Here is a 449,513-nt window from a genome sequence, read left to right on the forward strand (position 1 = left end):
GTGGTGCAGGACGGCCGCGAGGCCGTGGTCAGTCCGGGAGAGTTTGCGCTCTATGACACCACCCGTCCCTACGAGCTGAAATTCGACGGCATCTTCACGCAGACCATCTTCAAGGTGCCGCGCGAGATGCTGCAGCGCCGGCTCGGCGCGACCGAAACTCTTACTGCCACCTCTTTCGGGCCGGACTCGCCACTGCAGAGGATCGCCTACGATTTCATCTACCGGCTCTGCCAGAGCGCGGATCAGATCGATCTGCACCACGCCGCCGCTCTGTCGGAACAGGCCGTCGATGTCCTGGCGATGGCGCTGGGCGAGCGGCTGGGCAAGACGCCGCTGCCGTCCTCGACGCATCGCTCCGCCCTGCTCTACCGATTGAAGGCGCATATCCGGGCTCATCTTGCCGATCCCGACCTCTCGCTGTCCGAGACCGCAGCGGCGCTCGGCATCTCGTCCCGCTATGTCAACGATCTCCTGGCTGACGAGGACACCTCGTTCCAGCGCTACGTCCTCGGTGAGCGCCTCGCTCAATGCAGGCGCGACCTCGCCTCCCCCGTGCTCGCTCACCGCCACATCAGCGAGATCGCCTTCGCCTGGGGCTTCAACGACCTCTCGCATTTCGGCCGCGTCTTCCGCGAGCATTTCGGGATGTCACCGCGCGACTTCCGGCAGAGCCAGTCGCGGCATTGACGTCCGGGCAGCCAATGGCCCGAGCCTTCGCTTCAGGCGAAGGCCGTGCTCGTGAATTCCAGATTGTCAGGTGCTGCAGCCGGGATCAGGCTCTGCACATGAGAACCAACGCCACGATAAGCGGATCGGAAGTCTTGCTCGGCGTGATCGCGATCCGGCTCGCGGTGCTTGTTGCGGTGGGCTGGAGCCTGACGCTCCTGCCGCGGCCGGCGCGCGAGAGCGAGGCCACCTGCCTTCAATCACCAGTAACGAGGGGCGCGGCTCCGCTTCCGGCGACGACGGCCAGCCCGCGCGTGACTGACGCGGCATTCGATGACATGCGTCTGCACGACTAGGCCGTTTCCAAGCAAGGCCGGTATGTGAGCGCGAGGTAGGACACGGCGCAGCCTTGCATTACGATCCGGCACAGAGGTCGCGGGGATCAATCAGCGGCCAGCCGAGGAGCAAATCGATGGAATACCGACGCTTGGGCCGCTCGGGCCTCATGGTGCCCGCCTTGAGTCTTGGGACCGGCACCTTCGGCGGCGTGGGCCGCCTCGCTGCGTGGGGCACCACCGACGCGACCGAAGCCCGGCGCCTTCTGGATATCTGCCTCGATGCCGGCGTGTCGATGTTCGACACCGCGAACGTCTATTCGCTCGGCGAGTCCGAGCGCGTTCTCGGCGAAGCCATCAAGGGCCGCCGCGACAAGGTTTTGGTTTCGACCAAGGCGACGTTCCGCTTCGGCGACGGCCCCAACGACATCGGGTCGTCGCGGCAGCATCTGCTTACAGCCATCGACGCTTCGCTGAGCCGGCTCGGCACCGATTACATCGACCTGTTCCAGCTTCACGGCTTCGACGCCTTCACCCCGCCTGAAGAGGTGCTCGCGACTCTCGATGTGCTCGTGCGCGCCGGCAAGATCCGCTACGTGGGCGTGTCGAACTTTTCGGGCTGGCACCTGATGAAATCGCTTGGCGTTGCCGACAAGCATGGCTTCCCGCGTTACGTCGCCAACCAGACCTATTATTCACTGATCGGGCGCGACTACGAATGGGAGCTGATGCCGCTCGGCCTCGACCAGGGCCTCGGCGCGGTGGTCTGGTCGCCGCTCGGATGGGGACGCCTCACCGGAAAGATCCGCCGCGGCCAGCCAAAGCCTGACGTAAGCCGCTTGCCCAAGACGGCCGAGTTCGGCCCGCCCGTGCCGGACGAGCACGTCTATCGCGTCGTCGATGCGATCGACGAGGTCGCCAGGGAAACGGGCAAGAGCGTCTCGCAGATCGCGCTGAACTGGCTGCTGCAGCGTCCGACCGTCTCGACGCTGATCATCGGCGCGCGCAACGAGACGCAGCTGCGCGAAAATCTCGGCGCGGTCGGCTGGTCATTGACCAAGGACCAGATCGCCAAGCTCGATGCGGCGAGCAAGGTGACGCTGCCCTATCCTTACTGGCACCAGCGCACAACTTTCACCGACCGCAATCCGCCGGCGGTGTAGAGACCGGCACGCCGGCGCAGTCCGGCTTGAGCTGCATCAAGCCGGCCCGCGCCGACAGTGGCATCGTGCGCTCACGCGAGGCAGCCGATGCGCCGATTTGCCATGAAGGCCCTGTTCACCGCTCTCAATCTCAACCGCGCCGAGCGGAGCGGATCGATTGGGAGCGCACCATCCTGATCGTCTCGACCGCGGTGACGGTTGGGCTCGGCGCGCTCTATGTGTTCGGGAAGTCGACCTCCCGCTGGTGAGCCGCGAGGCCATGCCGACCCATGCCCGCGCTGCCGGGAGACCCGCTCCCGGCGCAGGAACCGCCCGTATCCTGCCGGGTTGCGATGCATCTCGCAATTTCCTAATCCGGAGACGAACCACGGCTCGAATCAAGCACGCCGCCATCATGTTGCCAGCCTCCATGGAGCACGCCGACGGCCTGCCGCAGCCGCAGCGTGGCCAGGCGGTCCTGACCATTGCGCTCGGCATTATCATGGCAGTGGTCGACAGCGCCATCGCCAACGTCGCGCTGCCGACGATCGCGGCCGACCTCGACGCCAGCCCGGCGTTCTCGATCTGGATCGTCAACGGCTACCAGCTCGCGATCACGATCTCGCTGCTGCCGCTGGCTTCGCTCGGCGAGATCGTCGGCTATCGCCGCGTCTATCTGGTCGGCCTGGTGCTGTTCACATTTGCCTCCGCACTCTGCGCGCTGGCGCACACGCTGCCGCTCCTCACGATTGCACGCATCGTGCAGGGGTTCGGCGCGGCCGGCATCATGAGCGTCAACGCAGCGCTGGTGCGTTTCACTTACCCACGCAGCCAGCTCGGCCGCGGCATCGGGCTCAACGCTCTCGTCGTCGCCTTCTCAGCCGCGGTCGGCCCGACGCTCGCCGCCGGTATCCTGGCGTTCGGCAGCTGGCCCTGGCTGTTCGCCATCAACGTTCCGCTCGGCGTGGTGACATTGGTGCTGGGCCTGCGCAGCCTGCCGCACACCAGGCCTGCGAGCCATTCCTTCGACTGGCAGAGCGCGGGGCTGTCCGCGATCACCTTCGGCGTCGGCATCGCGGCCGTCGATAGCGTCGGTCATGGCGAAGCCGCGATCACCTGCCTCGTGCAGTTCGCCATCGCGCTCGTCGCCGGCGCGCTGCTGATCTACCGCGAGACCCACATGGCCTCGCCGCTGCTGCCGATCGACCTGTTGCGCATCCCCGTGTTCGCATTGTCGATTGCGACTTCGATCGCCTCGTTCTGCGGGCAGATGCTGGCCTTCGTCGCGATCCCCTTCTATCTCCAGAGCCGCTTCGGCTATTCGGCGGTGCATATGGGCCTCTTGATCACGCCGTGGCCGATCGCGGTGGCGTTCGCAGCCCCCCTCGCCGGCCGCCTGGTGGAGCATTATCCGGCCGGCCTGCTCGGCGGCATCGGCCTTACGCTGTTCGCCTGCGGCCTCGCTGCGCTCGCCTTGCTGCCGGCTGCGCCCACGCCGCTCGACGTGGTCTGGCGGATGGCGCTGGCCGGCGCCGGCTTCGGCCTGTTCCAGACCCCCAATAACCGCACCATGATCGCGGCCGCCCCGCGCGAGCGTGCCGGCGGCGCCAGCGGCATGCTGGGGACGGCGCGGCTGCTTGGGCAGACCACCGGCGCAGCGCTGGTGGCACTCTTCCTCGGCCGCTATCCGATCGAGGGAACCAGGATCGCGTTGCTGACCGGCGTCGGCTTCGCGCTCTGCGGCGCAGCGCTGAGCATGTTGCGGCTGTCGTCCGCGGGTGCGCGCGGCGCCGAGCATGTTCGCGTGCAGGACGACCAGCGCCTGCGCGGCGAATAGCGCGCGACCATTTGGGAAGGCCGATTTCGGCTGCGTCCGCCGCGCCTCACATCTTCACCATCTCGGTGCGATATTTCGGCAGCAGTGCTGCGATCAGCTTGCCTTTCTCGGCCATCTCTTCCGGGGTCGGCTTCGGCGGTGGCGATGTGCGGCCTTCGACGGGAAAGCCAACCGCCAGGAAGAATTCGTCCTGTCCCGCTGGCGCGCACATGCAGAGCATACGGGCCGTCTTGCCGGACACGTTCTTGAACGCGTGCGGCGCGTTGGCCGGGACGTTGACGGTCGACCCCGCACTTACGGTATGGGACTTACCGCGAAAGGTGAATTCAAGTTCGCCTTCGAGCAGCGTGAACATCTCCTCGAAGTCGTGGCTGTGCGGCGGGGCCCGCCGCCGGCGGGCACCAGCATGTCGACCAGGCAATAGCGTCCTGCGGTCTGCGCGCCCGACACCAGAACCGTGTAGGTGCCGCCGGCCACAGAGATATGCGGCACGTCAGCGCCGTCGGGATCGGCGACCGTCAGGGCGCGGCCGGGATCGTCGGCGGGGATCGAGGAAGCTGACGACGAGTTTGCAGAAGGCGTGTTGGTCATACCGGATCTTCTTGCTTATATTTGGCTGCCAACGAGAAAGGCCGGCTTCTCAGTCGGCCTTTTCAATTCATCGCGCGCAGATCAAGCCTTGACCAGCGGGCTCTTGGTCGGCCCCTTCGAGCCGCCGGGGCCACCGGGCTTGGACTTGCCCGGCGGGCGCTTGCGGGCACCCGGGAGCTTCTCCTGCTTCGGCGTGACCGGACCCTCGACGAACTCGAAGCCGATCTTGTCCTTGGTCTCGTCGGCCTCGTCCTTGACCAGAACGACGCGGACATGGCCGCCACCCTTGAGCTTGCCGAACAGCACCTCGTCGGCCAGCGGCTTCTTGATGTGCTCCTGGATCACGCGAGCCATGGGACGTGCGCCCATCTGCTCGTCGTAACCATGCTTCACCAGCCAGGTCTTGGCGGGATCGGACAGCTCGATGGTGACATCGCGATCGCCGAGTTGCGCTTCGAGCTGAAGCACGAACTTCTCGACCACCGTACCGATCACCTCAACGCTGAGATGGCCGAACGACACGACGGCATCGAGACGGTTGCGGAATTCCGGCGCGAACTGCCGGTTGATCGCCTCGTGGTCGTCGCCTTCCCGCTTCGAGCGCGTGAAGCCGAACGCCTGCTTGGCGAGATCGGACGCGCCCGCGTTCGTGGTCATGATCAGGATCACGTTGCGGAAGTTGACCTGCTTGCCGTTGTGGTCGGTGAGCCGGCCGTGATCCATGATCTGGAGCAGCACGTTGTAGAGATCGGGATGCGCCTTCTCGATCTCGTCGAGCAGCACCACGCAATGCGGATGCTGGTCGACACCGTCGGTGAGCAGGCCGCCCTGATCGAAACCGACATAGCCGGGAGGCGCGCCGATCAGGCGCGACACGGTGTGCCGCTCCATGTATTCGGACATGTCGAAGCGCAACAGCTCGACGCCGAGCGACGCCGCGAGCTGTTTCGCGACCTCGGTCTTGCCGACGCCGGTCGGACCCGAGAACAGATAGCAGCCGATCGGCTTCTCCGGCTCGCGCAGGCCGGCACGCGCCAGCTTGATCGAAGCGGCGAGCGACTCGATCGCCTTGTCCTGACCGAACACCGTGCGCTTCAGGGTCTGCTCAAGATGCTTGAGCACCTCGGCATCGTCCTTCGACACGCTCTTCGGCGGGATCCGCGCCATCGAGGCGATCGTGGTCTCGATCTCCTTGATGCCGATGGTCTTCTTGCGCTTGTTCTCGGCGACCAGCATCTGCGCCGCGCCGGATTCGTCGATCACGTCGATCGCCTTGTCCGGCAGCTTGCGGTCGTGGATGTAGCGCGAAGAGAGCTGCACCGCAGCCTCGATCGCCTCATTGGTGTATTTCAGCCGATGGTAGTCTTCGAAGTACGGCTTGAGGCCCTTGAGGATCGCGATCGCGTCCTCGACCGTCGGCTCGTTGACGTCGATCTTCTGGAAGCGCCGCACCAGCGCGCGGTCCTTCTCGAAGTGCTGGCGGTATTCCTTGTAGGTGGTCGAGCCCATGCAGCGGATGGTGCCGGAAGCCAGCGCGGGCTTGAGCAGATTCGAGGCATCCATCGCACCGCCCGAGGTCGCGCCCGCACCGATCACGGTGTGGATCTCGTCGATGAACAGGATGGCGTTGGGATGCGCCTCGAGCTCTTTCAGCACCTGCTTCAGGCGTTCCTCGAAGTCGCCGCGATAGCGCGTACCGGCGAGCAGCGTGCCCATGTCGAGCGAGAACACGGTCGCAGCCGCCAGCACCTCCGGCACCTCGCTGTCGACGATGCGCTTGGCCAGGCCCTCCGCGATCGCGGTCTTGCCGACGCCGGCCTCGCCCACGAACAGCGGATTGTTCTTCTGCCGGCGACACAGCACCTGGATCGCGCGGTTGATCTCGGAATTGCGTCCGATCACCGGATCGATCTTGCCGTCGCGCGCCTTCTTGTTGAGGTTGACGCAATAGGTCTCGAGCGCCTCGCCCTTCTTCTTGGCGTCCTCGCTGCCCTTGGTCTCGGTCTCCTCGTCGACACCGCGCACCGGCCGCGCCTCGGAGACGCCCGGCCGCTTGGCAATGCCGTGGCTGATATAATTGACGGCGTCGTAGCGCGTCATGTCCTGCTCCTGCAGGAAATACGCGGCATGACTCTCGCGCTCGGCAAAGATCGCGATCAGCACGTTGGCGCCGGTCACCTCTTCGCGACCGGACGACTGCACGTGGATCACCGCGCGCTGGATCACGCGCTGGAAGCCTGCGGTCGGCTTGGCGTCATCGGCGCCGTCCGTCACCAGGTTCTCGAATTCGGTCTCAAGATAATTGACGAGGCTCGTACGGAGCTTGTCGAGGTCGACGCTACAGGCGCGCATGACGGCGGCTGCATCGGAGTCGTCGATCAGGGAGAGCAAAAGATGCTCGAGCGTCGCGTATTGGTGATGACGCTCGTTTGCGATCGCCAGTGCACGATGCAGGGATTGTTCAAGGCTTTGGGAAAAAGTCGGCATTCGCGTCCTCTATGGCCCCCACCATCATGATCGCCATCGCCCGGTCAGGCAACAACAACCTTTGTCACATATAGTTATACAAGATCGCGGCGAAAGACCGGTTCCGCGACTCAGGCGGCTGCACAGCTACGGTATTTTTTGATGCAAAACCCGTTCCGGTTTGGGCACGATCAGCACCGGTCCGAAATTCCGTAGTTTTGCCCTCTGCAACGAACATCGCGCGCAGACATCACGCGGCAATCACACTGCGACATGCACAAGAACCGGCTTCGAATGCGCCGTAACGTGTCTTACTTCTTTTCCATCACGCATTGCAGCGGATGCTGGTGCTTGCGAGCGAAATCCATCACCTGCGTCACCTTGGTCTCGGCGATCTCGTAGGTGAACACGCCGCACTCCCCGATCCCGTGATGATGAACGTGCAGCATGATCTTGGTTGCGGCCTCGGCGTCCTTCTGGAAGAATTTCTCCAGCACATGAACGACGAATTCCATCGGCGTGTAATCGTCGTTCAGGATCAGCACACGGTACAGGTTCGGCCGTTTGGTCTTCGGCTTGACCTTGGTGATGACGGACGTGTTTGGCGCGGAAGGACCGCCGGAACGGTTCTCGTCGTTGCTCATCAGGGCAGCGTGGGCGGCGGCGGCCGCGGAGGGATCTGGTCTGGAAGACAGTTGCGGCATGGCTCAGGCGTTCAAATTCCCCACGGAAGCGTATGACGGTTCGCCGCGCAGCCCCGGCCTTCGGAGCTTCGCACAGGCGCACCGCCTTTTTGGATCGCCGCTTCCAGCCGGTCCGGTCCAAACCGGATCGGCCTCACCGAATATGGGCCTGCCCCCGGCTCGCCGCAAGCGTGCGGCAGTTCGGCCGATGCGGCCATGGCGGTCCCGATTCCCGGTCCGGGCGATCCTCACCAAGGTTTAATCAATCCGGACTGATTTGACAAAAGCTTCCGCCCCGCCGGTTTAGAAGATGTTCACCAGGAACCCGGCCAGCAACGCGGCTGCGGCGGTTTCGCGCGGGCTATCTCCGGTTATCTACGGACCAATTTACCCTCAATGGCGTGACGCGAAAACGGGCAAAGGCACAGATTTCCGGGGATCGTCACGCCTCGCAGATCGACGCGCGGCAGAAGAAGCTGTGCGATAACGCCAAGGCGGCGAACATCAGGATCCATACGGTGCAGGTGAACACCGGAGCGACCCGACCTCCCGCGTGCTGCAGTATTGCGCGAGCCGCACCGACAAGTTCTATCTGATGACGAAGGCAGATCAGACGTCTCGATGTTCAAGGAAACCGGCACGCTGTGGAAGCTGCGATGGCGCGCTGAGACCTACACTTCGAGACAAACAAAAAAAGCCCGGCTACTGCAGCCGGGCCTTTGATTCCAGGACGTCAGGAAACGTTAGCTGGCGGCCGGGGTGAACTTCGACACGATGGTCTCGACCGGCTTGAACGCCTGCTTGGCGAGGTCGCTGTAAAGGCCGGCGATCTTCTGCGATTCCGCGACGAAGGACTCGTAGGCGGAACGGGCGAATTCGGTCTGCGCTTCGACGGCCTTGTCCAGCGACTTCACGCCGGAAAGCTTCTCGACGAAGGACTTGGTGTCTTCGAACGACTTCTTGGTGTAGTCGCCATAAGCGCTGGCGATCGCCTGAAGGCCGTGCTGCATCGACGTCGCGGAGGCGACGTACTGCTCGAAGTGCTCTTTCCCGTAGCCCTGAAAGTCTTCAACCTTGAACATTCGGAATCCTTTTCCCTAGCCTGTCGGAAGCCCCGGCTCCCTGACTCTGCTCACGATTAGTGCAACGCACAAAAAAGTCAAGAATTTTGTGCGTCGCACAAAATTTGCCAAGATTCCCGGGGTTTCCCGCAATGGTTCCTTAAGCTTTTGGAAACCGCGGCCCCCTACCTTGATTCCCTGGACGTGTTCAACTTCCACAAGCGGCCAAAAGCCGTTGGAGAACATCACCTTAGCCAGAACAGCGGCTCAGGTCCAACGTCCCCCGCGGCGAACATCTGCGGAGGACAGCCTGAGCAGGTAATGATCCCGGGTCCCTTGGGCACAATTTCGCCTCACGAGCCGGTGATCAAGTCACAAACGGGGACGGGGTTTCATGCTTCGTAAAAACTTGTCTTCCTCGCGCTTGGCGCGGGTTGGCGTTTTTGGGCTTCTTGCGGTCACGAGTGCAGTCATCTTCACCACCGATGCTGCCGAGGCGCGGCGCCACCGGCGTCACTACGCGCAACACCGCGTGCAGCGCGATGTGTCCGAGAGTTCCAGCCCGAAATTCGCGTCGATCATCGTCGACGGCAACTCCGGCTCCGTGCTTCAGGCCACGAGTCCCGACGGGATCCGCCATCCGGCCTCGCTGACCAAGATCATGACGCTCTATCTGCTGTTCGAGCGCCTCGAGTCCGGGAAGATGAAGCTCGACACCGAGATGCCGGTGTCGCAGCACGCCGCCGATCAGGATCCCACCAAGCTGAACCTGCGTGCCGGCCAGACCATTCGCGTCGAGGACGCGATCAAAGGTCTCGTCACCCGCTCCGCCAACGACGCAGCCGTTGTGATCGCGGAAGCAATTGGCGGCGACGAGGACGACTTCGCCCAGATGATGACGCGCAAGGCGCGTTCGCTCGGCATGTCCAGGACGGTTTACCGGAACGCCAACGGTCTTCCCAACGACGAGCAGGTCACGACCGCGCGCGACCAGGCCACGCTCGGCCGCGCCATCCAGGAGCGCTTCCCGCGCTACTATCGCTATTTCGCGACCTCGACGTTCAACTGGCGCGGACAGTCGATCCGGAACCACAATCATCTGCTCGGGAATGTCGAGGGCGTGGACGGCATCAAGACCGGCTATACTCGCGCCTCCGGCTTCAATCTCGTGACCTCGATGCGCCGCGGCAACCGCCACCTGATCGGCGTGGTGCTGGGCGGCCGTAGCGGCGGCTCGCGCGACGCCATCATGCGTAACCTGCTCGCGGAGAACCTCGATAAGGCCGCGACCGCCCACACCGTCGCCGCGGTCACCGAACGCAACGGCTCCGACGCCGCTGCCGAAGTCGCCGATACATCGGACACCCCGGCCCGTTCCGCTCCGCAGGTCCAGGCGTCGGCTGCCCCTGCTCCCGAAGCAGCCCCGTCGCGTCTCGCCGCGCGCCTTTCGACGCTTGCGGCTGCGGCTGCCGCGGTGCCGTCGGCTCAGCCCAGATCTGAAGCCAATAGGCCTGAAGTTCGGCCGATAGAATCCAAGATCGAGCCTGCGCCGCTCACCAATGGCGTGATCTCGAGCCAGCCGCTCTCGATCATCCCCGGTTCGTCCGAACCGATGAAGCCGGTCCGGGTCAAGACCGTCCAGGTCAAGGCCGGCGCGGTGAAGGTCGCCTCCGCCGCCCCGGCTCAGATCGCACCGCAGGTCACGAGCACGATCGCATCCCGCTCCGAAGTCGCCGAAACCTCCGGTGCCGTCGTCGCCCGCGCAGACCTCATCAACAAGCCCGAGGCCAGCCAACCGGAAGCTCCGAGGGCCGAGATCACCCGTGCCGAGCTGCCGCGGCAGCCGGCGGGCTTCGGCACCGGCAACGGCACCCTCGGCGTCTTGCCGGCCGCCACCGCCGCCGCACCCGCCCCGGCTGCTGCGAAGCTCGCATCAGCCGACCCGGCGCTGCAGCCGATCCAGATGAGCGCCACCACGAAGCCGGTTGCTACCCACAGCGGCTGGATCGTTCAGGTCGGCGCGCTCGAGAGCGAGAACGAAGCCCAGCAGCGCATCGACGCGGCGCGCAGCTCGGCTCGCGGCCTGCTCAGCAAGGCCGATCCGTTCACCGAGCCGGTCGTCGCGAAAGATAATCGCAAGCTCTACCGCGCCCGCTTCGCCGGGCTCGACCGGGACCAGGCCGAAGCCGTCTGCCGCACCCTGAAGCGCGCCGAGATCTCCTGCATGACCGTCCGCAACTGAACTTTCGCACCGCTCCAATGAAAATGCCCGCGCCTTGCGCGGGCATTTTCATTTTCGGGATGCGGTGACCGACGAGGCTGTTCCACGACAACCTCTCGTCAAGGATTTACGGTTAAAACTTTACGCAAGGGATCGACCACGCCGACAATGGCGGGCATCGGGGCGACGGCAAACAGAGCAAGCAGAGCTCACGCGGGACGAGCGTTTGTAGCGTGGTGCCGGAGTTAGCCGTTATGCGTGCGAAGCAGAGTATCCTTGGCCTCGTTTACACGGGCAGCGAGATACGTCGAGCCCCCCTGGTCGGGATGCAGTTTCTTCATCAGGGACTTGTGAGCCCGGCTGATGTCGTCACGCCCCGCCCCCGGCTGCAGGCCAAGGATCTGATAGGCCTCCTCCGTCGTCATTTTACCGCTCGCCACCGTGCGGCGCTGCCCCCCTGCCGCGTCGCCCTGCGCGTTCTGACGCCAAGCGGGAAACCGGCGGTCCAGATAGCTTTCAAGTAGGGCCACGCTCTCGGCGTCGAACGCCGGGACCATTGCCAGCAGGGCCGCGAGATCAAACTCATCGAGATCGCGCCCGGCGTGAGGCCCGGCGACGATCTGGCCTCCGAGCTGGCCGGAATCGTGATCGAGCCGCATATCCAGGAATTGCGAGCGCACGCGCGAGGCCTGACCGGCCGGGCGCGTCGCGCCCCCGCCGAACAGCCCGCCGATATTGCCGAAGCCGGCGTTTGCCATCGGTGTCCAGCCCAAGAGCCCGGCGCCGAATATCCCGAGCGGGATCGCCACCACCAGTTCGCCCTTCAAGCCCGTGAACGCTGCGACAGCCAGCGCCACCACGCCGCCACCGAACCTGATCGCGCGTGCCAGCACGGCCGGATTGGCCGAACGGAACATCTGGAGCAGCAAATAAAGGGTGATAATGGCGATAGCGCCGGCGATCAGGGTCATGGCCGGAATATAGTCGGCCTACCGCCAAAAAGCATCGTGTCCTTGCGCCAGCGCTACTTCATCTGGCCGATCAGCCTGGCCGCGCCACTGGCGGTCTTCGCCAATTGCAACAGCGCCTCGCGTCCGCCGGCCGCGTAGGCGGCGGCTGCGCGCAACAGCTCGCGCAACTGCGCCGCCGCGCCCGGATCGAACCGGCACCAAGCGCCGCCGGTCAGGCGCGCGATCTCGCGAAAGGCCTTCTCGGCCACCGCGTCATGGCCTTCCTGAAAGACGAACACAGGCACTTTGAGCATGCCGAGCTCGCCTGCCTTGGCGCAGAGCTGGTCGACGTTCTCCTCCATGGCGTCGCCGACGAAGACGACGGCGCGCACGCCGGATGCGACGGCCTCGCGCCGCGCCTCGCTCAGCACCTTGCCGATCTGGGTGTCGCCGCCACGGCAATCGATCTTGCTCATCAGCGCCGCCAGCCTGGCGCTGTCGGAGATCCATCCCGTGGCGCGGCACTCGTCGAAGCCGCGATAGTAGACGAGCCGGATGTCGAGACTGCCGAGCGCGGCGGTCTCACGGAACATGTCGGCCTGAAGCGCGCAAGCCATGTCCCAGGTCGGCTGCCGGCTCATCGTCGCATCCAGCGCGAAGATCAGCCGCCCTTTTGCACCGGGCGCATGCGGTGACAGCGCGCGCGCGTTGGCGACGAAGGCGGCGATGTCCTCCGAGGTCGAGGTCCCCGCCTGCGGCACAGCGTCGCCTGGTTGCGCCGAGACGGCATCGCGGCCGCGCGGTTTGATGGGTTCGCCGGACATTTCCTTGACCCTTGCGTGAGCGGCTAATGTGGTCAGCACATGCAGCCCGGTCAATGCGCAAAGCCCCCGCAGGCGGCAGCCGGCGGAGGCTTTGAAATCGGTATCGACGACGAGGAAGGCGTCAGCTCTTGGCGGGCGCCATCAAAGCGACCGGCCCGGGCTCGAGAATCTTGGGTGGGGACGATTGCGTGTCGACCGGCGCCACTTCACTGTCGGTCGCGCTCAGGAACTTGTCGAGCATGCCCTGGATCGAGTTCTTGGCAGCATCCGGACCGGTGTCGCGCATGTCGTTGTGCTGGAATTCGGTCTTCACGACCTGGATGCCGGCCTTCTCGCATTCTTCGTCGGTCGGGATCACACCCGCATCGGCCTTGAACTGCGGATCGGTGGAGCGGAACGACAGGATCTTGAACTTCCCGGCGGTGACGAAGGGCACGCGAAGATTGTCGAGTGTGACGACCTTCTTGACCTCATCCGGATACTGCTTGGCGAAATACATCGTGATGTCGCCGCCCATGGAGTGGCCGACCATCGTCACCTTTTCGTAGTCGGCGTTGGGCTGAACCTTCTTCATCTCCTGCATGGCGAGATGGATGTTGGCGACGCCGCGCAGGATCTGCGGCAGCCGGCCGACATAGATCTCGCCCGGCTTGGTCACCATCGGTGGATCGGTCGGCAAATCATGCTGCGGGCTGACGACGAGGTAGCCGCGCGCGGCGAAAATGTTGGCGAGGAAGCCGTACTCGGTGTTCTTGACGGTGTTGCCGTGGTTGATCACGGCGACCGGCATCGTGATCATGCCGGCATTGGCCTGCATTTCCTTGTCACGACGGATCGCGATATCGACGGGCACCGCACGGTTGTCGCGCGAGGCATCGTAGAAGGTGATGGTCTCGTGCCTGATTGCCCACTTGCTCGCCGTGAAATAGGCGACGCCACAGAGGGCACTGACCGAAACCAGAACGGCAATTCCACGCTTCATTTTTGTCCTCAGCCTCAGGCTCTTGCGGCCTGAATCCCTGTTGAAAATCGTGTTCTTCCGGAGCTCTTCGGCCCCTGGTCGCCTATTCCCTAATATATGTCACAGCCGCGTGACAGGAAGGCCAAATATTGTGAACCGGCAGCCCTTTCATTGTGCGGCGCACACGTTTCTTGGGCATCTCGCTCTCACACGGCTACGTCAGGGTGCACGTCACCATCCGACGCAACCTGTCTCGATCGGGTTCCGTTTTGCAGTAAACACGGGGTGAAAACGGTTGAGCGCGGGCTCGGTTCCCCGGGGGAGACCGGCCTCTTGATCGACTGGAAGTAGCGATGTACCGCCGCCTCAAGCGCCGAGGATGTCGTGGACCTCGAGCGGCTTGTCGACCTGGTTGAACCACTCGGCGCGATTGGCCGCGCGGCGACGTCCGCGCTCGTCGAGCGGAAGCTTGAGCTGGCGGAGCAGGCTCGTCACCTCCTCCCGTGCGGTGAGATGGCCGAGATTTGGCCGCATGCCGAGCGTGGCCTCGTCGATCTCGTCCAGCGCGGTCAGACCGCGCGGGAAGAACTCGCGATAGACGACCCGTTCGGCGAAGCCGTCGACGTAGCGGAAGCCGAGCCGCAGCGACAAATCCTTCAACCCATCGGCAACGAGCTGCTTGTTGCGGGAGCCGAGCATCGACAGGCGGTTGCGCACCACGATCCAGTCGGTGGTCGCACCGTCGAGCTGGCGGCGCTTGCGCCTGACATCCCGCACCATCTCCGCGTAGTGGCTCTCGCCTGTCACCGCGTAATTGGCGGGATCGACAGTGCCGAGCACATCGAAATCGAGGAAGCTGTCATTGATCGGGGTCACCAGCGTGTCGGCCATCGAGTGCGCAAGCCGCATCAGGTAGCTGTCGGTGCCGGGCGTATCGATGACGATGAAGTCGAAGCTGCTCTCGACCGCCGAGACCGCCTCCATGAACTGAAGGAACTCCGAATTCTCGTTCTCGGCAACCTGCATCGTTTCGCCAAGCTTGATGCAGCGATGCAACGGCAGTTCGAGGTCGAGCTTGGTTCGGCGCGCCCAGGCGGAACGGTTGTTGATGTAGTGAGTAAAGCTCTGCTGACGGCAGTCGAGGTCGATGGTGGCGACGCGCTGGCCGGCTTTGAGAAGCGCGACTGCGATGTGCAGGGCGGTGGTCGACTTGCCGGAGCCGCCTTTCTCGTTGCCGAGCACGACCACATGCGCCGAGCCGGACTGGCCTTGGCTAGCTTGCACAAGCATCGCGATCCTCAACACCCCTAACGAATATCTTCGAGTTGGCCGCGTCTGCGGTCAAGTGAAATGCGTGACAGGCAAGACAAATCGCGGCGCGCTGACCTTCATCATGAATCGCGGCGCCGCTTCGCGTCTGTGATCCAGCCCACAATGCCGCGACGCTTGCGCGGCTTTGCGCGGGATGCTGTGCCGCATCCGGATGCATGGCGTCCATGGTCGCCGCTTGTTAAGGTTAGCCTGCCGGGCGCCGGAACGCGCCCGTCGATTCCCAATCCCGTCGAGTTCTGATGTCACGCAGCCCCTTGATCGCCCGCACGGTCCCCACCTTGCGACGCGCCGTCGACAATCTTCGCAAGCGAAAGGCGACGATCGCGCTGGTCCCGACCATGGGAGCGCTCCATGACGGCCATGTGTCGCTGGTGCGCCTGGCCAAGCGGCGCGCGAGCCGCGTCGTGGTGTCGATCTTCGTCAACCCGACCCAGTTCGCTCCGACCGAGGATTTTGGCGCCTATCCGCGAACCTGGAAGGCCGATCTCGCCAAGCTCGCCGCCGAGGACGTCGATATCGTCTGGCATCCCGGCGCCGAGGCCATGTACCCGGAGGGCTTTGCCACCCGCATCATGCCGGAGGGACCGGCGCTGGCTGGCCTCGAGGACCGCTTCCGCCCGCATTTCTTCGGCGGCGTCGCCACCGTCGTCGGCAAGCTGTTCACCCAGTGCCGGCCGGATGTCGCGATCTTCGGCGAGAAGGATTTTCAGCAGTTGCGGGTGGTGGCGCAGATGGCCCGCGACCTCGAGCTCGGCGTCAAGGTGATCGGCTCCCGCACCGTGCGCGAGCGCGACGGGCTCGCGATGTCCTCGCGCAACGTCTATTTGTCGCCACAGGAGCGGCAGACCGCGACCACGCTATACCGCGCCATGAAGGAGAGCGCCGGGCGCATTCGCGCCGGCGAAGCGGTCGCGCCCGCAATGGCGCGCGGTGCCGCGATGATCACGGCGGCCGGCTTTGAGCTCGACTATTTCGAAGTGCGCCATGCAGCGACCTTGGCACAGGTCAGCTCGCGCAACGACGGACCGCTGCGCATCCTGGTCGCGGCCAAGCTCGGCACCACCCGGTTGATCGACAATATCGCGGTTTAGAGCAGCCCGAGATCGCGCAGTTCGCGCCGCATCGGCTCCGGCATCGCCGCGATCGAGCCGGCGGCGGACTTGCCGAGATCGGGCGGCACCGAATCGTCGGCGAGATAGCGCCAGCCCTGGAACGGGCGCATCGGCCGCGGCGACACCGGAATCACCTTCGGCTGCATCACGATCCGGCAGCGCCCGATGCCGTCCTTGTCGCGGAACGGCTCGATGCCGATGATCTTTTCGCGCGCGGCGACCTCGCCCTTGATCACCCAATAGAGCGACCCGCCCGACAGGATCTCGGCGTCGCGCTTGGGCACCATGCGGGTGATGTGGATGTGATGTTGCGGCAGACCCTTCTTCTTGGCGGTCTGGATCCGTTCGGCGGTCCACTCCTTCAATTCCTTGACGGATTCGCAGCCGACGGCGAGCTTGATCAGATGTAGTGGCATGCCCCAGCATTAGCCGGACAGCCACGCATTTGGAATGCCGATCTACTCGTTATCCGCAGCCGGGGCAGCCGCGGCCGGCGGCGTGAGCGGAACCGGTGCTGCCGCCGGCGCCCGCGCAGCCTTCGGCGCAGGCGGCTTCTTCGCGGCGGGAGCTGCGGCCTGCGCCGAGGCCGCTGCGGGGGCGCGCGGAGCCGCCGCGTTTGCGGTGGGCGCCGCCTGACGCGTCGGCGGCTCGGGATTCATGATGCTGACCGGCGGCGTCGACGAGGCACTCGGGAACTCGGCATTGGTCGGCTTGCCCGTCGGCATCGACGGCGGCAGTCCCGCAAGTGCGGCAGTGGCCGGCAACGATTGCGCTGCTGCAGGCGCATTCCAGGTCGGGGCGTAGCGCGCGACCAGCGTGTCGTAGAGATGGGAATCCATGTTGGCGGCGACCTGCTGCTGGTCGGTCAGCGAGCGGAAGGCCGCACAGTCGAACTGCGTGCAGCCGTCGCGCACGACCAGTACCTGCGCGACCAAGCCATAGCGATCACGCTCCAGCGATTTGCGCAGCACCTTGATGTCGGGCGTCAGGCTCTTCTCGGCGGTCGCGACATCGCCGAGCGCCGTCAGACGGTCGATCCTGGCCGCGGTCGTGGAGACGGCCGCAGCGGCCACGTCCGGCGCGCCGAACAGCGCCTTCTCGCAGCCCATGGCCACGGCATCGCCGGCGAGATCGTCGAGACAGGACAACGCCGGCAGGCTCGCGGTCATCGCCGCCTGTGCGCGCGCCTCGGTCGGCGTGGTCTGCCCCGCCGGTCCATCGACGCGCACAACAGCAGCCAGCGCGATGGCAATGGCGAGCAGCGCAAGGACGGTCAGCGCGCCGTTGGCGACCGATCGTTCGGCGCGCAGCAGCGTGACCAGGAGGATCAGCCCGAAGAAGCCGGCAGCCACCAGCATCATCCACATTGGAAAGGCCGGCGAGCGCCAAATTTGGTCGAGCGACGAGGCCCATGCCCAGTTCATGCGCGACGTCCCCTCACGCGAGCAGAGAGCGAATGGTCAAAGCGAGTACCGAGAGTCGGCAACTGCCCCCGGCCCACCTTTTGAAGGTGAAGCGGGCCTTTTGACGGCGGCAGAATACAAATTCCCGGGGACGCGCCAATGCGCGGATAGCGTCGGCCTTCAGGACAGCGCGAGCTGGCTTTCCTTGGCGACACGTTCGAAGGCTTCGGTCGAGCTCTTGATCCGGTACTGACAGTCGTCACCATCGGTCGGCAGGAGGCGGATGACCTCATACGAACCGCTGGCAGCGGGGCGTGCGACATTGCTGGCGGTGAACAATACGCGCGCGCCAATAGGGAATTTGTGCTTCAACACCCTCTCCATCACTCAAACAACGCCTGCCACGCCCATGGTCCCACTGCGTCGGCCGGCCGGAAACCCGGCCGCTGTATAGCATGCGACGAGCGTTTTTGGCCAGCAGTATGCGACATGGCAAACGTGCGAATTTTGCAGTTATTTCAGAGTGATGCCGTCAGCCGACGATACCGCTGGAACCGGTTCTTCCGGGGGTATGGGGCAAACGGCCGTCGGGGCTGGCGTGATCCACCATCTTGGGCGGTTCCTGGGCCGTGAGGTCCCTCTCCCTGCCGACCATCCTGGCATGGAGCGCCGCCGGCTTGCTCGACGTCGAGCGAGGCCGATCACCGCAGATTACACGTTCTCGAACTTTTCGATGACAAGCGTTTCGGCGAGCGCGTCCCGGGTCCATTCCTGGAACGCCGGAAGCGCCAGCATCGTGTCCATGTAGGCCTTGGTCTCCGGCGTGACCTCAATCGCGTAGGTGCGAAAGCGGTGCACGACCGGGGCATACATCGCATCCGCTGCGCCGAAGCGCCCGAACAGGAACGGTCCATTGGCGCCATACCGGGCCCGACATTCGCGCCAGATCTCCTGCACGCGCGCGATATTGGCCTCGGCGTCCGCCGACAGCGTCACGGGGCGCACCGGACGGTGCAGGTTCATGCCGCATTCGTTGCGAAGGGCCATGAAGCCGGAATGCATCTCGGCGCACACCGAACGGGCATGGGCGCGCGCGGCGGCCTCGTCCGGCCACAGCTTCACTTCCGGATAGCGCTCGGCGATGTATTCGATGATGCTGAGCGAATCCCACACCGTGATGTCGCCATCGACCAGCACCGGCACCTTGCCGGCGCGGCTGAACGAGATGATCTGCTCCTTGTCCGCGGGATTGTCGGTGTAGAGCGGGATGAGGGTCTCCACGAACGGAATGTCGTTGGCGCGGAGCGCGAGCCAGGGCCGCATCGACCATGACGAGTAATTCTTGTTGCCGATTGCGAGTTTCAGCGCAGCCATGTCATCAGTCCTTCTCGATACGCCTTGAAGCGAGCCGCTTTTAACGCCATCGCCTGCCGCCAATCAATCGTTGCTGCACCTCGCCATGCGTGGCAAGCGTTGCGATCCTCTCCGGGAGACTGACATGAGCAGGCATTGGGTCGACATCACAGCCGTCGGCTTCTTCATCATCGAATGGCTGGTCTACGCCCTGACGCTGGAGCAATCGGCCTATGGCCGCGACAGCCTGTCGGCGCGCATGAACCGCTACCGCGAGGTGTGGGTGCGCCGGCTACTCGACCGCGACGCGCGCATGGTCGACATGCAGATCATGGCCTCGTTGCAGAACGGCACCGCCTTCTTCGCCTCCACCAGCCTGATCGCGCTCGGCGGCGCGCTGGCGCTGCTGCACGCGACCAACGACGCGATCACGATCTTGAGCAAGCTGCCGATCGATCTCAGTACCTCGCCGGCGATGTGGGAGCTGAAATGCGTCGGCCTCGTCCTGATCTGCGTCTATGCCTTCTTCAAATTCGCCTGGTCGTACCGCCTGTTCAACTATGTCGCGATCCTGTTCGGCGGCATGCCGGCAGCCGCGCAGCGTGACACGCCGGAGGCCGAAGCTCATGTGATCCGCACCTCGCGCCTGTTCGAATCCGCCGGCCGCCATTTCAACCGCGGCCAGCGCGCCTTCTTCTTCGCACTCGGCTATCTCGGCTGGTTCGTCAGCCCCTGGGTGTTGTTCGTGACCACGGCAACCGTGGTGATCGTGACTTGGCGGCGGCAGTTCGCCTCGAGCGCGTGGGAAGCGATGGCGCCGGAGGTGGTGAATGGCGAGGAGACGCGGCGCGGTCCCTGACGCGCTCGTGTTGCGGCTCTGCAGTGCACCGCTGAGTAGCGGTGCGTCCACAAGAGCGAATGTGGCGCACCCTCTCTCCACATCGTCATTGCGAGCGCAGCGAAGCAATCCAGAATCCCCCCGCGGCGGCAGACTGGATTGCTTCGCTGCGCTCGCAATGACGGAGCATGAGGCGGCAGCGCCACTTTTCCAGCTCGCATCTTGAATTGCGACTATAGCTTCGCACCTTCGCGGCGCATTTTGCCCGAGTCTGGCCACTTCACCCTCTTGTCCCAAGAGGCACAGGGAAGTCTGCGGTCATAGTCCTAAGCCGGCGTCTCGATCTGCTATGTGCAGCGATTGCCGCATGGAACTCCCTAAAGTCGCTTTGATCTATCTCAATTCTCTTACAGACGCGGGCATCAACTTGAGAGAGTCGCGTCATCGCTCCGCCGCGCCGGCCGGGCGGTTGGGCGCTTCCAGGGAGCTCGATATGATCAAGTCGCTCGGAATTGCCACATTCGCCTTCTGCTTCGCAGTATCGGCTCAGGCGATGACACCTGCCCCGATTGCACAGCCCGAAAGCCTCGTTACGGAAGTTGCTGCTGCCTGCGGCGTCGGTAGGACACGTATCAACGGCGTGTGCGTAGCACGGACGACGGTCCGTCATACCCGTCGGGCGGTCCGCAGATGTGTGAGAGGAACAACGTGCTGATTGCTTGTCCTTCAGGACAATACCGCAAAGTGGTCTCGCCATGATTAAAATAGAAGAGTACCGACCCCAACGGTACATCAACGGCCCCCGGCCTCAGCCCTCCAGACTGAGGCCGTCTTGCGCCTGAAAGGTTGGCCGGACCGGTCACCTTGTCGGATTTATCGACCCGGCAACAGCATGAAACCGCAATGCTGATGCCAGCAGGCCAACAAAATCAAAACTCGAGAGCACGCTTCCATCGTCAATTGGCCAAGCCGATGCTGGAGGTGAATAGCGCAGACACACAAAGCAAATGTTTACGCAATTTACCACTCGACCATCAACGCGATGGTCTTCATTTTCCCATCTGATAATTGCCTTGCGCGCCTTGTTTGGTCGGATGCTCGGAATGGTCCTTTCGCAGCGGAGGTGGCCGGCATGTCCGAAATGGTAGAAGTGCTCGCCGGAACGAGTTTGTTTCTGCTCGCCTTCTCGCTGCTGATATTCGACATACCCCGCTACACCTTATCGCTGGTGTCTCTTGCTCTGTTCAGCTCGAAGCGGCGAAGCGCCAGTGGGACGGTTTGCGAGGTGACGGTAAGCGTGATTATCCCGACCTTCAACGGCGGCTCCGGGCTTGCTCCTTCGATCAGCTCGCTGCGCCGGCAAACCCTGCGACCTGTCGAAATCATCGTCGTCGACGACGGCTCCACCGACCAAACACGCGCGGTCGCGGAGCGGGCGAGAGCGCAGGGGCTAGTTGATATGGTCATCTGCCATGGGACCCGCTGCGGCCGCAGCGCTGCCATCAACGCTGCAGCACGGTTTGCCCGCGGCGATCTTCTTCTGACCGTAGATGCCGACACTGTCTTCGAACCGAACGCGGTTGAGCGCCTCGCGGCTGCGTTCGGCGATCCGCTCGTCGCCGGCGCAAGTTGCAACATCGCGATCAGCAATGAGCGCGATTCGATATGGACAGGACTTCAAAGCGTCGAATACCTGATGTCGATCACTGCGGGGCGGTCGATCCTCGACGTGGTGGATGCGATCGCGTGTCTGTCCGGCGCCTGTTCCATGTATCGGCGGGATATCTTCACGCAGCAGGGCGGGCTCGACGTCGGCCCTGGCGAAGATATGGAGTACACCTTACGGCTCCGCAGGCTCGGCTATGTCATTCGGTTCGTGTCCGACGCCTGGGCGGAAACAGCCGGCCCCGCAAGCGGCATCAGTCTGTTGCGCCAGCGCGCGCGCTGGGATCGCGATGCTCTGCGCATCCGTTTCATGATGTATGGCGAGCTGAGTTTTCGCCATCCGCTAGAGCGTTTACCGGACACGATCCAAAGGCTGGACTTCATCGTCTTCGATCTCGTTCCGACGCTCAGCCTGCCGTTCTACTTGGCCTACATTGTGCTGTTGTTCGGCCCGGATGCCGTGTTGTTTCTCTCGGCGATCTACCTGCTGCTGCTCTGGATCTCGGTATTCAATATGGCACTTGTGTTCGCCCTATTCCAACGATCCGTCGGAAACTTTGGCTGGAAGATGGCGCTGATCTTTCCCTTGTACCAGGGCGTCTATCTGAAGTGCGCGCGGTTTTTTTCCTACTCTTCGGAAATCATCTTTGCCTCGTCGCGGAACGATGATTTCGTGCCACCGCGCGTTCGCCGTGCACTATTCGGAGATCGGACAAAAGAGGTGGCCAAATGACGGTGGCCCTGACGCGACTCGATCCGCATATTCCCGATCCTATCGAGAGCCGTCGGCGCGCGGCCGGACGGACCGTCCGCGCCGCCTATGCGACAATCGTATTCGGCATACTCGCATTCTTTGTCGTCTATTTCGGGAGGCCAATTCTCTATCTCGGCGGCCCGGGCAGCGTGTCCTCGCCAAGATATTTGGTTTCACTGCCCTACATCGTGCAGATCAACAGCATCACCGTGGTGAGAGGTGGATCGGTCAAGGCCGGCGAAGAAATCGGAAGGGTGCGGTCTCCGCAGCACGATGAAATCGTCGCTACTTATTGTCAATGCGGTAATTCAGGCTCGCGGCCGATGAGGTTGCGATAAGTTGGACAGCTTCCTCAGCAAGCTGCAGATGTGAGCGCGCCGCGTCGAGAGATTCGCGGGCGGGCACTCCGATCGCACAAATTCTCGACCCCACCGATGTCTTCGTCGACTGGTACGTTCCCAACGAACGCCTGTCCGACCCGAAAGTCGGCAACGAAGTCTTTGTCCTGTTCGGCAACCGGCGAATTCTGGGCGAGATCGTGGAAATTCTGCCGGTGTCAGACGTGTACCCCGGAGCGGGCTCATCGGCGGCGCGCGAGCGTACCGCCTCGCAAATCGCGCGAATTCAGTTCAGCCCAGGCGCGCATCCCCCGGCGCTGAACTCGGCCGTCGACGTTCACATGCACTACACACAACTCAGCGCGCGGATCGCTTCCATGCTGGTGAAACTATTCGGGCTCGACGAGCTGTGAGAGGAAGCGAGGTGCAGCATGCAGATCGAAGGGACTCAAACGAATTGCCCGGCTTGCGGCTCATCCGCTCTGATCTTGTTTCCGGTATTCCACCACATGATCTGCGCCTATGTTGGTCCGGAGTATGACTTCGCACCAAACACCGCGGGATATACGTGCCCGAAGTGCTGCCGCGACATTGTGTCGGCCGACCCAGCTTGCGAGATCGTGGGCACTAGCGCGCGGTGCACAAGGTGTTGGGTCGAGATGGTGGTGTCCCCAGCGTGTGCTCCGGCTGGCTTGTAAGGATTAGCGGCGATCTCGGCTTATCCGTCGCTCAAGTGCGACTGCGGCGAGCAGAGTTGGACAGAGAACAAGCAGAGGGCAGCTTCAGCGGCCAGGTAGAGCTGCCTTGGTCGGTAGCACGATGCCCGACGGTAACTACGATAGTTTCGACGGTCTCGCCTGTCTCCACAGGGCGAGTGAGGTTTGAGATAAATGGTTGCAACTCAACAGCGCATCGGTCAACAATGCCGCGCGAGTTGACGAAGGCGGAATTTTCACCACTTTTCCCAAGCGCGCCCGCGCTCCCACACACGGCGTTCTGGACCCAACGCGGTTGGCCGACATTGTGGCGATGGTCGCCGAGCAGGCACAAACTGCATAGACACCCGGTCGTAGCGGAGGCATCATAGCACCCGGTTGGCGTGTATCGGAGGACACCATGATCAGCTTGATCCGCGTTTTCGATATCGCCGTACTCACGTTGGGCATGTTCAACGTCTTGCTGGTGGCATTGATTATCTTTGCATTTTGATGCTCCCGCCGACGCGGCAATCGCCGTGCACGCGCGGCGGCTGCGCTTCAATTTCGCCGCCCGACTCAGGCTGAGGTTGTATTCGCTGCCGGCGTCTCGTCTGTGGCGGTTTGACAGGCGGCGCCGTGACGAAGCTTTGCAGCGCCGCTCGTCGGCACGAAGCTTTGGGCTCACAGAGAGCAATCCGCCCTGCCCTTGGCCTCTCGCACCCGAACGCTGCCGCGTCCACCGCAAGCCGGCTCGCGAACATGACGACCACAAGATCGCCCCTCAAGGATGAGCCGGGATGGCCAACACATACGCCGTGTCCGAATTTCGGCAAAGTGGAATATATTTGCGAAGATGGATTGACAGCAGAGCGACAAAGCAAGGCCGTAGCCCAAGCGAGAGTTTAGCCGCCGAAATCCCGCGGGCTGAACGGCAGGTCCATCACCTTCCATTCCCCGTATTTGTCGGCCGGCAACATCTTGTAGGGCTGGCAGGCCTGAAGCGCGCTCATGGCGGACTTCACGAGCGCGACGCCCTTTGCGGACGGCGGGGCTTCGATCAGGATCGGCTCGCGCGCCAGCGTGCCGTCGGTCGCGAGCACGGTGCGCAGCTTGATGTTGACGTTGTCGGTCGGCGCGACCCCAGCCGGCAACTTGGCGCAGCTTCGCAAATGACGACGCAGCTCGGCGATGATTTCGACCGGCAGCTTCGCCGCGATTGAATCCTTGGCATCGCCGCCATCGTCTTTGGGGGCGTCTTTCGGCAGCTCCGTCGGCAATTCCGGCGGCAGGCCCAGCATGACGCCGTATTTGACAGTGACGTCGGGCTCCGGCGCCTGATAGGACGGCGGCGGCGCGGCCTCCGGGTGCTGCATCGCTTGTGGCAGTAGCTGTGGCGCCGGGGGCTGCGGCGTCGCCTGAGGCGGCGGCGACTGCGATGGCTGAGGCTGTGGCTGTGGAGGCTGCGGTTGCGGCTGCGCATTTGCCTCGCGCTGCTGCGGCGTCTGTGAAGGCTGTGGCTGCGGCTGTTTCTGCTGCGGCGGTTCAGGCGAGGCCTGCTGCTTCGAGGACTGTGCCGCAGCCTGCTGCTTCGCCTCGGGCTTCGGCGCGGCCGCCGCCTTGTCCTTATCGTTCAAATCGAACTTCGGCAGTTTCAGGTCAGGGGTCGGCTCCGGCGGCTTCGCCTTGAGTTTTTCCCCGGTCTTCTCCTCGGCTTTGGCCTCCTCCTGCTTCACCTGCTCCGGCGTCACGATGCTGACGGAAACCGATTCGGGCGGGCTGGCGTGAAACGGATGGACTTCGCTGATCACGATGATCAGCGCGACCAGCGTCAGATGGGCGATCGCCGACGCTGCAATGTCCGTCCGTATGATCTTCCGCAGTTCCATCGCCTGACTTCAGGTTGCCAAGCTGGTCCTAGCATACGGCAAGCCCCTCTCAATCCCATTTTGGCGCGAAGGCGAAATCGGTCAGGCGGCCCCTGGGACTGGCCAGCGCGGCGATCTGGGCCATCTCGTCGTCCGAAAGCTCGAAATCGAAGATCTCGATGTTTTCCGACAGGCGTTCGACGCGCGAGGTGCGCGGGATCGCAGCGACATTCTGTTGCACCAGCCAGCGCAGGCAGACCTGCGCCGGCGTCTTGTGATGCAGACGCCCGATCTCGGCGAGCGTCCGGTCGGTCTTGATCCGCCCCTTGGCGATCGGGCTGTAGGCGACCAGCGCGAGCCCGTGCTGATCGCAGGCCGCCCTCACCTTCGCCTGGTCGAGATAAGGGTGGTATTCGACCTGGTTGCAGGCCAGCGGCTCCGGCGACAACGCCACCGCCTGCTCGATCAGCGCCACGGTGAAATTGGAAACGCCGATGTGGCGGGTCAGGCCCATGCGCTTGGCATGCGACAGCGCGCCCAGCGTCTCCTCCAGCGGCACGTGCGAATTGGGCCAGTGCAGCAGCAGGAGATCGACGGAGGGAAGTCGCATGCGCGCCAGGCTCTCCTTGACCGAGCGCTCGAGATCGTGGGGCGCGAAATGATTGGTCCAGACCTTTGTCGTCAGGAAGATGTCGTCGCGGCGCACGCCGGAGGCGCGCAAGCCGTCGCCGACCTCGCGCTCATTCTCGTAGACCTGTGCGGTATCGATGTGGCGATAGCCGAGCCGCAGCGCCTGCTCGACCACACGGGTGCACATGCGCCCGCTCAGCTCCCAGGTCCCCAGCCCGATCGCCGGTATCCTTGCGCCATTGGTCTCGACGAACAGCATGAGGAATCCTCTCTGTCGCGGTCGCCCCAAATCATGATCCAGGCGTCATTATGAACCCGGCTGGCAACACTGCCAACGGGCGACACCGGCCGCCGGGTCGGATCTTGCGCGCAATGCTAACGGGAGGTTCGTGCCAGGCCTTGACGTCAGGCCTTGACGTCAGGCCTTGAGGTCAGGCCTCGAGCTCAGGCTTTGGCAAGCGCCTGGAATACGGTGTCAGGCGCATGCGCGATCACAGCGAGCAGCGCGCGGGCGGGTCCCCGCGGGGCCCGCTTGCCCTGCTCCCAATTGCGGATGGTCTCGACGGGAACGCCGAGCTTGGCCGCGAACTCCATCTGGGTCAGGCAGGCACGGCGGCGCAAATCGCGCACGGCGAGCGAGCTGGTGTCGGGCGGCGCTGCGTTAGGTACGGGCTGGATTGGAAACGGCTGGACCGGAAACTCCCGCCCATCCCGCAACTCGACAATCCGTCCGTCCGCCTTCAACCGCACACGCATGCTCATTCCCCCAAGCAAGGCGATGATGCGGCAGCTCGCTTAAGTTCGGATTAAAGATGATGGCTGCGTATACGGTCTCGTGCCCCGGACGCAGCGCAGCGCTTCTTCAGCGGTGCGCTGCAGAGCCGGGGCCCATGTCGCTGCAATACTGTGCCGCTTCTGGGTCCCGGTTGCGCAGCAACGCCAAGGGCGTTGCAGCGCGCCGGGGAGACGAGAGTGCGTGTAGCCCTACCTCAACCCGAACCACAACGTCGCGATGCCGAGGAAGGAGAAGAAGCCGACGACGTCAGTGACCGTTGTCACGAACGTGCCGGAGGCCACGGCCGGATCGGCCCTGACACGTTCGAGCGCCATCGGGATCAGGATGCCTCCGAGTGCGCCGGCGAAGAGGTTCACGATGATGGCGAGCCCGATGACCAGGCCGAGGCCCGGGATCCTGAACCAGGCCACCGCAGCGACGCCCGTGATCACGGCAAAGGCGAGACCGTTGACGAGGCCGACCAGGCCCTCGCGCACCACCACGCGCCAGGCATTGGAGGAGCCGAGCTCGCGCGTCGCCAGCGCCCGCACCGCGACCGTCATGGTCTGGGTCGCGGCATTGCCGCCCTGGCTTGCGACGATCGGCGCCAGCACGGCGAGCGCCACCATCTTCTCGAGCTGCCCCTCGAACAGGCCGAGCACGGACGACGCCAGAAAGGCGGTGGCGAGATTGACCAGCAGCCAGTTGAACCGCGCGCGTGCAATGGTGAACACGGTGTCGGACAGCTCTTCGTCGCTGTTGACGCCGCCGAGCGCCTTGAGGTCCTCGTCCGCCTCTTCCTCGATGACGTCGACGACGTCGTCGACGGTGATGACGCCGACGAGGCGGTCCTGGGTGTCGAGCACCGGGGCTGCGACGAGATTGTACTTGCCGAACATGCGCGCCACCTCCTCCTGGTCCTCCAGGACGGAGACGCGGCGGCGATCCTCGTCGGTCAGTTCGGCAAGCGCCACCGGGCGGCGGGCGCGCAGCAGCACGTCGAGCGAGACCGCGCCCTGCCAGTGCTGCTCCTTGTCGACGACGTAGATCTCGTAGAAGCGGTCTGGCAGATCCGGCGTCTCGCGCATGTAGTCGATCGCCTGCCCCACGGTGAAATCCTGCGGCACGGCGATGAACTCGGTCTGCATCCGGCGGCCGGCGGAGTTCTCCGGATAAAGCAGGCTGCGCTCGAGCACGACGCGCTCCTTGAGCGGCAGCTTCTCGAGGATCTCCTCCTGATCGGCCTGATCGAGCGTTTCCAGCAGCTCGACCGCGTCATCGGATTCGAGCTCGCGCACACCTTCCGCGACCGTCTGCGGCGGCAGTTCCTCGAGGATCTCCTCGCGCACGCCCTCGTCGAGCTCGTTCAGCGCGGAGAAGTCGAAATCGCGCCCCGTCAGCTCAACCAGGCGGACCCGATCGTCGGGCTCGAGAGCCCCAATGAGATCGCCGAGATCGGCCTCGTGCAGCTCGGCAACGCAGGCGCGCAGCGCGGCGCTGTCGCCGGCCTCGATCGCATGGGTAATTTCCGCGACGAATTCGTGACGAATTTCGCCGTCTTCATTGCGCATCGGCACGTGGTCGAGTACCGATTCCGCGGCAGATGCGGCACCGTCCAGATGTTCATCCATGGCGCGCCTCGCCGTTCGACAGGTTGGAACGAGTGGTCTGAGCTGACGGTTCAGGCAATACCCACAAGGCAACTCTGAGCGCAATGACAAAGATGCTTCGACTGAGGTGGACCTCGATGTCGGCAGGCGCAGCCCTCGCCGCCCTCACCGGCATCGCCTCGAGTGAAGCCGCCGAGTGCCCGCGCAAGGACGCGCTCGGCACCTCCCGCATTCTGAGCGTCGACGCCAAGACCGCGCCGCGCGTGGGCCTGAAGAGCTTTCCGCAGACGCTGGAGCTTGCCGATCACGAGGTCGTGCTGACCTTCGACGACGGGCCGCATCCGCCGACGACGTCGAAGGTATTGGTGGCACTGGCGCAGGAATGCGTGCGCGCGACCTTCTTCCTGATCGGCCTGCACGCCTCCGAACACCCTGACATGGTCAAGCGCATCGCGCGCGAGGGCCACAGCATCGGTCACCACACCTTCTCGCACCCGTTCATGGCGCGCATTCCGTTCGACAAAGCGAAGAGCGAAATCGACCGCGGCATCGCGGCCGTCGAGCTGGCTCTGCACGGCACCTCGACAACGACGCCCGCGACCCCGTTCTTCCGCTTCCCCTATTTCGAGGCGACGCCAGCCGAGCTTGACCTGCTCCAGTCCCGCGGCATCGTGGTGTTCGGGGCCGACCTGTGGGCCAGCGACTGGAACGAGATGACGCCGGAGCAGGAAATGAAGCTCGTCACCGAGCGGCTCGCCGCCGCCGGCAAGGGTATCATCCTGTTCCACGATCCCAAGGCGCGTACGGCTGCGATCATGCCGGCCTTCCTGCGGTATCTGAGGGAGAACCGCTATCGGGTGGTTCACGTCGTGCCGGCGGGTGCATCACAGAAGAGTGCTGACGCGCATTGATGCCGGAATGTCACGCCGGTGCAAAATGGGGTGATTTGGGCCCTATTAACAGTCCGTTCATGCTACGCCATGCAAGTATCAAGGGGACTTGTCGCGGCAGGGTTCTGGGTCGGGGTTCTTGCGCCTGAACCGTTTGCTGATGTCTCCGACCTACTATGGCGGCAATCGCGTAAGAGGGCAGACCGGGTTCATGATCGGAAGTAGCGTTGTTGCTCGGACGCGATCGTGGATCGTCCTTTGCCTTGGCAGCTTTCTTGGCGGATTCCTTGGTGTCCTGACCATCGGCTCGCCGGCCATTGCGGCCGACTGCCCCGGCCATCCGGACGCGCTCGGGACCTCCCGCACGCTCGTGGTCGATCCGCACGAGCATCCCCGCATCGGCACCATGCAGTACCGCGAGACGCTGCCGCTGAAGGACCATGAAGTCGTCCTGACCTTCGACGACGGTCCGTTGCCGAAATATTCCAACCAGGTGCTGCAGATCCTCGCCGACGAGTGCATCAAGGCGACCTTCTTCATCATTGGCGAACAGGCCAAGGCGAACCCGGAAGGCGTGCGCAAGCTGGTCGCAGCGGGCCATACCGTCGGCACCCACAGCATGACGCATCCGCTCACAATGGACCGGATGCCGCTCGACAAGGCCGAGGCGCAGATCAATGGCGGCATCGAGTGGACATCGGCCGCAATGACCGATCCGTCCAAGCTCGCGCCGTTCTTCCGCATTCCCGGCCTGATGCGCGCCGACGGCGTCGAGAACGTTCTGATCTCGCGCGGCATCCAGGTCTGGAGCGCCGATTTCCCGGCGGACGACTGGCGCCATGTGTCGCCCGATCGCGTCTATCAGCTCGCAATCCAGCGGCTTGAGGCCAAGGGCAAGGGCATCCTGCTGCTGCACGACATCCAGGCCCGCACGGTGGCGGCGCTGCCGAAGATCATCCGCGACCTCAAGGCGCGCGGCTATCGCATCGTGCACGTGGTGCCCGCGACCGCCGAGCAGCTGGCGACGCCGACAACGCCGGTGGAATGGCTGCTGCATCCGCCGACCGAGACCACACCGATCGCGCGCTGGCCGGCCGTGCCGAACTTCGTGTTCGCGCAGACCAAGACGCTTCCGGCACCCTCGCTGGCCGACCTCAACGCACAGGCCGCGCACCAACCGCTGCTGCCGCGCAAGACCATGGCGCTCGCCAATGTCGCGGCCACCCTGCCCGCGCCTGGCCGCGATCTCTTTGCGATCCCGGAAGGCTCGGTCGAGGTGCTGCTGTCGACGACCTTGTCGCGGCGCGCCGCGACGCGCCTGGCAATGGCGGCCGAGACGCCTCCTGCGGCCAAGGTCAAAGCCGGCAAGTGGCACGCTCGCCGCACCGCGCGCGCTGCTCATGGCACACCGAACCACGCCGCAGAGACCGAGGGCACTGCAGCCAAGAGCACTGCCCCCAAGAGCGCCGCGCCCAAGAGCACAGCGCCGCGCCCGACCCGTGTGGCAAGCCTGAAGAAGCGCGCGCAGTAGAGCTTACTGTCGCATGATGTTGGCGACGCAGAGCAATACGATCAGCGCCAGGAAGAACAGGTCCATATAGGACTTGACCTCGCCGTCGCGCCGCAGCCGGGCGACGTCAACCACGACCTGCTTGCGCACACTCGTTCCGCCAGTGCCGTCATTGAGCGGAGCCTGAAGGCGCTTGGTCTCGGCTTCCAGCTTCTCGATCTTCTGGTAAAAGTAGAACGCCCGCAGCGTCGAAGCTGCGCGCATGCCGGTATAGACCAGCACCAGGATCGCGATAATCGCCCGGTTCTGGTACTTCTCCATGAAATTCAGGCTGAAATAGACCATCGCCATGAATGCGAAGTTGGTCACGAAGCGATAGACGAAGCTTAAAAAGACCATGCGGGCTTAAGCCTTGAAGGGTGGCGCAACCGACCGTGTTGCAAATGCGGGGATCAGGAGCCCAGACCGGAACAGCCGGCCTGAATGCCATGCAGCCCCGTCTACGCCAACTTTGTTTCAACAAAGATACTATTGCCCCGGCGATGCCGCCTTTTAGCCACGCCCGGCCATAATGCAAGCCGGAGCCCCGGCCGTCGAGCCGTCCGCGCGCCTGTTGGCTGCAACGGCTCCTTGGAGATTTGGCGGAAGTCCCGATAGACTGGGGTCGCCACATGTGGGGTCTGCCGATGCCGAAGAAGGGAATCACCGGCCACGACGACTGGGTTCTGACCGAGGCGCTGGCGACTGCGCTGGTCGCGCTGGAGCAGCTCGACACCAAGCACCAGCCGAGCGCGCATATGGACGACATCCGCAAGATGCTCGCGAACGGCAAGGAGCCGGCGGCGGTGACCCTGCATCTCGCCCAGGCCAAATGCCGGCTTTTTCCCGACCTCGATCCGCTGGAGATCTACCGGGAATACGGCATCGGCGAGGAATATGGCTGAGGGCGCCGTTGACGGCCGGACCTAAGGCCCGCCGGCGACCGATCCGGCGATCACCATGACCAGCGCGGCCAAGTCGATCTTGCCGTTGACGATCAGCTCCTCCGAGGCTTTCGCGTCGTGCGCCCGTTCGACCTTCAGCGATTGCGGCCGGTTCGCCGCCTGCCGCTTCAGCTCCTCGACGATGGCTTCCGTGAGTTTCTCTTCCAGCATGGGCTTGTCCTCAGGCCGCCATCGCACGGCAGGATTGCGCGCAGGAGCGGCACATGGCGACGCACTCGTCCATGCCGCCGACCCGTTCGCAATCCTCGGCGCATTCGCTGCAAATTTCGGCGCATTCGCCGCATGTGTGCCGGTGATGCGGCGTATTGATCAGCATGAAATGCGCCGCCGTCCGGCACATTTCGGCGCACGCCATCATCAGGCGGAAATGCTTGGGCTCGACGTGCTTGCCACCGGTCTCGAGGCAATGGTTCATCGCGGTGCCGAGGCAGGTCTGATAGCAGCTCATGCAGAGCGCGATGCAGCGCGTCATGTCTTCGGATTGAGCCATCCGGTGTCTCCATTGCTCGCCCCCTGCACCGGTCAACCAGGGGGATGTTGTGATCGTTCCTGCCGTCGTGCCGATTGTGACGTCCAGGGAACCTCGCAAAGCTAGCCGTAACGCCTGGCGCGCACCGCCCGGTAGCGAGCATCGGTCTGCGGCTTGATGAACAAGGCGGCCACGCTTGGATGGCGTTTGCGTATCTCGGTCTCGATCGAAACGACGCATCGCTCGATATCGTCGGCGCGCTTGTCGTCCGCAAATTCGATGCTGAGGGCCGCAACGATTTCGGCCGGCGACAGCTGCACCGTCAGCAGGCCGTTGGCCCTGAGCACGCCGGGCGACCGCCTTGCGATGTCGAGGACCGATCGCGCAAGTTCCGGATCGGCGGGCTCGCCGATCAGCAGGCTCTTGCTCTCGCGCGCGAGACCGATCGACACGATCGCCAGCAATATCCCGATCATGATCGAACCGATCCCGTCCCAGACCGGCTGGCGCAGCCATACGGCCGCGGCAGTGGCCGCCGCGGCAATGGCGATGCCGACCAGCGCCGCGCTGTCCTCGAGCAGCACCATGAATGCCGGAGGATCCTTGCTGCGAACGAAAGCCTGGTAATACCCGAACCGCTGGCCGTCGGAGCTGAAGCGCCGCAGGGCAACCAGCCAGGAACCGCCTTCAAACAGGAACGACAGCCCGAGCACCACGAAGCTGACGATCGGACTTTCGATCGGCTCGGGTGCGGCGACATGCAGAATGCCCTGATACAGCGAGACACCGGCGCCCAGGGCGAAGATCAGCAGCGCAACGATGAAGCTCCAGAAATACAGCTCGCGCCCATAGCCGAGCGGATGGGATTCGTCGGGCGAGCGGCTCGCGCGCCGGTAGCCGTAGAGCAGCAGGATCTCATTGGTCGTATCGACGAGCGAATGCACCGCTTCGCTCGTCATGGCCGAACTTCCCGTCCACGCGGCGGCGCCGATCTTCGTGACCGCGACCAGGACATTGCCGAAGAGCGCCGCATAGACCGCGGTCTTCGAGGATGATTCTGTTGCCAATGTCCGATACCCCGTTCCTCATGCCAGCCGCCGCGGCAGGCTGTTGTGGATCGTGCAGGCGGCGAGCGCGGCGTGGCCGAACGCGACCGATATCTGGTGCAGGTCGGTGACGACGTCGCCGATGCCGTAGAGCCCGTCGACCGAGCTGCGCTGATGGTCGTCGACTTTCAGATGGCCGTCTGCGGTGTGTTCGGCCCCAAGCGTCATCGCGAGATGCGAGCGCACTTCCGCACCCATCACCGGGTAGACCATCTCGAATTGCGCCGTCCGGCCATCGGCGAAGACGGCTTCAACGCCGTCGTCTCGCCGCCTCAGGCGCAGGCCGGGCGCGACGACGATCTCGACACCGGCTTCATTGAGCTCCGCTGCCGCGGGCTTCCCGTCATCCTCGCCCGTTGCCAGCAGCGTCACGTCGCGCGAGTAGCCGCGCATGAAGAGCGCCTTGCCGGCGGCGCGGTGAAGCGGACCGACGATGCCGATGCGACGGTCGATCGCCTCGAAGGCGTCGCAAACGGGACAGTAGCGCAACAGCCCGTCCGCGACGGCCGCGCGCCATTCGTCGAACGGCGGATGGGCGTCGACGATGCCGCAGGCAAGGATGACGGTGGCGGCCGTATGCGCGCCGCCGTTCCAGATCGCCTGAAAACCGTGATCGTGTCGTCGCAAGCTGGTGACCTCGGCATCAACGCGCGTGACCGCGAGCTCGCCCAGTTGCGCGGACATGCGCGCGAGCAGGTCAGTGCCGGAGAGGCCGTGGACGAAGCCCGGCACATTGTGACTGCGCGGGATCAGCGCCGCCCGGCTCGCGCCTGCGTCCACGACACAGACGCGGCGCCGAAATCGCGCGAGGTAGATCGCAGCCATCAGCCCGGCCGGGCCGCCGCCGACGATCAGGCAATCATACGGCTGATCATTCGCCATCATTTGGGGTTTGGATCCGACAGGCCCGCACCGGGCTCGCGAAGCTGTCTGCTCCGCGCCAGGCGGACCGCGTTGCCGAGTGCGCGCGCGACGTTCTGCACCTCCGTCTGGAATGCCCTGTCGTCATCGAGGTCGCGGTGCGAGGTGGCGTATGGCTCCATGTAGCCGACATAGCCATCGAGCTCGGCGAAGCGGCCCGCCGAGATCAACTGCATATCGGTCAACCAATCCGACAAGGCCCGGCGCACGCCCTCGGCACCGACCGCATCGCCGTGAACGACGAGGCCGAAATGACGGCCGGCGAGATGGCGCGGATAAGGCCAGCCCTTCAGCTCCAGCGCCTTCGCCTCGGCCGCCTTCTTGCCGTGGGTCGAGGTCGGATCGGGATTGCCGCCGTCGGCGCAGACCATGCGGTCCATCATCGCCTTCAGTCCGGCGGGTACGTGATACCAGTTCACCGGCGTCACGATCAGGATGCCGTGGGCCGCGACCCACAGCGGATAGATATCGTTCATCCAGTCGTCGGTCTGCCCCAGCGAATAGTTTGGATAGCAGCTGCACGGCCAGTGGCAGAGCGGCATCGCGGTTCCGACGCAGGATTTGCAGGGATGGATCGTCTTGCCGAACTCCGAGGCCAGGCGCGACAGGTCCAGGATGTCGACGGCAAACCCAAGCTCGGCAAAGACCGGCTCGGCGAGTTCGACCAGACGCCAGGTCTTGGACATCTCGCCGGGACAGGTGTGCTCGCTGCGGGCCGAGCCGTTGATGATGAGGATGCGCGGCGTCTCGTCCGCATCGTCATGGCGTCGCTGCGCCGCCAGGATCTTCGCGCGCGCATCGAGCCAGTCGATGGCGATGTCGTAATCGGGATCGGAGAATCCCGCGCCCGCCTTTCGCGTCAGCGGGGCCTTGCGTGAATCGCTGTAGGCGTCCCAGGCCGCGCCGACGATGGCGTCGAGCTCGCGCTGGAGCGGTGCAAAGGCGGGATCGACGAACCGGCTCCTGTAGCGGCGCTCGAAGGCCTCGCGCGAGAGCTTGACGGGCGGCATCCCCTTGCGAATGTCGGCTTCCGTCATGCTGGCTCCTCGCGAGGTCGGTACAGTTCGACCAACCCGGGGCGCAGCGCGCGGTTCCTTCTCGCTCTCCTCTCGTCGCCCTACTGGCGGACAACTTCCGGCGGCACATCGAACTGCGCGATGCGCTGGTCCAGCCGCCACAGTTCGATGCGGTGCACCAGCACGAGCGATGCGGCCTCGCGCTTGGCCTGCTCATCATCGTCGCAGACCAGGTTGATGCATCCAAACACATGCCCGTCCGGATCGATCTGGAACGCGCGGTAGTGCTTGATGCTCCGCATCGTCACCCTCCCCGTCTCGGGTAGACAGGTTCGCTCAGCCAGTCCGTCAGGTTCGAGGTCACCTCGTTCTGCTTGGCGCGCTGAAGCAGCATGTCGCGCTCCTTGCCGGGCGGCAGGCTGCGCGCACGCTCGCGAGCGGTTTGGGCGAATGCCGCCAACCGCTCCTGGAGCGATTGGGTCTGTTTCCTGCGGTTGCGTTTCGCGGTCATTGTACTTTCACAAAGCCCTTCAGATGGAAGGATTGGGATGGGAGGAATTGGCCCCGGCGGGAGGTCGGCGCCGGGGCCAGAGTTTCGTGCCGGTTGGGGCGGCCCAGCCCGGCAGTGTTGGCAGCTTCGGCCGCAACCGCAGGTTCCGGCATTTCAATAAGTTAACGGTGCGTGATTTTGCTGGTGCGAAACGAAACGGCCGAGCAGCGACGGATGCGCGCATTCCCTTCGCGCGCCGGCACTGCCTCGAGTGCGCCGGAACCGAAATGCTGATTCGCTTATTGATGAGGGACTTGAAGGAGGATCATCATGGTGAAAGCAGCATGGAAACAACCGGGTTCACCGATCGGCCGCAAGGGCCCGCGCAAGGCAAACCCCGCGTACAAGCGGCGGGCGCGCGAACGATGGACACCTGCGGACGTGAGCAAGCTGAAGCAGCTCGCAAAAGGAAACACGCCCACGGGCGTCATGAGCATCAAGCTGCAGCGTCCGGTCGCGGCCATTCGCAGCAAGGCGCAGCGCGAAGGCATTTCGCTCAAGCCCGTCAACCGCTCGCCTTACAACAGGCGATCCAAAGCAGCGAAGCGGCGCTGAGCGAGGCACCCATCCCGGCGCAGCTAGACGTTTAGTGTCGTCGGCTCCTATTCCGACGGCGCGCGGTGCCGGAGATCCTGTCCTTCCCGGTCGTCGCGGAGGGCCTTGAGCTCCGAGCGCAACATCGCGCTTTCCATCACCACCCGGCGCACCTGGCGCGTGGCGTGATCAAGCTGGTCCGCGACCGCTCTGCGCTGCGCCCGGAGGGCGCGGCTTGCTTCGATCGCGCGCTCAGCGCGGGCAAGCAGGACGTCGTTCACGGAACGACAATACAGGATTCGGGACGAAACTGCCTTTACGTAAGTTACGTCAATTACTCAAAACCAGCCATCCGCTCAAAAAACATTCGCGAACGCTAACCTGGATCAAGTACGACCGTTCCCCAACCGAGCAAACGCTTAGCTCCGTCGATAGAGTTGCAGATAGCTCGGCGAGAACAGCGCCGCGTCCTTGAGCGCATCGAGATCGGTGATGGTCAGCGTGCGATCGCGCAGCACGATCAGACCGGAAGCACGCAACTCCTGAACCGTGCGGTTGAGATGGACCACCGACAGGCCGGTGGCGTCCGCAAGATCCATTTGCGTCACCGGCATCACGCAGGAATTGCCCTCGACCATGCCGACAGGACGCAGCCGCTCGATGATTTCGCAGAACAGATGGGCCACGCGTTCGAAGGCCACCCGGCGGCCGAGATTGATGGCCCATTCGCGCTGGATCGCGTTGTTGACAAGCGTCTCGCACCAGAACGCTTCCGCCAGCGCGCGGTCGCTCGCCACCAGACTCTCGAACCGCGCGCGCTTGATTTCGGTGTAGACGACCGGCGTCATCGCCGCGATGGAATGATCCATCACCGACAACAGGAACGCGTGCGCGTCGCAACTTTCGCCGGGAAAGAGAAAATTGACGATCTGGCGCCGCCCGTCCTCGAGCGTCTTGTAGCGGCAGAGCCAGCCCGACAGCACGAGGCGCACGCTGTCGACCGGATCGCCCTCCGAGATCAGATCCTCGCCCGCTCCTGCGCGCTGGATTCCCTCGAGCATTGCATATTCGAGCGAGGTGCGGGCCTCCGTCGACAGCGGCCTCAGCACGTTCAGCCGGCGAATGACCGGGTCCACCTGGCTGCGATCTAGCGTCGACAAGGGCATCAGCTGGCCACCGCCGGTGTATGAAACGCCCGCTTGCTGAGGGGAATGGTGATCGTGCATTCCAATCCCTTGGGACTGAATGCCAACCTGGTCTGCCCCTTGAACTCGAACGCGAGTGTGCGCTCCAGAAGCTCGGTCCCAAATCCTTTGTGCGGCGGCGGCGCAACCGGCGGCCCACCGCGCTCCCGCCACTCGAACACCAGCTCCGCCGGGTCGGTGCCCTGCTCGAGGCGCCAGGAAATCTCGATGCGACCGGTCGGCCGGCTCAGGGCGCCGTATTTGAGTGCGTTGGTCGCGAGCTCGTGAATGGCAAGGGCAAAGGTTTCCGCTGCCTTCGACTGAAAACGCACCGGGGGACCGCTGACACGTACCTGCTCGCCCTCCCTGGCATTATAGGCCAGCATCTCCTCGACGGCGAGGTATTCGAGATCGACGCCGCCCTCGGGATCGCGGGTCACCAGCGCCTGGGTACGGGCGAAAGCGTTGAGCCGGCCGTCGAGATGAGAGGCAAACTCCTCGACCGTCGAGCTCGTATCGGCCGTGCGACGGGCGATCGAGCGCACCACGCCGAGCGTGTTGCGGACCCGATGCTGGAGCTCGGCCAGCAGCAGGCGCTGCCGCTCCTCGGCGCGGGTCATGGCGGTGATGTCAACGAAGGTGATCACGACCCCGGCGATGAAGTTTTCGATGCTGCGATAGGGCAGGATTCGCACGATGTAGCGCGTGCCGCTGTCCGGCGCCCTCAGCTCGCGCTCGGCGCTGGCAAGCGTCCGCAGCACGCTGCGAACGTCGTCATAGAGGTCCTCGATCGGGACGCGCGCCTTGATGTGCGCGATGGGCCGGCTAATGTCGGTTTCTACGAGATGCAGAATTTGCGTGATCGCCGGCGTGAAGTTCATCACGCGCAACTCGTTGTCGAGGAATACGGTCGCGATCTGCGTGCTCTCCAGGAAATTCCGGAGGTCACTGGTGGCGCGCGTCAATTCCTGGACGCGGTGAGCAAGCTCGCCGTTGACGGTGGTCAGCTCCTCGTTGACCGACTGCAATTCCTCGCGCGAGGTTTCGAGTTCTTCGTTCGCGGACTGGAGCTCCTCGTTGAGGGACTGGTATTCCTCGTTCGAGGACTTCAGCTCCTCATTGGTGCTTTCGAGCTCTTCGATGGTCGCCTGAAGGCGCTCCCGCGTCGCCCGCAGCTCGCCTTCGATACGCTCGACATGCTCGGTCTGCACCAACGCATTGGGCTTGCCTGCGCCGGCATCGATGGCGCGCACCGGGCCGTCCTTGAACAGGACGACAAAATTGCGATCGCCGCTGCCGCTCTCCTGGATCGGCTCCACCGTGATGTCGACGGGAATGTGCTGGCCGTTGGCGCCGAGCTGCACCTGTTCGGCATGGGCGGGCTCGTTGGTCTCCGCCGCGCGGCTGAGCACCGCCCGCAGGTCCAGGCGGAGATCGCGGTGGACGAGTTGGAGCAGATCGAGCGTGGCGGCGCCTGCCGTCGGCTCGATGTAGCGTCCGGTGCGCCCGGAAAAGTGCAGGACCTGAAAGTTGCTGTCGGCGATGACATAGGCGGGCGCATAGCGCTCCGCGATCCGCTGCGCGCGACGCTCCAGCCCGATATCAGGGCGGAAGGAGCGCGCCGGCGCTATCTCGAGGTTTGCCCTCCCCGCGGCGGTCGTGATCGGAAATTCCGGCGGCAGCCGGGTTCCGGTCTCGAGCTTCTTGAAGATGCGGGCGCGGCGGTCGACCGGTACGAACAGTTTTGGATGCCGCGTGACGTTCTCGGAATTGCCGAGGAACAGGAACCGATCCGGCAGAAGGGCGAAGTGGAATAACGGGATCACCCGGTTCTGCAATTCGGCATTGAGGTAGATCAGCAGGTTGCGGCAGGAGACGAGATCGAGCTTGGAGAACGGTGCGTCCTTGATCACGTTGTGCTGCGAGAAGATGCACATCTCGCGCAGCTCCTTGACCACGCAATAGGTGTCACCTTCGCGCACGAACCAGCGCGCCAGGCGCTCGCCGGTCATCTCCGCTTCGATCTTGGTGCGATAGCGGCCGACGCGCGCAGCCGCCAGCGCCCGTCCGTCGATGTCGGTCGCGAAGATCTGAACCTGCGGTGGCGAGTCCATTTTGGCCATGTACTCGCGCAGGAGGATAGCGATCGAATAGGCCTCCTCGCCGGTTGCGCAGCCGAGCACCCAGACGCGAACCTGCTGGCTCGCGTCCTTGCCTTCGAAGAGCTTCGGGACGATCTGGTTCTCCAGCACCTCGAATTCACGCTTGTCGCGGAAGAATTCGGTGACGCCGATCAAGAGGTCGTTGAAGAGGTGCTGCGCCTCGTCCTGGTCGTTGCGCAGGAAATCGACGTAAGCGGAAATGTCGCCGATCTGGACCACCTGCATCCGCCGCTGCACGCGACGCAGGAAGGTGTTCTGCTTGTAGCCGTGGAAATCATTGCCGGTCTTGCTGCGCAGGATGTCGGCGATGCGCGACAGCGAGGTCGCTGCAGCGGCCAGCACCTCATCGAACCCCTGCTTCTCCTCCAGCCGCCGCAGATGACGGGCATAGACCTGGATGTGCTCGGCGATGTCTTCGGCGGTCAGCACGTAGTCGGCGATCGCCGCCGGCGTATCGGCGTCCTTCAGATGATCCGCGTCGTCGCTCGCGCCTTTTTCCGCGATGGCAAGGCCGCCGTGGTCCTTCAGTGTCGCGGTACCCAACGTGCCATCGCCGCCGATGCCGGACAGGATCACGCCGATCGATTGCTCGGCGCGTTCTTCCGCCAGCGACACCAGGAAGCTGTCGATCGTCGCCCGCTCGCCGGGCGCCTGCTCGGCCGGGCGGACGCCGAAGCGACCGTCCTGGATCGTCGTGATCATCGCCGGCGGGCACAGATAAATCGTGCCACCCTCGATGGTCTGGCCGTTGCCGACGTCGGAAATCTTGCCACCGTGGGAATTTCGCACGATCTGGCGCAGCCGCGGCTCGTCGAGGGCCTCATGATGCTGGAATGCGAGCACGACGGCCTGGTCGGCGCTTACGGTCAGCCTGGAAAAGAACCGCTCGACGCTATCCAGAGCTGTCGGCGCGGCGCCCACCCCGATGATCAGCGGAGACCTGGTCTGGCGCTCTCTTTCGACCGACTGGTCGCCGATTTCATGCATGGTCTCGGTAGCTCTCATTCATTGACGGGAACCAGAGGACGCCCGCTCGCCGCAAATAGCAGAATTGATATTATCCCAACAGGTGCAAGGCGGAAACGTCACGCTGCGTTCCGTACAGCGAGCATTGGGCATTAGGCATTGAGCTTGGGTGGCCTGCCAACGCCCCCAGATCACTCCGGACCGACTTGCTGCCGAAGATAGGCGATCCGCTGCTCGATCAGGACGCGATGGCGCAGCCATTCCGTGAGGGTCTGCTTCAGCGCCTCGACCAACCGTTCCGCCTGGCCCGCGTCGTGGCCGCCGGCACTGAGCTCGCGGATGCGCGCCTCCTGATCGAGGATGCGCCGCGAACCCTCCTCGATATCCCGATCGGCCTTGATCAGATGGCGGCGCTCGGTATCGAGCTGCTCGGTCCATTCGGCGAGGGAAATGGCCATCGCGACCCTCAAGCCTCCCGCTTGCGAATGGGAGGATCGAGCGACTTTAGCACAACGCGCCGGATCATGTCGGCATATTCGCGATATTCGGCAGCGCGCGCCTGGTACATCTCGGCCACCGCCGGCCGGCCGTTGCGCCGTCCGTCGGCGGCCATGCGCTGCACCAGCTCGGCCCGCTCCTCGATGATGCGCAGTGCGACCCGCAGGGCTTCATCCACTTGCCCCTCCTGCTCTTTTGCGAGGACGTCGGCGGCGAAGGCGTGACCGACCTGGCAACGGAAGCGCATCGGGTGCGATTCCTTCATCTCGGACAGGACGCCCCCGCAGGCCGGACAGGTCAGCGCAACCGGATCGGCCATCGAGACGAGACGGTCACTGCCGATCCGTTCGCCGGCCGCGATCTCGACCTCGAGCCGGATCTCCGGCGGGATCGGCAGTGCGGCGCCGGCAGCCTCCCTGGCGAGATCAGACAGCACGTCGCCCATTCCGGCGCCGGGAACGCAAAGATCGATGATGGTCGCCTCGAGGGCGCTCCTTGGCATTTCATCGGCGATGGCATCCGAGGGGTCCTGAACCACCGAAATCCCGCCGCAACGCTTGATGGCGTTGAGACCGGCCGAACCGTCCGACAACAGGCCGCTGAGCAGCACACCGATCACACGTGGGCCGTAATTGATGGCGGCCGAGCGAAACAAGGCATCGATGGCCGGCCGGACCATGTTCTCGCGCGGGCCGCGCCCGAGGAATACGCGATCCTCGGACAGCAGCAGATGGTGGTCCGGTGCGGCCAGATAAACCCGGCCTGGCTCGATCTTCATGCCGTTTTCGGCCTGCCGGACCGGGAGCGGACCGGCGCTGCTGGCCACCGTCGAGAGAATGCCGATGCCCTGCGCCGGGATGTGCAGCACGATGAACACCGCCGCGGGCAGATCCGGCGGCAGCCGGCCCAGGATCTGCTTCAGCGGCGCGGTCGCGCCGGCCGAGCCACCTATGACGATGATGTCGCGGTTGCTCATGGAACCCACTATCGGTTGTATTCGTTTGTACCAAGGCGGGTCACCGCCCTATGTTCCTATGAACCGGCAACGAAGGGGTGGAAGGCACCATGGCGATGTCGCCTCGATCGTCAGGTCCAGAGTCGGCGCTCAGCGGGCGACGCATCTTCATTGTCGAGGACGAATATTTTCTCGCCGACGACATTGGCAGAGCATGTCGCGCGCTCGGCGCAGACATCGCGGGCCCGGTGGGCGATCTCAACGACGCACTCCGTATCCTGCACGACGGCAGTGTTCTGGATGCCGCCGTGCTCGACGTGAACATCCGCAGCGAGATGATCTTTCCGGTCGCGCGCGAACTGAAGGCACGGAACGTCCCCTTCCTCTTCACGACCGGATACGACAAGGTCACGATCAGTCCGGAATTCCACGACGTGCCGATCCTGGAGAAACCGATCGATATGCCTGCGATGGCACAGAGGCTGGCGGCGCTGATCGCCGATCCGCACGGCCGAGCCTGACGGCGATCAGAACAGATGCGCGAAAGCGAGCCAGGCGGTCACCGCCAGACACAGAAGCACCGCAGCATAGGGCAACGCGATCCGCAAATCAGCAGCCCTCCCGGTCATCAACCCATCATCATCCAGACGATCGCCGCCATCATGACGAGAAAACCCGTGATTGCCGTTGCGACAAAGGCCTGTTCGACGCGATCCATCGGCATCACAGCCCCCTTTTTCCAGCCGAACCAGTCTGACGGCGCGGGGAGCTTTGCGCATTAGGCTATGTGAATCGGCGTCCTCCTTATCGGTCCGCGCCGCACCGGTTAGCTTAGATTGCGACGGTATCGTTCTACGACTTCGCCGTGCCCGGCTCCGCCATCTTGCGATGCTGCTTGGCCAGCATCTCGTTCGGCGTGACGTTGGCGATCGTGGTCTGGATCTTGTTCTTCATTCCGGTCACGATGTCGGACTCCCCGCGCAACATGGCGTCGAAGCCGGCCTTCGCGACGTCGTAGGCACTGTCCTTCGGCTCGGTGCCGACCTTGGTATCCATCATGTCGGCGCGGCGGAAGAACTCCGTTTCCGTGGCGCCAGGCATCAGGCAGGTGACGGTGACGCCGCTGTCGCGCAACTCCTCGCGGAGCGCGAATGAGAATGAATCAAGAAACGCCTTGCTGGCGTTGTAGACCGCCTGAAAACTGCCCGGCGTGAATCCCGCGATCGAGCCCGTGATCAGGATGCGCCCCGAATTGCGGCGAAGCATCGCGTTGCCGGCGCGATGGATCAGATACAGCGTGCCGGTGATGTTGGTGTCGACGAGGTGCTTGATCCTGGCAAAATCCTGGTCGAGAAAGGCCTTGCCAAGACCAACGCCGGCATTGGCCAGCAGCGCGTCGATCGGCCGGTCGCCGACCGCGGCGCAGAGCTTGTCGACGCCTTCGGTGGTGGCGAGATCGGCCTGCACCGGTTCGACGCTGCTGCCGAGCCTGCGCAGATCGACGGCCACCCTCTCGATCTCGGGCTCGTCCGCCGCAATGACAAGGTTGAAACCTGCTTGGGCACAGCATCTGGCGAGTTCCAGCCCGATGCCGGTGGAGGCGCCGGTGACGACGGCGAGTTGATTGGCGGGCATGAGCGTATCCTTCGCTAATCCTTGAGTGGGATTGATGACGCTCCAATCACCGCAATGGGCGCTCGTTCCTATCGGGGACGCACGCTGGTGCGGCGCAAAGATTTTGCACTGTGCAATAGCAACCATCGTTCGTTGTTCGACTTGGTTGCCTCGTAGCTCGGGAGAAAAGAGATGAAGGCGCTGGTTTGGCACGGCAAGGAAGACATACGCTGCGACACCGTTACCGATCCGGAAATTCAGGACGCGCGGGATGCCATCATCAAAGTCACGAGCTGCGCCATCTGCGGCTCGGACCTGCACCTCTTTCACAATTACATTCCGGGCATGCTGCCCGGGGACATCATGGGCCACGAGACCATGGGCGAAGTGGTCGAGGTCGGCTCGGGCGTCGACGGCAAGCTGAAGAAGGGCGACCGCATCGTCGTGCCCTTCACAATCATTTGCGGCGAATGCGACCAGTGCAAGCGTGGCAATTTCTCGGTCTGCGAGACCACCAATCGCAAGAGTCATCTCGCTGAAAAGGCGTTTGGTCATTCGGGCGCTGGCCTGTTCGGCTATACGCACCTGACCGGCGGCTATCCCGGCGGCCAGGCCGAATATTTGCGCGTGCCGTTCGCCGACGCCACCCACATCAAGGTGCCCGCGGGCATTCCCGACGAGCAGCTGCTGTTTCTCAGCGATATCTTCCCGACCGGCTGGCAGGCCGCCGTGCAATGCGACATCGAGCCGACCGACACGGTCGCGATCTGGGGCTGCGGTCCGGTGGGACAGATGGCGATCCGCAGCGCCATCCTGCTCGGCGCCAACCAGGTGATCGCGATCGATTGCCTGCCCGAACGGCTCAGCATGGCCGAAGCGGGCGGCGCCACCACCATCAACTTCGAAACCGAAAGCGTCCTCGAGCGACTCGAGGAGCTCACCGACGGCAGAGGCCCTGAGAAGTGTATTGATTGCGTCGGGATGGAGTCGCATGTGATGGCGTCCCTGCCCGACACGCTGCTCGACCGCGCCAAGCAGATGGTCATGGTGGAGAGCGACCGGCCGCATGTGCTGCGCGAGATGATCTATGTCTGCCGGCCCGGCGGCATCATTTCGGTGGCAGGCGTGTACAGCGGATTCTCCGACATGCTGCCGATGGGCGCCTTCATGAACAAGGGCCTGACGATGCGCACCGGCCAGACCCACGTCAACCGCTGGACCGACGACCTGCTCCATCGCATCGAGGAAGGTCAGATCGATCCGTCCTTCGTCATCACCCACACCGTCCCGCTTAGCCAAGGCCCCGAGATGTACCAGGTGTTTCGCGACAAGCGCGACTCCTGCGTCAAGGTCGTGCTGAAGCCCTGAGGAGCAAGACCCATGTTTCATTTCTCCAACATCGTTCGCACCAAGGGCGACCCGAAAATCGTCGAGGGCGGCCCGAGCCTGAAGCGGCCCGAAGACCAGCTCGCCCGTGCGCTCGGCTGGTTCAGCATCGGTCTCGGCGTCGTGGAATTCTTCGCGCCGCGGCGCGTCACGGAAACGCTGGGCATGGAGGGCCATGAGACGCTGGTCCGCACCTTCGGCCTGCGCGAGATCCTGGCCGGGGTCATGACGCTCTCGGTCGAGAAGAACGCCGGCCTGTGGGCCCGCGTCGGCGGCGACGGCCTCGATGCCGCCGCGCTGCTCTCGGGGCTGACCGCGGACAATCCCAAAAAGGGCAATATCGCGCTGGCGCTGCTGATGGTCGGCGGCATCGCGATGCTCGATTACCGCGCCGCGCAGGACACCAAGCCGCAGCGGCCGCAGCGCGACGCACGGCGCAAGCTGTATCCGAACCGCAGCGGCTTTCCCAAGGGCATCGAGAGCGCCCGAACCGCGGCCAAGCAGATCGCAGCGCACGCCGCGACGGAACGGACCTGAGAGCGCGCGACGAGGTGATGCAAGACAATGAGCGAAGCGTCCCGTAACGAAGGTGCGTGGTGGGAATCCGCCGTCATCTACGAAATCGCACTGATCTCGTTCCAGGACTCGGACGGCGACGGCAAGGGTGATCTCGCCGGCCTGACATCCCGCATCGACTATCTGAAATGGCTCGGCGTCGACGCGGTGTGGCTGACGCCGGTCTACAAGAGCCCGTTTCGCGACCTCGGCTACGACATCTCCGACTACTGCTCGATCGATCCTGCGTTCGGCAGCCTCGAGGCGTTCGACCGCCTGCTCAAGGCCCTGCACGCGGCGGATATCCGCGTGATCCTCGATCTCGTGCCCAATCATACCGCGAACGATCACGCATGGTTCGTCGAGAGCAGCAGCTCACGGAACAGCGCGAAGGCCGATTGGTACATCTGGGCCGACGCAGCCGAGAACGGCGGCCCGCCCAACAACTGGCTGAGCCGCTTCGGCGGCAGCGGCTGGGAATGGTGCGAGGCGCGGCGGCAATATTACTATCACTCCTTCCTGGTCGAGCAGCCCGATCTGAACTGGCGCAACCCGCAACTGCGCGCCGCGATCGCCGACGTCATGCGCTTCTGGCTCGATCGCGGCGTCGACGGCTTTCGCGTCGATGCCAGCGCGGTCCTGATCAAGGACGCGCTGCTGCGCGACAATCCGCATAACCCGCAAGCGAAAGGCAAGCCGCCGCCGCAGCGCCAGACGCCCGTCTTTACCGACGACCGGCCGGAGACGATGGATTGCATCGAATTCATTCGCGAGGTGATCGACGGCTATCCAGGGCGGATGTTGTGCGGTGAAGTCCAAGGCAAGACCGACCGCATCGGCCACTTCTACGGCAACGACCGACCGCGCCTGCATCTGCCCCTCAATTTCGCACTGCTGGACTCGCAATGGGACGCGCTGTCCCTGCAAGCAACGATCGACGCGTATTTCAACGCCATCCCGGATCATGCATGGCCGGTCTGGGTGATCGGTGGTCACGACAAGCAACGGATCGCGAGCCAAATCGGCGAGCCGCAAATGCGCGTGCTGGCGATGCTGCTGATGACGCTGCGGGGAACGCCCTTCTTCTTCATGGGCGACGAGATCGGCCGCAAGCGCGTTCCCATTCCGCCCGACCGCGTCCACGATCCCTTCGAGAAGCTCGTGCCGGGGTATGGCCTTTGCCGCGATCCCGAACGCGCGCCGATGCGATGGGATGACAGCAGCAACGGCGGCTTTACAACCGGCGATCCATGGCTGCCGCTCGAGCCGCGCGACGGCGCGGCCAACGTGGCCGCGCAGCAGCGCGACCCACGTTCGATCCTGGCGCTGTTTCGCGCGCTGATGCGACTGCGGCGCGAGCGCGCGTGCCTGCGCCACGGCGGCTACGAGCCCCTACGCGCGCAGAACGACGTTCTTGCCTACAGGCGGACGGATGGCGGCAAGGAAATTCTGGTCGCGCTCAACATTGCCGCCGAGCCGCGGAAATTGCATTGGCAAGGTCGCGGCCGCCTGCTGATGTCGACGCATCTCGACCTGCCGTCCGAGCCGCTGCCGGACGCCTCCATCCTGCTCCGCGGCAATGAAGGCGTGATCATCGAACTCGAGCCACGGTGACGGCCGAGGAACCATCCGCGCGTCAGAGAGTCTCATCAACGCCTCCGACGTCCCCCCTGCCGGAGGCTGAATAGACGAAACCGCAGCCCCGGCGCTCACCCCCTTCAAGCGCCGGGGTGGCGGCGTCAGCCAGGAGGCGGATCATGAGCAAGACCAAGGGCCTCGGTCAGCGGATCGCCGGCAAGACGAAACAGGCCGTCGGCGAGATCGTCGGGGATCAGGATCTACATGAGGAAGGCAAGCAGCAAGCGGAGCGCGGCCGGGACGAACAGAGCAAGCCGAGCGAGCTCAATCCGTTGAAGAAACTCAATCAGCTGACGTGAACGCCGCCGCGCCGTCAGCCATTTCCAAGTCAATTCGCACCGGTGATGAAGCCGCCTCACGGCGACGCTCGCGCTGGGTCGCCGCTGCCGAACTCGGCCTGGTCAGCAGCACCTTCTCGACCATCGTCAGCCAGCTCTTCGCCGCGCGCATCGGACGCGATGCCGCCGTCGACTGGATGACGGTCGCCGCCATCCCCGCGCGCGATTGGGCGATCAGCGCAGAGCCGTCGTGGAGCGCGATCCTTGTCGGGATCGCCTTCCACCAATGGGCGGACTTCTCCTGGGCGCTGGTGTTCTTCGGTGTGCTCGGGCGCTGGACCGCCGACCTGCGGCCGCTGACGATCCTGCTGCTCGCGCTGCCCTGGGCTGTGTTCTCGTCAAGCATGGAATGGTTCGTGCTGGTGCCCCTGTTTCCGTTTTGGCAACCGCTGTTCACGCTGCAGCAGCCCTACTGGATCGGCCTGCTCGTCCACGGCTCCTCGGCCGTGATGTACCCCCTGTTTGCCCGGCTGCGCTGGACCGGGGGAGCAGCACCCGCGCGCGATGTTCGCTTCACCAATGCCTGGATCACCGGCGCGCTGGCTTTGATCGCACTGCTCGGCGCGGCTGCCTTGTTCGGCAGCCATGGTTACGAGCCGCAGTGGGCGGGCCGCGACAGGGACGCGGACCAGACTTACATCCGTCACATGACTGCGCATCACGCCCAGGGCATCGCGCTGGCCCGGATCGCCACCGAGCGCGCGCAGGACCCGCATCTGCGAAAGCTGGCGATGCTGATGGTCGCAAGCCAGACCGGCGAGAACCGGATTTTCGAGACGTGGTGGCTGAGCTGGTTCGACACCGAGATGCCCGATTGCAGCTCGGACGAACGTGCCGCCATGCCGGGCTTCCTGACACAGGCCGAGATGCGACAGGTCAAGGCCGCGCCGGCGGACCAATTCGACACGGTGTTCGTCGAGACGATGAGCAAGCATCACGCAGGCGCGGTCAGGATGGCCGACCAGATGTGGCTTAGCCGCGGCGATCTGCGCCTGCGTGTGATGGCCCACGCCATCCGCCATGAGCAACAGGGCGAGATCGCGCTGATGCACGGCGCCAGCGGCATTGCCCCCGTCGCCGCCGCCTTCCGCAACATGCTCGGCGACAATGTCAATTGAGCGGGTCGTGCCCTACTCGCGCCAGAACTCCGCCAATTCCTCGGCGGTCATCAGATCGACCTGGCCGTGAAAGCGGGTGCGATACATCGTCATCAGCGCATCATGGCCGACGTCGGACGAGCTGCACAACGCATCCTCGACGATGACGACCCTGAAGCCGAGATCGACGGCGCTCAGGACCGTCGAGAGCACGCAGACGTCCGTCTCCGCCCCGGTGATGACGACCGTGCCGACGTTCTTGTCGATCAGCAGGCTCGCGAGGCCAGGATTGCTGAACGCGGAATAGGCCGGCTTGTCGATGACGGCAGCCGGCGGAACGAAGCGGCTCAGAGCCGGCACGAGTTCGAGGCCGGATGGCGGCAGATGTTTGCGGGTCGCTTCGCGCCAGCGACGAAAATAGCGCTGCCACTGTCCGGGACGATCTTCCGGATCTTCCGGCGTGATGAATCGCGTGAAGATCGTTCTGGCCTGATGGCGCGAAACGATCGAGGCGATCGTCGGCAACACTCGCGCCATCCATGGCGTCTCCCAAAGGCCACCCGGAGCGAAGATGTTCTGCATGTCGATGCACAAGTGAACGGCGTCGCTGATGTCGGTCACGTCCGACGCGCTGTCTCTCATCGTCCTTCACTCCTGTGGGCGTGATCCACGGCGTTCACGACGCCGAGATCGGAGCCTCTCCGGCCTCGACGATCTCTGGAAGGATGTCCTTGAACAGACGCACCGGAATGGATTTTGCCGCAGGGACCTTGCTGCCCTCCGCGTAATGCCAGAGCGGAATGAGCACGTTGCACTCCGGATAATAAGCCGCAATGCTCCTGCGCGGGATGCCATAGGGGACGATTTGGAGTTCGCTCAGGCTGCGTTCGACACCGTCGCCCGCCTCCGTCACCAGCGTGACGGTATCTCCTGCTTTCAACCCGTCTCCCTCCATGTCGGCGGGATTCATGAACACGACGTAGCGGCCGCCCTCGATGCCGCGAAAGCGATCGCCTTCGGCGTAGATCGTCGTATTGAACTGCCCGTCCGCGCGCAGTGTCATCAGCTCATAGACGCCGTCGGTCTCGCGCGGCGGCGCGAAGGCCGACTTCGGAACGGTGAAGTTGGCCTTGCCGTTCGGGGTCTTCCACTTCCGCTCGCGCGCAGCGAGCGGCCGCGCAAAACCGCCGGGTTCGAACATGCGCGCATTGAAGTCCTTGAACTGGTCGGGATAGGTGCGCTCGATGGCGTCCCGAACCCGCGAATAGTCGGCGACCCAGGCGTCCCAATCGATCTTGGGGTTGGGCTTCAACGTTGCCTTTGCCAGGGCGGCGACGATCGCCGGCTCCGACAGGAGATGGTCGGCCACCGGCTTGCGCTGGCCGCGCGATCCGTGAATGCAGGTGGTGGAATCCTCCATCGACACCGCTTGTGCGCCGCTGGCCTGCCGGTCGATCTCGATCCGGCCGAGGCACGGCAGCAGATAAGTGACCTCGCCCGGCACGAGGTGGGTCCGGTTGAGCTTGGTCGCGATCTGCACCGACAGGCGCAGGCAGGACCAGGCGGGCTCCATCAGGGACCGCTCCGGAACGGCGCGCAGGAAATTGCCGCCGAGGCCGACGAAGCCGCGAACGTCGCCTTTCAGAATACCCTGGCAGGCGTCGACGGTGGACAGTCCCTCCCACCGCGGCGGCTCGAAACCGTAAAGCTCCGCAAGCTTGTCGAGCGGCACCAGCTTGGTCTTCTCGGAGATGCCGACGGTGCGCTGGCCCTGCACGTTGGAGTGGCCCCGGATCGGCAAAATGCCCGCGCCCGGCTTGCCGATATTGCCGCGAAGCAGCAGCAGGTTGACGATCATCTTGTTCGTCTCGACGCCGTGCTTGTGCTGGGTGATGCCCATGCCGTAATTGGCGATCACAGCCTTGGCTTCCATATAGGTGTTCGCGGCTTCGCGCAGCGCACCGCGCGAAAGCCCCGAGGCCCGTTCGATCTCGTCCCAATCCTGTGTACGGCAGAATGCGGCGAACTCCTCGAAGCCGGCCGTGTGCTGCTGGATGAATTCGACATCCACCACGCGCGCAGCTTCATTCTTGCGCGCGAGGTCGTCCGCCTCGATCACCCATTTGCAAATCCCGACGATCGCCGCAGCATCACCGCCGACCCGCACCTGATAATATTGCGAGCTGATGCGCGTGCCGCCGGCGATCATCTGGACCGGATTTTGCGGATTGACGAAACGCTCCAGGCCGCGCTCGCGCAGCGGATTGAAAGATATGATCGGCACGCCGCGCTGCGCCGCCTCCTGGAGCGGATGCAGCATGCGCGGCGCATTGGTGGTCGTGTTGTGGCCGAAGAAGAAGATGCAACCGGTAGTCTCGAAATCCTCCAGCAGAACGGTCCCGACCGGAACTCCGATCACCTCCGGCAGCGCCACCGACGTGGTTTCGTGGCACATGTTCGAGCTGTCGGGGAAATTGTTGGTGCCGTACATGCGGCCGAATAATTGGTACATGTAGCTGGTTTCGAGCGAGGCACGTCCAGACGTGTACATCACGACCGAACGGGGATCGAGCCGGTTCAGCTCGGCGCCGATAGCCGCAAAGGCCTCCTCCCAGTCGACCGGCAGATATTTGTCGCTTGCCCTGTCGTAACGCATCGGCGTCGTCAGGCGCCCCTGCTCCTCCAACTGATGATCGGACCAGGTTCGTAGTTCAGCCAGCGTATGTTGCGCAAAGAACTCCGGTGTCACGGTCTTGCGCGTAATCTCCCAGGCGGTCGCCTTGGCGCCGTTTTCGCAGAACTCGAACGGACGCGGCTTGGCCGGCTTGGCCCAGGAGCAGCTCACGCACATGAATCCGTCCGGCTTGTTCTGCTTGAGCAGGATCTCGCTGCCGAGAATGGCGACCTCTTCCTGTGTCAGGATACTGGCAACGGCTTTGAGCGAGCCCCAGCCGCCTGCCGGCGCATCATAGTTCTCGACCTTTGCCTTTTGCCGCATGGCGTTTCCTTCAATCGCAAGCCCTGCACGCAAAACCCGAGATGGGATGGCAAGTTCCAAGCGTTCGGAACGTTGCTCCGGTTCGTGCGTCGATGAATCGACGTAGGACGAACACCCATGCACGGCTCTCGATCCGGCGCACACGATCGCGCATCCATGCCCACGGCATCCGTGAGAATGCCCCGGCTGACGTCGAGCGGAACGCGGGATGAGCGGATGCTGGCGGAGGAATGTCCCGTGGCACTCGTCTACGACGGAACGACCGTCGCCGTTGTGATGGCAACTCCCGCCGATCTGACCGATCTTGCTGTGGGATTCAGCCTGACCGAAGGGATCATCGGGGACATCGGCGAGATCGAGGAGCTCACGGTCGTTCCCGGTCGCGACGGCATCGAACTGCGGCTATGGCTGCGAACGAACGCCGGGCGCCGCCTGAAGGAGCGCCGGCGACATCTGGTCGGGCCGACGGGTTGCGGCCTGTGCGGCATCGACAGCTTGCGGGAAGCCGGGCGGATCGTTCAGTGCGTCGAGCAGCCAGCGAACCTCACGGCGGAGCAGATCAGCACGGCCGTCGCAACCCTCAGCGAGTCACAGATCCTCAACCACAAGACACGCGCCGCTCACGCCGCGGGTTTTTTCGAGCCAGTCGGCAAGACCATGACGGTGCGCGAGGACGTGGGGCGCCACAACGCCCTCGACAAGCTTGCCGGCGCTCTCGCGACGGAAGGAGCATCCGGCCGCGCTGGCGCCGTCATTCTCACCAGCCGGATTTCGGTCGAGATGGTGCAAAAAACCGCCGCGATCGGCGCCGGCGTCGTCGTTGCCATGTCTGCACCGACCGCGCTCGCAGTCCGAACGGCCGAAGCCAGCGGGATCACGCTTGTCGGCATAGCGCGGGGCGACGAATTCGAGATCTTCAGCCATCCGGCGAGGGTGTTTAAGCCCGCCGCCACGCAGATCGAGCCGGAGTCTCGACCGCAGGCAAACTAAGGGAACCCGGACGTGAGGGCATAGCGAACTTCGCCAGGCAACTTCATGCCCGATCGCGCCGAGGGAGCGAACCCTCGGCCGCGAGATCGAACATCGAAGACTTGGGGAGGCCCCGTTCCAGGGTCCGCAGCGCGAACAGGGCGGGCACCGAAAATCGCGAAACAATCTTTCGCGTGTCTGTTTGCTTGGTGCGCTCGGAGGGACTCGAACCCCCACGATTTTACTCACTGCCACCTCAAGGCAGCGCGTCTACCAATTCCGCCACGAGCGCTTTGGGGATGCCGGCTTGAGGCTTGAAGGCCAACCGGATCAACGGCGCCGATCTAACAAATCCGTCAGAGGGGTACAAGCCTCCAAAGGCCCTGAATTCCACAAGCTTGGCAGGAAAGTTCCGGCTCCTTGCGCCGGGATCGGCCTTTTCCGCCTGCCCGGCCGCTACTGCGTGCCCAGGCCGCGACGCGTGCCCGGGCCGCGACGCCTGCCCGCGCCTTTACCGTGTGCCCGGGACACGTGGCAGCATCTGCTTGACCTCGACCGCGATGCGGTTGCGGTCGACCAGCACGACCCCGGAGGCGACCGGCAAATTATTGGCCAGAACCTTGACCTCGTCGGCCTCGGTTGCGTCCAGCTCGATGATGGCGCCGCGGGAAAGACGTAATACCTGATGGATCGGCATGGTCGTCGTCCCGAGGACGACCATGAGGTCCACGGTGACTTTGTCGAGAGTAGGCACTTCAGCACCACCGCAACTTGGGACTAGGACTAGGGACTGGTATTTGCTCCTGGGATCATCACCCGGTTATGGTTAGCCAATGGTTAATTTGCCCCAACACCCCCGCCAAGAGCTCGATTTGACGCCGTTTTCCGCTTCCACCGGCGAGCCGGTGGAATGGCGGATTTCGGACGCGCCGGTGCCCTATCCGGAGGCGGTCGCCGAAATGGAGGCGCGCGTCGCGGCGATCGCGGCCGGTGCAGCCCCGGAGTTGGTCTGGCTGCTGGAGCACCCCCCGCTCTACACGTCCGGCACCTCGGGCAAGACCACCGACCTGCTCGATGCCCGATTCCCGACCTTTGCCACCGGGCGCGGCGGCCAGCTCACCTATCACGGGCCCGGCCAGCGCGTGGCCTATGTCATGCTTGACCTGAAGCGCCGCCGGCCGGATGTCCGGGCCTATGTCGCGAGCCTGGAGGAGCTGATTGTGCAGACGCTCGCCGCCTTCAACATCCGTGGCGAGCGGCGCGAGGACCGGGTCGGCGTCTGGGTCAAGCGGCCCGACAAGGGACCCGAGCACGAGGACAAGATCGCCGCGATCGGCGTCCGGCTGAAGCGCTGGGTCTCGTTTCACGGCATTGCCATTAATGTCGAGCCGGAGCTGTCACATTTCGCCGGCATCGTGCCCTGCGGCGTCGCCGATCCCCGCTACGGCGTCACCTCGCTGGTCGATCTCGGCCAGCTCCTGACGATGAGCGATGTCGACGTGGCGCTTCGGCAAGCCTTCGAGGAGCTGTTCGGGCCGACCCAGGCGCTGATGCCGGAAGCAGCGGCCTAACTTCGGTCTCCCTCATTCTCGGCAAACCCGGAATCAGCTACCCTCGATTCCGGTGTCGCCCACGCCTCCCCCCTCCGCCGGGAAAGCAGATGTCATGCCGGGCGAATTGATCATCGGACCGACTGTTCGAGCGCCAAGGCATAAGGAGGGGTTGCGCTTCAGCTCGCAATGGGAGGTTTTTGCGATGAGACTGTCTGCACCCATTTATCATCTGAAACGAAAAGCGAAGCGCTTGTCCCGCGAGGTAGGCATCCCGCTGCACGATGCGCTCGACCGCGTCGCTGCGACGCAAGGCTTTTCCGCATGGAGCCTGCTCGCGGCGAAAGCGGCCACAGCGACGCCGGCCAACCGGCTTTTCCCGCAATTCCAACCGGGTGACCTGGTGCTGGTGGGCGCGCGTCCCGGCCAGGGCAAGACCCTGATGAGCCTCGGGCTTGCCGTAGAGGCGATGCGGTCGGGCCACCGCGCCGCGTTCTTCTCGCTCGAATACACCGAGAAAGACGTTCTGGATCGCTTTCGGGCGATCGGCGTGGATCTGGCGGAGTTCGAAAAACTCTTCGAGGTCGATTGCTCCGACGCCATCAGTGCCGACTACGTCGTCAAGCAGATGGCCGCAGCACCGCGCGGCACGGTCGTGGTGATCGACTATCTGCAGCTGCTGGACCAGCGGCGGGAAAATCCCGACCTCACCGTTCAGGTGCGCGCGTTGAAATCATTCGCGCACGACAAGGGATTGATCGTCGTCTTCATCTCGCAGATCGACCGTTCCTATGATTCCTCGCTCAAACCCTGCCCTGACCTGGACGATGTCAGGCTGCCGAACCCGCTCGACCTGAAGCTGTTCGACAAGACCTGTTTCCTGAACAAGGACGAAGTTCAGTTTCGCATAGCGAGCTGACGATCCCTGGCAACGGTTCAGGCCGCGGGTGCGGTTATTCACCCGCGGCCTCCCTCCTCACGCCTTCTCCGGCGAAACCTCGAGCTTGCCGGCGATGTAGCGCCGCTCCTGGGTCAGGCCGCCAAAGCCATAGGCGTCGCCCTTGACCTCGTCGACATGCAGATAGGTCTCGTGATGCAGCGGGCCCAGGATCCCGGCCATGGGCTGGAACATCGCGGCTAGATAGGCGGCCTTCTCGTCCTTGGTGTTGGTGCCTTCGCTGACGTGAATGTCGATCCAGTAGCTCGCGAGCTTTTGCTCTGCGAGCGACTTGCCGCCAGCGAACCAGTCGCTCGCCTCCACCGACTTCACGATAATGGCCGTGACCTCAGGGTCCTTGTGCAGGATTTTTGCGGTGAGCTCGGATACGGCGCTCGCGATGTCGGCCTTCAGCGGCGGCGACTGGCGCGGGGTGGTGTAGGACACGGTGATCAGCGGCATGGTCGTTCTCCTCGGATGTCGCGCAGGTGTTGCGCGGCGTTCATGAGAAGCTAGACCCGCCACCGACATTTTGGTATCTTATCTCTGTTGATACCAGTGATAAGACATCGTAATGACAGCAACGCTCGACATCGCCACCGTCCAGGCCTTCCTGCTGGTCGCCGACCTCCAGAATTTTACGCGGACCGCCGAAGCGCTCGGCACGACCCAGGCGGCTGTCAGCCTCAAGCTGCAACGGCTGGAGACCCTGCTGGGAAAACGTCTCGTCGAGCGCTCGCCGCGCGCGGTCCGGCTCACGGCAGACGGCGCGACGTTCCTGGAGCGCGCCCGCGCGCTGATCGCGGCGCATGACCGCGCGCTATCGGGCGAGGCCTCAGTCGCGCAGTCGCTCTCGCTCGGCATCTCCGACCATGCTGCGGGGCCGGAGCTGGTACCCCTGCTCGAACGCCTGCATGCGATGTCGTCGAACCTCACGCTTGCCGTCATCATCGGCTTCTCGCGCGAGATGCAGGAGGCCTATGATGCGGGCCGACTGGATGCGGTGATCGTGCGCCAGGAAGGCAGCCGGCGCGGCGGAGAGACGCTGGCCGAGGACGAATTCGGCTGGTTCGCGTCACGACGCTTCACCGTGCCAAAGGGGCAGCCTTTGCCGCTCGCGACGCTCGCCCCGCCCTGCGGCGTCCGCGCCATCGCCGTGCGCGCGCTCGACAAGGCCGGCCTGAAATGGCGTGAGCGCTTCGTCGGCGGCGGCGTCACCGCCGTGGTTGCAGCCGCGCTCGCCGGACTTGCAATCGCGCCGCTGGCGCGACGGATCGCGCCGGCAGGCCTGGTCGACGTCGGCCCCGCCCACAAGCTGCCGAAACTCGGCAGCTCAAAGGTGATGCTCCATTCGAAGGTCAGCGATCCCGCAAAGCTTGGAGCGCTGCGTGCGGTGGCGGCGACGTTCCGGAGCGTGGCGGCGGTCTGACGCGCACGGCTTTCCGGCTCGAATGCGGGCGAGCGTCTGCTGGCTTGCGTCCTGCATACGGACGCGCAATGTTGCCTAAAAATGTTCCAACCTCCGGGAACAATCCGCCACCTACTGCGTTTGCCCCCGTTGAGGCAGGGTCCGGGAATGGTCGAGAAGTCTAGTCAGCAGAGGGATTTGTTCGAAAGCGAACGCAGTTTCCGCCTGTTAGTTGAAGGAGTTGCGGACTACGCACTCTACATGCTGGATCCCACCGGGAGAATCACCAGCTGGAACATTGGCGGCGAGCGCATCAAGGGCTATTCACCCGGGGAGATCCTCGGCCAGCACTTTTCCCGGTTCTACACCGAGACCGACCGCGCCAACGGCAAGCCCGCCCGTGCGCTCGGCATCGCGCGGGAAAAGGGCCGCTACGAGGAGGAAGGCTGGCGCGTCCGCAAGGACGGCACCTTCTTCTGGGCCAGCGTCGTGATCGATCCGATCTACGAGGCCGGCGAGCTGGTCGGCTTCGCCAAGATCACGCGCGACATCACCGAGCGGCGCAATACCCAGCTCAAGCTCGAGGCGATGCAGAAGCAGCTCGCCGAATCCCAGAAATTCGACGCGCTCGGCCAGCTCACCGGCGGGGTCGCCCACGATTTCAACAACCTCCTGATGATCATCAGCGGCAGCCTCCACATGCTGAAACGAGGGGCCGACGACGAAGCCAAGCTTCAGCGCGCGATCTCGGCCATCGAGACCGCTACCAGGCGCGGCGCCGCGCTAACCAACCAGCTCCTCACCTTCGCGCGGCGGCAGAGCGTCAATCCGCAGGCGATCGACTTCGCCGACCGCATCGCGGCGATCCGCGAGGTACTCGATGCCGGCGTCGGCAGCTCCGTGCGCCTGGCTTTCGACGTCAGCGACGACGTCTGGCCGATCAGGACCGACGTTTCCGAGCTCGAGACCGCGCTGCTCAACCTTGTCATCAATGCCCGCGACGCGATGCCCGACGGAGGCACGGTGAAGATCGCAGCGCGCAATCTCGTGCTCGACGAGGACCCCCTCGTGGGCGAATTCATCGCGATCGACGTCACCGATACCGGCCTCGGCATTCCCTCCGACGTTCTCGACAAGATCTTCGAGCCGTTCTTCACGACCAAGGCGATCGGAAAAGGCACTGGCCTCGGTCTCTCCCAGGTGCACGGCTTCGCCCATCAGGCCGGCGGCACGGTCCGGGTCGCGAGCGCGCTCGGCAAGGGCACGACCTTCACCATCCTGCTGCCGCGCGGAGAAGACGAGCCATCGCGTGAGGCGGCGGGAGAACCGGCGTTCCAAGGCAGCGGCACGGTGCTGCTGGTCGAGGACAATCCGGACGTCGCCGCCGTCAGCATCGGCCTTCTGGAGCAGCTCGGCTATCAGGTGCGCCGGGTCGCGGACGCCGAAGCCGCCTTGAGCGAGATCGAGAAGAACGGCGTCGACTTCGTGTTCTCGGATATCGTCATGCCCGGCAAGATGGACGGGCTCAGCCTCGCCCATCACCTCCGCCAGATCCGCCCCGGCCTGCCGATTCTGCTCGCCACCGGCTACAGCGAAGTCGCCGCAGGCGTGCGCGGCGATTTCCCGATCCTGCGCAAGCCCTACGAGATCCACGAATTGAGCGAAGCGATCGCCAAGCTGCCGCGGTGATTCTTTAGCTACACCGTCGGCAACACCGAAAACGCCTCGCCTGCTCGGCGCAAGTTCAGTTCATCGACGTCGGCCGTCTCGCTGGTGACGCTGTCGACGCGCGAGGACGGCGGGCCGTGGCGGCACAGCGCAACCATGTCCGCGACGTGCTTCGGCGGCCCCGCGAACAGCGCTTCAACGCTGCCGTCACGGCGGTTGCGGACCCAGCCTTCGAGACCGCACGTCGTCGCCTGATACTCGAGCCAGGCCCGGTAGCCTACCCCCTGCACGCGGCCGCGGATCATGACCTGGAGGATCGCCCGGCTCATTGTTTCAGTCCGAGGACATCGGCGCTCCGCGCCTTGACGTCGGCCTCCCGCGTGACGCGGCTGGTCAAGTCCGACGATGGGAGACCTTTGAGATTCTTCGGCGCAGTGCCGTCGCGTAGCGCCTTCTGCGTCTCGTAGACGGCCTGCGTTGCGGCCGCGATCGGCGCGTGGCCCTGAAGCGCGATGCGCACGCGCTGGCCAGCGAGGTATTCGAGCACGTTCAACTCCTCCGGCGCGCCGCCGAGCACGATCGGCAGGCGCGTCGCAGACACGATGGCCTCGAGCTCGGCGCGCGACTTGATGCCGGTGAAGAACAGCGCGTCGACGCCGGTAGCCTCATAAGCTCTGGCGCGGCGGATCGCATCCTCGATCGAGGTGATCGAGGCCGCACCGGTGCGGCCCATGATGACGAGCGAGGGGTCGCCGCGGCCGTCGAGTGCCGCCTTCATCTTGCCGACGCCCTCCTCGAGCAAGATCAGCTGCGTCTTCGCTTCGCCGAAGCCAGCCGGCAGCAGCGTGTCCTCGATGGTGACGCCGGCGGCGCCCGCCGTTTCCAGCTCCTGCACCGTGCGACGCACGTTGAGCGCGTTGCCATAGCCGTGATCGGCATCGACCAACACCGGAAGCGCTGCAGCACGCGACATCCGCCGCATCTGCTCGGCAAGTTCCGTGAGCGTGATCAGCGTGATGTCGGGGTCGCCGAGCACCGCGAGCGAAGCCACCGAGCCGCCGAACATGCCGAGCGGGAAACCGAGATCCTCGGCGATGCGGATCGAGATAGCGTCGTAGACCGAGCCGGGATGGACGCACGTCCCGCCCGACAGGATCGATCGCAGTTTTTCGCGGCGGGAACGAAAGGCCATGGTGATGTCTCGGTTAGGTCACGGAGGCCGCAGCATACTCCGTCATTGCGAGCGAAGCGAAGCAATCCAGAAATGCATCCGCAGAGACAGACTGGATTGCTTCGTCGCGGAGCCTGTCATCGGGCCGCGCTTCGCGCGGACCCGGTGGCTCCTCGCAATGACGTTACGCAAACTCCAAAATCAGCGCATCCACCGCGAGCGTCGCGCCGGCGCTGGCGTGGATCTTCTTCACCGTGCCGTCCTGCTCGGCGCGCAGAACGTTCTGCATCTTCATGGCTTCGACCACCGCGAGCGTCTCGCCGGCCTTGACCTCCTGCCCTTCGGTCACCGCGATCGAGACCACGAGACCGGGCATCGGACAAAGCAGCTTCTTGCCGGTGTCGGCAGCCGTGGTCACCGGCATCAGCCGCGCCGAGGCAGCTTCCGCTTCGGTCCAGACATAGACCGGCACCTCGACGCCCTGATGCGCGAGGCGGATACCGTTCGCGATCGGGCGCACCTGCACCGCGACGACATGCCCGTCGATGGTGCCCTGCCAGACAGGATCGCCCGGCTTCCACGGCGACTGCAACAGAAGCGCATTGCCGGTCTTGCCGTCAGCATTGACGAAACGCACCGCGACCGCCTCGCCCTCGCGCGCGATCTCCAGCAGGATCTCCTGGCGGTCGAGCCAGACCGCACGGCGACGCTCGCGCTGCACGATGCGGCCGCCCATCTGCCCCGAGATCTGCCGCTTGCGCTCGCCGAGCACGTGATCGATGGCGGCGCCGACCGCAGCGAGCCGCCGTGCGACCTCGCCTTCAGGCACGCGCACGGCAAAGCCCTTGGGGAATTCCTCGGCGATGAAGCCGGTGGAGAGCCGGCCTTCGCGCCAGCGCGGATGATGCATCAGCGCCGACAGGAACGGGATGTTGTGGCGGATACCGTCCACATAGAACGAGTCCAGCGCAGTGGCCTGCGCCTCGATCGCGGCGGCGCGCGACGGCGCGTGGGTGACGAGCTTGGCGATCATCGGATCATAATGGATCGAGATCTCGCCGCCCTCCTGCACGCCGGTGTCGTTGCGCACGGTGATGCCGTCCTGGCTCGCTTCCGCCGGCGGACGGTATTTCACCAGGCGCCCGATCGAGGGCAGGAAGTTGCGGAACGGGTCCTCCGCGTAGAGGCGCGACTCCACTGCCCAGCCGGTCAGCGTGACGTCCTTCTGCGCAATGGCGAGCTTCTCGCCGGCGGCGACGCGGAGCATCTGCTCGACGAGGTCGACGCCGGTGACCAGCTCGGTGACAGGATGCTCGACCTGGAGGCGCGTGTTCATCTCCAGGAAGTAGAAGCTCTTGTCCTGCCCCGCGACGAATTCGACGGTGCCGGCGGAGTCGTAATTCACCGCCTTGGCGAGTGCGACCGCCTGCTCGCCCATCTTACGGCGGGTGGCTTCGTCGAGCAGCGGCGACGGCGCTTCCTCGATGACCTTCTGGTTGCGGCGCTGGATCGAGCATTCGCGCTCGCCGAGATAGATCACGTTGCCGTGCTTGTCGCCGAGCAGCTGGATCTCGATATGGCGGGGATCTACGATGAACTTCTCGATGAAGACCCGGTCGTCACCGAACGAGGCCTTGGCCTCCGCCTTGGCGAGGTTGAACCCTTCGGCGACCTCGGAGGTCGAATGCGCGATGCGCATGCCCTTGCCGCCGCCGCCGGCGGAGGCCTTGATCATCACGGGATAGCCGATCTCGTCAGCGATCTTGACCGCGTGCGTAGCGTCCTCGATGACGCCGAGATAGCCGGGCACGGTCGAGACTTTTGCCTTCGCGGCAGCCCTTTTGGATTCGATCTTGTCGCCCATCGCCGCGATCGCGCCCGGGTTGGGGCCGATGAAGACGATGCCGGCCGCCTCCAGCGCGCGCGGAAACGCCTCGCGCTCGGACAGGAAGCCGTAACCGGGATGCACGGCCTCGGCGCCGGTCTTGCGGCAGGCCTCCACGATCTTCTCGATCACCAGATAACTCTCGGCCGCAGCCGGCGGGCCGATCAGCACGGCCTCGTCGGCCATCTCGACATGGAGAGCGTCGCGGTCGGCCTCGGAATAGACCGCGACCGTCTGAACTCCCATGCGGCGAGCGGTCTTGATGACCCGGCAGGCGATTTCGCCGCGATTGGCGATCAGAATGCGTTTGAACATGCTTTTCTTGAGTCTCGACCTTGGGCGGGACCCTTCCCTGGCCGTTGGAGCCTATGGGAGGGGCCGTGTGGCTCCCGTGGTACATCAAAATAGGCTGGAGGCAACGGTCAAAATCCGGCCCCTCTGGCGTACCAGCGCAAGACCGAAGCAAGACCGAAACGGGCCTGACAGGCCCCGGACGGCCTACGGCTTCCCGGCCTTGCCCACGTTCCGGACCAGGCCGTGAATGAAGCCGAGCTTGTCGACGACGACCGGCGAGAGGATGAACGGATAGAGATCGCGCATGCCCATGGCGCGGTTGACGCTGTTCATGGCGAAGGTGAAGGGCAGCCATGCGTTGACGATGGCCTCGACGTCCCTCGCTTCGTACGGGTTGAAGCGGATGCGCGCCGTCAACTCCCCGTCGCGGTCCACCTTGGGCCGCACCTCCATGCCGAACTCGCTAGCCATCTCCAGAGTGTCGACGATGTGAAGATAGTGCGCCCAGGTCTCGGCGAAATCTTCCCAGGGATGCGTGGTCGCGTAGGCAGAAACGTAGTTCTGCTGCCAGTCCGGCGGGGCGCCTTCGGCATAGTGGCGCTGCAAGGCCTGACCGTAATCGGCGGAATCGTCGCCGAACACGGCGCGGCATTCGTCCAGCATGCCGCCGTCGCGCACCAGCACGTCCCAGAAATAGTGCCCGACCTCGTGGCGGAAATGCCCGAGCAGCGTCCGGTAGGGCTCGCCCATCTCCAGCCTGCGCCGCTCGCGCTCGATGCCGTCGGTCTCGGTCAGCGCGATCGTGATCAGGCCGTTGTCGTGGCCGGTCAGGATCTTCTGCCCGCTCTGCGGATCGTCGGCGAGGAAATTGAAGATCAGGCCATGTTCGGGATTGTCCTGCCGGGTCTGGAGCGGCAGCTTCCAGCGGATCAGGGAATAGAACAGCCGGTGCTTCGCCATCTCCAGCTCGCGCCAGCCGGCGAGTTGCGCCTGATCCGACAGATCCGGCACGACGCCGTTATGCCGGCAGGCGCGGCAATAGCCGGTGGTATCACCTGCATCCGTCAGCCAGTTGCAGGAATCATATTCGGCATTACGGCACGGCATGCGTCCGCTGCCCTTGTCGGCGAGCGTGGCCCAGACCTGTCCGTCGGGCTCGATCGCCGACATCGTCTCCTTCTCCGGCAGGAACGCGACCCGATGGCCGCAGCGTTCACAGGTGCGGTTCTCGAAATAGAGGACGTTGCCGCAGGCCTGGCAGACAAAAAGCTTCAAGATTTAGCCTCTTCGGAAAGGGAGCTTTTGGGAATGACAGTTGTGGCGCCTCGCGGATACGCGCGCGGCGGGCTCATCGTTCCAATGTTCGGAACAAATAGCCAGACTTGGCGTTCGCTCATGCCCACCATACTGCATCCGGCGACGCCTTTCTTTCCATATTCCCTCTGAGCAATGGCCATCGCGCTACGTCTGTGTGAATATCGGTCCGCCACGTGCGCTCTCGCATCACAACGGCCAACGCCTTGAACGATCCTTTGCCCGAGACCATCGCCGCCGAAAAGCTGCGCCAGCACCTGGAAGATGTTGCGCGCGAGCGCGACAACGCCTATCGCGCGCTCCAGGAGCGCGAAGCCGAACTTGCGCGCATCCAGCGCATCGGCAAGGTCGGCGGTCTCGAAGTCGATTTCCGCGAAGGCTTCAAGAACCGCCGTTCGCCGGAATATCTGATGCTTCACGGCCTGCCGCCGGAAGCTGCCGACGAGTCGCACGAGGACTGGATCAATCGCATTCATCCCGGCGACCGGGACGCTACGGTGAAGCACTTCATCGAAGCGCTGTCCGGCACCAGTGAGGACTATACCGCAGAATACCGCATCATCCGCCCCAGCGACGGCGAGACCCGCTGGATCCGCGTCGTCGCCAAGATCGAGCGGGACGGTGGCGGCCGCGCCCTTCGCCTCGTCGGCGCCCATATCGACGTCACCGACCAGATGCTGGTGCGTGAGACCCTGCGCGAGAGCGAAGAGCGCTTCCGGCTGATCGCCGACAGCGCCCCGGTGCCGATCTGGGTCACCAAACTCGACCGCACACGGTCCTTCGCCAACCAGGCCTATGTCGATTTCGTCGGCCTGCCCTACGACCAGGCCATTGCCTTCGACTGGCGCAAGGTGCTGCATCCGGACGACCTGCCCCACGTGCTACAGCAATCCGTTCAGGGCGAAGCATCACTCAAACCGTTCGTGCTGGAAGCCCGCTACAAGAACGCCGCCGGCGAATGGCGCTGGCTGCGTTCGGAATCGCAGCCGCGCTGGGACCCGACCGGCAGGCATATCGGCTTCATCGGCGTTGCCCATGACATCACGGTGGCCAAACAGGCCGAGATCGAGCTCCGGCAGCTCAACGAGACGCTGGAAGAACGCATCGTCCAGCGCACCGCCGAACTCGAATCCAACGAGGCGCGGCTGCGCGCCATCCTGGAGACCAGCAACCAGTATCAGGGCCTCGTCAATCTCAGTGGCGAGCTGCTTTACGCCAACACGACCGTGCTCGACGCCATCAAGGCGAGCCCTGCGGATGTGATCGGAAAGCCGTTGTGGCAGACGCCCTGGTTCAGCACGACGGAGGGCATGGGCGCACGAGTGCGCGAGGCCTTCGACACCGTGCTCAAGGGCGAAGCCGTGCGGATGGAGATGCGCCTGCGCCTTCCCATCGGGGAGCGCGATTTCGAGTTCGGCATGCGCCCGGTGCTCGACCGCCACGGCAACATCAGCGGCGCGGTGCCTGAGGCTGTGGACATCACCGAGCGTCGCCGCGGCGAGGAAGCGTTGCGGCAATCGCAGAAGATGGAGGCGATCGGCCAGCTCACTGGCGGCGTCGCGCACGACTTCAACAATCTGCTCACCATCATCCGCTCGGCCACCGATTTCCTGCGCCGCCGCGAGCTGCCGGAGGAGCGCCGTCGCCGCTATGTCGATGCTATCTCGGACACCGTCGAGCGTGCCTCCAAGCTGACCGCCCAGCTGCTGGCGTTTGCGCGCCGGCAGCCGCTGAAACCGCAGATCTTCAACGTCGGCAGCCAGGTTGAAGGCGTGGCGCAACTGGTCCGGCCGCTGGTCGGCGGCCGCATCGAAATCGCGGTGGAGGTTCACGATGGCGACTGCTTCACGGTCGCCGATATCGCGCAATTCGAGACCGCGCTGATCAACCTCGCCATCAACGCCCGCGACGCCATGGACGGCGAAGGCCGTCTCACCATAGCGGTCCGGAAAGTTCAGGGAATCCCCGACCTCCGCACGCAACCGGCGCGCGGCGGCGACTATGTCGCGATCTCCGTTGCCGACACCGGCAGCGGCATCGCGCCCGAGAACATCGAAGCCATCTTCGAGCCGTTCTTCACCACCAAGGAGGTCGGCAAGGGCACCGGCCTCGGCCTGAGCCAGGCCTTCGGCTTCGCAAAGCAGTCCGAGGGCGACATTGCCGTGACGAGCACGCATGGTGAAGGCGCGACCTTCACCATCTATCTGCCGCGGGCGCACAGCCCCGCGACAGATCAGGAAGCCGCGGCGCTGACCTATGAGGCCGCGGCCACCGGGCGCGGCTATCGCGTGCTCGTGGTGGAAGACGACGACGAGGTCGGCCGGTTCTCCACCGAGCTGCTGGAAGACCTCGGCTATGTCGTCCGCCGCGCCGCCAACGCCAATGCGGCGCTCGCCATTCTCGGCGAGAACGAGTTCGCCGTCGATCTCGTTTTCTCCGACGTCATCATGCCCGGCATGAACGGCGTCGAGCTCGCCGGCATCATCCGCGAACGCTATCCGGGCCTGCCCGTCGTGCTCACCTCTGGTTACAGCAACGTTCTCGCCGAGAACGCCGATCGCGGTTTCGAGCTGATCCAGAAGCCGTATTCGGTCGAAGCGCTGTCGCGCATCTTGCGCAAGGCAATCACGGCAAAGCCGTCGATGGCGCGATGAGTGTTATGGTCGCACGAAGCTGCCACAAACTCCGTAGTTGCGAGCGCAGCGAAACAATCCAAAATCTTTCCGCGGAAACAGTCTGGATTGCTTCGTCGCTGCGCTCCTCGCAATGACGGCGCTATCGTGCCGCTCCAACCCAACGGGCTTTTGAACAACATTGTGGACTGAAACTCGGGCCGAGACGCGGCAATCGCAGATAGCCGTCCGCGCTCGCGGGGGGAAGACATCGACATCGGCTTCCGCTATCGCTGCCGAATGAACCGACACATCTCAAGGATCGAAAGTGCCGTCTAACGCCATCTGGGCCTGGAGCATCATCGTCGTCGCGACCGCAGGCGTCATCATCCGGCCCTTTCGCCTGCCGGAGGCGATCTGGGCCATCATCGGCGCCAGTGCGCTCGTGCTGTTCGGTCTGCTGCCCTGGCGGGATGCGCTCACCGGCATCGAGAAAGGCGTGGATGTCTATCTTTTCCTGATCGGCATGATGCTGATCGCCGAGCTGGCGCGGCTCGAAGGCCTGTTCGACTATCTCGCAGCGCTCGCCGTGGAACATGCCGGCGGCTCGCCGCAGCGGCTGTTCCTGCTGATCTACATTGTCGGCACGCTCGTCACCGTCCTGCTCTCGAACGACGCCACCGCGATCGTGCTGACCCCCGCCGTCTATGCCGCGACGCGTGCGGCCGGCGCCAAGCCGCTGCCTTATCTCTTCGTCTGCGCCTTCATCGCCAATGCCGCGAGCTTCGTGCTGCCGATCTCCAACCCCGCCAATCTCGTCGTGTTCGGCGCGCACATGCCTGCGCTCACCGAATGGCTGCGGCTGTTCGCCCTGCCCTCGGCGGCCTCGATCCTGCTGACTTATGTCGTGCTGCGCCTGACCCAGCACCGCGCCCTGAAGGAAGAGACGATCGCGCGCAGAGTGCCGCATCCCAAGCTCGGCCGCGGCGGCAAGCTGACGGCCATCGGCATCGTGGCGATCGGCGTCGTGCTGGTCACGGCCTCCGCGTTGGACAAGCAATTGGGCCTGCCGACCTTCGTTTGCGGCGTGGTGACAGCCGCAATCGTGCTGCTGCTCAACCGGCAATCGCCGCTCCCCGTGCTGCGCGGCGTCTCCTGGAGCGTGCTGCCGCTGGTCGGCGGATTGTTCGTGATGGTGGAAGCGCTGATCAAGACCGGCGTGATCGGGCAGCTCAGCGCGCTGCTGCATGAAGCTGTCGGACAATCCGTGACGAAGGCGGCCTGGAGCGTCGGCATCGCCACCGCGGTCGCCGACAACATCGCCAATAATCTTCCCGTCGGTCTCGTTGCCGGCTCGGTCGCCGCCAGCGATCACTTGCCCGCGCCGGTCGTGAGCGCCATCCTGATCGGCGTCGATCTCGGTCCCAATCTGTCGGTGACCGGTTCGCTCGCCACCATCCTGTGGCTGGTGGCGCTGCGGCGGGAGAAGATCGAAGTCGGCGCCTGGCCGTTCCTCAAGCTCGGACTGCTCGTGACGCCGCCGGCCCTGATCGCGGCCCTGGCGGCCGCGATCAGGTAACTTGCGGGATCAGTCGTTCTCGTAGCCGTAGACTTCCGGCAGGATGAAGATTGCGGCAAGCAATCCGATCAGCGGGAAGATCGCGACGAACAGCGTGGCATTCGCCTGCCCAATCGCCGCGAACAACGACGGGAACAGGAAGATCGCGAGGAACGACGGCAGCTTCACGAACATGTAGGCGAAGCCGCTGGCGGTGCCGCGATATTTCGGCTTGGCGACCATGGTCGGGATCGTCATGCAGTTGGAGGCATCCCAATAATGGCCCCACAGCATCGCGGCAGCCGCGAACGGCAGCAGGATCTTGTTGTCGGTGTAGAGCGCGAAGGCCGCGACCAGCAGCGAGACCAGCACGATCGAGAAGCCCGCGATCGAGATGCCGCGGTGGCCGATTTTCGGGGTCAGCAGCGGACCGACCCAGCCCGACACGGCAGCGAAGGAGAACAGCGCCATCGTCACCAGATTGATGCCGAGCACGCTCGACACGCCGACCATCACGAAGAGCACCGGCAGGTAGAACGCGAAGGTCGAGAACTCGCTGGCCTGCGCGAAGCAGGCGATCCAGCCGTAGATCGTGGCGCGCCAGCGGATCGGATCCTTCTTGAGGTCGGCGAGGAAGTCGCGGGTGGACACCTTGGGCACCTCCACGTCATGGTCCGGCAGCATGGCGAGGTCGTCGTTGAACATCTCGCGCGCGACCTGCTTGGCCTCGCGGTAGCGTCCCTTCTGCACCAGCCAGACCGCCGTCTCCGGCACGTCGTGCCGCATGATCAGGATGATCAGCGCCGGCAGCGCGCCGAGGCCGAGCGTCACCCGCCATAGCGTTTCGTGGTTGATGTCGAGCAGCAGGAAGATCACGATGACGCCGATCGTCAGGACCTCACCGACCGCGAACATGAATTGCCAGCGGTTGCCCATGACTTCGCGCTCACCCTTGGCCATGGATTCCATGATGTAGGTGTAGCCGGTCGAGATGTCCGAACCGAGCGGAACGCCGAGCAAGAAGCGGATCACGACGAGCCAGAACACATTGGGCACGAAGGCCTGCGCCAGCGCCAGCACGATGAACAGCACCATCGTCACCAGGAACATGACGCGGCGGCCGATCTTGTCGGAGAGCCAGCCGCCGAGCAGCGCACCGATCAGGGCGCCGCCTTGCGTACCGGCCGCGGCCAGGCCCAGCATCAGCGGATCGGGATTGAACTGCTCCTTGATGAAGATCAGCACGAAGGCGATCGAATAAAGATCCCAGGCTTCGACCAGGATCGAGGCCATCATCAGCCAGCCGACCTTGTTGCCCTTGGGACTGTAGTTCGTGATGAGGTAGCGGACCGCGGCTTCGCTCGCGGTCGGTTGTGGCATCGCCATCGTCGACATCTTTGGTCCTCTCTTCAAAACTTTCTTACGTGCCAAGCAGCGGCTCGATGCTGCAATCGAGCAGGCGCGGGTCGATCCCGACCTCCATGCCGGTGAACATCTCGCCCATGTAGTCGATCAGTGCATCGCTCGCCTTCACCGCGTCCTCGACGCGGCGGCCGGCGACCGCGGCGAGAATGGCGAGGTGACGATCGATCGTGCCTGACAGTTCGGCCTGTCCCGGCATGAACCGGTGGTGGATGTAGCCGATGCGCCGGTACAGCGTGTGTAACGGCCGTAGCGTGTGCACCAGAAACGGCTCGCCTGCCGCCTCCAGCACCAGCGCGTCGATGCGGCGGTCAATACTGTTGAACTCGTCGAGGGTCAGAGTGGCGCGGCGCTCGCGCAAAAGGCGCTCGATATGCAGCGCCTGATTGCGGTGCGAGAGGCTGGCGCGATCGGCCGCAAGCCGGATCACGAAGCGCTCCATGTCGCGGCGCAAGGCCAGCAGCATGCGCTCGCGTGCCAGATCGATCGGCGCAATGCGCAGACCGTGGCGCGGTCGGATGATGATCAACGTATCGGCGGAGAGACGATTGACGGCGTGATGAACCGGCGTACGGCCGAAGCCGGTGATGTGCTGCAATTCCAGCATCGTCATGAACTGGCCTGGCTTGAGCTCGCAATGGACGAGCAGCTCTTCGATCCTCTGGTAGGCGAGCTCGAAGAAGTTGAGACGGTTGCGTCGGAAGGGCTTGCCCTCGCCGTCGTCGTTCCTCACCACCTCGAGCGCGCGCTTGCGCGTTGCCATGCCGTCTCTCCCTCAGCCCGCGCCGTCGTTGCTGGATGGCGCCTTGTTGGTGATATCCCTAAAACATGTTGTGATATATTACAAGCGAGCGTAAGACTTCGCATGCGCCCGCACCATGTTGCGGTGCGGAATGACAACAAGACGGCGCTGCGCGCGCCTGCGACGGGAGGAGTATTGCCGTGAAGATCACGTCGATAGAGACGCTGCGCACCGAAGAATTCTCCAACGTCATCTGGGTGCGCGTCCACACCGACACGGGCATGATCGGCCTCGGTGAAACCTTTTATGGCGCCGGCGCAGTCGAGGCGCAGATCCACGACACCTTTGCCGGCCGCCTGCTCGGCCGCAATCCGCTGCACATCGAGGCGATCCATCGCGACATGCTGAACCTGCCGATGGCGCAGTCGTCCACCGGCGTCGAATATCGCGCGGCTTCGGCAATCGACATTGCGCTGTGGGACCTGTTCGGCAAAGTCTGCAATCAGCCGGTCCACCAGATGCTCGGCGGCCTCTGCCGCGACAAGCAGCGCATCTACAACACCTGCGCCGGCACCCAATATGTCCGCTCCACCAATATCAGCCCGGTCGCGAACTGGAATCTTGGCGCTGCCAAGAGTCCCTACGAAGACCTCGACGGCTTCATGCACCGCGCCGACGCGCTTGCCGAAAACCTGCTGGAGAGCGGCATCTCCGCCATGAAGATCTGGCCGTTCGATCCGGCGGCGCAGGAGAACAAGGGTCTCTACATCTCCGCCGCGCAGATGAAGCAGGCGATCGAGCCGTTCGAGAAGATCCGAAAGGCGGTCGGCGACAAGATGGAGATCATGGTCGAGCTTCACTCGCTGTGGAACCTGCCAACCGCAAAACAGATCGCGCGCGCGCTCGAGCCCTACAAGCCGACCTGGTACGAAGACCCGATCCGTATGAACTCGCCGCAGGCGCTGGCCGAATATGCCCGCTGCACCGACGTCTGGGTCTGCGCCAGCGAGACGCTGGGGTCGCGCTTCCCCTACAAGGACATGCTCGACCGCGACGCTATGCATGTGGTGATGGCGGATCTGTGCTGGACCGGCGGCCTCACCGAGGGCCGCAAGATCGCGGCGATGGCCGAGACCTATCACCGGCCCTTCGCACCCCACGACTGCATCGGCCCGATCGGCTTCATCGCCGCCATCCACATGTCGTTCAGCCAGCCCAACACATTGATCCAGGAATCCGTGCGCGCCTTCTACAAGGGCTGGTACAACGAGCTCGTGACCACCATGCCCACGATCAAGGACGGTTTTGTCTATCCGATGGAAGGCCCCGGCCTCGGCGTCGACCTTCTGCCCGCCGTCTTCGACCGCTCTGATCTGACCGTGCGCCGTTCCAACGTCTGAGGATTCTTGAGATGAGCACCGCCCTCTTCGATCTTTCCGGCCGCACCGCGCTCGTGACCGGCTCCTCCCGCGGCCTCGGCCGCGCCATTGCCGAGGGCATGGCCAAGGCCGGCGCCAAGCTGATCATCAACGGCGTCGATCCCAAGCGTGTCGAGCAGGCCGTCGCCGAGTTTCGTGCCGCCGGACATCAGGCGGAAGGCGCCCCGTTCAATGTCACCGACGAGCCTGCGATCGTCGCCGCCTTCAACGACTTCGACAAAAAGGGCATCGCGGTCGACATCCTCGTCAACAATGCCGGCATCCAGCACCGCAAGCCGCTGGTGGAGTTCACCACCGACGAGTGGCGCAAGGTGATCGAGACCAACCTCACCAGCGCCTTCGTCATCGGCCGCGAAGCGGCCAAGCGCATGATCCCGCGCAAGCACGGCAAGATCATCAATATCGGCTCGCTCGGCAGCGAGCTCGCGCGTCCCACGATTGCGCCTTACACCGCCGCCAAGGGCGGCATCAAGAACCTGACCCGCTCGATGGCGGTGGAATGGGCCCAGCACGGCATCCAGGCCAACGCGATCGGCCCCGGCTATATGCTGACCGACATGAACGAGGCGCTGGTCAACAACACTGATTTCAACAACTGGCTGATGGGCCGCGTTCCCTCCAAGCGCTGGGGCCGACCGGACGAGCTGGTGGGCGTTGCGATCTTCCTGGCGTCGGAGGCCTCGACCTATGTCAACGGCCAGATCATCTATGTCGATGGCGGCATGATCGCCGCGATGTGAGCCGCGAAACGCTGAGGGAGCCAACCATGCACGCCGTCGTCATTCACGCACCGAAAGATCTGCGGATCGATAGCTATCCAGATGCAGCGCCCGGTCCGGGCGAAGTCCGCGTCAAGATCGCGAACGGCGGCATCTGCGGCTCCGATCTGCACTACTATCATCACGGTGGCTTCGGTGTCGTGCGCATCCAGCAGCCGATGGCGCTGGGGCACGAGATCGCGGGCGTGGTCGCAGCCGTCGGTGACGGCGTCACGAACGTGAAGCCGGGCACTCGGGTCGCGGTCAATCCGAGCAAGCCGTGCGGCCGGTGCCTGCATTGCCAGGAAGGCATGCGCAACCAGTGCCTCGACATGCGCTTCCTCGGCAGCGCGATGCGCTTTCCCCATGTGCAGGGCGGCTTTCGCGAATTCATCACGGTCGATGCGGCGCAGGCCGTTCCGATCGCCGACGAGCTATCGCTGGCGGAAGCCGCGGTCGCCGAGCCGCTCGCGGTGTGCCTGCATGCCGGCAAGCAGGCCGGGCCCCTGCTCGGCAAGCGCGTGCTGATCACCGGCTGCGGCCCGATCGGCGCGCTGATGATTTTGGTCTCGCGCTTCGGCGGCGCGGCCGAGATCGTGGTCACCGATGTCGCGGAGGCGCCGCTTGCGGTCGCCAAAAAGCTCGGCGCCACTTACGCCATCAATGTCGCGGCCGGCGCGACGGCGCTCGATCCGTGGCGCACCGGCAAGGGTGTGTTCGACACGCTGTTCGAAGCCTCGGGCAACCAGGCCGCACTCCGCACCGCGCTCGACGTGCTCAGGCCCAGGGCCACGTTGGTGCAGCTCGGCCTGGGCGGCGAAATGACGCTGCCGATCAACTCCATCGTCGCCAAGGAATTGCAGCTCCGCGGCACCTTCCGCTTCGATCCCGAATTCGAGCTGGCGGTGCGGCTGATGGGCGAAGGCCTGATCGACGTCAAGCCGCTGATCACGGCGACCATGCCGTTCGAGAACGCGGTCGCAGCGTTCGAGCTCGCCAGCGACCGCTCGCAGTCGATGAAGGTGCAATTGACGTTCTGATCGATGAGCGCTGCTATTGGTTCTCGATCAGCCGGTCGCTGACCAGCCGCACGGCGCCCCGTTTCCAGGAATAGTCCGCGCCCAGGCGCAGGCCGCTGTCGCCGCGTGCCAGCACCGCGCCGGTCCTGGCATCGCGCACCTGGAAGCCGAGCGTGTATTCGGTGCGGCTGACCCGCCGCACCACCCCGATCAGAGACTGATCCGCACCGAGCCCTTGCGCCATCGCCGCTTCGCAGCCGCCGCAGTCGCGTAAAGCGCGTGCCTTTACCGCCTCCTCGTTCGCGCTGCCGACATCGACGAGGCGGTAGCGGCCGGATTGGCCAAGGGCATCGCGCACACTGCCGGTCACTTCGGCCAGATAGGATGCATCTGCGGCCGCGAGACCGGCGGCCGGCGCCGCGGTGTTGTCCTCGAGCTCGAATTCGAACACCGCCAGCGCGATCGGCGCGGGTGCGCCGAGCGCGGCCATGATCTCGCGGGACACGAAGATCTCGGCACGCTCCCATGATCCATCATTGTCGCCGCGGAAGGTGTAGAGCTTGTCCATCACGACCTTCCTGGCGCCAACGTCGATCACGGCGACCTTGGCCCATTGCACCAGTGTGCTCGTCTTCTGGATGCCGCCGATCACCTTGAACGCCGCGCCGTCCTGGGCCGAGGGCACGAGCCGGTAGCGCCGGTCTCCGCCGATATCTTGCCGGAGCGCAGCCATGAAGGCCGCCAGCCGTCGCTCGTGGGCGGCGGTCTGGTTGGCAGGCTCCGCTGACGTATCGGTATAACTGAAATCGTCCATGGCGACGCCGACGGCAGTCTCGGCACCGAGCGCATAAGCCGGCGGAAGGACGACAAGGAGACAGACTGAGAGGATCAACCGGCGCAGGTGCATAAATGTGCCTCGTATGACGGAGCGGCGCACAATCTGGACGGCGTAATCAGGGCTCGCAGCAGCGCCGGTCCCGGCGATGACCGGGAAAATTTCACGACGGTGCACCGCACTGGCGCCTAGCGGCTTTGCGCTAGGTGCGTTCTGCCGTTTAATGCGGGCGCGACAACCCGTTCGCACCAGGTGCCCGCCGATGTGGAACCGCCCGAGGTTCGATCTCAAAGTCCGTCTGACGTTGCGCGTGGCCGCGATATCGGCCGCCTGCTTCGCCGTTATCTCCGCCTATTTCCTGATTACGGCCGACCGCGCGGCGCATGCGCGCCTCGACGACATCGCCGCCATCGTCGCCAAGACGCTGGAGCTACAGCAGGGCAAGATCCAGTGGGTCGCCAGCCCGCGCTCGGACTTTCCCAACCTCGACCCCGTTTCGGCCTATGTGATGACGCCCGGCCTGTGCCTGGCATTCCGCGGCACGAGCGGCGACATCCTCCAGCGCTTCTGCAGCGGCGCGCCCGCCCCGGCAAACCCACCGCCGCAAGCCTTCACGGCCTTCTATCGCAGCCTGTTCGACCCCGGCCGCGAAGCGGCACGGCCTGTGATCGTGCGCGGAGCGAAGCTTGGCGACGCCGTGGTCTCGGTCGAGCCGGCCGTGCAGACGGCGGAGGCTTGGCACGAGGCCGGCCGCCTGATGCTGGCGCTGGCGATCGCGCTGCCGCTGCTCTGCGCCCTGGTCTACGCCGCGCTGGCACGCGCGCTGCGCCCCACCCGCATGATCCGCACCGGCCTGGAGCGGATTGCCGCCAACGACCTCACCACGCGGCTGCCGCCGTTCGACCTTGCCGAGCTCTCCGCGATCCGCGACGGCTTCAACCATCTCGCCGAAAGCCTCGAGACCGCACTTGCCGAACGCAGCGAGCTGACGCGGAAGCTGATCGCGCTCCAGGACGAGGAGCGCCGCCATCTCGCGCGCGAGCTGCATGACGAGTTCGGCCAGTCGCTCGCCGCCATCCGGGCGCTCGCCTCCTCCGCCCGCCAGACCGCCGCGCAGGACTGCCCTTCCTTGCTTGGCGAATGCGACGGCATCGCGCGGACCGCAACCGGCATGATGGAGACGTTGCGCGGCACACTGTTCCGGCTGCGGCCGCCGGATGTCGAGGAGCTCGGGCTCGTCGCCAGCCTCGAAGGCCTGGTCGCGGGCTGGAACGGGCGCAGCCGCGGCGAGACGCGCTTCTCGATCCGGTTCGACGGCGCATTCGAGACCCTGCCGGCCACGATCAGCGCCAGCCTCTACCGGATCGTGCAGGAGGCGCTCACCAATGCCGCCAAGCATGCCGTCGCCACGCGGGTCAGCCTGGAATTGACGATGGGGGCGAGCGAGATCGCGCTTGCGATCGACGATGACGGACGCGCGACCGATCCCGTCGCGAAATCCGGAATGGGCCTGCTCGGCATGCGCGAGCGCGTCGCGGCCTTGCGCGGCCAATTGAGCTTCGAGGCCAAGCCGAACGGCGGCTCCGCACTGCGCGTCGTCATTCCGCTCGCAGCCGCCGATCGGCCGCCGCTGGAGCACGCCGCATGAGCGCGGCCGGCGCGACCATTCTGCTGGTCGACGACCATTCCGTCGTCCGCGAGGGCTATCGCTCCGTGCTCCAGAAGCAGCCGGGACTTCGCGTCATCGCCGAAGCCGCCGACGGCGCCGAGGCCTATCGTCTCTACAAATCGGAGGCGCCCGACCTCGTCATCATGGATCTGAGCATGCCCGGCATCGGCGGCATCGAGGCGGTCAGGCGCATCAGGCAGTGGGACAAGGGCGCGAGGATCCTCGTCTTCACCATGCACGAGAATGCCGGCTTTGCCGTGCAGGCGATCCGCGCCGGCGCCAGGGGCTACGTCACCAAGACCAGTCCGCCGGAGACGCTGGTGCGCGCCGTGATGGACGTGCTTGCCGGCAAGATTGCGATCAGCCCCGACATCGACCATGAGCTCGCGCTGAGCCGGCTGGCCGGGGAAAGCTCTGCCGCCGACGTCCTCACGCCGCGCGAGTTCGAGGTGCTGCGGCTACTGCTCGCCGAGAATACGACAGAGGAGATCGCCGAGACGCTCCATGTCAGCCCGAAGACGGTGGCGAACCTGCATTCCCTGATCAAGGACAAGCTCGGCGTCGGATCCGACATCGAGCTGGTCCGGCTGGCGCTGCGCCAGGGCATCTTGACGGAGGTCGATCTCGGCGAGGCCTGATTGCTCAAGCCAGATAGCGCGTGAGATAGCCTTCCATCGCGTAGAGCGCACAAAGCGCAAGGCTCGACCACACGGCGGCGGTGAAATACAGGAACATCCAGGTCAGCTCGCCCTTCCAGTGCGCGATGTCGTGGGTCACGACCCAGCGCGTCGAGACGTCATGCAGGCCTTCGAGGAAGCCGAGCAACCGGTTGCCCTCTTCATACCCTGCCCGCCAGCGGCTGAGATACATCGGCACGTCGACGGTGACGAGGAAGGCCAGGAAGCAGGCGATGCCGACGATGCCGGCAATCAGCGCCCAGCGCACCGGCCCCTGGAATCCCGGCATCAGCCGGCACAGCGCGATGCCCGCGAGGAAGAATGTCACCGCCCACAGCGAGTTCTCGATCGCGTTGAAAAGGAAGTTTGTCGTCACCACCGCATACCAGGAGAAGCACTCCGCGATGATGATGATGGGCACGATCACCCACGCGATGTTCACAACCGTCTCGGCGCCCGTCATGGTCCCGAGTTGATGCAGGATGACCGCCCATTGCGCCGCGAAGCACAGTTCGGCCACGGTCGCGACCGTGCGGCCGACGAAGACGCTGGAGAGCCAGGTGTCGAACAGACAGATGCGCTGCACGTCGGCGCGCGGCAGGAACGAGCGGAAGGCGCAGCCGAAGACATAGCCGGCGCAGAGCAGGAACATCAGTCCGATGTCGGAGCCGCCACTGATGCTGCCGGCGGACGTGGGATAGAACGCGCGGTACAGCATGAACCAGGCGAGAATGTTGGCAGCACTGACCAGCGTCAGGGACCCCCACCACCACGCGAGGGGATTTGTCCGCGCCTGCCACTGCAACATGAATCGCTCCGCTGTAATCGATATGACATTCAGTCGTAATAATCCTGTCACAACAACCCACGGAATCACGACGAGAATCTGTGTGCGGCGGAGCTCGTCGCGCACATTTTATCCGCACGGGCAACGCCGCCGCGTGTCCGGATAGTGGACACAAAATACAATTCTATGAATCTATTGGACAACCGCCCCGACCGGGTTCATTAATCCTGGATGGCCAAAACCGCGTCCAAACCGATCCGCGCCTCCTCGTCCGCTGCCGCCGTGCTGGCGGACAGCATCGACGACGCCGCGTTCGCGACGACGCTGGCAAAGGGTCTCGTGGTGCTCGAAGCGTTCAAGGCGGGAGCGACGCAGCTCGGCAACATGGAGCTGTCGACGCTGACCGGGATTCCGCGTCCAACGGTGGCGCGGCTGACGCATACGCTCGCCGAGCTCGGCTACCTCCGCTACGATTCCGAACGCGCCAAATATCGCGTCGGCGCGCGCGCCCTTCGCATGGCGCATCCGCTGCTCGCCGACATGCAGTTCCGCCAGGTCGCGCGGCCCATGATGCAGGAGCTCGCGCAAAGCGTGCGCGGCACGGTCTCGATCGGCCTGCTCGATGCGACCTCCATGATCTATGTCGAGACCGCGCGCTCCGGCGACGTCGGCCCGCACGTCCCCGACATCGGCATGCCCATTTCCGTGGTGATGACGGCGATGGGCCGTGCCGCGGCGGCGACCTTGCCGCAGGCCGATGCCGCGCTGCTCGAAGAGCGCATTGCAAGCGAGGACACCGAGCTGTGGTCGGCCTTCCGCGAGACATACCGCGCCGGCCTCGCACAATGCATCAGCCGTGGCTTCTGCACCTGCTTCGGCGAGTACATCGCCTCGATCCATGCCGTCGCCGCGCCGCTGTTTCATGCGCGTGAGGCGAAGCAGGCCTTTTCGATCAATTGCGGCATCCCCGCATTCCGGCTCCAGCCCGGCCAGCTGGAGGGCGAGATCGGCCCGCGCATTGCCGCTCTTGCCGACAGCATCCGCACCATGATTGGGGCGGCACCGACGACCGAAACACAAAAGCAGAACAAGAAGAGCGCCAGGCGATGAACAAGACAATCGGCGCTCCGCCATCGGGAGGCCACCATGACCATCACACGGCGAACATTTTTGGGCACCCTCGCTCTTTCGATATCCGGACTTCCATTCGCCGCACGCGCTGAGGACGCCTGGCCGTCGCGTATGGTGCGGCTGATCTCGCCTTACGGGCCCGGCGGCTCCAACGACATCTCGCTGCGGCTGCTGGCCGAAGAGTTCGGCCGCAACCTGCACCAGCAGTTCATCGTAGAGAACAAGCCGGGCGCCGGCACCCGCATCGCCAACGACACGGTCGCGCATGCGCCGGGCGACGGCTATACCCTCCTCTATGTCGCGGCGCCCTACGCGACCGCCGAAGCGCTGTTCGGCAAGCTGACCTATGAGCGCAAGGATCTGCAGCCCGTCGCGATGGCTGTGATCGCGCCGCTGTTCCTGATCATCAGCGCGGATGCGCCGTTCAAGACGCTTCCCGAATTGATCGCCTACGGCAAATCGAAGCCGGATGGCCTGACCTTCGCCTCGCCCGGCGCCGGCTCGCAGCCGCATCTTGCCGGCGAACTCCTGTTCAGGGATGCCGGCGTCAAGGGTCTCAACATTCCCTTCCGTGGCGATGCCGCGTCCTACACCGAACTGCTCGCCGGCCGCGTCGATGCCACGCTCACGGCGCTGCCGACCGCACTGCCCTACATCCAGAGCGGCAAGTTCATCGTGCTCGGCGTCGCCTCGGCCGAACGCAGCGCGCTCTATCCGCAAGCGCCGACCCTGCGCGAGCAGGGTTTTCCCAACGTGGCCGCGGCCGGCTGGTACGGTTTCATGGCGCCTTCGACGACGCCGCGGGCCATCGTCGACAAGCTGCAGGCCGAAGTCTTGCGCGCACTGGCCGAGCCGGTGGTCATGGACAAGCTGACCGCCCAGGGCCTCGAAGTGCGCGCCGGCACCGCGGCCGAGTTCGGTCAGTTCATCGACAACGAAACAAAAAAGTGGACCGGGCTGATCCGCGAGGCCGGTCTCAAGGGCGAGTGACGGTCACGAACAGGGAATGGAAATGAAAAACGTACTTCTCAACCGTGTCCCGGCAGTCGCGATCGTTCTCGCGCTATCGATCCCGGCGGCACAGGCCCAGAAGAAATACGATCCCGGCGCATCCGACACCGAGATCAAGGTCGGCCAGACCGTCCCGCTCAGCGGGCCGGCCTCGGCCTATGCCGTCATCGGCAAGACCCAGGCCGCCTACATGAAGATGATCAACGACCAGGGCGGCGTCAACGGCCGCAAGGTCAATCTGATCCAGTATGACGATGCCTATTCGCCTCCGAAGACGGTTGAGCAGACCCGCAAGCTTGTCGAAAGCGACGAGGTGCTGCTGACCTTCCAGATCATTGGCACGGCGCCCAATGTCGCCGTGCAAAAATATCTCAACGCCAAGAAGGTCCCGCAGCTCTTCGCGGCAACGGGCGCGGCGCGTTTCACCGATCCGAAGAACTTCCCCTGGACCATGGGCTTCAATCCGTCCTACCTCGTCGAGGGCCGGATCTACGCGCAATATCTTCTGAAGAACCATTCGAACGCCAGGATCGGCGTGCTCTATCAGAACGACGATCTCGGCAAGGATTACCTCGCCGGCTTCAAGGCAGGTCTCGGTGACAAAGCGAAGATGATCGTCGCCGAGACGTCCTACGAGATCACCGAGCCGACCATCGACTCGCAGATCCTGCGGTTGAAGGATGCCGGTGCCGACGTGCTGTTCAGCGCCACCACGCCGAAACAGGCCGCGCAGGCGATCAAGAAGGTGGCCGAGATCGGCTGGAAGCCGCTGCACATCATCGACATCAACGCCTCCTCGGTCAGCGCGGTGCTGAAACCTGCCGGACTCGACAACGCCAAGGGCGTCGTCAGCGTCGGTTATGTCAAGGATTCAGCCGATCCCGAATGGAAGGACGATCCCGGCATGAAGCGATATCTCGCCTTCATGGCCAAGTACTACCCGGAGGGCGACAAGGATTCGAACCTGAACGTCTACGGCTATATCACCGCGCAGCTGCTGGTGCAGGTGCTGAAGCAATGCGGCGACGATCTCACGCGCGAGAACGTGATGCGCCAGGCCGCCAGCCTGAACAACATCGCACTCGACCTGACGCTGCCGGGCATCTCGGTGACGACGACGCCGACGGACTACCGCGTCAACAAGCAGTTCCAGATGGTGCAGTTCGACGGCCAGCGCTGGCAGAAACTCGGCGACATCGTCACGGACGACGCGAAGGAATGAAGCGCCCCTCATCCCGAGGGGCCCGCGCCTTGAAGAATGAAGGCTTCACCAATGGTCCTCGTGCTTCGAGGCGGCCGCTCCGCGGCCTCCTCCGCATGAGAGAGGAAGTGGCTGCTCGCCCTACCTCTTCATCCCACTCACATAGGCCGCGAGCTTGTCGAGTGTCTGGTAGCCGTATTCGACGGCACCGAAGTTGATCATGCCGTCGCGCTGCGCCGCGCTCGACGCCAGCTGCCGCATCATCAGAACCGTCTTGCCGTTGCTCTGCTCGGCGAAGGTGACGGTGAAACGGAACATTCCGGGATCCTCGTCCTGGTCGGTACCGTGATCCATCTCCATCAGCGACGGCCGTTCGATGCGGCGAAAGCGCATGCGGTTCGGGTAGACCGTGCCGTCCGGGCCGATCATGTTGAAGCGCCAGACGCCGCCGACCCGCACGTCGATCTCGAAGGTCTCGAGCTTGAAGCCCTTCGGGCCGAACCATTGCGGCAGATGCTTCGGGTCGGACCACGCTTCGAACACCAGATCGCGCGGCGCGTCGATCACGCGCGACATCACGATCTCACGGTCGAGCGACCATTGCGACAGAGCGGGATTGGCAGAATTCGTCATCGTCAGGAACCTTTCCGTCTGGTTGTCTTGTCGATCGTCTTGCTACTTGTCTTGGTCGGCCGTTTGGCAGCCGCCCGCTCTTTCTTCAGCTTCATCACATAGGTTTCGAAGCGATCGAGCCGCGCCTCCCAGATCGCACGCTGGTGCTGGAACCAGTCCTCCGCAGTGAGGAGCGCGTCAGGACTGAGGCGGCAGGTGCGCACGCGACCGGATTTCTCCGACAGGACGAGACCGCTCGTCTCCAGCACATGGATGTGCTTCATGAAGCTCGGCAGCGCCATCGCGAAGGGATCGGCGAGTTCGCCGACCGACGCCTCGCCGGCGCAGAGCCGCATCACGATCGCCCGCCGGGTGGGATCGGCAAGGGCCGCGAAAACCTGATCGAGCCGGGATAGTTGGTTAGCCATGGGGCTAACTATAGGGCTGCCATGATCTCGCGTCAACAATTGTTAGCCAATTAGCTAAGTTAAATTCGCCGACTGGTAGCCTGGATGAAGGGAAGCGAATCGGGGCCGCTAGCTCGGCTGCGGCACTTTCCGGATTGCGCTTCGCTCCATCCGGGCTACCGACCACTCGCGCGGAACCCACCACGCGCAATCGTGAATAGGGAGGCTCGGTCCTTCCCGCTACAAGGGACCGGGGGCGCATCGAATCTTGCGCCAGAGCCGTGTCGTCTGTTGTCACCTCATCGTATCTCACCCGACGGGCGCTCGCCCGGGCTGCGCTCGTTCCCGTTGCGCTTGCATGGCCGCGCGGGGCCGCCGCGGATTCCGACATGATCGCCCAGATGCGCGACATCGTTGCGAACGAACTGACGCCGACCGCGACGCCGGACCAGCCGGGCGGTCTCGCCGCTGCACTTTATGCCGGCAGCCATGTCGAGTTCTTCAATTACGGCTTTGCCGACAGCGCCACGCGAAGGCCGGTCACGCCGGACACGCTGTTCAATCTCGGTTCCCTACGCAAGCCGTTTGAGGCGACGCTGGTTGCGCTCGGCACCCTCCGCGGCGAACTGCGGCTCGACGATCGTCTGGCGAAATATCTCCCGGAGCTCACCGGCGACTATGTTCGCCGCATCACTGTCGGCGAACTCGTCACGCACACCTCAGGCATGCTGCTGCCGACCGATCATCCGCCGTGGCCGAGCGACGCGTTTTCCCGCGCGCAGCTCATCGACATGTTCAACAGCTGGAGACCGCAAGCCGGCGAAGTGCCCGGCAAGCAGCGCGTCTACAGCCACGCCGGCTACGTGCTGCTTCAACTCGTGCTCGAGCGCTGTTACGGCGCTCCGATCGCAACCCTGTTTGAACAACACATCCTCAAGCCGATCGGCATGAATGCGACCTCCGTGCCCGAACGCGGCGAGGACAGCCGTGCCGTCATGGACGACGCCTGGATGCAGCTCGCGGTCCAGGGCTACTCGGATCAGGGTATGGCAATCGGCCCCATCGGCAACCAGCAGAGTTATTTTGATTTCCCCGGCACCGGCCAGATGTTTTCTTCGCCGCGGGATCTCGCCGCATTCGTTGCGGCCTGCGTCGATGGGCGGTCGACCGAGCCTCACTTGCGCGAGGCCCTGCGGATGACGCAGCACGAGATTTTCCGCGTCGACGACAAGTTTGGGCAGGGAATGGCCTGGGAGACGGTGCGTCTGCCGGGCGTCACCGTCGTCGACAAGCCGGGTGGGCTCAACAACGCCTCTGGCTATATCGGCCTGGTGCCGGCGCAGCGGATCGGGATCGTCCTGCTCGCCAATCGGGGCGAATATCCGCACGAGATCGCGCGCTACAGGATCCTGCCAGCATTGGCGCATCTGGTGGCATCGCACTGAATCCGCCTAGCGAAAAACGGAAAGCCCCGGCTAAGCCGGGGCTTTCCACGCCAGGTCGGAACGGGAATGCTCAGTACCTGGCAACGACGGGTCCGCCGAACTTATAGTTCACGCCGACGCGCACGATGTTCGATTTGAGATCGACCGAGTGGGTGAAGACGTTGGTCGGAAACGCGCCGCCAAGCAGATTGGTGCTGGTCACGGTGCTGCGTCCGAGGTCGACGTAGAGATATTCCGCCTTGAGCGACCAGCCGCCGCCGAAGGCATATTCGGTGCCGACACCTGCGGTCCAGCCGAGGCGTGTGTCGCGGAACGCGGCCGACTCCGTCGCCGCAGCGAACGTGTCCACGAAGTTGAAATTGCCCTTCACCTCGGCGATCGCCGCACCGCCGGTGGCGTAGAGCAGCCAAGTCGGAGCCGCGAGGAAGCCGATGCGGCCGCGGATGGTGGCGAGCCAGTCGGCCGAGACCTGCGAGGACACGGTGAAGCCGGTCGGGGCGCAGCAGGGATAGAGCGCCGAGCCGGATGCACTGCCCTTCAAGCCGAAATAGTTGATATCGCCTTCCAGGCCGAGCACGGCGTTGTTGAGTTGCCAGTTATAGCCGGCGGTAAGACCGCCGGTGACGCTGGAGCTGTTGACACGCTGGGCGCCGACTGCAGCAATCGCGGTAACACTGGTGTCCGCGAAATAGCCGGCAGGATCGAACGCGGTCGAGGTGGCCGGATCGGCGCTGCCCCATTGCCCGCCGACATTGCCGCCGACGTAAAAGCCGGTCCAGCTGTAGGCCGTCGCCATCATCGGCGCCTTGGTGTAGTGCGCCGCGAGGTCGGCCGCCTGCACGGATGCGGAGCCCAAAACAACCGCGGCAACCGCCAGCAAAAACTTCTTCATTCCAGTCTCCTTGCCCCGCGCGATTGATCTCGCGTTTCGAATGCGCGGGCGGAAGTTGTCCGGCGCAGATTGGGCATAGGCTGCCGGTCCCTCGCCGTCCTGGGCTGCGGCGAAGTTCATAGGGACTGTGACGTAGCGTGAGCCGTGCGGCACGCGAACGCGTGACGGGTGTGACTGGAGGGCCACGCGTCATCCCTCCTCCGTGACGCGCGACGCACACCACTGTCGCATCGCGACAACCCGCGCGCGATCCGACGCTCCGCGTCTCAGACCGAACGCGTCAGTCCGCCGTCGACGCGGATGTTCTGTCCCGTGATATAGGCCGCGCCGTCGGACGCCAGGAACGAGATCGTCGCGGCGATCTCCTCGACCTTGCCGTAGCGCCGCATCGGCACGCTGTCGCGGCGTGCATCCAGCTGCGGCAGGCTGTCGATCCAGCCCGGCAGCACATTGTTCATCCGGATGTTGTCGGCGGCATGGGTGTCGGTGAAGATCTTCGTGAAGGCGGCGAGGCCAGCGCGGAACACCGCAGAGGTCGGAAACATCGCGCTCGGCTCGAACGCCCAGGCGGTCGAGATGTTGATGATGGCTCCGCCCTTTTGCGTTTGCATGATTGGCATCACCAGCCGGGTAGGACGGATCACGTTGAGCAGATAGGTGTCGAGGCCGGTGTGCCACTGCTCGTCGGTGATCTCCGTGATCGCCGCCCGGGGCCCATGGCCCGCGCTGTTGACGAGCGCGTCGATGCGTCCCCATTTGGCCATCGCGCCATCGACAAGCCGCTTCAGATCGTCGTTCGATTTGTTGGAACCGGTGACCCCCAACCCGCCGAGCTCGGCTGCCAGCGCCTCGCCCTTGCCGGAGGAGGACAGGATGGCGACGCGAAAGCCGTCGGCTGCGAGCCGGCGCGCAGCCCCAGCCCCCATGCCGCTGCCGCCGGCGATCACGAGTGCGACCTTCTCTGCTGCCATCTCTGCTGCCATGAGCGATCATCCTTTGATATCGTGGAGGCGAGCCGTGGGCCCGGCCTATCATGAGGCCTTCTACCGCCGGACCGGCCGGAAGGTCCACCGTCGAAGGCGACTTGAAAGATGAGCGATTTGGAGATCCGCAATTTGCGCCCCGAGGAGATCGCCATCGCCGTCGACTGGGCCGCGGCCGAGGGCTGGAATCCGGGCCTCTCCGACGCCGCCTGTTTCGCGATCCCGGACGCGAAGGGCTTCTTCGTCGGCGAGATCGACGGCGAGCCGGTCGCGACCGTCTCCTGCGTCAACTACGACGATCGCTTCGCGTTTCTCGGCTTCTACATCGTGCGATCGGGTTTTCGCGACAGAGGCCACGGCCTGCGCATGTGGAACGCGGCGATCGCGCATGCGGGCGCTCGCGTGATCGGCCTCGACGGCGTCGTAGCACAGCAGGACAATTACAGAAAGTCCGGCTTCCAGCTTGCTCACGCCAATGTCCGCTATGGCGGCTTCGTCGCCGCGCCATCGAGGCCGCCCGCCGATGTCGTTGCGCTCGACACGATCCCGCTCGCGCTCGTTGAAGCCGACGATGCAACGGTTTTTCCGCTCCGCGCAGTGCCTTCCTGCGTGCCTGGATCGGCACATCAGGACATGTCGGGCGCGCGCTGCTGCGCGACGGCAAGCTCGCTGCATGGGGCGTGATCCGGCCGTGCCGGATCGGCCGCAAGATCGGCCCGCTCGTCGCCGACGACCGCGCGGCGGCGGAAGCGATCGTGCAGGCCTTGCTGGAAAGCGCAAACGGCGGCGAGATCTTCCTCGACGTCCCCGCCGTCAATCGCGAGGCGATTGCGCTTGTGGAATCACTCGGGCTGAAGCCGGTGTTCGAGACGGCGCGGATGTACACGGGGCCGATCGCGCCGCTGCGGACCGACCGCGTCTTCGGCGTGACCAGTTTCGAGCTGGGCTAGCTCAGTAGCAGCGCATGATGTTGACGGTGTGCTCGCCGCCGCCGCGGCCGGGCACAGTCACCTGCTCCGTCGGACAGCTCGGCACGTAGGGCCGGTCGGACGGCACCACGTTCGGCGGGAAGCGATGCGTCCAATCCCAGGGAACGTCGTACGTATAGGTGTAGCGCACGTCGTTGGAGACGGGTTGTGGGGTCTCGGCGAAAGGCTGGCCGTAGCCTGCATTGTCATAGTAGAACCCGCCGCCGCCCGGCCAGTACACCCAAGGCGTGTTGCGGCCACGGAACCTGGCGCCCGGCGCAATGGGCGGACGCGCCGCCGGACCGGAAGGCGTGGCGGCATGTGCGACGGTGCCGCCGGGCCTGGCAAAACCGGCGCTGGGGGCAAGGAGCAGCGCGGCTGCGCTGAGCGAGGCGAGCAACGCCCCAAATGATCTCGACATCATGATACGCACCAACTCGTTTGGCTTCGCGAATAGCGGCTCCCCACCGCACGCTAGGCCGGGCTGTCGCCCACTCGCAAACGTATAATTAATTATTGGTTAAGGCACGGGATGAACAGGGAACAAGCTGCGGCAAGACGCCCGGGATTCCGGCTGATGTCGCTCGTGTTCCCGGGAAACGGACTTCATAACCAGTTGATCGGAGTTGATCGCTTCGGCCGACAACACCCGGAACGCTCCCGCACTGCGGTCGTTGGCTCCCGACACCAGCAAGGAGCATCTCCAATGCAGAACAAATCGAAACTCCTCTGCCTGATCACGGCTTCCCTCGTCGCGGGCACGACGGCCGCCTCGGCCCAGGGCTATGATTGGAACGGATCCCGCGCGGATTGGGATCGCACCGCCCCCGCTTACCAACCGGTTCAGCCACGCGCGTACTATCCCGATGTGGCCAGACCCTACGGTGCGCTCAACGGCACCAACCATCCGGCGCCGAGCTCGACGCAGGGCGATGTCGGCCCGGAGGGCAACAACAACGGCACCCTGACCGGCGTCTATCGCAGCTGGTAACGCCCGCTCACGATGAGGCCCATCGTCCAACGCGGACGATGGGCCTTCGTGCGTCAGCGGCCCTGCTGCTTGCGCAGCCAGTCCAGCATGTCCTGCGCATTTCGGGTGCTCTGCGTCACGATGGCGGTGTTGCCGCCGCTGCGGCGATAGACCGTGGTACGCCCAGGCTCCTTCTCGATCTTGACCTCGGCCTGCGCCGGATCGCCGCTCTGGGTAATGACGGACGTGCCGTTCTCGTCCTGAACCATTGTGGTGTGGCCGTCACCTGACTCGCCGGCTCCGGCCGGCCCCGCTGCCATTGCCATCATGATGCTCATTCCTGCTGCAAGTACGATGAACCTCATATTGCACCTCACCTTCTGATCACCGGCTGAACTGAAATATCGACAACCAGTTGAAGCGCCCGAATTGTCGCACCGTTCCCGTGTTCATATCGCCGATCTGGAGCAGGAGGACATTGGTGGAATTGCCGACCTGAGTGATATCGGCGATGTTGCTCACACCCGACTGACCGATCGCCAAATTGGTGGTGCCACCCACCTGGATCACATCGACATAGTTTCGCGTGCCGTTCTGGATGATCGTCGCATCGACCGTTCCCGTGCCACCGATCTGGATGACACGCGCAATATTGATGCTGCTGTTCTCCTCGATCGTGACCGGCTGGACGTCGTTGCCGAATTGCACGATCGTTTCGATGCTCACGTTGCGGTTCGTCACGCCCCGCTGGACGGATCCGGCGGATGCCTCGGACGCGACGCTGACGGCGGCGAGCAATGCCGCCAATGCCAGGAGCAGTCTACCGCATATCATTGCCTTGCCCCCATTACATTTCTGACGACGCTGAGGTCGCGCCCGGCTCAATGGCTATTCTGGACAACAGTCGCCGAGTTGAACGCACCGAACTGGGACAGGAAACTGCTGGTCGACTGGCCGGCCTGGCCGACAAACGCGACATTGTTCACGCCCGCCTGCCCGACCGATGCCGACGTCGTCCCGCCGAATTGCAGGATTCCGGTCGCGTTGTTCGTGCCGTTTTGAGCGACGGTCGCGCTGGTGCTGCCGCCTATCATGAACACGCCGGCCATGTTGAATTGACTGTTCTGGTTCAGCACGACCGGCGGGCCGCCGAGCGACACGATGGTCTTGATGTCGGCGGTCTGGGCACCGGCCGATCCGGCGCCTATGCAACACAAGGTGAGAAACGCGCCGCAGGCGGCGCCGGAAAAATGTCTCATGACATGCCTCGCGACTGAAAATGGATTTGCGATCACGGAGTTTGCTGCAAAATCGTCGAGCCGTTCAGGATTCCGAGCTGTCCGACGGCCGCCGCGTTGTTCGCGCCGATCTGGCCGATCAGGCTCGAATTGGAGCCACCGGCCTGGCCGAGTAACGCGGTGTTGGACGCCGTCGCGGTGGTGCCGCCCTGCCCGATCACTGAGGTGTTGACGGTCAGGAGCGAGCCCGTCTGCAGGGTGGTCGCAGTATTGGTGGCGCCGAATTGCATCGTGGTGGCGCTGTTGTTGGTGCCGCCACTCTGCGAGATGAAGGAGTTGTTGGTGGTGCCGAATTGCAGCACGCTGGCCGAGTTGCCGGCCTGGGCATCGACAGCGGTCAGCAAGCCGAACGCGACGATCGTGGCAACGAGATATTTTTGATGCATGACATTTCCTCCGCGAAAGTCGGCGGACAAGCTCTCACCGAGTCGTCCCGCCCGAGGCGGTGCTTTCAAGGATGGCGCGGACGCGCCGCAGATGACGCGTCCGGCCAAACGGGGCTGGCTTAGTGCGCCGTCTGCGAGACGGTGCTGCTGTTGACGCCGAACACGCTGAGCTGTCCGACGGCGGCGGCGTTGTTCTGAAGCGCGGCAGGCCCGAACGAGTTCTGGGTAATCGCGCTGCCGTTGTTGCCGAACGCCACTTGGCCGGTCGTCGCCGAGTTCTGCACGCCAACCTGGTTGACCGTGCTGCCGTTGTTGAGCGAGGCCGCGCTGGTGCCCTGCATCGTGGTCGCGCTGTTGATGATGCCGAGCTGGCTGGTCGACGAGCTGTCGTTGGTGAGGCCCTGCTGCGAGACGCTGGAACCGTTCACGACGCCCACTTGCACCGTGGTCGCAGTGTTGGCGGCCTGCGCGGCGGAGGAGAGGGCGAGCACGGCAACGGAAGCAAAAAACAATTTGCGCATGGAATATCCTTTCTGGCTAAGATCTCTGACTGGGTTCGGATGCCGTCTTGGAGGAGGCCGACATCGCAGGACCGACTTTGAACCGATCGTGCTGCGTGCGACAGACTGCAGTTCATGCTAATCGGTACGGACTAGACGTTGCGCGGCGCCTTGGTGCCTGCGGCACTAGCTGTACGGTTGTCCCGTGCCGGTTCGTGTCGTCTCTTCTTCGCATCCCATGCTGTCGACCAACCGCACCACCTCGATCGGCGAGCGAAGCTCCAGTTTTCGCATCATCCTGGTGCGATGGACCTTGGCCGTCACTTCGCTCACCCCGAGCCTCGCCGCGATCTGCTTGGCGACGAGACCTTCGGCCATCAACAGCATGATCTCCCGCTCCCTCGCCGTCAGCGTCTCGACGCGCTGGCGCGCTTCGCGCACGCTATCTTCGCGTTCGAGCCGCCTGCGGTCGCGCTCGATGCCGTGCCTGATCGCGTCGAGGATCTCCTGTTCGCGAAAGGGTTTTGGAAGAAACTCGACTGCGCCGCGCTTCATGGCCTCGACCGAGACGCGGACGTCGGAATGGCCGCTGATGAAGACGATCGGGATAAGCACGCCCGTCTCGGCGAGCCGGCGCTGAAGCTCGAGGCCGGTCGGCGCCGTGCCGGGAAAGCGGACGTCGAGCACAAGGCATGAAGGCCCGCCGGAAATAGTCTCCCCGAGAAACTCGTCGGTCGACGCAAACAATTTCACCTGATGCCCGGTCTCCTCGCAGAGACTTCCTATCGCGGTTCGAATCTGGATCTCGTCGTCAATGACATAAACTGTGGCTTGACCTGAACTCATGGAAACGGGCTCCCCGGATTGGGGCTCGATGAACAAGCAACGAGCCATCCATTCTTCTTGCAAGCGAGATCAAGGTGCTCGGATGAATTCGCGGGGATCGAGCGAGTCGCTCCGATCCGCCGCTTCGACGTCTTAGGCCCAACACCCGTTCAATACGAGTGAAGGTGTTCACACATCGGGTTTCGTGATTGCGGGGATGCGCCCTCGCGACCTGCGGCATCATGGCGAGGCGCGAAATCGGCAATGCTGCGATTGGGAATGCGACGACCGGAAACGCGACGATCTGGCGTGGGAACTTCGGTATCGCCGAGTGCGTCATGGCGTCGCCACCCACGTGCCGACTTGAACGCCGGGCGCTGGCCGCTTCGGCCAGAGCAGACGAGACGTTCAGTCAGCTTGTCGAGTTCGATACCGCGCGCGTCATATCGATACGCTCCGTATGCATTTCGGGCAAGTCGTGAAAAATAGCACCCGCGGACTTTACTTCTGGATCATCAAGCGCACCCGACCGTCGCCCCGGCAGCGGCGACACACTGACGATCGCCTGCGTTTTTCAAGATTTACAACCATAGCGGGTTTACAACCATAGCGCGATCTCTGCCTTTGCCGCCAACGATGCCATTTCAAGAGGCGGGTTTTTGATATGCGATTTGTGCCAGTTATTGCCTTGCTCGGAACTGCATGTGGCCTCGCCGCGGTCTACGCCGCGGGGCCGGCCGTCATCACCGACGCGGCCGGGGCCGCGGCGCAGAAGGCGGCCCTCGCCTACGCATCGAGCCAACGGCTGCTCAGACCCGTGGGGCTGGAAGCACGGAGCTTCGGATCGGACGCCCCCGTATTCCGCTTCGCCTCAATCCAGCGCGGCAGCATCGAGCAGACCATCACCGTCACCGGAGCCCTGCAGCCGGTCAAGACGATCGAGGTGGGTTCCCAGCTGTCCGGGCAGCTCGCCCGGGTCTATGTCGATTTCAACGACACGGTCAGCAAGGATCAGCCGCTCGCCCTGATCGATCCGCGCAGCTTTGCGGCCAAGGTCGACGAAGCCCGGGCCTCTCTGGCCGTTGCCAATTCTCTGGTCGACGTCGCACGGGCCAAGCTCGATCGCACCAGGATCGATCTGCAAAACGCAAGGGGTAGCCGGGACGTGCTCGCTGCCAAGCTCGAGAGCGCCCAGGCGGTCAAGAGCTCGGCGCAGAAGACCTTGCAGCGGAAGCAAGCGCTCCAGTCGCAAAACGTGGTGGCCACGACGACGGTCGACGACGCGCAGACGGAGTTCACCGCACGTCTGGCCCAGGAACGCGAGGCCGAGGTTCTGATGTCCCTCAACTCCTATGCGGTGGATGGGGCGCAGGCCGACGTCCGCCGGATCGAGGCGGAATTGCAGCAGGCACGCATGGCCGTGCCGGAAAAGGCGGCCGTTCTCGCTGCGGCCCAGGCCGATCTCGACCGCACCGTGATCCGCTCGCCGATCGATGGCGTCGTCGTCGGCAGGTTCGTCAACGAGGGCCAGACCCTCGCGGTCGGACTGGAATCGCGCACCACGTTTGTGGTCGCGCATCGACTGGAGGACATGGAAATCCACGCGCAGGTCGACGAAGCCGATATCGGGCGCATCGCCCCCGACCAGCGCGCGCATTTCGCGGTGGATGCCTACCCGGACCGTCGCTTCGAGGCGGTGGTGCGGCAGGTGCGCAAGGCACCGCAGAACCAGCAGCACGTCGTGACCTACACCGTCGTCCTGGCCACCTCCAATCTCGACGGCGCGTTGCTGCCCGGCATGACGGCGCTGGTGAAAATCGTGATCGAGCGGCAGGACGACGTGCTGAAAGTGCCGCTTGCCGCGTTGCGCTTCCAGCCCTCCGGCACGCGGCCGGACGCCGCGGCGCGCAGCGCCGTGTGGGCGCGCACCGCCAGCGGCTCACTCCGGCGTATTCCGGTAACCGTCGGCGCGGCCGGCACCGAACACGTCGCACTCAGGAGCGGAGACCTCGTCGAGGGCAGCCAGGTCGCCGTGGGTCAGGCCATCCGGCCGGCCGGCATGGAATTTCTCGGCATCAGGTTCGGATCATGACGGCCCTCCCGCCCCTCATCAGCCTGCAGTCGGTCTCCAGGACCTATCGCGCCGACGGAGTAGCGGTGACTGCGGTGCGCAATGTCAGCTTCGACATCGAACGAGGCGAGATCGTCGCCGTGATGGGACCCTCGGGCTCCGGAAAATCGACGCTGATGAACATGATCGGGCTGCTCGACCTGCCGAGCGAGGGCGCGCTCTATCTCGAGGGAGCCGACGTCGCCGATCTCTCGGAAAACCACCGGTCGTCCCTGCGCGCCCGCAGCATCGGCTTCGTGTTCCAGTCCTACAATCTGCTCGCTCGCCACAATGCGATTGAGAACGTCGCGCTGCCGCTGGTCTATTGCGGCATCAGCCGCAAGGAGCGTCTGGCCCGCGCCGAGCAGAGCCTGGAGGCCGTCGGCATGGTGCACCGGGCCCACCACTTCCCGCGACAGCTTTCGGGCGGTGAGCAGCAGCGCGTCGCGATCGCGCGCGCCCTGATCGCCTCCCCGCTGATCGTGCTCGCCGACGAGCCGACTGGCGCGCTCGATAGCCGTACCGGCGCCGAGATACTGGCCCTGTTCGCCGCGCTGAACCGGACCGGCCAGACCATCGTGATGATCACGCATGACCCCGGCATCGCGACCCAGTGCCGGCGCACGATCCGCCTGCACGACGGCGAGCTCGTCGCGGACGAAACGCTGGTCCCGATCCTGCCGAAACGGAACGCTGCGCCATGACCATGCTCCAGGGCTTTCAGATCGCTTTGCACGCCTTGCGCCTGAATCCGTTGCGCAGCATCCTCACCATGCTCGGCATCGTGATCGGCGTCGCCTCGATCGTGACGGTGTTTGCGATCGGATCCGGCGCGCAGCTTCGCCTACAGGAGCAGATCCGGTCAATCGGCGCCAACGTGCTGATGATCAACCCCGGCGCGGTCTACCGGGGCGGCGTGCGTCTCAAGGATGGCAGCAAGCTGACCATGACCGAGAGCGACGTGCAGGCGATCCTCGAGCAGATCCCCGAGATCCAGGCAGCGGCCGGTTCGATTGCAGGAACGGCCCAGGTCATTCACGAGAGCAAGAACTGGAACACGACCATCAACGGGACGACGACCGGGCACTTCATGGTGCGCGACTGGCAGCTTGCGACCGGCCGCTATTTTTCCGGCAGCGAGGAGGCAGCAGCCGGCAAGGTCGTGATCCTCGGCAGCACGGTGGCGCATGAGCTGTTCGCGCCCGGCGAAGACCCGATCGGCGCACAGATCAGGATCATGAAGGTGCCGCTCGAAGTGGTCGGCGTTCTCGATCGCAAGGGACCGGCGCAGGACGACGTCGCCTTCGTGCCGCTCACCACGGCCAAGCTGCGCTTCCTCGGCAGCGCAAGCAACATCAACCGGGATTCGGTCGCCTATATCATCGCCAAGGTGGCCGCGGACGGACAGATGGCGGGGGCGCGAACGGAGATCGAAAACCTGCTGCGGCAGCGCCACCGTATTCCCGCTGGCCAGGAGGACGACTTCAAGGTCCAGGATCCGGCCGCCGCCATGGAAGCGCAGCAGGGAGCGATCCGCACCGTCGCGCTCCTGCTCGTCGCCATCGCCTCGGTCTCGCTGCTCGTTGGCGGCATCAGCATCATGAACGTCATGATCGTTTCGGTCACCGAGCGCACGCGCGAGATCGGAATCCGCCGCGCGCTTGGCGGGCGGATGCGGGACATCCGTCTTCAGTTTCTCTGCGAGGCCCTCGTGCTCTGCCTGCTCGGCGGCGCGATCGGCGTCGGTGCCGGCGTCACGCTCTCGATGACGGTCGCTCGCATGGCAGGATGGATCACCTCGATCGACGGTCAGGCGATCGGCCTTGCCCTCGCCTTCTCGATCGCGACCGGCCTGATCTTCGGCTTTTATCCCGCCCGCAAGGCATCCAAGCTCAGCCCGATCGAGGCACTCAAGACGGAGTGAGAACATTCTGGGGTGTTCGCATCGACCAAAGGCCACGAAGGAGCAGTTATGAGTCGGGATCCGAAACATTCGATCACACCAACGCCGCGCGAGCGGGACCTGATGATGCTGATCGCACGCGGAATGCAGAACAAGAACATCGCGTACGAGCTCAAGATCTCGGAGAACACGGTGCGGGCGCATATCGGCAACATCATGCGCAAATACCGCCTTCAGAACCGGACCCAGATCGCGATCATCTTTGCCCTGCGGGCGGCGCCGCCATCGCTTCGCCGCAACCTGGCCAATGGCGGCCGCAATTCCACGACGGCCGCGCCGGCCAAGGCGGTCGCTCAGAATACGCCGGTGCCGACGGCACCGGATTGACCGCTCGGCCACAATCCCTTGCGTCATTTCTGGCGAAACACCCAAGTCCGGGGTCAACGCAACGGCGACAAAATATTTCTCTTTATTAGAATTCGGATTTTTGTTAGGAATTTCTCAACCCGGCCCAAGGAAGAGGGGCGTATCGCGATCGTCACGAACGCGGGCCGGACGGCGGTGGACGTTAGTCACATCGGCGCGAATGGCTTCGCAGGGCGGCTAACCGTGAGCGAAGGCGTCGCGCACACGACCGGTGCGATCGGCGTACGGCAAAATCGTGTGGTCCTGACGCCCGGGGTCTGTGCGTCAACCGTTGCGGTGATGTGGGTTGCCCAACCGGGCACACGCATCAGCCATCCGCAAGGCGACGGGGGCAATAGTGCATCGCTCCCCGGGGAGAGCACGACATAAGCCGTAAAGCCACTGCGCAGGGAAGGCCGGATGTTGGGCTTCACCTGTATGCCGCTGTGCATTGTTCTTACGACAATCTCGCACAGTGGACCGCGGGTGCCAGCCGGCACCCGGTCTTCCCTGCGCCCTCTTTCATTTTGAGGGTGAGGCGACCAAGCAAAGCTCGGGCGAAATGCGCCGCGAGAGGGCGAAGGTGTGTCTGCCACTCGGAATGCGAATCGAAGCGCGACGCTGCCAGCCACTCACTCCGTCATTGCGAGCGCAGCGAAGCAATCCAGTCTGCCGCCGGGGAAAGATTCTGGATTGCTTCGCTGCGCTCGCAATAACGATGCTGAAGCAGCGCGTGCCGACACCGCGATCTCGTGCCGCCGGACGCCGCGCAGAGCGGGGCCCCTGTCCTTCTTTACATGGCGCTCCGCTCTTGTAACAAAACCGTCATGCAGCGAAACTAAATGAAGCCGGGGGCCGCGGTTGGCGGCCAAGCCGCCTCGCAGGGAGAGATTTTGATGCGCCGTTCGCTGGTGTTGCTGTCAGCCGGACTGACAGTGTTGTCCGCAGGATTTTCGACCGGACCTGCCTCCGCAGAGAACAACACGCCCCGTAACCTGATCCTGTTCATTCCGGACGGTCTGCGGGCGCTGAAGGTCACGCCTGAGACCGCCCCCGCAATGGCCGAAATCCGCGACAAGGGCGTCAACTTCAAGAATTCGCATTCGCTGTTCCCGACCTTCACCATGGCCAACGGCTCGGCGATGTCGACCGGCCATTATCTCGGCGATACCGGCGTGTTCTCCAATACGATCTGGACCAACTACACCTCGGTACCCGCCGGCGACACCGTGGTCCCCTTCATCGAGAACGACGCCGTGCTTGGCGACATCGACGAGCATTTCAAGGGCGACTACCTCAACGAGGACACGATCCTGAAATTGGCCCGCGACAAGGGCTACAGCACCGCCGCGCTCGGCAAGCATGGTCCGACCTATCAGTTCGACCACACCGACAAGCCCGAAAAGGCCGGCCTGCATTCGGTCGTGTTCGACGATGCGACCGGCGGCAAGAACGGCGTGGCGCTGTCGGACGAGGTCAAGGCCGCTCTCACCAAGGCCGGCCTGCCCCTCGCCACGCCGCCGCGCGGCGACAACTCCAAGGCGGGCGATGCCAAGACGCCCGGCACCACGGCGGCCAACGTCGCGCAGCAGGCCTATTTCGCCGACGTCGCGGCCAAGGTCGTGCTGCCGATGTTCAAGGCGCGCAACAAGCCGTTCGTGCTGGTGTTCTGGTCGCGCGACCCCGATGGCAGTCAGCACAACACCGGCGACAGCCTCAACCAGATCATGCCCGGCATCAACGGGCCGACCTCGATGGCCGGCATCAAGAATGCCGACAACAACCTCGCCCAGCTCCGCAAGGCGCTGGACGAGCTCGGCCTTGCCGCCACCACCAACATCATGGTCCAGGCCGACCACGGCTTCTCGACCATCTCCAAGGAAAGCAAGACCAGCCCCTCGGCCAAGGTCAGTTATGACGACACGCCGAAGGACTTTTTGCCGATGGGTTTTCTGGCGCTCGATCTGGCGAAGGCGCTCGACCTGCCGCTGTTCGATCCCAACGACAAGAACGCCAAGGTCGAGGGCAACAAGCATCCCAAGGCCGGCAACGGCGTGCTCGGCAAGGATCCGGAAAAGCCCGATCTCGTCGTCGCCACCAATGGCGGCTCTGACCTGATCTATTTGCCGACCAAAGACAAGAAGCTGGCGGCCAAGACCGTCAAGCTGCTGCTTGAGCAGGATTACGTCTCCGGCCTGTTCGTCGATGACTCGCTCGGCCGCTTCCCCGGCACGCTGCCGCTGTCGAGCATCAACCTGCGCGGCAAGGCGGCGACGCCGACGCCGGCGATCGTGGTCAACTTCCGCTCCTATGCCAGCGATTGCGGCGAGGCGCCGACCAACTGCTCGGTGCAGGTCGCCGACACCGTGCTGCGCCAGGGCCAGGGCATGCATGGCAGCTTCAGCCGCGGCGACACCATGAACTTCATGGCCGCGATCGGTCCGGACTTCAAAGCCGGGTATGTCAGCGAGATCCCGGTCAGCAATGCCGACGTCGGCATGACGGCCGCTCAGCTCCTCGGTCTGCGCGCTTCTCAGAACGGCGGTCTCGTCGGCCGCGTGATGTCGGAGGCGTTGTCCAACGGCATCGTGCCGAAGGCCTACAAGGGGGTCGAGAAGTCGAAGAAGTCCGAGAACGGCCTGCAGACCGTGCTGAACTTCCAGCGCGTCGGCAGCCAGCGCTATTTCGACACGGCCGGCTTCCCCGGCCGCACGCTCGGGCTGGAGCCGGACGCCGGCAAACAAAAAACGGCGGGGAAATAACCCCGCCGTTCAAATGCGTCCTTCGTGAAAGGCGCAGAATTTTACATGCCCAAAATCTTACATGCCGATGTCGAACACGTTCGGCAATTGGCCCGCCAGAGGCAGCGCGGTGGCGCCCAGGAAGGTCGCCACCATCGCCATCAGGCGACGGTTGTTCTGGCGCTTGCCGCGCATCTGGCCGGCGATCCACTCCAGCATTTCGCTGTTGACCTTGGAGGCATAGGACGGCGCCCAGCTCTCGATGTCGGACTCGGCCGACAGCGCCACGCTGCGCGGCGGCACCTTCAGGCCGGAGGCGCTCGCCGCATAATGAGCTACCGCCTTGGCGAGCAGGTCGTCGAACCGGCCGCCATCGGTGCGCTCGGTGGCGGCTTCGTTGATCTCGAACAGCACTTCGGCCTCAGTGCGGCTGACCGGCTGGTCGTTGACGGCCGTGGCGGTGAGGATGCGGGCGCACCAGGCGGTGTCATCGGCATCGAGCGAGCGGGAGAAGTGCACCCTTCCCTTGGTGGTCGGGCCTTCGCCCGTGATCACGCCGTCGCGCACGATGGTCAGTGCATGGGCCGAGGTATCGCGGCAGGATGGTTCGAGGGACGGTGACTCAGCAGACTTATGCGCAGCGGCAGACATAGTTCACTTCCAGATTTCTTCTGATCGGCCAGCAATTTCATGCCGGCGTAAAGGGGTGGTTAATGATTCGGTACCGGGATCGCGACTCTTTGAGATAGTTGCCAATTGGTCGCTGTCAGGACCATTTTGGTTCTGGCAAGCGCCGGGCGAGCGTGATGGAAGTCATAAAAGGCTTTCTCGGGGCAATCACGCCCGTATAGCCCCGGTGGAGATGTTTCGCCGCGGGCGCGGCTGTAACAAAAAGGTGCTAGGAAATCAGGCCTTCAAAGAAGGAATTCACATTTTACTTGAAGCGGTTCAGTTAGCGTTCACTTGGGATCGCGGAGACCCTATAATGCCCGCGACGGTCAAAGATGAATTCGCAAGTAAATTCAATAACATGAGGTAGAACCATGACACTTCCGATTGGCACCACCGCCCCCGACTTCGAAGCCGAGACCACCGAAGGGAAGATCAAGTTCCACGACTGGATCGGCAATAGCTGGGCGCTGCTGTTCTCGCACCCGAAGGACTTCACACCGGTTTGCACGACCGAGCTCGGCGCGCTGGCCAAGCTGAAGCCGGAATTCGACAAGCGCGGCGTCAAGCTGATGGGCCTCTCGGTTGATCCGGTCGACCGCCATTCCAAATGGTCGGAGGACATCAAGGAGACGCAAGGCGCGGCCCCGAACTATCCGATGATCGGCGACACCGATTACAACGTCTCCAAGCTCTACGGCATGCTGCCGGCCGCGATTTCGGGCGATCCCCTCACCCGCACGGCCGCCGACAACCAGACGGTCCGCAACGTCTTCATCATCGGGCCGGACAAGAAGATCAAGCTGGTGCTGGTCTATCCGATGACGACGGGTCGGAACTTCCAGGAGATCCTCCGCGTGATCGACTCGCTCCAGCTCACCGCCAAGCACCGCGTCGCGACCCCGGCCGACTGGTCGCAGGGTGACGACGTCATCATCGCGGGCTCGGTCTCCAACGACGAGGCCAAGACGATCTACCCGCAAGGCTGGAAGGAGCCGAAGCCCTACATCCGGATCGTGCCGCAGCCGAAATAACGGAACTGTCATTCCGGGCGATGCGTCAGCGCCGCCCGGGACGACGATGTTAGCTCTTACGCCGCGCGCACGCGTTCGAGGAAGCCCTCGACCTCGGCCTTCAGGTGCAGGCTCTCGCCCGACAACGCCTGGGCGGAGGCAAACATCCGGCTGGACGTCTCACCGGTCTCGTTCGCACCCTCGGCGGCCTGACGGACGTTGACGGCGACATCGGCCGTGCCCGATACCGCCGCGCGAACGCTGGCGACGATGTTTTGGGTCGCGCTCTTCTGCTGCTCGACCGCCGCCGAGATCGAGCCCGCGATGCCGCTGATGCGCTCGATGGTCTGGCTGATCGCCTTGATGGCGACAACCGATTCCTCGGTCGCAAGCTGCATGCTGGCGATCTGGTTCGAGATCTCGTCGGTCGCCTTGGCAGTCTGGCCGGCGAGCGTCTTGACCTCCTGGGCCACCACCGCAAAACCGCGGCCGGCATCGCCCGCGCGCGCGGCCTCGATGGTCGCGTTCAGTGCCAGCAGGTTGGTCTGCTCGGCGATCGAGGTGATCAGCTTGACGACATCGCCGATGCGCGCGCCCGCCTCGGAGAGCTGCGCGATGCGCTGATCGGTCGCCTCGGCCTGCCGCACGGCCTCAGCGGAAATGACGTTCGATTCCTGCACCCGCCGGGTGATTTCGGAGATCGATTGAGACAGCTCGTCCGAGGCCGACGCCGCCGAACGCACGTGCTCGGAGGCGCTTTCGGAAGCTCCGGCCGACCGCGCCGACAGATCGGCGGTGGAGCGCGCAGTGTCGGTGAGCTGCCGCGCCGTCCGCTCGAATTCGCCTGACGATGTCAGCACCTTGTCGAGAATGCCGCCGACACCGCCCCGGAACTCCTCGACGAAATTGCGCAGCTCGGATTTGCGCTGCTCGGCGGCCGCAGCCGAAGCGGCCGCCTGCTCGCTGCGCATCCGCGCCCGCTCCTGCGAATTGCTCCTGAACACCGCGACCGTGCGGGCGATCTCGCCGATCTCGTCGGCGCGATTCTCGCAATCGATCTCGACGTCGCTCTGGCCTTCGGCGAGCGCGGTCAGCGAGCGCGTCACTGAGGTGAGCGGCTTGGTGACGCGGCGGACGACCAGCAAGGTCAGAACCAGCACCAGCAGCGCCGCGAGCCCGGCGGCGATCGCCATGCTTTCGATGGTGTGGGCCAGCATGCTCTCGAATTGGGCCATCGGGATGCCGACATAGAGGATGCCGGCGACCTTGCCGCTGGCGTCGGCGATCGGGAAATAGGCGGTCATGAAGGACTTGCCGAACAGGGTGGCCGGGCCCTTGTAGACCTCGCCACGACGCAGCAGCGCCTGCGCCGGATGATCGGCGGCAAGCTGGGTCCCGACGGCGCGGTCGCCATTTTCCTTCTTCACGTTGGTCGACCGCCGCACGAACTGCCCGCTCGCATCGTCGAACACGAACAGGGTCGCGTTGCCGCCGACATAGGACACCGCGCGATCGACGATGGCGTGATCCCTAAAGTCCGGCATCTTGGGAATCTCGGCGCGCGCCACCGCGCCATCCCGCATCGTGATCTTCGCATCGGGAACGATTTCGGCAAAGGCCAGGGCCAGCGTCCGCAGGCTAACCTCGATGTCGCGGAGCGCGCGATCGTTGAAAGCGGAGCTGAGCGACCAATAGCCGGCGCCAACCACGAGCACCGTATTCATGGCGATCAGCAACACCGCGCACAGGAGCGCCTTGGTGCCAAGTTTGAATTGCGGCAGAAACTTCGCCGTTGCACGATTAGACATGAAGGGAATGACTCCTGTAATTCCTGCATATTCGTGCAAGCGGCTTACGGTCACATTAACGGCGGTTCCAATCGCCGCCCCCGCGACATGCTTGCCAAATCGTTAACGAGGACGCCCTGACCACGCCCAGAACTACGCTAAGGACTACGCCAAGCGCTCCGCCCAGCATCGTCTGGTTTCGCGACGACCTCCGCCTGTCCGACCACCCCGCCCTCCGCGCTGCCGCCAAGAACGCTGCGAAGACCGGCGCGCCGGTGATCTGCCTCTATGTGCTGGACGATGCGGCCGGGCGAGCGCCGGGCGCCGCGGCGCGTTGGTGGCTGGCGCAGTCGCTGCGGGCGCTCGGCGCCGACATTGCCACCCGCGGCGGATCGCTGATCCTGCGCAAGGGGCCGGCAGCCAGGGTGATCGCGGAGGTGGCGCGTGAGAGCGGAGCCCGCACGGTCTACTGGAACGGGATCGCACAGCCGCATCAGGCGGTTGAGCGGCAGCTCGAAGCGGCGCTGGCAAAGCTCGGCGTGGACTCGCAAAGTTTCCCCGGCGACCTGCTCGCTCCGCCCGCGGCAATCCGCAACAAGGAAGGCCGCGGCCTGCGCGTGTTCACGCCATTCTGGCGGCGCGTGCTGGCGCTCGGCGATCCGCCGAAGCCCCTGCCCGCACCGAAGGAGCTGGGTCCTGCGCCGACGGTCGCCAGTGACACGCTGGAGACCTGGAAGCTCGAGCCTGGCAAGCCAGATTGGGCCGACGGCCTGCGCGAGACATGGACCCCGGGCGAAGCTTCCGCCCGCGCTCGCCTGCGCGACTTCCTCAAGCACACCGCACAAGGCTATGTCGGCGATCGCGACCGCCCGGACCGAGAGGGCACCTCACGCCTGTCACCGCATTTGAGGTTCGGCGAGCTCAGCCCGCGCCAGGTCTGGCACGCCGCGCGGTTCGCCGCGGAGGAAAATCCCGCGATCGGACCCGGCGTCGACAAGTTCCTGAGCGAGCTCGGCTGGCGTGAGTTCTGCCGGCACCTGCTGCACGACCACCCCAATCTTGCAACCGAAAACCTGCAAGCGAATTTCGACGGCTTCTCATGGAAGCCCGATGCCAAGGCGCTCTCCGCCTGGCAGCGCGGCCGCACCGGCTATCCCATCGTCGACGCCGGCCTGCGCGAGCTCTGGCACACTGGCGTGATGCACAACCGGGTGCGAATGGTCGTCGCCTCGTTCCTGGTCAAGCACCTCCTGATCGACTGGCGCGACGGCGAAACCTGGTTCTGGGACACGCTGGTCGATGCGGATGCCGGCAGCAATCCCGCCAACTGGCAGTGGGTCGCCGGCTGCGGCGCCGACGCGGCGCCCTATTTCCGCGTGTTCAATCCGGTGCTCCAGGGCGAGAGGTTCGACCCGAATGGAGCCTATGTGCGACGCTGGGTGCCCGAGTTGAAGGATGTGCCACCCGAGCTGATCCATCAGCCCTGGCAGGCGACACCGATCGAGCTTGCGAGCGCCGGCATCACGCTCGGCAAGAGCTATCCGCATCCGATCGTCGATCATGCCAAGGGACGAGAGCGCGCGCTCGCCGCCTACGCAAAGATCCGCAAAGGTTGAGCGTTGCTTTGACACAATTATGAAACGCGCTATCGTCACCGCTCCATGCAAACCGTGGGGGACGATATGGACGACGACAAGCCGATCACCGAACAGGCGATGGACACGATCACCACCGCCGTGGAAGCGACCAAGGACGCCGCTGTCACTGCGGTGAAGCAGGTCAGGAAAGCCGCCAAGAAGGCTGCGAAGAAGGTAGCGCCGAAGAAGGCGTCCAAGAAGAAAGCCAAGAAGGCTCCGAAGAAAACTTCGAAGGCCACCAAGAAGACTTCGAAGAAAGCTGCAAAGAAGTCGTCGAAGAAGGCGGCCAAGAAAGCAGCAAAGAAAACAGCAAAGAAAACAGCAAAGAAGGCCACCAAGAAAGCTGCCAAGTCGAAAAAGAAGGCCACGAAGGCCAAGCGCTGATCGCAACGCTCAAGTCTCCGGGGGCGGACGCGCCCGGAGACGGCTCCAGCGATATCCTACCCTCACCGCTTGGCTGCGCGCCGGCCCGGGTGATGTTTGCCTTGCGGATCGCGAAATTCGCTGCGATGGCCGCGCCGGTCCTCGGCGTTGAAGCGCCGGCGCTTCTCGGGCGAGCCGAACTGCTTGATCAATCTCCTGCCGTTCACCTTTTTGATGACGTAGCCGCCCTCGGTCATCGAGAACGGCTCCTTGAGCAATCCCATGTGGTCGAACTTCGTGCCGCGGGGATGCTTGAAGGGTTCGAACCAGGACGGGTAAACGAAGTTCGACATCGGGAGATCGTTGACGACGAAGGCGTCCTCTTCCACTGCGTCGCAGACCTCGTAGGCGTATTGGGTGTGCCGGGTCTTGTCGGCCCACAGATTGGCCATAGGGTCGAGCACCATCTCGAACAGCTCATGCGAGGCTGCCAGACTGACCGGATCGTCCTTGGACAGCGCCTTGAGGAAGATCTTCGAGATCGGCTGTCCCCGATGCGTCAATTCATGCCGCCCGAGGAAATTCTTGTGGGTCGCATCGTCGAAATAGACCAACTGCCAGTCAGTGGGCTTCGGCTTGCGGGTAACGTCGAGATCGACGGGGTAGCCCCAGACCGGCAGGAAGTGCTCGTCATAGCATTTCTGCAGCGCGGCCGTGAGCCGCGCCATCACCTGCTCGCTCATCATCTCCTCTGCATAATTAATGCAGGCAATCCGGACTGGCTTCAGGGACCTGCCAAGCAATGCGCGTCTCGCCTTCTTCATGGAAAATCACCTGTGAAAGGGGCACTGAAATGCGCCGACCCTAGCACGAACGCGCCGCGCACGTCAGGGATGTAGCGGCTTGGCCCGCCGGCCCTAGAAGCGTCGGTTGACCACGAACACCGCGGCCGCGCACATCACCATGCCCGCGATCGCCAGCGCATCGAGCTTTTCTCCGAACAGCAGATAAGCCATCAGCGCCGTCACGGCGGGCACCAGATAGAACAGGCTTGCAACAGACGTGGCGGCGGCGTGGCGGATCAGCCAGTACAGCAGCCCGATCGACCCGATCGAGAGCGCCACGGCGAGCCAGGCCAGCGCGAGCATGAACTCGCGCGTCCAGTGCACCACGCGGTCCTCGAACAGGAACGCGCCGATCGCGAAGAAGATCGTGACGGACACGTACTGCACGAGATTGCCGGCGCGCCAGTCGATGTGGTTGCAGTAGCGGCGCTGATAGAGCGTGCCGAGCGTGATGCTGATCAGCGAGACCACCGAGGCGAGCCAGCCGAGCCCGGCTTCGCCGGTCATGGGACGGCCGTGCAGGATCAGCACCACGCCGCCGAGGCCAAGCACGAGCCCCGCCCATTGCACCGGCGTCACCTTCTCCCCGAGCCAGCGGTTGGCGATGGTCGAGGTCAGGATCGGCTGAAGGCCCGGAATGAGCGCGGAGAGCCCGGCCGGAATCGAGTGCGCGATCGCGATCGCGGTGCCGCCGAGATAGAAGCCATGGACGAGAATGCCCGCGACTGCGCTGTGCGCGATGCCGATACGATCCGGCCATTTCGGTCGCGCGATCGCGACGATGATCGCCATCAGACCGACCACGAACGCCATGCGGATCGCGAGGTAGGTCAAGGGATCGGCATTGTTGACGACGTATTTGGTGCCGATGAAGCCCGTGCTCCAGAGCAGGACGAACAGGATCGGCGCGGCGCGGGCGGCCAGGGCTTCTTGATTGTGGTTCATTGGCGCCCTCATTGCCTCACAGGGGGCCGATGCGGCAATGCGAATTTCGGCCAATTTCGTCCGGGCGATGCTGCGCTGCGACGGACCGGACGGCTCAGCGGCTCACCATTCGTCCGGACAGGGATCGATGATCTTCCAGAGCTCGACGCCGTTCTTGATCTTTTTCATGTCGGTGGTGAGCCCGCCATTGCGGCGAATCCAGTCCTTCACCGTGTCGGGGTAGTAGGCCATCAGGTCGGACGTCCCCTCCGCGCTGGTGACCTTGATGCCGAAAGTGAAGGCCTTGTCGTAGTAAGCCTGGTGGAAGCCGAGGCTGGCGCGCGGCGTCACGCAGATCTTGTTCATCGGCACGATGCCGAGCACCAGGGTGCAGGCCGAGTTGCAGATGCCGTCGATGATGACGCGTTCGCCCTTCTCGCGGACGCGCTTGTACTTGGCCTTGTACTCCTCGACATAGCCGCCGTGGTCGCGGGTAATATGCAGCTCGGCCCGCGCCGGCGTGGCGGCGACGACCGAGAGCAACAGCAGGCTCAGAAGCGTGATGCGCATGGCGAGGTGACGGCGAAAGCCTTCAGGAATGGACCGGTCTATGAACCCCGAGAAGCCGGCAACAGGAGTCTTGAGCTAATTCTCTTTGGTCATACTTGTGTGGGGAATTCGTTAAGCATCTCGAAAAGGCCAAAAATGGGCAAGTCCGGACCACAGAACCGGCAATTCTGTCACACCCACCCCGGAATCTGCGGGATTGGCGTCGATTTCCGGGCTGCAGACGGGTGTTCCGGCCGCCCGAACTGGCTATAAACGGCTGACCTATTCGTGCGGGTTCCGGAGATTCGAGATGAGCAAGTTGAAGCTTGTAGCCGCGGTTGCTGTCCTGTCGGCCGCAATCCTTGCCCCTGGCCTCGCAGAGGCGCGGGGATACCACCGGTACCATCGCCACTACACGAACCCGCTGCCCTACCCGATCAGCTATCTGCACAATTACGGGCCCGGCATTACGCCCGGGACGTTCGCCTTTTACGACGGCCCGTCGACCAACCATTGCTACCAGAGCGCAGCCGCCTATGTCGGCCAGGACCGCCGTCGGCACCCCTGCTTCTGAGGGGTGCAGGCGGGTCCTCTGCGGGGGCCGCTATTTGGCGGCGCGGACAGCAGTAATTGCTTCTCGATCTCGTAGACCGGCAGTTTGACGAGGTCCTTGCCGACCTCGCCCTGGAGTGCCTTGCGCACCACATCCGAACAATCGGCGCGAATCATCCCAAGCGCACGCGGCGAGGCCACCATGGTCAAGGCCGAGGTTCTCGCCTGAGCTGACGGCGGCATCGAGCCGTCCGGCCAGGCCGCGCAGGAAGGCGCGCTCGGCCTCGTCGTGCCAATCAGTCTGCTCCACCGAGCTGCGCGTGCTACCGGCCGCGCCGTGGAGCCTGCCCGGCGCGTCGGTCCCTTGCGCACCGGTCGAGGGATTGGGCTGTTCGTGCACCTCCCTGGTGTGGAGGTTCGGAAACATCTCGTCGCCGAGGTTTTCCGAATAAGCGCCTTGCGCCCGTCGCACACGACCAGCCAGTCACCCTTGTCGATTCTCATTTGGTCCATTGCACAGCTCCAAAGCCACCTCGCTAGCCAGCTCATCGAAATGCTCGAAAGCTGGCCACGACGCCAAGCTTAGGGACGAAGCTGCACCGACGAATTGCGCGGGATCAAGGATGGCGGCGATGTCCTGCGGAGCGCAACGCAAGCGCAGCATTGGTCAAGAGCGCGAACCTGGGATAGTCTGGCGGAGCTAAAGGTCAGGCCTGCGGCGGGCTGGGCTGAAGACCTGTTCATCAGCATTACATTTCGGTCCCGCCACAATTTGATCAGAACAAACTTCGATATCCCTGTATTGCGTAAGCGGAGAAAGACATCATGAAGCTTAGAATTGGCCTCGTCGCCGCGTCCCTGTTCGGTGCGTTGGTCGCATCATCGGCGGCGTCTGCCATGCCCATCGCGCCTGCTCCTGCGACGCCGCAGGTCTCCGACGTCGAGCAGGTCCGCATGGTCTGTGACGCCTGGGGACGCTGCTTCTGGCGCCCGAACTACTATGGATACTACGCCCCGCGGCCCTATTACGGTCCCCGATATGCACCGCGCTTTTACGGTGGCCCTCGCTATTACGGACCACGCTATCGCCGCTGGTGATTCTAAAGGGGCCCTTCGGGGCCCCTTCGCTTTTGCGAGATCAAGGATGTTGGTCTGGAGTCATTCCAAAACTGATCTAGATCAAAGACGCAATCCGCCACGCCGTCATTCTCCGACGATGGTCGATTTGATCGTTTTTCGATGTCCCCAGACGGGTATGAATGTGCAGACACGTCTGGAGAAGCAACTGAGACAGGAGGCGCAGAGCTTTGCCTCCTTCGCCTGTCCCGCCTGGACGCGGCTGCATTTCATCGACCTCGCATCCGGCCAGCCGATGACTCGGGACCGTTGACGGCGACATCGATCCGCCAAGCTTCATGCCATGATGTCCGCAATACTACGGCCCGGAATCCGGTTTACTGAAGCGCGATGTTTCGCCATTGATGGCGATGTTCCGACGTTCATTTGATTGTCATATTGCAGCAGACGGTCGCACGCATGTTGTTCGACGCCCTCGCCCCATCCTCGGCGCTTCAATTGATCGGCTTTGCCGACGTCGATGCGTTTCGGCCGATCGAGTCGATGGAGGATGCGAGAAGCATTCCGCTCGACGTCCGGAATTTCGCTGCGGCTCGTGCTGTCGTCTCCCTGCCCGGCTGCCGCATCGTCATGATGCGCTCGTTCGCGCGCATCCTCGACGCCGCCTATCGGATGCCCGGGGGGATGGTGATCCTGCCCATGACGGACGACCTTCAGGTCAATTCCAAGGGCATGGATCTGGACACGCGTTTCTTCATCGCGCTCCGCGGCAGCGATGAATGCCATTTCGTCGAGCGCCGGACCAATCATCATGCGATGATCATCTTCTCACCCGGCATGAGCGACCGGGGCTGGTTCGATCAGGCGGACGACTTGCGGGCCTATGTCGCGAACCGCCCCGCTTTGCTCCACATTCGGCAGCTCCTGCTCGACATTCTGCGAACCGCGTCGGTGCAGCCGGCCCTGTTCGAAACGACCGAGGTCGCCGCCCATCTCCAGGAAGGCCTGCTGCTCGCGCTCGACGATCTGTTTCGCATTGATTCGCTCTCGGACCGGAGTGCCTCCGTCCAGGGCGAGCGGTCGATCAAACTCGTGCAGCGGATCGACGATTACGTCGCAGCACATCCGACTGCTCCGATCTATACCGCCGATCTCGCCGGCGAGTTTGGCGTCTCGATCCGGACGCTCGGCGGCGCCGTCAGCAAGGTGCGTGGCATGAGCCTGCATCAATACATTCGCCTGAAAAAATTGTGGGCGACGCGGTCTCGCCTTCTCAAAGGCGGGGGTGCCAACGTCGCCACATGCGCGCGCGCCCAAGGCTTTCACCATTTGGGGGAGTTTGCCGCAGCTTACCGCGCGACCTTCCACGAAGCGCCGTCCGACACGCTGGCACGGGGCCGGCAAGCCGGTCCGACGGCACGCTGACCAGATAGGCTCCGGCCTTCCGACGCGGCGCGCGCCTCAAGGGAACCAGTTCCTTCGAACCGCATTATCCAAGCAGTGCGCCGGCGGCGCACTGAAGCACCCCGCGCCCCACACGCGGGTTTTTTCTCGCCGTCAACCAAGTGGTTCAGGAAAAAAATGTCTATCAGCCGCAACGTATTGTTTCTGATCATCGGTGCTCTGGTCGTCACGGCGGCCGTGCTCGGCTACAATCTCTACCAGACGAAGAAGCAGCCCGATGGCCTGCAAATCAATGTCGGTCCCAACGGGCTGAAGATCCAAGGCAAATAGAGGCGGCTCACGGCCTCGCGCCAGATCCGAGAAAACTCTGGCCCTGCAAGTGGCGCGCTCGGAGAGATTCGAACTCCCGACCCTCGGAATCGAAATCCGATGCTCTATCCAGCTGAGCTACGAGCGCCGTGGCCCAGATCTTGGACCGTAACCGAGACGCCCCAGATAGGTGCTGGCGAGCCAGCAGGCCGGGCGACGTTCGGATGGGTTCGAATTAGCAGAGAGGCCGGCCAATAAAAAGCCCTTCCGGCCTCGATTCGAGACGGGTCAGACCCGCCCTCACCAGGTGCTGTTGAAGAAGCCGAAATGCGGCTGCTGCGCCATCACCATCATCGGCCGCCCTTGCTGCGGCACCGGATGCGTTCTGGCGACCTTGCGCTTGGGCTGCTGCGCCGGGGTCTGAGGAGGCTGGGCCTGCGCCTGAACTTGCGGCTGAATTTGCGTCTTGGCCTCGGTCTTCTTGACCGCAGCGGTATCGGCCTTCGCGGCCGGCGTGAATTGGGCGAACGTCTCGCGGACCCGCGCCTTGGCTGATATCTCGGCCAAAGCGGGTGACATGCTCTCCACGGGCGGCTGGGGAGCCGCGACGGCGGCGATCTTCGCCGCAGGGGCGGCAAGCGTCGGCTGACTGGTGTCGAGTACGACACGCTCCGGCAGGTGGCGATCGGACCGGATCCGAATCAACGGCTGTTCGTTGCTTGCGGTTGCGATAGCCTGCGTCACAGGCGAAGTCGGCAGAACGTAGTTCGCCGCGAACAGCAGTGCGAGCAAGGCTCCACCGACGAAGAAGAAATACCGAAAGATGGGCATTGGCCAAGCTCCGCCCGCCGCATCCCCGCGTGGGCTCTCCGCCTTAACAGGCGATCATTTAATTAGTTCCTGGCCCAGCCGTTCGGTTCAAATGGCGACGCCAAGTTTTTCGGCCAACCCCCAGGACAGTAACTTTTCCGCTACCCGGCACTGCCGGCCTTAGGTCCGGCGTGCTGCCACAAGCGAACACTTCGCCTGATCGGCATTCACGTTGACGAAGCCGACAGGAATGCGCGCAAAAGTCTTGCGGCTCTTCATGCTGACCGGATCCGCCAGAACGCGGGTGCGGTCGGTGAGATGACTGCCATCACGCCGCGCAAAAGCGCAGACGATCTCGACATCCTTTACGGCATAGTCGTTGTCGTTGCGCAGCGTGAGCGTCACCAGCGCCTTCGATCCAAGGCCGCCGCGGCGCCAGGTCTGAGATGAAATCCTGATCCGGCCGAGTTCTGCCATTGTCGGAATCTGAGCTTCGGAGGCCGGCGACACGGCGACCGCATCGCGCGAAGGCGCCGTCTCGACGGCTGCCACGTCAGACCTCACCGGTTCGGCACTGTTGCCTCTGGAGACGGGGAGCAGCATCCAGATGCCGCAACCGACGATGATGGCCGCCAACAGCCACAGCAGGCCTCGCCCAAATGAAACGCTCGCGATCGTCACCACCGGCGCCAGTCGTTCGCCGGTCCCGGCGAAACGCCCTAACCCGATGCGGTCAAACCCAGCGCTCATGGTTGCCTCACCGATCGCAGCGGAAGCACGTTTCGACAACGGATTCGGCCACTGCTTACTTAATCCGGAAGGCGAACTAAGGTTCCCGCGCAGCTGCCGAGTCGGCAAGAGCGGTGGCGGTCACGGGCCGAGCCCGCTAACATGCGCTGCAACATCAAGATCCGTCGGGAGAACACGAAATGCCAGTCGTCACTTGGGATCACGTCCATCTGCGCAGCCCCGATCCGGAGGCCACGGCGGCCTGGTTGCGGGACATCCTCGGTGGCGAGATCGTGCAAGCGCCCGGACGGATCGACGTGAATCTCGGCGGCGCAAGGATCTTCATTGCGCCCCTCGAGGGCGACAATGCGGTCAACCCGCCGCCGCCGCACCCGCATCAAGGCCTCGACCATTTCGGTCTCACGGTGAAGGACATCGACGCCGTCGCCGCCGAGCTCAAGGCCAAGGGCGTCACTTTCACGCGCGAACCGACCACGATCCGCCCCGGCGTGCGCATCTGCTTCATCCGCGGCCCCGAAGGCATCTCCATCGAGCTGCTCGAGCGCGACAAGAAATATACCTGACACGGCGCGCGCCGCTCACCGGGCGACGTTGCCTCCCGGCGTGCCTCAAGTCATGCTGCCGGGCATGAAGCAGCGGACGGCGACGCCCATGTAGCCATAGATCGGCCAGACCATGGTGCGCCCCACCCGGCTCGGCTCCGAGATCACGGCCTCCTCGGGCACCTCGACCCAGACGAGCTCCTGCGGTCGGCCGTCGATCACGTAGCCATAACGCGGGACGCGGACCCGATAGTGCCCGTCCTTGCTGTCCCAGTCGGTGTCCGAGAGCGCCGAGCCGTCGGCATCGGAGCAACAAGGCCCCTTGCCGCTTCGCAGTCCGTCGAACCAGGCCTTCAATTCGGCATTGGCGTTGACGAACTGGCCGCGGTCGCGCGCGTGGCCGAAGGGGGCCGCGAGTGCGATCAGGGCCAGGACGCATGCTAGGCTCGCCACGGTTCGCCAGCATGCCGCGCCGCCGATCCGCCGTTGTCGTGTTTCGCAAATCGTGGGACGCACACTGTACAGATGCGGCTTCTCGCCGCCGGAATCGATCCAGTTGCTCACGTTTGTCTTGCTCCAGCCCCCCGCGGCCAGTGCAACAATGGTTATGCATTTCGCGGGCCAACTTGATTCGCAACGACTGGCCTCGCTTCATGATCAGACCGTCATGGCGGTGTCATAGACAAGCCGGGACAATTACGGCTCACGGGCAAGCTCGCAAGGTCGGCGGCCAAACTGCCGCGTTGGGTGGCCGCATGCCCTTTGGCATAAATGCCCTACCGGTTACGCCATTGGGCGATGGCGGCCGGCCTCGGGACGTTATGAAGAACGGCCTCTATTCGATTCACGTGAACCTGCTCGATGGTCGGGTCGGCAAGGGCAGCGGCGTGATTCTTTTTCGCGACGGCAAGATTCTTGGCGGCGATGCGTACCTCTACTACACCGGCAGCTACACGGTGAAGGACAACACCTTCAAGGGTGAGGTGCTGGTCCAGCGTCACACCTCGCCGCGGGGCGACGACAATCCGCTGTTCGGCGGGCCTGCCGCGGTCGGCATCGGCGTCAGCGGCACGTTCACGGAGACGCGCGGGGACATGACGGGCACCGCGCTGGTCGGCAAGGCCAGCCAGATTTTCGGCGCGACGCTGCATAAGCTTGCAGAGGCCGACTAGAGCTTCGGTTCTGATTGAATCAGAACTGAAGCTCTCAATTGTTGTTTCGACGCATTTTCGTCACGCGGACCGGCATCCACTTCGCTCGAAAACGCGTGAGCTATTCCGCGGCCTGCTCGAGCGGCGCCACGCGCGGCAGGATGATCTGGATACGTGTGCCGCTGCCCGGTTCGGAATCCAGATCGAGCCGTCCGCCGAGCCTGTTCGTGACGATGCTGTAGACGATGTGCAGCCCGAGGCCGGTGCCGCCCTGATCGCGCCGCGTCGTGAAGAACGGATCGAAGGCACGGCGGCGGACGTCGAGCGACATGCCGCAGCCATTGTCGGAGAAGATGATCTCGACATTGTCCTTGCCGGACTCGCGCACCTGGATGTCGATGGTCCCCGGCCGGCCGTCCGGGAAGGCGTGCGCCACCGCGTTGAGAAACAGATTGGTCAGCACCTGGCCGTAGGGTCCGGGATAGCTGTTCATGGTCAGATCAGGCTGGCACTCGACATTGAGCGTCAGATTGTGCTTGCGAAGGCCGGGCCGCAGACTCATCACCACCTGCTCGGTGAGGTCACCGAGATCGAAGCTGCGCTGGTCCGAATAGTTGCGGTCGGCGGCGACCTGCTTGAACGACTGGATCAGCTCCGCGGCGCGATTGAGATTGGCGACGAGCTGCGAGGACGCGTCGCGGCTGGTATGGAGAAAGTCGTTGAGCGTGGAGCGGCGCAGCTCGCCGCGTTCGACTTCGGCGGTGAACATCGCGGTCTTGCGCTCCAGCGCGGAGGCGACCGTGAGGCTGATGCCGACGGGATTGTTGACCTCGTGCGCGACGCCGGCGACGAGGCGCCCGAGCGCCGCCAGCTTCTCCGCCTCGATCAGCGAGGCCTGGGTCTCGCGCAGATTGCGCAGCGCGGTCTCGGCGGATTCCTTGGCTTTCCGCATCTCCTGCTCGCCGCGCTTGCGCTCGCCGATGTCGAGCGCCACGGTGACGATCCGCTCGATCTCGCCTTCGGCATCGAGCAACGGCAGCTTGTTGACGAGCCATTGCCGCATGTGGCCGGAAGAATCAATGTACTCCTCTTCGTAGAAGCCGAGGCCCTTTCGCAGCGTCAGCACGCGCTTGTCGCTCTCGTCGGACTTGGCCGCGCCGTAGCGCGACATCAGGTCGGCCGTGGTGCGGCCGAGCGCATCGCCGGGCTCGATTCCGAAGATGCCGGCCATGTAACGGTTCATCAGCACGTAGCGCAGGTCGCGGTCCTTGACGTTGATGACCGCTGGCACGGTGTCGATGACCTGCTGGAGCAGGCGCCGTCCTTCGGCAATGGCGTCTTCCGCGCGCTTCTGGTCGGTAATGTCGCGCAGCGTGCCCTCATAGCGGACGATGTTGCCCGCCTCGTCGCGGACGCCGGTGGCACTGTCGGACAGCCACAGGATGTCGCCGCCGCGCTGGCGCACCTGGTATTCGAACTCGCGCACCATACCGTCGCGTGCCATCAGCCGCTGATATTCGACGCGAGCCTCGGGATTGACGTAGATGGTGTGGGCGATGTCGTTGATGCTGTCGATGAGGTCTTTGGGGCTGTCATAGCCCATCATCCGCGCCAGCGCCGGATTGGCGTTGAGGAGGTCGCCGGCCGGCGTCGTGACATAGATGCCGTCGACCGAGCCCTCGAACAGTTTCCGGTAGCTCTCTTCGGCAAGGCGTTGCTCGGTCAGTGCGCGCACCGCCGCCTCGCGTGCCGTGTCGGCTTCCTCCAGCGCACGGCGGAACACTTCGGCCGCCCGCGCGATGTCGCCGATCTCGTTGTCGAGGTCGGCGGACGGGATCGAGGTGTTCTTCTCGCCGGCTGCGAGCGCGCGGATCGACCGCGCGATCTGGGCGAGCGGACGGACCGTCCGCCGCACCACGAAGCCGGCCGCGAGAATGCCGATCAGCACACCGATGGTACCGAGCACGATGCTCTGCCAGCGCGCCTCCGTCAGCGTGCGGGCAAAGTCGCGCGACAGCACGTGACCGCGCCGGGCGCTGACCTCGCGCAGCAATTCGGTGACGCGGCCGATCAGCCGACCCTCGGTTCCCAGCACCTCGCGGTCGATGTCGGCGATCTGCCGTTCACGGACCGCGACCGCGATGATCGCCTCGGCGTACTCGTTGACCGCCGATCTGAGCTTGGGATCAGTGACGCCCATCGCCCGCATGCTCTGCGCCGCCTGCTCGGCCGCGGACGGGTTGCGCGCAAGCAACCCAAGCGCGATCCGGCTCTGCGCTTCCGACAGGCGGGACGCCAGCTCTCGGTCCGCAGTGCCGGAGACAGCTGCGTCGAACTGGTCGCGGAGCGGCGGCAGCCCGGCAAGCAGCTGGGCGCGGCGGTCGATCAAGGTCGAGATCCGCTCCAGGCCGCTGCGATAGGTCGCAAGCCGCTCGCTGACGCCGTCGATCATATCCTGCTGCTCGGGCACGAGCTCGATGCGGGTCTTCTTCAGGATGTCACTGAGCGTCGAAGCCGCCTCGCCCACCTGCTTGAACTGGATGCCGGCGCCAGGGTCGGTGACGAAGTCGCGCGCGGCGAGCCGCAGCTCGTTCATGCGGCGGTCGATGTCCTCGGCGAGGTCGCCGACGCTCTGCAGCCGCTGCAACTCGGCGAAGGTCGTGTCGATGTGCCGGATCGCGATCACGCTCGCGGTCGAGGTGACGATGATCACCGCCAGCACCAGAAGGAAGCTGCCGAACGTGAGCTGGCCGATGGAGAGCGAGAATGTTCGCTTTTTCTCAGGGGTCGGCGTCAATTCGGCGGACATTGGTGATGTGTGGACCGGGCCATTGGAGCTCCAATATACGACGTATTGCAGTCCCGGGGGAACATGCGTCTGGCCGCCGAATATCCTTAATGTTGAAGCCCTACCGGCCTCCTTGGCCCCGGTTTTATGACGTTTTGACGCCGGCCGGCCGCCGGGCCGGGATGGTCATGGCGGCGACGCCGAGGACGACGCAGGCAAGGCCGATCCAGGCGGTCCGGCTCAGGCTCTCGCCGAGGAAGGCGACGCTGATGGCAACCCCGATCGGCACGCGGAGATAGGCCTGCGCGGTGGTGCCGACCGAGCCCAGGGTCTGGATCAGGCGGAAATAGATCACGAAGGCCGCGGCCGTCGAGAAGGTCGCCAGCGCGAGCAGCGCCAGCACGGAACTCAGCGAGGGCGACAGCGTCCAGGGCTGCTCGACGATGAGCGAGGCCGGGAGCAGCGCCGCCGCCCCCGCCAGCAACGAGCCGGCCGCGGGCGCCATGGGATCGAGGCCCTTGAAGCCGCGACCGAAGATCGCGGCGCAGGCGTAGCAGATGGTGGCGGCAACGATCGCGGCCTCCGCGACGAGGCCGCTTCCAACATTATGGAAGGCATCGACGCCGACGATCAGCAGGATGCCGGCCATGCCGGCGACCACCCCGACCAGCTTTCGCGGTGTCGTCGCCTCGTGACGCGTCACGACCGCCGTGAGCAGGAAGGTGAAGATCGGGCCGGCCGAGTTGAGGATGGTCGCAAGCGCGGCATCGACGTGGCGCTCGCCCCAGGCGATCAATGTCCAGGGGATCACGCTATTGAGCACGGCCTGGAAGGCGAAGCGTTGCCAGGTCGCGGCATCCGTCGGCAGCCTGATGCCCCGCGCCCACATGATCGCGAGCAGCAGCAGGCCCGCAATCGTGGTGCGCGCCGCGATCAGCGTGATCGGAGGAATGGTGGCGACGCCGAGCTTGATGAAGGTGTAGGAGCCGCCCCAGAGCGTTGCGAGCGCCAGCAGCAGCGCCAGCTCGACGGCGATGTTGTTGTCCTCCCGATTGCCCGGTCGGTTGTCCATGTCGCGCGCTCGATCCCGTTGTCAGGGACGGAACCTAGCGCGTCTGCCCTCGCCGATACTTCGCTTTGTATCGAAGTGTCCTAGCCGATGGCCCCGACCTCGAACACCTCACCGTCATAGCCGGCCTCGCGGGGAATGCGGAGCTGACGGCCGGTTTCGGTCTTGGTCATGACAGGCATCACCGTCACGACGGACATGCCGCGGGCGTGCTCGAGCGCGGCGCTCACGCGGCCCTGCTTGGCGAGCCGGATCAGATTGCGCGTGGTCGGGAACGGCAGCTTGAAGCGGCCGCTCTCGCCGCCCTCCACCGCCTCGCGTGGCGAGACCCAGATCGAGTCGGTCGATTCCCGGCCGTCATGTGCGCCGAGCTGGTCGGGCGGCGCGGCCGCAAGGAAGAACCATGTGTCGAAACGTTTTGGCATCCCCTCGGGCGTGATCCAGTGCGCGTAAGGCACGAGCGTATCGAGCGCGAGTTGGAGCCCGTTATCGGCCAGAATGCTCAGGAAGCTGACCTTGTGCTCGTTGAGCGCGACGCGATGCGCATCGGCGATTTCGCCGGCGCGCCTGGCGTCAACAGGCGTGTCCGAATCCTTCGACCGCGCCAGCAGGATGCCGCTTTCCTCAAAGGTCTCGCGGATCGCGGCGATTCGAAATCCGCGGTCCGCTTCACTCAGCCCCTCGCCGCCCGAATACAGGTCGGAGCGCTTGACGATCTCCTGATCGCCGGCATCGACGCTGCCACCAGGAAACACCAGCGCGCCCGAATTGAACTCGATCTGATGATGGCGAACCATCATGAAGACTTCGATTTCGTCGCGGCTCTTGCCGTCGACCGTCACGCCGTCGCGCAGCAGGAGGATCGTCGACGCAGGGCGTGATGCTGATGCCTCGGCCATTCGACTAACCTGCGGCGCTGGATTGCGGGCCGAGATTGGCGCGCTTGTCGACGCGGGCGACGCGCGACAGCAGGTAATCGACCTCCGCCTTCGCCATCGGGGTGATGGTGGCGCCGGGCTTGCGCTGGGCGCTGGAGGCAATGATGCCGCGCTTCTGCAGCACGTATTTGCGCACGGCAAGGCCCGCGCCGGGCTGCTGCTCGTAGCGGATCAGCGGCAGATGCGCGTCGAACAGATCATGGGCGGCGTCGCGCTTGCCTTCCTTCGAAAGCCGCACGACGTCGATCAGGAGTTCGGGGAAGGCATAGCCGGTCATGGCGCCGTCGGCGCCGCGCTCCATCTCGAAGTCCAGAAAGAGCCCGCCATTGCCGCAGAGGATCGAAAGCGGCCGCAGCGAGCCGTCCTTCTGGAAATTGCGCAGCGTCGAGATCTTTTCCAGCCCCGGCCAGTCCTCGTGCTTGAGCATCACGCAGTTCGGATTGTCGGTGACGATCTTGCGGATCACGGCCGGGGTGAACACCACCGACAAGGTCAGCGGATAGTCCTGGAGCACCCAGGGCACGTCGGGGCCGATGGCCTCGGCCGCCTGCTTGTAATAGCCGACGATCTGGTCGTCGGTCCGCAACGACGGCGGCGGCGCGATCATGACGCCGGCCGCGCCCGCATCCATCGAAGCCTTCGCCAGCGAGCGCATGGTGGCAAAGCCCGGCGCGGAGACGCCGACGATCACCTGCATCTTCTTGGCGCGCTTGACGAAGCGTACCGCCACCTGTTCGGCCTCGGCGGCATCGAGCTTCGGGGCCTCACCGAGGATGCCCAGCACAGTGACGCCGTCGCAGCCGACCTCCTCGTAGAAATCGGTCAGGCGGTCGATCGAGCGCTCGTCGATCCGGCCGTCATCGTGGAACGGCGTCGGCGCGATTGCGAAGGTGCCCTTGGCGTCGGCGGTAAGTTTCATCGTTGTCCTTGTTTCTCTCTGTCGATGGCTAAAACCGCCGCGCCCCCATCTTGATCTGCTCTTCGGAGAAGAAGATCTCCTTGGCATGATCGGCGATGTCCTGGGCCTTCCAGCCCGTGTGCGGCGGCTTCCAGCCGTCCATTTCCATCATCCGCATTTCGCGCACGCCGCGGGGCCCGGACACGCCCAGCACCTTGCCGGTCTGGTCACCGGACAAGTCGCTGACCATGTATAGCACGGCCGGCGCGATGCCGTCCGGACCCAGCGCCGCGCCGGGGTTCTCCTTATAGCGGGGCAGGTCTGCGGTCATGCGGGTCAGCGCGCCCGGCGCAAGCGTCCAGATCCGGATGTTGTATTTGCGGCCCTCGATTGCCAGCACGTTGGACAGGCCCCAGATGCCGCCCTTGGCCGCGCCGTAATTGCTCTGGCCGAAATTGCCGATCAGGCCCGAGGTCGACGAGGTGTTGACGATGACGCCGCCGCCGTTTTCCCGCATCCAGCGAAATACCGGCATGGTGCAACAAAAGGTGCCCTTCAGATGCACCTTGATGACCTTGTCCCAGTCGGACTCAGACGCCTTGGCGAAGGTCTGGTCGCGCAGAATGCCGGCATTGTTGACGAGGATGTCGGCGCGGCCGAAATGCTTGATGGCGTCGTCGAACACCGACTGGCCGCCTTCCATGGTGGAGATGTCGGCGCCGTTGGCGACCGCCTTGCCGCCTTCGGCCTTGATCGCATCCACCACGAGCTGCGCCATCGATGTGTCGGCGCCGGAGCCGTCACGGGGCCCACCGAGGTCGTTGACGACGACGGAGGCCCCTTCCCGCGCGAACAGCTTTGCGTAGGCCTCACCGAGCCCCCCGCCCGCGCCGGTGATCAGCGCAACCTTGCCGTCGAGTAGTCCCATGGTGGCTCTCCCTGTTTTGTTCTTTTGCTCCGTCATGGCCGGGCTTGTCCCGGCCATCCATGAACTTGATCGCCAACCGCGCGAAGAACGTGGATGCCCGGGACAAGCCCGGGCATGACGAAATAACTCAGAGCGCGTCGAGCGGCATCATCACCCCAGCACCGTCTTGCCGTTCTTGATCACAGTGACGCCGCGCGACTTTACCTTGGCTTCGAACGAGATCACGCTGCCGTCCTTCCAGAGGTCCATGGTCACGGTCTCGCCGGGATAGACCGGCGAGGAGAACCGCGCGACGTGCTGGCGGAAGGCGGAAGCGTCGTAATCGGCATAGGTCTGGAGCACGCCGCGGCAGGTGATGCCGTACGTGCACATGCCGTGCAGGATCGGACGTGGGAAGCCGGCCTTCTTCGCGAACTCAGGGTCGGAGTGCAGCGGGTTGCGATCGCCGCAGAGACGATAGACCAGCGCCTGGTCGGGACGCGTCACGATGTCGATGGTCGTGTCGGGTGCGCGGGACGGGCTCTTGTGCGGATCCGGCTGGGTCAGGTTCGGCCCGCCAAAGCCGCCGTCGCCGCGGGCGAAGCGGGAGGCGACCAGAGTTGCCAGCTTCTCGCCCTTCTCGTTCTTGAGCACGGTCTGATGGCTGATGACCACGCCCTTGTCCTTGCCCTTGTCGTAGACTTCGACCACGGAGGAATCGGCGGTGATGTGCGCGGCGACCGGCAGTGGCTGGTGGAAGGTGATGTCGCGCTCGCCGTCCACCACCATCACGCGGTTGAGGTTCATCTCGCCAGGCCCCGCGCCCCACGCGGCGACGGATGCAAAAGTCGGCACCACCTTGAGCGGTCGCGGCGTCAGCGTGCCCTCGTTGACGAAGGCGAGCTCGTTCTCGTCCATCGGATCGGCGCCAAGCCCAATGCCGTAGGCATAGAGCATCACTTCGCGGTCGGTGTAGGCATATTTCTGGCCGAGGTTTTTGAGGCCTTTGAGTTCGTCGTATCTGGCGGACATTTTTGTTGTTTCCTCCCGGCAGTTTCAGCGAATGGCGGCGCCCATTGATGCGCCCTCTCCCCTTGCGGGAGAGGGCTCCAAGGTGCTCGCAACAAACTCGTTTGGGTGAGGGGTTCGCTCCGCATCGAACAATCTCTCGGTGGAGAGAGACCCCTCATCCGGCGCTTCGCGCCACCTTCTCCCGCAAGGGGAGAAGGGAAGAAAGCGACTACGCCGGCGTAAAGAACGGCAATGGCGCGCCGTCGGTCGGCTTGAACACCACCTTCACCTTCTGGCCGATCTTCAACGTCGTCAAATCGCAATCGACGAAATTGGTCTGGAGCGATGGGCCTTCCTTCAGCGTGACGTAGCCGATCGCGTAAGGGCCGGTCGGCGACTTCCGCATCAAGCTGTAGGTGTAGATCGTACCCTCGCCCGAAGACTCCTCCCACACCGTCTTGTCGGAGTAGCAGAACGGGCAGATCGCACGCGGGAAATAGTGCGCCTCGCCGCACGCGGTGCAGCGCTTGATCATGAACCTGCCCTCTTTGGTCGCATCCCAGAACGCGGCTGTCTCAGGGTTCGTCACCGGGGCCGGATATTTCTTGGCTTCGCTCATCACACGCGCTCCAGAATGGCCGTCGAGGCGGCGTGGCGAACACCCAAAAGCCCGCCGGTGCCGTGGGCGATGGCGAGATCGCAATTCTTGACCTGCACCTTCGGATGCGCCTCGCCGCGCAGTTGCCGCACGGCCTCGAGGATCTTGGTCATGCCGCCGCGATTGACGGGATGGTTGCTGCAGAGGCCACCGCCATCGGTGTTGAACGGCAGCTTGCCGACGCCCGAGATCAGATTGCCGTCGGCGACGAACTTGCCGCCCTCACCTTTCTTGCAGAAGCCGAGGTCTTCGAGCTGCATCAGGACGGTGATGGTGAAGCTGTCGTAGATCGAGGCGTATTTGATGTCCTTCGGCGTGATGCCGGCTTCCTCGAAGGCACGCGGGCCGGACCAGATGCCGGCGGAGTATGTGAGGTCGAGATCCTTGCCGCCGCGCGGGCCCTTCATCGCCTCGCCATGTCCGATCAGCTTGACCAAAGGCTTCTTCAGGCTCTTGGCGATTTCAGGCGTGGTCACGATCAGCGCGCCGCCGCCGTCGGAGACCACGCAGCAATCCATGCGATGCAAGGGATCAGAGATCATCGGCGAGTTCAGGACGTCCTCGACGGTCACGACGTCCTTGAGCATCGCATGCGGATTGTATTGCGCATGGTGCGAGGCCGCGACCTTGATCCAGGCGAGCTGCTCGCTGGTGGTGCCATAGTCGTGCATGTGGCGCATGGCACACATGCCATAGGCATTGTGCGTGGTCGCGCCGTAAGCCGTCTCGAAATCGGCCTCGGCGCCCGCCGCGCGCGGCGGCATCGCCCCGGTGCGCGGCTTGCCGGCCAGCGTGATCAGCGCGATCGAGCACTTGCCCGCGGCGATCGCTTCAGCGGCATGGCCGAGATGGATGATGTAGGAACAGCCGCCGGTCTCGGTGGAATCGACATGGCGGAGTTTTTTGGTGTTCAGCCCGAGATAATCAACCATCGGCCAGGCGCCGCCCGGGGCGTCGCCCGCGCAGAAATAGCCGTCGACATCGTCCTTGCTGAGCCCGGCATCCTCGATCGCGCCCTTGGCGACCTCGGCATGGAGTTGCGCGGTGGATTTGTCCGGCGCGTGCCGGGTCGGGTGTTCGTAGATCCCGGCAATGTAGGCCTTGCCCTTGATGGTCAAATAAGGTCTCCGCTGGCGTTTCTCACTTCCGGTTTTTTCTGAACCGCTGCCGCCCTGTTGGCAAGCGCGGAAATATTCCGTCGGGCGAGAGGGCAGCGGGCTGGCGCAAATGGCCGCCGCATCATCCGAGGTGCGGTGGAAGGCCCTGCTGCCGCAGTCGTCGTTGCGAGCGCAGCGAAGCAATCCAGGAATCTTTCCGCGAACGCACTCTGGAATTGCTTCGCTGCGCTCGCAATGATGGGAACGACGGGCAGAACCCTAAAGCTGTTTTGCCCGACGGCACAAGTGATTTCGTTTTATCGAAAAATGTTTTTTCGCGAAAACAACCCCATGCACAGTAGAACGGTGGTTGATTTCGAACAGGAATTTGCAGGGTGGATTAGCGAGTCCACCCCACGAAAATTCTACTCCGCCGCGATCTGCCTCGGCGCCGGCGGCGGGTTCGCGAGGTCGGCGGCGAGCTGGGCGTAGCGGGCCTTGGCGTCTGCTACGGCCTTCTCCTTCACCGGGCCGTAGCCGCGGATGCGGTCGGGCAGCGAGAGCAGCTCCACCGCGGTATCGATCGTCAGCGGCGACAGCAGGCCGAGCACGGTGGCGACGTCCTTCTCGTAGCCGGCGATCAGATCGCGCTCGAGCTTGCGGTCGGCACTGCGACCGAAGATGTCGAGCGGCGTGCCGCGCAGGAACTTGAATTTTGCCAGCACGCGGAACACCGGAAGCATCCACGGGCCGAAGGCGCGCTTCTTCGGGCGGCCGAGCGCATCGACGCCCCTGCTCAGAATGGGCGGGGCCAGGTTGAAGTTGAACTTGAAGTCGCCTTCGAACTGGTCGCGGAGCTGCTTTTCGAAGGCGCCATCGGTGTAGAGGCGCGCGACCTCGTATTCGTCCTTGTAGGCCAGCAGCTTGGCGTAGTTGACCGCAACGGCGCGGGTCAGCGCCTCGTCATAGCCGCCCTGCCTGGCGACGTCGCTGACCTGATCGACCAGCTTGCGGTAGCGTTTCGCGAGGCGGCCGTTCTGGTACGCCGTGAGATGCCTGGTGCGATGCTCGATGACCTCGTCGAGCGTCATTGCGTCCAGGGACTTGGGCGCAACGACCTCATCCGTTCCCTTCAGCATGCCGGCAAGCCGTGCGGGATCGGCGACCGCGAGGCGGCCGAGGCGGAAGGCTTCCTTGTTCATCTTGATCGAGACGCCGTTGACCTCGATCGCCTGCTCGATCGACTCCGCTGACAACGGCAAGAGGCCCTTCTGATAGGCGTAGCCCATCATCATCATGTTGGTGGCGATGCTGTCGCCGAGCAGCTGTTCGGCCGGCTTGGTGAAGTCGAAGAATACCGAGTCCTTGTGCAGCGCGGTTTCCAGCAACCCGTTCAGCTTGCGGGTCTGGAAGTTGAAATCGCGGTTGAGGACGAAGTCGGCGGTGGGAATGACGTGGCTGTTGATGATGCCGCGGGTGCGGCTGCTGTCGCAGAGCGAGATGGTGTCCTTGGCAACCGCGACCACCTCATCGGCTGCGAGCACCACATCGGCCGTACCGGTGACGATGCGCGAGCAGGTCACCTCGGCCGGATGATCGGACAGGCGGACGTGGCTCAGCACCGCCCCGCCCTTCTGCGCCAGGCCCGACATGTCGAGGATCATCGAGGCCTTGCCCTCGATATGGGCGGCCATGCCGAGCAGCGCGCCGATCGTCAGCACGCCGGTCCCGCCGACGCCGCCGACAGCGATGTTGTAGGGCTTGTCCAGGTTGGGGCGCGATGCCGGCTCGGGCAGATCGCCGATATCGCCGATATCGCCGACGCCCGCCGGCGCGCGCTTGCGCATCTTGCCGCCATCGACGGTGACGAAGGACGGGCAAAAGCCTTTGACGCAGGAATAATCCTTGTTGCAGGTCGACTGGTTGATGGCGCGCTTGCGGCCGAACTCGGTCTCGAGCGGCTCGACCGAAATGCAGTTCGATTGCACCGAGCAATCGCCGCAGCCTTCACACACTGCAGGATTGATCAGCACACGGCGCGCCGGATCCTCCATCGTGCCGCGCTTGCGGCGGCGCCGCTTCTCGGCGGCGCAAGTCTGCACGAACACGATCGCGGACGCGCCCTTGACCTTCCGCAGGGTCTTCTGGACCGCGTCGAGTTCGTCACGATGCGCGGTCTTGACGCCGGGCGCGATCTCGTTCGCCGGATAGGCGTCGGGATTTTCTGAGACCAGATAGATCTCGCGGATGCCTTCGCTGTGTAGCTGGAAGGTGATCTGCTGCGGCGACAATTCCCCGTCGACATGCTGGCCGCCGGTCATCGCGGTCGCGTCGTTGTAGAGGATCTTATAGGTGATGTTGGCGCCGGAGGCGATCGCCTGGCGGATCGCGAGGCTGCCGGAGTGGAAATACGTGCCGTCGCCGAGATTGGCGAAGACGTGCTCTTCCTTTGTGAAGGGGGCAACGCCGACCCACGGCACACCCTCGCCGCCCATGTGGGTGAAGGTCTCGGTGGAGCGATCCATCCACAGTGCCATGAAGTGGCACCCGATGCCGGCAAAGGCGCGACTGCCTTCGGGCACCTTGGTCGAGGTGTTGTGCGGGCAGCCGGAGCAGAAATACGGGGTGCGGGCGACAGGCGCGGTCGCCTGCATTTGCGACGCCTGGCGGCCGTTGAACCAATCGGCCTTGGCGCGCAGCATCGTTGCAATTTCGGGATTGAGATCAAGTCGAAGCAGCCGCTCGGTCAGCGAGCTCGCCAGCGAGGCGACGCTGAGTTCTTCGGCAAAGGGAAGGAAGCGCTTGTCGTGATCGTCCATCTTGCCGATAATGCGGGGACGGACATCGTCGCGCCAGTTGAACAGCTCCTGCTTCACTTGGTTCTCGACGATCTCGCGGCGCTCTTCGATGATGAAGATTTCCTCGAGTCCTACAGCGAATTGCCTGACGCCTTCCGGCTCCAGAGGCCACGGCATGCCGATCTTGTACAATCGAAGTCCGATCTTGGCGGCGACCTCGGGCGTGATCCCGAGCTCGCGCAGCGCCTGACGGATATCCTCGTAGCTCTTGCCGGACGCCATGATGCCGTAGCGGGCGTTGGGCGAGTCGATGGTGACGCGATTGACCTTGTTGGCGCGTGCAAAGGCGATCGCGGCAAAGCCCTTGTAGTCCTGCAGGCGGCGGTCCTGGGCGAAGCGGTCGTCGGGCCAGCGCAGATTGAGGCCGCCTTCGGGCATCTCGAAATCGGTCGGGATCACGAACGGCGTCATCTCGTCGGTGAGGTCGATCTCGGCGGTGGTCTCCACCGTCTCCGTGATCACCTTCATGCCGACCCAGCAGCCCGAGTAGCGCGACATCGCGATACCCAGAAGACCCATCTCGATCATCTCGTGTACGCTCGACGGGTAGAGATAGGGCATCAGCGCCGACATGAAGGCGTGGTCGGATTGATGCGGGACCGTCGAGGATTTTGCGCCGTGGTCGTCGCCGGCGAGACACAAGACGCCGCCGTTCTTGGCTGAGCCCGCGGCATTGCCGTGGCGGAAGACGTCGCCGCAGCGATCGACGCCGGGGCCCTTGCCGTACCAGATGCCGACCACGCCGTCATACTTGGCGCCGGGCGAGAGGTTGAGCTGCTGCGAGCCCCAGACCGCGGTCGCGGCCAGATCCTCGTTCACGCCGGGTTGGAATTTGATGTTGTACTGCTCGAGATGCTTGCGCGCGGCGAAGAGCTGCTGGTCATAGCCGCCGAGCGGCGAGCCGCGATAGCCGGAGATGAAGCCGGCGGTGTTCAATCCCGCGGCACGGTCGCGCCGGATCTGGGCCATCGGCAGGCGGACCAGAGCCTGAATGCCGGTCGTGAAAATATGTCCGGTGTCCTGGGTGTATTTCTGATCGAGACTGATCGGACCCTGGTTGATGCCCATTATGTCCTCTTCCGCCCTTTTGAGCGCTTGGCTGCTTAAGCCGTTGCCTGCCCGTTGTTTTTAGCTAGGGCGCGCCGACCATTTCCGCCACTCTATGTCGGATATTTCACGCTCCGCATCACAATTCTGGACCAAAGGGAGCGCCGGGTAAAAATCGCAATTTCGTGGCTGCATTGGCATCCGCGATTTTCATTTTGTGTCACCATACCCCCGCCGTCGCGCAACGAATTGACGCCCCGTCATCCGGGACGGCGTCGATGGGTCGCAGGAGAGGCTTTCGATGCGGACGATTCTCACTGGCCTGGCTCTCGTGGGCCTGGCGTTGTGCAGTGCGGTTGCGAGCGCGGCCGGCGCCGCCGAGCCGTCACCGGAGCTGATCGCCTACGGCAAGTCGCTGGTGGAGGCCGGCGACTGTGCCGGCTGCCACACCGCCGATCCCGCCAAACCGTTCGCGGGCGGAAAGCGCATCGACACACCATTCGGCGCGATCTATGCCCCGAACCTGACGCCGGACCGCGACACCGGCATCGGCGCCTGGACCGACACCGATTTCACTCGCGCCGTGCGCACCGGTGTCGCCCCAGACGGCTCCAACTATTACCCGGCGTTCCCCTACCCCTATTTCACGCGGATGACGAAGGACGACACGCTGGCGATCCGGGCCTATCTCGGAACGCTCGCGGCCGTCACCAGCCGCAACAAGCCGCCGGAACTACGCTGGCCGTTTAGCTATCGCGGCCTGATGCGGATCTGGAACATGGTCTATTTCAAACCCGGCCTGTTCGAACCGGACCAGAGCCAGAGCGCGGCGTGGAATCGGGGCGGCTATCTCGTCACCGGGCTCGGTCATTGCGGCGCCTGCCATACGCCGAAGAACTATTTTGGCGCGGACAAGCAGGCGCAGGCCCTCGCGGGCAACGAGGTGGGCGGCTGGTACGCGCCACGGCTCGATGGCGCCGCCCGCACCGGGCTGAAATCGTGGAGTGTCGAAGACATCACGGAATATCTTCAGAGCGGGCGCAACGCCAGGAGCCATGCCAGCGGGCTGATGGCGGAGGTGGTCGTCAATTCGACTTCGAAGATGAGCGATGCCGACGTGCGCGCGATCGCGGTTTACCTGAAGAACCTGCCGCCGGCACGGCGTGAGACGATCGTGACGCCGCCTGACGATGCCGAGATGAAGGCCGGCCAGGCCATCTACGCCAAGTTCTGCATCGCCTGCCACGAGGCCGACGGATCCGGCGCACCGCGCATCTATCCGCCGCTGCCCGCCAACGCGCTGCTGCAATCGGTCAATCCGTCCTCGACCTTGCGCATCATCCTCGACGGCGCCCACACCGTGACGACCCCGCGCGCGCCCAACACCGGGGAGATGCCGGCCTATTCCAACCAGCTGTCCGACGCAGAGATCGCGGCGGTGACGAACTACATCCGCAATTCCTGGGGCAACGCCGCGCCGCTGGTGACGCCGGCGCAGGTGGCGAGGGCGCGGAAGCAGGAGCCGTAGCTCAAGGCTCCCGCTCCTCCTCTTCCGTGAAGACGAATTTCGGCATCTCCCATTTGTAGCGCACCGCCAGCAGGCGGAAGCTGATGCCGAGGACGAATGTCAAAATGGTCCAGAGCTCGGCGTTCAGCTTAAGACCGAACGCGGTGGCATAGAACAATCCCGTCACCACCGAGACGCTGGCGTAGAGCTCGGAGCGGAACAGCAGCGGCACGTCGTTGCAGAGCACGTCGCGCAACACGCCGCCGGCGCAACCGGTCACCATGCCGGAGACGATGACGATCGGCAGCGTGGCATCCATCTGCCAGGCGATGTCGCAGCCGGTCATGGTGAAGACGACGAGGCCGATGGCATCGAGCACGATGAAGGCCAGTTTCAGCCGGTGCACCAGGCGCGCCATCAGGATGGTGAGGAAGGCGGCGCCTCCGGCCAGTGCGAGGTAGATGGGGTTCTGCACCCAGGCCAACGGATAATGCCCCAGGAAGAGATCGCGCAAGGTGCCGCCGCCGAGCGCCGTGATGCAGCCTAGGAAGCAGACGCCGAGCCAATCCATGCTGCGGCGGCCGGCAGCGAGCGCGGCGGTCATGCCTTGCGCCGCGACCGCAACCAGCGACAACAGATGCAGCACGCTATAATCGCTCGGCGGCAAGCTCCACATCGCTTTGTTCCCTTCCGTCAGCGGAGCTTACGCGTCAGGTTCCCCAGCGAACAGGTTCCCGATTCCCGCCGCGGGCGCAACATGCGACGAAAGCATTAAGGAGGGCGGAACAGAATCTCGCATCCACGGGTTGTCCCGCCGCAATAATCGAGGAGAACCAATCGATGGCTGACGACCGTTTTATCAACGATCCGTACCGCCCGAATCTCGCCGATGATGAGTATCGCAATGCGGCGCGACGGGATGCCCAGCTTCAGGTCGACCCGGAGCTTGGCGAAGGCCCCGCCTCCAGCGGCAAAGTAGCCCTGTTCGCAGTGGCAATCGCCTTGGTGCTGGGTGCCGTATTCTACGGCCTGAACAACACCGGCACCAGCAACCAGGCCAGCACCACGCCGGCGACGCAGACAGCGCAGCAGGCACCGGCTACCAATCCGGCCGCACCTCCCGGCATGCGCGACGTGACGCCGCGCACCAATACCGGGCCGGGCGTGACCACGGGCGCCGCGCCGAGCAAGGCGGCCCCGGATACGCCGGCACCCGCTGACGGCGCGAAGTAACGAATTGCAACAATATGCAACAGCGGCGGGATTCAGATCCCGCCGCTTTCGTTTGTCTTAGCTGAACATCTTGTTGAGCTCGCCGCCGGGATAGCCGCTCGCCAGCTCCGCGAAGGTCCCCTTCTCCGCCATTTCCTTCGCGGCCCGCATGAAGCCGCCCCAGGCGGCGCGAGCGAGTGAACCGCCGACGCTGATCCGGCGCACGCCAAGATCGGCAGCTTCCTGCAATGACAGCCCGGAGACGCCGATCAACAGGTTGAACGGTTTGGGTGCGACAGCCTTCACCACCGCGGCGATGTCCTCGCGGCTCTTCAGGCCCGGCGCGTAAAGGCAATCGGCGCCAGCATCTGCGTAGGCCGTCAGCCGGTCGATGACCAACTTGAGGTCGGTCACGCCCCACAGATAGGCCTCGCAGCGGCCGACCAGCAGCACGCCGCTATCGCCGATCGCCTTGCGCGATGCCTTGATGCGCTCGACTGCGAGCGCGCGCTCGTAGATCGGCTTGTCCTTGTCGCCGGTGGAATCCTCGATCGACAGGCCGGCAACGCCGGTGCGCACACAGCGCTCGACATTCTCCGCGACCTTGTCCGGCTCGACCGCAAAGCCGCCCTCGAAATCAGCGTTCACGGGGATGTCGACCGACGTGCTCAATGCCGCCAGATGCTGACAGACGTCCTCGACGGTGACGTGGTTGTCGGCTTTGCCGATGGTCCAGGCAAAGCCCGCACTCGACGACGCGAGTGCCTTGAAACCGAGATGCTGCAACGCTTTCGCGCTGCCGACGTCGACCGGATTGGGCAGGATGAAGCAGCCGCTCTCGTGCAGCTTCCTGAAGGCCGCGCGCTTGTCAGCAGTTGTCACGTGCATGTTTCTCTCCCTTGTTGGCCGCGCAGAGATGGGGACGTGCCGCCACGAGCGCTAGTGCGCGTCGTGCACCGCGCGGCTGTCCTTCGGCGCCTGCTCGCGATCATTCATGCTGTAGTCACGGATGACGCTGGCGATACGCAAGTGATAATCGGCGAAGATTTTCGCGCGGCCCTTGGCCTGGGTGCGGCGATGCTCCATCGTGTTGCGCCAGGCTTGCACGGCCGCCTCGTCCCGCCAGAACGACACCGATAAGATCTTGCCCTTCTCGGTCAGGCTTTCGAAACGCTCGACCGAGATGAAGCCGTCGATGGTTTGCAGGATCGGCTTGAGGTCGGCCGCGAGGTCGAAATAATCCTGGCGGTGTTCCGGCTTCGGCCAGACCTCGAAGATCACGGCGATCATGGGCGTCTCTCCTGTCGTTGATGGCCTACGATACCACTTACAGAACCACTTGGCGCAGAAACGTGCGCTCTTCCGCGAGGATGAATTTGTGCTCCTCGGCGAAGTGGAAGTTGGCCATACCTTCCGTATCCTGACGCAGCCGGGCGCGATAGGCCTCATACGCAGCCAGACTCTCGAAGGTGATCAGCGCGAACGCGATATTGTTGGTGCCCTCGTGCGGCATGAAATAGCCGATCAGATCGCCGCCGCATTTCGGGATGATGGTGAGCCAGCGCTTCGAATACTCCTCGAACTGCACGCGCTTGAAGGGATCGAGCTGGTAGCGGATGAAGACGGTGACGGACATGATGGGCTCCTCTGGTTCCACACCGTCATTGCGAGCGCAGCGAAGCAATCCAGGAATCCCTCTGCGGAGGCAGCCTGGATTGCGTCGTCGCTTCGCGCCTCGCAATGACGAGCAAAGCCAGGCTACGCGCTTGCCCGACCGCAATGCTTCGGCTACCATCGAAGCATGAAATCCGGTCCTGACATCGCCATGATCGCTTCGCTCGTCGGCGATCCCGCACGCGCCAACATGCTCACGGCACTGATGAACGGCCGCGCGCTCACCGCGAGCGAGCTGGCGCAGGAGGCCGGCATCACGCCGCAGACCGCGAGCTCGCATCTTTCCAAGCTCGAGGCCGGTGGCCTGATCGAGCCGGAGAAGCAGGGCCGCCACCGCTACTACCGCCTCACCGACGACGATGTCGCCGGGGTGCTGGAGGGGCTTGCGGGCCTCGCCGCGCGGACCGGCCATATGCGCGTGCGCACCGGGCCGAAGGATCCGGCGCTGCGGCGTGCCCGGATCTGCTACGACCATCTCGCCGGCGATCTCGGCGTGCAGATGCTCGACACCCTCCGCGCGCAAAACCTGGTCAGGCAGAAGAAGCAGGAGATCGAGCTGACGGCCGAGGGCGAGCGCTTCCTGGCGAAGCATTTGCAGATCTCGCCCGACATGCTCGCCCATCCCCGCCGGCCGGTCTGCAAGGCCTGCCTCGACTGGAGCGAGCGGCGTCACCATCTCGCGGGCACGCTGGGCGCCGCCATGATGCAGCGTTTCGCCGAGCTGAAATGGGCTGCCCGCGACGCCACGCCCGGCAGCCGCGTGGTGAATTTTACGCGCACCGGCGAGAAGCAGTTTGCCGCGTTGTTCGGGACTGCGAAGGACTGAACACAAGCGCGTGTAAGCGTCTCTCGTCGTCATGGCCGGGCTTGACCCGGCTATCCACGTCTTTAGTGCAGTTTGCGTGGCACCACGTGGATGCCCGGGCCTTCGCCTCGCCGAAGCGGCTTCGGCCGCGCAGGCGGGCCAAGCCTGGGCATGACGGAGAATGTGTCTCCTAGCGCCAACATGACTCAGAGCCTTCAATGATCCGCCTCCTCCCGGCCGTGCTTTGCACGGCTCTTCTCGCCGCTCCTCTTACATCCCACGCCGCCGACACCGCCCCGCGCGAACCCTACGGCATCGCGCTCGAAGGCTTTGCCTATCCCTATCCCGTGCACCTGCTGCCTGTTGTCAATGACGGCGAGCAGCTCAGCATGGCCTATATGGACGTGCCGCCTGCGCAGCCGAACGGCCGCACCGTCGTGCTGCTGCACGGGCGCAATTTCCCGTCGAGCTACTGGGCGCCTGTTATCAAGATGCTGAGCGAGGCCGGCTTCGGCGTCGTGGTGCCGGACCAGATCGGCTTCGGCAAATCCTCGAAGCCGAGGGGCGAATTGCATTTCGACACTCTGGCGCGCAACACCATCGCGCTGCTCGATCACCTCAAGATCGACAAGGCCGAGATCGTCGCCCATTCGCTCGGCGGCATGCTGGGCGTCCGCATCGCCCGCGCCTTTCCCGATCGCGTCGCCCACCTTGTTCTGACGGCCCCGATCGGACTGGAAGATTACCGCCTCTATGTACCGCCGACGCCGACCGAGAAGATCATCGAGACCGAGGACAAGCTCACGGCCGATGGCTATCGCAAGCAGCTTCAGACCAATTATGCGATCAAGCTGCCGCCGGACGCGATCACGCCGTTCATCGACGCCCGCTTCAACATCAAGGGCAGCCCGGATTATCCGCGCTGGCTGCGTGCCTTCGTCAGTTCCGGCCAGATGATCTATCGTGAGCCGGTGGCGCACGAGATCGCACTGATCACCGAGCCGACGCTATTCATCATGGGCGCCGACGACCACAACGCGCCGGGCCGACTGAGCGCACCGGAGGCGCTGCGCGCGAAAATGGGAGAGAACGCCGAGCTGGCGAAGGCACTCGCGGCGAAGATGCCGAATGCGCGGGCCGAGGTGATCCCGGACACCGGCCATCTCGTCTTCCTCGAGGCGCCTGAGAAGTACAGGGAGCTAGTCCTGGGCTTTCTCGGCCGCTAGCGTCATTGCTGTCGTCCGGAGCCGCGTGCGGGGAATGTTCATGCCGCATTCAGGTCATGATTGGCAGATTTGGCTGGCGTCGTGTCGGCATGTTGCGATTTTAACGTGTCGAATCGTGTCTTTTGATTCATGGTGCGCCGAAAAGCGCCAAGCCCTCCTACCTGCCCCCAAAACCTACACCCAAGGACGAGAAGGAAGATCAAATGAAATACCTGTTTGCCGCCGTGATGCTCGCCAGCGCGGTCGTTGGTTTCAGCGAGGCGGCGAGCGCCGCCGGCGGTTGCGGCCCCGGCTGGTACCGCGGCGCCTATGGCGGCTGCCGCCCGATGCGCGGTCCGGTCGTTGTCCGCCCGGGTCCGATCGTGGTTGCGCCGGCCCCTGTCGTGGTCGTGCCGCGCGCCCGCGTGTGCCCCTACGGCTTCCGCTGGTACGCCGGCCGCTGCCGCCCGTTCTGATCTCGTTTTTTTCGCATTGCGAAATGGCCGCGCGGCGAAAGCCTGCGCGGCCATTTTCTTTTTGAGCGCCTGACGTCGCACCGGGATGTTTCGAATCAGAACGGGGACCGCGATCGCGGTCCCCGTTCAAGCCTGGTGCGCGAAGCTTACCAATGGCGGCGGTGCCATCGCCGGCGATGCCAGCCCCAGTGACGGCGGCGCCAACCCCAATGGCGATGGCGGCCGTGCCAGTGCACCTGCTCCGGCTTCAACTGCGCGGCTTCTTCGCTGCTGGTGACTGCGGGATGAGCGTCGGGATTGCCTTGCGGCATGCGGGGGTCACCGAGCGGCTGCGGCGCCAGCGGCGCAGCCTTTGCGGCGGTCGTGAACGCGGCAGCTCCGGCCGCGACACCGATTGCAAATTTTAAAAAGTTCCGGCGCTCCATGACTTCTTTCCTCTTGGATGGTCGTGCCAGTGATGCAGAGGCGAGTGTCGTGGTGACGACATGAACCGAAGCTGAATCGCGCGTTCAGCTTCGCTGCGACTCCGACGGTGACAGCCCGCCGCCGGGCGCTACTTGCCAAACTCCTGCGCCAGCACCAGCAACTCGCGCGTGCGCGTCACGTCGGGCCAATCGCGGTTGAAATCGGCCACCAGTTGCGTCAGCGCTTCGCCCTTCAGCATGGCGTGCAGCGCAGCCTCGCTCGCGAACTGATACATCGCCTGATGCAGTGAGGGATCGTCGAGGCTCCAGAACCGCCAGGCCTTGCTCACGCCGAAGGCCTTCATCGCGTCGGGCAGATGTTCGGTCTCGTACCACCTGTCGAAGGCGGCGCGCTTGCCGGCATCGGTGACGACGGCGCGGACGACGAAGAAGGCTGACGGCATCGGATTTTCCTCCTGTTGTTTGGGGTGAGACTAGCCGATGACGTCGGCGACGACAAAAAAGGACGGCACCGGTGTCGGAACGCGCATCTCTCACCCGTCCTATGCCTGAACAGCAGACGGAGACACCACATGCCCGACCTCACGCTCACCACCTTCGACTGGGTTCCCCCGCCCCCGCGCGGTTTCGTGCGCGACCTTCGGGTGCGCTGGGCGCTCGAAGAGGCCGCATTGCCCTATCGCGTCGCGAGCGCGCCGTTCGACGGGCGCGGCGCCGAGCATCTTGCGCACCAGCCGTTCGGGCAGGTGCCGTGGCTGACCGACGGCGATCTCTCGATATTCGAGAGCGGCGCGATCCTGCTGCATCTCGGCGGCCTCAGCGCGAAGCTGATTCCATCAGATCCGCGCGGCCGCAACCAAGCCACGGAATGGCTGTTCGCCGCGCTCAATTCGGTGGAGATGGCGAGCCTGCCCTGGACGATGTCGAAGTTCATGGGTCATCCGAGCGATACGGCCGCGTGGAAATTTGTCGACGACTTCCTAAAACTCCGCCTCAAGCACATGGAGGCGGTGCTGGCCAGCCGCGAATGGCTGGCAGGCACGTTCTCCGTCGCCGACATCCTGATGTCAGACGTGCTGCGCATCATCGATCAGTTCGATGGGCTCGCGGACAGTCCCGCCTGCCGCGCCTACGTCGCGCGCGCCACCGCCCGCCCGGCCTTCGCCAAGGCCCACGCCGACCAGATGACGCATTTCGCTGCGGCGGACGCGACCCGCTGACGCGGCGCCCGCGTCAGATGTGACGTGCCTCACATAATGAATCCGGCGATGGCCGTAGGGTCACGGCCATCAAATCATCCCTGCGGAAGGTGACACATGGCCCGCATCGCATATCTCAGAGACCAGCTTGCCCGCGCTGAAAGACTGGCAAAGGCGATCCTCGACCGGCAAACCGCGGAGCAGCTTCAGGCGTTCGCAGCCGAATGCCGCGAGGAGCTGCAGGTGCTGTCGCGCAGGGCTGCGGCGTGACATTGGCCTGCGAGCGCCGCGTCACACCAGCTTCATCGGCGCATCGGCGACCACGCGAAGGTCAATGCGGCTGATCAGTTGAGACCGAAGCGCCTCCGCATCCCCGATCGCGCTCTCCGTCTGCCGCAGCGTGCTGATGTTCGAACCGAGCGAGACGATCCCGCCGAGCACCAGAGCGATCGATCCGAGCGCGGCGGTCTGGCCCATTCCGAGCAAGCCGAGGATCGTGATCAGCAACAGCGCAGCGCCGCCGCCGACGGCGATCTTGGATGCCAGGATGTACTTCCGGCATCGCTCGGCGATCTCGGCCAAAGCCTCGATCCGCGCTTCGATGTCTGAAATCTCGTCGGTCGGATCGTCTTCGGTCATCTTTGAGCAAGTTCAATCGCGAGTTCTAGTTTGCGACGATCGGGCTTCGTGAGCTGCCTATGAGACCCCAAGTATTCCTTAACGTCACTTTTCTCGAATAGTATCTCAGCGCCGCTCACATCGCGCGGAACTTCAATCTGAACGACCATCGAACCATCAACGAGGATATCGTACAAATCCTCTGTTTGCTCTGTAATATGGCGAACGATGTAGACATTCCGAGTGATCGACTGCAGGCGGCTTCGAAGGAGTGACAGAAGTCTCCGCGACGCTGGCGCGGAGAGCAACCACTCCTGTCCTGCTTCCAATTCGCAAATCATTCGCTTATCAGACAGGCGCTGCCGTGTCACCGCACTCCCCTGCTTCCGGTAGCCCGCATGAGCGAAGCGACATGCGGGACTTGGATAGAAAACCCGGATGTCGCCACGCTCATCCGGGCTACAAGTGCGCCCTCACAACGGCAAATTGTCGTGCTTCTTCGCCGGCGTTTCCACCTTCTTGTCCTTCAGCATCGACAGCGCCCGCGCGATCCGCTTGCGGGTCGAGTGCGGCATGATGACGTCGTCGATGTAGCCGCGCTCGGCGGCGATGAAGGGGGAGAGGAAGCGGTCTTCGTATTCCTTGGTTCTTGCGGCGATCTTGTCGGGGTCGCCGATGTCGGCGCGGAAGATGATCTCGACCGCGCCCTTGGCACCCATCACCGCGATCTGGGCGGTCGGCCAGGCGTAGTTCATGTCGGCGCCGATCTCCTTGGAGGCCATGACATCGAAGGCGCCGCCATAGGCCTTGCGGGTGATGATGGTGACCAGCGGCACGGTGCACTGCGAGTACGCAAACAGCAGTTTGGCGCCGTGCTTGATCAGGCCGCCATATTCCTGCGCGGTACCCGGCAGGAAGCCCGGCACGTCGACGAAGGTGACGATCGGGATGTTGAAGGCATCGCAGAAACGCACGAAGCGCGCCGCCTTGCGCGAAGCGTCGGAGTCGAGCACGCCGGCCAGCACCATGGGCTGGTTGGCGACGAAGCCCACCGTGCGGCCCGCGATGCGGCCGAAGCCGGTGACGATGTTCTTGGCGAAAGCATCCGCGATCTCGAAGAAGTCGCCCTCGTCCACGACCTTCAGGATCAGCTCCTTCATGTCGTAGGGCTTGTTCGGATTGTCGGGGATCAGAGTGTCGAGCGACATGTCGACGCGGCCGATGTCGTCGAAGCTCGGCCATTCCGGCACGCCGTCGGTGTTGTTGGACGGCAGGAAGTCGATCAGGCGCCGCATCTGCAAGAGCGTCTCGACGTCGTTCTCGAAGGCGCCGTCGGCGATCGAGGAGCGCGTGGCGTGCACCGAGGCACCGCCGAGCTCTTCCGCCGTGACGACCTCGTTGGTGACGGTCTTCACCACGTCGGGGCCGGTGACGAACATGTAGCTGGTGTTCTTCACCATGAAGATGAAGTCGGTCATCGCCGGCGAATAGACGTCGCCGCCAGCGCAGGGACCCATGATGACAGAGATCTGCGGGATCACGCCGGAGGCGAGCACGTTGCGGCGGAACACGTAGGAATAGCCGGCGAGCGCGGCGACACCCTCCTGGATGCGGGCGCCGCCAGCGTCATACAGGCCGATGATGGGCGCACGCGCCTTCATCGCCATGTCCTGGAGCTTTGTGATTTTCAGCGCGTGCGTTTCCGACAGCGAGCCGCCGAACACCGTGAAATCCTTGGCGAAGACAAACGTCTTGCGGCCGTTGACGGTGCCCCAGCCGGTGACGACGCCGTCGCCGGGCACCTTGCTCTTCTCCATGCCGAACTCGGTGGAGCGGTGCTCGACGAACATGTCGAATTCCTCGAACGATCCCTTGTCGAGCAAGAGCTCGATGCGCTCACGTGCGGTCAGCTTGCCGCGGGCGTGCTGCGCCTCGATGCGCTTCTCGCCGCCGCCGAGCTTTGCGCCGGCGCGACGGTCTTCAAGGGCGTCCAGGATATTCTTCATTTGCTCCCGCCAGTTCTTAGCCTAAATGCGATTGCCGGGGGTTCTAACACGGCATTTTGCGGGCCGGGAAGCGGCTTTCGGTCTCGCAGGGCTGCCTTGCCGCAGCGGGAAAGCGCAAGGAATTTCAAAGTTTTGCCTGGGAGACGAGCATGACCGAAGGAGCGGCGGAGACCGGCGCGGCGACGGGCGGCGTCAACATCCTGCTGCGGCTGGAGGGCCTGACGCTGTTTGTGGGGATGGTGATGCTCTACTGGACCTGGGACGGCTCTTGGGCAGTCTTTGCCCTGCTCTTCCTTGTCCCCGATCTGAGCTTCCTCGCCTATCTTGCCGACGCCAAACTCGGCGCGATGGTCTACAACGCCGCCCACAGCTACATGGCGCCGGTCGCGCTGCTGACGCTCGGCTTCGGCCTCGCCTCGCCACTCACCCTGTCCATCGCCTTGATCTGGCTCGCCCATATCGGCATCGATCGGGCACTGGGCTGCGGCCTGAAATATTCGGCCGGGTTCGGCTTCACCCATCTCGGCCGGATCGGCCGGCAGAAGGATACGTGACGCAGTTGCAAATCTGGCCCTGGCCCGGTTGACCGGGCGCGGCGATTCAGGCTTGCTCCAGGCTTGCGATCAGGCGCCGAATGTTGCGTGAGCTCAGTCGGTACGGCGGCGGTCATCATTTCCGGCTGCAAGCATCACCCCCATGTCCGCGACGGTCGCTCCCCTGCCGCCGAACCCATCGTCCGAAACCACCGACTTCCTGCGGCGCATGGCCAGCATGGTGTCGGGGCGGAACGGCGAGATGTTGCTGCGCGCGGCCGCGCTGATCGAGTCGCTGACGCAACGGGCGATGTCGGCGGAACGCCTCTATCACCGGGAGCACGAAGAGAACACGCGCAACAGCGAGCTGCGCGAGACCGGTGAGATGGCGTCCGACGCCATGGTCAAGCAAATCGACGGGCTGCGCAGCCAGCTTGCCGAAATCACCGCGGCCGCGGCGGCCGAGCGCGCGGCATTCGACGCCGAGCGCGGCAAGCTGCTCGGCCTGATGCAGCACGCCGAGAACCATATCGGCCAGCTCACAAGCGAGCTGCAGACGCTGCACGCCTCGGTCGATAGCTTCAACGAGACCGCAATCTCCGTGCCGATCGAGGTGCTGCGGCTGGCGCGCACCCAGTTCGATTTCCTCTCCGCCGGCTTTGCCCGCAAGGGCGACGTCATCTCGCAGGCGATGAGCGAGATTGGCGGTTTTGCGATCGACCAGGCGCTGACGGTGAAGAAGGCCGATCCCGCCTGAGGCGAACCGCCGGCTTGCGTCAATTTGACAGCGCGCAGGCCTGTTGTTCTACTCACTGAAAATCACGGGGAGGATCCGATGCCGACAGCATTCCGCGTCGCCATGGCGCTCTGCATTTCAACGCTGTTCGTCGGCATGGGCGCCAAGGCGCAATCGCTTCCCAGGGAAGTCGCCACCCGCGCCGAGATCTATCCGATCCCCTCGCTCACCCTCTCCGACCAGCAATTCCTCAGCGGTGACGCCGCGGCCGGCAAGCCGGTGACGGTCGCCGGCGAATTCCGCGTAGCGCAAGGCAGCGGAAAACTTCCCGTCGTGGTGCTGATGCACGGCTCGAGCGGCGTCGGCGCAACGACCGAAGCCTGGGTGCACGCGTTCAACGCCATGGGCATCTCGACCCTCGTGATCGACGGCTTTACCGGCCGCGGGCTGACGGTGGTGGGGCCGAACCAGGCCCTGCTCGGCCGGCTCAACCTCGTCATCGACATCTACCGCTCGCTGGAGATCCTCGCAAAACATTCCCGCGTCGATCCTGATCGCATCGTGCTGATGGGCTTCTCACGCGGCGGACAGGCGACGCTTTATGCGAGCCTCAACCGCTTCCACAAGCTCTGGAACAAGTCCGGCGTCCAGTTCGCCGCTTACATTCCCTTCTATCCCGACTGCTCCACGACCTATCAGAACGACACGGACATCGCCGCGCGCCCGATCCGCATTTTCCACGGCACGCCCGACGACTACAATCCCGTCAAGAGCTGCAACGCTTTCGTCGAGCGGCTCAAGACGGCCGGCCGCGACGTGGTGCTGACCGAATACCCCGACAGCGCGCACGGCTTTGACAGTGGGCTGCTCGGCGTCAATACGGTCACCGTGTCCACGGGTGCGCAGACCGTGCGCAACTGCCAGATCCGCGAAGGCGACGGCGGCGTCCTGATGAACGCCGATACGAAAGCGCCGTTCACCTACCAGGACGCTTGCGTCGAGCTCAATCCGCATGTCGGCGGCAATCCAACGACTGCCGCCGAGTCGCGCAAGGCCGTTGAGGAGTTTTTGCAGGCGCTGTTCAAGCTGGGTTAGGCCAGCGCGACATGTTCCGTCATTGCGAGCGCAGCGAAGCAATCCAGAATCTTTCCGCCGAGGCATTCTGGATTGCTTCGTCGCTTCGCTCCTCGCAATGACGAAGGCTACGGCTCGCCCGGCTTGAACGGCTCCTGCTTGTCCGGCGGCACGGTCTCTTCGGCCATTGCGAGCAACATCGCGACCATCACGTAATTGCCGGCGACCGCGGTGAGGTCGACGATCTGCTGGTCGTTGAAGACCTTCTTCGCGCGCGCGAAGGTTTCGTCGCCGACCTTCTTCGTCGCGGTGAGCTCGGTGACGAAGTCGTAGACGACGGCCTCGTCCTCGGCCATGTTCGCAGGCCGCTTATTGGCCTTCAGCTCCGCGACGATGTCGGGCGACAGGCCCGCTTTCGCCGCGAGCGGCGCATGGGCGTACCACTCCACCTGCGAGCGCCATTGCCGCCCGGTGATCAGGATCGCGAACTCGTTGAGATTTGTCGGGACCGAGGTCTCCCAGCGCAGATAGTGTAATAGGTCGAACAGGCGCTGGCCGAGCACCGGGCTGCGGATCATCGGATTGTAGGGACCGCCGATGCCGACGCTCGAGACCTTCATGATCTGCTCGCCGAGGGGCTTCTGCTTGGCGTCGAGCTGGTCCATGGTGAGCTGAGGAAAGCGCGGCTCCCTGCTGGTGGCGGGACCGGCAAACATCGTGGCGGCGAGCCAGCCGCCTGCGGCGGCAAGCGTGAGCGACGGCAGCCAGAGTGGCGTTGAGTTCATGTTCTCCTCCCGGTTTTTCTTGACCCGGGGGATGCTAGTCGAGCGGCGCCAGCGCGGTATCGCTAGATAGCGCCGATCTCGGCAAGGCAGGCTTGCGTCAGCGGCATGCGCTCTCCGACCAGGCGCGGCTCCTTGCAGTCCATGTTGAGCGCGAACACGGTGTGCGCTTCGCCCTTCTCGGCCCAGCCCACCATCCAGCCAAGCGATGGCTCGCCGCGCTCGGCGCCAAGCAGCCCGGACTTGGCGCGAATGACGCTATCGCCGACCTTGGTCACCGGCAGGATGTCAGCGACGAGATCCTGGCTGCGTTTCGAGATCGGCAGTGCGCGGCGGCGCAGCCGGTCGATGAAATCGACCTGCTCGACCGGATCGATGCGCAAGGCGCCGGTGAGCCAGAACTGATCGATGCCGCCGCCGATGTCGCGATTGCCATAGTCGAACAGATCGACGTACTTTTGCATGCGTTCTTGCCCGATCCGGCGCGCGATCTCCTGATAGACCGGCACCGCGCTGACGAGAATCGCGCTGCGCAGCGTGTGGTCCTTGTTCCAGGCCTCGATCGGACGCTTCACGCCGTCCCAGGGAAATACGTCCTTGTCGGGGTCAGTGACCACGCCGGTTTCGAGCGCAATCAACGAGTTCGGAATCTTGAAGGTCGAAGCCGGCAGCTTCGCCTCGCCCGAACGTTCCTTGTCGCTGGCGACGACCAGATAGTCCTCGACCTTGTAGCCGACGAACGTCCCCGCCGTGCCGAGGTCAGTGAAGCGCTTTGCGAGGCTGTCACGGATTTCATTTCGCGGTGGCGCGACGTGAGCGAATGCACGCGATGGCAGGATCGCGGTTGCGGCGAGAAGGCCGAGAGTGGAACGGCGGGTAAGCACTGGCGATGTCCGTTACGCGATGAAGATGGCCGCGACCATGCAGCCGCTAACGTGGTGAAACGATGACAGCTACCGCCTGCCCGACAGCCGCAGCACGAACACCAGCACCTCGGCGACGGCCTTGTAGAGGTCCGGCGGGATCTCCTCGCCGAGTTCGACCTTGGAGAGCGCACCGGCCAGGATCTCGTTCTCCTCGATCGGGATGTCGTTGGCCTTGGCGATCTCGACGATTTTTTCGCCGATCGTGCCCTTGCCCTTGGCGACGACGACCGGCGCGTTGCTGCCCCTCTCGTAATGCAGCGCAATCGCAAGCTTCGACGGGTCGCTCATGTAGCGCGATCCAGAAAGTGGCCGGCGCGGGCCGGTGCGGGCTGTGGCGGCGTGCCATCGCGGACCAGGATGTCGCCGGGCTTGAGCTCGGCCCTGGTCAGTGCCTGGTTGAGCTCGCCGATTCCGGCGCGAAGCTGCTGTGCGGTCGTCGGCCGCTCCGCCCACATCCGCACGAAGGTCTTGTCACCGTTGAGCGTAATCAAAGCGTGCACGGGGCCAGCCGGCTCGACATTCAGCGTGAAGCGCGCGCGCCAGGCGCGCCTGGCGGGATCGGCGGATTCATTGCCGCCGTCGCGTGAGATCTCGAACTGCGCCATTGCCGTGCCCTGCGGCGTTGCGAATGGAATCTCGAAATTCCACTGCGGCACGCTCGGATCAATCTTGTGACCGCTGGCGTCGGTGCGATCGGGGAGCGAAGCAACCTGGAGCAACGTCTGGCGCGCGAGAGCGGCATCGGTGTCATCGAGCAGGCGATGCACGGTCGCAGCGAGCGGCGTATCCGGTACGAGTGACGGCGAGGCAATGAATTGCGGCGACGGCAGCGCGCCGCGAACCGGTGGTGGCGTCGCGCGCGCGGCGGCTTCGAAAATATGTCCCTCGGGTACGGCCTTGTTCGAGCCCGGCACGTTTCCCGTCATTCGCGGCAGGCTTTGCGTGATCTCTTGCAGGAGGCTCGCGGCAAGGCCTGCGGTCATGGCCCGCGGCACCGCGGCCTGCGGAGCACCGCCAGCGATGTCCGCCAACACAGAGGCTGCGATATTGACGCTGCGCGGCATTTGCGGTGATTGGGCGATCTCGGGTTCGGTTGCGGGCAATGCGGCCTGCGTCTCCGCGGCAGTGAGCTGCGGTGTCGCCACGGTACCAGCCGGAAGCGCGGCACCTTGCGCCTGTGGCGCAATCGCCTCGAGCGTCGTCAGCGTTTGGCGCAGCACCAGCAATGCCGCCTTCAGGTCCGGCATCGTGCCGGAGGACGACGTCGCGCCCTCGGCGAGCGAGGCTTCGAGGAATAGGCCGGATTTTTGGAATGCGGATTCAATGTCGCCGCCATCGAGCCCGGTGTTGAGCGGCGTCTGCTGCGCCAGCACGCCCAGCATGGCCTGCTTCAGCCCCGCCGGAAGATCGCTGCCGGTGACGACCGCGGCCAGATTGGCGAACAGCGGCGCCTGGCTGCCCTGCTTTGTGACCGCCTCGGCCGAAGCTGCGGTAACGGCGACCTGCTCCGATGGCGTCAGCACGTTGCGTCCCGCGCTCGCCGACGGAGCAATCGGCGGGCTGTCAACCAGCGAGGCCGCAGCCGGCGTCAGCGTGACCTGATCGGCGCTCGCCTCGCCTGCCCCGCCCATGACGGCGAGCCGGATGGTGCCGCCGTTCTGCGACACCGCAAGCTGGAGATTTTGGCCTGGTGCCAGCGCCACCTCGGACATCACATCCATCGACAGGTTGGCGATCGCGATCCGCACCAGATTGCCGGCGAGCACGCTGACGACTCTTGCGTCGACGACGCTGCCGGCCTGCAGCACAAGATCGGGCGTCACCGCGTCAGCAACAGGGCTGGCGGCACTGACGGGAACGATCGAGCTTATCGGCGTCGGCATGGCGAGGGGCCTGGGGAGCGTAGGCCCTACCCTAAGGCCGCCCTCGTAAACCTCTCGTTAAGGACCTTTGGCCGCGGGCGCGTTCACAGCGGCCAAAACGGTCACGGCGGCATGAAAGTCCTTGAGGCGGGCGGCGCGGCGGCCGGCGGCTTCCTCGTCGACTCCCCATTTCTCGGCATTCCAGTCCTCATCGACATAAGCCGCCGCCCAGACCTGGCCGGCATCGCGCACGCCATGGGCCAGCGCCAGCGCCAGCAGGGCCGAGCCGGTCAGGGTGGTGATCACGTGGAGGGCGGCGACCGACCAGGCATCCCCCGGCAGCGCCGCACGCGCGGCCTGGACGGCCGCCTCCGGCTGCGTTACAGGCATGACGCCTTCGGACAGGATGAAATGCGCTCCCAGCGTCTCAGCGGCCCAGAACAACACTGGGTCCCAATGCGCGGCCTCGCGGGCGACGAGCCCCTCGGGATGGCCGGCGCGATAGAACAGCAGATCGGACTGGAGATACTTTGCGAGGTCGTCGCTGACGAGATCGACGCAGTCGACGACGCCCTCGACCACGCTATTGGCGATCCGCGTCAGCGGCATCGTCATGGGATTGATCGTCTCTTTCTGATCCGCCCACTCGGCAGCCACTGCGCCGGCTAGCACGCGCGCAGGGATGATCACCTGGCGGCCGGACGGCGTGCGGATCGCCTTGCCGTCAAGCGTGATGGCAAAGCCGCCCTCAGCCTCAGCGACCCCCACCTCCTTGTAGAAGCGCTTGCGCAGCGGCACGCGCGAGGCCTGGCGGACCAACTCCTGCGGATCAAGCGGGGATCGCCCCGCAGCTTCATCGAACAATTCGCGCATCTGGTTTTCGGCCCTGATCACTCAATGCTAGGCTTGTAAGGTAAGAGCGACGACCGATAAAGCGAGCGGCAGGTATGAGGGAACTCGCGGGCATTGCGGCTCTCCTTGCCGGGTTTTGGCCGGCCGCGGCGCAGGCCGGCTTTCGGACTCCGGAATCGGTGGTCCGCAACGTCTACGCTCATTACGGCCAGGGCGCGCCGGAGCTCTCAAAAGGCCTGCCGCAGGATGGCGCGACCGCCCGGCAATTCTTCGACCCCTCGTTGCGCAAGGTGTGGTCCGCGCCGCGGGTCGAGCCCTACGATTTCCTGGTGCAGAGCCCGAGCTGGAAGCTCGGCCCCGTCGCGATCGCGGTCGTTCGCAGGCAATACGACAAGACCTATGTCGCGGCGAGTTTCGACAATCGCGGCCGGCCGCTCCGGCTGAACTTCATCCTGGTGAACGGCCCGGAGGGCTGGCTGATCACGGATGTCGAGAGCACGCACGACAGTTTGCGGAGGTTTCTCGAGCAGTTTCGGAACTGACGTAACCTAGCCGATCTGGCGTTCGTCGCCAGCCATGTCTTGCAGAAGGAAGCAATGACTACATGCGACTATTGCAGTGGGACTTATAGAGCCTGAGCGATAGAGGACGGGCTTATCGTAAGGTGCTTTGTCACTCAAGGCGGAGAGCATTGCTCAGTTGCTTCGATGGAGCGTCTTTGAGGTGCGGCAGGTTGCGTCAGCATGTCCCGGCAGGTTACACACAGGACAGAGATTTCCTCCGCCGAAAGCCCGGGCCCAGCGCCTTCCGTTCCGTCTGCAGGAATGGCGAAAGTCACGGGACCAAGGCCGTCGATCTGGCCAAGGCAATAGACGTTGCGCGCGAGAGCCACTAAAGGTTTGGAAAAGAGCTGGTGGACAATCAATACCGGTGAGCTTCGCCGATGGCCGCCACAGCCGACGTCAGATCAGGCTAGTTTTGGTAGCTCCCACCTATCATGGGCAAGAACGAGTCAGCTTTGGATGATTTGCTAGAGGATGGACCAGGAGACATCGAGCAAATGGCTATTGCAGCCGGTAGAGGAATGGTCGGGAAATAAACAGCCCGTCACGTCCGTTCTGTTGGGCATTTTGGTGTGTTCCGGCGCCATCATGATCCTCTTGCATGGGATCGGGCTCGGATCGTGGTCAAGCGCCGCAGTGCTAATTTGCCCGCTGGTCGGTCTTGTCGCCGTGGGCCACTTCCGGAATACGATCTGGGATTCCGTCTTCCTCCTGTTCGTGCTTTGGCTTGGCATTTCTACCGTCGTCAACGGCCCAGGGCCTCTGAAGGAGGAAATCCTATTTATCCTCACCTTGGCGGCTTATCCCGCAGCTCGGTTGTCTGGAACGACCGGGCGACCATTTTTCGCGGTGCTCGGTCTGGTCGGGTTCCTTGGCCTGGTATGCATCGTCGTGGCGCTCCGAGATCAATGGAGCGATCTCCACGGGAAACCATTGGTCTTCGGCACTTTTGATGCCGCTCCGGCCCGGCTCTTCTGCTGGCTGGTCTCGTCGCCTCACACCTCAATCGCTTATGGTTGGTTATCGGCTACATATGTGCCGGCGTGGTATTTGCCATCTTGGCGGCGTCACTCCTGCGTTTTTCGTTTGTGGCGCTGCTGTGCACGTTAGCCTGCGAAGCTGCTATCTCTCGCCGCACCCGAACTAAGGCACTCGTCGCCATCTTGGTGGTTTCGACCTCCTGGGCCGCCGGGTATTACACTCGCGTCGCTACCGCCGAGCGTCTCGCCGTCGCCATATCGGCTTCTCCTCCTGCTGAGGTGGGCTCTCCCGCTCAGGTGGGCCCTCCTGCTCAGGTGGGCGCTCCGGGCGAGCTCGGTCCTCAGGCTGAGGTCGTTCCTCAGGCTGAGGCGGGCCCAGCGCCGTGCGGCGACCTAAAACAATATAATTCTGTCCTGACACGAAAGAAGCTCATCAGCGACGTGGCCAGCGCCATACCTCGTGCGGGGATCTTTGGTCACGGCCTTTCGAGCTTCACCCAGATGACATGCCTGGGCATGGAAACCCACCTCAGCCTAGCCCAGGTTGTCATTGAGTTCGGATGGGTGGCTGGCGTGCTGCTTGGATTATAGCGCTTGGAGCGCTTGCCATGACCGCCCGCTTGGAACGAGCCGAGGCCAGATTTGCCTTTATGGGCTTCCTTTTCGTGGCAATGCTAAGCTTTGCTCATGGCGATTTGGCGCGAGACGGGCTGCTTTTCCTGTTCTTGGGCTACCTGGTACGAATTTCGGAGCCGCAACCGTAGCGCTGGTATTTCGTCGTCGGGATCCCGCAGTGGCGTTTGACCGGTTTCGCAAGCGGTAGGAATGACGTAGCCAGCCAACCTGCGCGCCGCACTTAATTACTCTTCCGGCGCGTTCTCGATCGGATCAAACCGGCTCGCATCGAGCCCGAGCAGGTTCCATGACTGCTGCATGTGCTGCGGCAGCGGCGCGGTGGCATCAATGAAGCCGCCGCGGGGATGCGGGATGACGATGCGGCGCGCCAATAGGTGCAGCCGGTTTTGCAGGCCGCCCGGCAGTTGCCAGTTCTCGATGTTGAAATATTTGGGATCGCCGACGATGGGGTGGCCGATATGCTCCATGTGGGCGCGCAACTGGTGGGTGCGCCCCGTCACCGGCTTCAGCGACACCCAGGTCAGCTTGTTACCGGCGGTTTCGACCACCGCATAGTATGTCACCGCGTGACTTGCGCCCTCGTCGCCATGCTGGGCGATGCGCATGATGGTGTCGTCCTCGCTCTCCTCCTTGGCAAGGAAGGTCGAGATGCGGCCCTGCTTCGGCTTCGGGAGCCCCGGCACGAGCGCCCAATAGGTTTTTCGCGCCGACCGCGAACGGAAGGCGCCGGTCAGATGCGAGGCGGCAAAGCGGGTCTTGGCGACCAGGAGGCAGCCCGACGTCTCCCTGTCGATGCGGTGCACGAGGCGCGGCTTCTGGCCCTTAGAATCGCGCATCACCTCCAGCATCTGGTCGATGTGTCGCGTCATGCCCGAGCCGCCCTGCACGGCAAGTCCGGCCGGCTTGTTCAGCACGAGAACGTCGTCGTCCTCGTAGATCGTCATCTCCTTCAGCGCGGCAAGCGTCTTTTGCGCCGCCTCCGACTGCGGGTTGGGTGCCTTCGGCGTGTCGAGCTTCAGCGGCGGAATGCGGACGCTCTGGCCCTCCTCCAGGCGGTCCTTGCTGTCGACGCGCTTGCCGTCGACGCGCAGCTCGCCTTTACGAACGACGCGCTGGATGTGGGAGAACGACAGGCCGGGAAAGTGCGCTTCAAGGAAGCGATCGACGCGCATGTTGTTCTCGTCGGCCGTCACCTTGACGGTCTGCACCTTGGTCGGCAGCAATACCTCGACGGGCTTTGCCGGTGCAGCCATTTCCGGTTCGGCTTTGGGCGCGCGCCGCTCGACGCGCTCGCTCGCAAAGCGCGGCGGCTTCGCACCGGGCTTGCCGCCCGGCCGCAGCCCAGCAGGCTTCGCGCTGCGCGCCTTGAACGGGCGCGCCTCCTTGCGCTCATCGCGCGAACGGGGCTTTGGATCGGTTCTTTTGATGCGGCGGCTCATGGTGCCTGCGTAGCTCAAAAGCAGCCTCGCGTCACGGCGAAATGGCGATTTTGCTTCAGCCACCCCGCTCCTTCCGCAACTTCGCCCAATAATCCAGCCGCTTGCGGATCTCGCGCTCGAACCCCCGCTCGGGCGGGTCGTAGAAGGTCTGGCGGCCCAGGGCTTCCGGGAAATAATCCTGGCCGGAGAAGGCGTCGGGCGTGTCGTGGTCGTATTCGTAAGATGCGCCGTAGCCTTCCGACTTCATCAGCTTGGTCGGCGAGTTGAGGATGTGCTTCGGCGGCAGCAGCGAGCCGGCCTGCTTTGCGACCTGCATCGCCTTGCCGAAGGCGGTGTAGACGGCGTTCGATTTCGGTGCGGTGGCGAGATAGACCACCGCCTGCGCGATCGCGAGCTCGCCCTCGGGATGACCGAGGAAGTCGAAGGCGTCCTTGGCCGCGTTGGCGATGACCAGCGCCTGCGGATCGGCAAGCCCGATATCCTCGACCGCCATGCGAACGACGCGGCGGGCCAGAAACAGCGGGTCCTCGCCGGCATCGAGCATGCGCGCGAGATAATACAGCGCGGCATCGGGATCGGAGCCGCGCACCGACTTATGCAGCGCCGAGATCAAATTGTAATGGCCGTCGGCCGACTTGTCGTAGATGGGCGCGCGACGCTGCAATATCTCCTGCAACTGCGCGGCGTCGAAAATCTCGTCCTTGCGCGCGGCGCGCCAGACTTCCTCGACGAGCGTCAGCGATGCGCGGCCGTCGCCATCGGCCATGCGCACCAGCACGGCGCGCGCTTCCTCGTCGAGCGGCAGCTTGCGGCCCTCGACCTCCTCGGCATGCGCAAACAGCTTTTCGATCGCGGCCGCGTCGAGCGAGCGAAACACCAGCACGCGCGCCCGTGACAAAAGCGCCGCGTTGAGTTCGAAGGACGGGTTTTCGGTGGTGGCGCCGACCATCACCACCGTGCCGTCTTCCATGACCGGCAGAAACGAATCCTGCTGGGCGCGGTTGAAGCGATGCACCTCGTCGACGAACAGCAGCGTGCCCTTGCCCATCTCGCGGCGTGCACGCGCGGCCTCAAAGGCCTTCTTCAAATCGGCAACGCCGGAGAACACCGCGGAGATCTGCTCGAAATGCAGATCGGTGGCGTCCGCGAGCAGCCGCGCCACCGTGGTCTTGCCGGTGCCGGGCGGGCCCCAGAACACCAGCGAGCCCAGCGTGCGCGTCTCCAGCATGCGCGTGAGCGCGCCGTCGGGACCCAGGATGTGATCCTGGCCGACGACCTCCGAGAGCGCGCGCGGCCGCAGCCGATCCGGCAGCGGATGCGGAGCCTCGTGATCGAGCCCCGCCGCGGCGAAGAGAGTTGGCGTCTCCTGTGGTCGCTTCGGACTCATCCGCCCAGCGTGACGTTGATCTGCTGGCCGCCGCGCACCAGCGTGATGCGCCAGATGCGCTGGCGCTCGGCCGCCGCCTTTTCGAGATCGCTGGTCTTGCTGATCTTTTGGTTGTTGACCGCCAGGATGACGTCGCCCTTCTGGAAGCCGACATTCGCGGCCGCACTGTCGCCGCCGAGATCGGTGACCACCACGCCTTCGGTATCGGCGTCCAGATGCAGCTCGTCGGCGAGCGCCGGGGTGATGGTCGAGACCTTCGCGCCCTGGAGCGGCGAGCGCGCGGTGATGACGAGCTCGTTGCGGCCGGCATCGGGCGCGGCGTCCAGCGCCACCGTCAGCTTGACCGGCTTGCCGCCGCGCTGCACGTCGATCTGCGCGGTGCCGCCGAGCGGCCGTGTGGCGAAGCGATAGTCGAAAGCGTTGGGATCATCCACGGTCTGGCCGTCGATCGAGACGATCAGGTCGGAGGATTTCAGCCCGGCCTTGGCCGCCGGCCCGTTCGGGACAACGCTTGCGACCAGCGCACCGGTGGGCGAACGCAGGCCGAGACTCTCGGCGATCTCCGGCGTCACCGCCTGCAACTTCGCCCCGAGCCAGGGCCGCTTCACCGCCTTGCCGCCGCCCTTGGCGGAGGCGACGACGACGCGCACCATGTTGGCGGGGATCGCGAAGCCGATGCCCTGCGAGCCGCCGGAGCGCGAATAGATCGCGGTGTTGATGCCCGCGAGCCTGCCGTTCATGTCGACCAACGCGCCGCCGGAATTGCCAGGATTGATCGCCGCGTCGGTCTGGATGAAGAACTGGTAGTCGGTGATACCGACCTGCGTGCGCGCCAAGGCCGAGATGATGCCGTGAGTCACGGTCTGGCCGACGCCGAAGGGATTGCCGATCGCCAACACGACGTCGCCTACCATCAGCTCGTCCGAATTGGTAAATTCGAGAGCCGGAAACTTCTCCTTGGTGTCCTTCAGACGCAGCACCGCGAGATCGCTGCGAGAGTCCTTCAACACGATCTCGGCCTCGAACTCACGCTTGTCCGACAGCGACACCTTGACCTGGTCGGCGCCTTCGATGACGTGGACGTTGGTGACAACGAGCCCCGACGCATCGACGATCACGCCCGAACCGAGCGAGCGCTGCACCTGCTCCTGCTGCTGGCCGGGCACGCCGAAGAAGCGGCGGAAGATGGGGTCGTCGAGCAGCGGGTTGCGGTTCTGCACCACCTTGGCGGCGTAGACGTTGACAACCGCCGGCTGCACCCGCTGCACGATCGGCGCATAGGACAGCCGCAGTTCGGCGGGCGAGGACGGCACACGGCGGTCCTGCGCGGCGGCCGGATTGAAGTTGGCCGAAAAAGCTATGCACAGTGCCGTGACGACGGCGGTCCAGGTCGATCGAAACATTCCTACCTCTTGGAAAAGACGCCGGAATATAGGCGCGTTCGCCCCCCATTAGAAGGGCGCCCGGCGGCATATTCGACCCCCTTTGGCGTGTCCGGCCTGCAAGCTGTGCGTGCGAAATAGCAATTTGCCGGGGCTGTGGATTGGCATGATGTGCGTCATCTTGCATGGTGGTGCAAGGCGGATTCGGTTGCGGCGAATTTACACCAGTGGGAACCGCGCAACCGGCCGCAGCGTCGCGGGGCAGTCATCGATCAAACCTAGGCTCTCCGCCAGCGACTTGGGGAAGTTCGTCAAACGATGGAGTCATGACGTGAGCAGGACAAGAATTGCAGCCACGGCGATGGGTCTCGCCGCCGCACTGGCAGCCTCGCAGGCCCAGGCCCAATCGGCGAGCAGCAGCGACCAGGAGATCGCGCTCCTGAAGCAGCAGCTGAAGATGCTGGAGCAGAAGCTCGACAAGCTCCAGAGCCAGACCGCCGCGAATACCGCGGCCACAGCGAAGGCCAGGCTTGAGGCGAAGGCGGAGGCGAAAGCCGAAGCGCGTTCCGAAGCGAAGGCCGCCGTCGCCAACGCCAACGCGGCGATCCCGCTCAAGGGACCGGCGCCCGCATCCGGCGTCGTCGTGACAATGCCGAACAACCGACCGACCATCTGCACTGCCGATGGGGCTAACTGCGTCGGGATCACAAGCCGTGTGCATTGGGATGTCGGCGGCTACGACTATCGACCCAACACGGCGGCGACCGTGCCGCAAAAGCTCGACAGCGGCGAGAACGTCCGCCGCGCGCGCATCGGTGTCGCCGGCAAGTTCTTCCACGACTGGAATTTCGCGCTGGTCTACGACTTCGGCGGCTCCTCCGACGGGTTTGGCGGCGCAGCTCCGGGTTCGCTGCCCGGCGGCGGCGTCTCCGGCATCGAGAACGCCTATCTCAGCTATACCGGCCTGAAACCGTTCGGCGGCAAGATGGCCATCGAAGGCGGCATCATGGACCTGCCCTACACCCTCGATGAGGCCACGAGCTCCAACGACATCATGTTCATGGAACGCGCCTCGGCGGGGATCGTCGCCACGAGCATCGCTGCGGGCGACTTCCGTTCGGCGGTCGGCACGCGCTGGTACAACGACGTGTTCTGGGCTGGCGCCTATGTCACCGGTCCCGCCACCGGTGCGATCCACTCAGCGTCGAGCGTTGCGCCGAACGGCACCACGGAACAATACGGCGCGGTCGCGCGTGTCGCCGGCCAAGTCGTCAGCGGCAAAGACTACTCGGTCCATCTCGGCGGCAATGCCGAATGGCTGATCCAGCCGACGCGCAATCTGGTGACGGGTGCACAGACGGTGACGCTGAACGATCGTCCGGAACTGCGCATCGATCCCACGGCGCTGGCTACGACCGGCGCAATCGCCAATGCCTCCGGCGCGCAGGTCTACAGCGTCGAAGCGGCCGCCACCTATGGACCGCTGATCCTGCAAGGCGAGTATTTCTGGTACAACATCGATCGCAGCGCCAATACCGGCCTGCCGCCGCTGGGTGCGCCAAGCCTCAAATTCCAGGGCGGCTATGCGCAAGCCGGCTACGTGCTGACGGGCGAGGGTCGCAGCTATAATGCGGCGAATGCGGCCTATGGCGGCGTCAAGCCGGCACACCCGTTCTCCCTCGAGGGCGGCGGCTGGGGCGCGTGGGAGGTCGCGGGACGCTTCTCGACGATCGACCTCAACGATCAACTCGGGACCGCAACCGGCATCGCAGGCGGCCGGCAGACCGTCTACACGGCAGCGCTGAACTGGTATGTCAACGGCAACGTCCGTTTCATGCTGGACTATCTGCATGGCACGGTATCGAGGCAGGCCACGCCGATCTCGACCGCCGATGTCGGTTCGAAGTTCGATGCGGTCGCGATGCGGACGCAGTTCGCGTTCTAGGTCTCGCTTGTCATCCCGGGGGCGCGCGAAAACGCGAACCCGGGACCCGGCATCTGCAACACTATCTGAAGGAGACAAGCCATGAAGGCCGTCGGCTACAGGAAGTCGCTTCCGATCGAGGATCAGGACGCGCTGTTCGATTTCGAGACCGCCAAGCCCGAACCCAAGGGCCGTGATATCCGCGTGGCTGTGAAGGCGATCTCGGCCAATCCGGTCGATTACAAGGTGCGCAAGCGCGCAGCCCCACCCGAGGGCGAGACCAAGATTCTGGGCTATGACGCGGCCGGCGTTGTCGACGCCGTCGGTCCCGACGTCACGCTGTTCAAGCCAGGCGACGAGGTATTTTACGCCGGCTCGATCCTGCGCCAGGGTACCAATTCCGAATTCCACCTGGTCGACGAGCGCATCGTCGGCAACAAGCCGAAGAGCCTGTCGTTCGCGCAAGCCGCCGCCCTTCCCCTCACCTCCATCACCGCTTGGGAGCTGTTGTTCGATCGGCTCGGTGCGGTGCCCGGCAAGAGTGTCGATCCGCGCACGCTCTTGATCACGGGCGGCGCTGGCGGCGTTGGCTCGATCCTGATCCAGCTCGCCCGCCGCCTCACCGGGCTGACGGTGCTCGCGACCGCGACGCGGCCGGAGTCGCAAAAATGGTGCCTCGATCTCGGCGCGCATGCGGTGATCGACCACGGCCAACCGATGAAAGAGCAGGTCGAGAAGCTCAAGCTGCCGCCCGTCGCGCTGGTGGCGAGCCTCACATTCACCGACCAGCACTACAAGAGCATCGCCGAGTTCATGGCGCCGCAGGGCAGATTCGGCCTGATCGACGATCCCCCGGAATTCACTGTGAGCGCGTTCAAGGGCAAGGCCATCTCGGTGCATTGGGAATCGATGTTCACGCGCTCCTCCTTTCAAACCGCCGACATGATCGCGCAGCATCATCTGCTCAACGACGTCGCCGACCTCGTCGACAAGGGCGTCTTGCGCACGACGCTCGACCAGACCTTCGGCACCATCAACGCGGCCAATCTCAAGCGCGCGCATGCACTGCTCGAGAGTGGCAAGTCGCGCGGCAAGATCGTGCTGGAGGGGTGGTAGCGGCCACTCACTCCGTCATGCCCGGGCTTGTCTACGGTGCCACGCCCTCGACAAACAGCAGCCGACGCTCCAGCGCCGTGTGCCGCAGCTTCAGCGCCTCGGCGTACTCGGCCGAGGCATACCATTCCTGCGCCCGCGCCATCGATGGGAACTCCACGATGATGATGGTCTTGGGCGGCGGGCCGCCCTCCACCAATTCGGCGGCGCCGCCGCGCACGAGATAGCGGCCGCCATATTGCGCGATGGTTGCTGCGGCCAGCTCGCGATAGGCTTCCATCGCGGCTCTGTCGCGTACCTCAACCTCGGAGATCACATAGGCCGGCATCCGCAGGCCTCAGGCAATCGTATTGATGATGCCGCCCTCCGCACGCAACGCCGCGCCGTTGGTCGCCGAGGCTTCCTTCGAAGCCGCATACACCACCATGTTGGCGATCTCATCGACGCTGGCGAAGCGCTGGAGCAGCGAGCTTGGGCGATGTTGTTTGACGAAATTGGCCGCGGCCTCATCGACCGACTGGCCGTTCTGCTTGGCAAGATCCTTCACGAACGTCTCGACGCCCTCCGACATTGTCGGGCCCGGCAGCACGGAATTGACGGTGACGCCGGTGCCCCGTGTGAGCTGCGCCAGGCCCCGCGCGACCGAGAGCTGCGCCGTCTTGCTCATGCCGTAGTGGATCATCTCGACGGGAATGTTGAGCCCGGACTCCGAGGAGATGAAGACGATTCGGCCCCAGTTGCGCTTGAGCATGCCTTTCATATACGCACGCGAGAGACGCACGCCGCTCATCACGTTGACCTCGAAAAAGCGGCTCCAGTCCTCGTCCGGAATGTCGAAAAAGTCCCTCGGCTCGAAGATGCCGGCATTGTTGATGAGGATGTCGACGTCTGGCAGCGCCGCGGCCAGCGCCTTGCAGCCCGCCGCGGTCGAGACGTCGGCGGCGATGCCGCGGACCTTTCCGCCCGCCCCTTCCAGCTTACGCACGGCCGCATCGACCTTGTCCTGGCCGCGTCCGTTGATCACGACGCTCGCACCCGAGCCGGCAAGGCCCTTGGCGATGGCGTGGCCGATGCCGGCAGTCGAGCCGGTGACGAGGGCGTTCTTTCCGGATAGGTCGATGTTCATGCGTGATCTCCGTTGATGCTTGCGGAGATATTGGGCGCTGCCGGCACGATAGCAATCGGCACTCACCGACGCGTGAGGAGCGGGACGTAACCAACAGGACGGCCAATAAAAAAGCGGCGCCCGAAGGCGCCGCTTTCTGAAAACTCTCTGCCGGTCGGCTTATGCCGCCTCGGCTTCCTTTTCCTGCACCGGACCGGAATCCAGGCCCTTGGCATCGACATCACGATCGACAAACTCGATCACGGCCATCGGGGCGTTGTCGCCGTAGCGGAAGCCGGCCTTGATGATGCGGGTGTAGCCACCCTGGCGATCCTTGTAGCGGGGCGCGAGCGTGTCGAACAGCTTCCTGACCTGATCCTTGTCACGCATCTCCGAGATGGCCTGACGGCGCATGGCCAGCCCGCCCTTCTTGCCGAGGGTAATCAGCTTCTCGACGATCGGACGCAATTCCTTCGCCTTCGGCAGCGTGGTGACGATCTGCTCGTGCTTGATCAGCGCGGCGCACATGTTGGCGAACATCGCGCGGCGATGCTCAGCGGTGCGGTTGAGCTTGCGATGAACCTTGCCGTGACGCATTTATCTATTCCTTGAATTTCATTCGTCGCGACGGTTCGTCGGACCAGTTGCTCAGGTGGGCTGCCTGCGTTCGCCCGCTAAGGCGCGATGAATTCGCGCCTTAGCCTGTTGTCGTTCGGATCAGTAGTGATCCTCGAAGCGCTTGGCGAGCTCGTCGATGTTCTCCGGCGGCCAGCCCGGCACTTCCATGCCGAGGTGCAGACCCATCTGGGCCAGCACTTCCTTGATCTCGTTCAGAGACTTGCGGCCGAAGTTCGGAGTGCGGAGCATTTCCGCTTCGCTCTTCTGCACGAGGTCGCCGATGTAGACGATGTTGTCGTTCTTCAAGCAATTGGCCGAGCGCACCGACAGCTCGAGCTCGTCCACCTTCTTGAGGAAGGCCGGGTTGAAGGCGAGGTCCGGGATGATCTCCTGGGCGACTTCCTTGCGCGGCTCTTCGAAGTTGACGAACACGTTGAGCTGATCCTGCAGGATGCGCGCCGCGTAGGCCACGGAATCATCCGGCGTCAGTGCGCCGTTGGTCTCGATCGTCATGGTCAGCTTGTCGTAGTCGAGGATCTGGCCCTCGCGGGTGTTCTCGACCTTGTAGGAGACCTTGCGGACCGGCGAGTACAGGCTGTCGACCGGGATCAGGCCGATCGGTGCGTCCTCGGGGCGGTTGCGCTCGGCGGGAACGTAGCCCTTGCCGGTTGCGACCGTGAACTCCATACGGATCTCGGCGCCCTCATCGAGCGTGCAGATCTGCAGGTCGGGATTGAGCACGACGACGTCGCCCACGGTCTGGATGTCGCCGGCGGTGACGACGCCCGGTCCGGACTTCTTGACGACCATGCGCTTGGGGCCTTCGCCCTGCATCTTGATCGAGATGTCCTTGATGTTGAGCACGATGTCGGTGACGTCCTCACGGACGCCCGCGATCGAGGAGAACTCGTGCAGCACGCCGTCGATGTGCACCGACTGCACTGCCGCGCCCTGGAGCGAGGACAGCAGGATGCGGCGTAGCGCGTTGCCGAGCGTCTGGCCGAAGCCGCGCTCGAGCGGTTCGGCGACGATGGTCGCGAAACGGGTCGGATCGCTGCCGGGCTGTACCTGCAGCTTGTTCGGCCGAATCAGTTCTTGCCAATTTTTCTGGATCGTCACTGTTTCACCCATACAGGCCAGTCAGACTGCTGTTGCAGGCACTGGCGTTGGAGAAAGGCCGCAGATCATTTCCACGGCTTTGCAAAAAATCATCGCGGGCGCCAATGCGCCCGCAATCTGGTATCAAACGCGCCGACGCTTACGGGGACGGCAACCGTTGTGCGGGATCGTGGTCACGTCGCGGATCGAGGTGACGGTGAAGCCCGCGGCCTGCAGCGCCCGGAGCGCCGATTCGCGGCCCGAACCGGGACCGGCGACTTCGACTTCCAGCGTGCGCATGCCGTGCTCCTGCGCCTTCTTCGACACGTCCTCGGCGGCAACCTGTGCGGCATACGGGGTCGACTTGCGCGAGCCCTTGAAGCCCATCGTGCCGGCGGAGGACCAGGCAATCGTGTTGCCCTGCGCGTCGGTGATGGTGATGGTCGTGTTGTTGAACGACGAGTTCACGTGCGCGACGCCGGAGGCGATGTTCTTGCGCTCACGACGACGAACGCGGGTGGCTTCCTTGCCCATAGACTACCTTTCCTGAAGATCTCAACGCCGCCGTAATGCCAGCGGCTACACCTGTGGAACGAAAGGCGCGTGGCGAACGGGTCATCCCCGGGTCGCCACACGCCGTGATTGGATGCGAAAACTTACTTCTTCTTGCCGGCGATGGCCTTGGCCGGACCCTTGCGCGTACGCGCGTTGGTGTGGGTACGCTGGCCACGCACCGGCAGACCGCGACGATGGCGCAGGCCGCGATAGCAGCCGAGGTCCATCAGACGCTTGATGTTGATGCCGACCTCACGACGCAAATCGCCCTCGACCATATAGTCGCGGTCGATCACTTCGCGGATCTGGAGCACTTCGGCGTCGCTGAGCTGATTGACGCGACGATCCACCGGGATCTTCACCTTCTCCAGAATCTCACCGGCGATCTTCTGACCGATGCCATGGATGTACTGGAGCGCGATCAGCACGCGCTTGTTGGTCGGGATGTTCACGCCGGCAATACGGGCCACGGCCTTCTCTCCTGTCGCCAATCCCTCGTCAGGAATCGGGCTTTAAGTGCTTGGTTTCTCGGGCAGGTGTTCACAAACGCGAACACGACGCCCACCCCTAGTCTTCCTGGGGCCCGGCATCGTTTGAAACTATCCGACTTGGATGCGGGCTTATTAGGGGATTCAGGGGGCTTTCGTCAACCGCTGCTAGCGCTTAGCTCGCCTTTTCGTGACCTTTTTTGCGGCCTTTTTGGCACCTTTCTTGACAGCCTTCCTGGCGGTCTTCTTGGCTGCCATCTTCTTTCCTGCCTTCTTGGCGGCTTTCTTGACGATTCTCTTGCCCGCCTTCGTAGCCTTCTTGGCCGCCTTCTCGGATTTGGCAGCCTTTTTGGCCGCTTTCGCAGACTTTTTGGCCGATTTCTTCGCCGCCTTGGCCTTTCTGGCCGGGGCCGCCTTTGTCGCACTCCGGGCGCGCGTCTTGCCATGTGCCTTGCCATGCGTCTTGGGCTCGACCGCCCCGAGCGCCAGGAGCTGGCGATGGATGGCGCGGGTGACCTCATCGATGGCCATCATGCCGTCGATGGTCGAGAGCTTGCGCCGCTCGGAATAGTAGTGAATCAGCGGTTCCGTCTGGCTGCGGTAGCTGGCGAGTCGCTTGGTCAGCACCTCCGGGGTGTCATCAAGCCGGACCTCTTCCCCGCGCTCGCGCATCTGGGCGACGCGAGTCTCGACGCGATTCAGGAGCGCGCTTTCGTTGACGCGGAGCTCGATCACGGCATCGAGCTTGAGGTGCTTGTGCTTGAGCAGCTCATCCAGCGCCTCGGCCTGCGGCACGGTCCGCGGGAAACCGTCAAGGATGAAACCGTTTTTGGCATCCGGCTGATCGATCCGATCGGAGATGATCCCCACCACGACATCGTCTGGCACGAGACCGCCGCTGGCCATGATCTCCTTAGCCTTGAGCCCGACCGGCGTTCCGGCCGCCACCGCTGCACGCAACATCTCGCCGGTCGAGAGCTGGACGATGCCATAGCGCTGCACCAGCAGCTGCGCCTGGGTGCCCTTGCCCGATCCCGGTGGCCCCAGAAGTATAATTCTCATCGGCGTACGCCCCCCGATTGGTGCGCGATACGTCGCGCGCCCGTGTTTTGAAGTCCAGTTACAGTGCAAATCATAATCAGCGCCGCACCGCTACCCATATCATAGGGGAGCAAATGGCCAGACGCCAAGAAGCCTTTGAGATCAATGCTTGCACGACAGGAAGAGCGACTCTGCCGAGGCGACCGAATGGCCGGCTCGCCGTCCGCGCGCATTGCACGCGCGGCGAATCGGCGGCGCAATCGCGCCGCCCGAGGGACGCCGCGCTTAACGGCGGCGGCCGCGCAGCTTCGACTTCCGGATCAGGCCTTCGTACTGATGCGCCAGGAGATAGCCCTGCACCTGCGCCACCGTGTCCATGGTGACGCTGACGACGATCAACAGCGAAGTGCCGCCAAAGTAGAACGGCACCGACGCGTAGGAGATCAGGATTTCCGGAATCAAGCAGACGATCGCCAGATACACCGCGCCGAGCACGGTGATCCGCGACAGCACGTAGTCGATATATTCCGCGGTACGCTCGCCCGGGCGGATACCCGGAATGAAGCCGCCGTGCTTCTTCAGATTGTCCGCGGTCTCGGTCGGATTGAACACGATCGCGGTGTAGAAGAAGGCGAAGAACACGATCAGCGCCAGATACATGATCAGGAACAGCGGACGGCCGTGGCCGAGCTGGGTGTTGATCCACTGGAACCATTCCGGCCCACTGCCCGCGTTGAAGTTCGCGACCGTGGTCGGCAGCAGCAGCAGCGAGGACGCGAAGATCGGCGGGATCACGCCCGAGGTGTTGAGCTTGAGCGGCAGATGCGAGGACTGCCCCTCGAACATCTTGTTGCCGACCTGGCGCTTCGGATACTGGATCAAGAGCCGGCGCTGGGCGCGCTCCACGAACACGATGAAGGCGATCACGGCCACCGCCATGATGATGACGACCAGAATCAGGCCGGTCGACATCGCACCCTGACGGCCGAGCTCGAGCATGTTGGCGAGCGCCGCGGGCAGCTCGGCGACGATGCCGGAGAGAATGATCAGGGAAATGCCGTTGCCGATGCCGCGCGACGTGATCTGCTCGCCCAGCCACATCAGGAACATGGTGCCGCCGGTCAGCGTGATCGCCGTCGACAGGCGGAAGAACATGCCGGGGTCGCTGACGACGTTGGCAGCGCCTTCGAGGCCCACCGCAATGCCGTAGGACTGGAACGCGGCCAGGATCACCGTGAGATAACGGGTGTACTGGTTCAGCAGCTTGCGGCCGGACTCGCCTTCCTTCTTCAGCGCCTCGAGCTGCGGCGAGACGGTGGTCAGGAGCTGGATGATGATGGAGGCGGAGATGTACGGCATGATGTTCAGCGCAAAGATCGCCATGCGGTGAATGCCGCCGCCAGCGAACATATTGAACATGCCGAGGATGCCGCCCGCCTGGGAGCGGAACACCTGCTCCCAGATGTTGGGATCGATGCCGGGCAACGGGATGTAGGTCCCGAGCCGATAAACGAGCAGCGCGCCCAGGGTGAACCAGATGCGCTTCTTCAGTTCGTCGGCCTTGGCAAACGCACCGAAATTGAGATTGGCTGCCAGTTGTTCCGCTGCAGAGGCCATCTTGGACTTTCTCCCGCCGCTTATTGCGCCGTTATGCCCGCGGCCGGGCTACATTATACCGGACACCGGACATTATCTGGGGCTACGGCTTCGATAAGTCCATCGTCCCGCGTGCGTAAAGGCCCGCGAGCCGCGGGCCGATGACGCAGTTGTTACGCCGCCTCGCCTTCTTCCTTGGCAGGCGCGAGGATCTTCACCGAGCCGCCGGCCTTCTCGACTGCCGCGATCGCGGTCTTCGAGGCGCCGTGCACTTCGATGTTGAGCTTGGCCTTGAACTCGCCGCGGCCGAGCAGCCGCAGGCCACCCTTGGCGCGGCGCAGCACGCCGGCCTTGACCAGGGATTCGACGTTCACGACGCTGCCGGCGTCGATCTTCTTGGCATCGACCGCATCCTGGAGCCGGTCGAGATTGATCTCGGCGAACTCCACGCGGAAGATGTTGTTGAAGCCGCGCTTGGGCAGACGGCGATGCAAGGGCATCTGGCCGCCTTCGAAACCCTTGATGCGCACGCCCGAACGCGCGGTCTGGCCCTTGCCACCGCGGCCGGCCTGCTTGCCCTTGCCCGAACCAATGCCGCGGCCGACGCGCATACGCTTCTTGCGCGAGCCGGCATTGTCGGCGATATCGCTGAGCTTCATCGCCCTGCTCCTTGTTTCTTGCGCATGACCTTCACCGAAAACGGGTCCCGCTTCGGGATCGTGCGCCTTTGCTTACTTCTCGTCGACAATGCGAACGAGATGGTGAACTTTCAAGATCATGCCGCGGACCGCCGGGGTGTCCGGCAGTTCGCTGATGCGGCCGATCTTGTTGAGCTTGAGCCCGATCAGCGTCGAACGCTGCGAGTGATGGCGGCGGATCGCGCTGCCGGTCTGCTCGAGCTTGATCGTCTTTGCGGTCGTAACGGCACTCTTGGCCATAGGCGTCTACTCCGAAAAGCTTCCGTTATTCGGCAACCGCCTCGGCGTCACCACCGATACGGCGGGACTGGAGGGTGGACACCTTGATGTTGCGGCGGGCAGCGACCGAGCGCGGCGAATCCTGATGCTTCAGCGCATCGAAGGTCGCGCGAACCATGTTGTACGGGTTCGACGAGCCGATCGACTTCGCAACCACGTCCTGGACGCCGAGCGTCTCGAACACGGCGCGCATCGGACCGCCGGCGATGATGCCGGTACCGGCCGGAGCTGCGCGCAGGTAAACACGGCCCGCGCCATGACGGCCGGCGATGTCGTGATGCAGCGTGCGGCCCTCGCGCAACGACACGCGGGTCAGGTTGCGCTTGGCGGATTCGGTTGCCTTGCGGATCGCCTCGGGCACTTCGCGCGCCTTGCCGTGACCGAAGCCGGCGCGGCCCTTCTGGTCGCCGATCACGACCAGCGCTGCGAAACCGAAGCGCTTGCCGCCCTTGACGACCTTGGCGACGCGATTGATGTGGACGAGCTTGTCAACGAACTCGCTGTCGCGCTCTTCCCTGCGTTCACGTCCGCCGCCGCGTTGATCGCGTCCACCACGTTGTTCGCGTTCTGCCATGGTTTTTCCAGTCCTTCAGAGGCTTACGCCTCAATCCTCAAATTCTGTTAGAAGCTCAGCCCGCTTTCACGCGCCGCGTCGGCAAGAGCCTTGACGCGCCCGTGATAGAGATAGCTGCCGCGATCGAACACGACTTCCTTGACACCCTTCTCGGCGGCGCGCTCGGCCAGCAGCTTGCCGACCGCCTTCGCCGCATCGATGTCGGCGCCGGTCTTGCCGCCATCGCGCATCGACTTCTCGAGCGACGAGGCAGAGGCCAGCGTCTCGCCCTTCAGGTCGTCGATGACCTGGGCGTAGATGTGCTTGGACGAGCGGAACACCGACAGGCGCGGACGGCCGCCACCCGAGCGGCGCAGCTTCAGTCGTACACTGCGCTTGCGCCGGGCATTCGTAACCTTGGCTTTCGACATGACCGGCTCCGTTACTTCTTCTTGCCTTCCTTGCGGAAGATGAATTCGCCAACATACTTCACGCCCTTGCCCTTGTAGGGCTCCGGCGGACGATAGGAGCGAATCTCGGCGGCGACCTGGCCGACGCGCTGAATGTCGCTGCCGGTCACCGTGATCTCGGTCGGCTTCGGCACGGTGATCGTGATCCCCTCCGGGATCGCGTAGACCACATCGTGGCTGTAGCCGAGCGCGAGCTGCAGGTTCTTGCCCTGCAGCGCGGCGCGGTAACCGACGCCGGTGATTTCGAGCTTCTTCTCGAAACCCTTGGTGACACCCTCGACCAGATTCGCGACCTGGGCGCGAGCGGTCCCGTACAGGGCCCGCGCGCGGTTGGTCTCGACCCGCGGGTTCACCTTGACCTGGCCGTTGTCGAGCTTCACCTCGACGTCGTTATGGACGACGAACTGAAGCTGGCCCTTCGGCCCCTTCATCTTGACGGTCTGCCCGTCGACGGTCGCGGTCACACCCGACGGCACCGCTACCGGTCTTTTGCCAACACGTGACATGGATCAAAAATCCTTCTCAGAACACCGTGAAGAGAACTTCGCCGCCCACGTTCGCTTCACGCGCACTGTGGTCAGCCATGATTCCCTTCGGCGTCGACAACACCGAAATGCCGAGTCCGTTATTGACCCGCGGCAGGTTCTTCACCGAGGCGTACACGCGACGTCCGGGCTTGGAGACACGCTCGATCTCACGGATAACGGGCTCGCCGTCGAAATACTTCAGCTCGATCTCGATCTCGCTGCGGCCCGAGGAATGCTCGAGCGTCGCGTAACCGCGGATGTAGCCTTCGCTCTTCAGCACCTCGAGCACGTTCTCGCGCATCTTCGAGCCAGGCGTGGAGACCTTGTTCTTGGAGCGCATCTGCGCGTTACGGATGCGGGTGATCAGATCGCTGATTGGATCGTGCGTAGACATCTAAACGACCCTCCTTACCAGCTGGACTTCACGAGGCCCGGGACCATGCCCTTGGAGCCAAGGTCCCGCATTGCGATGCGGGACAGTTTGGTCAAGCGATAGTTCGAGCGCGAACGGCCCGACAGCTCGCAACGCAGACGGATGCGGGTCGCCGACGAGTTGCGCGGCATTTCCGCCAGCTTCAGGGTCGCAGCGAACCGCTCCTCCATCGGCAACGTCTTGTCGGCGATGATCGCCTTCAACCGCTCGCGCTTCGGGGCGGCGTTCTTCGTCATCCGCTTGCGCCGGTTGTTCTTCTCGATTGAACTCTTCTTTGCCATGCTTGGCTCCTGGGTATCCGCGTTTGAGAGGCTTTAGGTCAGCGTCTCACTGCCGGAACGGGAAATTGAATGCGGTCAACAAGGCCCTCGCCTCGTCGTCGGTCTTGGCCGTGGTGCAGACGGTGATGTCCATACCGCGGGATTCCGTGACCTTGTCGAAGTCGATCTCGGGGAAAATGATGTGTTCCTTGAGGCCGAGCGAGTAGTTGCCGCGGCCATCGAAGCTCTTCGGGTTCAAGCCGCGGAAGTCGCGGACGCGGGGCAGCGCGACCGTCACCAGACGATCGATGAACTCGTACATACGGGCCTTGCGCAGCGTGACCTTGCAGCCGATCGGCTGGTTCTCACGCAACTTGAAGGTCGCGATCGCGATCCGCGAATAGGTCACGATCGCCTTCTGGCCGGCGATCTGGGTCAATTCCGCAGCGGCGTTCTCGGCCTTCTTGCGGTCGTTGACGGAATCGCCAACGCCCATGTTCAGCACGACCTTGTCCAGGCGCGGAACCTGCATGACGTTCTCATAACCGAACTTCTCGGTCATTTCCGTCCGGATCTTCGCGTCGTATTCCGCGCGCAGGCGCGGTGTGTAAGCGGCCTCAGCCATCGATCTCAGCTCCCGAGCTCTTGGCGATGCGGACCTTCTTGCCGTCCGCCAGAATCTTGAATCCGACGCGGGTCGGCTTCCCGTCCTTGCCGACATACGCGATGTTGGACAGTTGGATCGGCGACTCTTTCGAGATGATGCCGCCCTCCTGGGCCTGCGTCTGCTTCTGGTGACGCTTGACCATGTTGATGCCGCGCACCAGCGCCGTACCGGCGTCGGGACGCACTTCGAACACCTCGCCGGTGCGGCCTTTGTCGCGGCCGGTCAGCACGACGACCTTGTCGCCCTTGCGGATCTTCGCAGCCATCACAGCACCTCCGGCGCGAGCGAGATGATCTTCATGTGGTTCTTGGCGCGCAGCTCGCGCGGCACGGGCCCGAAGATACGGGTACCGACCGGCTCGGACTGATTGTTGATCAGAACGGCGGCGTTGCGGTCGAAGCGGATGACCGAACCGTCGGCGCGGCGAATGTCCTTGCGGACGCGCACCACGACGGCCTTCATCACGTCGCCCTTCTTCACCTTGCCGCGCGGAATAGCTTCCTTGATCGAGACAACGATGATGTCGCCGATCGTGGCGTAGCGGCGCTTGGAGCCCCCGAGCACCTTGATACACATGACACGGCGTGCGCCAGAATTATCGGCCACGTCGAGGTTGGTCTGCATCTGAATCATTGATGCACCTCGTCCTCTTCTCTTTGCGCCAGCCCAGCCGGCGCTCAACATTAACCTGAAGTCAGTCGGCTAAAGCCAACAGATCAGGCGCTTTTCTTGTGTTCGCCCCGGATCACGACCCAGCGCTTCAACTTCGAAATCGGCTTCGATTCCTCGATCCACACCATGTCGCCCGGCTTGAACTCGTTGCTCTCGTCGTGCGCGTGGTAGTTCTTCGAACGGCGGATCGTCTTCTTGTAGATCGGGTGCGTAAAGCGGCGATCGACGCGCACCACGATGGTCTTGGCTTGCTTGTCGCTGACGACCACGCCCTGCAAAGTACGTTTCGGCATCTTCGTAAGCCTCTTACTTCTTCTTCGCGCGCGTCTGCGCGGCGACGGTCTTGATCCGGGCGATGTCACGGCGGGCTTCGCGCAGGCGCGAGGTGTTCTCGAGCTGCCCGGTGGCGCGCTGGAAGCGCAGGTTGAAGCGCTCCTTCTTCAGGTTCAGGATGGCGTCGTCCTGCTGATCGGGGCTCAACGCGCGGATGTCTTCGATTTTCATCTGGGCCATGGCCATTACTCCGCAATGCGCTCGACGAAGCGCGTCTTGATCGGCAGCTTGGCTGCCGCCAGGGTCAGCGCTTCACGCGCCGTCTGGGTGTTGACGCCGTCGATCTCGAACAGCACCCGGCCCGGCTTGACGCGCGCGACCCACAATTCCGGCGCGCCCTTGCCGGAACCCATGCGGACTTCGGCAGGCTTCTTCGACACGGGAACGTCGGGGAATATGCGGATCCAGACGCGGCCGGCGCGCTTCATGTGGCGGGTCAGCGCGCGGCGAGCGGCTTCGATCTGGCGCGCGGTGACGCGCTCAGGCTCGGTCGCCTTCAGACCGAACTGGCCGAACGCCAACGTCGCGCCCGAAGACGCAACGCCGTGGATACGGCCCTTATGCGCCTTCCGGAACTTCGTTTTCTTAGGTTGCATCATGGCTTCAAGCCCTCAAATTCTCTGTGCTGGCGTCAGGCTGCAGCGTTGTCCCGGCGCTGCCGGCCGCCGCGATCGCCGCCGCCACCAGTCTCACCTTCGGCCATTCTCTTGTCCTGGGCCATCGGATCGTGCTCGAGGATCTCGCCCTTGAAGATCCAGACCTTGACACCGCAGGTGCCGAAGGTCGTGAACGCGGTCGCAACCCCGTAGTCGATGTCTGCGCGCAGCGTGTGCAGCGGCACGCGACCTTCGCGGTACCACTCCATGCGCGCGATTTCCGCGCCGCCCAGACGTCCCGAGCAGTTGATGCGGATGCCTTCCGCACCGAGACGCATCGCTGACTGCACGGCGCGCTTCATGGCGCGGCGGAACGCCACGCGGCGCTCCAGCTGCTGCGCGATCGACTCGGCCACCAGCGTCGCATCGAGCTCCGGCTTGCGGATTTCGACGATGTTGATGACCACGTCGGACGCCGTGATGTCCGCGACCTTCTTGCGCAGCTTGTCGATGTCGGCGCCCTTCTTGCCGATCACCACGCCCGGACGAGCCGAGTGGATGGTGACGCGGCACTTCTTGTGCGGACGCTCGATCACGATGCGGGCAACGGCTGCCTGCTTGAGCTCCTTGTGCAGGATCTCACGAATCTTGACGTCCTCGTGCAGCAGCTTGCCGTATTCCTGCTTGCCGGCGTACCAGCGGGAATCCCAGGTCCGGTTGATGCCGAGACGCAGACCGATCGGATTGATCTTTTGACCCATCGTGTTCTCCTGCGTCCCTTAAGCCGCTGCTGCGGCTTCGACCTGACGAACGATGATCGTCAGCTGTGAAAATGGTTTGTAGACACGGCCCGAACGGCCACGGCCGCGGGCGGCAAAGCGCTTCATCACGAGGCCGTTGCCGACGAAGGCCTGCGCCACGACGAGATCGTCGACGTCGAGGTCGTGGTTGTTCTCGGCGTTGGCAATAGCCGATTCCAGGCACTTCTTCACGTCAACCGCGATCCGCTTGCGCGAAAACTGCAGGTCGGCGAGCGCAGCAGCCGCCTTCCGGCCGCGAATGAGCTGGGCGACCAGGTTGAGCTTCTGCGGGCTCACCCGCAGCATCCGGGCGACCGCCTTGGCCTCGTTCTCGGCGAGGCTCCGTTCGCGCTTAGGTTTGCTCATCGTTTAATCCTCAAGCCTTCTTGGCTTTCTTGTCCCCGGAGTGGCCATGGAAGGTGCGGGTCGGCGAGAACTCGCCGAACTTGTGACCGACCATTTCCTCGTTGACGGCCACCGGCACGTGCTTCTGACCGTTGTAGACGCCGAAGGTCAGGCCGACGAATTGCGGCAGGATCGTCGAGCGACGGCTCCAGATCTTGATGACGTCGTGACGGCCGGACGAGCGCGCGGCATCTGCCTTCTTGAGCAGAGAACCCTCGACGAACGGGCCTTTCCAGACTGAACGAACCATGTCCGGCGTTCCTTACTTCTTCCGCTTGTGGCGGCTTAGGAGAATGAATTTGTTGGTCGACTTGTTGGAGCGGGTCTTCTTGCCCTTGGTCGGCTTGCCCCACGGAGTAACCGGGTGGCGGCCGCCCGAGGTACGACCTTCACCACCGCCGTGCGGATGGTCGATCGGGTTCATCGAAACGCCGCGGTTGTGCGGCTTGCGGCCCAGCCAACGGTTGCGGCCGGCCTTGCCGATCGACGTGTTCATGTGATCCGGGTTCGACACCGCGCCGATCGTGCCGCGGCAACGGCCGTGCACCAGGCGCTGTTCGCCCGAGTTCAGGCGGATGATCACGTAGTCCTGGTCGCGACCGACGAGCTGGGCATAGGTGCCCGCGGAACGGGCGAGCTGGCCGCCCTTCCCGATCTTGACCTCGATGTTGTGGATGATCGTGCCGACCGGCATGTTGCCGAGCGGCATGACATTGCCCGGCTTCACGTCGACATAGTTGCCGGCGACGACGGAATCACCGACGGCCAAACGCTGCGGCGCCAGGATATAGGCCTGGGTGCCGTCTTCGTACTTGACCAACGCGATGAATGCGGTGCGGTTCGGATCGTACTCCAGCCGCTCGACCGTCGCGGGCGCATCGACCTTGTCGCGCTTGAAATCGACGGTACGCAACGTTCGCTTATGACCACCGCCGCGGAAGCGCACGGTGATGCGACCGGTGTTGTTACGGCCGCCGGAGGAGTGCTTGCCTTCGGTGAGCGCCTTGACCGGCTTGCCCTTGTAGAGGGCCGAACGATCGACCATGACCAGCTGGCGCTGGCCCGGCGTCGTGGGATTGAATGTCTTCAGTGCCATCGTCGTACGACCTTACAGACCGGTGGTCACGTCGATCCGGTGACCCTCTTCGAGAGTCACGATCGCGCGCTTGGAGTTCGACTGCGAGCCGAGATTGCCACGGAAGATCTTGGTCTTGCCCTTGCGGACCAGCGTGTTGACACTCTTGACCTTGACGTCGAACAGCTTCTCGATCGCTTCCTTGATCTGCGGCTTGGTCGCCTTCGCGGCCACCTTGAACAGCACCTTGTTGTGCTCCGAGGCGATCGTGGCCTTTTCGGTCACGACCGGCGACAGGATCACGTCGTAGTGGCGAGGCTCGATGTTCTTCGTCATTTGAAGCGCGCCTCCAGCGCATCGATGGCGGCCTTGGTCAGAACAAGCTTCCGACGGCGCAGGATGTCATAGACGTTGATGCCCTGGATCGGCAGCACGTCCATGTTCGGGATGTTGCGGGCCGCAGCGGCGAAGCCGTTGTTGAGCTCGGCGCCGTCGACGATCAGCGCGTTGGTCAAACCCAGACCGGAGAAATGACCGAGCAGCGCCTTGGTCTTGGCAGCTTCCAGCGCGGCCTTGTCGATCACGATGAGATCGCCGTCCTTGGCCTTGGCCGAGAGCGCATGCTTGAGGGCGAGCGCACGGACCTTCTTCGGCAGGTCGGTGGCGTGCGAACGCACCACCGGACCGAAGGCACGGCCACCTCCGCGGAACTGCGGCACCCGGGCCGAGCCGTGACGAGCACCACCGGTACCCTTCTGCTTGTACATCTTCTTGCCGGTGCGCCAGATCTCGGCGCGGCCCTTGGCCTTGTGCGTACCGGCCTGGCGCTTGTTGAGCTGCCACTGCACGCAACGTGCAATGATGTCCTGGCGCGGCTCGAGGCCGAAAATGGTGTCGGAAAGCTGGACCGAGCCGGCTTCCTTACCTTCGAGGGTCGTGACCTTCAATTCCATCTCACGCCTCCTGCGCAGCCGGAGCAGCGTCCGCTTCGCCAGCAACCTTGAACTTGCCGGGCTTCGGAGCTTCCTTAGGCAGCGGCTTCTTGACGGCGTCGCGCACGCGGATCCAGCCGCCCTTGGAGCCGGGAACGGCGCCTTCGACGAGGATCAGACCGCGTTCGACATCGAGCTGGACGACCCGAAGGTTGAGCGTGGTGATGCAGTCGACGCCCATGTGACCGGGCATCTTCTTGTTCTTCCAGGTCTTGCCCGGGTCCTGACGGCCACCGGTCGAACCGATCGAACGGTGCGAGACCGAGACGCCGTGAGTGGCGCGCAGACCGCCGAAGTTCCAGCGCTTCATACCGCCGGCAAAACCCTTACCGACCGAAGTACCGGTGACGTCGACGAACTGACCGACGACAAAGTGGTCGGCCAGGATCTCGGCACCGACGGGGATCATCTGATCCGCGGAGACGCGGAATTCCTCGACCTGCCGCTTCGGCTCGACCTTCGCGACCGCGAACTGGCCGCGCTCCGCCTTGGGCATGTACACGGTCTTGCGGCTGCCAGAACCAAGCTGGAGCGCGACATAACCGTTTTTCTCTTCGGTGCGGTGGCCTACGACCTGGCAATTGCCGAGCTTCAGCACGGTCACGGGGATATGTTCGCCGGCCTCTGTAAAGACCCGCGTCATCCCGACCTTTTGTGCGATCACTCCGGAGCGCATCGGCGTGCTTCCTGTTCTTTCTGTCCGCTAGTGGCGAACGTGATCCAAAAATCTTAGAGCTTGATCTCGACGTCGACACCGGCGGCCAAGTCGAGCTTCATCAAAGCATCGACGGTCTGCGGGGTCGGATCGACGATGTCGAGCAGGCGCTTGTGAGTGCGCATCTCGAACTGCTCGCGGCTCTTCTTGTCGACGTGCGGCGAACGGTTGACGGTGAACTTCTCGATGCGGGTGGGCAGCGGAATGGGTCCGCGGACCTGCGCGCCGGTGCGCTTCGCCGTGTTCACGATCTCGCGGGTCGACGTATCGAGGATACGATGGTCGAACGCCTTGAGACGGATGCGAATGTTTTGGCCGTTCATTGCCGTGGTCTTTCTTCAATGGGGTGGCGAATAGCGAATAGCGAATGTCACATTCGCTATTCGCCGATCCCTATTCTCGTAATTACTCGATGATCGAGGCGACGACGCCGGCGCCGACGGTGCGGCCACCTTCGCGGATCGCGAAGCGGAGCTTCTCTTCCATCGCGATCGGCACGATCAGGTGCACTTCCATCGCGATGTTGTCGCCCGGCATCACCATCTCGGTGCCTTCCGGCAGATGCACGACACCGGTCACGTCGGTGGTGCGGAAGTAGAACTGCGGACGGTAGTTGGTGAAGAAGGGAGTGTGGCGGCCGCCCTCTTCCTTGGTGAGGATGTAGGCCTCAGCCTTGAACTTGGTGTGCGGCTTGACCGAACCCGGCTTGCACAGCACCTGGCCGCGCTCGACGTCCTCGCGCTTGGTACCGCGAAGCAGCGCACCGATGTTGTCGCCGGCCTGGCCTTGATCCAGCAGCTTGCGGAACATTTCGACACCGGTGACCGTGGTCTTCTGCGTGGCGCGCAGACCGACGATCTCGATTTCCTCGCCGACCTTGACGATACCGCGCTCGACACGGCCGGTCACGACGGTGCCGCGGCCCGAGATCGAGAACACGTCTTCAACCGGCATCAGGAACGGCAGATCGACCGGACGCTCCGGCTGCGGAATGTAAGCGTCGACCTGCTTCATCAGCTCGAGGATGGCGTCATGGCCGAGCGTCTTATCGGAATCTTCGAGGGCGGCAAGCGCCGAGCCCTTGATGATCGGGATGGTGTCGCCCGGGAATTCGTACTTCGAGAGCAGCTCGCGGACCTCGAGCTCGACGAGCTCGAGCAGTTCCGGATCGTCGACCATGTCGCACTTGTTGAGGAACACGACGAGCGCGGGAACGCCGACCTGGCGGGCGAGCAGGATGTGCTCGCGGGTCTGCGGCATCGGACCGTCGGCGGCCGACACGACCAGGATCGCACCGTCCATCTGGGCGGCGCCGGTGATCATGTTCTTCACGTAGTCGGCGTGGCCGGGGCAGTCGACGTGCGCGTAGTGGCGGTTCTTGGTCTCGTATTCGACGTGCGCCGTCGAGATCGTGATGCCGCGCGCCTTCTCTTCCGGCGCCTTGTCGATCTGGTCGTACGCGGTGAACGTCGCGCCGCCGGCTTCGGCGAGGACCTTGGTGATCGCCGCGGTCAGCGACGTCTTGCCATGGTCGACGTGACCGATGGTGCCGATGTTGCAGTGCGGCTTGTTACGTTCAAACTTTGCTTTGGCCATTTGACTCTCCGTTCAATCGTCAGTTCGAGACCGACGACAATCAGGCAAACTTCTTCTGGACTTCTGCCGACACGTTGGCCGGCGCTTCTGCGTAGTGGTCGAACTGCATGGTGAAGGTTGCGCGACCCTGGCTCATCGAGCGCAGGTTATTCACGTAACCGAACATGTTCATGAGCGGCACCATCGCGTTGATGACGTTGGCGTTGCCGCGCATGTCCTGACCCTGGATCTGACCGCGCCGCGAATTCAGGTCGCCGATGACGGAGCCGGTGTAATCTTCCGGGGTCACCACTTCGACCTTCATGATCGGCTCGAGCAGGACGGACTTGCCCTTCTGCAAGGCTTCGCGGAATGCAGCACGCGATGCGATTTCGAAGGCGAGCGCCGACGAATCGACGTCGTGATACTTGCCGTCGACGAGCTGAACCTTGACGTCGACCACGGGGAAGCCCGCGACCACGCCGGAACTCAGCACGCTGTTGATGCCCTTCTCGACGCCGGGGATGTATTCCTTCGGCACCGCACCGCCGACGACCTTGGACTCGAACTCGTAGCCCTTGCCGGGCTCGTTCGGCTCCACGATGATCGACACTTCCGCGAACTGTCCGGTACCGCCGGTCTGCTTCTTGTGGGTGTACTTGACTTCGGACCTCTTGGTGACGCGCTCACGGAACGCCACCTGCGGCGCGCCGATGTTGGCATCGACCTTGTAGGTGCGGCGGAGAATGTCGACCTTGATGTCGAGATGGAGCTCGCCCATGCCCTTGAGGATGGTCTGGCCGGACTCCTGATCGGTCGACACGCGGAAGGACGGATCCTCCGCGGCGAGCTTCGCCAGCGCCACGCCCAGCTTTTCCTGGTCGGCCTTGGACTTAGGCTCGATCGCGATCTCGATGACGGGCTCGGGGAATTCCATCTTTTCGAGGATCACCGCCTTGTCGGGATCGCACAGCGTGTCACCGGTGCGCGCTTCCTTCAGGCCAGCCAGTGCGACGATGTCGCCGGCATAGGCTTCCTTGATGTCTTCGCGGTTGTTCGCATGCATCAGCAACATGCGGCCGATGCGCTCCTTGCGGTCGCGCGTCGAATTGATGACGCCGGTGCCCGACAGCAGCGTGCCGGAATAGATGCGGCAGAAGGTGATGGTGCCGACGAACGGGTCGTCCATGATCTTGAAGGCCAACAGAGCCAGCGGCTCCTTATCGTCCGGCAGGCGAACGACCTCGTTGCCGTCTTCATCGACGCCCTTGATGGCGGGCACGTCAACCGGCGACGGCAGATAATCCACGACTGCGTCGAGCAGAGGCTGCACGCCCTTGTTCTTGAACGCCGAGCCGCACAATACCGGGAAGAACGCGCCAGTCAGCACGGCCTTGCGGATCAAGCGCTTCAACGTCGGCTCATCGGGCTCCTTGCCGTCGAGGTAAGCGGCGAGAACTTCGTCGTCGAGCTCGACGGCGGCTTCCAACAACTTCTCGCGATATTCCTTGGCCTTCTCGACCATGTCCTCGGGAATATCGATGTCCACGAACTTGGCGTCGAGCTTCTCTTCTTCCCAGACCACGCCCTTCATGCGAACGAGGTCGACCAGGCCCTTGAAGTTGTTCTCGGAGCCGATCGGAAGCTGGATCGCGATCGGCTTTGCGCCGAGGCGGTCGACGATGTCCTGCATGCACTTGTAGAAGTCAGCGCCGGTCTTATCCATCTTGTTGGCGAAGACGATGCGCGGAACTTTGTACTTGTCGCCCTGGCGCCAGACCGTCTCGGTCTGGGGCTCGACGCCCTGGTTCGAGTCGAGCACGCACACGGCGCCGTCGAGCACGCGCAGGCTGCGCTCGACTTCGATGGTGAAGTCGACGTGGCCGGGAGTGTCGATGATGTTGAGACGCTTGCCTTCCCAGAACGCGGTGGTCGCGGCCGACGTAATCGTAATGCCGCGCTCCTGCTCCTGCTCCATCCAGTCCATCGTCGCGGCACCTTCGTGCACTTCGCCGATTTTGTGGCTCTTGCCGGTGTAATAGAGAATGCGCTCGGTGGTCGTGGTCTTGCCGGCATCGATATGCGCCATGATACCGAAGTTGCGGTAATTCTCTATGGCATGAACGCGGGGCATGGAGTGTTCCTTAGATTCCGTGTGTCGCCGTTACCAGCGATAGTGCGAGAAGGCGCGGTTGGCTTCCGCCATCCGGTGCACGTCTTCGCGCTTCTTGACGGCGTTACCCCGGTTGTTCGACGCATCCAGGAGCTCCGCAGAGAGCCGCTCGGTCATCGTCTTCTCGTTGCGATCGCGCGCAGCCGAGATCAGCCAGCGAATGCCCAGCGCCTGACGGCGCACCGAGCGAACTTCGACCGGAACCTGATAGGTCGCGCCACCGACGCGGCGGGAGCGCACTTCAATCGTCGGCATGACGTTCTCGAGCGCCTGCTCGAACACGCCGAGCGGGTTCTGCTTTGTCTTGCTTTCAATGAGGCCGAACGCGCCGTAGACGATGCCTTCGGCGACCGACTTCTTTCCGGCGTACATTACCGAATTCATGAACTTCGTGACGATGATATTCCCGAACTTCGGATCGGGAAGGACTTCGCGCTTTTCGGCAGAATGGCGACGAGACATGGACCTGGTTCCCGCTTACTTCGGACGCTTGGCGCCGTACTTCGAACGGCGCTGCTTACGGTTCTTGACGCCCTGGGTATCCAGAACGCCGCGGAGGATGTGGTAGCGCACGCCGGGCAAGTCCTTGACGCGACCGCCGCGGATCATGACCACCGAGTGCTCCTGGAGGTTATGGCCCTCACCGGGGATGTAGCCGATCACCTCGAAGCCGTTGGTCAGGCGCACCTTGGCAACCTTACGAAGCGCCGAGTTCGGCTTCTTCGGGGTCGTGGTGTAAACGCGTGTGCAAACACCGCGCTTCTGCGGCGACTGCTGCAGCGCCGGCACCTTCTTGCGCGACTTCTGCACTTCCCGCGGTTGAGCGATCAGCTGGTTGATCGTCGGCATCCTGGCATTACCCTTTGTGTTCTGCCGCGGCCCGTCACCGGGTCCGCAAATTCTTTCGAGCTACCCGCCCGACGAGGCCGCCTTCCGCGGAACAATCCGCACAAAGCGAAATCGCGCCAACCACCCGTCAACGGGCGGAAAGCGCTTCGACGCCACAGAGGACCGCAGTAGTTGAACCGGTCAGCTTGAAGCTGCGGCCCGCGCACCGAGGTCATGCATCCGAATTCGATCTCGAGAGAACATGCTCAAGAGAACTAAAATCGCACTGGCATTGCCTAGCTATGATCGACAGCGTTTGAGCGGCATTCGTCGAGGTTGGTGCCTGTCTTGGTGATCCCAGGGGATCAAACAGGTGGCCCGTTCCGACGTTGGCGATGCTCACCGCCTGTCGTTAAGTGAGGGGGTTCTATAAGTGGGAGTCGGTCAAGTCAAGGCGAAACGTCAGTCAGAAGCGCTTCCCGCACCTGCCGAAATCGCTTCTTGGGCCGCTCGCTGCGCCTTCGTGAGATGGAAACGAAGAGCGCGTCGCGCCACCTCGAAACCTATTTATACCCGGGTTAAATATACTTTTATAACCATTGGCTAAGGCTTTCTTTCCTGTTGGAGCGCCAATGTGCCGCCTTGGGCAGAGATTAGCGCCATGCGGTACACCGACATTGCCATTATCGGCGGGGGATTGTCCGGCTCGACCGCCGCCGCGATGCTCGGCCGTAGCGGCATTTCGACCATCCTGATCGATCCGCATGAGAGCTATTCGGCGGACTTTCGGGTCGAAAAACTCAGCGGTCACGTGCAGGTTGGGCGATTCCTGCAGACGGGAATCGCCGAATCGGTGTTGCACCGCGCGACCTTTGTGGGTGAGAACTGGATCGCGCGCTTCGGCCGCCTTCTCGACAAGGCGCCGAGCCGGCAGTTCAACATCCTCTACGATTCCCTCGTCAACGCTGTCCGCGACGAAATTCCTGCCGGCGTCGAGCGCATCTGCGCCAAGGCTGTCTCGGTCGAGACGAGTGCGGAGCGGCAGAAGGTCACTCTCTCCAACGACGCGATGGTCTCCGCCCGGCTGGTCGTGCTCGCCAACGGACTCAATGTCGGCCTGCGCCACCAGCTGGGAATCGCCCGAAAAGTCGTCAGTGCCTGCCATTCGATTTCGATCGGGTTCGACGTGGTGCCCGCGGGACGGGACTCGTTCGACTTCCCTGCGCTGACCTATTTCTCGGAACGGCCGAGCGACCGCATCCCCTACCTCACGCTTTTTCCGATCGGGACGCGGATGCGCGCCAATCTGTTCGTCTATCGCAGCTTCGACGATCCCTGGCTGCGTGAGCTGCGCCGCGCGCCGGCCGAGACGTTGAACGCTGCGCTGCCACGGCTCAAGCACATCACCGGACCATTCGACATTCCCAGTGAGCTGAAAATCCGTCCGGTCGATCTCTATGTGAACGATGCCAGCGGCCAGCCGGGTCTCGTGCTGGTGGGCGATGCCTTCTCGACCTCCTGCCCGGCCGCCGGCACCGGGTGCGACAAGGTCTTCACCGACGTCGAGCGGCTCTGCAACGTCTATATCCCGCAGTGGCTGGCCTCCGACGGGATGGATACAAGCAAGATCGCCGCCTTCTACGCAGACCCGGTCAAGCGGGAGTGCGACGATTGGTCGGCCGCGAAGGCCTTCGATTTCCGCTCAGTCTCCATTGCGACAAGCCCTTATTGGACGGCGCAGCGCTGGGCACGCTTCATTGCCTGGTCGGTTCAGGGACTATTGCGGCCGCTTGGAGCAGCCTTCGATCTGGAGCCGAACTTCCTCGGTCACTCCTCCTCATCGTCCTCGTCGAGGTCGTCTTCATCCTCGTCGTCTTCGTCGCTGTCCTCGTCGACGTGAGCCGGCGCGCCATGCGGTTGGTGGATCTGGTCGTTCCACAGCTTGCGATAGGTGCCGTTCTTGGCGAGCAGCTCGGCATGTGAGCCGCGCTCGATCGCCCTGCCCCCTGAAATCACGATGATCTCGTCCATCTCGACCACCGAGGTCAGGCGGTGGGTTGACCAGATCATGGTGCGGCCCTTGGCGACCTTCAGCAGCGTGCGGTTGATCGCAGCTTCCGTGGTCTGGTCGAGCGCCGAAGTGGCTTCGTCGAGCAGCAGCACGGAAGGATTACGGATGACCGCGCGCGCGATCGCGATGCGCTGGCGCTGGCCGCCCGACAAGGTATCGCCGCGCTCGCCCACCGGCGTGTCGTATCGTTGCGGCAGGCTCATGATGTAACGGTGGATCTCGGCTTTCTTGGCCGCCTCCTCCACCTCCTCATCGGTCGCGCCCTCCTTGCCGAGCCGAATGTTCTCCCGGATCGACATGTTGAACAGCATATTCTCCTGGAACACCACCGCCATGCTCCGGCGCAGGGAGTCCAGCGTCACCTTGCGGACGTCGACGCCGTCGATGGTGACGCGCCCCTCGTCCGGCACATAGAGCCGCAGGATCAGATTCAGCAGCGTGCTCTTGCCGGAGCCGGACGGACCGACGATGGCAATGCGCTTGCCGACATTGAGCTTGAGGCTGAGATTGTCCAGCACTGGCGTCTGGCTGCCTTCGTACTGGAACGTCACGTGGTCGAAGGTGATGTCGTTGGTGATGCGGGGCAGATCGGGCGCGCCGGCACGATCGGCGCTGCGCGTGGGCTCGTCGAGCAACTCCTGCATATGACGGATCGCGGCTGCCGCGGAGATCGACACGGGGATGAAATGCATCACATGGGCGATGTTGTAGGACACCTCCCAGAACGCACTCTCGAAGGTGACGAAGGTGCCGATGGTAATCTGCCCCTTCGTCGCCAGATATGCGCCGATCGCGAGCACGACGAGATGCAAGAGCAGCACCGAGATGGTGACCGTCCGCTCCACCATGGTCGACAGGAACGCCGCCGAGGCCATCCTGTTTCGCGTCTCGTCGTTGCGGAATTTGAAGAAGCCGAACATCCGGCGTTGCAGGCTGAACGCCTTGATCACGGCCTGCGCCGCCACGTTCTCCTGCACCATGCCGAGCAGCGCAGATTCATTGAGCTTCTGCTCGTAATTCGCCTGGACAGCCTTCGGCGTCAGCATGCGGGGACCGATCAGCGTGATCGGGAACACCAGCAGCGCAACCGCCGCGAGCTGCCAGTTCAGGAACACCATCAGGATGATGCCCGCGATCAGCTCCAGGAACGGCAATGCCGCGCTGTTGGCGAAGGTCTTGACCGAACCCTCGAAGGCCGCGAGGTCGACTGAGAAGCGCGACAGGATCTCGCCGCGCTTGGTGCGGCCGAAATAGGCCGCCGGCAGGTCCTGGACGTGCTCGAACAGCCGTTTGCGGACGTCGGAAATGATGCACGCCGCGAGCCGCGCATCCCAGCGCTCGTACCAGACCGCGACGATCGAGGTGAATATGCCCGCGACCGCGAGCACGCCGAGGATCTTGTACAGCGCCTGAAAATCCTCCTCGCCGAGCGCGTCGTCGATCAGGTACTTCAGGCTGAGCGGCATGATGACGTTGAAGAGCGTCTCGACGAAGACGCCGAACGCCACGAAGGACAGCATCTGCTTGTAGTTGAACAGGAAGGGTTTGACGAAACCCAGGATGGTCGCGAGCGCGCCGGCGGCCTCGCGCGCGGTAAAGACGACGAGGTCCTCGTCCTCATCGTCGTCATCGAGCTCCAGCCCGCCATCCTCCTCGTCTTCATCGTCCTCGTCGTCTTCAAGGTCCGGCTTGGCGGTAGGGACAAGCTTGTCGTCGAGCTCGGCCGCCTCTTCCGCGGCGAGCTTCTGTTTGTCGGGCGGGAGGGGCTTGGACGCCATGAAACCAACCGATGCTGACGGCCGGCATGACCGCAGAGAAAGCAGGAAATAGCGCCAACCGCTACTGCATCGATTCTATGCGATCAAGATGAATTCGGCAAAACAATTGGCGAAGGCGCCCGCTTCAGGCGGCTAGTCGTCTTCCTCATCCTCGACCTTGTCGAAAAAGGAATAGCGCAAGGAATCGGCGTCGGCGTACCACTGGCCCGGTCCCTTGTTGGCGGCGAGCGTCGTCTCCCAGAGCGCGTCCGTGCAGTCCTTGCGGTGCATCGACAGCTCGAAGCCGTTGCCGAAGAACAGTTCGGACCATTCCCACCAGGTGCCGAGCTTCTTGACGCCGCGCAGAAGGTCGTAGCGGTCGATCAGTGCCGGCGCCATGTCCGAGGTGATCGAGCCGAACACGAGCCCGGTCTTGACCACACGGTTCAGCTCCCTGATCGCACGGACCACCTGCTTCGGGGAAACATGGCAGAGGCTGGTCTCGAACACGAAGTCGAACGCACCATCCTTGAACGGCATGTCGGTGATCGAACCGAGCTTGTTGTACTTCCTCAGCGCCTTCGGCGTTCTGGCGTGAATGGTGCGGTTGTTCTCGATACCGAAGGCATCGATGCCGCGATCACGTAGCGCGCCGACAAGCTCGCCGCTGGCCGAGCCCGCGATCAAGAGCTTCGTGCCTTTGGCCTTGCCCCAGACGATGCCGATCAGTTTTGTGAGATAGTCGGGATCCGTGAAGTGTTGCCACACCTCGCTGTAGGGGCCCTGGCCGCGATAATTGTCAAAATAGGCACGATCGATCTTGTCCGAGAGCGGCTTGTCGTCCTGGGAACGCTCGCGGCGCAAGCGCATCATCTCGGTCAAGATGATGTCGGTCGCCGCGTCCGAGGAATCGAGCAGGCCGTTCAGCGTCGAGTCGAACAGATAGTCGCCGACCACCACGATTCCGGGATGTTCCTTCGGCTCGGGCCGGTGGTTGGTCATGACGTCGCGCACGGGCAAGCCGCCCGGAATCGCGTTCACCGAGGACAGCCAGCGGTGGATCTTGCCTTCCATGAAATGCGCGCGTGCATCGCCGAGCGATGCCGGAAGCGATTTCAGCGCGGCATCGATCAGCTCCCGGTCGGAGAGATTCGCAAAGGCCAGCGCATCGGAGCCCGGAATCAGCCAGTTCAGCACGCCGTGCTTGCCCACATCATGGCGGGCGCCCTCGTTATAGACGCAGCAACCGCCAAAGGCTTCCGACATGAACCAGGCGCCGGCGATCTTGTCGCCCCAGAACGGCGTGTCGAACAGGATCGAGACACGCAAATAGTGCGCAGGACGGTCGAAGTACGCGACGTGCTTGACCATCGACTTGCGGAGCTGTTCGCCTTCCCAGCCGACGGTCCCAAGCCAGGAATGCGGCAGACAGACCAGCACAAGGTCGAAGTCGCGCGTCTCCGGCCCCTTGCCGTTCATCATCTTGAGTTGATAGCGGCCGGTCGGCGCCTTGCCGACCGTGAGGATTCGGTGATTGAGCTGGATGTCGGCATTGACCTCCGACTGGAGGCACTCGATGAGCTGCTCGTTGCCGTTCTGGATGGAATAGAGGCCGATATAGCCGTCGACATCCATCAGGTAGTTCTTGAGCGCGTTGAGCCCGTTGGTGTTGTGGCTCTCGGTCGCGAGGTCCGAGCGCGCCATCACCTTGAAGAATCGCTTTGCGGTCTCGTCCTCGACCTCCTCGTCGAGCACCTGTTCGGCGGTCTTGTAGGCCCAGGGATTCTCGTTGTCGTGCGCGCCGACACCCTCGTAGTACTCGATCGGCGTCATCGCCTCGGCGCAGCGCTTACGGAACGCCTCGATTGCGGCTGCGGTCTTGGCACCGTATTTGCGGCGCATGCCCGCGACGTCGTTGAGGAGCTCACCGCCGAACTGCACCTGCTCGGCATCCATCGGAATGGTCTGCAGGCCGAAATGCTGGATCAACTCGCGCAACGGATCCGGCCCGGTCATCGAGTAGTCGTAGATCTCGGCAACGCCGGCCTCGTACATCGCGGGCGCGGAATCGAATTTGCGCGTGACGATCTTGCCGCCGAGCCGGTCGGATGCCTCGTAGATGGTGACGCGGCAGAGGTCGCCAAGCTTGCGCTTCAGATACCAAGCGCTCATCAGCCCGCCGGGGCCGCCGCCTACGATTGCGAGATCAAGCATGAGAATTCCGTGGTCTCCGGCCCGCCCCCTTCACGGGACCACCGGTCTAAGCTCTCCTAGCAGAAGCGCTTTTGCGCCTGAAGGAAAGATGAACAAAGGTTGATCCTGCACCGCAACAGGGAAACAAAGCAGCAAAAAGGCCGGCTTTCGCCGGCCTTTTCAGTGTCCTCGGTATTCCTACGGATGAACGATCATTCCGCAGGTGGCAGCGCCATCGGCTCCACTTCCGGCGCCGGCGGCACGACCGCCGCCTGCTTCTCGCGCTCGTCGAGGATCATCTTGTCGCGCTTCACAGCGACTTCGCGGATCTTCGCCATGGAGGCGCCGGTGCCTGCCGGAATCAGCCGGCCGACGATGACGTTCTCCTTGAGGCCTTCGAGCGGATCGACCTTGCCGTTGACCGCCGCTTCCGTGAGGACTCGGGTGGTCTCCTGGAACGAGGCCGCCGAGAAGAAGGAGCGGGTCTGAAGGCTCGCCTTGGTGATGCCGAGCAGAACCGGCGTCCCCGTGGCGATCTTCTTGCCCTCTTCCTTGGCCTTCGCGTTGATCTGGTCGAACTCGATCTTGTCGATCTGCTCGCCCGAGATCATGTCCGTGTCGCCCTGGTCGGTGACTTCCACCTTCTGGAGCATCTGACGGACGATCACCTCGATGTGCTTATCGTTGATGAGCACGCCCTGGAGCCGATAGACCTCCTGGATCTCGTTGACCAGATAGGCCGCGAGTTCCTCGATGCCCTTGACCGCCAAAATGTCGTGCGGCGCCGGATTGCCTTCCACGATGAAGTCGCCCTTTTCGACGACGTCGCCGTCCTGAAGGTGGATGTGCTTGCCCTTCGGGATCAGGTACTCGCGCGCCTCTTCGGTCTTGTCCATCGGCTCGATCGAGATGCGACGCTTGTTCTTATAGTCGCGCCCAAACCGGATGGTGCCCGCGATTTCGGCGATGATCGCCGCATCCTTCGGACGCCGAGCCTCGAACAGTTCCGCCACCCGCGGCAGACCGCCGGTGATGTCGCGCGTCTTGGCGCTTTCGGTCGAGACACGGGCGAGAATGTCGCCCGCCTGGACCTTGGCGCCGACATCGACCGACAGAATGGCATCGACCGACAGCATGTAGCGGGCATCGCCGCCACGGGCGAGCTTGAGCACCTTGCCGTCCTTGCCCTTGATCACGATGGCGGGACGCAGGTCCCCGCCGCCGCGCATCGAGCGCCAGTCGATGACCACGCGCTTGGCAATACCGGTGGCCTCGTCGAGCGTTTCCGAGATCGACTGTCCCTCGACCAGATCCTCGAAGCCGATAGTACCTTCGACCTCGGTGAGGAGCGGACGGGTGTAGGGATCCCATTCCACGATACGCTGGCCACGCTTGACCATGTCGCCCTCGTCGACGTGCAGGCGCGAACCGTACTGAATACGGTGCGTCGCACGCTCGGTGCCGTCGGCATCGACGATCGCGATCACCATGTTGCGAACCATCGCGACCAGGTGGCCTTCGCTATTGCGGGCGATGGCCTTGTTCCTGATCACGATCTTGCCGTCGAAGTTGGATTCGACGAAAGATTGCTCGTTCAGCTGCGCCGCACCGCCGATGTGGAAGGTGCGCATGGTGAGCTGGGTGCCCGGCTCGCCGATCGACTGGGCCGCGATGACCCCGACCGCTTCGCCGTGGTTGACCGGCGTGCCGCGAGCGAGATCGCGGCCGTAGCACTTGCCGCAGATGCCGTTGACGAGCTCGCAGGTCAGCGCCGAGCGGATCTTCACCTCCTGGACGCCGCCCTGATGGATGGCATCCAGATGGCTCTCTTCCATCAGCGTACCGCGCTTGAAGATCACCTTGCCCGTGCTGTCACGCACGTCTTCGCAGGCCGTGCGTCCGAGGATGCGCGAGCCGAGCGAAGCGACCACGGTGCCGGCATCGACGATGGCGCGCATCTTGATGCCGAGCTTGGTGCCGCAATCGTCCTGCGTGATGATGCAATCCTGCGCGACGTCGACGAGACGACGGGTCAGATAGCCGGAGTTCGCGGTCTTCAACGCGGTGTCCGCGAGGCCCTTGCGGGCGCCGTGGGTCGAGTTGAAGTACTCGAGCACCGAGAGGCCTTCCTTGAAGTTCGAGATGATCGGCGTCTCGATGATCTCGCCCGACGGCTTGGCCATCAGGCCGCGCATGCCGGCGAGCTGGCGCATCTGGGCCGGCGAACCGCGGGCACCGGAGTGAGCCATCATGTAGATCGAGTTGATGTCGGCATCCGCCCCACTCGCCGTCTTCTTGGTCGAGGAGATCTCCTTCATCATCGCCTTGGCGATTTCTTCCGTGGCCTTCGACCAGGCGTCGACGACCTTGTTGTACTTCTCGCCATGGGTAATCAGACCGTCGTTGTACTGCTGCTCGAAATCCTTCGCCAGCGTACGGGTAGCGTCGACGATCTTCCACTTGGAGTGCGGCACGACCATGTCGTCCTTGCCGAACGAGATGCCGGCCTTGAACGCGTTGTAGAAGCCGAGCGCCATGATGCGGTCGCAGAAGATCACCGTCTCCTTCTGGCCGCAGTGACGGTAGACCTGGTCGATGACGCCGGAGATCTCGCGCTTGGTCATCAGCTTGTTGATGATCTCGTACGGAACGCGCGGGTTCTTCGGCAGCAAATTGCCCAGCATGACGCGGCCGGCGGTGGTCTCGATCCAGCGCCTGGAGATCTTGCCGGTCTCGTCGATGCCTTCCCACCGGTACTTGATCTTGGTGTGGAGGTGGATGACCTTCGCGTGCAGCGCGTGCTCGAGCTCCGCCATCTCGCCGAAGATCTTGCCCTCGCCGGGCAGGCCTTCGCGCATGATGGAGACGTAGTAGAGACCGAGCACGATGTCCTGCGACGGCACGATGATCGGCTGGCCGTTCGCCGGATGCAGGATGTTGTTGGTCGACATCATCAGGACGCGCGCTTCCAGCTGCGCTTCCAGCGACAGCGGAACGTGCACGGCCATCTGGTCGCCGTCGAAGTCGGCGTTGAACGCGGCGCAGACCAGCGGGTGGAGCTGGATCGCCTTGCCCTCGATCAGCACGGGCTCGAACGCCTGGATGCCGAGGCGATGCAGCGTCGGTGCGCGGTTGAGCAGCACGGGATGCTCGCGGATGACCTCGTCCAGGATGTCCCAGACCTCGGGCCGCTCCTTCTCGACCAGCTTCTTGGCCTGCTTCACGGTGGTGGACAGGCCCTTGGCGTCAAGCCGCGAGTAGATGAACGGCTTGAACAGTTCGAGCGCCATCTTCTTCGGCAGACCGCACTGATGCAGGCGCAGCTCGGGACCGACCACGATCACCGAACGGCCCGAATAGTCGACGCGCTTGCCGAGCAGGTTCTGACGGAACCGGCCCTGCTTGCCCTTGAGCATGTCGGCGAGCGACTTCAGCGGACGCTTGTTGGCACCGGTGATGACGCGGCCACGGCGGCCGTTGTCGAACAGCGCGTCGACAGCCTCCTGAAGCATGCGCTTCTCGTTGCGGATGATGATGTCCGGCGCGCGCAGCTCCATCAGCCGCTTCAGGCGGTTGTTGCGGTTGATGACGCGGCGGTAGAGATCGTTGAGGTCCGAGGTCGCGAAGCGGCCGCCATCCAGCGGCACCAGCGGACGCAGGTCCGGCGGAATCACCGGAACCACCGTCATGATCATCCATTCCGGCTTGTTGCCGGAGTGGCGGAACGCTTCCACGATCTTCAGGCGCTTGGCGAGCTTCTTGTGCTTGATGTCGGAGTCGGTCTCCTGCATCTCCGCACGCAAGGTCAGCTCGAGCTTCTCGAGGTCCATGCCCTTGAGCAGCTCGCGAATCGCTTCCGCGCCGATCATGGCGGTAAAGGAATCCTGGCCGTATTCGTCCTGCGCCTTCAGATACTCGTCTTCCGACAAGAGCTGACGGTCCTTCAGCGCGGTGAGGCCCGGCTCGAGCACGACGTAATATTCGAAATAGAGGATCCGCTCGAGATCCTTCAACGTCATGTCGAGCAGGAGGCCGATGCGCGAGGGCAGCGACTTCAGGAACCAGATGTGGGCGACGGGGGCCGCGAGCTCGATATGGCCCATGCGCTCGCGCCGGACGCGCGACAGCGTGACCTCGACCGAGCACTTCTCGCAGATGATGCCCTTGTACTTCATGCGCTTGTACTTGCCGCACAAGCACTCGTAGTCCTTGATCGGCCCGAAGATGCGGGCGCAGAATAGGCCGTCGCGCTCGGGCTTGAAGGTACGGTAGTTGATGGTTTCCGGCTTCTTGATCTCGCCGTACGACCAGGACAGAATCTTCTCGGGGCTCGCGATCGAGATCCGGATCTGGTCGAAGACCTGAGCCGGCGTCGTCGGATTAAAGAGATTCATAATTTCTTGGTTCATCGTCTTCTCCTCGCGTGCCGGTCGCCTCCGGCAGCAAATTCGAAAATCACTATGCGGGGCGCCCTGCCCTCGCGATTCCAGGACTGGGCGCCGATGCCCGGCCATTCAGGCCGGGCATGAGGGTCGTATTACTCGGCCGCTTCCGCCGTCCCCGGTCCGACCTTGGAATTGTGCAGATCGACGTTGAGGCCGAGCGAGCGCATTTCCTTGACCAGCACGTTGAACGATTCCGGAATACCGGCCTCGAAGGTGTCGTCGCCACGCACGATCGCCTCGTACACCTTGGTACGGCCGGCGACGTCGTCCGACTTCACGGTCAGCATCTCCTGGAGCGTGTACGCCGCGCCGTAAGCCTCGAGCGCCCACACTTCCATTTCGCCGAAGCGCTGACCGCCGAACTGCGCCTTGCCGCCCAGCGGCTGCTGGGTAACGAGCGAGTACGGACCGATCGAACGCGCGTGGATCTTGTCGTCGACGAGATGGTGCAGCTTGAGCATGTAGATGTAGCCCACCGTCACCTTGCGGTCGAAGGCGTCGCCGGTGCGGCCGTCATAGACGGTCGACTGGCCCGAAGCGTCCAGACCGGCAAGCTTCAGCATCTCCTCGATGTCGGCTTCCTTGGCGCCGTCGAACACCGGCGTCGCGATCGGAACGCCGCGGCTCAGATTGTGGCCGAGCTCGATCAACTCGTTGTCGTTGAGCGACTTGATCGTCTCGTCCTCGCCGTAGACCTTCTTCAAGGTTTCCTTCAGCGGCCGGATGTCCTGCTTCGACAAATAGGCATCGACCGTCTGGCCGATACGCTTGCCGAGGCCGGCACAGGCCCAGCCGAGATGGGTCTCGAGGATCTGTCCGACGTTCATGCGCGATGGCACGCCGAGCGGATTGAGCACGATGTCGGCATGCGTACCGTCTTCGAGGAACGGCATGTCCTCGATCGGCACGATCTTCGACACCACGCCCTTGTTGCCGTGGCGGCCGGCCATCTTGTCGCCGGGCTGGATCTTGCGCTTCACCGCGACGAAGACCTTGACCATCTTCATCACGCCGGGCGGCAATTCGTCACCGCGCTGAAGCTTTTCGACCTTGTCGAGGAAGCGCTGTTCCAGCCCCTTCTTCGACTCGTCGTACTGCTTCCGCATGGCCTCGATCTCGGCCATCAGCTTGTCGTTCGGCGAAGCGAACAGCCACCACTGCGACTTCGGGTACTCCTCGAGCACCGCACGGGTGATCTTGGTGTCCTTCTTGAAGCCCTTCGGACCGGCGATGCCCTGCCGTCCTTCGAGCAGCTCGGCAAGACGGTTGTAGACGTTGCGGTCCAGGATCGCCTGCTCGTCGTCGCGGTCCTTGGCCAGACGCTCGATCTCTTCCCGCTCGATCGCCAGCGCACGCTCGTCCTTGTCGACGCCGTGCCGGTTGAACACGCGCACTTCGACGATGGTGCCCTGCACGCCCGGAGGAACGCGCAGCGAGGTGTCGCGGACGTCGGAAGCCTTCTCGCCGAAGATGGCGCGCAGGAGCTTTTCTTCCGGCGTCATCGGGCTTTCGCCCTTCGGCGTGATCTTGCCGACCAGGATGTCACCGGCGCGTACTTCCGCGCCGATGTACACGATGCCGGCTTCGTCGAGGTTCTTCAGCGCTTCTTCCGAGACGTTCGGAATGTCGCGGGTGATTTCCTCGGGTCCGAGCTTGGTGTCGCGGGCCATTACCTCGAATTCTTCGATATGAATTGAGGTAAACACGTCTTCCTTCACGATCCGCTCGGAGAGCAGGATCGAGTCTTCGAAGTTGTAGCCGTTCCACGGCATGAACGCGACGAGCACGTTCCGGCCGAGCGCGAGCTCGCCGAGATCGGTCGACGGACCGTCGGCGATGATGTCGCCCTTCTTGACAATGTCGCCGACCTTCACCAGCGGACGCTGGTTGATGCAGGTCGACTGGTTGGAGCGCTGGTACTTCATCAGCCGGTAGATATCGACGCCCGACTTGGTCGGATCGAGATCTTCCGTGGCGCGGATCACGACGCGGGTGGCGTCGATCTGGTCGATCACGCCCGAACGGCGCGCCGCGATCGCAGCACCCGAGTCACGCGCAACCACGCCTTCCATGCCGGTGCCGACGAACGGCGCTTCGGCGCGAACCAGCGGCACCGCCTGGCGCTGCATGTTCGAGCCCATCAGCGCGCGGTTGGCGTCGTCGTTCTCGAGGAACGGGATCAGCGCGGCCGCGACCGAAACGAGCTGCTTCGGCGACACGTCCATGTAGTCGACCTTGTCCGGGGTGACCGGCAAGACTTCGCCGGCGTGACGGCAGACCACGAGATCTTCGGTGAAGCGGCCCTTCGGATCGAGCGGCACGTTGGCCTGCGCGACCGTGTAGCGGCCCTCTTCCATCGCCGAGAGGTACACGACCTCGTCGGTGACGCGGCCGTCCTTGACCTTGCGGTAAGGCGTCTCGACGAAGCCGTACTTGTTCACGCGCGCGAAGGTCGCGAGCGAGTTGATCAGGCCGATGTTCGGACCTTCCGGCGTCTCGATCGGGCAGATGCGGCCGTAATGCGTCGGATGCACGTCGCGGACCTCGAAGCCGGCGCGCTCGCGGGTCAGACCGCCCGGTCCAAGTGCCGACAGGCGGCGCTTGTGGGTGATCTCCGACAGCGGGTTGGTCTGGTCCATGAACTGCGAGAGCTGCGAGGAGCCGAAGAACTCGCGCACGGCGGCGGCCGCCGGCTTGGCGTTGATCAGGTCCTGCGGCATGACCGTGTCGATGTCGACCGAAGACATGCGCTCCTTGATCGCGCGCTCCATGCGGAGCAAGCCGATGCGGTACTGGTTCTCCATGAGCTCGCCGACCGAACGCACACGGCGATTGCCGAGATGGTCGATGTCGTCGATCTCGCCCTTGCCGTCGCGCAAATCCACCAGCGTCTTGATGACGGAGAGGATGTCTTCCTTGCGGAGCGTGCGTTGGGTGTCGGGCGCATCGAGGTCGAGGCGCATGTTCATCTTGACGCGACCGACCGCCGAGAGGTCGTAGCGCTCGGCGTCGAAGAACAGTGACTGGAACATTGCCTGCGCCGAATCCAGCGTCGGCGGCTCGCCGGGACGCATCACGCGGTAGATGTCGAACAGCGCGTCCTCGCGCGTCATGTTCTTGTCGGCCGCGAGGGTGTTGCGGATGTAGGCGCCGACATTGACGTGGTCGATGTCGAGCAGCGGCAGCTCCTTGTAGCCGTGCTCGTTGAGAACCTTGATCGACTTGTCGGTGATCTCTTCACCGGCTTCCGCGTGGATCTCGCCGGTCTTGGGATTGACGAGGTCCTCGGCGATGTAGTTGCCGACGAGCTCAGCATCCGAGAGGCGCAGCGCCTTCAGCCCCTTCTCCTGCATCTGACGCGCACCGCGCACGGTGAGCTTCTTGCCGGCTTCGAGCACGACCTTGCCGGTATCGGCGTCGATCAGGTCGTTGATGGTCGAGTAGCCGCGGAAACGATTGGCGTCGAACGGAACGCGCCAGCCTTCCTTGATCCGCTTGTACTGGATCTTCTTGTAGAAGGTGCTGAGGATCGCCTCGCCGTCGAGACCAAGCGCGAACATCAGCGACGTCACCGGAAGCTTGCGGCGACGGTCGATACGCGCATAGACGATGTCCTTGGCGTCGAACTCGATGTCGAGCCAGGAGCCGCGATATGGGATCACGCGAGCGGCGAACAGCAGCTTGCCCGACGAATGGGTCTTGCCCTTGTCGTGGTCGAAGAACACGCCCGGCGAACGGTGCATCTGCGAGACGATGACGCGCTCGGTGCCGTTGACGATGAAGGTGCCGTTCATCGTCATGAGCGGGATGTCGCCCATGTAGACGTCCTGCTCCTTGATGTCCTTGACCGACTTCGCGCCGGTTTCCTCGTCGATATCGAACACGATGAGGCGTAGCGTCACCTTGAGGGGGGCCGCGAAGGTCATGCCGCGCTGGCGGCACTCGTCGACGTCGTATTTCGGCGGCTCGAACTCGTAGCGGACGAATTCCAGCATCGAGGTGCCCGAGAAGTCGGAGATCGGGAACACCGAGCGGAACACCGCCTGCAAGCCCTCGTCCGATCGACCGCCCTGGGGCTCGTCGACCATCAGGAACTGGTCATAGGACGCCTTCTGAACCTCGATGAGGTTCGGCATCTCGGCGACTTCCTTGATGTGTCCGAAGAACTTGCGAACGCGTTTGCGACCGGTGAATGTCTGCTGCGCCATCGTGGCCTCTCATTTTCGTCGCCCGATTTGGGCGCGCCCTCCGGAACGCGGCGACCGCCGCTCCCCGGGTTGAATTTTTCGAACCCGTCTTGGGGGCCGGAGACTCAGTTTCAGGTAGGAATGTCCTGAATCTGTTCTTCAGACCTTCAAAACGCAAAACGACGCGCGGGGCGCAGGAGCGCGCCCGCCCGTCACAACCAACCTCTTCACGGACTGCAAAAGCCCGAAATAGCTTGCTCTCCCAACGGCTTACAGGGAATGCGGCATCCCTGCCCACCGCGCTTTCGTGCTGCCGACCCGATATGGGGCGACATTAGTGCAGATTCGAGGGACAAACCCTCAAATCCCCACACTTTTTCGTGTTCGGCCTGCGTCGGGTCGTTCCGTCGCACGCCTTTTGCATCTGGCCCGCCCTTTCAGGGAGCGGACCGAGACCCCGGTTGCGATGATGCTCACCGGGATCTCGTGTCAGTAAGCGCTGCTTACTTGAGCTCGACCTTCGCGCCAGCCTTCTCGAGCTGGGCCTTGAGCTTCTCGGCTTCGTCCTTGTTCACGCCTTCCTTGACAGGCTTCGGCGCGCCCTCGACGAGGTCCTTTGCTTCCTTCAGGCCCAGGCCGGTGATGGCGCGGACTTCCTTGATGACCTCGATCTTCTTGTCGCCGGCAGCGGCAAGAACGACCGTGAACTCGGTTTTCTCTTCGGCCGGAGCGGCGGCAGCGCCACCACCAGCCGGGCCGGCCACGGCGACAGCCGCGGCAGCCGAAACGCCCCACTTCTCTTCGAGGAGCTTCGCGAGTTCGGCAGCTTCGAGCACGGTGAGGCTCGAGAGGTCGTCAACGATCTTCTGCAGGTCAGCCATTGTTCAGTTTCCTTGAATGTAAGTCTGGTTCGGGTTTGAGTTTTGCGAAGGGCGTCAGGCCGCTTCGCTCTTTGAGGCATAAGCCTGAATGACACGCGCGAGCTTGCCCGCGGGCGCGTTGGCGAGCTGAGCGATCTTGGTCGCCGGGGCCACAAGCAGGCCGACGATCTTGGCGCGCAGTTCGTCAAGCGACGGCAGCGAGGCAAGTGCCTTCACGCCGTCGACATTCAGGACGGTCGTTCCCATCGAGCCGCCAATGATGACGAACTTTTCGTTCGCCTTGGCGAATTCGACGGCGACCTTTGGCGCCGCTACCGGATCGTCCGAAGTGGCGATCACGGTCGGTCCCTTCAGCATGGGGCCGATGGCAACGACGTCAGTGCCTTCAAGAGCAATTTTGGCGAGACGGTTCTTCGAGACCTTCACCGAGGCGCCAGCCTGCTTCATCTGCGAGCGCAGCTTCTGCATCTGGGCAACGGTCAGGCCGGAATATTGGGCAACGACCGCGACGCTCGTGGTCTTGAAGACCCCATTGAGCTGTTCGACCGCTTCCTTTTTTGCCGCTCGTTCCACAGCAAGCTCTTTCCGGTTGGCGGTCATCGCGAAAGCGGGACCGCCGGGTTGCACCCATCGTCCCGCCCAAACCTGAACCTCAGGGCCAAACCCATCGGACACGCCGGGCAAGACGACAATTCAAAGCCTGCCCTCCGAGAGCCCGTTAGAGCCCACGGCGTGTCGAGGTCCGAACCAAACCCATTCCGCAACCGACCCTAAGGTGGCCACGAAGTGAAATCCGGTCTTCACCCGTCTATGCAGGCCATGCGATTAAGCCGTTGAGAAATCGGAATTCCCCGCGGGCGCCTGCAGTCTTGGACAGGACAAGGTCAGCCGGCGAACCGCCCGACCTCTGCCCGCACCCCACACCCGACGGTTTTCCCTCCCTTTCCAGCAAATCCTCACGGACGCCCTGAAAAGGAATGATCTCCATCGCTTGTTTTCGGAATGCGTGCACGAACGCGCCAGCCGAGGCCGGCACGTCCGGAAGCGGTTCTTTAACCGCTCGGGGCCTGCTTGCCAAGAGCAAAATTCACACCAGTTCCAATCCGTTGCCGCTCGCGCTTAACCATGGCCGAAAAGGGCCGGTTTCCGCTCATTTGACCGCGTAAGGCAACTTCTTGCCCTCGAAAAACGCGGTCAGGTTCGCCAGCACGCAGTTCTGCATGGCGACGTGCGATTCCAGGGTGTGGCCGCCAATATGGGGGGAGAACACGACGTTGGGCAGTGCCGTCAGCGCGTCAGGAGCGTGCGGTTCCTTGTCATAGACATCGAGACCGGCTCCAGCGATGGTCTTCTGGGTGAGCGCCAGCACCAGGGCTTTCTCATCGATCACCGAGCCGCGGGAGATGTTGACGACATAGCCGTCCGCCCCGAGGCGCTTGAGGATATCGGCGCTGACGGCATGCTGGGTCTCGGCTCCTGCCCGGACCGCGATCATCAGCACGCTGCACCAGTCGGCCAGCGCCTCCAAGGTCGGGAAATATTGATAGGGCAGATCGTACCTGCTGCGGCTGAAATAGCCGATCTCGCTCTCGAAGGACGCGCAGCGCGCTGCGATCTTGCGGCCGATCTCGCCCATGCCGTAGACCCCGATGCGGCGGCCCGGCATCCCGGCCTGCGGGCGCATCATCGGCGAGGGCTTTGACGCGGCCCAATCGCCGCTTCGGACGTACTGGTCGGCCACCAGGATTCGCCGCGTCGCCGCGAGCATCAGGGTCATCGCGATGTCGGCGACGGAGGCCGCATTGGCACCCGGGCTATGTCCGACCGCAATATTGCGGGCAGCAGCGGCCTTCAGGTCAACACCGTCATAGCCGGTGCCGTAGCAGACGATGGCACCGAGCTTGGGAAACAGGTCCATCGCCTCCGCGCCCAGCGGCGTTCCGCCGGCGGTGAGCACTGCACGGATATCGCCGAGCGCGTCGGCCGAAAACATCTCCCGCGCCGGCTTGCCGCCGGTGTCGAGCAGCTCGAACCGCTCGGCGAAGCGCGCCATCATCGTCTTGGGAAAGCGCGAGTAGATCAGGACCTTGTCAGTCATTGTTCTTGTTTCCGGTGAACGCCGTCACAAACGACGAGGGGCGGAATCGGTTGCCCAATTCCGCCCCTCGCCTCATGTCATTTGCAAACCTTAGCCGAGAATGGTGCCCGGCTCGACCTTCACGCCGGGGCCCATCGACGAGGACACCGCAACGCGCTGGATGTAGGTGCCCTTGGAACCGGCCGGCTTGGCCTTGGAGACAGCGTCAGCCAAGGCCTTGATGTTTTCGACCAGTTTTTCCTCGGTGAACGAGGCCTTGCCGACGCCAGCCTGCAGGATGCCGGCCTTCTCGACGCGGAACTCGACCGAGCCGCCCTTGGCGCCCTTCACGGCGCCGGTGACGTCCATGGTCACGGTGCCGATCTTCGGGTTCGGCATCAGGCCGCGCGGGCCCAGCACCTTACCGAGACGACCGACCAGCGGCATCATGTCGGGGGTCGCAATACAACGATCGAAATCGATCGTGCCGTTCTGCACCTTCTCGACCAGGTCCTCGGCGCCGACGACGTCGGCTCCGGCAGCCTTGGCCTCGTCGGCCTTGGCGCCGCGGGCGAACACGCCGACGCGGAGCGTACGGCCGGTGCCGTTCGGCAGGGTCACAACGCCGCGGACCATCTGGTCGGCGTGACGCGGATCGACGCCGAGATTGATCGCGACCTCGATGGTCTCGTCGAACTTCGCTTTCGCGCGTTCCTTGACCATCTTGATGGCGTCTGCGAGCGGGTAAAGCTTTTCGCGATCAATACCTTCGCGGGCTTTGTTCAAACGTTTTCCGATTGCCATGACCGCTTACCCTGCCACTTCCAGACCCATCGAGCGGGCAGAGCCCTCGACCATCTTCATGGCCGCTTCGATGGAATCGCAATTGAGATCCTTCATCTTCTTCTCGGCGATCTCGCGCACCTGCGCTTTGGTCACCGCACCCGCCTTGTCACGGCCCGGCGCCTTGGAGCCGGACTGGATCTTGGCAGCCTGCTTGAGGAAGAAGGACATCGGCGGCGTCTTCATCTCGAACGTGAAGGAACGATCGGCGTAGATCGTAATCACGACGGGAATCGGGGTGTTTTTCTCTTCCTTCTGGGTCTGGGCGTTGAACGCCTTGCAGAACTCCATGATGTTGAGACCGCGCTGACCGAGCGCGGGACCGATCGGGGGCGAAGGATTCGCCGCACCGGCCGGGACCTGAAGCTTCAGGTATCCGGTCACTTTCTTTGCCATGTATCACTCCTGTTGGGCCGGCCTGGGCCGGCGGTTTCAGGTTCGTGGTCTGGGTCGGAGGCGGCTGGCGACCGCCCTCTCCCTCCCACGGCCTCTTGTTACGCGAGACCGAAGCCTCACGCCTACCCGATCAGACCTTCTCGACCTGACCGAATTCCAGTTCGACCGGCGTGGCGCGGCCGAAGATCGACACCGCGACCTTCACGCGCGAGCGCGCCTCGTCGATTTCCTCGACCACACCCGAGAACGAGGCAAACGGGCCATCGGCCACGCGCACGTTCTCGCCGATCTCGAACGACACCGACGCCTTCGGCCGTTCCACGCCCTCCTGCACCTGGTGCAGAATGCGCATGGCCTCGGCTTCCGAGATCGGCATCGGCTTGTTTTCCGCGCCGAGGAAGCCGGTCACCTTCGGCGTGTTCTTGATCAGATGAAACGCCTCGTCGGTCAGCTTCATCTTCACCAGCACGTAGCCCGGGAAGAACTTGCGCTCGGCGTCGATCTTGCGGCCGCGGCGCACTTCCGTGACCCTCTCGGTCGGAACCAGCACCAGCTCGAACAGCTCCTCGAGCCCGCGCTGCTTGGCCTGCTCGCGGATCGATTCGGCGACCTTCTTCTCGAAGTTCGAATAGGCGTGGACGATGTACCAGCGCTTGTCAGACAATTGAGCCGTTGCTGTTGCCATCAGTGAATGCCCAGAAGGAAGGTGATGAGGACGCGGATGATCTGGTCGGCGGCGAAGAAGAAGATCGAGGCCACGGCGACCATGACGAACACCATGATGGTGGTGATCGTGGTCTCGCGGCGGGTCGGCCAGGTGACCTTGGCGGTCTCCGAGCGGACTTCCTGCAAGAACTTGAACGGGCTGACTGCCATCGTTTGATGTCCAACGTCCGTCGACAGACGCGAATGAATTTCAGGGATCCGAACAGCCGCCGTTGGCCCAGCCCTCTGTCGAAGGATGAGCCGGAAATCGGGCTCGATTGTTCGGGGATTCAAAGCCGCGCCGGAAATCCGCGTCTAACGGGCCGGCTGCGAGTGCGCGGTATCTACTTCGGATGGGACCAAAGGTCAAGATAGAGAGGGCCCGCGCGCCCAAAACGACCTCCGCGGGCGAACGACCAGAGATCAGGCCGATCAAGGGCTTATCTGCCGCCTGCAAAGCGCAGTCCCAGCGCCTCAGCCGGTTCCTCGCAGAACGAGACCACCGGGGCCCCCTCACCTGCAGCCCCTTTTGGCGACCCCCTCAAGGTCAGTCGGCCCGATCGATCGTCGAAATGCTCGGCAACGGCACAACGAACTTTCCGCCCTCGGCGAAATAGCCGCCTCCAGTCGGCCGCAGGGTCGCGGCATGGCTGAGGACAAGCTCTTCAACTAATACGAACGTCAGGACGTCTTGCCGACGTTCGGGAATTTCAATTCCGCCGCCGAACTGCCGGGCACGATGCGAGCCGGCTACGACACGTGTTCAGCCATATCATCAACCTCGCGCGCTACGTGCTCGGATCGCCGCCGGCAGTCGCCGAAAGCAACATCGAGAGCTCGGGCGCGGCGACCGTGACACTCGACTCGACGGCGTCGCCTGCGCGCTGCAGCTCGCGAATGGATCCAAAGGCGTCTGGCGCGAGGGGCTGAGCAACGCGTTCGAGCTGGGCGCGCTGACCATCGAATTGCCACCGCCTTTTGCCGAGCAGGAGGCGGAGGTCGTTCTCCATCAGCAAGGACAACCCACGGAATTGTCTCGCGGCAAGGTTGGGCGTTTCGGCGTCAGGCCGAGGCATTCGTCGCCGATATCGTGGAGCAGAGGACGCCGTGGCTTCCGGCGCAGATTCCGTGGCCGACATCGCCCTTCGGAGGCGATCTGGAAACGGCAGATCATCGCCTAGGGCTGCGCCATCCAGCAATATCCAGCCGACGGCTAATCGCCCACATCCCAGTTAAGTGTTTGATTGGTTGGCAGGAGTGGCAGGGCTCGAACCTGCGACCCCCGGTTTTGGAGACCGGTGCTCTACCAATTGAGCTACACTCCTACGGACCCTGCGTTGCCGCGCGGATCAGGCCGCTTTGAAGCACAAGGGGCGGCCGGATTGCAAGGCCGGATTGCAAGGGTGAAGCGCGCTGGCTTCGCTTGTTTGTGCCGCGCCTTCTGGGCCACAGTCCGCTCCGAACAATAATAAGCACCGGGAGTACCCATGACTGCCCAAGCGTCCGCGACAGCCGCCCCTCGCCCCTCGATCGCCGCGAAGACCCCGCCTCTGCCGGAATCCCGCCCCGAGACGCTCGGGCTGTCGCGCCCTCGCCTCGAGACCATGTCGGACGCCTTCAAGCGCGAGATCGACAAGGGAACCGTGCCGGGCGTCACCGTGCTGGTGGCACGGCACGGTCAGGTCGGATGGTTTGAGGCGCTCGGGAAACAGAGCCCGACGGGCGCGGCGCCGATGGCGCATGATTCGATCTTCCGCATTTTCTCGATGACCAAGCCGATCGTGTCGGTCGGCGTCATGACGCTGGTCGAGGACGGCCACCTGCTCCTTGCCGACCCCGTCGCGAAATTCATCCCGGAGTTCGCCAACCAGAAGGTCGGCGTGGTCAGCGGCGGCAAGCTGGAACTGGTTCCGCCGAAGCGCCCGATGACGGTGCAGGACCTGCTCCGCCACACCTCCGGCCTGACCTACGAGCACCAGGGCGACGGCCCCGTGCACAAGATCTATCAGGACTCGCGGGTGCGCAGCCGCAAGATCACCAATGCCGAGCACGCCGCCCTGGTCGCGAGCTTCCCGCTGGTCTGTCACCCCGGCGACGAGTTCAACTACAGCCGCTCCACCGACATCCTCGGGCGCATCATCGAGGTCGTCAGCGGCAAGTCGCTCGGCACGTACCTCACCGAGCGCATTCTCACGCCCTTGCAGATGGCCGAGACCGGCTTTGCGACAGCGGAGGTCAATGCCAACAGGCTCGCCGAGCCATTCGCGGCCGATCCCTGGACCGGCGACAAGGTCGCGCTGTTCAACATGCTCGAGCAGCCCATCATGGAGTCCGGCGGCGGCGGCCTCGTCTCCACCACGATGGACTATGCCCGCTTCGCGCTGATGCTGCGCAATGGCGGCACGCTCGACGGCAACAGGATCATCGGCCGCAAGACGCTGGAGCTGATGGCCTCCGATCATCTCGGCCCGAACGTCGTGACCAACGGCACGCTGCTGTCGCCTGGCCATGGTTTCGGCCTCGGGTTCGCGGTGCGGCGTGAAGCCAGCATCGCGCCCTTCCCCGGCAGCGTCGGCCAGTTTTTCTGGAGCGGCATCGCGGGGACGTTCTTCTGGATCGATCCGAAGGAGGATCTGTTCGTCGTGTTCATGAGCCAGGGCCCGGGGCAGCGCGATCATACGCGTACGCTGGTGCGGGATCTGGTGTACGCGGCGGTGGATTGAGGCGGCGCCGCTATGCGCGGCGCTGCATCACATTTTCGCTGTCATGCCCCGGCTTGACCGGGGCATCCAGTACTCCGGGGCGGATGTGGCGAGAGCGAGCTCTCCAACGAAGGCCGCGGAGTACTGGATCGCCCGCCTTCACGGGCGATGACACCTATTGGGGCCTCAACTGATCGTCGCGCCGCCGTCGATCACCATGGTCTGGCCGGTCATGAAGTCGCCGGCCTTCGAGCCCAGGAACACCGCGGCGCCCGCGATCTCGTCGGGGATGCCGATGCGCAGCAGCGGCGAACGCGCAGTCGAGGCTTTCAGGTTCTCCGGATTGTCCCACAACGCTTTCGCGAAATCGGTCTTGATCAGGCCGGGCGCGATGCAGTTCACGCGGATATTGTGCGGGCCATATTCGCAGGCCAAATTGCGCGCGAGCTGCATGTCGGCGGCTTTCGAGATCGCGTAGGCGCCGAGGATGGTCGAGCCTTTCAGGCCGCCGATCGAGGAGACGATGATGATCGAGCCATCCTTGCGCTCGATCATCTGCGGCACCACCATCGAGATCAGCCAGTTGTTGGCGACGATGTTGTTGTCCAGGATCTTCCTGAACTGATCGTCCGAGATGCCGGCGAGCGGGCCGTAATACGGGTTCGACGCGGCGTTGCAGACCAGCACGTCGATCTTGCCGAAGGCGCGGTTGCTCTCGTCGATGAGGTTCTGCAGATTTTCCTTCGACGAGATGTTGGCGGCGATCGCCACCGCCGTGCCCTTGCCGAACTTGTCGTTGATCCTCTTGGCGACCTGGTCGCAAACGTCGGCCTTGCGCGAGGAGATCACCACCTTGGCGCCGTGCTCGGCCATGCGCTCGGCGATCGCAAGCCCAATGCCGCGCGTCGAACCAGTGATGACGGCGACTTTCCCCTTCATGTCGAACAAGGTCATGTTTCTCTCCCAGAGTACGTTTTGATTGCTTGAAGCTTACGCCGCGTCCGCGCGACCGGGCAATTGCTCAGGCGAGCTTCTTGACTTCCGGTCCCGCGGGTTGATGCATCGCCGCATGCGCATCGTCCGCGATCCACGGCTGCTGGTTCACCATCGGCAGCCGCCAGACATTGCGTTCGGGGCTTGCGAAATAGTCGAGCCGCGTCACAGAGCAATTGTCGATATCGAACGCGAGCCCTCGCTCCGGCTGATTGTCGAGCGCCAGCCCCAGCGCTGCCTTGATGGTGCCGCCATGTGCGACCGCGATCACGTCCTGCCCGGCGGCCTCATTGTTGATCCGCTCGATGGTGCGGCGGGTGCGGTTGTAGAGGTCCATGAAGCTTTCGCCGCCGGGTGCAGGCTCGTTGATGTCGGCAAACCAGCTCGAGCCGACGGGACGGCTGGCGATGAACTCGGCGCGGTTCATGCCCTGCCAACGGCCGAGGTTTTGTTCGGCGAGGTCCGCCTCCCATTTCATCGATGCAGGCCTCGGGAATCCGGCCGCCCAGATCGCTTCGGCGGTCTGATGGGTGCGCATCAGATTGCTCGAATACCAGACCGCCTTGCGTGGCAGCACCTTGGCAACAGCATTGAAGACGTAGGTATCGCTGGTGTCGCAGGCGAGATCGGACTGACCGTAGATGTTGCCACCGTCATTGCGCACGGGCGCGTGACGGACCCACCACCAGCGTGTCGTGACCACTTTGGGCTTGTCTGCACCTGCCATCGAAACCCTTCCATCCCGTCTGATGTCGCTGTACGTCAGTAGCGAACGTGTCTCAAGACACTTTACCGTTTGAAATCTTGTTTGAAATTCCGTCGCGCGGCAAGCGTCGCGCGCGAACCAAAGGGAGAAACCGCATGGGCCGTCTGCAAGGCAAATCCGTCATCATCACCGGTGCCGGCAGCGGCATCGGCCGCGCGGCCGCGCTGCTGTTCACCAGGGAAGGCGCCAAGCTAATCGCGGTCGATCGCAGCGAGGCGGTGAAGGAGACGGTCGACGAGGTGAAGAAGGCCGGCGGTGTCGCGGAAGCCATGATGGCGGATGCGGGCTCCGAAAAGGACGTCATGGCCGTGATCGACAAGGCGGTGAAGACGCACGGCCGGCTCGACGTGATCTGGGCCAATGCCGGCGTCTCCGGCGGACTCGTTCCGCTCGGCGAGCAGACCGTCGAGCAATGGCAGGAAGTCTTGCGCATCAACCTGATCGGGCCGTTTCTCGCGGTGAAGCATGCGATGCCGCACATGGTGAAGCAGCAGTCCGGCGCGATCGTGCTCACCGCGTCCGTCGCGGGCCTCAAGGCCGGCGCCAGCGGACATCCCTATGCCGCGAGCAAGGCCGGCGTCATCTCCCTGGTGCAGACCACCGCCTATTCGCTCACCGGCACCGGTGTGCGCATCAACGCGGTGTGCCCGGGCCTGATCGAGACCGGCATGACCAAGCCGATCTTCGACCGCGCCAAGGAGCGCGGCACCGCCGACAAGATCGGCCAGCTCAATCCGCTCAAGCGCCCCGGCCAGCCGCACGAGCTCGCCGCGATGGGACTGTTCTTGGCCAGCGACGAGGCGTCGTACGTCAATGGCCAGGCCTTCCCGGTGGACGGCGGACTGACGGCGTCGATGCCGTATACGGGGAAGCCGGTTTAGTTCACGCACTCTCGCGTCCCGGAGGCGCTGCAGCTTTCTCACGCTGCTGCGCTGCGTCCGGGGCACGAGACAGAAGTTTTGGCGCGCAACTGCTTCAGCATCGTCATTGCGAGCACAGCGAAGCCATCCAGAGTCTTTCCGCGGCGTCAGCCTGGATTGCTTCGCTGTGCTCGCAATGACGGAGTCTGTGCTCGCAATGACGGAGTCTGTGGGTGGCAGGGTCGCGCTTCCATTCGCATTCCCGTTCGCAGACACACCTTCGCCCTCTCGCGGCTTGTTCGCCCGAGCTTTGCTTGGTCGCCTCACCCTCGAATGAAAGAGGGCGCAGGGAAGACCGGGCGCCGGCTGGCACCCGCGGTCCACTGTGCGAAGTTGCAGTAAAAAATCTGCACAGCGGCATACAGGTGAAGCCAAAACGTCCGGCCTTCGCTGCGCAGCGGTTTTACGGCTTATGCCGTGCTCTCCCCGGGGAGCGATGCACTATTGCCCCCGTCGCCTCATGGATGGCTGATGCGCGAACCCGGTCGGGCCGCCACATCACCACAAGACTTGACGCACAGACCCCGGGCGTCAGGACGACACGGTTTTGCCGTACGCTGTCAGCACCGGTCGTGTGCGCGACGCCTTCGCTCACGGTTGCCCGCCCTGCGAAACCATTCGCGCCGGTGTGGCCCAGCGTCCGCCGCTGTCCGGCCCGCGTTCGTGACGATCGCGATACGCCCCTCTTCCTTGGGCCGGGTTACGGCGACACATACGCCGTTTCCGAATTTCGGTAAAGTGGAATATTTTCAGCGGCGGGCGTTGACCTGCCGCTCGCGTGTTTTGCCCGTCGGCCAATGCAAGGGCTTGTAGCCCGGATGAGCGAAGCGACATCCGGGATTCCGACCACGAGCTGTCCCGGGTATCGCTTCGCTCACCCGGGCTACCGGTCTGTGTTGATTTGCTCTACCACAGCCGACGTTGGTATGGTTCGTGCAAGCACTTCAGCTTCCATCCCCCTGACAAGAACGTGACAATGCCAAGCTCAAGACCCGACCGTATTCGCAAGCTGCTCGCCGACCTCGTCGGCTTCGACACGATCAGCGATCGCTCCAACCTGCCCCTGATCGCGCATATCGAGAGCTATCTCGCCGCACACGGCGTCAAGAGTGAGCGCATCGTCGACGAGACCGGACAGAAAGCCGCGCTATGGGTCACCATTGGACCCGAGGACCGCCCCGGCCTGGTGCTGTCGGGACATACCGACGTGGTGCCTGTGGTCGGCCAGGACTGGAGCCACGATCCCTTCAAGCTGATCGAGCGCGACGGCAAGCTTTACGGCCGCGGCACCACCGACATGAAGGGATTCGTCGCGGTGTGCCTTGCCATGGTGCCGGAGATGCTGGAGGCGAAGCTGACAACGCCGATTCATCTCGCCATCTCCTATGACGAGGAGATCGGTTGCGTCGGCGTGCGGCCGATGCTGCGCGAGCTCGCGAAGAAACGGATCAAGCCGCTCGGCGCCTTCATCGGCGAGCCGACCGAGATGAAGGTCATCATCGGCCACAAGGGCAAGCACGGCGTGCGCGCCACGTTCCAGGGCCTCGCCCGCCACTCCTCGATCGCACCCGAGGGCGTCAACGCGATCGAATACGCCGCCGAGCTGATCGTCGAAATCCGCCGCCGCGCGTTGCAACTCGCAAGCACGAAAGCAACGAACAGCCTCTACGATGTCCCTCACTCGACGCTGCTCACCAGCATCGTGCATGGCGGCGCCGCGCTCAACATCGTGCCCGATACCTGCACGGTGGATTTCGAATGCCGCGGCATCGGCATAACCGAATCCAGGGAGGTGACGGATGCGATCGTCGCCTGGGCCAAGACCGAGATCGAGCCGGCGATGAGGGCGCGACACCCGGAGTGCGGCATCGACTTCGAAGAGATCCTCGATTATCCCGCCCTCGACACCGCCGCCGACGCCACCATCGTCACGCTGGCCAAGAGCCTCGCGGGGCGCAACGACCACGCCAAGGTCGCCTTCGGCACCGAGGCGAGCCTGTTCGCCAGCATGACCGATATCCCGTCAGTGGTGATCGGGCCCGGGTCGATCGCGCAGGCGCATACGCCGGACGAGTTCGTGGAGATGGCGGAGCTGGAGAAATGCGCAGGCTTCGTGGAGAAGCTGATCGCGCATTGCGTGAAGGGGTAAGGTGTTTCCGCGTCATTGCGAGGAGCTCTTGCGACGAAGCAATCCAGACTGCCACCGTGCGAAGATTCTGGATTGCTTCGCTTCGCTCGCAATGACGAGCGTCTGGAGACACCCGTAGTCCGCATGAGCATAGCGGCGACATGCGGGGCCGCTGTCCCGGATATCGCTGCGCTCATCCGGGCTACGAATGAGCGGTGCGCCTCATCGCTCCTGCAAAGCCAGCCGCACGCCGACGGCGCAGTAGATGGTCCCGACCACCTTGCCCTGCCATTTCACGACGGCTGGATGGCGGCGTAGCAAATTGCCGAGACGGCCGGCGCCGACGGCGAACACCACCGTGCTAAGGAGGCCGAGCAACACGAACACAGCACCGAGCAGCGCGAGCTGCAGCGTCGTCGAACCATGCTCGGGCCGGACGAACTGCGGCAGGAACGCGAGGAAGAACAGCGCGGTCTTCGGATTCAGCACCTCGGTCAGCACGGCCTGCCGGAATGCCCGCGCTGCGCTGATCGCGGGCGCACCGCCATTCACCTCGATCGGCGTCTTGTCGAGCATGGCGCGAATGCCGAGATAGATCAGAAAGCCCGCGCCCGCGTATTTGACGACGCTGAACAGGAGTGCCGAAGTCGCGATGATCGCAGAGAGGCCGACGATCGCCATGGTGGTGTGGACCACGTCACCAGCCGCAATTCCCGCGCCCGTCGCGATGCCGACCCTGGTTCCCGAGCTCGCGGCGCGCGCCATGGTGAGGAGTGTCGCCGGTCCGGGAATGAAGACGAAGCCGAGGACGATGAGGATGTAGGTGATGAGGGTGGTGTGATCAATCATGCGGGCATCTCTCTCGTCATTCTGTCCCGTGTCCAGACACGAGAGGAACGCAAGCAAAGGCGCGGCCGTCAGCCGCGCCTTCGGATTCCTTAAACCGCGCCCGCCTTCTGCGCGTACTCCCAAGACGCCTTCGACAGCGGAACGGTGCGCTTGGCTGACTCCAGCGCCTTGGCATTCGCCGCGGTGCCGTCGCGGACCCGGCCGGCGATGCCTTGCGTGATGCCGGCGAGACGGAACAGGTTGTAGGCGAAATACCAGTTGAGGTCAGGCACCGTCATCTTGGTGACGTTGCAATAGATCTGCGCGGCCTCCTCCACGCTCGGGATGTTGAGCGCCTTGAGGTCGGCGCCGTCCAGGCCGGGCATGACCCACTGCATCAGCAGATAGGTGAAGTCGGCCATGGGATCGCCGAGCGTCGACAATTCCCAATCGAGCACGGCCTGCACGCGTGGTTCCGTCGCGTGGAAAATCATGTTGTCGAGGCGATAGTCGCCGTGGACGATCGAGACGCGCGCCTGCTCCGGCACGGTCTTCGGCAACCATTCGGCGACCTTCTCGAACTCCGGAATGGTCTGGGTCTCGGACGCGCGGTACTGCTTGGTCCAGCGGTCGATCTGCCGGGCAAAGTAGTTGCCGGGTTTGCCGAAGTCGCCAAGACCGATCGCGACGGGATCGAACATGTGGAGTTTTGCCAGCGTCTCGATCTTGCTGGTGAAGATCTTTCGACGATCATCCCGCGTCTGGCTCGGCAGCGTCGGATCCCAGAACACCCGGCCGTCTTCCATCGACATGATGTAGAAGGCCGAACCGATGATGCTGTCGTCCTGGCACAGCGCATAGGCCTTCGCGACCGGAAAGCCCTGCTTTCCCAGCGCCGCGATCACGCGATATTCGCGATCGACCGCGTGCGCCGACGGCAACAATTTGCCGAACGGTTTTCGGCGCATCACATAGGAGCGGTTCGGCGTGTCGAGCCGATAGGTCGGGTTGGACTGGCCGCCCTTGAACTGGAGCACGACCAGCGGTCCCTCATAACCCTCGACGTTCTCGCGCAGCCAGGCTTCGAGCCGCATCTCGTCGATGCGATGACGCTCCTCGACCGGTTTGGTGCCCGAGAACTCTTCGTCTTTCCTGACGCCGTCAGCCACGATGACGCTCCCTCTTCAGTCCGAACATGATCCTAATCGGTAACCCCCAGCGCACTTGCGTCAAGCGGTCATCCGATCACGGATCATGCCCTGTCGTTTCTTCAAATCGGGAGCGCCAGCGTGCTCTCCCGCTTAATGACTGGAAGAGTTTGCATACTTCCGAACCTCGAGCCTGGCAATGGCGCGATTGTGCACCTCGTCCGGGCCGTCGGCGAGACGGAGCGTGCGGATGTGGGCGTAGTCCTTGGCGAGGCCGGCTTCGTCCGAGACGCCTGCACCGCCGAAGGCCTGGATCGCCTCGTCGATGATCTTCAGCGCCATGTTGGGGGCTGCGACCTTGATCATGGCGATCTCGGCCTGCGCGGTCTTGTTGCCGACCTTGTCCATCATGTCGGCGGCCTTGAGGCACAACAACCGCGTCATCTCGATGTTGGTGCGGGCCTCGCCGATGCGCTGCTCCCACACCGAATGCTCGACGATCCGCTTGCCGAAGGCAGTGCGCGAGGTAAGCCGCTTCACCATTTTCTCCAGCGCCTCCTCGGCCTTGCCGATGGTGCGCATGCAGTGATGGATACGGCCGGGACCGAGGCGGCCCTGCGCGATCTCGAAGCCGCGGCCTTCGCCGAGCAGGATGTTCTCCTTCGGCACCCGCACGTTCTCGAGCAGCACCTGGGCGTGGCCGTGCGGCGCGTCGTCGAAGCCGAACACGGGCAGCATCTTCTCGACCTTGATGCCGGGGGTGTCGAGCGGAACCAGGATCTGCGACTGCTGCTGGTGCTTGGCCGCCTTGAAGTCGGTCTTGCCCATCAGGATCGCGATCTTGCAGCGGGGATCGCCGACGCCGGACGACCACCATTTGCGGCCGTTGATGACGTAGTGGTCGCCGTCGCGCACAATGCTGGTCTCGATGTTGGTGGCGTCAGACGAGGCCACGGCCGGCTCCGTCATCAGGAAGGCGGAGCGGATTTCGCCGTCCATCAGCGGACGCAGCCATTTGCGCTTCTGCTCCTTGGAGCCGTAGCGCATGAATACTTCCATGTTGCCGGTGTCGGGCGCGGAACAATTGAAGACTTCCGAAGCCCAGGAGATGTGGCCCATCTGCTCGGAGAGCAGCGCGTATTCGAGATTGGTCAGTCCCGCGCCGCGGAATTCGTCGTCCTCATGCTCGTTGGGCGGCATGAACATGTTCCAGAGGCCTTCGGCTTTCGCCTTCTTCTTGAGATCCTCGAGCACCGGGATCACCTTCCAGCGTTCGCCGCTGCGATCCTGCTCATCATAGACCGGCACCGCCGGGCGCACGTGCTTGGCCATGAAGGACTGCACGCGGTCGAGCCATTCCTTCTGCTTCGGCGACAGATCGAAATCCATGGGACGCTCCTCGTCTTTGCCAACTCGTTTGGCGAACTTGTTTTGCGCCGGACTGTCCACCCGCATTGTGCGACCCGCAAGTGCGAATGCGCGGCTTGCGGATGCTCCGGAACCCATTCGCGCGTTTGCGAACGAGTCCCGATTGCGGATTGACTTTCCCGGCCTTCAAACGATAGTTTCATACAACCGTTTGAATTGCAACTCCCTCCCCGAGGGGCTCCCATGGCCAGCGATCATACCCGGACTGCCATTCTCGCCGCCGCCGAACGGCTCTATGCCGATCGCGGGTTCGGCGACGTGACGTTGCGCGACATCGTCGCTGAGGCCAATGTCAACCTCGCGGCGGTGAACTATCATTTCGGCTCGAAGGACGAGTTGATCGCGGAGCTGTTCGTGACACGCTCGATCGCCACCAATCGCGAGCGTCTGCGCGAATTGAAGGCGGCGGAAGAACAAGGCGGCGGCCGCGCGCCGATCGAGGTAATCCTGCATGCCTTGGTCGGCCCGACGCTGCGCGGCTGCCTCGGTCCCGAGAACCAGCGCTCGAGCGCGGCGCGCTTCATGATCCGCGCTTCGATCGAATCCGTGCCGCCGATCCGCCGCATCAAGAATCGCGAGATCGACCATTTGCGCAAATTCGCCGGCGCGATGCGAAGGTCCCTGCCCGACCGCAGCGACGTCGATATTTACTGGGGCCTGAACTTCGCGCTCGCCATGGCGCACCACACCATCCGCGAGAGCGAGCGGCTGACGAAACTGTCGGAGGGCAAATGCGACCTCGACGATGTCGAGGACGTGGTCGCGCGCGTCGTCAGCGTGGCGACGATGGCGCTGACGGCGGGACGGACGGAGGCGAAGGCGCCGTCAAAAATGGCGGCGCGCTAACCTTCACATCATCGCGATGCAGTCGATCTCGACGTCGAAGGGGCCGAACCATTCCGGCGTACAGACGAAGATCCGCGCCGGCGGATCGTGCGGGAAATAGCGCGCATAGACGTTGTTGAACGCGGCGAAGTGCTTGGTCGAGGTGCAGTAGACGTTGCACTTCATGACGTTGTCGAGGCTCGCGCCCGCCGTCTCAAGGCACAGCTTTATCTGCTCCATGATCAGCTCGCTCTGCCGTTCGATCGGCACGTCCGCGATCTCGCCCGTCTCGGGGTCGAATGGCGGCAGGCCGGCGACGAAGATCATGTTGCCGGCGCGCGTGACCGGCGAGACCGGCGCCTGCCGACGATCGAGGAAAGTCGAGATCGGTTCGACGCGGAGCGCTTCGCGTTTCATTTCGAGATTCATGGGCGGCCACCTTCGGTCCAAGCGAGATGACGGCTTGCTACAGCATGTTGCAGCCGTCATGCTTCGCTTCTGATCGAAGTTTGGTCGCCGAGCCGCCTAGGCGTGCTGCGGCATCTCCTCGGCCTCTTCCTTGGCGAGCAGCAGCAGCATCTCGATGCCCATGTCGCCTTCCTGCGGCGAGCGGATGAACTTTATTTCGTCGGCGCTTTGCCGCAACGCGGCAATGATCGCGACGGCCTGGTTGGCCGTTGCCGCCTCGGTCGCCAGAATTGCCTTCTGGTTCTTGGCCTGAAACCCGATCGTGTAGGACATGCGTTCCCTCCCGGACTGAGTGGACCGATCGAATCTGAGTCGCGCGCGGAGCGGAAGCCTGTGTGAGTACGGACCGGAATTATCTGGGGATTGCCCGCAAGGTTCGCGCAAGGCCGCAGGAGCGTCATGTTGACGTCCCTTTTTATCCAGTGGCGATCAGGCCAAACCGCGCGCGCCGCTTCGCCGAAGCTAGATAATCCCCTGCTGCTTCAGCGCCTCGATCTTGCCGGCATCGTAGCCGAGCTTGCCGGCGAGCACCTCCTGGGTGTGCTCACCGAGCAGCGGCGGGGCGCGGTAATCCTTGATCGGGGTTTCCGAGAGCGTCAGCGCGTTGCGGATCAGCGAGAGATCGGGCTGGAAGGGATGATCGACCTTCACCCGCATGCCGCGCGACTGGACGTGCGGATCGGAAAACACCTGCTCGAAATTGTTGATCGGGCCGGAGGGCACGCCGGCCTCCTCCAATCTGTCCAGCCAATAGGCCACCGGCTGCTTCAGGAACAGGCCGGCGAAGATCGCCATGATCTCCTTGCCGTGCACGACGCGGTCGTTGTTCCTGACGAAACGCTTGTCGCTCGCGAGTTCGGGCGCGCCGAGCACGGCGCAGGTGCGCTGGAACTGGCCGTCATTGCCGACCACCAGCATCAGCTCGCCGTCGGTGCAGCGGAACACGCCGGCCGGCATGCCGCCATTGCCCCAGGTGCCGCGGCGCGGCGGCGTCTTGCCGTTGACGAGGTAGATCTGCAGCCAGTGCGACAACGACGCGATGACGGTGTCGAACAGGCAGACGTCGATATGCTGCCCCACGCCATCATTGGCGTCGCGATGATAGAGCGCCGAGAGAATCCCGATCGAGGTGTTCATGCCGGTCATGTAGTCGACGATCGACGGGCCGACCTTCATCGGGCCCTCGCCGGGCTCGCCGTCGATATGGCCGGTGACGCTCATCAGGCCGCCCATCGCCTGCAGGATGGCGTCGTAGCCGGCGCGCGGCGCATAGGGGCCGGTCTGGCCGAAGCCGGTCACCGAGCAGTAGATAATGCCGGGATTGATCGCCTTGATGGTCTCGTAGTCGAGGCCGTAGCGCTTGAGATCGCCGACCTTGTAGTTCTCCATGAAGACGTCGACATCCTTGGCGAGCTCGCGGATAATCGCCTGCCCCTCGGGCTTGGCGATGTTGACCGTGACCGACTTCTTGTTGCGGTTGGCGCAGAGGTAGAATGAATTGTTGTTGTTGGCCTTGCCCTCGGGGTCAGTCAGGTAAGGCGGGCCGAAGGCGCGCGCGTCGTCACCGGTGCCCGGCCGCTCGATCTTGATAACCTCCGCGCCCAAATCGCCCAGCATCTGGGCCGACAGAGGCCCGGCAAGCACGCGGGTGAGGTCAAGGATCTTGATGCCTGAGAGCGGCAGGGCCGACATGTCGAATTCCTCCGGGAACTGGATCTTGGCGCGGCGGCGAGATCGCAGGCCGCGCTTCCTGCGGATACACTATTTTGGCGATCCGAGCACTGCACTGTGGGCATACGGCCATCCCCCAGCCCGCCCGGCGCAGGTCACCGCGCGGTGAATTTCCGCATGGCGAATATTCTCAGGTTGCAGCCGCTGCAGCCACCTGCGGCCGGCGGCGGCCGAGCAGGACCAGGATCAGCACCGTGGCGCAGGAGCAGACGAAGGTGAGACCGAGCGCGCCGCGGCTGCCGAACTGGGTGAGCAGGCCGACAAGGAGCGGCGGCGAGACCGCGGAGGCGAGATTGAGCGGCAACGCGATCATCGACATCGCCTTGGCGAACTCGGTCTGATCGTAGAACACGAGCGGGATCGTTGCCCGCGCCACCGCCATCGCGCCGCTGCCGGCGCCGTAGAGCAGGATGAAGGCCGCAACCGCCCAGGTCGCGCCCTCGCTCGTCATCAGCAGCAGCATGGCGATCGGCAGCGCCGTGCCGGCGACGAGCCCGGTCGTGATTCCATCCCACCGCCCTCCGCCGAGAAAATCGAGTCCGCGGGCGCTGACCTGGATCACGCCCAGCATCGAGCCAAACGCAAGCGCCTGCGCCGGGGGAAGCCCCTCCGCCCGGAGCAACTCGATCATGATGGCGCCGATGCCAAAATTGACGAAGGCATTCAGCGTGATCGCGGCAACGACGAGGCTGAAGGTGCTCCTGGGAATCGCAGGCGGCGGCGAAGATTTCACCGGCTCGCCGCCACGATCACCGACGATTTTCCGGCGCGGTGCAAAGAATGCATAGAGCGGAAGGTTGATGACGACCATCATGGCTGCATAGACGAGGCACGTCCCGCGCCAGCCGAGCAAACCGCTGAGGAACGACGTCGTCGGCCAGAAGATGCTGCTCGACAGGCCCGTCACCAGCATCAGCGCGCCGATGGCATTCTTGGCCTGCCGCCCGGCGACCTCGTTCAGCATGATATAGGCGCCGGTCGAAAGCGTGGCGCTGCCGGCGATGCCAAGGACGATCCAGGCCGCGAAATACAGCATCGGCTCGCGCGCGAGGGACAGCAGGATGAAGCCCGGCACGGTGAGGACCGTGCCTGAGATCATGACCTTTCGTGCGCCGTGCCGCGCAAACGACCTGGCGAGCCAGGGCGCGCATAGCCCCATCGACACATAGAGGACGGACGTCCCGGCGAACACCGCCGGCAGGCTCATGCCGAGATCGGCCGCGAGATCGCGTCCGACGATGGCGGGAAGACCTATCGTACCCCACCCGACAAGCTGGGAGACCGCAAGCACCAGCAGGACCCCGATGAGCCTGCTGTCAGATTTCAAGAACCGCATTCCAATCGTCGCCTGCCCGGCAGGCGCCGATCACGCCTGTGACACCTGTCTTACCCCCGGACTTAGCGCAGGGAAACGCCGGCCGTCGAATGGCAGCAGGCGGCCGGGAGCATGTCAGGTGGCGGCAGGAGCGCCCTACCCCGCGAGCCCGAGCAGGGATCGCGCCTCGGCCGCAGTCGCCACGCGCCGGCCGTGACGCGCGACAGCCTCACCGGCGACGGCCACGAGCTCGGCGTTGCTGGCCGCGAGGCGCGCCTTGTCGATCCTGATATTGTCCTCGAGGCCGGTGCGGACCGCATCGGCGCCCCGCGCGAGCGCCCAGCCCATGACCTCGGCCTGGTGGCGTCCGATCCCCGCTGCCGTCCATGTCGCCTCCGGGATCAGCCGCCTGAGCTCTCCCAGCAAGATGTCGAGGACATGCTCGTCCGCGGGCATGGCGTTCTTGACGCCCATGACGAACTGCACGTGCGGACGCTGGTCGATCAGCCCCGCCTCGATCAGGCGGCGGGCGCCATGCAGATGCGACAAATCGAAGATCTCGATTTCCGGCCGGATGCCATTCGCCTTCATCCCGGTGGCGAGGGTCTCGACCAGCGCGGCGCTGTTCTCGTAGACGATGGTCGGAAAGTTCACCGATCCCGTGGACAGCGAGGCCATGTCCGGCTTCAGGTAGAGCGACGATCCGCGCGCCGAGGGATCGCGGCCCCGCCCTCCGGTCGAGAACTGAACGATCATGTCCGGACAGTGCTTCTTGATCCCCGCCTGCACCAGGGCGAAACGCTCGGGATCGGAGGACGGCGTCTCGTCATCGTTGCGAACATGGATATGGGCGAGCGTGGCACCGGCTTCAAAGGCCTGGTGCGTCGACTCGATCTGCTCGGACGGCAGAATCGGGACCGCGGGATTGTCCTTCTTGCGCGGAACGGAGCCGGTGATTGCGACGGCAATGACGACGGGGTTCATCTTGCAACCTCATATTGATTGCGCTCGCGCGCACCAAATTCGAATCGGCGGCCTGACTATGCAGTGAGGCCCTGCCGCCGCGAACATCATCGATCGCGGCGGCAGTTGCCTCTACCATACCCGTCAGGTCCGAACCGTGGCAGCCCCGCTCACCGCATCGCCGGCGCGCTGACGGTCATAATCTGCCCGCAGCATTGGAACGGCATTGGGATTGCCGAGATCGTCGATCCTGATCCGATAGGTTTCCCGCGCGGTCAGGGCGGCCAGCGCGGCGATGACCGTGATAGCGAAGGCAATCGCCCCCACCGTCAACGGAATGTTGGTCGAGCCGGGAGGCGCGACGGTCGCAAACAGGGCGGGCAGCAATGCGGTGATGGTGGTTCCGATGTTCTGCGATATCGCCATCGCCGAGACGCGGGTGCGGGTCGGAAACAGCTCCGGGTAAAAGCTCGGGAAGATCGCGTTGTAGCCCTGATAGACGAGGCCCCACATCAAGAGCGACACCAATATTGCCAGCGGCACATTCCTGATGCTGATGGCATAGAGATAGGATCATCGTCGGCGCGCGGGAGGTGGTTGACATTGGACCATTGCATGGTCCATTTTATGAAAACTGAGGAAGGACAATGAGATGCGGGTCTCCGTTACCGACGCAAAAGGACAATTGACCGATCTTGTCCGCCGCGCAGAGGCCGGCGACGAGGTGATCCTGACGCGACATGGGCATCCCGCGGTACGGCTCGTCCCGGTCAAGCTTTCGCCGGACCGCGCCACCCGCCGGACCGCGCTTGAGGCGGCGCGAAGGACCGGCGGGGCGAAAGCTATTCCCGGACCGAGCGCCGCGCGCAGTCAGGACTTTCTTTTCGGCGATGATGGACTGCCGGAACACTTCAGGAGGCTGCGATGACCAAGCCCCGTGAACCGAACGGCATTGAACCCTCCCGCTCTGAAGACGACATTCAGCGAGACCAGCTCGGGCCGCGCGGCGTGCCGGGTGCGCCGGATCCGGCCAAGATGACACCCCAACGCGACAAGAAAACGCCGAAGCACGTCGATCCCGGTCACACGGCCTGACGGCTGCCCCGCGGCTTTTGGTTGCGCAAGCCGCTCGCGAAGATGCGCCAGCGGCCGCTGGCACGGTCGATCTCGAGGATCGCGGCGCGATTGTGCTCGGCCTCCATGCCGTTCTCGGTGATGTTGCTGTTGGAGCCGACGCCGGCATAGAGCTTTGAACCGTCGGGGCTCGCGACCAGGCTCTTGGTCCAGTGATGATCGATTGGTCCGCCCGGCAGCGGCGTCAGCACCGTGCCCGGCGCGGTGATCTTCGTATCACCCTCCGTGTAGGGATATCTGACGATCGCATCGGTGTTGGCGACATAGAGATCGTTGCCGACCAGCGCGACGCCGAACGGCGAGTTGAGATGGTCGAGGAAGACGCTCTGCACGTCCGGCACGCCGTCGCCGTTGCTGTCGCGCAGCAGCGTGATGCGGTTGCTCGCGCCGGTGTCGCCGCCTGATGTCGCCCAGGACTCGATGTATCCCATCACGATTTCCTTGGGCCGCTTGATCGGAGCGCCCTTCGGCGCCTTGGATTCCACCACCAGCACGTCGCCGTTGGGCAGCACGTAGAGGAATCGGGGGTGCTGCAAGCCGGTCGCGAAGGCCTTGGCCTGCAAGCCCTGCGCGACGGCCGGGGTCTCGTCCTTTTTCCAGCCGACGATACGGGCGATGTGCATCGGCGGCAGCAGGTATTGCTGGATGTCGGGCAGCGTCGGGTTGGCGCCGGTTTGCGCCTTCGGATCGCCACTGCCGTCATTGCAGCCGGCGAGACACAGCAGCGAGGCACACAACAGCACCCGAACGATTGCGGAGTTCATCGCGCAACTCCTACACCGTGGCGATACACCATCGCCCAGCCGAGCCAGCCGGTGACCGGCAGGATCAATACGGTGATGGCTGAAAGAATGAGCCCGGTCGGCCACACCGAGGTCCAGGCATCGCGCGTATGGATCAACGCATTGACGATCGCCAGGACCAACGCCACCGCGTTGCCGATCAGATGCGGCCAGGCCGGCGGTTGCGCCCGCACCAGACGGTTGCCGAGAAAATCGGTCAGGCCCGCGATCGCCGCCAGTACGCCGAAGATGACGCCGACGACCAGAAGCCAGGCGGAAAAATCCGCCCACATGATCTCGGCACTGACGACATAGGCGATATCGGTCAACAGCGCTCCGATGAAACAAGCGATCGGTATCGGCACCAGCATCGGATGAATCGGATGGCCCGCGATCTGCGCGGTTGAGCGCACACGCAAATTGTCTTGCACGGTTGGCCTCTTGTCAGATCGCCACCCGCCCCGGTAGAAAACACCCGCTTTCCACGAAGGTTCCTGATGGTCGACCACGGCGCCGCCGCTGTGCCTCAACAATGCTGCGGCGTGCGAGCACTTACCAGGAACCCCTTGCCGCTCCGAGCCTTGATCCCGGCATTGAGATGAACCTGCCCTTCAGGAGACCGCGGAGTGGACCAGCCTGGCGACGGCGCCTCCTTCAATCCAGCCTCAAAGCTCGACGGCGTCTCGCGGCGCCAGACGAAACAGATCGAATCCCAGAGCCGGCCTAGCGCAGCGCTGATCCATGAGACAATCCGCGCCGAGGGTGAGCAGGAACTGGAACGGCGATGGTGGGCCATCGTGCTGTCCGGCCTCGCCGCCGGCCTTTCGATGGGATTGTCCCTGATTGTCCAGGGCGAGTTTCACGCGCTGATTTCCGACGAGGCCACCCGACGGCTGGTGGCTCCGCTCGGCTACACGGTCGGTTTCCTGGTCGTGGTGCTGGGACGGCAGCAGCTCTTCACCGAGAACACCCTGACGCCGATGCTGCCGCTGTTGCACAACAGGGATCTCGGCACGCTTGGGAGCGTGATCAAGCTTTGGGGCCTGGTCCTCGCCTCCAACATCGCAGGAACCTGGGCCGTTGGATCCGTGCTCGCGCACACCAGCATCTTCGAACCCCGCATCGTGGGCGCCTTCGTCGATCTCAGCCGCCACACCATCGAGGGTACGTTCGCGACGACCCTTGTCCGGGCGATCTTTGCCGGCTGGCTGATCGCCTTGATGGCGTGGCTACTGCCTGCCGTGAAGGGATCGCGCCCGCACCTCGTCGTCGTGATGACCTATGTGGTCGCGCTCGGCCAGTTCGCGCACATCATCGCGGGCTCGGTCGAGTGCGCCTTCCTGGTGCAGAGCGGCCTGGCGTCGCTCTCGCAATATGCCTCGGACTTCTTCGTACCGACACTCCTCGGCAATATTCTGGGCGGAACGACCCTCGTGGCCCTGCTGAACTACGGACAGGTCGCCCCCGAAATCCGCGACCACAGGGAGTAAAGAGCCTGCACAAAAGCTGCCGCCTCGACAGGAACGATGGGCCCGAGCCGAGCTTGCCTCGGCAAATCAACGCGCGCCGACGAGCAGGATCAATCATGAGCACCGATACCAAGAGCCCATTCGACAAGGACCCGGCCGAAGGATCACGCGACATCATCGATCGTGAATTGCAGCGTGCCGAAGATACCGCCAACAACAAGGTCGATCATCTCCCCGGCGTGAAGGTCAGCGGGCAGCCCCAGGGCGGCGCAGTCGATCGTGCCCGGAAGCAGCGCGAGGAGAAGGACAGCAAACAGGAATAGAGCCGCTCTGCCGACCCGAAACGCACCCGGTTATCGCAAGGCCGCCCGCTCCAAGCTCCAGCCGTCACCGGGACCGACTTGACGGTCAAAGTCGGTCAATCAAGATGCATCAATTGTTGGGATGGAGCGGGTGAAGGGAATCGAACCCTCGTATTCAGCTTGGAAGTCTCGAAATACTGTAGTGTCTTCAAAGGCTATTCTGACATTTTCGGCGTTTTTTGACCCATTGAGATCACTACGGCGGGTCAACCCGGAGCTCCCCTCGCCGACGCCGGCTAAAGGTTATGATGAGCCGATTCACTCAAGGCCCGCCAAACGGCTTCGGTCGCTCCAGCGGGACGAAAGCGCTCAAATGGGCTGGGTAGGTCGACGCGCCGCCGCCGATGGTCGTGCCCGTGCTGATGCTCAAGTAGACGTCCTTCACTCCTCTGGGCGTTTCGAGCAAGATCCAGTTCTTGCTTAAGTCCCCTATCCCGATAGTCGTAAAGCGCATTGACTTGCCGAACTGCGAACAGGAGATGGGCTTTTCGGTCGTAAACGAATTCCAGGGGCCATGCAGAGTACCCGATCTGCCGCCGGTCTTCGGAAGGGTCAAGCCGAAGCCTAGGCCGACCGCCGCATAGACGTAGGTGCACTTCAAATTGTTTTCCGTGTCCCATATGGAGAACAACGCGCTGGCAAACGCAATCCCGGCTCCGGCCCTGCCCTTGACGATGCGCTTGATGGCCGCTCTCGCTGCAAACGAGATCGAACCGTCGACCTCAAGCAGCATGGCTATCTTGAAATTTCGACTGACCTTTGGCTTCGGCGGAACGGGTCGCGGCAAGTCTGGCTTTATGATCGGTTCGAAATAGACCTTAGGCAGAACCCAAAGGACCACTGATCTATCGTTGTCTTCGTCCAGCCTGTGATTTGCCGTCTGCGTATTGCCGATGGCGTGCGTCTGCATTTGCTCCGGGCGGATGCCCATCTCTGACAGAGACCGCGCGACCGTAATGACGCGGTTGGCTGATGTCGTCATATTCCAATCAGCCGTACCGATCCGGCTCGCGGATCCCGTCATCCAGATCTGACCAGCGTCGTGCTCCACCAGGGGAACCACCTTGTTCTTCAGAAATTCGAAGTGCTCTGTCTTCAAGCCCCGAAACTGGTAGCCGGCAAAGTCATCGAAATCGAAATTCCAAAGCCGCGCGTGCAAAACCCCCACTCCCGAAAAATCCAGATCGACGTCAACCTTGCCCGGACCGGTTTTGTGGAACATTCTCTTCGACCTGCAATCGACAAATAGGAACTCGTCGGTGATCGTCCGGACGGCCGCAGGACCACCTTGTTTTAGTGCAGGCAGGAAAAGAGAAGTTCAAATCGACAGCTGCAACGAAGGTTGTGACCTTGCTCCCATTTCGATCTGGCACCGAAGGAGTATGCGCTTGTGCAATACGCGACATCACTGTCGCGATCGGAGCAGCTACGATATAAGAGAGTCGCGATAGGACGGGCCCTGGAATTCGTACAGCACGACGACTTTGCGCGATCGCCCTAGACTTGGAGGGCCGCTACCCAACCACGTTAAATCGGCAGTGCATCTGGATAGTACGTTTGCCGGCTTGTTCTGCGTCTGCCTGATCGCCCATCAAAAATAGAGCGAAACGGTAAGCGTCGTCTAGCGCAGCTGCAATATCCCGGAAGCACTTGACATGGTCGTTGGTGATCTCATCGTTGGGGTCATTTGCATATTAATTGCGGATGGCTTTTCCCAAAGCGGGAGAAGTGGTTACCAGCGTGATCGCAATCATGGACTCTTGCGCCGAACGCCTGGATTGGAGCGACGAGGATCTCGCGAATAGGAACGAAGGCGCGCAACGTGCAGAACGACGGAGCTGACAAATTCTGCGGCCGGCCACGGACTTATCCACCAAATCGCTTGACCAGCTTTGAACCCTTGGCTGCATCAATCTGCTGGCCCGTCAGGTCAGAACCGACGCTCAATCCTATCGTCATGAGGTTCTTGACACGCCGCGCCGCCTGCTTCTCATTGGAATAGTCGATCTCGACGTGATCGAGGCTCATTAGATGGCCGAGCTCGTGAGCCCAGGCGCGTCCATTGGCGTGGTCATTGCCATACCATTGGACGAAGCTTGCCGGCTCCGGTTGGCTATTGGGGTATGAGCTTCCACCGGCGGCCAGATTTTCAATCGAATTGACGAGGTAGATGTGGACGGCATTGTCCGGATCGTGCCGAGAGGCAAGAACACCCAGCAATCGCTGGTCATTGCTGCGCGCGCTCTTTGCCATGTCGAGCGGCTTCTCCATCAAGCAATCGCTGATCACGAACGCGATCTTGGCCTTTGACCAGATCGTATTGACCACGTCGAGCGCCTTCTTGGCTGTCTCGCTGCTCCATTGCCCGGGCTCAACGCTCCCCCTATCGGCAAATGGCGTGATGTAAATCCTCAACGGAATGGGCATCAACTTCTCCAAAGTTCGGAATTGCGATTGTATCTCCGTACGCTATCGTTCGAAATAGAGCGGCTTATATTCAGGGCTTTCTGATTAAGTCGGCTGGCGACTTGCGCACTGACGACTTCCGGCAGCGGCCACCGACGCGATCGACTGGTCGACCAAGGCCCGCCTTCGCGACTCGGAGACTGGTTCCCTCGTTGCGAAGGAGCAGTTGCCGGGGCGAGCGTCCGGCAGGAACCTGAAGATCGAGCACCGGGGACCATGGAAAGCCGAACTGACGGGCTCCTGACCTCCGCGCAAGCTGTAACCGAGAGATTGACCCGCAAGCCGGCGTCCTGGACTTCACGTCCCCTCGATCTGCCGACCGCGGAATCTTCGTTTGAACTAAGCCAGAGGCTCTGCTGCACTGCCGCGAACACGCCTTAAGTGCAATAATCCTATAATTTCAAAAGCTTAATTCGCCAGCGCGAGACATCGATACTGGCGGGTGCCCATCATCCTCATGAAACGGCACACAGCGCCGGCCCGCGATTTCTTCCGTGCCGTTTGAACGCGAGCGCAGTGCCAGACAACACATAGGAATGGATCGGGCTCGAAACTGGTACTGTACGGAGATAGGCCAGCGGCCAGTGGCGTGTGAATTCAGTAATCATGCCTTACGCGGCCATCTTCGCGACGTTATCATTCGATGAGCATAGGTTGGGTGTTCGCCATGAGGTTATACAGGCACCTTCGAGTTTTGCTTCTTCTTGCCGCTTCGCTGTTACTGGCAGCCCAGCCAGCCTGGGCGACAAAGCGCGTGGCTTTGGTGGTTGGCAATGCCAACTATCAGAATGCCCCTCTGCTCCCAAACCCGGCCAACGACGCTGCCGCCATCACTGAAACCTTGAAGGGCGCAGGTTTCGATGTGGTTGACTCAAGGCTCAACCTCGCCGCGACCGATATGCGGCGGGCCCTGAGAGAATTCGCCGATCAGGCGCGCAATGCGGACATAGCCCTGGTGTACTATGCTGGCCACGGCATCGAGATCGACGGGACAAACTATCTGATCCCGACCGACGCCAGACTCGAACGTGACACTGATATTTATGACGAAGCATTCTCACTCGACCGCGTCCTGCTGGCAATCGAGCCTGCGAGACAGTTGCGCGTGGTGATCGTCGACGCGTGCCGCAACAATCCGTTTGCCGATTCGATGAAGCGTACAGTTGCCTCTCGATCAATCAGCCGCGGGCTGGCCAGGGTCGAACCCGCCGTCTCCAACACGCTGATCGCGTTTGCCGCGAAAGCCGGACTAACCGCCCTCGATGGCAACAGCAAGAATAGTCCGTATGCGACGGCTCTCGTAAAGTACATCGCAAAGCCGGGGCTCGACTTGCGTAGGGCCTTCGGCTTCGTCCGCGATGATGTCTTGCAAGCCACCGGCAACCGACAGGAGCCCTATGTCTACGGCTCGCTGGGCGGCGAAGACGTTGCACTTGTTCCCGCTGCCAAGGCTGATGAGCCGGTGCAAGCAGCCAACCCCCAGGCAGAAATTCGTCGTGATTACGAATTGGCCTTGCAACTACGCAACAAGCCCGCTCTGGACGCGTTCCTGAACCAGCATCCGGACGGATACTACGCAAATCTTGCCAAGCTGCAGCTTAATCAGCTCGATGCTGAGGACGCACGCGTCGCGGCAACAGCGAAGGCGCAGCAGGCGGAACAGCAGAAAACTCGGCTGATGTCGCAGGGCGCCCAGCGTGCCGACCAAGAGAAGGCGGCCGCGGATCTGAAGGCTGCGGAAGACGCCCGAATTGCCGCCGAGAAGGCGAAGCAGGCCGCGCAGGAGCAGGCCACCGAGGCAGAACGGAAACGAATTGCGTCCGAATCTACAATCGTTGCGGCTCTCTCCGGGAATAAGCCGGCTGTTGGGAGTGCCTTCGCGGACAATCCTACAGTCGCTGCGCTGGCTGACGACAATACGCCGCCAAAGCTTGCCGCACTCAGCGCCGAGCCGCGCCAGACCGATATCGCAAAAGCCGATATCACCAAATCCGTACAAAGCGAATTGAACCGCGTCGGCTGCTTCACCGGTAGCGTAGATGGCCAATGGAATGCAGCCTCCCAGCGCTCCTTGGCTCTCTTCAACCAGCACGCGGGAACCAAATTTGACGCCAAGCTCGCAAGTCTCGACGCGCTTGACGCAATCAAGCTCAAGCCGTCCCGCGTCTGTCCCCTGATCTGTGATCATGGCTACAAGGCTGCCGGCGACCACTGCAGCAGAATCTCCTGTGCAAGGGGCTCGTTCCTCAACGACGACAATGAATGCGAGAAACAGCGCGCCAGGCCCGTCAATGCCGCCAAGAGCAATGACAGTCAGCGGCAGGATCGGCCATTGCGTCAGCGGGCGCAGGCGAGCGCAGGCGGCTATGGCGCTGCGGTGGGCCATGCGACGGCCAGTCCTCAGATCATATGCAACGCCAGCAGCTGCCGTCCGGTCCAGCGCGGCTGCCATCTCGAATATCGCGGCGGTGGCGGGCCAGGCAACGAGGCCAATGTCGAGGTATGCCATTAGCCTCACCGCTCCTACACAACTGCGCGCTGGCACGGCGCCGAGTTGTCACGGCGCGTCGGAGCCATCAGGCCCGGTGGATTTAGGATCGCAAGCATGGCAAGTGGCCGAGCTAACGTCAGAGTCCCAAGCCTGATGTGGCCGAATCGGAGCGACCTGCGTGGTTGCGTGTGAGCTTGAGCAAAAGGACGCCAACGCCTTTCCTGGGGTGACGCTCTTCACGAAGCGGCAGGCGCCCGGCATGAAACCAACGGCGGTTTATCTTCCGCCAAAGCACCCAACAGCCGCCACCAAGTTCGATGTCGTGATCTGGCTTCACGGCTTCTACGTCAAAAACCATGAATTCCTTTTCCACAACGATCCAGCGCGGCTGCGCGAACAGGTCCGGGATTCCGGCAAGGACGTGGTGCTCATCGCGCCCTTCCTGGGCTACGAATATGCTGTGGGCAACACCTTTGCCGGAAACTACAGCGTGTCCGACCTGGCCACCGCGAACTGGGGTGAACGCTATCTCGAGGAGATCCTTGGAGCTCTGGCCAGGTTCCTGGGTATCTCCTCGACGTCCATTCCTCAGCTCCAGATCGGCAAGCTCATCATCGCATGCCACTCCGGCGGTGGTAACGGCATGCGCAATCTCGTCGGGAGCCTCGGAAAGTATCAGGGGAAGCTGACGGCTTGTTGGGGATTTGATTGCCTTTACGGTGCCAATGCGCGGCCCGACGATGCGACCTTTTGGTACCAGTGGCTATCTGGGCAGAGCGGCCACGCCCTCGAGATCGTGTATGGTCCGTCAACTCTCCCGCAATAGGTGAAGCTGGACCTGATCGGGCGCGGGCTGGCGACGGCCGATGGCAATCAAACCCAGCCTCAGCGCCCTGCCCTCAAGAATCTCAACGTAAGCTTGGGTCATTACGACCTGTTCCCGGCATTTGGACAGATGGTCAGGGTCAACGATCTTGACGCGGCTTTCGTGGATCGCTTCATGATACCGCAGGTCGCGGACCAACCGCGGCATAAGCCTGCGCCGCTGGACGGGGAATTCCTCCAGCACGCGATTTCCAACATTCGCAGTGCTTTTCCCTTTCCAAAGGACATTCATTACATGATCGCCCGCGGTGGCTTCTTCAGCCGACTGAGCAAGCTATAGCCCCAAGCCTCACAGGACTCACTTGATGGAATAGGATTTGACGTCGAACGACCAATTGTTCGTCACAAGCTTTCCGCTGCTGTTGTCCGGCACGCGCAGCTCACTGGTCCAGGCCGATAGATAGCTCAACGCGTCCGCCTGACCTTCCAGCTTGCGAGGCATGTCCGGCAAATCGAGCAATTGCACGCGCAGCTCGCTCAGGATGGCGATCATCACTGCGGACCCCGTCGGCGGTGCGACGACATATTCAAAACCACGCTGCCGCGCCGCCGGAGCAGGGACGACAAATTCGACACCCGGCTTGACGAGATTAATGTCGCGTTCGTTCGACTGCGCCAATAGCTCGGGGGTCGGAAAGATCTGGGACATCCGCCCTTCCGAGTCGACGTCAACCAGAATGAGATATCCAGGCCTCCTGGCGGTGACGCCGAACGAGACCTTGGCGCCGACGTTGACGGTCTGACTCGGCAGGATCTGAAGGGACACACTCGCGGTATTGGTCTGCCTGCGCACCGCTTGTGCGGGCCAAAGCCAAGGTACGTACGTCGTGCCGATATGCAACGCCCCCGTCGGCAACGGTGCTGCGGACGCAGGTCCGCTGCCCGCCTGTAGCAGCAGGAATGCGAACCATGCTCGCTGGCGGCGGATCGACTGCGATGACGGCATGGCGTGCTCCCCTAAGAGTCAGGGAGCACTGAAGAAGCCGATCGAGGCGATTCGCGCGTCCGCGGGCAAGTAACGCTCGAGACTCTTGATCACCTGCCCCGAGGCGCGACGCCGGTTGAACTGTACTAGGGCTGTCTCAAGCTCGACCATGCGTTGCTGCGAAGTCACCGCAACGATCTGTTCCGCACCGAACGGCTCGCCGACCCTGAGCGGTAGGCGCAAACTCGCCGATCTGGCCAACGCCGCATCAGCACCCACCGGATACAACAATTGGATGGTGCCGTCGCCGGACACATTGAACAGCAGCACCGCCCTTGATGCCACATCAGATAGGTCAACTTCGATGGTCTGGCCAGCACGTTGTTGGCGATCGTCTGGCCAAATACGCATCACCTGCGGCGACCGTGTCGCAATGCGCTTGAGTTCACGAATTGCCGCAGTCCTATCAATCACCGTCGGCAGGCTGGCAACGTCCATCCCGTAGGCGACCACATCACCCCAAGCGATCACGTCGTGCGACACAGGATCCCATATCAGGTCGGGATTGTCCGTCGGTTGAACAGCCTGCACGGAAACATCTTTTGGCTTCACGCTTACAAAATAGCTAGTCTTGCCGTCCAGCGCCGCCAGCCGGATTGGTGCAACGAGGCGTAGAGGCCCCGGCGCGCCGGCGATCGGAAGTTCCTTGGCCGCGCCCGCAAGGGTCGGAATGGTTGGAGCCTTGGCCGTGACAGCCGGCGGTGCGGGCGCCTGTCCATCGACGGGCACCCCGGCTCCGGCCTGACCCGAGGCCGCTCTCGCGGCCGGCCCCTGAATCAGCACGACACCGCGCGTCAATCCGAAGGCGACGTCGGTATCCGGCGTCTGAGCTGGCGATGATACAGTCACGATATTCTGGCGCTGGTCCGAGAGCTGATAGACCACCTGCCGAACGTTGCTGAAAAGCTCCTTAAGCGTCACCTTCCCATCGTGATTGATGTCCGCGCTACCTTCCACCGCACGCGCGACCGCATAGCTGAGAGCCCCGCGTAGGCCATCGATGCCAGGGATGCGGACTTCCGGCGCTTTGGTGTAGCGGTCCACCGCGGCCAGAAACGCCGTGTGGTCAAGGTCAAGTTCAGACTTCGGATCGTTGCTGTCCGACACCGGCTTCAGTTCGTCGACCAGCAACGTGTAGCGCGGGACCTGCCGGAAGCTCATCTCAGCGGCACGCGGATCGATGTCGCGCACCATACCGCCACCGTGGCAGGTGTCAGCCACGAAGATCACCCTCGCTCCGCGCAGCTCGAACTGCCGTATGAAATGGTTGAACTCGCTGCCCAGAACCCGCTCAACGGACCCGGTTGGCGTGGTTTCAAAGCCTGGCAGCAGGAACACGTTCTCCATCCCGTCCGGCTCCGCGCCCTTGACGCGCTCCGGCTCCTGGGTGCCATGGCCGGCGATCGACAGAAAGATGAGGTCGTTGTTCTTGGTCCGCTCCACCAGTGCACTGATCTCGCGCAGGACGCCTGCCCTGTCGGCCTGCGCGTTAGTCAGTTCGACGACGTCGCCAACCCCCATGGATTTAAGGCTGGTCACGATGTCCGTAGCGTCAGCGACCGCACCCTTCAATTTGCGCACGTGCTGGTAGTCGTCGATCCCGATCACGAGCGCACGCACCGCCGCCCCATCTGGATTGCTGAGCGACAAATCTCCTGCCGCATGCGCCCGCGGGATTGTCAGTCCGATCAACGCGGCGAGCCCGATGGTGGCGCACAGCCGCCCGATCCCGCAGTCAAGTCCTCTGGGCATCCGCATCGTGATCCACCTCGACATCATGCCTACCCATTTTGTAGCTCTGGCGACACACTGGGTTCAGCGCCTTTTGCCTGCCGTTTTGCGGCCCGCCGGCGGTTGTTCAGTCTGCTCCTGATAGGCGCCCGCTGAAACCGTCGTCTGATCATCCGCGAACGCTCGAAAGCGGACCGGAACATAGCCGCGCGCGAGCAAGCTCGCCAATGGATAGACGTTGCGACAGACGCGGCCGTTGCAGCCACCGGTCGAGGATTCCATCACCTCGGCCTTGCGATCAGGCGTGAACCGCAGGAACAGCATCACATGCGAGCCTGGCTTGTTCAGCGCATCGCCGGGCCTCAGGTCCCAAGGATTTGCCACGGGCGCAGCGATCGCGGGGATAGCTGCAGTCGTATAGTGGACGGAGAGCCCCCACGCGGCGCTGACGAATGCCGAACAGTCGACGCCCGCCACATCGGGCCGTGGCGCATTGCGGGTGCACACATTGCCAGCCAGCGTTCCGCTCTCGATCCGCTGCCGGAAGTTCGCGAGCGAACCGTGGCAGCCCCAGCAATACGGTACGCCGCGCACCTCCTGGTTCACTTTTCCCTGCAGATACCACGGCCGACGAACACGGCTGAAGCCGCTGCATTGGCTGTCGGGATCGTTGCCGTAGTTCGCCTGCGTCAGCTTCCACTGGATACCCTCGAACGCAAACGCGGTCTCGATCGCCTGCTGGCGATTGGACGGCCTCACGGCGGCCGAAGCGTCAAATTTGACGCCGGATTGTGGTGCCGGCGCCGTCGTCGTTCGCGACGGCCGCACGTCGATAATCGAGGCATTGGTCAGAGGTCGGAACCCGACGCCAATCACTTCGATACCGTCCGGCTTGGTTCGCAGGAAATAGACATCGCCACTGCCCGACACCGTGACGAACCGTCTGGTCAGCGGCGTATTTTCCAGAGGAAGCTCATAGATTCCCTCGAGACGCCCGTTCGCGGCATAGCGTGCGACGAACGTGGAGGCGTTCTTTCCTGATGGCGGAACGTCCTCGGCCAGCACGTAGAAGCGGTCGCTGTTGTCGATCTCGAGAAACTCCACCGTGCCGAGCTGGTTGCGCACGCGCAGGCCGAGTTGGCCGATGGTTTCGTTGGTGACCATGGTCTGGATCTCGACCCGGACGCTGGCATTGCCCTTGTCCGGAATGATGTCGGCGATCACCGAGCCCTTGCTTCGAGAAGCCACGTATTGCCGGTCAGGCTGCCGGGTCGTCCTGATGATGGCCGCGCGGGTGTTCTGATCGAGCAGGTCCGCCGCGCTGCCGGGTGCCTGCGATCCCATCTGGGCGAAAGCGGAGACGGCAACCTGGTCGTCTGCTCCACGGCTCGAGACCTCCTCAAGCTGGATCACGTCACCGCCGAGTCCGCGCGTGGATTGCCCCGGCGCCGCCTTCAGCGTCCGTACGCCACCGTCCCAAACCATTATGTCGCCCTCATGGACGACGAGATCGGTCGGCTGGACGTCTTTCGGCATCTTGAGGACGTCGGGATCGGAGTTTGGCTGTTTCGGGTCAAACTGGATGATGCGACCGTTGATCTGATCGAGCAAAAACAGGTTGCCCTGCCCGTCGGCGCTGAGTGCTTGCGGTCCCGCGAGTTCCACGTCCTCGCTGGCCGGGACTATGCCGACCATGGAAGCAGCCGAACCGCCGGTAAAGCTGCGTACGACAGTATCGTCGGCGTGCGCCTTGGTTCCGAAAATGCCCGCGCTAACGATGAAGACCCAGATCCAATGTTTTGGACGAAGCATATTCGCCTCAATGTACCCCGAACCGATCGCCGCGTCGGATCGACTAATCCGAGATGCCGTTGATGCCGCGCGTCAATTAGTGGTGAGCAATCTCAATCGCGTTCAATTCTATCACTGGACGGTGATAGTCCGAAATTTCTTCAGCTTGCCGAGGAAAACCATGGCCCGGAATAGATTTGAGCAAGTGAACGAAGTCCAGCCCGACGCGGTCACGCTGCTCCTGAAACGCGACAGTGACGGTGCCTCCGGAGCGATCGTGCTGCCTGCCGCCGCGAGCCAAGGGCGGCTGACCACCGACCAGGTCAGCGCGCAATTGCCGGCTCAGGATGCTTTTCGCGGCGCGATCCGGCTGGCTAACGACGTCAAGCTCGCGCTCGTGGTGTGCGATCCAGACGGGGTCTGGAAGCCCGAGTGGGGCGATCTTTATCAACCGATCGATTGACCCGCATCGGATGGAGCCGGCAAATGCTGCGACGCCGCATACAGACTAGCTTGCCGAACGGACCCTCCGCCCGACTGTCGTTCCTTATACGGGCCCTGATGGTCGCGCTGCTCGTTGCGACAGGCTGGCCGGCACGCGCCAACGACTCGGCTGCGGAATTGTCGATCGGTGGGCTCCAGTTCGTACGCACCAATGACGTGGCCATGGAGAGCGAGAACCTTCGTATCACGCTCGACAGAATCAGCGTTCGCTACCAATTCGCCAACCTCACCGCCAAGCCGGTCACGCTTAATGTTGCCTTTCCGCTGCCCGACATCGACCTGTCGGAGGCTGAGAATGTTGCATTGCCGTCAAGTGATCCGATCAACTTCGTCGAATTCGAGACCAAGGTCGATGGCAACCTGGCGCCGCTGACCGTCGATCAGCGCGCCATGGTTGGCAACAGGGATGTCAGTGCCCTGCTCCGCGAACTCAAGTTGCCGCTGCTGCCGATTGGTGGCCGCGAGATCCGGGTGACCGACCTGCCCGCGGCGACCCGGACCCGGCTTGTGGACGACGGACTTCTGATGCCTGCCGGAATGAGCGACAACGGTCGCCAGCAATATGCGCCGGGGTGGACCGTCAAGACCTCGGCTGTGCGCCAGCAGTTGTTTCCGCCCGTGCGCAGCGTCACGGTCGAACACCAGTACCGGCCGAGCGTCGGCTCCAGTCCTGACACCATTCTGCGCTCGAGCCTGCGCCGCAGCAGCGCACTCGGTCAGGAAGTTGCGCGTTACCGGAAAGAATACTGCATCCAGGATACGTTCCTTGCCGAGCTCGACAAGCGCACGGGCAATAACCAGACCAACGGCGCAAATCTCCAGGAGCGGCGCATATCGTACGTGCTCAAGACCGGCGCGAATTGGGCTGGGCCGATCCGGTCATTCAAGCTGACTATCGACCCAGGCGGCAGCGACCGCTTGGTGAGCTTCTGTCCTGGGCGGCTAAAGGCATCGTCCGCTACTGGAAACACGCTTGAATATACGGCAAGCGACTTCAAGCCGGATGCCGACCTGAAAATCCTGGTGATCGGAACATTCTGAGCGTGCCGGTCAATTGGTGAGCAGCACGTAGCGCACGGCCGCGATGACAGTCATCTTATTGCGCTGAGCCTCGCTTAGCGCCTGCAGGAAGAACGTGTCGGCGGCGATCGGTCGCGGCTGGCGCAACGAGTCGAGAACCTGCGGGACCGCCACGACCAATAGCAGTTGCGGACCGCTCGCGCGCGCTGTCGGGAGCGTAAACGAAAGTGAGTCGATGCCCGGCTTCAGAAGATAAGACAGGCTCTGAACTTCGCCGCGATCAGATACCATCAGGAGCTCCACCACGCGGTTGGCAAAGTTCTCGATGGTCCCATTGAGGGTTTCACCGCCCTTCAGCTCTGTCGCTGACAAGGTGATGCGTGGCATTCGCGCCTGATCGCTCCCGACCTGACTCAAGAACTTGACGGCTGGGCATTGCGCCTGGGTCACTTGCCTGACGCCGATCGAAGCCTCGAAACCCTGCTCACGCCGAAACGCTTTGTCGAACGTGTCGAATGGGACGGTCGAGGCACCGAACCCTTCGATGACAGCGGCATTTGGGCTCACGGCAATCGGCAACACGAAGAAGCAGTCACCGCCGGAATATTGGGCCACGTATTTGCGGATGCGCTCGGCGCGCCCTGGCCCATCGAGTGCCGGAGACTGCGTCGCCGTCGGCTGCGCGGGCAACTTCTCCGGCTCTTGGCGTCCGGGCTGTGGTCCAGCGGGCTCGACCTTCGGCGGCGCCATTGCTCCGGCGAGTTTCGGGGGTGGCGACAAGACCGCGGTGCCTGGCGCTGACCAAACCAGCTTGTAGAAGGCATATCCACCACCGCCGACCAGCAGCAACAATGCCGCGGCGCCCGCCCCCAGCCAGAGGCGGCGCGGACTCCGCGCGATCTCCGGCATCCTGTCCTGCGGCGCCGGCGACGCGCTTTCCGGCCGCCGCAGCGGATCGAAGCCATATAACGGCGCGGCCGGCGTCTGGGCGGAACCGGTTGGCGTCCAGCTGGCGACCTCCCCCATAGTGGGGCGCAATGCCGGATCAGGCTGCAGCATCCGCTCCAGCAAAGGTCGGATGCGCATATCCACACCACCGAGATCGGGCACACGCCGGCGCTTCTCCACCAGTTGAAATTGGCTGCCGCCCATGTCGAGTTTCTGTCCGGTCAGCGCATGGAACAGCACAAGACCGAGGCTGTAGACATCGGATTTCGCAGTCACGTCATTGCCGTACAACCCTACTTGCTCCGGCGATGCGTAGTTGTCCTTGCCGGCGAAGCCCGAGCCGATGATGGTTTTGTCGCCCATTTGGGTCGACCGAGCGATGCCGAAGTCGATGATCTTGGCCCGACTGACGTCGTCGAGCGGAATGATGATGTTGTCCGGAGACACGTCGCGATGGATGATGCCGTGCTCATGTGCGGCCTCCAGTCCCAATGCGACACGCTGCCTCAGCCTGATCAGCGCCTCGAAGGTCAACGGCCCATCATCGAGCATGTTCGAGAGCGAGCGGCCATTCACGAACTCCATCGCGAGATAAGGTCGCTGCAGCACCGGCTCGACGGTAAACAGGAAGTAGCGAACGATCGCGTCGTGCGGAAGATTGTGGAGTGCCGCGGCCTCTCGACGGAACAGCGCGAGCGCGGCCTCGTTATCAACCACGTCGGGCAGTAGCATTTTCACCGCAATAGGCGATCCAGTCTGGATCTCACGGCATTTGTAGACCTCACCCATGCCGCCCGCGCCGATCATCGCTTCGATCTCGTAAATGCCATTGAGACGGGTGCCGGGCGGCACGCCGTGATAGGACGATCGGAACGGATCGCTCGGACTCATGGTTGCGGCTCCCGATTGAGCGGAGATCTTGTCGTCCCCTGAGATCGTGGCGTCAGTAGTCGCACGATCACAATCGTCAAATTGTCAAGCCCGCCACGATCAAGAGCCAGCGCGAGCATGTCATCGCAAGCCGCCTGGGCGCGTCGCGTAGCCGCGTGCTGCAGGATCTCGTCGTCCTGCACGTGCCTGGTCAGGCCATCGCTGCAGATCACGAAGATATCTTCTGGCTCGGCCGGGCCTGTCACCACCTCGAATTCCGGATCATCGGCGACACCGACGGCACGCGTAATGGCATTGCTCGGCCAATCATTCACGTCTTCGCGCGACAGCGCACCTTTTGCGATCAGCTCCTCCAGTTCGCTGTGATCATGCGAGACCTGGCGAATTGCGCCGCGACTAATAAGGTAGACCCGGCTGTCACCCGCCCATATGCAGGCATAGTAGTTATCGCGAACGAGCAGAACCGCCGCTGTTGTCCCGACGGTGGCACCCTGTCGTTCATGACTAAGCGCCAGTATCTGCTGGTTTGCGCTGAAAAGCCGCTCCTCGCATTCCGCCAGCAGGTCTGCGGCTGATTCTGGTGTAGCGATAGCGTCGAGCGACTGCACTACGATGCGACTGGCGAGATCACCGGCCTCGTGCCCCCCCATGCCGTCGGCGACCGCCCACAGACCAACGTCGGTTCGTACCAAACATGAATCCTCGTTCCGCTCCCGCACGCGTCCGGCATGGGTGACGCTGCCAACATCGAACAAGGACGGAATATGCACCATCGCGCGTCATCCATTCCCGGATGCCGCGGGTCCGAGATCACCGGTCAGCAGCGTGACGTAGTGAAACGGATCTGGCAATCCGCGACAACTCAGCGCCATTGGCGGGAAGCCTTCCCCTCCGGCGGTCCACCAGAAGCTAGCCGCGGCGTAGACCTGTGGGTTGGCAGCGCAAAGTGCTGCAAACGACGCCGCGAAGGCTTCGACCGCCGAAGCCCTCCCCATTGCCGCAGTACCAAGCGACGTGACCGGCGGATCGCCGGTGATGGTCTCCTGCAGTCGTGGCACCGAAAGCCGATCCAATGCATCGGAGATCTGCTCGAAGGTTGCGGCCCGATCCAGGGTCGAAAGCAGGAACGCCTCCACTTGCCCGAACCATTCGTCCTGCGGATCAATGCTCGGCGGCGGCAGCGAGACGGCCTCGCCGGTCACCGCATGCAGGGTCAAGGGATAGTATCGCCCCACCCCATCGAGCGAGGGCATGATCGCACCCGCCACTGTCGTGCCGCAGATCGCGGCGCCGAGCCAAAACCGCCAGACCGGCGCGGTCAGAAAGGCCTGTTGCCATCCTGGGCCAAGCTGGTGGCGACTTGCTGACAGCGCAGCCTGTACCCACGGCTCCCAGGCTTCCAGGAAGCTGCGCGGGGTCGCGATCGCGATGAAATCGCGCTTCGCACCGATTTTGCCGAATATCCCGCAACGCATGGTCATATCCCGGTCGGGCAACGAAACTCGCGCAGCACTGACAGGTTCAGCGGGTTGCGCAACGATCCGGTCGAAATTTGATAGTTGAGCTCGCGCCCGGCGACGATGAAACTCGCGCTGGCCGTTTCCGCTTTCACCACTAACGAGCCCGCCTCCAACATCCGAAACAACGACCAGGGACCAATGCGCTCAAGTACGGATGGCGGGCCGGTATCGTTACTGACTGAAATTGCCGTTCGCGGCGCTGGGCCCGGCCATAGGATAGTAGTCGGCGAGTTGGTCTGCGGCTGTGGCGGTGGCGTAGGTTGCGGCCCGCCGAACAAGGACGGAGGGGCCGATCCGGCAATGGTTGGGCTCGCAATTGTGGTGCCACCGATCTCGGTCTTAACTGTCACGCCTGGTCCCGGTGCCCCAGGGGGTCGGATCGCGAATGAAACGGCGGGCACACCGCCGCCCGTCTGGAAGAACGCATCCCGGATATAAGCCGCATTCTGGAATTGTTTGAGCGTCTCGGGCGAGAACGACCGACCAACGGGGCTCTCCTTTCGCCAAGCCCAGTCCGACCGCGACGTGTCGGCATAAGGTGCCAGGTACTGGGTGAAGAACCTGTCCATAACGCCATTCGGACTGAACAATTTGGCAAAATCCGCGAGCGGAACTTCCTGGCCGCTGCCGCGGATAAACGGGTAGCGATTAGTCACGGTCTGTTGGCAGACCGGCGTGACCTGATCGCGCAACGTTTGCAGGATTTGTCCGGCGGTTGAAGCCGCGATGCTACCTTCGAACTCCGCGGCTGCTGCTCGCAACATATCGGAGAATGGCGGCGGCATGCGCGAGGCGTTGTTGCGGAGCGCTGCGACCTGGTTCTGGAGCGCAGCTGTGGCTTGTGCGGTCAGTTGGGGATTCTCGATGATCAGCGTCAGGTTCTGCGCGATGTCGTTCAGGTTCGCGACGGTCGAGTCGATTGGCCGGCGGGTGCTCTCGCCTTCGAGCGCTGCGTGGTAAGGCTTGAACTGTGCTTCGATCATCGTGCCAGGCGGTCCATCCTGAGCATTCGTGAAGAGTGCTGGCGCCGATGCGGCAGCTGGCGCCGAAGCGCTCTTCGCCCGTTCCTTGGTCAGCACCGTCTCGTCGCGCACCGACTCCAGAATTTGCCGCATCGGCGAGGTCGGCGCCGAAAGCGCCCGAAGCACCTCATATTTCGGTTTGTCGGCGAGCAGCTTCTTCAGGCGCAGGCTCCCGAGCGCCGTTCGCCAGGTCGTCACGAAATCGTTTGAATAGATGCTGAGCAGATCGCCGGCCAGATTGTCGTACTGCTGGTTGATGGCCGACTGCTGGCCGGCATCCCCCAAAACCCATCGCTCCCGCTTCATCCGCTCAGACAATCCGGACAGCCGGGCGACGAACTTCTGATGGAAGCCGTTATACGTGAAGAACTCAGGTACCCGCACGGCGTCCAAAGGCTGCCCGGTCGTGGTTTCGAACACGACACCCATGTCGGGTCCGCCATGGCGGCCGGCGATCCAGTCGCCGGCGATCGACGCGCGAGCCTCCGATTTCAGAAACTCGTACGCTCGTTGCGACACGCTCAGGCGCGCCAAGGAGTTCTGGGCCTGCTTGATCAACCGGCCGTCGAGTTCGACCAAGGGCGGCTGTTCGGTCTCGAGGTCGAACATTGCCACGAGGTTCTCGTCGAGCAGACGCCGCCCTTCTGCGTTGGTGGCGCCAGGATAGAGATTATCCGCCCAGTCACGTTGCATCCAGGAGCGGATCAACTCGCGATCCGGCGACTGCAGGCCACCGATCATCAGATAGACCTTGAGCGCCTCATAGACGAAGGCAGGCTCGTTTATGCGCGCATTGAGCTGCTCTTCCAGGCGATACAGCAGGCGCGGTCGGAACATGCGTTCAAGCGCGGTGTGATAGGCCGCTTTCGAGGGCGACAGCAGCCGGGCGCGCTGACTGAGCCCGTAGCGAGCCGACAGAGGCACCGATTCGCCGCGCGATCCGTAGCCCGCCGGGGCGTTGCGAAGCCGGTAGAGTAGCGGCAGCACCTTGTCGAGATCATGATCGGCAATCAACGTCTGCTTGATAAGTGCCGCGCCGGCGGTTGCATACTCGCTATCCGCCTGCAGGCTTTGCTCGATCAAATCGGCGTTCCGCTTGTAGCTCACCAGCCAAGCTGCGATCAGCCCGATCGAGACCAGACCGATCAATGACAGGGCTGCGGTCTTCAGGACCAGCGCGCGGCGCACCGCGGCACGGTCAGTCGAGACCCAGTCGGCCTCGCCGATGATGACCTTGGAAATCAGATCGGCAAGGAAGAAGCTCTTGCCCGTGCCCGAATAGGATCCGGAACCGACTTCCTCAGCGCCGAACGTGCGCGCCAGCGACCCGATCAATTGATCGATCGGCGTGCCCTGCTGCGTACCCGAAGTAAAGTAGAATCCGCGCAGGTTCGCGTTCACGTGATAGCGCGTCGGCTCGAAGATCAGGTTGAGGAAATCGTGGATCTGAGGCTTGAGCCGCGCCATCTGTGCCGGAAAACCGAACAATTGCACGCGGTGCTGGGGCGTCGGCTCGTCCTGCAGACGGTCGAGCGTCTCTTCGCTCAGGCGCTCCAGCAGACGGTCGAACTCGAACGGGATCTGCCCAACCAGATTCTGGGTCTTGTCGGCGGTCTGGAACGTGGCACCCCAGACTTGACGGCGGCCGGCCTCCCCGAGATAGGCGAAATACTCGGTGAAGCCGGCAACGAGATCCGCTTTGGTAAATAGCGCGTAGACTGGGAAGCTGACCTTGAGTCTCTGATGCAGCTCGAGCAGGCGCATCCTGATGGCATCGGCATGAAGTGCGAGCTCCTGCTTCGGCAGCGTCAGGATGTCTTCGATACTGATGGCGACAAGAACGCCGTTGATCGGTTGGCGCGACCGGCTTTTCTTCAGGATGTCCAGGAACGCCAGCCAGCTGTCCTTGTCGGCCTTGCTGTTGGAGTCCTGGGTGGTGTAGCGGCCGGCGGTATCGATCAGCACCGCCTCCTCTGTAAACCACCAATCGCAGTAGCGGGTACCGCCGACCCCTGCGATCGCCGCGGGCGTTGCCCCGCGCGCGAGCGGAAATTTGAGCCCGGAATTGACAAGCGCCGTGGTCTTGCCGGCGCCGGGCGGACCGATGATGACGTACCAGGGGAGATCGTAGAGATAGCCCGACTTGTTGCCGCTGGCGGTCTTCAGCGTCGCGAGCGCATCCTTCATGCGCTCCTTGAGCACTGGTTCATCGCTGACGGGCTGGTCTGCACCAGCGATACCATCGGCAATCTCCTTGGCACCCTTGCGCCGCTTGAACAGATTGAGGCCAACGATGCCTGCCACGGCCGTGGTGAGCAGCAGAATAGCGATCTGCCGGACGATATGGTTCTCCAGCGGCCGCCAATCGCCGAATGCGATGAAGGGACCGGCGAAATAGATCACCGCTCCGAGCGAGCTGAGCCCGACCCCGTAGAGAACGATGCGAAGAATGTCCTTGGCAAGCATCTAACCGTACCCGTCGCAAAACCACCTGATCCGGCGGTGTGTGCCTATTCGCTGCGTTCGATAAAGATCTCGACGCGCCGGTTCTTGGCACGTCCCTCCGGCGTTGTGTTGTTGGCAATCGGCGCATCTGCTCCCTTGCCCTCGACGTCGACGCGCGAACCATCGTTCAAGCCAGGTTTCAGTGCCGCGGCAACCGCCTTGGCGCGCTCGACCGACAACTCGAAATTGGTCGGGAAGCGGACTGTGCGGATCGGCGAACTGTCAGTATGGCCGACGACCCGGATCCGTCCCGGCTCCTTGTCGAGGGTTGCTGCGACGCGGAGAGCGATCGGCTTAAAGCCGTCGAGGATGGTCGCTTGGCCCGACGCAAACAAGGCCAGGTCGCAGACCCTGATCACGATGAAGCTGGGGGTCTGGTCCGCCGTCATGGCGCAGGCGGTGTTCTCCTTCGCGAGTGCATTGCGGATGCGTTGCAACTGGGTAATGCGATCCGGCGGCGGCGGAGGCGGCGGCGGTGGGGGTGGTGCAACGACCTGACGCTTGAGTTCGATCGGACCGGCCGGATGGAGCGCGAGCGCCACCTCAGCAGCATTCTCTGCCCGTCCAGCGAGGAGCGTCCGCAGAACGAAATAGGACCCGGTCAGCAGCGCGGCGACCACGGCTGCCACGAGCCAAACCGGAACACGCAGACGCTGCCGGCGCCCCGCCAGCGCCTGCCCGCGCCAGTTGGGCGACAGGTCGCTCATCGTTTTCGGTCTAACCCGGCGCAGCAATTCATAGAGGTTGCGCTGGATCAGTTGCAGGTTCGCAAGTCCGCCCCCTGACGTCCGGTGGATGCCCTGAAAACCAAGCGCAAGGCAGGCGTGCTGAAGTTCGAGGACCGGATAGTTGACCAGTGGATCAACCTTCAAATGGTCGAGGATCTCAAAGAAACGGACGCCGCCGACACGCTCGCCGAAGAACCGGCTCAGCATCGAATATTGCGTCCAGACGTGACGCTCTTCGGTTGGGATGTGCTGCACGATATCGTCAGCAGTGGCACACAGGATGTATTTTGCTGTGTTGGCCTGGTGCTCGGAAATGCCCGCTGAACGGATGTCCTTCTCAAAGAATTTGATCGCGTCTGCGACCTGCTCCATCAGGCTGGCGAATGACGCTCGCATGAGCGCCACACGCAACCGACCGAGCAGTTGCAGCAACGGGCCCGCAGCGCGCATCACCGGATTGGCATTTGGCGCGACCAGATCGTCAACGCGCAACGGCGGCCCTGGCGGCATCAAGGGTTGCGGCACCTGGCCTTGCGCGGGTGTCGAAATCCATTCCTCGGCTGGATGGCTGGCCGGCGCGGAGGCGTAGTTCGAGCCCTGTGGAACGGGCGAAAAGGATGGTGGTGGGGCCGGCGTGCCGGGAGAGGGTACGGGTGATGGCGAATAGGCTGGGCGTGCTGCGGGCCCCCCACCCGGCGGAGGTTGAGAGATCGGCGCCGGCGGCAACTTCCCGCCGGGGTTGGGACGGATGATCGTCCGTTCGCCCCGCCCGAAAGGATTGACCGGCTTGTCCTTGTCGCTCATGGCCTGTCTTCCAGGATAGCCCAAAGATACAGCTCAAGCTCGGGCCAGTCGCCGGAAAAATGCATTCCGATCGACGCAGCCGTACTGAACTCGGGCCACAGCGGTGACTTGCGGTCGAGATAGAAATAGACGTGATCCGTGATGGCCCGGATATGCGGCGGCGGCGTCGGCAAATGCGCCAACGTGAGGCCCGGCAGGTTTGCGTGCACGATCTCGTTCATCTTTGTGTTCGGCCCGACCTTGAACAGGTGCGGGAAATCGTTCTGGATCTCCACAAGCGGCCGCCGTGCGGCAACTTCCAGCACCAGGGTCGCATTTCGGAATAGCGCTCGATCGCGGATCGGCGATACGAACGCATTCTGTGCGCGCTCGATGATCTCCAGGCGGATCGCCCGCCGACCCAGCCGCGCGCTCAAGAAGTCCTGGATGTCGCTCACCAAGGGTGTGAAGACGTTCTCGAGATCGTCGTGATTGTACGCCGGATAGTTGCGCGCCCGCCGTTCCGCCGTGGAAAACGTCGCAAGTTCACCTGCGAACCTCAGCAATTCCTCGTACAGGCGCTCCGGGTGAACGCTGCCGGAGCGCTGGAAATGAGTCAGCACGGGAATGGTACGGTTCAGCACTTGCAGGACCAGATAGTCGACGCTCTGCAACCCACCACCGGATGACGGATCGACGGCGTAACGCGCCAACTCGTCGAGTTTAGTCTCAACCCAGCCGATGATGCGGTTGAGCCAGCCATCGATGATCGGATGCGCGGCGCAGACCAGCATCGGCGGCACGAACTTGTCGTCGAACAGGATGTTCTTGTCGCGCACCTCCAGAATGCGCGCGATGCCCAGGCCCATGTATCCGGGCTTGCTCGTCTTGCGCAGTTCGAAAGACAGGCGCGGATAAGCGATGTCGATCTCTTCCTCGATGCGGAGCGCCGAGGTCGAGTCGATGAAGGTTTCCGAAGTGCGAACATAACGACTGGCGCTGTCGGTGCGGTCCTCGTCGACCTCGCGGGTGTTTGGCGCCGCGACCGGCATCATCAGCCAGACGATCTGGCCTGCAGCCGTCTCCGGCACCTCGATCGATTCGGGTATTGGGCTGTCCGCAGGGATATCGAACGGCGTACCGTCCGGCATGAGGCCGGACGCACTGCGCACCGCGAATTTGCTCTGTTCGGTAAGATCCCTATCGATCTCTAGCTCGGCAAAGCCCCAAGGGTATGGTGTCGTGTAGCGAACGCGCTTTTCCAGCAAGTGTTCGATGTAGCGGTCGTTCTGCTGCAGATGATGCGGCCGCAGAAACAAACCTTCCGACCAGAAGACCTTGCTGTACCAAGACATTCCTATATCCACTTAGAAATTGTAGGCAACCTCGTGGTCGCCGAGAGTTTACTTTGAGCCGGGCTTATCACCGCGGTCGTAATAGTTCGAGAAAAGCAACATAAAGGTTTCGATCGGGGCGTTGTTGTCGCGGCCAAGATGCGCTTTCCAGCGCGTCAAGAACTCGTCCCAGAGTTTGCCCTTGTTCGTGCCGAGCCAGGAGCTTGCGCCACGCTGAAGCTCGAGCTCGCGCGCCATCAGCGTCGGATCTATGCCCGCAATCAGCTCATGGACAGCGTGCTGCATCGCCATATAGGTTCTCAACTGATGTGACTTGAGATCACTGAAGCCCTGTGCAAAGGCGCGCTGTGCATCGAGATAGCTGCGTGTCGGCGGCCCAAAGAGAATGCGCATCGCTTCCTCCGAGGTCGGCGAGAATTTCAGCGGATTATTTTCGAGGGCTTGGACGGTGGTCTGGCTGGTGCTACGGGTCAGCTGCTTGGCTTGGGTTCGCGCTTGCAGCAGCGCCATCAGATTGTCCACGGTCATACGCAAGATGATGCCGAGCTGTTCGGCGAGTTCGGCATCGGACTTGCTGGCGAAGAAATTCTCCGGCAATCCCGCAGCGCGCGCCACCAGTCGCGCGAACTCGGTACCACCGACTGGCTTGGCCGCGACAGGTCGCTCGTCTGCTGCTTGCGCCGTCTCGACCTGCGGGTGCGATGGCGATGTTGGCGGCTGGGCAGCGACTGGTTCATCATCGATCCAAACCGACGGCCGGCGTGGAGTCGGGATGGCTTGCGGGCGCTCGACTTGCGGTTTCGGCGCGGTGACCGGACCGGCTGCCCAGTTCATGTCATCGTCCTGCACGGACGGTTGGGACGTAGACGTCGGCGATGACCATCGAAATGGGTCTACACCCGGCGCCGGCACGCTCGCTGCCCAATCAAGGAACCCCGGATTGACGGGCCGCGCCGCCTCGCGTGGCTTCTTCAACAGTTGCGGATCGATCGGCGGCGGAACGTCACGATCGGCCGTCCAAAGCTCTCCGTAATCCGCATGCTGCTGGACCGAGGGTTCGTGCAGTTGCGCCGCTTGATTTGGGATACGCCCGCCAGCCTCATCCTCCAGCGAAACTCCGATGATGTAGTGGCCGATCGTGAGCCGATCGCCGTCGCGCAAGCGGTGCGGCCCCCGCATGCGCTGGTCGGCACCATTGAGAAAGGTGCCGTTGGTCGAGACGTCGTGCAGCCAATAGCCACCGTCGCGAAAGTGCACCTCGCAATGCTTTCCGGAAATAGTCCGCGCCGGATCCGGCAGCGTCCAGTCGAGGTGACGGTCCCGGCCAATATCGACCGAACGCCTGCCGGTGACCGTAAACGTCACAGGTCCGCCGTCCGGAAGATTCGGTTCGTTCTCGATATTAAAGCGAAGCACCATCACATCGTCTCGTTAGCGCGGAGGGCGCGGTTCGCCGCGTGCCAATTGAATACCATCCTCCAGGCACGACGTCATTATCTGGTCCCGGAAGTCACGAGGGAGCCGGCAGAGGCCAATCAGCAGTGCTGTACGCACCGCCCGTGCGGCCTGATCTGGCTTGGCTTCCACGGGCGCAAATTCCGGGGGAACCACGCTTCCGCCGGACCAGCCGGCCGCCAGCGCCAGCCACGTTGCCGGCTGCTCAGGATCGTTGGCATTGCCGACAGCCAGCGCCTTGTTCCGGGACTGCTCGTCCGGTTGCCGGACCCAGGTCTCCACAATATTGAGCGACCTGCTATCGCTGGCATCGAAATGATCGAACATCCGCCGCAGAGAGCGACATCCCCAGCCAATTGCCACACGCCTTGGAAGTAGGTATGCACAATAAGACACGGCCGGGTGCCAATTGCACGCGTCGGCGGCCTCCTGAAGGAAATCCAGCGAAGGCTTGTCAGCGTCGGCTCTGCCGACATCATAGCGCGCCAACGGATAGGCCTGAAACAGATCCTGTACCGTTCCGAATCGAACCTGCCCCATGATCGTCAGCCGACAAGAGTTGGAGTGCCGTGAGCGACCAGCGGACCGCCGGCAGCAAGCGCCATGCCGGCCTGCGCTGTCATGGCGATCGTCGGCGCGTTGATGACGATGCCCGCCGGGGTCAGGATAATCTGGCTGGGACCAACCTGCAGGGTGATATTGGCGCTGGCCGTGAGCGTGATGCTGATGCCCGCATTGACAGACTGGTCCATGGCCAGCGTGATGTGTTGACCGCCCAATTCGATATCGAGTTTGTCATTGCCTTTCTTGAGCGTGGTCTTGCGGGTATCGCCGCCGAATGCAGCTTCGCCGATGGTCCGTGTCTCGGTGTCCCGGACCGTCACGTCATGGTCCTTCTCGGCATGCACCGTGATCTTCTCGGACCCCTTCTTGTCCTCGAAGCTCCACTCGTTGAAGCCGCCGCCACCTTTGGTGGAGTCCGACTTCAAGCCGCCAATCGTCTTTTTCGACGGCAGATCGTAAGGCAGCTTGTATTCGTCGTTGTACACGGTGCCAATCACCAGGGGCCGGTCCGGATCCCCTTCCAGGAACTCGACAACGACTTCCTGTCCGACACGCGGAATGATCTGACCGCCCCAGCGCTTGCCGGACCAAACCTGGGCGACGCGCAACCGGCACGACCGCTTCTTCTTGCGATCCCAGAAAAAGCGGACATAGATTTCGCCGAGCGACTCGACGTCGATTTCCTCGCTCGAATTGTCGTCTTTGGTCACTACCTTGGCAGTCTGGATGCCATTGATCCTTGGCTTCGGCGTCGTCATTGGCGCTCGAAACGGCCGATCGCTCGGCAGAAACTCGTAGCTGCCGAAATAGACGTGTTGCCCGGCGTCGCTCGGACCTCCGGTGCGATAAGATTCGATCGAGAACGAGTGCGTGGCTCGCACCACGAGATATTCCACGTTCTGCGAATCCTTGGAGTGCTTTTCAAGCTTCGTTAACCCACCGGGGAACAGGTTGACGGCGTCGCCGTTGCCGCGGCGCCTTCGGTCCATTGCCTGCTCGGCCTGGAGCTGGATCTTCGCGTAGCGCTCGCCGTCGGATTTTTCCTTGAACTTCCCTGGATAGTCGTAAAACTCCATCTCCGACCGGGTGTAGTGCTCGGAGCCCTTGGCGTCGCTGATCATCTGCGCGTTGGGCTTTTGATAGTTGTAGTCGTTAAGCTCGATCTTGCCGGTTCGAAACCGGCGCTCCGAGACCCATTCGTAGATATGCTGCTCGCCTCGACGATCGGCCCCCGTTAACGGGATATAGGGAATCGTAGCAAGACCGTTGATCGGGCTATGCGACGATTTGGAATCCGCCAACACCAGCGTATGTTTGCCGCCCTCGTGTTTGAAGAAGTAGTAGATGCCGTGCTGTTCCATCAGCCGGCACACGAAATTCATGTCAGTCTCGCGGTACTGAACGCAATATTCGAGCTTCGGACAGGACCCCTCTTCGGTCAGTTTGGATTCATAATCGGTGAAGCCGCGTTCGTTGAACACCTCCTTGATGATGTCGGGCGCTTTCTTGTCCTGAAAGATCCGGCAATCGGTGGTCCGCGACAACAGCCAAAACCAGGGCCTCAGCACGATCCGGTAGCTGAAATAGTCGTTCCTTACCCCGAGCCACTGGGCCTCTGTCAGAATGCCACTGAACTCGCGCTCCTTTTCATGCAGCTTTATGGTCAGCGTGCATTGCTGACCGATGGCTCGGTCGAAGTCGAGGTCGGCATCCTCACTGAGACACTCTATGCGATACTCGAACAGTTCGCTGAGACCTTCCGAGCCCTCGAATCCGGCAAAAACCAGAACGTCCTTGCCAAGAGGCGTCTTGAGTTCGCATAGGCGGGTATCCTGAGTAAGCTGGCCCATGTGGGCTTAAACTCCCTCCTTCGATCGAATGACCCGCTGCAAAGAGCTGATCAGACGTATGCAAGATCCGCGGAAATCCTGCCCCGCCAATTGGCAGTGCCGGCAAGTCCGCCCCGGGGCTGGCCTCCTGACGTTTCACGACAGCCGTCCAAAGAACCACCCCGGCCATCAAGTAGTCGGCTCCAAGAGCTTGCCGGTTCACGGGAAAATGGCATGATCTTCGGGAATGAACCAAGATCAGCAGGCATCTGACCCATAGGTATAGAATCGGATCATGCGCCCCGCGCGATCCCTTAGTCGTCACGGCTCGGCAGCGGGGCCGTGACCGAGCAGATGGACGATCCTCGCATGCTTGATGTCGCCTCCCTGACGCTGCCCATTACCGCTGACGATCCCTGCGGACCGGATCTCGACGCCATCGGAGACGTCCAATATCTGAACTTCTTCGCAGGTGCGGAATCCCTGCTGCCAATGTCGTTCTTCGAGGTCGTCAATGCCAATGGGGAGCGTGGACGCTTCGATCCAAAGGCAGTCGATTTTGCCGGCCAATTTGCCGCTGCACAGCCCCTCCTGGCGCGTACCCGCGATCTGCGCCTAAACCTGCTGCTCGCGAAGTTTTCAATCCTCAACCGCGATCTCGACGGCTTTCTTAACTGCCTGAGGGCGACCAACTTGCTGCTGCGCGAGCAGTGGGAAGCGGTACATCCGAGGGGCGAGAACGGCGACTACGCGCTTCGGGCCGTCACGGTCGAAGCAATCGACGTGTTTCCGACCGTGATCAACCCGCTCCAGTTCCTCCCCCTGATCGAGAACCGCAGACACGGCAACCTCCACTACCGTGCCTATCAAATCGCGCAAGGCGAAATTCCCGCCGGCGATGCCGACGCCGACGGGCTCGATCTCGCGACTATCGAGCGCATCGTCAGCGAGACGGATCTCGATACTCTCAAGGCAATCAGCGCGCGGTGCTCCGCGGTCGCTGCTGAAATCGCAGGTATCAAGGCGACCTGGCGTGAGAAGATGAATTCGGGGCAACCTATCAGCCTCGACAGGCTCTCCGGCTTGGTTGACGGCATGGCTGCCTGGCTTGCGGGTCTTGTCGCATTGCGTGATCCGGTGGCGATTGCCGCAACTGCGGAAGATGCCGGTCCCCTCGATACGCAGGTGCCGTTGGACGCAACCACGATGTTTGCTTCATCTGCACAGGCGTCCGCAGCGCTCGGCGCAGCGGCCGCCTATTTTGCCCGAATGGAACCATCCAACCCGGCGCTGTTGCTGGTACGTCAAGCGCAGGAGATGGTCGGCAAATCATTTATTGAAGTGATGCGGATGCTGGTGCCGTCCCACGTGGAGAGCGCTGCCATCAACATCGGGCGGGACAAAGTCTTCGACCTGCCGATCGAACGGATGGCGGAGCTCGCGACCCCGCTCTCATCAACGACGGATGAGAGCGCCCAAGATATTGTTTTTTCGGTGGAAACTAGAGCGCAGGCCTTGGGTCTGCTGACGAAGGTGGCGTCGTTTTTCCGAACCGCGGAGCCGTCCAGCCCGATCCCCTTTTTGGTCGATCGCGCGCGCGACCTCGCACAGCGGGATTTCCTCAGCCTTCTGAATGATGTCCTTCCTGAGGGCGCTCTCAAGACAATCGACAAATCGTATTGAACCACCTTTCTCTCGAAGGCACTAACTGGACATAAGAATGTTTTGCCGACCGCAAGTTGAGACGCCTTAGTCAATCTGCGTCGTGCAATTTGGCTTCTGATGCGATTTCGCAGGGAGGGGAACCATGGCTACTGACAGCGGTCAAAAATTCATTCGACGAAACCGCGCACCACGCGTGCACATAACATACGAGGATCCTTACGATGCCGAGCGGCTGATCGAGCTGCCGTTCGTCATGGGCGTCCTCTCCGACCTCTCCGGCAACAACCCCGGCATCGAGAAGTCGAAGGTCGAGGAGCGTAAGTTCCTCGAGTTCGATATGGACAATTTCGACAACCGCATGGCCGCAATCCAGCCCGGCGTGACGGCGCGCGTCGCCAATCGCCTCAGCGATGGTTCCGACGAAAAGATCTCGGTCAACTTGCGCTTCAACAAGATGGCAGACTTCACTCCGGTGGCAGTCGCCCGCCAGGTGCCGGCCACCGCCAAGCTGCTCGAGGCACGCGAACAACTCGCCAACCTGCTGCGCTACATGGACGGCAAGGTGGCCGCCGAGGACCAGCTGAAAAAACTTCTCGCCGATCCTCAACTGATGGCAGCGCTGCGGGAACGCGCGACAAGCCAGTCGAGCGAACCTGGCACCGAGAGCTAAGGAAGGAATGGGGACCATGGCAAAAGAAGCTGTTCACACAGAGAGCCCTACCCAAGTCAAAACCGTCGAAGCTGATGAGTTTACCAGCCTGCTAAAGCAAAGCTTCAAACCGCGCACTGAACGTGCAGCGACCGAAGTCGAAAACGCCGTATCCACGCTCGTTCAAGAGGCGTTGAAGGACACAAGCGTCATAAAGTCGGACGTCCTCGACACCATCGAGGAGATGATCGCGCGGATCGACCAGAAGCTGACCGCGCAAATGAACGAGATTCTTCATACACCTGAGTTCCAGGCAATCGAAAGTGCGTGGCGCGGTCTCCACTACCTCGTCTTCAATTCCGAGACCGACGCCAACCTGAAAATCCGGGCGATGAACGTCTCAAAGAACGAGCTGTATCGAAATCTGCGGCTTTATCCCGATGCACGCTGGGACCAGAGCCCCCTTTTCAAGCAGATCTATGAGTATGAATTCGGCCAGCTGGGTGGCGAGCCTTTCGGCTGCCTGATCGGCGACTATTATTTCAGTCACCTCCCCACCGATGTGCAACTGCTCCGCGATCTCAGCAAGATCGCCGGCGCCGCACACGCCCCCTTCTTCAGCGGCGCCGAGCCGACGCTGATGGGAATGGACTCTTGGACCGAGCTGTCCAACCCTCGGGACATCGGCAAGGTGTTCGACACGCCGGAATATGCCGCATGGAAGGGACTGCGCGATCAGGACGACTCGCGCTATCTCGGCCTGTGCATGCCGCGCGCGCTCGGCCGCCTCCCCTACGGCGCGAAATCGGAGCCCGTGGAAGAGTTCGCCTTCGAAGAGGAGACGGACGGACACACCGGCGACAAATACGGCTGGATCAACGCCGCCTACGCAATGGCCGTCAACATCAACCGCGCCTTCAAGGAGTTTGGCTGGTGCACGCGCATCCGCGGTGTGCAGTCCGGCGGTGAAGTTATCAACCTGCCGACGCACACGTTCCCGACCGATGACGGCGGCGTCGACCTGAAATGCCCGACCGAGATCGCCATCAGCGATCGCCGTGAGCACGAACTTGCGAAGGCGGGCCTCATCCCGCTGATCCATCGCAAGAACACCGACAAGGCGGCGTTCATCGGCGCTCAGTCGCTCTACAAGCCGAAGAAGTATTTCGGCGAGAAAGGCGTGGATGCCACCGCCTCTGATAACCTGTCGTCACGACTGCCCTACATGTTCGCTGTGTCTCGCTTTGCGCACTATCTGAAGTGCATGGTTCGCGACAAGATCGGATCCATGAAGGAGAAGGATGAGCTGACGGTCTGGCTGCAGACCTGGATCAACGAGTACGTTGATGCCAATCCAGCCCTGTCGTCAGAAGCTCAGAAGGCGCGCAAGCCGCTGGCCGCTGCGAAGGTAGAGGTCATAGCAAACGAGGAGAACCCGGGATATTACAACGCGCGCTTCTTTCTTCGTCCACACTTTCAGTTGGAGGCGATGGACGTCGGCCTCAGTCTGGTTTCGCGCCTTCCCGGCCCCGGCTCCTGACGCCGCAGCATCGCAACCGTAACATGCAGAAATTTGAAAGGACTATGCTATGGCTGTCGACATTTTCCTGAAACTCGATCCGATTAAGGGCGAGTCGCTGGACGACAAGCACAAGGACGAAATCGATATTTTGAGCTGGTCTTTCGGCGAGAGCCAGTCAGGCACTTTCCACAGCGGTTCGGGCGGCGGTGCCGGCAAGGTCAGCATCCAGGACCTGCACTTCACGCACTTCGTCGACAAGGCCACGCCGGAGCTTTTCAAAGTCTGTGCGAACGGCAAGCACATTGATACGGCGATCCTCACGGTGCGCAAGGCGGGTGAAAATCCGCTGGAGTATCTCAAGATCGAGATGAAGCACATTCTGGTCACGAGTGTATCGACGGGCGGATCGCACGGCGAAGATCGCCTCACTGAAAACGTGAGTCTGAATTTCGCCAAGGTCAAGATGACGTACAAGACCCAGACGGAAAAAGGCGGCGCTGGAGCGGCGCCGGTGTTTGGCTGGGACGTTCCCGCCAACAAGGAATGGGCCTGATCGTCGGCTTCTGCTTGGCGTTGGTTGCGATTAGCTGAGCCGGCGCCGCACGGTGCGATTGCGTTGACGTCTCGGCGGGAGCGGTTACGAGCACGACCGCCTGCCGAGGCGACAACCATCCTGGAGACCAGCTGATGCTCCGCGGAAGGGCATAGCGGGCCCGGCATCTTGGGGAAGGTAAATGACCATTACTCCAAAGAGGGATCGTCTCTCTCCCCCGCTAATGCTGGCCTTTCGCTTGGCTCATGAAGCTCGCGATGCGCGCAAGAAGCTCAATTTGCGCGATGAATTCGGTGAACGGGTCATTGCCGGACGGCGTAGCGCCGGCCGCTTTCCGATCTCGGAAACGCTGTTGCGGCGGGAAATCTCTCATGACCTAGAAGCCCTTCTCAATACCATTGCTCTGGAATCGACTTTGGATCTGAGCGACCGGGATTGCGTCCGGAGATCGATCTTGAACTACGGCTTCCCCGATATCGCCCACCGCTCGATCGACGAGGTTACGGACGACGAACTCACCGACGCGTTGCGCGAGACGCTAGCGACCTACGAACCCAGACTCGACCGCAAGACGATTCGGGTTCGTCGCGACGGCTCGGTCGGCCCTGAGCAGCTGAAGCTGCGCTTCATCGTTCACGCCGACCTCAAAGCTGAGCCGCTCAACGTCCCCGTGGAATTTGTCGCCGACGTCGATCTCGACAGCGGCGACATCCAGATCAATCGACTTTAGCATGAATCGCGAATTCCTCGATTTCTACAATCGTGAACTGTCATTGCTGTACGAGCAGGCGGGAGATTTCGCCGAAGAATATCCAGGTATCGCAGAGCGCCTCGGCGGCCTGATCCGAGACCGCTCGGACCCGATGATCACGGGACTGCTGGAAGGCGCTGCCTTTCTTGCCGCCCGCGTTCAACTCAAGCTCAAGCACGAGTTCCCGGAATTCACTGCAAACCTGCTCGAGCAACTGGTACCGAACTATCTTGCGCCGACACCTTCGGCCATGCTGGTGACCGCACGGCCACCCTATGCCGACCCGGCGCTGCGTGACGGCAGGAAGATCGCGCGCGGCGCCTATTTCGACGCGACCTATCGCGAGAGAGAGCGAAGTCTTTCCTGCCGGTTTCGACTTTGCCGCGACATCGTGCTCTGGCCATTTGACGTCACAAGCGCCGAGTATTTCTCGACGGCGGGCGCTCTGCAGGCGCTTGGTATCCCGATCGGCAGTGACGTCATCGCGGGGCTGAGGCTATCGTTGACCCATCGTAGTGCGGCCCGGCTCGAGGACGAGCCGCCGGACGCGGAGGCTCGGACCAAGCCGGAAACGTGGTTCGCAGGCTGCCGCGTGAGCGAGCTTCCGATCTACCTGTCCGGTGCGGAATCCGACGCCATCGCGCTTTACGAGCAGTTGATCTCGAATTGCAGGGGGGTCTACTTCCGGCATCTCGACGACTTTGGCGATCCGGTGGTGACTCGTGCCCCCCATGACAGCGTGCAGCAAATTGGCTTCGACGAGAATGAGTCTCTATTTCCTAACGATAACCGGATCTTTCGTGGCTCGGAATTGCTGCGTGAATATTTCATGTTTCCACGCAAGTTCCTCGGCATTACCCTCACCGGACTTCGCGGCGTGATGTCACGGCTGCGCAGCAAATCGATCGATATTGTCTTCGCATTCGATGAACACAGTTCACGATTGGCCGCCTCGGTGCGCCCCGAGACGTTCAGGCTCTATACCGCGCCGGCGATCAATCTGTTCGAGAAGACGAGTGATCGTATTCCGGTCAAGTCGAATACGCACGAGTACCATGTGGTGCCAGATCGCAGCCGCTATCTGGAATACGAACCGCACCAGGTGCTCGAAGTCTACGCACACCTTCCGGCAGAGAAGGATAAGCGCCCCGTGCGCCCGCTATATTCGGCCGCCGTCGACCGGAGCGGCGGGTCGGCCGACAGGCTTTATTTCACTGTGCGCCGCTTGCCGCGGCGCCGCACAGTGGAAGAAAAGACATACGGCGCCTCCTCAGACTACACCGGGACGGACATGTTCCTGTCACTGCTCGAGCCCGGTGAATTGAGCGGCAAAGGCTCTGTCGCCGAACTGAGCGTTCGGGCTCTCTGCTCCAATCGCCATCTCACGGAGCACTTGCCGGTCGGCCAGGGCGGCGCCGATTTTCGTTTGCTGGACGACACATCTCTTGATCTGATGTGCGTCGCTGGTCCGACGCCGCCGCGCGAGCCGGTGGTGGCCCAATTGCGCAGCCGCAGCGAAATCGTCAACAGCGGCGTTGTCAGCTGGCGGCTCATCAACATGCTCAGCCTCAACTATCTTGGGCTCGTCGAGCGCGGTGGCGGCAAGAACGCCGGAGCGCTGCGCGAGATGCTGTCCTTGTTCGCCGACCAATTCGACGACGCCACGGAACGCAAGATCCGCGGCGTGCGCAGCATAGAAAGCCGCCCCATCGTGCGACGCGTGCGTGAGCGCACCGGCAGCGGCGCAGCACGTGGCTTGGAGATTATCGTCACACTCGACGAGAAGGCATTTGAGGGCAGCGGCGTGTTCTTGCTCGGGGCGATCCTGGAACGCTTCTTTGCCGACTATTCCGGCTTCAACACCTTCACCCAGACGGTCATCTCGACGCCGGAGCGCGGCGAGATCATGCGATGGCCGCCGCGCATGGGCACGCGGAGACCGCTATGACCCTGATCGACCAGATGAAGGCCGAGCCCTGGCGTTTCGATTTCTTCCATACGTTACGCCAGTTCGAGCGCGCCAACCCGGATCGACCGCGGATCGGTGACAGTGCCGCGCGCCGCGACGAATATGTCGACCTCGGCCAAGTGCCTTATCTGGAGTTTCCCGCCTCGAATCTCGCGGCCGTGGACGACCAGAGTGGCCGGCTCAGGATACTCGTCAAATTTCTCGGCCTCCTGGGCCCGCAGGGCGCCCTGCCCATTGCCACCACCGACGAAAGCCTCAGCTGGTGGCTGATGCGGGATGACGCTTTCCCGCGCTTTCTCGATCTGTTTAACGGGCGCTTCCTGCAACTCTTCTTTCGTGCCTGGGCCGACGCGCGCCCGATCGCGCAGCACGACCGCCCGGCGGACGATCGCTTCATTGCCTATGTCGGCTCCTTCGCCGGCTTGGGCACCGATGTTTTCGCCGATCGCGATACCGTTCCGGACATGGCGAAGCTCAGCTTCGCTGGACTGGTCGCGCCAAGGGCGAAGTGTGCATCACGGTTGACGCGATTCCTGCAAGGACTGTTCGAGGTCAAAGTCGAGATCGACGAATTCGTCGGCACTTGGCTCTCGTTCGACCCAAGTCACTGCAGCCGGCTCGGCGGAACGCATGCGAGGCTCGGTCAGGACGCCCTTCTGGGCTCGCGCGTGTTCAGCGTCGAGGACAAGATCAGAGTTCGGGTCTTTGTCAGAACATTTGCTCAGTACGAACAATTCCTGCCGACCGAAACACCCAACCTGTCGGAGCCACTGGCCGACGCCGTTTTCTTCTATGTCGGCGACGAATTGGAATGGGAGGTAGAGCTCGCCATTCCTGCCGGAGAGGTTGTACCGGTCAGGCTCGGACAAAGTGGTCGACTTGGATGGACTTCTTGGGTCTCGCCGAACTGGGCCTCCACAGAAGAATATCGCCGCGATGCCCGCTTTCAGCTCGGGGAGCGATTGAGATCCCGCCGGAGCGCCGCAGCCAATGCCACGGCGATTTGAACCTATCCATAGTGCTGATCGCCTAATACTATGGAATTTGAAGCCAATTCCGCATGATGACAAGCATCCGCGGAGGAGTTGAGCAGGAGGAGCCGCCGTGACCGACATCAGCATTGAAGCTGTAACGGGCAAGCTGAACCGGGCCGGCTATGATGCCTTCATACAGGCCCTCCGCCACGCAAAGAGCGCCGGCAATCGCAACGTCGAGCTTGCGCACTGGCTGTTTCATATTCTGCAGCAGGAGGGCAACGATCTCAGCCTCTCGGTCGATCACTACAAGCTCGACCGCGCGCGCTTATTGTCGGACCTGGCCGGCGTGATCAGCGGCTTTGCTAAGAACGAGACCGACATGCCGGGCGTCGCGAATTCGGTCATCGATCTGCTCGATCGCGGCTGGCACTATGCCACGCTTTTCTTTGGCGAGACCCAGATCCGCACCGGTCATCTGCTCGTTGCCGGCCTGAAATCGAACGATATTCGTCGCGCGCTGAACAACCTCTCGCGGGAATTTGCCAAGGTCAACGTCGACGCACTGGCGGCGGAACGCCGCGCTGTCTGGACCGGCTCCGACGAGGAGAACATGCGGCCGATGGACGGATCGGGCCTGGTTGGCGCCGGCACGGAAGGCGCGGCCCAAGCTGGTCCGAAGGGCACGACGCCGCTCGACCGGTTCTCCCAGGACCTCACTGCCAAGGCTAAATCGGGCGAAATGGATCCGATCCTTGGCCGGGACGAAGAAATCCGCCAACTGATCGACGTGTTGATGCGTCGGCGGCAGAACAATCCAATTCTCACCGGCGAGGCTGGCGTCGGCAAGACCGCAGTTGTCGAAGGCTTTGCGCAGCGCATTGCCGCCGGCGACGTGCCGCCACCGCTGCGCGGTGTAAGGCTCTGCGCACTCGACATCGGCCTGATGCAAGCCGGCGCCTCCATGAAGGGCGAGTTCGAGCAGCGCTTGCGGTCGGTGATCGACGAGGTCCAGAGCTCACCTACTCCCATCATCTTGTTCATCGATGAGGCCCACACACTCATCGGCGCCGGCGGCGCCGCCGGTACCGGCGATGCGGCCAATCTCCTGAAACCTCCCCTCGCCCGTGGCACGCTGCGTACGATCGCCGCCACCACATGGGCGGAATATCGCCAGTACATCGAGAAGGATCCCGCACTCACCCGGCGCTTCCAGCCAATCCAGATCGATGAACCTGATGTGGAGACCTGCTGCATCATGCTTCGCGGACTTCTCGGTCCGATGGAAAAGCACCATGGCGTTCGCATTTCGGATGCTGCGATCGTCGCAGCAGTCAACCTGTCCCACCGATACATTCCTTCACGGCAGTTGCCGGACAAGGCGGTCAGCCTGCTTGATACAGCCTCGGCACGCGTAGCCATCAGCCAGAGCGCGACGCCGGCCTTGATCGAGGATGCACGCGTGGCGATTGCCGCTCGTGAAGCTGAGAGATCTGCGCTCGTCAGCGACGGCGACCTTGGGATAGAGGACAACGAGCGCATTGTCGCGATCGACAACGACATCGCCGCACTGAAAGACAAGCTGACGAACCTCGATGGCGATTGGGCGGTCGAGCAGGAGCTCATCAAGGACATCCGCAGCATTCGTGAAATCCTGTCCAGGCCCAAGGAAGGCGAAGATCCGGCTGCCAAGCGCGCGGAGCTGCGCGGCAAGTTCGACACACTTGAGACCATCAATCCGGAAAAGCGAATGGTCTATGCCCATGTAGACCAGCAGTCGGTGGCGTCCGTTGTCTCTGATTGGACCGGCATCCCGGTCGGCCGGATGATGCGCGACGAGATCGAAACCGTGCTGAAGCTACCGGAGATCCTCAACCGCCGCGTCGTCGGCCAGTCCCATGGGCTGACAATGATCGCCAAGCGAATTGAGACCAGCCGCGCTAAGCTGGACAACCCGTCGAAACCGATCGGCGTATTCATGTTGGCTGGCCCATCCGGTGTGGGCAAGACCGAAACCGCCCTGGCGCTTGCCGAGACTCTTTATGGCGGCGAGCAAAACATGATTACGATCAACATGTCAGAGTTCCAGGAAGCGCACACCGTCTCGACCTTGAAAGGCGCACCTCCCGGGTATGTCGGCTATGGCGAAGGTGGGCGCCTCACCGAGGCCGTCCGGCGCAAGCCCTATAGCGTCATTCTGCTCGACGAGGTGGAGAAAGCTCATCCCGACGTCCATGAGATTTTCTTTCAGGTATTCGACAAAGGAACCATGGAGGACGGCAACGGGCGACGGATCGACTTCAAGAACACTTTGATCATCCTTACCACCAACGTCGGCACCGATATGATCATGGGCCTATCACGCGATCCAAAGTATCGCGACGAGCCGGAAGAGCTCGCCAGGATGCTAAGGCCGGAGTTGCTCAAGGTGTTCCCAGCGGCGCTGCTCGGACGCATCGTCTCGATACCGTACTTCCCGCTATCGGACGAGATGCTGTCCGGGATCGTGCGTTTGCAACTCGACCGCATCGGAAGGCGCCTTCGCGACAATCATAACGCGACCTTCGGTTATGACGACGCGGTCGTCGAGCACATTGTGTCGCGCTGCAACGACCCCGACTCCGGTGGGCGAATGATTGACAACATCATCACCAACACCCTGCTCCCCGAGCTGTCGCGCGAATTCCTCAGCAAGTCGCTCGCCAAGGAAGAGGTGAAGGAAGCACGTGTCTCGATCGACAACAACAAGTTCGCATATTCGTGGAATTGAGCACGATGAACATTCAAACCGAGCATCGTCACCCAAACATCGGTCCAACGCCATACGACGAGGTCTACTACCCGGGCCATGTTTATGGGCTTACTCATCCCAACCATCTTGCTACCATGGCCGCCGTTTACGGCATGCAGCCGGCGCCGGTCGAGCGTTGCCGGGTGCTGGAGCTTGGCTGCGGCGTCGGCGGCAACCTGTTGCCGATGGCCTTTCAATACCCGAACAGCGAATTCGTCGGTGTCGACCTGAGCGGCGTGACGATCGAGCGCGGTCAGAACAATGTCGCTACATTGGGCCTGGAGAACATCAAGCTTCTCCACTGCGACATCATGAATGTCGATGCAAGCTTCGGACGGTTCGACTACATCATCGCGCACGGCGTGTATTCCTGGGTGCCACCGGCGGTGCGCGAGAAGATGATGATGATCTTCAAACAGAACCTCGCGCCGCAGGGGGTCTGCTACGTCAGTTACAATGCGCACCCGTTCTCACATATGCGCGACATGGTCCGCGACATGATGCGGTATCACACCCGCCGCCTCACCGGCATGAAAGAAAAAGTAGGACAGGCCCGCGCAATCTTGAAGTTCTTGAGCGAGGGATCGAAAGCCAACTCGGTTCACGGCGCGATCATGCGCGATCAGTACAACCGCGTCCTCAAGGCGCCCGACGAGCTGTTGTTTCATGACGATCTCGACGAAGGCGCCGAGGCCTTCCTGCTGCACGAGGTTGTCGAGCTTGCAGGCTCTCATGGCTTGCAATATCTAAGCGACGCCGATTTCTCGCGACGCAATCTGGCGGGCTATTCCGAGGAGGTACGCGCGACGTTGCAACGCTTCCCGGAAACCGAGTTCATGGCACGCGATCAGTATCAGGACTTTATCGACGGTAACGGCTTTCGCCGTACCTTGCTCTGCCACGACAACGTCTCGCTCTCCCGCCAGACCGACCTCGATTTCGTCACCCGGTTCTATTTGCTGAGCACGACGAGCCCGGTTGATCCGGACGCCTGCGTAACGGACGATTCAGCGATGGAATTCGAAAATGAGGACGGTAGCAGGATCACGGTGACCAATTCGCTCTTGAAGGCGGCGCACCTATGCCTCGGCCGCGCTTGGCCTCGCGCGCTGTCATTTGACGAATTGCTCGATGGGGCGCGAGTGCTGCTTGGCGGCGGGCAGGCAGATGATGACCAAAAGGCGTTGACCGAGGCGATGTTTATCCTAGCTTGCAGCGGCGAGGTCTCGTTCCTGCTGTCGCGTCCCTTCTTATTGACGGAAGCGACCGAGCATCCGCAGGCGAGCCTGCTCGCGCGAAAACAAGCGCAAACAGGTCCGCTCGTCACCAATCTCCTCCACCAAACCGTGCAGTTGGAGGACGACCGAACCAGGGATTTCCTGCAATTGCTCGATGGTACGCGGACTATCGACCAGATCACGGCCGAAATGACCGAGAAATTCGGCCCGACCATCCAGGTAGGTCAGAAGGATCGTGCCAGGAAGCCCGCCGAGCCGCTGCTGCTATCAACGCGAGAAAGCGTTCAACGCTCGCTTGCGATGGTCGGCAAGCTGGGCTTGCTAATCGCCTGACGCGCTCATGTGCGCCGGGCACCGTGGAAGGAGTGGCGGAAGGAACCAGAAGATCTGCTACCTCCCGAAACAGGCGAGGTGCCCATCACTCAGCCATCGTGGGTGTACTGCTGGCCGAGCAGCCATCCGGTGAGAATACCACCGGGTCCGCTGGTATAGACCGGATGAAGGCCCACGCCGGCGCGCAGCATCCGCCATTCACTCTCGCCGACCCAGGGAATGCCAGGATCGCCCTTTTGGTATTGCGACAGTAACGTTTTGGCGACCTCAGCGGCATTGGCGTAAATCGGGCCGTTGGCCCAGCGCGGCCGCGGGAGGCCGGTCATGCGGCAATAGAGCGCCGTGCAGACGTACGCGGACGCCTCTTCGGCATTGGCGTCGAGGCCGGTACGCAACAGATCGTAGGCTGCATGCAGGCTCTCATGGACGATATAGGCTCCGTCCATCCGCCCCGCCGCCGACACGACCTCCAGCGTGTTCGCAGCGACCGCTGTGCCGTCCGCCCTGGTTCTCGCCACATCGTTATATTGTGCGGCAACGCCTGCCGCGAGATCCGTCGGAGCCCTGACGGTGACCCGCCCCAACCGGATCGCGCGGGCGACGTGATGGAACGTTTGCGGCGCAATCGTCACGTGGCTGCCGCGGATCGGAAATCGGAAACGAATGCGTGCGACCGCCGGCCCATTGAGTATATCCAATACCCTGCCTCGCAGTGACATCTGATCATCCTCGCCGCTTAAAGTACCCCCTGCATAGTGGTCGCCGATTCCAGTTGGCGGGTTCAAACTGCATCGGTGCTGGGGCAATAGGGGTTTGACTTTTGCCGGAATTGGCATGGGGCCTTCGGCAACTTCATAGAACGAGCAGACATTGAACCCGAACCCGTTCGGGCGAGACCAATCTGAGGTGAGGATTGCCACGGAGGGCGCGCCATGACGACGACCGATCCGACGACGACCGACACTTACCGGAAGATCGCGGCGCGATTGACCATGCTGCGACCGCAGATCGATTTGAAGAATTACTTTGCCGGCGCCAACCCGAATGTGCGCCTTTATGACGAGAAGCCCTACATCCGACACCAACTCGAGAAGTATGGTGTCGCTGCCGCGACGACCACGCTCGACGGCGTCACCTTCCTGCCCAAGGACTGGGAAGAGCTGATCAAGAAGCTGCGCATTGCCAAGACGACGGACGGATTCGACGCATTCGCCGAAGGGCAAAGCCCGGAAAAGGCGTCGCATTGGGCTCTCGATCTGTCGATGGCGGCAACGATCGGCAAGGGGTTTCGGGAGATCTGGCGCCCAAAGCTGTCCGACAAGCCACTCTCAACGCGGGATCTCCCGGGCCGGCACGGCTTCGGGCTCGGACGCGACCGCGGACAATGGAGCGATGCCTACAGCTCGCAATTCGGCAAAGACCCGCAGCCCCAGGACATCACCTCGCTGCATTTCGCAGTAGCACCCGACCGGGTGAACGTGCACATCGACGAAACAGGCTTCGTGTTCGAGGGCGTGGACGGTGCCCTTACGGTCGGGCCGAACTTCATGCACCACGCCGGCAACGAGCTGTTCTGGAAGAGCAACTCACATGTGCCGCGTTGGGCGGCCGAACACATCGACTTGATATTGCCGAACAGCGCGAACGACTTTTCGCGCGTGGGCGTTTCGGTCGACATGTACCAGCGCAAAGATCTGCGCGTCACGGTCACCGGCTCCTGCGGAATTTTCGGCGGTTTCGAGTGCTCCGGAACCGTGAGCGTCAGCGGCACGCATGACCTGCTAGGCTCGAGGTCAAAAGGCCGGCGCTAAAGCGGAGATTGCTGGTTCGATTGTCCACGCCTCCAAGCTACGAATGAGGCTCCTCCCTAGCCTACCTGTTCGCGGCCCGAATGGAATGGAACCATCGAACCGCCTCAAAGTAACGGCGACCAATGAATATTGGCGGCAAGATCGGGTAGTTCTGCAGGACTCAGCAAGGGAGGTCCTTACATTGCCGAACCAGGAAAGACCCTTGAAGCCTGTCGTCGAAAGCTACGTACCGCCAGCGGGAACGCGACATGCGGTGGCGGCAGGCGAGACTTGGATATCCCTCGCCAAGCGGATCGGCATCGATCCATGGGACCTCATCGAGTTCAATTTTCCGGGCATCAAGCTCGTCAAACAGCGCGATTTCCAACAAGCCGCAAGGCAGGTGAACTGGTACCTGGCCGAGTATGTAGGCTGCCGCGCGATATCGCCCGACCGCCAGAATTTTGCGTTTTCTTCCGGTACGACCGGCGGGAAAGGTGGATGGAAAGGCGGCTTCATCTATCTACCGCCAGGTACGCCGCCTCCCCCGCCGATTGCGCCCATTCCACCGGTTGCGCCCACCCCAGTGGCCCCGATCCCACCGGCATGTGAAGGAAGCCGACCCGACTTCGCCCGCGTGCTGGACGTCAGCGAACGGGATTTCGCGCGCAACGTCTTTGGCCCGACCCTGCCGCCGTGGGAGACGATCGCGATTACCAATGGCCTGGGAGCAGGCGGAAGACCGTGGACGAACGACGGACCGTTCTTTAGAGGAAGCAATCCCATGGTGCCGAGCATGCGGTATGCCATCAATCTTGGCAATGTCGCGTTCAGTAACCTGGCATCTCCTAGCCCCACCTTCGGCCTCCTGTGCGACAACTTCGGTCGAATTTGCGACCTCTTCGTGCACGAAATGACCCATGTGTGGCAGGCGTTCAACGATTCGAACTGGACGATGGCGCGCTCTTTCTGGGCGCAGACAATCGGTGCCGGCTACGATTACACGCCCGGCGACTCCTGGGACTCATACAACGTCGAGCAACAGGCACACATCGTTGAAGATTGGCACAAATACAAAATCAGTTTGCCGATGCTTGCCGAGGAACGCTATCCGTACGTCCGGCTCGTGATCCGATCTGGACGCCTCACTTTTCCTCGCGGGCTGGATCTGGCGGCATTGAAAAAGGACCTTCAAGATCTGCGCGCAAGGCACCTGGAGTAGGTCCGTCGCAAGGGAGTGGTCGGGAGCTTACTCAAGTGATGCACCAACACGCCGATAATTCGCCGCGGTGCGGTAGCGCATTCTTCCTCTCTCCGAGAGTAGTTTTACGACTTGTCCAGCGTGCTGGTCAGCTTCATAGCGCAAGCACACGGAGAAGAATTGCGCGGCCGCCATGCGACAGGCAATCGACGTCCTGGCAGATTGTTTTCTGCGTCGCTAGCGCGCGGCGCATAGCTCGGGACATCCGCGGTCAGAATAGCCTCGGCTCGACGTACAATTTGCTCGCCCTCGCAGCCGCCGACGAAATCCAGACCGCAAAATCATCGATCGAGGTTCAAATCTACACCAACCAAACTCGACACCAGCACATTGCCCCGCATGACGAATTTCCGGTATGTTACCGGCTCAACCGGCGAGCAACGATCCGGATGATTATCCCCGGCGCGGTGAACCGGCGCGACACTATTGTGGATTAAGGTTGGGGAAAGCTATAGCAAGCTTCGCACAGTCCTTGCAGGATTCCGGTGTATACGCGGCGCAAAGCTTCATGATCGTTCCTCGGAGAGGCTTCAACCTGGTCTGCCCTCACGGGCTTTCAACGGGCGTGGGGACGAGTAAGATGCTGTCTCGTGGCCCGGAGGCGGCATGAGCCAGCGCAAGTTCATGGGACTTGTCGGCGGTGCGACAGCATCAGGGCCGGGCATTGCGCCAGCGAGCCAGCGATCAGCCAACGCAGCCGCCGAGCCCGCTTACGATGATGAGCAAGAATTCCCACTGATCATCGCGAACATCCCCGCAACCCCTCGTCAAAAGGCCTGGGCGGTGGGTGTCGCCGTCTTGCTCATCGTCCTTGCAGCGGTCATCGCGCCGTTCGCCCGGATCCAATTGGGCCAGATTAATGGTTTCGTTCCAGTGTTGCAGACCGCGTTGGCCTTGGCCGAGTTCATCACGGCAGCCCTGCTATTTGCTCAATTTTCGATCCAGCCTCAACGGGCACTTCTCGCACTGGCAAGCGGATACGTTTTCAGCGGATCATTCGCATTCTTGCAAACGCTCGCCTTTCCGAACGGATACGCTTCCGCGGGTGTCATTGGGGATGGACTGAACAGCCCCGCTTGGCTTTACGTGCTATGGCACGCAACGTTCCCCGCGGCGATTTTCGGCTACGGGTTCACGAAGGATCATACCGCCGGCGGCAAACCAGGCAAACCTGCAACAGCCGCGATCATAATAGTTGTCGGGTGCATCGGCGCCGCCGTGGCAGGACTGGCGTGGATCGTGAACGCGAAAGCCGAATGGCTTCCTAATTTCTACGTGAACGACGTCAGGCACCAGACCCCTCTCGGCAATCAGGTCAACCTGATACTTTTGCTATGGAATCTGACTGCTCTCACCGTTTTGTTTGCACGCATGCGCACCATTCTTGACCTTTGGCTGATGGTGACTTTGCTCGCCTACTTGCCGAACTTTCTGGTAGCAATCATCGGCAGCTCGGTTCGGTTCACCATCGGTTGGTACGCAGCACGCGGTTTCGTTCTCGTCGGCAGTTGCATGTTGCTGACCGTATTGCTCATCGAAACGATGTTTATCTATTCGCGCCTTGCCAGCGTCATTGCCCTGCAACGACGCGAACGAGCGAACCGGCTTCTCAGCATCGACGCGGTCACTGGCGCGATCGCCCACGAGCTAAGATCGCCATTGGGGGCCATCTCGCTCAATGCTGCGACAGGCCTCAGTCACCTGCGAGCTGCCCCCCTTGAATTGGAGGACCTCGAAAACATCCTGTCTGACATCGAAGCGGACAGCAGCCGCGCCGCTGACATCATATCGAACATTCGCGAGATGACAATCAAAACGGCGCAGGGCGGCGCTTCAGCAAACGTCGAGGATGTCGCCGAGCTTGCGCTGCGACTGTTGAGGCACGATCTCCTTGCCAATGGCGTATCAGTAATTACGGAGTTTCAGGGCAACATTCCCCCAGTCGCTCTGGGCGGCACTGAGCTTCAGCAGATTGTCCTGAACCTCTGCAAAAACGCGCTTGACGCAATGAGTTCTGTCCCCGCCGATCAACGACAGCTCCGTATGAAAACCAGCCTTGATGGTGGCGCAACGGTCCATTTGTCCGTAGAAGACTCCGGCACCGGCATCACACCCCGTCACCAAGAGCGCATCTTCGATCCGTTCTTCACGACGAAACAAGGCGGTATGGGGTTGGGGCTGGCCATCTCCTCCAACCTGGTCGGAAGGTGCGGTGGAAAGCTGAGGCTGGTCAAATCGGACGTCAGGGGCTCCGTTTTCGAGCTGGAAATGCCCGTCTCCGCCCCCGCTTCGGTGCAATGACGGTACGGGACCGTCACGACCATTCCGCCTTTCGCGCGCTCACTTCAGAGAGATCATGATTGTGCTGAGATTAGCGGCGAATTCCACCCCGGCTTTTGGTCCCTGCAGCACCATCGTGACCCCTTTGTCGTTGCGCAGCTGAGCGCCATTGATGCCGCCGATCAGGGCAGCCCCGCCACCGACCGAGCTGTATGCGCCGGCAAAATCGCTGACCTCTCGAATGCCTGAAGCCCAGCCCTCGAGCCACCCAACGGTAGCGCCGACGGTAAAACCCAAGCTTACCCCGCTGATGCGGAACGGATGATGGCGGCCGCGATAGGTCAGCACGCCGCTCCCAGCGCCACCGCCCACGAGCAGCCCCGCCTTTACGATCTTGATCCGGACCTGCGCGGATGCCTGTGCAAACGACGGGGTCGTCGGGATAAGGAGTGCGAGCAGCACGAGGCGTGCCAAACGCCAAAGAAGCCCACGCAAGATCTGCGTGCGTCGCTCAGGGTTTTACACCATCCAGCTTCTTCCAGGTCTGGTCCGGATCGAACGCGCTGATGCGGGAAACGAGGACCTTGGTCCGAGGCCCGAGATCCTTCTGGTAGACAACGCCCGCATGGTTGACCAGGAAGGTCATGACGCCGGAATTGCCGTACTCGGCCGGCCAGGCGACCAGTGCGAAACCTCCGATCATCTTGCCGTTGACGATATAGTTCAGCGCGCCGCCTGGCGTGTTCGATCCCTGCCCCTTCAGGATGCGGAAATAGTAGCCATGATAGGGCGCCGGCCCCTCCTCGGCCTTGTAGCCTTCGGCCGAAGCCTGCGCCGCCAATGCACCGAGCGGGCTCGGGTCGCTGTCGTCGCGCCAGAACAACCCGTCCTTCTTGCCTGCGCTGCTGACGATGCGCTGCGCGTACACGCCAGTACCCTCACCGCGATCCTTGTCGGCGTATTCGTTCTCGGCATCGACAAAGGCGAGACTGGTCTGGATCGCGTCGAGTTCATTGCGGCCGATGCGGCGATACAGGACCTCAATGCGGCCTTCGGCGGTATCGAATTCCCAGCCGGTCCTGGTGTTGACGAGCGGAATCGGGAACGGAAAGTCGTCCGGACCCAACATCAGCACTGCCTTCCTGTTACCTTCCGCCTTGATCGCATGCTTCGCATCATACATCGAGGTGAAGCGTTTCCGGATGTCGACGTCGGCGACCTCGTCGCCGGAGGAAACGATGTCCTCGGCAGCGCTGCCGAGGACTTTCAGGATGGCCCGGTCCGGCCCGCTTTTCACGGCGGCAGCGAGCGCCCCTGCCGCATCCTCCGGTGTCGGATAGGACTGCTGCGCAAGGGATGGCGAGCTCAGGAGCCCAAGCGCAATAATGGCCGGCAAGATGGCGAGACGAAGCGACTTCAAACCCATCATGGCGTCACCTCGCCAGGAATCCGCGCGCCGCTCTCGAGCCAGTCGCGATAGGTACGGAATTTCAGACCGAGCTTTTCGTAATAGACCCGGAGATAGCCGTCGGCTCCGCGGGTGACGGCTACCGGCTTCACGTCCTCGACTTCTTGCGCAATGACGCCGACATAGGCCTTGTCGCTGCCGATATAGCTGAAGCGGTAATAACCAAGACCGCTTGCGAGATGGCCGAGCAGAACGACGTCATGCTTCAGCGCGATATCGGAACGCCGTCCGCCGCCACCACCACCACCACGGCCTCCGCCACCCTGGAAGCCTCCGCCGCCGCCTCGGCCGGCGAAGCTCGCACCTCCGCCACCGCCACCGCGCGGTCCCATGCTCGCCATGCTCGCATGACCACGCGCCGATGCTGCGGCCGCCGAGCGGCCCGACGACACGTTCAGCACGCTTCCGCTACCACCGCGGTTCGCGGCTTTGGCGCCCCCGCCCTTGGCGCCGCCGGCTTTAGGGCCAGCACTCTTTGCGCCGGCATTCTTGGCACCACCGCCCTTGGCCGCGCGATCGCCACCGCCTTTGGCGCGATCGCCTCCCGCCTTGGCGCGATCCCCGGCGCCTTGACGGTCGCCACCTCGGTCGCCAGCGCGATCTGCCGCACGATCCCCAGCGCGATCTGCGCCACCAGGCCGATCCTGTCCCGGCTTCAAGACTTGCTGTCCGTCGCGGCCGCGGAAATCCATGCGGTCGGCGGCGCCGGCCTTCAGATTGCTATTGCCGAAGCGCTGCTGAACGTTGGCGTTGTTGTAGCGTACCCCTTGGCGATGCGACGGATTGTGCTGCCAGCCAGTTCCGATGTTGGTGGTGCGGTGATTGATATAGACGTTGCGGTTACCCCAGTTGCAGCCGCCGCCCCAATAATTGCCCCAGCGACCGATAGCCCAGGCTGTGCCGAACGCGAGACCCGCCGCGACGACGCCTGCGCCGATGTAGGACGGGTAGCCGAAGTAATATGGTGGATACTCGGTGTAGGGCCACGCGCCGTAGACCGTCGCAGGCTCGTAGTACGGCACGTACATCGTATCGGGAACCGCCGGCTCGATCACGACCACCTGCCTGCTTTCCTCGGTCTTGACGCTCACCTTCTGCTGCGTGGTGGTCAGCAGCTTCTTGTTGTCATAAGCCTTGGTCCGCAGCCGCTGGACCGCATCCATCACATCCGATTGCTGCGCGAGCACCGCGTCGCCCAGCACCTTGGTCCAGTCGAGCTTGTCGCTCATCATGGAAAGGACCTCAGCAGTCGAGGCCAGCGCCTTGATGCTGTCATCCCACGGCTGCTTCTCGACTTCAGTCTTTAGGGCATCACCCCTCAGAGTCTTGTGCTCTTTCAGCCAGCGATCGGCCTGAACGACTTCCAGAGGATAGGTGGATGCCGCCAGCACGTTGGCAAGCAACTCGTCGGGATAGAGCGCGATCGGTGCGACCAGAGCTTCGAGCTGCTCGGGCTTGAGCATTTCGGCAGCCGCCCGCGGCTGACCCGGCGTTTGGGCTTGGGCACCTGAGGCGGCCGAAGTGTCCGCAGTTTGGGCTGCCGCGGGCACGGGCGCCAAGAGCAGGACCATCGCGATCAGAGTTCTACCGCAACGAAGCATCGCGTCCTCCCTTGAACCCTCATTGGGCCAAGCATCTTGGACGATCAGTGACCTTTATTGATCAAGATCAAGGAACAAGGAGCTCTCTCGAAGTCCGCGCTATACATTCCACGGCGGCCCGACGTTTGATCCGGTCGAGATCCGGCCGCGCCGCTCAGGCGCTGGAGCCCGGGAGCGCGGACAGCAAAACCCGGCGATCATGAATCAGGCTCTGAAGGCGATGCGCCGCGACATTCAAGGTCGTGACATCGAGCGCATTTTCGTCTCCTGCCGCGGCTTTGGCCTGCTGAGCCTGGAGAACCCGGTCGATTTCGGCCTCGATATCGGACAGTTCGGCTACTGCCTCCGCCCTGCGTATCCGCACACCCAACGCATACAGCAAGTCCAGCCCCCGTTCGGCCTTCGATGGATCGCCTACCCGAAGGAATTTCCAGGCAGCCGCCAGTACCGAGATGAGGCCGCCGAAAATCATGGGCGCGAGAAAGATGATGTTTCCCCATTCGTCCAGAAAGCTCTGCTGCGTTCCGTTGTAGAATGCCGCGGCGCCGGGATGAACCGGGAGAAAGGCGTCCGAATCCGTGCTCGGCGCGGTCATTTGAGAGAGTATCGGCAATTCGCCGAGCAGGTCCCTGCGCGCCTTCATCAGCGCGTCGGCCAGGCTGCCCGCCACCTCTGCGCTGAGCTGCTTTTGCGCGACCACATAGAACGAAACCCGCAGCGTGGTAAGATCCTCGCTCGGGACAGGCGGCGAACCGCGCAACGTGCCCTTCGGGACATCGAAGCTTTCATAGGCGCGCTGCTTTTCCCCGATGGCACCAGCCGCCTCGACGGGAAGGAGGACCGGCGCGGTCTTCGGCGTCTGCAGAAAGAGACCGCGCAAGAGGGCCAGATACTTTTCGGCAAGAGGAACGACGATCAGAATCGCCCGTACCTCCTTGGCATCGAGTGCCCGCCGCGCGTCTGCCGGTTGGAGATTGCGGAATGACACGTTGGCGCGTCCGAGGCCGTATTCGTCGCTGAGGACGTCGACGACCTTGCGATTTATCTCGCCGCCGATCACGCCGACGCTGGTGCGCTTCAGACCAGCGATTTCGGTAATGGAGGAGCCCGGCGGCGCAACCAGCAGGACAACGGCGTGGGCGAGAACCACGATAGCCTGCGCCTGCGATAGGTCGCCGACGTCGCCGCGGACGACAGCAAGCTCGACCTTTTCCGCCGCAAACTGCTCGGCAGCATCAACCGCGTTGGTCGTTTCCACCAGTCTGAGCCGGACCGGGGCGTTCACCACGGCAAGCCGGCTCGCCAACGCCGATACCAGACGCGTGGCTTCGCCATCCAGCGACCCGACCGCGATGGTCAGCGTCGTCGGGTGAGAGTACCAGCGGTAGCCGAACAGGCCCGCTCCAAGCACGAGCACAACAGCGCTGGCGACAATGAAGGAACGAAGCCAGATCGGCATTTTTGCAGGGACCATGTGGCCCTCATAGTGAATATGCGCTGGGTGGTCGGACTGGCTCATGATGCCAGACCGGCTCAACTGAGGCGCATCGCCGAACCGAAGTGCGATTCAAACCAAAGCGAAGCCGGTCAGTGCCCGCTCAGCACCAGCGTCTTGATCGGCAGCAGCAGCGCCTGAATCCGCAAGAGCATGGCGTGCACGAGGCCGACACCGTCGACAACATGCAGAGCGACGGCCCGACCCGTGCCCGTCTCCTTCGCGGATATCTCCTCGTGATTGCTGGTATAGGCATTGACGATGCAGCTGCTACCCGGCGTCACGCCTTCGAGGCCGCCCTTGTAGAGGGGCTCAAGGAAGGCCAGGATCGTGCCGGGCCGCCCGACGTTCTGCGCCTCGATCAGCTGCTCACCGCTTCGGAACTGGCCGGCTGCGATGTAATCCTGAACACTGGTGACGACCATGGGAATGATCACCCACGGCTTCGAGATGCAGGTTGCTTCCGCCACCATGCCGACCTTCATCACCTGTGCCTCGATCTGACCAAAGCCGGCCTGCAAGGCGCGCCGGCCGGCGCCGTCCGGAACCAGCACGCCGGCCGGCCGCATCAGCTGATTGACGACATCACCGGTGCGGACCAGGAATTGCTCCACGCGGCCATCGACGCCGGCGCGAACGAAGGTCTTGTCCAGATCGACCTGCGCTTCGGCCAACGCCGCCTGGGCGCTCGCTTTTTCAGCCGGCAACAGGGTTGAAAGCCGCAACGTCGCCGACGTCTTGGACGCAGTGGCCGAGTCCACACCAGCCTGCCGCTGGTTGACCACGACCTGTAATTTCTCGATATCGCGTTGCGGGACGATGCCGGGGTTGCGGCGCTGCAATTCCGTCTTCACGTCCAACTCGTCCTTGGCCTGCTGAAGGCTGGCCTTGGCTTCCTGGATCTGCGCTTCGGCCTTGACCACGTCGTTTTCCGCGCTTGTCATCGCGGCATCGACCTCAGCGATCTTGCGAGTGGCCGTCTCCAAAGCCGCCTTTTGCTTCGAACTGTCCAGCCTGAAAAGTACGTCGCCTTTCTTCACTGCCTCGCTGTAGCCGACATTGACTTCCGCGACGCGGCCCGAACCCTCGGGCAGGATCGGCACCGTGCGGAAATAGAGCGTGGCCGAGGTCGTCGACGGATGAAAGTAGAAGATCATCGTGATCAGAGAAATCGTGAGCATCAGGCAGCCGGTGATGCCCCATCGCAATTCGTACCAAATGGAAAAGAACGTGATCTCTTTGCCGAAACGTTTGCCTTGGGCATAGCGGCGGTAGAGGTAGTCCGGCAGGATGGTCAGAAGAGAGCAGAACATGAGCTCAAACATGGCTGTGTTCCTTCCCCTTGACGATCGGCTTCTCGACCGGCGGCAGGATTGGCAGTTCGGGCTCGCGGCCCTCACCGGGCGCCGCGTCAGCGATTCTCTCGACCGAGCCTGCGATGCTCCGCAGCGGCGTGCCGAAATCCGGTAGGTCGATCATCGCGAGCAGAAGACCGGCCACCCAGAAAATGTGCATGTGCGTAAAGAGCGAGATGATGCCCAGCACGGCCACGATCTCGAACTGCAGCTTCTGCGACTTGTGCGCCATTCGTTCGGGGAGGCTGTGCAGCTTCCAATAGAGCGTACCGACCCAGAGCACGCTGCCGATCAGGAAGATCCCCATCACCACCATCAGCACGTCCGTGCCGCTTCCCGGCGCGAGATAGAACGGCAGATGATGCGGGGCCAACGGGTGAATTTGCTCGGTCAACGGTAGCTCTCCACCAAAAGGAATGAGGGCAGTACGCGCTCTAGACAACGACCGTGGCAACGCAGGCGAGAAATTGATTGATATGAATCAAAGGTCCGAACGGCGCGGAACCTAGCCTAGCCCTGACTCTACCCCACAGCAAGCCAGGAGCTCGTCAGTCATGCCCGGCATCGATGATCTCATCCCCCACGCCGCGCAAATCCGCAAGGAAGCGGCGCTCGAAGACACTAAAAAGGCCGAAGAATATGTGCGCCTCGCCGCCGCCGCCGAAGCCGAGAAGCGCGCCCTGATCGAGCGGCTGAGCAAGCCGTCCGGCAAGACCGAGGAGGAGAAGATCAAGCTCGCCTCGACCATCATCCAGCGCGCGGTTCGCAACGGTCTGACCGAGGTGCAGGTCTACCGCTTCCCGAACACCCTGTGCACCGACAAGGGCCGCGCCATCAACCAGATGGAGGGAGGATGGGAGAAAACGCTGACGGGAATTCCAAAAGAGATATTCGAGCTCTGGACCGAATACCTCAAGCCGCGCGGCTACCGGATCGGCTATCAGGTCATCGACTTTCCTGGCGGCGTGCCCGGGGATATCGGCGTCATCATTTCGTGGGGCGACTGATCACGTTTCGGCCGGATTGACGGAAGGCGGAGCAGCATGGCGAAGGATCGAGCCACAGAGCGGATGAAGCGCAAGGACTACGAGAAGGAGCTCGAAAAGCTCCAGATCGAGCTTTGCCATCTTCAGGATTATGTGAAGGAAAATAGACTTCGGGTCATCGTCCTGTTCGAAGGCCGCGACGCGGCCGGCAAGGGCGGCACGATCAAGGCGATCACGGAAAAGGTCAGCCCGCGCGTGTTCCGGGTGGTGGCACTGCCGGCGCCATCGGATCGCGAAAAGACGCAGCTTTTCTTCCAGCGCTACATGAAGCAGTTTCCGGCCGGGGGCGAGATCGTGATCTTCGACCGGAGCTGGTACAATCGGGCCGGCGTCGAGTATGTCATGGGATTCTGCTCGCCCGCCGAGCACGATCGTTTCCTCGCGCTCTGCCCGCAAATGGAAAAGTACGCCATCGACGGCGGCATCATCCTGATCAAGATCTGGCTCGAGGTCGGGTTGGACGAGCAGGAGCGCCGCTTCAACGCCCGCATCGACGATCCGGTGCGGCAATGGAAGCTCAGCCCAATGGACATCGAATCCTTCAAGCGCTGGTATGATTATTCGCGCGCGCGCGACCTGATGCTCAAGAAGACGAGCACGAAGGACGCGCCTTGGTACATCATTCGGTCCGACGACAAGCGGCGGGCGCGGCTGAACTGTATCGCGCACATCCTGGAGGCTATCCCGCACAAGCGGATCAAGAAGGACAAGGTGAAGCTGCCGAAGCGCTCCGACAAGGGACGTTACAATGACCAGGCCCCCTTGCGCGGGATGAACTTCGTCGCGGAACGATATTGACGAAGTGATCGCGGGCCGCACGGCGGGCGCGGTCCGATCGTTGACGGTCAGATCGATGCTGCCGACGGACTTCGCTGGGTCCGTCAGCAGCGCATTCTTTCAATACGGATACTGGTTGGGGCAGACCCAATTGCCGTACGTGTCCTGATAACAACCGTTATTGTAGTTGTTGTTGTAGTATCCGTAGGCGCCCGCGGCGGCCGCACCGACGGCGGCGGCACCGTAAGCCGCGCCTCGATAGCCATATCGCGGATAGCCTCCGGGATAACCGGCGACCGGACGACCGGGACGGCCCGCAACGGGGTAACCTGGACGGCCAGGACGACCGGCGATCGGATGGCTTGGCCGCGGACCTCCTGCATAGTGGCGCCCGCCTCCGCCATGGATCCGTCCGGCGTGAACGGCGCCGCCATGAAAACCTCCGGCGCGCATGCCCCCTCCACCTCCACGATAGCCACCACCGCCACCTCCGCGGCGGGCATAGGCATCATCGGGAATGAGCGTGGCCGTGAGAAGAACGACGGCCGCAACAAGAGCCAGAAGATAACGAAGCATGGCATGTCCTCCCTCGATATGGGTGCCGTGATCCGCTTTCGACGATGCCTCGCGGAACGCGGTTGGCACCCGAACGTGGCACTGAGTTGCGGCCGCTTCCCTGACCTATGTGCATGAGAGAAGCAGCCGCCATTCAAGCTAGAGCGCCGCGACCGCCGAAGCGGCGCGACTGCCGCTCTACCGCTTCAAAGCTATCGTCACGCCCCCCACAGCGGCTGACAGCTCCGCACCGACCTTCGGCCCGCTAAGCTGCAGAATCACGCCGTTGCCGTTTTGCAGCTGAACGGCACCTGCGCCGGCGGCGACGGCACCGCCCGCACCGCCCACAGCATAAGAGCCTTCGATCGACTCCGGCCCCCTCAGGTTAAGAGCGCGGCCGACCAGCTTGGTGGTCGAGGCGCCGATTGTGAAGCCGACGCTCATGCCCGAGACGGTGAAGGGATATTTGTGGCCCCGCAGCAGCAGAACGCCCTCGCCGCCACCGACGCCGACGATGAATCCGCCTTTGGTGAAGACCACGGCGACCTGGCCGGTCTCTGCCTGCGACGGCGTGCTGAAGCCGGCACTTATCAGCAGAGCAGTCAAGGCGACACGGATGGCGACTTTTCTCATGAGATTCGTTTCCTCTGGTTGTTATGCCGATCTATTGAGCCAGTATCATCGCGAAGTAGCCAAACACGGTGAGCAGAATGCCCGATACGGCGTAGCCGACTGGGAACCCGATCCAGGGCACGGAGCTCTGGATTTCCACCGCGGCTTCGCGGCACGGACCGGAGTGCGACCGCGCACCGGCAACGCCGCCCATCAGCACGGCCGGATTGATCTTGAAGACGTGGAAGCCGATCGCCCAGACGACGAACGGCGGGATCGTGCAGGCGATGAAGCCAGCGACGAAGATCTTCAACGCGACCGCACCCGTGAGCTGCGCCAACAACCCGGCGCCGGCATTGATGCCGACGATGGCGACGAAGACCACGAGGCCGAGATCCTCCAGCACATTGCGCGCCGCGTTCGGTGTGTTGCCGAAGAAGCGCAGTCGGGAGACCAGCGACGAGACGATCACGCCGGACAGCAGCAGTCCGCCGGCATTGCCGAGGCCGATCTTGGCGCCGAAGGCTGGAAATTCGATCATCCCGATCAGGAAGCCGATGATCATGCCGGCGGCGAGCGTCAGCAGATCGGTCGAAGTGTTGGTCCGCGCAATGCGTCCCCACATCTCGCCGAGCTCGTTGACGGCCGACTTGATACCGACCACCGAGACGATGTCCATCCGCTGCAACTCCGTCTTGAGACCGGCCGGAATCTGCACGCCGCCACGTTCGACCTTGGTGACCTGCAGCTGGCCGGCAATCGCGGTCTCACGGAAGGACTCGAAGGTGCGTCCGACCATCTCCTTGTTGGTGACCAGGATGTCCGCCTGATCCATGGGAATGCCGAGCGCCTTGGCGTCGGCAACCTCAGGGCCAATCAGTCCCATCTTGTCGGTCAGATGCTCGGTCGCGCCACCGAGCGCGACGAGGTCTCCCTTTTGCAGCACGACGTCGGGATCGGCTCCCAACGGCTGACCGCCTCGCACCACGTTGACGATGCGGTATTCCGGGTTGATCGTGCGGAATTTGGCGATGCTCATGCCGACCTGGGCCGGATTTTCGAGCCGGTAGGCGCGCAGGCCGAACTGCCGATAGCCGGTCAGGCCGCCACCCTCGAGATCCTTGACGCCAAATTCCTTCTCGTATTGCCTGGCAGCCGCCTTGGCATCGACGCCCCACCAGCGCGGCAGGTATTTGCAGATCAAGATGATGCCGACTGTGCCCCAGATATAGGTAATGCCGTAGGACAGCGCGATCATGCCCGACGCGTCCTCGGGCTTCATGCCGTCAGGAAGCTTGACGACACCTGAGGTGATGGCCTGCTCGGCTGAGCCGATCGCGGCGGACATCGTCTGCGACCCCGCCAGCATGCCGCCGGCAGCGCCGATCGGCAGCGCAAAGAGCTTTGAAAGCATAACGACAAGCGCCAGACCGAGAACGCTCGACACCAGCGCCAGGATGCAGAACTTGAGACCGTCGCCCTTCAGGCTGTTGATGAAGGACGGTCCCACACGTAAGCCGACGCCATACATGAACAAATAGTAGAACAGACTCTTGGCGAACGTGTTCAGCTCAAGCTTCACGCCGTAGACCGACGCCCAAACCGAAAGGGCTGCGCCCACCACGATGGCGCCGGCGACCATGCCGAGGCCGTAACCCTTGATGCTGGCACGGCCGATCCAGACGGCGAGGCCAACGACGAAGAACAGCAACAGAAACGGGTTCTGCTGCAAGAACGTGAAAAAGCTCTGCATGTCCGTCCCCTTTATTACGATGCCGCCTTCAGCTTCGGCGCGGCGCCGGGCTTGGGCCGGCCAATCTTCGCCAGGGCTTCGGCACGTACGAGCTTCAGCCCCTCCTTGGCGTCGTAGCCGTGGATTTCCTTCACATCGAGCTTGCGCATGAAGTCGATGGTTTCCTGGGTGATGACCTGCCCCGGCACCATGATCGGGAAGCCCGGCGGATACGGGATCACGAAACTGGCAGAGACGAGGTCGGGACCGGCCTTGAGGCGACGGTCGATCTCGGGATCGCCGAGCCGGATATATTCGCATCCCGCCGCGTCGTAGGCCGAGTAGAAGCCGCTGCGGATATCGCCCTCATTGGTCCTGGTGCCGGCATCGCCACGGAAACTGTCGTGGAACTGCGAGAAGTTCGGCAGGTCGGGCACATCGGTCATCAGGCTCTTGACCCGCGCCTCGAAGGTCTTCTTCGCATTGGCGCCACCCTGAACCAGTCCACGATCGACCTCGCCCGCAATCTCGGCCAGCACCCTCACCAGATGCGCAACATCGCTGCGGGTATTGTTGATGTTGGACTGGAACAGCACCGAATTGCGCGAGGTCTTGTTGATCTGGATGTTGTACTCGTTTGCCAGGATTCCCTTGAACTGCGTACCGTCGTATCCGGCGGTGCCGCACACCAACGTCATGCGGGTCGGATCGAGGCAGAACTCGTCGTCGTCAAGGCTCTTCAGGACACTCGCCCAGTTTGTGCCGGTGGCCAGATAGTCGGTGAAGCCGCTCTGGCGGTATTGCGCCGGCACCATCGCGTCCGCACCGAGAATCCGGAAGTATTTCGAGATCAGTGGATTGTTGTTGACCGCTTTGCGGATCGCGAACGCGATTTCGATCGCGTTCGCTACCAGACCATAGCCCTCGAGCTCCATCTGACGCCGCGAGACGTCGAGGCTCGCGATGAGCTGCTGGTTCGGGCTGGTCGACGCGTGCGTGAACACCGCCTCCTTGAACTGTTGCTCGACGGTATGGAATTCGACGTCCTTGACCGACAGCATCGAGCCCTGCCGGATTGCCGACATCGACTTGTGGGTCGAGTTGGTCTGGTAGACGCGCAAGCGGATCTGACGCGGATCGGGAATCAGTCGGGTCTTGAGCAGCACCTCGTCCGATGGATTCTTGTCGAGCTCGGCCTGCTGCTTCTCGTAAGCCGCAACCGATTTCGGGTCGTGCATCCAGGCCTCGATCTCGTTCGCGGCGCCCATCGCGGTCCGCCGCCGCAGGAACGGCGAGAAGCGTGCAAAGCCGAACCAGGCTTCATCCCACAGGAAGATCAGATCGGGCTTGATCGCGAGGCATTCCTCCATCACCCGGCGGGTGTTATAGATGTGGCCGTCGAAGGTGCAGTTGGTCAGGTCGAGCATCTTGACGCGGTCCAGCCGGCCATCTGCCCGCGCATTCAGCAGCGCCTGCTTGATGGTCTGCAGCGGCACCGCGCCGTACATCGAATACTCGGTCATCGGGAACGCTTCGACATAGATCGGCTGGGCGCCGGCCAGAACCATGCCGTAGTGGTGCGACTTGTGGCAGTTGCGATCCACGATCGCGATATCGCCTGGCCCGAGCAGCGCCTGCACCGCCATCTTGTTGGAGGTCGAGGTGCCGTTGGTCACGAAGAACACGCGATCCGCGCCGAGCGCGCGTGCCGCCTTGTCCTGCGCTTTCTTGATGGTGCCGGTCGGCTCCAGCAGGCTGTCGAGGCCGCCGGTGGTGGCGCTGCTTTCGGCCAGGAACAGATTCAAGCCATAGAACTCGCCCATGTCGCGGATCCAGTCCGACCTGAAGACAGATTTGCCGCGAGCGATCGGCAGCGCATGGAACGTGCCGATCGGGCGTTGCGCGTATTTCTTCAGGTTGTCGAAGAATGGCGTATCGAATCGATCCTGGATCCCTTCGAGGATGGAGAGATGGAGCTCGAGGAGCTCCTCGATGGAGTAGAATATCCGCCGAGCCACATTGGCCTCGGGGTTCCCCGCCATTTCCTCGACGTCGCGATTCGACATCAGATAGATGTCGAGCTCGGGACGTACCCGCTTGATGACGTGGGCTAGCCGGAGCGCGGACGCGTCCGACTCGTCATTGATCCCCGCGGCGGCGGTCATGGTGCGCAATACCGGCGCGTCGTGACGCGAGCGCAGAGCGAACCCCTCGTTGATGACGACGGCGGCGATATTGGGGTTGAGCATCGTCGCGCAGAAGGCGTCTTCCAGACTTCCGACGATCACCGGCTCATAGACGAACGAATCGACCGGACGCCGCAACTTGCGCCATTCGGCAGCGAGAGCTGGCCACTTCTCGGAGGAGACGCCGGTGACGACCAGCGTTTCGAAATAGGGTCGCCGAGCTGCATGCGATCCGAAAGTTGACGGCACAAGCTCGGGCGCATCACCGTCGCCGTCGTCCTTGGCATCCCAGTCGCCGGCAAGCTGGCGGAAGGATCTCGTCATCAACGCCTGCGTAATGCGCGTCGCGAGAGCAAGTGAACCCGCCGCATCCCCGGCCGAGGCGGCTTCCCGCAAAGCCGCCATCAACTGCAGCCCCGGATAGCCGTGAAACTCCTCTATCACGGAGAGATCGGCCAGGGCCGCGTCAAACATCGCACGGTCGCCGCCGCGCGCCCATGCTTTGGCTGCTTCGACCAGATCGCGCCAGTTGTCTGCCCGTCCGCCGGGCCCGGAAATGAACTGATCGATGCGCTTCTCTGCAGGCTTGGCGTCCTTGGACATGTCTCTCTCCGGATCTTTGCGAGGTCGCAGCCGGATCGTGATGCCCGCTCACCTCGGTTTATTGATCCAAGTCAACGGACGCGCATCTTGAAGAGACCCGAAGCACCTCGCGATGCAATATCGTCCGAGGTGGTTGCCCGATTCCGATTGCAGGCGAGAGAGATCGGATCAGAGCCGGGTGGCCAACACGCCGGCCGGATCCTCCGATATGGGATCAGACGATTGCTTGCTTTCACCGAGCACGCTGTCGACCGAGCGAAGCCAAATCGCACTGTCGGTCTTTTCCGCCAATCCCTCGGCCCGCAGCAGATCGCGCAATTGTGCATGTGCACCGACGATGCAGAAGGCGATATGGACCGAGGCGAGCTTGTCGTGAAGGTCGTGCAACATGCGCGCCCCAGCCAAATCAATGTAGGGCGAAGCGGAGAGATCGCAGACAACCAGCCTGATATCGGACGACTTCAGCAAGGCATCCGACACTGTTTCCAGGATTGTTTCGGCATTGATGTAAAGCAGCGAGGCTTCCGGTCGAAAGGCGATGATACCGACCAATGGCTCGACGCCTTCGTGCCTCGCATCATCGGAGTAGCGGCCGGTGCCCGGGAGCCGGCCGAGGAAGGCGACATTCGGACGTGAGGCTCGCGCCAGGAGCAGGACAATCGAGGCAATCGCCGCCAGCAGAACGCCTTGCAATATCCCCAGGAGCAGCACGGATACCAGCGCAATTGCCGCAGCGTTAAAGTCGATGCGGCTGACCTGCCACATCCGCAACAGCGCGCGGATGTCCACCAGCCTGTAAACGGCAGCAAAGACGATCGCCGCCAGCACCGCCTTGGGCAGATTCGTCAGGGCTCCCGTGAAGAACAGCAGGCACAGTGCCAGCGTCGTCGAACAGATCACCAGAGCCAGGGGCGTGCGCGCGCCCGCATTGTCATTGACGGCAGATTGCGACAATCCGCCCGCCACGGGGTAGCCGTGGCCGAATGCGGCGACGAGGTTGGCCGCGCCAAGCCCCAAAAACTCCTGACGGACATCAAGGGCATAGCCATGCTTGGCAGCAAAGCTGCGCGCGGCGGAGACACCTTCGATATAGGCCAGCAGCACGCATCCCGCAGCCAGCGGGAACAGTTCGTCCGGCTCCAACAGACCAAAGCTGGGTAGTCCAAACGCCGGCAATCCCTCCGGAATTTTGCCGGTCACCGGCACGCCAAGCGATGGAAGGCCAAGCAGTGTCGCCAGCATGATCGATAGCGCCATGATCGTGAGCCCGACCGGCTTTCCCCGCAGCCACCGCTCTCCCACAAGCAGGGACAAGAGAGCGAGGGCTCCGATCGCCAGAACCAGCCAATTGATGCCGCCGAGCTGACCCGCGAGCTTGATGGCGCGATCGAAAAAATTGTGACCGCCTCCGGCAACGCCGAACAGGCTCGGCAACTGGCTCATCATGATGGTAAGTCCCGCGCCGGCCTTGAAACCGACCAGGATACTGTCGCTCACCAAGCGGACGAGAACGCTGAGCTTGAACAACCAGGCGATCAGGCACAGCAGCGCCACCGCGCAGGCGGCCAGGCTCGCGATCTCGGCATATTTCGCCGCGTCTCCGCCGGCCAGCGTCCCGACGGTCGCCGCAATCATCAGCGAGATCGCCGAGGTTGGACCTATTGCAAGCTGGCGCGACGACCCCAGCAGCGCATAGCCGATGCCGCCGAGCATGTAGCCGTAGATGCCGATCTGAGGCGGCAGGCCCGCCAGCGTCGCATAGGCAAGTGACACAGGGAGGGCGTACGCCGCAAGCGTAATGCCGGCGATGGCGTCCGAACGCAGCCAAGCGCTACGGTACTGCGCCAACCATGTCGCCGGCGGAAACAGGAAAGTCCAGCGCGATCTGCGGTTGGATGAGGTCATGAGCTGGCCTCCTCGCCTGGACTTTCGCAACGCAACAGCACAACCAGCAGCGCGATCACGGGGACACCGAGCGCCAAATTCGGGATCTGCTTGGTCGCGAAGGCGCCAAGAGCCGCGCCGAGGCCGAACGTGATACACAAGACAACGAAAATGCCGGGGAGCCGTAGCGCCCCCTCGCCAGACGCTACAGCAAACACACCTTCAATCGCCTGCCGCATGTTGCCCGTGATCATGACGGAGCTGTAGAGCACGCCTTCGACCCTCGTGAAGACGGCGCTCTGTACGGCGGCGACGAAGGAAATGCCAAGCGTTCCCGCAAGATCCGGCAGGCGATTGTGCAGGATGGCGATAGTAACCAGCAGCAGGATTTCGATCAGCGTACCGATCGCGCTGGCGCGCGCTCCGGTTGCCCGTCGCAGCCATGCAGCGACCAGGATACCGGCGGCGAATGCAAGGATCGGCGGAACGAAGTGCAGCGCCTTCGTCCAATTTCCGATCGAGCCATAAACCCACAACAGCACAAGGTTTGCGGTCTGGGCATTGGCCATCACGCCGTGGATGATCCACGTAAAGGCGTCGATATAGCCCCCGGCGAAGGCAAGCAGCAGCGCAATCGGCACCGTTTCGTCGCGGCGTATCGACGAAGCAGCGGCAGTATCCATCGTGCTCATGTCCGAAGGTCGGCTTTGACTCTTGAGGCTCCACAAGAAGCGAGCTTGCCGCCGACCAGGATTGATCTGGATCAACTGTCGCCAGCTTTCGGCAACGAGATTGGCCCCTAACTACTGGAGGCAATGCGCCATGATTACCGTCAGGTGGATCATCTCTGCCGCGCCGGAAATCTTCCTGCTGCTGTCGGTCGCGCTCGGCACCATCCTTGGCCGCGTCCGTATTTTTGGATTTTCGATCGGCACCACCGCATGCACGCTCATCGTGGCGGTCCTGATCGGGCAGCTCGGCACCTTCACATTTCCAGCGCTACTGAGAGTCATCCTCTTCAGCCTGTTCGTATTCACGATCGGGTACCGGTCGGGGCCAGAGTTCTTTGCTTCTCTGAGCATCCGGACCTTGGCGCAGGTCGCCCTCGCGCTCGTGCTTGGCGGCACCGGGCTTGTCATCGTTCTCATATTTGCCAAGGCATTCGCACTCGGTCCCGGCACCGCTTCGGGGCTCGCTGCGGGAGCCCTGACGCAATCTTCGGTGATCGGCACCGCGTCCGGCGCGCTGGCCCAACTCGGGCTCGCCAAGGACGTGCTGGAGCAGCAGGAGGCGAATATCGCCGCCGGATACGCGGTGACGTACGTCCTTGGTTACATCCTCACGCTTCTGTTCGTACCCTTTGTCGCGCCGAAATTGATGCGGATCGATTTGAAGGCGGAGGCTGCGAAGCTGGAAGCGGAGCTGTCAGGAGGAAACCCGCCGCAGACCGAAAATCTGCATTATCGAAAGTTCCAGGCGCGCGCGTACCGGGTGTCGGCAGCGGCGGGACGCACGGTCGGCGCCGTCGAAGACGAGATCGGCAGCCGCAGTGTAATCGAGCGGATCGTGCGCGGGGGAGCTGACGTCGAGCCGCATCGTGACACGGTTCTTGAAGCGGCCGACGACATCGTCATCGCGGGTCGCACGGCGGCCATTGTCGCCGCAAAGCCGATTGTTGGCACCGAAATCGACGCCGACGAGATCCTGAAGGCTCTTCCAGGCAATGTGGTCGACGTCCTCGTCGACAATCGCAAGCTCCACGGCCGCTCCGTCAAGGACGTGGCCGACCGCGTCGGCGACGCCGCGCGCGGCGTGTTCCTGCGCACCTTGACGCGGATGGGACGCGAGGTCCCCTTGAGCGCGGAGACCCGCGTCTATGTCGGTGATGTCATGACGCTGGTCGGCAGCACCCGCAACATCGAGCGCGCCGCCTCGCAGGTTGGACAGATCCTGAGCTCCGAAGACCGTACCGACATCGCATTCCTTGCCGCAGGCATTGCCATAGGTCTGCTTGCCGGTCTCGTGAGCGTCAAGATCGGGTCTGTGCCCCTGACGTTGGGAGGTGGCGGCGGCGCCCTGATTGCAGGGCTTTTCTGCGGCTGGCTGCGCTCTCGGCGGCCGACGATGGGTGCAATGCCTCCCGCAGCGCAGCAGACGCTGAGCGACCTCGGGCTCGGCGGCTTCATCGCCGCGATCGGGCTCGGCAACGGCCACGCGGCCTGGGTCGCGATCCAGTCGCACGGCTTGTTACTGGTCGGCATGGGCCTGGTCGTCACGCTGGTGCCGCTGATCGTGACCACCCTGTTTGCCCATCGCGTGCTCCGCATGAACCCGGTCATCATTTGCGGAGCGCTGGCCGGCGCCATGACGGTCGACGCCGCCGTGACCGGCGCCTGCGAAGTTGCAGAAAGCCAAACCCCCGTCCTCGGAGTCGCCGTGCCTTACGCTGTCGGCAACGTTGTGCTCACCGTGCTTGGACCGATCATCGTGGCCAGCACTTTCGCCGGCTGAAGGAGGCGCGCGTGAACCTGCGGCATGCTTCGACAGTGACCTACTTCGCCGCGGCATTGAGCATCCTGGCCTGCTTTCTAGCCCCGGGAGGCGCCGACCACAATGTTCGTATCCAGGAAGAGGTCTGGGCCTTGCCACTGCCGCTACCTATGTTCGCCTATGTGGTTCGGCCCGTCAGCGACGGACATTTCCTCATCGGCTTGCCCTACACGATTCCGATGTGGGCACCGCTCGTCGAACGATTCCTTGACGCGCAGAAATAGCCGCAGAGCTGGCGCCTGGAGGCAGAACATGATCGACGCAACTTCAGTGCTTTTGTCCGGGCGTGCGCTCGTCTGCGTGTCGATATTGTTCGCGGCGGCTGTTGCCCGACCAGCTTCAGCGCAGAATATAGCCGCGCCAAAGCCGACCCCAGAGGTAAAGTCCGCCGAAATCGCACCTCGCGGGCAGCGCGAAGCCAAGGACATCACCTATGGCGGCTGGACAAAGCTTTGCGTACGGCCTGCAGGAACGCCGATGCTGTGCCGAACCTCGATCACGGGGCGGTTTGCTACGGGTCAGATGGCAATCCGCGTGGACCTCATCGAGCGTGACGGCGACCCCATTGCGCGCCTACAAGTGTTTGTTCCCGTCGGCATGTATCTGCAGAAGCCGGTCAAGCTGACGATCGACGGGGCCAACGTCCAGTCATTGCCTTACACCTGGTGCCTGAGCAATACCTGCATTGCCGCCGACGCAGCCGATCCCAAGTTCATCAACGACATGGATGCCGGCACGGCTCTCGTCCTTGAGGTCACCGACTCCAACCTTCTGTCTCTGACGACGTCATTGCCGCTGGCACAGTTCGGCCCGGCTCACAAAGGCGCGCCTGCACAGATCCTGGAGCAGGACATCGAGGAGTGAGCAGGTGAGAACAACTCAAGCGCTCTTGGCGCAGGCGCGTTCAACCGTTGCGATCAGCTCGCTGGCCGCGAAGGGCTTGCTCAAATAGGCCGCACAGCCGGAATCGATCGCGGCCGCCTGATTTGCCTGGCTGTCGTTGCCCGTGATGTAGACGACAGGCACCTTAGCGCCGTCACTTGCCAGCTTGCGCCGCAGGGCGATACCCGACTCGCCGTTCAGATTGACGTCCAGCACGAGGCAGCACGCGTCTTCGAGGTGGCCATGACTAAGCAATGCACCGGCGGACTCGAAAACAACCGCGGTAAAGCCGTGGTTCCGCAGCAACCGCTCCATGCTTCGCCGCATCGATGAATCGTCATCCACAACGTATATTGACCTGCGTGCAAACAATGGGTGAGCTTTCTCATCGAACACTCTGCACCCGCCTCACAACGACGAGGCGCCGCAAATGTTCCTGCGCAAATCCAACGGCCAACTAGGCAGTCGTTGCCAGAATCTGTCAACAATATTTCGTATTGTCCTATCGTACAGGTCTGATCGCGAGATTGACGTCACCTACCGCAAACAGTCCGACGGTTCGGCTGCGAGCTCAGAAGTCCGAGCCGCTCGGCGACGGAGACCAGCTCGGCCAAGGACGGCACCTGCATCTTTGTCATCACCTGGTGCCGATGCGCCTTTACGGTGCGCTCGGTGGTTCCAAGCTCGTAAGCGATTTGCTTATTGATCTTCCCGCGCACGATGAGGTCGAAGACCTGTCGCTCGCGTCGCGTCAGAGACGTCAAACGAGCACGAAACGAATCCAGCTTGCCCTGTTGGCCGCGCACCACCTCTTGTCGAACCAGTGCGCGCTCGATCGCGTCGATCAACTGTTCCGAAGATACTGGTTTGGTCAGAAAGTCTTCCGCGCCGGCCTTGATCGCGCGAACAGTCGTTGCGGTATCAGCATGCCCTGTCAGGAACACGATCGGCAACGGCGAAGGTCGTTGGGCGAGGCACGCTTGCAACTCAGGGCCGCTCAGGCCCGGAATCTGCACGTCGAGCAGGATGCAGCCCGGATGTTCGGAGCCCGGGGGATCCTCGAGCAATTGTTGCGCCGACGCGTAGGTCACAACCTCATAGCCGGCAAGCTTGAGCCGACGCTGGATGGCGGTGCGAAACGATGGGTCGTCGTCGACCACATAGACGAAGCCAGGCAATGTTTTCCTCCCGACCTGTTCTTGCAAGCAGAACACCACCGCTCGCGCAAGCCTTAGAAGCAATTCAAGACGCCTCGCAGCCCGCGGTCAACATCAATGAAAGCAGCCCGCCCGCAGTGGCACGACTTCGGGCGGAATGCGCGACGTAAGCCTACGCCGCGCAATCCGACAGATGTTCTGACAGGTTTCTCATCCAGCGCACCATCGCCGTCCCTGTACTTTGGTACAATGCACCTACAGACAATGGCTGCAAAGCCTGCTTTTGGCTTAAACAACCTTTGCGGGAAGGGTGATTTATCGGCGGCTCCGTATTCCCGGTGACGGAAATAAGCTGCTCGCGATTATCGCGTCAGCACCAGTTCGGGAGTTGACCATGCTGGTTCGCAACGCTGCCGACGCTTCCTCGCGGCATCATTCACTCCGCGAGCTTGGCCTGAATACCAGTTCAAATCCGATCATCAGTTTAAACGAATTTACCTATAAAAAGGGCACCGAAATCTACGGCGAGAAAGAGCCGGCCGAATACGTCTATCAGGTCAAATCAGGCGCCGTGCGAAGCTACAAGCTCCTGTCAGACGGGCGTCGCCAGATCGGCGCCTTCCACCTGGTTGGCGACATCTTCGGGCTCGAAAACGGCAGCGAGCATAGATTCACAACGGAAGCGATCGTCGACACGACCGTACGCCTGGTTAAACGGCAGAGCCTCGAACTCGTCGCAGAAGGCGATGCCATGGTTGCCCGAAACCTGCTCAGCATGACCACCAACAACCTTCAGCATGCGGAAGATCACATGCTGCTGCTCGGCCGCAAGACCTCGCTGGAGCGGGTGGCGGCCTTCCTGCTCGAGATGGATACGCGGCTAACGGCCGCAGGAATTCTGGCCCTGCCAATGTCCCGGCGCGACATCGCGGACTACCTCGGATTGACCCTGGAGACCGTGTCCCGCGCCCTGTCCCGCCTTCACGACCTCGGCATCCTCGGCTTCATCGGCAACACCCAGCGGCAGATCATGCTCCTGGACCGGCATCAGCTCGCAGCTCTTGATGATCTCCAGAATTGAAGCCGGGCGCCGCGATTGCCGAGAGATGTTCAAGGGTCTTGCGTAACACCTCGAACAGGACTGCGGTCGACCAGCCGAACATCAGAATGCCGTTCATGGCAGTCATCGGCCCCGTCAGCCGCCATCCCTGCACTGGCGTGACATCGCCGTAGCCCAGCGTGGTGTAGTTCACGAAGGTGAAATACAGCAACTCGCTCCCCTCGGGCGCGGCACCAACCAGAGCGTAAGCCAGCGCCCAGACAAGAACCTCGACCGTGTGTGCAACCATCAAAATGACAGCTATCGTGACCATCACCGCCATCATGTGAGATCGGGGCCGCATTGTATGCTTCAATCCCGCGCTGCGGGCGATGTCGATCGCTGCAACGGTCACCAGCGCGTGAATCATGATGTTGATCACGCTAATGAAAGTGCCGAGCAGAAATTGGACAGCCATCGCGAGCTCCCTCCGACGCTGCCGGGGTTTGGTTGGTCAGCGCTGCCATCCGGCCCGCGGTATGATGCGGGCGTTTGATGCAGATCAACGTGGCGCGGGCGTGTACGCTCATTGCCCGCACCCCGGCCACCAAGGAGCCCGGTCATGACGCTCAGCTTGGCGCTCTCGGGCTACCCTTCATCAGCAGTGCCAGCGTGTGCCTGGCGATCATAAGATCCTCGTCGGAGGGGATGACATGGACCGGAATGCGGCTCGCCGGAGAAACCGCAGAATGGTCGGCGACTGCGGCATGCGTTCGGGGAAATGCGGCATCAAAGCAGGCGACCTGCGGGATTGCCGGGAAATTCGCCAGAATGGAACGGATTGGCGCCAAGTTGTGCGGCAGATCAAAAAGTGCGGACCTGGTCAACCGCTCCAGGCGGGCCATGACTTCATGATCGATTAAGACGGGGCGGTCATGCTCTGGACCGCCGTGAAGGACGCGGTGCCCGACTGCAATCGGATTTATATGAAGCTCGTCCCGCAACCAGGTGCTGGTGATGTCCATCGCAGCCGCAACATCCGGCACTGTTTCGACTGGATAAGCGCGATTGGCGAGCGGACCACCGCCAGCCTTGCTCGCCCGCAAGCGCGGACAGCGCCCGATGCCGTCCATCTGCCCCTTGAGCCGTTGCCGTAGCCTGCCTTCTCCTTCGACAGAGTAGATCTGGAATCGGAGATCAGAGGAGCCGGCATTGATGACAAGGATGGTGTCCATGGCACTCACACCGCAAATTTTGCAGCATGCCGACGCCCCGCATCGACTCTGATGGTCCGAGCAACGTCAGCGGGCGAGCCAGGCATATCCACCACCATCTCCGACCGGTCGTCGTATCTTCACCCGAGAGCTTCCATCGAGCTCATCGAGGTCAACGCTCGATTGCCAGCTGTGCGGGCGCAGCCCGTTCAGCGCGGATCCAGGCGACTGTCAACTCCCAGACGACAGACAGAATGATCGGTCCGATGAAGAGGCCGATGATTCCGTGGAAGAGAGTTCCGCCGATCACCCCGATCAGGATGACCAGCGCTGGCGTGGTCAGGCCGCGCCCCATGACGAGCGGCTTCAGGATATTGTCGAGCACCGACACGATCACGAGAAACACCGTCAGTAGGAGCGCGATCGGGAATTCCTTGTCGGTCCATATCCAGATGATGACCGGCAGGATGACGATGGTCCCGCCGATCTGCACGATCGACAGCAACAGCACCACGAAAGCAAGAAGGCCCGCGCTGGCGATGCCGGCGAGCTTGAAACCTATTCCCGCCAGCAAGGCTTGGATGATGGCAACGCCGATCACGCCTTGAGCCACCGCACGGATCGTGGCTCCTGCCAGGTCCAGAAAATGCTCGCTTTGGTCCGGCACGATGCGGGACAGAAAGCTGCGCCCTGCGGCCACGAGCTGAGGTCCATACGGAAACAGCACGCCGGCCACCGCCACCGACAGCAGAAACTTGACCGTTCCCACACCAGCATTGCCGGCAAACCCAAGCAAGGTGGACGCGAATGGCTTCAAATAGGGCACGACCGCGCGCAAGAGCGACCGGAGGTTGGTCGTCGCCTGATCCCAGAGATCGAAGAGCTGAGGCCCGATGACTGGCCACTCTTTGAGCGACTGCGGCGGCGAAGGCACATGCAATTCACCGGCCGTCACCTGGGCGGCAAGATCGGTGATCCCGTCGACCGCGCCCATGCCCAGCCAGGTCGCCGGTCCGATCACCACAGCCAGGTTCACGAGCGTGAGGATCGTCGCCGCAAGCTTCGGCCGTCCGCCGAGAATGTCGCTGAGGCGCCGAAACGCCGGGTTCAGCGCAGCAGCAAGCACGACACTCCAGGCCAAAATGGGGATGAATGGACGGACCAGGAGGAGCGCCCAGACGAGCAGCAGCCCCAGCAATCCGAGTCGGATCAGAAGCTGGATGATCTCGTCTCCGGAGAATATCTGACGGAGTGTTTTCACGGACGCGCCTTCAGCCATGCCGCGCATGCTGAGGCGAACTAGCCCCTGCTCTCACGCCGCACGCTTGATCCAGATCAAGCGTCGAGCCTCTTCTAGGGCTGAGGTCCAGACAGAGTCAGCTCGCGCTCGGCCCGAAATATGTTGCCGTAGAGACTCGCTATCCATTGCCGGCCTCGGGACGTCACGTTGAGATGACGTATCGCCGGCTGGATCTGGGGAGCTACGTTACTCCAATAGAATGGCGGATATTTGTAAACGATGTCCGCTGGCGTCGCGTAGCCCAAGGTCCTGTTGAGGCCGATCTCCTCGAATTCGTAGAACAGCGCGTTGGACTTCTTCAGGTAGTTGGGATCGCCGAGCTGACCGATGAGATCGGCGGCCCGCAACAGCAATCCTTCCTCCTCGATCAGGCTATCATTGGAAGACATCGTGTAAGGAAACCGAGTGTATTCGATCGCCCGAGCAACCCGGCCGCTCGACGGAATCCAACCGCTCCAGCACGAACAGTTTTGAGCGATCGACATTCTATGGCGCGAGAGCCGCATCGGACGATTCTCGCGGCAGACGAACCGTTTTGCCGGTAACGTCCGCAACGCGCAGGCTTCCACTACGGCTCCAAAAACAGGAGGCCAAAAATGAAGCCATCCATCGCATTAGCAGTTGCATTGATGACGGTCGGGTTCGTCTTCACGAGTTCTGGGAGCGCCAACGCCGTCGCATACTGCCAATACGTGGACTATCCCGCGCATTGCGTTGCAAGACCGGGCGTCGTCCTGGGGGTGCGTCCTGTCGCGCGCGCTGGCGCACGAGAAGCAGTGCGGCCCGGCACACCGACCAATCGCGGCGGTCCGGTCGATCGCGTTGGCAGGCGCCGAGGATAGGACGCGCCAAAGCGCAAAAATGAGGGCCGGCGTCGCTGCCGGCCTCCTGAAGACATCAGACCAGGAAAGTTCAGTACCTCGCGACGACCGGATTGCTGCCCCAGCCAAACCGGTAGTTGAAGCGCACGGTGAGCATATCCACGTCCTGGGTGATCCGATCGTTCACGAAAGCAGCAAGTCGCGGATCAGCGACCGTAAACGAATTATTCCGGTGCCCCATGAACAGATGGTCGTATTCGAGACCCACCGACCAGTTCGGCGTGAAGCCATACTCGAATCCGACACCGATGACACCACCCCAGCGGGTTGCGCTTTGCGCCGCGAGCTCGGCGCCGGTCGCAGTATCAAGTACGCTGAGGCGATTGTCTGTCACCGCAGCGCCGCCTTTCACGTAGAGCAGTGACGCATTCCAGGCGTAGCCGATCTGGCCGGTGAAGAGGCCGATAGCGCTGGTTTTGGCGCGCGTGGAGAGCGTTGGATCGAACAGGCTGACGCGCTGATTGCTGAGATCCGCCCAATCGCCCTGAGCTTCCAGACCAAACACCCACTGGCTGGCCTGCCAGCGATAACCAAGCTGGCCACCGATAACACCACCGGAACGATCGCGGCAGCCGGAAGCGACGGCGACGCCGGCCGCGTCAAGGAAATCGACGCAGCTGTGGTTCTGCGCCCAGCCACCATTGCCGCCGATGTAGAGCCCCGTCCAATTGTAGATCGGAATGATCGGTGCCGGGGGCGGCGCCTTCACGGCCATATCGGCAGCCATGGCGGGTCCCATGGCCAGCGTCACCACGCCAATGGTTGTCAGCAGAAGTCTTTTCATCATGCTCTCCTTGCCGGCCGCTTTTTGATTGCTCGAACGGTGGCTTGTTGCCCTGCGATCATCCCCCAACTTCCAGCTGAAACTCTACGGGCGAGGGCACAAACTCCACGTGCCATAATGGCAACACTCAAGACATTTCGAACGTGACATCGGCATGAAGCACCAAGACATGCTGCCTATTTCTCCGGTTCGCGCTTGTCATCGTGGCCGCCAACCTCGCCGCCTCGGTCTTGCTCTATCCAGGACGGAATGTCGCTCGAGGGAATCAGCCGTCGTGGCAAAAAGGGATTGAGCGTGCCTGCAAACACGATCAATCCCTCATTGAATTTCTCTCGCGCGAAAGCCCGCGCCTCGGCTTCGCTCTCGAATGTGCGTGTCTCCCGTGGACTTCGCCGCTTCGGCAAGGTCCCACGCTTGTGCACCTCGAATGTGACGTAGCAGGTCTGCGGCATCCGCCAGCTTCCGGATCGCGATCAAGCAGACTTCTGCCGGCGAGCGATGATCGGTGAGAGCATGTTGACGTCCTAGTTGCGCCGCTCTTCACGGCGCTCCGTGCGCCCTGAACGCCTTTCCTGGCGGCGTTCAGTCCGGCCCGTGCGCCGTTCCTGACGTCGCTCGTGGCGGGCTCCCCGCCTCTCCTGGCGTCGCTCCATGCCGATCGTCTGCGCCGGCGCTTCTGTTCCTAACAGCACCGTGCCGGGTGCCGCCAATCCGAGTACAGCGGCCCATCCGGGCAATGAAAGAGCCCCGCGACGATCTAACCGTTCAAACCTTGACGTTTCACTCATGTCAGTTACTCCCGATCTTGAAGGACATTTGATTGGGCAATCCCTCGACGTGCACTCGTTGATAGTATCGATGGCAGGCGCCCCACGCCGAAGATGCGACGATCGGAGACGCTCACCAAACCTGGTTGCCAAACCAGCCGTACTGCGGCGGCCGCGCGACGAGGCGGATATTTTTTTCGATGTGCCTCCGCGCACTTTTGTTTTGACGCTGCGGCTTCACATCAGCTTTTGTCGACGGACGCGCCGGCGGTCGTTCGGCATCGGCTGCTCCTAGCTGAGCGAAGGCCTCGCGAGCGCGCCTCTGTGAGAGGTCGGCGCCCGGCAGGGCACCAGGCTCGACCTTGGCGATGTCGGTTGCGACGATCGTCGGCAGGCTAGTGTCGAGAACGACCCGCTCGGGCAATTTCCAATCGGAATGGATGCGGATGGTCGCGGAGCGCGCAGCTCCACCGTGGATGGCAGGCCGATCCTGCACCAGGGCGTCCACAACGAAGAGCATCGCGAGCAACGCACCGCCGACATAGACCAGATATCGCGAGATGGGCATTGTCGGCGCCATTGCCGCCGCAGACCTTCGTCTGGCAAGCAACGGGCCACGGCGGCAGGATTGGCGAAGAAATGCGACCTGCATGGGCATGGCTGCCTAAATCGAGCCGCCGTTGCTTCCGCCGCGGCGCGCCCCTGGTGAAGCACTTGCTGATGCATCGGTGGCGCTTCACTGGTAAGCGCACGCACGCTGCAGCAGGCTAATGTTCACCGCGTTCGAATGCGGCGTCGCTTGAGCCAGATCAACAAACTGAATTTTCGCAACACCGCCTGGCGTAGTATCGCGCGGCTTGGTCAGTGGCTGTGACATGCCCCTTGGTACAATGACCGGAAGGTCAATTGCAGAGACGTGGCACGCAACGCAGAGTTCTCACCGCGTACATCGAGCTTCTGGCAGGGAGGGACGATGATGAGTCAATTCGAGCTGAGTTCGCGCGCAGCACTTTGTCGGCAGCTCGCAAGCGAGGATGCGGCAAACCGCACCGTCTGGATGGCTGAGGCAAGAAGCTGGTCGCTTATGGCGGCAGAGGCGCTTCGTGATGAGCGCGGATCGGACGAGGGTGTCGTCGCCAGATTCTTCTTTGCGTTCAGCAAATTGGTCGCTGCGCAACAGGATCCTACGAACCGATCGGCAGAGCTGATGAAGAGCAGATCCCGAACCGCGATGCCGTCTCCGAGCTCGTCCCCGACTGCCTGAAGCATTCTGGCGAAAAGCACTCGCACAATTGCATACTTGGCTCCAGTGCAGAGAGAGCCGGCGCTGCCACCGTGACAGCGAGCTTTCCGATGGTGGGCCGCACTTGTCGGGCTGGAGTGCTATCCTCCAGATTCGCATTATTTGATCCGAACTGATCCTGCGAATTCGAAGGAGAAGCAGATTCGATTTGTTTGATTCCCTTGATCTAACGCAAATCGCCGCCCTGTTGTGGCGTTGGTGTTGTGGCGTTGAAGTTCATTTTTTGAGAACGTCCATGAAGATAAGCGCAAGGAAGATTGCCGTCGCCGCGCTCGTATGCGGCACGGCGCTGTTCATTGGCTTGACCGACCGAAGCGGGATCTCGCTGCGACTCGACAACGCCCAAGCGGCCGCCCGATTGTACGTCACTCCTTATTATCGCGGTCACTACTACACGAATGACGGTTTGCCCTGGTACGCGGTGCGAGCTTATTACTTCGGCGGGCCGTGGAGCTACGGCTATAGCGGCTGGCCGACTATGCGGCGCGCAACGGCACCGGATGCGTCCCAGGCTCGTTGGTGAAGGGCGGTGATGGCATCATGTATGTGTGCCAATAGAGCTTGATGATGGCGCGATGGGCGGCGCTCATTGAGCCGCCGCCTCTCGCGCCAATCTGCGCTCAGGAGATCGACGCCTAGGGGGAGGATACCATGACCTACGGTGGGCACCGCGTGTGTCCGCGTTCTGGTTAACGGCAGCTACGTCTGCCGCTAACATCTCTTGCTGGCAGTATGTACACCGCATCCTGCAGGATGAGTTCTTGCAGGATGTGCTGTTCAGGTCGAGCTTCAGATAGCTGGCGCATGGGCGGCGAGGACGCAAAATGCGATTGGCATTGGCGTGGTCATCGGCACGGTAGATTGGATGTTTCATCTCTACCGTCAAACGTGGTCCCCAGAAGACAGCTAAGCGACTTCAGCCTTTGAGCCCCGGTCAGTGCCGGGTTCATGAGACTGGCATCAAAATGATCGGTGAGTACATCTTGCAAGATGGCCGACGACTGGGGACGCGCCGGGTCGCAAGTATTGACACCGCTTTCGTCGATCAGCTCTTCGAAAGCTCTTCAAAGAAGCCAAGGGGAAGGCATGTTACCCGCTGCTAATGGCAGAGCTCGGTGCGATCAAGGAGCTGCGTCCGACAGGAGGTCTGATGTTGCGACGTGATGGGAGCAGTCTACCCTGGTTTGGCAAGGGCGAGACGCTGACTCAAGTCCAACGCATCACGAAGAAAATTATCTTGGCTGCAGGTTTACGGCCCGAGCTAACTTTTACCTCTTTCGGCCGCCACGGCGGCACGACCGAAGCAAGCACATCCGGGCTAACGGAAACGCAGCTAATGAAGAAGGGTCAGTGGTCGTCGACGGCAGCTATGGCGCACTATCTGCACGACGACGATCAGGCAAAGCAAGATGCGCAAATGAAACGCATCAAGCGCCGTGCAAAACAAGCGAAAGGAACGTTTGTCAGAATGAGAATGCGCGGCTTGTCAGAATGGAAAGGCCTTAACGCGCTAAGTTATTGAAATAATTGGAGCGGGTGAAGGGAATCGAACCCTCGTATTCAGCTTGGAAGGCTGCTGCTCTACCATTGAGCTACACCCGCGACAGGGGCTCCCTAACACGGCCGGGCGGCGGTCTCAACTGCCCAAGATCAACTGCCTAAGAGACGGCTTCCAGCGTCTGCCCGGCCCTACGAACAGCCGCTGGTTCCTCCCGACCCGCCTCCCCTTAACAACGCCGGAATTGCCGCCTATATTGAAATCTTCCGCAACCAACGAAAGGAGGTGATCCAGTGTCTTTTACCAAGCGCTGTCACCTCGCTGGGATCGCCCGCTAAGCCTTTAATAGAGGCTTGGCATCGGGGCGCTCTCAGCCCTGGACCAGCGAGCAAGAAATCGGGCGCGACGGGGGCCTTCCCCGCCGCGCCTTTTTCGTTGGCATCGCGCGCCGGCTGCTCAGGCGGGCGGCTCGCCGGCGAGGACCTCGCGGATCCTCAACGACAGGTCCGCCTTCCGGTACGGCTTCCTCAGCAGCGCAACGCCGGGACCGAGCTGACCCTCGTGGTCGAGGGCGTTGTCGGTATAGCCGGACGTATAGAGCACCCTCATCCCCGGGCGGAGGCGCCACACGGCCTCGGCCAATTCCTGCCCGTTCATGCCGCCGGGCATGATGATGTCGGTGAACAGCAGATCGAATTGGGCGCCCTGCTGCACCAGCGCAAGCGCGGTTGCGCCGTCGCCGGCTGCGAGGATGCGATAGCCGAGGCTGCCGAGCTGGGCGATGACATAGCCCTGCACCAGCGGATCGTCCTCGACGACGAGAATCGCCTCGTGCCCGCGTGCCGCCGCGGGCGCCTGGAGCGAGCCGGTCCTGGCCTGCGCTCCGCCCGCAGATCGCGGCAGAAACAGCCGAATCACGGTGCCGCGGCCTTCCTCACTCTCGATCGCAACGCTGCCGCCGCTCTGCTTGGCGAAGCCGTAGACCATGCTGAGGCCGAGCCCGGTGCCGCGACCGACCCCTTTGGTGGTAAAGAACGGCTCGAACACGCGGTCGCGGATGTCGGCGGGGATGCCATGGCCCGTGTCGGCCACCGCAACCATGATGAAGGCGCCGCGCGTGGCATCGCCGTCACCAGCACCATCCGCGCCATCGAATTCGCGGTTCGCGGTCTCGAGCGTCAGCGTGCCGCCGCCAGGCATCGCATCCCGCGCATTGACGGCGAGATTGATGATCGCCGACGACAGCTGCGACGGATCGGCCATCGCCGGCCAGGCGTCGTCCGCGAGGCGGGTCACGATCTCGATGTTTCCGCCCAGGATCGGCTTCAACAGCTTCGCCGTCTCGAGCACGAGGCCGTTGACGTCGATCTCGCGCGGCTCCAGCGGCTGCCTACGCGCAAAGGTCAAGAGCTGCGAGGTGATCTCCGCGCCTCGCGCCGCCGCATCGTCAATGAGCTGGGCGATCGCGGCGAGGTCGGGCTTGTCCGCCAGCCCCTCCCGGATGATCTCGATGGTGCCGGTGATGACAGTGAGCACGTTGTTGAAGTCATGCGCGACGCCACCGGTGAGCTGACCGATCGCATCCATCTTCTGCGACTGGCGAAGCCGCTCCTCCGTCTCGTGCTGCTCGGTCAGATCAGTAGCCGAACCGCGATACCCCATGAAGCGTCCATCGGCGCTGAACACCGGCTGGCCGTTAACGCTGAAATGGTGCGCGCGGCCAGCCGCATCGCGGCCGCGATACTCGAACTTCCGGAACGGCTCGTGGCGATCCAGCGTGGCCCAGTGACTGCGCCATTTCTGCGGCTCGGCATCGTGGTCGAAGGCGGCGTCTGAACGGCGCCTGCCGATCAGCGCCTTGGGGTCCATGCCGAAAGCACCGGCCCGATCTGAAATATAGGTGAACACGTGATCCGGACCGGTCTCCCAGAACCAGTCGGATGCGGTCTCGGCATAGTCACGGAAGCGCTGTTCGCTCGCGCGGGCGTTCTCCTCGGCATGCCGCCGGATCTTCAGGTCGCGCTCGAGATTCCCATTGGCCGCGCGCAGCTCGCCATAGGCATGTTCGAGGTTGGCGCACATGGCGTTGAAAGCAACGACCACCTTGTCCAGCTCGTCGGCCTCGTCAGGCGGCCGGCGCTCCAGGCGCAGCGGCGGCGGCGGCCGGCCGAGGCTGTACTTGCCGACGTACTCGGCGATCGCGACGAGATGCCGGGTCACCAGCAGATGAAACATGTAGATGATGAACAACGAGACGAGGAACGTCTTTGCCGCCTGGCTTGCCAGAATGACGAGGGCCCTGTTCAACAATTGCTGATAGACGTCGGTCAGCGTCGCCTCGACCCGGAGCGTGCCGATGGCACGCGAGGTCCCCTGCACCATCGTGCTCAGCGGAAACTCCCGGGTCATGATCGAACGAGTGTTTCGCTCGCCGACTTCCACGCGGATCGGATTGGGCCGATCGGCGATCTCGCGGACCTCCGCCGCACGGATGTCGGGCAGCCGCAGAATGCCATCGAGCTGGAGCTTGAGCTGGTTCTGGTCGAGATTCCACAGGCTCTCTCCGAGGCTGCCCGTAGTGCTGCGGCCGATCTCGTCGAGCCGCGTCTCAATCAGTCCGACCTCACGATTGTAATCCAGATAGAGCTGGAGCGCGGTCAGGGTCAGCGTCACGACCGATGAGAACAGCAGCACGGCGGCAAGCAGCCGAGGCCCGACGCCGCTGCGCGACCAGTTGAAGATCCGCGACAGGAGCGCCGCGAACATCGGAGGCGCGAACGGGGCGCCGATGCCGGTCAAATCCTGCTTCGAAGCCGCCGGCGCAATGGCGCGGCCACGCTTGATATCATCGTCACCTGCGTCGCCCATGCACCATGTCCTCGAAAATGGCGGCACCTGCTCAGCTTACCGATCGCAGCCGCGAGCAGGTGAACGGTTGAGGCGCTGCCTCAGCACGCGATACACGTGGCGATCTTGTCGGCCGATGATCCTGTTGGCCCTTGGGCGGCTTGAGCTCGACGGGGTCATATCTTGCGCCCAGCAGCAGGCTTCCCAGGCAAACTACCACCTCGCGTGCTAGAATGACATCGGTGAAAGTCCGGAGCCGCCATACAGCGGGAACGCGCTCTCAACGTTGCGGACCGGCGCAGCCGCCATCTCCGGTAGATCGCGGCACCGGAATCCGATGGTAGCAGGGCACGCCCAAGAGGCATGGCCAGGGAGATGCGTCATGAGGCGGATAGTCGTGGTCTGCCTGTTGCTGCTCGCGGCAGGCCCGTCGCAGGCGCAAGAGGTCATCAGGCTGGCGCGCATCGCCGATATCCCCGATCAATATGTCGGCGGCGAGATGCTCCGCGCGGTCTATGCCCGGCTGAACATCAAGCTCGAATTCGAGGATGTGCCCGGCAAGCGCGCGCTCGCGCTGTCGAGCACCGGCGAGGTCGACGGCGAGGTCCAGCGGATCGGAACGCTCTCTCGCGACTATCCGACGCTGATCCAGGTGACACCTGCGATCAATTACATCGAGCCTACTGTCTTCACCACGAAACTGCAGTTCGACGTCGCCGGCTGGAATTCAATTAGGGACTACAGCATCGGCATCGTACGCGGCGTCGGCTCGTCGGAAGCCGGTACGCGCGGCATGACCCGGGTCACGGCGACGACAAGCCTCGACAACATGGTCAAGATGCTCGACGCCGACCGCATCGACGTGATGGTCACCGACCTCTTCAGCGGGTTGGCTGCGGTGAGGAAGCTCAATCTCCAGGCCAGGATCCATCCGCTCTCACCACCCCTCGAGCGCATCAGCATCTACCACCATCTGCATGAACGGCATCGCGATCTCGTGCCGAAGGTCGGAAGGATGATCGAGCAGATGGAGGCGAGCGGCGAAATCGCCCGGTTGCGGGAAACCCTGATCAAGCAGGTGCTGAGCGGGATGTGACACGCGGTCAGGTCGTGCGAGTCCGCTCCCGCACCGCAACCGCCGCGATCAACAGCCCGACGCACCAGGCCATGGCCGCCCGCGGCGGCTCGCTGCCGAGAAGCACGGTGAAGATGCCCGCCAGCAGGCTTGGCGCCATCGCCTTGCCGGACCTGCTCGCGAGCGAGAGCAGGAACGGCATCGCGGCGATCGATATCTGCACGACGTTCATGGTCGCAGGCTGTTTCGCAAGCATTGGGCTTAGAAGCCGCAAACGTTCATTGCGCGCGGGCGCTTGCCGCGCCGGCTTTCAACGATGCGCTCGCCGCCGCTCTCGGCCGAGCTGTCGTAATAGCGATGGTGGCCGCTCTGGTCGTGCAGATCCGCAAGCTCCGACTTTCCCGTCCGACGCGCGTCGCAGATGATCTTGATGGTCGACATGGCCGCCTCCGAAGTGCTCTTGGTGGCAATCAGTCGCGCCGATTTCGCGCGGCGTTCACACCTTTCGGCCGCAATCGGGTTTCGGGAAGGTTTCGTCGCCGCACCCGCGACGCAATATTTTCCGCAGCCCCATTGTCGGCTGCGACGGTGGTGATACGTCCTTTGGACGCGCGCAGCGAAAATCAACGAGGTGACGATGCTTTACGCCATCCTGGCCTATCACGTGGAAGACGAGATCTTGTCCTGGACGCCCGAGAAGGACGCCGCGGTCGTGGCAAAGGTCATCGAGGTTCAGGCTCCCCTCCGGGCAAGCGGGCATTTTGGCCCGGCCGCCCGCCTGGATGAGACCCGAAAGGCCCGCACCTTGCGCGGCCCCGGCGCGGGGGTCGTGCTGGACGGCCCATTTGCCGAGACCAAGGAGCAGCTTCTGGGCTTCCACCTCGCCGAGTACGACACGGAAGAGGAGGCGATCGCGGCGGCGCGAACGCTGCGCCAGGTCAATCCCTCAGCGGTCTACGAAATCCGCCCGGTCAAGCTTTACGTGCCGGCCGACGGGTTCGGCGCGACGCCCTCCGGCGAATGAACGGCAGGCCTAATTGTCCGTCCCGGTGGGCCCGACATAGAAGCGCTGGATCAGCAGCCCGCCGAAGGCGATGAACCACACGAACGGCGCGACTTGCGGCGCGAACGCCGCAACGACCGTGCCCGGGATGAACACCAGCAGCGGAAACAACGAGGCCATGATCTCCTGGCGCCAGCCGCCCAAGATCCTCCACCACAGCCAGGCATTGAGGCCGGCGATTGCAGTCAGGTGCAGGCCGTAGAGCACGGCGACCGCACTGCTCGTGGCGTAGTTGGTGTAGAGGCCGTTGGTCACCGGCAGCAGCACGATCGACAGCAGGAAGAACAAATTGAGGATCACCGCGCCGCGGCTGCCGACGGGCTGGCGCGCCAGCCGCCGGTGATGGCTGATCCAGAACACGCCGGCGATGATGAAGCTGAGCGCAAGACCCGCGAGCTTGCCGGAATAAACCCGGGCGAGATCGTTCCAGTCCGGCGCGCTGGTGAAGACCGCGGCCCTAGGCAGATCGTAGGCGAGCAGCGTCATGGCGACGCCAAAGATGGTGTTGCTGAGCGATTCCAGCCGTCGCATCTCGAACTGGTCGGATTTGAGCTCGGTCATGCCGGGTGGCGCTTTTCGGAATGGAACCTTGGGCCGTCTTGTCCCTAGGTCTTAACATCGGTCCCGTCCAGACGCATTGCGATTCGCAGCGGGATCGCCGACTCTGGCTGTTTCACCGGGGCGATTCGTGGCGACATATCTGGACACGCTCAATGCGGAGCAACGCCGCGCCGTGGAGCATGGCGTGGCCGATGGTGCGACCGTGGGCGCGCCGCTGCTCGTCATCGCCGGTGCGGGCTCCGGCAAGACCAACACGCTGGCCCACCGCGTGGCGCATCTGATCGTCGCGGGCAGCGATCCGCGCCGCATCCTCCTCATGACGTTTTCCCGCCGCGCCGCGGCCGAGATGGCCGGCCGGGTCGAGCGCATCGCCCGAAAAGTGCTCGGCGAGAACAATGCCGCGATCATGCGCGACGCGCTCAGCTGGGCCGGCACGTTCCACGGCATTGGCGCACGGTTGCTGCGCGAATATGCCGAGCGGATCGGCGTCGATCCTGCCTTCACCATCCACGACCGCGAGGATTCCGCCGACCTGATGAATCTGGTCCGGCACGAGCGCGGATTGTCGAAGACGGAGAGCCGCTTTCCCGCCAAAGGCACCTGCCTGTCGATCTACTCGCGCTGCGTCAATGCCGAGATGGAGATTGAGAAGGTGTTGGGGGCGCACTATCCCTGGTGCGCAGGCTGGGCGGCCGAGCTGAAGGGCCTGTTCGCGGCCTATGTCGAGGCCAAGCAGGCCCAGCACGTGCTGGATTACGACGACCTGCTGCTCTACTGGTCGCAGATGATGAGCGATGCGCTGATCGCGGAAGAAATCGGCGGCCGCTTCGATCACGTCTTGGTCGACGAATATCAGGACACCAACCGCCTGCAATCCTCGGTCCTGCTGGCGCTGAAGCCGGACGGACGCGGCCTCACCGTCGTCGGTGACGACGCGCAGTCGATCTATTCGTTCCGCGCCGCCACGGTCCGCAACATTCTGGATTTTCCGCAGAGCTTCTCGCCCCGCGCCGAGATGATCACGCTCGACCGCAATTACCGCTCGACGCAACCCGTGCTGGCGGCGGCGAACGGCGTCATCGGTCTGGCGCGCGAGCGCTTCACAAAAAACCTCTGGACCGACCGCAGCTCCGCGCAAAAGCCGCAGCTCGTCACCGTGCACGATGAGACCGACCAGGCCCGTTACATCGTCGAGGAAGTGCTGGCCAACCGCGAGCAAGGCGCGCTCCTGAAGCACCAGGCAGTGCTGTTCCGGACCTCCTCGCATTCGGGCCCGCTGGAGATCGAGCTGACCCGCCGCAACATCCCGTTCGTCAAGTTCGGCGGGCTGAAATTTCTCGATGCCGCGCATGTCAAGGACGTGCTGGCGCTGCTGCGCTTCACCGAAAATCCGCGCGACCGCGTCGCCGGCTTTCGCATCCTGCATCTGTTGCCGGGCATCGGACCCGCGACGGCGCAGCGCGTGCTCGATCAAATGGCGGAGAGCTCCGATCCGCTCGCCGCGCTCGGCCAGCTCCCGGTGCCGCCGCGCACCGGCGCGGACTGGACCGACTTCGTCCGCACCATCGAAAATCTGCGCTATTCGGAATGGCCGGCCGATCTCGAACGCGTGCGGCTCTGGTACGAACCGCATCTCGATCGCCTCCACGAGGATTCGGAGACGCGCCGCGCCGACCTGATGCAGCTCGAGCAGATCGCGAGTGGCTATGCCTCGCGCGAGAAATTCCTGACCGAGCTCACGCTCGACCCGCCGGATGCTGCCAGCGACAAATCCGGGCCGCCCTTGCGCGACGAGGACTATCTGATCCTCTCCACCATCCACTCCGCCAAGGGCCAGGAGTGGAAATCGGTATTCGTGCTCAATGTCGTCGACGGCTGCATGCCGTCGGATCTCGGCGCCGGCACCAGCGCCGAGCTCGAGGAGGAACGCCGCCTGCTCTATGTCGCGATGACGCGCGCCAAGGACGACCTGCACCTCGTGGTGCCGCAGCGCTTCTTCACCCACGGCCAGCAAGCCAAGGGCGACCGCCACGTCTACGCCTCGCGCACCCGCTTCATCCCGGAGCCGCTGGTCTATCTGTTCGAGCGCACCGCCTGGCCGAAGGCTGGGGCAAGCGCGGCCCGCACGGCGGCGCAAGGGCCGAAGGTCGACATCAGGGCGCGGATGCGCGGAATGTGGCGGTAAGACACAAGAGGCTGGTGTCGAGACCTGTCAGCATAACTGGACAACAGAGGTCCGACATGAAAGCCGTCGTCGTCGAGCAATACGCGCCGATCGATCAAATCGCCCTGAAGGACGTTCCGTCTCCACGCATCGGGCCCGGACAGCTGCGTGTCCGGGTAGAGGCTGCAGGAATCGGATTTGTTGACGGTTTGAAGATGGAGGGGCGCTATCAGACCAAGGATCCCCTGCCCTTCATTCCCGGAACCGAATTCGCAGGCATCGTGGACGAAGCCCCCGGCGCACCGGGCGGCTATCAACCCGGGATGCGCGTAATGGGGATGACGCGCTCGGGCGCGCTTGCCGAAGAGATCGTCGTCCCCCCCGAAGCGCTCTATCCCCTGCCGGACAGCGTCGCGGCGGAGGTCGCCGCTTCGTTTCGTGCCAATTACCTGACCGCCCTCTATGCGCTGAGTGCGCGCGCGTCGCTCGGCGCAGGCGAACAGCTTCTGGTGCTGGGCGCAGCGGGCGGCACGGGAATCGCGGCCGTCCAGATTGGCAGGCTGCTCGGCGCCCGTGTGATCGCAGCGGCATCGACACCAGACAAGCGCGCGTTCGCGCGACAGCACGGCGCCGACGCTGTGGTGGACTACACGCAGACCAACTGGCGCGACACGCTGAAGGAATTGACCTCAGGACGCGGCGCAGACGTGATCTTCGACCCCGTCGGCGGCGAAGTCTCGGTACAGGCCTTTCGCTCCATCGCCTGGCGCGGCCGTCATCTCGTGGTCGGTTTTGCCGCCGGCGCGATCCCGGCATTGCCATTCAACCTGCCACTGCTGAAGGGCGGCGCCCTGCTCGGCGTCGACCTCGCGCAGCTTCCAATCCGCGAGCCCGAGGTGCAGAAGCGCCTGATGTCGGAGCTGACGGCCTGGTTGGTCGAGGGCCAGCTGAAGCCTATGGTCGGTCGCATCTTCGCGCTGGATGACTTCCGGGAAGCGTTCAGGACGATGCAGACGCGCGGGGCGCTTGGCAAGATGGTCGTGCGCATCTCGAAATAGGATTAGCTACGCGCCCCCAGCCGGTCGAACTGGACCTTGCCTGCCTTCATCACCATCGGGATGTGCTCGCCCTGGCCGAGCAGGCAGGCCACGTCGCGGAGCGGATTGCCATCGACCACCAGCAGGTCCGCAATGGCTTCGGGCATGATGCGGCCGAGCTTGCCCTCCATGCCGAGGACCTCGGCGCCGACCAATGTCGCGCTGGCGATGACGGCGCGCGGACCGAGAATCTCGGCGCGGATGCGGAATTCGTCGCTCTGCAGACGCTGCGACGGTCCGAGCAGGTCGCTGCCGAACCCCATCTTTACGCCGGCGTCGCGGTAGATCGTGAGCGAACGCAGGCCCGCGTCGCGGACATCGGCGATCTTGGCAACGCTTTCGGGCGGCAGGCCATATTGGGCACCCTCGTTAGCCAGCGCCTCGTAGGTGGCGAGCGTCGGCACCACATAGGCGCCCTTCTCGGCCATCAGCTGCGCGGTCGGAGCATCGACCAAATTGCCGTGCTCGATGGTGCGCACCCCGCAGCGCACCGCGCGTTCGATCGCGGCAGCGGTGTAAGCGTGGGCGAGCACATAGGTCTGACGCCCGCGCGCCTCCTCGACGATGGCGCGGATCTCGTCCTCGGAGTAGCCGAAGGCGCCAACCGGATCGGTCGGTGAAGCGACGCCGCCGGAAGCCATGATCTTGATCTGGTCGGCGCCCATCTGGAGCTCCTCGCGCGCGGCCTTGCGCACGCCGTCGACACCATCGGCAACGCGCGCCAGCGCGCCGACACGCACGCAGCAGGGGCACGGTGCGTCGCTGGCGAGGTAATCCGAGCGGGCCCGCATGTCGCCGTGCCCGCCGGTCTGGCTGAGCGCACGACCCGAGACGAACAGCCGCGGACCGTCGGTGAGACCGGTCTCGATCGCCTGCTTCAGCGCATGGCCGGCGCCGCCGGCGTCGCGCACGGTGGTGAAGCCCCGCCGCAGCATGCCGCGCAGCAGCAGCGTCGAGCGCAGCGTCACCAGCACGTTCGGCATGTGCACCTGCTGCGCCAGATTGAGCTCGACGGCGATCGCATGCACATGCAGGTCGATCAGGCCGGGCATCAGCGTCTTGCCCTTCAGATCGACGGTGCGGTCGGTTTCCACCTGGAGCGGCCGATCGGAGACCTCCTTGATCAGACCGTCCTCGACCAGTATGTGATGTCCCTCCAGGAGGTCCGGCTGAAGCGGATCGAGCAGAGCGGCGTTCTTGAAGAGCACACGGGACATGACGACTTCCTGTCTTATCAGGACTGGATGAGCAGCGCGGGCAAGGCGAGCTGGGCGAATGGGAGACACGCAGCGACATCGTCCTCGCCGTACCAGCCTGCCTCATGGAGCAGATTGAGCGAGCCGAGCGTGCGCCCGCGCCAGCGCACGGGCATGTTGAGCACGCTCTCGCAGCCGAGCGAAGCGATCAGCTCGTGATCGGAAAACACCTCGCGCAGATCGTCCCGGGTGCGGCCGATATAGGCCTCGCCGCGGTCGAGCACGGCCTCGGTCCACGGCCCCGGCGCCAGGTGCTTGCGGCCGCCCGCGGGGTAAGGTCCGGGCAGATTGGAATACACCCGCGCGGCTTCCCTCGTGTCGTCGTCATAGGTCAGGATCGTGAACAGCTTGTGCCCGATCGCCGACTTCAGGGCGCCGTCCAGCGCCGAGTACAGGGCATCCGGCTGATCCGCCCTGCCCTGCGCGGCCGCCACCGCGCAGAGCAGCGGATCGGATCGGTGTTTCGTCTCCCTCATGCGACTTCGCCTGCCGCGATCTCTTCCAGCGAACGGCCGCGTGTCGGCACGCCCATCAGCACCACGGTGAGCGCGCCTAACAGCAGCACGCTCGTGGTGAGGCCGAACACGCCGGCGAAGCCGAAATTGGGATAGAGATAGCCGACCAGGATCGGCGAGACGATCGCACCGATGCGGCCGATCGCGGAGGCGAGCCCGGCGCCGGTGGTTCTGACGGCCGTCGGAAATACCTCGGCGGTATAGGCATAGACCCCCGCATAGGTGCCGTTCATGAAGAAGGACAGCAAGATTCCGGCGACCATGATGTGCTGATCGCTCTGCGCGAATGCAAGTCCAAGCGCGCTGGCGCCGCCGAGCACCATGTAGGAGGCAATCGTCGCCTGCCGGCCGATGCGCTCGTTGAAGTACGCAGCGCTGAAATAGCCGGGAATTTGCGCGCAATAGATCGCGATCGAATAGGCGAAGCTCTTGGTGATGCTCATGCCGTCCTGGACCAGAAGGCCGGGGATCCAGACGAAGAAGGAATAGTAGCTGAACGTGATCGTAAGCCACATGATCCAGGTCATGATGGTGATGCGCGCCTGGCGGCCGGCGAGGAGCGCGGCGAAATTGGCAAGCAGCGTCCCACCAGTCACGGCAGGCGCCGTGATTTCGACGACCGGTTGCGGCAGGACATGGCCTTGGCTCGCAAATCCGGCCTCGATCCTGTCCAGCACGGCTGCGGCTTCCTTCTCCCGGCCCCGGCTTTCCAGCCAGCGCGGCGATTCCGGCAGCGCCCTGCGCCACCACAGCAGCATGACGACCGGCACCGCGGTGATCACCAGAACGATGCGCCAGCCGTTCTCAGAGGCGGGCACGATGAAATAGCCGAGCAAGGCCGCCGCGACGAAACCGATGGAGAAGAATCCGGCCAGCGCGCCGGTAAAGCTGCCGCGGTAACGCCGTGCGACGAATTCCGCCAGATAGGGCGCAATGATCGCGCTCTCCGCGCCGGTGCCCATGCCCGCGACGACGCGCGCGGCGAAGAAGGACGACCAGTCGTTCACCGCAGCGCTGACGATGGATGCGACGCAATAGAGTGCCAGCGCCGACATCATCACCGCGCGACGGCCGATCAGGTCACCCAGCGTGCCCGCCAGCAGCGCGCCGAACAGGAAGCCGATATAGGTGCTGCTGCCGAGCACGCCGATCTGGACGCTCGACAGATTCCAGGTCGTGCGCAGCACCGGCAGGATGAACGCCAGCACGGCTGCGTCCATCGCGTCGAACATGTAGCCGAGCCCGCCCATCAGCAGCAGATGCTTGTGGAAGCGTGCGAATGGAAGGCGCTCGATCCGCGCCGAGATCATCGACATGAAAGTCCCCCTCTGTCTGGCGGCCCGGCACTCCGCTCATTCCCGGGGGGAACCATAGACAAGGAGATATTATCGTCATAATTTATAATCATGATCTAGTACATCACTGGGGTGAATGTTCTGTCGTTTCGCTCGCTCGACCTCAACCTGCTGAAAGTGTTCGAGGCCCTGATGACCGAGGGCAGCGTCACGCGCGCCGCCAACGCGCTTCTAATGACGCAACCGGCCGTCAGCAACGCGCTCGCACGCCTGCGGGACGCGCTCGGCGATGCCCTGTTCGTCAGGTCCGGCACCGGCATCCGTCCGACCCAGCGCGCCGTGGTGCTGTGGGAGCCGATCGGCGAAGCGCTCGAAACCGTCCGCGGCGCGCTCGACGAGCAGGTGTTCGATCCGCACCGTGCTCAGACCGAGTTCAGCCTGTCGATGTCGGATTACGTCGCCTCGCTGGTGATGCCAAACCTGCTGAACCATTTCGGCAAGGTCGCGCCCAAGGCGCGAATCCACACCGTTCCCAACACCATTTTGGAGATCGCCGACCAGCTCGAGGACAATCGCGTTGATTGCGTCCTCAGCGTCTATGTCAACGAGGCGCAGCAGCCGGCCGCCATCCGCTCGCGCTCGCTGTGGACCGTCGACTACGCCTGCTTCATGCGGCGCAGCCATCCGCTCGCCGCGATGAAGCGGCTGAGCACGCGCAGCTTCCTCAACGCGGGGCATGTCGATGTGAGCCTCGCCGGCAAGACCTTGCCGTCCTACGACCTCTTCCTCGCCTCGCGCGGGCTGTCGCGCAACGTGGTCGCGACCGTCAATCACTATAGCGCCGCCTACGAAATCGTGCGCCAGTCCGACCTGATCGCCGTGCTGCCGAGCGATCTGCGCTCGCAATCCCGGCACGCGCCGTTCCTGCACGCCGTGCCGCTTCCGCTCAAGGCGCCGCCGCGCATCGTCAGGCTGTTCTGGCACCAGCGCAACGACACCGTACCGGCGCAGCGCTGGCTGCGCGACACGCTGGTCGAGATGTTCGCCAGGTCGGACTGAGGCGCGGGCGGCGGGCGCCCCGACACCACGAAAAAGGGAAACAATGGGTTTCTCGAAGCAGCATTGCGCGCCAGTCCCTGCTGCTTAGCTCCAACCAAAGCAATCCCCTCCCCCAGTGACAGGCGCGCAAGCCGCGCCCGCAGAGACCTCATCAATGACCGCACCGCTCGAATTCGGACTGGACACTTTTGGCGACGTCACCAGGGACGCCTCCGGCGCGATGCTTCCGCACGCACAGGTGATCCGCAACGTCGTCGACGAGGCGGTGCTCGCCGACGAGCTCGGCCTCGACTTCATCGGCCTCGGCGAGCATCACCGCGCCGACTTCGCGATCTCCTCCCCTGAGACCGTGCTGGCCGCCATCACGTCGCGGACCAGGCGGATCCATCTCGGCTCGGCCGTGACGGTGCTGAGCTCGGACGATCCAATCCGCGTCTTCCAGCGCTTTGCCACGCTGGACGCGCTCTCGAACGGACGTGCGGAGGTGATCCTCGGCCGCGGCTCGTTCACCGAGTCCTTTCCACTGTTCGGTTTCGACCTGCGGGCTTACGAGGCGCTGTTCGAGGAGAAGCTCGATCTGTTCGCGGCACTGCTGTCGCAGAAGCCGGTGACCTGGGAAGGTAAGCTGCGTCCGCCGCTGAACGGGCAGCTGGTCTATCCCCCGGTCGAGAACGGCACGCTCAAGACCTGGATCGGCGTCGGCGGCAGTCCGCAATCGGTGGTGCGCGCGGCGCATTACGACTTGCCCTTGATGCTCGCGATCATCGGCGGCGATCCCGCGCGCTTCGCGCCCTTCGTCGAGCTCTATCATCGCGCGTTCAGGGAGTTCGGCCGCCCGGCACAGCCGATCGGCGTGCACTCGCCAGGCTATGTCGCCGAGACCGACGAACAGGCGCGCGAGGAGCTGTGGCCCGACTACAAGGCGATGCGCGACCGCATCGGCAAGGAACGCGGCTGGCCACCGATGGGCCGCGACGAGTTCGTGAACGAGGCCGAGCACGGCTCGCTCTATGTCGGCTCGCCGGAGACGGTCGCGCGCAAGATCGCCAAGACGGCAAAGGCGCTCGGCATTTCGCGGTTTCAGCTGAAGTATTCGGCGGGCCCGCTGCCGCATGGCAAGCTGATGAAGAGCATCGAGCTCTACGGGCGGAAGGTGGTGCCGATGGTGCGGGAGATGGTGGGGTGAGGCGATCGGATCCGCTTCAGTGCGTCTTCGCCTTCGCTCACCAGAGTCTCTTCTTCGCGAAGGCGTGGCCCGAACCGGATTTCAAATAGCGCTCGAAGGCTCTAGCCTTCTCGATGTCGGAAAAGGCCACATAGGTCACCAGTCGCCACGGACCGTACTTAGACGTGTGCGGCGATTTACCCCCGTTGTGATCGGCTAGCCGCTGCTTGAGATCCTTCGTCAGCCCAATATAGCGTTGGCCCACGAAAAGTTCGCTCTCCAGAAGATAGACATAGTGCATGACGCCGCCCCCCTTCGCCTAGGCTTCGGAGGGCATCCTGCTTCGCGCAGTAAAAGGCTGCAAATCCTGCGAAGCGCGTCAGCGCGAAGCAGGATGGTGGGGGAGGCAGGACTCGAACCTGCGAAGCCATAAGGCGGCTGATTTACAGTCAGCTCCCTTTGCCACTCGGGACACTCCCCCGCTCGACGGCAGCACAATCGGGCCGGACCTTGCCGGCGACCGAAGACGGCCATGGAACGTGAAGGCCGCGACAGCCCGGATGGGGGCGCGACCGGGCGCGGTTATCGGCGAAGCGGTGGGGTAAAGTCAACCGAGGCGAACAGCTAAAATCGCCCCCGACACCACCCAAATTGCCATATTCCGGGACCCGTGACACAAGCGAGCCCATGAAGGATCGAAAATTCAACCCGAGGGGCCCCCGCGGCGGGTCTAAGCCCTTCAACAGGCCCGGAAAATCGGCCGGTCGTCCGGCCCGTCGCGATCGCGATTCGGACACCGACGGGCCTGTCATCCTCTATGGCTGGCACACCGTCTCCATGGCGCTCGCCAACCCCCAGCGGCAGATCCGCAAGCTGACGCTGACCGAGAACGCCGCAAGGCGTCTGGCGGACGAGAACATCGCGATCCCGGTCGCGCCCGAGATCGTCCGGCCCCAGGAGATCGACCGGCTGCTGTCGCCCGACGCCGTGCACCAGGGCCTGCTCGCCGAGGCCGATCCCCTGCCCTCGCCCGACATCGAGGATTTGGAGCAGGACGGCATGGTGCTGGTGCTCGACCAGATCACCGATCCGCACAATGTCGGCGCCATCCTGCGCTCGGCGGCCGCCTTTGCGGTGAAGGCGATCGTCACCACCGCGCGTCACAGTCCGGAAGCGACCGGCGTGCTGGCCAAGGCCGCCTCCGGCGCGCTGGAGCTGGTCCCGATGGTGACGGTGCAAAACCTCGCCCGCGCACTGACCACGATGAACGAGCTCGGCTTCCAGACTGTCGGGCTGGACAGTGAAGGCAGCGCGGATCTCTCCGAGCTCACCCTGCGCGAGCCGCTCGCGCTGGTTCTGGGCGCGGAAGGCAAGGGCCTGCGGCAGTTGACACGCGAGACCTGCAGCGTCGTGGCGCGGCTCGACATGCCGGGAGAGATCAAGAGTCTCAACGTCTCGAATGCCGCCGTGCTCTCGCTCTATGTCGGCGCGAGCCGGCTCGGGCTGATGAAGCGGTAACAAAACAAAACGCCCGTCCGCGTCGCGGACGGGCGTCTCGTCGGCTCAACCGATCAAGCGATCAGTAATAGCGGCGCAGCACGCGGTGGCCGCCATAGTACGGCGCATGGCGCGGGGCGTAGCCGTAGCGCGGACCGTAGCCGTAATGCGTGCGCGGCAGATAGCCGGCGCGCGGGCCGTAGCCGTAGCGATACGGACGGTAATACGGGCGGCGGTAGGGATAGGCGGCCGGCGCTTCGACCGCGGCAGCGCGATAGCCATAGCCGTGCCCATAGCCGTAGCCACGGCCGTAGCCGTAATTGGCGGGCGCAACCACCGCGTCCTCACGGTAGGTCGGATACGGCGCGAAGGCGCCCGGGCCGGTGTAGGTCGGGCCCTGGTTGACGTGATAATATTGCGTGGTGGGCTCGGCGAGACGCTCATAGGCGCCATAGCCGTAGCTGTAGCCGGCCCCATAACCGCCGCAGCCGGTGTTACAGCCGGAATAGACCGGCGCGACCGGCTGGCACGGATCGAAGCCGCAGGCCGCAGCGGGCGCGGTGGCGGCGAACATCACGGCAGCCGCCGCGACCAGTCCCGAAATCATCTGACGCATTACTCTCTCCTGTTGATTTCCGTTTTTTGGATTTTGTCGTTTCTTAACCCGGCGGCTTGCCGGGCATCTCTGCACGCGGCCGCGGCCGAGGACGCCGCGGCTGGTCGTTGATCTCGGGCGCGAGAATCACCGGCGGCGGATTGACGGGCACGTCCATCTGCGGCGGCAGCGGCGCCGATTGGGCGCCCCAGCTCTGGTGATAGCTATCGGGCGGCTTGGGCAATTTGCGGTTCGCGGGCGGTTCGACCTCGAGCCGGCCATAGCCGGGCCGCAGGCCCAGCGTCGGATAGTAATGGCCGACGTCGGTGGGCTGGCGCTCGGCGACATAGCGGCCGCCATAAATCGTGGGCTGCACCTGGACGTTCTTCCCCAGGCCCCAGGTCCCCTCGATCACGGCATAGGACGCGTCGATGTTGTTGATGATGATGGGCACGCCGGGGCGACCGGGAACGACGATATCGAAGCCGCCGCCGGCAAACGCCGTCGCGGGCAGTCCGATCAGAAAGGCCGCGAGCGCCACAGCGCGCATGAGAGGACCCCATTTATTCGGCGACAACCTACCCGATGGCGGCGCAGAGAGGGTTAAGGCCCTCTCACCAATTGCCGGTAAGCCTAATGTGTAAGGATTCCGCGCCGCTCAAATGCGCCAAAGCGAACTAGCGAAGCATTAACGCCGCCGGACCCTGCAGTCCGGAACCATGGACCGTGCTCACTTCCGTTTGACTGTCGCCGACGAAAATCCGCGGCTTCAGCGGAACGTCCGGCGTCTTCGGCGTTTAGCCCCCGTCAACAAAACGGGAGCCAAACAATCATGAACGTCAAACTTCTCGGAGCCACGGCGATTGCGGCGACCCTGGTGGCAGGCTCTGCCATGGCGCAGGCCGTGATCACCAATCCCGGCCGTTGCGCGGCGCAATTCCCCAACGCCAACTGCCAGAACGTCGGACCGGGAAATCCGTACACCGACAGCGGCTATCGGCATCGTCGCGTGTCCTATCGCCAGACCACCAACGGCGACTGGAATAACGACTGGAACAGGAGCCGCACCGGCTTCTGGCCGACCGACGTCGCCGCCGGCGCGGTCGGAACAGCCGCTGGCGTGGCCGGCGCAGCCATCGGGACTGCGGGCGCGATTGCAACTGCCCCGTTCCGTGCCACGAACGATGCCTTCGCCTACGACAACAGTTGGGATAACCGCGGCTGGGACAATCGCGGTTGGGACACCCGCACCTACGCCCAGCGCAACGGCTTCGTCTGCACGCCCGGCACCTGGTTCAAGGGCCAAGACGGCAACCGCCACATCTGCCAGTAAAGCGGTTTGAACCGAACGCGACAGATCAGGCGGCCCTCGGGGCCGCCTGATTCATGTCTGCATCGGGGATCGCGGGTTCTGGCACTTTCCAGTCAAGTCTGGTATTGCGGCGCGCACGGGCGGAGGGCCCCGGCGTACGCCGGCCCCTGCGCTTCTCCAGGCGTCGCCGGCTTAGCTCAGCGGTAGAGCAGCGGTTTTGTAAACCGAAGGTCGGGGGTTCAATCCCCTCAGCCGGCACCACCGATTTAGCCGACACCGCGGCCTGATAGATCGGGGCACTCCTCCGTCTAACGACAGCTAGAATCGATTTCCCACGCAATCACGTCAGAGCTATCCGGGCGACCGTTACACTCAACTCGAGCAGCGGGTGCTTCTCGTTCCTGACTATAATGAGGACCTGCGCCCCCTTTGCCGACGCAACGTCTCTGGCAATCGAGGTCGCCATTGCGATCGCCTCTTTTTCGGCGGCTTCCGGGCCGGGCAAATCCACCCCATCCTCGTCGACCGCAGCGAAAAAGTCGTCCTTGATATCGAAGTAGAACTTCATGGCTCAGAGCGACGGATTGAGATGAAGGTAAAGCACGTCGAAGTCTGCTATTTCGCGCAACCTGGCTTCATCAAGGATCGATATTCTTCCCCGCTCCAGGTCCAACACGCGCTGAGCACGTAGCTGCTGAACGACGCGATTCATATGGACCACACTCGTGCCGACGGCGTCGGCGAGGAGTGCCTGAGAGGCCGGAAAGTCGAAGGACAGGCCGTCCGCTCGACCGATCGCCTTCAATCTGGTGTAAAGCTCAAGCACGAGATGCGCCACGCGGCTTGTGGCTTCGCGTTGACCAACGTTGCAAATCCACTCCCGGAAGATCGCGGCGTCGGTCAGTGTATCGCGCCAAAGCGCTTCGGCCACGTTAGGCCGCTTTCTTATCAGTGAGCGCACCGCTGCATGCGGAATGAAGCCGAGAACGCTATCGCCAAGCGTGCTGACGTCATGGTCCATCACATGTAGAAAGAGACCCTGCAGATCGGGGATGTCGCCGGGTTGGTGAAAGGCCATGATTTGGCGGTGGCCATTGCCGACGATCTTTGATCTCAGGATAAAGCCATCAACGACAAGGCAGCACGCCGAAGGTCGATCTCCGAGAGAAACGACCGGCTGACCGCCAGCCATCCGTTTCACCGTGATTGGCAGATGACGGATAGCGGCCTCGTCCTCTTCATCAATTTCGGTGCTGACCCGCAACCGCCTCAAGAAAGGTTCGAAAATTTCCGCGTTATTCATCGTTAGCTCCGGTCGGCAAACGAATTTTTGTGACGTTCGTTCCAATCCGGACGGCTAGCTATTGTCTCACGCGAAGCAGAGGGACCGCCGCAAATTCCAACCCTCGGCGGAACCCACGGGAACGGCGTCAATTCATCTTGCCGCGAAGCCTTGGAGCGAAATTTGACGCGCAACGCTCACTTCGAATGCTTCGGTGCGCTGCTTTGCTGGAAGTGCTCGGCGCCTGATATCTCCACCCAGGCATGTTTCGACTGTTCGAAAACCGAGCTGATGGGCGCCGGGTAGTTCGGAACCGCGATCGCGCCCAGGGCAACGCCGATCATCGCAGGCAGATTGTCCGCTTTCCAATAGACCGTCGAACCGCACTCGGGGCAAAAATAGCTGCGGACCTTGCCGCCGCTTGCGGCTGTCCGGACGTACTCCTTCGACGTCCCTGAGATCGTGACGCCCTCCGCCGGATAGAACGCACCGACCCCGAACGGCGCGCCGGTTCGACGCTGGCAGTCAATGCAGTGGCAGGCGACGACGAGGCTGGAAGGTCCTGGAAGCGACAGCGCGAGAGCGCCGCACCTGCATTGGGCATCGATCATCGAAGCTCTTCCTCCTCAGTTGGCTGACAGGTTCTGTCGCTCGGCTGGAGCGCAGGGCAATCCAGGACTGACCCTCACTCCTTCGCAACCTCGAACGCCAGCAGTGCGTTGCCGGCGACGCCGCCCCACTGGCCGTAGCCGGAATTGGTGTAGAGCATTCCGCCGGCGATGATCGGCCCCGGGCCGTCGATCGCGCCGCCATGAGCAGGGGCGCCGTTCACCGCCGTATAGTCTCGCGCCGTGTCGTATTCCCACAACAGCTTTCCGTCGGCTGTCGCGTAGGCGCGCAGAAAGCCGCTGACGCCGCCGGAAAACACGACGCCGGGGATCAGGCTCACGGCAGCCGACAGCGCAGGGCTGCATTGGAGGCGATCGCCACAGGCGACAGGAGATACTTCCATCGCAATTTTCCCACTGGCGAGGTCGAGGCCGAACAGGCCGCCGCCTTGGGTGGCATCGAGCCGCCGCGTACCATCGCGCAGGAACCGCACGTCTGAGTTCGCGACATAGATGCGATCCTGGTCGGCGGCCGAGCCCCACTCGCTGCCGCCGAGCGCACCGCCCTTCCCGATCCGCGTCTGCCATAGGATCTTGCCGCCATCATCAGGATCGAGCGCGTGCACGACGCCGGACTTCTGCGCGATGGCAAGAACGCGCCTGCCGTCACGCAAGGTCACGAGGATCGGCGACTGGCCAAAATCGTGGTCGGGCCCGTGATCTTCAGGACAATTGGTCTTGTCCGCGCCGAAGCACGCGACGATGAAGGCGTCGCTCGGGGTCGCCTGCTGCTTCCAGAGCAGCTTACCTGTCGCAAGCTCGAAAGCGAGGACCGCATCGGCGGTTGCGGCGGGTGGATTCGAATAGGAATTGCTAGTCGCGACGTAGACGGCGTTGCGTTTCGGATCTATCGTCGGTGCCGACCACACCGCCGCGCCGGACGGGCCGAACAGCTGCGTGCCTCTCGCATTCTTGCCGGTCGGATGCGGCACCTCGGGGATCGTGTAGGCCTGCCACACCGGCTTGCCGGTCACTGCCTCGAGCGCGACCACGCTGCCGCGGAAGGTACAGCATTCGTAACTGGCCTGCGAACCGGCGGCCTCCTCCAGCGAGGAGACCGGGATATAGAGCACGCCGGAATGCAGCGTCGGCGCGCCAGTGATGCGCGCTGCCGGATGCTCCTCGACCTTCGTCTTCCAGATCAGCGCGCCAGTCAGTGCGTTCACCGCATAGGCATTGGCGCGCAGGTCACCGAAGAAGATCGCGAACTGATCGGTGCCGGGAAGCGGCCCGAAGCTGATCGCCGCGCGCACCGCGGCATCGGTCGGCAGCGTCCACCTCGTGCAGCCGCTTCGCGCGTCGAGCGCGTGCACCTTGCGGTCAGTGCCGCCGATAAACAGCAGACCGCCCACGATGGTCGGCGGCGCAAACGACACCGAGGCGCCGGGAAAGGCATAAGCCCATTTCAACCGCAGGCGCGGCACCTCTTCCGCGGTGAGGCCGGCCATTTCGGCCGACTGGAAGCGCCTGTTGGCAACGTCGACGCCCCAGCCATTCCAGCGCGGACCATCGAGCGCTTGCGGAAAGAAATTGACCTGCTGCGTGCAGCGTCCCTCCGCATCGACTGCATTGTCGCCCACCGCGGCCTTGCCGGTGACAAAGGCGGCAATCGCACGCCGTTCCGAGTCGCTGCGGTCCTTCGCCATCGCCGCCATGCTTCCAGAAGTCAGCGTTCCCAGCACATGATCGAACGACATCGCCTGCATGGCGCCGCGGCCTGGCACACGGCTCTCGCCATCACCGCCATCGTGACATTGCGCGCAGTGGCTTGCGTAGAGCGCAGCGCCGTCCTGCTGCGCCAACGCGGGCGCGCAGCACCAGACCAGCATGGCGACGGCGACAACACTCGGTCTCATGGCGTGCTCCAACATCGTCACCGCAATGCGAGACGGCATCATGCAACCCAAAGTATAGCGCGAGGGCAATCACTCACGCAACGGACGTTCCGCCCGCGTCCGTCATATCCCCCGGGCAGTGAGGACAGGATCGGCCAGTTCATCGAGCCGCCACAGCCCGAGGCTCTTGTCGCGCCAGCCGCCACTGCCCTCTTCGCAACGCTCGTTGATCAGCTCGCGCGGTGCCGGCCAGTCGAACGGCGCCTTCTCCATGTTCAGCGCCCGCCAGTCGCCGTCCTCGCAATCGCGATTGTCGTCCCATTCGGGAAACGTCGTGACCAGCAGGAAACGCGCGCCGCTGGCGCGAAAGTTCGCGACGGCGCGGACGATATGGTCGAAACTCAAATGCACCAGGCAATCCCGGCACAGAACGACATCGGCGCGCGGCAATGCATCGCGCGTGATGTCGGCAACGAGAAACCGGCCTGACAACTCACCGCCAGCCACGCGCTTGCGATTGGCCGCGATCAGCGACGGCACGATGTCGATGCCGGTGTAGTCGAGATCCAGCTTGATGCGACCGATCCAACCCGCGTCGCCGCAGGGCGCATCGAGCAGCGAGCGCGCGCCGAGCTGCTGCAGGAGTGCAGGAAGCTCCTCGCGGATTGCTGCGGTCGCGGGATTCTCCGAGCCGAGGCCCGACACCGAACTGGCCGCGCCCCACAGGTTGGTCATCTCGATGCGCTCGAACCGCGCGGCCAGATCGAGGCCGACAAAATTCTCGCGGTCGGCGGTGAACCGCTCATGGGCGAGCACGGGTGGGCGCTTGGAGATCATCGTCCGGACCTTAAGATTACGTTGTGAACACTGTGGTCATGCGTTCCATCCGAATCTCATCCCATCCTCAAAACCGGTTTCTGCCACTCCATGATGTGGAAGTAAGGCACCCGGCGATGAAAGGCATTCCAGTCGGGATCGCCGCCGCTGGGCTGCGGCTCGACGAAAAGGCGCAACAGGAGCCCCTGATCGAGTAGCAGCGTCATGTAGGTGCTGAGCGGACGATGCCAGTTCAGAATTCGGATGCCGCGCCAAGTCACCCAAGTCGGCCGCTCCTCCATGTAGTGATCGATGTTGAAGCGCAAGGCGCCGTCGCCGTCACGCGTCCAGCCGTCGGGCGGACCCGCGGTGTTGAAGCTGGTCAGATTGGCAATCAGCAGCGTACCGCCCGGCCGCAGCGCTGCCACGATCTTCCCGATCGCCGCACCGAGATGGGGCATGTCGACCAGGCTGAGATAGCTGACGACCAGATCAAATGGCGCTTCGATCTCCATTGTTTCAGCTCGGCCAAGCCGGTAGTCGCCCTGCGGGTCCAATTTCATGGCACGCGCGAGCAGCGCTTCGGTCGGGTCGATGCCGGTGGTGCGGATGCCGGCGCGCTGCATGATGCGACAGAAGCGCCCCTCGCCGCAGCCAACGTCGAGCGCATTGCGGAAGCCGCGCCCTTCGATCCGCGCTCGCATCGGCGCGTCCAGCACGAAGCGGCGACCATAGTCGCCCTCTTCACCCTGCTCGACGATCCAAGCAGCCGCGGACGCGGTCCAGCCGTCGCTGATATCCTCGTTCATGGATCGACCTTCGGGAATGGACGTTGGCCGCACGCATTTCGGGCGCGGCTACTGACCACAGATTGGATCAGAGTTCAACATGAGGTAGCATGCGCATCCCATGCGTCCCTATACCAGCCGAGAGATCGCCAAGATCACCGCGGGTGCTGTCGCGGCGATCGTCGCAACGGGCTTCCTGTTCGCGATCGCGATGTCCCTCTTGCTTCCGCAATAAATCAGCTGCTTGCCGGGGCGCCGTGCCGCCGGAGTTTGTGCCACCCAGCCGGTTGCTGTCGCTCGCCAGCATCTTGGCCGTGGAAAGCACTTGGCCAGCGTCGAGGACGACGCTTCAAGCTCGGTGGACGCCGCGCCCACCGTCTTGATCTCGCCGGCTGCGCGCTCAAAGCCGTCGGCAAGGTTGACCATGTCGCGCTTGCGCTGATGGGCGGCTTGCTTCCCAACCTCGATCTGCGCTGCCGTGAGGCGACCTCGATCCGTGGTTTTGAAGATTTGTCTTTGAAGATTTGTCCTGGCCATGTCCTGATCGCGTCCCGCCGGCAGTTTGGGGAGCGATCCGGGCATGGTCAGACGGAACCGGTCAAGGGCGTCGGCCGTTGTCGACCCATGCGGATCAGGGAAGAAAATCGAAACATGTTTCTGCTGGCCACGGTGACGCTGTGCTGTAGCGCGTTGGCCGGGGCTGTTGCGCTGTTCGAACAGGCTCCCTGGCCGGCTCCGGCAAAGCAGCGGGCTGAAACGGTAGCAATAGACGGGACCACGCCGACGCCGGTTCGGGTGGTCGGCGCGCCGTTCGAGCCCAACCTCAATCCGCGGGAGCGCTAGCGCTCACCCCGGCGAGACGTCGGCGCCCTCCTCCGGACGGCGTTTGGCGCGGGCCCACTCCTCAACGAACGCGATCACCTCCGCCCGTTTGTCGGGCGGCAGCGATAGGAACGCGCGGACGAGCCTCAAGCCCTCGGCTTCGGCTGAATGGTCTGCTTTGGCATCCATTCCCCACTGTCGGGCGGCCGGGAAAAATATGCAATCCCCCACCCAACACCTTCTTGATTCGGCCGGCCAGCTTTGCTGGAATGGCGCCAACAGGGGTGCACCATGAAGTGGATCGCGGAACGCGACGCGCTGATCGCGCAGACAATGGCTTTCGTCCAATCGGTAACCGGCAAAAAGGATGACTTGCATCCACCGGAGATCCCGATGGCGACAGTGGCCGCGTCGGTGCAGATCGCCCCCGTCAACACCATCATCGGGACCGAGCCACTTAAGGCCGCTCCGCCGCAGCCGTTACCTCTCCCGTCGCCCCGGGTGGCGAGCCACGACGTCCGCACCGAAATACAGGCCCGCATCGCCAATTTCCGCAAGCATCAGGAGCGGTTCGAGCGGGAGCGCGAGGAATATTGCGCGGCCACCCTGACCAGACTGCGGGCCGCCATCCGCGAGCCCTCCTCCCGTCCACCGGCTGACAAGTAAAGCCGGATCTCCCGTCGCTGGCCTAAAGCCAGGACCACACTAGCCAGAGATTGGCCGCGCAGGCACCGAACAGGGCCAGCGTGAGGGGCAGCAGCATGTGCCCGCAAGAGGTTTTCAGGTCCGTCGTCATGACCGAAAACATCCGCTGATTCCGCCAAATGAGTCCCGTGGATTCTTTTTTTCGGGATTCAGGACTCGTTAAGGACTCAGGACCCGGCGGCCCTGATCACGGCCGCGTGATCGACCGGCGAGCGGAACCCCTACCCCGTCAAATTCGTTAATGCGCTTTCCAGGAGCGGGAACAATGCCCTACGCCCTGTTCTGCAACGATGCCCAGATCAGCAAGGCCTATCCTGACGAGTCCGACGTCTGGAGGCTCGCGCAGCGAAGTGGCCTCGTCGTGGACGTAACCGCGGATGACAACCGTCCCGGGCCACGCCGGGTGCTCGACAACGATTACGAGATCAAGCCGTGCCGGGCCGCACAGGGCGAGGACCCGGCCCGGAACAAGGCCGAGGCTGATCGCCAAGCGAGGATGGAGCTTGAGCTGAATTCCTAAAGAGGAATCGAAGCTGGGAAGCCAGAGCTCAGGAAAAGCTTAGGGGGTCGCGGTGGCCAGTGACGCCTGCTCGCCCGCCAGAGCCACGCAGGCCTTCCGGCGATGCAGCCCACGGATCGCGCCGGTGACCTTCAGCACCTTACCGGAGGAGCACGAGGCGTCCTTGACGAAGGCCACCTCGTAGGGTGCCAGCATCAGAGGCTCGGATTTGAGGATTGTTTGGGCAGCGCACGGCAAACTGACGAAGCACGAGAGCACCACAGCCGACACCAAGATACGCATGTCCGTCGTCCCACCAGCCCGGTAATTGTCATATAACGCGTTCCGGCGCGCGAGTTCCGTAAGCTGCAAAAATTATTTTTGCTTTACCCGAGCTCCATGACGCGCGTGAGAAAGCGCCCGCCAGAACGTTTGCCTGCAAATGACGCGCCAGATGGTTGACGCGATGCAAACAAAGGACTTGCGAACGAGGGCTGGGCAAACGAAAGGCCGGCGAGAGCCGGCCTTTGTCAGGTCGTGGGCCGCTGGTGGCGCGTCAGTAGCGCGAGGCTGCCGGACCGCCCCAGCCGAAGCGGTAATTCACGCCGACCTTGACGGTATGCTCGTCCTCCCGGCCGCGGACGCCGACGACGTCAGCCGGACCGGAGGTGATCGTCGTGTTGCCGAAGTTGTAATATTGGTACTCGGCCTTGGCCGACCAGTTCGGCGCGAACATGTATTCGAGGCCAGCGCCAACGGTATAGCCGTCCTTGCTGTTGCCGGTGGCGGTGAAGGGCTGCGGGACGCCGGCGACATTGACGCCAAGACCGCCATTGCGCCAAGCATAACCGCCCTTGGCGTAAAGCAGCGCCGGTCCCCAGGTGTAGCCGATGCGACCGGTCACCGAGCCGAGCTGGTCGGTATTGGAGGTCACCTGCGTGCCCAGCGGGAACGTAGCGCCGCCGTTGTTGGTCGGCAGCCAGGAATACTGGGCCTCGACACCCATGACCCAATTGGGCGCGAACTGGTAGTCGAAGCCGCCCTGAACACCGCCGAGGAAGCGCGCGTCGCTCGACTGGAAGCTGCTGTCGCCGGCAAAGGCGCCGCCGACATGGCCACCGATGTAGAAGCCGGTCCAGTTGTAGATCACCTGCGGCGGCGTGTAGGCCGGAGCCTTGGTGTAGGTGCGCGCCTGCATGTCGGCTGCGGCAGCCGGCGCAGCCAGCGCAAGCAGGGCAACCGCGCCCAGCAAAATCCTCTTCATGATTATCCCCGTTCTTTCAATTCGACACTCAGGAAACAACGTGGCGTGAATTGGGTTGCTTCGAGGCGATGCCGGAACGTTGATCGTTCGTTACTGTGACAGAGCGGCAACAACGCGATTTTGTTCCGTCCGACAGGCGCGTGCCGACGGTTTTTTCCGTCGGAAACAAAACCTGCCGTAACGATTAGTCGCAACGCAAAACCACTCCGTTCAAAGCTCCCCGAAATGTGATCCGGCAGCTCCGGCGGGCTTTGTCCTATCACCAAGCGATGAAGGTGGGCTTTGCGCTACCGCGTCATCTTTTCAAGTTCCGGAAAGGGTACGTAAACCGCGCCCGCGCACAGCTCGCTGGCGCGATCGACGACGCGGTCCGCCCGGCCGTTGACGAAGATCACGGCGCGCTCCCTCGTGGCCTTGTAGGTGCCGTCGGTCTCGCGTGGGGTGAAGTGCAGGCAACTGACGTAGAACTGGCGGCCTCCGACCTCGCGCTGCGCCGGCTCGGCCATGCTGGCGTCACGCACGCCGACGGGATTGTTCAGATAGCTGCGCATCAAGGCCAGCGTGTCGCCACGGAAATTATCCGGGAACGGTTGTGGACCTCCGGCCTGGGTCCCCTGCATCAGGGCTGGACGGTCACCATCGCTGCCGAAACATCCCGTGAGCGCCAGCGGCAGTGCCAGCATCAACGCCAAGCTCACTGCGCGTTCCGCTAGTCGCCGCACCGCTTACGCTCTCCGCTCGATCAGTCTCGGAGACGTTCCAGCCCCAAGGTTGCAATGATGCATGTCTACAGGTGTTTTGCCCGACGAGTCAAACAGATTCGTAAAATCCGCAAATACGCCACCCCTTAAACCATTGATTTATCTACGACCCGCTGCTGTGCATGGGGTTGTTTTCGAGGTTTTGTTTGCGGCCGCCAAATCTGGGACGTTGCTCGCGGGCTTCAGCATGGTCATACCGGCCCGCCGCCAGCACCTCGAGCTTTCGCGCAAGGCGTGACGAACGGGCCGGGCCTGAATTCCTCACGCGGCGGCCGGGGCAATGCTAGGACGCCGCCGCGCAGGCTCAGTCGTTAGCTGCGCTTCTCCATCGTCGCCGGCTTGGTCACGTTCGGCTGCGTCTTCAGCGACTTCTTCGCTGACAGATGCTTGTGGTGGTGGCGATGCTTGCGCACGGTCTTGTGCTCGTCCGGTGTGACGGCGGCGTTGGCGTTCATCGCCTTCGACTTGGTGTCCACCTTGGCATCGGCCTTGACGTCCGAAGCCTTGACGTCCGAAGCCTTGACGTTGGCCTTGAGGCCGGCATCGGGTTTCGCGGCGGTGGTCGACACCTTGGTCTGGCTCTGGTCTGCCTTGATCACCGGCGTGGTCGTGGTGGTCTTGGCGGTCTCGGCTGCGAAGGCCGGGGCTGCGATCATGGAGGCTGCGAGCAAGGCTGCGGAAATGGTCTTCAACATGGCTGGTCTCCTCTTGGAAGGATCTTGAGGCGGGCGCCCTCTCGCCAACCCTTTGATCGTAGGTTGGAGCCTATGAGGCTCGCACTGAACCCAATCTGAAGCCCACAGCAGGCTCCCGTTCATCTGGATGACAAGTTTGTCATCCGCCCTAGGCCATGATGCCGGGAATGTTTTTGCCTGATGGGTGTTCCGGTCTTTGGGCAATCGTGTAGGATCGCCACGTTCCATACCGGAGAACTTATATGCGCAAACTCTCAATGCTTCTTGTGCCGGGACTTGTGGCCGTGTCGTTGGCAGCGGCGCCGGTGCTGACCAGCGCCTATGCCGCGGGCAGCGACGAGCCCTCCTCGCCACCGAAATCCGACACCTCGACCAAGAAGGGCAAGAAGAAGAGCTCCTCGGTCAGCGATCCGAAATTCCTTGCTGCCTATCGCACCGCCTACACCACGATCTATGACAATCACGACTACACCGGCGCGATCGGCCAGCTGAAGTCGCTCAAGCGCGACGACGTCGCCGACGTCGCCAATCTGATCGGCTACTCCTATCGCAAGCTCGGCGACTACCAGTCGTCGAAGGTCTATTACGAGCTCGCGCTGAAGGACGATCCGAACCACGTCCGCACCTGGCAGTATTATGGCCTCTGGCAGCTCGAGCAGGGCAACCGCGAGCAGGCGCAGTATCACCTGAACAAGCTCGCCTCGCTCGCCGGCACCGACAGCTCCGAATATCGCTCGCTCGCCGCCGCGCTCGACAAGCCGACCGGAGCGACCCTCGTCTATTAAGAACATCGCATCTCCGAATGGGACGAACGGGCACAACCTCAGGGTTGTGCCCGTTCTGCGTTCTCGGTTAGCCTCTCGCATCAAACACTCTCCTGGTAAATCGGTGCGCAATGGACAAGTGGCTGCGATCCGCGATCGACTACATCGGCTCCTGGATCGAATTCCAGCACACCACAATCCAGCAGCCGGGCGTCATGGTCGCCTTCGTCCATCGCGGCGAGGTGGTTGCCGAGCATGCGTTCGGCCTCGCCAATCTCGACACCGGCGAGAAGCTCACCCCGCGCCATCGCTTCCGCATCGCCTCGCACTCGAAGAGCTTCACCTCGGCCGGCGTCATGAAGCTGCGCGAGCAGCGCAAGCTCCGGCTCGACGATTCCATCGGCCAACATGTCGCCGGCCTGCATCCGCGCGTCGCCGAAACGACGATTGCGCAAGTGCTCTCGCACAGCGCGGGACTGACGCGCGACGGCGCCGATTCCGGCCAGTTCATCGACAGCCGTCCCTATCTCGACGCGAACGAGCTGCTCGCGGAATTGAAGCGGCCGACCGTAATCGAGCCGGGCACACGCTTCAAATATTCCAATCACGGCTTTGGGCTGATCGGTCTCGTCATCGAGGCCGTGACGAAGGAGCCCTACCCGGTCTGGATCAAGCGCGAGATCATCGAACCTGCGGGCCTGCGCGAGATCGAGCCGGACGCGCCGCTTCCCAAGGGCGCGTCGTTCGCGCGCGGCCACACTCGCAAGCTGCCGTACGGAGAGCGATGCGTGATCCCCGGCGACAATCCCGCGCACGCGATGGCCTCCGCCGCCGGCTTCATCGCGACCGCCGCCGATACCGCCCGCTTCTACGCGCAGCTCGCGCCCAATGCGAAAAAGAGCGTGCTATCGGTCGCAAGCCGCCGCGAGATGACGCGAAACCATTGGCGCGTGCCGCAAAGCTTCGAGGCCTATTACGGCCTCGGCGTCAACGCCGGCAAAACCGACGGCTGGGATTGGTTGGGCCATGGCGGCGGCTTTCAAGGCTACATCTCCAGGACCTGCTCCATCCCCGCTTGCGAGCTCGCGATCAGCATCCTCAGCAACTCCATCGACGGCGCGGCCCCGTTCTGGATGGACGGCGCGATGCAGATCCTGCGCGTCTTCCAGTCCCGTGGTGCACCCGACCGCCGCGTGCGCGACTGGACCGGCCGTTGGTGGACGATCTGGGGCGCGAACGACCTCGTGCCGGTCGGCAACCGCGTGCTGGTCGCCAATCCCCAGTTCAACAACCCGTTCATGGACGCCGCCGAGATCGAGGTCACCGGCCGCGACACCGGCAAGCTCGCCTGGGCCGCCGGCTACTCCAGCCACGGCGAGCCGGTCCGCCGCGTCCGCGACAAGCGCGGCAAGGTCAGTGACGTCTGGATCGCGGGCGCCAATATCAAGCCTGCGGCCGTCGTAGCCCGCGAGATCGCGCAGCGATACAAGCCGCGCAAGCGACGGGCTACTCCCGAATGAGCGTCTCGACCTCGCTTCGAAGGGCCTGCCGCGAGCCGTCGCGCGAATAGAACATGTGGCCGCCGGGATAGACCACGAACTTGACCCGCTGCGTTGCGAAGGCCGGCAACTGGTCGAGCACCCGCTTCGATCCGAAATAGGGGGTGGCGAGATCGAACAGGCCGTGCGCGACCAGCACGTTCAGCTTCGCATCCGTGGCAAGGATCTGTCGCAGCTCGGAGACTGATTGCGGCGGATTGATGCCGCGGCCGAAATCCCAATGACCCTCGACGGCGCCGTTCAACACCTCGTAGGAGCCATCGGGCCGCCAGTTGAGCTTGTGTGTCAGCAGGTCAACCGCCGCACTCGTCAGCGGCGCCTGCAGCGCATCGCCGGAGGGATCACCGAACCGCGAGCTGCTTGAATCCGGATAGGGATCAAGGCCGCGTACCGAGCCATCGTAGCGCCCCGTCACCTTGCCGTTCTTGCGGTCGAATTCGCGGCGGAATTCGCCGACGTCGAAGCGGCCGGCAAGGCGACGGCTCACCGCCTGGTCGATGCCGGTGAGCTCGGCGACCTTGTCGGCAAGACGATTAGTGGCCTCCTTGTCCGCCTCGCCCTTGACGAGGTCGGCCAGGAATTCGCCGCGCGCGTAAGCCTCGACGTCGGCGAGATCGGCGCGCTTGACCGGGCCTTTCGCCGCGCGCGCCACCGCCACATAGCTCGGCAGCGTCGCGACATATTGCAGGAGGCTGGTGCCGGTGAATTCGCGGAAGTCCAGGAGCGGCGACACCAGGATCAATCCCCTGACGCCGACGCCGTGCTGGAGCTGCAACTGGCGCACCACCTTCGGCCCGCGAATGCCGCCATAGCTTTCGCCGGCGACGTATTTCGGCGAGGTCAGCCGCTCGTGCTTCTCGAGCCAGCGGCGGATCACCAACGCGATCGAATTGACGTCGCCGTCGACGGAGTAGAACGATTTGCGCGCGTCATCGCCGGTCGCGACGAAGCGGCTGTAGCCGGTGCTGACGGGGTCGATGAAGACGAGATCGGTGAAATCGAGCCAGGTCTCCGCGTTCGGCTTCACCTCGGGCGAGGCGGACGGCGACAGCGCTTCGCCATCGAGCGGCAGCCGCCACGGCCCGGCCGCGCCGAACTGGAGCCATGCCGACGACGCACCGGGCCCGCCATTGAACAGGAACGTCACCGGGCGCGTCGCACGGTCTGCGCCGTCGAGCTCATAGGATGTATAGGCGATGTCGGCCACCGGCTCACCCTTGCCGTCGAACACGCGGATCGAACCAGCGGTCGCTGCGAAATTGAGGCTGCGGCCGGGAAGATCGAGTGTCTGCTTCGTGGTCGAATCCGACGGAAGACGGTGCGGCTCGGCGGATGGCGATGCATTCTGCGACGCGCTTTGTGCGCCGCCGCGCCCGCCCTTCTGTCCGGCTGGCGCTGCCGCCTCGGCGCGCGGCTGCGGCGGATCGTCGGCGCGCGCCAATCCTGCGAGCGCGAATGCCGATACCGCCAGCACCAGGGTCGCACGGCGGAGCACCGGCATATTCATATTCATGGTCGTTCTCCCTGCCCGGCGACGACCACCGGTGCGGACCGCAAGGCTAGCGCGGAATTGCGACGGTTTGGGGGATCATGGCTCCGGCGGCGCCTGAAGAGCCCGGTGGGCCACAAATCGACCCGGTTTCATCCTCAAATCGGAATGGGCAGTTGCCGGACTGCTGTGAAGGGTGGTCATCCTCGACAATCGGGGTCGAGATCGTTAGACGAGCCCGGCGGAACTTTCTCGAGCCAGCGGCCCTGCCCGGAAACCATGACCAAGCCAGCGCGATACGACCAGATCGCCTTCGTCGCCAGCCCGAGCAGCGAGGCGCAAGCCGCCTTCGGCCAGCTCACCAGGGACTTCGGCAATTGCGATCCGAAGGACGCCGACATCGTGGTCGCACTCGGCGGCGACGGGCTCATGCTTCAGACGCTGCATCAGCACATGCATACGGGCAAGCCGATCTACGGCATGCACCGCGGCACCGTCGGCTTCCTGATGAACGAGTACTCGACCGTCGATCTTCGAGCCCGCCTCGAGGCGGCGCAGGAATCAGAAATCCACCCCCTCCTGATGCGCGCGACCGATGCCAACGACCGCGTCCACCTGCATCACGCCATCAACGAGGTCGCCCTGTTCCGGCAGACCTACCAGGCCGCGCGCCTGCGGATCCTGATCGACGAGCGCGAGCGCATGTCCGAGCTGATCGCCGACGGCATCATGGTGGCAACGCCGGCTGGCTCGACCGCCTACAATCTGTCCGCCCAGGGACCGATCCTGCCGATCAATGCCGCGCTGCTGGCGCTGACGCCGATCAGCGCCTTCCGCCCACGACGCTGGCGCGGCGCGCTGCTGCCGAACACGGCTTATGTCGTGATTGAGGTGCTGGAGGGCGACAAGCGCCCCGTGGCGGCGGTCGCCGACCACGACGAGGTGCGCGATGTTCGCCGCGTCGAGGTGCTGTCCGACAAGACCATCTCGATGCGCATGCTGTTCGACCCCGGTCACAGCCTGGAAGAGCGCATTCTGCGCGAACAGTTCGGCTCCTGAGCCGCCTCGTCGGACTGCCGATCGCAACCCTTCATTAACCCCCGGCGAGATATGGTTAACGAAAGTTGACCACTTCGGCCCGGGCTCCATGTTCCGCATCGATTTCAACAAGCTGCGTTTCCTCGTCTGCGACGACAATCCGCACATGCGCCGCATCCTGCGCACGCTGCTGCATTCCTTTGGCGCGCGTGAAGTCTACGAGGCCGAGGACGGCGCCACGGCGCTGGAAATGTACAGCCATTACGTGCCCGACATCGTCATCACCGACTGGGCGATGCCGATCTTCGATGGGCTCGAGCTGGCGCAGATGATCCGGCAGCCGGAATCCAAGGGCAATCCCTACGCGCCGATCATCATGCTGACCGGCCATTCCGAGAAGCGCCGCGTCACGGTGGCGCGCGATGCCGGCGTCACCGAATTTCTGGCCAAGCCGATCTCGGCCAAGGGGCTCTACCAGCGCATCCTCAACGTGGTCGCCAGTCCCCGCCCCTTCATCAAGACCAAGACCTATTTCGGCCCGGACCGCCGCCGCAACATCAACTCAGCCTATATGGGCCCCGAGCGCCGCGTCGGCGAAAAGCACGAGGTGCTGCAGCAGCCCTCGCTGCTCGACAAGGCCCGCTCCTCCATCTAGCGCAACGTCTCTCACGATCGAGGCCGATATCATGGCGAAGAACAGCGCAAGAGACATCGAGATCACGGCCTTCGCCACGCATCAAATCATCACGCAGCCCAACCCGCTGAGGTCGGTCCTGCGCCGCGTCGAAGACAAAGACATGGACGATCCGATCGGCCGCGCCGAACAGGCGCTCGCGGGCCTTGCTGGCGAGTTCAAGGACTGGATGGCGACCGAGATCAACCGGCTGTCGGCCGCCTACGTCGCCATCCGGCACGACGGCTTCAGCAAGGACAGGCGCGACGAGTTGTTTCGCGCCGCGCACGACATCAAGGGCGATGCCGCGACTTTCGGCTATCCGGCGGCGGCGGGCGTAGCCGAGAGCCTGTGCCGCGTCATCGAGCACGCGCCCGATCTCGAAAAGGTACCGGCCGAGCTGTTCACGCACCACATCAACGCCATCCTTGCCATCGTGCACGAGAACACCAAGCTCGACAGCATCAGCGTCTCCGCCGAACTCAGCCGGCGCCTGCGCAAGGTCGCCGATGACTATCTCGCCGACGCCAACCGCGATCGCCCCGAGCATCTCGAGGTGATCCTGGCACCGAGTATCGCGCCGGCGGGGTAGCTTCGCCGTTCGCGAGGTGTTGTAGGGTGGGCAAAGCGAAGCGTGCCCACCAATCGACATGAATTGTGCGGAGAGACGGTGGGCACGGCGCAATGCGCCTTTTGCCCACCCTACACGTCTCGTTACGCCGCAATCAGATCGTCATAGACCGGATCAACCGTCTCGTCCGCGACCAGCTCGTCGCAGAACAGCCTTGCCTCTTCGCGCGCGGATTCGGTGGCGAAGCGGCGGAGCAGGACCATCAGCGGCTCGGTCGCGCCGCGGTCGGTCTCGCAATGGGTGAGCACGCGCTCGACCATGCGGCGGCGCAGCCTTGCTGCATTGTCGTCGCTGTCGACGAAGCCCTGCTCGTGGCAGGCATCGAGCGCGACCTGGAAGGCTGCAAACGTCGCCTCGGGAAGCCCGGCGCGGCGGAGCAGCGCGTGCAGGCTGTTGCCGCCGCGATCGTGCAGCAGCGCGGACACGCGCGCCAGCGGCAGCTCGGCGAGCTCAGCCAGCGCCGCATCGAACAGGTCGAGATTGCTCGACAGCAGCGCGCGCAGAATGAGACCCGCGGTGAGCTGGCCGGTGATGCGCAGGTGCCGAACAAGCCCTTCCATGTCTTCGCCGCGCGAGCGCGCCGCAATGTTCATGGTGGAGCGGTCGCGCGCCTCGGTCGCGATGCGCTCGGCGCGGTCGGCAGTCAGCCAGTTCCGGGCTACGACGAATTGGGCCAGCGTCTCCGAGAGTTTGGCCACCAGCGCGGCGCGCGTGGCAGACGGCAGATCCTCCAGCACCAGCATCGCCTCGCGGATCGCGGCGAGATGGCCGTGACGCTCGACGATGCGATCCCAGGAGAAGGGCGCAAGCTCGGCATGAGGATTTTCGATCAGCTCAAGCGCTGCCGCCGCGCAGCCGACTTCGGCAATGGCGGCGCAGACCGATACCGGCAGCGCGATGCGGCGGGCGACCGCGCACTGCACCTCGTCGTTGCCGGTCGCGACGATGTCGACGAGATCGGCGTCGATCAGCAGCGGAGAATGTTCGAGCACGGACAGCGCGACGGTCGGCTGGTCCGCCGACAGCGCCCGCACGATCGACGCCGGTGCCTCGGTACTGCGCGCAAACGCCTCGGCCATCGCCTGCCGCACCAGCGGCGAGGGATCGTCAAGCAGCATCAGAAGCGCGCCTTCAGCGGCAATACGGTCGTCATGGGAAAGGTCTGAGATCAGCCAGGCCCGGGCCAGCGCCCGCGTCGCCTCGGCCCGCTCGCCGGCGGGCGCCGTCCTGATCCAATTGATGAACTGCCGAACAATCATGGTGCTTCCGGCTTACGCAACGAAGACGAAGCGGTGACGGCTTGTCACCTGCAACACAAAATAAACCACGACGCTTAATAAAGCGTTCACCATAACTGGCTGGTTTTATTGACGTTTTGTTAAGGGAACAAAGGCGGCCCGTTCACGCACCGGGCCCTGCGCAGCAGCGTTCCCGCTGCGACGTGTCCGAGACACGGGAGTGCGTATTAGCTTGAGAACGTGCCGCTGCGATCGCTGAACAGATCAAGCGGCTGGGGCGGCCGGACGTCAGGCGTCCCCGATGCGGCCGAGGTCGCGGGTGCGACCGAAGTGAGCGAGGCATTGTTGCCCCACAATTTCTGCACGGTCGTCGAGACCGGCTGGGTGGTGTCGCCGGGCTGATAGATCGAGCGAAACACCGGCGTGATCGGTGTATTGTCCGCGGCCGTCGTTGGCACTGTCGCGCTGACCGGCATCACCGCGCGTGTGTTCGGAAAGGTCTGGAGATACGCGGCATTGTCGATCAGCGGCGCGGCAGGCTGTACGCCGTTGGCGCTCGCGACCTGCGTGGTCGACGTGCCGCCATACATCGCCATCGCGCTGCGGGTGGTTTTCGAATTTGCCGCGCCGGCGTAGCGTGCATCCAGCACGGAATAGACCTCGGAGATGCTGCGCGCGCGGCCGTCCTTGGCGTAGAAGATCGAGCGATTGGCGGACGCCGCGTTAGGAAACAACCGCGCGCCAACCGCTTGCGGATTGTCCTCGGCATTGGCGATCAGTTTCGCGGCGCCGCCGACGCCCATGAAATGCGCCATGTAGAGTTCGCTGTCGGACGGCCTGCGGCCGAGCAGGCCGGTGAGCTTGAAGCTGTTCGACTGCGTCAGCGCAGCCGCCATGCTGGAGGCGGCCTCCGGATCGTCGCGCAGCTTCATGATCGACCGCTTCATCGCGGGATCATCGACGGTGTAGGTGCCCGACGACGTCCTGGTGATGGCGTCCGAATAGTTGCCATAGCCGAGCTGGGTGCCCGCTTCCTTCACCGTGCCAAGCCAGGTCTGGTCGATGAACTGGTAGAGCCCGTGCGCGGATGACGTAGTCGCCCCCGCCGTGGGATCGAAATCCGATTCCATCTTGGCGGTGGTCAGCATGTACTGGAAGCTGACGCCACCTACGTTCGAGGCCTGCTTGATCGCACTGGCGACGCGTGCCCGCGACGGATCAAGGACCGCCGCCTGTGAGACACTGGAATTGTCGACCGACATGATGAAGTGCCCGCCCGCATGGCGTTGAGGCGCGCCGGCAATTCGACGCCCTGTCGTCTCACCGTGGGACAGATATGGTTAATGCGGGGTAAATTCGGGCCGCCAGCGCCGCCCTCCGCATGACGGCAGGACTACTTCTTGTACACCGCGTCCGGATCGAACAGCCTGTCCGCATCGACAAAGACGAGCCTGGCGCCGCCGTCTTCGGCCTCGACCTTGCGGTAGAAGCAGGACCGGCGGCCGGTGTGACACGCAGCGCCGATCTGCTCGACGCGCAGCCAGACCGCATCCTGATCGCAATCGGTGCGGATCTCGAGCACGCGCTGGGTCTGACCTGAGGTCTCACCTTTTCGCCACAAGGCATTGCGCGAGCGGCTGAAGTACCAGGCTTCGCCGGTCGCGATGGTCTTGCGCAGCGCCTCGTCATTCATGTGCGCGACCATCAGCACGTCGCCGGTGGAAAATTCGGTCGCGACGACCGTGACGAGCCCGGCCGCATCGAATCTCGGAAGGAAGGCGAGACCTTCCTCGGTTTCATGGGAGTGAGCGGACACAACGCCCTCGCCGGTCTATTCGCGAGGTCAGCGCTGCAGGCCTCGCACCAGGGACAGAAAACGCGCCTGTTCCGCCGGATTGTCGCGGAACATGCCGGTGAAGCGGCTGGTGAAGGTGGAGGCACCATGCTTGGCGACGCCGCGCACCGACATGCAGGTATGCTCGGCCTCGATCAGCACGGCAACGCCGCGCGGCTTGAGGATCTCGTCGATCGCTGCCGCGATCTGCGCGGTCATGTGCTCCTGGGTCTGGAGCCGGCGGGCGAAGATGTCGGTGAGGCGCGCAAGCTTCGACAGGCCGACCACGCGTTCCACCGGCGTATAGGCAATGTGCGCCTTGCCGTAGAACGGCATCATGTGATGCTCGCATTGAGAGGTGAACTCGATGTCGCGCACAAGGACGAAGTCGTCATAGCCGGCGGTCTCGCCGAAGGTGCGATCGAGCACCTCGGCCGGGCACTGGTGGTAGCCCTGATAGAGTTCGTCGAAAGCCTCGACCACGCGGCGCGGCGTGTCGAGCAGTCCCTCGCGGTTGGTGTTCTCGCCGATATAGGCAAGCAGCGTCTTCACCGCCTGCTCGGCCTCGGCGCGCGCCGGGCGCGGCTGGTCGGCGCGGACGGCGGCTGCAAGGAATTCGGAAGGATCGAGCTCCGCCGGACGGCTCTCGGGCTGCCGATCGGAGGGCTTGTTGGGGCGGATGGATTTGATGGTAGCGTCCATGTCGACTCCGTTCGACGGCCTTGCGGCCGGAGTGTCACCGGCAGACGGGGCGGCGAGCCGCCGGACGCCTGAGAGAACAGTTTCGGCGAAAAGGTCTTCAAATTATAACGCCGGCAGCACGGTTCTGGATCACACCATCGCTGCGGCGCTGGACTGTTTTTCCGCCAGTTCCGACCTTATATAGGGCCGTGGACGGCGCACGCCAAGGCCGGTCCTGCTGGACTCCATCACATGCTGAACGACATTTATAACAAGCGGATCATCGAACTGGCCGGGAATATTCCGCGGCTCGGGCGGTTGCCGGATCCCGATGCCACTGCCACCGCCCATTCCAAGCTGTGCGGGTCGACCGTCAAGGTCGACCTCAAGATGGAGGGCGAGAAGGTCACTGACTTCGCCCATGACGTGAAGGCCTGCGCGCTGGGACAAGCTTCTTCCTCCATCATGGCAAGTCAGATCGTCGGATCGACTGCGAGCGAACTCCGTGAGTTACGCGAAACTGTTCGCAAGATGCTGAAGGAGAACGGCGCGCCTCCTGAAGGCAAATGGGAAGAGATCAAGTTCCTCGAGCCGGTCCGCGACTACAAGGCGCGCCACGCCTCGACGCTCCTGACCTTCGATGCCGTGGTCGATGCCATCGGCCAGATCGAGGCGAAGGCGAAGCAGCCGGCTGCGGCGCAAGGCTGATTCCGGAGGCTGATCCGGGCTCGTCGCTCGACCCGGAAATAGATCAGAGATTCGAGGCTACTTCTGCGACGCCGCAACCGGCGTGGCCACGCCGCCCGTGGGCACTAGGGCTTCCGCCGTCTTGGTCGACTTCGCAGGCTGCTCCGGTTCCGCACCGAACCTCGCCTGGGTCTTCGGTGCAAGCTCCGCCATTGCCGGCGCGGAGATGTCGACATGCGGCAGCACGTCGGCCACGAGATCCGTCGTCACGAGATTGGTCAGCTTGAGCTCGCCTGCATCGAGCTGATGCAGATCTTCCCAGGGCGGGACGCTGAGCGCGAGCGACAGCAGATCGCCGGCACCGCCCATGTCGAACGTGTATTTGGCAAGCCGGCCGATGTCGCGCTCCACGATCATCAGGTCCTGCGCGCTGTAGCTCGCCGCCTTGGCATCGTCGGCGCGATCGCCCATCCAGATCTGGTGAACCCGGACATGGGCCGCTTCCGGCACGTAGCGCTTCTTGCCCGCCAACAGCAGGAACACGCACATGGATTCGCAATAGGCCTCCGGCGCGACTGCCGGACGGGCCGACTGCCCGCCGCGGTTCTGAACGCTAATGCCGACCGTGGTCAGAAGTCCGAGATTGCGGAAGCGCCGGCCGAGCGTGATCGCGTCGTTGACGGAACCGCCGCTGGAATCCAGCACCACGGTGGCGCCGCCGAGCTGGCGCCCGCGGGAAAACTCTTCGAAGTCCCGGGGCGTATCGGCGGTGATGATGCCGACTGCACTGACCCAACCGCGGCAATTCGGCTCGCAGGCGACCCAATTGAACTTCATCGGCAGCTTGCGCTCTTCGAGGGCAGCACCGGCCCGGGCAGACGACCCGAGCGTCGCGACGGCGCCAGCCAGCACGACTCCACAAGCAGCGGTTCCCACCAGCAACCAGCCGCGAAGATTGAGCGCCTTCAGAAGTTTCAAACTGGTCCCTTCCCCAAGTCCCAAGCTTTAGCCCAAGCCTTACGGCGAGCCGACTCAGCCAAGCCCCGTTCCGACATTCCAATGAGTCTCACATGGACGTCACAAAAATGGTATCCGGGGGAATACAGCTCGTCCATAGGCATTTGCTGCACTGCTCCCAAAAAGCACGCAAAATATGACGTACAAACAACAGCTTACAGTTCCCTGCACCGGAACCGCGCAAAACCTCGCCCACGATCTCAGCAAAGCGCCCATGAAGCAATCAGCCCGCGAGCCATGTTCCAATCCCGTCGCGGGCGCGCTCCGGCTTCCACGCAGATTCGCCCGCGCGCTGATCTGGCTCTACCGCCACACGCTCTCGCCGCTGGTTGGCTACAATTGCCGGCACCTGCCGACCTGCTCCACCTATGGCGACGAGGCAATCGAACGGTTCGGGCTGTGGGCCGGCGGCTGGATGACGCTCGCACGCCTGCTCCGTTGCAACCCTTTCGGCACCTCGGGCATCGACAACGTGCCCCTCACCGCACCACAGGGCGCGCGCTGGTACTTGCCTTGGCGCTACGGCCGCTGGCGCGGCGTCAACGCATCCTGAGCATGATGCGGCGCCTCAGGTGTCGCTACCTTGAGTGGAACCGAAACTCTCTCCTCGCGTTGCTGTGATGCTCCCCGCGGGAGGAAACAACAATGCGCTGGAAAATCAGCCCTCATTTTCACGTCAGACTTGGACCGGATTCCCGGGGTGGTTCGCGAGGCCACGATCCCAGAACCCTCGACATGCTCGCCATCATCGCCCTGCTGCTGCTCGTGGTCGGCTCCGGCTGGTATCTGGAGACGAGTCTTGCCACGCCGCCTAGCACAACGGCGTTCATCGTGCCGAGCCAGAGCGTGCACTGGTAATTAGCGGGACCAGAAAAAGCGTCCGGGTGGCGGCGGGACCGGCTCAGGCGGACGTGGCCGCTTCGGACGCAGCGGTTTCGGCGACGGCTCGGCGGACGAGGTGGTCTCCGCCCCCGGCGCCGTCTCGCTTCCCGGCACCTTCACCGCCAGCAGCAAGTTCGACTCGTGCATCCGCCAGCGGTAGCCGACGCCGAAATCGATCGGCTGGGCGCGCGTGAACAGCGCGGCGTAGCGTTCCTGGTAGCGGCCGGGAAATTCGCCGATCGGTCCGAGATAGCGGCCGAACGGGAAGAACCGCCATTGCCGCGAATTGTAGCTCGAAAGCGGAATGCCGGAATCGTCCTGGACGATGGTCGCGCTGTTGGCGAGCAACCAGTCGCGCGCCACGGTGAAATTGCCGGAGTGCAGCAGATAGGACGCACTCTTGATCAGGCTGTTGCCGGGTCCGAGCGTCTCGCAGAACTTCAGGAATCCTGCCGCGCGTGCACCTGAATTGGAGAGATCGGTCGAGAAATAATACAGCGTGCGCGCCTCGCCGTCGGGGCCCGCAAAGGTGATGCGGGCGCCGCGCGTCGCGTTCGGTCCTGGATTGTCGTTGCCGACATGCACGCCGCCCCTGTCGTCGAGTGCGACCATCTCGACATTGCGGATGATCTTGCCGGAGCGGACGAGGAAGACGTAGAGGATCGGCAAGGTGCCGTTGACCTGGTTGGTGTGCAGGTCGACCTTCATTTGCTTGGTGATGAAGAAGGAAAAACTCAGGATGGAGCCGAGCGAGCGCTCGACATTATAGAGCGCGGCGCCGACCGAACTGCGCGGCAATCGCGTCAGGTCAGCCACTGCACCGACCGGCTCCAGCGCGCCAAGCACGTAAGTGCTGGCCTTGGGATAGAAGGCGTTGGCGTAGAGGAAGTCGGGGCCGCTGAACCAATAAAACATGGTCGGCTTGGTCGCCGCCAAATTGACGTCGGCCCAGTTGCGGATCTTCGCGAGCTGGCGCTCCTCGAGCTGGGCGAAGGCACTGTCGAAGAATCTCGCGTGGCGTTGCCAACCCGAGTCCTTTGTGAGCGGCACCAGCGGCGAATCCGCCGAAGGCTGCATGCCCGCGAGGAAGCGCGCGGTGTCGTCGAAGGTTGCCTCGGCAGCACGTGCGGACGAGACGGCCGCAGCCAGCAAGGCGAGAGCCACGGCCGCAATTCTCATGGGTCGAAACATGTCTATTCGCGATTGTGTGACGTGCCAGCGGCTACCGGCCGCCTGCGGAAAACAGCATAAATCAACAGGCCCGAGACCATGACGAGCATCCCCGATAGCGATTGCACCGGCCGCTCAGTCAATAAATAGTACATCATGAACGCGGTCACGAGCAGGAACACGAGCGGCGTGAACGGGTATCCCCAGGCACGATAGGGCCGCGGCAAATCGGGATCCGTGATGCGCAGCTTGATCACGCCGGCGACCGTGAAGAACGAGCAGAACAGCAGCGCGAACTGGATGAAGTCGAGCACGGCCTCGAAGCTGCGCGTGAACAGCAGCAAATTGGCGACGGCGAGCTGAAACAGGATGGCATAGGCCGGCGCGCCGCGCACCGATCTCCGCGAGAACACGCGCAGCGCCGGAATATCCTCCCCCATCGTCATCATCACGCGCGGGCCGATCCACATCATCGCGCTGATCGAGGAGATCAGGCCGAAACAGATCATCGCGCCGACGATCCGGCCGCCGAGATTGCCGAAGATCGCGCTGCCGGCGACGCTGGCGACGTCGAGCTGACCCGCGAGCGCGCCCACCGGCGTAGAATGGAGAAACACCGCATTCAGCGCGACGTACAGCACGAGCACGATCAGCGTGCCCGCGAGCAGCGCACGCGGCAGGTCCCGCTGCGGCATGTTCATCTCGCCGATGATGTAGGTCGCGGCATTCCAGCCCGAGAACGAATACATCACGAATACGAGCCCGATCGCGAAAGGCGCGCTGACGATATGCACGAGATCACCCGCCTGCGGCGTGAAGGCGATCGGCTGCGGCACGCCGACGATGAAGCCGGCGACCAGGAAGGCAACGATCAGCACGACCTTCAGGATGGTCGAGATCAACTGGAACGTCGAGGAATGCCTGACCCCGGTCAGTTGCACGAGCGAGACCAGCCACACCACGGCGATGGCAAGCGGGATCGGCGGCACATCGGGGACCACCGATTTGGCGTATTCGCCGAAGGCCATCGCGGCGAGCGCGACGGGTGCTGCAAAGCCAACCGTCGCCGACACCCAGCCGGCGAGAAAGCCGAAGGCGGGATGATAGGCTCGGCCGAGGAAATTGTATTCGCCGCTCGAGCGCGGAAACATGGCGCCGAGCTCGCTGTAGGAGAACACCCCGCACAGCGCGACGATGCCGCCGACCGTCCAAAGCAAGAGGATCGAGAAGCCCGAGGGAATGTCCTTGACCTGGAAGCCGAGGCTGGTGAAGACGCCGACCCCGATCATGTCGGCCACGACGATGGCGGTTGCGACCAGAACGGAGACCCCCGACCCGCTTCCGGTCAGCCGGCCGGTCCAGGGTGCAGTACCCGCATCTGATGCCGTCATCGCCGTCCTCAACCTCAGGCGTCACGTCTCGTGGGAAGCATCGTGCAGCTCGGTCCAGTCAATTCAAGCAGGGTTAACAAGGGTTAAATGAGGCGGGGCCGAATCGGTACTGCAGCACCATCAATGCACGATGCGGGCAATAAAGCGTCGTAAACACCGGGACATCCCGTCTCCCTCCCCCACAATCACGACACGATTGCGTGGTCCCTTTGAGCGTTCCGGATGTGGGGAAGTTTCTCCGGATACTTAACGTCGCCTAAACGCCCATCGGCTCAATTGCCTTAATGATTGCCGATGGACTTGTGGTCATGACTTGGGGTCATGGGTGAATGGTCGGGGCCGTTCCGAAGCCGAGAGCTGACATCCGCGCTGACCGGACCACGTCCGGCGCACGCGGTCGTGCGCTTCGGATCGCTCTGATCTCAGCCTTGGTGCCGTTGTCGCTGACACTGGTTCAATGCGGCAAGGCGCCCAATCCGGCAGCGCTCGCGGCGAACTCGCAGGCCAACGTCCAAGCCAACGTCCAGGTCGTTGCGAAGACAAACCAGCAAGTCGCAAGCAACGACACGTTCGAGGATCGATTCCCGGCCCCCCAGTTCAGGGAGCGCTTCCCATCCGCGAGCGAGGGTTTTCTGCAACGGCAGATGTCGGACTTCTCACCCAAGCGCGCCGTGCAGCCGCAGCCGGAGCAGGCGCCTTACAAGGTTGCTTCGCTCGCGCCGCAGGCCCCCTACCAGCGTCCGCCACGCGAGGACCTGACGACGCTCGTCAGCATGAAATCGTCAGCCTTCCCCTATTTCGGCAACAACCCTGCCTCCGACGCGCCATTCCTCAACATCTCCAAGGGCGACCGCCGCGGCCACCGCAGCTATTCCGGGCGCGTGTTCTGGCAGGACGAGACTTACAACGATAACCGCGTCCTGATGCACGTGCCCGAACATTTCGACGTGCGGAAGCCAGGCGTGATCGTGGTGTTCTTCCACGGCAATGGCGCGACGCTGGAGCGCGACGTGCGCGACCGCCAGCTGGTGCCGCAACAGATCACTGATTCCGGCGCCAACGCCATCCTGCTCGCACCGCAGATGGCGGTCGATGCCGCCGATTCCAGCGCAGGAAAATTCTGGCAGGCTGGCGGCCTCAAGCGCTTCATCGACGAGTCGGCGAACCATCTCGCCCGCCTCACCGGCGATCCCAACAGCGCCCGCGCCTTCGCCAACATGCCGATCGTGATCGTCGGCTACAGCGGCGGCTTCCTGCCGACGGCCTGGAGCCTCGAGGTTGGTGGCATCAGTGACCGTGTCCGCGGCGTCGTGTTGCTCGACGCCGTCTATGGCGAGATGGACAAGTTCGCCTCATGGATCGAGAGCCACCGCTCCGGCTTCTTCGTCAGCTCCTACACCCGCTACACCGCGCGGCGCGACCGCGAACTGATGAGCACGCTGCGGCAGAAAGGCATAACCGTCTCCGAAGACATGGACGGCCCCTTGCGTCCGGGCAGCGTGGTGTTCGTCGAAACCGGGGACGGCATCACGCATCGTGACTATGTGACGCGAGCGTGGACGCGGGACCCGCTCAAGGACGTCCTCGTGAAGATGTCGGCGACGCCATCACTCGCGCTCACGCGCGTGGCCTCCACCAATCCATCCCCGTCGAGCCGGTAAGCCCGCGATATTGCGCCGTCGGTATTTTGGCTAGGTGGGCCTGTAACTGTCGCAGGCCCTGATCTGCCTCAGGTCTTTGGCAGCTTCGGAATGCTTTCGGCAAAGCCGTTGAAGCAGGCCAGCCGCTCGTCCTCTTCCTTGAAGAAACGGCAATCGGCGTAGCCCTTGGCCTTGGCCGGCTTCGGCTTTGGCGTCGGCGGGATCACGGCGTCGTAGCAATTGAGCCGGTCCTTGGTGCCGTCATCGAGGTCCAGGCAAGCCTGCAGCCGCGCCGCGATGGATTGTGGCTTGCCCTTCGGCGCGGCAGCCGGCTTGGCCGCAGCCTCCTTGGTGCCCGCCTTGGTCCCTTTGGGCTTGACCTGCACCAACGGCTTGTCTCCGATCATTGGTGGCTTGTCGGCTTGCGCGAAAGCGGAAGCTGAATAGAGCACCGCGGCAACCGCCAGAATCATCCTCATCTCAGTCAACCCTCTTTGGTCCCCATGACCGGCCTTCTAGCCTCCCGGCGCGCGGTTTGCCAAGCACCTTGCGCACACAGGCACGCTTCCGTTCAGGCCGGGGCGGCTGTTGCCGGCCGGGGCCGGGTCAGGACGACCAGGATCAGCGCCACCACCACGAAACCGACTGCGACGAAGCCGAGCGTATGCAGGAGCTCGCGGGCGAACAGCAGTCCGCCGACGGCAGAGCCGACCGCCTGGCCGATATAAAGGACGGAGGTGTTGAGTGCGACGGTCGCCGATGCCAGCGACGGTGCGGCCGAGACCAGCCGCACCTGCTGCATCGAATTGGTCGAGGCAAAACCGAGGCCCCAGATCGCGACCGCACCCGCCATCAACGCGAGCGTGCCGGCGCCGAGTGCCCAGCCCGTGATTCCTGCAAGCAGCAGGCAGGTGAACAGCAGCGAGGTGCGATAGGGTCCCGAGGTGTCGACGATGCGGGTCGCGATGACAACGCCGAGGAAGCCGCAGACGCCATAGAGAGCGAACACCAGGCCGATCGCATCGGGCCCTGCGCCGGTCAGCTTGTTGAGCAGCGGCCCCATGAAGGTGAACACCACGAACTGCCCGGACATCTGCAACATCGTGATCGCAAGCAGAAGCCGGATCGTTCTGTTGCGACCGACCGCGCTCCAGGTCTTCAGATCCACCGGCGTCCCCTTCAAGCCCCCCGGCAGCCGCATCAGCAACAGCAGGAAGCTGACGCAACCGAGCGCGCCGATTCCGCCATAGGCCGCGCGCCAGCCATAGCGGCTGGCGATGAAGGTGATCAGCGGCAGGCCGACGGCGGCAGCGAGCGACCAGCCGAGAAAGATGTAGGCAATCGTGCTGCCGCGACGCTCCACCGGCACGATCAACGCCGCCGTACCGGCGGCCTGCGGCGTGTAAAGCGCGCCGACCGCGAGCATCACCAGGCGGATGACGAGGAGGCTCGCATAGTCGGGCGCAAAGGCCGAGGCCAGATTGCCAAAAGCGAGCGCCGCCAGCGTCGTGGTGAGTAACGCCCGGCGCTCGATCCGGCTGGTGAGCCAGGCCGTCAGCGGCGAGCCGATGCAGAGGATGACAGCCCCGAAGGTGATCAGGAGCGCAGCCGCATGGATGCTGACGTCGAGCCCCGTCGCCAATTCCGGCAGCATGCCCGCCGGCGCCAGTACTGAGCAGCCGGTGACGAGATTGCCGAGCATCAGGGCGGTTGGCGCGAAACGGCCGGCGCGTGCATTTTCCATGCAAACGCATGTAGAGCCGCCTTGCGACCAGTTAAAGGGCGTTGCCCGGAATAGTTCGTGCAGCGCCTCCGCTTTTGCGCGCCGGTTTCTTGGAAATGCCGGATTGCGCAGGCCGACTCGCCTGATATATCGCTCGTTCCCGCTTACCTGCGCTCGTTCGCAGGAGTGAGCCTCAGGAGACATGCCATGACCGACCAGCCCAAGGACCCATCCAAGGACCAATCCAAGTCCGAGCAGCCCAAATCCGAATCCGGCTTCCAGTACAGCCTCAGCAATTTGAGACCCGTGACCCCACCGGAAAAAATCACCCTCACCTTCCCCGACGGCGCCCGGCGCGAATACGCCAAGAGCATCACCGGCCTCGAACTCGCCAAGGGAATTTCGCCGTCGCTGGCCAAGCGTACGGTCGCGATGGCGCTCGACGGCGTGGTCTCCGACCTCGACGATCCCATCGAAGCCGATGCCAGGATCGAGCTGATCAACCGGGACGATCCGCGCGCGCTCGAGCTGATCCGCCATGACTGCGCCCACGTGCTGGCCGAAGCCGTGCAGACGCTGTGGCCGGGCACGCAGGTCACCATCGGCCCCGTGATCGAGAACGGCTTCTATTACGATTTCTTCCGCAACGAGCCGTTCACGCCGGAAGACTTTGCCGCGATCGAGAAGAAGATGCGCGAGCTCATCGCGCGCGACAAGCCTTTTACGAAGGAGGTTTGGGATCGCGAAAAGACCAAACAGGTGTTCCGCGACAAGGGCGAGGCGTTCAAGGTCGAGCTGGTCGATGCCATTCCCGGCAACGAGCCGATCAAGATCTATTACCAGGGCGACTGGTTCGATCTCTGCCGCGGCCCGCACATGACATCGACCGGTAAGGTCGGCAACGCCTTCAAGCTGATGAAGGTGGCCGGCGCCTATTGGCGCGGCGACAGCAACAACCCGATGCTGACCCGCATCTACGGCACGGCATTCGCCAAGCAGGAGGACCTCGACGCTTATCTGAAGCAGATCGAGGAAGCGGAAAAGCGCGACCATCGCAAGCTCGGGCGCGAACTCGACCTCTTCCACTTCCAGGAGGAAGGTCCGGGCGTCGTGTTCTGGCACGCCAAGGGCTGGACCATCTTCCAGCAGCTGATCGCCTATATGCGACGCCGCCTGGCCGGTGACTATAGCGAGGTCAACGCCCCCCAGATCCTCGACAAGTCGCTGTGGGAGACCTCCGGCCATTGGGGCTGGTACCGCGAGAACATGTTCGCGGCGCAGTCGGCCGGCGAGGAGGCCGAAGACAAGCGCTGGTTCGCGCTGAAGCCGATGAACTGCCCAGGCCACGTGCAGATCTTCAAGCATGGCCTGAAGAGCTACCGCGACCTGCCGCTGCGGCTCGCCGAGTTCGGCGTGGTGCACCGCTACGAGCCGTCCGGCGCGATGCACGGATTGATGCGCGTGCGCGGCTTCACCCAGGATGACGCGCACATCTTCTGCATGGAGGATCAGCTCGCCGACGAGTGCCTGAAGATCAACGAGCTGATCCTGTCGACCTATGCCGATTTCGGCTTCACCGGCGATCTCACTGTGAAGCTGTCGACCCGGCCGGAGAAACGCGTCGGCACCGACGCGATGTGGGATCACGCCGAGCGCGTGATGGCGACGGTGCTGCGCGAGATCCAGTCGCAGAACAATCACATCAAGACCGAGATCAATCCGGGCGAAGGCGCCTTCTACGGACCGAAGTTCGAATATGTGCTGCGCGACGCCATCGGCCGCGACTGGCAGTGCGGCACCACGCAGGTCGACTTCAACCTGCCGGAACGGTTCGGTGCGTTCTACATCGACCACGACAGCGGCAAGAAGCCGCCGGTCATGGTGCACCGCGCGATCTGCGGTTCGATGGAGCGCTTCATCGGCATCCTGATCGAGCACTATGCCGGCAACTTCCCGCTCTGGCTGTCGCCGGTGCAGGTGGTGGTCACCACCATCACGTCGGAAGCCGACGAGTATGCCAAGCAGGTGCTGGAGCAGGTCCGGCGTGCGGGACTTCGAGCCGAGATCGACCTGCGCAACGAAAAGATCAACTACAAGGTCCGCGAGCATTCGCTCGCCAAAATTCCGGCACTGCTCGTGGTCGGCAAGAAAGAGGCCGAGACGCAGTCGGTCTCGATCCGCCGGCTCGGCAGCGACGGGCAGCAAGTGACGACGACGGTGGAAGCCATCGCCGCCCTCGTCGACGAAGCGACCCCGCCGGATGTGAAGCGGGCGCGTGGCGCGACCTGACATCTGAAATCGGTCTAAACTCGCTTTCGGTTGCGGGCGTGCATTCCTATGTGGGGACTGCACGCCCCACGACCAGCCGAAGAGGAAACCGCAGTGCCCGACGCCATCGAACTCCTGAAGACCCGCCGCTCGGTCAAGCCGCGCGAGATGTCCGGACCTGGCCCCTCCCCGGCCGAGCTCGAGACGATCCTCACCATCGGCGCGCGCGTGCCTGATCATGGCAAGCTCGCGCCCTGGCGCTTCATCATCTTCGAGGGCGATGCGTGCCAGCGCGCCGGCGAGGTGATCGCGAAGGTGTTTGCCCGGAAGAATCCCGGCGCGCCGGCGGCCGACGTCGAGACCGAGCGCAAACGCCTCACGGATGCGCCGCTGGTGATCGGCATCGTCAGCTTCACCAAACCGCATCCGAAGGTGCCGGCCTTCGAGCAGGAATTGTCGGCCGGGGCCAGCATTATGAACATCGTCACGGCCGCGGCGGCGCTCGGCTACGGCGCCTGCTGGCTGACCGGCTGGTTCGCGTTCGATCGCGACGTGCTGGATGGCCTCGGCCTCAAGCCGGACGAGAAGCTCGCGGGCTTCGTCCATATCGGCAAGCCGACCAGGCCGAGCGAAGACCGTCCGCGACCGGTCCTTTCTGAAATCGTGACGCGATTTTAATCGAAGGCGTGTTGACGCCTTCGACGTCTTGCGGCTTTGATCCCGGCGAGGGAGGAAGCCCGGATGAAGCGTCGTGAATTTCTGGTCGGAGCCGCGCTGCTGGCCGGCACGATGGCGCGAAGCCGCGCCGCCGACGTCCCCGCGCCGTCGTCCGACGGGCTCGACCGTATCACAGCGTATTTCGACAACGAGGTGACGAATGGCCGGCTGCCCGGCGCCGTGGTGCTGGTCCAGCAGCACGGCAAGCCGGTCTATCTGAAGACTATTGGCGTGCGCGACACCAGGACCGGTCTCGCGATGACGCCCGATACGATCTTCGCCATCCACTCGATGACCAAGCCGATCACCTGCCTTGGCGCGATGATGCTGATCGACGAGGGCAAGCTCGCGCTCACCGACCCCGTGTCGAAATACGTTCCCCTCTTCGCCGACACCAAGGTGGGCCTCGAGGTCACCAATCCCGACGGCACGTTGCACCTGGATCTCGTGGCCCCGGTCCGTCCCGTCAACATCGAGGATCTGCTGCGGCACACCTCGGGCATCAGCTACGACTACATCGGCGGCAAATGGGTCGAGCAGGCCTACAAGGCCGCCAATATCTTCGAAGGTCAATTCAACAACAGGGAATTCGCCGAACGCATCGCAAGGCTGCCGCTGGCACGGCAACCGGGAACGCTGTGGCGCTACGGTCATTCCACTGACGTCCTCGGCAGCGTCATCGAGATCATCTCGGGCCAGACGCTGTACGAATTCCTCAAGCAGCGCATCTTCGATCCGCTCGGCATGAGCAGCACCAAGTTCGCGCTGGCGACCGAGGACGAGCTTGCGCGGATGGCGCGGCCGCTGCCGAACGACAACATCCTGCTCGCCGCCGAGCGCGAGCGCCTCGATCACCCCGAATGGCAGTCCGGCGGCGGCGGGCTGCTCTCGACCATCACCGACTACCAGCGATTCGCGCAGATGCTGCTCAATGGCGGCGAGTTCGACGGCAAGCGCTATCTGAGCCCCGCTGCCTTCAAGGCCATGACGACCGATCACGTCGGGCCGGGCTCGGGCGTCGGACGCGATTACTTCTATTTTCCGGGCGACGGCTTCGGCTATGGCTATGGCCTCGCGGTGCGGACCGATCCCGGCAACGCCAAACCGCCGCCGCCGGGCTCGCTCGGCGAGTTGAAATGGGACAGTGGCAGCGGCACCTATTTCGGCGTCGATCCCAAGCTCGACATGGTCTACCTGCTGATGCAGCAGACCCAGAACGAGCGCAGCCGCATCACGCCGGCCTTCAAGGCGCTGGTCTACGACTGCTATCCGTCCGAGTTACGCCGTCCGTGAATCTCGCTCGCCGAAATCGGCGAGCAGCTTTGCGATCTCGGCGGCGTATACTCCCATCATCCTCGTCATTGCGAGCGCAGCGAAGCAATCCGGACTGCCCACGCGGAAAGACTCTGGATTGGTTCGCTGCGCTCGCAACGACGGAGTCTGTGGGTGGAAGCGTCGCACTTTCATCGCATTCCGGATCGCAGACGCACCTTCGCATCCTCGCGGCTTGTTCGCCCGAGCTTTGCCTCGATGCCTTACCCTCAAATGAAAGAGGGCGCAGGGAGACCGGGTGCCGGCTGGCACCCGCGGTCCACTGTGCGAGATTGTCGTGAACAAAATTGCACAGCAGCATACAGGTGAAGCCAAAACATCCGGCCTTCCCTGCGCAGTGGCTTTACGGCTTATGTCGCGCTCTCCCCGGGGAGCGATGCACTATTGCCCCCGTCGCCTTGCGGATGGCTGACGCGTGCGCCCGGTTGGGCAACCCACATCACCGCAACGCTTGACGCACAGACCCCGGGCGTCAGGACCACACGATTTTGCCGTACGCCGATCACACCGGTCGTGTGCGCGAGGCCTTCGCTCACGGTTGCCCGCCCTGCGAAGCCGATCGCGCCGATGTGACTAACGTCCACCGCCGTCCGGCCCGCGTTCGTGACGATCGCGATACGCCCCTCTTCCTTGGGCCGGGTTGCGGCGACACATACGTCGTTTCCGAAATTCGGCAAAGCGGAATATTTTCGCGGCTCGCGTTGACCGACAATTTGGGTGTTTTGCCCGTCGGGCAACGCAAGGTCTTGTAGCCCGGATGAGCGAAGCGACATCCGGGATTCCGACCACGAGCTGTCCTGGGTATCGCTTCGCTCACCCGGGCTACGGGACTTATCGGACTGCACGCGCAGTCCCGACTAGTCCTCGCTGGACGTCGCCAAGCGGTTGCGCAGATAGGCCTGCGACAACAGAAAGAACAATGCGCGCTCGCCATGATATTTGGCGGACGGCCGAGTGCGCTCGAAGCCATCGGCAAATTTCTTGCCGGATTGGTCGCACACCTGCCACCGCCAGCCGAACCGCTTACGCCTGGTGAGGATCACTTCGAACATGCCGACGAGCTTGGTCCCCTGCTCCTTGCCGGTCTCGCAGACGCACGAGCCTGCTCCGGCCTCCCCCGTTGGAGTGATGTCCGACATATAACGCGGCAGGATGGAAAGCGAATAAAATTGATTATCGGAAATAGGTATCTTGCACCGGCTGTGAGGAAGTCGCGGCGCCGCTGGAATAAGCCGGCGGTGCCGGTGTTGTTCGGTCCTGCTTGGTAGCGCTGCCAGAGCTGTTCAAATCGAAACGCCAACAATCGCAACAGCAAGCGGAGCAGCGGAAAGCATCTGCTTTCGCACACGGGACTGGCGGTAATGAGATATGGGAATCCATGCGCTGAATGAGAAGTGTTCACCAGGCACGAAGACCAGCGTCAGGCCGCATGCGGCATCACCGCTCAAGCACTACCGCGCGACGACCTCGACTTCGCCGTCGACGCCGTTGACGACATTGAAGCCGCGCTCGTAGACCTTGCCCTCGTTCTTGGCGATGGCGCGGTATTCGCCTTCGGAGAGCACGACGCGGGGAAAGGCGCCGATCGATTCCTTGATGACGTCGCCGCCCGGGGTCAGTACCGACCAGGCGGTGTTGGCGAGCGCCTCGCCGCCCCTGTCGCTGACGAGCTTGAGCGTGATGACGGCAGCGCGGTGGGTGATGGTGACGTCGGTGAGCTTGCTGGCCTGGACGCGGATGTCCGAGCGCACCACCGAATTGGCGTCGCCGTAATTCGAGATGATGTAGTAGGTGCCCTCCGGCAGCAGCACGACGTCGCCGGCGGCCACGTTCGGCACCAGGGAGGCGCGTTCGCCGGATTCGAACTGGCTGCCCTTGTAGATCGCGAACGAGATCTGGTTCTGCGGAATGCGACTGGTGCCGACGCGGCCCTCGATGCGCAAGCCGCCGGCGGGCAGCACGAAGGACTCGCGATCGGTCTCGGCTTTCAGGCTGACGGTGCGCACCGCGCTGACGAGGCCAAAGGCGACATGCACGACGTAATTGCCGGGCGGCAACACGATGTTTGGCGTGGCATTACGATCTTCGCGAATCAGCTTGAAGGTGCCGTTCTCGTCGGGACGATCGGCAAACACGCGCCAGACCAGGCCGCTGGTGATCGGCGGGGTGTCCTTGCCGTATTTCGCGGTCAGCGACAGCACGCCCTGTCCGGGCACCGCCGCGTTGAGCGGCGGGGCGGATGGCACAGTCGTGACCGCGGGCGGCGGCATGCTGGGCGTGGTCGGCTGCAACAGGGTCGGCGGCAGGCTCGGCGGTCCGGCACCCGGGCCGGAGGGCGGCGCCAGACTGACGGCACCGCCGGGATCGGGCACCGACGCGGGCGGCACCGGCGGCGGACGATCGGAGAAAAGCTGCGCCTGCGCAGCATTTTGGCCAAGAGTATAGAGGCAGGCAGCAAGGACCAGCACCGGCAGCAGCGATGTGCTGCGCCGCCATCCGATGATGCCGTCACCCCCGAGAGTCATGCCACCTGCTTTTCACCGAAAACGCGGCAAATTCAAGCCTCTGGATCCCCGAGAAATACGGCCAATACGGTTCTTTGGAACCCGGCTGACGCCTGCGTGATTACCCCAGGGGCACCCGTCCCTCGCCATACTCCTGCCCCGCGCGCTTCCCAAACCGGCATAAACCATGCTTCGGCCCGGTTCTGGCGGAGCGCGAGTGCGGTGCCTAGTCTATGGCGGGTCCCGGCGTAGGAGAGTTTCGGTGCTGGACATATTGAAGGGTCGGGGTTCGAACAGCGATAAGGTCGGCGAGAAAGTCGGCTTGGGCAGCATCCGCCGGCCGGTCATCGGCCTTGCCCTCGGCGGCGGCGCGGCGCGCGGCTTCGCTCATATCGGCATTATCAGGACCCTGCTCGCCAACGGAATCGTGCCTGACGTCGTGGTCGGCACCTCGATCGGCGCAGTGGTCGGCGGCCTCTATGCGGCCGGCCGGCTCGATACGCTGGAAGAATGGGGCCGCAGCCTGCAAGGCATGCGCAACATCCTCGGCTATCTCGACATCCGCCTCAACGGCTCCGGCCTGATCGGCGGCGAGAAGCTGGCGACCCGGCTCGAGGCTGCCTGCGGCCAGAGCCAGATCGAGGATCTCCCAGTCAAGTTCGCCGCCGTCGCGACCGAGGTCCGCACCGGCCACGAGATCTGGCTGACGCGCGGCCGCGTAGTCGACGCGATGCGCGCCTCCTACGCGCTGCCCGGCATCTTCTCTCCGGTCCTGATCGGCGATCGCTGGCTGGTCGACGGCGCATTGGTGAACCCGGTGCCGGTCTCGGCCGCCCGCGCGCTCGGCGCGGAAATCGTCATCGCCGCAAATCTTTCCAGCGACATCTTCACCTATTCGACGACGGTCTATTCGCACGGCGCGATGCCTGAACCGGTGATCCCCGCGACCGAAGAGCCGGCGTCAAAGCGGCGCTTCCCGAGATTCTTCTCGCCTGAGAAGACGGTGAAGCGCGAGTTCTTCGGCGGCGGCAGCGCCCGGCCCGGCCTCTCCTCGGTGATGGTCGACGCTTTCAACATCATGCAGGACCGTATCACCCGGGCCCGCCTCGCCGGCGATCCGCCCGACATGCTGATCACACCGCGGATCGGCCAATTCGGCTGGTTCGATTTCCACCGCTCCGAAGACCTCATCGCGCTGGGCACCCGCGCAGCCGAGCGTGCGCTGGAGTCCATCCAGGAGGCAATCCACGAACTGGCGCCCGCGCCCGAGGGCGCCGCGCCCAAAGCCGACCAGCAGGCCTGATCAGGCGGTCTACTGATCAGGCAGTCTTGATGTAGTCGCGCAGAGCTTCCTGCTCGGCCTCGTATTCCTGCACCCGACGCTTGACGATGTCGCCGATCGAGATCAGGCCGACCACCTTGCCGTTGTCGACCACGGGCAGATGGCGGAACTTGCCGGTGGTCATCATCTCCATGAGTTCGGCGACCGTGTCGGTCTCCTTGCAGGTGACCACCTTGCGGGTCATGACCTGCGAGACCGGCTCCTCCAGCGCGCCGGCGCCGCGCTCGCCGATCACCCGGACGATGTCGCGTTCCGACAGGATGCCTTCCAGCCGGCTCTGGTTCATCACCAGCACCGCGCCGATCTTCTTGTCGGCGAGCAGTTTGACCGCGGCAGCCAGCTTGGCGTCGGGCTCGACGCTCATGATCTGGTGGCCCTTGGTGTTGAGAATCGAACGTACCGTCATTGTCGCCTCCCTGAATCGCAACCGTCCGCTGTTCGCGGTCCGGACTTGTTCTTCGAGTCTTCAACTAACAGTTTCAGCGCCGGTTTCACGTTCAGGCGCTTTGCGAAGCATCGCCGCTAGCGGCCTGTCGCTTCGGAACATTCTTCTCGGGAATGATGGATGAATTCGGGCGGCGCCGCAAGCGCCGCTTCAAATGCGGTCTGAAATGTCCCGTGATGACGCATCCGCAGCATCACTTCGCACGCGCGGCACCGGATCGAACAGCGCGAACAGCAACAGGCCGGCAAGGAAGCCGCCGATATGCGCCTGCCAGGCGACGCTCGTGGTCTCGCTGTCGACGCCAATCGCGCCGACGCCGAAGACGATGTTGACGCCGAACCACACCGCAAGAAAACCGAGCACCCGCCCGTCGCGCAACGCGCGCGACAGCGGCAGCGCCGGAACTCTTGCGGCGGTATCGGCATCCGATCGGCTGAACGACAGGAAGCTGCCGCGAACGAAGGCGAAGCGGATCGCCGCCGCCATCGCGCCGGACACCGAGGCCGAGGCGCCGATCATCGGCGCCACCGCGTGCTCATGGGTGACGAGATGGGCGAGCGCGCCGGCCGCCGCCGTCACCGCGAGGAACAGGAAGAACCTGATGGCGCCAAAGCGCCGCGCCAGCGCGCTGCCGAACGGCAACAGCCACAGCACGTTGAAGCCGAGATGGGTGAGATTGGCATGCAGAAGCGAATAGGTGACGAAGGTCCAGACCTTGGCGCCGGCTCCGCCGGGGATCTCCAGATTGAGCAGCGAGGAATCGTAGCGCTTGGGGATGAAGCCGAAGACGTCGATGGTCCAGTTCTCGAGCTCCGGCGGCAGCAGCACCCGCAGATGGATCACCGCGAGCAGGAGGATATAGGCGGTCAGCGCGAACGGCAGCGTCAGGATCGGCTCGCGCGGAGCCTCCTCAACGACGGCCGGCACCCCCAGCGAAGCATCTTGCGACGAAGGATCTTGCGGCGGAGAATTTGGCGGGAATTCCAAGGGCGGCTTCGCTTTCAGGCGCGATCGGAGCGACAGGCTTCACGACAGGCCTTGGAGATAGTCGCCTTTGCCCGCGCTGCGCAAGTGCACAAAAGGAAAAGGCAGGGCCCTGGGAAAGCCCTGCCTATCCGTGTCGGACTTCCGGTACCCAGAGAGACGGGAGTATCCCCACCCCTCCCCGCGGCCGGTGACCAAACTGTTTGACGCCTGTGTACAGGCCTCGCCGAGAACCTGGAGAAAAGCGGCGAGGCTTGCGACCGCGATCACCATAGCAGCGGGGCGGTGCACGGAAAGCGCATAGTTAATTTAACGTTAACGACGCAAAGGCAGCGCCAGGAGCACCGAAAATGCCGCTGCGGCATGGACGCTGCAAAGCCCCTCCTGCACAACAACACAGGGATCGCGGCTGCACTGAAGCGGGACAGGTTTGTCCCGCGAGATTGCGCCCCGGGGTAAGCGTTCAGCCATGAAACATCCGTCGAGCCGCGAGTTCTTCGCATATTGGGACACCAAGCGGGGCACCGCGCGGGCCCCTGACCGGGCCGATATCGATCCGGCCGCCGTGCGCGGCCTGCTCGGTGACATCTTCGTGCTGTCCTGCGAGCCCCATCTCGGCTTTCCGTTCCGCGTCGCCGGCACGCGCGTCTGCGCCCTCGCAGGGCGCGACCTCAAGGATGCGAGCTTTGCGGCGCTGTTCAACGAGGCTAGCCGCCGCGAGATCGAGGAGATCACGACCATCGTCGCCGATGAGAGCCTCGGGGCAATCGCCGGCGTCACCGCCGCGCGCGAGGACGGCAGCAAGGCGTATCTCGAGCTGCTGCTGCTGCCGTTCAACGCCCGCCCGCATACACCGGTGAGCGTGACGGGCGTGCTCGCGCCGTTCGACGACGAATGCGGCGCGCTGGGCCCGTTCGCCCTCACCTCCTGGCGCTATCTGCACCAGCCGGAAAAACTGCTGCCGCGCGCGATCCGCAAGCTGCAGATCGCACGCGGGCTGATGGTCTATGAGGGGCTGCGCTAGCAGTGCACCGCGCTCACGGCATCGCCAGATGCCAGGCGCCGTTCAGAAAGCCGTCGCCGGTGACGTCGCCGGGCTTGGTGTCCTTGGCAAAGGTGTAGAGCGGCTTGCCCTTGTAGGCCCACTGCTTCGAGCCATCGTCGCGCGTGATGACGGTGTAGCCGTCGGCGGCGGCATCGCTCGCCTCGGCCTTCAGCACCGGCCAGTTGGTCGCACACGGACCATTGCAGGCCGACTTGCTGTCAGCATCCTTGTCGAAAGTATAGAGCGACATGCCCTTGGCGTCGGTAAGCACGTTCCCTTTGTCGGTCTTGCCGGTCTTGGTCGGCGGTGCCGCGAAGGCAGCGGGAAGCAGCGCCAGCGATATTGCGAGCGTGAGCGCGAGGCGGATGGATGACGTCATGGTCTCTCCTGTCAGGCAATGGGCTTGCATGGGTAGGACGCCGCGCGAGCCGTCGTATTCCTGAGATCGCGGCAAAGATATTTTTCGCTGCAAGCCTCGTCGCATCGGAATAAACTGGGATGATGGAGATGGACGACGGATCGACATGAGCAAGCCGCATTGGCGTCCCGCCCGCGCCTCCGATCTGCCCGCGATCAGCAAGATCGCAGCGCAAATCCATCCCGATCTGCCTGAACGCCCCGAGGTGCTTGCGGAAAAGATGCGGCTCTATCCCTATGGCTGCCGCGTGATCGTCGCGGACGACGGGATCGTCGGCTACGGTCTGGCGCATCCCTGGATGCAGCACCGGATTCCGCCGCTCGACGGCTTCCTCGAGCAATTGCCCGGCGATGCGGATTGCCTCTATTTGCATGACATCGCGGTGCTGCCCGACTTTCGCGGCGGCGTCGCGCGCGACTATGTCGTTGCGACCGAACAGCTCGCGCGCGCGTCAGGAATCGCGACGCTCGCATTGGTGTCGGTCTACGCCACGCGGCCGCTGTGGGAGCGTCTCGGCTTTCGGCCGGTCACGGCGGATGCGGAGCTGCGGGTAAAGCTCGCGACCTACGGCGACAGCGCAACCTACATGCTGCGCGATCTCGCTGCTCACACCTGATTTCTGAGACGATGCCGCCGGCGCAATCCGGCGGCATCATTGCCGTCCGCGCTGGGCAGCGCCAGTCAGGCGCGATGCTTCTTTTTAGTCTTCGGCTTCTTCCCGGCGGCGCCCTTCTCAGACCACGACGTGACCGAGGGCTCAGCGTGGCCCGGCTTGTTCTTGTGCTTTTTCTTCTTTGCGAAGGAAGGAGCATCGTCGAATTTCGGTGTGCGTTCGGCGTACGGCTTTTCGTGCGGTTTACCGTGTGGCTTGCCGTGAGGTTTGCCTTGCGGTTTAAACCCGTTCGGCTCGCGCGCGCGTTCGCCCTGGCGTTCACGATGATCGTTGTCGCCGCTCTCGCGCCGCGGCGCGTGGGGCCGCTCTTCCGATGCCGCCTGCCGTTGCGGCGCATCCGCCATCGGCTCGAGACGGATATTGTCTTCCTTGTCCGGACGCTTGATCTTCACGGCGAAGGATTCCGCGACCCGCTCGGAAATTTCGAACTCGGTCGTGGTGTCCATGATCTTGATCGCGCCGATGTCGTTCTTGTCGATGCCGCCACGACGGCAGATCATCGGCAACAGCCAGCGCGCTTCCGCGTTCTTTTTTCGTCCGATGTTGGCCCGGAACCAGACGCTGCCATCCGCCATGCCATGTTTCGACGACGATTTTCCCGCTTTTGGTCGAGCCCTTTCGGTCCGATCATCGCCGCGCGAAGCGCGGACATCGTCGCGCGGCGCGCGCGTATCGTTGCGGCCGCGATCCTCGCGCGGCCGGCCAGCTCGCTCGACGGGCTCCATGATGTCTTCGGGCGACGGCAGCCGCGCGCGATAGAGCCGTGCAAGTGACGCGGCGATCTCCTCGGCCGACCGCTCGGCCAAGAGCGCCTGCGCCTGCGCCAGATCGTCGGCGGTGGTCTCCTCCGTGAACAGCACGTCCTTCATGCGCTCGTGATCGAGCTTGCGGATCTCATCCGGCTGCGGCGCCGTCCCCCAGACCGCGTCGATGCCCGAGACGTTCAGCAGCATTTCCGCACGCCGCCGCCGCACGGGCGGCACCAGCATGACGCTCGTCCCCTTGCGGCCCGCGCGGCCGGTGCGGCCGGAGCGATGCTGCATGACCTCGGCGTCGTTGGGCAGGTCGGCATGAATGACGAGATCGAGGCTCGGCAGATCGATGCCCCGGGCGGCGACGTCGGTCGCCACGCAGACGCGCGAGCGTCCGTCGCGCAGCGACTGCAGCGCCGTGGTTCGCTCGTTCTGCGTCAATTCGCCTGACAAAGCGACCACGGAGAAGCCGCGCTCCAGCAGTGCCGCCTGCAAGTGCCGGACGCCGTCGCGCGTGCTGCAGAATACCAGCGCGCTCGGCGCCTCGTAGAAGCGCAACACGTTGACGACGGCGTGCTCGGCATCACCGGGCGCGATCCGGATCGCGCGGTACTCGATATCGGCGTGACCGCCTTCGTCGCCGGCGACCTCGATCCGGAACGCCCGCTGTTGATACTGCTTGGCCAGCGCGACGATGCCGCGCGGGAACGTCGCCGAGAACATCAGGGTGCGGCGCGTGTCCGGCGTGGTCTTGAGGATGAACTCCATGTCCTCGCGAAAGCCGAGATTGAGCATCTCGTCAGCCTCGTCGAGCACGACTACCTTCAATTCCGAGATGTCGAGGCGGCCGCGGCGCAAATGATCGCACAACCGGCCGGGCGTGCCGACGACGATATGAGCGCCGGCCGCAAGCTCGCGCTGCTCGCGCCTGGGGTCCATGCCGCCGACGCAGGAAACGACGCGCCCGCTCGCATGCTCGTACAGCCAGGCCAGCTCGCGATGGACCTGCAAGGCAAGCTCGCGGGTCGGCGCCACGATCAGGGCAAGCGGTGCACCCGCCCGCTCGAACCGCTCGGCGTCGCCCAACAGGTCCTTGGCCATGGCCAGCCCATAGGCCAGGGTCTTGCCGGAGCCGGTCTGTGCCGAAACCAAGAGATCGCGGTCAGCGGCCTCGTCCGTGAGTACGGCGAGCTGAACGGGGGTCGGACGGTCGTAATTGCGCTCGGCCAAAGCTCGGGCGAGCGGCGCACTCATGGTCGGAAAAGACACGGGATAAACCTTGGTTGGTCCAGGCGCGGAACGTCGAGCCGCGCGACCTGAAGCTGCGTAGGCGGCAAATGGTCCAGCCGCACGCGTGGTGATCTGATTTGGACGCTCTTTACGCCAAGTGCGGGCAAATCACCATGCCTATGACGCATGGCTTTGGTGATGCCGAGAATAAGCTTACTGGCCAGCTCGACCCGCTACATCCAGCATTTTCGGGGCATTTTACTGCATATAGCGGGATTTTGGGGCGAGGCTGCGGATTTTCACGGCCACCTCGCTTAAATTATGCGCGGTTGGAGCTGCCGGAGACGCACAACAGGGCTAAGCTCAGGCCGATTGGACTAGGGAGCACGACGATGCGATTGGCAGTCATTTCCGATATCCACGGCAACCTTGCCGCGCTCGAGGCGGTGCTGGCCGACATCAAGGCGCGTGGCGTCGATCGTACGGTCAACCTTGGCGATTGCGTCACCAGCCCGTTGTGGCCGAAAGAGACTTTCGAAGCGCTCGAGGCGCTGTCGCTGCCGACCGTACGCGGAAACCATGATCGCTGGATTGAGGAGTTTCCGGACGACAAGCTCTCGTCGGCAGGTCTGTTTGCGCGCAACGCATTGACTGCGGAGCAACGTCTCGCACTCCACAGCCTGCCTTCCCAAATACGGCTGGACGATGGGATCCTGGCCTGCCACGGCACGCCCGACAACGATACGACATGCCTGCTGGAAGAAACGCTCGACGACGGCCGCTTCGTACCGGCACGCCGCGACGTGCTGGCAATGCGCCTCGCGAGTGAGCCGACGGCGCGCGTGGTGCTGTGTGGTCATAGCCACCGCCAGGCCGTCGTTCACGGACCTCATGACTGTCTGGTTCTCAATCCAGGGAGCGTTGGTTGCCCGGTCTTCGCAGACATTCCCGTTGCCGCAAACCTGGAATACCGCTCGCCGCACGCGCGATATGCAATCCTCACGAAGCGACAAAGGGGCTGGCAGGCCGAACTCTTGGCCCTCGAATACGATTGGGACGCCGCATCGTCCCGTGCCCTCGCCAACGACCACCCGAAATGGGCGCGGGCCATATCGTCGGGATATGTCAAATAGCTGCTGGCATCGCTCGACCTAAATTGTGCCGCACGGAAGAACGGGAGAACACATGGCCGACGGAATCTCGCTTGCCGACAAGCTCGCGACATTTGGGGATTTCTGGTCCCCACGCACGATCACGACCTTCAACGATTGCGACGTGATGGTGGTGAAAGTGAAGGGAGAATTCACCTGGCACAAGCATGACGACACCGACGATTTCTTTCTCGTCCTGAAAGGCAGACTGGATATCGAGTTGCGGGACCGGACGGTGACGCTCGGTCCGGGCGAACTCTACGTGGTGCCGAAAGGTGTCGAACATCGCCCGGTGGCGCGCGAGGAGGTTCATCTCATGTTGATCGAGCCGACCGGCACGCCGAACACGGGCGACAAGGCGACCGCAGCCGCGCGCAAGTTCGCATAGAGGGCAACTCGCCCGGCGCAGCCCTAATCCCTGGAGGTCACCAGGCTGCTGAAGCCGCCGACCAGTCTAGCTCTTGCCCGCACAAGAGTGTCCCTGGCCGCGCGGCTCAGTGCGCGGATGGCGCGCCAGGCGTCGGTTGCCTGCAGCCACGCCTTCACCTCGGAGTACTTGCCGTACGCCCAGGCAAAAGCCGGAATCCGCATCAGCTTGTCACGGGTGAGATGGAACAGGCGCTCGACCAGCACGAGCTTGAGCAGCTCGCCGATGATGAACGTCACGGCCCCGCTCACGATCTGACCGGTCGCCGCGAGATAGGCTGCCACGGGCTTGACCGGCTCCAGGATAATGACGGGTACCGAAAACAAGGCGAGCGAGCAATAAGGCGACAGCGATCTGATCCAGCCCCGCAATCGCTTCAATTGGAGATGGCGCCCGATCCAGCGCGAGATTGGCCTCGCCACGGCCATGAAGACCGCATCCACCAGGAAGTAGATGGCGGCCGCGATGTAGGTCAGGGGCTTCAGGATCTGCTTCACGATGAACTCTCCCGTGAACTCAAAGCCGTAACCTGGGCCTAAGTTTCACCCCGGCGTGAATAACTCGCGGATTTTCGATGGAACTTTTCGTGTACGGGCCCGCCGCTGCCCGGTTCAGATCTCCGCATAGATCTCCAAAAGATTACCGTCGGGGTCGCGGAAGAACAGCGTCCGATGCCCGAACGACTGGTTCGTCGGCGGTGACAGCAGCGCCACGCCGTGGCGTGCGAGTTCGTCGGCACACGCATCGACTTCGGCCGCGGATACCTTGAAGGCCAGTTGCAGCGCGGCACTGCCCGCCGGCGTCGGCGCGTCAGTCGCGGTTCGGCCCGGCCTTGCGAGAGCCAGCGTGTTGGGGCCCAAGCCGTACTCGATCCAGTTCGGCGACAGCTCCCGCAGCAGCGGAAATGCGAGGACGTCTTCATAGAAGCGCCGCATCGCCGCCATGTCGCGCACGAAAATGACGGTGTAGTCGATCGCACGGATGGCGCGGAAGGGCGAGCGGGTGCGCTGGCCTGGTTCGGTCGTTTGTTCGTTTGTCATCTCGTCCTTCATACCAACGCCGGCCCGTAGCCCGTATGGAGCGTAGCGGAATACGGGGAGCCACAGGCGAGAATCCCGGATTACGTTGCGCTCCATCCGGGCTACAGGGCTCGCGAAACTCTATCGCAACATACCGCCACTGTAACGGACCGCATAGAGCGGCACGCCATCCTGCCGCGCAATCGTCTCGACACCGTGGAAGCGATCGAGCGCGCCCTCGACCTCGTTCCGATAAATCATACCTGCGTGCTCGAACAGATGCGGGCCCCGAAACGGATACTCGATGCTGACGTCCAGCAACGCCTGGCGCAGGAATTTGTAGATCGCGAGGAAGGTGTCTCGATCCGTGATCTCCGCGCGGACGCCACCGCTGTAGCTCATCGACCAAATGACGCGGTCATCCCGAGACACGGTCTCCTGCCCGACGAAGAACCCCATCCCGAAATAGATATCGCGATAGGCATAGGGCGCCGCGCGATGCTCGAGCTGCTTTGAGCCTCTGAGCAGCGGAGCGGCCACGGTGGCGTCGTCGTCGAGGCCCGCATAGGTCCGCCGCTTGGCTTCGATCAGAAACGCTGCGAAATCTCCGGGGATGGACGACATCGGTTATTCCACCAGCTCCGGCCACGGCACGATCGTCGACTTCACCGTCTTCATCGCCATGGCATCCCTGACCGCCTGCGCGACGCCGTCTTCCGTGAACGGATAGATCGTCTGCATCTTCAGCCAGGGATATTTGTCACGGGTGCGGTAGAGCATGTCGACGCCGAGCGGCAGATCATTGGCGGTAAAGCCCCAGGATCCCAGCACATTGAGGTCCTTGGTGCAGATGCGGTGCCAGGACGTGTCGATCGAGCCGGCGTCGGTGAACTGGCCCATCTCGACATAGGTGCCGCCGTCGCGCAGCATCTCGATGCCTTCGGGGCCGGCGGAGGGGTGACCCGAGCAATCCATCACCAGATCGGCGCCGAAGCCGCCGACGATGTCGCGCACGCGGGCGATGCGGTCCTGCGGTGACTTCAGTTCCTCGATGTTCACTGTCGCCTCGGCGCCGAACTCACGCGCGAGCTTGAGCCGCGGCTCCTCCGGCGCACCGACGCAGATCACGCGCCCTGCTCCCATCTCCTGCGCGGCGGCGACCGCGAGAATGCCGATTGGACCCGAGCCCTGGATCACCACCGTGTCGCCCCAGGTGAAACCGCCGGCGCGGCTGGCGCGGTTGAAGGCGCGGATGCAGGACGTCAGCGGCTCCGACAGCGCACCCAGCCGCAGCGACATGTCGTCAGGCAATTTGTAGATCTTGGTGCCCGGCAGCATGTCGAGATCGACATAGACATATTCGGCCCAGCCGCCCCACATGTGAGGCGCTTTGTCGAAGCCGAGATAGCGGCCGTAATAGACCGGCGTCAGGCACTTGTTGGCGACTTGGGGATAATGGATGCAGTAATAGCAGCGGCCGCAGGGCATCAGCGGCGGGATCATCACTTTTGATCCGACCTTGAGCGGCTTGCTCATGAAGTCCTCGGTGAATTCGTCGCCGCATTCGACGATGATTCCGCCGAGCTCATGGCCGAGCGTGAACGGCCACGGCAGCGGCTTCGGCCAATGCCCCTTCAGAATGTGCAGGTCCGTGCCGCAGACGCCGCACGCGCCGACCTTGATCAGCGCGGCCCTCTTGCCGACCTTCGGCCACGGCACGGTGCGAATGACGGGTTCGCTGCCCGGCCCTGCGTGGGTGCAGACGCGGATCTGGTCCATGGCGTGTCCTCGCTGCCCGTCTGTTATGATTGATTGGTGCGGGCTGAAGCGAAGCGTATGTGAGATGCGCGCTGGTGCCAAGCCGCGGTCTCGTAACCCGCATGAGCGAAGCGACATGCGGGGCCAGCATTCCCGGATATCGCTTCGTCATCCGGGCTACGGGACCCTGGTCTCCACACACCCAAGTGCCTTGAGCGCTCGACGGCGAACGTGTAGGCACGGCGCCAAAGTCCCACCCCAGGTGCCCGCTTGAACCCCCTCCCTCAAAATCCCGTCGTCGCGTCCGGCTCGTTCGCAGCGATGAGGTCGGTGCCCTACCGGCTCCAGTTCATCGCTTACGTGCTGGCGATGATGGCCGACAATATCGAGCATGTGATCAGCTATTGGGTGGTGTTCCAGAAATTCCATTCGCCGGCGCTGGCGGGTTTTGCCGTGCTGTCGCACTGGTTGCCGTTCCTGCTGTTCTCGGTCGCGGTTGGCGGGCTGGCGGACCGGGTCGATCCGCGCCGCATCATTCAATGCGGCATGCTGCTGTTCATCGTGGCCTCGGCTGGATGGGGTTTCTTCTTCATCACCGACGCCATCGAGATGTGGCACGCCATGCTGCTGCTGGTGATCCATGGCTGCGCCGGCGTGTTGTGGCAGACGCCGAACCAGCTGCTGCTCTATGATCTCGTCGGTCCGGCCGATCTTCCGAGCGCGGTGCGGCTGAATGCGATGGCGCGCTATCTCGGCATTTTGGTCGGACCTGCCGTCGGCGGCATTATCATGCTGACGCTCGGCACCTCGCATGGCATTATCTTCAACACGCTGTTCTATCTGCCGATGCTGCTGTGGCTGTTCTGGGCGCCGGTGCGGGACAAGAGTGTCGCCGTGCGGCGCTTCGCCGTGCGCGGCCTTGCCGACATCATGCTGACCATCCGCGCCATCGGCACGCAGCCGGTGCTGACGGCGATGACATGGCTCGCCGGCCTCACCTCCTTCATGATCGGCAATGCCTATCACGCCCAGATGCCGGGCTTTGCCGGCGATCTCGGCCACGGCGATCCCGGAATCTCCTACAGCGTGCTGCTCGCGGCCGATGCCGCCGGCGCACTGCTCGCCGGCATCGCGCTGGAATCCTGGGGGCGGCTCAAGGGCACGCCGCGCACCGCGATCATGCTCGCCATGCTGTGGAGCGTGGCGCTGCTCGGCTTCGCCTCGGTGCGGATCTATCCGGTCGCGATCGTGCTGTTGTTCTTTGCAGGCTTCTTCGAGCTGTCGTTCAATACCATGGCGCAGGCGCTGGTGCAGTTGAACGCGCCGTCCGACATTCGCGGTCGCGTCGTCGGCCTCTACAACATGGCGGGGCTTGGGATGCGGGCGTTCAGCGGCATCACGGTCGGACTGTTCGGTGCGGCGATCGGCATCCACTGGTCGCTCGGGCTCTCAGCCGCAGTGCTGCTGGCACTGCTATGTCTTCTCTATGGGCGCGCGACGAGGAAGACGGCCGGTTGACTCCGGCGTCTCCCCACCGCACGCTCGATACAGGGTTTGGGGAGATGAAGCGTTGCGCAATCGCTGGGGCATACTTGCGATCCTGTTCGTCGTTCGCCTCACCATCGCATTCCAGTTCCAGAGCGTGGCCGCGGTCGCGCCGCTGCTGCAGCAGAGCTTCGGCGTCGGGCTCGCCGATATCGGCATCCTGATCGGACTCTATTTCACACCGGGCATCGTGCTGGCGCTGCCGGGCGGCGCGATTGGCCGGACGCTTGGCGACAAGCCCACCACGATCGTGGCGCTGCTGCTGATGACGGCGGGCAGTCTCGTCATGGCCACCACCGACGTCTGGGGCTGGCAGATGGCGGGCCGGCTCGCCTCCGGCGCCGGCGGCGTGCTGCTGACCGTGCAGCTCACCAAGATGGGCACCGACTGGTTTGCGGGAAAGGAGATCGCTACCGCGATGGCGATCTTCGTCAACTCCTGGCCGGCCGGCGTTGCGATCTCGCTGCTGGTGCTGCCGGCGATCGGCACGGCCTATGGCGCGGGCGCCGTGTTCCTCGTGGCCGGCGCGCTCACCGCGATCGGCATTGTGCTGATCACGTTCTACCAAGCACCGCCGGGAGCAACCGCCAGCGCGGCCGGCTCCGGGCGGCTTGATCCGCTCGCGCTTCTGGCGGTGATCGTCGCGGGCGCGATCTGGGGCCTCTATAATGTCGGCTTCGCCATGATCTTCTCGTTCGGCCCCTCGCTGCTCGCCGAGCGCGGCTGGAGCATTGCCGCGGCGGGATCGGCGATCAGCCTCGTGATGTGGCTGTCGGTGATCTCGGTGCCGGCAGGCGGTTATCTCGCCGATCGCTTCAAGCGGCCGTTCGTGCTGGCTATCGTGGCCAGCCTGGTGGTGGCCGGGCTGCTGGCCTGGCTGACCCGGTCCGACGCCGTGATCACGATCCTCGTCCTGATCGGCCTGATCGGCGGCCATCCGGCCGGGCCGATCATGAGCCTGACCGCCCGCGTGCTCGTGCGGGAAACCAGGGCGATCGGGATGGGCGTGTTCTACACTCTCTTCTATGCCGCGATGATGCTGGGACCGGCGGTGGCGGGCCGGCTCGCCAAATCGGCCGGCACGGCCGCGGTCGCGCTTGACCTCGGCGCGCTGACAGTGCTGGCCTGCCCGCCCCTGATGTGGCTTTTCGAACGCATTGTGTCTGTTCGTCATCGCCGCGCCCGATCCTAACGCGGCATTAACCCTGTGCACCTTAGGGTCGTCCCGGACTCCGCCAGGCGGGGGGTCGGGTTGTGAAAATGGCGTTGGCGCACAAAAAATTTCTTCCGGCCGCCGAGGAACGTCGGCGTTTCCAGCGGGTGAAGGTTCACCTGCTCGGCCGCTACATGCTGCCGGACCGCCGTGAATTCCCCTGCCAGGTGATCAACATGTCGCCGGGCGGGCTGGCACTGCTGGCCCCCGGCATCGGCAATGTCGGCGACCGCGTGGTCGCCTATCTCGACCATATCGGGCGCGTCGAGGGCAAGATCACCCGCATCATCGACAATGGCTTCGCCATGACGGTCGGTGCCACGCCGCGAAAGCGCGACAAGCTTGCGGCACAGCTGACCTGGCTCGCCAACCGCGACATCCTCAATCTGCCGGAAGACCGCCGCCACGATCGTATCGTGCCGCGCAATCCGATCGCGGTGCTGACGCTCGAGGACGGCACCAAGATGACCTGCCGCATCATCGACCTCTCGCTGTCGGGCGCCGCCATCGCCGCGGAGAACCGCCCCCCGCTGAAATCGACGGTTTTGCTCGGCCGGGTGCAGGGCCGCGTGGTCCGAAACCTCGAAGATGGCTTCGCGCTCGAGTTCATGCATTCGCAGCCAATTGAAACTCTCGAAGAGAGCGTTACCGCGCGGTAAAGCGCGAAGGCACCAAAACCACTGCATTTCCAGTACTGAAGGCGGCCTCCGCGATGCGGACGCCGCCTTTTTCATGAGTGGCGTCGAGGCTCGCGCGGGTTAACGCGGAGGCTGCGGGAGCCTGCAAACAACGGTTCCGCTAGCGTTTCCGCGTTAATCCATAAAATTTGAATCAATTGCAGTCATATCGAATTTTATTCAAATTTGACTCAAGTATAGATCGAATTCGCCGCGTGTTTTACTTGCATTCGTCTCGACTTGACTTGACTGACTTAGCGGCAACTCAAAAGCTGCCTGCGCAATGTGGTCCCAACAAGAAACGGGGGCCGCAATGTTTCATTTCAGGGGACAGGGGAAGGGATTGGCGCTCGCCGCCATGCTCTTCGGAATGAGCGCGGCAGCGCAGGCCGGCGAAGGCCGTCTGCTCTACGCAAGCCTCGGCGACACCACGCGTGCGCCGATCGGCTGGGTCGAGTTCTGTGCGGACAATGCCGCTCAGTGCCAGGGCGCACCGACGCAACCGCGTGACATCGTGATGTCGCAGGCTGCATGGCGCGACCTCGTCAAGGTCAATCGCTGGGTCAACGAGACCGTCAAGCCTTTGACCGACCAGGAGCACTGGGGCGTGATCGAAAAGTGGTCGCTGCCGTCGGACGGTTACGGCGACTGCGAGGACTACGTGCTATTGAAGCGCAAGATGCTGATCGATGCCGGATGGCCGCGCGAGGCCCTGCTCATCACCGTCGTGCGCGACAAGAAGGGCGAAGGACACGCGGTGCTGACGGTGAAGACCGACAAGGGCGAGTTCGTTCTCGACAATCAGAACGAGAACGTCGTTGCCTGGACGGAGACCGGCTACCGCTTCGTCAAGCGCCAGTCGCAGAGCGATCCCAATGTCTGGGTCTCGCTCGGCGACACCAAGCCGGCGATCTCCACCGCCAGCGCAAGGGATCAGTAGAGACAAACGAAAGAGATACGCGACCCGGTCACATCCCCACCCCTCCCCGTCCCAGACCGGTTCGCGCGCGGCCAGCCATCCCCCAATGGCTGGCCGCAACTTTTTTAGGGTGTACTTCGCTTAGTTCTGCGGCGCCTGCCGCGACCAGGGCACGCGCGCGACGGTGAAATCGCGCCATGTGCTTTGCAGGACGGGTTGCACCCCGATCGACGCGCGCGCCTGCCAGCCTGCGATCGCCGCCGCGGCGATGGTGCCGTCGGGCTCGGCATCAAGCCCGTCCAGCAATGATGCCGTAACCGCCATGTCGTTGACGGCGCCAAGCTGCTCCTGCAAGCCGGCGAGCCTTCGCGAGAATTTTCGCGTGGATTTGCGGTCTGCGAACAGCGGCAGCAGAAACTCGCTGAGATAGCGCAGCCGCTTGGTCGCGAGCCGCAGGCGGTGCAACTGTTCGGCGGAAAGCGACTTGAAGCGGCGGCCGCGCTTGAGCACCTTGGCGTATTGCGCCGATAGGATGCGTGCCGCGAAGTCGGCCGCGGGTTCGGCGAGCTGGCCGAGATCCTCGGTGGCGACGTCGTTGCGCCAGCCGCGCGCCTCGATCCAGTTGCCGAGGCCGAGCAGGAACATGGCGCAGCGGCGATCTTCGAGGGCGCCATGCGCCTTGCGATAGGCGTCGGACTGGCGCCCGGCCGCAGCCAGGCCCAGTGCATCGAAGCCCGCGACCGACGGACAGGCTGTTGCGATCTTCGGCAAGGTATCGAGCCGGAACACATCCCAGTCGCGCGCAGCGGAGAGCTCTTGCGCCAGCCATCTGGCTTCCAACCGCAGCGCATCGAGATTGCTGAGCGCGCCGACCGACCCCATCAGATCCAACGCCGATCGAAGCCGGCGCAGCGAGACGCGCAGCTGATGGATTCCTTCCCGATTGCGGCCATCCTCGGCCGCCGGCAGCGACTGAAGCAAATGGAGGAAGCAGGAACGCAGGATTGTCGCGAACGCCTCGTCCAATGTCACCGACGGATCGAGACGAAGTTTTCGCGGACGCCGCGCCGAGGGTGGCTTGTCGGCGGCAAGATCGAAGCCGCGTGCCGATTTGGAGCGAATGGACGGCTTTACGTCGCCGTGCTCCGCGAGCCGCAGCGCGATCTCGTAGACCGCGCTCGCGCTGCCGCTCTTGAGCTCCAGCTCGATCTCGCTCACCGGCAGTGAACGGTCGCCGGCCGTCAACTCACCCTGGTCGAAGGCGATCTCGACCGTGCCTGACGGCAGTTCGATCGGCCGCGCATGGCGATGGACATCGGCAGTGAAGACCGATTCGAGCGGCTGCGCTTCCAGGTTGCCGCGAAGCTTCTCGGGAATGAACGGCATTGCCAAACCGAGATCGGGCGCAAGCGACGGTACCCTCATCTCCCACTCACCACGGCGGAGCGGATCGTCCACCGCATCGGTCTTCACGGTCTGCACGAAGCGCGCGCCGCTCTGACGAACGCGCAAGCTCAAGCCGTGGCGACGCAACGTCCGCTCCGGCGTGTCGTAATAGACGGACTTGAGATGTTTGCGCGCGCCCTTGTTGCGCGCGTTCATCGCGATCACAGGCGCGGCCTTGAAATGCGCCATGCGATCGGCATCGACGAAAAGCTTGAGCTCGATCTCACCGGCACCATGCGCGGCAGCGCTCGACCGCAGTGGTTCCGTTGCCGGTTCCGCGTCTTGCAATGGCGTCTGATCGATCACAGGTTCCGCGACGAGTTCGGCCGGCTCACGCTGCCTGAAGAAGCCAGCAACAACTTGCGTTCTCTTGTTTTCCCTTGCAACAGGATTTCCATCCCGCGCGCTCGGAGCCTTGCGAACCGGCGTTGCGTCTGACTTCAGCATTTACGGTAACATGACAGTTCGATGACAGAGCGCCATCCTATAGCCGGTGTGGCTCGCGAGGAATAGTCACGTGACGTCGCAGCGCCCTACCGTCCACACGAGGCTGGGAGCGCACAATCCAGCTTGACCACAGGAACTAAATTGCCGCTGGGCACAGCAAGCGATCGAGTTGACTGCGAATCCCGCCCTTCTCGAAACCGAGATGAACGCGTCAGCGAGCTTGACTCATGCCAACCTTCCCGCAATCGGTGGCGATGGCGTCGAGCGCGCTGCCCTGTCCCTCCGGCCGTTGCTTCATCGGCTAGCGGCACAGGCAATCACAAGGAGTTGGCATGACGTCGTTCCGTCCCGTCATCGCGTTGTCCAGGGGCCTCGAAGTCCTTCGGGTGATCAATCAGGAACGGCAGTCGACCGTCGGCTCGCTGCACAAGGCGACGGGGCTGAACAAGTCAACGATCGTCCGCATGCTCGAGACGCTGGAACATGAAGGTTATGTGGTACGTCGTACCGAGCCGGCCAGCTACGCGCCGACGGGACGGGCGCTGCTGCTCAGCGCAGGCTATGATGAGCCGACCTGGATTGGCGGCATCGCCGAACCCATCCTGAACAAATTCCGCAAGCAGATCCATTGGCCGTCAGACATCGCGGTGCTCGATCAGGAGTCCATGGTCATCGCCCACACGACGCGCGTCGATGGATCGCTGCTGTTCAGCCGCCCGCCGGGTTTTCGCTTTCCCGTCCTCGGCACCTCGATGGGACGCGCCTATCTCGCCTTCTGCGAACCCGCCGAGCAGGAGCGCATTGCCGCACGGCTGGCCCTTGGTCCGGAGCCCTGGAACGATCTGGCGCGCAATCCCGGCAGACTTGCCAAAGTGCTGCGCACGATCCGTAGCGCGGGGTTCGCAGTCATGGACGAGACCTACAGCCGCCGCGTCTTCGGGGGCGCAGTGTGGGCGATCGGCGTACCCGTCGTTTTGCGGAATCGCCTGTTCGGCAGCATGAACGTGATGATGCTTCGCGAGGCGGTCGGTCTGGAGGACGGTGTGCGGCGCTTCGTACCGCCGATGAAGAAAGTCGCTTCCGCACTTGCCGAGGCGCTCGGTGCCAAGCTTGCTGCGCCGGGTTCTCCTGCAGGTCGGCGATGATCATTTCACACAGTGAAACGATATTTTGATTTCTTGACCCCCCTTCGTGACACCTCGTTGCGGCGGCTGCCTGCTGCCCAATGACACAGGGAAAAGGGGAGGCCGAAGTGCGGACATCCGCGAGAATTTGGGCTGCCGCGATGGCATGCCTGACGATGGCCGCTTCTGAAACGGCTTTGGCCGAAGCCTGGCCGACCCGGGCAATCAGGATCGTCGTCTCCACGCCGGCAGGCGGCATCACCGATGCCTTCGCCCGCGCCTATGGCGACTATATCTCGCAGAAGCTTGGCCAGCCGGTCATTGTCGAAAACAAAACCGGAGCCAGCGGTGCGCTGGCGGCACAGTCGGTGAAGGATTCCCCGGCCGACGGCTACACGCTGATGTACACGATCTCGTCCACCTTGCTCGGTAACCGGCTGTTGTTGAAATCGCTGGCCTATGATCCGGACAAGGATTTCACGATCGTCGCGATGACGCCTTCGGGGCATCTGCCGCTGGTGGTCCATTCCGCCACCAATGCAAAGACGATCGAAGAGTTCGTCGCGTACGCACGTGGCAACAAGGTCACGGCCGGCTCGTACGGCATCGGCTCGTTCGCACATATTGCGATCGCCGAGCTCAACCGGCAATTCGGTCTCGACATTTCCATCGTGCATTACCGCGGCGAAGCGCCGATGTGGCAGGATCTGGCCGCGGGGGTGATCCAGGCGGCCGTCGGCAGCTATCAGGCTGCGCTACCGGTGCTCGATACCGGCATCGGCCGCCCGATTGCCGTGCCGACACCAGTGCGCATGAAGAAGCTGCCCGAAACCAAGACATTTGCCGAGCAAGGGGTCACGGGCAATGTCTTCCAGCTCATCAGTTTTACCGCGCTGGTGGCGCCCGCTGCGATGCCGGCAGACCGGATCGACATGCTCGCCAAGTTGATGGTCGAAGGCGGCAAGACGGAGCGCGTGCAGAAGCTGCTCGATGCCTTCGGCGTCGACCAGCCGGCCATGGATCGCGCATCCTCGATTGCGCTCTACGAAAAGGAAGGGCCGATCTGGCTCGAGTCGATCAAGACTCTCGGATTAGAGCCGCAATAGCCGCCGTCGCGCCCAGCCGGGTGCGGACGCGCCTCGTTGAGCTCAGACCCCGAGCACGTCCGCGAGTCGCAACTCGTCAGCGGCGGGATCCTTCAGAAACAGCTCGGCCTCGATCTCGTTCAGATGCGACAACATCTGCGCGCGCGCGGCCTCCCTGTCGCATTTGCGGATCGCGGAGACGATTCCGGCGTGATGATCGGTGCCGCAGGCCGGCGTGTCGTGCCGGCGGTAGAGCAGGATGATCAGCGAGGACCGCGCGATCAGCTCCTTGAGAAAACCAAGATAGATGCTGTGGCCACTCATCTCGGCGACGAGTCGATGGAAGTCGCCGGAGAGGCGGACCGAAGCACGCGCATCGCCACGCAGCTCCGCCTCGCGCTCCTCGGCAAGATGCCGCTGGAGACGCCCGATCCAGGCCGGCGACACCGCGTCAACGGCGTGATCGACGATTGTCGGCTCGATCAGGCGGCGCGCCTCGAACACTTCGCGGGCGTCCGCAGGCGTCGGCCGCGCGACGAAGGCGCCGCGGTTCTTCTCGATGTTGACGATGCCCTCGTGCGCGAGCTGTTGCAGCGCGGTGCGAACCAGCGTTCGGCTTGCTCCGTAGATCTCGCCGATCTCGTCCTCGCCGAGTTTCGTGCCGGGCAACAGGCGATGCTCGAGGATCGCCGCAGTCACACCTTCCCGGATGCGGCTGACGCGATCGCTCGCATCTGGCGCGTCGGAGTTCGGTCGGGACTTGACGGCCATGGGGGTGAGGACTCGATCGTCGACGAGGGCGTTGAATCCTAATCGACCAGCTGTATCCAATCACAGGCGAAACTTTATACAATCCGCGCCTGTTTTGTGTGCACGCAACTGCGAAGGCAGCGAACCGCCCAAGCCCGTGGGATTCGATCTAACGATCTGACTCCGCTGCACTGTTTTGGAATTCGGCCGGCCGAGAACGATTCAAGCGCGATTGGCATGGACCTTGCGGAGAGAGGCGCAGCATCGCCCTCGCCCCGGACACGCCATGGCCACTCCCGCCGCCCTCGAACTGGTCGCCGTCACCAAGCGCTACGACACGACGCTGGCGGTCGACACCGTCAATCTGAAAATCCCGGCCGGCACTTATTGTTGCCTGCTCGGCCCCTCCGGCTGCGGCAAGACCTCGACCTTGCGCATGATCGCCGGCCACGAGGCCGTCAGCGAAGGCGACATCATCCTGGGTCCGCAGAACGTCACGGATCTCGAACCCGCCAAGCGCGGCACGGCGATGATGTTCCAGTCCTACGCGCTGTTTCCGCACCTCACCGTGCTCGACAACGTGGCGTTTGCCCTGAAAATGCGCGGCATCGACCGGGCGACGCGGCACAAGCGCGCCGGCGAGTTGCTCGAGCTGGTGGCGATGACGCCCTATGCGGCCCGCCTCCCCGCACAGCTGTCCGGCGGCCAGCAGCAGCGCGTCGCGCTCGCCCGCGCGCTGATCACGGAGCCGCAGATCCTGTTGCTCGACGAGCCGCTCTCGGCGCTCGATCCGTTCCTGCGGGTGAAGATGCGGGGCGAATTGAAGCGGCTGCAGCGCGAGCTCGGCATCAGCTTCGTTCAGGTCACGCACGGCCAGGAAGAGGCGATGGCGCTGGCCGACCACATCGTGGTGATGAACCAGGGCAGGATCGAACAGCAGGGAAGCGCCCGCGACATCTTCCATCACCCCCGCACCGAATTCGTGGCGCGCTTCATCGGCGGTCACAACGTCCTCAGCGACGCAGGCAAACTCATCGCCGTGCGCGCCGATCAGCTCGGCATCGCGCCGTTCACTGACGGCGCCTTCGGCGCGCCCGCGCTACTGACCCAGACCGAGTACCAAGGCTCCTACATCGCCGTCTCGCTCACGCTCGACGACGGGACCGCCCTGTTTTCCCACCTTCCCGAGGCCGCCTTCGACGTCCACCAGTTCCGGCCGGGCGATCGCGTGCTGGCCATCTGGGATCCCGCCAAGGCGCAACGTCTGCAATAGCGCCGATCAATCACCGGAATGCGCAACAGAGGAGTGAGTGATATGACCGAAACGACCAGGAAGAAGGGCCTTAGCCGCCGCACGGTACTGAAGAGCACCGCGGGTCTCGCCGGACTTGCCGCGGGCTCCGGCGCCATCACAGGCTTTCCCTATGTAATGTCGGCCGAGCCGAAGGTGCTGCGCTATCTCGGCACCGCAGTGAACGAGGGTGACGAGATCTCCAAGCAGTGCCTGAAGGACACCGGCATCAAGATCGAATATATCACCGCGACCACCGACGACGTCACCAAGCGCGTGATGACCCAGCCGAATTCCTTCGACGTGCTGGACACCGAATATTTCGCGCTAAAGAAGATCGTGCCGTCGGGCAACATCCTTGCCCTCGACGCGAGGAAGATCAAGGAATTCGACAACATCACGCCGGTCTTCACCAAGGGCGTCACGCCCGGCGGCAAGAAGATCGGCGGCCAGGGCACCGCACCCTGGAAGGTGCTCTATCTCGAAGGCAAGGACTCCAAGAAGTTCGCGACGTCTGCCACCGAGTTCGTCACGCTGATCCCGACCGTCTACAACGCCGACACGCTCGGCATTCGCCCCGATATCATCAAGCGTCCGATCAGCTCGTGGGCCGAGCTGCTCAACCCCGAGTTCAAGGGCAAGGCCTCGATCCTCAACATCCCCTCGATCGGCATCATGGATGCCGCGATGGTCGTGGAAGCCACCGGCAAGTACAAATATGCCGACAAGGGCAACATGACCAAGGAAGAGATCGATCTCACCATGAAGGTGATGACCGAGGCCAAGAAGGCGGGCCAGTTCCGCGCCTTCTGGAAAGACTTCAACGAGAGCGTCAACCTGATGGCCTCGGGCGAGACCGTGATCCAGTCGATGTGGTCGCCGGCGGTGACGAAGGTCCGCTCGATGGGGATTGCCTGCACCTTCCAGCCGCTCAAGGAAGGCTATCGCTCCTGGGCCTCCGGCTTCTGCGTCTCCAAGGGCGTCTCGGGTGCGAAGCTCGAATGGGCCTATGAGTTCGTCAACTGGTTCCTGTCCGGCTATGCCGGCGCCTATCTCAACCGCCAGGGCTACTACTCGGCCGTGCTCTCCACCGCGAAGGCGCATATGGAGCCTTACGAGTGGGCCTATTGGATGGAAGGCAAGGCGGCCGAGAAGGACATCAAGGCGCCCGACGGCTCGCTGCTCGAGAAGGCTGGCGCCGTGCGCGACGGCGGCTCCTACGAGGACCGCATGGGCGGCGTCGCGTGCTGGAACGCCGTGATGGACGAGAACGACTACATGGTCCGCAAGTGGAACGAGTTCATCGCGGCGTAATCTGATGGACACGTCGGAGGACATTTTGCAACAGGCATCTCCGGACCTGGTCCGGGGATCGGAGACGGCGCGCCGCAGCAAAGCGGCGCGGCTGTCACCCTCCTTCATCTCCTGGCTCCAGGCCGGGCCGATGATGCTGGTGTTCCTCGCCTTCTTCCTGATCCCGCTCGTCTTCGTCGTCATCGTCTCGTTCTGGGACTACAACGAATACCAGTTGCTGCCGGCCTTCTCGGGCCGCGGCTACACCGACACGTTCGAGGGCTGCATCGCGCAGCTCCCCGATCTCTGCACGATCGCCAAGACTTATCTGAAGACGCTGAAGCTTTGTTTCATCGTGTGGGTCATCACACTCTTCATCGGCTTCTGGGTCGCCTACTTCCTCGCCTTTCACGTCAAGTCGAAAACTTGGCAGATGGGACTGTCGCTGCTCTGCACGATCCCGTTCTGGACCTCCAACGTGATCCGCATGATCGCCTGGATTCCGCTGCTCGGGCGCAATGGCCTTGTCAACTCAGGCTTGGTGAAGACGGGGCTGATCAACCATCCCGTTGAATGGCTGCTGTTCTCCGAATTCTCCGTGGTGCTGGCGCTGGTGCACCTCTTCACCTTCTTCATGGTGGTGCCGATCTTCAACTCAATGGTTCGCATCGACAAATCGCTCATCGAGGCCGCCTATGACGCCGGGGCGACCGGTTTCCAGACGCTCGTCAACGTCATCATTCCCCTGGCAAAACCCGGCATCGTGATCGGCTCGATCTTCGTCATCACCATCGTGATGGGCGACTTCATCACCATCGGCGTGATGGGCGGGCAGCAGATCGCGGCCGCCGGCAAGATCATCGAGACGCGGGTGAATGCGCTGCAATTCCCGGCAGCAGCGGCCAATGCCGTGATCCTGCTCGTCATCACGTTCCTGATCATCACCATGATGTCGCGTATCGTCGACATCAAGAAGGAGCTCTAGAGCATGAAGGAAGGACGCCCGCGCTCTTTCTACGTGCTCGCGATCTTCTTCGCGGCCTACACGCTGTTCCTCTACGGCCCGATGATCGCGATCTATGTGCTGTCGTTCCAGGGACCGCAGGGCGGCCTCACCTTCCCGATGAACGGTGTATCGACTTTCTGGATCGCAAAATTGTTCCAGGGCACCGGCATCGTCGATCTCGGCGCCGCCTTCCGCCGTTCGCTGCTGCTTGGCATCATCGTGATGATCGTCACCGTCGTGCTGTCGGTCGCAGCGGGCATGGCGTTTCGCCGCAAGTTCAAGGCGCAAAGCATCCTGTTCTACTCCGCGATCGCGAGCCTCATCGTGCCCTCGATCATCACCTCGCTCGGCATCTCGCTTGAATTCCGCATCATCGACGATCTGATCAAGGCGCATTGGAACGAGAATTTCGAGACCTCGATGGGTCTGCTCACCTCGGGCCTCGGTGCACATCTGACCTGGACGCTGCCGTTCGGCCTTCTCATCATGTTCGCGATCTTCAATCGCTTCGATCCCAGGCTCGAGGAAGCCGCGCGCGATCTCGGTGCGACACCGTGGCAGGCGTTCCGTCATGTCGTGCTGCCGATCATCCTGCCCTCCGTGATCGGCATTGGACTGTTCGGCTTCACACTGTCCTGGGACGAACTCGCGCGTTCCAGCCAGGCGATCGGGGCGGTGAACACGCTGCCTCTCGATCTCCAGGGACTCACCACCACCGTGACGAACCCCGACATCTATGCGCTCGGCACCGTGATCTCGGCCGTCTCGTTCACGGTGATCGCGCTTGCGCTTGGCACCATCCACATGCTCAACAAGCGACAGGCGGCCAAAGGCTCGGACGCCGGCAAAGGGCTTGTCTGAGAAGGGGCTTGTCTGATCCGATGCGGCTTCACGTCGTCAATCCCAACACCACTGCGTCCATGACGGTGAAGATCGCCGCTGCCGCGCGCGCGGTCGCCCTGCCCGACACCGTGATCGATGCGCGCCAGCCCACGATGGGCCCGGTCTCGATCGAGGGATTTTACGACGAGGCGTTCGCGGTGCCGGGCATGCTCGGCTGCATCCGCGAGGCCGACCGCGACGGCGCGGATGCGCATGTCATCGCCTGCTTCGACGACACCGGCCTCGACGCCGCGCGCGCTGCGGCAAGGGCACCAGTGATCGGCATTGGCGAGGCCGGCTTCCACATGGCGAGCCTGATTGCCGCGCGCTTCGCCGTGGTGACGACGCTCGGTGTCTCCATCGTGCCGATCGAGCATAATTTGCGGAAATACGGCCTCGCCGAACGCTGCGCGCGCGTCCGCGCCGCCGAGGTGCCGGTGCTCGCGCTCGAGGAGCGCAACACCGATGCGCTCGCAAAAATCTCTACGGAAATCACGGCCGCGATCCGCGACGATCGCGCAGAGGCCATCGTGCTCGGTTGCGCCGGCATGGCCGATCTCGCCAATGAACTCGCCGCCACGCACAGCCTGCCCGTGATCGACGGCGTCGCCGCCGCGGTGACCTTGGCAGAATCACTGGTGCGACTGGGACTGAAGACCTCCCGGCTCGGGCCCTACGCGGCGCCGCGCTCGAAGACCCATTCCGGTCCGTTTTCGCTGTTTCAGCCCTGATCTCTGCCTCTGACGGGGGCACGGATGCCCTAAGGCATCCTGATTGTTGGTTTTTTTGCTCTTAGCCTCTTTTTGGTCCCATTCCTTGCCGACACGTAACGCTTTCGGGACGCCCCGGTAACCTCAGGTTGCCGGTCTTCGCCACTCACCAAGTTTCAATTTGGGTTTTGTCAGCGATGATCGATCTCGCAGAGGACACACGGTCCCATCCCCTCTTTCGCCTTGGCGCCCAGCCTATCGCGCTGACCGCCGCCGCGCTCCTGCTCCTGATCGCGGGGGTGACCTCGATCGCGATCTGGCGTGCCTATACCGGTGCGGCCCCTGAGACCGACCGGGTGGTGGCGTCGCGGCAGCTGCAGGCTCGCACCGCACAGGCATCCGAGCAGCTGGTCGAGAAGACCAAGGGGCTGGAGGCAACCCAGCAGGAATCGATTGACCAGCTCCAGGTCGTGCAAGACCAGCTCCAGAGTGTGAAGCGCTTGCTCGCATTCCAGCAGGCCGACACCAAGCGTCTGTCCGAGCAGGTCACGATACTCAACGAGTCCATCGATGGCCTGCGGCAATCCTTTGCCAGCGCCCGGGCGAGCGAGGCGGAGACTCCCTCAGTTACCCGCAGGAAACCTGCACGGCATCGTGTCCATGCCAGTGCACGCAAGCGCTCGCGCGGCTGAGCAGCCGGCGCCGCCACCCTTAAATTTTTGGACTTGTGAACTGGATCACATTCGCCCGTGTGATTCCAAGCGATGCTCGCCGTTACCGGATGGCGTGAGCCGATTTCAATGTCCGGGGCTGGCAAGGTCGTTGACGGTATATTGCGTCAACGGCCTTGTTTTTTGACGGGTACCGCCGCCTATTCGCAGACATCCACGGGGCGGATGCGCCAGCCCGCTGGCGTCATGACGCGCTTCCGCACAACGTAGCAGCCGCCATAACCGCCATCATCGTATCGGGTACCATAGTAATATGGATTGCCGTAATACGGTTGGCCGTAGCCGTAATACCCGCCGTAGTAACCTGCGCCGGCGATACCGGCACCGATGGCGACGCCTGGCCAGAAGCCACTGCCATGCCAGTGGCCGCCATGACCCCAGCCGCCACCACGGCCCCAGCCACCGCCGCCATGACCCCAGCCGCCGTGACCGCCCGCTTGTGCCGCCTGCGGCATCGACGACCCAACCGCCACCACAGCCAGCGCCGTCAACATCATCTTCCGTATCATCACTCGATCCTCTGCGTGGATACCCTCCACGCTCCAAAGCAGGACCAAGCTAATCGGCTTGAGGCGTTCCTGACAGCCTCACTGTCTCACTTCCCCGCGAGCGTCAGCAGCCGCGGCAGATGCTCTTGAGCTTCTTGTCGAGCAGCCGGTTCTCGGCGTTGACGGCGGCGTCGGTGGACCCACCTGCGCCGGTCCCAGTGGTGACGCCGGGTGCATTCGCACCGGACGATTGGGCGGTCCCCAGACTGTTGGTGCCTGGCGCGGGAGCCGGAGAATTGGCGACACCTCCGGCCGATCCTGTGGAGCCGCCGGTGGCTTGCGCGAACGATGCGGCCGGCACCGGAACAAGGGCGAAGATCACGATCACGGTCTTGATTGAACGGGCTATAGGCAATCTGGCCATTGAAATTCTCCTTCGCCGATCAACCGCCGCAGCAAGGACCGGTTCCGGAACAAATGCCGTCGCATCAGCTTGAAACCGGGAAGGCGGGCACGATCACGCGCAAGCTGATCTTCTGCTCCGCAAACAGAAAGGCGCAGTCACGATGAACGATCGCGATGCTTTTGCAGAAGGCGAACGCGCGGCGCGTAAAAACATTCCGGCGGAAGCCAATCCGTACCAGGACGGTAGCGATGAGCATGCCCTATGGTCCGCGGGGCACGAGAAGGTCGCAAGCGCAATAGAAGCGCGCGAGTCCGAAGGAAGCTGAGTTCACCCGATCCGCTTGAGGCCCTTTGTGAAGCGCGGTCCATTGGCGACGTAGAACTTCGCAGCACTCCCCATCTTCTGCACCTGAGCATCGTCGAGCGTGCGGATCACCCGCGCCGGCGAGCCGATGATCAGGGACCGTTCGGGAAACTCCTTGCCCTCGGTGATGACGGAGCCGGCGCCGACGATGCTGTTGCGCCCGATCCTGGCGCCGTTCATCACGATTGAGCCCATGCCGACGAGTGCGCCCTCCTCGATGGTGCAGCCGTGCAGGATGACGTTATGCCCGACCGTACAGTTCCTGCCGATCTGAAGCGGAAAACCGAGATCGGTGTGGCAGGTCGAGCCGTCCTGCACGTTGGCGCCCTCGCCGATCTCGATCCACTCATTGTCGCCGCGCAGCACCGCGCCGAACCAGACGCTCGCGCCCGGCTTCAGGCGCACGCGGCCGATCACGGTAGCGGTCTCCGCGATGAAGTAGTTGCCGTCGGCGGGAAGGTCGGGCGCCTGCCCGTCGAGCTCGTAGATCGCCATGAGGGTCTCCTGTCGCGTCAACCCCAGCCATAGCGAAACGGCGGCCTTGACGCAAAGGGCCGCCGCGCAGGCAGCCCTACAGCGGCGCGCATCAGACCAGAACGCCGGCCGCGCGGAGCGTCATCAGGAAGAAGGTGCCGCTCATCATGCTCCAGAAGCCGGCGATGACGGTCGCCATCATCACGAATTCGACGCGGCGGCTCTCCACCTGCCTGCCGCGCAGAGTATTGCGCATGATGATGAAAGGCGCCGCGAACACCAGGAACGGAACCGCCGCGAAGGTCTTCGGCGCCACGCCGTCCTGCAACAGACCGAAGCCGGCCGGCCGCTGTGCGACCGTCTGGTATCCGCTCACGAGCGCTCCCGCGAGCGCGAAACCAATGCCGATCGAGAAGAATGTGTTGAGAGCTTCAGGTGTCATCGGAACAGTCCGCCCTTACGCAACGCGAGGTACCTTCCTGTGACAAAGAGTGCCGGTTAACGCTACATTATCCTTAAGGGAAGGTTAACGCCGCCAGCCGTTCCACGCAGGCCTCTCTCCCTTCCCTGCAGCCGGCCAACGCTCCGCGAAATCGCCACCACGTGGCATATTCGCCGCTGATTCGTCGGCCATCGGCCGACTTCCGGCTCATTCGCGCGGCTCATGACGGTGTTTTCGGCAATTTCCCCTCAATCTCCCCGGGTGCGCACCCGGGCCCACGTCGTCCCGATCGTGCTCGGCGGCATTGCCGCGGTGTGCGCCGTCGCGCTCGTCGCCTATTTGTTGTGGCCGACCTGGGGGCCGAGCGGCGCGAACGCCCCGGACAAGCTGCCGGTGAGCGTCGGCGGCACGCTGTTCAACCTGCCGACCAACGCGATCCGCATGAAGATCCAGCGCCACTCCGGGCCACAGGAGCGGATCGATCTCGACTTCCTGTACCCTTCGCTGGAGCCGCCGGGCGCGCCGAAGCACGTCACCGCCGATAGCGTGGATGCGGCGATGCAGCCGATCGACCGCATCTTCCTGTCGATCGCCGCACATCGCGATGCGCTCTCGCCCGAGCAGCGCACCGCCACGATTTATCCACGCTATCTCGACCAGGCCGCGGCAATGCCTCAGGATGGGCTGACGATGCGGATATTCCGCGCTGACACGCCTTACGGCACCGAGGATCTCTATTCTGCCGCAAGTCCCGCGCTGACCGCGCGCTGCACGCGCGATGGTGCGACGCCCGGCATGTGCCTCGCCGAACGCCGCGTCGGCGGCGCCGACCTCACCTTCCGCTTTCCGCGCAGCTGGCTGTCGCAGTGGCGCGATACGGCGGAAGCGATGGAGAAGCTGACGGCGCAGCTGCGCGGCCCGAAGGGCTGAACGCGACCGCGCGACCTGCGCCTCCAAAACAAAAACTGCGAAAACAACCCCATGCACAGTAGCCAAGCTCCTGTAATGCTTCGTATTTTTCGAAGTCAGCTTCGCGCGTATGGTGTCAGGATGGGGCGGCGGCGAAGCTGTTGCTCGTCCTTGCGAGCGAAGCGAAGCAATCTCGGCTACATTGCCTTTTCATCTCAATGCACGATGCCGTGCTCGTCCGACTCACGGACCGAACCGGCAGGCATCCGCGACAGAGGTTAGTCATGATTCTCCGCAGAAGTGACGGTGTGTGGCTAAATGAACCGCAGCGATGGGCGGCAAAGGGTGATGACCTGCGGATCCTCACGGACAAGGCCACGGATTTCTGGCGCGAAACCCATTACGGCTTCAATCGCGATAGCGGACATTTCCTGGGCTTTCCGACAGGCGAAGCATTCACCGCAGATTTGCGTGTTCAGGGCGATTTCCGGGCGCTCTATGATCAGGCGGGCATCATGGTGCGCCTCGACGCGCATCATTGGGTCAAAGCCGGAATCGAATTGTCAGATGGCCGCGCTATGCTCGCGAGCGTGCTGACAAACGGGCAATCAGACTGGGCGACAGCACCCTATGAGCATAATGCCAGCGACTTCTGGGTCCGCGCGACCATCGCCAACGGTGTCCTTCGTCTGCAAGTTTCGGCCGACGGCAAATCCTGGCCCCTCATGCGGCTGGCGGCGTTTCCTAAAGCAAACTCCTACCTTGTGGGACCGATGGCCTGCACACCCGAACGGGCGGGGCTAGAAGTCGTATTCTCGACGTTTCGTCTGACACCTCCCCCCGGAAAAGACCTGCACGACCTGAGCTGAACATCACCCTTGCAGAAATATGTTCTTGCAAGAAAGCAAAGGCATGGAGCCGCGCCCGCGCGGCCCCGTTGAGCGAGACGATCGCCGAACTATTCCTGGTCGACGAGGTCGTCCTCGAGGATCGCCATCTGGAATTGGAACGAGCGATCATCGTCCTCGTCGTCGACGAAGAGCACACCGATGAATTCCTCGCCGATATAGACCTCGGCGGAATCATCCTTCTTTGGCCGCGGCACGACGCGGATCTTGGGATTGCCGAATACGCGCTTCAAATACGCGTCGAGCTTCCTAACTTCCTTGACGTCCACGGCAAGTCTCCAATCGAAATCTGGGTTGGCGCGGGTTTTAGGACGAGACGCGACCAACCGCCAGCATGAATTGCCAAAGAATTTTTGGACGAAAGGGGCGGAAAATCCGCCCCTTCCGACAAGCTCGAAGGCCCGCCTCAGAGGCCCATCTCAGAGTCCCATGGCGTTGATCATCTGATCCATGGTGCGCGACGGCTCGGCGCAGCCAGCTTCGCCGACGACCTTGGCAGGCACGCCTGCGACCGTCACGTTGTGCGGCACCGGTTTGACCACGACCGAGCCCGCCGCGATGCGCGCGCAATGACCAATTTCAATGTTGCCGAGGATCTTCGCGCCGGCGCCGATCAGGACGCCGTGGCGGATTTTCGGATGGCGGTCCTCGTTCTCCTTGCCGGTGCCGCCGAGCGTAACGCCATGCAGGATCGAGACGTCGTCCTCGATCAGCGCAGTCTCACCGCAGACGAAGCCGGTGGCGTGGTCGAGGAAGATGCCGCGGCCGATGCGCGCGGCGGGATTGATGTCGGTCTGGAATACCGCAGACGCCCGGCTCTGCAGATAATACGCAAAATCCTTGCGGCCCTTCAGATAGAGCCAATGCGCGAGGCGGTGGGTCTGGATGGCGTGAAAGCCCTTGAAATAGAGCAAGGGATCGATGAAGCGCGAGGTCGCGGGGTCGCGATCGTAGACGGCGACGAGATCGGCGCGGAAGGCGTTGCCGAGATCGGGATCGTCGCGCAGCGCCTCGTCATAGGTCTGGCGCACGAGATCGCCCGACAGCGCGGAATGATCGAGCCGGTCGGCGACCCGATGGATCACCGCATCTTCCAGGCGGCTGTGATGCAGCACCGTCGAATAGATGAAGGTCGCAAGCTCCGGCTCGCGATGGACGATGTCCTCCGCTTCGCCGCGGATCCGATCCCAGATCGGATCAAGCGTTGCAAGCTTTCCTCCCGGATTGACCTGATGCACTGCCATGAGATCTGCTCTTTCGAATTGGCTCGTTTCACTGGTTCTATAACACAGTCTAGGCGACAAAGTCCTGACGGGCTTGCCTGAGAGTGAACAGTGCGTTGCCCGGCGGGGGCATGCCAACGCGTTGAATCACAACAGTTTCTTCCGACACCCCGGGCGGCAAGGTCGGCTCAAAATGGTCAGGGTTTCGCCAAATTCAAGCCGGGCGGCGTCAAACTATTGGTGAATTCCGCCTCAACGGTAATTGCGGGCATGGTCCGAGTGAGGACGGAGCGGATTTGACCATCACCACCGATCATGCGCGCGCGGGCGCCGCGGGCTCACTCTGGCTGCGGCTCGCCGCCATCGCCCTGCCGCTCCTGTTGATCGCGCCGGCATTCTGGAACCGCTATCCGCTGTTGCAATGGGATACCGGAGGCTATCTGGCGCGCTGGTACGAGGGCTATCTCGTCCCGAGCCGCTCCACCGTGTTCGGCATCTATCTGCACTATGGCGAAAGTTCAGGGTTCTGGATCAACCTCGCGGTCCAGTCGCTGGCCACGCTGTGGCTGTTGCAACTCACCTTGCGCGTGCTCTCGATGATGCAGACGTTCCGTTTCGTCGTGATCAGCCTGCTCCTGATCCTGTCGACTGCGCTGCCCTGGCTTGCGAGCATGCTGCTCACCGACATTTTTGCAGGCCTGTCGGTGCTGTCGCTATTCCTGCTGGTCGTCGGCGGGCCGCGGACCTCGGCGCTCGAAAAAATCTCGCTGTTCGTCTTCACGGCCTTTGCCGCCGCGACCCACAGCGCCACGCTCGGCGTGCTGCTCGGGCTCTGCATCGCCGGCTGGATGGCGCGGCCGTTGCTGGGGCCCCGGCTTCCGATCGCCGGATTGGCCCAAGCGAGCCTCACCATCCTCGCTGGCGGCCTGATGCTGGTGTCGGCGAACCATGCCTTGTCGGGCAAGTGGACATGGACGCCCGGCGGCACCGGCGTCGCCTTCGGCCGCATGATGCAGGACGGCATCGTTGCGCGTTATCTCAATGACCATTGCCCACGCGAAAAACTCAAGCTCTGCCCCTATCGCGACCAATTGCCGGCGAGCGCCGACGAATTCCTGTGGGGCAAGAGCATGTTCAACACGCTCGGCCGCTTCGAAGGCATGAACGACGAGATGGGCACCATCGTCGTGGGTTCGCTCGCCGACTATCCGGCTTGGCAGGCCGGCGCGGCCTTGCAGGCGCTGGGCCAGCAATTGCTGCATGTGGCGACCGGCGAAGGCACCAATGGCTGGATCCCGCACACCCGCGGCATCATCGAACGTTATGTCCCCTCGCAGGCCGCGCCGATGCGCGCCGCGCGCCAGCAGAATTGGGGACTCGATTTCGACACCATCAACTGGCTGCACGTTCCCGTCGCGCTGGCCTCGATGCTGGCGCTGGTCGCGCTGCTGGCGCATGCCCTCGCGAACCGCCGGCTCGACGACCTGACCTTGCTGGCGGCGACCATCACGCTGGCGCTGCTCGGCAACGCCTTCATCTGCGGCGTGATCTCCGGCCCGCACGACCGCTATGGCGCGCGGATGGTGTGGGTTGCGACCTTCACCGTGCTGATGGCGCTGGCGCGCCGCCTTGGGGAAGACAGCAAAGCGCGGTGAGATTGGGGTGAAGCGCCATCGTGCCTGGTTTCGTCCGAGCAGCGATCGCGTTTATCCAGTAAGACCAGCGCATCGTTGGTTCTCAAGGGTGTTTGGAGCCCTTCATCGCCCCCGCAAATCGGCACACGCGGCGGGGCGGTGGCATGAGCACGACCAGCCGTTAGTCAGCCGGCTGCGTGAAAACGGACCCAAGTGCGAGACGGTCAGTGCCGTACAACAACTGAGGCGTTCCGCGGCTAGCTCTTTGTGCCGGTGCCGCCGGCACCGGAAGAATGATTTCGGAAGCGACCCTCCAGTCCTTCCCGACGCGAAGCCAGTTGCTGATCATGAGAAACGGCCTGGCTGTTCCATCTTGCCCCGCATAAGAGACGGTGATGTTCATCGGCACATAGGACTCGGCGACGTCGCGCGTCAGGCCGACAACCCTGAGCTTCGAAAAATCTGGCTCGAGTACGACCGGACCGGGCTACCGATATCATGCAGCTATTGATCAATCGCCGCGTTACCCCAAAAGCCGGCCCAGTTTCCCTCGGACGGGATCGCGCTCTTGGCCACCAAAAGGGCCGAGGGCGATTGCCAGAACATCCGATGCAGAGCCTTGAAATCATGCTTGTTTGCCAATTTCATCAGCCTTCCGAACTTCGATTTGATTGCGCTGAGCGTCGCAGCATTCAGCGGCTCTCTGCTGACGGCGGGAGCAGACGCGGCAGACACGGTGGTAAGAGCCACAGCAGTGAGGGTGACAAGAAGTGCCTTATACATGCAGGAATGTCCATTCCAATGCGTCGCTCACATCATGACAACACTTGTTGCGTTCCGCGATTGGAGGTGTTCACGTCCGTGAGCTGAAGTGTCGTCAGGACGTTTCAGCACTCTACGGATGCCTGGCTTAAAATGGTCGAGCGGGAGCGCGCGGGCTCCCGGCGCCACAGCGCCGGGAGCGGCACCGTCACCTCGTGAGGGCGGCTTTTTCGATCACCTCAGCGACCTGCTTCGCATGGACGACGAGCGAGGCATGGCTGCCGGTGACTTCCGTCGTCTGGGCGTGGATCCTGGCCGCGAACGACTTCTGGGCCTCGGGCGCGAGGACTTTGTCCTTCGTGCTGATGACGTAGAACGTCGGCTTGTCATGCCAGGCCGCAACGTCGACCGGGGCTTCGAATGCAACGTGGTTCAGCGGAAGCTGCGAGTTGGCCAGGTGCGCGGCGATCTCCGGAGGAAGGTCAGCCGCGACGGCTGACGGAAACACCTTTGGATCGATGTACAGATTGCCCTTCGCATCGGGGTGGATCGCCTTGCCGCCTTCGGTCGGCGGACCGGCCTTTGCCAGCGACGCCAGGGATTCACCGACCTCCGGCGCAAAGGCGGACACATAAACCAGCGCCGAAACCTTGGGATCGTTGCCGGCTTGCGTGATCACCACGCCGCCCCATGAGTGGCCGACCAGAACGGTCCTGCCGGCTTGCTTCGCGAGCGCCTGTTTGGTCGCATCGACGTCGGCGGCGAGCGAAGTGAGTGGATTTTCGACGAGCGTGACGTTGTAGCCTTTCTTGGTGAGAATATCGGCAACCGGCTGCCAGCTCGTCTGGTCTACGAAGGCGCCGTGCACGAGCACGACGTTGTGCGCTGCCCCCTTGGGCAGTTCGGCGGAATGTACGGCTCCGACCAACGTCGTTCCGGCCAGGAGGACGGTGGCGGCTGAGAGGAGAATAGTTCGCATTGTTTGTTCCTGTTGGCATGTCGGACGAAAGTAGTCCGGGGGAATGGACAGGCGTTTCCAGCAAGGTCGCGGTTCTTCCATCTGCCGTTGGCGAAATGGTTGCCGCACGTCCGGTCGGCCCGCCGTGGCATGACGTATTCCGTGGACCTCTCGGACGATAGGGACCAATCGTCCGTGTCTTGTGTCCGATCGTCCGCGGTTCTAGTCTCGGGGGATGGATATACTCACCCAGGTGCTCGATCGGGTTCGTCTCGGCGGGACGCTGCTCTTTCACTTCGAGCTCGGCCATCCCTGGCATCTTGAGTTGCCGGCGCGCCCCTACGCCCTGTTTCACTATCTCAGCCAAGGTTCAGCGACCCTCGCGCTCGAACAGGGAGAGGAAATCCAGATCACCGGGGGCGATTTTGTCGTCATCACACGTGGCGAGCCCCATGTGTTTTATTCGGATCGCCGGGCCGAGCCTTTGCGCATCGTGGATATCGAACGGTCGTCGCCACGCCTCGGATTCGTTCGTCACGGCAGCCGTGCAAAGCCGCTCTCGACCATGCTCTGCGGCAATTTCACGGTGTCGCGGCCGACGTTTGGCAGCGTGCTGGAGTTGCTTCCACCCGTGCTCTTGCTGAAGCCGACGTCCGACCGTGGTTGGCTTGAAGCCATCCTGCGCCGCATGATGAGCGAGTCCGCGCTCGAGCGTCCTGGCCAAGGCGTCGCGCTTTCACGACTGACGGAAGTGCTCTTCGTCGAGGTGCTGCGAAGCTGGATCGCGTCTCTCAGTCCCGGGCAAGGCGGCTGGATCGGGGCCATTTCTGACCCCCATATCGGACCGGCGCTGAAGCTGATTCACGAAAGTCCGGAGCAGCTTTGGACGCTGAGCGACCTAGGCCGTCGCGTCGGGCTCGGCCGCTCGGCATTTTCGGCGCGCTTCACTAGGCTCGTGGGCCAGCCCATGCAACGTTATGTGATCGAACGCCGGATGGCGGAGGCGGCGTTCCTGCTGGAAACCAGCGACGAACCGATCGCACGGATTGCCAACCGGATCGGTTACGAGACTGCAGCGGCGTTTTCGAAGTTGTTTCACCGGCACATTGGTCAGTCGCCCGGCCGTTACCGGGCTGCGCGACGCGCCGACGGAGCCCGTGCGCAGTTGGACGGATCGGAATTGCAAGTATCCGATTGACCTCGATAAAGCTGTGGCTTCGAGTTGAGTCTCATATGCGCCCTTAGCGAACCCCGATCCCTAGGTACAGGAATGGACGGTTGCCGAAGGGAGTGGATGGCCCACTGTAACGAGACATTTCAGGATAGCTGAAACCGCCTCATCGCCTCAGGCGCGGCGTGAGAGGAAATCGAGCACGCCAGTCTTGTAGACCTTGTCGCCGACTGCGCGCATGTGATCGCGACCGGGAATATCGAGCACTTCCGAACCCGGGATGATGGCACCGAGTGCGCTGGCCGAACCCGCGACGTCGTCGGTGCTGCCGACCGCGATCAGCACGGGCACGTCGATGCGCGCGGCTTCGTCCTTCGTCATGAGATCGCGCGTGCCGCGCAGGCAGGCGGCCAGCGCCTTGCGGTCGGAACGGGTTTGGTCTGCAAAAGCACGAAACGTGCGTCCGACGGGATCGGAGACGTCGTCGAGCGAGGGCGCTTCCAGCGCCTTCGCGACGTTCTCGCCGGGCCCGGTGCCCTCGATCAGGCCGCCGATGCCGATGCCGCCAAGGATTGCCGAACGCAGGCGCTGCGGCTCGTTGAGGGAGAGCCAGGCCGTCATCCGTCCGCCCATCGAATAGCCCATGAGATCGGCCTGCGGGATGGCGAGGTGATCCATCAGCGCGAGCACGTCGGCGGCCATGGTCGGGATGGAGTACTGCGCGGGCTCGTAGAGCTTTGCGCTTTCGCCATGGCCGCGATTGTCGAGCGCAATGACACGGCGGCCGTTCTTGCGCAGCTCCGAGACCCAGGTCGGATAGACCCAGTTCACGTTCTTGCTGGAGGCAAAGCCGTGCACCAGGATGATCGGATCGCCCTCGCCTTCGTCGAGATAGGCAATTTCAACGGCGCCGTTGTGAAAGCTCGGCATCATCAGTTCCGCAATCTTGAGGGGAAGAGGTATCTTAGGCCGTGACGGCAGGGCTTGCCAGAACGGCTTCGGCGGCGATCCGCGCCTGGCGAAGTCGCCGCGCCCGTCTGCGATCGCACCAGGCCTGGGTCAGGCGCTCCGTCGTCGCCTTGATCGAGAACAACAGGCCGAGCAGCGTCAACGCCGCACCGAACAGCCAGAGTGCAAGATTGAACGCCCCGCCGATCAGCAGCAGCGCGCCGCGGCCGAGCAGCTTCAGAATCGCGCGCGTCTTGCCGCCCTGCGCTTCCGCGAGCCGCGCCGCGCGTGCGACGTCCTTGGGACCTTCAGCGATGCGCAAGCTATCCGTCGCGCCGCGCGTGCCGGTCTTCTCGACCACGCGCGTGACATCCTTGCCGAGCCGAACCAGCGCGCCGGCCTTCTCGGCGCGGAACGCGGCCTTGATCGCGCTCAAGGTCTGGCCCGGCCGCAGCACCGAGCCGGAGGCAACCGCGTTCTGGAGCATCGGCGTATCGACGACCTCGCGCGCGGACCGGCCGGCCCATGCCGCTAGTCCCTCGCCGAGCCGGCCGACCTTGCGCGCGTCCTTCACCAGCGTCAGCCCGGCGCGAACCGGCGCGGCACCGCCGACGGAGACGTAGGTCACGGCCGTGACCGCGAGACCCGCGGCCGCAAGGCCCAGCACCAGGCGGTCGGTCTCCTCGCCCATGGCGAGGTGCTTGCCCTCGCGGACGACGTCCCTGATGTCGCCGATGACGAAGAGATCGCCGGCCACGGTTCCCGACAAGCTCGCAACATCATCCGCGTTGCCGGTAACGAGACCGGCGGCAAACCGTTTTGCGAAATGCGAGGTGGAGTTTTCGGCTTTGACCGCGTCACCGACACGGCTCGGGAGGTCGTCAGGCAGCGCGATGTTGCGGTCGCGCGCCAGTGCGACAAAACTGTCGGCAAGATCGGCATCGCCCGATGCGAGCGCGACCTCGATGTTGTCTTGAATCAGGCGGTCGTTGTGCCGCAGCAGCGCGTCGAGCTTGATCTCTGAGAGCGCGGCGGGATCGTCCTGGGCGGCCAGAATCGCCCCGGCCTCGCGGGCGTGCGGTGCTACCTGCGCGAGCATGAAGCCGCATGCCGCGATACCGGTCAACGCTGTGCTGATTCGCAACCACTTCATGCGGAGAGCCTGGACGGTCCTGAGATCGTTGACGCCTAACGGTTGTCTTTCGTCGCAATTACGCTCGTCCACAGACATAGTATGCCAAAATTGCGACACAACGTCCCCGACGAAAGAAGGGCTTCTCTCAGGCCGCAAGATTGTGTCGAATTTGCATGAGCAAATGAGCATGGGGCATTGCGGAGCTTTCGGTTCCGCTGGACTAGCAATCATCTCCACCCACCAGTATGGTCCGCGGCGCCTTAATAATGCCGCGGCAGTCGTGATTGTGTCTGCCGCCATTGCCACTCCAGGATGAGTACGATGTCCGACCATGTCGTCCCGCACTTCCACAACGATGCCGGTGTCCCCGTCATCGAGATCGGCTCGCAAGAGTTCATGTGCGTGGGCGCCAACCCTCCGTTCGATCATCCGCACGTCTTCCTCGACCTCGGCAACGACAACGAGATCATCTGCCCGTACTGCTCGACTCTGTACCGTTTCGCCGCCGACCTGAAGGCGGGCGAAGCCCGTCCGCCGGAATGCGTCCTGAAGGACAAGGTGGCCTGACCGCTTCCATCGGCCAGGGGTGGCGCTCTCCCGAACGATTGTCATCGCCGGTGCCGGCATCGGTGGACTGACGGCTGCGCTTGCGCTCGCGGCCCGCGGCTTCCGCATCATCGTGCTGGAAAAGGCCGAGCGGCTCGAGGAAGTCGGCGCCGGTCTGCAACTCTCCCCGAACGCCAGCCGCGTGCTAGTCGAGCTCGGCCTCACCGAGCGCCTCAAGTTGCGCGCCGTGATCCCGGAGGCAGTCTCGATCATGAGCGCGCGGGCCGGCGGTGAGCTTTTGCGCATGCCGCTGGGAGAAGCCGCCGCCGAGCGCGCCGGCGCCCCCTATTGGGTGGTGCACCGCGCCGACCTGCAATCCGCCCTCGCCGGCGCAGTTTCCGACCATCCCGATATCGACCTGAAACTCGGCGCGACCTTCGAAGACGTCGCGCCTCACGTGAAGGGGCTGACGGTGGTTCATCGCAGCGGCACGATCCGGCGCAGCGATCTCGCCAGTGCGCTGATCGGCGCCGACGGTATCTGGTCGACGGTGCGCCAGCATCTATTCCCCGAGGTGCAGCCGCGCTTCTCCGGGCTGATTGCCTGGCGCGGTACGCTCGATGCCACGCAACTGCCGAAGGACTACACAGCGCGCCGGGTCCAGCTCTGGATGGGCCCGAATGCCCATCTCGTCGCCTACCCGATCGCGGGCGGACGCCAGATCAACGTGGTCGCGGTGCTGCCGGGCACCTGGAACAGGCCGGGCTGGAGCACGCCCGGCGATCCCCGCGAAGTGCTGGACGCCTTCGCCGCGCCGCGCTGGCCGCCGCCGGCGCGCATGATGCTCGCCACAGTCGACAGCTGGCGGAAATGGGCGCTGTTCGGCGTCCCCGACGACTGCCCCTGGAGCAAAGGCCCGGTCGCGCTGCTCGGCGACGCCGTGCATGCGATGCTGCCGTTTGCGGCCCAGGGCGCCGGCATGGCGATCGAGGACGCCGCAGTGCTCGCGCAGCATTTGAGCCCTGAGATCGCCGAGACCACCGCGGGCATCACGGCAGCGCTGAGACAATACGGCCGGACGCGCCAGGCGCGCGTGCGGCGGGTGCAGCGGACCGCGCGGCAGCAGGGCCGCATCTATCATTTCAGTGGGCCGCTCGCGTTCGCGCGCGATCTTGCGGTCCGCGCCCTCGGCCCGGAACGCATGCTGGCACGGCAGGACTGGATCTACGGCTGGCGGCCCTGACGCGAGGCGCTGATGTCAGGACGTTTCAGCGCACTGCTCTTGTCGATTTCGGGCCAGGCTTGATCGGGCCAGGATTGGCTGCGGGCGCCGCGGCGGCCGGCGTCGCCTCGGGGGGCGTTTCCCGGCACTTGTTGCGGCGCCAAGCGTCATCGGCCATCTGCGCCTGCCCGCGTACTGCGATGTAGTCGTTGCGATAGGCAAGCTCCGACACCACGGCGCCGCCCGCGCCGGTCTGTGCCTTGTCCATCAGCCTCTGCAAATCGCCGGTGCGGTTGGCGATCGACTTGCGCTCGCCTTCGAGCTGCTTGCAATCGTACAATTCGTACTTGGCGGGATCGGCAAAGGCCGGAGCGACCGTCTCGCTCATGCCGGCGCAGCCGGACAGCGCGAAGTCGGCCGCGAGCAGCGCGGCGACCACGCAGCACGGGCGCAGGCGATATTGGATCAAAGCTGACATGCCGGATGAATAGTCCCCGTCGATTGAGAATGCCTAAAGCAACAACAGATGTCCGGATTGAGGCTTTGCCTTGTGCCGCCGGCTCGCCTAAGGAAGAACCACCCCTCCGGCCTGCAAATGCCAATTCCAGACCGCCGGCAAGGGACTTAAGTGGCTGATCTCGTTGGATCAAGCGGGCATGGCGGAATTGGTAGACGCAAGGGACTTAAAATCCCTCGGCGCGCAAGCGCTGTGCCGGTTCGACCCCGGCTGCCCGCACCACGAAAGCTGCGCGGAGGATCCCGCCGCGCGCGGCGGCCGCGAGCGCTGATACCTCATCAATTCCTGTCTGCTCCTGCACCGCCTGCCAGCCATCCCGAAACGTTGCTTGTGCAACGCAGCATTGAAGATAGATAAGGGCCTCAAATCAGAGGTGAGCTTCTTGTCCGACGTCAATGCCGACGACTGGGTGTCCTCGGGACACCGTCCCATGGGTTTCCCCGAATTCGTCATCGTGATCGCGTCGATCATGGCGCTGAATCCGCTTGCGATGGACATGATGCTCCCGGCACTGCCCAATATCGGGTCGGCCTTCAATATCCCCGTCGCCAACCATCTTCAGCTGGTGCTGTCGACCTTCCTGATCGGCTTTGGCGCGGGGCAGTTCGTCATGGGCCCGCTGTCGGATCGCTTTGGCCGCCGCCCGGTGCTGCTCGGCGGGATGGCGGTCTATGCGGTGGCAAGCGTGCTGGCGATTGCGGCGCCGTCGTTCGAGACGCTGCTGCTGGCACGCGCACTGCAGGGTTTCGGTACCTCGGCGACTCGCGTGATCGCGACCTCGATCGTGCGCGACTGTTACGTCGGCCGCCGCATGGCGAGCGTGATGTCGCTTGCGATGATGATCTTCATCGCCGTCCCCGTGATCGCCCCTTCGTTCGGACAGGCGGTGCTGCTGGTGACGCAATGGCGCGGCATCTTCGTCGTGCTGATGCTCTACGGGCTGCTCGCGCTTGCATGGTCCGTGCTGCGGCTTCCGGAGACCCTGCCTGAGAGCGAACGCAGGTCGCTTGCGCCGGCCGACGTGCTCACGGCCTACTGGCAGACCGTGACCCATCGCCAAACCCTCGGCTATGCGCTCGCCGCCGGTAGCGTCATGGGCGCGCTGTTCGCCTACGTATTTTTGGCTCAGCAAGTTTTTGTCGGCATCTATCACCTCGGCCATTATTTTCCGCTCGCCTTCGCCGGGATCGCGGCCGGCACCGCCATTGCCGGCTTTCTCAATGCGCGATTCGTCGGGACCCTCGGCATGCGCGTGATCTCGCACGGCGCGCTGACGCTCTACACCGCGGTGGCGGGAGTGATGCTGCTGACGGAAAGCCTCGCCGCGTTGCCGCTTCCCCTGTTCATGGTGCTCTCGGCGCTGATGATGTTCTCGTTCGGCATGATGGTCGCCAACTTCACTGCACTCGCCATGGAGCCGCAGGGCCACATCGCCGGCACGGCGTCCTCGCTCTACGGCTCGATCACCACGCTGATCGGCATCGCCGTCGGCATGGCCATCGGACAAAGCTTCGACGGCACGTTGCTGCCGTTCTCGGTCGGCTTCTTCGTGTCGTCCCTCGCCGCGCTCGCGATCGTGCTGGTGGTGGAGAGAGGACGGTTGTTCAGGCCGCCTCATCGCGCCATCGGCTGAGGAACTCCGTGGCGCTCTCGATGTTGTACTGCAACAATTTGAAAGGGCGCTTCAATGGAACCGAAACACCGTAAAGACCACGACGCTGCGGAACGGGCGGAGACGGAACGCACGCCGTCGAGCGCCGAAAAGACCGCCGTCACCGTGCCATTCGCGAGTGAAGGGCTCGAGCGGGTCCGCGACAGCCACTGCTGAGCAAGACGCCTATTCCGTTGCGCGCCTGCTGGCGCTGAAATCGTCCGCAATGCCTTCGGGTGCCGCGCCGCTTCCACGGGGCGGCACCATCAGCACAAACACTTCCCGCGTGAGACCGGGCCGGCCCCATAGCTGCGCCTGTATGATAAGTTCCCGCCTGATGAAATGCCCGGCGCGCCCGGCCACCGAGTCCATCCACCGGCTGCAGTCATCCTGATCGCGAAAACAGAGCGCGGCCCAGCCGCGCTCCAGCGTCGTCTTGTGCGGCAAGCCCCCGGGATATTGATCCTCGAACGGCCGCACGTGGTGCGGGTGGTCCGGGCTGTAGAAGGCTGTCGCGAAGGCCGGTGAATCGTCGCCGCTGACGGCGGCGAGCGGCTCGTCCGTCAGTTCGCGCCACTCGCGTGTCAATCGGCTCGCCGCCTGCGCGTAGAAATTGCGCCCCTCCTCGTAACCGTGATGGTTGCGATAGACCGCGTGGGTCGGCGCGGCGACGAGGACGGCCGTGAGCGCGACACCGGCCACGACCACGGTGAGGTTGACGGTGTAAAAGCGCTCGATTGAATAATTTGTGCCGCAGACCACGAGAATGGCGAACAGAAACAACCCTTGCAAAGCCCATAGCGACGGCAGATCGGTGCCCATCACGAGCGAGATCAGGACCGGCAGCGCAATCGTGCCGACGGCAACGTAAAAGAGGAGCCGCAGGCCCGGATTCATTGCCGCGAAATCGTCCGGAAACTGCTTCAGCCGCGTGCCGGCGATCAATACCCAGCTGACGGCTGACACACTCATGGCCGCCAACAGGCCCAAAAGGAAGTTCCTGACATCAGCAGCAGAACTCGCCGCAGTGCCGTTGGCATGGTTCAGCGCGTAGGTGAAGGTCGATGCCCCCGTGGTCGCGAGCCAATGAAGATGCGGTGACAGCGCCGCAAGCCCGACGACGACCGAAATCCAGGGCGAGGCGGAAGTGAAATAGGCGCGTCGCGCCGGATGCGCCAGCGCGGCAAACGTGAAGCTCGCGACAAGGAAGATCGAATAATATTTGCCGACCATGGCCAGTGCCGTCGTGCATCCCACGGCAACCGCCCACGACGCCGCTCGGGTCTCGAATGCGCGCAGGAAGCACCAGGTCGCCAGCGGCCAGACCGCCAGCAGCACCGCATTGGCGTTGAAGCGCTGGGCATGGAATTGATAGGCCGGCGTCAGCATCAGGATCAACAGCACCAGGACGCGCTTGTGCCCCCTCACGAATTGCCGCGCGATCCGATCGACGAAGACCAGCGCGAGCCCGGCGTTGGCCATCGCCATCAATTGCAGCGACCAGTCGGTGAGCGGAAAAATGGCGCTCCAGCTCGCGGCAACCCAGCCGGTCAATGGCGGATGCTTGGGATAGCCCCACGCGAAATGCCGCCCCAGCGTCCAGGCCTCCAGCGTATCGGGGTGCAGACCGCTGCCGGCATAGGCGACTGCCAGATAGAGCGTCCAGATCCCGACGAAGCAGGCGACGAGAAGCGGCACGGCCCAGCCCGTCTCGACGCCATCGAGCCAACGCCGGAATGGCCGGCGCCATCGTGCCGGCGCGCGATCGGACCGTTCGGCCATCGCCTGGAATGCAAAATCGATCGGCACTGGAATCAAATGGAGGGAGGAAGATGATGCGCGAGCACGACACATCTAGTTCTGGATCGAAACAAATAGCAATGACCGCAGACTGGGAACGTTGAAAGCATCCGCTTTCTCAGCCGGCGTAAGGTCAACAAAGGACCGAGACTGGCAAAAGAGCGGCGCCGCTGATGACAGCGGCGCCGCATGATGATCCGGACGAAAGGAAGGGCCTTTGCCCTACTCCGACTTGTCGACGTTCCAGAACAGCGGGGTCGCGGGACCGTCGAGCACGCCGGTCAGCGATTTGCGCCAGCCGCTCGGCAGGAGATACTGCCCCAGCGGGATGTAGATCACCTGCTCATAGGCTTCCTTCTGGATGTCAGAGGCGATCTTCTTCTGATCGTCGAGCGAGGCGGCGCGAACGAAGTCGTCCTTGAGCTTTTCGATCTTGGCGTTCTCGGCCCAACCGAACCAGCCCTTCTTGCCTTGGCCGCCGATCGAGAGATTGGCGATCGGGTTGGAGACGTCGGCCGCGACCCAGTTGGTGAAGAACATGTTCCAGCCGCCCTCTTTCGGAGGCTTCTGACTGGCGCGGCGGCTCACCACCGTCTGCCAATCGGTCGCTTGCAGGTCGACCTTGAAGCCGGCCTCGCGCAGCAACTGAGCCGCAACGATCGGCTGCGCCTTCAGCGTCGTGACATCGCCGGGGGCCATGATCACGATCGGGGTGCCGTCATAGCCGGATTCGGCGAGCGCCTTCTTGGCTTCGGCCATGCCGTTGCCCTTCACCAGGGTCTCGGCACCGGCCTCCGTCGCGAACGGCGTATCGCACACGAAGAAGGCGCCACAGACCTTCTGATATTTGGCGTTGCCGACGAGCGCGTCGAGAACGTCCTTCTGGTTTATCGCCAGAAAGGCAGCACGGCGCACTTTGACATTATCGAACGGCGGATAAAGGAAGTTCATCCGGCCGAGCGTCTGGAAACCGAACTTGTTCGAGACCTCGATCGTGATGTCCTTGTTCGCTTCCAGTAACGGGAGCATGTCGTAAGGCAGATTTTCCACGAAGTCGATGTCGCCCGACTGCAACGCGTTCACCGCGGTCTGCGAGTCCGGCATGGTGATCCACTCGACGCGGTCGACCTTCACCACCTTGCCGCCGGAGGTCCAGCTCGACGGCTCCTTGCGCGGCACGTAATCGGTGTTCTTGACATAGACCGCCTTCACGCCCGGCTGGAATTCCGACTGCACGAACTTGAAAGGACCCGAACCGATCTGCTCGGGGATTTGCTTGTCCGGCGGCGTCTCGGCCAGGCGCTTCGGCATCATGAAGGCAACGCGGGAGGACGGCTTGCCGATCGAGTCGAGCACGAGGCCGTAGGGCTCCTTCAGCTTCAGCGTGATGGTCTTGGCATCGGTCGCCTCGATGCTGGCGGTGAAGTCGAGCAGTTTCTGGCCCATGCCATCGACTGCGGCCCAGCGCTTGAGCGAGGCGACGCAGTCCTCCGCCGTCACCGGCGCACCGTCATGCCACTTCAGGCCGTCGCGCAGCGTGAAGGTGTAGGTGAGCTTGTCGTCGGAGATCTTCCAGTCCGCCATCTGCGGCTGGATCTTGAAGTTCGAATCGGGCGCCACGAGCGTGTCGTAGATCATGTAGCCATGGTCGCGCGTGATGTAGGCCGTGGTGAAGATCGGATCGATGATGCGCAGATCCGAATGCATTACCGCCGTGATGGTCTTGCCGGCCGCAAGCACCGGCGAGGCCAGTGCGGTCGAAAGCGCAACGAGCGACAGCGCAAGTTTGGAGGCGAACGCGCGAGGCCCCCGGCGCATCAACTTAAACATAAAAAGTTCTCCTGACGTGAAACTGTTCAAAGGCAGGTTATTGATTGAGCATCCGGTTCGTTCTTTAGGCGAACGAACCTCATGCAATGCCTTTATCTTTTCGAGACTTGCAGACGGTGCCGAGCGCGTCAATCCGGTTTCGCCGCAAGCCCAAGCGGCGCGCACACGGGCTCCACAAGGATCGGTTTGGCTCTACAACACTCTCCGCCTGTCCTGCCCCGCGCCGATGCAATGCGCGTTCCATGTTCCAAAGCCCAAGAGACATTGGAGAGACATTGAGATGAATCCAGCCAATCTTCCCTTCGATTCCGAAGCGATGCTCCAGGGTCTGCGCGGCTGGGTGGAATGCGAAAGCCCGACCTGGGACGCGAGCGCCGTGAACCGCATGCTCGATATCGCAGCGCGGGAGATGGCGATCATGGGTGCGACGATCGAGCGCATCGCCGGTCGCCAGGGCTTTGGCGGCGTGATCCGCGCCCGCTTTCCGCATCCGAAGCAGGGCGAACCGGGCATCCTGATCGCCGGACACATGGATACGGTCCACCCCACAGGCACCATCGAGAAGCTGAAATGGCGCCGCGAGGGTAACAAGTGCTATGGCCCCGGCATCTACGACATGAAGGGCGGCAATTATCTTTCGCTGGAAGCCATCCGACAACTGGCCCGCGCCTCGTTCACGACGCCACTGCCGATCACCGTGCTGTTCACGCCCGACGAGGAAGTCGGCACACCCTCCACGCGCGATATCATCGAGGCGGAAGCCGCGCGCAACAAATACGTGCTGGTGCCGGAGCCCGGCCGCGCCGACAACGGCGTCACCACCGGACGTTACGCCATCGCGCGCTTCAATCTCGAGGCGACCGGCCGTCCCAGCCACGCCGGCGCGACCTTGTCGGCGGGCCGCTCGGCGATTCGCGAGATGGCGCGGCAAATCCTCGCCATCGATGCGATGACGGGCGAAGACTGCACGTTTTCAGTCGGCGTCGTGCACGGGGGTCAATGGGTCAATTGCGTTGCCACGACCGCCACCGGCGAAGCGCTTTCGATGGCCAAGCGCCAGGCTGACCTCGATCGCGGCGTCGAGAGGATGCTGGCGCTCTCCGGTACAACCAATGATGTCACCTTCAAGGTGACGCGCGGCGTGACACGTCCGGTTTGGGAGCCCGATGCCGGCACCATGGCGCTGTATGAAAGGGCGCGCGGGATCGCCAAGTCGCTTGGCGCAGAACTGCCGCATGCGAGCGCCGGCGGCGGCTCCGACGGCAATTTCACGGGCGCAATGGGCATCCCGACTCTCGACGGCCTGGGCGTGCGTGGCGGCAACGGCCACACGCTCGAAGAGTATATCGAGGTTGAAAGTCTGGTCGAACGCGGCCGGCTGATGGCGGGGCTGCTCGCGACTCTGGAGTAACGGCGCGAGCCACATCGCCAAAACCGGGCCAGATCACCGAAACAAATTGACCGCACTGCAAAAACGGTGGCCCGGATGGCATGGGAATTGCTGAAATGGTAGGCTGGTGGCAGAACCCCAGGCTCCAGCCGCTGTCTCTGATTTGACTCTCATCTGACGGGATCCAACTTGCTCGGATATCTCCTTCGCCGAATTCTCGCCGCCGTGCCTGTGATGGGCGTGGTGGCGCTGTTCGTCTTCCTCCTGCTCCGCCTCACCCCGGGCGATCCCGCCGCGATTCTGGCCGGCGACAACGCCACGCCGGAGCGGCTCGAGCGCATCCGCACCTCGCTCGGCCTCAACGAGCCGCTGATCGTGCAGTTCATCACCTGGCTGAACAAGCTGCTGCATGGCGATCTCGGAACGTCACTCATCTCCAACCTTCCGGTGATGAAGATGATCGGCCAGCGGGTCGAGCCGTCGATCTCGATCGCGCTGTCGACCATCATCCTCGCCGTCATCGTCGCGGTTCCCCTAGGTGTGATCGCGGCGTGGAAGCACGGCACCTGGATCGACCGCTTCGTGATGGGCCTGTCCGTGCTCGGCTTCTCGGTGCCGGTGTTCGTGGTCGGCTACATCCTGATCGAGGTCTTCGCGATCGACCTGCGCTGGGTGCCGGTGCAGGGCTTCCGCAGCATCTCGAACGGGTTTGGGCCGTTCTTCGAGCGCATCATCCTGCCGACCTGTGCGCTGTCCTTCATCTATATCGCTTTGATCGCGCGCATGACGCGCGCGGCGATGCTCGACGTGCTCGGGGAGGACTACGTCCGCACCGCGCGGGCAAAAGGCATCAACGAAGTCGCCGTGATGATGCGGCACGCGCTGCGCAACGCGGCCGTGCCCGTGATCACGGTGATCGGCACCGGCTTTGCGCTTTTGATCTCCGGGGTCGTCGTCACCGAGAGCGTGTTCAACATCCCCGGCATCGGCCGCCTCACGGTGGATGCGGTGCTGGCGCGCGACTATCCGGTGATCCAGGCGATGATCTTGCTGACGTCGCTGATCTATGTCGTCGTCAATCTCCTGATCGACGTCGCCTACACGCTGCTCGATCCCCGGATCCGGTACTAGGGCTAAGGATAACAACAAAAATGTCGGTCGATACCCTTCCCCAGTCCTCCATCCCGATCACGTCGCCGCTGCGACCGCGCCTGGGATTCCTGACCTCGACGCCGATCATCGCGGCGGCGACCATCTGCCTGGTGTTGGTTGTGCTGATCTCGATCCTGGCGCCGTTGATCGCGCCGTATGATCCGATCCAGCTTGCGCCCTCGCAGCGGCTGAAGCCCTCTTCGGCGCAATTCCTGCTCGGCACCGACGCCTATGGCCGCGACCTGCTGTCGCGCGTGATGTATGGCGGACGCATTTCGCTTCTGATCGGCATCGGCTCGGCGATCATGTCGATCGTCATTGGGTTGGCGATCGGCCTCGTCTCCGGCTTCTTCAAGCTGGTCGATTCCGTCATGATGCGGATCATGGACGGCCTGATGGCAATGCCGAGCATCCTGCTGGCAATCGCCGTGGTGTCGCTGTCCGGCGCCAGCCTCTGGACGGTGCTGATCGCGATCACGATCCCCGAAGTTCCGCGCGTGGCACGCCTGGTGCGTTCGGTCGTGCTGTCGGCGCGCGAAGAGCCCTATGTTGAAGCGGCGATCTCGGTCGGCACATCCCTGCCAAAGATCATGTGGCGGCATTTGATGCCGAACACGATCGCACCTCTGATCGTGCAGGGCAGTTACGTCTGCGCGTCCGCGATCCTTACTGAGGCCATCCTCTCCTTCCTCGGCGCCGGCATCTCGCCGGAAACGCCGACCTGGGGCAACATCATGGCCGAGGGCCGTCAGTACTTCCAGCTCAAGCCGACGCTGATCTTCTGGCCGGGCCTGCTGCTCTCGATCGCCATCCTCAGCATCAATTTGATCGGCGACGCCGCCCGCGATGCACTCGATCCGCGCATGAAGCAGCGGGAAGGCAAATGATGACCGATCAAGTGATGACCAGCCCCATCCTCGACATCAACAACCTCGTCGTGTCCGTCGGCAAGAAGCCGAATGCTGCAAACATCCTCGACGGCATCTCGATCCAGGTGCACGAGCGCGAGACGCTGTGCCTTGTCGGCGAAAGCGGCTCAGGCAAGTCGGTGACCTCCCTGACCACGATGGGTCTGCTGCCGAAGGGCACGCTCGTTCCCACCGGCGGCAGCGTCAAGCTGGTCGGCGAGGAGATTCTCACCGCGACCGACCGCCGCCTGCGGCAGCTCCGCGCGACCCGAATGGCGATGATCTTCCAGGAGCCGATGACGGCACTCAATCCGGTGATGCCGGTCGGCCGTCAGATCGACGAAGTCCTGCGCGCGCACACCAAACTCGACGCGAAGGCGCGCAAGAAGCGTATCCTCGACATGATGGAGCAGGTGCGCCTGCCCCAGGTCGAGCGTATCTTTGCCTCCTACCCTCACCGACTCTCCGGCGGTCAGCGCCAGCGCATCATGATCGCGATGGCGCTCGTGCTCGAACCGAAGCTGCTCATTGCGGACGAACCGACCACCGCACTCGACGTCACCACGCAGAAGCAGATCTTGACCCTGATCCGCGACCTCCAGCGCGATCACGGAACCGCCGTGCTGTTCATCACCCACGACATGGGCGTGGTCGCCGAGATCGCCGACCGCGTCGCCGTGATGCGGCAGGGCCGACTGGTCGAGACCGGAACGCTGGATTCCATCCTGCGCAATCCGACCATGGAGTACACCCGCAACCTGCTTTCCGCAGTGCCGAGCCTGGTGCCGCGCGCGGCACGGCTTGAGACCAAGGAACCGGTGGTGCTGGAAGCCAACGAGCTTGGGAAGGTCTACCGCGAGCGCGCGTTCTTCGGTAAAGGCCGCGAAGTCGTCGCTGCCGACAAGGTCACGCTGACGCTGCGCAAGGGCCGCACGCTCGGCATCGTCGGCGAGAGCGGCTCAGGCAAATCGACCGTGGCGCGCTGCATCGTCCGCCTGATCGACCCGACTTCGGGCGGCGTGCGCCTCTCCGGCCGCGAGATCTCGGACATTTCGCGGCGGCTGTTGCAGCCGCATCGGAAGAAGATCCAGATCGTATTCCAGGACCCCTACCGCTCGCTCAACCCGCGCGTCACCGTCGGCGAAAGCATCGCGGAAGGCCCGATCAATTACGGCGTGTCGCATGCCGACGCAACGAAGCGTGCGCGCGAATTGCTCGAGCTGGTCGGCCTGCCCGCCGATGCGGTCGCGCGCTATCCGCACCAGTTCTCCGGCGGCCAGCGTCAGCGCATTGCGATCGCCCGCGCGCTCGCACTCGATCCCGACGTGCTGGTCGCGGACGAGGCGGTCTCCGCCCTCGACGTCTCCGTGCAGGCGCAGGTGCTGGAACTGTTCGACGAGATCCAGCAGCGGCTCGGCATCGCCATCCTGTTCATCACTCACGATCTACGCGTCGCAGCACAGATCTGCGACGAGGTCATGGTGATGCAACACGGCCGCGTCGTCGAGCAGGGTCCGGCCGCCGAAGTGCTGACGCATCCGAAGGAGGCGTACACCAGAGCCTTGCTCGAGGCAGCGCCAGGCCGCGGCTGGGATTTTGCGAACTTCCGGCCGGTGGCCGAGGGCGCGGCGGCCAGCGCCTAGTCTCTCGCCTCGTCATTGCGAGCGCAGCGAAGCAATCCAGACTGTCCCCGCGGAGGGATTCTGGATTGCTCCGCTTCGCTCGCAATGACGGTGGTTGCGACAAGCATTCCCAAAACGGCTTGACGCCATGCGCGGCGCGATTGCTTCCCGGCTTGCTCTCGCCGCAAGCACAGGGCTAACGTCGCGCACTTTCAATTGCTGGACTTGAGTTGATGACACGTATCGCCGTCGGCGGCTTCCTGCACGAGACCAACACCTTCGCTCCGACGAAGGCGACGTTCGCGGACTTCCAGCACGGCGGCGGCTGGCCGGCGATGACGCAAGGTCCCGACGTGCTGAAGGTGATGCGCCGCATCAATGTCGGCCTCGCCGGTTTCGTCGACAGCGCCGAGGCCCACGGCTGGGAACTCATTCCAACGATTGCCTGCGGCGCGAGCCCTTCGGCGCATGTCACCAAGGACGCCTTCGAGCGCATCGTGAAGGTCATGGTCGATGGCATTGCAGCCGCCGGCCCGATCGACGCCGTCTATCTCGATCTGCACGGCGCGATGGTCACGGAACATCTCGACGACGGCGAAGGCGAGATTCTCGCGCGCGTGCGCCGCGTCATCGGCAAGGACATTCCGCTGGTCACCAGCCTCGATCTCCACGCCAACGTCACCCCCGAAATGATTGAGCATGCGGACGCGCTGATCGCCTACCGCACCTATCCCCATGTCGACATGGCCGAGACCGGCCGCGCCTGCGCGCAACATCTCGCATTGCTTCTGAAGACACAGCGGCGTTTCGCAAAGGCCTTCCGGCAATTGCCGTTTCTGATTCCGATCAGCTGGCAGTGCACCAACGACCAGCCGACCAAACGCATCTACGAAAAGCTTGCCGCGCTGGAGAGCGACGCGGTTCCGACGCTGTCCTTTGCCCCCGGCTTCCCCGCCGCCGATTTCCGCGATTGCGGGCCGAGCGTGTTCGCCTATGGCAAGACGCAAGCCGATGCCGACCGCGCGGCGGATGCGATCGTGAAGCTGATCGAAAGCCACGAGGACGATTTCGACGGCAAGATCTGGTCACCTGATGACGGCGTACGCCACGCGATGGAACTCTCGAAGGGCGCCAGCAAGCCGATCATCATCGCCGACACCCAGGACAATCCCGGCGCCGGCGGCGATTCCGACACCACCGGCATGCTACGCGCGCTGGTCCGCAACAAGGCCAGCGCCGCGACCGGCGCGATCTACGATCCGGAATCGGCCAAGGCCGCGCATGCAGCCGGCGCCGGTGCCACCGTGACGCTGTCGCTCGGCGGCAAGTCCGGCATTCCCGGCGACGAGCCCTATCGTGCGACCTTCGTCGTCGAAAAACTTTCGGACGGCCGCTTCATCGCGCCCGGTCCCTACTACGGCGGCCGCGAGATGGAGATGGGCCCGTCGGCCTGCCTTCGCATCGGCGATGTCCGGGTCGTCGTATCCTCGCATAAGGCGCAGCTCGCCGATCAGGCAATGTACCGCTATGTCGGCATCGAGCCGACCGAAGAGAAGATTTTGGTCAACAAGAGCTCGGTGCACTTCCGCGCCGATTTCGAGCCGATCGCAGAAAAGCTGATGATCTGCGCCGCCCCCGGCGCGATGCCCGCGGACACAGCCACGCTGCCATGGACGCGCCTGCGGCCGGGCATCCGCATCAAGCCGAACGGCCCGATTTTCACTCCCTCCTCACGCTAACTGGACAGAACACATGCCCACGATCGACCGCATCGACGGCTATGCCGACGAACTCACTGCTATCAGGCGCGACCTTCACGCCCATCCGGAAATCGGCTTCGAGGAAGTGCGCACCTCCGGAATCGTCGCGGACAAGCTGAAGAGCTGGGGCATCGAGGTGCATCGCGGTCTCGGCGGCACCGGCGTGATCGGAGTCATCAAGGGCAAGGGTTCGAGCGGCAAGCGTATCGGGCTTCGCGCCGACATGGACGCGCTGCCGATGGAGGAGAACACCAATCTGAAATGGAGCTCGAAAATCCCCGGCCGCTTCCACGGCTGTGGCCATGACGGCCACACCACCATGCTGCTCGGCACCGCGCGCTACCTCGCCGAAACCAGGAACTTCGACGGCACCGTGCACCTGATCTTCCAGCCGGCCGAGGAAGGTCTCGGCGGCGCCCGCGCGATGATCAAGGACGGGCTGTTCGAGAAATTTCCCTGCGACGAACTCTACGGCCTGCACAACGCGCCCGACCTCAACCACGGCGAGATCGCGATCCTGCCCGGCCCCGCGATGGCCAGCGCCGACTTCTTCGACCTCCGCATCACTGGCTACGGCGCGCACGGTGCGATGCCCGAACGCTCCAAGGACGCGGTGATCATCGCGACCACGCTGGCGCAGGCGATCCAGACCATCGTCAGCCGCAACGTCGAGCCGCTGCAGGCCGCCGTCGTCTCGATCACGCAGATTCACGCCGGTTCGGCGTACAACGTCATCCCCGGCGAAGCGCATCTTTGCGGCACCATCCGCACTTTCTCGAAAGAAGTCCGCATCCTGATCAGCGAACGCATTCGCACGATCTGCGCCGGCATTGCGAGCGCCTATCAGTGCGTGATCGACGTCGACATCCGCGACACCTTCGATGTGCTGGTCAACCAGGTCGAGCAGTCCAAGGTGGTCGAGGAGGTCGCGCGCACCATCGTCGACCCCGCCAACGTGATCACCCGCGCCCAGCCGAAGATGGGCAGCGAGGATTTCGCCGACATGCTTCAAACCATTCCCGGCGCCTATTTCTGGGTCGGCCACGACGGCTCGGTGCCCGTGCACAATCCCGGCTTCGTGCTCGACGACAAGATCCTGCCGATCGGTGCCAGCATGTTCGCCCGGATCATCGAGACCCGGATGCCGGTGGGTGCCCATGCATAAAAAGGGTGTCGAAGAGGAAGTCACCTCGCTGCACGATCTCTCTGCGGTCGATCTGATCGCGGGCTATCGCGCCAAGCAGTTCTCGCCGAGCGAGGTGCTGGAAGACGTGCTCGCGCACGTCGCCGCGTGGGAGCCGCACCTCAAGGCGCTTTATGCATTCGATCCCGACGGCGCGCGCGAGACCGCGAAGGCCTCGACCGCGCGCTGGTCCGGGGGCGAGCCGTCCGGAGCGCTCGACGGCGTGCCGGTGACGGTGAAGGACAACATCGCGACCAAAGGCGTGCCGGTGCCGCTGGGCGCGGCCAGCGTCAAGCTCGTGCCGGCCGAGAAGGACGCACCGCCCGCCGCGCGCCTGCGCGAAGCCGGCGCGATCATCTTTGCCAAGACCACCATGCCCGATTACGGTATGCTGTCCTCGGGGCTGTCCTCCTTCCACGCGCTCGCCCGCAATCCCTGGGACCTCTCCAAGAACCCCGGCGGCTCCAGCGCCGGCGCGGGCGCCGCTGCGGCGGCTGGCTATGGTCCGCTGCATCTCGGCACCGATATCGGCGGCTCGGTCCGCCTGCCCGCGGGCTGGTGCGGCCTCGTCGGATTGAAGCCGAGCTTTGGCCGCGTGCCGATCGATCCCACCTATGTCGGCCGCGTCGCCGGCCCCATGACCCGCACCGTTGACGATTGCGCGCTGATGATGAGCGTGATCGCAAAACCCGACCGGCGCGACGGCATGAGCCTTCCAGCGGAGCCCCTCAACTGGAAGGGGCCGGAGAAATCCCCGCGCAAACTGCGCATCGGATTGATGCTCGATCCCGGCGTTGGCCTGGCGCTGGAGAAACCGGGGCGCGAGGTCGCGGTAAAGGCGGCGAAAGCGTTCGAATCCGCAGGCGCCGTCGTCACCGAGGTCGACGGCATCCTCACGCGCGAGATGCTCGACGGGCTCGACAGCTTCTGGCGCGCACGGATGTGGGACGATCTGTCCAAGCTGACGCCCGCCGAACAGGCAAAGGTGCTGCCCTACATTTTCAAGTGGGGCGAGTCCGGCGCGAAGCTCTCGGGCGTCGACGTCATCAGGGGCTTCAACCAGACCATGGCAATCCGCGCTGCGGCATCAAAGCTGTTCTGCGAGCTCGACTATGTGATCTCGCCGACCGCGCCGAACGTGAATTATCCGGCGGAGTGGGCCTCGCCGACCAACGATCCCATGAAGCCGTTCGAACACATTGCCTATACCGTGCCATGGAATATGTCGGAGAATCCGGCGATCTCCATCAACGGCGGCTTCGACGCCAAGGGTTTTCCCATCGGCGTGCAGATCGTCGGCCGCCGCTTCGACGATATCGGCGTGCTTGGCATGGCCAAGGCTTTCGAGAGCCTGCGCGGGCCGCAGAAGCCCTGGCCGAGCCCGCCGGCGAATTAGATACACTCCGTCATGGCCGGGCTTGTTGTTTAGACTGGCCATCCGCGTTCTCTTACTGGCCGCCACATGCCCAGTCCGCGCAAGACGGACGCTGGCGGCTATGCATGACGTCTCTTCGAGACAGAATTCAGGACAGGGAAGGAAACCACCATGGCGTATGAGACGATCAAATACGAGGTCGCCGAGCAGATCCTCACCATCACGCTGAACCGGCCCGACAAGCTCAACGCCTTCAACGCGCAGATGCAAGGAGAGCTGATCGACGCGTTCGACGCCGCCGACAAGGACGACGACGTCCGCGCCATCATCGTCACAGGCGCCGGTCGCGGGTTTTGCGCGGGCGCAGATCTTTCGTCGGGCGCGGACACCTTTGATCGCGACGCGCGTCGCGGACCGGTGAAGCGCTTCGCCGACGGCAAGGTCGACTACAGTGATTCCCAGGTGCGCGACGGCGGTGGCCAGGTGACACTGCGCATCTTCAAATGCCTGAAACCGGTGATTGCCGCGGTCAACGGTCCCGCGGTCGGCATCGGTGTTACCATGCAGCTCGCGATGGACATCCGCATCGCCTCCGATGCGGCGCGCTTCGGCTTCGTGTTCTCCCAGCGCGGCATCGTGCCGGAGGCGGCCTCGAGCTGGTTCCTGCCGCGCATCGTCGGCATCTCGCAGGCGCTGGAATGGTGCTATTCGGGCCGCGTCTTCCCGGCGCAGGAAGCCCTCGCAGGACGTCTCGTCAGCAAGGTCGTGGCCCCCGATGATCTGCTGCCGACCGCCCGCGCGCTCGCCAAGGAATTCGCGGCCAAGACCGCGCCGGTATCGGTGGCGCTGATCCGGCAGATGATGTGGCGCATGATGGGCGCTGACGACCCGATGGAAGCCCACAAGGTCGACAGCCGTGGCATCTACGCCCGCGGCCGCTCCGACGACGTGAAGGAAGGCGTGGTGTCGTTCCTGGAAAAGCGCCCCGCGCAGTTCAAGAACAAGGTATCGAGCGACATGCCGGATTATTTCCCGTGGTGGACTGAGCGGGAGTACAAGTGACCTTGTAGGCGCTTAGTCCATCACCAGCGCCACACGCCCGATCGCCTTGCGGTCGATCAGCAACCGCATCGCCTGCGCAAACTCCTCCAGCGGCAGGCGATGCGAGACGTTAGGGCGCAGCTTGCCCTCTTCCGCCCATGTGAGCAGCGCCCTCAGGCGCACTTCGCCAAGCGCTGGATTTTTCCGCACGGCCTCGCCGGCACGCACGCCGAGCACGCTGGCGCCTTTGATCAGCAAGAGATTGGTTTTCGCCGAGCCGATGCCGCCGGTGAAGCCGATCACCAGCAGCCGTGCGCCCCAGGCGATGCAACGCATCGAGTTTTCGAACACTTCTCCGCCGACGGGATCGAACACGACGTCGGCACCGCGCCCGTCGGTAATACGTTTGACAGCATCACGAAACGGCTCGCGATCGTAGCGCACGAGATGATCGGCGCCGCGCGCCTTGGCGACCGCGAGCTTTTCGTCGCTGGACGCCGTCGCGATCACGGTGGCACCCAGCATCTTGCCGATCTCCACGGCAGCAAGGCCCACGCCACCGCCGGCGCCATGCACCAGCAGCACCTCGCCCGGCGCAACCCGGCCGCGGTCGATCAGCGCGTGATAGGCGGTGCCGTGCCCGGCGAGATAGGTCGCGGCTTCCGCATAGTCGAACGTCGATGGCATCGGGGTGAGCTGCGACGGCGTCACCACGGCTTCATCCGTGAAGGCACCGTGTCGCATCTTGACGATGACCTTGTCGCCGAGGAAGACGCCACTCGCCTCTGCGCCGACCTCGGTCACGTCGCCGGCCGCCTCCATGCCCGGCGTGAACGGCAGCTCCGGCTTGAGCTGGTATTCGCCGGCCGCCATCAGCACGTCGGGAAAATTCAGGCCGGCGGCACGGATCGCGACGCGCACTTCGCCCGGCTTCAGCTCGCGCGACGGAAACTCTTCGAGCTGCAATTTTTCGGGCGCGCCGAGCGCGCGGCAAACGACAGCCCGCACCATCAGGCCGCGCTCGCCTTGCCGCGCAGCAGCGCCTCGCGGATCAACGGCAGGCGGTCATTGCCGAAATACATGTCGGTCTTGCCGAGAAAGATCGTCGGCGAGCCAAAGCCGCCGCGGGCGACGACTTCTTCGGTGTTGGCCTTGAGCTGATCCTTGATCCCCTGCCCCGAAATGCCCGCGAAGAATTTCTGCTCATCGACGCCGACCTTCCTGCAGATCTCCGCGAGCACTGAATCCTGCGAGATGTCCTTGTCCTCGCCCCAATAGGTCTCGAACACCGCCGTGGCGAAAGGCACCGATTCCTGCCCGAGCCAGATGCAGCCGCGCATCGCTTTCACGCTGTTCACCGGAAATACCGTCGGCGGCATCTTGATCGCGAGACTGGCCGAGCGCGACCAGTCGGCAAGGTCCTTTTTCATGTAGCGCGCCTTCAGCGGCACCGGCGTCTCACGCTGCGCGTAGACACTTGGGTTGACCGTATTGAAGATGCCGCCCACCAGGATCGGCCGCCAGATGATCTCCGCGCCAACCTCCCTGGCCAGCGGCTGGATGTTGTGGAAGGCGAGATAGGTCCAGGGGCTGGAACAGTCGAAGAAGAATTCGATCATGGCGTTTCCGGTCCGGCGCCGCCGGTTTCAAGGCGACTTTTGTTGTTCTGTACCTCGACGTTAAGACATGGCAGGAAGGGGCGCAATCATAACCCGCCGAGAGGGCCGCCATGCTGTTTCCAACCACGATCGCCGGCTCCTTGCCGAAGCCGGAATGGCTCGCCGAACCCAACATGCTCTGGGCGCCCTGGAAGTCGCAAGGCGACGAGCTCGTCCGCGCCAAGCGCGATGCGACGATGCTTGCCGTTAAAGTCCAGGAGGACGCCGGGATCGACATCGTCACTGAGGGCGAGCAGGCCAGGCAACATTTCGTCCACGGTTTCCTGGAGAAGATCGAGGGCATCGATTTCGCCCACAAGGTCGAGATGGGTATCCGCAAGGATCGCTACAAGGCGATGGTGCCGCAGGTCGTCGCCCCGCTCCGGCTGAAGAGCCGCGTCCACGCCGACGAGGCGCGTGTCGCCCGCGCGCACACGATGAAGAAGCTGAAATTCACCCTGCCCGGCCCGATGACCATCATCGACACCATTGCCGATCGCTACTATGGCGACCGCGTCAAGATGGCCTTTGCGTTCGCCGAACTGCTGAACGAGGAAGCCAAGGCGCTCCAGGCCGACGGCGTCGATCTCGTGCAGTTCGACGAGCCCGCGTTCAACGTCTACATGGACGAGGTCAACGATTGGGGCATCAAGGCGCTGGAGCGCGCCGCGCAGGGCCTGACCTGTGCCACCGCCGTGCATATTTGCTACGGCTACGGCATCAAGGCCAACACCGACTGGAAGGAAACGCTCGGCGCGCAATGGCGGCAGTACGAGCAGATATTTCCCGCGATCGACGCCAGCCCAATCCAGCAGGTCGCGATCGAGTGCCGCAACTCGAAGGTGCCGCTCGACCTGCTTGCGCTGCTCAAGACCAAGATCGTGCAGGCCGGCGTGATCGACGTCGCCAGCGACACGGTGGAGACGGCCGAGGATGTCGTGCAGGTGATCGACGCGGTGTCGAAATTCGTACCCAAGAGCAACATCATCGCCACCACCAATTGCGGCATGGCGCCGATGCGGCGCGAGATCGCCGAAGCCAAGCTGATGGCGCTCGGCGCCGGTGCCGCGCTGGCACGCGAGAAGCTGGGTTAGGGATGTGATCCGTCTGGCGTTCACCATTGCAACGCTTGCCGCGTTCGCGCTGTCGGCGCGCGCAGAGGATCGTTCCGTGCTTCTCAATTGCAAGGCAATCGTGGAGCGTGCGTCGAAGGATGCGAATGCCGCGAGCGAAGCCGAGCTGACGCGCTGCCGCCAAGTGATCCGCGAATGGGCACTGCGCGATGCGCGGACCACAGTGGATGAGCACGGCAAGCCGCTGCGCTAGCGGCGCGCGGTCCGATGCAGCACAGGTTGATATCCAGCGATGATCGCGCGCAGCGTGGAAGGCGGCGTCAACAGCAACGGGTGATCGAGGGCGCTCGGATGCAGGACGTAGCCCGCGGGTGACCACAGCAGCGCCTTGCCCTGCGCGAGGAGGAAGCAGTCATCGCCCTGTTGCACCATCGCGCCGTCAGGCAATTCCGCGAGCGGCATCGACAGCACATGCAGCCGTTTCTTGCCACGATCGAGCCGCTCCCGATGCAGTACGGCATCCATCGCCTTGGCGCTGATGCCGCGGGCATCGTTGCCCATCTCCCATGCAACGCGAAATCGCTTCGCATCGTCGCGGCGGCAGAAGAAGCAGGGCCGATGGCCGGCGGCAAAAGCCGTGGCCTCGTCGAGGAAGAACAGCTCGGTCCAGCTCCGCCGCGCCATCACCGGCCGACGCCAGCCGCGGAATTCGCACAGGCAGGTGATCCAGGCCGGCGACGACCAGCGCTTTTTCAGCAGCGTCTTCGTCGCGGGATCATGAATGATGCCGCGGTTGCCGGTGAACATGCCGCGGTGCGGTGTCGCGATGATCTCGCCGGTCGGCGTGACGCGGTTTTGCAGGGGCATGGTCGCCTCCACCGGTCATTGCGAGCGAAGCGAAGCAATCCAGAAATGCATCCTCGGAGGTAGCCTGGATTGCTTCGTTGCTTCGCTCCTCGCAATGACGGCGATAATCACGCCGCCCCGTCGCGAAGCGGCGGGTGATAGGACAGCGCGGTGTCCCAGGGGAAGAAGATCCAGGTGTCCTGCGAGACTTCGGTGATGAAGGTATCGACCAGCGGACGTCCCTTCGGCTTGGCGTAGACGGTTGCGAAATGCGCGTCGGGGAGCATCGCGCGCACCAGCTTGCCGGTCTTGCCGGTGTCGACGAGATCGTCGACGATCAGGAGCCCCTTGCCGGTGCCGCCGCCGAGCTTCATCACGTCTTCGGAGATGCCCTTCAGCACTTTAAGGTCGCCCTGCTTGTCGTGGTCGTAGCTGGCGATGCAGACCGTATCGATCACGCGCACGCCAAGCTCGCGCGCCACGATCGCCGCCGGCACAAGCCCGCCGCGGGTGATCGCGATCACCGCATGAAACGGACCAACTTCATTGAGCCGCCAGGTCAGTGCCCGGCAATCCCGGTGGAACTGGTCCCACGACACCGGAAAGGGGCGGCCCGCCCGTTCTTCCGCACTTAGTTCCGGTGCTTCACCAGCCATCGTCGTCTCCTGCTTCGTCTGCCGGCAGCTAGGTTGCTAGCGGGTGATGTTCAATCCCGCCAGCATTTCCTTCACCGCCGCCATTGCGGCTGCGAGCTTGTCCGCATCGCGCGAGCGCACCACCAGATTGGTGTTCGGCTTCTGCTCTTCATCCATGAAGGGATAGCTGCCGATGATGGTGTCGGGATGTTGGGCGGCAATCGCCCGCAGCGGGCTGCCGATGTCGCCTTCCCGCGCATTGGCGCGGACCGATTCGGAGAGCATGCGCACGCCCGATTTCAGCTTGGGCGAGACGATGTCCATCATCGCCTGCATGATCGAGGGCACGCCCGCCATCACGATGACATTGCCGATCTTGAAGCCGGGAGCGAGGATGGTCGCGCTCTGGATCAGCTCGGCACCATCAGGAATGCGGGCCATGCGCAGGCGGGCCTCGTTGAGGTCCTGCTCGCTCCAGCGCTCGCGGAAACGGGCGACCACCTCCGGGTGATGGTCGATGCCGACGCCGAACGCCTTGGCGACGCTATCAGCGGTGATGTCGTCATGGGTCGGCCCGATGCCACCTGTGGTGAAGACATAGGTGTAGCGATGCCGCAGTGCATCCAACGCGGCAATGATGTCGGACTCGTCGTCGGAGACGACCCGGACCTCCTTCAGGTCGATGCCGATATTGGTCAGGTATTCGGCGATGAAGCCGATGTTCTTGTCCTTGGTCCGGCCGGACAGGATTTCGTCCCCAATGACCAGAATACCCGCCGTGACGATCTCGCTCATACCTCAAGTCCCTCACCTATCGGCCCGACTTTGCCGAGGTAACGCGTTGAAGTCACGCGGTTTTGCTGCCGAAATAAGCAGTCCTCAGCCATTTTTTCAGGCAAGCCGCCGGCCATCCCCGGCAAATGTCCTCTCCCCATGCTTATCGCGCTGGCCCGGCCCTTGCTACCGCATGAAAGTCATGCACTCTTGCCGCATGGCCAGGACGTTGCGGTCTTCACCAGGGCCTCGCGACCTGTCGAATGGCGCAACGCCTTGCGGAGACAAGTCGGGATCTATGGCAGTCGCGTTTGATGAAATGAACATTCCCGGTGGGGACCTTCGGCCCGCCTATCAGGAGCTGGCGCGCTGGCTCAAGGAGACGCCTCCCGAGGCGCTCGAATATCGCCGCCAGGAGGCCGAGCTCCTCTTCCGCCGCATCGGCATTACCTTCGCGGTCTATGGCGACTCCGAGTCCACGGAGCGCCTGATCCCCTTCGACGTGATCCCGCGGATCATGTCCGGCAAGGAATGGGCGCTGCTGGAGAGGGGCCTGAAGCAGCGCGTGCGCGCGCTCAACATGTTCCTGCGCGACATCTATCACGGCCGCGATATCCTCCGTGCCGAGATCGTGCCCGACGACCTCATCTTTCAGAACCCGGTCTTCCGTCCCGAGATGAACGGCCAGCAGGTGCCGCACGACGTCTACGTGCACATCGCCGGCATCGACATCGTCCGGGTCGATGCCGAGGACTTCATCGTGCTGGAGGACAATGCACGCACGCCCTCGGGCGTGTCCTACATGCTGGAAAACCGCGAGATCATGATGCGGCTGTTTCCGGACCTGTTCGCCCGCCACAGGGTGGCGCCGGTCGAACGCTATCCGGACGAGCTGCTATCCGCCCTGCGCTCGGTGGCGCCGCAAAGCGCCTCCGGCGAGCCGACCGTCGCGTTGCTCACGCCGGGCGTCTACAACTCGGCCTATTACGAGCACTCCTTCCTCGCCGACAAGCTCGGTATCGAGCTGGTCGAGGGCCGTGACCTCATCGTCAAGAACAACGAAGTGTTCATGCGGACGACCGAGGGCGTGAAACGGGTCGACGTGATCTACCGCCGCGTCGACGACGACTACCTCGATCCCCTCACCTTCCGCCCCGACTCCGCCCTCGGCGTGCCCGGGCTGATGTCGGCCTATGCGGCCGGCAACATTACGCTCGCCAACGCGGTCGGCACCGGCATCGCCGACGACAAGGCGATCTACTCCTACATGCCGGACATCGTAAAATTCTACCTCGGCGAGGAGCCGATCCTGAAGAACGTGCAGACCTGGCGCTGCCGCGAGCCGAAGGACCTCGCCTATGTGCTGGACCATCTGAGCGAGCTCGTCGTGAAGGAGGTGCATGGCTCCGGCGGCTACGGCATGCTGATCGGCCCTGCCGCGACCAAGGCGACGATCGAAGCCTTCCGCGAGAAGCTCAAGCGCGAGCCCGAGGGCTTCATTGCGCAGCCGACGCTGGCGCTCTCGACCTGCCCGACCTGCACGGCATCCGGCCTTGCGCCCCGCCACGTCGACCTGCGACCGTTCGTGCTCACCGGCAGCAAGAGCACCACGATCGTGCCCGGCGGGTTGACACGCGTTGCCCTGAAGGAAGGCTCCCTGGTGGTGAATTCGAGCCAGGGCGGCGGCACCAAAGATACCTGGATCCTGGACGAGTAGAGAGATGCTGTCGCGTACCGCCGAAAACCTCTATTGGCTCGCCCGCTACGTCGAACGGGCCGAGTATCTTGCGCGCACCATCGATGCGACGCTGCGCGTCACCGCGCTTCCCGCCGCCTATATCGGCAAGACCAACGAATGGGACTCGGCGCTTTTGACCGCCGGCGTCGCCGCAAGCTTCTATCAGCAGTACGAAGAAGCCAACGAGCGCAACGTCGTGGATTATCTCTCGTTCTCGGCGGATAATCCGTCCTCGATCAGGAATTGCATCGAGGCCGCGCGGCTGAATTCGCGCTCGGTGCGCACAGCGCTGACGAGCGAGATGTGGGATACCATCAACTCGGCCTGGATCGAGTTGCAGGAGGTCTGGAGCAGAGGGACCTCCACGCGCGAGGATCTCGCAAAGTTCCTGCGCTTCGTGCAGGAGACCTCGCTGCGCTTCGACGGCTCGGCCTACCGGACCATGTTGCGCAACGACGCCTACTGGTTCTCGCGGATGGGCCTGCATCTCGAACGCGCCGACAACACTGCGCGCATTCTCGACGTGAAATACCATGTGCTGCTGCCCGAGGAGGAGCATGTCGGCGGCCCGCTCGATTTCTACCAATGGACCTCGATCCTGCGCTCGGTCTCGGCGCTGACGGCCTATCACTGGGTCTATCGCGAGACGCTGAAACCCTGGCTGATCGCGGACCTCTTGATCCTCAACGATTCGCTGCCGCGTTCACTGGCGAGCTGCTACGGCAACCTCGTGCGCAATCTCGATCAGATCGGGGTAGCCTATGGCCGCCAGGGTCCGGCCCAGCGCCATGCCCGCGGCATCCGCAACCGGCTGGAACACAGCAATATGAACGACATTTTCCAGCATGGCGTGCATGAATTCATTCAGGAATTCATCTTGGACAATTCCAGGCTGGGCGAAATCATCACGAAGCAGTATTTGATCTGATACTGCTGTCATTCCGGGGACGCCCGCAGGGCTAGCCCGGATCGATGACGCTAGAACAACGGTCCACCATGCGCCTGCGAATCCTGCACACCACGACCTATCGCTACGAGCCGCAGGCCACGAGCGTGATCCAGATCCTGCGCATGACGCCCGGCAGCCATGACGGGCAATATGTGGCGGAGTGGCAGATCGACGTGTCGACCGACACCAAGCTCGACACGCACGAGGACGCGTTCGGCAACGTCACCCACGTGCTGTCCTGCGGACCGGTCGGCGACATCAAGATCACCGCCGAGGGCCTGATCGAGACCCACGACACCGGCGGCGTTCTGCGCGGCGCCGACGAGCGCTTTCCGGCCGGCATGTTCTTGCGGGCCACCGACCTTACCACGGTCAATCCCGCGATGAATGCGGTCGCGCGCCAGCTGCGCAGCGAGGCCGAGAGCGACACGCTGGGCTTCCTGCACACGCTGATGACGCAAATCAGCGATCACATGACCTTCGACGAGGACCCGACCAACAGCGGCACGTCGGCGGCGGAAGCGTTCACGCTCAAGCGCGGCGTCTGCCAGGACTACGCGCACATCTTCATCGCCTGCGCCCGCAGCGGCGGCGTGCCGGCGCGCTTCGTCTCCGGCCATTTCCTGCGCTCCGACGGCACGGTGCATCAGGACGCGGGCCATGCTTGGGCGGAGGCCTATGTCGACGGTCTCGGCTGGGTCGGCTTCGATCCCGCCAACAGCATCTGCGCCACCGACGCCCATGTCCGCGTCGCGATCGGGCTCGATTATCTCGGCGCCGCCCCCGTACGCGGCACCCGCTATGGCGGCGGCGCGGAGACGCTGTCGGTGGCGGTCAAGGTCCAGCAGGCCGGCCGTGGCGGCCAGTCGCAATCGCAGTCCCAGCGGCAGAGCTGAGCCGCGCCCCGCGCGCCCCTCACCCACGGTCTGTTTCCACCCTGCCGCCCCGCGGCAATCGGGGGTTGGAGCGGCCGTTGAAATTGGCTAGTAATCCGCGCAAACGCGTTCGGGGACAGGAAATGACCTATTGTTGCGGAATTCTGGTTCGGGACGGTCTGGTGATGATCGCCGACACCCGCACCAATGCCGGCCTCGACAACGTCTCGACCTTCCGCAAGCTCCACATCTTCTCCAAGCCCGGCGATCGCATCATGGCAATTGCCAGCGCCGGCAACCTCGCCATCAGCCAGTCGGTGCTCTCGACGCTGACCGAGGGCCTCGAAGACCCCGACACCGGTGAGATCGAGACGCTGATGAACGCGCCGACCATGTTCCAGGCCGCCCAGCGCATTGGCCGGGCGATCCGGGCCGTGCACGCGACCGAGGGCCCCGCACTGAGGTCTGAGGACGTATCGTTCGACGTGTCCTTCCTGTTCGGGGGCCAGATCAACGGCGCGCGCATGCGCCTGTTCATGGTCTACACCGCCGGCAATTTCATCGAATGCACCACCGACACACCCTATCTGCAGATCGGGGAGCACAAATACGGCAAGCCGGTGCTCGACCGCGCCATGCATTACGACGTCGAACTCTACGAGGCGCTGAAGACCGGGCTGATCTCGATGGATTCGACCATGCGCTCGAATCTCGGCGTCGGCCTGCCGATCGACGTTCTGGTGGTGCGCGCCGACGCCTGCGAGGCCGACCTCAACCACCGCATCGAGGCGGGCGAGCCCTATTTCCACGATTTGCGCTCGCGCTGGTCGGCGGCCTTGCGCGCCGCGCATCAGAACATTCCGCGGCCGCCCTACAAGAACGAAAAAGAATCCAAAACCTGACAGATCAAGAGAAAAGGCAGGAAACGATGAGTGAAGCGAAAAAGATCGCAGTGGTGACGGGCGCTGGCACTGGAGTCGGGCGCGCGGCGTCACTGGCGCTGATGAACACAGGCTTCACCGTGGTGCTGGTCGGGCGCCGGCCCGAGATGCTCGAGGAGACGGCCAAGCTCGGCCCCGCCGGAAAGAGCCTCTGCATCACCGCCGACATGACCAAGCCGGACTCGATCGCCGCGCTGTTCGACAAGGTCAAGGCCACCTATGGCCGGCTCGACGTGCTCTTCAACAATGCCGGGATGGGCGCACCGCCGGTGAATTTCGAGGATCTCAGCCTCGAGCAGTGGCAGGCGGTGGTGAACACCAACCTCACCGGACCGTTCCTGTGCACCCAGCACGCCTTCCGCATCATGAAGGACCAGACCCCGCGCGGCGGCCGCATCATCAACAACGGCTCGATCTCGGCGCATGCGCCGCGGCCATTCTCGGCGGCCTATACCTCGACCAAGCACGCCATCACCGGCCTCACCAAGGCGTCCAACCTCGACGGGCGCATGTACGACATCGCGGTCGGCCAGGTCGACATCGGCAATGCCGCAACGCCCATGACCGACCGCATGGTCAACGGTCCCGGCGTGCTGCAGCCCGACGGCACGTCGAAGCAGGAGCCGCGCATGGACGCGAAGGCGGTCGGCGATGCCGTCGCCTACATGGCCGGCCTGCCGCTCGATGCCAACGTGCTGACCATGACGGTCATGGCAACCAAGATGCCGTTCGTGGGACGCGGCTGAACAAAAAACGCGAAAACAACCCCATGCACAGTAGGCGGCATGGGGTTGCAGCCTCGCTCCGCAAGCGGACGTGAAGTCGGCTAAATCTCCGCACTGCTTCAACAATCGTCATTGCGAGCGCAGCGAAGCAATCTAGACTACCACCGCGGCAAGATTCTGGATTGCTTCGTCGCGCCAGCGCAAAATTACTTCACAATTTGTCGCGGGCTCCTCGCAATGACGGGGAGAGAGCGAGCTCCTACTCCAAACTCTCCACCCGGCGCAGACTCGGAAACAGCTTCATCCACAACAGCGCCACCGCAACCGTGCAGACGCCGCCCAGCACGGCTGCCGGCATCGCGCCGAACAGTGCGGCAGCCACCCCGCTCTCGAACTGGCCGAGTTGGTTGGAGGCGTTGATGAAGAGGAAGTTCACCGCACCGACCCGGCCACGCATCTCGTCGGGCGTCGCGAGCTGCACCAGCGAGAAGCGGATCACGACGCTGATCGTATCGGCCGCGCCGAGAACGGCGAGCGCGAGCACCGAGAGCCACATCCAGGACGACAGCGCGAACACGATCGTTGCGACGCCGAACACGATCACTGCCTGAAACATGCGCAGGCCCACATGCCGCGAAATGGCGTGACGGGCCAGCACCATGGTCATCAGCAGCGCGCCGACCGCGGGCGCGGCGCGGAGGATTCCGAGTCCCATCGGACCGGTCTGGAGGATGTCGCGGGCATAGATCGGCAGAAGCGCCGTGACGCCGCCGAACAGCACCGCGAACAGATCGAGCGAGATGGTGCCGAGGATCGCCGGATTGCCGCGGATGAAGCGGACGCCGGCGAAGATATTGTCGGCTCCCGCGATATCCTTGGCGATCGCCTGCGGGCGCGGCCGGATGAAGCCGGTCAGGATCATCCCGAAGATCCAGAACAGCACCATCACCGCGTAGGCGAGATGCGGCGCAACCGCGTAGGCAAAACCGCCTAGCGCCGGACCGGTAATGGTCGCGACCTGCGCCGCACCGCTGGAGACGGCGGTGGCGCGCTGGAGCGAGCCCTGCGGCGCGATCGCCGGCAGCAGCGCCGCGGTGGTCGGGCTCTCGAACGCGCCGGCAATGCCGAGCACGAAGGTGGCCACGAAAATCTGAACTTCGCTGACCAAGCCGAGATAGGTGATGACGCCGAGATAGAGCGCGGTCGCTGCTTCCACGAGTTGGCAGAGCTGGACCACGCGCTTGCGCTCGTAGCGGTCGGCGGCATGGCCGGCGATGAACACCAGCAGCGCCGTGGGCAGGAATTGCACGAGGCCGACCATGCCGAGATCGAAGGCCGAGCCGGTGAGATCGTAGATCTGCCAGCCGATCGCGACCGCCGCAATCTGGCTGGAGAAACGCGACAGGCTGCGCGAGAGCAGAAAGAACAGAAAGGCGCGATGGGAGAGGAGCGCGCGGGCACTGACCGGCGGGTTTCCCGATATGGGCTGGTCTGGCATCGCCTCTTCGGTCACGCTCGGGCTATCCGGCTCCTGATGTCGACGTGCTCCGCGTGGCTGACGCGGACCTGCTTGTCAACAGCGAGACGCTTCGACAATCTCCCGGCATTGCGTTTGCAACGCAGGGGTGGCCATAATCATCGGGGTTTGGGGACATCATGCTGCGGCTGCAATCGGCACTCGGCGTTTTCGCATTGCTGTTGATCGCCTTGGTCCTGAGCGAGAATCGCCGCGCGGCCTCGCTGCGCCAGGCGGCGATCGGCCTCGTCGCCACCTTCGTCACCGCGATCGTTCTCCTGAAGGTGCCCGTCGTCGCGCGCGCGTTCGGTGCCATCAACGACGCGGTGGGCGCGATCTCGGCGGCCTCGCGCGCCGGCTCCTCCTTCGTGTTCGGCTATGTCGGCGGCGGTCCCCTGCCCTTCGACCTGAAAGCACCGGGTGCCGATTTCGTCCTGGCGTTCCAGGCGCTGCCGATCGTGCTGGTCATGAGCGTGCTGACGACGCTCTTGTTCTATTGGCGCGTGCTGCCGCCGGTCGTGCGCGGCATGGCCTGGCTGCTGGAGCGGACGCTCGGCGTCGGCGGCGCGGTCGGACTCTCGACCGCCGCCAACATCTTTCTCGGCATGGTCGAGGCGCCGCTGTTCGTGCGGCCTTATCTCGCGCAAATGACCCGCAGCGAGTTGTTCCTGGTGATGACCGGCGGCATGGCCGGCATCGCCGGCACGGTGCTGGTGCTGTATGCGACGCTCCTTGCTCCCCTCATTCCCGACGCAGCCGCCCATTTCGTCATCGCCTCGGTGCTGGGTGCCCCGGCCGCGATCCTGGTCAGCCTCATCATGGTGCCGGAGACATCCGACAAGCGCACCGGCGGCGCGCTGGAGGCTCCCGAGATGGAGGTCTCCAGCACGATGGACGCGATCGTGAAAGGGACGGGCGCGGGGATCGAGCTGCTGATCAACATCGTCGCCATGCTGCTGGTGCTGGTGGCGCTGGTCTATCTCGTCAATGCGATCCTCGGCCTGCTGCCTGATGTCGGCGGCGCTGCGATCTCGTTGCAGCGCCTGCTCGGCCTCGTGATGGCGCCGGTGTGCTGGCTCATGGGATTGCCGTGGGACCAGGCGATCACCGCCGGCAGCCTGATGGGCACGAAAACCGTGCTGAACGAGCTGATCGCCTATGTCGACTTCTCGAAGCTGCCGCCCGGCACGCTCGATCCGCGCTCGCGCCTGATCATGCTCTATGCGATGTGCGGCTTCGCCAATTTCGCCAGCCTCGGCATCATGATCGGCGGTCTCGGCGTGATGGCGCCGGAACGGCGCGAGGAAATCAATGCGCTCGGGCTGAAGTCGATCGTGTCGGGAACGCTGACGACGTGCCTGATGGGAGCAGTGGTGGGGGTGTTGACGTGAAGCTTGTGTGAGGCTGGCGCCCTCGCAGCTCCGATGGGGCGCAGCGCAATCGCGACAATCCTTCCATGTTAATCTCTTCAGGAGATTCGGCTGGAATTGATTCATGAGCAACAGCGCAGGCCAGCGGGCATTTCAAAATGCCCGGCTTCAGAAACGGCAAAAAGCCGAGCTAGGGCCGTTGCTCGCGCGCGCCCTCCAGCTGCACAAGGCGGGACTTCTCCCCGAGGCCAAGACGGCCTATCGCGAACTCCTGGAGCTTGCGCCCGACCAATTCATCGCGCTGCATTTGCTGGGCGCTTTGGAGTCTGAAGCCAAAAACTATCGGCAGGCGCAAGTTTTGCTGAGCCGAGCGGTGGCCTTGGATCCGCGATCTGCCGAAGCCCATATGAGCCTGGGCGTCGCGCTCAACGGGCTGAAACGTCACAATGAGGCCCGCGAGAGCTATCGGAAGGCCCTCGCCCTTCGCCCCAACTACGCCTTGGCCCTGTCCAATCTCGGCAACGCAAGCGCGGCCCTTGAACTTTACCAGGAAGCGCTCGAGAGCTACGACAAGGCGCTCGCAATCGACGGAAGACTTTCCGAAGCCCATAACGGCCGGGGTTGGGCGCTCTGCCGTGTGCGCGCCTATGACGAAGCGATCGCAAGCTTAAACCGCGCGCTATCGATCAAGCCTGACTACGCCTCGGCGCTGTCGACCCGCGCCGTTGCATTGCGGGAGCTTCAGCGATTTGACGAAGCCATGGCGGATTGCAATCGCGCAATCGCCCTCGCACCCGACGACGCGAATGGATGGCTCTGGCGGGCCAGTATCTTGCTCCTGACCCGGCAAGTTGCCGAAGCATTGTCCGATTGCGAGAAGGCTCTCGCGGCCGATCCCGGCTTCTCTCAGGCCCACAGCCTGCTCGGCCAATGTCTCGCGGCACTTGGCCGGGTCGACGAAGCCCTCGCCAGTTTCGACAGAGCTCTCGACATCGAGCCTGATCAGAGCACGATCTCCAGCAAGATATTCACCCTCGATTTCATGGCCGACGCCAGCGTTGCGCAGCATCAGCAAGCGCGACATGTATGGTGGGAGCAGATCGGTGCGAAGATCGCCTCAGCAGCGGCGGGATCGCATGAGAACAGCCGCGATCCGGATCGCCGTCTGGTGCTGGGTTATGTCTCGTCGGATTTTCACACACATTCAGCGGCGTTCATTTTCGAGCCGGTCCTGCAGCACCATGATCGGGCACAGTTCGAGATCGTGTGCTACGCTTGTTCACCGAAAACGGATGCGACGACCAGCGAGTTTCAGGGGATCGCCGATCGCTGGCGCGACGCCTCGCAATGGTCCGACGATCGCCTCGCCGCTCAGATCCGCGCCGACGGCGTCGATATCCTGATCGATCTGTCCGGCCACACCAGCGGAAACCGCCTCGGTGTGTTTGCGCGCAAACCGGCACCTGTTCAGGCGCATGGCTGGGGCCATGGTACCGGGACCGGGTTGCCAACCATCGATTATCTATTCTCGGACCCGGTCGCGATTCCTGCCGCGGTTCGGCATCTGTTTGCGGAGACCATCGTTGACCTGCCGTGCTTTGTGACGCTGGCGCCGCTGCCACCCGGGATTGCGCGGGCGCCGACGCCGGCGCTCGCGAACGGCTTCATCACATTCGGTGTCTTCAACCGCATCAGCAAGATTTCGAACGAGGCGGTGGAAGTCTGGTCTAGGATTCTCGAGCGGGTGCCGGGTTCGCGACTGCTGATCAAGGATACTGCACTGGACGCTCAGCTGGTCCGCGACAATCTGCTGGCGCGGTTTGCCGCTTGCCGGTTGCCGGCCGAACGCGTCGATCTGCTCGGAGCCACGTCGCGAGACGAACATCTGGCAACGTTCAATCGCGTCGATATTGGCCTCGACCCATTCCCGCAGAATGGCGGCGTCAGCACGTGGGAAGCCTTGCAGATGGGCGTGCCGGTGGTGGCGAAGCTCGGTCACAGCCTGCCGAGCCGTGCTGCCGGCTCCATCCTCACCGCGCTGGGCCTGCCGGAGTGGGTCGCGGACAGCGATGAGGCCTATGTCGAAATCGCAGCGAGCCGTGGGTTGCAGATCGGCGAGCTCGATAAGTTGCGCGGCGAACTGCCCGGACAGATCAGGGCTGCCGCCGCCGGCAACCCAATCTCATACGTGCAAGCGGTGGACGATGCCTATCGCGCGATGTGGAAACGCTATTGCAACGACGGCGGCTGATCTCCGCCTCGCCTACGCCTTAAACTCCACGGTCCTGAACTCCGCCGGCAGGATCACCTCCAGCAGCTCGACGTCGTCCGAATAGTCCAGGATCATGTGCTTGATCTTCGGCGGCTGGGTCCAGGCGCTACCTTCTTTCATCAGCGTCTCGCCCACTCCGTCCATATAGGTCTTCACCCAGCCCTTGAGCACGTAGACCATCTGGAATTCGACGTCGTGAAAGTGCAGCTTCGACACTTCGTCCGGATTGCAGGGGCCTTGCAGCCGGATCACGTGCGCCTGCGCGAGGCCGTGGCTGGCGGCGGCGATGCCGAGGTCGCGATATTTCGCGTAGGTACGCAGACCGTCGGCTTTGAAGTCTTCCTCGCGGTGATGGCTGATCGCAATGCGCTGCTTGGGCCGCGCCGGTTTCTTGGCGGATGACTTTGCCGTTGTCGTGGGGGCTTTTGCCTTCACCGCCGTGCGCGCCGTGGATCGTGCTGCGGGTTTGGCCCCGCTACGCCTCTTCACCGCGGCTTGCGATGCGCTGCGCGATTTTGCTTTCTTGGCCATGGGCGGCCTCCCCTGTTGTTATGGGGAGAGGCTAGCACAGAATGCGAAATCGCAGGGCGGGTTAGCGCTAACGTACCCACCACTTCTTTGCGCAAGCGTTGAAGCATGGGGGGTTACACTGACGCTAACCCACCCTACAGCTCCGCCCTTCAATGCAGCCGGAATACTCCGTCCACCGCGCGCAACTCGGCCGGCTTGATCAGCTTGGAATGCGCCACTGTCACCGAGTGAAGCGGTCCGTCGAGCTTTTCCTGCCAGAACGCCAGAAAATCCTTCAGCGCCGGAAATTTCGGAAACATGTCGTAGTCCTGCCAGACGTAAGTCTGGAGCAGCGAGGGATGATCCGGCATCCGGTAGAGAATCTGCGCCGTCGTCATTCCGTAACCCAGCAGCTGTTTCCGGAAATCGTCCGAAACGGCTCCACTCCGCAAGCCCATGCCAACCTCCTTTGCAGGAGCGCATTCAAGGAGTGGCTTTCCGGTGCGCCTTAAGAGCCACCCGCTGCTGATGCGCTCACATAAGAGAAATGTGACGCAAACTGACAATCCATCTCAAGCCCAAAAGTTTAACAAGCTGTTGAAATTCAATGCGTTAGCAGCAGATCTAGCTCCGTGCTAATACTGCGCCGAGCGCGATTAACGATGGAAAGAGATTTTGGCAGGCGGCGCCTCCGAGTGCTATTTTTCTGCTACAAGCCCTTGCTCCCGCCAAAATCCTGCCTTATCTCAGTTGTGCCTGCGCTGGCACTCGCCGGCGTAGACTGCTAACAACCCAAAATTCCCAAATCGTGCAAAAGCTTAGGAGAACTGCATGAATTTCCGTCCGCTTCACGACCGCGTCGTGGTCAAGCGCATCGACGCAGAAGAGAAGACCGCTGGCGGCATCATCATTCCCGACACGGCGAAGGAAAAGCCCTCGCAGGGCGAGATCGTCGCCGTCGGCCCGGGTGGCCGCGACGAAGCTGGCAAGCTGATCCCGATCGACCTGAAGGTCGGCGACCGCGTGCTGTTCGGTAAGTGGTCCGGCACCGAGGTCAAGATCGACAACGTCGACCTGCTGATCATGAAGGAAAGCGACATCATGGGCGTCCTCGACGTCCCCGCTTCCAAGAAGAAGGCGGCCTAAGAGCCCCTCTCTTATCCAGTTAAACACCTAAGGAAAAAATCCAGATGGCAGCTAAAGAAGTCAAATTCTCGGTCGATGCGCGCGACAAGATGCTTCGCGGCGTCGACATTCTCGCCAACGCGGTGAAGGTCACGCTCGGTCCGAAGGGCCGCAACGTCGTGCTCGACAAGTCGTTCGGCGCTCCCCGCATCACCAAGGACGGCGTCACCGTCGCCAAGGAGATCGAGCTCGAGGACAAGTTCGAGAACATGGGCGCGCAGATGGTGCGCGAAGTCGCCTCCAAGTCCGCTGACGCGGCCGGCGACGGCACCACCACCGCGACCGTGCTGGCCCAGGCGATCGTGCGCGAAGGCGCCAAGTCGGTTGCCGCCGGCATGAACCCGATGGATCTGAAGCGCGGTATCGATCTCGCGGTCGAAGCCGTCGTTGCGGACCTCGTCAAGAACTCCAAGAAGGTGACCTCGAACGACGAGATCGCCCAGGTCGGCACCATCTCGGCCAACGGCGACGCGGAGATCGGCAAGTTCCTCGCCGACGCCATGAAGAAGGTCGGCAACGAGGGTGTCATCACCGTCGAGGAAGCCAAGTCGCTCGAGACCGAGCTCGACGTCGTCGAGGGCATGCAGTTCGACCGCGGCTACATCTCGCCCTACTTCGTCACCAACGCCGACAAGATGCGCGTTGAGATGGACGACGCCTACATCCTCATCAACGAGAAGAAGCTCTCCTCGCTGAACGAGCTGCTGCCGCTGCTCGAGGCCGTGGTGCAGACCGGCAAGCCGCTGGTCATCGTCGCCGAGGACGTCGAAGGCGAAGCGCTTGCCACCCTAGTCGTGAACCGTCTCCGTGGCGGCCTGAAGGTCGCGGCCGTCAAGGCTCCGGGCTTCGGCGATCGCCGCAAGGCCATGCTGCAGGACATCGCGATCCTGACCGGTGGCCAGGCGATCTCGGAAGATCTCGGCATCAAGCTCGAGAACGTCACGCTCAACATGCTCGGTCGCGCCAAGAAGGTGATGATCGACAAGGAGAACACCACGATCGTCAACGGCGCCGGCAAGAAGGCCGACATCGAAGCGCGCGTGTCGCAGATCAAGGCGCAGATCGAGGAAACCACCTCGGACTACGACCGTGAGAAGCTCCAGGAGCGTCTTGCCAAGCTCGCAGGCGGCGTCGCGGTGATCCGCGTCGGCGGCGCGACCGAGGTCGAGGTGAAGGAGCGCAAGGATCGCGTTGATGACGCGATGCATGCGACCCGCGCGGCGGTCGAGGAAGGCATCGTCCCGGGCGGCGGCGTCGCCCTGCTCCGTGCCTCCGAGCAGCTCAAGGGCCTGCGCACCAAGAACGACGACCAGAAGACCGGCGTCGAGATCGTGCGCAAGGCGCTCTCCGCGCCCGCTCGCCAGATCGCGATCAACGCCGGTGAAGATGGCTCCGTGATCGTCGGCAAGGTCCTTGAGAACAAGTCGTACGCCTACGGCTTCGACTCCCAGACCGGCGAATATGTCGACCTCGTCAAGAAGGGCATCATCGACCCGACCAAGGTGGTCCGTACCGCGATCCAGAACGCAGCCTCGGTTGCGGCGCTCTTGATCACCACGGAAGCCATGGTCGCCGAGTTGCCCAAGAAGGGCGGCTCCGGTCCGGCGATGCCCCCGGGCGGCGGCATGGGCGGCATGGATTTCTGATCCAGCCATTCCGGCAAACGACAAAATGCGAAACCCCGGCAGCGATGCCGGGGTTTTGTTTTTCTTCGGTGGTCCCATCCCGGAGCAGCGCGGAGCCCGGAATGACAGTGGGGCTTCACCACACCTTCCCCAGCCGCTCCATGTGCGGTTCGCCGTGCTGGTCGAGCGACCAGAATATCCGCGTCACCTTGCCGACCAGATTGTCCATCGGCACGAATCCGATCGACGACATCACGCGGCTGTCACTCGAGTTGTCGCGATTGTCGCCGAGCACGAAGAAATGGCCCGGCGGCACGGTGTAGACGTCGGTGTTGTCGTAGTAGCCGTTGTCGACACAGTCCTGCGTCACGTAGGACGCGCCGTTCGGCAGCGTCTCGCGCCAGCGCTTGGCCTTCGCACCGTCATCCACGCCGCAGGTGGAGCCGGCGAATGCCTGCTTCAGAGCGACGCGCGTCACCGGGCGGTCATTGAGGATGAGTTGGCCCTGCCGCATCTGGATGCGATCACTGGGCAGCCCGACCACGCGCTTGACATAGTCGACCGCGGTGTCCTTTGGCGTCCGGAACACGACGACGTCACCATACTCGGGATCGGTGGCCCGGAAACGCCCGGAGATCCACGACGGCGCGAAGGGAAACGAATAACGGCCATAGCCATAGGCATATTTTGCAGCAAAGACGTAGTCGCCGACGACCAGCGTCGGCGTCATCGAGCCGGAAGGGATGTTGAACGGCTGAAACAGGAAGATGCGAAACAGGAACGGCGGCGACCACAGCACCGGAATCAGGAGGATCAGGATGACGATCGCCTTCCATTCCCGCACTTTGGCCTGCGGGTGGATGGTTTCCTGAAGAGTGGTCATGCGCCTGCCCTGATCAAGCCCGTAGTCGTCGCGAGATTACGCAACCCTCGCGCGTACGCAATCCCATAACTTGGTCGCGCCGCGCGCGGATCGCGTTCACGGGTCGCAATCAACCGCGCGCGAGATCGCTGAAGCAGCGGCGGATCCATTCGATGGTGAGCCGCGTCGCCGGATCGCGCTTGAGATGGTTCTGCACCAGCAGCCAGACGTCGCGGCGCCCAGGCAGCAGCGTGGCGCGCAGGCGGCGATCGCCGAGTAAGTCCGCGCAGACATGCTCCGGCAACACGCCGGCGGCCTGATGCGCGCGGATCAGGTTACGGATGACGCGAACGTTGTCGGTAACGCAGCGCGCGTGGGCTTGCTTCATACGCAGGAATTGCATCTCGGGAATGGCACCGAGTTCGTCCGGATAGGCGCACAGCACCGGCTCGCCTTCGGTCGTGACAGGCTCAAAATAATAGAGCTTGACGTCACCGAGCCTGGAGATCGCGAAGTCGCCCTTGTCGGGCTTGCGCAGCCGGATAGCGAGATCGGCTTCCCAGCGCGAGAACTTGACGTTCTCGCTCGAGGTGAGGAATTGCAGCGTCAGGCCGGAATTGGCGCGCAGGAAGTCGCTCGCGCGCGGCGACAGAACCTCCTCGGCAACCGTGTTGGTGGAGGCGATACGCAGGCGTCCCACCGGGCCTGCAAGACTCTCGCCGACGCGACCGATCTCGGCGGCATGTGCGGCCATCGCCTCGACATGCGCCAGCACCGCCTCGCAACTCCGCGTCGGCCGGCGCTGGCCGTCCACCGCATCGAACAGCGGCACGCCGAGATCGCGCTGGATGCGCGCGAGCCTGCGGCCGACGGTGGTCTCGTCGATGCGCAGCCGCGCGCTGGCGCCGGCATAGGTGCCCTCGTCCCTGACCGCGGCGATGATGCGCAGATCGTCCCAGTTCATGGCGATGAGCCTAGCAGGCACGACGGGCTCCTGCAAATTTGCAGCCATATGCTGCAATAGTCCTGCACATTGGCAGGCCGCCGCCGCGCTACTGTGGCGCCATCCGATATGCCTTAGGAAGGCCCGACCCGCATGACCGCCCCAAAAACCCTGCTTGAATTGTCCGGCGCCGATCTCACTCCGCCCAGGCTCGCCGATTCCTGCCTCGTGCTAATCGACATCCAGAACGAATATTGCGCCGGGCCGCTCGCCTTGCCGGACGCGGAGCCCGCAATCGCCGCCGCCGCGCGCCTGCTCGCCCGCGCGAGGGCGAGCGGCGCTGCGATCTTCCATATCGCGCACAAGGGACGTGCCGGCAGCCTGTTCGACCGCGAGGCCGCGCGCGGCGCGATCGTCAGGAACGTGGCGCCGCTCGCCAGCGAAGCCGTGATCGAAAAAGCGCTGCCGAACGCTTTTGCCGGCACCGACCTGCAAGTCCGGCTGGCCGCAACCGGACGCACGAACATCGTGCTGGCCGGTTTCATGACCCATATGTGCATCAGCTCGACCACCCGCGCCGCGCTCGACCTCGGCCTGCGCACGACGATCGCAGCCGATGCCTGCGCCACACGCGATCTTCCCGACGGCCGCGGCGGAGCGCTCTCCGCAAGGATCATCCACGAGGTCGCCCTGGCCGAATTGTCGGACCGGTTTGCGATCATCGCACAAACCGAGACGTTGACCTGAAGGAGCGTAGGCGATGCTGCAACTCTATTTCTCACCGATGGCCTGCTCGCTTGCGAGCCGCATCGCGCTGATGGAAGCGGGCATCGAGGCCCGCTATCATCCGGTCCATCTCCAGACCAAGCAGGTCGTGGACGACGGCAGCGATTTCCTCGGCGTTTCCCCAAAGGGCGCGGTGCCGGTCCTGGTGCTGGAGAATGGCGAACGGCTGACCGAAAGCGCCGCGGTGCTGCAATACATCGCCGACCTAAAGCCGCAGGCGGGCCTTGCACCCGCCTTCGGAAATCCCGACCGGTATCGGCTCCAGGAATGGCTCAGTTTCGTCGGGGCCGAGATCCACAAGGCGTTCCTGTTTCCAACCTTCTGGTACAAGGACGACGCCTCGCTCGCCAAGCCGCGTGCAAGAATAGCGCAGACATTATCGATGCCTGCCGCGCATCTGACGGACCGCGAATTCCTCGTCGGCGACAGCTTCACCGTCGCGGATGCCCATCTCACCTGGGCTTTGCTGTTGCTCCGTCCCGCGGGAATCGACGTCGCGCAATGGCCATCGTTGTCGGCCTATCTCGCGCGCATGCAGGCGCGACCGGCCGTGCGGGACGCGATTGCGACCGAAATGGCCGTCCGCATGACGATGGCGGCGAGCCCGGCGTGACAGGATGTCACGGCCGGGAAATCTGAGCGGTGCTCCGGCAGGGCATTGATGTCGGCGCGGCATGCGCTAATCTGGAGGGATATTTTTCGACATTTCCTTGGAAGGCATTCATGCGTGCTCTTTCCAGATTTTGCCCGGCCGGACTTTGCCTTGCCCTCCTGGTCTGCTGGCTTTCCGTTGCGCCGGCATCGGCGGAAACCCGCGTCGCCCTGGTGATCGGCAATGGCGCCTATGCCAGTACGGCGCAGCTTCCCAACCCGTCGCACGATGCCGAAGACGTCGCCGCCTCGCTCAAGCGCAGCGGCTTCGAGGTGCTCCAGGGCATCGACCTGCGCCAAGCTGACATGCAGGACCTCACCATCCGCTTCGCGCGCGCCGCGAGCAAAGCCGACGTCGCCATGTTCTACTACAGCGGCCATGCGATGCAGTACAACGGCGTGAACTATCTGATGCCTGTCGATGCCGTGCTGAGCGACGAAGCCGACCTGAAGCGCTTCCTGCGGGTGGACGACATCGTGAACGACCTGCAGCAGGCCAAGAACCTGCGGATCCTCATCCTCGATTCCTGCCGCGACAATCCGCTGGCCGAAACCTTGAAACGCTCCGCCGGCATGACGCGCGGCGCCTCGATCGGGCGGGGCCTGTCGAAAGTCGAAGCACCGCGCGGCACGATCGTGTCGTTCTCAACCCAGTCCGGGCAGACGGCGGCCGATGGCAGCGGCCGCAACAGCCCCTATACGACGGCGTTCCTGAAGCACATCGAGGAGCCGCAGGAGATCGGCGAAGTCTTTCGCGACATCAGCAGCGACGTCTACGATTCCAGCGGCAAGACCCAACTCCCGGAGCTGTCGCTGTCGATCATCGGCAAGTTCTACCTGAACGGACCGGTGTCGGTCACGGTGGCGCCGGCGGCGCCACAAGCCGCGCCCCGGGCTGACCCTTGCGCAGCAGCAGAAGCACACTGGAAGGCTGCCGACGGCATCGGCACGCTGGGCGCTTTCGAGGATCACCTCGCGAGATTCCCGAATTGCATCTTCGCCACGCTCGCCAAAGCTCGGATCGAGGGGCTGAAGCAGAAGGTGGCGCTCGCGCCGTCAGGCAACGGCCGGAGCGGCGGAAGCAAGGATTTTGACGGCAGCTGGGACGTGACGTTGAACTGCTTGGCCACCGGCAAGGCGCAGGGCTTCACCAGACCTCTGGTCGCCACCGTCACGAACGGCGTGCTTCATGCCGAGGCGCAGGGTCCGGGCAACAACATCAACCGGCTCGAGATCGACGGCCAGATCCCGGCGGACGGCAAGACCACCTTGAGCGCGCGCGGCACGACGGGAGCGAGCGCGTACACGCTGAACAATCTCGCGCCCGGCTCGCCCTACGCCTTTACCGTCGATGCGCAGTTCGATCGCACCCGCGGCACCGGCAAGCGCAACGAGGCGCGGGCCTGCAATCTGGTTTTCGTCAAACGCTAGCTGCGCATCCCCGGCCGGTCACACGCCCGTCTGGCTGATGAACTTGGTGTTGAAATAACCCTCCATCGCCTCGGTGCCGCCCTCCGAGCCGTAGCCGGAATCCTTGATGCCGCCGAACGGCACTTCGGGCAGCGCCAGACCAAAACTGTTGATCGACATCATGCCGGCTTCGACGGCCGAACCGATCGCGGCCGCCGTCTTGGTCGAGCTTGTGAAGGCGTAGGACGCCAGCCCGAACGGCAAGCGGTTGGCCTCCTCGACAACTTCGTCGAAGGATGAGAAGCGCGAAATCAGCGCGAGCGGGCCGAACGGCTCCTCGTTCATGGCGCGCGCATCCTTCGGCACGTCGCTCACTACGGTCGGCTCGAAGAAATGGCCCTTGTTGCCGACGCGTTTACCGCCGGTCTCGAGCTTTGCACCCTTGCCGACGGCATCCTGCACCATGCCCTCAATGGCGGTGACGCGGCGCGGATTGGCGAGCGAGCCCATTTTGGAGTCGGGATCGAGGCCGTTGCCGACCTTGAACGACTTGGCGCTGTCGACAAATGTGTCGACGAATTCACGGAACACGTCATCCTGGACCAGCATCCGCGTCGGCGAGATGCAAACCTGCCCGGCATTGCGATATTTTGCCGCCGCCAGAATTTTCGCGGCCGATGCGACGTCGGCGTCCTTGAAAACGATCGCCGGCGCATGACCGCCGAGCTCCATGGTGGCACGCTTCATGTGCAGGCCCGCGAGCGCATTGAGCTGCTTGCCGACATGGGTCGAGCCCGTGAACGAGATCTTGCGGATCACCGGATGCGGAATGAGATATTCCGAGATCTCCGAGGGAATACCGTATACAAGGTTGATGACGCCATCGGGCACGCCAGCGTCCGCAAACGCGCGGATCAGCTGTGCGGGCGAGGCCGGCGTCTCCTCCGGGGCCTTGACGATGATCGAGCAGCCGGCGCCGAGTGCGGCGGAGAGCTTGCGCACGACCTGATTGATCGGAAAGTTCCAGGGCGTGAACGCCGCAACCGGGCCGACCGGCTCCTTGATCGCGAGCTGGTAGATGCCCGGCCCACGCGCAGGGATCAGGCGGCCATAGGCGCGTTTGGCTTCCTCCGCAAACCACTCGATCACGTCGGCGGCAGCCATCGCCTCCATCTTGGCCTCGCCAAGAGTCTTGCCCTGTTCCATCGTGAGCAGCGGCGCAATCTCGTCATTGCGCTCGCGCATGATCGCGGCCGCCTTGCGCATGATGCGGCAGCGCTCGAAGGGAGCAACGTTTCGCCAGATCTTGGACCCGGCGCTGGCTGCGGCGAGTGCCTCGTCGAGGTCGGACCGTCCGGCATGGGCGACCGTGCCGATCACCTCTTCAGTCGCGGGATTGCGGACCTCGATCACCTTGCCCGAATGGGCCGGTCGCCATTTGCCGCCAATGAAAAGCTGGGTGTTCGAATAGGCCAACGGATTCTCCTGTGGTCGCTTTTTTCTGCGTTAGGTCGGGATGGGAATAGCTCGGTGACAAATCGCGTCCGCCGCCTTTGTCATCTCCGGCCCCAGATAGGAGCGGAAGCGTGGCTCGGCGACCAGAGCGCCGAAATCGGCCATGCGTGTCACCCCACCGCCGGCCACAAAGAGGAATCGCCCGGCGATCTCGGCAAGGATGTCGAGGTGCCAGGCCGCCGTCGGATGCATGCAGAGAACGACCAGCCGCCCCTCGTCGCGCAGCTTGCGGAAGAAATCGAGCATGAAGCCGATATAGCCATCCTGCAGGTTGAACTGCGGTTCGTCGAACAGGTGAACCAGCGGCGTCCGGGTTGGCGACGGCGCCAGGAAGGCGGACGGAATGCGCTTCCGGAAGCGCCTAACCTGATAGGATTGGTGATAGTGGATCGCGAGCCGGTCGCGCTCGCGATATTTGACACCATGGATATCGGTGCCCGCGACCAGCACGCGCCCGGAGGTCGGGGCGTTCGAGCCCGTCATCATCTCGAACAAGGTCGTCTTGCCGGCGCCATTCGGGCCGACGACACCGACGATATCAGGTTCGTCCAGCGACAGGTTTGCCTGTAGCGTGAATGTCGGTCGGCGGATCACGCGGCCCCGTGTATAGACCTTTCGAACGTCGTCGAGAACGAGCAGCGGTGCGGCCACTTATTGTACTCCCAGCAAGCGCTGACGAAGCCCGCGGTCATCGCGCAAGGCCGCGGCCTCCCCGGTCCAGACGATCCGGCCGCGATCGATCACCGCGGCATGGTCTGCGACCGACAGCGCGATCTCGGCGTTCTGCTCCACGACCAGCGAGGCAATACCCTCATCCTTCATGCGCAGGATCGTCGCAAGCACGTCGCCGACGATTTTCGGCGCCAGTCCCTGGCTCGGCTCGTCGAACAGCACCAGTCCCGGCGAGCCGACCAGCGCGCGGGCGATCGCCACCATCTGCATTTCGCCGCCCGACAGGTTTTCGCAGTCGCGCTCCATGAGATATTCGAGCGGTGAGAAGATCGCAGCGGCCTCCTTGACGCTCCAGTGGCGAAAGCGCGTGCGCTTTTGCGCGATCGACAGGTTGCGCGCAACCGTCAATGTCGGACACAGCCGGCGGTCGTCGGGTACCCAGCCGATGCCGGCGCGCGCAATCTCGTGGGTCGGATCGCGCGTGACGTCGTGACCGTCGAAACAAACGGAGCCGCGGCGCGGACGCGTCAGCCCCAGAATCGAGCGGAGCATGGTCGTCTTGCCGGCGCCGTTAGGGCCGAGCAGCGCAAACACCTTGGCGTGCTCGATGGCAAGCGAGGCGCCGAACAGCGCCTGGGTCTCGCCGTAAAAGGTATCGACCGCGTCCACTTCGAGGATCATGCGAACTTCCCGAGATTGGAGCGCCGCACCCATTCGTTCTGCTGCAGTTCGTGTGGCGTTCCGCGCGCCACCACCTGGCCCCAATGGATGACCGAGATCCGGTCAGCCAACGAGAACAGGAACTCCATATCGTGCTCGATCGCGACGATGGTCAGCCGCCCCTTCAGGCGAGCAATCAGGGCTGCGAGCCGGTGCACCCCGTCGGAGCCGAGGCCGGAGGTCGGCTCGTCCAGGCACACCACCCGGGGCGCCTGCGCCAGGGCGACCGCGATCTCCAGCGCGCGCCGGTCGCCATAGGACAGGTCCTTGGCGCGGATGTCGCCTTTGTCGGCAAGCCCGACTGCCGCCAGCGATTCAGAGGCCTTCGCGGCAAGCCGGCTGTCGCCCGCCGCTGCGCGCGCGACATCGTGGCCACGGGCGCGAAACTCGGGCAAGCCCATCATGACGTTGTCACGCGCGGAGAATTCGTCGAACAGTGTCATGATCTGAAACGAGCGGGCGATGCCCTTGGCGGCGATGCGGTGCGGGCTGAGGCCCGTGACATCCTCGCCGGCGAGCAGGACTCGACCACGATTCGGTTTCACCCGGCCGGTGAGGACATTGAAGAACGTGGTTTTGCCGGCACCGTTCGGGCCCATCACACCGTGAAACTCGCCCTCCGCGACCGCGAGATCGACGCTCTCCAGCACGACGCGGTCGCCGAAGCGGACATGAACGGCCGCGGCTTCGATCATGTTCATCGCCCGCTCCCGAACAGCAGCCGCATCGCCGAGGTACCGCGCTGCCGTAAGGCGCCGAGTGAGTGCTGCTGCACGGCAGCGGATATCGCGCCGGCAATGCCTTCGGGGCGAAACAGCACGATGGCGATGAAGAGCAGACCAAAATAGAGCATCCAGGCATTGGTCAGCGCACCGATCACGTCTCGGGCGGTGAGGAAGAGAAATACGCCAATCACCGGACCCCAGAAGCTGACGAGGCCACCGCCGACGAGCGTCATCATCACGACGTAGCCGGATTGATGCAGGCTCATGACGTCGGGGAATGCGGCGAGCTGCGCCATGGCGAACAATCCGCCGGCAAACCCCGAGACGGCGGCCGACAGCGCAAAGATCGCGACTTTGTAGAGCCACACATTATAGCCGAGATGGCTCGCGCGAATTTCGCTCTGCCTGATCGCAGCGACCACGCGGCCATAGGGCGAGTGCACCAGCCTCCACAATGCGGCGGTGCCGACCGCAAAGACGGCGAGCACGAAATAGTAGAACGCGACATTGTCGTTGAGATCGAACGACACAAGCCCGAAATCGGCCGGCAACCGTTTGATCTTGAGAAGGCCGTCTTCGCCGCCGGTGATCCGGTGCGATTTTATCGCCAACGTCCAGAAGATCTGGCCGAAGGCAATCGTCATGAAGGCATAATAGATGCCGCGCCTGTGCGAGATGAACAGCGCCACCAGCACGCCGGCGAGACCTGCCGCCGCGGCCGCGGCAATCAGGCATATCCAGAGATTGGCGACGATGTCGAACTGACAGAGACCGAACGCGTAGGCGCCGATGCCGAAATAGGCACCATGACCGAACGACGGAAGTCCGGCGGTGCCCAGCACCAGGTTGAATGCGAGCGCATAGAGCGACCAGATCAGGATCTCGATCCCGAGATAGGGATAGAGCCCGATCCGCGTGATCCAGAGCGGCACCGTTGCAAGCACGAGCCAGAGCACCAGCATCGTCGGCGTCACGAGGCGCGCAGCGTCCGGTGAAGATTTTGGTCCCACAATCATTCCCTTTAGGCCTCGAGCACGCTTTTTTTGCCCCAGAGGCCGCGCGCGCGGAACGTCACGACGGCCACGAGCAAGATGTACATCGACAACAGCGACCATTCGGACGCGTAGGCGCCGGCAAGGCCGACACACAGTCCGACCAAAAGACCCGCCACGACCGCACCCCAAAAGCTGCCGACGCCCCCGAGCACGATCACCAGGAACGCAGGAATGACCGCATCGACGCCCATATGCGGGCGAATGCCCCAGATCGGCGCGACGATGATGCCCGCGATCGCGGCCAGCATCGTGCCGAACACGAAGACCAGCATCCGCAACCGCGACAGGTTGATGCCGAGCGCGCGAACGATCTCGCTGTCATGCGCGCCGGCCTTGACCGTCGCACCGAACGAGGTCTTTTCGATCAACAGCCAGACCAGGCCGATGACCCCGGCCGCGATGCCCGCTGCGTAGAAGCGATAGGTCGACCAGATCAGGTCGCCGAACAGGAAGCCGCCGTTGATGGCGGACGGCACCTGCAGCACGTAGTCGCGCGTGCCCCACACCAGGCGGATCATCTCTTCGATCACCATCGCGGCGCCGAAGGTCAGGAGCAGCCCGTAGAGCGGATCCTTGCCGTAAGTGCGCCGCATGCAGAGCTCGATCAGCATGCCGACCAGACTCACGATCACGGGAGCAATGATCAACGTCGCCGCATAGCGCCAGCCGAGCGGCAGCGCGAGCCACGCTTTCGCAAGTTCCATCGGCAATGGAGGGCGCGGCCCCGTGAGCTGCATGGCGACATAAGCCCCGAGCGCGAACAGGGAGCCGTGCGCGAGGTTGATCTGCTCCATCAGCCCGACGATGAGCATGAAGCCGAGTGCGATCAGCGCGAACAACAGGCCGAGCGTCAGGCCGTTGAGGAGATGCGGAAGAAGGTCGAACAAGGTTCTTGGCTCTCGCAACTGGCATGTGTCATCCGGGAGGCTGACGGTCCCGGAGGCGCGCCGCTCGTTCTGCGATGTGACGCACCGTCTCTAGGAGTCGACGGTCGGCACCTGCTCGTAGGGGGTGAGCTTGCACTTGCCGGGTGCCGCATCATCGGCGGCCGATTTCGGCTCCGTCCAGCTGATGATCTCGAACAGATCGGCATTGTCGACCGGCTTGGCGTTGCGCCGCGCCAGATAGATCGTCTGCTGCATCTGGTGCGTCATCGGATCCATGTAGGCGTCGAAATGCTGCATGCGATCGGTCGCCGAGACCTTCAGGTTCTCGAGCTCCTTGATGATCTTGACGTTGTTGGTCGACCCTGCCCGCTCGATCGCACGGAGCAGTTCGCGCGTGGACATGTAGCCGTTGTAGGAGACGTTGCCCGGCACCGGGATCGGGCCGTCCTTGTTGGCGGCCTGCCACTTCTTGACGAATTCGGCGACGCCGGGCAGCGGCAGCTTGTGATACCAAGTGGTGCCGAACACGCCGAACAGGCTGTCAGGCGCACCCCATACGTCGGGCCAGTCCTGCTGGTTGTTGATCCAGGCCGGCTTGCCGTCGAGCTTGAGCTGCGCCACCTGCTCGCGCAATGCCTTGATATCGTCGCCGCCAACGGCGGTCGCCACAACATCGGGCTTGGCCTGCTGGATCTTCAGCAGATAGGCAGTAAAGTCGCGCGTGTTCTGCGGCACCAGCAGATTGTCGAGGATCTTGCCACCGGCGCTCTCGACCTGCGTCCTGGTCGCGGCAGACGTCGTGTGACCCCAGACATAGTCGTTGGTCAGCAGCATCCAGTTCTTGCCGATGGAGTCCACCGCGTTCTTGACCGACGCCTTGGAAAAATTGGTGCCGTTGCCGTCCCATACGAATTTCACGCGCGAGCAGTTCTCCCCGGCTTCGCTGGGCGCGGAGGAATTGGTGTTCATGTAGATCACACCATATTTGCTGGCGACCTGTGTGATGGCGTTGGCGACGCCCGAATGCAGCGCGCCGATCAGGATGGTGCAGTCCTCGCGAGTGATGAAACGTTCCGCGACGCGGCTGCCCGTAGCTGGCGTCGTCTCGGTGTCCGCCGTGATGAAAGTGACCTGGCGCCCAAGTACGCCACCTTTGGCGTTGATCTCGTCGATCGCCATCTTGATGCCGCGGAAATCATCCTGGCCGCTGTTGCCGTATTGACCGCTGGCATCGCACGTCAGGCCCAGCTTGATCGGTTTCGCGCCTTGCGCCCAGGCATGATTCTGCCTCCACGGCCCAAAGAAGCTGCCGGCGCCGCCGATGACGCTCGCCATCAAGCTGCCCTTCAGAACGCTTCGCCGTGAGATCTGACGCCCTCTCATCGTGTCCTCCCGTTTCCGAAGTCTTTTGCTTCTTGTGGGATTAGAATATTCATTCCATATATTATGTAAAGTAGAATATTTGATCCAAATGGTGAAATGCCGTTAAACAGGCGACCGATCCGGAGATCCGACTCGATGAACAAGGCGGCTGGCGCCATGACTTATGACGAACTGCGCGGCGCGATTGCGCAGCGGCACCGGGCACTGTCCGGCCGGCTGCAGCAGATCGCGGAGTTCGTGCTCGATCACCCGACCGATGTCGCACTCGGCACCGTGGCCGAGGTGGCGCAGCGCTCAGGGGTGCCGCCGTCGGCGATCGTTCGCTTCGCGCATGCGCTCGGGTTCGGCGGCTTCACCGAGATGCAGCAGGTGTTCCGCTCCCGTCTCGTCGCCGGCGTCGCGCCAAGCTACAAGGCGCGCCTCGCCCGCATGAAGAGCCAGGAGAAGTCAGTGCTCGGCCGCCAGCCGGCCGCGGTCTTGTCGCGTTTCGTGTCCGAAGCGCAATCATCGCTGGTCACGCTCAGCCAATCCGTCCATGCGCGCGAACTCGACGCCGCAACCGCGATCCTTGCCAAGGCACGTGACATCTATCTGCTCGGCCTGGGCGGCTCGTTCCCGGTTGCGATCCACCTCGCGTACGTGCTGCGCAAGCTCGGACGGCGCGTCGTCCTGCTCGACGGCCTTGGCGGCAGCATCCACGAGCAGTCGCACGCGGCGACATCAGACGACGCGCTGGTCGCGATCAGCTTCCGAAATTACTATCCGGATACGGCGCGCTTGTTTCCCGAACTCGTCGCGCGGGGCGTGCCCACGATTTCCATCACCGACAGCCTTTTGAGCCCGATCGTCGAGGGCGCGAGCGTCGTGTTCGAGATCCAGGACATGCCTGAGCCCGCGCTGCGTACGCTTGTCGCACCGATGTGCCTCGTGCAGGCGTTGGCGATCGGCCTCGACCTCGCCGCAGACTGACATTCACAACAGGAACAAGATCATGACATCGCATGACACCAACAAGCTTCTGGCAGGCAAAGTTGCACTGGTGACCGGCGCGGGACGCGGGCTCGGCCGCGCTTTTGCAGAGAAGCTTGCCGCGCTCGGCGCTGACGTCGCTATCCACGGCATGCGCGAGAACGGGCCGGCCGAGTATGGCGAGGGCACCACCCTCACCGCGGTCGCCGTCGAGATCGGCCGCGAATTCGGCGTTCGCAGCCAGCGCGTGCTCGGCGATCTCACCAAGGGCGAGGACATCGCACGCGTCATCGCGGAGACCGAAGCGGCACTCGGCCCGATCGACATTCTCGTGCACAATGCCGGGGGCGATATCGCGGCCGGCGGCGGCAAGCCCGATCCGAACGATGCGGTGAATATCAAGGAGGCCGACGTGCGCGCGGTGCTGGAGCGCAATCTGCTCTCCACCATCCTGACATGCCAGGCGGTCGCGCGCGGCATGATGGAGCGCCGACGCGGCCGCATCGTGACGCTTGGCTCCGTCGCCGCTTTCAAGGGACGTACCCAAGGCTCGATCTATGCGGTCTCGAAGGCCGGCGTGACCCATTACACGCGATGCCTGGCCGACCAGCTCCGCCCCTACGACGTCGCCGTCAACTGCATCGCGCCCGGAGATACCCGCACCGGCCGCTTCCTCGGAACGCGTGCAGTCGACCCCGACAGAATGGTCGAGACCGGCACGCTCGACCGGATCGCAACCGTCGACGAGGTCGCGCGCGTTGTCGAATTCTTCGCAGGGCCCATGGGCGCCTTCGTTTCCGGTCAGGTGCTGCGGATCGACGGCGGCGGGCAGTGCTGGCCGGGCTAAAACGCACGCGCGAAGCGAAACAGAAAAGGGCCGCTGCAAGCGGCCCTTTTGCGTGATCTCGAATTGACTGAGCCTAGTCCACGCGCGCCAGCACCGCGAGCTTGCGGATGCCCTTGTTGCGGTAGGCGTCGAGGAACGCGTAATAATCCTTGAACGACACGCAGCCGTTGGAATCGCCGTTGGGCCCGAGCATGAAGGTATGCGCGAGCAGGCCGTCGCGGCCGTAGATCGCGCTCTCACCGCCAATCGGGGTCAGGCGCAGCGCAGGCACGCCGTGAAACAGCGCCTCGCGCGGTTTCAGCGTGTAGATATGCGGCGGCGTCACACCGCGCATGCGGACGCGCGAGGAGCGCGGGTCGTCGAGGTTGGAACCGAGGCCGGAATGCGCCTCGAGCTTGGTGCCGTCGGGCAAGTAAACCGTTTTAGCGGAGATGTCGTAGACCGCGGTGTCACGCTCATAGGGCGCCGAACCGCCGAGCATGGGGTTCTGCTCCCTCGGCGCGATGGAGGCGGTCACGCTGGCGTCGGCCGAGGCATAGGCGAGCAGCCCACCGGACGGCTCGCGCTTGCCCCAGAGCTTTTCCACCATCGACTGGCGCGGTCCGGTAATCGACATCACCGCAGCCTTGGCGCGATCGGCAATCGATTTTGGCTTCGCCTCAGGCGCCGGCACGATCTCGGCCGGATCTGCCGAGGCAAGCTGCAGCGGCGCGTCAGCGCCGCGCTTGGACTTCGCAGCGTCAGCGATCTTGGCGGGACCTGGCTTCAGGACTTCCGCGACCCTCGCGATCACGCTCGGCTTCGGCGCGTCCTTGGCTTCGGCGACCTTGGTTGCGGGCGCGGCGCTGGCCGCATTCGATGTCACGCCTTGGGTCGCAGCCGCGGCAAAGCGATCGTTGAACATCTCGCGCGAGATCGGCGCTGCCACCTGCAAGCGGTCGGGCAAGAGCGCAAAGGCGTCCTTGACGGCCTCACCGGCCTCGCGCAGCGCGACCCTGGGCGCCCGCTTGATCACGGGCTCGTCGTAGCCGCTGCTGCCGACGGTCGGATAGACGCTGGCGGCAAAGATGTTGCTGTAGATGGTCCAGCCGGCGCCAAGCACGACGCAGCCGATCACGGCGGCGCCAAGCACGTTTTGGGTGGTCATTTTCCGGGAAGGCTTCCGATAGGAATTGCTCGAGAATCCTTTGGACTTTCGTGCCGCGATGCCTTGCGCAGCGATACTCGTACTCATTCGCCTTGCGTCCAGAACGGTGTCACTCGGTCCCCCTTCGAAGCGCCGCTGGTCACGATCCGGGAACAGCATCTCGCAGAGGGTCGGAGCGTCATTAAGGCCACTTTTAGTTAAATGCGGATTAAGTTCGGGCGGATGTGAGGCAACCCGTTCGGGTGTCCCATTTCGAGAAAAAAGCCCGCAGAACTACGGACTTAAGGGCGTCTGTTAACTATAATTCTCGGCGGGATTGGCGTTGCCGGCGACCGTCTCCGGCCGCATCTCTAAGGCCATCCAACCAAGTCGTTTTCGTGGTGTTCAATACCCGGAAGATAGCGGGGAAGCGTTGCGCGAGGCTGGTGCGCAAGCACCCTCTGCTCCGCAGCCGCAGCGCGGTTGTCAGCAGCTACACCGCGCACGCGAGCAGGTGCCCTGACCGAAAGTTGATCGCACCGCACTGGAAAAGGCCGCAGCGAGAAAATAGCTACGGCAACCGGCACTTTTCAGCAGCCTCTGCGTGTGATACGGTACCGTATCAAGATCGCCTTGAACTGTGCCGAGCACGCAAACGGAGGCTGGCATGAGAGAGTTCGTGCGCGCAGGGTTTTTCGCTCTGGCGGGGTCGTTTCTGTTGATCGGACACGCGATTGCCCAGCCTGCCGCCAATGTGGGCTGCACGGCGACGCCATCTGCTGCCGGTACGCAGACCTGGCGCTGCGACAACGGCATCACGATCGTTGCCGAAAGCGGTGCCAGATTTGAACTTAAGGACGCTAACCGCGACGGACATATAGACTCGGTGGAGTTGAGCAGCAAAGCGCTGCTGGTCGAGGTGCCCAAGAAGCCCGGCGGCAATCCCTTCAAGGTGCTGACGCCGCAGGCGATCGCCGCGGTGCGCGGCACGAAATGGGCGGTCGATGTCGCAGAGGCCAAGACCTCCGTCTTCGTGGCTGACGGCCGTGTCGGCGTGAGCCGAAGGAATGGTGGGCGCAGCGTGGTATTAGACCGTGGCCAAGGCGTCGACGTGGAAGCCACAGGCCCGTTGACGGTCAAGACATGGGGCCAGCCGCGCGTCGACGCGTTGATGGCAAGACTTGGTCAGTAAGACTTGGCCAATGGTTCGGGTCACCTGGGCGCGGCGAACAGCATTTGGACGATAGAGAAATTGCAACACGACCACATGAGTAGCCGACGCGTTCAGATCCTGGTGGCACTCGTCCTCACCGCACTGTGGGGCGCGGGCATCTATGCCGGTCACGCCAACGGTCATCTGCGGTTTCTCGATCGCCTCGAGGCGACGCTGACGGATTGGCGGACGCAGGTCCGCGGCGTGCGGGTTCCGCCCGATCTCGTCACCATCGTCGCGATCGACGACACCGTCGTGAAGCGCGGCGGCAGCTATCCGCTGCCGCGCGCCGATCTCGCCCGCGTCGTCGACACCATCGTGCAGTTCAAGCCGAAGGTCGTCGCGATCGACCTGCTGCTGGTCGATCGCAGCGCTGCGATCGGCGACGCTACGCTGGCAAATACGCTGGCTACGGGTCCCATCGTCCTTGCCGCCGCAGCGATCTTCCCGTCCGCCAGGGAGACCGTGGAGACCAGCGGCCAAGGCCCCCTCGCCGCGCTGCCGCAGGCCGAGCGCTTCCTGCTGCCCTTGCCGGCGTTCGCCGATCATGCCGAGGTCGGCGTCGTCAATGTTGCGACCGGACAATCGGGCTCGCCGCTCTCGGTGCCGATGCTGTTCCGGACGAGCGACAAGGTCGAGCTGTCCTTTCCGTTGCGGGTCGCGGCGCGCGCGCTCGACAAGTCGCTGACGATCGCGCCGGACCATCTGATGCTCGGCGACCGCGCGGTGCCCACCGATGCCGACTTCGCGCTACCGATCACCTATTACGGCCCGCGCCGGACCATCCGCACCGTCAGCGCACAGAGCATCTTCGACGGCACGTTAAGTCGCGCGGCGATCGAGAACCGGATCGTCGTGATCGGGGCCTCGGTCGCCGGCGGCGGTGATTTTTACCCAACACCGTTCGATTCTCTAATGCCCGGCGTCGAAGTGGTCTCCACCGCGATCACCCATCTCGTCGCCGGGGACAGCATCGTGCGCGACCGCAAGGTCCACATCGCCGACGCGCTCATCGCGATCCTGCTGCCGGTGCTGCTGGTGGGCCTGCTCGCCTGGCGGCGCAGCGCGCTCGGCATCGTCGCCGCGGCCGCGGTGATGATCGCCTGGGCCGGGTTCAATCTGTTTGCGTTCACGCATGGCGTCTGGTTGAACGCCGCGAGCACGCTCGCCGCGGCAGTGCCGCCGGTTGCGGTCTTTGCCGGCGTGCAATTGTGGGCGGGAGGCCGCCGCACGCAATATTTTGCCGCCAAGAGCCGGTCGCTCGCGCAATTCCAGGCGCCGGCCGTGCAGGAGTGGCTGGCGCGGGATCCGAATTTCCTGTCAACACCCGTCCGGCAGGACGCAGCAATGGTCTTCATCGATCTCTCCGGCTTCACGGCGCTGAGCGAGCGGATCGATCCGGGTGAACTCCAGGACATTCTGAAGGCGTTTCACGCGCTGATCGAGAAGACCGCGGTCGATTGCGGCGGCATGATCAGCGGCTTTCTCGGTGACGGCGCCATGATCCTGTTCGGCCTGCCCGGCGCGATGCCCGACGACGCCGCACGCGCGCTGAAATGCGCGATCGACCTGCACCGCGGCGTCGAGCGCTGGATCGCGTGGTTGCCGCCAGCGATCAGGGATCAGCTCGGCTTCAAGATCGGCGCGCATTTCGGCCCGATCGTCGCCTCCCGCCTCGGCGAAAGCCATCAGCACATCACGGCGACGGGCGACACCGTCAACGTCGCGAGCCGGTTGATGGAGGTCGCTGCTAAAAACGGCGCGCGTCTCGCGCTCAGCGATACGCTGCTGGATGCGGCCGATTTCCAGGGCGCTCCCCACGGCGTTCTGTCGGGCCCCCTGCTCACGCAGGTCCGCGGCCGCTCCGGCGTCGTGAGCGTCTGGTTCTGGCGCGACCAGGACAGGCCGAACCAGGCCTCGACCAAGGCCGAGATGATCAACTGAACTTTCGTCGTCGTTCCGAGGAGAGCTACCGCGCTTCCGGCGGCGGCGAGCGGTCCAGCACGTCGCCCTTGGCGCCTTCGAGCAGATCGATGCTGTAAGTCTCGATCACGAGCGGGCCGCGCTTGCGCTGCAATTGCGCGACCTGCGTCACCTTGGCAAAGAGATCGTGGACGGCGGGATGGCCGTCAGAGCGCAGCTCGTCGACATAGATCAGTTTGCCCGCAAGCAGCTTTGGATCCGGCTCGGGCATGTTGGCCCAGCGGATGCGCTGGTTTTGCTGCGCCACGCAGCTGCCGCGCGGCAGATAGAAGGCGAGCCAGCCCGTCGTGCCGTAGTCCGGGGCAAGCACGCAGGTCGCGCCATTGCGAGCTCGCACCGCTTCGATTTCGGCAGCGAGCTCGCGCCAGCCGACGCCGACGCTACGCACGGTCGCATCGCGGCGATAGCCGGACAGCCAGCCGGTATTGGCCTGCACGATCAGCGCGGCAAACATCACGATGCCGGTGGGTGCGGCCCAGCGCAGGCAGAAATCCACCAGGCGACGCTGCCGCGGCTTCCACTGCACCAGATTGGCGGCGGCGGCCGCCGCGATGACGAAAGGCGGATAGACCGGCGCGAACCAGTTGGCCTCGACGCGGGCATGCAGCGAATGCCAGACGAAATAGGCGACGATGGTCCAGAACATCGTCTCGATCAGCACGCGCGAGGCGAGTGCGCCGGCCCGGCGCCAGGTCAGCGCGTGCAGCCCCATCGCGCCGAGGATGAACACCAGCGGGGTTGCGAACGCGATCTGCGTCGGAATCAGCTCGGCGATGAAGACCGGACGAAAATCCTCGATCCTGGCGCGCCCGAGCTGCTTTGCGAACGAGACCCATTGATGATCGGCATTCCAGAGGATCACCGGCGAGAACAACGCGAGCGCAACGAAACCGCCCAGATACGGCCAGGGCGAGAGAAACCAGTGCCGCAGTTTCGGCACGGCAGCGATCCAGATCAGGATCGCCAGCCCGAAGAACATCGCGGTGTATTTGGACAGGAGCGCCGCACCGACGGCTGCGCCGACCGCGAGCCACCAGATGCCGCGGCCGCTCTCCAGCACCTTGGCGAGAAAGAACAGCACGAAGCTGGAGGCAACCAGAAGCGGCGCATCGGGCGTGACAATCAGCGTGCCGACCGAGGCCAGCAGCGTTACATTGAGCAGGATGGCGCTGGTCGCGGCCACCCGCGCGCCGCCGATCAGGATCGCGGCGGAGCGATAGACCGCATAGCTCATCGGCAGCGCGAGCAGGATCGAGACCACGCGAACGCCGAGTTCGGTGTCGCCCGCGATCAGGGTACCGGCGCGGATGACGTAGGCAACCATCGGCGGGTGGTCGTAATATCCCCCAGCGAGGTTCTGCGACCACATCCAGTAATAGGCTTCGTCGAAGGTGATCGGCGTGACGGCGGCTGCGACGAGCCGCAAGCCGACCAGCGCAAGGATCACCAGCGCGGTATTGCGGACGATCCGCGCATCAGCCCCGCCCATCGTGAGCTATTTCTTGCGCCAGACGAACAGTCCGGACATCGCGTAGTTCCACACCACGCCCATCAGCGCCCCGGCCGCACCCGCAAGCCACCAGATCGGCTCCTGGTCGTAGACCGAGAAGGCGACGCCGACATTGGCCAGCAGGCCGACGCTGCACACGATGTAGAACGCGATCAGGCCGCGCAGCAGCGCAAAGCCCTTCAGCCGCTGGTCGCGATAGGTGAGGAAGTTGTTGAGAACGAAATTGCTGGTCATCGCGACGATGGCGCCGGAGGCCTGCGCTTCCGCGAACGGCTCCTTGAACAGCTCGAGCGATATGAACAGGGTGGTGAGATGCACCACGAGGCCGATCCCGCCGACCATCGCGAACAGCAGGAAACGTAACGAGACAGCATCGTTGGTGAACTTCGCCAGAACGAGGCCGAGAAAATCCAGCGCGACCATGGAATCGAGCTTGCTTTCGCCGTGCTGGCGCTCGCCGAACGTGTAGGGAATTTCGATGGCGCGCAAGGTGCCGTTAGCGCTTGCGACGAGGTCGAGCAGGATCTTGAAGCCGTGCACGGAAAGTTTCGGCGCCAGCTGCTCGAAGCGGTCGCGGCGAACCATGAAGAAGCCGCTCATGGGATCGGCGATCTCGACCCGCAGCGCTTTCCTGGCGAGTTCCGTTGCCAGCGCGCTGGCGCCGGCGCGCTGCTTGTTGAAGCCTTCGCTCTTGTAGCCCTCGATGTAGCGGCTGCCGACCACGAGCTCGGCCTGCCCGCTCGCGAGCAGCGACAGCATCTTCGGCAGTTGCGTCTCGTCGTGCTGGAGGTCGGCGTCGATCACGGCCGCATAGGGCGCGCTGGAGGCTAGGATGCCCTCGATGCAGGCCCCCGACAGGCCGCGGCGGCCGATACGGCGGACACAGCGCACGCGGCTATCGCGCTGGGCCAGCGCGCGCACGACGTCCCAGGTGCCATCAGGCGAATTATCGTCGACGAACACGACCTCCCAGGCGATGCCGGCCAGCACGGCCTCCAGCCGCCGGTACAGCACCGTGACATTGTCGCGTTCGTTGAAGGTCGGGACGACGACCGACAATTCGGGCGCCGGCGAAGCCTTCTGTGGGATGTCGGAGCCCGGTCTGATCGCTTCATTCATGACGGCAGCGTATATCCGCCGCGTCCTGTGCTGCCAAGAACTTGCGCCAGCAAGCCAGGGTTTCTCTGGGGGGCGGCCCCAAAAGGGGCCCAAAATGCCAACGACCCCGGAACGGCGGGCCGCGCGTACATCCGGCGCAGCCTGTGCTATTCCAAGGTCGTTCCAGCGCCGGAGTTTTTCGCTCAACGTCGCCGTTAGAAGCTAAATGGGAACGGTAACGCCGCTTTACAAGGGGCGGAAGAGGCCTTTTTCACGCGCTTACTGGTTCGGGACTTCCTTGATCACCGGCCCTCGCGGCACGGGCGCGGCAGGGGCCGCCGGCGCCGCAGCCCCGGCCGGCTCGGCCTTCGCAGGTTTGGGCGGCTTGCCGTACTGGCCGATCGGCCCAAAGACGACGGCCATCGCAAGCACGATCGCCGCGACGATCGCGCCCAAAATGCCCCCCACCGACTCAGACGACATGGAAACCCATCCCTGTTCCAGATGCGCCCAGTGATACCATGGATGAGCGCGCTGCCGGAAGGGCTTGTCGGACGCACCGGTTCAATGGGCTATTTCTGCGGCGGCTTGTGCTTGACGAAGGCCGTCACGATGTCCTTCTGCGCCGCCTCCACCGCCCTGTTCGCGGTCGCGAGATGGGCGCCGGCATCAATATCCGGATATTGCGTGGTGAGATAATCGAGCAGTGCCACCCGGTAGTATTGTCGCTCCGACGGACAGGCTCCGGCGACGGAGCGGCCAAAATCCTGTTCCGACAGGCCCTGATTGCCGACGCGCGAATATTCCCGCGCCAGGCAATGCCAATAATCGTCGCGGCCCTGCGTGGCGAGCTTCTGCGCACCCTTGGCATCGTCATCGTCGGCCATAACTGAAGATATCATGGCAGCAGATGTCATCATGACGAGCGCCGCTCCCACCATCAGCATCCGCATCTTGTTCTCCTTTTTTCGCAGATCCTATCGCGAGCTTAGACGGGACGTCGCAACTGGCCAATCACAACTGGTTTGATTAGGATGGAGGCCCTCCTCCCGCATCCGAGATCCTCCCGTGGCCAAAGCAAAAACCGCGTCCAAAAAATCCGGCAACATCTTCATCGGCATCGGCGGCTGGACCTTCGAGCCATGGCGCGGGGTGTTCTATCCGGAGAAGCTCACGCAAGCCAAGGAGCTGTCCTACGCCGCCTCGAAGCTGACCTCGATCGAGATCAACGGGACTTATTACGGCTCGCAGAAACCGGAGAGCTTTCGCAAATGGGCGAGCGAGGTGCCTGATGGTTTCGTGTTCTCGGTGAAGGGGCCGCGCTTCGCCACCAACCGGCGCGTGCTGGCCGAGGCCGGGGATTCCATCAAGCGTTTCTATGATTCCGGCGTGCTGGAACTCGGCGATCATCTTGGGCCGGTGCTGTGGCAGTTTGCGCCGACCAAAAAATTCGACGGCGCCGATTTCGGAAAATTCCTCGAGCTGTTGCCGCGCAAGCTCGAGGGACGCGCGCTGCGCCACGTCGTCGAGGTCCGTCACGACAGTTTCTGCACGTCGGATTTCGTCGCGCTGATCCGCGAATTCGAGACGCCCGTCGTGTTCGCCGAGCACGGCAAATATCCGGCGATCGCCGACGTCGCCGGCGATTTCGTCTATGCGCGACTGCAGAAGGGCAATGACGAGATCAAGACCTGCTATCCGCCGAAGCAGCTCGATGCCTGGGCCAAGCGCTTTCAGGACTGGGCCGAGGGAAGCGAACCCGACGACCTGCCGAAGGTCGACAAGGCCAAGCCGAAGAAGGAGCCGCGCGACGTGTTCGCCTATGTCATCCACGAGGGCAAGGTGCGCGCGCCAGCCGGCGCGATGGAACTGATCGCACGGGTGAGCTGAGGTATTTCGCTAAAGGTGTCTCATGGCAAAGGCAAAAAAGCTCTTCACCATCGGCTATGAGCAGACGCCGCCGAAGGCAGTGCTCGACGAGCTGGAGCAATCCGGCGTCAAGCTCGTCGTCGACGTGCGCGCGGTGACGTCATCGCGCCGGCCCGGCTTTTCCAAGAGGCAGCTCGCCGCAGGCCTCGATGAACGCGGCATCGCCTATGTCCATCTGGCAGCGCTCGGCACGCCCAAGGAAGGCCGCCTCGCCGCCCGCAGCGGGCAATACGATGTACTGGAGAAGGTTTTCTCAAAGCACCTGAAGACGCCGGAGGCCAGGGAGCAGATGGACGAGCTCTCGGCGCTGGTGAAGAAAGCCGGTCCCGTCTGCCTGCTTTGCTACGAGCGCGACCACACCCATTGCCACCGCCAGATGATCGCGGAGATCATCGAGGAGCGCGATGGGGTAACGGTGAAGAATTTGGCGGGACGGCAGGCCTGAACGACTCTCTCCGTCATGGCCGGGCCTGTCCCGGCCATCCACGCCTTGCCACGCAGCACGAAGAACGTGGATGCCCGGGCCTTCGCGTCGCCGAAGCGGCTTCGGCCGCGCAGGCGGGACAAGCCCGGGCATGACGATGGAATAGAGAGCTAACCCTCCCCATCAAGCCTCAACGTCCCTTCCATCATCTGCACGCAGCTGCCGCCGACATGGGCGGAGACGATCTTGCCGTCCTGCTTGCGCACGCGCGTCTGCAGGATGCTGGGCCGGCCCATGTCAAAGCCCTGGCCGACCGTGAGCCTCAACTCGCCGTCGCGCCTGGGATCGAGATCGGCGAACAGCGCGGCGGCTGCGACGGTTGCGCTGCCGGTCGCGGGATCCTCGGTGAGGCCGCTGGCGCCGCGCATGAACATGCGCGCCTGGCGCTCACATGGCGCCTCCGCTGCGGGCACGTCACGGGTATAAAACCACACCGAGCGGGCGCCATCGCGTGGCAATATCTTGCCATAGGCCGCGGCATCCGGCCGGGCCCGCTTCAGCGCCTCGCGCGAATGCAGCTCCAGCACGAGAAACGCGTTTCCGACGGTGACGACGTGCGCTGCGTGGTTGTCGGTCTTGATGTCATCCGCGCCGAGCGAGATGCAACTCGCGGCTTCAGCAGGTGACAGTGGCGCATACCGCGCCAGCGGCTGCGGCGCGGTCAGCTCCGTTCTGACCACCCGGCCCTGCTCCCGCACGATCTCGACCGGCACGAGCCCCGCCTTCTCCTCGAACAGCAGGCGAGGTTTCGGCTCCTTCGCCAGCGACGCCAGCACGAAGGCTGTGCCGACATTGGGATGACCGGCAAAGGCGATCTCCAACACCGGCGTGAAGATGCGCACTTCGGCGTCGTTGGCCTTATCGCGCGGCGGCAGTACGAAGGTCGTCTCCGAATAGTTGAACTCGGTCGCGATCGCCTGCATCTGCTGCGTGGAGAGCCCGCCGGCATCCAGCACCACGGCGAGCTGGTTGCCGCCGAAGGCGCGGTCGGTGAACACGTCGACGGTGATGTAGCGGCGCTGCATCTTCGCTTCCTCTTCACGCAAGCGCAGCCTCGGTCGGCTGCATCGCCGGCACTCTACAAGCCGGCGACATCGCCCGTCATGCCCCAAAATAGAGTGCAATCGGAGCAATCGCGGAAGACGGATCAAAAGCGGCAGAGCGAACGTGGCGATGCGAGCACTTGCGCGCGTTCACTCTGATCGACGATCAGCCCATCGATAAATCGCCGGTTCTTCGCGTAGCTTTGCGCCTTCTCGAACTGCGTGTGCGGCCAGTCGCTGCCCCAGAGCAGTCGATCGAGGCCGTACGCGTTGCGCAGCAGCGGGTAGGCCGTCTTCGCAAAATCTTCGCCGGCCGCGCCGTTGCGATACGGCGCCGAATCTACTCGGCCTCCAGCGCGAGATCCCGCGCAGTCCGCCATCAGCGTTCGCGACGCCGGGCTGGCGGACTTCACCGGCCCGGCTTCGTCTCTGCCGCGAGTTAGTACGCGGACGCCGTGTTGGGCAGGCAAGGCGGCTGTGCGTAAGGCGCAGAGGCATACGCGCCTGCTGCCGGAGCCCTGACGCAGTCGGCCGCCACGTGAGTTGCGGCGCGGCGCGGCACGCTGTCCCGCGCCGATGCGGCCTGGCTTTGGGTGACAGCGGCGATCAGGGCGGCTGCAACAAGGATCGATCGAGTCATTGGCTTTCTCCGGGTAACAAAGGGAAGCTGAGATTTTCGGCTTCCACCGTGCAAGACCCAAAGCTACCAAGGATATTTCATCACGCGCCTTCAACGAAACGCGAGCCGCTTCAACGAAACGCGACTCACAAGTGAAGGCGCAGGCGGCGGCCCTCACCCCAGTTGAAACACCGCCACCTTCTGCTCATAGCCGCGCACCTCGACCTCCCCAAGCGACACCGCATCGTCGCCGTCCTCGCCCAGCGCCTCGCGGACCGCCGCCGAGATCAAGAGCTGCGAGCCGAACTCCTTGTTCAGCGCCTCCAGCCGGGAGGCGAAGTTCACGGTGTCTCCGATGACAGTGTATTCCTTGCGCCGGGGCGAGCCGATATTGCCGGCGACGACCTCGCCGAAATGGATGCCGATTCCGATTCTGAGCGGCCAGCTCGTCTGCGCGTTGATGCGCGCCATCGCGGTCAGCATCTCGCGGCCCGCGGCGACCGCGCGGTGCGCGGCGTCGGAGGTCTCCAGCGGCGCGCCGAACAGGGCCAGAAAGCCGTCGCCCAAAAACTTGTTCACGATGCCCCCCTCGCGGTCGAGAATGTCGACCAGGACGGCGAAGGCGCCGTCGAGCCGGTCGACCACCTCCTGCGGCGTGCGCGACTGCGCGCCGGCGGTGAAGCCGCGGAAATCGACGAACATCACGGCGACGCGGCGGAGGTCGCCGGCGACGCTCGTCCCCGCCGCCATCAGCCGCTCCACGACCTGTGGCGACACGTGCTGACCGAACAGGTTGGTCACCCGGTCGCGCGCGGTCGCTGCGGCAATGCTTGCGGCGAACTGGCGGCGGAGCTGCGCACCGACCGCGCCTGCAAGCACGCCGCAGATCAGGATGATGGTGCTTCGAACCGCGTGGAAATAGATCTGCGGCTCGCCGCTCCCGCTGGCGGGATCGAAGATCAGCGCCACAGCGAGCAACTCACCCGCAGCGACGAAGCCGGTGAAGGTGGACAGCCAGAAGTCGAGCCGCAGGGTCGAGAGGATGACGAAAATGAAATAGATCAGCGGCACGACGAAGCCGAGCGCCTGGCTCGCGCCCATGCTGCGGATCTGCAGGATCAGGATGACGGTCGGCAGCGAGGTCTCGATCAGCGCGCCGATATAGCGCCGGATCACCGGCAGATCGCGGTCGAGCTTGAGGTTTAGCCTGATCTGGCTGTGGACCCAGACCTCGAACAGGATGAAGCCGGTCAGGAGACCATAGACCTCGGCAAGCCCCTCCGTGCCCCGCCAGACCCGCTGCACCACGGAGGAATTGACGAGGTAGATCGCGGTGAGGAACACGACGATGACGCAGCCCGTCGTGATCAGCGCCCTCACTCGCACGAGCTCGGTGCGCAGCACCTCGCGCGTCAGCTCGCGCTCGAAGTCTTCGGACATCACGGCATGCTGCCGGGCCTTCCTGCTCGCAAAACTGACCATTCCGCCCCCTTGATTCCAGGGGCATCTTGCCTCAATCCAGCGTGCGGCGGAAGCGCGTCACGGCGATGGTCATGGCGAGCAGCATCAGGACCGCCAGCGCCAACGCGTCGAAACGCAAATTTTGCATGCTCGCACCCTTCAGCATGATGGCGCGGACGATGCGCAAATAATGCGTCAGCGGCAGGCACTCACCGACATATTGCGCCCAGGCCGGCATCCCGGCGAACGGGAACATGAATCCGGACAGCAAGATGCTCGGCAGGAAGAACATCATCGACATCTGCATCGCCTGGAGCTGGTTTTGCACCAGCGTCGAGATCGTGTACCCGATCGCCAGATTGGTCGTGATGAAGAGCGCCGAGAGCAGCGCCAGCAGGAACAGATTTCCGAGCACCGGCACGCCAAACAGGCCGACCCCGATGCCAATGATGAGGAACGCCTGCACGAACCCGACCAGCACGTAGGGAATGATCTTGCCGAACATCACCTCGACCGGCTTGATCGGCATCGACAGCAGGCTCTCCATCGTGCCGCGCTCGACCTCGCGCGTGACCGAGAGCGCGGTGAAGATCAGCATGGTCATGGTCAGGATGGTGCCGACGAGGCCCGGCACGATGTTGAGGCTCGACGCGGCGGCGGGGTTGTAGCGGGCGTGCGCGCGGATCTCGAACGGCATCTCCGGGGGATCTCCGATGTAGAGATCGTGCTTGAGTGCGGTCTGCACGACCATGCCGAGCGAGCCGATCGCCGCGCTCGCCGCCACTGGATCGGTGGCGTCAGCCGCGACCAGCAGCGCCGGCTTATCGCCGCGCCGCACTGCCCGCTCGAAGCCGCGCGGGATCTCGACGCCGAACAGAACCTTGCCGGATTTCAGGAGATTGTCGAAATCTTCGACGTCGTGGACTTCGTAGAGAAAGCGGAAATAGGCGGTGTTCTCCAGCGCCTTCAGGATCGAGCGTGCGAGATCGGAATCCTCCTGAAGCAGCACCGCGCTCGGCAGATTGTGCGGCGTGGTGTTGATGGCATAGCCGAACAAGAGCAGCTGCATCACAGGCAGCATCACGATCATCGCAAATGACACGCGGTCGCGCTTGAGCTGGATGAACTCCTTGATCAGCATCGCATAGGAGCGCCTCCAGAAGCCGAAGCGCTCCCGGATCGCGTGCTGGGGTTCAGGATGATCGACCGCGCTCATTGGAAATTGTCCTTGGAACGGCTCATCAATTCGATAAACACGTCTTCCAGTGACGGCGATGATTTGTGCCAATGCAGTCCGCTTTTTTCGCGCCACGGCGCGATGCGGGCCTCGAGCGCGGCGACGTCGCGGCCGGAGACGTGCAGCGACGTGCCGAACGGCGCCACCATGTCGATTCCCGGCTTGCCGGTGAGCGCAGCCGTGAGCTCGTTCAGGTCCTCGCCCGTCACGGTGTAGGTCGTCAACGCGGATTTCGCGATCACCTCGTCCACGGTGCCATGCACGAGCAGATGGCCATAGGCGATATAAGCAATCTCGTGACAGCGCTCGGCCTCGTCCATGTAGTGGGTCGAGACCAGCACGGTGAGACCGTCGGCCGCGAGTGCATGAATCTCGTTCCAGAAATCGCGCCGCGCTTTGGGATCGACGCCGGCGGTCGGCTCGTCGAGCAGCAGCAGTTTCGGACTGGGCAATGTGCAGGCACCTAGCGCCAACCGCTGCTTCCAGCCGCCGGAGAGTTCGCCCGCGAGCTGTTCCTCGCGCCCCGAGAGCCCGATCCGCTTGATCATGTCGCGCGCGGCGCCGCGGGCGTCGGCAAGGCCATAGAGCCGCGCGACGAATTCGAGATTCTCGCGCACCGACAGGTCCTGATACAGGCTGAACCGCTGGGTCATGTAGCCGACCTGGCGCTTGATCTTTTCGGCGTCCTTCAGGATGTCGTAGCCGAGGCAGGTGCCCTCGCCGCTGTCGGGTGTGAGCAGGCCGCAGAGGATGCGGATGGTCGTCGTCTTGCCGGAGCCGTTCGGCCCGAGGAAGCCGTAGATCGAGCCGCGTTTCACCTGCATCGACAGATCGTGCACGACCTCCCGGCCGCCGAACGACTTGGTCAGGCCCTTGACGTCGATCGCGATGCCATTGCCGCTCATCGTTTGTCCGCCACCGGAGTTTTTGGATTGAGATAGACGTCGATCGGCTGTCCGACGCGCAAGGCGTCGGGACGCGAAGGCCGCGCCTGGATCAGATAGACGAGCTTGTTGCGCTCCTCGAGGCTGTAAATGACAGGCGGCGTGTATTCGGCCGAGGTTGCGATGAAATAGATCTTTGCGGTGAGATCGGCGGCGCAATTGTCGCACGCGATCCGCACCGTATCGCCGATCGCAAGCTTCGGCAGCTCGGTCTCCGGCACGAAGAAGCGCAGCTTCATGTTGCCGGGGGGCATGATCGAGAGCACCGGCCGCTGCGCCGCCACCATCTCGCCCTCGCGAAAATAGATCTGCTGGATGGTACCGGCGACCGGCGCAAAGCCCTTGCGCCGCGCCATCCGCGTCTCCGAGGTCGCCACCCGTGCCTCGGCGACGCGCAAGGCGGAGACCGCCGAGTCGAGATTGGCCTGCGTGCCCGAGCCGGTCTTGCTCAGCGAAGCCGCGCGATCGTAGGTTTGCTGCGCATTCGCCAGCGTCGCCTTGTTCTGATTGAGATCGGCAAGCTGGAGATCGTCGTCGACGGAATAGAGGTGATCGCCGACCTTGACCTGATCGCCCTCGCGGACATTGAGCTTCGTCACGCGACCCGCCTCGTCTGGGCTAACGAAGATCATGTCAGCCTCGACCCAGCCCTGGAAGCCGGGATCACGCTTGTCCTTACAACCGGCAAGCCCGGTCGCGAGGACCGCGATCAATGCGAGTACAGAAATTGCTTGCGACGGCCTCATGTCGTGCTCCGTTCGCCAAAAATCAAATCGAGATGAACGCGCAGCATGTCCTGCGCGTCGAGCGGCGCGTGCCGCGCAAACAGGCTCTGCCAGATCACCGCGATCATCGCGGGTGCGACCAGGATCTGCGGATAGTGCGCCAGGTTCTTCTGGCGGATCTCGCCGCGGGCGATGCCGAGCTCGATCAGGGCGCGCATGGCGGAGATGCCGCGCGAGACGACCTCGCGGTAGTAGAAGTCGGCCACGGAGGGAAACCGCGGCCCCTCGGCCACGATCAGGCGCACGAGATCGCCGCGCCTGGTGCCGATGACCTCCTTCAGGAAGTTACTCGCAAACGCCTCGACCAGATCGCGCACCGAGCCCGCCGGTGGCGGCAATGCCGTCAACCGGGTCACGACAGGCACGATCACCGTCCGGACCAGCTCCTCGAACATCGATTCCTTGTCCTTGAAGTGCAGGTAGATGGTGCCCTTGGCGACACCCGCACGCTTCGCGATGTCGTCGAGCCGCGTCGCGGCAAAGCCCCGCGCGATGAATTCCTCCATCGCGGCATCCACGATCGCCGCGCGCCGCTCCGCCGCGCGCGTGGCACGGCTCGACGCGGGCACCGCGTCCTCGCCAGCGTGTGAATTGGCCTTCGCGTTCGCGCGAGCTGCGGGCGGCGTGGCGGCTTTGGCGGGTTTCCTGGTCATCTATCTGATATGACTGACCAGTCAGTCATAGTCAAGACAGCGCTGCGGACCCAATCTGGTCCACAAATTAGTATTGACTAATTCATTAGCGACGGCTAATCTAATTCTATGATCGAAGCCGCCCCAAATCCGGTTACCACCGTCATGCGCGCCCTCGCGGACCCGACGCGACGCGCCGTCTTCGAACGCGTGTTCGAGAGCACGGAGATCAGCGTCGCTGAACTCACGCGGGGAAGTGGCGTGACGCAAGGCGCGATCTCGCAACATTTGAAGTCCCTCAAGCAGGCCGGCCTCGTCGCCGAGCGTGCCGAGGGCCGCAACGTCTATTACCGTGCCGCGCCGCAAGGCCTCGAACCGCTGGTCTCCTGGATGGACCATTACGGCGTGTTCTGGCGCGAGCGCTTCCAGAACCTGCGTGACCTCTTGAAGGAGATCGAGCCGTGAGTGCTGTTGAATTGAAAGCCGAGACAAAAGACATCGTCATCGACGAGGTGCTCCCTCATGCGCCGGAGACGATCTGGAAGGCGCTGACCAGCGCCCAGCTGATCGCGCGCTGGCTGATGCCGCCGACCGGTTTCGAGGCCGTCGAAGGCAACACTTTCACCTACCAGACCACGCCGGGCGGCGCATGGGATGGTGTCATCCATTGCCGGGTCCTGGAAGTCATGCCGAACCGCCGCCTCGTCTACGCCTGGAAGGGCGGCGATGAGCGCAACATTGGCTACGGCGCGCCGCTCGACACCGTCGTGACGTGGTCCCTCACCCCGGTCGAGGACGGCACGCGGATCCGTCTGGTTCATGCGGGCTTCGTCTTGCCCAGGAACGAATCGGCCTACACGGGCATGAGCGGCGGCTGGAAGAAGGTCGTCCGCCAGCTCGACGAGATCAGCGGCGAAGACAAGTAAGGAGTAATCGCATGACCAAGCCCTATACCGGCGGCTGCGCCTGCGGCGCGATCCGCTATTCGATTGCCGGTGAGCCGCTGTTCAGCAATCACTGCCAGTGCCGGGACTGCCAGCGCGAAAGCGGCAGCGCCCACGGCTCGTACATGACATTCGCACGCGACGGCGTCACGGTGACGGGCGAGGCAAAGCATTGGGACATGGTCGCCAACAGCGGCAACGTGAAGACGCGCGGTTTCTGCACACAGTGCGGCGTGCCTGTGTACATGACCTTCGCGGCACAGCCCGACGTCTTCACGATCCGCGCCGCAAGCCTCGACGAGCCCGCCCGCTACAAGCCGCAGGCGGTCACTTTCGCCGCGCGCGGACATCACTGGGATCGTCTTGACCCTGACCTGCCCAAATTCGCGGGCATGCCGCCGGGGTGAGGCATCGCAGGTGGAAGCGCGCGCAAGACCGCGCGCGTTCACGTCAACTATGAAACTTCAACCCGTCGACGATCTTGTCGATCACCTTGCGCTCCGCGCGCATCGCGAGACCGACGAGATCGAGATCGGTGCGCGCCACTGCCCTCACCACCTCGCGGTTGGCCGCATCATGAGTGGTCTTGAACATGTCCTCGGTATAGACCGCCGGCTTGACGTTGCGCGTCAGGGCCCGATCGAGCGCGCGCGTCAATGCGGGACCGTCGGCCCCATAGATCAGGATCGGCTGACCGATCAGCGCGTGATATTTCGTGCCCGACGCGTCCTCATAGGGCTCGCCGATGCATTCCGGAAAGGCCGCGGCGATGCCGCTGGTGAGGAAGGCCGCGACGTTGAGCTTCTGCCAGGCTTGAAGATCGGTACGAATCACGATGGCGATCTTGGTATCGAACTGCATGCAACTCCCCGACTGTCATTCCGGATTCGATGCTACGCACGATCGGAATGACTGCAACAGGAATCAACCCTTGGCGTCGCAGGCCCAGGCGCGGATCACGCATTCCTTGCCGCCGTATTTGTAGCATTCGCGCGTGGCGGCATTGAGCGTGGTCGATATCTTCGGCTTGACGGCATAGCCATAGGCGCCGCAGGGATTGGAAAGATCGACCGACATCGCGGCGCAGGCGCGCTTCATCGTCACGGTCGTGCAATCGCCCTTGCACTGCTTCTGCGCCGCCGCACGGGCTTCGTGCTCGGCGCCATAATCAAAGGCCTGGCCGTAAGCGCCGCACTTGCCGACCGCAAATGCACCGGCGGCATGCGCATCCGTGATATGGCGAGCGCTCGCGATGCAGACGGACAGCGCAAAGAAAAACATCGCGCAACGGCGCGCGACGACGTTCGAAGCCATGGAAAAACCCCTCCCCCCAAGGCAGGTGAAGGTGACTGTAAGCGGCGGTTGTTTCCAGATGGTGAACGGGGCGTTGAATTGAGGCCTGGGCGGCGCGGTAGGTGGGCAAAGCGACGCGTGCCTACCAATCAAACACCACCGTGTCGAGGGATGGTCGGCACGGCGCTGCGCGCCTTTGCCTACCCTACGAACCGCTATCCCCGCCGTGCCGCTTCCAATGCCTGCGGCGTGTCGATGTCGAGGAAGGCGCTCTCGCCGTCGACCGGCACTTCGGCGACGGCCTCGGTGTGCTTGGCGATCAGATGGCGCGCGCCGACATCGCCGTCGAGCGTCATCAACTCCTTGAAGAAGCGGCGCGACCACAGCACAGGGTTGCCGCGGCGACCTTCGCTGACGGGCACGACGATGAGATTGCCGCGGTCCGGTGCGAACGCGTCGATGAGACGGTCGATCAGGCCGGCGTCGATCAGCGGCATGTCGCCGAGGCAGACCACGGCGCCGTCGGACGCCTCGGGAACGGCCGCGATGCCCGCCTTGACCGAGCTTGCGATGCCGCCGGCAAAATCCGGATTTTTGACAAAACGCACCTTCAGGCCCTGCAAGGCTTGTTCGATCAGCTCGGTCTGATGGCCGGTGACGACGATCACCTCGGACGCCTTGGAGGCCAGCGCCTGCTCGGTCGCTATTCGCACCAGCTTCTTGCCATCGAGCTCGGCCAGTAGCTTGTTCGGCCCACCCATCCGGGTCGAGCGGCCTGCTGCGAGCACGATGACCGCGACCTGGTTGTTGCCCTCGATCTCCGGTTTTGCGCGCGGCTGCGGGCGCGTGACGATCTCCATCAGGAGGCCGCCAACACCCATGCCCATCAGCTCGGACCGCGTCACCTTGATGCCCGCGAGCAGCCGCATCAGCACCCAGTCAAAGCCGTTGTCGACCGGCGAGCGCGCGCAGCCGGGCGCGCCCAGCACCGGCACGGCGCCGGCCCGGGCAATCAGCAGCAGGTTGCCGGGATCCACCGGCATGCCGAAATGCTCGATCTCGCCGCCGATGCCGGTCACGGCCGCAGGGATCACGTCGCGGCGGTCGGCGATCGCGGATGCACCGAACACGATCACGAGCTCGGCGCCAAGTCCCAGCAGTTCCTTGATCGCAGCCGACAGCGCCTGCTCCTCATGCGGAACCCGCCGCTCCGCGATGATGCCGGCTCCGGCTGGCGCCAGCCGCTCGGCGGTGACCCGCAACGTCTTGTCGATCACCTTGGAGGACAGGCCGGGCAGCAGCGTCGAGACCACGCCGACGCGCTTGATGACGTAAGGCGCGATCTTCAGAACGTCGCGACCCGCGGCCTTCACCGCGGCATCACGCAAGTTTCCTTTGACGCCGAACGGGATGATCTTGACGGTGCCGACCATCTCGCCCTCGACCACCGGCTTGTAGGCGGAGAGCGTGGCAAAGGTAATGGCCTCGTCGATATTGTTGATGCGGTCCACCGCGGCGCGATCGATCACCAGCACGCCTGGCTGCGCGGCGAACAGATTGGCCCGGCCGGTGAAGGCGCGCTCGACATGGATGCCCTCGCCGCCGACCGCGAGCGCGATGCTGGCGGCAGCGATGTCCTCGGAGACATCGCCCTCCTCCATCCGCACCACCACAACGTCCTTGATGCCGGCGCGCTCCAGCGCCTCGACCTCGGCCGGGCCGATCGTCGTGCCCTTTTTCAGCACCAGCGGTCCCTGGCGCAGGGTGTGGACGGTCACCCCGCCGATCGCATCCCTGGGACTCGCCGGGCCGAACTTCATGCGGCTTCTTCTTTTTCTTTGGGCGGCAGGCGAAGCACCGCCGTGATCTCGGCCATGATCGAGACCGCGATCTCGGACGGCGAGACCGCGCCGATCGCAAGCCCGATCGGCGCGTGGATGCGCGCGATGTCAGCCTCCTTGGCGCCTTGCGCCCGCAGCCGGTCGCCGCGCTTGGCGTGCGTCTTCCGCGATCCGAGCGCGCCGATATAGAAGCAGTTGCGCTCGAAGGCGTGCAGCAGCGCGGGATCGTCGATCTTGGGATCGTGCGTTACCGCGACGAAGGCCGTGTAGGCGTCGACGTTGAGCAGCGGCAGCGCCGTGTCGGGCCATTCCGCGACCAGTGGAACGTCGGGGAAGCGCTCGGGGCTCGCAAAGGCCGTGCGCGGATCGACCACGGTGACGTCGTAGCCGAGCGAGCGCGCCAACGGTGCCAGGGCCTGGCTGATATGGACGGCGCCGACGATGACGAGCTTTGCGGTCGGCGCATAGACGTTGAGGAAAAGCTTCTTGCCGCCGGCTTCGACGCTGGCGCTTTTGCCCATGCGAAGCTGCTTGTCGAGCTCGGCGCCTAATGGATCCTTGGCAAAATCCTTGGCCTTCACCAGGCGCTGCTCACCACTCTCGGTGTCGGTGACCAAAATCACCGCGCGGCGCGCGGCGCGCTCGGTATTGAGTTCGTGCAGGATCTCGAGCTTCACGGCTAGCCGACTTTCTCGACGAAGACGCGGATGGTGCCGCCGCAGGAGAGCCCGACATTCCAGGCAGTCTCGTCGGCAACCCCAAACTCCAGCATCCTGGGCTTGCCGCTCTGGATCACATCCATGGCCTCCGTGACCACGGCGCCCTCGACGCAGCCGCCGGAGACGGACCCCAGGAACGTGCCCTCGTCGTTGATGACTAGGCTCGAGCCCGCCGGACGCGGTGCCGAGCCCCAGGTCTCGATCACGGTGGCGAGCGCGACGCCACGGCCGGCCTTCTGCCAGTCCTCCGCCGCCTTCAGAATATCCTCGTCGCGATCGAGCATGGCTACCTCTCAGGCTGCGGAGCGGATCAAGCTGCGGTGATGCGGCGGCAGCGGCCGGGAGAGCGTGGTGATCAGCTCCTGGATCGAGCTCAAATTATGTACCGGACGGAATTCGTCAACGTGCGGCAGCATCATTTTGATGCCCTGGGCCTTGGCCTCGAAGCCGCCAAACCGCAGCAGCGGGTTGAGCCAGATCAGCCGCCGGCAGGAACGGTGCAGCCGGTCCATCTCGAAGGCGAGCTTGGAATCGGCTTCCCGCTCCAGCCCGTCGGAGATCAGCAGCACGATGGCGCCCTGGCTCAGCACGCGCCGCGCCCACAATTTGTTGAAATTGTGCAGGGAGGCCGAGATCCGCGTGCCGCCGGCCCAGTCCTCGACCGAGGCCGAGCAGCTCGCCAGCGCCTCGTCGGGGTCGCGCTGGCGCAGCGCCCGGGTCACGTTGGTGAGGCGAGTGCCGAACAGGAACACCGAGACACGTTTTCGCGCGTCCCCTATGGCATGCAGGAAATGCAGGAACAGGCGGGTGTACTCGCTCATCGAACCCGAGATGTCGAGCAGCGCGACGATCGGCGCCGGTTTCTCGATCCGCCCGAGGCGATGGATGTCGATGATGTCGCCACCGGTGCGCAAGGACGCGCGTAAGGTGCGGCGCAAATCGAGACGAAGCCCGCGCGCATCGGGCCGGTGCCGGCGCGTCAATAGCTCGGCCTGCGGCAGCCGCATCCGCTCGACAGCGCGGAGCGCTTCGGTGATCTCGGCCGCGCTCATCTGAGCGAAATCCTTCTTCTGAAGGATTTCCTTGTCGGAGACCGACAGGCGCAAATCCTGCTCCTGGTGCTGCGGCGTCTCCGTCATGCGCGGCTGCGACATCGCCTCCTGGACGCGGCGGGAGCCGGCCTGCGGCTTCTTCTTGGCCTGCTCCGGCAGCGGCACCGAATCCAGCATGTGCTTCCACTCTTCCGACGCCCGGAAGAACAGGTTGAAGGCCTGTTTGAAGATCAGCGCATGCTCGTGGCGCTTGACGAAGATCGCCTCCAGGGTGGTGAAGACGTCGGCGCGGTGGCCGATGTCGATCACCTCAAGCGCGCTCATGGCATCGATGACCGCACCCGGCCCAACCGGCATGCCGGCCGAACGCAGCGCGCGGGCGAAGCCCACGATGTTGTCGGCGAACTGCTCGGTCTGCTCAGGCGCAAGGTGGTTGATGGCCATGGTCTTTCCTCGCTCCGTCATTCCGGGGCGTCGCGAAGCGACGAACCCGGAATCCAGAGATTGTGGCGCGAGATTCTCAGGTGCGCAATTGCGCACCAGAGTTCACGCTCCCGCGCGCCCCGGAATGACAAGTCACTCGCTCGTCGCGTCCTTCAGCACCTTCTGCAAGGTGTCGCCCTGCATCCGCGTGATGTCGTCCTGGTATTTGAGCAGCGCGCCCAGCGTGTCGCCGACCACTTGCGGGGTCAGCGAGCGGGCGTCGAGCTCCGACAGCGCAGTGGCCCAGTCGATGGTCTCGGCAACGCCCGGCGATTTGTAGAAATCCTGATTGCGTAGCGCCTGGACGAAGCGCACGACCTGCTGCGACAGTTTCGCGGAGATGCCCGGCACGCGCGACTTGACAATCGCGAGCTCACGATCGGCATCGGGATAATCGACCCAGTGATAGAGACAGCGCCGCTTCAGCGCGTCGTGGATTTCGCGGGTGCGGTTGGAGGTGATGATCACGATCGGCGGATGCGGCGCCTTCACGGTGCCGAATTCGGGAATCGTCACCTGGAAGTCGCTGAGGATTTCGAGCAGATATGCCTCGAACGCCTCGTCGGCGCGGTCGAGCTCGTCGATCAAGAGCACCGGCGGTCCCGCAACGTCGGGCTCCAGCGCCTGCAGCAGCGGCCGCTTGATCATGTAGCGGTCGGCGAAGATATCGGAGGAGAGCTGATCGCGATCGGTGTCGCCGGCGGCTTCCGCCATCCGGATCGCGATCATCTGCGCGGCGCTATTCCATTCGTAGACCGCCGAGGAAACGTCGAGGCCTTCGTAACACTGCAGGCGGATCAGCTTCCGCCCCAAGGCCGCCGACAGCACTTTTGCGATCTCGGTCTTGCCGACGCCGGCTTCGCCTTCCAGAAACAGCGGCCGGCCCATGCGCAGCGACAGATAGGTCACCGTGGCCAGCGATCGCTCGGCGAGATAGCCGCGCGACGTCAGGAGTTCGAGCATCGAATCGACCGATGCCGGCAATACAACTGAAGTATTGGCACCGGACGTATTGGCCGCTGAGGTCATGAAAAAGCCAGTCTCGCTACGCCCTCACCGGGGACAAGTTTGGGCCGAGGCGTGAGGATCACTCACTCCTTGGCGTTGGCGGCGTCGAGGGCGCGCCGCGTCAGCACGCCGATAAGATGCGCGCGGTATTCGGCGCTGCCATGGATGTCGCTGTTGAGGCCGTCCGCGGGCACCTCGATGCCGTCAAGCGCCTTCGCGGCGAAGCGCTTCTTCAGGGCTTCCTCGAACGCGGTGACACGGAACACGCCTTCGGAGCCGGCGCCGGTGACCGCGACCCGCACGTCGGAGGGACGCCGCGCCACGAACACGCCGACCAGCGCGTAACGCGAGGCCTGGTTGCGGAACTTGATATAGGCCGCCTTCTTCGGCAGCGGGAACATCACCTTGGTGATGATCTCGTCGGCTTCGAGCGCCGTCGTGAACAGGCCCTGGAAAAACTCCTCCGCCTTGAGGCGGCGCTTGTTGGTGACGATGGTGGCGCCGAGCGCAAGCACGGCAGCCGGATAGTCCGCTGTCGGGTCGTTGTTGGCGAGCGAGCCGCCGATCGTGCCCTTGTGGCGCACGGCGGGATCGCCGATCTGGCCGGCCAGGTTCGCGAGCGCCGGGATCGCCTCGCCGACGATGGCGGAGCTTGCGACCTCGGCATGCCTGGCGGTGGCACCGATCACGAGCGCGCGGCCCTTCATCTCGATCGTGTTGAGCCCATCGATATGGGAGAGGTCGACCAGATGCGGCGGGCTGGCGAGGCGCTGCTTCATGACGGGAATCAGCGTGTGGCCGCCGGCGATCACCTTGGCATCTTCGTTCTTCACCAGGAGGTTGGCGGCCTGCCGAACGGTCCCGGGGCGATGGTATTTGAAATCGTACATCTGAATGTCCTGATCGCAGAGTGCGCGCGAGGTTTACGCGAGATCGGATTTCGCCATCGCCTTGGCGCCGGCGGAGATCGAGGTGACGATGTTCTGGTAGCCGGTGCAGCGGCAGAGATTGCCTTCCAGCTCCTCGCGGATGGTGTGGTCGTCGAGCTCGTTGCCCTTGCGATGGACGATGTCGATCGCGGTCATGATCATGCCGGGCGTGCAGAAGCCGCACTGCAGGCCATGGTGTTCGCGGAAGGCCTCCTGCATCGGATGCAGCGGCGCGCCGTCGGCGGCCAGGCCCTCGATCGTCTTGACCTCGTGGCCATCGGCCATCACGGCGAGCGTGGTGCAGGACTTCACGGCCTTGCCGTCCAGATGCACGACGCAAGCGCCGCACTGCGAGGTGTCGCAGCCGACATGGGTGCCGGTGAGCCGCAGATTCTCGCGCAGGAACTGCACCAGCAGGGTGCGGGGATCGACATTGGCCGTGACAGGATTGCCGTTCACGATGAGGGAGATTTTTGCCATAAACACTCTCTATCAGCGCCCCGACGGGTCCCGTCGAAGCGGTTCTTATAATTATTCCAACCCATCATATGGGCCATTATGCCCCGGGGCAACATCACCGGGAATGCAAGGCGCCATGACAAAACGCGATATGCCGAAAGGCGCAATGCTCGAGGTATTGGCCTTCAGCCCTGTACCGCCTTGGCGAAGTTCGCGAAAAATTCGTCTGCCAGTTTCTTGGCGGCGCCGTTGATCAGACGCTGGCCGAGCTGCGCCAACTTGCCGCCGATCTGCGCCTCGACCTCGTAAGACAAAAGCGTGCCGCCGTCCTTCTCCGCAAGCTTGACCACGGCGCCACCCTTGGCAAAGCCGGCCACCCCGCCCTCGCCTTCGCCGGAGATCTTGTAGCCGTTCGGCGGGTCGAGATCGGACAGCGTGACCTTGCCCTTGAAGCGCGCCGACACCGGACCGACCTTCATTTTCGCCGTCGCGCGAAAGCCGCCATCGTCGGTCTTCTCCAGCTCCTCGCAGCCGGGGATGCAGGCCTTCAGCACCTCGGCATCGTTGAGC

General features: G+C 63.6%; 453 protein-coding genes, 7 tRNA genes and 7 pseudogenes (2 of these 467 running past the window's edge). 185 read left to right on the forward strand and 282 right to left on the reverse strand.

The annotated features are described in order from the left end of the window. From IVB19_RS21265 to IVB19_RS21285, 5 genes are all read left to right on the forward strand, one after another. Positions 1-687: the 3' portion of an AraC-like ligand-binding domain-containing protein gene (locus IVB19_RS21265; RefSeq protein ID WP_018455176.1), read on the forward strand. It extends 270 nt beyond the left edge of the window; only the last 687 of its 957 coding nucleotides appear in the window; its start codon lies off the left edge, out of view; it ends in the stop codon at positions 685-687. Positions 688-785: 98 nt separating this feature from the next. Next, positions 786-1,022 carry a hypothetical protein gene (locus IVB19_RS21270; protein WP_085384439.1) on the forward strand — a complete coding sequence of 79 codons (237 nt, stop codon included), beginning with the start codon at positions 786-788 and terminating at the stop codon, positions 1,020-1,022. A gap of 116 nt (positions 1,023-1,138) precedes the next feature. Then, a complete protein-coding gene (locus IVB19_RS21275; RefSeq protein ID WP_085351373.1) occupies positions 1,139-2,164 on the forward strand; it encodes an aldo/keto reductase in 1,026 nt (341 codons plus the stop codon). A 26-nt stretch (positions 2,165-2,190) separates the two neighbouring features. Further along, positions 2,191-2,412 carry a hypothetical protein gene (locus IVB19_RS21280; RefSeq protein ID WP_162496372.1) on the forward strand — a complete coding sequence of 74 codons (222 nt, stop codon included), beginning with the start codon at positions 2,191-2,193 and terminating at the stop codon, positions 2,410-2,412. A 146-nt stretch (positions 2,413-2,558) separates the two neighbouring features. Next, positions 2,559-3,980, forward strand: a complete 1,422-nt coding sequence (locus IVB19_RS21285; RefSeq protein WP_051112982.1) for an MFS transporter — start codon at positions 2,559-2,561, stop codon at positions 3,978-3,980. 46 nt (positions 3,981-4,026) lie between these two features. On the opposite strand, the gene IVB19_RS21290 is transcribed toward IVB19_RS21285, so the two are convergent. The 5 genes from IVB19_RS21290 to phaP form a co-directional block, all read right to left on the reverse strand. Then, on the reverse strand, positions 4,027-4,335 hold the full coding sequence (locus IVB19_RS21290; protein ID WP_018455180.1) for a cupin domain-containing protein: 309 nt from the start codon (positions 4,333-4,335) through the stop codon (positions 4,027-4,029). Beyond that, positions 4,275-4,571: a hypothetical protein gene (locus IVB19_RS21295; protein WP_245288412.1), complete on the reverse strand. Its 297-nt coding sequence runs from the start codon at positions 4,569-4,571 to the stop codon at positions 4,275-4,277. The genes IVB19_RS21290 and IVB19_RS21295 overlap by 61 nt, the downstream gene beginning before the upstream one ends. Before the next feature lie 81 nt (positions 4,572-4,652). Further along, entirely contained in the window at positions 4,653-7,058 is a 2,406-nt protein-coding gene (gene clpA / locus IVB19_RS21300; protein WP_018455181.1) for an ATP-dependent Clp protease ATP-binding subunit ClpA, read from the reverse strand. A gap of 290 nt (positions 7,059-7,348) precedes the next feature. After that, on the reverse strand, positions 7,349-7,681 hold the full coding sequence (gene clpS / locus IVB19_RS21305) for an ATP-dependent Clp protease adapter ClpS (RefSeq protein ID WP_018455182.1): 333 nt from the start codon (positions 7,679-7,681) through the stop codon (positions 7,349-7,351). Between the two features lie 782 nt (positions 7,682-8,463). Further along, positions 8,464-8,802: a phasin family protein gene (gene phaP, locus IVB19_RS21310; RefSeq protein ID WP_007603238.1), complete on the reverse strand. Its 339-nt coding sequence runs from the start codon at positions 8,800-8,802 to the stop codon at positions 8,464-8,466. Between the two features lie 373 nt (positions 8,803-9,175). Between phaP and IVB19_RS21315 the strand changes: the two genes are divergently transcribed. Beyond that, a complete protein-coding gene (locus tag IVB19_RS21315; protein ID WP_026232897.1) occupies positions 9,176-11,023 on the forward strand; it encodes a D-alanyl-D-alanine carboxypeptidase in 1,848 nt (615 codons plus the stop codon). Positions 11,024-11,247: 224 nt separating this feature from the next. Here IVB19_RS21315 and IVB19_RS21320 read toward each other — a convergent pair whose 3' ends face one another. The 4 genes from IVB19_RS21320 to IVB19_RS21335 all read right to left on the reverse strand — a co-directional run bounded on the left by IVB19_RS21320 (position 11,248) and on the right by IVB19_RS21335 (position 15,027). Next, positions 11,248-11,973, reverse strand: a complete 726-nt coding sequence (locus IVB19_RS21320; RefSeq protein ID WP_018455184.1) for a DnaJ domain-containing protein — start codon at positions 11,971-11,973, stop codon at positions 11,248-11,250. A gap of 53 nt (positions 11,974-12,026) precedes the next feature. Next, a complete protein-coding gene (locus IVB19_RS21325; protein WP_018455185.1) occupies positions 12,027-12,776 on the reverse strand; it encodes a vWA domain-containing protein in 750 nt (249 codons plus the stop codon). A 121-nt stretch (positions 12,777-12,897) separates the two neighbouring features. Continuing rightward, positions 12,898-13,758 carry an alpha/beta fold hydrolase gene (locus IVB19_RS21330; RefSeq protein WP_007603233.1) on the reverse strand — a complete coding sequence of 287 codons (861 nt, stop codon included), beginning with the start codon at positions 13,756-13,758 and terminating at the stop codon, positions 12,898-12,900. A 345-nt stretch (positions 13,759-14,103) separates the two neighbouring features. After that, a complete protein-coding gene (locus tag IVB19_RS21335; RefSeq protein WP_018455186.1) occupies positions 14,104-15,027 on the reverse strand; it encodes a division plane positioning ATPase MipZ in 924 nt (307 codons plus the stop codon). Positions 15,028-15,308: 281 nt separating this feature from the next. Between IVB19_RS21335 and panC the strand changes: the two genes are divergently transcribed. Continuing rightward, positions 15,309-16,160 (forward strand): pantoate--beta-alanine ligase, encoded by an 852-nt coding sequence (gene panC, locus IVB19_RS21340; protein ID WP_085395610.1) that lies wholly within the window; start codon positions 15,309-15,311, stop codon positions 16,158-16,160. On the opposite strand, the gene IVB19_RS21345 is transcribed toward panC, so the two are convergent. From IVB19_RS21345 to IVB19_RS21360, 4 genes are all read right to left on the reverse strand, one after another. Continuing rightward, positions 16,157-16,597, reverse strand: a complete 441-nt coding sequence (locus IVB19_RS21345; RefSeq protein WP_085395609.1) for a DUF1489 family protein — start codon at positions 16,595-16,597, stop codon at positions 16,157-16,159. The genes panC and IVB19_RS21345 overlap by 4 nt on opposite strands. 42 nt (positions 16,598-16,639) lie before the next feature. After that, positions 16,640-17,605, reverse strand: a complete 966-nt coding sequence (locus tag IVB19_RS21350) for a hypothetical protein (protein WP_247452451.1) — start codon at positions 17,603-17,605, stop codon at positions 16,640-16,642. 159 nt (positions 17,606-17,764) lie between these two features. Then, positions 17,765-17,968, reverse strand: a complete 204-nt coding sequence (locus IVB19_RS21355; RefSeq protein WP_007611353.1) for a hypothetical protein — start codon at positions 17,966-17,968, stop codon at positions 17,765-17,767. Between the two features lie 327 nt (positions 17,969-18,295). After that, positions 18,296-18,958 (reverse strand): glutathione S-transferase family protein, encoded by a 663-nt coding sequence (locus IVB19_RS21360; RefSeq protein ID WP_018455191.1) that lies wholly within the window; start codon positions 18,956-18,958, stop codon positions 18,296-18,298. A gap of 124 nt (positions 18,959-19,082) precedes the next feature. Here IVB19_RS21360 and IVB19_RS21365 point away from each other — a divergent pair, with 124 nt between their 5' ends. From IVB19_RS21365 to IVB19_RS21385, 5 genes are all read left to right on the forward strand, one after another. Beyond that, positions 19,083-19,796, forward strand: coding sequence for a DUF599 domain-containing protein (locus IVB19_RS21365; protein ID WP_018455192.1), 714 nt, complete (start codon positions 19,083-19,085; stop codon positions 19,794-19,796). Positions 19,797-20,907: 1,111 nt separating this feature from the next. Then, on the forward strand, positions 20,908-22,173 hold the full coding sequence (locus IVB19_RS21370; protein ID WP_247452452.1) for a glycosyltransferase family 2 protein: 1,266 nt from the start codon (positions 20,908-20,910) through the stop codon (positions 22,171-22,173). Then, on the forward strand, positions 22,170-22,532 hold the full coding sequence (locus tag IVB19_RS21375; protein WP_231190835.1) for a hypothetical protein: 363 nt from the start codon (positions 22,170-22,172) through the stop codon (positions 22,530-22,532). The genes IVB19_RS21370 and IVB19_RS21375 overlap by 4 nt, the downstream gene beginning before the upstream one ends. 200 nt (positions 22,533-22,732) lie before the next feature. Continuing rightward, on the forward strand, positions 22,733-22,945 hold the full coding sequence (locus IVB19_RS21380; protein WP_085395607.1) for a hypothetical protein: 213 nt from the start codon (positions 22,733-22,735) through the stop codon (positions 22,943-22,945). Positions 22,946-23,426: 481 nt separating this feature from the next. Next, complete coding sequence (locus IVB19_RS21385) at positions 23,427-23,591, forward strand: hypothetical protein (RefSeq protein ID WP_247336178.1); 165 nt, start codon at positions 23,427-23,429, stop codon at positions 23,589-23,591. A 541-nt stretch (positions 23,592-24,132) separates the two neighbouring features. On the opposite strand, the gene tolA is transcribed toward IVB19_RS21385, so the two are convergent. The 4 genes from tolA to mgtE form a co-directional block, all read right to left on the reverse strand. Then, the gene (gene tolA, locus IVB19_RS21390; RefSeq protein WP_085384444.1) at positions 24,133-25,116 is read right to left on the reverse strand and encodes a cell envelope integrity protein TolA; all 984 of its coding nucleotides are present in this window, start codon (positions 25,114-25,116) and stop codon (positions 24,133-24,135) included. Between the two features lie 49 nt (positions 25,117-25,165). Next, positions 25,166-25,984, reverse strand: coding sequence for an aldo/keto reductase (locus IVB19_RS21395; RefSeq protein ID WP_018455196.1), 819 nt, complete (start codon positions 25,982-25,984; stop codon positions 25,166-25,168). A gap of 185 nt (positions 25,985-26,169) precedes the next feature. Beyond that, positions 26,170-26,487 carry a type II toxin-antitoxin system RelB family anti-toxin transcriptional regulator gene (gene relB / locus IVB19_RS21400; RefSeq protein WP_085351361.1) on the reverse strand — a complete coding sequence of 106 codons (318 nt, stop codon included), beginning with the start codon at positions 26,485-26,487 and terminating at the stop codon, positions 26,170-26,172. Between the two features lie 222 nt (positions 26,488-26,709). Then, the gene (mgtE, locus tag IVB19_RS21405) at positions 26,710-28,131 is read right to left on the reverse strand and encodes a magnesium transporter (RefSeq protein WP_018455198.1); all 1,422 of its coding nucleotides are present in this window, start codon (positions 28,129-28,131) and stop codon (positions 26,710-26,712) included. A gap of 116 nt (positions 28,132-28,247) precedes the next feature. Here mgtE and IVB19_RS21410 point away from each other — a divergent pair, with 116 nt between their 5' ends. Together IVB19_RS21410 and IVB19_RS21415 are read left to right on the forward strand one after the other, a co-directional pair. Next, positions 28,248-29,021: a polysaccharide deacetylase family protein gene (locus IVB19_RS21410; protein ID WP_162496377.1), complete on the forward strand. Its 774-nt coding sequence runs from the start codon at positions 28,248-28,250 to the stop codon at positions 29,019-29,021. A gap of 190 nt (positions 29,022-29,211) precedes the next feature. Beyond that, entirely contained in the window at positions 29,212-30,531 is a 1,320-nt protein-coding gene (locus IVB19_RS21415) for a polysaccharide deacetylase family protein (RefSeq protein ID WP_247392995.1), read from the forward strand. Between the two features lie 3 nt (positions 30,532-30,534). Here IVB19_RS21415 and IVB19_RS21420 read toward each other — a convergent pair whose 3' ends face one another. Continuing rightward, positions 30,535-30,909: a hypothetical protein gene (locus IVB19_RS21420; protein WP_018455201.1), complete on the reverse strand. Its 375-nt coding sequence runs from the start codon at positions 30,907-30,909 to the stop codon at positions 30,535-30,537. A 287-nt stretch (positions 30,910-31,196) separates the two neighbouring features. Between IVB19_RS21420 and IVB19_RS21425 the strand changes: the two genes are divergently transcribed. Then, a complete protein-coding gene (locus IVB19_RS21425; RefSeq protein ID WP_240543306.1) occupies positions 31,197-31,454 on the forward strand; it encodes a hypothetical protein in 258 nt (85 codons plus the stop codon). 21 nt (positions 31,455-31,475) lie between these two features. On the opposite strand, the gene IVB19_RS21430 is transcribed toward IVB19_RS21425, so the two are convergent. From IVB19_RS21430 to IVB19_RS21460, 7 genes are all read right to left on the reverse strand, one after another. Further along, positions 31,476-31,664: a hypothetical protein gene (locus tag IVB19_RS21430; RefSeq protein WP_018455203.1), complete on the reverse strand. Its 189-nt coding sequence runs from the start codon at positions 31,662-31,664 to the stop codon at positions 31,476-31,478. Between the two features lie 10 nt (positions 31,665-31,674). After that, on the reverse strand, positions 31,675-32,004 hold the full coding sequence (locus tag IVB19_RS21435; RefSeq protein WP_007611368.1) for a four-helix bundle copper-binding protein: 330 nt from the start codon (positions 32,002-32,004) through the stop codon (positions 31,675-31,677). A 101-nt stretch (positions 32,005-32,105) separates the two neighbouring features. Then, complete coding sequence (locus IVB19_RS21440; RefSeq protein ID WP_018455204.1) at positions 32,106-33,050, reverse strand: cation diffusion facilitator family transporter; 945 nt, start codon at positions 33,048-33,050, stop codon at positions 32,106-32,108. Between the two features lie 18 nt (positions 33,051-33,068). Then, on the reverse strand, positions 33,069-33,974 hold the full coding sequence (locus tag IVB19_RS21445; protein ID WP_247336174.1) for an NAD(P)/FAD-dependent oxidoreductase: 906 nt from the start codon (positions 33,972-33,974) through the stop codon (positions 33,069-33,071). Beyond that, on the reverse strand, positions 33,971-35,047 hold the full coding sequence (locus IVB19_RS21450; RefSeq protein WP_247819864.1) for a flavodoxin family protein: 1,077 nt from the start codon (positions 35,045-35,047) through the stop codon (positions 33,971-33,973). Before IVB19_RS21450 ends, IVB19_RS21445 begins: the two co-directional genes overlap by 4 nt. Before the next feature lie 80 nt (positions 35,048-35,127). Continuing rightward, a complete protein-coding gene (locus IVB19_RS21455) occupies positions 35,128-35,328 on the reverse strand; it encodes a hypothetical protein (protein ID WP_026232903.1) in 201 nt (66 codons plus the stop codon). 2 nt (positions 35,329-35,330) lie between these two features. Continuing rightward, on the reverse strand, positions 35,331-35,537 hold the full coding sequence (locus IVB19_RS21460; RefSeq protein ID WP_018455208.1) for a hypothetical protein: 207 nt from the start codon (positions 35,535-35,537) through the stop codon (positions 35,331-35,333). Between the two features lie 309 nt (positions 35,538-35,846). On the opposite strand from IVB19_RS21460, the gene IVB19_RS21465 reads away from it, so the two are divergent. Beyond that, positions 35,847-36,131: a hypothetical protein gene (locus IVB19_RS21465; protein WP_018455209.1), complete on the forward strand. Its 285-nt coding sequence runs from the start codon at positions 35,847-35,849 to the stop codon at positions 36,129-36,131. A 47-nt stretch (positions 36,132-36,178) separates the two neighbouring features. Here IVB19_RS21465 and IVB19_RS21470 read toward each other — a convergent pair whose 3' ends face one another. The 5 genes from IVB19_RS21470 to IVB19_RS21490 all read right to left on the reverse strand — a co-directional run bounded on the left by IVB19_RS21470 (position 36,179) and on the right by IVB19_RS21490 (position 41,896). After that, entirely contained in the window at positions 36,179-36,391 is a 213-nt protein-coding gene (locus IVB19_RS21470; RefSeq protein WP_018455210.1) for a hypothetical protein, read from the reverse strand. 138 nt (positions 36,392-36,529) lie between these two features. Next, positions 36,530-37,276: a Crp/Fnr family transcriptional regulator gene (locus tag IVB19_RS21475; RefSeq protein WP_018455211.1), complete on the reverse strand. Its 747-nt coding sequence runs from the start codon at positions 37,274-37,276 to the stop codon at positions 36,530-36,532. Continuing rightward, positions 37,276-40,443 (reverse strand): CheR family methyltransferase, encoded by a 3,168-nt coding sequence (locus IVB19_RS21480; protein WP_247392984.1) that lies wholly within the window; start codon positions 40,441-40,443, stop codon positions 37,276-37,278. The genes IVB19_RS21475 and IVB19_RS21480 overlap by 1 nt, the downstream gene beginning before the upstream one ends. Before the next feature lie 170 nt (positions 40,444-40,613). Continuing rightward, positions 40,614-40,880, reverse strand: a complete 267-nt coding sequence (locus IVB19_RS21485) for a hypothetical protein (RefSeq protein ID WP_018455213.1) — start codon at positions 40,878-40,880, stop codon at positions 40,614-40,616. An 8-nt stretch (positions 40,881-40,888) separates the two neighbouring features. Continuing rightward, positions 40,889-41,896, reverse strand: a complete 1,008-nt coding sequence (locus IVB19_RS21490; RefSeq protein WP_018455214.1) for a chemotaxis protein CheB — start codon at positions 41,894-41,896, stop codon at positions 40,889-40,891. 89 nt (positions 41,897-41,985) lie between these two features. Between IVB19_RS21490 and IVB19_RS21495 the strand changes: the two genes are divergently transcribed. Next, on the forward strand, positions 41,986-42,396 hold the full coding sequence (locus IVB19_RS21495) for a response regulator (protein WP_083926391.1): 411 nt from the start codon (positions 41,986-41,988) through the stop codon (positions 42,394-42,396). A gap of 331 nt (positions 42,397-42,727) precedes the next feature. Here the strand turns inward: IVB19_RS21495 and IVB19_RS21500 are convergent, their stop codons facing one another. After that, positions 42,728-43,510: an SDR family NAD(P)-dependent oxidoreductase gene (locus IVB19_RS21500; protein ID WP_085351353.1), complete on the reverse strand. Its 783-nt coding sequence runs from the start codon at positions 43,508-43,510 to the stop codon at positions 42,728-42,730. A 171-nt stretch (positions 43,511-43,681) separates the two neighbouring features. Here IVB19_RS21500 and IVB19_RS21505 point away from each other — a divergent pair, with 171 nt between their 5' ends. The 5 genes from IVB19_RS21505 to IVB19_RS21525 all read left to right on the forward strand — a co-directional run bounded on the left by IVB19_RS21505 (position 43,682) and on the right by IVB19_RS21525 (position 48,524). Further along, positions 43,682-44,857: a zinc-dependent alcohol dehydrogenase gene (locus tag IVB19_RS21505; protein ID WP_018455218.1), complete on the forward strand. Its 1,176-nt coding sequence runs from the start codon at positions 43,682-43,684 to the stop codon at positions 44,855-44,857. 12 nt (positions 44,858-44,869) lie between these two features. Continuing rightward, on the forward strand, positions 44,870-45,412 hold the full coding sequence (locus IVB19_RS21510; protein WP_018455219.1) for a hypothetical protein: 543 nt from the start codon (positions 44,870-44,872) through the stop codon (positions 45,410-45,412). A 27-nt stretch (positions 45,413-45,439) separates the two neighbouring features. Continuing rightward, positions 45,440-47,044, forward strand: a complete 1,605-nt coding sequence (locus IVB19_RS21515; protein ID WP_018455220.1) for an alpha-amylase family glycosyl hydrolase — start codon at positions 45,440-45,442, stop codon at positions 47,042-47,044. 143 nt (positions 47,045-47,187) lie between these two features. Next, a complete protein-coding gene (locus IVB19_RS21520; protein WP_018455222.1) occupies positions 47,188-47,367 on the forward strand; it encodes a hypothetical protein in 180 nt (59 codons plus the stop codon). Continuing rightward, positions 47,364-48,524 (forward strand): DUF305 domain-containing protein, encoded by a 1,161-nt coding sequence (locus IVB19_RS21525; RefSeq protein ID WP_247452457.1) that lies wholly within the window; start codon positions 47,364-47,366, stop codon positions 48,522-48,524. Before IVB19_RS21520 ends, IVB19_RS21525 begins: the two co-directional genes overlap by 4 nt. 12 nt (positions 48,525-48,536) lie before the next feature. Here the strand turns inward: IVB19_RS21525 and IVB19_RS21530 are convergent, their stop codons facing one another. Beyond that, positions 48,537-49,145 (reverse strand): cysteine hydrolase family protein, encoded by a 609-nt coding sequence (locus IVB19_RS21530; RefSeq protein ID WP_018455224.1) that lies wholly within the window; start codon positions 49,143-49,145, stop codon positions 48,537-48,539. A 34-nt stretch (positions 49,146-49,179) separates the two neighbouring features. Further along, a complete protein-coding gene (locus IVB19_RS21535) occupies positions 49,180-51,501 on the reverse strand; it encodes an FdhF/YdeP family oxidoreductase (RefSeq protein ID WP_204511421.1) in 2,322 nt (773 codons plus the stop codon). Positions 51,502-51,657: 156 nt separating this feature from the next. On the opposite strand from IVB19_RS21535, the gene fdhD reads away from it, so the two are divergent. Then, entirely contained in the window at positions 51,658-52,491 is an 834-nt protein-coding gene (fdhD, locus tag IVB19_RS21540; RefSeq protein WP_204511422.1) for a formate dehydrogenase accessory sulfurtransferase FdhD, read from the forward strand. Positions 52,492-52,677: 186 nt separating this feature from the next. Here fdhD and IVB19_RS21545 read toward each other — a convergent pair. Then, positions 52,678-52,762 (reverse strand) — tRNA-Leu (locus tag IVB19_RS21545). A 219-nt stretch (positions 52,763-52,981) separates the two neighbouring features. Further along, complete coding sequence (locus tag IVB19_RS21550) at positions 52,982-53,224, reverse strand: FliM/FliN family flagellar motor switch protein (RefSeq protein ID WP_085351347.1); 243 nt, start codon at positions 53,222-53,224, stop codon at positions 52,982-52,984. Positions 53,225-53,303: 79 nt separating this feature from the next. Between IVB19_RS21550 and lipB the strand changes: the two genes are divergently transcribed. Continuing rightward, a complete protein-coding gene (gene lipB / locus IVB19_RS21555; RefSeq protein WP_247452458.1) occupies positions 53,304-54,041 on the forward strand; it encodes a lipoyl(octanoyl) transferase LipB in 738 nt (245 codons plus the stop codon). 184 nt (positions 54,042-54,225) lie between these two features. Further along, entirely contained in the window at positions 54,226-54,939 is a 714-nt protein-coding gene (locus tag IVB19_RS21560; protein ID WP_143273336.1) for a DNA helicase, read from the forward strand. 57 nt (positions 54,940-54,996) lie between these two features. Here the strand turns inward: IVB19_RS21560 and IVB19_RS21565 are convergent, their stop codons facing one another. Continuing rightward, positions 54,997-55,419: a tautomerase family protein gene (locus IVB19_RS21565; RefSeq protein WP_247789869.1), complete on the reverse strand. Its 423-nt coding sequence runs from the start codon at positions 55,417-55,419 to the stop codon at positions 54,997-54,999. 112 nt (positions 55,420-55,531) lie between these two features. On the opposite strand from IVB19_RS21565, the gene IVB19_RS21570 reads away from it, so the two are divergent. Together IVB19_RS21570 and IVB19_RS21575 are read left to right on the forward strand one after the other, a co-directional pair. Next, positions 55,532-56,386: a LysR family transcriptional regulator gene (locus IVB19_RS21570; protein ID WP_247452459.1), complete on the forward strand. Its 855-nt coding sequence runs from the start codon at positions 55,532-55,534 to the stop codon at positions 56,384-56,386. Between the two features lie 147 nt (positions 56,387-56,533). Beyond that, positions 56,534-58,054 (forward strand): PAS domain-containing hybrid sensor histidine kinase/response regulator family protein, encoded by a 1,521-nt coding sequence (locus tag IVB19_RS21575; protein WP_247476186.1) that lies wholly within the window; start codon positions 56,534-56,536, stop codon positions 58,052-58,054. A gap of 8 nt (positions 58,055-58,062) precedes the next feature. Here the strand turns inward: IVB19_RS21575 and IVB19_RS21580 are convergent, their stop codons facing one another. From IVB19_RS21580 to IVB19_RS21595, 4 genes are all read right to left on the reverse strand, one after another. Then, entirely contained in the window at positions 58,063-58,362 is a 300-nt protein-coding gene (locus IVB19_RS21580) for an acylphosphatase (protein WP_007603158.1), read from the reverse strand. Continuing rightward, complete coding sequence (locus tag IVB19_RS21585; protein WP_247819865.1) at positions 58,359-59,225, reverse strand: isocitrate lyase/PEP mutase family protein; 867 nt, start codon at positions 59,223-59,225, stop codon at positions 58,359-58,361. The genes IVB19_RS21580 and IVB19_RS21585 overlap by 4 nt, the downstream gene beginning before the upstream one ends. A gap of 163 nt (positions 59,226-59,388) precedes the next feature. Next, positions 59,389-61,404, reverse strand: coding sequence for an acetyl-CoA carboxylase biotin carboxylase subunit (locus IVB19_RS21590; RefSeq protein WP_247452462.1), 2,016 nt, complete (start codon positions 61,402-61,404; stop codon positions 59,389-59,391). A gap of 183 nt (positions 61,405-61,587) precedes the next feature. Beyond that, positions 61,588-62,658 (reverse strand): zinc-binding metallopeptidase family protein, encoded by a 1,071-nt coding sequence (locus tag IVB19_RS21595; RefSeq protein WP_247452463.1) that lies wholly within the window; start codon positions 62,656-62,658, stop codon positions 61,588-61,590. A gap of 215 nt (positions 62,659-62,873) precedes the next feature. Here IVB19_RS21595 and IVB19_RS21600 point away from each other — a divergent pair, with 215 nt between their 5' ends. After that, complete coding sequence (locus IVB19_RS21600) at positions 62,874-65,351, forward strand: PAS domain S-box protein (RefSeq protein ID WP_247452464.1); 2,478 nt, start codon at positions 62,874-62,876, stop codon at positions 65,349-65,351. Between the two features lie 286 nt (positions 65,352-65,637). After that, on the forward strand, positions 65,638-66,888 hold the full coding sequence (locus IVB19_RS21605; protein WP_018455238.1) for an arsenic transporter: 1,251 nt from the start codon (positions 65,638-65,640) through the stop codon (positions 66,886-66,888). Positions 66,889-66,897: 9 nt separating this feature from the next. Here IVB19_RS21605 and IVB19_RS21610 read toward each other — a convergent pair whose 3' ends face one another. Together IVB19_RS21610 and IVB19_RS21615 are read right to left on the reverse strand one after the other, a co-directional pair. Beyond that, entirely contained in the window at positions 66,898-68,262 is a 1,365-nt protein-coding gene (locus IVB19_RS21610) for an MFS transporter (protein WP_085351341.1), read from the reverse strand. Positions 68,263-68,287: 25 nt separating this feature from the next. Beyond that, a complete protein-coding gene (locus IVB19_RS21615) occupies positions 68,288-69,052 on the reverse strand; it encodes a GntR family transcriptional regulator (RefSeq protein ID WP_018455240.1) in 765 nt (254 codons plus the stop codon). A gap of 179 nt (positions 69,053-69,231) precedes the next feature. On the opposite strand from IVB19_RS21615, the gene IVB19_RS21620 reads away from it, so the two are divergent. The 3 genes from IVB19_RS21620 to IVB19_RS21630 are packed head-to-tail and all read left to right on the forward strand — an operon-like array spanning position 69,232 to position 72,268. Continuing rightward, positions 69,232-70,431 carry a mandelate racemase/muconate lactonizing enzyme family protein gene (locus IVB19_RS21620; RefSeq protein ID WP_018455241.1) on the forward strand — a complete coding sequence of 400 codons (1,200 nt, stop codon included), beginning with the start codon at positions 69,232-69,234 and terminating at the stop codon, positions 70,429-70,431. Positions 70,432-70,442: 11 nt separating this feature from the next. After that, a complete protein-coding gene (locus IVB19_RS21625) occupies positions 70,443-71,210 on the forward strand; it encodes an SDR family oxidoreductase (protein WP_018455242.1) in 768 nt (255 codons plus the stop codon). Between the two features lie 26 nt (positions 71,211-71,236). Further along, complete coding sequence (locus tag IVB19_RS21630) at positions 71,237-72,268, forward strand: L-idonate 5-dehydrogenase (RefSeq protein ID WP_247452466.1); 1,032 nt, start codon at positions 71,237-71,239, stop codon at positions 72,266-72,268. Between the two features lie 13 nt (positions 72,269-72,281). Here the strand turns inward: IVB19_RS21630 and IVB19_RS21635 are convergent, their stop codons facing one another. Further along, positions 72,282-73,154, reverse strand: coding sequence for a DUF3280 domain-containing protein (locus IVB19_RS21635; RefSeq protein WP_247452467.1), 873 nt, complete (start codon positions 73,152-73,154; stop codon positions 72,282-72,284). A gap of 190 nt (positions 73,155-73,344) precedes the next feature. On the opposite strand from IVB19_RS21635, the gene IVB19_RS21640 reads away from it, so the two are divergent. Continuing rightward, positions 73,345-74,730 (forward strand): HAMP domain-containing sensor histidine kinase, encoded by a 1,386-nt coding sequence (locus IVB19_RS21640; RefSeq protein WP_018455245.1) that lies wholly within the window; start codon positions 73,345-73,347, stop codon positions 74,728-74,730. Then, positions 74,727-75,389, forward strand: a complete 663-nt coding sequence (locus IVB19_RS21645) for a response regulator (protein ID WP_018455246.1) — start codon at positions 74,727-74,729, stop codon at positions 75,387-75,389. The genes IVB19_RS21640 and IVB19_RS21645 overlap by 4 nt, the downstream gene beginning before the upstream one ends. A gap of 4 nt (positions 75,390-75,393) precedes the next feature. Here the strand turns inward: IVB19_RS21645 and IVB19_RS21650 are convergent, their stop codons facing one another. Then, the gene (locus IVB19_RS21650) at positions 75,394-76,236 is read right to left on the reverse strand and encodes a hypothetical protein (RefSeq protein ID WP_247452468.1); all 843 of its coding nucleotides are present in this window, start codon (positions 76,234-76,236) and stop codon (positions 75,394-75,396) included. Between the two features lie 210 nt (positions 76,237-76,446). Here IVB19_RS21650 and IVB19_RS21655 point away from each other — a divergent pair, with 210 nt between their 5' ends. From IVB19_RS21655 to IVB19_RS21665, 3 genes are read left to right on the forward strand one after another with little or no spacing between them, the layout of a single operon-like run. After that, positions 76,447-77,325 (forward strand): IclR family transcriptional regulator, encoded by an 879-nt coding sequence (locus IVB19_RS21655; protein ID WP_018455248.1) that lies wholly within the window; start codon positions 76,447-76,449, stop codon positions 77,323-77,325. Positions 77,326-77,361: 36 nt separating this feature from the next. Then, on the forward strand, positions 77,362-78,336 hold the full coding sequence (locus tag IVB19_RS21660) for a Bug family tripartite tricarboxylate transporter substrate binding protein (RefSeq protein WP_026232910.1): 975 nt from the start codon (positions 77,362-77,364) through the stop codon (positions 78,334-78,336). A 22-nt stretch (positions 78,337-78,358) separates the two neighbouring features. Beyond that, a complete protein-coding gene (locus tag IVB19_RS21665) occupies positions 78,359-79,579 on the forward strand; it encodes an ABC transporter substrate-binding protein (protein WP_247452469.1) in 1,221 nt (406 codons plus the stop codon). A 120-nt stretch (positions 79,580-79,699) separates the two neighbouring features. Here IVB19_RS21665 and IVB19_RS21670 read toward each other — a convergent pair whose 3' ends face one another. Both IVB19_RS21670 and IVB19_RS21675 read right to left on the reverse strand, forming a co-directional pair. Next, positions 79,700-80,191, reverse strand: coding sequence for an SRPBCC family protein (locus tag IVB19_RS21670; protein ID WP_018455251.1), 492 nt, complete (start codon positions 80,189-80,191; stop codon positions 79,700-79,702). A 2-nt stretch (positions 80,192-80,193) separates the two neighbouring features. Then, positions 80,194-80,598: an ArsR/SmtB family transcription factor gene (locus tag IVB19_RS21675; RefSeq protein ID WP_247452470.1), complete on the reverse strand. Its 405-nt coding sequence runs from the start codon at positions 80,596-80,598 to the stop codon at positions 80,194-80,196. A 368-nt stretch (positions 80,599-80,966) separates the two neighbouring features. On the opposite strand from IVB19_RS21675, the gene IVB19_RS21680 reads away from it, so the two are divergent. Continuing rightward, positions 80,967-82,022 (forward strand): serine hydrolase, encoded by a 1,056-nt coding sequence (locus IVB19_RS21680; protein WP_018455253.1) that lies wholly within the window; start codon positions 80,967-80,969, stop codon positions 82,020-82,022. Positions 82,023-82,092: 70 nt separating this feature from the next. Here IVB19_RS21680 and IVB19_RS21685 read toward each other — a convergent pair whose 3' ends face one another. Together IVB19_RS21685 and IVB19_RS21690 are read right to left on the reverse strand one after the other, a co-directional pair. After that, positions 82,093-82,914 (reverse strand): outer membrane protein, encoded by an 822-nt coding sequence (locus IVB19_RS21685; protein ID WP_018455254.1) that lies wholly within the window; start codon positions 82,912-82,914, stop codon positions 82,093-82,095. 266 nt (positions 82,915-83,180) lie between these two features. Beyond that, complete coding sequence (locus tag IVB19_RS21690; RefSeq protein ID WP_247452486.1) at positions 83,181-83,885, reverse strand: SDR family oxidoreductase; 705 nt, start codon at positions 83,883-83,885, stop codon at positions 83,181-83,183. 120 nt (positions 83,886-84,005) lie between these two features. On the opposite strand from IVB19_RS21690, the pseudogene IVB19_RS21695 reads away from it, so the two are divergent. Next, positions 84,006-84,847 (forward strand): annotated as a pseudogene (locus IVB19_RS21695) (GNAT family N-acetyltransferase). A 1-nt stretch (position 84,848) separates the two neighbouring features. Here the strand turns inward: IVB19_RS21695 and IVB19_RS21700 are convergent. Then, positions 84,849-85,289 carry a hypothetical protein gene (locus IVB19_RS21700; protein ID WP_247371828.1) on the reverse strand — a complete coding sequence of 147 codons (441 nt, stop codon included), beginning with the start codon at positions 85,287-85,289 and terminating at the stop codon, positions 84,849-84,851. Positions 85,290-85,571: 282 nt separating this feature from the next. Here IVB19_RS21700 and IVB19_RS21705 point away from each other — a divergent pair, with 282 nt between their 5' ends. Further along, a complete protein-coding gene (locus IVB19_RS21705; RefSeq protein WP_247371825.1) occupies positions 85,572-85,856 on the forward strand; it encodes a hypothetical protein in 285 nt (94 codons plus the stop codon). A gap of 53 nt (positions 85,857-85,909) precedes the next feature. Here the strand turns inward: IVB19_RS21705 and IVB19_RS21710 are convergent, their stop codons facing one another. The 6 genes from IVB19_RS21710 to IVB19_RS21735 form a co-directional block, all read right to left on the reverse strand. Further along, entirely contained in the window at positions 85,910-86,200 is a 291-nt protein-coding gene (locus tag IVB19_RS21710; RefSeq protein WP_247371822.1) for a hypothetical protein, read from the reverse strand. Positions 86,201-86,219: 19 nt separating this feature from the next. Then, complete coding sequence (locus IVB19_RS21715; protein WP_275995869.1) at positions 86,220-86,633, reverse strand: curlin; 414 nt, start codon at positions 86,631-86,633, stop codon at positions 86,220-86,222. An 83-nt stretch (positions 86,634-86,716) separates the two neighbouring features. Then, complete coding sequence (locus IVB19_RS21720; protein ID WP_247452473.1) at positions 86,717-87,094, reverse strand: curlin; 378 nt, start codon at positions 87,092-87,094, stop codon at positions 86,717-86,719. A gap of 32 nt (positions 87,095-87,126) precedes the next feature. Beyond that, a complete protein-coding gene (locus IVB19_RS21725; RefSeq protein ID WP_204511438.1) occupies positions 87,127-87,519 on the reverse strand; it encodes a curlin in 393 nt (130 codons plus the stop codon). Between the two features lie 119 nt (positions 87,520-87,638). Further along, positions 87,639-88,040, reverse strand: a complete 402-nt coding sequence (locus tag IVB19_RS21730) for a hypothetical protein (protein WP_018455265.1) — start codon at positions 88,038-88,040, stop codon at positions 87,639-87,641. A gap of 165 nt (positions 88,041-88,205) precedes the next feature. Further along, the gene (locus tag IVB19_RS21735) at positions 88,206-88,865 is read right to left on the reverse strand and encodes a response regulator transcription factor (protein WP_247452476.1); all 660 of its coding nucleotides are present in this window, start codon (positions 88,863-88,865) and stop codon (positions 88,206-88,208) included. Positions 88,866-89,508: 643 nt separating this feature from the next. Between IVB19_RS21735 and IVB19_RS21740 the strand changes: the two genes are divergently transcribed. From IVB19_RS21740 to IVB19_RS21760, 5 genes are all read left to right on the forward strand, one after another. Beyond that, positions 89,509-90,936 (forward strand): efflux RND transporter periplasmic adaptor subunit, encoded by a 1,428-nt coding sequence (locus IVB19_RS21740; RefSeq protein ID WP_345956886.1) that lies wholly within the window; start codon positions 89,509-89,511, stop codon positions 90,934-90,936. Further along, positions 90,933-91,658 carry an ABC transporter ATP-binding protein gene (locus tag IVB19_RS21745; RefSeq protein WP_085351324.1) on the forward strand — a complete coding sequence of 242 codons (726 nt, stop codon included), beginning with the start codon at positions 90,933-90,935 and terminating at the stop codon, positions 91,656-91,658. The genes IVB19_RS21740 and IVB19_RS21745 overlap by 4 nt, the downstream gene beginning before the upstream one ends. Beyond that, the gene (locus tag IVB19_RS21750) at positions 91,655-92,878 is read left to right on the forward strand and encodes an ABC transporter permease (protein WP_247371809.1); all 1,224 of its coding nucleotides are present in this window, start codon (positions 91,655-91,657) and stop codon (positions 92,876-92,878) included. The genes IVB19_RS21745 and IVB19_RS21750 overlap by 4 nt, the downstream gene beginning before the upstream one ends. Before the next feature lie 48 nt (positions 92,879-92,926). Further along, positions 92,927-93,244 (forward strand): response regulator transcription factor, encoded by a 318-nt coding sequence (locus IVB19_RS21755; RefSeq protein WP_085351323.1) that lies wholly within the window; start codon positions 92,927-92,929, stop codon positions 93,242-93,244. Positions 93,245-94,158: 914 nt separating this feature from the next. Continuing rightward, positions 94,159-96,024, forward strand: a complete 1,866-nt coding sequence (locus tag IVB19_RS21760; RefSeq protein ID WP_247371803.1) for an alkaline phosphatase family protein — start codon at positions 94,159-94,161, stop codon at positions 96,022-96,024. A gap of 57 nt (positions 96,025-96,081) precedes the next feature. Here IVB19_RS21760 and IVB19_RS21765 read toward each other — a convergent pair whose 3' ends face one another. Then, positions 96,082-96,654, reverse strand: coding sequence for a hypothetical protein (locus tag IVB19_RS21765; protein ID WP_085384255.1), 573 nt, complete (start codon positions 96,652-96,654; stop codon positions 96,082-96,084). A 392-nt stretch (positions 96,655-97,046) separates the two neighbouring features. Here IVB19_RS21765 and IVB19_RS21770 point away from each other — a divergent pair, with 392 nt between their 5' ends. Beyond that, a complete protein-coding gene (locus IVB19_RS21770) occupies positions 97,047-97,706 on the forward strand; it encodes a peroxiredoxin (RefSeq protein WP_018455274.1) in 660 nt (219 codons plus the stop codon). Positions 97,707-97,762: 56 nt separating this feature from the next. Here the strand turns inward: IVB19_RS21770 and IVB19_RS21775 are convergent, their stop codons facing one another. Continuing rightward, positions 97,763-99,493, reverse strand: coding sequence for a methyl-accepting chemotaxis protein (locus tag IVB19_RS21775; RefSeq protein WP_247819866.1), 1,731 nt, complete (start codon positions 99,491-99,493; stop codon positions 97,763-97,765). A gap of 194 nt (positions 99,494-99,687) precedes the next feature. On the opposite strand from IVB19_RS21775, the gene IVB19_RS21780 reads away from it, so the two are divergent. Continuing rightward, positions 99,688-101,088 carry a cryptochrome/photolyase family protein gene (locus IVB19_RS21780; protein WP_244561231.1) on the forward strand — a complete coding sequence of 467 codons (1,401 nt, stop codon included), beginning with the start codon at positions 99,688-99,690 and terminating at the stop codon, positions 101,086-101,088. Between the two features lie 66 nt (positions 101,089-101,154). Then, entirely contained in the window at positions 101,155-101,493 is a 339-nt protein-coding gene (locus IVB19_RS21785; RefSeq protein ID WP_247819867.1) for a histone, read from the forward strand. Positions 101,494-101,555: 62 nt separating this feature from the next. Here IVB19_RS21785 and IVB19_RS21790 read toward each other — a convergent pair whose 3' ends face one another. The 3 genes from IVB19_RS21790 to IVB19_RS21800 all read right to left on the reverse strand — a co-directional run bounded on the left by IVB19_RS21790 (position 101,556) and on the right by IVB19_RS21800 (position 103,811). Further along, positions 101,556-102,296, reverse strand: coding sequence for a hypothetical protein (locus IVB19_RS21790; RefSeq protein WP_085360890.1), 741 nt, complete (start codon positions 102,294-102,296; stop codon positions 101,556-101,558). A gap of 93 nt (positions 102,297-102,389) precedes the next feature. Then, entirely contained in the window at positions 102,390-103,262 is an 873-nt protein-coding gene (locus IVB19_RS21795; RefSeq protein ID WP_018455279.1) for a DMT family transporter, read from the reverse strand. Positions 103,263-103,364: 102 nt separating this feature from the next. Continuing rightward, positions 103,365-103,811: a hypothetical protein gene (locus tag IVB19_RS21800; RefSeq protein WP_007603109.1), complete on the reverse strand. Its 447-nt coding sequence runs from the start codon at positions 103,809-103,811 to the stop codon at positions 103,365-103,367. Positions 103,812-104,100: 289 nt separating this feature from the next. Here IVB19_RS21800 and IVB19_RS21805 point away from each other — a divergent pair, with 289 nt between their 5' ends. Beyond that, entirely contained in the window at positions 104,101-104,364 is a 264-nt protein-coding gene (locus IVB19_RS21805; RefSeq protein WP_018455280.1) for a hypothetical protein, read from the forward strand. Between the two features lie 50 nt (positions 104,365-104,414). On the opposite strand, the pseudogene IVB19_RS21810 reads toward IVB19_RS21805, so the two are convergent. Next, a pseudogene (locus tag IVB19_RS21810) lies at positions 104,415-104,855 on the reverse strand (host attachment protein); the annotation flags it as partial. A 312-nt stretch (positions 104,856-105,167) separates the two neighbouring features. Between IVB19_RS21810 and IVB19_RS21815 the strand changes: the two are divergent. The 3 genes from IVB19_RS21815 (at position 105,168) to IVB19_RS21825 (ending at position 107,153) form a co-directional block, all read left to right on the forward strand. Then, positions 105,168-105,440, forward strand: a complete 273-nt coding sequence (locus tag IVB19_RS21815) for a hypothetical protein (RefSeq protein WP_018455281.1) — start codon at positions 105,168-105,170, stop codon at positions 105,438-105,440. Positions 105,441-105,878: 438 nt separating this feature from the next. Beyond that, complete coding sequence (locus IVB19_RS21820; protein WP_247336114.1) at positions 105,879-106,844, forward strand: AraC family transcriptional regulator; 966 nt, start codon at positions 105,879-105,881, stop codon at positions 106,842-106,844. A gap of 156 nt (positions 106,845-107,000) precedes the next feature. After that, positions 107,001-107,153, forward strand: a complete 153-nt coding sequence (locus IVB19_RS21825) for a hypothetical protein (protein ID WP_018455284.1) — start codon at positions 107,001-107,003, stop codon at positions 107,151-107,153. Positions 107,154-107,203: 50 nt separating this feature from the next. Here the strand turns inward: IVB19_RS21825 and IVB19_RS21830 are convergent. The 3 genes from IVB19_RS21830 to IVB19_RS21840 all read right to left on the reverse strand — a co-directional run bounded on the left by IVB19_RS21830 (position 107,204) and on the right by IVB19_RS21840 (position 108,692). Continuing rightward, a tRNA-Arg gene (locus tag IVB19_RS21830) sits at positions 107,204-107,280 on the reverse strand. A 152-nt stretch (positions 107,281-107,432) separates the two neighbouring features. Next, the gene (locus IVB19_RS21835) at positions 107,433-107,963 is read right to left on the reverse strand and encodes a hypothetical protein (protein WP_085384250.1); all 531 of its coding nucleotides are present in this window, start codon (positions 107,961-107,963) and stop codon (positions 107,433-107,435) included. Between the two features lie 159 nt (positions 107,964-108,122). After that, on the reverse strand, positions 108,123-108,692 hold the full coding sequence (locus IVB19_RS21840; RefSeq protein WP_247455483.1) for a hypothetical protein: 570 nt from the start codon (positions 108,690-108,692) through the stop codon (positions 108,123-108,125). A gap of 179 nt (positions 108,693-108,871) precedes the next feature. Here IVB19_RS21840 and IVB19_RS21845 point away from each other — a divergent pair, with 179 nt between their 5' ends. Then, positions 108,872-109,255 (forward strand): VOC family protein, encoded by a 384-nt coding sequence (locus IVB19_RS21845; protein ID WP_018455287.1) that lies wholly within the window; start codon positions 108,872-108,874, stop codon positions 109,253-109,255. A 45-nt stretch (positions 109,256-109,300) separates the two neighbouring features. Here IVB19_RS21845 and IVB19_RS21850 read toward each other — a convergent pair whose 3' ends face one another. Beyond that, the gene (locus tag IVB19_RS21850; RefSeq protein ID WP_247336111.1) at positions 109,301-109,798 is read right to left on the reverse strand and encodes a hypothetical protein; all 498 of its coding nucleotides are present in this window, start codon (positions 109,796-109,798) and stop codon (positions 109,301-109,303) included. Positions 109,799-110,055: 257 nt separating this feature from the next. On the opposite strand from IVB19_RS21850, the gene IVB19_RS21855 reads away from it, so the two are divergent. Then, the gene (locus tag IVB19_RS21855; protein WP_007603093.1) at positions 110,056-110,406 is read left to right on the forward strand and encodes a GrlR family regulatory protein; all 351 of its coding nucleotides are present in this window, start codon (positions 110,056-110,058) and stop codon (positions 110,404-110,406) included. 100 nt (positions 110,407-110,506) lie between these two features. Here IVB19_RS21855 and IVB19_RS21860 read toward each other — a convergent pair whose 3' ends face one another. The 9 genes from IVB19_RS21860 to IVB19_RS21900 form a co-directional block, all read right to left on the reverse strand. After that, a complete protein-coding gene (locus IVB19_RS21860) occupies positions 110,507-113,194 on the reverse strand; it encodes a PAS domain S-box protein (protein WP_018455290.1) in 2,688 nt (895 codons plus the stop codon). A gap of 124 nt (positions 113,195-113,318) precedes the next feature. After that, positions 113,319-114,245, reverse strand: coding sequence for a DMT family transporter (locus tag IVB19_RS21865; protein WP_247336104.1), 927 nt, complete (start codon positions 114,243-114,245; stop codon positions 113,319-113,321). Between the two features lie 80 nt (positions 114,246-114,325). Further along, complete coding sequence (locus IVB19_RS21870; RefSeq protein WP_247455484.1) at positions 114,326-115,141, reverse strand: NUDIX hydrolase; 816 nt, start codon at positions 115,139-115,141, stop codon at positions 114,326-114,328. Positions 115,142-115,145: 4 nt separating this feature from the next. After that, positions 115,146-116,099, reverse strand: a complete 954-nt coding sequence (locus tag IVB19_RS21875; protein ID WP_018455293.1) for a dihydrodipicolinate synthase family protein — start codon at positions 116,097-116,099, stop codon at positions 115,146-115,148. Between the two features lie 28 nt (positions 116,100-116,127). Further along, positions 116,128-117,006: an SDR family oxidoreductase gene (locus IVB19_RS21880; protein ID WP_018455294.1), complete on the reverse strand. Its 879-nt coding sequence runs from the start codon at positions 117,004-117,006 to the stop codon at positions 116,128-116,130. A gap of 150 nt (positions 117,007-117,156) precedes the next feature. Next, a complete protein-coding gene (locus IVB19_RS21885) occupies positions 117,157-118,017 on the reverse strand; it encodes a MaoC family dehydratase (RefSeq protein ID WP_018456496.1) in 861 nt (286 codons plus the stop codon). 208 nt (positions 118,018-118,225) lie between these two features. Then, positions 118,226-118,615: a Zn-ribbon domain-containing OB-fold protein gene (locus IVB19_RS21890; protein ID WP_085351309.1), complete on the reverse strand. Its 390-nt coding sequence runs from the start codon at positions 118,613-118,615 to the stop codon at positions 118,226-118,228. Further along, entirely contained in the window at positions 118,615-119,772 is a 1,158-nt protein-coding gene (locus tag IVB19_RS21895) for a thiolase family protein (protein ID WP_085360843.1), read from the reverse strand. The genes IVB19_RS21890 and IVB19_RS21895 overlap by 1 nt, the downstream gene beginning before the upstream one ends. Before the next feature lie 404 nt (positions 119,773-120,176). After that, on the reverse strand, positions 120,177-123,677 hold the full coding sequence (locus IVB19_RS21900; protein WP_247819868.1) for an indolepyruvate ferredoxin oxidoreductase family protein: 3,501 nt from the start codon (positions 123,675-123,677) through the stop codon (positions 120,177-120,179). Positions 123,678-123,957: 280 nt separating this feature from the next. Here IVB19_RS21900 and IVB19_RS21905 point away from each other — a divergent pair, with 280 nt between their 5' ends. Beyond that, positions 123,958-125,184 (forward strand): c-type cytochrome, encoded by a 1,227-nt coding sequence (locus IVB19_RS21905; protein WP_247385078.1) that lies wholly within the window; start codon positions 123,958-123,960, stop codon positions 125,182-125,184. A 1-nt stretch (position 125,185) separates the two neighbouring features. On the opposite strand, the gene IVB19_RS21910 is transcribed toward IVB19_RS21905, so the two are convergent. Next, positions 125,186-125,839: a trimeric intracellular cation channel family protein gene (locus IVB19_RS21910; protein ID WP_085351305.1), complete on the reverse strand. Its 654-nt coding sequence runs from the start codon at positions 125,837-125,839 to the stop codon at positions 125,186-125,188. Between the two features lie 164 nt (positions 125,840-126,003). Between IVB19_RS21910 and IVB19_RS21915 the strand changes: the two genes are divergently transcribed. After that, positions 126,004-126,396: a hypothetical protein gene (locus IVB19_RS21915; protein ID WP_018456491.1), complete on the forward strand. Its 393-nt coding sequence runs from the start codon at positions 126,004-126,006 to the stop codon at positions 126,394-126,396. 57 nt (positions 126,397-126,453) lie between these two features. On the opposite strand, the gene IVB19_RS21920 is transcribed toward IVB19_RS21915, so the two are convergent. The 3 genes from IVB19_RS21920 to IVB19_RS21930 are packed head-to-tail and all read right to left on the reverse strand — an operon-like array spanning position 126,454 to position 128,011. After that, on the reverse strand, positions 126,454-127,263 hold the full coding sequence (locus IVB19_RS21920; protein ID WP_018456490.1) for an isocitrate lyase/PEP mutase family protein: 810 nt from the start codon (positions 127,261-127,263) through the stop codon (positions 126,454-126,456). A gap of 51 nt (positions 127,264-127,314) precedes the next feature. After that, a complete protein-coding gene (locus tag IVB19_RS21925; protein ID WP_018456489.1) occupies positions 127,315-127,665 on the reverse strand; it encodes an antibiotic biosynthesis monooxygenase family protein in 351 nt (116 codons plus the stop codon). A gap of 37 nt (positions 127,666-127,702) precedes the next feature. Continuing rightward, positions 127,703-128,011 carry an NIPSNAP family protein gene (locus IVB19_RS21930; protein WP_247455489.1) on the reverse strand — a complete coding sequence of 103 codons (309 nt, stop codon included), beginning with the start codon at positions 128,009-128,011 and terminating at the stop codon, positions 127,703-127,705. Between the two features lie 165 nt (positions 128,012-128,176). On the opposite strand from IVB19_RS21930, the gene IVB19_RS21935 reads away from it, so the two are divergent. The 3 genes from IVB19_RS21935 (at position 128,177) to IVB19_RS21945 (ending at position 130,535) form a co-directional block, all read left to right on the forward strand. Continuing rightward, complete coding sequence (locus IVB19_RS21935; protein ID WP_018456488.1) at positions 128,177-128,875, forward strand: winged helix-turn-helix domain-containing protein; 699 nt, start codon at positions 128,177-128,179, stop codon at positions 128,873-128,875. Positions 128,876-129,072: 197 nt separating this feature from the next. Beyond that, positions 129,073-130,080 (forward strand): alpha/beta fold hydrolase, encoded by a 1,008-nt coding sequence (locus IVB19_RS21940; protein WP_247819869.1) that lies wholly within the window; start codon positions 129,073-129,075, stop codon positions 130,078-130,080. Between the two features lie 203 nt (positions 130,081-130,283). Further along, positions 130,284-130,535: a GCG_CRPN prefix-to-repeats domain-containing protein gene (locus IVB19_RS21945; protein ID WP_007603074.1), complete on the forward strand. Its 252-nt coding sequence runs from the start codon at positions 130,284-130,286 to the stop codon at positions 130,533-130,535. Between the two features lie 146 nt (positions 130,536-130,681). Here the strand turns inward: IVB19_RS21945 and IVB19_RS21950 are convergent, their stop codons facing one another. Both IVB19_RS21950 and IVB19_RS21955 read right to left on the reverse strand, forming a co-directional pair. Continuing rightward, positions 130,682-130,960 (reverse strand): twin-arginine translocation signal domain-containing protein, encoded by a 279-nt coding sequence (locus tag IVB19_RS21950; protein WP_018456486.1) that lies wholly within the window; start codon positions 130,958-130,960, stop codon positions 130,682-130,684. A gap of 128 nt (positions 130,961-131,088) precedes the next feature. Beyond that, the gene (locus IVB19_RS21955; protein ID WP_018456485.1) at positions 131,089-131,403 is read right to left on the reverse strand and encodes a hypothetical protein; all 315 of its coding nucleotides are present in this window, start codon (positions 131,401-131,403) and stop codon (positions 131,089-131,091) included. Positions 131,404-131,532: 129 nt separating this feature from the next. On the opposite strand from IVB19_RS21955, the gene IVB19_RS21960 reads away from it, so the two are divergent. Both IVB19_RS21960 and IVB19_RS21965 read left to right on the forward strand, forming a co-directional pair. Continuing rightward, a complete protein-coding gene (locus IVB19_RS21960; protein ID WP_247455491.1) occupies positions 131,533-132,180 on the forward strand; it encodes a glutathione S-transferase family protein in 648 nt (215 codons plus the stop codon). A 96-nt stretch (positions 132,181-132,276) separates the two neighbouring features. Beyond that, a complete protein-coding gene (locus IVB19_RS21965) occupies positions 132,277-132,429 on the forward strand; it encodes a hypothetical protein (protein WP_018456483.1) in 153 nt (50 codons plus the stop codon). Positions 132,430-132,450: 21 nt separating this feature from the next. Here IVB19_RS21965 and IVB19_RS21970 read toward each other — a convergent pair whose 3' ends face one another. Next, complete coding sequence (locus IVB19_RS21970) at positions 132,451-132,798, reverse strand: hypothetical protein (RefSeq protein ID WP_247455493.1); 348 nt, start codon at positions 132,796-132,798, stop codon at positions 132,451-132,453. A gap of 452 nt (positions 132,799-133,250) precedes the next feature. Next, positions 133,251-134,783 carry an acyl-CoA carboxylase subunit beta gene (locus tag IVB19_RS21975; protein ID WP_085384238.1) on the reverse strand — a complete coding sequence of 511 codons (1,533 nt, stop codon included), beginning with the start codon at positions 134,781-134,783 and terminating at the stop codon, positions 133,251-133,253. A gap of 149 nt (positions 134,784-134,932) precedes the next feature. On the opposite strand from IVB19_RS21975, the gene IVB19_RS21980 reads away from it, so the two are divergent. The 3 genes from IVB19_RS21980 (at position 134,933) to IVB19_RS21990 (ending at position 137,147) form a co-directional block, all read left to right on the forward strand. Then, on the forward strand, positions 134,933-135,337 hold the full coding sequence (locus IVB19_RS21980; RefSeq protein ID WP_247455495.1) for a DUF4260 domain-containing protein: 405 nt from the start codon (positions 134,933-134,935) through the stop codon (positions 135,335-135,337). 142 nt (positions 135,338-135,479) lie between these two features. Then, positions 135,480-136,073: a hypothetical protein gene (locus tag IVB19_RS21985; protein WP_247455496.1), complete on the forward strand. Its 594-nt coding sequence runs from the start codon at positions 135,480-135,482 to the stop codon at positions 136,071-136,073. A gap of 78 nt (positions 136,074-136,151) precedes the next feature. Then, a complete protein-coding gene (locus tag IVB19_RS21990) occupies positions 136,152-137,147 on the forward strand; it encodes a dienelactone hydrolase family protein (RefSeq protein WP_247455497.1) in 996 nt (331 codons plus the stop codon). A 107-nt stretch (positions 137,148-137,254) separates the two neighbouring features. On the opposite strand, the gene IVB19_RS21995 is transcribed toward IVB19_RS21990, so the two are convergent. The 5 genes from IVB19_RS21995 to IVB19_RS22015 form a co-directional block, all read right to left on the reverse strand. Beyond that, positions 137,255-137,911, reverse strand: coding sequence for a carboxymuconolactone decarboxylase family protein (locus IVB19_RS21995; protein ID WP_247476177.1), 657 nt, complete (start codon positions 137,909-137,911; stop codon positions 137,255-137,257). 62 nt (positions 137,912-137,973) lie between these two features. After that, positions 137,974-138,792: a penicillin-binding transpeptidase domain-containing protein gene (locus IVB19_RS22000; protein WP_085364670.1), complete on the reverse strand. Its 819-nt coding sequence runs from the start codon at positions 138,790-138,792 to the stop codon at positions 137,974-137,976. A gap of 69 nt (positions 138,793-138,861) precedes the next feature. Continuing rightward, positions 138,862-139,122, reverse strand: a complete 261-nt coding sequence (locus IVB19_RS22005; protein WP_085351295.1) for an EscU/YscU/HrcU family type III secretion system export apparatus switch protein — start codon at positions 139,120-139,122, stop codon at positions 138,862-138,864. Continuing rightward, entirely contained in the window at positions 139,119-140,717 is a 1,599-nt protein-coding gene (locus tag IVB19_RS22010) for a flagellar hook-length control protein FliK (RefSeq protein ID WP_204511504.1), read from the reverse strand. The genes IVB19_RS22005 and IVB19_RS22010 overlap by 4 nt, the downstream gene beginning before the upstream one ends. Before the next feature lie 57 nt (positions 140,718-140,774). Further along, complete coding sequence (locus tag IVB19_RS22015) at positions 140,775-141,569, reverse strand: ATP12 family chaperone protein (RefSeq protein ID WP_247819870.1); 795 nt, start codon at positions 141,567-141,569, stop codon at positions 140,775-140,777. 74 nt (positions 141,570-141,643) lie between these two features. On the opposite strand from IVB19_RS22015, the gene IVB19_RS22020 reads away from it, so the two are divergent. From IVB19_RS22020 to IVB19_RS22030, 3 genes are all read left to right on the forward strand, one after another. After that, positions 141,644-142,090 carry a hypothetical protein gene (locus IVB19_RS22020; RefSeq protein ID WP_247455499.1) on the forward strand — a complete coding sequence of 149 codons (447 nt, stop codon included), beginning with the start codon at positions 141,644-141,646 and terminating at the stop codon, positions 142,088-142,090. 495 nt (positions 142,091-142,585) lie between these two features. Further along, complete coding sequence (locus IVB19_RS22025; protein ID WP_247384474.1) at positions 142,586-143,221, forward strand: hypothetical protein; 636 nt, start codon at positions 142,586-142,588, stop codon at positions 143,219-143,221. A gap of 478 nt (positions 143,222-143,699) precedes the next feature. Further along, the gene (locus IVB19_RS22030) at positions 143,700-143,855 is read left to right on the forward strand and encodes a hypothetical protein (protein WP_247455500.1); all 156 of its coding nucleotides are present in this window, start codon (positions 143,700-143,702) and stop codon (positions 143,853-143,855) included. A 96-nt stretch (positions 143,856-143,951) separates the two neighbouring features. Here IVB19_RS22030 and IVB19_RS22035 read toward each other — a convergent pair whose 3' ends face one another. The 3 genes from IVB19_RS22035 to IVB19_RS22045 are packed head-to-tail and all read right to left on the reverse strand — an operon-like array spanning position 143,952 to position 147,956. Next, the gene (locus IVB19_RS22035) at positions 143,952-145,166 is read right to left on the reverse strand and encodes an RluA family pseudouridine synthase (protein WP_247455501.1); all 1,215 of its coding nucleotides are present in this window, start codon (positions 145,164-145,166) and stop codon (positions 143,952-143,954) included. A 55-nt stretch (positions 145,167-145,221) separates the two neighbouring features. Continuing rightward, a complete protein-coding gene (locus tag IVB19_RS22040; protein ID WP_247370509.1) occupies positions 145,222-146,553 on the reverse strand; it encodes a replication-associated recombination protein A in 1,332 nt (443 codons plus the stop codon). Further along, positions 146,550-147,956 (reverse strand): DegQ family serine endoprotease, encoded by a 1,407-nt coding sequence (locus tag IVB19_RS22045; protein WP_247370508.1) that lies wholly within the window; start codon positions 147,954-147,956, stop codon positions 146,550-146,552. Before IVB19_RS22045 ends, IVB19_RS22040 begins: the two co-directional genes overlap by 4 nt. A 310-nt stretch (positions 147,957-148,266) precedes the next feature. Here IVB19_RS22045 and IVB19_RS22050 point away from each other — a divergent pair, with 310 nt between their 5' ends. Both IVB19_RS22050 and IVB19_RS22055 read left to right on the forward strand, forming a co-directional pair. Continuing rightward, positions 148,267-149,880 carry an OprO/OprP family phosphate-selective porin gene (locus tag IVB19_RS22050; protein ID WP_247377506.1) on the forward strand — a complete coding sequence of 538 codons (1,614 nt, stop codon included), beginning with the start codon at positions 148,267-148,269 and terminating at the stop codon, positions 149,878-149,880. 81 nt (positions 149,881-149,961) lie between these two features. Next, positions 149,962-150,975: a zinc-binding alcohol dehydrogenase family protein gene (locus IVB19_RS22055; RefSeq protein WP_247455502.1), complete on the forward strand. Its 1,014-nt coding sequence runs from the start codon at positions 149,962-149,964 to the stop codon at positions 150,973-150,975. A gap of 31 nt (positions 150,976-151,006) precedes the next feature. On the opposite strand, the gene IVB19_RS22060 is transcribed toward IVB19_RS22055, so the two are convergent. The 33 genes from IVB19_RS22060 to rpsL form a co-directional block, all read right to left on the reverse strand. Further along, complete coding sequence (locus IVB19_RS22060) at positions 151,007-151,300, reverse strand: DUF1330 domain-containing protein (protein ID WP_204511511.1); 294 nt, start codon at positions 151,298-151,300, stop codon at positions 151,007-151,009. A gap of 9 nt (positions 151,301-151,309) precedes the next feature. Next, positions 151,310-152,098: an SDR family NAD(P)-dependent oxidoreductase gene (locus IVB19_RS22065; protein ID WP_204511512.1), complete on the reverse strand. Its 789-nt coding sequence runs from the start codon at positions 152,096-152,098 to the stop codon at positions 151,310-151,312. A 159-nt stretch (positions 152,099-152,257) separates the two neighbouring features. Then, positions 152,258-152,674, reverse strand: coding sequence for a 50S ribosomal protein L17 (gene rplQ, locus IVB19_RS22070; RefSeq protein ID WP_018456461.1), 417 nt, complete (start codon positions 152,672-152,674; stop codon positions 152,258-152,260). Positions 152,675-152,794: 120 nt separating this feature from the next. Continuing rightward, positions 152,795-153,826, reverse strand: a complete 1,032-nt coding sequence (locus tag IVB19_RS22075; protein ID WP_007603046.1) for a DNA-directed RNA polymerase subunit alpha — start codon at positions 153,824-153,826, stop codon at positions 152,795-152,797. Positions 153,827-153,937: 111 nt separating this feature from the next. Beyond that, entirely contained in the window at positions 153,938-154,327 is a 390-nt protein-coding gene (gene rpsK, locus IVB19_RS22080; protein WP_007603045.1) for a 30S ribosomal protein S11, read from the reverse strand. Positions 154,328-154,449: 122 nt separating this feature from the next. Further along, positions 154,450-154,818, reverse strand: a complete 369-nt coding sequence (gene rpsM, locus IVB19_RS22085; protein WP_018456460.1) for a 30S ribosomal protein S13 — start codon at positions 154,816-154,818, stop codon at positions 154,450-154,452. A 186-nt stretch (positions 154,819-155,004) separates the two neighbouring features. Next, positions 155,005-155,898 carry an adenylate kinase gene (locus tag IVB19_RS22090; RefSeq protein ID WP_204511513.1) on the reverse strand — a complete coding sequence of 298 codons (894 nt, stop codon included), beginning with the start codon at positions 155,896-155,898 and terminating at the stop codon, positions 155,005-155,007. Positions 155,899-156,162: 264 nt separating this feature from the next. Then, positions 156,163-157,494, reverse strand: a complete 1,332-nt coding sequence (gene secY / locus IVB19_RS22095; protein WP_247819871.1) for a preprotein translocase subunit SecY — start codon at positions 157,492-157,494, stop codon at positions 156,163-156,165. A 152-nt stretch (positions 157,495-157,646) separates the two neighbouring features. Beyond that, complete coding sequence (rplO, locus tag IVB19_RS22100; protein WP_027518586.1) at positions 157,647-158,132, reverse strand: 50S ribosomal protein L15; 486 nt, start codon at positions 158,130-158,132, stop codon at positions 157,647-157,649. A gap of 72 nt (positions 158,133-158,204) precedes the next feature. After that, positions 158,205-158,411 (reverse strand): 50S ribosomal protein L30, encoded by a 207-nt coding sequence (rpmD, locus tag IVB19_RS22105; protein WP_018456457.1) that lies wholly within the window; start codon positions 158,409-158,411, stop codon positions 158,205-158,207. Between the two features lie 25 nt (positions 158,412-158,436). Further along, complete coding sequence (gene rpsE, locus IVB19_RS22110) at positions 158,437-159,024, reverse strand: 30S ribosomal protein S5 (RefSeq protein WP_007603037.1); 588 nt, start codon at positions 159,022-159,024, stop codon at positions 158,437-158,439. A gap of 47 nt (positions 159,025-159,071) precedes the next feature. Further along, complete coding sequence (rplR, locus tag IVB19_RS22115) at positions 159,072-159,434, reverse strand: 50S ribosomal protein L18 (protein ID WP_007603036.1); 363 nt, start codon at positions 159,432-159,434, stop codon at positions 159,072-159,074. 11 nt (positions 159,435-159,445) lie between these two features. After that, positions 159,446-159,979 (reverse strand): 50S ribosomal protein L6, encoded by a 534-nt coding sequence (gene rplF / locus IVB19_RS22120; RefSeq protein WP_007603035.1) that lies wholly within the window; start codon positions 159,977-159,979, stop codon positions 159,446-159,448. A gap of 16 nt (positions 159,980-159,995) precedes the next feature. After that, entirely contained in the window at positions 159,996-160,394 is a 399-nt protein-coding gene (gene rpsH / locus IVB19_RS22125; RefSeq protein WP_007603034.1) for a 30S ribosomal protein S8, read from the reverse strand. A gap of 14 nt (positions 160,395-160,408) precedes the next feature. Continuing rightward, a complete protein-coding gene (gene rpsN / locus IVB19_RS22130) occupies positions 160,409-160,714 on the reverse strand; it encodes a 30S ribosomal protein S14 (RefSeq protein WP_007611604.1) in 306 nt (101 codons plus the stop codon). A gap of 46 nt (positions 160,715-160,760) precedes the next feature. Beyond that, positions 160,761-161,318 carry a 50S ribosomal protein L5 gene (rplE, locus tag IVB19_RS22135; RefSeq protein WP_007603032.1) on the reverse strand — a complete coding sequence of 186 codons (558 nt, stop codon included), beginning with the start codon at positions 161,316-161,318 and terminating at the stop codon, positions 160,761-160,763. Next, on the reverse strand, positions 161,311-161,625 hold the full coding sequence (gene rplX / locus IVB19_RS22140) for a 50S ribosomal protein L24 (protein ID WP_007603031.1): 315 nt from the start codon (positions 161,623-161,625) through the stop codon (positions 161,311-161,313). Before rplX ends, rplE begins: the two co-directional genes overlap by 8 nt. Next, positions 161,625-161,993 carry a 50S ribosomal protein L14 gene (gene rplN, locus IVB19_RS22145; protein WP_007603030.1) on the reverse strand — a complete coding sequence of 123 codons (369 nt, stop codon included), beginning with the start codon at positions 161,991-161,993 and terminating at the stop codon, positions 161,625-161,627. Before rplN ends, rplX begins: the two co-directional genes overlap by 1 nt. A gap of 83 nt (positions 161,994-162,076) precedes the next feature. Next, positions 162,077-162,325: a 30S ribosomal protein S17 gene (gene rpsQ / locus IVB19_RS22150; RefSeq protein ID WP_007603028.1), complete on the reverse strand. Its 249-nt coding sequence runs from the start codon at positions 162,323-162,325 to the stop codon at positions 162,077-162,079. Positions 162,326-162,338: 13 nt separating this feature from the next. Then, a complete protein-coding gene (gene rpmC, locus IVB19_RS22155) occupies positions 162,339-162,545 on the reverse strand; it encodes a 50S ribosomal protein L29 (RefSeq protein ID WP_007603026.1) in 207 nt (68 codons plus the stop codon). A gap of 5 nt (positions 162,546-162,550) precedes the next feature. Continuing rightward, positions 162,551-162,964 (reverse strand): 50S ribosomal protein L16, encoded by a 414-nt coding sequence (gene rplP / locus IVB19_RS22160; RefSeq protein ID WP_007603024.1) that lies wholly within the window; start codon positions 162,962-162,964, stop codon positions 162,551-162,553. Positions 162,965-162,996: 32 nt separating this feature from the next. Beyond that, positions 162,997-163,722, reverse strand: a complete 726-nt coding sequence (gene rpsC, locus IVB19_RS22165; protein ID WP_007603023.1) for a 30S ribosomal protein S3 — start codon at positions 163,720-163,722, stop codon at positions 162,997-162,999. Between the two features lie 18 nt (positions 163,723-163,740). Next, complete coding sequence (gene rplV, locus IVB19_RS22170) at positions 163,741-164,127, reverse strand: 50S ribosomal protein L22 (protein WP_007603022.1); 387 nt, start codon at positions 164,125-164,127, stop codon at positions 163,741-163,743. Between the two features lie 10 nt (positions 164,128-164,137). Beyond that, complete coding sequence (gene rpsS / locus IVB19_RS22175) at positions 164,138-164,416, reverse strand: 30S ribosomal protein S19 (protein WP_007603021.1); 279 nt, start codon at positions 164,414-164,416, stop codon at positions 164,138-164,140. A gap of 12 nt (positions 164,417-164,428) precedes the next feature. Then, positions 164,429-165,262: a 50S ribosomal protein L2 gene (rplB, locus tag IVB19_RS22180; RefSeq protein ID WP_007611609.1), complete on the reverse strand. Its 834-nt coding sequence runs from the start codon at positions 165,260-165,262 to the stop codon at positions 164,429-164,431. A 12-nt stretch (positions 165,263-165,274) separates the two neighbouring features. Then, positions 165,275-165,577, reverse strand: coding sequence for a 50S ribosomal protein L23 (locus tag IVB19_RS22185; protein WP_007603019.1), 303 nt, complete (start codon positions 165,575-165,577; stop codon positions 165,275-165,277). Beyond that, positions 165,574-166,194 (reverse strand): 50S ribosomal protein L4, encoded by a 621-nt coding sequence (gene rplD, locus IVB19_RS22190; protein ID WP_247336076.1) that lies wholly within the window; start codon positions 166,192-166,194, stop codon positions 165,574-165,576. Before rplD ends, IVB19_RS22185 begins: the two co-directional genes overlap by 4 nt. Position 166,195: 1 nt before the next feature. Beyond that, positions 166,196-166,909, reverse strand: a complete 714-nt coding sequence (gene rplC / locus IVB19_RS22195; protein WP_247819872.1) for a 50S ribosomal protein L3 — start codon at positions 166,907-166,909, stop codon at positions 166,196-166,198. A 53-nt stretch (positions 166,910-166,962) separates the two neighbouring features. After that, positions 166,963-167,271, reverse strand: coding sequence for a 30S ribosomal protein S10 (gene rpsJ / locus IVB19_RS22200; RefSeq protein WP_002712302.1), 309 nt, complete (start codon positions 167,269-167,271; stop codon positions 166,963-166,965). 82 nt (positions 167,272-167,353) lie between these two features. Continuing rightward, the gene (tuf, locus tag IVB19_RS22205; protein ID WP_018456453.1) at positions 167,354-168,544 is read right to left on the reverse strand and encodes an elongation factor Tu; all 1,191 of its coding nucleotides are present in this window, start codon (positions 168,542-168,544) and stop codon (positions 167,354-167,356) included. Between the two features lie 40 nt (positions 168,545-168,584). Then, positions 168,585-170,657 (reverse strand): elongation factor G, encoded by a 2,073-nt coding sequence (gene fusA, locus IVB19_RS22210; protein WP_026233180.1) that lies wholly within the window; start codon positions 170,655-170,657, stop codon positions 168,585-168,587. A gap of 30 nt (positions 170,658-170,687) precedes the next feature. Next, positions 170,688-171,158 carry a 30S ribosomal protein S7 gene (rpsG, locus tag IVB19_RS22215; RefSeq protein ID WP_007603009.1) on the reverse strand — a complete coding sequence of 157 codons (471 nt, stop codon included), beginning with the start codon at positions 171,156-171,158 and terminating at the stop codon, positions 170,688-170,690. A 15-nt stretch (positions 171,159-171,173) separates the two neighbouring features. Continuing rightward, positions 171,174-171,545, reverse strand: coding sequence for a 30S ribosomal protein S12 (gene rpsL, locus IVB19_RS22220; RefSeq protein WP_007603006.1), 372 nt, complete (start codon positions 171,543-171,545; stop codon positions 171,174-171,176). A 640-nt stretch (positions 171,546-172,185) separates the two neighbouring features. On the opposite strand from rpsL, the gene IVB19_RS22225 reads away from it, so the two are divergent. Further along, positions 172,186-173,424: an FAD-dependent oxidoreductase gene (locus IVB19_RS22225; protein ID WP_085351283.1), complete on the forward strand. Its 1,239-nt coding sequence runs from the start codon at positions 172,186-172,188 to the stop codon at positions 173,422-173,424. Here IVB19_RS22225 and IVB19_RS22230 read toward each other — a convergent pair. From IVB19_RS22230 to IVB19_RS22290, 13 genes are all read right to left on the reverse strand, one after another. Then, positions 173,352-175,373: an ABC transporter ATP-binding protein gene (locus IVB19_RS22230; RefSeq protein ID WP_018456450.1), complete on the reverse strand. Its 2,022-nt coding sequence runs from the start codon at positions 175,371-175,373 to the stop codon at positions 173,352-173,354. The two genes, IVB19_RS22225 and IVB19_RS22230, sit on opposite strands and share 73 nt — an antisense overlap. 132 nt (positions 175,374-175,505) lie before the next feature. Next, positions 175,506-177,566, reverse strand: coding sequence for an FAD-dependent oxidoreductase (locus IVB19_RS22235; RefSeq protein ID WP_018456449.1), 2,061 nt, complete (start codon positions 177,564-177,566; stop codon positions 175,506-175,508). A 191-nt stretch (positions 177,567-177,757) separates the two neighbouring features. After that, positions 177,758-181,954, reverse strand: a complete 4,197-nt coding sequence (gene rpoC / locus IVB19_RS22240) for a DNA-directed RNA polymerase subunit beta' (protein ID WP_026233179.1) — start codon at positions 181,952-181,954, stop codon at positions 177,758-177,760. A gap of 128 nt (positions 181,955-182,082) precedes the next feature. Further along, positions 182,083-186,198 (reverse strand): DNA-directed RNA polymerase subunit beta, encoded by a 4,116-nt coding sequence (rpoB, locus tag IVB19_RS22245; RefSeq protein WP_018456447.1) that lies wholly within the window; start codon positions 186,196-186,198, stop codon positions 182,083-182,085. Positions 186,199-186,680: 482 nt separating this feature from the next. Further along, on the reverse strand, positions 186,681-187,058 hold the full coding sequence (rplL, locus tag IVB19_RS22250) for a 50S ribosomal protein L7/L12 (RefSeq protein WP_007602994.1): 378 nt from the start codon (positions 187,056-187,058) through the stop codon (positions 186,681-186,683). A gap of 54 nt (positions 187,059-187,112) precedes the next feature. Then, complete coding sequence (gene rplJ / locus IVB19_RS22255; protein ID WP_026233178.1) at positions 187,113-187,631, reverse strand: 50S ribosomal protein L10; 519 nt, start codon at positions 187,629-187,631, stop codon at positions 187,113-187,115. 577 nt (positions 187,632-188,208) lie between these two features. Continuing rightward, positions 188,209-189,156, reverse strand: a complete 948-nt coding sequence (locus IVB19_RS22260) for a 2-hydroxyacid dehydrogenase (protein ID WP_018456445.1) — start codon at positions 189,154-189,156, stop codon at positions 188,209-188,211. 90 nt (positions 189,157-189,246) lie between these two features. Continuing rightward, entirely contained in the window at positions 189,247-189,939 is a 693-nt protein-coding gene (gene rplA / locus IVB19_RS22265) for a 50S ribosomal protein L1 (protein WP_007602988.1), read from the reverse strand. 6 nt (positions 189,940-189,945) lie between these two features. Further along, positions 189,946-190,374: a 50S ribosomal protein L11 gene (gene rplK, locus IVB19_RS22270; RefSeq protein WP_018456444.1), complete on the reverse strand. Its 429-nt coding sequence runs from the start codon at positions 190,372-190,374 to the stop codon at positions 189,946-189,948. A gap of 130 nt (positions 190,375-190,504) precedes the next feature. Then, positions 190,505-191,059, reverse strand: a complete 555-nt coding sequence (nusG, locus tag IVB19_RS22275; RefSeq protein ID WP_247455506.1) for a transcription termination/antitermination protein NusG — start codon at positions 191,057-191,059, stop codon at positions 190,505-190,507. Then, on the reverse strand, positions 191,059-191,250 hold the full coding sequence (gene secE / locus IVB19_RS22280; RefSeq protein ID WP_007602984.1) for a preprotein translocase subunit SecE: 192 nt from the start codon (positions 191,248-191,250) through the stop codon (positions 191,059-191,061). The genes nusG and secE overlap by 1 nt, the downstream gene beginning before the upstream one ends. A 617-nt stretch (positions 191,251-191,867) precedes the next feature. After that, on the reverse strand, positions 191,868-192,095 hold the full coding sequence (locus IVB19_RS22285) for a hypothetical protein (protein WP_198293367.1): 228 nt from the start codon (positions 192,093-192,095) through the stop codon (positions 191,868-191,870). 233 nt (positions 192,096-192,328) lie between these two features. Continuing rightward, a tRNA-Trp gene (locus IVB19_RS22290) sits at positions 192,329-192,404 on the reverse strand. A 162-nt stretch (positions 192,405-192,566) separates the two neighbouring features. Between IVB19_RS22290 and IVB19_RS22295 the strand changes: the two genes are divergently transcribed. Next, the gene (locus IVB19_RS22295; protein ID WP_247819873.1) at positions 192,567-193,802 is read left to right on the forward strand and encodes a serine hydrolase domain-containing protein; all 1,236 of its coding nucleotides are present in this window, start codon (positions 192,567-192,569) and stop codon (positions 193,800-193,802) included. A gap of 165 nt (positions 193,803-193,967) precedes the next feature. On the opposite strand, the gene IVB19_RS22300 is transcribed toward IVB19_RS22295, so the two are convergent. Together IVB19_RS22300 and IVB19_RS22305 are read right to left on the reverse strand one after the other, a co-directional pair. Beyond that, positions 193,968-194,735 (reverse strand): SDR family NAD(P)-dependent oxidoreductase, encoded by a 768-nt coding sequence (locus IVB19_RS22300; protein ID WP_018456440.1) that lies wholly within the window; start codon positions 194,733-194,735, stop codon positions 193,968-193,970. 67 nt (positions 194,736-194,802) lie between these two features. Continuing rightward, a complete protein-coding gene (locus tag IVB19_RS22305; protein WP_018456439.1) occupies positions 194,803-195,501 on the reverse strand; it encodes a histidine phosphatase family protein in 699 nt (232 codons plus the stop codon). 134 nt (positions 195,502-195,635) lie between these two features. Here IVB19_RS22305 and IVB19_RS22310 point away from each other — a divergent pair, with 134 nt between their 5' ends. Beyond that, positions 195,636-196,421, forward strand: coding sequence for an SDR family NAD(P)-dependent oxidoreductase (locus IVB19_RS22310; RefSeq protein ID WP_018456438.1), 786 nt, complete (start codon positions 195,636-195,638; stop codon positions 196,419-196,421). A 1,015-nt stretch (positions 196,422-197,436) separates the two neighbouring features. Then, entirely contained in the window at positions 197,437-198,609 is a 1,173-nt protein-coding gene (argE, locus tag IVB19_RS22315; RefSeq protein WP_247362358.1) for an acetylornithine deacetylase, read from the forward strand. A 201-nt stretch (positions 198,610-198,810) separates the two neighbouring features. Here the strand turns inward: argE and IVB19_RS22320 are convergent, their stop codons facing one another. The 3 genes from IVB19_RS22320 to IVB19_RS22330 form a co-directional block, all read right to left on the reverse strand. Further along, positions 198,811-199,437 carry a LysE family translocator gene (locus tag IVB19_RS22320; RefSeq protein ID WP_247362356.1) on the reverse strand — a complete coding sequence of 209 codons (627 nt, stop codon included), beginning with the start codon at positions 199,435-199,437 and terminating at the stop codon, positions 198,811-198,813. A gap of 89 nt (positions 199,438-199,526) precedes the next feature. Further along, positions 199,527-200,585 carry a phosphotransferase family protein gene (locus IVB19_RS22325; protein ID WP_085351268.1) on the reverse strand — a complete coding sequence of 353 codons (1,059 nt, stop codon included), beginning with the start codon at positions 200,583-200,585 and terminating at the stop codon, positions 199,527-199,529. Positions 200,586-200,717: 132 nt separating this feature from the next. Further along, positions 200,718-201,953: an acyl-CoA dehydrogenase family protein gene (locus tag IVB19_RS22330; RefSeq protein ID WP_007611657.1), complete on the reverse strand. Its 1,236-nt coding sequence runs from the start codon at positions 201,951-201,953 to the stop codon at positions 200,718-200,720. Between the two features lie 222 nt (positions 201,954-202,175). Here IVB19_RS22330 and IVB19_RS22335 point away from each other — a divergent pair, with 222 nt between their 5' ends. Further along, positions 202,176-202,838 (forward strand): TetR/AcrR family transcriptional regulator, encoded by a 663-nt coding sequence (locus IVB19_RS22335; RefSeq protein ID WP_247362355.1) that lies wholly within the window; start codon positions 202,176-202,178, stop codon positions 202,836-202,838. Between the two features lie 3 nt (positions 202,839-202,841). Here IVB19_RS22335 and IVB19_RS22340 read toward each other — a convergent pair whose 3' ends face one another. From IVB19_RS22340 to IVB19_RS22365, 6 genes and pseudogenes are all read right to left on the reverse strand, one after another. Continuing rightward, complete coding sequence (locus IVB19_RS22340; RefSeq protein WP_247371962.1) at positions 202,842-203,234, reverse strand: RidA family protein; 393 nt, start codon at positions 203,232-203,234, stop codon at positions 202,842-202,844. Positions 203,235-203,342: 108 nt separating this feature from the next. Continuing rightward, positions 203,343-203,558, reverse strand: coding sequence for a hypothetical protein (locus tag IVB19_RS22345; RefSeq protein WP_018457601.1), 216 nt, complete (start codon positions 203,556-203,558; stop codon positions 203,343-203,345). Positions 203,559-203,747: 189 nt separating this feature from the next. Continuing rightward, positions 203,748-204,977 carry a CaiB/BaiF CoA transferase family protein gene (locus IVB19_RS22350; protein WP_247362353.1) on the reverse strand — a complete coding sequence of 410 codons (1,230 nt, stop codon included), beginning with the start codon at positions 204,975-204,977 and terminating at the stop codon, positions 203,748-203,750. A 169-nt stretch (positions 204,978-205,146) separates the two neighbouring features. Then, positions 205,147-206,352: an MFS transporter gene (locus IVB19_RS22355; protein WP_247377499.1), complete on the reverse strand. Its 1,206-nt coding sequence runs from the start codon at positions 206,350-206,352 to the stop codon at positions 205,147-205,149. Positions 206,353-206,487: 135 nt separating this feature from the next. Then, positions 206,488-207,315 (reverse strand): 3-oxoadipate:acetyl-CoA acetyltransferase, encoded by an 828-nt coding sequence (locus IVB19_RS22360; protein ID WP_247362349.1) that lies wholly within the window; start codon positions 207,313-207,315, stop codon positions 206,488-206,490. Positions 207,316-207,438: 123 nt separating this feature from the next. Continuing rightward, positions 207,439-207,864 (reverse strand): annotated as a pseudogene (locus tag IVB19_RS22365) (MFS transporter); the annotation flags it as partial. Between the two features lie 82 nt (positions 207,865-207,946). On the opposite strand from IVB19_RS22365, the gene IVB19_RS22370 reads away from it, so the two are divergent. Beyond that, positions 207,947-208,222 carry a type II toxin-antitoxin system Phd/YefM family antitoxin gene (locus IVB19_RS22370; RefSeq protein ID WP_247819874.1) on the forward strand — a complete coding sequence of 92 codons (276 nt, stop codon included), beginning with the start codon at positions 207,947-207,949 and terminating at the stop codon, positions 208,220-208,222. Beyond that, positions 208,219-208,389: a hypothetical protein gene (locus IVB19_RS22375; protein WP_166520788.1), complete on the forward strand. Its 171-nt coding sequence runs from the start codon at positions 208,219-208,221 to the stop codon at positions 208,387-208,389. Before IVB19_RS22370 ends, IVB19_RS22375 begins: the two co-directional genes overlap by 4 nt. 20 nt (positions 208,390-208,409) lie before the next feature. Here the strand turns inward: IVB19_RS22375 and IVB19_RS22380 are convergent. Together IVB19_RS22380 and IVB19_RS22385 are read right to left on the reverse strand one after the other, a co-directional pair. After that, a pseudogene (locus tag IVB19_RS22380) lies at positions 208,410-209,192 on the reverse strand (PQQ-dependent sugar dehydrogenase); the annotation flags it as partial. Further along, positions 209,189-209,641 (reverse strand): DUF2231 domain-containing protein, encoded by a 453-nt coding sequence (locus tag IVB19_RS22385; protein ID WP_085357988.1) that lies wholly within the window; start codon positions 209,639-209,641, stop codon positions 209,189-209,191. The gene IVB19_RS22385 and the pseudogene IVB19_RS22380, both read right to left, overlap by 4 nt. Before the next feature lie 195 nt (positions 209,642-209,836). Between IVB19_RS22385 and IVB19_RS22390 the strand changes: the two genes are divergently transcribed. Together IVB19_RS22390 and IVB19_RS22395 are read left to right on the forward strand one after the other, a co-directional pair. Next, positions 209,837-210,700 carry a formate/nitrite transporter family protein gene (locus IVB19_RS22390; RefSeq protein ID WP_204511540.1) on the forward strand — a complete coding sequence of 288 codons (864 nt, stop codon included), beginning with the start codon at positions 209,837-209,839 and terminating at the stop codon, positions 210,698-210,700. A gap of 95 nt (positions 210,701-210,795) precedes the next feature. Continuing rightward, a complete protein-coding gene (locus IVB19_RS22395; RefSeq protein ID WP_018457613.1) occupies positions 210,796-211,002 on the forward strand; it encodes a hypothetical protein in 207 nt (68 codons plus the stop codon). Between the two features lie 301 nt (positions 211,003-211,303). On the opposite strand, the gene IVB19_RS22400 is transcribed toward IVB19_RS22395, so the two are convergent. Both IVB19_RS22400 and IVB19_RS22405 read right to left on the reverse strand, forming a co-directional pair. Further along, entirely contained in the window at positions 211,304-212,263 is a 960-nt protein-coding gene (locus IVB19_RS22400; protein ID WP_018457614.1) for an OmpA family protein, read from the reverse strand. 644 nt (positions 212,264-212,907) lie between these two features. Beyond that, positions 212,908-213,480 carry a hypothetical protein gene (locus IVB19_RS22405; RefSeq protein WP_018457615.1) on the reverse strand — a complete coding sequence of 191 codons (573 nt, stop codon included), beginning with the start codon at positions 213,478-213,480 and terminating at the stop codon, positions 212,908-212,910. Positions 213,481-214,174: 694 nt separating this feature from the next. On the opposite strand from IVB19_RS22405, the gene IVB19_RS22410 reads away from it, so the two are divergent. The 3 genes from IVB19_RS22410 (at position 214,175) to IVB19_RS22420 (ending at position 217,163) form a co-directional block, all read left to right on the forward strand. Then, a complete protein-coding gene (locus tag IVB19_RS22410; RefSeq protein WP_247362339.1) occupies positions 214,175-216,019 on the forward strand; it encodes a caspase family protein in 1,845 nt (614 codons plus the stop codon). A gap of 157 nt (positions 216,020-216,176) precedes the next feature. Continuing rightward, positions 216,177-216,824 carry an alpha/beta hydrolase family protein gene (locus IVB19_RS22415; protein WP_247819875.1) on the forward strand — a complete coding sequence of 216 codons (648 nt, stop codon included), beginning with the start codon at positions 216,177-216,179 and terminating at the stop codon, positions 216,822-216,824. Then, positions 216,825-217,163, forward strand: a complete 339-nt coding sequence (locus IVB19_RS22420) for a hypothetical protein (protein ID WP_247819876.1) — start codon at positions 216,825-216,827, stop codon at positions 217,161-217,163. 18 nt (positions 217,164-217,181) lie between these two features. Here IVB19_RS22420 and IVB19_RS22425 read toward each other — a convergent pair whose 3' ends face one another. Genes IVB19_RS22425 through IVB19_RS22435 form a run of 3 tightly spaced genes read right to left on the reverse strand, consistent with a single transcriptional unit; the run spans position 217,182 to position 221,411 of the window. After that, positions 217,182-217,829, reverse strand: a complete 648-nt coding sequence (locus IVB19_RS22425; RefSeq protein WP_247362327.1) for a DUF4384 domain-containing protein — start codon at positions 217,827-217,829, stop codon at positions 217,182-217,184. Between the two features lie 18 nt (positions 217,830-217,847). Continuing rightward, on the reverse strand, positions 217,848-219,626 hold the full coding sequence (locus IVB19_RS22430; protein ID WP_247362325.1) for a caspase family protein: 1,779 nt from the start codon (positions 219,624-219,626) through the stop codon (positions 217,848-217,850). A 57-nt stretch (positions 219,627-219,683) separates the two neighbouring features. After that, positions 219,684-221,411 (reverse strand): NHL repeat-containing protein, encoded by a 1,728-nt coding sequence (locus IVB19_RS22435; protein ID WP_247819877.1) that lies wholly within the window; start codon positions 221,409-221,411, stop codon positions 219,684-219,686. Between IVB19_RS22435 and IVB19_RS22440 the strand changes: the two genes are divergently transcribed. Further along, positions 221,293-221,853, forward strand: coding sequence for a hypothetical protein (locus tag IVB19_RS22440; RefSeq protein ID WP_231191009.1), 561 nt, complete (start codon positions 221,293-221,295; stop codon positions 221,851-221,853). The genes IVB19_RS22435 and IVB19_RS22440 overlap by 119 nt on opposite strands. A gap of 98 nt (positions 221,854-221,951) precedes the next feature. Continuing rightward, a complete protein-coding gene (locus IVB19_RS22445) occupies positions 221,952-222,935 on the forward strand; it encodes a DUF4424 domain-containing protein (protein WP_085383672.1) in 984 nt (327 codons plus the stop codon). A 9-nt stretch (positions 222,936-222,944) separates the two neighbouring features. Here the strand turns inward: IVB19_RS22445 and IVB19_RS22450 are convergent, their stop codons facing one another. The 9 genes from IVB19_RS22450 to tssI are packed head-to-tail and all read right to left on the reverse strand — an operon-like array spanning position 222,945 to position 236,535. Beyond that, on the reverse strand, positions 222,945-224,753 hold the full coding sequence (locus tag IVB19_RS22450; protein ID WP_247362322.1) for a serine/threonine-protein kinase: 1,809 nt from the start codon (positions 224,751-224,753) through the stop codon (positions 222,945-222,947). Continuing rightward, entirely contained in the window at positions 224,750-225,526 is a 777-nt protein-coding gene (locus IVB19_RS22455) for a PP2C family protein-serine/threonine phosphatase (protein WP_085348552.1), read from the reverse strand. The genes IVB19_RS22450 and IVB19_RS22455 overlap by 4 nt, the downstream gene beginning before the upstream one ends. A 6-nt stretch (positions 225,527-225,532) precedes the next feature. Continuing rightward, positions 225,533-226,234, reverse strand: coding sequence for a type VI secretion system-associated protein TagF (tagF, locus tag IVB19_RS22460; RefSeq protein WP_018457625.1), 702 nt, complete (start codon positions 226,232-226,234; stop codon positions 225,533-225,535). Then, complete coding sequence (tssM, locus tag IVB19_RS22465; RefSeq protein WP_247362320.1) at positions 226,231-229,761, reverse strand: type VI secretion system membrane subunit TssM; 3,531 nt, start codon at positions 229,759-229,761, stop codon at positions 226,231-226,233. The genes tagF and tssM overlap by 4 nt, the downstream gene beginning before the upstream one ends. Before the next feature lie 44 nt (positions 229,762-229,805). Then, positions 229,806-231,332 carry a type VI secretion system protein TssL, long form gene (gene tssL / locus IVB19_RS22470; protein ID WP_247362318.1) on the reverse strand — a complete coding sequence of 509 codons (1,527 nt, stop codon included), beginning with the start codon at positions 231,330-231,332 and terminating at the stop codon, positions 229,806-229,808. After that, complete coding sequence (gene tssK / locus IVB19_RS22475; RefSeq protein ID WP_018457628.1) at positions 231,329-232,666, reverse strand: type VI secretion system baseplate subunit TssK; 1,338 nt, start codon at positions 232,664-232,666, stop codon at positions 231,329-231,331. Before tssK ends, tssL begins: the two co-directional genes overlap by 4 nt. Before the next feature lie 48 nt (positions 232,667-232,714). After that, a complete protein-coding gene (tagH, locus tag IVB19_RS22480; RefSeq protein ID WP_018457629.1) occupies positions 232,715-234,085 on the reverse strand; it encodes a type VI secretion system-associated FHA domain protein TagH in 1,371 nt (456 codons plus the stop codon). Positions 234,086-234,097: 12 nt separating this feature from the next. After that, positions 234,098-234,661, reverse strand: coding sequence for a DUF6931 family protein (locus IVB19_RS22485; RefSeq protein ID WP_026233412.1), 564 nt, complete (start codon positions 234,659-234,661; stop codon positions 234,098-234,100). Between the two features lie 5 nt (positions 234,662-234,666). Further along, positions 234,667-236,535, reverse strand: coding sequence for a type VI secretion system Vgr family protein (gene tssI / locus IVB19_RS22490; protein ID WP_018457631.1), 1,869 nt, complete (start codon positions 236,533-236,535; stop codon positions 234,667-234,669). Positions 236,536-236,883: 348 nt separating this feature from the next. Here tssI and IVB19_RS22495 point away from each other — a divergent pair, with 348 nt between their 5' ends. The 9 genes from IVB19_RS22495 (at position 236,884) to IVB19_RS22535 (ending at position 248,959) form a co-directional block, all read left to right on the forward strand. Next, on the forward strand, positions 236,884-238,197 hold the full coding sequence (locus tag IVB19_RS22495; protein WP_249812017.1) for a type VI secretion system protein TssA: 1,314 nt from the start codon (positions 236,884-236,886) through the stop codon (positions 238,195-238,197). A gap of 124 nt (positions 238,198-238,321) precedes the next feature. Next, positions 238,322-238,849, forward strand: coding sequence for a type VI secretion system contractile sheath small subunit (gene tssB / locus IVB19_RS22500; RefSeq protein ID WP_026233414.1), 528 nt, complete (start codon positions 238,322-238,324; stop codon positions 238,847-238,849). Between the two features lie 16 nt (positions 238,850-238,865). Further along, positions 238,866-240,368 (forward strand): type VI secretion system contractile sheath large subunit, encoded by a 1,503-nt coding sequence (gene tssC / locus IVB19_RS22505; RefSeq protein WP_247454469.1) that lies wholly within the window; start codon positions 238,866-238,868, stop codon positions 240,366-240,368. A 49-nt stretch (positions 240,369-240,417) separates the two neighbouring features. After that, a complete protein-coding gene (locus IVB19_RS22510) occupies positions 240,418-240,903 on the forward strand; it encodes an Hcp family type VI secretion system effector (RefSeq protein WP_018457635.1) in 486 nt (161 codons plus the stop codon). A gap of 181 nt (positions 240,904-241,084) precedes the next feature. Next, complete coding sequence (gene tssE / locus IVB19_RS22515) at positions 241,085-241,633, forward strand: type VI secretion system baseplate subunit TssE (protein ID WP_026233415.1); 549 nt, start codon at positions 241,085-241,087, stop codon at positions 241,631-241,633. A 1-nt stretch (position 241,634) separates the two neighbouring features. Next, positions 241,635-243,602, forward strand: coding sequence for a type VI secretion system baseplate subunit TssF (gene tssF / locus IVB19_RS22520; protein WP_247362314.1), 1,968 nt, complete (start codon positions 241,635-241,637; stop codon positions 243,600-243,602). After that, positions 243,566-244,630, forward strand: coding sequence for a type VI secretion system baseplate subunit TssG (gene tssG, locus IVB19_RS22525; protein WP_018457638.1), 1,065 nt, complete (start codon positions 243,566-243,568; stop codon positions 244,628-244,630). The genes tssF and tssG overlap by 37 nt, the downstream gene beginning before the upstream one ends. A gap of 97 nt (positions 244,631-244,727) precedes the next feature. After that, entirely contained in the window at positions 244,728-247,367 is a 2,640-nt protein-coding gene (gene tssH, locus IVB19_RS22530; protein WP_247362313.1) for a type VI secretion system ATPase TssH, read from the forward strand. 5 nt (positions 247,368-247,372) lie between these two features. After that, entirely contained in the window at positions 247,373-248,959 is a 1,587-nt protein-coding gene (locus tag IVB19_RS22535; protein WP_085383663.1) for a class I SAM-dependent methyltransferase, read from the forward strand. An 89-nt stretch (positions 248,960-249,048) separates the two neighbouring features. On the opposite strand, the gene IVB19_RS22540 is transcribed toward IVB19_RS22535, so the two are convergent. Then, positions 249,049-249,657: a hypothetical protein gene (locus tag IVB19_RS22540; RefSeq protein WP_231190730.1), complete on the reverse strand. Its 609-nt coding sequence runs from the start codon at positions 249,655-249,657 to the stop codon at positions 249,049-249,051. Positions 249,658-249,891: 234 nt separating this feature from the next. On the opposite strand from IVB19_RS22540, the gene IVB19_RS22545 reads away from it, so the two are divergent. From IVB19_RS22545 to IVB19_RS22560, 4 genes are all read left to right on the forward strand, one after another. Next, on the forward strand, positions 249,892-250,770 hold the full coding sequence (locus IVB19_RS22545; RefSeq protein WP_162496436.1) for a hypothetical protein: 879 nt from the start codon (positions 249,892-249,894) through the stop codon (positions 250,768-250,770). Between the two features lie 202 nt (positions 250,771-250,972). Beyond that, positions 250,973-251,971, forward strand: coding sequence for a hypothetical protein (locus IVB19_RS22550; protein ID WP_247362309.1), 999 nt, complete (start codon positions 250,973-250,975; stop codon positions 251,969-251,971). Between the two features lie 278 nt (positions 251,972-252,249). Further along, positions 252,250-252,447 carry a hypothetical protein gene (locus IVB19_RS22555; protein WP_247362306.1) on the forward strand — a complete coding sequence of 66 codons (198 nt, stop codon included), beginning with the start codon at positions 252,250-252,252 and terminating at the stop codon, positions 252,445-252,447. A gap of 169 nt (positions 252,448-252,616) precedes the next feature. Next, positions 252,617-254,311, forward strand: a complete 1,695-nt coding sequence (locus IVB19_RS22560; protein WP_247362303.1) for a sensor histidine kinase — start codon at positions 252,617-252,619, stop codon at positions 254,309-254,311. A gap of 39 nt (positions 254,312-254,350) precedes the next feature. Here the strand turns inward: IVB19_RS22560 and IVB19_RS22565 are convergent, their stop codons facing one another. The 6 genes from IVB19_RS22565 to IVB19_RS22590 all read right to left on the reverse strand — a co-directional run bounded on the left by IVB19_RS22565 (position 254,351) and on the right by IVB19_RS22590 (position 260,582). Continuing rightward, positions 254,351-254,752 carry a hypothetical protein gene (locus IVB19_RS22565; RefSeq protein WP_247362300.1) on the reverse strand — a complete coding sequence of 134 codons (402 nt, stop codon included), beginning with the start codon at positions 254,750-254,752 and terminating at the stop codon, positions 254,351-254,353. 49 nt (positions 254,753-254,801) lie between these two features. Continuing rightward, positions 254,802-255,719, reverse strand: coding sequence for a DUF2950 domain-containing protein (locus IVB19_RS22570; RefSeq protein WP_247362297.1), 918 nt, complete (start codon positions 255,717-255,719; stop codon positions 254,802-254,804). Then, on the reverse strand, positions 255,716-257,359 hold the full coding sequence (locus tag IVB19_RS22575) for a DUF3300 domain-containing protein (RefSeq protein ID WP_247368051.1): 1,644 nt from the start codon (positions 257,357-257,359) through the stop codon (positions 255,716-255,718). The genes IVB19_RS22570 and IVB19_RS22575 overlap by 4 nt, the downstream gene beginning before the upstream one ends. Before the next feature lie 154 nt (positions 257,360-257,513). Next, complete coding sequence (locus tag IVB19_RS22580; protein WP_247821692.1) at positions 257,514-258,833, reverse strand: TAXI family TRAP transporter solute-binding subunit; 1,320 nt, start codon at positions 258,831-258,833, stop codon at positions 257,514-257,516. Between the two features lie 113 nt (positions 258,834-258,946). After that, positions 258,947-260,179: an HlyD family secretion protein gene (locus tag IVB19_RS22585; protein WP_247362291.1), complete on the reverse strand. Its 1,233-nt coding sequence runs from the start codon at positions 260,177-260,179 to the stop codon at positions 258,947-258,949. After that, entirely contained in the window at positions 260,172-260,582 is a 411-nt protein-coding gene (locus IVB19_RS22590) for a hypothetical protein (RefSeq protein ID WP_018458147.1), read from the reverse strand. Before IVB19_RS22590 ends, IVB19_RS22585 begins: the two co-directional genes overlap by 8 nt. Positions 260,583-260,763: 181 nt before the next feature. Here IVB19_RS22590 and IVB19_RS22595 point away from each other — a divergent pair, with 181 nt between their 5' ends. Then, the gene (locus tag IVB19_RS22595) at positions 260,764-261,216 is read left to right on the forward strand and encodes a hypothetical protein (protein ID WP_247362288.1); all 453 of its coding nucleotides are present in this window, start codon (positions 260,764-260,766) and stop codon (positions 261,214-261,216) included. 36 nt (positions 261,217-261,252) lie between these two features. After that, entirely contained in the window at positions 261,253-262,053 is an 801-nt protein-coding gene (gene ppk2 / locus IVB19_RS22600; protein WP_247362285.1) for a polyphosphate kinase 2, read from the forward strand. 99 nt (positions 262,054-262,152) lie between these two features. Here the strand turns inward: ppk2 and IVB19_RS22605 are convergent, their stop codons facing one another. The 6 genes from IVB19_RS22605 to IVB19_RS22630 form a co-directional block, all read right to left on the reverse strand. Further along, positions 262,153-262,608 carry a hypothetical protein gene (locus tag IVB19_RS22605; RefSeq protein WP_247362282.1) on the reverse strand — a complete coding sequence of 152 codons (456 nt, stop codon included), beginning with the start codon at positions 262,606-262,608 and terminating at the stop codon, positions 262,153-262,155. A 177-nt stretch (positions 262,609-262,785) separates the two neighbouring features. Further along, the gene (locus IVB19_RS22610) at positions 262,786-263,220 is read right to left on the reverse strand and encodes a hypothetical protein (RefSeq protein WP_247362280.1); all 435 of its coding nucleotides are present in this window, start codon (positions 263,218-263,220) and stop codon (positions 262,786-262,788) included. A gap of 31 nt (positions 263,221-263,251) precedes the next feature. Next, a complete protein-coding gene (locus IVB19_RS22615; RefSeq protein ID WP_247368047.1) occupies positions 263,252-264,952 on the reverse strand; it encodes an aspartate:alanine exchanger family transporter in 1,701 nt (566 codons plus the stop codon). 14 nt (positions 264,953-264,966) lie between these two features. After that, positions 264,967-267,720, reverse strand: a complete 2,754-nt coding sequence (locus IVB19_RS22620) for an aminotransferase class I/II-fold pyridoxal phosphate-dependent enzyme (protein WP_247362274.1) — start codon at positions 267,718-267,720, stop codon at positions 264,967-264,969. Positions 267,721-267,888: 168 nt separating this feature from the next. Then, a complete protein-coding gene (locus IVB19_RS22625; RefSeq protein ID WP_247362271.1) occupies positions 267,889-269,625 on the reverse strand; it encodes a SulP family inorganic anion transporter in 1,737 nt (578 codons plus the stop codon). Beyond that, positions 269,622-270,296: a YoaK family protein gene (locus tag IVB19_RS22630; RefSeq protein ID WP_247364666.1), complete on the reverse strand. Its 675-nt coding sequence runs from the start codon at positions 270,294-270,296 to the stop codon at positions 269,622-269,624. The genes IVB19_RS22625 and IVB19_RS22630 overlap by 4 nt, the downstream gene beginning before the upstream one ends. A gap of 130 nt (positions 270,297-270,426) precedes the next feature. On the opposite strand from IVB19_RS22630, the gene IVB19_RS22635 reads away from it, so the two are divergent. From IVB19_RS22635 to IVB19_RS22645, 3 genes are read left to right on the forward strand one after another with little or no spacing between them, the layout of a single operon-like run. Then, a complete protein-coding gene (locus tag IVB19_RS22635; RefSeq protein ID WP_247362270.1) occupies positions 270,427-272,115 on the forward strand; it encodes an aspartate-alanine antiporter-like transporter in 1,689 nt (562 codons plus the stop codon). A gap of 11 nt (positions 272,116-272,126) precedes the next feature. Beyond that, on the forward strand, positions 272,127-272,378 hold the full coding sequence (locus IVB19_RS22640; RefSeq protein ID WP_247362267.1) for a hypothetical protein: 252 nt from the start codon (positions 272,127-272,129) through the stop codon (positions 272,376-272,378). 28 nt (positions 272,379-272,406) lie between these two features. Further along, positions 272,407-273,018 (forward strand): invasion associated locus B family protein, encoded by a 612-nt coding sequence (locus tag IVB19_RS22645; RefSeq protein ID WP_247362265.1) that lies wholly within the window; start codon positions 272,407-272,409, stop codon positions 273,016-273,018. A gap of 15 nt (positions 273,019-273,033) precedes the next feature. Here IVB19_RS22645 and IVB19_RS22650 read toward each other — a convergent pair whose 3' ends face one another. Both IVB19_RS22650 and IVB19_RS22655 read right to left on the reverse strand, forming a co-directional pair. Beyond that, complete coding sequence (locus IVB19_RS22650) at positions 273,034-273,408, reverse strand: response regulator transcription factor (protein ID WP_026233508.1); 375 nt, start codon at positions 273,406-273,408, stop codon at positions 273,034-273,036. 161 nt (positions 273,409-273,569) lie between these two features. Beyond that, positions 273,570-274,214 carry a response regulator transcription factor gene (locus IVB19_RS22655; protein ID WP_247821693.1) on the reverse strand — a complete coding sequence of 215 codons (645 nt, stop codon included), beginning with the start codon at positions 274,212-274,214 and terminating at the stop codon, positions 273,570-273,572. Positions 274,215-274,587: 373 nt separating this feature from the next. On the opposite strand from IVB19_RS22655, the gene IVB19_RS22660 reads away from it, so the two are divergent. After that, positions 274,588-275,274 (forward strand): helix-turn-helix domain-containing protein, encoded by a 687-nt coding sequence (locus IVB19_RS22660; RefSeq protein WP_247362263.1) that lies wholly within the window; start codon positions 274,588-274,590, stop codon positions 275,272-275,274. Here the strand turns inward: IVB19_RS22660 and IVB19_RS22665 are convergent. The 7 genes and pseudogenes from IVB19_RS22665 to IVB19_RS22700 form a co-directional block, all read right to left on the reverse strand. Next, positions 275,222-275,710 carry a potassium channel family protein gene (locus tag IVB19_RS22665; RefSeq protein ID WP_247362262.1) on the reverse strand — a complete coding sequence of 163 codons (489 nt, stop codon included), beginning with the start codon at positions 275,708-275,710 and terminating at the stop codon, positions 275,222-275,224. The genes IVB19_RS22660 and IVB19_RS22665 overlap by 53 nt on opposite strands. 262 nt (positions 275,711-275,972) lie before the next feature. Then, positions 275,973-276,467, reverse strand: a pseudogene (locus IVB19_RS22670) (acetate kinase); the annotation flags it as partial. Between the two features lie 151 nt (positions 276,468-276,618). Beyond that, positions 276,619-277,734: an AI-2E family transporter gene (locus IVB19_RS22675; RefSeq protein WP_247362260.1), complete on the reverse strand. Its 1,116-nt coding sequence runs from the start codon at positions 277,732-277,734 to the stop codon at positions 276,619-276,621. A gap of 65 nt (positions 277,735-277,799) precedes the next feature. Then, a pseudogene (locus IVB19_RS22680) lies at positions 277,800-278,301 on the reverse strand (metal-dependent phosphohydrolase); the annotation flags it as partial. Between the two features lie 357 nt (positions 278,302-278,658). Then, the gene (locus tag IVB19_RS22690; protein WP_247364656.1) at positions 278,659-279,414 is read right to left on the reverse strand and encodes an outer membrane protein; all 756 of its coding nucleotides are present in this window, start codon (positions 279,412-279,414) and stop codon (positions 278,659-278,661) included. Positions 279,415-279,587: 173 nt separating this feature from the next. Continuing rightward, entirely contained in the window at positions 279,588-279,863 is a 276-nt protein-coding gene (locus IVB19_RS22695) for a hypothetical protein (RefSeq protein WP_247362258.1), read from the reverse strand. Between the two features lie 448 nt (positions 279,864-280,311). Then, on the reverse strand, positions 280,312-280,698 hold the full coding sequence (locus tag IVB19_RS22700; protein WP_247364649.1) for a hypothetical protein: 387 nt from the start codon (positions 280,696-280,698) through the stop codon (positions 280,312-280,314). 1,018 nt (positions 280,699-281,716) lie between these two features. Between IVB19_RS22700 and IVB19_RS22705 the strand changes: the two genes are divergently transcribed. Beyond that, positions 281,717-282,004 carry a hypothetical protein gene (locus tag IVB19_RS22705; RefSeq protein ID WP_247362256.1) on the forward strand — a complete coding sequence of 96 codons (288 nt, stop codon included), beginning with the start codon at positions 281,717-281,719 and terminating at the stop codon, positions 282,002-282,004. Between the two features lie 627 nt (positions 282,005-282,631). Beyond that, the gene (locus tag IVB19_RS22710) at positions 282,632-283,003 is read left to right on the forward strand and encodes a site-specific integrase (protein ID WP_247362254.1); all 372 of its coding nucleotides are present in this window, start codon (positions 282,632-282,634) and stop codon (positions 283,001-283,003) included. Positions 283,004-283,009: 6 nt separating this feature from the next. On the opposite strand, the gene IVB19_RS22715 is transcribed toward IVB19_RS22710, so the two are convergent. After that, positions 283,010-283,083, reverse strand: a tRNA-Gly gene (locus tag IVB19_RS22715). A gap of 352 nt (positions 283,084-283,435) precedes the next feature. After that, positions 283,436-285,847: an ATP-binding protein gene (locus IVB19_RS22720; protein ID WP_247362252.1), complete on the reverse strand. Its 2,412-nt coding sequence runs from the start codon at positions 285,845-285,847 to the stop codon at positions 283,436-283,438. 361 nt (positions 285,848-286,208) lie between these two features. Here IVB19_RS22720 and IVB19_RS22725 point away from each other — a divergent pair, with 361 nt between their 5' ends. Beyond that, positions 286,209-286,922: a substrate-binding periplasmic protein gene (locus tag IVB19_RS22725; protein ID WP_026233506.1), complete on the forward strand. Its 714-nt coding sequence runs from the start codon at positions 286,209-286,211 to the stop codon at positions 286,920-286,922. Between the two features lie 7 nt (positions 286,923-286,929). On the opposite strand, the gene IVB19_RS22730 is transcribed toward IVB19_RS22725, so the two are convergent. Together IVB19_RS22730 and IVB19_RS22735 are read right to left on the reverse strand one after the other, a co-directional pair. Further along, positions 286,930-287,133: a hypothetical protein gene (locus IVB19_RS22730; protein WP_026233505.1), complete on the reverse strand. Its 204-nt coding sequence runs from the start codon at positions 287,131-287,133 to the stop codon at positions 286,930-286,932. A 29-nt stretch (positions 287,134-287,162) separates the two neighbouring features. Beyond that, positions 287,163-287,342, reverse strand: a complete 180-nt coding sequence (locus IVB19_RS22735; RefSeq protein ID WP_247362250.1) for a hypothetical protein — start codon at positions 287,340-287,342, stop codon at positions 287,163-287,165. Positions 287,343-287,538: 196 nt separating this feature from the next. Here IVB19_RS22735 and IVB19_RS22740 point away from each other — a divergent pair, with 196 nt between their 5' ends. Beyond that, positions 287,539-287,925: a YciI family protein gene (locus tag IVB19_RS22740; protein WP_247362247.1), complete on the forward strand. Its 387-nt coding sequence runs from the start codon at positions 287,539-287,541 to the stop codon at positions 287,923-287,925. 9 nt (positions 287,926-287,934) lie between these two features. Here the strand turns inward: IVB19_RS22740 and IVB19_RS22745 are convergent, their stop codons facing one another. After that, positions 287,935-288,525 carry a TMEM175 family protein gene (locus IVB19_RS22745; protein ID WP_247299708.1) on the reverse strand — a complete coding sequence of 197 codons (591 nt, stop codon included), beginning with the start codon at positions 288,523-288,525 and terminating at the stop codon, positions 287,935-287,937. Between the two features lie 127 nt (positions 288,526-288,652). Here IVB19_RS22745 and IVB19_RS22750 point away from each other — a divergent pair, with 127 nt between their 5' ends. After that, the gene (locus IVB19_RS22750; RefSeq protein ID WP_247362244.1) at positions 288,653-290,710 is read left to right on the forward strand and encodes an ATP-dependent helicase; all 2,058 of its coding nucleotides are present in this window, start codon (positions 288,653-288,655) and stop codon (positions 290,708-290,710) included. Between the two features lie 56 nt (positions 290,711-290,766). Beyond that, positions 290,767-291,747, forward strand: coding sequence for an NADPH:quinone oxidoreductase family protein (locus IVB19_RS22755; protein ID WP_247819878.1), 981 nt, complete (start codon positions 290,767-290,769; stop codon positions 291,745-291,747). A 2-nt stretch (positions 291,748-291,749) separates the two neighbouring features. Here the strand turns inward: IVB19_RS22755 and IVB19_RS22760 are convergent, their stop codons facing one another. From IVB19_RS22760 to IVB19_RS22770, 3 genes are read right to left on the reverse strand one after another with little or no spacing between them, the layout of a single operon-like run. Continuing rightward, positions 291,750-293,003, reverse strand: coding sequence for a metal-dependent hydrolase family protein (locus tag IVB19_RS22760; protein WP_247362239.1), 1,254 nt, complete (start codon positions 293,001-293,003; stop codon positions 291,750-291,752). A gap of 17 nt (positions 293,004-293,020) precedes the next feature. Next, positions 293,021-293,518: a GAF domain-containing protein gene (locus tag IVB19_RS22765; protein WP_247362237.1), complete on the reverse strand. Its 498-nt coding sequence runs from the start codon at positions 293,516-293,518 to the stop codon at positions 293,021-293,023. Beyond that, complete coding sequence (locus IVB19_RS22770) at positions 293,515-294,873, reverse strand: MFS transporter (protein WP_247819879.1); 1,359 nt, start codon at positions 294,871-294,873, stop codon at positions 293,515-293,517. The genes IVB19_RS22765 and IVB19_RS22770 overlap by 4 nt, the downstream gene beginning before the upstream one ends. Positions 294,874-294,984: 111 nt before the next feature. Here IVB19_RS22770 and IVB19_RS22775 point away from each other — a divergent pair, with 111 nt between their 5' ends. After that, a complete protein-coding gene (locus tag IVB19_RS22775) occupies positions 294,985-295,911 on the forward strand; it encodes a LysR family transcriptional regulator (RefSeq protein WP_247819880.1) in 927 nt (308 codons plus the stop codon). A gap of 154 nt (positions 295,912-296,065) precedes the next feature. Beyond that, positions 296,066-297,097 (forward strand): LLM class flavin-dependent oxidoreductase, encoded by a 1,032-nt coding sequence (locus IVB19_RS22780; RefSeq protein WP_247362226.1) that lies wholly within the window; start codon positions 296,066-296,068, stop codon positions 297,095-297,097. Positions 297,098-297,134: 37 nt separating this feature from the next. On the opposite strand, the gene IVB19_RS22785 is transcribed toward IVB19_RS22780, so the two are convergent. Both IVB19_RS22785 and IVB19_RS22790 read right to left on the reverse strand, forming a co-directional pair. Beyond that, the gene (locus tag IVB19_RS22785; RefSeq protein WP_247362223.1) at positions 297,135-297,377 is read right to left on the reverse strand and encodes a GIY-YIG nuclease family protein; all 243 of its coding nucleotides are present in this window, start codon (positions 297,375-297,377) and stop codon (positions 297,135-297,137) included. 94 nt (positions 297,378-297,471) lie between these two features. Then, positions 297,472-297,557: transfer RNA gene (locus IVB19_RS22790), tRNA-Tyr, on the reverse strand. A gap of 206 nt (positions 297,558-297,763) precedes the next feature. On the opposite strand from IVB19_RS22790, the gene rlmB reads away from it, so the two are divergent. Further along, a complete protein-coding gene (gene rlmB / locus IVB19_RS22795; RefSeq protein ID WP_247362010.1) occupies positions 297,764-298,594 on the forward strand; it encodes a 23S rRNA (guanosine(2251)-2'-O)-methyltransferase RlmB in 831 nt (276 codons plus the stop codon). A 61-nt stretch (positions 298,595-298,655) separates the two neighbouring features. Here rlmB and IVB19_RS22800 read toward each other — a convergent pair whose 3' ends face one another. Continuing rightward, the gene (locus tag IVB19_RS22800; protein WP_247335727.1) at positions 298,656-299,189 is read right to left on the reverse strand and encodes a hypothetical protein; all 534 of its coding nucleotides are present in this window, start codon (positions 299,187-299,189) and stop codon (positions 298,656-298,658) included. Positions 299,190-299,232: 43 nt separating this feature from the next. Then, a complete protein-coding gene (locus IVB19_RS22805) occupies positions 299,233-299,718 on the reverse strand; it encodes a hypothetical protein (protein ID WP_247362008.1) in 486 nt (161 codons plus the stop codon). Positions 299,719-300,000: 282 nt separating this feature from the next. Between IVB19_RS22805 and IVB19_RS22810 the strand changes: the two genes are divergently transcribed. Together IVB19_RS22810 and IVB19_RS22815 are read left to right on the forward strand one after the other, a co-directional pair. Continuing rightward, the gene (locus tag IVB19_RS22810; RefSeq protein ID WP_018458104.1) at positions 300,001-300,501 is read left to right on the forward strand and encodes a hypothetical protein; all 501 of its coding nucleotides are present in this window, start codon (positions 300,001-300,003) and stop codon (positions 300,499-300,501) included. Positions 300,502-300,666: 165 nt separating this feature from the next. Then, positions 300,667-300,741, forward strand: a tRNA-Thr gene (locus tag IVB19_RS22815). Between the two features lie 79 nt (positions 300,742-300,820). Here IVB19_RS22815 and IVB19_RS22820 read toward each other — a convergent pair. The 6 genes from IVB19_RS22820 to IVB19_RS22845 form a co-directional block, all read right to left on the reverse strand. After that, the gene (locus tag IVB19_RS22820; RefSeq protein WP_247819881.1) at positions 300,821-301,048 is read right to left on the reverse strand and encodes a DUF6894 family protein; all 228 of its coding nucleotides are present in this window, start codon (positions 301,046-301,048) and stop codon (positions 300,821-300,823) included. A 3-nt stretch (positions 301,049-301,051) separates the two neighbouring features. Next, complete coding sequence (locus IVB19_RS22825; RefSeq protein ID WP_018455399.1) at positions 301,052-301,783, reverse strand: Crp/Fnr family transcriptional regulator; 732 nt, start codon at positions 301,781-301,783, stop codon at positions 301,052-301,054. Positions 301,784-301,959: 176 nt separating this feature from the next. Further along, the gene (locus tag IVB19_RS22830; protein WP_247362006.1) at positions 301,960-302,373 is read right to left on the reverse strand and encodes a GFA family protein; all 414 of its coding nucleotides are present in this window, start codon (positions 302,371-302,373) and stop codon (positions 301,960-301,962) included. A 74-nt stretch (positions 302,374-302,447) separates the two neighbouring features. Further along, the gene (locus tag IVB19_RS22835) at positions 302,448-304,286 is read right to left on the reverse strand and encodes a BamB-related PQQ repeat family beta-propellar protein (protein WP_247362004.1); all 1,839 of its coding nucleotides are present in this window, start codon (positions 304,284-304,286) and stop codon (positions 302,448-302,450) included. A 102-nt stretch (positions 304,287-304,388) separates the two neighbouring features. After that, the gene (locus IVB19_RS22840) at positions 304,389-305,102 is read right to left on the reverse strand and encodes a class I SAM-dependent methyltransferase (protein WP_247819882.1); all 714 of its coding nucleotides are present in this window, start codon (positions 305,100-305,102) and stop codon (positions 304,389-304,391) included. Between the two features lie 56 nt (positions 305,103-305,158). Further along, a complete protein-coding gene (locus tag IVB19_RS22845) occupies positions 305,159-305,890 on the reverse strand; it encodes a class I SAM-dependent methyltransferase (protein WP_247819883.1) in 732 nt (243 codons plus the stop codon). A gap of 420 nt (positions 305,891-306,310) precedes the next feature. Between IVB19_RS22845 and IVB19_RS22855 the strand changes: the two genes are divergently transcribed. Next, positions 306,311-306,712 carry a hypothetical protein gene (locus IVB19_RS22855; protein WP_247821745.1) on the forward strand — a complete coding sequence of 134 codons (402 nt, stop codon included), beginning with the start codon at positions 306,311-306,313 and terminating at the stop codon, positions 306,710-306,712. A 3-nt stretch (positions 306,713-306,715) separates the two neighbouring features. Here the strand turns inward: IVB19_RS22855 and IVB19_RS22860 are convergent, their stop codons facing one another. Beyond that, positions 306,716-306,880, reverse strand: a complete 165-nt coding sequence (locus tag IVB19_RS22860) for a hypothetical protein (protein WP_247819884.1) — start codon at positions 306,878-306,880, stop codon at positions 306,716-306,718. 102 nt (positions 306,881-306,982) lie between these two features. On the opposite strand from IVB19_RS22860, the gene IVB19_RS22865 reads away from it, so the two are divergent. Together IVB19_RS22865 and IVB19_RS22870 are read left to right on the forward strand one after the other, a co-directional pair. Further along, the gene (locus tag IVB19_RS22865; RefSeq protein ID WP_247819885.1) at positions 306,983-307,357 is read left to right on the forward strand and encodes a hypothetical protein; all 375 of its coding nucleotides are present in this window, start codon (positions 306,983-306,985) and stop codon (positions 307,355-307,357) included. A 304-nt stretch (positions 307,358-307,661) separates the two neighbouring features. After that, the gene (locus IVB19_RS22870; RefSeq protein WP_018455390.1) at positions 307,662-307,916 is read left to right on the forward strand and encodes a hypothetical protein; all 255 of its coding nucleotides are present in this window, start codon (positions 307,662-307,664) and stop codon (positions 307,914-307,916) included. 39 nt (positions 307,917-307,955) lie between these two features. On the opposite strand, the gene IVB19_RS22875 is transcribed toward IVB19_RS22870, so the two are convergent. The 4 genes from IVB19_RS22875 to IVB19_RS22890 all read right to left on the reverse strand — a co-directional run bounded on the left by IVB19_RS22875 (position 307,956) and on the right by IVB19_RS22890 (position 310,615). Then, a complete protein-coding gene (locus IVB19_RS22875; RefSeq protein ID WP_018455389.1) occupies positions 307,956-308,198 on the reverse strand; it encodes a hypothetical protein in 243 nt (80 codons plus the stop codon). A 253-nt stretch (positions 308,199-308,451) separates the two neighbouring features. Further along, positions 308,452-309,159 (reverse strand): outer membrane protein, encoded by a 708-nt coding sequence (locus IVB19_RS22880; RefSeq protein WP_085384994.1) that lies wholly within the window; start codon positions 309,157-309,159, stop codon positions 308,452-308,454. A 287-nt stretch (positions 309,160-309,446) separates the two neighbouring features. Beyond that, on the reverse strand, positions 309,447-309,842 hold the full coding sequence (locus tag IVB19_RS22885) for a hypothetical protein (RefSeq protein WP_247821694.1): 396 nt from the start codon (positions 309,840-309,842) through the stop codon (positions 309,447-309,449). 389 nt (positions 309,843-310,231) lie between these two features. Then, on the reverse strand, positions 310,232-310,615 hold the full coding sequence (locus IVB19_RS22890; RefSeq protein ID WP_247819886.1) for a His-rich protein BRANT: 384 nt from the start codon (positions 310,613-310,615) through the stop codon (positions 310,232-310,234). A 242-nt stretch (positions 310,616-310,857) separates the two neighbouring features. Between IVB19_RS22890 and IVB19_RS22895 the strand changes: the two genes are divergently transcribed. Together IVB19_RS22895 and IVB19_RS22900 are read left to right on the forward strand one after the other, a co-directional pair. Then, the gene (locus tag IVB19_RS22895; RefSeq protein ID WP_085351154.1) at positions 310,858-311,400 is read left to right on the forward strand and encodes a tetratricopeptide repeat protein; all 543 of its coding nucleotides are present in this window, start codon (positions 310,858-310,860) and stop codon (positions 311,398-311,400) included. A gap of 110 nt (positions 311,401-311,510) precedes the next feature. Further along, positions 311,511-312,899 carry a serine hydrolase domain-containing protein gene (locus IVB19_RS22900; RefSeq protein WP_247819887.1) on the forward strand — a complete coding sequence of 463 codons (1,389 nt, stop codon included), beginning with the start codon at positions 311,511-311,513 and terminating at the stop codon, positions 312,897-312,899. Here IVB19_RS22900 and IVB19_RS22905 read toward each other — a convergent pair. After that, positions 312,886-314,451 carry a S10 family peptidase gene (locus IVB19_RS22905; protein ID WP_247819888.1) on the reverse strand — a complete coding sequence of 522 codons (1,566 nt, stop codon included), beginning with the start codon at positions 314,449-314,451 and terminating at the stop codon, positions 312,886-312,888. The genes IVB19_RS22900 and IVB19_RS22905 overlap by 14 nt on opposite strands. Positions 314,452-314,706: 255 nt before the next feature. Here IVB19_RS22905 and IVB19_RS22910 point away from each other — a divergent pair, with 255 nt between their 5' ends. From IVB19_RS22910 to IVB19_RS22920, 3 genes are all read left to right on the forward strand, one after another. Further along, complete coding sequence (locus IVB19_RS22910) at positions 314,707-315,486, forward strand: NAD kinase (RefSeq protein ID WP_018455381.1); 780 nt, start codon at positions 314,707-314,709, stop codon at positions 315,484-315,486. An 88-nt stretch (positions 315,487-315,574) separates the two neighbouring features. Further along, positions 315,575-316,120, forward strand: coding sequence for a response regulator (locus tag IVB19_RS22915; protein ID WP_007611745.1), 546 nt, complete (start codon positions 315,575-315,577; stop codon positions 316,118-316,120). 31 nt (positions 316,121-316,151) lie between these two features. After that, a complete protein-coding gene (locus IVB19_RS22920; protein WP_018455380.1) occupies positions 316,152-316,730 on the forward strand; it encodes an Hpt domain-containing protein in 579 nt (192 codons plus the stop codon). Positions 316,731-316,852: 122 nt separating this feature from the next. On the opposite strand, the gene IVB19_RS22925 is transcribed toward IVB19_RS22920, so the two are convergent. From IVB19_RS22925 to folE, 4 genes are all read right to left on the reverse strand, one after another. Then, positions 316,853-318,028 carry a DUF2336 domain-containing protein gene (locus IVB19_RS22925; protein WP_018455379.1) on the reverse strand — a complete coding sequence of 392 codons (1,176 nt, stop codon included), beginning with the start codon at positions 318,026-318,028 and terminating at the stop codon, positions 316,853-316,855. Between the two features lie 206 nt (positions 318,029-318,234). Next, positions 318,235-319,269 (reverse strand): transglycosylase, encoded by a 1,035-nt coding sequence (locus IVB19_RS22930; protein ID WP_018455378.1) that lies wholly within the window; start codon positions 319,267-319,269, stop codon positions 318,235-318,237. Positions 319,270-319,400: 131 nt separating this feature from the next. Continuing rightward, a complete protein-coding gene (hisI, locus tag IVB19_RS22935; RefSeq protein WP_018455377.1) occupies positions 319,401-319,823 on the reverse strand; it encodes a phosphoribosyl-AMP cyclohydrolase in 423 nt (140 codons plus the stop codon). A 27-nt stretch (positions 319,824-319,850) separates the two neighbouring features. Continuing rightward, a complete protein-coding gene (gene folE, locus IVB19_RS22940) occupies positions 319,851-320,543 on the reverse strand; it encodes a GTP cyclohydrolase I FolE (protein WP_007602630.1) in 693 nt (230 codons plus the stop codon). A gap of 231 nt (positions 320,544-320,774) precedes the next feature. Between folE and IVB19_RS22945 the strand changes: the two genes are divergently transcribed. Then, on the forward strand, positions 320,775-321,230 hold the full coding sequence (locus IVB19_RS22945) for an iron-sulfur cluster assembly scaffold protein (protein WP_007602629.1): 456 nt from the start codon (positions 320,775-320,777) through the stop codon (positions 321,228-321,230). Positions 321,231-321,287: 57 nt separating this feature from the next. Here the strand turns inward: IVB19_RS22945 and IVB19_RS22950 are convergent, their stop codons facing one another. Next, positions 321,288-322,187, reverse strand: coding sequence for a COG3904 family protein (locus tag IVB19_RS22950; protein WP_247819889.1), 900 nt, complete (start codon positions 322,185-322,187; stop codon positions 321,288-321,290). Positions 322,188-322,440: 253 nt separating this feature from the next. Between IVB19_RS22950 and yidD the strand changes: the two genes are divergently transcribed. Both yidD and IVB19_RS22960 read left to right on the forward strand, forming a co-directional pair. Continuing rightward, a complete protein-coding gene (gene yidD / locus IVB19_RS22955) occupies positions 322,441-322,779 on the forward strand; it encodes a membrane protein insertion efficiency factor YidD (RefSeq protein ID WP_018455375.1) in 339 nt (112 codons plus the stop codon). A 92-nt stretch (positions 322,780-322,871) separates the two neighbouring features. Beyond that, positions 322,872-323,084 (forward strand): hypothetical protein, encoded by a 213-nt coding sequence (locus tag IVB19_RS22960; RefSeq protein ID WP_026232939.1) that lies wholly within the window; start codon positions 322,872-322,874, stop codon positions 323,082-323,084. Here IVB19_RS22960 and IVB19_RS22965 read toward each other — a convergent pair whose 3' ends face one another. Both IVB19_RS22965 and IVB19_RS22970 read right to left on the reverse strand, forming a co-directional pair. Next, positions 323,085-324,299 carry a hypothetical protein gene (locus IVB19_RS22965; protein ID WP_085351145.1) on the reverse strand — a complete coding sequence of 405 codons (1,215 nt, stop codon included), beginning with the start codon at positions 324,297-324,299 and terminating at the stop codon, positions 323,085-323,087. A 2-nt stretch (positions 324,300-324,301) separates the two neighbouring features. Further along, positions 324,302-325,669 (reverse strand): APC family permease, encoded by a 1,368-nt coding sequence (locus IVB19_RS22970; protein WP_018455372.1) that lies wholly within the window; start codon positions 325,667-325,669, stop codon positions 324,302-324,304. Positions 325,670-325,998: 329 nt separating this feature from the next. On the opposite strand from IVB19_RS22970, the gene IVB19_RS22975 reads away from it, so the two are divergent. Beyond that, the gene (locus IVB19_RS22975; RefSeq protein WP_018455371.1) at positions 325,999-327,330 is read left to right on the forward strand and encodes an alpha/beta hydrolase family protein; all 1,332 of its coding nucleotides are present in this window, start codon (positions 325,999-326,001) and stop codon (positions 327,328-327,330) included. Positions 327,331-327,398: 68 nt separating this feature from the next. Here IVB19_RS22975 and IVB19_RS22980 read toward each other — a convergent pair whose 3' ends face one another. Together IVB19_RS22980 and IVB19_RS22985 are read right to left on the reverse strand one after the other, a co-directional pair. Next, on the reverse strand, positions 327,399-327,788 hold the full coding sequence (locus tag IVB19_RS22980; protein ID WP_026232937.1) for a hypothetical protein: 390 nt from the start codon (positions 327,786-327,788) through the stop codon (positions 327,399-327,401). A 92-nt stretch (positions 327,789-327,880) separates the two neighbouring features. Next, positions 327,881-329,053, reverse strand: coding sequence for an MFS transporter (locus IVB19_RS22985; protein WP_247377297.1), 1,173 nt, complete (start codon positions 329,051-329,053; stop codon positions 327,881-327,883). Between the two features lie 186 nt (positions 329,054-329,239). Between IVB19_RS22985 and thrS the strand changes: the two genes are divergently transcribed. The 3 genes from thrS (at position 329,240) to IVB19_RS23000 (ending at position 333,310) form a co-directional block, all read left to right on the forward strand. Continuing rightward, positions 329,240-331,321, forward strand: a complete 2,082-nt coding sequence (gene thrS / locus IVB19_RS22990) for a threonine--tRNA ligase (protein ID WP_162496534.1) — start codon at positions 329,240-329,242, stop codon at positions 331,319-331,321. Between the two features lie 93 nt (positions 331,322-331,414). After that, positions 331,415-331,978 carry a nitroreductase family protein gene (locus IVB19_RS22995; protein WP_247361980.1) on the forward strand — a complete coding sequence of 188 codons (564 nt, stop codon included), beginning with the start codon at positions 331,415-331,417 and terminating at the stop codon, positions 331,976-331,978. Between the two features lie 63 nt (positions 331,979-332,041). Next, positions 332,042-333,310 carry a serine hydrolase domain-containing protein gene (locus IVB19_RS23000; RefSeq protein WP_085351139.1) on the forward strand — a complete coding sequence of 423 codons (1,269 nt, stop codon included), beginning with the start codon at positions 332,042-332,044 and terminating at the stop codon, positions 333,308-333,310. An 896-nt stretch (positions 333,311-334,206) separates the two neighbouring features. On the opposite strand, the gene IVB19_RS23005 is transcribed toward IVB19_RS23000, so the two are convergent. Together IVB19_RS23005 and IVB19_RS23010 are read right to left on the reverse strand one after the other, a co-directional pair. Beyond that, the gene (locus tag IVB19_RS23005; protein ID WP_247361977.1) at positions 334,207-334,488 is read right to left on the reverse strand and encodes a hypothetical protein; all 282 of its coding nucleotides are present in this window, start codon (positions 334,486-334,488) and stop codon (positions 334,207-334,209) included. A 312-nt stretch (positions 334,489-334,800) separates the two neighbouring features. Continuing rightward, a complete protein-coding gene (locus tag IVB19_RS23010; protein WP_204511590.1) occupies positions 334,801-335,874 on the reverse strand; it encodes an RgsD C-terminal domain-containing protein in 1,074 nt (357 codons plus the stop codon). 241 nt (positions 335,875-336,115) lie between these two features. Here IVB19_RS23010 and IVB19_RS23015 point away from each other — a divergent pair, with 241 nt between their 5' ends. Next, on the forward strand, positions 336,116-337,156 hold the full coding sequence (locus IVB19_RS23015) for a patatin-like phospholipase family protein (protein ID WP_085361736.1): 1,041 nt from the start codon (positions 336,116-336,118) through the stop codon (positions 337,154-337,156). A 16-nt stretch (positions 337,157-337,172) separates the two neighbouring features. Here IVB19_RS23015 and IVB19_RS23020 read toward each other — a convergent pair whose 3' ends face one another. Continuing rightward, the gene (locus IVB19_RS23020) at positions 337,173-337,601 is read right to left on the reverse strand and encodes a CBS domain-containing protein (RefSeq protein ID WP_085351136.1); all 429 of its coding nucleotides are present in this window, start codon (positions 337,599-337,601) and stop codon (positions 337,173-337,175) included. Positions 337,602-337,790: 189 nt separating this feature from the next. Then, positions 337,791-338,567, reverse strand: a complete 777-nt coding sequence (locus IVB19_RS23025; RefSeq protein WP_018455359.1) for a rhomboid family intramembrane serine protease — start codon at positions 338,565-338,567, stop codon at positions 337,791-337,793. Positions 338,568-339,093: 526 nt separating this feature from the next. On the opposite strand from IVB19_RS23025, the gene IVB19_RS23030 reads away from it, so the two are divergent. After that, complete coding sequence (locus IVB19_RS23030; RefSeq protein WP_085361735.1) at positions 339,094-339,648, forward strand: PAS domain-containing protein; 555 nt, start codon at positions 339,094-339,096, stop codon at positions 339,646-339,648. Between the two features lie 13 nt (positions 339,649-339,661). On the opposite strand, the gene IVB19_RS23035 is transcribed toward IVB19_RS23030, so the two are convergent. Beyond that, a complete protein-coding gene (locus IVB19_RS23035) occupies positions 339,662-340,048 on the reverse strand; it encodes a COG4315 family predicted lipoprotein (RefSeq protein WP_204511591.1) in 387 nt (128 codons plus the stop codon). 145 nt (positions 340,049-340,193) lie between these two features. Between IVB19_RS23035 and IVB19_RS23040 the strand changes: the two genes are divergently transcribed. Next, complete coding sequence (locus IVB19_RS23040) at positions 340,194-340,703, forward strand: GNAT family N-acetyltransferase (RefSeq protein ID WP_247335658.1); 510 nt, start codon at positions 340,194-340,196, stop codon at positions 340,701-340,703. 65 nt (positions 340,704-340,768) lie between these two features. Here IVB19_RS23040 and IVB19_RS23045 read toward each other — a convergent pair whose 3' ends face one another. Next, on the reverse strand, positions 340,769-342,766 hold the full coding sequence (locus IVB19_RS23045) for a DEAD/DEAH box helicase (RefSeq protein WP_247361974.1): 1,998 nt from the start codon (positions 342,764-342,766) through the stop codon (positions 340,769-340,771). A 368-nt stretch (positions 342,767-343,134) separates the two neighbouring features. Between IVB19_RS23045 and IVB19_RS23050 the strand changes: the two genes are divergently transcribed. Beyond that, positions 343,135-343,875 (forward strand): metallophosphoesterase family protein, encoded by a 741-nt coding sequence (locus IVB19_RS23050; protein WP_007602584.1) that lies wholly within the window; start codon positions 343,135-343,137, stop codon positions 343,873-343,875. 52 nt (positions 343,876-343,927) lie between these two features. After that, entirely contained in the window at positions 343,928-344,281 is a 354-nt protein-coding gene (locus IVB19_RS23055; RefSeq protein WP_018455353.1) for a cupin domain-containing protein, read from the forward strand. A 23-nt stretch (positions 344,282-344,304) separates the two neighbouring features. On the opposite strand, the gene IVB19_RS23060 is transcribed toward IVB19_RS23055, so the two are convergent. The 4 genes from IVB19_RS23060 to IVB19_RS23075 form a co-directional block, all read right to left on the reverse strand. After that, positions 344,305-344,817 carry a hypothetical protein gene (locus tag IVB19_RS23060; protein WP_018455352.1) on the reverse strand — a complete coding sequence of 171 codons (513 nt, stop codon included), beginning with the start codon at positions 344,815-344,817 and terminating at the stop codon, positions 344,305-344,307. A gap of 114 nt (positions 344,818-344,931) precedes the next feature. Continuing rightward, on the reverse strand, positions 344,932-345,360 hold the full coding sequence (locus IVB19_RS23065; protein ID WP_247377291.1) for a VOC family protein: 429 nt from the start codon (positions 345,358-345,360) through the stop codon (positions 344,932-344,934). A 120-nt stretch (positions 345,361-345,480) separates the two neighbouring features. Continuing rightward, complete coding sequence (locus tag IVB19_RS23070; RefSeq protein WP_018455350.1) at positions 345,481-345,963, reverse strand: DUF5680 domain-containing protein; 483 nt, start codon at positions 345,961-345,963, stop codon at positions 345,481-345,483. Positions 345,964-345,966: 3 nt separating this feature from the next. Then, positions 345,967-347,118, reverse strand: a complete 1,152-nt coding sequence (locus IVB19_RS23075) for a zinc-binding dehydrogenase (protein WP_247377289.1) — start codon at positions 347,116-347,118, stop codon at positions 345,967-345,969. A 249-nt stretch (positions 347,119-347,367) separates the two neighbouring features. Between IVB19_RS23075 and IVB19_RS23080 the strand changes: the two genes are divergently transcribed. From IVB19_RS23080 to IVB19_RS23095, 4 genes are all read left to right on the forward strand, one after another. After that, positions 347,368-348,615, forward strand: coding sequence for an MFS transporter (locus IVB19_RS23080; RefSeq protein WP_245288415.1), 1,248 nt, complete (start codon positions 347,368-347,370; stop codon positions 348,613-348,615). Positions 348,616-348,667: 52 nt separating this feature from the next. Further along, the gene (locus IVB19_RS23085) at positions 348,668-349,834 is read left to right on the forward strand and encodes an MFS transporter (protein WP_247377286.1); all 1,167 of its coding nucleotides are present in this window, start codon (positions 348,668-348,670) and stop codon (positions 349,832-349,834) included. 68 nt (positions 349,835-349,902) lie between these two features. Beyond that, positions 349,903-350,514 (forward strand): PilZ domain-containing protein, encoded by a 612-nt coding sequence (locus IVB19_RS23090; RefSeq protein ID WP_007602573.1) that lies wholly within the window; start codon positions 349,903-349,905, stop codon positions 350,512-350,514. Between the two features lie 331 nt (positions 350,515-350,845). Next, positions 350,846-351,472 carry a transglutaminase-like cysteine peptidase gene (locus IVB19_RS23095; protein ID WP_247335651.1) on the forward strand — a complete coding sequence of 209 codons (627 nt, stop codon included), beginning with the start codon at positions 350,846-350,848 and terminating at the stop codon, positions 351,470-351,472. A gap of 120 nt (positions 351,473-351,592) precedes the next feature. Here IVB19_RS23095 and IVB19_RS23100 read toward each other — a convergent pair whose 3' ends face one another. Then, on the reverse strand, positions 351,593-353,344 hold the full coding sequence (locus tag IVB19_RS23100) for a CYTH and CHAD domain-containing protein (RefSeq protein ID WP_247335649.1): 1,752 nt from the start codon (positions 353,342-353,344) through the stop codon (positions 351,593-351,595). Positions 353,345-353,676: 332 nt separating this feature from the next. On the opposite strand from IVB19_RS23100, the gene IVB19_RS23105 reads away from it, so the two are divergent. Continuing rightward, positions 353,677-354,489 (forward strand): helix-turn-helix domain-containing protein, encoded by an 813-nt coding sequence (locus IVB19_RS23105; protein WP_018455343.1) that lies wholly within the window; start codon positions 353,677-353,679, stop codon positions 354,487-354,489. A 155-nt stretch (positions 354,490-354,644) separates the two neighbouring features. Continuing rightward, the gene (locus IVB19_RS23110; protein ID WP_247299768.1) at positions 354,645-355,574 is read left to right on the forward strand and encodes a Bug family tripartite tricarboxylate transporter substrate binding protein; all 930 of its coding nucleotides are present in this window, start codon (positions 354,645-354,647) and stop codon (positions 355,572-355,574) included. Between the two features lie 42 nt (positions 355,575-355,616). Here IVB19_RS23110 and IVB19_RS23115 read toward each other — a convergent pair whose 3' ends face one another. Then, complete coding sequence (locus IVB19_RS23115) at positions 355,617-356,324, reverse strand: GntR family transcriptional regulator (protein ID WP_085396146.1); 708 nt, start codon at positions 356,322-356,324, stop codon at positions 355,617-355,619. A 265-nt stretch (positions 356,325-356,589) separates the two neighbouring features. Between IVB19_RS23115 and IVB19_RS23120 the strand changes: the two genes are divergently transcribed. The 6 genes from IVB19_RS23120 (at position 356,590) to IVB19_RS23145 (ending at position 362,177) form a co-directional block, all read left to right on the forward strand. After that, positions 356,590-357,576 carry an ABC transporter ATP-binding protein gene (locus tag IVB19_RS23120; RefSeq protein ID WP_085396144.1) on the forward strand — a complete coding sequence of 329 codons (987 nt, stop codon included), beginning with the start codon at positions 356,590-356,592 and terminating at the stop codon, positions 357,574-357,576. A gap of 42 nt (positions 357,577-357,618) precedes the next feature. Beyond that, entirely contained in the window at positions 357,619-358,908 is a 1,290-nt protein-coding gene (locus IVB19_RS23125) for an ABC transporter substrate-binding protein (protein ID WP_247819890.1), read from the forward strand. Between the two features lie 4 nt (positions 358,909-358,912). Next, complete coding sequence (locus IVB19_RS23130) at positions 358,913-359,872, forward strand: ABC transporter permease (protein ID WP_018455339.1); 960 nt, start codon at positions 358,913-358,915, stop codon at positions 359,870-359,872. A gap of 3 nt (positions 359,873-359,875) precedes the next feature. Then, positions 359,876-360,754 (forward strand): ABC transporter permease, encoded by an 879-nt coding sequence (locus tag IVB19_RS23135; protein WP_085396140.1) that lies wholly within the window; start codon positions 359,876-359,878, stop codon positions 360,752-360,754. A 20-nt stretch (positions 360,755-360,774) separates the two neighbouring features. Continuing rightward, a complete protein-coding gene (locus IVB19_RS23140) occupies positions 360,775-361,506 on the forward strand; it encodes an aspartate/glutamate racemase family protein (RefSeq protein WP_247364642.1) in 732 nt (243 codons plus the stop codon). Between the two features lie 176 nt (positions 361,507-361,682). After that, positions 361,683-362,177: a hypothetical protein gene (locus tag IVB19_RS23145; protein ID WP_018455336.1), complete on the forward strand. Its 495-nt coding sequence runs from the start codon at positions 361,683-361,685 to the stop codon at positions 362,175-362,177. Positions 362,178-362,356: 179 nt separating this feature from the next. Here the strand turns inward: IVB19_RS23145 and IVB19_RS23150 are convergent, their stop codons facing one another. Together IVB19_RS23150 and IVB19_RS23155 are read right to left on the reverse strand one after the other, a co-directional pair. Next, positions 362,357-362,725 (reverse strand): hypothetical protein, encoded by a 369-nt coding sequence (locus IVB19_RS23150; protein WP_247335622.1) that lies wholly within the window; start codon positions 362,723-362,725, stop codon positions 362,357-362,359. A 103-nt stretch (positions 362,726-362,828) separates the two neighbouring features. After that, positions 362,829-363,128 carry a hypothetical protein gene (locus tag IVB19_RS23155; protein WP_247335619.1) on the reverse strand — a complete coding sequence of 100 codons (300 nt, stop codon included), beginning with the start codon at positions 363,126-363,128 and terminating at the stop codon, positions 362,829-362,831. Between the two features lie 142 nt (positions 363,129-363,270). On the opposite strand from IVB19_RS23155, the gene IVB19_RS40730 reads away from it, so the two are divergent. Then, positions 363,271-363,435 (forward strand): ribosome modulation factor, encoded by a 165-nt coding sequence (locus tag IVB19_RS40730; protein ID WP_247371639.1) that lies wholly within the window; start codon positions 363,271-363,273, stop codon positions 363,433-363,435. A 2-nt stretch (positions 363,436-363,437) separates the two neighbouring features. On the opposite strand, the gene IVB19_RS23165 is transcribed toward IVB19_RS40730, so the two are convergent. Together IVB19_RS23165 and IVB19_RS23170 are read right to left on the reverse strand one after the other, a co-directional pair. Continuing rightward, the gene (locus IVB19_RS23165; RefSeq protein WP_018455332.1) at positions 363,438-363,968 is read right to left on the reverse strand and encodes a gamma carbonic anhydrase family protein; all 531 of its coding nucleotides are present in this window, start codon (positions 363,966-363,968) and stop codon (positions 363,438-363,440) included. Between the two features lie 91 nt (positions 363,969-364,059). Beyond that, positions 364,060-364,389: a DUF6949 family protein gene (locus IVB19_RS23170; protein WP_007602553.1), complete on the reverse strand. Its 330-nt coding sequence runs from the start codon at positions 364,387-364,389 to the stop codon at positions 364,060-364,062. 222 nt (positions 364,390-364,611) lie between these two features. Between IVB19_RS23170 and IVB19_RS23175 the strand changes: the two genes are divergently transcribed. After that, positions 364,612-365,319: a hypothetical protein gene (locus tag IVB19_RS23175; protein ID WP_085351113.1), complete on the forward strand. Its 708-nt coding sequence runs from the start codon at positions 364,612-364,614 to the stop codon at positions 365,317-365,319. 263 nt (positions 365,320-365,582) lie between these two features. Continuing rightward, positions 365,583-366,167, forward strand: coding sequence for a DUF1349 domain-containing protein (locus IVB19_RS23180; RefSeq protein ID WP_247361963.1), 585 nt, complete (start codon positions 365,583-365,585; stop codon positions 366,165-366,167). 89 nt (positions 366,168-366,256) lie between these two features. On the opposite strand, the gene IVB19_RS23185 is transcribed toward IVB19_RS23180, so the two are convergent. Both IVB19_RS23185 and cysE read right to left on the reverse strand, forming a co-directional pair. Further along, on the reverse strand, positions 366,257-366,475 hold the full coding sequence (locus IVB19_RS23185) for a DUF3126 family protein (RefSeq protein ID WP_007602550.1): 219 nt from the start codon (positions 366,473-366,475) through the stop codon (positions 366,257-366,259). A 150-nt stretch (positions 366,476-366,625) separates the two neighbouring features. Continuing rightward, on the reverse strand, positions 366,626-367,450 hold the full coding sequence (cysE, locus tag IVB19_RS23190; protein ID WP_007602549.1) for a serine O-acetyltransferase: 825 nt from the start codon (positions 367,448-367,450) through the stop codon (positions 366,626-366,628). Positions 367,451-367,725: 275 nt separating this feature from the next. Here cysE and IVB19_RS23195 point away from each other — a divergent pair, with 275 nt between their 5' ends. After that, positions 367,726-369,084 carry a hypothetical protein gene (locus tag IVB19_RS23195; protein WP_247361961.1) on the forward strand — a complete coding sequence of 453 codons (1,359 nt, stop codon included), beginning with the start codon at positions 367,726-367,728 and terminating at the stop codon, positions 369,082-369,084. Positions 369,085-369,244: 160 nt separating this feature from the next. Here IVB19_RS23195 and IVB19_RS23200 read toward each other — a convergent pair. Further along, positions 369,245-369,846, reverse strand: a pseudogene (locus IVB19_RS23200) (hypothetical protein). 187 nt (positions 369,847-370,033) lie between these two features. Next, complete coding sequence (locus IVB19_RS23205) at positions 370,034-370,804, reverse strand: alpha/beta fold hydrolase (RefSeq protein WP_026232924.1); 771 nt, start codon at positions 370,802-370,804, stop codon at positions 370,034-370,036. A 214-nt stretch (positions 370,805-371,018) separates the two neighbouring features. On the opposite strand from IVB19_RS23205, the gene IVB19_RS23210 reads away from it, so the two are divergent. Then, positions 371,019-371,981 carry an AraC family transcriptional regulator gene (locus IVB19_RS23210; protein WP_018455327.1) on the forward strand — a complete coding sequence of 321 codons (963 nt, stop codon included), beginning with the start codon at positions 371,019-371,021 and terminating at the stop codon, positions 371,979-371,981. A gap of 147 nt (positions 371,982-372,128) precedes the next feature. Here IVB19_RS23210 and IVB19_RS23215 read toward each other — a convergent pair whose 3' ends face one another. Next, positions 372,129-372,884, reverse strand: a complete 756-nt coding sequence (locus tag IVB19_RS23215) for an alpha/beta fold hydrolase (protein ID WP_026232923.1) — start codon at positions 372,882-372,884, stop codon at positions 372,129-372,131. A 34-nt stretch (positions 372,885-372,918) separates the two neighbouring features. Then, positions 372,919-374,055 carry a hypothetical protein gene (locus tag IVB19_RS23220; RefSeq protein ID WP_247377279.1) on the reverse strand — a complete coding sequence of 379 codons (1,137 nt, stop codon included), beginning with the start codon at positions 374,053-374,055 and terminating at the stop codon, positions 372,919-372,921. A gap of 303 nt (positions 374,056-374,358) precedes the next feature. Here IVB19_RS23220 and IVB19_RS23225 point away from each other — a divergent pair, with 303 nt between their 5' ends. Both IVB19_RS23225 and IVB19_RS23230 read left to right on the forward strand, forming a co-directional pair. Beyond that, a complete protein-coding gene (locus tag IVB19_RS23225; RefSeq protein WP_007602543.1) occupies positions 374,359-374,604 on the forward strand; it encodes a zinc-finger domain-containing protein in 246 nt (81 codons plus the stop codon). A 19-nt stretch (positions 374,605-374,623) separates the two neighbouring features. Next, positions 374,624-375,826, forward strand: a complete 1,203-nt coding sequence (locus IVB19_RS23230; RefSeq protein WP_247371630.1) for an FAD-dependent monooxygenase — start codon at positions 374,624-374,626, stop codon at positions 375,824-375,826. Between the two features lie 25 nt (positions 375,827-375,851). Here the strand turns inward: IVB19_RS23230 and IVB19_RS23235 are convergent, their stop codons facing one another. Further along, positions 375,852-376,283 (reverse strand): twin-arginine translocation pathway signal, encoded by a 432-nt coding sequence (locus IVB19_RS23235; protein ID WP_085351108.1) that lies wholly within the window; start codon positions 376,281-376,283, stop codon positions 375,852-375,854. 172 nt (positions 376,284-376,455) lie between these two features. On the opposite strand from IVB19_RS23235, the gene IVB19_RS23240 reads away from it, so the two are divergent. Together IVB19_RS23240 and IVB19_RS23245 are read left to right on the forward strand one after the other, a co-directional pair. After that, positions 376,456-376,544: transfer RNA gene (locus IVB19_RS23240), tRNA-Leu, on the forward strand. Between the two features lie 160 nt (positions 376,545-376,704). Continuing rightward, a complete protein-coding gene (locus tag IVB19_RS23245) occupies positions 376,705-377,955 on the forward strand; it encodes a multidrug effflux MFS transporter (protein ID WP_247819891.1) in 1,251 nt (416 codons plus the stop codon). Between the two features lie 204 nt (positions 377,956-378,159). Here IVB19_RS23245 and IVB19_RS23250 read toward each other — a convergent pair whose 3' ends face one another. Continuing rightward, positions 378,160-379,755, reverse strand: coding sequence for a glycosyltransferase family 39 protein (locus tag IVB19_RS23250; protein ID WP_346283627.1), 1,596 nt, complete (start codon positions 379,753-379,755; stop codon positions 378,160-378,162). A 240-nt stretch (positions 379,756-379,995) separates the two neighbouring features. Further along, the gene (locus IVB19_RS23255; RefSeq protein ID WP_231190580.1) at positions 379,996-381,603 is read right to left on the reverse strand and encodes an ABC transporter substrate-binding protein; all 1,608 of its coding nucleotides are present in this window, start codon (positions 381,601-381,603) and stop codon (positions 379,996-379,998) included. A gap of 280 nt (positions 381,604-381,883) precedes the next feature. On the opposite strand from IVB19_RS23255, the gene IVB19_RS23260 reads away from it, so the two are divergent. From IVB19_RS23260 to IVB19_RS23295, 8 genes are all read left to right on the forward strand, one after another. After that, on the forward strand, positions 381,884-383,014 hold the full coding sequence (locus IVB19_RS23260; protein WP_085361718.1) for a M20/M25/M40 family metallo-hydrolase: 1,131 nt from the start codon (positions 381,884-381,886) through the stop codon (positions 383,012-383,014). A 168-nt stretch (positions 383,015-383,182) separates the two neighbouring features. Further along, positions 383,183-384,124, forward strand: a complete 942-nt coding sequence (locus IVB19_RS23265; protein ID WP_007602533.1) for an ABC transporter permease — start codon at positions 383,183-383,185, stop codon at positions 384,122-384,124. Between the two features lie 20 nt (positions 384,125-384,144). Continuing rightward, the gene (locus tag IVB19_RS23270; protein ID WP_085351104.1) at positions 384,145-385,032 is read left to right on the forward strand and encodes an ABC transporter permease; all 888 of its coding nucleotides are present in this window, start codon (positions 384,145-384,147) and stop codon (positions 385,030-385,032) included. A 14-nt stretch (positions 385,033-385,046) separates the two neighbouring features. Further along, on the forward strand, positions 385,047-386,696 hold the full coding sequence (locus tag IVB19_RS23275) for an ABC transporter ATP-binding protein (RefSeq protein WP_247299806.1): 1,650 nt from the start codon (positions 385,047-385,049) through the stop codon (positions 386,694-386,696). A gap of 212 nt (positions 386,697-386,908) precedes the next feature. Further along, positions 386,909-388,414 carry a M81 family metallopeptidase gene (locus IVB19_RS23280; protein WP_247299781.1) on the forward strand — a complete coding sequence of 502 codons (1,506 nt, stop codon included), beginning with the start codon at positions 386,909-386,911 and terminating at the stop codon, positions 388,412-388,414. A 13-nt stretch (positions 388,415-388,427) separates the two neighbouring features. Next, positions 388,428-389,600, forward strand: coding sequence for a M20 aminoacylase family protein (locus IVB19_RS23285; RefSeq protein ID WP_085351102.1), 1,173 nt, complete (start codon positions 388,428-388,430; stop codon positions 389,598-389,600). Further along, entirely contained in the window at positions 389,593-391,014 is a 1,422-nt protein-coding gene (locus IVB19_RS23290; RefSeq protein ID WP_204511611.1) for an amidase, read from the forward strand. Before IVB19_RS23285 ends, IVB19_RS23290 begins: the two co-directional genes overlap by 8 nt. A 150-nt stretch (positions 391,015-391,164) precedes the next feature. Beyond that, positions 391,165-392,055 carry a crotonase/enoyl-CoA hydratase family protein gene (locus tag IVB19_RS23295; protein ID WP_085351100.1) on the forward strand — a complete coding sequence of 297 codons (891 nt, stop codon included), beginning with the start codon at positions 391,165-391,167 and terminating at the stop codon, positions 392,053-392,055. 12 nt (positions 392,056-392,067) lie between these two features. On the opposite strand, the gene IVB19_RS23300 is transcribed toward IVB19_RS23295, so the two are convergent. Both IVB19_RS23300 and IVB19_RS23305 read right to left on the reverse strand, forming a co-directional pair. Then, a complete protein-coding gene (locus IVB19_RS23300) occupies positions 392,068-393,045 on the reverse strand; it encodes an NADPH:quinone oxidoreductase family protein (protein ID WP_247299783.1) in 978 nt (325 codons plus the stop codon). Next, complete coding sequence (locus tag IVB19_RS23305; RefSeq protein ID WP_247299784.1) at positions 393,045-393,653, reverse strand: 2-hydroxychromene-2-carboxylate isomerase; 609 nt, start codon at positions 393,651-393,653, stop codon at positions 393,045-393,047. The genes IVB19_RS23300 and IVB19_RS23305 overlap by 1 nt, the downstream gene beginning before the upstream one ends. A 110-nt stretch (positions 393,654-393,763) precedes the next feature. Between IVB19_RS23305 and IVB19_RS23310 the strand changes: the two genes are divergently transcribed. Both IVB19_RS23310 and IVB19_RS23315 read left to right on the forward strand, forming a co-directional pair. Further along, a complete protein-coding gene (locus IVB19_RS23310) occupies positions 393,764-394,786 on the forward strand; it encodes a methionine synthase (RefSeq protein WP_085351098.1) in 1,023 nt (340 codons plus the stop codon). Positions 394,787-394,790: 4 nt separating this feature from the next. Then, a complete protein-coding gene (locus tag IVB19_RS23315; protein WP_085351097.1) occupies positions 394,791-395,018 on the forward strand; it encodes a hypothetical protein in 228 nt (75 codons plus the stop codon). On the opposite strand, the gene IVB19_RS23320 is transcribed toward IVB19_RS23315, so the two are convergent. The 3 genes from IVB19_RS23320 to IVB19_RS23330 all read right to left on the reverse strand — a co-directional run bounded on the left by IVB19_RS23320 (position 395,015) and on the right by IVB19_RS23330 (position 397,041). Further along, complete coding sequence (locus IVB19_RS23320) at positions 395,015-395,632, reverse strand: hypothetical protein (protein ID WP_026232920.1); 618 nt, start codon at positions 395,630-395,632, stop codon at positions 395,015-395,017. The two genes, IVB19_RS23315 and IVB19_RS23320, sit on opposite strands and share 4 nt — an antisense overlap. A gap of 107 nt (positions 395,633-395,739) precedes the next feature. After that, positions 395,740-396,267: a xanthine phosphoribosyltransferase gene (gene gpt / locus IVB19_RS23325; protein ID WP_007602504.1), complete on the reverse strand. Its 528-nt coding sequence runs from the start codon at positions 396,265-396,267 to the stop codon at positions 395,740-395,742. A 36-nt stretch (positions 396,268-396,303) separates the two neighbouring features. Beyond that, on the reverse strand, positions 396,304-397,041 hold the full coding sequence (locus IVB19_RS23330) for a competence/damage-inducible protein A (RefSeq protein ID WP_018455305.1): 738 nt from the start codon (positions 397,039-397,041) through the stop codon (positions 396,304-396,306). Between the two features lie 277 nt (positions 397,042-397,318). On the opposite strand from IVB19_RS23330, the gene IVB19_RS23335 reads away from it, so the two are divergent. The 5 genes from IVB19_RS23335 to IVB19_RS23355 all read left to right on the forward strand — a co-directional run bounded on the left by IVB19_RS23335 (position 397,319) and on the right by IVB19_RS23355 (position 402,269). After that, positions 397,319-398,737: a circularly permuted type 2 ATP-grasp protein gene (locus IVB19_RS23335; RefSeq protein ID WP_018455304.1), complete on the forward strand. Its 1,419-nt coding sequence runs from the start codon at positions 397,319-397,321 to the stop codon at positions 398,735-398,737. 4 nt (positions 398,738-398,741) lie between these two features. Then, complete coding sequence (locus IVB19_RS23340) at positions 398,742-399,686, forward strand: alpha-E domain-containing protein (protein WP_018455303.1); 945 nt, start codon at positions 398,742-398,744, stop codon at positions 399,684-399,686. 68 nt (positions 399,687-399,754) lie between these two features. Next, the gene (locus IVB19_RS23345; protein WP_247299785.1) at positions 399,755-400,603 is read left to right on the forward strand and encodes a transglutaminase family protein; all 849 of its coding nucleotides are present in this window, start codon (positions 399,755-399,757) and stop codon (positions 400,601-400,603) included. Positions 400,604-400,725: 122 nt separating this feature from the next. Beyond that, positions 400,726-401,484 (forward strand): proteasome-type protease, encoded by a 759-nt coding sequence (locus IVB19_RS23350; RefSeq protein WP_026232918.1) that lies wholly within the window; start codon positions 400,726-400,728, stop codon positions 401,482-401,484. Positions 401,485-401,510: 26 nt separating this feature from the next. Next, a complete protein-coding gene (locus tag IVB19_RS23355; RefSeq protein ID WP_247299787.1) occupies positions 401,511-402,269 on the forward strand; it encodes an SDR family oxidoreductase in 759 nt (252 codons plus the stop codon). 238 nt (positions 402,270-402,507) lie between these two features. Here IVB19_RS23355 and IVB19_RS23360 read toward each other — a convergent pair whose 3' ends face one another. Further along, on the reverse strand, positions 402,508-403,746 hold the full coding sequence (locus IVB19_RS23360; protein WP_247299788.1) for an MFS transporter: 1,239 nt from the start codon (positions 403,744-403,746) through the stop codon (positions 402,508-402,510). A gap of 158 nt (positions 403,747-403,904) precedes the next feature. Here IVB19_RS23360 and IVB19_RS23365 point away from each other — a divergent pair, with 158 nt between their 5' ends. Then, positions 403,905-405,155, forward strand: coding sequence for a NupC/NupG family nucleoside CNT transporter (locus tag IVB19_RS23365; protein ID WP_085361711.1), 1,251 nt, complete (start codon positions 403,905-403,907; stop codon positions 405,153-405,155). Between the two features lie 103 nt (positions 405,156-405,258). Next, positions 405,259-407,385: an O-linked N-acetylglucosamine transferase, SPINDLY family protein gene (locus IVB19_RS23370; RefSeq protein WP_247299790.1), complete on the forward strand. Its 2,127-nt coding sequence runs from the start codon at positions 405,259-405,261 to the stop codon at positions 407,383-407,385. A gap of 12 nt (positions 407,386-407,397) precedes the next feature. On the opposite strand, the gene IVB19_RS23375 is transcribed toward IVB19_RS23370, so the two are convergent. Both IVB19_RS23375 and IVB19_RS23380 read right to left on the reverse strand, forming a co-directional pair. After that, the gene (locus IVB19_RS23375) at positions 407,398-407,937 is read right to left on the reverse strand and encodes a cupin domain-containing protein (protein WP_247299792.1); all 540 of its coding nucleotides are present in this window, start codon (positions 407,935-407,937) and stop codon (positions 407,398-407,400) included. Between the two features lie 149 nt (positions 407,938-408,086). Continuing rightward, positions 408,087-408,374 carry an usg protein gene (locus tag IVB19_RS23380; protein WP_007611911.1) on the reverse strand — a complete coding sequence of 96 codons (288 nt, stop codon included), beginning with the start codon at positions 408,372-408,374 and terminating at the stop codon, positions 408,087-408,089. A gap of 373 nt (positions 408,375-408,747) precedes the next feature. Here IVB19_RS23380 and IVB19_RS23385 point away from each other — a divergent pair, with 373 nt between their 5' ends. Further along, positions 408,748-409,062, forward strand: a complete 315-nt coding sequence (locus tag IVB19_RS23385; protein WP_007611913.1) for a co-chaperone GroES — start codon at positions 408,748-408,750, stop codon at positions 409,060-409,062. 44 nt (positions 409,063-409,106) lie between these two features. After that, positions 409,107-410,747, forward strand: coding sequence for a chaperonin GroEL (gene groL, locus IVB19_RS23390; RefSeq protein WP_085351091.1), 1,641 nt, complete (start codon positions 409,107-409,109; stop codon positions 410,745-410,747). A 115-nt stretch (positions 410,748-410,862) separates the two neighbouring features. Here the strand turns inward: groL and lepB are convergent, their stop codons facing one another. Further along, entirely contained in the window at positions 410,863-411,609 is a 747-nt protein-coding gene (lepB, locus tag IVB19_RS23395; RefSeq protein ID WP_085385036.1) for a signal peptidase I, read from the reverse strand. A 109-nt stretch (positions 411,610-411,718) separates the two neighbouring features. Next, positions 411,719-412,552: a LysR family transcriptional regulator gene (locus IVB19_RS23400; RefSeq protein ID WP_018455621.1), complete on the reverse strand. Its 834-nt coding sequence runs from the start codon at positions 412,550-412,552 to the stop codon at positions 411,719-411,721. Positions 412,553-412,684: 132 nt separating this feature from the next. Between IVB19_RS23400 and IVB19_RS23405 the strand changes: the two genes are divergently transcribed. From IVB19_RS23405 to IVB19_RS23415, 3 genes are all read left to right on the forward strand, one after another. Continuing rightward, entirely contained in the window at positions 412,685-413,278 is a 594-nt protein-coding gene (locus tag IVB19_RS23405; RefSeq protein WP_018455620.1) for a cysteine hydrolase family protein, read from the forward strand. Positions 413,279-413,291: 13 nt separating this feature from the next. After that, on the forward strand, positions 413,292-413,930 hold the full coding sequence (locus IVB19_RS23410) for a glutathione binding-like protein (protein ID WP_247297330.1): 639 nt from the start codon (positions 413,292-413,294) through the stop codon (positions 413,928-413,930). Positions 413,931-414,040: 110 nt separating this feature from the next. Next, positions 414,041-415,399 (forward strand): caspase family protein, encoded by a 1,359-nt coding sequence (locus IVB19_RS23415; RefSeq protein WP_085361707.1) that lies wholly within the window; start codon positions 414,041-414,043, stop codon positions 415,397-415,399. An 18-nt stretch (positions 415,400-415,417) separates the two neighbouring features. Here the strand turns inward: IVB19_RS23415 and IVB19_RS23420 are convergent, their stop codons facing one another. The 7 genes from IVB19_RS23420 to IVB19_RS23450 form a co-directional block, all read right to left on the reverse strand. Then, on the reverse strand, positions 415,418-416,854 hold the full coding sequence (locus IVB19_RS23420; RefSeq protein ID WP_247297326.1) for an NAD-dependent succinate-semialdehyde dehydrogenase: 1,437 nt from the start codon (positions 416,852-416,854) through the stop codon (positions 415,418-415,420). A gap of 30 nt (positions 416,855-416,884) precedes the next feature. Then, positions 416,885-417,544: an ATP-binding cassette domain-containing protein gene (locus tag IVB19_RS23425; RefSeq protein ID WP_204511621.1), complete on the reverse strand. Its 660-nt coding sequence runs from the start codon at positions 417,542-417,544 to the stop codon at positions 416,885-416,887. Next, complete coding sequence (locus IVB19_RS23430; protein ID WP_247297324.1) at positions 417,545-418,246, reverse strand: ABC transporter ATP-binding protein; 702 nt, start codon at positions 418,244-418,246, stop codon at positions 417,545-417,547. Beyond that, a complete protein-coding gene (locus IVB19_RS23435) occupies positions 418,243-418,986 on the reverse strand; it encodes an ABC transporter ATP-binding protein (protein WP_247297322.1) in 744 nt (247 codons plus the stop codon). Before IVB19_RS23435 ends, IVB19_RS23430 begins: the two co-directional genes overlap by 4 nt. After that, positions 418,983-420,026: a branched-chain amino acid ABC transporter permease gene (locus tag IVB19_RS23440; protein ID WP_247361928.1), complete on the reverse strand. Its 1,044-nt coding sequence runs from the start codon at positions 420,024-420,026 to the stop codon at positions 418,983-418,985. Before IVB19_RS23440 ends, IVB19_RS23435 begins: the two co-directional genes overlap by 4 nt. Before the next feature lie 5 nt (positions 420,027-420,031). Continuing rightward, a complete protein-coding gene (locus IVB19_RS23445) occupies positions 420,032-420,952 on the reverse strand; it encodes a branched-chain amino acid ABC transporter permease (protein ID WP_085351081.1) in 921 nt (306 codons plus the stop codon). A gap of 90 nt (positions 420,953-421,042) precedes the next feature. Then, positions 421,043-422,335, reverse strand: coding sequence for an ABC transporter substrate-binding protein (locus IVB19_RS23450; protein WP_247361922.1), 1,293 nt, complete (start codon positions 422,333-422,335; stop codon positions 421,043-421,045). A gap of 135 nt (positions 422,336-422,470) precedes the next feature. Here IVB19_RS23450 and IVB19_RS23455 point away from each other — a divergent pair, with 135 nt between their 5' ends. Both IVB19_RS23455 and IVB19_RS23460 read left to right on the forward strand, forming a co-directional pair. Next, positions 422,471-423,304, forward strand: a complete 834-nt coding sequence (locus IVB19_RS23455) for a MurR/RpiR family transcriptional regulator (RefSeq protein WP_018455610.1) — start codon at positions 422,471-422,473, stop codon at positions 423,302-423,304. A gap of 22 nt (positions 423,305-423,326) precedes the next feature. Beyond that, complete coding sequence (locus IVB19_RS23460) at positions 423,327-424,151, forward strand: SDR family NAD(P)-dependent oxidoreductase (protein WP_018455609.1); 825 nt, start codon at positions 423,327-423,329, stop codon at positions 424,149-424,151. 73 nt (positions 424,152-424,224) lie between these two features. On the opposite strand, the gene IVB19_RS23465 is transcribed toward IVB19_RS23460, so the two are convergent. Beyond that, complete coding sequence (locus tag IVB19_RS23465; protein ID WP_018455608.1) at positions 424,225-425,298, reverse strand: DUF2778 domain-containing protein; 1,074 nt, start codon at positions 425,296-425,298, stop codon at positions 424,225-424,227. A 646-nt stretch (positions 425,299-425,944) separates the two neighbouring features. Here IVB19_RS23465 and IVB19_RS23470 point away from each other — a divergent pair. Together IVB19_RS23470 and IVB19_RS23475 are read left to right on the forward strand one after the other, a co-directional pair. After that, a complete protein-coding gene (locus tag IVB19_RS23470; protein WP_026232987.1) occupies positions 425,945-426,469 on the forward strand; it encodes a FecR domain-containing protein in 525 nt (174 codons plus the stop codon). A gap of 75 nt (positions 426,470-426,544) precedes the next feature. Further along, on the forward strand, positions 426,545-428,434 hold the full coding sequence (locus IVB19_RS23475; RefSeq protein WP_247819892.1) for a CHASE2 domain-containing protein: 1,890 nt from the start codon (positions 426,545-426,547) through the stop codon (positions 428,432-428,434). Positions 428,435-428,459: 25 nt separating this feature from the next. Here IVB19_RS23475 and IVB19_RS23480 read toward each other — a convergent pair whose 3' ends face one another. From IVB19_RS23480 to IVB19_RS23495, 4 genes are all read right to left on the reverse strand, one after another. After that, entirely contained in the window at positions 428,460-429,962 is a 1,503-nt protein-coding gene (locus tag IVB19_RS23480) for a glycosyltransferase family 39 protein (RefSeq protein ID WP_204511628.1), read from the reverse strand. A 6-nt stretch (positions 429,963-429,968) separates the two neighbouring features. Further along, on the reverse strand, positions 429,969-431,102 hold the full coding sequence (locus IVB19_RS23485; RefSeq protein WP_085351076.1) for a glycosyltransferase family 2 protein: 1,134 nt from the start codon (positions 431,100-431,102) through the stop codon (positions 429,969-429,971). A 258-nt stretch (positions 431,103-431,360) separates the two neighbouring features. Next, complete coding sequence (locus IVB19_RS23490; RefSeq protein WP_085351075.1) at positions 431,361-431,564, reverse strand: hypothetical protein; 204 nt, start codon at positions 431,562-431,564, stop codon at positions 431,361-431,363. 89 nt (positions 431,565-431,653) lie between these two features. Beyond that, positions 431,654-432,034: a hypothetical protein gene (locus tag IVB19_RS23495; RefSeq protein ID WP_085351074.1), complete on the reverse strand. Its 381-nt coding sequence runs from the start codon at positions 432,032-432,034 to the stop codon at positions 431,654-431,656. A gap of 115 nt (positions 432,035-432,149) precedes the next feature. Here IVB19_RS23495 and IVB19_RS23500 point away from each other — a divergent pair, with 115 nt between their 5' ends. Further along, the gene (locus IVB19_RS23500; protein ID WP_085385045.1) at positions 432,150-432,971 is read left to right on the forward strand and encodes a DUF72 domain-containing protein; all 822 of its coding nucleotides are present in this window, start codon (positions 432,150-432,152) and stop codon (positions 432,969-432,971) included. Positions 432,972-432,993: 22 nt separating this feature from the next. Continuing rightward, positions 432,994-433,455 (forward strand): DUF488 domain-containing protein, encoded by a 462-nt coding sequence (locus tag IVB19_RS23505; protein WP_018455600.1) that lies wholly within the window; start codon positions 432,994-432,996, stop codon positions 433,453-433,455. A gap of 149 nt (positions 433,456-433,604) precedes the next feature. On the opposite strand, the gene IVB19_RS23510 is transcribed toward IVB19_RS23505, so the two are convergent. The 7 genes from IVB19_RS23510 to IVB19_RS23545 form a co-directional block, all read right to left on the reverse strand. Beyond that, on the reverse strand, positions 433,605-434,519 hold the full coding sequence (locus tag IVB19_RS23510) for a PhzF family protein (protein WP_085396321.1): 915 nt from the start codon (positions 434,517-434,519) through the stop codon (positions 433,605-433,607). Between the two features lie 122 nt (positions 434,520-434,641). After that, positions 434,642-434,950, reverse strand: coding sequence for an amidohydrolase family protein (locus IVB19_RS23515; RefSeq protein ID WP_240550529.1), 309 nt, complete (start codon positions 434,948-434,950; stop codon positions 434,642-434,644). Between the two features lie 380 nt (positions 434,951-435,330). Beyond that, positions 435,331-436,638, reverse strand: coding sequence for an adenylate/guanylate cyclase domain-containing protein (locus tag IVB19_RS23525; RefSeq protein ID WP_247337371.1), 1,308 nt, complete (start codon positions 436,636-436,638; stop codon positions 435,331-435,333). A 31-nt stretch (positions 436,639-436,669) separates the two neighbouring features. After that, the gene (locus IVB19_RS23530) at positions 436,670-437,833 is read right to left on the reverse strand and encodes an ABC transporter permease (protein WP_247337369.1); all 1,164 of its coding nucleotides are present in this window, start codon (positions 437,831-437,833) and stop codon (positions 436,670-436,672) included. Beyond that, positions 437,830-438,759, reverse strand: coding sequence for an ABC transporter ATP-binding protein (locus tag IVB19_RS23535; RefSeq protein WP_247337367.1), 930 nt, complete (start codon positions 438,757-438,759; stop codon positions 437,830-437,832). The genes IVB19_RS23530 and IVB19_RS23535 overlap by 4 nt, the downstream gene beginning before the upstream one ends. Beyond that, a complete protein-coding gene (locus IVB19_RS23540; RefSeq protein ID WP_085351069.1) occupies positions 438,756-439,544 on the reverse strand; it encodes an HlyD family secretion protein in 789 nt (262 codons plus the stop codon). Before IVB19_RS23540 ends, IVB19_RS23535 begins: the two co-directional genes overlap by 4 nt. Beyond that, positions 439,541-440,236: a TetR/AcrR family transcriptional regulator gene (locus tag IVB19_RS23545; RefSeq protein WP_085351068.1), complete on the reverse strand. Its 696-nt coding sequence runs from the start codon at positions 440,234-440,236 to the stop codon at positions 439,541-439,543. The genes IVB19_RS23540 and IVB19_RS23545 overlap by 4 nt, the downstream gene beginning before the upstream one ends. Positions 440,237-440,344: 108 nt before the next feature. On the opposite strand from IVB19_RS23545, the gene IVB19_RS23550 reads away from it, so the two are divergent. From IVB19_RS23550 to IVB19_RS23560, 3 genes are read left to right on the forward strand one after another with little or no spacing between them, the layout of a single operon-like run. Further along, positions 440,345-440,680 carry an ArsR/SmtB family transcription factor gene (locus tag IVB19_RS23550; RefSeq protein ID WP_085361698.1) on the forward strand — a complete coding sequence of 112 codons (336 nt, stop codon included), beginning with the start codon at positions 440,345-440,347 and terminating at the stop codon, positions 440,678-440,680. Further along, a complete protein-coding gene (locus tag IVB19_RS23555) occupies positions 440,677-441,141 on the forward strand; it encodes an SRPBCC family protein (protein ID WP_085351066.1) in 465 nt (154 codons plus the stop codon). The genes IVB19_RS23550 and IVB19_RS23555 overlap by 4 nt, the downstream gene beginning before the upstream one ends. Before the next feature lie 11 nt (positions 441,142-441,152). Next, the gene (locus IVB19_RS23560; RefSeq protein ID WP_018455590.1) at positions 441,153-441,566 is read left to right on the forward strand and encodes a GFA family protein; all 414 of its coding nucleotides are present in this window, start codon (positions 441,153-441,155) and stop codon (positions 441,564-441,566) included. Between the two features lie 43 nt (positions 441,567-441,609). Here IVB19_RS23560 and IVB19_RS23565 read toward each other — a convergent pair whose 3' ends face one another. From IVB19_RS23565 to IVB19_RS23610, 10 genes are all read right to left on the reverse strand, one after another. Then, positions 441,610-442,020, reverse strand: coding sequence for a PTH2-like family protein (locus IVB19_RS23565; RefSeq protein ID WP_204511632.1), 411 nt, complete (start codon positions 442,018-442,020; stop codon positions 441,610-441,612). A 63-nt stretch (positions 442,021-442,083) separates the two neighbouring features. After that, positions 442,084-442,473 (reverse strand): DUF4189 domain-containing protein, encoded by a 390-nt coding sequence (locus IVB19_RS23570; RefSeq protein ID WP_085396102.1) that lies wholly within the window; start codon positions 442,471-442,473, stop codon positions 442,084-442,086. Between the two features lie 194 nt (positions 442,474-442,667). Further along, complete coding sequence (locus tag IVB19_RS23575; RefSeq protein WP_247483119.1) at positions 442,668-444,272, reverse strand: NTP transferase domain-containing protein; 1,605 nt, start codon at positions 444,270-444,272, stop codon at positions 442,668-442,670. Then, on the reverse strand, positions 444,269-444,970 hold the full coding sequence (locus IVB19_RS23580; RefSeq protein ID WP_018455586.1) for an XdhC family protein: 702 nt from the start codon (positions 444,968-444,970) through the stop codon (positions 444,269-444,271). The genes IVB19_RS23575 and IVB19_RS23580 overlap by 4 nt, the downstream gene beginning before the upstream one ends. A gap of 2 nt (positions 444,971-444,972) precedes the next feature. Beyond that, on the reverse strand, positions 444,973-445,296 hold the full coding sequence (locus IVB19_RS23585; protein WP_247337361.1) for an XdhC family protein: 324 nt from the start codon (positions 445,294-445,296) through the stop codon (positions 444,973-444,975). Positions 445,297-445,305: 9 nt separating this feature from the next. Next, positions 445,306-446,508: a vWA domain-containing protein gene (locus tag IVB19_RS23590; RefSeq protein ID WP_085361694.1), complete on the reverse strand. Its 1,203-nt coding sequence runs from the start codon at positions 446,506-446,508 to the stop codon at positions 445,306-445,308. A 132-nt stretch (positions 446,509-446,640) separates the two neighbouring features. Continuing rightward, complete coding sequence (locus tag IVB19_RS23595) at positions 446,641-447,576, reverse strand: AAA family ATPase (RefSeq protein ID WP_026232979.1); 936 nt, start codon at positions 447,574-447,576, stop codon at positions 446,641-446,643. Positions 447,577-447,638: 62 nt separating this feature from the next. Then, positions 447,639-448,445, reverse strand: a complete 807-nt coding sequence (locus tag IVB19_RS23600) for an FAD binding domain-containing protein (RefSeq protein WP_027518800.1) — start codon at positions 448,443-448,445, stop codon at positions 447,639-447,641. A gap of 33 nt (positions 448,446-448,478) precedes the next feature. Further along, positions 448,479-448,964: a (2Fe-2S)-binding protein gene (locus IVB19_RS23605; RefSeq protein WP_007602418.1), complete on the reverse strand. Its 486-nt coding sequence runs from the start codon at positions 448,962-448,964 to the stop codon at positions 448,479-448,481. Positions 448,965-449,128: 164 nt separating this feature from the next. Beyond that, on the reverse strand, positions 449,129-449,513 hold the 3' portion of the coding sequence (locus IVB19_RS23610) for an SRPBCC family protein (RefSeq protein ID WP_018455582.1). Its footprint extends 62 nt past the window's final position; only the last 385 of its 447 coding nucleotides appear in the window; the start codon falls outside the window, past its right edge; its stop codon occupies positions 449,129-449,131.

This window comes from Bradyrhizobium sp. 187 (assembly GCF_023101005.1).
GTDB lineage: Bacteria > Pseudomonadota > Alphaproteobacteria > Rhizobiales > Xanthobacteraceae > Bradyrhizobium > Bradyrhizobium canariense_D.

Bases quoted from the DNA above. Each gene is read 5' to 3' on its own strand.
- IVB19_RS23000 (WP_085351139.1), top strand. From the start codon at position 332,042: ATGAAGCGTCGTGAATTTCTGGTCGGAGCCGCGCTGCTGGCCGGCACG.
- IVB19_RS21815 (WP_018455281.1), top strand. From the start codon at position 105,168: ATGAAGCTTAGAATTGGCCTCGTCGCCGCGTCCCTGTTCGGTGCGTTG.
- IVB19_RS23405 (WP_018455620.1), top strand. From the start codon at position 412,685: ATGACCGCCCCAAAAACCCTGCTTGAATTGTCCGGCGCCGATCTCACT.
- IVB19_RS21465 (WP_018455209.1), top strand. From the start codon at position 35,847: ATGGTGAAAGCAGCATGGAAACAACCGGGTTCACCGATCGGCCGCAAG.
- IVB19_RS23205 (WP_026232924.1), bottom strand. From the start codon at position 370,804: ATGCGAACTATTCTCCTCTCAGCCGCCACCGTCCTCCTGGCCGGAACG.
- IVB19_RS22005 (WP_085351295.1), bottom strand. From the start codon at position 139,122: ATGAGCGACCCGTCGAAGCTTGCGATTGCGCTGCATTACGAGAGGGGC.
- IVB19_RS22970 (WP_018455372.1), bottom strand. From the start codon at position 325,669: ATGACGGCATCAGATGCGGGTACTGCACCCTGGACCGGCCGGCTGACC.
- rpsN (WP_007611604.1), bottom strand. From the start codon at position 160,714: ATGGCAAAGAAGAGTTCAATCGAGAAGAACAACCGGCGCAAGCGGATG.
- IVB19_RS22900 (WP_247819887.1), top strand. From the start codon at position 311,511: ATGGACAAGTGGCTGCGATCCGCGATCGACTACATCGGCTCCTGGATC.
- IVB19_RS21960 (WP_247455491.1), top strand. From the start codon at position 131,533: ATGCCCGACCTCACGCTCACCACCTTCGACTGGGTTCCCCCGCCCCCG.
- rplQ (WP_018456461.1), bottom strand. From the start codon at position 152,674: ATGCGTCACGGCAAGGTTCATCGCAAGCTCAACCGCACCGCTGAGCAT.
- IVB19_RS22820 (WP_247819881.1), bottom strand. From the start codon at position 301,048: ATGAAGTTCTACTTCGATATCAAGGACGACTTTTTCGCTGCGGTCGAC.
- IVB19_RS22260 (WP_018456445.1), bottom strand. From the start codon at position 189,156: ATGACTGACAAGGTCCTGATCTACTCGCGCTTTCCCAAGACGATGATG.
- IVB19_RS21590 (WP_247452462.1), bottom strand. From the start codon at position 61,404: ATGTTCAAACGCATTCTGATCGCCAATCGCGGCGAAATCGCCTGCCGG.
- IVB19_RS22570 (WP_247362297.1), bottom strand. From the start codon at position 255,719: ATGATGGGTTTGAAGTCGCTTCGTCTCGCCATCTTGCCGGCCATTATT.
- IVB19_RS21535 (WP_204511421.1), bottom strand. From the start codon at position 51,501: ATGCGGCAAAAGGCAAAGGTCGAGAACTATGATGCGCCGGCAGGCGGC.
- IVB19_RS21435 (WP_007611368.1), bottom strand. From the start codon at position 32,004: ATGGCTCAATCCGAAGACATGACGCGCTGCATCGCGCTCTGCATGAGC.
- IVB19_RS23020 (WP_085351136.1), bottom strand. From the start codon at position 337,601: ATGACGGTACGTTCGATTCTCAACACCAAGGGCCACCAGATCATGAGC.
- IVB19_RS21630 (WP_247452466.1), top strand. From the start codon at position 71,237: ATGCACGCCGTCGTCATTCACGCACCGAAAGATCTGCGGATCGATAGC.
- IVB19_RS21505 (WP_018455218.1), top strand. From the start codon at position 43,682: ATGAAGGCGCTGGTTTGGCACGGCAAGGAAGACATACGCTGCGACACC.
- IVB19_RS22755 (WP_247819878.1), top strand. From the start codon at position 290,767: ATGAAAGCCGTCGTCGTCGAGCAATACGCGCCGATCGATCAAATCGCC.
- IVB19_RS23480 (WP_204511628.1), bottom strand. From the start codon at position 429,962: ATGGGCGGGGCTGATGCGCGGATCGTCCGCAATACCGCGCTGGTGATC.
- IVB19_RS21285 (WP_051112982.1), top strand. From the start codon at position 2,559: ATGTTGCCAGCCTCCATGGAGCACGCCGACGGCCTGCCGCAGCCGCAG.
- IVB19_RS23280 (WP_247299781.1), top strand. From the start codon at position 386,909: ATGACACGTATCGCCGTCGGCGGCTTCCTGCACGAGACCAACACCTTC.
- IVB19_RS23380 (WP_007611911.1), bottom strand. From the start codon at position 408,374: ATGGGCTTGCGGAGTGGAGCCGTTTCGGACGATTTCCGGAAACAGCTG.
- IVB19_RS22960 (WP_026232939.1), top strand. From the start codon at position 322,872: ATGCGCTGGAAAATCAGCCCTCATTTTCACGTCAGACTTGGACCGGAT.
- IVB19_RS21890 (WP_085351309.1), bottom strand. From the start codon at position 118,615: ATGAGCGAAGCCAAGAAATATCCGGCCCCGGTGACGAACCCTGAGACA.
- IVB19_RS23040 (WP_247335658.1), top strand. From the start codon at position 340,194: ATGAGCAAGCCGCATTGGCGTCCCGCCCGCGCCTCCGATCTGCCCGCG.
- IVB19_RS21735 (WP_247452476.1), bottom strand. From the start codon at position 88,865: ATGAGTTCAGGTCAAGCCACAGTTTATGTCATTGACGACGAGATCCAG.
- IVB19_RS23135 (WP_085396140.1), top strand. From the start codon at position 359,876: ATGAAGGAAGGACGCCCGCGCTCTTTCTACGTGCTCGCGATCTTCTTC.
- IVB19_RS22575 (WP_247368051.1), bottom strand. From the start codon at position 257,359: ATGCTTCGTTGCGGTAGAACTCTGATCGCGATGGTCCTGCTCTTGGCG.
- folE (WP_007602630.1), bottom strand. From the start codon at position 320,543: ATGGACGCTACCATCAAATCCATCCGCCCCAACAAGCCCTCCGATCGG.
- IVB19_RS23220 (WP_247377279.1), bottom strand. From the start codon at position 374,055: ATGAAGTGGTTGCGAATCAGCACAGCGTTGACCGGTATCGCGGCATGC.
- IVB19_RS21950 (WP_018456486.1), bottom strand. From the start codon at position 130,960: ATGGAGCGCCGGAACTTTTTAAAATTTGCAATCGGTGTCGCGGCCGGA.
- IVB19_RS22700 (WP_247364649.1), bottom strand. From the start codon at position 280,698: ATGCTCTTCGTTGTGGACGCCCTGGTGCAGGATCGGCCTGCCATCCAC.
- IVB19_RS21775 (WP_247819866.1), bottom strand. From the start codon at position 99,493: ATGTCTAATCGTGCAACGGCGAAGTTTCTGCCGCAATTCAAACTTGGC.
- IVB19_RS22560 (WP_247362303.1), top strand. From the start codon at position 252,617: ATGAGCCAGCGCAAGTTCATGGGACTTGTCGGCGGTGCGACAGCATCA.
- IVB19_RS22335 (WP_247362355.1), top strand. From the start codon at position 202,176: ATGGCCAGCGATCATACCCGGACTGCCATTCTCGCCGCCGCCGAACGG.
- IVB19_RS22705 (WP_247362256.1), top strand. From the start codon at position 281,717: ATGAAGATAAGCGCAAGGAAGATTGCCGTCGCCGCGCTCGTATGCGGC.
- IVB19_RS23045 (WP_247361974.1), bottom strand. From the start codon at position 342,766: ATGAGTGCGCCGCTCGCCCGAGCTTTGGCCGAGCGCAATTACGACCGT.
- IVB19_RS21875 (WP_018455293.1), bottom strand. From the start codon at position 116,099: ATGAAACTTACCGCCGACGCCAAGGGCACCTTCGCAATCGCGCCGACG.
- rplV (WP_007603022.1), bottom strand. From the start codon at position 164,127: ATGAGCAAACCTAAGCGCGAACGGAGCCTCGCCGAGAACGAGGCCAAG.
- lipB (WP_247452458.1), top strand. From the start codon at position 53,304: ATGGTTAATTTGCCCCAACACCCCCGCCAAGAGCTCGATTTGACGCCG.
- IVB19_RS22230 (WP_018456450.1), bottom strand. From the start codon at position 175,373: ATGGCGTCCAAGCCCCTCCCGCCCGACAAACAGAAGCTCGCCGCGGAA.
- IVB19_RS21705 (WP_247371825.1), top strand. From the start codon at position 85,572: ATGCAGAACAAATCGAAACTCCTCTGCCTGATCACGGCTTCCCTCGTC.
- IVB19_RS23300 (WP_247299783.1), bottom strand. From the start codon at position 393,045: ATGGTGCGGGCTGTCGTTTGCCGCGCGCTCGGCGCGCCCGAAAAATTG.
- IVB19_RS21450 (WP_247819864.1), bottom strand. From the start codon at position 35,047: ATGACGGAAGCCGACATTCGCAAGGGGATGCCGCCCGTCAAGCTCTCG.
- rpsK (WP_007603045.1), bottom strand. From the start codon at position 154,327: ATGGGCAAGGAAGCCACCCGCGTTCGTCGTCGTGAGCGCAAGAACATC.
- IVB19_RS22295 (WP_247819873.1), top strand. From the start codon at position 192,567: ATGACTGCCCAAGCGTCCGCGACAGCCGCCCCTCGCCCCTCGATCGCC.
- IVB19_RS23355 (WP_247299787.1), top strand. From the start codon at position 401,511: ATGAGTGAAGCGAAAAAGATCGCAGTGGTGACGGGCGCTGGCACTGGA.
- tssE (WP_026233415.1), top strand. From the start codon at position 241,085: ATGACCATTACTCCAAAGAGGGATCGTCTCTCTCCCCCGCTAATGCTG.
- IVB19_RS22225 (WP_085351283.1), top strand. From the start codon at position 172,186: ATGCGGTACACCGACATTGCCATTATCGGCGGGGGATTGTCCGGCTCG.
- IVB19_RS22615 (WP_247368047.1), bottom strand. From the start codon at position 264,952: ATGCAGAGCTTTTTCACGTTCTTGCAGCAGAACCCGTTTCTGTTGCTG.
- IVB19_RS22860 (WP_247819884.1), bottom strand. From the start codon at position 306,880: ATGGATGCCAAAGCAGACCATTCAGCCGAAGCCGAGGGCTTGAGGCTC.
- IVB19_RS21330 (WP_007603233.1), bottom strand. From the start codon at position 13,758: ATGAAGCGTGGAATTGCCGTTCTGGTTTCGGTCAGTGCCCTCTGTGGC.
- IVB19_RS22645 (WP_247362265.1), top strand. From the start codon at position 272,407: ATGATCGACGCAACTTCAGTGCTTTTGTCCGGGCGTGCGCTCGTCTGC.
- IVB19_RS22595 (WP_247362288.1), top strand. From the start codon at position 260,764: ATGCCCGGCATCGATGATCTCATCCCCCACGCCGCGCAAATCCGCAAG.
- IVB19_RS23260 (WP_085361718.1), top strand. From the start codon at position 381,884: ATGAATCCAGCCAATCTTCCCTTCGATTCCGAAGCGATGCTCCAGGGT.
- groL (WP_085351091.1), top strand. From the start codon at position 409,107: ATGGCAGCTAAAGAAGTCAAATTCTCGGTCGATGCGCGCGACAAGATG.
- IVB19_RS21770 (WP_018455274.1), top strand. From the start codon at position 97,047: ATGACACTTCCGATTGGCACCACCGCCCCCGACTTCGAAGCCGAGACC.
- IVB19_RS21295 (WP_245288412.1), bottom strand. From the start codon at position 4,571: ATGACCAACACGCCTTCTGCAAACTCGTCGTCAGCTTCCTCGATCCCC.
- IVB19_RS23145 (WP_018455336.1), top strand. From the start codon at position 361,683: ATGATCGATCTCGCAGAGGACACACGGTCCCATCCCCTCTTTCGCCTT.
- IVB19_RS21955 (WP_018456485.1), bottom strand. From the start codon at position 131,403: ATGCCGTCAGCCTTCTTCGTCGTCCGCGCCGTCGTCACCGATGCCGGC.
- IVB19_RS21360 (WP_018455191.1), bottom strand. From the start codon at position 18,958: ATGGCTGCGCTGAAACTCGCAATCGGCAACAAGAATTACTCGTCATGG.
- lepB (WP_085385036.1), bottom strand. From the start codon at position 411,609: ATGACCACTCTTCAGGAAACCATCCACCCGCAGGCCAAAGTGCGGGAA.
- IVB19_RS23320 (WP_026232920.1), bottom strand. From the start codon at position 395,632: ATGCCCCTGCAAAACCGCGTCACGCCGACCGGCGAGATCATCGCGACA.
- IVB19_RS22610 (WP_247362280.1), bottom strand. From the start codon at position 263,220: ATGAGAAAAGTCGCCATCCGTGTCGCCTTGACTGCTCTGCTGATAAGT.
- IVB19_RS23465 (WP_018455608.1), bottom strand. From the start codon at position 425,298: ATGACCACCCAAAACGTGCTTGGCGCCGCCGTGATCGGCTGCGTCGTG.
- IVB19_RS23115 (WP_085396146.1), bottom strand. From the start codon at position 356,324: ATGGCCGTCAAGTCCCGACCGAACTCCGACGCGCCAGATGCGAGCGAT.
- IVB19_RS22090 (WP_204511513.1), bottom strand. From the start codon at position 155,898: ATGAGAATTATACTTCTGGGGCCACCGGGATCGGGCAAGGGCACCCAG.
- IVB19_RS21570 (WP_247452459.1), top strand. From the start codon at position 55,532: ATGACAGCAACGCTCGACATCGCCACCGTCCAGGCCTTCCTGCTGGTC.
- IVB19_RS21480 (WP_247392984.1), bottom strand. From the start codon at position 40,443: ATGCATGAAATCGGCGACCAGTCGGTCGAAAGAGAGCGCCAGACCAGG.
- IVB19_RS23585 (WP_247337361.1), bottom strand. From the start codon at position 445,296: ATGCTCGATCGCGACGAGGATATTCTGAAGGCGGCGGAGGACTGGCAG.
- rpsE (WP_007603037.1), bottom strand. From the start codon at position 159,024: ATGGCAGAACGCGAACAACGTGGTGGACGCGATCAACGCGGCGGCGGA.
- IVB19_RS21915 (WP_018456491.1), top strand. From the start codon at position 126,004: ATGGCTGACGACCGTTTTATCAACGATCCGTACCGCCCGAATCTCGCC.
- IVB19_RS22065 (WP_204511512.1), bottom strand. From the start codon at position 152,098: ATGAACATCGACCTATCCGGAAAGAACGCCCTCGTCACCGGCTCGACT.
- IVB19_RS22780 (WP_247362226.1), top strand. From the start codon at position 296,066: ATGACCGCACCGCTCGAATTCGGACTGGACACTTTTGGCGACGTCACC.
- phaP (WP_007603238.1), bottom strand. From the start codon at position 8,802: ATGTTCAAGGTTGAAGACTTTCAGGGCTACGGGAAAGAGCACTTCGAG.
- IVB19_RS21350 (WP_247452451.1), bottom strand. From the start codon at position 17,605: ATGAACTGGGCATGGGCCTCGTCGCTCGACCAAATTTGGCGCTCGCCG.
- IVB19_RS40730 (WP_247371639.1), top strand. From the start codon at position 363,271: ATGAACGATCGCGATGCTTTTGCAGAAGGCGAACGCGCGGCGCGTAAA.
- IVB19_RS22010 (WP_204511504.1), bottom strand. From the start codon at position 140,717: ATGCCGACGCCGATAAGCTCGATCGTTCCCGTCAGTGCCGCCAGCCCT.
- IVB19_RS23120 (WP_085396144.1), top strand. From the start codon at position 356,590: ATGGCCACTCCCGCCGCCCTCGAACTGGTCGCCGTCACCAAGCGCTAC.
- IVB19_RS21640 (WP_018455245.1), top strand. From the start codon at position 73,345: ATGTGGAACCGCCCGAGGTTCGATCTCAAAGTCCGTCTGACGTTGCGC.
- argE (WP_247362358.1), top strand. From the start codon at position 197,437: ATGCCAAGCTCAAGACCCGACCGTATTCGCAAGCTGCTCGCCGACCTC.
- tssI (WP_018457631.1), bottom strand. From the start codon at position 236,535: ATGGGCCAGCTTACTCAGGATACCCGCCTATGCGAACTCAAGACGCCT.
- IVB19_RS21765 (WP_085384255.1), bottom strand. From the start codon at position 96,654: ATGTCTGCCGCTGCGCATAAGTCTGCTGAGTCACCGTCCCTCGAACCA.
- IVB19_RS21675 (WP_247452470.1), bottom strand. From the start codon at position 80,598: ATGGCTAACCAACTATCCCGGCTCGATCAGGTTTTCGCGGCCCTTGCC.
- IVB19_RS23125 (WP_247819890.1), top strand. From the start codon at position 357,619: ATGACCGAAACGACCAGGAAGAAGGGCCTTAGCCGCCGCACGGTACTG.
- IVB19_RS23255 (WP_231190580.1), bottom strand. From the start codon at position 381,603: ATGTTTAAGTTGATGCGCCGGGGGCCTCGCGCGTTCGCCTCCAAACTT.
- IVB19_RS23360 (WP_247299788.1), bottom strand. From the start codon at position 403,746: ATGCCAGACCAGCCCATATCGGGAAACCCGCCGGTCAGTGCCCGCGCG.
- IVB19_RS23075 (WP_247377289.1), bottom strand. From the start codon at position 347,118: ATGGACCAGATCCGCGTCTGCACCCACGCAGGGCCGGGCAGCGAACCC.
- rplK (WP_018456444.1), bottom strand. From the start codon at position 190,374: ATGGCAAAGAAAGTGACCGGATACCTGAAGCTTCAGGTCCCGGCCGGT.
- IVB19_RS23170 (WP_007602553.1), bottom strand. From the start codon at position 364,389: ATGACACCTGAAGCTCTCAACACATTCTTCTCGATCGGCATTGGTTTC.
- IVB19_RS23285 (WP_085351102.1), top strand. From the start codon at position 388,428: ATGCCCACGATCGACCGCATCGACGGCTATGCCGACGAACTCACTGCT.
- rplA (WP_007602988.1), bottom strand. From the start codon at position 189,939: ATGGCAATCGGAAAACGTTTGAACAAAGCCCGCGAAGGTATTGATCGC.
- IVB19_RS23295 (WP_085351100.1), top strand. From the start codon at position 391,165: ATGGCGTATGAGACGATCAAATACGAGGTCGCCGAGCAGATCCTCACC.
- IVB19_RS22355 (WP_247377499.1), bottom strand. From the start codon at position 206,352: ATGCGGTTCTTGAAATCTGACAGCAGGCTCATCGGGGTCCTGCTGGTG.
- IVB19_RS22835 (WP_247362004.1), bottom strand. From the start codon at position 304,286: ATGAGACCGAGTGTTGTCGCCGTCGCCATGCTGGTCTGGTGCTGCGCG.
- IVB19_RS23565 (WP_204511632.1), bottom strand. From the start codon at position 442,020: ATGCAGTTCGATACCAAGATCGCCATCGTGATTCGTACCGATCTTCAA.
- IVB19_RS21420 (WP_018455201.1), bottom strand. From the start codon at position 30,909: ATGGTCTTTTTAAGCTTCGTCTATCGCTTCGTGACCAACTTCGCATTC.
- IVB19_RS23410 (WP_247297330.1), top strand. From the start codon at position 413,292: ATGCTGCAACTCTATTTCTCACCGATGGCCTGCTCGCTTGCGAGCCGC.
- IVB19_RS22975 (WP_018455371.1), top strand. From the start codon at position 325,999: ATGGTCGGGGCCGTTCCGAAGCCGAGAGCTGACATCCGCGCTGACCGG.
- ppk2 (WP_247362285.1), top strand. From the start codon at position 261,253: ATGGCGAAGGATCGAGCCACAGAGCGGATGAAGCGCAAGGACTACGAG.
- tssK (WP_018457628.1), bottom strand. From the start codon at position 232,666: ATGTCTTGGTACAGCAAGGTCTTCTGGTCGGAAGGTTTGTTTCTGCGG.
- IVB19_RS22585 (WP_247362291.1), bottom strand. From the start codon at position 260,179: ATGTTTGAGCTCATGTTCTGCTCTCTTCTGACCATCCTGCCGGACTAC.
- IVB19_RS21455 (WP_026232903.1), bottom strand. From the start codon at position 35,328: ATGCGGAGCATCAAGCACTACCGCGCGTTCCAGATCGATCCGGACGGG.
- tssG (WP_018457638.1), top strand. From the start codon at position 243,566: ATGGCCGCCGCGCATGGGCACGCGGAGACCGCTATGACCCTGATCGAC.
- IVB19_RS22625 (WP_247362271.1), bottom strand. From the start codon at position 269,625: ATGACCTCATCCAACCGCAGATCGCGCTGGACTTTCCTGTTTCCGCCG.
- IVB19_RS23275 (WP_247299806.1), top strand. From the start codon at position 385,047: ATGACCAGCCCCATCCTCGACATCAACAACCTCGTCGTGTCCGTCGGC.
- IVB19_RS22545 (WP_162496436.1), top strand. From the start codon at position 249,892: ATGACGACGACCGATCCGACGACGACCGACACTTACCGGAAGATCGCG.
- IVB19_RS21725 (WP_204511438.1), bottom strand. From the start codon at position 87,519: ATGCATCAAAAATATCTCGTTGCCACGATCGTCGCGTTCGGCTTGCTG.
- IVB19_RS23030 (WP_085361735.1), top strand. From the start codon at position 339,094: ATGAAACATCCGTCGAGCCGCGAGTTCTTCGCATATTGGGACACCAAG.
- IVB19_RS21885 (WP_018456496.1), bottom strand. From the start codon at position 118,017: ATGTCCGCCAGATACGACGAACTCAAAGGCCTCAAAAACCTCGGCCAG.
- IVB19_RS23345 (WP_247299785.1), top strand. From the start codon at position 399,755: ATGCGCCTGCGAATCCTGCACACCACGACCTATCGCTACGAGCCGCAG.
- IVB19_RS23440 (WP_247361928.1), bottom strand. From the start codon at position 420,026: ATGATTGTGGGACCAAAATCTTCACCGGACGCTGCGCGCCTCGTGACG.
- IVB19_RS21730 (WP_018455265.1), bottom strand. From the start codon at position 88,040: ATGCGCAAATTGTTTTTTGCTTCCGTTGCCGTGCTCGCCCTCTCCTCC.
- IVB19_RS21935 (WP_018456488.1), top strand. From the start codon at position 128,177: ATGAAATCCGGTCCTGACATCGCCATGATCGCTTCGCTCGTCGGCGAT.
- IVB19_RS21610 (WP_085351341.1), bottom strand. From the start codon at position 68,262: ATGTCGACGATGGCGATGCCACAACCGACCGCGAGCGAAGCCGCGGTC.
- IVB19_RS22435 (WP_247819877.1), bottom strand. From the start codon at position 221,411: ATGCTTCGTCCAAAACATTGGATCTGGGTCTTCATCGTTAGCGCGGGC.
- IVB19_RS22330 (WP_007611657.1), bottom strand. From the start codon at position 201,953: ATGGATTTCGATCTGTCGCCGAAGCAGAAGGAATGGCTCGACCGCGTG.
- IVB19_RS21985 (WP_247455496.1), top strand. From the start codon at position 135,480: ATGTCCGCGACGGTCGCTCCCCTGCCGCCGAACCCATCGTCCGAAACC.
- IVB19_RS21515 (WP_018455220.1), top strand. From the start codon at position 45,440: ATGAGCGAAGCGTCCCGTAACGAAGGTGCGTGGTGGGAATCCGCCGTC.
- secY (WP_247819871.1), bottom strand. From the start codon at position 157,494: ATGGCCTCTGCAGCGGAACAACTGGCAGCCAATCTCAATTTCGGTGCG.
- IVB19_RS21575 (WP_247476186.1), top strand. From the start codon at position 56,534: ATGGTCGAGAAGTCTAGTCAGCAGAGGGATTTGTTCGAAAGCGAACGC.
- IVB19_RS23100 (WP_247335649.1), bottom strand. From the start codon at position 353,344: ATGCTGAAGTCAGACGCAACGCCGGTTCGCAAGGCTCCGAGCGCGCGG.
- IVB19_RS21700 (WP_247371828.1), bottom strand. From the start codon at position 85,289: ATGATGTCGAGATCATTTGGGGCGTTGCTCGCCTCGCTCAGCGCAGCC.
- IVB19_RS21680 (WP_018455253.1), top strand. From the start codon at position 80,967: ATGATCGCCCAGATGCGCGACATCGTTGCGAACGAACTGACGCCGACC.
- IVB19_RS21320 (WP_018455184.1), bottom strand. From the start codon at position 11,973: ATGACCCTGATCGCCGGCGCTATCGCCATTATCACCCTTTATTTGCTG.
- IVB19_RS22945 (WP_007602629.1), top strand. From the start codon at position 320,775: ATGCTGAACGACATTTATAACAAGCGGATCATCGAACTGGCCGGGAAT.
- IVB19_RS21920 (WP_018456490.1), bottom strand. From the start codon at position 127,263: ATGCACGTGACAACTGCTGACAAGCGCGCGGCCTTCAGGAAGCTGCAC.
- tagH (WP_018457629.1), bottom strand. From the start codon at position 234,085: ATGGTGCTTCGCTTTAATATCGAGAACGAACCGAATCTTCCGGACGGC.
- IVB19_RS22845 (WP_247819883.1), bottom strand. From the start codon at position 305,890: ATGAACGAGGATATCAGCGACGGCTGGACCGCGTCCGCGGCTGCTTGG.
- IVB19_RS21940 (WP_247819869.1), top strand. From the start codon at position 129,073: ATGATCCGCCTCCTCCCGGCCGTGCTTTGCACGGCTCTTCTCGCCGCT.
- tssF (WP_247362314.1), top strand. From the start codon at position 241,635: ATGAATCGCGAATTCCTCGATTTCTACAATCGTGAACTGTCATTGCTG.
- IVB19_RS21645 (WP_018455246.1), top strand. From the start codon at position 74,727: ATGAGCGCGGCCGGCGCGACCATTCTGCTGGTCGACGACCATTCCGTC.
- IVB19_RS21740 (WP_345956886.1), top strand. From the start codon at position 89,509: ATGCGATTTGTGCCAGTTATTGCCTTGCTCGGAACTGCATGTGGCCTC.
- IVB19_RS21930 (WP_247455489.1), bottom strand. From the start codon at position 128,011: ATGTCCGTCACCGTCTTCATCCGCTACCAGCTCGATCCCTTCAAGCGC.
- IVB19_RS23590 (WP_085361694.1), bottom strand. From the start codon at position 446,508: ATGGCCATCAACCACCTTGCGCCTGAGCAGACCGAGCAGTTCGCCGAC.
- rplO (WP_027518586.1), bottom strand. From the start codon at position 158,132: ATGAAGCTCAGCGATATCGCCGACAATGCCGGCTCGCGCAAGAAGCGT.
- IVB19_RS23575 (WP_247483119.1), bottom strand. From the start codon at position 444,272: ATGAAGTTCGGCCCGGCGAGTCCCAGGGATGCGATCGGCGGGGTGACC.
- IVB19_RS22035 (WP_247455501.1), bottom strand. From the start codon at position 145,166: ATGAGCCGCCGCATCAAAAGAACCGATCCAAAGCCCCGTTCGCGCGAT.
- IVB19_RS22370 (WP_247819874.1), top strand. From the start codon at position 207,947: ATGCGGGTCTCCGTTACCGACGCAAAAGGACAATTGACCGATCTTGTC.
- IVB19_RS21820 (WP_247336114.1), top strand. From the start codon at position 105,879: ATGTTGTTCGACGCCCTCGCCCCATCCTCGGCGCTTCAATTGATCGGC.
- IVB19_RS22580 (WP_247821692.1), bottom strand. From the start codon at position 258,833: ATGGTCCCTGCAAAAATGCCGATCTGGCTTCGTTCCTTCATTGTCGCC.
- IVB19_RS22020 (WP_247455499.1), top strand. From the start codon at position 141,644: ATGAGGGAACTCGCGGGCATTGCGGCTCTCCTTGCCGGGTTTTGGCCG.
- IVB19_RS22055 (WP_247455502.1), top strand. From the start codon at position 149,962: ATGAAGGCCGTCGGCTACAGGAAGTCGCTTCCGATCGAGGATCAGGAC.
- IVB19_RS21910 (WP_085351305.1), bottom strand. From the start codon at position 125,839: ATGTGGAGCTTGCCGCCGAGCGATTATAGCGTGCTGCATCTGTTGTCG.
- IVB19_RS21650 (WP_247452468.1), bottom strand. From the start codon at position 76,236: ATGTTGCAGTGGCAGGCGCGGACAAATCCCCTCGCGTGGTGGTGGGGG.
- IVB19_RS23110 (WP_247299768.1), top strand. From the start codon at position 354,645: ATGGCCGCTTCTGAAACGGCTTTGGCCGAAGCCTGGCCGACCCGGGCA.
- IVB19_RS23065 (WP_247377291.1), bottom strand. From the start codon at position 345,360: ATGACAAACGAACAAACGACCGAACCAGGCCAGCGCACCCGCTCGCCC.
- IVB19_RS22450 (WP_247362322.1), bottom strand. From the start codon at position 224,753: ATGAGTCCGAGCGATCCGTTCCGATCGTCCTATCACGGCGTGCCGCCC.
- IVB19_RS22430 (WP_247362325.1), bottom strand. From the start codon at position 219,626: ATGCGGATGCCCAGAGGACTTGACTGCGGGATCGGGCGGCTGTGCGCC.
- IVB19_RS21965 (WP_018456483.1), top strand. From the start codon at position 132,277: ATGGCCCGCATCGCATATCTCAGAGACCAGCTTGCCCGCGCTGAAAGA.
- IVB19_RS23310 (WP_085351098.1), top strand. From the start codon at position 393,764: ATGCTGTTTCCAACCACGATCGCCGGCTCCTTGCCGAAGCCGGAATGG.
- mgtE (WP_018455198.1), bottom strand. From the start codon at position 28,131: ATGGATGAACATCTGGACGGTGCCGCATCTGCCGCGGAATCGGTACTC.
- rpsJ (WP_002712302.1), bottom strand. From the start codon at position 167,271: ATGAACGGCCAAAACATTCGCATCCGTCTCAAGGCGTTCGACCATCGT.
- IVB19_RS21335 (WP_018455186.1), bottom strand. From the start codon at position 15,027: ATGCTTGTGCAAGCTAGCCAAGGCCAGTCCGGCTCGGCGCATGTGGTC.
- IVB19_RS22495 (WP_249812017.1), top strand. From the start codon at position 236,884: ATGCTTGATGTCGCCTCCCTGACGCTGCCCATTACCGCTGACGATCCC.
- IVB19_RS22985 (WP_247377297.1), bottom strand. From the start codon at position 329,053: ATGGAAAATGCACGCGCCGGCCGTTTCGCGCCAACCGCCCTGATGCTC.
- IVB19_RS23370 (WP_247299790.1), top strand. From the start codon at position 405,259: ATGAGCAACAGCGCAGGCCAGCGGGCATTTCAAAATGCCCGGCTTCAG.
- IVB19_RS22310 (WP_018456438.1), top strand. From the start codon at position 195,636: ATGGGCCGTCTGCAAGGCAAATCCGTCATCATCACCGGTGCCGGCAGC.
- IVB19_RS22810 (WP_018458104.1), top strand. From the start codon at position 300,001: ATGAACGTCAAACTTCTCGGAGCCACGGCGATTGCGGCGACCCTGGTG.
- IVB19_RS21785 (WP_247819867.1), top strand. From the start codon at position 101,155: ATGGACGACGACAAGCCGATCACCGAACAGGCGATGGACACGATCACC.
- rpmD (WP_018456457.1), bottom strand. From the start codon at position 158,411: ATGGCCAAGAGTGCCGTTACGACCGCAAAGACGATCAAGCTCGAGCAG.
- nusG (WP_247455506.1), bottom strand. From the start codon at position 191,059: ATGGCAACAGCAACGGCTCAATTGTCTGACAAGCGCTGGTACATCGTC.
- IVB19_RS21665 (WP_247452469.1), top strand. From the start codon at position 78,359: ATGAAAAACGTACTTCTCAACCGTGTCCCGGCAGTCGCGATCGTTCTC.
- panC (WP_085395610.1), top strand. From the start codon at position 15,309: ATGTCACGCAGCCCCTTGATCGCCCGCACGGTCCCCACCTTGCGACGC.
- IVB19_RS21655 (WP_018455248.1), top strand. From the start codon at position 76,447: ATGGCCAAAACCGCGTCCAAACCGATCCGCGCCTCCTCGTCCGCTGCC.
- yidD (WP_018455375.1), top strand. From the start codon at position 322,441: ATGAAGCAATCAGCCCGCGAGCCATGTTCCAATCCCGTCGCGGGCGCG.
- rplL (WP_007602994.1), bottom strand. From the start codon at position 187,058: ATGGCTGACCTGCAGAAGATCGTTGACGACCTCTCGAGCCTCACCGTG.
- IVB19_RS21430 (WP_018455203.1), bottom strand. From the start codon at position 31,664: ATGCTGGAAGAGAAACTCACGGAAGCCATCGTCGAGGAGCTGAAGCGG.
- IVB19_RS22425 (WP_247362327.1), bottom strand. From the start codon at position 217,829: ATGCCGTCATCGCAGTCGATCCGCCGCCAGCGAGCATGGTTCGCATTC.
- IVB19_RS23605 (WP_007602418.1), bottom strand. From the start codon at position 448,964: ATGGCAAAAATCTCCCTCATCGTGAACGGCAATCCTGTCACGGCCAAT.
- IVB19_RS23305 (WP_247299784.1), bottom strand. From the start codon at position 393,653: ATGATCGAATTCTTCTTCGACTGTTCCAGCCCCTGGACCTATCTCGCC.
- rplE (WP_007603032.1), bottom strand. From the start codon at position 161,318: ATGGCTGAGGCCGCTTACACACCGCGCCTGCGCGCGGAATACGACGCG.
- IVB19_RS21560 (WP_143273336.1), top strand. From the start codon at position 54,226: ATGAGACTGTCTGCACCCATTTATCATCTGAAACGAAAAGCGAAGCGC.
- IVB19_RS22725 (WP_026233506.1), top strand. From the start codon at position 286,209: ATGAGGCGGATAGTCGTGGTCTGCCTGTTGCTGCTCGCGGCAGGCCCG.
- IVB19_RS23415 (WP_085361707.1), top strand. From the start codon at position 414,041: ATGCGTGCTCTTTCCAGATTTTGCCCGGCCGGACTTTGCCTTGCCCTC.
- IVB19_RS22745 (WP_247299708.1), bottom strand. From the start codon at position 288,525: ATGACCGAGCTCAAATCCGACCAGTTCGAGATGCGACGGCTGGAATCG.
- tssC (WP_247454469.1), top strand. From the start codon at position 238,866: ATGGCAAAAGAAGCTGTTCACACAGAGAGCCCTACCCAAGTCAAAACC.
- IVB19_RS22730 (WP_026233505.1), bottom strand. From the start codon at position 287,133: ATGAACGTCGTGCAGATATCGATCGCCGCGATGCCGTTCCTGCTCTCG.
- IVB19_RS23330 (WP_018455305.1), bottom strand. From the start codon at position 397,041: ATGAGCGAGATCGTCACGGCGGGTATTCTGGTCATTGGGGACGAAATC.
- IVB19_RS22880 (WP_085384994.1), bottom strand. From the start codon at position 309,159: ATGAAGAGGATTTTGCTGGGCGCGGTTGCCCTGCTTGCGCTGGCTGCG.
- IVB19_RS23530 (WP_247337369.1), bottom strand. From the start codon at position 437,833: ATGAGCGCGGTCGATCATCCTGAACCCCAGCACGCGATCCGGGAGCGC.
- IVB19_RS21845 (WP_018455287.1), top strand. From the start codon at position 108,872: ATGCCAGTCGTCACTTGGGATCACGTCCATCTGCGCAGCCCCGATCCG.
- tolA (WP_085384444.1), bottom strand. From the start codon at position 25,116: ATGGAACTGCGGAAGATCATACGGACGGACATTGCAGCGTCGGCGATC.
- IVB19_RS21355 (WP_007611353.1), bottom strand. From the start codon at position 17,968: ATGGAGAGGGTGTTGAAGCACAAATTCCCTATTGGCGCGCGCGTATTG.
- IVB19_RS22830 (WP_247362006.1), bottom strand. From the start codon at position 302,373: ATGATCGATGCCCAATGCAGGTGCGGCGCTCTCGCGCTGTCGCTTCCA.
- IVB19_RS22015 (WP_247819870.1), bottom strand. From the start codon at position 141,569: ATGCGCGAATTGTTCGATGAAGCTGCGGGGCGATCCCCGCTTGATCCG.
- IVB19_RS21825 (WP_018455284.1), top strand. From the start codon at position 107,001: ATGTCTATCAGCCGCAACGTATTGTTTCTGATCATCGGTGCTCTGGTC.
- IVB19_RS22930 (WP_018455378.1), bottom strand. From the start codon at position 319,269: ATGTCGGTCGACAATTCCAGTGTCTCACAGGCGGCGGTCCTTGATCCG.
- IVB19_RS22305 (WP_018456439.1), bottom strand. From the start codon at position 195,501: ATGGCAGGTGCAGACAAGCCCAAAGTGGTCACGACACGCTGGTGGTGG.
- rplC (WP_247819872.1), bottom strand. From the start codon at position 166,909: ATGCGCTCCGGAGTGATCGCACAAAAGGTCGGGATGACGCGGGTCTTT.
- IVB19_RS22340 (WP_247371962.1), bottom strand. From the start codon at position 203,234: ATGAAACGCGAAGCGCTCCGCGTCGAACCGATCTCGACTTTCCTCGAT.
- IVB19_RS22865 (WP_247819885.1), top strand. From the start codon at position 306,983: ATGAAGTGGATCGCGGAACGCGACGCGCTGATCGCGCAGACAATGGCT.
- IVB19_RS22870 (WP_018455390.1), top strand. From the start codon at position 307,662: ATGCCCTACGCCCTGTTCTGCAACGATGCCCAGATCAGCAAGGCCTAT.
- IVB19_RS22760 (WP_247362239.1), bottom strand. From the start codon at position 293,003: ATGTCCCGTGTGCTCTTCAAGAACGCCGCTCTGCTCGATCCGCTTCAG.
- IVB19_RS21990 (WP_247455497.1), top strand. From the start codon at position 136,152: ATGCCGACAGCATTCCGCGTCGCCATGGCGCTCTGCATTTCAACGCTG.
- IVB19_RS21530 (WP_018455224.1), bottom strand. From the start codon at position 49,145: ATGAGAGACAGCGCGTCGGACGTGACCGACATCAGCGACGCCGTTCAC.
- IVB19_RS23050 (WP_007602584.1), top strand. From the start codon at position 343,135: ATGCGATTGGCAGTCATTTCCGATATCCACGGCAACCTTGCCGCGCTC.
- IVB19_RS21520 (WP_018455222.1), top strand. From the start codon at position 47,188: ATGAGCAAGACCAAGGGCCTCGGTCAGCGGATCGCCGGCAAGACGAAA.
- IVB19_RS23475 (WP_247819892.1), top strand. From the start codon at position 426,545: ATGAGTAGCCGACGCGTTCAGATCCTGGTGGCACTCGTCCTCACCGCA.
- IVB19_RS22040 (WP_247370509.1), bottom strand. From the start codon at position 146,553: ATGAGTCCGAAGCGACCACAGGAGACGCCAACTCTCTTCGCCGCGGCG.
- IVB19_RS23055 (WP_018455353.1), top strand. From the start codon at position 343,928: ATGGCCGACGGAATCTCGCTTGCCGACAAGCTCGCGACATTTGGGGAT.
- IVB19_RS22030 (WP_247455500.1), top strand. From the start codon at position 143,700: ATGACCGCCCGCTTGGAACGAGCCGAGGCCAGATTTGCCTTTATGGGC.
- rpsL (WP_007603006.1), bottom strand. From the start codon at position 171,545: ATGCCGACGATCAACCAGCTGATCGCTCAACCGCGGGAAGTGCAGAAG.
- clpA (WP_018455181.1), bottom strand. From the start codon at position 7,058: ATGCCGACTTTTTCCCAAAGCCTTGAACAATCCCTGCATCGTGCACTG.
- IVB19_RS21345 (WP_085395609.1), bottom strand. From the start codon at position 16,597: ATGCCACTACATCTGATCAAGCTCGCCGTCGGCTGCGAATCCGTCAAG.
- IVB19_RS22980 (WP_026232937.1), bottom strand. From the start codon at position 327,788: ATGAGGATGATTCTGGCGGTTGCCGCGGTGCTCTATTCAGCTTCCGCT.
- gpt (WP_007602504.1), bottom strand. From the start codon at position 396,267: ATGGCTGGTGAAGCACCGGAACTAAGTGCGGAAGAACGGGCGGGCCGC.
- IVB19_RS22075 (WP_007603046.1), bottom strand. From the start codon at position 153,826: ATGGGTGAAACAGTGACGATCCAGAAAAATTGGCAAGAACTGATTCGG.
- IVB19_RS22660 (WP_247362263.1), top strand. From the start codon at position 274,588: ATGCTGGTTCGCAACGCTGCCGACGCTTCCTCGCGGCATCATTCACTC.
- IVB19_RS21795 (WP_018455279.1), bottom strand. From the start codon at position 103,262: ATGAACCACAATCAAGAAGCCCTGGCCGCCCGCGCCGCGCCGATCCTG.
- IVB19_RS21720 (WP_247452473.1), bottom strand. From the start codon at position 87,094: ATGAGACATTTTTCCGGCGCCGCCTGCGGCGCGTTTCTCACCTTGTGT.
- IVB19_RS22675 (WP_247362260.1), bottom strand. From the start codon at position 277,734: ATGCGCGGCATGGCTGAAGGCGCGTCCGTGAAAACACTCCGTCAGATA.
- rplD (WP_247336076.1), bottom strand. From the start codon at position 166,194: ATGGAATTGAAGGTCACGACCCTCGAAGGTAAGGAAGCCGGCTCGGTC.
- IVB19_RS22025 (WP_247384474.1), top strand. From the start codon at position 142,586: ATGGACCAGGAGACATCGAGCAAATGGCTATTGCAGCCGGTAGAGGAA.
- IVB19_RS23335 (WP_018455304.1), top strand. From the start codon at position 397,319: ATGGCAGTCGCGTTTGATGAAATGAACATTCCCGGTGGGGACCTTCGG.
- rpsH (WP_007603034.1), bottom strand. From the start codon at position 160,394: ATGTCTACGCACGATCCAATCAGCGATCTGATCACCCGCATCCGTAAC.
- IVB19_RS22690 (WP_247364656.1), bottom strand. From the start codon at position 279,414: ATGATGAAAAGACTTCTGCTGACAACCATTGGCGTGGTGACGCTGGCC.
- IVB19_RS21970 (WP_247455493.1), bottom strand. From the start codon at position 132,798: ATGACCGAAGACGATCCGACCGACGAGATTTCAGACATCGAAGCGCGG.
- IVB19_RS23435 (WP_247297322.1), bottom strand. From the start codon at position 418,986: ATGAACATGATCGAAGCCGCGGCCGTTCATGTCCGCTTCGGCGACCGC.
- IVB19_RS22345 (WP_018457601.1), bottom strand. From the start codon at position 203,558: ATGTCCTACACGATCGGGTTTCAGGCCAAGAACCAGAAGGCAATTCTG.
- IVB19_RS21290 (WP_018455180.1), bottom strand. From the start codon at position 4,335: ATGTTCACGCTGCTCGAAGGCGAACTTGAATTCACCTTTCGCGGTAAG.
- IVB19_RS22060 (WP_204511511.1), bottom strand. From the start codon at position 151,300: ATGCCGGCCTATGTGATCTCCGAGGTTGAGGTACGCGACAGAGCCGCG.
- IVB19_RS21900 (WP_247819868.1), bottom strand. From the start codon at position 123,677: ATGGGCATCAACCAGGGTCCGATCAGTCTCGATCAGAAATACACCCAG.
- IVB19_RS21270 (WP_085384439.1), top strand. From the start codon at position 786: ATGAGAACCAACGCCACGATAAGCGGATCGGAAGTCTTGCTCGGCGTG.
- tagF (WP_018457625.1), bottom strand. From the start codon at position 226,234: ATGACCATGCGTTGCGGGATATTCGGCAAAATCGGTGCGAAGCGCGAT.
- tssM (WP_247362320.1), bottom strand. From the start codon at position 229,761: ATGCTTGCCAAGGACATTCTTCGCATCGTTCTCTACGGGGTCGGGCTC.
- IVB19_RS23455 (WP_018455610.1), top strand. From the start codon at position 422,471: ATGAACAAGGCGGCTGGCGCCATGACTTATGACGAACTGCGCGGCGCG.
- thrS (WP_162496534.1), top strand. From the start codon at position 329,240: ATGACCGACCAGCCCAAGGACCCATCCAAGGACCAATCCAAGTCCGAG.
- IVB19_RS23350 (WP_026232918.1), top strand. From the start codon at position 400,726: ATGACCTATTGTTGCGGAATTCTGGTTCGGGACGGTCTGGTGATGATC.
- IVB19_RS23505 (WP_018455600.1), top strand. From the start codon at position 432,994: ATGGCAAAGGCAAAAAAGCTCTTCACCATCGGCTATGAGCAGACGCCG.
- IVB19_RS23095 (WP_247335651.1), top strand. From the start codon at position 350,846: ATGTTTCATTTCAGGGGACAGGGGAAGGGATTGGCGCTCGCCGCCATG.
- IVB19_RS23430 (WP_247297324.1), bottom strand. From the start codon at position 418,246: ATGATCCTCGAAGTGGACGCGGTCGATACCTTTTACGGCGAGACCCAG.
- IVB19_RS21670 (WP_018455251.1), bottom strand. From the start codon at position 80,191: ATGACGAATTCTGCCAATCCCGCTCTGTCGCAATGGTCGCTCGACCGT.
- IVB19_RS22300 (WP_018456440.1), bottom strand. From the start codon at position 194,735: ATGACCTTGTTCGACATGAAGGGGAAAGTCGCCGTCATCACTGGTTCG.
- IVB19_RS22785 (WP_247362223.1), bottom strand. From the start codon at position 297,377: ATGCACTATGTCTATCTTCTGGAGAGCGAACTTTTCGTGGGCCAACGC.
- IVB19_RS21995 (WP_247476177.1), bottom strand. From the start codon at position 137,911: ATGAACTCAACGCCACTCTGGCTGCCGTCGCTCACGCTTGCCGCCGCA.
- IVB19_RS22965 (WP_085351145.1), bottom strand. From the start codon at position 324,299: ATGTTTCGACCCATGAGAATTGCGGCCGTGGCTCTCGCCTTGCTGGCT.
- IVB19_RS21835 (WP_085384250.1), bottom strand. From the start codon at position 107,963: ATGCCCATCTTTCGGTATTTCTTCTTCGTCGGTGGAGCCTTGCTCGCA.
- IVB19_RS22360 (WP_247362349.1), bottom strand. From the start codon at position 207,315: ATGAACCCCGTCGTCATTGCCGTCGCAATCACCGGCTCCGTTCCGCGC.
- IVB19_RS21500 (WP_085351353.1), bottom strand. From the start codon at position 43,510: ATGCCCGCCAATCAACTCGCCGTCGTCACCGGCGCCTCCACCGGCATC.
- IVB19_RS22630 (WP_247364666.1), bottom strand. From the start codon at position 270,296: ATGAGCACGATGGATACTGCCGCTGCTTCGTCGATACGCCGCGACGAA.
- IVB19_RS23525 (WP_247337371.1), bottom strand. From the start codon at position 436,638: ATGGTCAGTTTTGCGAGCAGGAAGGCCCGGCAGCATGCCGTGATGTCC.
- IVB19_RS22045 (WP_247370508.1), bottom strand. From the start codon at position 147,956: ATGTTTCGATCGACCTGGACCGCCGTCGTCACGGCACTGTGCATAGCT.
- IVB19_RS23035 (WP_204511591.1), bottom strand. From the start codon at position 340,048: ATGACGTCATCCATCCGCCTCGCGCTCACGCTCGCAATATCGCTGGCG.
- IVB19_RS23250 (WP_346283627.1), bottom strand. From the start codon at position 379,755: ATGGCCGAACGGTCCGATCGCGCGCCGGCACGATGGCGCCGGCCATTC.
- IVB19_RS21325 (WP_018455185.1), bottom strand. From the start codon at position 12,776: ATGTCCGGCGAACCCATCAAACCGCGCGGCCGCGATGCCGTCTCGGCG.
- IVB19_RS23485 (WP_085351076.1), bottom strand. From the start codon at position 431,102: ATGAATGAAGCGATCAGACCGGGCTCCGACATCCCACAGAAGGCTTCG.
- IVB19_RS21315 (WP_026232897.1), top strand. From the start codon at position 9,176: ATGCTTCGTAAAAACTTGTCTTCCTCGCGCTTGGCGCGGGTTGGCGTT.
- rplP (WP_007603024.1), bottom strand. From the start codon at position 162,964: ATGATGCAACCTAAGAAAACGAAGTTCCGGAAGGCGCATAAGGGCCGT.
- IVB19_RS21585 (WP_247819865.1), bottom strand. From the start codon at position 59,225: ATGGCCTTTCGTTCCCGCCGCGAAAAACTGCGATCGATCCTGTCGGGC.
- IVB19_RS21275 (WP_085351373.1), top strand. From the start codon at position 1,139: ATGGAATACCGACGCTTGGGCCGCTCGGGCCTCATGGTGCCCGCCTTG.
- IVB19_RS21710 (WP_247371822.1), bottom strand. From the start codon at position 86,200: ATGAGGTTCATCGTACTTGCAGCAGGAATGAGCATCATGATGGCAATG.
- IVB19_RS23510 (WP_085396321.1), bottom strand. From the start codon at position 434,519: ATGCAGCGCCGCTACATCACCGTCGACGTGTTCACCGACCGCGCCTTC.
- IVB19_RS21800 (WP_007603109.1), bottom strand. From the start codon at position 103,811: ATGCGCATCACGCTTCTGAGCCTGCTGTTGCTCTCGGTCGTCGCCGCC.
- IVB19_RS23155 (WP_247335619.1), bottom strand. From the start codon at position 363,128: ATGGCCAGATTGCCTATAGCCCGTTCAATCAAGACCGTGATCGTGATC.
- IVB19_RS22350 (WP_247362353.1), bottom strand. From the start codon at position 204,977: ATGTCGGCCCTGCCGCTCTCAGGCATCAAGATCCTTGACCTCACCCGC.
- IVB19_RS22825 (WP_018455399.1), bottom strand. From the start codon at position 301,783: ATGAATAACGCGGAAATTTTCGAACCTTTCTTGAGGCGGTTGCGGGTC.
- IVB19_RS21510 (WP_018455219.1), top strand. From the start codon at position 44,870: ATGTTTCATTTCTCCAACATCGTTCGCACCAAGGGCGACCCGAAAATC.
- IVB19_RS22855 (WP_247821745.1), top strand. From the start codon at position 306,311: ATGGGCGGCTTGCTTCCCAACCTCGATCTGCGCTGCCGTGAGGCGACC.
- IVB19_RS22695 (WP_247362258.1), bottom strand. From the start codon at position 279,863: ATGCCGCAGACCTGCTACGTCACATTCGAGGTGCACAAGCGTGGGACC.
- IVB19_RS21860 (WP_018455290.1), bottom strand. From the start codon at position 113,194: ATGTCCGCCGAATTGACGCCGACCCCTGAGAAAAAGCGAACATTCTCG.
- rplN (WP_007603030.1), bottom strand. From the start codon at position 161,993: ATGATTCAGATGCAGACCAACCTCGACGTGGCCGATAATTCTGGCGCA.
- IVB19_RS22895 (WP_085351154.1), top strand. From the start codon at position 310,858: ATGCGCAAACTCTCAATGCTTCTTGTGCCGGGACTTGTGGCCGTGTCG.
- IVB19_RS22720 (WP_247362252.1), bottom strand. From the start codon at position 285,847: ATGGGCGACGCAGGTGACGATGATATCAAGCGTGGCCGCGCCATTGCG.
- IVB19_RS22915 (WP_007611745.1), top strand. From the start codon at position 315,575: ATGTTCCGCATCGATTTCAACAAGCTGCGTTTCCTCGTCTGCGACGAC.
- IVB19_RS22445 (WP_085383672.1), top strand. From the start codon at position 221,952: ATGGTCGCGCTGCTCGTTGCGACAGGCTGGCCGGCACGCGCCAACGAC.
- fdhD (WP_204511422.1), top strand. From the start codon at position 51,658: ATGCCCACGGCATCCGTGAGAATGCCCCGGCTGACGTCGAGCGGAACG.
- IVB19_RS23385 (WP_007611913.1), top strand. From the start codon at position 408,748: ATGAATTTCCGTCCGCTTCACGACCGCGTCGTGGTCAAGCGCATCGAC.
- IVB19_RS23090 (WP_007602573.1), top strand. From the start codon at position 349,903: ATGGCGTTGGCGCACAAAAAATTTCTTCCGGCCGCCGAGGAACGTCGG.
- IVB19_RS23535 (WP_247337367.1), bottom strand. From the start codon at position 438,759: ATGAGCGGCAATGGCATCGCGATCGACGTCAAGGGCCTGACCAAGTCG.
- IVB19_RS22735 (WP_247362250.1), bottom strand. From the start codon at position 287,342: ATGTCGACCATCAAGATCATCTGCGACGCGCGTCGGACGGGAAAGTCG.
- IVB19_RS21460 (WP_018455208.1), bottom strand. From the start codon at position 35,537: ATGACCGCGAAACGCAACCGCAGGAAACAGACCCAATCGCTCCAGGAG.
- IVB19_RS22925 (WP_018455379.1), bottom strand. From the start codon at position 318,028: ATGATTGTTCGGCAGTTCATCAATTGGATCAGGACGGCGCCCGCCGGC.
- IVB19_RS23140 (WP_247364642.1), top strand. From the start codon at position 360,775: ATGCGGCTTCACGTCGTCAATCCCAACACCACTGCGTCCATGACGGTG.
- IVB19_RS23450 (WP_247361922.1), bottom strand. From the start codon at position 422,335: ATGAGAGGGCGTCAGATCTCACGGCGAAGCGTTCTGAAGGGCAGCTTG.
- IVB19_RS21685 (WP_018455254.1), bottom strand. From the start codon at position 82,914: ATGAAGAAGTTTTTGCTGGCGGTTGCCGCGGTTGTTTTGGGCTCCGCA.
- IVB19_RS21410 (WP_162496377.1), top strand. From the start codon at position 28,248: ATGTCGGCAGGCGCAGCCCTCGCCGCCCTCACCGGCATCGCCTCGAGT.
- IVB19_RS21370 (WP_247452452.1), top strand. From the start codon at position 20,908: ATGTCCGAAATGGTAGAAGTGCTCGCCGGAACGAGTTTGTTTCTGCTC.
- IVB19_RS22535 (WP_085383663.1), top strand. From the start codon at position 247,373: ATGAACATTCAAACCGAGCATCGTCACCCAAACATCGGTCCAACGCCA.
- IVB19_RS23210 (WP_018455327.1), top strand. From the start codon at position 371,019: ATGGATATACTCACCCAGGTGCTCGATCGGGTTCGTCTCGGCGGGACG.
- IVB19_RS23130 (WP_018455339.1), top strand. From the start codon at position 358,913: ATGGACACGTCGGAGGACATTTTGCAACAGGCATCTCCGGACCTGGTC.
- rpsQ (WP_007603028.1), bottom strand. From the start codon at position 162,325: ATGCCGAAACGTACTTTGCAGGGCGTGGTCGTCAGCGACAAGCAAGCC.
- IVB19_RS23375 (WP_247299792.1), bottom strand. From the start codon at position 407,937: ATGGCCAAGAAAGCAAAATCGCGCAGCGCATCGCAAGCCGCGGTGAAG.
- IVB19_RS23595 (WP_026232979.1), bottom strand. From the start codon at position 447,576: ATGACCTCAGCGGCCAATACGTCCGGTGCCAATACTTCAGTTGTATTG.
- IVB19_RS22510 (WP_018457635.1), top strand. From the start codon at position 240,418: ATGGCTGTCGACATTTTCCTGAAACTCGATCCGATTAAGGGCGAGTCG.
- IVB19_RS21395 (WP_018455196.1), bottom strand. From the start codon at position 25,984: ATGCTGTTCGTCGAGACCAATGGCGCAAGGATACCGGCGATCGGGCTG.
- IVB19_RS22320 (WP_247362356.1), bottom strand. From the start codon at position 199,437: ATGATTGATCACACCACCCTCATCACCTACATCCTCATCGTCCTCGGC.
- IVB19_RS21490 (WP_018455214.1), bottom strand. From the start codon at position 41,896: ATGAGCAACCGCGACATCATCGTCATAGGTGGCTCGGCCGGCGCGACC.
- IVB19_RS21750 (WP_247371809.1), top strand. From the start codon at position 91,655: ATGACCATGCTCCAGGGCTTTCAGATCGCTTTGCACGCCTTGCGCCTG.
- IVB19_RS22620 (WP_247362274.1), bottom strand. From the start codon at position 267,720: ATGTCCAAGGACGCCAAGCCTGCAGAGAAGCGCATCGATCAGTTCATT.
- IVB19_RS22920 (WP_018455380.1), top strand. From the start codon at position 316,152: ATGGCGAAGAACAGCGCAAGAGACATCGAGATCACGGCCTTCGCCACG.
- IVB19_RS21660 (WP_026232910.1), top strand. From the start codon at position 77,362: ATGACCATCACACGGCGAACATTTTTGGGCACCCTCGCTCTTTCGATA.
- IVB19_RS22710 (WP_247362254.1), top strand. From the start codon at position 282,632: ATGTTGCGACGTGATGGGAGCAGTCTACCCTGGTTTGGCAAGGGCGAG.
- IVB19_RS21565 (WP_247789869.1), bottom strand. From the start codon at position 55,419: ATGCCGCTGATCACCGTGTCCTACACCACCCCGCGCCAGTCGCCGCCG.
- relB (WP_085351361.1), bottom strand. From the start codon at position 26,487: ATGAGCATGCGTGTGCGGTTGAAGGCGGACGGACGGATTGTCGAGTTG.
- IVB19_RS21760 (WP_247371803.1), top strand. From the start codon at position 94,159: ATGCGCCGTTCGCTGGTGTTGCTGTCAGCCGGACTGACAGTGTTGTCC.
- IVB19_RS22910 (WP_018455381.1), top strand. From the start codon at position 314,707: ATGACCAAGCCAGCGCGATACGACCAGATCGCCTTCGTCGCCAGCCCG.
- IVB19_RS23600 (WP_027518800.1), bottom strand. From the start codon at position 448,445: ATGTACGATTTCAAATACCATCGCCCCGGGACCGTTCGGCAGGCCGCC.
- IVB19_RS23365 (WP_085361711.1), top strand. From the start codon at position 403,905: ATGCTGCGGCTGCAATCGGCACTCGGCGTTTTCGCATTGCTGTTGATC.
- IVB19_RS21905 (WP_247385078.1), top strand. From the start codon at position 123,958: ATGCGGACGATTCTCACTGGCCTGGCTCTCGTGGGCCTGGCGTTGTGC.
- cysE (WP_007602549.1), bottom strand. From the start codon at position 367,450: ATGGCAGTGCATCAGGTCAATCCGGGAGGAAAGCTTGCAACGCTTGAT.
- IVB19_RS22395 (WP_018457613.1), top strand. From the start codon at position 210,796: ATGAGCACCGATACCAAGAGCCCATTCGACAAGGACCCGGCCGAAGGA.
- IVB19_RS23005 (WP_247361977.1), bottom strand. From the start codon at position 334,488: ATGTCGGACATCACTCCAACGGGGGAGGCCGGAGCAGGCTCGTGCGTC.
- IVB19_RS23175 (WP_085351113.1), top strand. From the start codon at position 364,612: ATGACGGTGTTTTCGGCAATTTCCCCTCAATCTCCCCGGGTGCGCACC.
- rpmC (WP_007603026.1), bottom strand. From the start codon at position 162,545: ATGGCCCAGATGAAAATCGAAGACATCCGCGCGTTGAGCCCCGATCAG.
- IVB19_RS22665 (WP_247362262.1), bottom strand. From the start codon at position 275,710: ATGGCTGTCCAATTTCTGCTCGGCACTTTCATTAGCGTGATCAACATC.
- IVB19_RS22410 (WP_247362339.1), top strand. From the start codon at position 214,175: ATGAGGTTATACAGGCACCTTCGAGTTTTGCTTCTTCTTGCCGCTTCG.
- clpS (WP_018455182.1), bottom strand. From the start codon at position 7,681: ATGAGCAACGACGAGAACCGTTCCGGCGGTCCTTCCGCGCCAAACACG.
- IVB19_RS23215 (WP_026232923.1), bottom strand. From the start codon at position 372,884: ATGCCGAGCTTTCACAACGGCGCCGTTGAAATTGCCTATCTCGACGAA.
- IVB19_RS23105 (WP_018455343.1), top strand. From the start codon at position 353,677: ATGACGTCGTTCCGTCCCGTCATCGCGTTGTCCAGGGGCCTCGAAGTC.
- IVB19_RS23270 (WP_085351104.1), top strand. From the start codon at position 384,145: ATGTCGGTCGATACCCTTCCCCAGTCCTCCATCCCGATCACGTCGCCG.
- IVB19_RS21625 (WP_018455242.1), top strand. From the start codon at position 70,443: ATGAGCACCGCCCTCTTCGATCTTTCCGGCCGCACCGCGCTCGTGACC.
- IVB19_RS21805 (WP_018455280.1), top strand. From the start codon at position 104,101: ATGAGCAAGTTGAAGCTTGTAGCCGCGGTTGCTGTCCTGTCGGCCGCA.
- IVB19_RS21925 (WP_018456489.1), bottom strand. From the start codon at position 127,665: ATGATCGCCGTGATCTTCGAGGTCTGGCCGAAGCCGGAACACCGCCAG.
- IVB19_RS23540 (WP_085351069.1), bottom strand. From the start codon at position 439,544: ATGAGGCCGTCGCAAGCAATTTCTGTACTCGCATTGATCGCGGTCCTC.
- IVB19_RS23070 (WP_018455350.1), bottom strand. From the start codon at position 345,963: ATGTCGTCCATCCCCGGAGATTTCGCAGCGTTTCTGATCGAAGCCAAG.
- IVB19_RS21375 (WP_231190835.1), top strand. From the start codon at position 22,170: ATGACGGTGGCCCTGACGCGACTCGATCCGCATATTCCCGATCCTATC.
- IVB19_RS22740 (WP_247362247.1), top strand. From the start codon at position 287,539: ATGCTTTACGCCATCCTGGCCTATCACGTGGAAGACGAGATCTTGTCC.
- IVB19_RS21870 (WP_247455484.1), bottom strand. From the start codon at position 115,141: ATGGCCGAGGCATCAGCATCACGCCCTGCGTCGACGATCCTCCTGCTG.
- IVB19_RS21580 (WP_007603158.1), bottom strand. From the start codon at position 58,362: ATGAGCCGGGCGATCCTCCAGGTCATGATCCGCGGCCGCGTGCAGGGG.
- tssL (WP_247362318.1), bottom strand. From the start codon at position 231,332: ATGAGCGACAAGGACAAGCCGGTCAATCCTTTCGGGCGGGGCGAACGG.
- IVB19_RS22805 (WP_247362008.1), bottom strand. From the start codon at position 299,718: ATGCGCGCTGTGGCGCTCGCGGCCTTTCTGATCGGACTGCCCGCGACG.
- IVB19_RS22840 (WP_247819882.1), bottom strand. From the start codon at position 305,102: ATGATCTCCAAGCGCCCACCCGTGCTCGCCCATGAGCGGTTCACCGCC.
- IVB19_RS23470 (WP_026232987.1), top strand. From the start codon at position 425,945: ATGAGAGAGTTCGTGCGCGCAGGGTTTTTCGCTCTGGCGGGGTCGTTT.
- rlmB (WP_247362010.1), top strand. From the start codon at position 297,764: ATGAAGGATCGAAAATTCAACCCGAGGGGCCCCCGCGGCGGGTCTAAG.
- IVB19_RS23545 (WP_085351068.1), bottom strand. From the start codon at position 440,236: ATGACCAGGAAACCCGCCAAAGCCGCCACGCCGCCCGCAGCTCGCGCG.
- IVB19_RS23490 (WP_085351075.1), bottom strand. From the start codon at position 431,564: ATGTCGTCTGAGTCGGTGGGGGGCATTTTGGGCGCGATCGTCGCGGCG.
- IVB19_RS21855 (WP_007603093.1), top strand. From the start codon at position 110,056: ATGAAGAACGGCCTCTATTCGATTCACGTGAACCTGCTCGATGGTCGG.
- IVB19_RS22440 (WP_231191009.1), top strand. From the start codon at position 221,293: ATGGAAGCAGCCGAACCGCCGGTAAAGCTGCGTACGACAGTATCGTCG.
- rpoB (WP_018456447.1), bottom strand. From the start codon at position 186,198: ATGGCGCAGCAGACATTCACCGGTCGCAAACGCGTTCGCAAGTTCTTC.
- rplF (WP_007603035.1), bottom strand. From the start codon at position 159,979: ATGTCACGTGTTGGCAAAAGACCGGTAGCGGTGCCGTCGGGTGTGACC.
- IVB19_RS23570 (WP_085396102.1), bottom strand. From the start codon at position 442,473: ATGGCTTCGAACGTCGTCGCGCGCCGTTGCGCGATGTTTTTCTTTGCG.
- IVB19_RS23180 (WP_247361963.1), top strand. From the start codon at position 365,583: ATGATTCTCCGCAGAAGTGACGGTGTGTGGCTAAATGAACCGCAGCGA.
- IVB19_RS23340 (WP_018455303.1), top strand. From the start codon at position 398,742: ATGCTGTCGCGTACCGCCGAAAACCTCTATTGGCTCGCCCGCTACGTC.
- IVB19_RS22455 (WP_085348552.1), bottom strand. From the start codon at position 225,526: ATGGTGCATATTCCGTCCTTGTTCGATGTTGGCAGCGTCACCCATGCC.
- IVB19_RS21445 (WP_247336174.1), bottom strand. From the start codon at position 33,974: ATGATGGCGAATGATCAGCCGTATGATTGCCTGATCGTCGGCGGCGGC.
- IVB19_RS22635 (WP_247362270.1), top strand. From the start codon at position 270,427: ATGATTACCGTCAGGTGGATCATCTCTGCCGCGCCGGAAATCTTCCTG.
- IVB19_RS22765 (WP_247362237.1), bottom strand. From the start codon at position 293,518: ATGAGGGAGACGAAACACCGATCCGATCCGCTGCTCTGCGCGGTGGCG.
- IVB19_RS22235 (WP_018456449.1), bottom strand. From the start codon at position 177,566: ATGCTTGATCTCGCAATCGTAGGCGGCGGCCCCGGCGGGCTGATGAGC.
- IVB19_RS23550 (WP_085361698.1), top strand. From the start codon at position 440,345: ATGATCGAAGCCGCCCCAAATCCGGTTACCACCGTCATGCGCGCCCTC.
- IVB19_RS22400 (WP_018457614.1), bottom strand. From the start codon at position 212,263: ATGTTCCACAAAACCGGTCCGGGCAAGGTTGACGTCGATCTGGATTTT.
- IVB19_RS23400 (WP_018455621.1), bottom strand. From the start codon at position 412,552: ATGAACTGGGACGATCTGCGCATCATCGCCGCGGTCAGGGACGAGGGC.
- IVB19_RS21415 (WP_247392995.1), top strand. From the start codon at position 29,212: ATGATCGGAAGTAGCGTTGTTGCTCGGACGCGATCGTGGATCGTCCTT.
- IVB19_RS22800 (WP_247335727.1), bottom strand. From the start codon at position 299,189: ATGCGTCAGATGATTTCGGGACTGGTCGCGGCGGCTGCCGTGATGTTC.
- IVB19_RS23560 (WP_018455590.1), top strand. From the start codon at position 441,153: ATGACCAAGCCCTATACCGGCGGCTGCGCCTGCGGCGCGATCCGCTAT.
- rpsG (WP_007603009.1), bottom strand. From the start codon at position 171,158: ATGTCTCGTCGCCATTCTGCCGAAAAGCGCGAAGTCCTTCCCGATCCG.
- IVB19_RS22875 (WP_018455389.1), bottom strand. From the start codon at position 308,198: ATGCGTATCTTGGTGTCGGCTGTGGTGCTCTCGTGCTTCGTCAGTTTG.
- IVB19_RS21745 (WP_085351324.1), top strand. From the start codon at position 90,933: ATGACGGCCCTCCCGCCCCTCATCAGCCTGCAGTCGGTCTCCAGGACC.
- IVB19_RS23235 (WP_085351108.1), bottom strand. From the start codon at position 376,283: ATGTCAGCTTTGATCCAATATCGCCTGCGCCCGTGCTGCGTGGTCGCC.
- IVB19_RS21615 (WP_018455240.1), bottom strand. From the start codon at position 69,052: ATGGCAACGCGCAAGCGCGCGCTCGAGGTGGTGAGGAACGACGACGGC.
- fusA (WP_026233180.1), bottom strand. From the start codon at position 170,657: ATGCCCCGCGTTCATGCCATAGAGAATTACCGCAACTTCGGTATCATG.
- IVB19_RS21475 (WP_018455211.1), bottom strand. From the start codon at position 37,276: ATGCCCTTGTCGACGCTAGATCGCAGCCAGGTGGACCCGGTCATTCGC.
- IVB19_RS21840 (WP_247455483.1), bottom strand. From the start codon at position 108,692: ATGAGCGCTGGGTTTGACCGCATCGGGTTAGGGCGTTTCGCCGGGACC.
- IVB19_RS21790 (WP_085360890.1), bottom strand. From the start codon at position 102,296: ATGAAGAAGGCGAGACGCGCATTGCTTGGCAGGTCCCTGAAGCCAGTC.
- rplB (WP_007611609.1), bottom strand. From the start codon at position 165,262: ATGGCACTGAAGACATTCAATCCCACGACGCCGGGCCAGCGCCAGCTG.
- tuf (WP_018456453.1), bottom strand. From the start codon at position 168,544: ATGGCCAAAGCAAAGTTTGAACGTAACAAGCCGCACTGCAACATCGGC.
- IVB19_RS21865 (WP_247336104.1), bottom strand. From the start codon at position 114,245: ATGGACAACCGACCGGGCAATCGGGAGGACAACAACATCGCCGTCGAG.
- IVB19_RS23495 (WP_085351074.1), bottom strand. From the start codon at position 432,034: ATGCGGATGCTGATGGTGGGAGCGGCGCTCGTCATGATGACATCTGCT.
- IVB19_RS23225 (WP_007602543.1), top strand. From the start codon at position 374,359: ATGTCCGACCATGTCGTCCCGCACTTCCACAACGATGCCGGTGTCCCC.
- IVB19_RS22770 (WP_247819879.1), bottom strand. From the start codon at position 294,873: ATGTCGATGATCTCGGCGCGGATCGAGCGCCTTCCATTCGCACGCTTC.
- rplR (WP_007603036.1), bottom strand. From the start codon at position 159,434: ATGTCGAAAGCCAAGGTTACGAATGCCCGGCGCAAGCGCAGTGTACGA.
- rplX (WP_007603031.1), bottom strand. From the start codon at position 161,625: ATGGCTGCGAAGATCCGCAAGGGCGACAAGGTCGTCGTGCTGACCGGC.
- IVB19_RS21880 (WP_018455294.1), bottom strand. From the start codon at position 117,006: ATGGGACTACTCGACGGCAAGGTTGCGCTGATCACCGGCGCGGGCGGG.
- IVB19_RS21495 (WP_083926391.1), top strand. From the start codon at position 41,986: ATGGCGATGTCGCCTCGATCGTCAGGTCCAGAGTCGGCGCTCAGCGGG.
- IVB19_RS22485 (WP_026233412.1), bottom strand. From the start codon at position 234,661: ATGGGGCAGGTTCGATTCGGAACGGTACAGGATCTGTTTCAGGCCTAT.
- IVB19_RS23460 (WP_018455609.1), top strand. From the start codon at position 423,327: ATGACATCGCATGACACCAACAAGCTTCTGGCAGGCAAAGTTGCACTG.
- rpsS (WP_007603021.1), bottom strand. From the start codon at position 164,416: ATGGTTCGTTCAGTCTGGAAAGGCCCGTTCGTCGAGGGTTCTCTGCTC.
- IVB19_RS23150 (WP_247335622.1), bottom strand. From the start codon at position 362,725: ATGATACGGAAGATGATGTTGACGGCGCTGGCTGTGGTGGCGGTTGGG.
- IVB19_RS22375 (WP_166520788.1), top strand. From the start codon at position 208,219: ATGACCAAGCCCCGTGAACCGAACGGCATTGAACCCTCCCGCTCTGAA.
- IVB19_RS22905 (WP_247819888.1), bottom strand. From the start codon at position 314,451: ATGAATATGAATATGCCGGTGCTCCGCCGTGCGACCCTGGTGCTGGCG.
- secE (WP_007602984.1), bottom strand. From the start codon at position 191,250: ATGGCAGTCAGCCCGTTCAAGTTCTTGCAGGAAGTCCGCTCGGAGACC.
- IVB19_RS21980 (WP_247455495.1), top strand. From the start codon at position 134,933: ATGACCGAAGGAGCGGCGGAGACCGGCGCGGCGACGGGCGGCGTCAAC.
- tssB (WP_026233414.1), top strand. From the start codon at position 238,322: ATGGCTACTGACAGCGGTCAAAAATTCATTCGACGAAACCGCGCACCA.
- IVB19_RS21945 (WP_007603074.1), top strand. From the start codon at position 130,284: ATGAAATACCTGTTTGCCGCCGTGATGCTCGCCAGCGCGGTCGTTGGT.
- IVB19_RS22885 (WP_247821694.1), bottom strand. From the start codon at position 309,842: ATGCTGGCACTGCCGCTGGCGCTCACGGGATGTTTCGGCAGCGATGGT.
- IVB19_RS23165 (WP_018455332.1), bottom strand. From the start codon at position 363,968: ATGGCGATCTACGAGCTCGACGGGCAGGCGCCCGACCTTCCCGCCGAC.
- IVB19_RS23290 (WP_204511611.1), top strand. From the start codon at position 389,593: ATGCATAAAAAGGGTGTCGAAGAGGAAGTCACCTCGCTGCACGATCTC.
- IVB19_RS22185 (WP_007603019.1), bottom strand. From the start codon at position 165,577: ATGACGAAGAACATCGAGCCTCGCCACTACGACGTGATCCTGTCGCCG.
- IVB19_RS21975 (WP_085384238.1), bottom strand. From the start codon at position 134,783: ATGAAGAATATCCTGGACGCCCTTGAAGACCGTCGCGCCGGCGCAAAG.
- IVB19_RS22605 (WP_247362282.1), bottom strand. From the start codon at position 262,608: ATGCTTCGTTATCTTCTGGCTCTTGTTGCGGCCGTCGTTCTTCTCACG.
- IVB19_RS21635 (WP_247452467.1), bottom strand. From the start codon at position 73,154: ATGCACCTGCGCCGGTTGATCCTCTCAGTCTGTCTCCTTGTCGTCCTT.
- IVB19_RS21485 (WP_018455213.1), bottom strand. From the start codon at position 40,880: ATGGCCATTTCCCTCGCCGAATGGACCGAGCAGCTCGATACCGAGCGC.
- IVB19_RS23010 (WP_204511590.1), bottom strand. From the start codon at position 335,874: ATGACTCTCGGGGGTGACGGCATCATCGGATGGCGGCGCAGCACATCG.
- rpsC (WP_007603023.1), bottom strand. From the start codon at position 163,722: ATGGGTCAAAAGATCAATCCGATCGGTCTGCGTCTCGGCATCAACCGG.
- rpoC (WP_026233179.1), bottom strand. From the start codon at position 181,954: ATGAACCAAGAAATTATGAATCTCTTTAATCCGACGACGCCGGCTCAG.
- IVB19_RS21365 (WP_018455192.1), top strand. From the start codon at position 19,083: ATGAGCAGGCATTGGGTCGACATCACAGCCGTCGGCTTCTTCATCATC.
- IVB19_RS22890 (WP_247819886.1), bottom strand. From the start codon at position 310,615: ATGTTGAAGACCATTTCCGCAGCCTTGCTCGCAGCCTCCATGATCGCA.
- IVB19_RS21425 (WP_240543306.1), top strand. From the start codon at position 31,197: ATGCCGAAGAAGGGAATCACCGGCCACGACGACTGGGTTCTGACCGAG.
- IVB19_RS21755 (WP_085351323.1), top strand. From the start codon at position 92,927: ATGAGTCGGGATCCGAAACATTCGATCACACCAACGCCGCGCGAGCGG.
- IVB19_RS21690 (WP_247452486.1), bottom strand. From the start codon at position 83,885: ATGGCAGCAGAGAAGGTCGCACTCGTGATCGCCGGCGGCAGCGGCATG.